Annotated in this window: 438 protein-coding genes, 1 tRNA gene, 9 pseudogenes and 1 other annotated feature (1 of these 449 running past the window's edge); of the genes and pseudogenes, 219 read left to right on the top strand and 229 right to left on the bottom strand. The window is 67.8% G+C overall.

Features of this window, described 5'->3' with window-relative positions:
• Positions 1-122: 122 nt before the first annotated feature.
• Positions 123-1,079 carry a glycosyltransferase gene (locus K368_RS0119125; protein WP_027173733.1) on the top strand — a complete coding sequence of 319 codons (957 nt, stop codon included), beginning with the start codon at positions 123-125 and terminating at the stop codon, positions 1,077-1,079.
• An 84-nt stretch (positions 1,080-1,163) separates the two neighbouring features.
• Here K368_RS0119125 and K368_RS0119120 read toward each other — a convergent pair whose 3' ends face one another.
• Positions 1,164-2,045, bottom strand: a complete 882-nt coding sequence (locus tag K368_RS0119120; protein WP_027173732.1) for a rhamnan synthesis F family protein — start codon at positions 2,043-2,045, stop codon at positions 1,164-1,166.
• 493 nt (positions 2,046-2,538) lie between these two features.
• Here K368_RS0119120 and K368_RS26265 point away from each other — a divergent pair.
• Positions 2,539-2,832 (top strand): annotated as a pseudogene (locus K368_RS26265) (transposase); the annotation flags it as partial.
• A 110-nt stretch (positions 2,833-2,942) separates the two neighbouring features.
• Positions 2,943-3,568 (top strand): annotated as a pseudogene (locus K368_RS26880) (integrase core domain-containing protein); the annotation flags it as partial.
• Positions 3,569-3,841: 273 nt separating this feature from the next.
• On the opposite strand, the gene K368_RS26875 reads toward K368_RS26880, so the two are convergent.
• From K368_RS26875 to K368_RS26255, 3 genes are read right to left on the bottom strand one after another with little or no spacing between them, the layout of a single operon-like run.
• On the bottom strand, positions 3,842-5,566 hold the full coding sequence (locus tag K368_RS26875; protein ID WP_155935252.1) for a glycosyltransferase family 2 protein: 1,725 nt from the start codon (positions 5,564-5,566) through the stop codon (positions 3,842-3,844).
• Complete coding sequence (locus tag K368_RS26870) at positions 5,563-6,426, bottom strand: hypothetical protein (protein WP_197031038.1); 864 nt, start codon at positions 6,424-6,426, stop codon at positions 5,563-5,565. The genes K368_RS26875 and K368_RS26870 overlap by 4 nt, the downstream gene beginning before the upstream one ends.
• Positions 6,427-6,451: 25 nt before the next feature.
• Positions 6,452-7,345 carry a hypothetical protein gene (locus tag K368_RS26255; RefSeq protein ID WP_245259617.1) on the bottom strand — a complete coding sequence of 298 codons (894 nt, stop codon included), beginning with the start codon at positions 7,343-7,345 and terminating at the stop codon, positions 6,452-6,454.
• 468 nt (positions 7,346-7,813) lie between these two features.
• On the opposite strand from K368_RS26255, the pseudogene K368_RS25670 reads away from it, so the two are divergent.
• Positions 7,814-9,041, top strand: a pseudogene (locus K368_RS25670) (IS256 family transposase).
• A gap of 70 nt (positions 9,042-9,111) precedes the next feature.
• On the opposite strand, the pseudogene K368_RS25090 reads toward K368_RS25670, so the two are convergent.
• The 5 genes and pseudogenes from K368_RS25090 to K368_RS0119065 form a co-directional block, all read right to left on the bottom strand.
• A pseudogene (locus K368_RS25090) lies at positions 9,112-9,615 on the bottom strand (IS630 family transposase); the annotation flags it as partial.
• Between the two features lie 56 nt (positions 9,616-9,671).
• Positions 9,672-10,113, bottom strand: a pseudogene (locus K368_RS26865) (IS5 family transposase); the annotation flags it as partial.
• A 178-nt stretch (positions 10,114-10,291) separates the two neighbouring features.
• A complete protein-coding gene (locus tag K368_RS0119075) occupies positions 10,292-11,047 on the bottom strand; it encodes an ABC transporter ATP-binding protein (protein ID WP_027173731.1) in 756 nt (251 codons plus the stop codon).
• 7 nt (positions 11,048-11,054) lie between these two features.
• The gene (locus tag K368_RS0119070) at positions 11,055-11,843 is read right to left on the bottom strand and encodes an ABC transporter permease (protein WP_155935248.1); all 789 of its coding nucleotides are present in this window, start codon (positions 11,841-11,843) and stop codon (positions 11,055-11,057) included.
• Positions 11,844-11,989: 146 nt separating this feature from the next.
• A complete protein-coding gene (locus K368_RS0119065; protein WP_027173729.1) occupies positions 11,990-12,922 on the bottom strand; it encodes a LysR family transcriptional regulator in 933 nt (310 codons plus the stop codon).
• A 98-nt stretch (positions 12,923-13,020) separates the two neighbouring features.
• Here K368_RS0119065 and K368_RS0119060 point away from each other — a divergent pair, with 98 nt between their 5' ends.
• The 3 genes from K368_RS0119060 to K368_RS26245 all read left to right on the top strand — a co-directional run bounded on the left by K368_RS0119060 (position 13,021) and on the right by K368_RS26245 (position 14,623).
• On the top strand, positions 13,021-13,392 hold the full coding sequence (locus K368_RS0119060; protein ID WP_027173728.1) for a hypothetical protein: 372 nt from the start codon (positions 13,021-13,023) through the stop codon (positions 13,390-13,392).
• Between the two features lie 156 nt (positions 13,393-13,548).
• A complete protein-coding gene (locus tag K368_RS0119055) occupies positions 13,549-13,731 on the top strand; it encodes a DUF3606 domain-containing protein (protein ID WP_018043399.1) in 183 nt (60 codons plus the stop codon).
• A gap of 130 nt (positions 13,732-13,861) precedes the next feature.
• The gene (locus K368_RS26245) at positions 13,862-14,623 is read left to right on the top strand and encodes an endonuclease/exonuclease/phosphatase family protein (protein ID WP_081739703.1); all 762 of its coding nucleotides are present in this window, start codon (positions 13,862-13,864) and stop codon (positions 14,621-14,623) included.
• On the opposite strand, the gene cls is transcribed toward K368_RS26245, so the two are convergent.
• Together cls and K368_RS0119040 are read right to left on the bottom strand one after the other, a co-directional pair.
• On the bottom strand, positions 14,514-15,950 hold the full coding sequence (gene cls, locus K368_RS0119045; RefSeq protein WP_027173726.1) for a cardiolipin synthase: 1,437 nt from the start codon (positions 15,948-15,950) through the stop codon (positions 14,514-14,516). The two genes, K368_RS26245 and cls, sit on opposite strands and share 110 nt — an antisense overlap.
• 69 nt (positions 15,951-16,019) lie before the next feature.
• Positions 16,020-18,287 (bottom strand): FUSC family protein, encoded by a 2,268-nt coding sequence (locus tag K368_RS0119040; RefSeq protein WP_027173725.1) that lies wholly within the window; start codon positions 18,285-18,287, stop codon positions 16,020-16,022.
• Positions 18,288-18,543: 256 nt separating this feature from the next.
• Between K368_RS0119040 and K368_RS0119035 the strand changes: the two genes are divergently transcribed.
• From K368_RS0119035 to K368_RS0119005, 7 genes are all read left to right on the top strand, one after another.
• On the top strand, positions 18,544-20,157 hold the full coding sequence (locus K368_RS0119035; protein WP_027173724.1) for an ABC transporter substrate-binding protein: 1,614 nt from the start codon (positions 18,544-18,546) through the stop codon (positions 20,155-20,157).
• A gap of 158 nt (positions 20,158-20,315) precedes the next feature.
• Positions 20,316-21,269, top strand: a complete 954-nt coding sequence (locus K368_RS0119030; RefSeq protein ID WP_027173723.1) for an ABC transporter permease — start codon at positions 20,316-20,318, stop codon at positions 21,267-21,269.
• The gene (locus tag K368_RS0119025) at positions 21,269-22,198 is read left to right on the top strand and encodes an ABC transporter permease (protein ID WP_027173722.1); all 930 of its coding nucleotides are present in this window, start codon (positions 21,269-21,271) and stop codon (positions 22,196-22,198) included. Before K368_RS0119030 ends, K368_RS0119025 begins: the two co-directional genes overlap by 1 nt.
• Positions 22,195-23,256, top strand: coding sequence for an ABC transporter ATP-binding protein (locus tag K368_RS0119020; protein ID WP_027173721.1), 1,062 nt, complete (start codon positions 22,195-22,197; stop codon positions 23,254-23,256). Before K368_RS0119025 ends, K368_RS0119020 begins: the two co-directional genes overlap by 4 nt.
• Positions 23,253-24,284 carry an ABC transporter ATP-binding protein gene (locus K368_RS0119015; RefSeq protein ID WP_027173720.1) on the top strand — a complete coding sequence of 344 codons (1,032 nt, stop codon included), beginning with the start codon at positions 23,253-23,255 and terminating at the stop codon, positions 24,282-24,284. The genes K368_RS0119020 and K368_RS0119015 overlap by 4 nt, the downstream gene beginning before the upstream one ends.
• A 72-nt stretch (positions 24,285-24,356) precedes the next feature.
• A complete protein-coding gene (locus tag K368_RS0119010) occupies positions 24,357-25,613 on the top strand; it encodes a Zn-dependent hydrolase (protein WP_027173719.1) in 1,257 nt (418 codons plus the stop codon).
• Between the two features lie 432 nt (positions 25,614-26,045).
• Positions 26,046-27,137: a PAS domain-containing protein gene (locus K368_RS0119005; protein ID WP_245259616.1), complete on the top strand. Its 1,092-nt coding sequence runs from the start codon at positions 26,046-26,048 to the stop codon at positions 27,135-27,137.
• Positions 27,138-27,149: 12 nt separating this feature from the next.
• Here the strand turns inward: K368_RS0119005 and K368_RS0119000 are convergent, their stop codons facing one another.
• Both K368_RS0119000 and K368_RS0118995 read right to left on the bottom strand, forming a co-directional pair.
• Complete coding sequence (locus K368_RS0119000; protein WP_027173717.1) at positions 27,150-29,234, bottom strand: hypothetical protein; 2,085 nt, start codon at positions 29,232-29,234, stop codon at positions 27,150-27,152.
• Between the two features lie 395 nt (positions 29,235-29,629).
• A complete protein-coding gene (locus tag K368_RS0118995; RefSeq protein WP_027173716.1) occupies positions 29,630-31,198 on the bottom strand; it encodes a glycosyltransferase family 61 protein in 1,569 nt (522 codons plus the stop codon).
• Positions 31,199-31,446: 248 nt separating this feature from the next.
• On the opposite strand from K368_RS0118995, the gene K368_RS0118990 reads away from it, so the two are divergent.
• Together K368_RS0118990 and K368_RS27475 are read left to right on the top strand one after the other, a co-directional pair.
• Positions 31,447-31,857, top strand: a complete 411-nt coding sequence (locus tag K368_RS0118990; protein ID WP_027173715.1) for a histidine kinase — start codon at positions 31,447-31,449, stop codon at positions 31,855-31,857.
• 506 nt (positions 31,858-32,363) lie between these two features.
• Complete coding sequence (locus K368_RS27475) at positions 32,364-32,597, top strand: GcrA family cell cycle regulator (RefSeq protein ID WP_018043414.1); 234 nt, start codon at positions 32,364-32,366, stop codon at positions 32,595-32,597.
• A gap of 129 nt (positions 32,598-32,726) precedes the next feature.
• Here the strand turns inward: K368_RS27475 and K368_RS0118980 are convergent, their stop codons facing one another.
• Positions 32,727-33,401, bottom strand: coding sequence for a hypothetical protein (locus tag K368_RS0118980; RefSeq protein WP_027173714.1), 675 nt, complete (start codon positions 33,399-33,401; stop codon positions 32,727-32,729).
• Positions 33,402-33,755: 354 nt separating this feature from the next.
• Between K368_RS0118980 and K368_RS0118975 the strand changes: the two genes are divergently transcribed.
• Positions 33,756-34,292, top strand: coding sequence for a superoxide dismutase family protein (locus K368_RS0118975; protein WP_027173713.1), 537 nt, complete (start codon positions 33,756-33,758; stop codon positions 34,290-34,292).
• Between the two features lie 113 nt (positions 34,293-34,405).
• Here K368_RS0118975 and dxs read toward each other — a convergent pair whose 3' ends face one another.
• The 6 genes from dxs to K368_RS0118945 form a co-directional block, all read right to left on the bottom strand.
• The gene (gene dxs / locus K368_RS0118970; protein WP_027173712.1) at positions 34,406-36,391 is read right to left on the bottom strand and encodes a 1-deoxy-D-xylulose-5-phosphate synthase; all 1,986 of its coding nucleotides are present in this window, start codon (positions 36,389-36,391) and stop codon (positions 34,406-34,408) included.
• Between the two features lie 96 nt (positions 36,392-36,487).
• Complete coding sequence (locus K368_RS0118965; RefSeq protein WP_027173711.1) at positions 36,488-36,772, bottom strand: exodeoxyribonuclease VII small subunit; 285 nt, start codon at positions 36,770-36,772, stop codon at positions 36,488-36,490.
• A gap of 161 nt (positions 36,773-36,933) precedes the next feature.
• On the bottom strand, positions 36,934-37,446 hold the full coding sequence (locus tag K368_RS0118960; RefSeq protein WP_027173710.1) for a protein-tyrosine-phosphatase: 513 nt from the start codon (positions 37,444-37,446) through the stop codon (positions 36,934-36,936).
• Complete coding sequence (locus K368_RS0118955; RefSeq protein ID WP_027173709.1) at positions 37,446-38,039, bottom strand: HD family hydrolase; 594 nt, start codon at positions 38,037-38,039, stop codon at positions 37,446-37,448. The genes K368_RS0118960 and K368_RS0118955 overlap by 1 nt, the downstream gene beginning before the upstream one ends.
• Positions 38,036-38,656 carry a DNA-3-methyladenine glycosylase I gene (locus K368_RS0118950; protein WP_027173708.1) on the bottom strand — a complete coding sequence of 207 codons (621 nt, stop codon included), beginning with the start codon at positions 38,654-38,656 and terminating at the stop codon, positions 38,036-38,038. Before K368_RS0118950 ends, K368_RS0118955 begins: the two co-directional genes overlap by 4 nt.
• A gap of 114 nt (positions 38,657-38,770) precedes the next feature.
• Positions 38,771-39,622 carry a folate-binding protein YgfZ gene (locus K368_RS0118945; RefSeq protein WP_027173707.1) on the bottom strand — a complete coding sequence of 284 codons (852 nt, stop codon included), beginning with the start codon at positions 39,620-39,622 and terminating at the stop codon, positions 38,771-38,773.
• 154 nt (positions 39,623-39,776) lie between these two features.
• Between K368_RS0118945 and K368_RS0118940 the strand changes: the two genes are divergently transcribed.
• A complete protein-coding gene (locus K368_RS0118940) occupies positions 39,777-41,111 on the top strand; it encodes a dihydroorotase (protein ID WP_027173706.1) in 1,335 nt (444 codons plus the stop codon).
• 120 nt (positions 41,112-41,231) lie between these two features.
• Here K368_RS0118940 and K368_RS0118935 read toward each other — a convergent pair whose 3' ends face one another.
• The 6 genes from K368_RS0118935 to K368_RS0118910 form a co-directional block, all read right to left on the bottom strand.
• Positions 41,232-41,486 carry a hypothetical protein gene (locus K368_RS0118935; protein ID WP_019903771.1) on the bottom strand — a complete coding sequence of 85 codons (255 nt, stop codon included), beginning with the start codon at positions 41,484-41,486 and terminating at the stop codon, positions 41,232-41,234.
• Between the two features lie 167 nt (positions 41,487-41,653).
• Positions 41,654-42,058, bottom strand: coding sequence for a TIGR02301 family protein (locus tag K368_RS0118930; protein ID WP_245259701.1), 405 nt, complete (start codon positions 42,056-42,058; stop codon positions 41,654-41,656).
• A 143-nt stretch (positions 42,059-42,201) separates the two neighbouring features.
• Positions 42,202-42,687 (bottom strand): NUDIX hydrolase, encoded by a 486-nt coding sequence (locus K368_RS0118925; protein WP_027173704.1) that lies wholly within the window; start codon positions 42,685-42,687, stop codon positions 42,202-42,204.
• Positions 42,688-42,705: 18 nt separating this feature from the next.
• Positions 42,706-43,863: a hypothetical protein gene (locus tag K368_RS0118920; protein WP_027173703.1), complete on the bottom strand. Its 1,158-nt coding sequence runs from the start codon at positions 43,861-43,863 to the stop codon at positions 42,706-42,708.
• Positions 43,856-44,578 (bottom strand): SDR family oxidoreductase, encoded by a 723-nt coding sequence (locus K368_RS0118915; protein ID WP_036266505.1) that lies wholly within the window; start codon positions 44,576-44,578, stop codon positions 43,856-43,858. The genes K368_RS0118920 and K368_RS0118915 overlap by 8 nt, the downstream gene beginning before the upstream one ends.
• A gap of 410 nt (positions 44,579-44,988) precedes the next feature.
• Positions 44,989-45,894, bottom strand: a complete 906-nt coding sequence (locus K368_RS0118910) for a LysR family transcriptional regulator (RefSeq protein ID WP_027173701.1) — start codon at positions 45,892-45,894, stop codon at positions 44,989-44,991.
• Between the two features lie 96 nt (positions 45,895-45,990).
• Here K368_RS0118910 and K368_RS0118905 point away from each other — a divergent pair, with 96 nt between their 5' ends.
• Entirely contained in the window at positions 45,991-47,112 is a 1,122-nt protein-coding gene (locus tag K368_RS0118905; protein ID WP_027173700.1) for an aldo/keto reductase, read from the top strand.
• Between the two features lie 182 nt (positions 47,113-47,294).
• Here the strand turns inward: K368_RS0118905 and pdxH are convergent, their stop codons facing one another.
• On the bottom strand, positions 47,295-47,873 hold the full coding sequence (gene pdxH, locus K368_RS0118900) for a pyridoxamine 5'-phosphate oxidase (protein ID WP_081739618.1): 579 nt from the start codon (positions 47,871-47,873) through the stop codon (positions 47,295-47,297).
• 261 nt (positions 47,874-48,134) lie between these two features.
• On the opposite strand from pdxH, the gene K368_RS0118895 reads away from it, so the two are divergent.
• The 4 genes from K368_RS0118895 (at position 48,135) to K368_RS0118880 (ending at position 51,797) form a co-directional block, all read left to right on the top strand.
• A complete protein-coding gene (locus K368_RS0118895) occupies positions 48,135-48,578 on the top strand; it encodes an RT0821/Lpp0805 family surface protein (RefSeq protein ID WP_155935246.1) in 444 nt (147 codons plus the stop codon).
• 182 nt (positions 48,579-48,760) lie between these two features.
• Positions 48,761-49,696, top strand: coding sequence for a DnaJ C-terminal domain-containing protein (locus K368_RS0118890; protein ID WP_027173697.1), 936 nt, complete (start codon positions 48,761-48,763; stop codon positions 49,694-49,696).
• A 114-nt stretch (positions 49,697-49,810) separates the two neighbouring features.
• Positions 49,811-50,656, top strand: coding sequence for an enoyl-ACP reductase FabI (fabI, locus tag K368_RS0118885; protein ID WP_018043432.1), 846 nt, complete (start codon positions 49,811-49,813; stop codon positions 50,654-50,656).
• Positions 50,657-50,756: 100 nt separating this feature from the next.
• A complete protein-coding gene (locus K368_RS0118880) occupies positions 50,757-51,797 on the top strand; it encodes a hypothetical protein (protein WP_027173696.1) in 1,041 nt (346 codons plus the stop codon).
• A gap of 9 nt (positions 51,798-51,806) precedes the next feature.
• Here the strand turns inward: K368_RS0118880 and K368_RS0118875 are convergent, their stop codons facing one another.
• On the bottom strand, positions 51,807-52,961 hold the full coding sequence (locus tag K368_RS0118875; protein WP_027173695.1) for an AAA family ATPase: 1,155 nt from the start codon (positions 52,959-52,961) through the stop codon (positions 51,807-51,809).
• Between the two features lie 72 nt (positions 52,962-53,033).
• Positions 53,034-53,732: an MOSC domain-containing protein gene (locus K368_RS0118870; RefSeq protein WP_027173694.1), complete on the bottom strand. Its 699-nt coding sequence runs from the start codon at positions 53,730-53,732 to the stop codon at positions 53,034-53,036.
• A gap of 138 nt (positions 53,733-53,870) precedes the next feature.
• Here K368_RS0118870 and K368_RS25085 point away from each other — a divergent pair, with 138 nt between their 5' ends.
• Positions 53,871-54,401, top strand: a complete 531-nt coding sequence (locus K368_RS25085) for an XRE family transcriptional regulator (RefSeq protein ID WP_051439929.1) — start codon at positions 53,871-53,873, stop codon at positions 54,399-54,401.
• 25 nt (positions 54,402-54,426) lie between these two features.
• Here the strand turns inward: K368_RS25085 and K368_RS0118860 are convergent, their stop codons facing one another.
• Positions 54,427-55,416 (bottom strand): polyphosphate kinase 2 family protein, encoded by a 990-nt coding sequence (locus K368_RS0118860; protein ID WP_027173693.1) that lies wholly within the window; start codon positions 55,414-55,416, stop codon positions 54,427-54,429.
• A gap of 182 nt (positions 55,417-55,598) precedes the next feature.
• On the opposite strand from K368_RS0118860, the gene K368_RS0118855 reads away from it, so the two are divergent.
• Together K368_RS0118855 and K368_RS0118850 are read left to right on the top strand one after the other, a co-directional pair.
• Complete coding sequence (locus tag K368_RS0118855) at positions 55,599-56,183, top strand: histidine phosphatase family protein (protein ID WP_027173692.1); 585 nt, start codon at positions 55,599-55,601, stop codon at positions 56,181-56,183.
• A 380-nt stretch (positions 56,184-56,563) separates the two neighbouring features.
• Complete coding sequence (locus K368_RS0118850) at positions 56,564-60,562, top strand: Pls/PosA family non-ribosomal peptide synthetase (protein WP_245259700.1); 3,999 nt, start codon at positions 56,564-56,566, stop codon at positions 60,560-60,562.
• Positions 60,563-60,657: 95 nt separating this feature from the next.
• Here the strand turns inward: K368_RS0118850 and K368_RS26240 are convergent.
• Positions 60,658-60,842: pseudogene (locus K368_RS26240) on the bottom strand (DUF3606 domain-containing protein).
• 66 nt (positions 60,843-60,908) lie between these two features.
• Positions 60,909-61,565, bottom strand: a complete 657-nt coding sequence (locus K368_RS0118840) for an alpha/beta hydrolase (RefSeq protein WP_018043440.1) — start codon at positions 61,563-61,565, stop codon at positions 60,909-60,911.
• Between the two features lie 266 nt (positions 61,566-61,831).
• On the opposite strand from K368_RS0118840, the gene K368_RS0118835 reads away from it, so the two are divergent.
• The 6 genes from K368_RS0118835 to K368_RS0118810 all read left to right on the top strand — a co-directional run bounded on the left by K368_RS0118835 (position 61,832) and on the right by K368_RS0118810 (position 68,661).
• A complete protein-coding gene (locus K368_RS0118835) occupies positions 61,832-62,992 on the top strand; it encodes a cysteine desulfurase family protein (protein WP_027173690.1) in 1,161 nt (386 codons plus the stop codon).
• A 75-nt stretch (positions 62,993-63,067) separates the two neighbouring features.
• Positions 63,068-64,537, top strand: a complete 1,470-nt coding sequence (gene sufB, locus K368_RS0118830; RefSeq protein WP_027173689.1) for a Fe-S cluster assembly protein SufB — start codon at positions 63,068-63,070, stop codon at positions 64,535-64,537.
• A 193-nt stretch (positions 64,538-64,730) separates the two neighbouring features.
• Complete coding sequence (gene sufC / locus K368_RS0118825; RefSeq protein WP_027173688.1) at positions 64,731-65,483, top strand: Fe-S cluster assembly ATPase SufC; 753 nt, start codon at positions 64,731-64,733, stop codon at positions 65,481-65,483.
• A 1-nt stretch (position 65,484) separates the two neighbouring features.
• Positions 65,485-66,807 (top strand): Fe-S cluster assembly protein SufD, encoded by a 1,323-nt coding sequence (gene sufD / locus K368_RS0118820; protein ID WP_027173687.1) that lies wholly within the window; start codon positions 65,485-65,487, stop codon positions 66,805-66,807.
• 218 nt (positions 66,808-67,025) lie between these two features.
• A complete protein-coding gene (locus K368_RS0118815) occupies positions 67,026-68,270 on the top strand; it encodes a cysteine desulfurase (RefSeq protein WP_027173686.1) in 1,245 nt (414 codons plus the stop codon).
• 10 nt (positions 68,271-68,280) lie between these two features.
• On the top strand, positions 68,281-68,661 hold the full coding sequence (locus K368_RS0118810) for an SUF system Fe-S cluster assembly protein (RefSeq protein ID WP_027173685.1): 381 nt from the start codon (positions 68,281-68,283) through the stop codon (positions 68,659-68,661).
• A 10-nt stretch (positions 68,662-68,671) separates the two neighbouring features.
• Here the strand turns inward: K368_RS0118810 and K368_RS0118805 are convergent, their stop codons facing one another.
• Complete coding sequence (locus tag K368_RS0118805; protein ID WP_027173684.1) at positions 68,672-69,277, bottom strand: Uma2 family endonuclease; 606 nt, start codon at positions 69,275-69,277, stop codon at positions 68,672-68,674.
• 153 nt (positions 69,278-69,430) lie between these two features.
• Here K368_RS0118805 and K368_RS0118800 point away from each other — a divergent pair, with 153 nt between their 5' ends.
• A complete protein-coding gene (locus tag K368_RS0118800) occupies positions 69,431-69,808 on the top strand; it encodes an iron-sulfur cluster assembly accessory protein (protein ID WP_027173683.1) in 378 nt (125 codons plus the stop codon).
• Between the two features lie 31 nt (positions 69,809-69,839).
• Here the strand turns inward: K368_RS0118800 and K368_RS0118795 are convergent, their stop codons facing one another.
• Together K368_RS0118795 and K368_RS0118790 are read right to left on the bottom strand one after the other, a co-directional pair.
• Positions 69,840-70,907, bottom strand: a complete 1,068-nt coding sequence (locus tag K368_RS0118795) for a GGDEF domain-containing protein (RefSeq protein WP_027173682.1) — start codon at positions 70,905-70,907, stop codon at positions 69,840-69,842.
• A gap of 107 nt (positions 70,908-71,014) precedes the next feature.
• Positions 71,015-72,592, bottom strand: a complete 1,578-nt coding sequence (locus K368_RS0118790; RefSeq protein ID WP_027173681.1) for a DEAD/DEAH box helicase — start codon at positions 72,590-72,592, stop codon at positions 71,015-71,017.
• 320 nt (positions 72,593-72,912) lie between these two features.
• Between K368_RS0118790 and K368_RS0118785 the strand changes: the two genes are divergently transcribed.
• The 6 genes from K368_RS0118785 (at position 72,913) to bchE (ending at position 78,548) form a co-directional block, all read left to right on the top strand.
• On the top strand, positions 72,913-74,415 hold the full coding sequence (locus K368_RS0118785) for an NCS1 family nucleobase:cation symporter-1 (RefSeq protein ID WP_027173680.1): 1,503 nt from the start codon (positions 72,913-72,915) through the stop codon (positions 74,413-74,415).
• Positions 74,416-74,432: 17 nt separating this feature from the next.
• A complete protein-coding gene (locus K368_RS0118780) occupies positions 74,433-75,161 on the top strand; it encodes an aspartate/glutamate racemase family protein (RefSeq protein WP_027173679.1) in 729 nt (242 codons plus the stop codon).
• A 99-nt stretch (positions 75,162-75,260) separates the two neighbouring features.
• Positions 75,261-75,872, top strand: coding sequence for a hypothetical protein (locus K368_RS0118775; protein WP_027173678.1), 612 nt, complete (start codon positions 75,261-75,263; stop codon positions 75,870-75,872).
• Positions 75,865-76,233, top strand: coding sequence for a transcriptional regulator (locus K368_RS0118770; RefSeq protein WP_027173677.1), 369 nt, complete (start codon positions 75,865-75,867; stop codon positions 76,231-76,233). The genes K368_RS0118775 and K368_RS0118770 overlap by 8 nt, the downstream gene beginning before the upstream one ends.
• A 38-nt stretch (positions 76,234-76,271) precedes the next feature.
• The gene (locus K368_RS0118765; RefSeq protein WP_027173676.1) at positions 76,272-76,982 is read left to right on the top strand and encodes a di-trans,poly-cis-decaprenylcistransferase; all 711 of its coding nucleotides are present in this window, start codon (positions 76,272-76,274) and stop codon (positions 76,980-76,982) included.
• Between the two features lie 27 nt (positions 76,983-77,009).
• Complete coding sequence (bchE, locus tag K368_RS0118760) at positions 77,010-78,548, top strand: magnesium-protoporphyrin IX monomethyl ester anaerobic oxidative cyclase (RefSeq protein ID WP_027173675.1); 1,539 nt, start codon at positions 77,010-77,012, stop codon at positions 78,546-78,548.
• A 9-nt stretch (positions 78,549-78,557) separates the two neighbouring features.
• Here the strand turns inward: bchE and K368_RS25080 are convergent, their stop codons facing one another.
• On the bottom strand, positions 78,558-78,755 hold the full coding sequence (locus K368_RS25080) for a hypothetical protein (protein ID WP_036266503.1): 198 nt from the start codon (positions 78,753-78,755) through the stop codon (positions 78,558-78,560).
• A 132-nt stretch (positions 78,756-78,887) separates the two neighbouring features.
• Between K368_RS25080 and K368_RS0118750 the strand changes: the two genes are divergently transcribed.
• Both K368_RS0118750 and parE read left to right on the top strand, forming a co-directional pair.
• Positions 78,888-80,867, top strand: a complete 1,980-nt coding sequence (locus K368_RS0118750; RefSeq protein WP_027173674.1) for a PhoX family phosphatase — start codon at positions 78,888-78,890, stop codon at positions 80,865-80,867.
• Positions 80,868-81,094: 227 nt separating this feature from the next.
• A complete protein-coding gene (gene parE, locus K368_RS0118745; RefSeq protein WP_018043461.1) occupies positions 81,095-83,185 on the top strand; it encodes a DNA topoisomerase IV subunit B in 2,091 nt (696 codons plus the stop codon).
• A 300-nt stretch (positions 83,186-83,485) separates the two neighbouring features.
• On the opposite strand, the gene K368_RS0118740 is transcribed toward parE, so the two are convergent.
• The 5 genes from K368_RS0118740 to K368_RS0118720 form a co-directional block, all read right to left on the bottom strand.
• Positions 83,486-84,313, bottom strand: coding sequence for an outer membrane beta-barrel protein (locus K368_RS0118740; RefSeq protein ID WP_027173673.1), 828 nt, complete (start codon positions 84,311-84,313; stop codon positions 83,486-83,488).
• A 775-nt stretch (positions 84,314-85,088) separates the two neighbouring features.
• Complete coding sequence (locus K368_RS0118735) at positions 85,089-85,889, bottom strand: formylmethanofuran dehydrogenase subunit C (protein WP_027173672.1); 801 nt, start codon at positions 85,887-85,889, stop codon at positions 85,089-85,091.
• The gene (gene fhcD, locus K368_RS0118730; RefSeq protein WP_027173671.1) at positions 85,886-86,842 is read right to left on the bottom strand and encodes a formylmethanofuran--tetrahydromethanopterin N-formyltransferase; all 957 of its coding nucleotides are present in this window, start codon (positions 86,840-86,842) and stop codon (positions 85,886-85,888) included. Before fhcD ends, K368_RS0118735 begins: the two co-directional genes overlap by 4 nt.
• A 52-nt stretch (positions 86,843-86,894) precedes the next feature.
• The gene (locus K368_RS0118725; protein WP_027173670.1) at positions 86,895-88,538 is read right to left on the bottom strand and encodes a formylmethanofuran dehydrogenase subunit A; all 1,644 of its coding nucleotides are present in this window, start codon (positions 88,536-88,538) and stop codon (positions 86,895-86,897) included.
• Positions 88,532-89,611 carry a formyl transferase gene (locus K368_RS0118720; protein ID WP_027173669.1) on the bottom strand — a complete coding sequence of 360 codons (1,080 nt, stop codon included), beginning with the start codon at positions 89,609-89,611 and terminating at the stop codon, positions 88,532-88,534. Before K368_RS0118720 ends, K368_RS0118725 begins: the two co-directional genes overlap by 7 nt.
• Positions 89,612-89,973: 362 nt before the next feature.
• On the opposite strand from K368_RS0118720, the gene K368_RS0118715 reads away from it, so the two are divergent.
• From K368_RS0118715 to fae, 7 genes are all read left to right on the top strand, one after another.
• On the top strand, positions 89,974-90,972 hold the full coding sequence (locus K368_RS0118715; RefSeq protein ID WP_155935244.1) for a beta-ribofuranosylaminobenzene 5'-phosphate synthase family protein: 999 nt from the start codon (positions 89,974-89,976) through the stop codon (positions 90,970-90,972).
• Positions 90,973-91,084: 112 nt separating this feature from the next.
• Complete coding sequence (locus K368_RS0118710) at positions 91,085-91,978, top strand: NAD(P)-dependent methylenetetrahydromethanopterin dehydrogenase (RefSeq protein ID WP_027173667.1); 894 nt, start codon at positions 91,085-91,087, stop codon at positions 91,976-91,978.
• A gap of 191 nt (positions 91,979-92,169) precedes the next feature.
• On the top strand, positions 92,170-93,339 hold the full coding sequence (locus K368_RS0118705) for an ATP-grasp domain-containing protein (protein WP_027173666.1): 1,170 nt from the start codon (positions 92,170-92,172) through the stop codon (positions 93,337-93,339).
• On the top strand, positions 93,336-94,322 hold the full coding sequence (mch, locus tag K368_RS0118700; protein ID WP_027173665.1) for a methenyltetrahydromethanopterin cyclohydrolase: 987 nt from the start codon (positions 93,336-93,338) through the stop codon (positions 94,320-94,322). The genes K368_RS0118705 and mch overlap by 4 nt, the downstream gene beginning before the upstream one ends.
• Positions 94,323-94,598: 276 nt before the next feature.
• Positions 94,599-95,513: a RimK family alpha-L-glutamate ligase gene (locus K368_RS0118695; RefSeq protein WP_027173664.1), complete on the top strand. Its 915-nt coding sequence runs from the start codon at positions 94,599-94,601 to the stop codon at positions 95,511-95,513.
• On the top strand, positions 95,510-96,355 hold the full coding sequence (locus tag K368_RS0118690) for a triphosphoribosyl-dephospho-CoA synthase (protein WP_027173663.1): 846 nt from the start codon (positions 95,510-95,512) through the stop codon (positions 96,353-96,355). Before K368_RS0118695 ends, K368_RS0118690 begins: the two co-directional genes overlap by 4 nt.
• Positions 96,356-96,615: 260 nt before the next feature.
• Positions 96,616-97,128 carry a formaldehyde-activating enzyme gene (gene fae / locus K368_RS0118685; protein ID WP_027173662.1) on the top strand — a complete coding sequence of 171 codons (513 nt, stop codon included), beginning with the start codon at positions 96,616-96,618 and terminating at the stop codon, positions 97,126-97,128.
• Positions 97,129-97,267: 139 nt separating this feature from the next.
• Here the strand turns inward: fae and K368_RS0118680 are convergent, their stop codons facing one another.
• Positions 97,268-97,951 carry a HisA/HisF-related TIM barrel protein gene (locus K368_RS0118680; protein ID WP_027173661.1) on the bottom strand — a complete coding sequence of 228 codons (684 nt, stop codon included), beginning with the start codon at positions 97,949-97,951 and terminating at the stop codon, positions 97,268-97,270.
• A gap of 27 nt (positions 97,952-97,978) precedes the next feature.
• Between K368_RS0118680 and K368_RS25075 the strand changes: the two genes are divergently transcribed.
• Both K368_RS25075 and K368_RS0118670 read left to right on the top strand, forming a co-directional pair.
• Positions 97,979-99,055: a hydantoinase/oxoprolinase family protein gene (locus K368_RS25075; protein WP_051439928.1), complete on the top strand. Its 1,077-nt coding sequence runs from the start codon at positions 97,979-97,981 to the stop codon at positions 99,053-99,055.
• A gap of 20 nt (positions 99,056-99,075) precedes the next feature.
• Positions 99,076-99,276 (top strand): hypothetical protein, encoded by a 201-nt coding sequence (locus K368_RS0118670; protein ID WP_027173660.1) that lies wholly within the window; start codon positions 99,076-99,078, stop codon positions 99,274-99,276.
• 13 nt (positions 99,277-99,289) lie between these two features.
• On the opposite strand, the gene ruvX is transcribed toward K368_RS0118670, so the two are convergent.
• Together ruvX and K368_RS0118660 are read right to left on the bottom strand one after the other, a co-directional pair.
• Positions 99,290-99,790, bottom strand: coding sequence for a Holliday junction resolvase RuvX (gene ruvX, locus K368_RS0118665; protein ID WP_027173659.1), 501 nt, complete (start codon positions 99,788-99,790; stop codon positions 99,290-99,292).
• Positions 99,787-100,326 (bottom strand): SMI1/KNR4 family protein, encoded by a 540-nt coding sequence (locus K368_RS0118660; protein WP_027173658.1) that lies wholly within the window; start codon positions 100,324-100,326, stop codon positions 99,787-99,789. The genes ruvX and K368_RS0118660 overlap by 4 nt, the downstream gene beginning before the upstream one ends.
• A gap of 108 nt (positions 100,327-100,434) precedes the next feature.
• Here K368_RS0118660 and K368_RS0118655 point away from each other — a divergent pair, with 108 nt between their 5' ends.
• From K368_RS0118655 to K368_RS0118630, 6 genes are all read left to right on the top strand, one after another.
• Positions 100,435-100,665 (top strand): hypothetical protein, encoded by a 231-nt coding sequence (locus tag K368_RS0118655; RefSeq protein WP_027173657.1) that lies wholly within the window; start codon positions 100,435-100,437, stop codon positions 100,663-100,665.
• Between the two features lie 104 nt (positions 100,666-100,769).
• Complete coding sequence (gene gatC, locus K368_RS0118650; protein WP_027173656.1) at positions 100,770-101,057, top strand: Asp-tRNA(Asn)/Glu-tRNA(Gln) amidotransferase subunit GatC; 288 nt, start codon at positions 100,770-100,772, stop codon at positions 101,055-101,057.
• Positions 101,058-101,149: 92 nt separating this feature from the next.
• Complete coding sequence (gatA, locus tag K368_RS0118645) at positions 101,150-102,643, top strand: Asp-tRNA(Asn)/Glu-tRNA(Gln) amidotransferase subunit GatA (protein WP_027173655.1); 1,494 nt, start codon at positions 101,150-101,152, stop codon at positions 102,641-102,643.
• Between the two features lie 10 nt (positions 102,644-102,653).
• Entirely contained in the window at positions 102,654-102,953 is a 300-nt protein-coding gene (locus tag K368_RS0118640; RefSeq protein ID WP_027173654.1) for a hypothetical protein, read from the top strand.
• A gap of 68 nt (positions 102,954-103,021) precedes the next feature.
• Entirely contained in the window at positions 103,022-104,494 is a 1,473-nt protein-coding gene (gene gatB / locus K368_RS0118635) for an Asp-tRNA(Asn)/Glu-tRNA(Gln) amidotransferase subunit GatB (protein WP_027173653.1), read from the top strand.
• 38 nt (positions 104,495-104,532) lie between these two features.
• Entirely contained in the window at positions 104,533-105,048 is a 516-nt protein-coding gene (locus K368_RS0118630; protein WP_027173652.1) for a GrpB family protein, read from the top strand.
• 460 nt (positions 105,049-105,508) lie between these two features.
• Here K368_RS0118630 and K368_RS25070 read toward each other — a convergent pair whose 3' ends face one another.
• The 6 genes from K368_RS25070 to K368_RS0118600 all read right to left on the bottom strand — a co-directional run bounded on the left by K368_RS25070 (position 105,509) and on the right by K368_RS0118600 (position 111,596).
• Entirely contained in the window at positions 105,509-107,314 is a 1,806-nt protein-coding gene (locus K368_RS25070) for a methyl-accepting chemotaxis protein (RefSeq protein WP_051439927.1), read from the bottom strand.
• Between the two features lie 231 nt (positions 107,315-107,545).
• Entirely contained in the window at positions 107,546-108,568 is a 1,023-nt protein-coding gene (locus K368_RS0118620) for an HlyD family secretion protein (protein WP_027173651.1), read from the bottom strand.
• Between the two features lie 35 nt (positions 108,569-108,603).
• Positions 108,604-108,798 (bottom strand): DUF1656 domain-containing protein, encoded by a 195-nt coding sequence (locus K368_RS0118615; RefSeq protein ID WP_018043487.1) that lies wholly within the window; start codon positions 108,796-108,798, stop codon positions 108,604-108,606.
• A gap of 12 nt (positions 108,799-108,810) precedes the next feature.
• Positions 108,811-110,847, bottom strand: a complete 2,037-nt coding sequence (locus K368_RS0118610; protein WP_027173650.1) for an FUSC family protein — start codon at positions 110,845-110,847, stop codon at positions 108,811-108,813.
• Positions 110,844-111,260 (bottom strand): DUF4345 domain-containing protein, encoded by a 417-nt coding sequence (locus K368_RS0118605; RefSeq protein WP_027173649.1) that lies wholly within the window; start codon positions 111,258-111,260, stop codon positions 110,844-110,846. Before K368_RS0118605 ends, K368_RS0118610 begins: the two co-directional genes overlap by 4 nt.
• A 66-nt stretch (positions 111,261-111,326) precedes the next feature.
• Entirely contained in the window at positions 111,327-111,596 is a 270-nt protein-coding gene (locus tag K368_RS0118600; RefSeq protein ID WP_027173648.1) for a hypothetical protein, read from the bottom strand.
• 211 nt (positions 111,597-111,807) lie between these two features.
• On the opposite strand from K368_RS0118600, the gene K368_RS0118595 reads away from it, so the two are divergent.
• Positions 111,808-112,443 carry a glutathione S-transferase N-terminal domain-containing protein gene (locus K368_RS0118595; protein WP_027173647.1) on the top strand — a complete coding sequence of 212 codons (636 nt, stop codon included), beginning with the start codon at positions 111,808-111,810 and terminating at the stop codon, positions 112,441-112,443.
• Positions 112,444-112,447: 4 nt separating this feature from the next.
• Here the strand turns inward: K368_RS0118595 and K368_RS0118590 are convergent, their stop codons facing one another.
• On the bottom strand, positions 112,448-112,987 hold the full coding sequence (locus tag K368_RS0118590; protein WP_027173646.1) for a DUF2147 domain-containing protein: 540 nt from the start codon (positions 112,985-112,987) through the stop codon (positions 112,448-112,450).
• Positions 112,988-113,255: 268 nt separating this feature from the next.
• Between K368_RS0118590 and ndk the strand changes: the two genes are divergently transcribed.
• Both ndk and K368_RS0118580 read left to right on the top strand, forming a co-directional pair.
• Positions 113,256-113,678, top strand: a complete 423-nt coding sequence (gene ndk, locus K368_RS0118585) for a nucleoside-diphosphate kinase (RefSeq protein WP_027173645.1) — start codon at positions 113,256-113,258, stop codon at positions 113,676-113,678.
• A 171-nt stretch (positions 113,679-113,849) separates the two neighbouring features.
• Positions 113,850-114,227 carry a hypothetical protein gene (locus K368_RS0118580; protein WP_027173644.1) on the top strand — a complete coding sequence of 126 codons (378 nt, stop codon included), beginning with the start codon at positions 113,850-113,852 and terminating at the stop codon, positions 114,225-114,227.
• A gap of 48 nt (positions 114,228-114,275) precedes the next feature.
• On the opposite strand, the gene purN is transcribed toward K368_RS0118580, so the two are convergent.
• Entirely contained in the window at positions 114,276-114,947 is a 672-nt protein-coding gene (gene purN, locus K368_RS0118575) for a phosphoribosylglycinamide formyltransferase (RefSeq protein WP_027173643.1), read from the bottom strand.
• Entirely contained in the window at positions 114,944-116,026 is a 1,083-nt protein-coding gene (gene purM / locus K368_RS0118570; RefSeq protein WP_027173642.1) for a phosphoribosylformylglycinamidine cyclo-ligase, read from the bottom strand. Before purM ends, purN begins: the two co-directional genes overlap by 4 nt.
• Positions 116,027-116,271: 245 nt before the next feature.
• Between purM and K368_RS0118565 the strand changes: the two genes are divergently transcribed.
• The 5 genes from K368_RS0118565 (at position 116,272) to K368_RS25665 (ending at position 122,696) form a co-directional block, all read left to right on the top strand.
• A complete protein-coding gene (locus K368_RS0118565; protein ID WP_027173641.1) occupies positions 116,272-117,363 on the top strand; it encodes an AI-2E family transporter in 1,092 nt (363 codons plus the stop codon).
• An 8-nt stretch (positions 117,364-117,371) separates the two neighbouring features.
• Positions 117,372-118,094: a DnaA/Hda family protein gene (locus K368_RS0118560; RefSeq protein WP_027173640.1), complete on the top strand. Its 723-nt coding sequence runs from the start codon at positions 117,372-117,374 to the stop codon at positions 118,092-118,094.
• A gap of 454 nt (positions 118,095-118,548) precedes the next feature.
• A complete protein-coding gene (locus K368_RS0118555; protein ID WP_245259698.1) occupies positions 118,549-120,753 on the top strand; it encodes an RNA degradosome polyphosphate kinase in 2,205 nt (734 codons plus the stop codon).
• A 26-nt stretch (positions 120,754-120,779) separates the two neighbouring features.
• Positions 120,780-122,330: an exopolyphosphatase gene (gene ppx, locus K368_RS0118550; RefSeq protein ID WP_036266496.1), complete on the top strand. Its 1,551-nt coding sequence runs from the start codon at positions 120,780-120,782 to the stop codon at positions 122,328-122,330.
• 42 nt (positions 122,331-122,372) lie between these two features.
• Positions 122,373-122,696, top strand: coding sequence for a DUF1648 domain-containing protein (locus tag K368_RS25665; RefSeq protein ID WP_051439926.1), 324 nt, complete (start codon positions 122,373-122,375; stop codon positions 122,694-122,696).
• Positions 122,697-122,712: 16 nt separating this feature from the next.
• Here K368_RS25665 and K368_RS0118540 read toward each other — a convergent pair whose 3' ends face one another.
• A complete protein-coding gene (locus tag K368_RS0118540) occupies positions 122,713-124,155 on the bottom strand; it encodes an acetamidase/formamidase family protein (protein WP_027173637.1) in 1,443 nt (480 codons plus the stop codon).
• Positions 124,156-124,500: 345 nt separating this feature from the next.
• Here K368_RS0118540 and K368_RS0118535 point away from each other — a divergent pair, with 345 nt between their 5' ends.
• Positions 124,501-125,415: a PhnA-like protein gene (locus K368_RS0118535; RefSeq protein WP_081739616.1), complete on the top strand. Its 915-nt coding sequence runs from the start codon at positions 124,501-124,503 to the stop codon at positions 125,413-125,415.
• Positions 125,416-125,517: 102 nt separating this feature from the next.
• On the opposite strand, the gene K368_RS0118530 is transcribed toward K368_RS0118535, so the two are convergent.
• A complete protein-coding gene (locus tag K368_RS0118530; RefSeq protein WP_027173635.1) occupies positions 125,518-127,851 on the bottom strand; it encodes an NADP-dependent malic enzyme in 2,334 nt (777 codons plus the stop codon).
• A gap of 84 nt (positions 127,852-127,935) precedes the next feature.
• Between K368_RS0118530 and K368_RS0118525 the strand changes: the two genes are divergently transcribed.
• Positions 127,936-128,559, top strand: a complete 624-nt coding sequence (locus K368_RS0118525; protein ID WP_027173634.1) for a CatB-related O-acetyltransferase — start codon at positions 127,936-127,938, stop codon at positions 128,557-128,559.
• Positions 128,560-128,635: 76 nt separating this feature from the next.
• A complete protein-coding gene (locus K368_RS0118520; protein WP_027173633.1) occupies positions 128,636-128,887 on the top strand; it encodes a DUF3297 family protein in 252 nt (83 codons plus the stop codon).
• Between the two features lie 6 nt (positions 128,888-128,893).
• Here K368_RS0118520 and K368_RS26860 read toward each other — a convergent pair whose 3' ends face one another.
• The 5 genes from K368_RS26860 to aspS form a co-directional block, all read right to left on the bottom strand.
• Positions 128,894-129,586, bottom strand: a complete 693-nt coding sequence (locus K368_RS26860) for a hypothetical protein (protein ID WP_155935242.1) — start codon at positions 129,584-129,586, stop codon at positions 128,894-128,896.
• Positions 129,586-130,641 (bottom strand): hypothetical protein, encoded by a 1,056-nt coding sequence (locus K368_RS0118510; protein WP_155935240.1) that lies wholly within the window; start codon positions 130,639-130,641, stop codon positions 129,586-129,588. The genes K368_RS26860 and K368_RS0118510 overlap by 1 nt, the downstream gene beginning before the upstream one ends.
• A 176-nt stretch (positions 130,642-130,817) precedes the next feature.
• Positions 130,818-131,114, bottom strand: a complete 297-nt coding sequence (locus K368_RS0118500; protein ID WP_027173629.1) for a hypothetical protein — start codon at positions 131,112-131,114, stop codon at positions 130,818-130,820.
• Positions 131,111-131,980, bottom strand: coding sequence for a glycosyltransferase family 2 protein (locus K368_RS0118495; protein ID WP_027173628.1), 870 nt, complete (start codon positions 131,978-131,980; stop codon positions 131,111-131,113). Before K368_RS0118495 ends, K368_RS0118500 begins: the two co-directional genes overlap by 4 nt.
• 24 nt (positions 131,981-132,004) lie before the next feature.
• Positions 132,005-133,819, bottom strand: a complete 1,815-nt coding sequence (aspS, locus tag K368_RS0118490) for an aspartate--tRNA ligase (protein WP_027173627.1) — start codon at positions 133,817-133,819, stop codon at positions 132,005-132,007.
• A 189-nt stretch (positions 133,820-134,008) separates the two neighbouring features.
• On the opposite strand from aspS, the gene K368_RS25060 reads away from it, so the two are divergent.
• Together K368_RS25060 and rnd are read left to right on the top strand one after the other, a co-directional pair.
• Positions 134,009-134,428: a hypothetical protein gene (locus K368_RS25060; protein ID WP_027173626.1), complete on the top strand. Its 420-nt coding sequence runs from the start codon at positions 134,009-134,011 to the stop codon at positions 134,426-134,428.
• 106 nt (positions 134,429-134,534) lie between these two features.
• On the top strand, positions 134,535-135,686 hold the full coding sequence (rnd, locus tag K368_RS0118480; protein ID WP_027173625.1) for a ribonuclease D: 1,152 nt from the start codon (positions 134,535-134,537) through the stop codon (positions 135,684-135,686).
• A 66-nt stretch (positions 135,687-135,752) separates the two neighbouring features.
• Here the strand turns inward: rnd and K368_RS0118475 are convergent, their stop codons facing one another.
• Together K368_RS0118475 and K368_RS0118470 are read right to left on the bottom strand one after the other, a co-directional pair.
• On the bottom strand, positions 135,753-137,576 hold the full coding sequence (locus tag K368_RS0118475) for a hypothetical protein (RefSeq protein WP_081739615.1): 1,824 nt from the start codon (positions 137,574-137,576) through the stop codon (positions 135,753-135,755).
• Between the two features lie 161 nt (positions 137,577-137,737).
• Positions 137,738-138,067 (bottom strand): iron-sulfur cluster assembly accessory protein, encoded by a 330-nt coding sequence (locus K368_RS0118470; RefSeq protein WP_027173623.1) that lies wholly within the window; start codon positions 138,065-138,067, stop codon positions 137,738-137,740.
• Between the two features lie 99 nt (positions 138,068-138,166).
• On the opposite strand from K368_RS0118470, the gene K368_RS0118465 reads away from it, so the two are divergent.
• The 12 genes from K368_RS0118465 to K368_RS0118410 all read left to right on the top strand — a co-directional run bounded on the left by K368_RS0118465 (position 138,167) and on the right by K368_RS0118410 (position 151,162).
• The gene (locus K368_RS0118465) at positions 138,167-139,435 is read left to right on the top strand and encodes a deoxyguanosinetriphosphate triphosphohydrolase (RefSeq protein ID WP_036266493.1); all 1,269 of its coding nucleotides are present in this window, start codon (positions 138,167-138,169) and stop codon (positions 139,433-139,435) included.
• Between the two features lie 23 nt (positions 139,436-139,458).
• Positions 139,459-140,046: a GDSL-type esterase/lipase family protein gene (locus K368_RS0118460; protein ID WP_027173621.1), complete on the top strand. Its 588-nt coding sequence runs from the start codon at positions 139,459-139,461 to the stop codon at positions 140,044-140,046.
• Between the two features lie 135 nt (positions 140,047-140,181).
• Positions 140,182-141,927 (top strand): arginine--tRNA ligase, encoded by a 1,746-nt coding sequence (argS, locus tag K368_RS0118455; RefSeq protein ID WP_027173620.1) that lies wholly within the window; start codon positions 140,182-140,184, stop codon positions 141,925-141,927.
• 30 nt (positions 141,928-141,957) lie between these two features.
• Positions 141,958-143,367, top strand: a complete 1,410-nt coding sequence (locus K368_RS0118450; RefSeq protein WP_027173619.1) for an SPOR domain-containing protein — start codon at positions 141,958-141,960, stop codon at positions 143,365-143,367.
• A 247-nt stretch (positions 143,368-143,614) separates the two neighbouring features.
• Complete coding sequence (gene nagZ / locus K368_RS0118445; protein ID WP_027173618.1) at positions 143,615-144,619, top strand: beta-N-acetylhexosaminidase; 1,005 nt, start codon at positions 143,615-143,617, stop codon at positions 144,617-144,619.
• A 175-nt stretch (positions 144,620-144,794) separates the two neighbouring features.
• Positions 144,795-145,058 carry a twin-arginine translocase TatA/TatE family subunit gene (locus tag K368_RS0118440; protein WP_018043520.1) on the top strand — a complete coding sequence of 88 codons (264 nt, stop codon included), beginning with the start codon at positions 144,795-144,797 and terminating at the stop codon, positions 145,056-145,058.
• 150 nt (positions 145,059-145,208) lie between these two features.
• Positions 145,209-145,724 carry a Sec-independent protein translocase protein TatB gene (tatB, locus tag K368_RS0118435; protein WP_027173617.1) on the top strand — a complete coding sequence of 172 codons (516 nt, stop codon included), beginning with the start codon at positions 145,209-145,211 and terminating at the stop codon, positions 145,722-145,724.
• Complete coding sequence (gene tatC / locus K368_RS0118430) at positions 145,721-146,521, top strand: twin-arginine translocase subunit TatC (protein ID WP_018043522.1); 801 nt, start codon at positions 145,721-145,723, stop codon at positions 146,519-146,521. The genes tatB and tatC overlap by 4 nt, the downstream gene beginning before the upstream one ends.
• A 214-nt stretch (positions 146,522-146,735) precedes the next feature.
• On the top strand, positions 146,736-148,022 hold the full coding sequence (gene serS / locus K368_RS0118425) for a serine--tRNA ligase (protein ID WP_027173616.1): 1,287 nt from the start codon (positions 146,736-146,738) through the stop codon (positions 148,020-148,022).
• Positions 148,022-148,786, top strand: a complete 765-nt coding sequence (surE, locus tag K368_RS0118420) for a 5'/3'-nucleotidase SurE (protein ID WP_027173615.1) — start codon at positions 148,022-148,024, stop codon at positions 148,784-148,786. Before serS ends, surE begins: the two co-directional genes overlap by 1 nt.
• 111 nt (positions 148,787-148,897) lie before the next feature.
• Positions 148,898-149,551, top strand: coding sequence for a protein-L-isoaspartate O-methyltransferase (locus tag K368_RS0118415; protein ID WP_027173614.1), 654 nt, complete (start codon positions 148,898-148,900; stop codon positions 149,549-149,551).
• 213 nt (positions 149,552-149,764) lie between these two features.
• Positions 149,765-151,162 (top strand): M23 family metallopeptidase, encoded by a 1,398-nt coding sequence (locus K368_RS0118410; protein WP_027173613.1) that lies wholly within the window; start codon positions 149,765-149,767, stop codon positions 151,160-151,162.
• 283 nt (positions 151,163-151,445) lie between these two features.
• Here the strand turns inward: K368_RS0118410 and K368_RS0118405 are convergent, their stop codons facing one another.
• Complete coding sequence (locus tag K368_RS0118405; RefSeq protein WP_027173612.1) at positions 151,446-152,336, bottom strand: ATP-binding protein; 891 nt, start codon at positions 152,334-152,336, stop codon at positions 151,446-151,448.
• A gap of 233 nt (positions 152,337-152,569) precedes the next feature.
• On the opposite strand from K368_RS0118405, the gene yajC reads away from it, so the two are divergent.
• The 5 genes from yajC to K368_RS0118380 all read left to right on the top strand — a co-directional run bounded on the left by yajC (position 152,570) and on the right by K368_RS0118380 (position 157,009).
• Positions 152,570-152,905, top strand: a complete 336-nt coding sequence (gene yajC, locus K368_RS0118400) for a preprotein translocase subunit YajC (RefSeq protein ID WP_027173611.1) — start codon at positions 152,570-152,572, stop codon at positions 152,903-152,905.
• Between the two features lie 91 nt (positions 152,906-152,996).
• A complete protein-coding gene (gene secD, locus K368_RS0118395; RefSeq protein WP_027173610.1) occupies positions 152,997-154,604 on the top strand; it encodes a protein translocase subunit SecD in 1,608 nt (535 codons plus the stop codon).
• A 193-nt stretch (positions 154,605-154,797) separates the two neighbouring features.
• Positions 154,798-155,745, top strand: a complete 948-nt coding sequence (secF, locus tag K368_RS0118390; RefSeq protein ID WP_027173609.1) for a protein translocase subunit SecF — start codon at positions 154,798-154,800, stop codon at positions 155,743-155,745.
• A 2-nt stretch (positions 155,746-155,747) separates the two neighbouring features.
• On the top strand, positions 155,748-156,134 hold the full coding sequence (locus tag K368_RS0118385) for an MTH938/NDUFAF3 family protein (protein WP_027173608.1): 387 nt from the start codon (positions 155,748-155,750) through the stop codon (positions 156,132-156,134).
• Entirely contained in the window at positions 156,131-157,009 is an 879-nt protein-coding gene (locus K368_RS0118380; RefSeq protein WP_027173607.1) for a phytoene/squalene synthase family protein, read from the top strand. The genes K368_RS0118385 and K368_RS0118380 overlap by 4 nt, the downstream gene beginning before the upstream one ends.
• A gap of 217 nt (positions 157,010-157,226) precedes the next feature.
• On the opposite strand, the gene K368_RS0118375 is transcribed toward K368_RS0118380, so the two are convergent.
• Positions 157,227-158,150, bottom strand: a complete 924-nt coding sequence (locus K368_RS0118375; RefSeq protein ID WP_027173606.1) for a manganese catalase family protein — start codon at positions 158,148-158,150, stop codon at positions 157,227-157,229.
• A gap of 247 nt (positions 158,151-158,397) precedes the next feature.
• Between K368_RS0118375 and K368_RS0118370 the strand changes: the two genes are divergently transcribed.
• Complete coding sequence (locus tag K368_RS0118370; protein WP_027173605.1) at positions 158,398-160,083, top strand: L-lactate permease; 1,686 nt, start codon at positions 158,398-158,400, stop codon at positions 160,081-160,083.
• Positions 160,084-160,223: 140 nt separating this feature from the next.
• The gene (locus K368_RS0118365) at positions 160,224-160,748 is read left to right on the top strand and encodes a GNAT family N-acetyltransferase (RefSeq protein ID WP_027173604.1); all 525 of its coding nucleotides are present in this window, start codon (positions 160,224-160,226) and stop codon (positions 160,746-160,748) included.
• 41 nt (positions 160,749-160,789) lie between these two features.
• On the opposite strand, the gene K368_RS25055 is transcribed toward K368_RS0118365, so the two are convergent.
• The 3 genes from K368_RS25055 to K368_RS0118350 all read right to left on the bottom strand — a co-directional run bounded on the left by K368_RS25055 (position 160,790) and on the right by K368_RS0118350 (position 163,949).
• Positions 160,790-161,020: a hypothetical protein gene (locus tag K368_RS25055; RefSeq protein WP_155935238.1), complete on the bottom strand. Its 231-nt coding sequence runs from the start codon at positions 161,018-161,020 to the stop codon at positions 160,790-160,792.
• A 492-nt stretch (positions 161,021-161,512) separates the two neighbouring features.
• Positions 161,513-162,943 (bottom strand): methylenetetrahydrofolate--tRNA-(uracil(54)-C(5))-methyltransferase (FADH(2)-oxidizing) TrmFO, encoded by a 1,431-nt coding sequence (trmFO, locus tag K368_RS0118355; protein WP_027173603.1) that lies wholly within the window; start codon positions 162,941-162,943, stop codon positions 161,513-161,515.
• Positions 162,944-162,974: 31 nt separating this feature from the next.
• Positions 162,975-163,949, bottom strand: coding sequence for a S1C family serine protease (locus tag K368_RS0118350; protein ID WP_018043539.1), 975 nt, complete (start codon positions 163,947-163,949; stop codon positions 162,975-162,977).
• A 263-nt stretch (positions 163,950-164,212) separates the two neighbouring features.
• Here K368_RS0118350 and K368_RS0118345 point away from each other — a divergent pair, with 263 nt between their 5' ends.
• From K368_RS0118345 to K368_RS0118325, 5 genes are all read left to right on the top strand, one after another.
• Entirely contained in the window at positions 164,213-164,764 is a 552-nt protein-coding gene (locus K368_RS0118345; protein ID WP_027173602.1) for a sigma-70 family RNA polymerase sigma factor, read from the top strand.
• Positions 164,761-165,474 (top strand): anti-sigma factor, encoded by a 714-nt coding sequence (locus K368_RS0118340; RefSeq protein ID WP_197031036.1) that lies wholly within the window; start codon positions 164,761-164,763, stop codon positions 165,472-165,474. The genes K368_RS0118345 and K368_RS0118340 overlap by 4 nt, the downstream gene beginning before the upstream one ends.
• 40 nt (positions 165,475-165,514) lie before the next feature.
• Positions 165,515-166,312 (top strand): 2-oxo-tetronate isomerase, encoded by a 798-nt coding sequence (otnI, locus tag K368_RS0118335; protein ID WP_027173600.1) that lies wholly within the window; start codon positions 165,515-165,517, stop codon positions 166,310-166,312.
• Between the two features lie 252 nt (positions 166,313-166,564).
• Positions 166,565-168,109: a M10 family metallopeptidase C-terminal domain-containing protein gene (locus K368_RS0118330; protein WP_027173599.1), complete on the top strand. Its 1,545-nt coding sequence runs from the start codon at positions 166,565-166,567 to the stop codon at positions 168,107-168,109.
• Between the two features lie 345 nt (positions 168,110-168,454).
• On the top strand, positions 168,455-168,772 hold the full coding sequence (locus tag K368_RS0118325; RefSeq protein ID WP_027173598.1) for a hypothetical protein: 318 nt from the start codon (positions 168,455-168,457) through the stop codon (positions 168,770-168,772).
• 18 nt (positions 168,773-168,790) lie between these two features.
• Here the strand turns inward: K368_RS0118325 and K368_RS0118320 are convergent, their stop codons facing one another.
• From K368_RS0118320 to K368_RS0118305, 4 genes are all read right to left on the bottom strand, one after another.
• Positions 168,791-169,213: a DUF305 domain-containing protein gene (locus K368_RS0118320; protein WP_027173597.1), complete on the bottom strand. Its 423-nt coding sequence runs from the start codon at positions 169,211-169,213 to the stop codon at positions 168,791-168,793.
• A gap of 15 nt (positions 169,214-169,228) precedes the next feature.
• The gene (locus tag K368_RS0118315) at positions 169,229-172,369 is read right to left on the bottom strand and encodes an efflux RND transporter permease subunit (RefSeq protein WP_027173596.1); all 3,141 of its coding nucleotides are present in this window, start codon (positions 172,367-172,369) and stop codon (positions 169,229-169,231) included.
• A gap of 12 nt (positions 172,370-172,381) precedes the next feature.
• On the bottom strand, positions 172,382-174,070 hold the full coding sequence (locus K368_RS0118310) for an efflux RND transporter periplasmic adaptor subunit (RefSeq protein ID WP_027173595.1): 1,689 nt from the start codon (positions 174,068-174,070) through the stop codon (positions 172,382-172,384).
• 86 nt (positions 174,071-174,156) lie between these two features.
• Positions 174,157-174,618 carry a hypothetical protein gene (locus K368_RS0118305; protein WP_027173594.1) on the bottom strand — a complete coding sequence of 154 codons (462 nt, stop codon included), beginning with the start codon at positions 174,616-174,618 and terminating at the stop codon, positions 174,157-174,159.
• Positions 174,619-174,670: 52 nt separating this feature from the next.
• Here K368_RS0118305 and cobF point away from each other — a divergent pair, with 52 nt between their 5' ends.
• Positions 174,671-175,429, top strand: a complete 759-nt coding sequence (cobF, locus tag K368_RS0118300) for a precorrin-6A synthase (deacetylating) (protein WP_027173593.1) — start codon at positions 174,671-174,673, stop codon at positions 175,427-175,429.
• Positions 175,430-175,444: 15 nt separating this feature from the next.
• Here the strand turns inward: cobF and K368_RS0118295 are convergent, their stop codons facing one another.
• On the bottom strand, positions 175,445-176,023 hold the full coding sequence (locus tag K368_RS0118295; RefSeq protein ID WP_027173592.1) for a PAS domain-containing protein: 579 nt from the start codon (positions 176,021-176,023) through the stop codon (positions 175,445-175,447).
• Positions 176,024-176,499: 476 nt separating this feature from the next.
• On the opposite strand from K368_RS0118295, the gene K368_RS0118290 reads away from it, so the two are divergent.
• The 9 genes from K368_RS0118290 to K368_RS0118250 all read left to right on the top strand — a co-directional run bounded on the left by K368_RS0118290 (position 176,500) and on the right by K368_RS0118250 (position 185,814).
• The gene (locus K368_RS0118290) at positions 176,500-177,138 is read left to right on the top strand and encodes a ParA family protein (RefSeq protein ID WP_027173591.1); all 639 of its coding nucleotides are present in this window, start codon (positions 176,500-176,502) and stop codon (positions 177,136-177,138) included.
• Positions 177,122-177,427 carry a ribbon-helix-helix domain-containing protein gene (locus K368_RS0118285; RefSeq protein ID WP_027173590.1) on the top strand — a complete coding sequence of 102 codons (306 nt, stop codon included), beginning with the start codon at positions 177,122-177,124 and terminating at the stop codon, positions 177,425-177,427. The genes K368_RS0118290 and K368_RS0118285 overlap by 17 nt, the downstream gene beginning before the upstream one ends.
• A gap of 393 nt (positions 177,428-177,820) precedes the next feature.
• Positions 177,821-179,257, top strand: a complete 1,437-nt coding sequence (locus K368_RS0118280; RefSeq protein ID WP_027173589.1) for a septal ring lytic transglycosylase RlpA family protein — start codon at positions 177,821-177,823, stop codon at positions 179,255-179,257.
• Between the two features lie 195 nt (positions 179,258-179,452).
• Complete coding sequence (locus tag K368_RS0118275; RefSeq protein WP_027173588.1) at positions 179,453-180,694, top strand: D-alanyl-D-alanine carboxypeptidase family protein; 1,242 nt, start codon at positions 179,453-179,455, stop codon at positions 180,692-180,694.
• Entirely contained in the window at positions 180,691-181,395 is a 705-nt protein-coding gene (gene tmk / locus K368_RS0118270; RefSeq protein WP_027173587.1) for a dTMP kinase, read from the top strand. The genes K368_RS0118275 and tmk overlap by 4 nt, the downstream gene beginning before the upstream one ends.
• Positions 181,385-182,449, top strand: a complete 1,065-nt coding sequence (locus tag K368_RS0118265; RefSeq protein WP_027173586.1) for a DNA polymerase III subunit delta' — start codon at positions 181,385-181,387, stop codon at positions 182,447-182,449. The genes tmk and K368_RS0118265 overlap by 11 nt, the downstream gene beginning before the upstream one ends.
• Before the next feature lie 53 nt (positions 182,450-182,502).
• On the top strand, positions 182,503-184,128 hold the full coding sequence (gene metG / locus K368_RS0118260; RefSeq protein ID WP_245259615.1) for a methionine--tRNA ligase: 1,626 nt from the start codon (positions 182,503-182,505) through the stop codon (positions 184,126-184,128).
• Between the two features lie 41 nt (positions 184,129-184,169).
• Positions 184,170-184,967: a TatD family hydrolase gene (locus K368_RS0118255; RefSeq protein ID WP_027173584.1), complete on the top strand. Its 798-nt coding sequence runs from the start codon at positions 184,170-184,172 to the stop codon at positions 184,965-184,967.
• Positions 184,968-185,010: 43 nt separating this feature from the next.
• Positions 185,011-185,814 carry an MBL fold metallo-hydrolase gene (locus tag K368_RS0118250; RefSeq protein WP_027173583.1) on the top strand — a complete coding sequence of 268 codons (804 nt, stop codon included), beginning with the start codon at positions 185,011-185,013 and terminating at the stop codon, positions 185,812-185,814.
• Positions 185,815-185,915: 101 nt separating this feature from the next.
• Here K368_RS0118250 and K368_RS0118245 read toward each other — a convergent pair whose 3' ends face one another.
• The 3 genes from K368_RS0118245 to K368_RS0118235 form a co-directional block, all read right to left on the bottom strand.
• Positions 185,916-186,710, bottom strand: coding sequence for an SGNH/GDSL hydrolase family protein (locus K368_RS0118245; RefSeq protein WP_027173582.1), 795 nt, complete (start codon positions 186,708-186,710; stop codon positions 185,916-185,918).
• Between the two features lie 446 nt (positions 186,711-187,156).
• Positions 187,157-190,312, bottom strand: a complete 3,156-nt coding sequence (locus tag K368_RS0118240) for an efflux RND transporter permease subunit (RefSeq protein ID WP_027173581.1) — start codon at positions 190,310-190,312, stop codon at positions 187,157-187,159.
• Position 190,313: 1 nt separating this feature from the next.
• A complete protein-coding gene (locus tag K368_RS0118235; protein ID WP_036267141.1) occupies positions 190,314-191,369 on the bottom strand; it encodes an efflux RND transporter periplasmic adaptor subunit in 1,056 nt (351 codons plus the stop codon).
• 228 nt (positions 191,370-191,597) lie between these two features.
• On the opposite strand from K368_RS0118235, the gene K368_RS0118230 reads away from it, so the two are divergent.
• Both K368_RS0118230 and K368_RS0118225 read left to right on the top strand, forming a co-directional pair.
• The gene (locus tag K368_RS0118230; RefSeq protein ID WP_027173579.1) at positions 191,598-192,551 is read left to right on the top strand and encodes an AlkA N-terminal domain-containing protein; all 954 of its coding nucleotides are present in this window, start codon (positions 191,598-191,600) and stop codon (positions 192,549-192,551) included.
• Between the two features lie 108 nt (positions 192,552-192,659).
• Positions 192,660-193,604 (top strand): DMT family transporter, encoded by a 945-nt coding sequence (locus K368_RS0118225; protein WP_027173578.1) that lies wholly within the window; start codon positions 192,660-192,662, stop codon positions 193,602-193,604.
• A gap of 15 nt (positions 193,605-193,619) precedes the next feature.
• Here the strand turns inward: K368_RS0118225 and K368_RS0118220 are convergent, their stop codons facing one another.
• The 3 genes from K368_RS0118220 to K368_RS0118210 form a co-directional block, all read right to left on the bottom strand.
• Positions 193,620-194,096: a VOC family protein gene (locus tag K368_RS0118220; protein WP_027173577.1), complete on the bottom strand. Its 477-nt coding sequence runs from the start codon at positions 194,094-194,096 to the stop codon at positions 193,620-193,622.
• Positions 194,097-194,158: 62 nt separating this feature from the next.
• Positions 194,159-194,890, bottom strand: coding sequence for a LuxR family transcriptional regulator (locus K368_RS0118215; protein WP_027173576.1), 732 nt, complete (start codon positions 194,888-194,890; stop codon positions 194,159-194,161).
• A gap of 130 nt (positions 194,891-195,020) precedes the next feature.
• Positions 195,021-195,464, bottom strand: a complete 444-nt coding sequence (locus K368_RS0118210) for a DUF488 domain-containing protein (RefSeq protein WP_027173575.1) — start codon at positions 195,462-195,464, stop codon at positions 195,021-195,023.
• 204 nt (positions 195,465-195,668) lie between these two features.
• Between K368_RS0118210 and K368_RS0118205 the strand changes: the two genes are divergently transcribed.
• A complete protein-coding gene (locus K368_RS0118205; protein ID WP_027173574.1) occupies positions 195,669-196,538 on the top strand; it encodes a GH25 family lysozyme in 870 nt (289 codons plus the stop codon).
• 20 nt (positions 196,539-196,558) lie between these two features.
• Here K368_RS0118205 and K368_RS0118200 read toward each other — a convergent pair whose 3' ends face one another.
• The 3 genes from K368_RS0118200 to K368_RS0118190 form a co-directional block, all read right to left on the bottom strand.
• On the bottom strand, positions 196,559-197,239 hold the full coding sequence (locus K368_RS0118200) for a hemolysin III family protein (RefSeq protein ID WP_027173573.1): 681 nt from the start codon (positions 197,237-197,239) through the stop codon (positions 196,559-196,561).
• A gap of 136 nt (positions 197,240-197,375) precedes the next feature.
• Complete coding sequence (locus K368_RS0118195) at positions 197,376-197,564, bottom strand: hypothetical protein (protein WP_027173572.1); 189 nt, start codon at positions 197,562-197,564, stop codon at positions 197,376-197,378.
• Between the two features lie 304 nt (positions 197,565-197,868).
• Positions 197,869-198,996, bottom strand: a complete 1,128-nt coding sequence (locus tag K368_RS0118190) for a COX15/CtaA family protein (RefSeq protein WP_027173571.1) — start codon at positions 198,994-198,996, stop codon at positions 197,869-197,871.
• Between the two features lie 223 nt (positions 198,997-199,219).
• Here K368_RS0118190 and K368_RS0118185 point away from each other — a divergent pair, with 223 nt between their 5' ends.
• Together K368_RS0118185 and K368_RS0118180 are read left to right on the top strand one after the other, a co-directional pair.
• Positions 199,220-199,438, top strand: a complete 219-nt coding sequence (locus K368_RS0118185) for a DUF2842 domain-containing protein (protein WP_027173570.1) — start codon at positions 199,220-199,222, stop codon at positions 199,436-199,438.
• Between the two features lie 103 nt (positions 199,439-199,541).
• Positions 199,542-199,955: a hypothetical protein gene (locus K368_RS0118180; protein WP_027173569.1), complete on the top strand. Its 414-nt coding sequence runs from the start codon at positions 199,542-199,544 to the stop codon at positions 199,953-199,955.
• A gap of 109 nt (positions 199,956-200,064) precedes the next feature.
• Here the strand turns inward: K368_RS0118180 and K368_RS0118175 are convergent, their stop codons facing one another.
• Positions 200,065-201,129, bottom strand: a complete 1,065-nt coding sequence (locus K368_RS0118175) for a polysaccharide deacetylase family protein (RefSeq protein WP_027173568.1) — start codon at positions 201,127-201,129, stop codon at positions 200,065-200,067.
• A gap of 187 nt (positions 201,130-201,316) precedes the next feature.
• On the opposite strand from K368_RS0118175, the gene K368_RS0118170 reads away from it, so the two are divergent.
• The gene (locus K368_RS0118170; RefSeq protein WP_027173567.1) at positions 201,317-202,582 is read left to right on the top strand and encodes a GNAT family N-acetyltransferase; all 1,266 of its coding nucleotides are present in this window, start codon (positions 201,317-201,319) and stop codon (positions 202,580-202,582) included.
• A 47-nt stretch (positions 202,583-202,629) separates the two neighbouring features.
• Here K368_RS0118170 and K368_RS0118165 read toward each other — a convergent pair whose 3' ends face one another.
• Positions 202,630-204,912 carry a GumC family protein gene (locus tag K368_RS0118165; protein ID WP_027173566.1) on the bottom strand — a complete coding sequence of 761 codons (2,283 nt, stop codon included), beginning with the start codon at positions 204,910-204,912 and terminating at the stop codon, positions 202,630-202,632.
• A gap of 182 nt (positions 204,913-205,094) precedes the next feature.
• Here K368_RS0118165 and K368_RS0118160 point away from each other — a divergent pair, with 182 nt between their 5' ends.
• The 3 genes from K368_RS0118160 to K368_RS0118150 all read left to right on the top strand — a co-directional run bounded on the left by K368_RS0118160 (position 205,095) and on the right by K368_RS0118150 (position 208,970).
• Entirely contained in the window at positions 205,095-205,667 is a 573-nt protein-coding gene (locus K368_RS0118160; protein WP_027173565.1) for a polysaccharide biosynthesis/export family protein, read from the top strand.
• 410 nt (positions 205,668-206,077) lie between these two features.
• Positions 206,078-207,316 (top strand): glycosyltransferase family 4 protein, encoded by a 1,239-nt coding sequence (locus K368_RS0118155; protein ID WP_081739700.1) that lies wholly within the window; start codon positions 206,078-206,080, stop codon positions 207,314-207,316.
• A gap of 109 nt (positions 207,317-207,425) precedes the next feature.
• Entirely contained in the window at positions 207,426-208,970 is a 1,545-nt protein-coding gene (locus K368_RS0118150; RefSeq protein WP_027173563.1) for an undecaprenyl-phosphate glucose phosphotransferase, read from the top strand.
• A 91-nt stretch (positions 208,971-209,061) separates the two neighbouring features.
• On the opposite strand, the gene K368_RS25050 is transcribed toward K368_RS0118150, so the two are convergent.
• The 9 genes from K368_RS25050 to K368_RS0118105 all read right to left on the bottom strand — a co-directional run bounded on the left by K368_RS25050 (position 209,062) and on the right by K368_RS0118105 (position 218,367).
• Positions 209,062-209,484 carry a hypothetical protein gene (locus K368_RS25050; protein ID WP_245259614.1) on the bottom strand — a complete coding sequence of 141 codons (423 nt, stop codon included), beginning with the start codon at positions 209,482-209,484 and terminating at the stop codon, positions 209,062-209,064.
• A 305-nt stretch (positions 209,485-209,789) separates the two neighbouring features.
• Positions 209,790-212,240, bottom strand: coding sequence for a TonB-dependent receptor (locus K368_RS0118140; RefSeq protein ID WP_027173561.1), 2,451 nt, complete (start codon positions 212,238-212,240; stop codon positions 209,790-209,792).
• Positions 212,241-212,658: 418 nt separating this feature from the next.
• Positions 212,659-213,285 carry a hypothetical protein gene (locus K368_RS0118135; protein WP_027173560.1) on the bottom strand — a complete coding sequence of 209 codons (627 nt, stop codon included), beginning with the start codon at positions 213,283-213,285 and terminating at the stop codon, positions 212,659-212,661.
• Positions 213,282-214,166, bottom strand: a complete 885-nt coding sequence (locus K368_RS0118130; protein ID WP_036266485.1) for an ABC transporter permease — start codon at positions 214,164-214,166, stop codon at positions 213,282-213,284. Before K368_RS0118130 ends, K368_RS0118135 begins: the two co-directional genes overlap by 4 nt.
• Positions 214,167-214,374: 208 nt before the next feature.
• A complete protein-coding gene (locus tag K368_RS0118125; RefSeq protein ID WP_027173558.1) occupies positions 214,375-215,130 on the bottom strand; it encodes an ABC transporter ATP-binding protein in 756 nt (251 codons plus the stop codon).
• Complete coding sequence (locus K368_RS0118120; RefSeq protein ID WP_027173557.1) at positions 215,127-215,369, bottom strand: hypothetical protein; 243 nt, start codon at positions 215,367-215,369, stop codon at positions 215,127-215,129. The genes K368_RS0118125 and K368_RS0118120 overlap by 4 nt, the downstream gene beginning before the upstream one ends.
• 30 nt (positions 215,370-215,399) lie before the next feature.
• Complete coding sequence (locus tag K368_RS0118115; protein WP_027173556.1) at positions 215,400-215,834, bottom strand: hypothetical protein; 435 nt, start codon at positions 215,832-215,834, stop codon at positions 215,400-215,402.
• A gap of 177 nt (positions 215,835-216,011) precedes the next feature.
• Positions 216,012-216,998, bottom strand: a complete 987-nt coding sequence (locus tag K368_RS0118110) for a YVTN family beta-propeller repeat protein (RefSeq protein WP_027173555.1) — start codon at positions 216,996-216,998, stop codon at positions 216,012-216,014.
• Between the two features lie 118 nt (positions 216,999-217,116).
• Entirely contained in the window at positions 217,117-218,367 is a 1,251-nt protein-coding gene (locus K368_RS0118105; RefSeq protein WP_027173554.1) for an ABC transporter substrate-binding protein, read from the bottom strand.
• A gap of 323 nt (positions 218,368-218,690) precedes the next feature.
• Here K368_RS0118105 and K368_RS0118100 point away from each other — a divergent pair, with 323 nt between their 5' ends.
• The 7 genes from K368_RS0118100 to K368_RS0118070 all read left to right on the top strand — a co-directional run bounded on the left by K368_RS0118100 (position 218,691) and on the right by K368_RS0118070 (position 224,298).
• Positions 218,691-219,161 carry a DUF3280 domain-containing protein gene (locus K368_RS0118100; RefSeq protein ID WP_051440086.1) on the top strand — a complete coding sequence of 157 codons (471 nt, stop codon included), beginning with the start codon at positions 218,691-218,693 and terminating at the stop codon, positions 219,159-219,161.
• 35 nt (positions 219,162-219,196) lie between these two features.
• Positions 219,197-219,904, top strand: a complete 708-nt coding sequence (locus K368_RS0118095) for a (5-formylfuran-3-yl)methyl phosphate synthase (protein ID WP_027173552.1) — start codon at positions 219,197-219,199, stop codon at positions 219,902-219,904.
• The gene (locus K368_RS0118090) at positions 219,901-220,479 is read left to right on the top strand and encodes a uridylate kinase (RefSeq protein WP_027173551.1); all 579 of its coding nucleotides are present in this window, start codon (positions 219,901-219,903) and stop codon (positions 220,477-220,479) included. Before K368_RS0118095 ends, K368_RS0118090 begins: the two co-directional genes overlap by 4 nt.
• Entirely contained in the window at positions 220,476-222,032 is a 1,557-nt protein-coding gene (locus K368_RS0118085) for a DUF6513 domain-containing protein (RefSeq protein WP_027173550.1), read from the top strand. Before K368_RS0118090 ends, K368_RS0118085 begins: the two co-directional genes overlap by 4 nt.
• Positions 222,033-222,036: 4 nt before the next feature.
• Positions 222,037-222,633: a DUF447 domain-containing protein gene (locus tag K368_RS0118080; protein WP_027173549.1), complete on the top strand. Its 597-nt coding sequence runs from the start codon at positions 222,037-222,039 to the stop codon at positions 222,631-222,633.
• 28 nt (positions 222,634-222,661) lie between these two features.
• Positions 222,662-223,192, top strand: a complete 531-nt coding sequence (locus K368_RS0118075; protein WP_027173548.1) for an SRPBCC family protein — start codon at positions 222,662-222,664, stop codon at positions 223,190-223,192.
• Positions 223,193-223,368: 176 nt separating this feature from the next.
• Positions 223,369-224,298: a beta-propeller fold lactonase family protein gene (locus K368_RS0118070; protein WP_027173547.1), complete on the top strand. Its 930-nt coding sequence runs from the start codon at positions 223,369-223,371 to the stop codon at positions 224,296-224,298.
• A gap of 191 nt (positions 224,299-224,489) precedes the next feature.
• Here the strand turns inward: K368_RS0118070 and dprA are convergent, their stop codons facing one another.
• From dprA to K368_RS0118040, 6 genes are all read right to left on the bottom strand, one after another.
• On the bottom strand, positions 224,490-225,680 hold the full coding sequence (gene dprA / locus K368_RS0118065) for a DNA-processing protein DprA (RefSeq protein ID WP_027173546.1): 1,191 nt from the start codon (positions 225,678-225,680) through the stop codon (positions 224,490-224,492).
• Between the two features lie 31 nt (positions 225,681-225,711).
• Complete coding sequence (gene plsY / locus K368_RS0118060) at positions 225,712-226,320, bottom strand: glycerol-3-phosphate 1-O-acyltransferase PlsY (protein WP_027173545.1); 609 nt, start codon at positions 226,318-226,320, stop codon at positions 225,712-225,714.
• Positions 226,317-227,624 (bottom strand): dihydroorotase, encoded by a 1,308-nt coding sequence (locus K368_RS0118055; RefSeq protein ID WP_036267134.1) that lies wholly within the window; start codon positions 227,622-227,624, stop codon positions 226,317-226,319. The genes plsY and K368_RS0118055 overlap by 4 nt, the downstream gene beginning before the upstream one ends.
• An 88-nt stretch (positions 227,625-227,712) precedes the next feature.
• A complete protein-coding gene (locus tag K368_RS0118050) occupies positions 227,713-228,003 on the bottom strand; it encodes a type II toxin-antitoxin system HicB family antitoxin (RefSeq protein WP_027173543.1) in 291 nt (96 codons plus the stop codon).
• Between the two features lie 13 nt (positions 228,004-228,016).
• Positions 228,017-228,223, bottom strand: a complete 207-nt coding sequence (locus K368_RS0118045; RefSeq protein ID WP_197031035.1) for a type II toxin-antitoxin system HicA family toxin — start codon at positions 228,221-228,223, stop codon at positions 228,017-228,019.
• A 13-nt stretch (positions 228,224-228,236) separates the two neighbouring features.
• Positions 228,237-229,181, bottom strand: a complete 945-nt coding sequence (locus tag K368_RS0118040) for an aspartate carbamoyltransferase catalytic subunit (RefSeq protein WP_027173541.1) — start codon at positions 229,179-229,181, stop codon at positions 228,237-228,239.
• Positions 229,182-229,438: 257 nt separating this feature from the next.
• On the opposite strand from K368_RS0118040, the gene K368_RS0118035 reads away from it, so the two are divergent.
• From K368_RS0118035 to folK, 15 genes are all read left to right on the top strand, one after another.
• Complete coding sequence (locus tag K368_RS0118035) at positions 229,439-230,326, top strand: cytochrome b/b6 domain-containing protein (protein WP_027173540.1); 888 nt, start codon at positions 229,439-229,441, stop codon at positions 230,324-230,326.
• On the top strand, positions 230,323-231,156 hold the full coding sequence (locus K368_RS0118030; RefSeq protein WP_027173539.1) for a molybdopterin-binding protein: 834 nt from the start codon (positions 230,323-230,325) through the stop codon (positions 231,154-231,156). Before K368_RS0118035 ends, K368_RS0118030 begins: the two co-directional genes overlap by 4 nt.
• Positions 231,157-231,365: 209 nt before the next feature.
• A complete protein-coding gene (topA, locus tag K368_RS0118025) occupies positions 231,366-234,092 on the top strand; it encodes a type I DNA topoisomerase (RefSeq protein ID WP_027173538.1) in 2,727 nt (908 codons plus the stop codon).
• A 372-nt stretch (positions 234,093-234,464) separates the two neighbouring features.
• Positions 234,465-234,671 (top strand): hypothetical protein, encoded by a 207-nt coding sequence (locus K368_RS0118020; RefSeq protein ID WP_027173537.1) that lies wholly within the window; start codon positions 234,465-234,467, stop codon positions 234,669-234,671.
• A gap of 92 nt (positions 234,672-234,763) precedes the next feature.
• Positions 234,764-236,377 carry a HAMP domain-containing sensor histidine kinase gene (locus K368_RS0118015; protein WP_027173536.1) on the top strand — a complete coding sequence of 538 codons (1,614 nt, stop codon included), beginning with the start codon at positions 234,764-234,766 and terminating at the stop codon, positions 236,375-236,377.
• Positions 236,374-237,078, top strand: a complete 705-nt coding sequence (locus tag K368_RS0118010) for a response regulator transcription factor (RefSeq protein WP_027173535.1) — start codon at positions 236,374-236,376, stop codon at positions 237,076-237,078. The genes K368_RS0118015 and K368_RS0118010 overlap by 4 nt, the downstream gene beginning before the upstream one ends.
• Before the next feature lie 181 nt (positions 237,079-237,259).
• Positions 237,260-237,349, top strand: a complete 90-nt coding sequence (gene pqqA / locus K368_RS25045) for a pyrroloquinoline quinone precursor peptide PqqA (RefSeq protein WP_018043604.1) — start codon at positions 237,260-237,262, stop codon at positions 237,347-237,349.
• A 44-nt stretch (positions 237,350-237,393) separates the two neighbouring features.
• Positions 237,394-238,293 carry a pyrroloquinoline quinone biosynthesis protein PqqB gene (gene pqqB / locus K368_RS0118000; RefSeq protein WP_027173534.1) on the top strand — a complete coding sequence of 300 codons (900 nt, stop codon included), beginning with the start codon at positions 237,394-237,396 and terminating at the stop codon, positions 238,291-238,293.
• A gap of 148 nt (positions 238,294-238,441) precedes the next feature.
• Positions 238,442-239,527 (top strand): pyrroloquinoline-quinone synthase PqqC, encoded by a 1,086-nt coding sequence (gene pqqC, locus K368_RS0117995; protein ID WP_036266482.1) that lies wholly within the window; start codon positions 238,442-238,444, stop codon positions 239,525-239,527.
• Positions 239,524-240,681: a pyrroloquinoline quinone biosynthesis protein PqqE gene (pqqE, locus tag K368_RS0117990; RefSeq protein WP_027173532.1), complete on the top strand. Its 1,158-nt coding sequence runs from the start codon at positions 239,524-239,526 to the stop codon at positions 240,679-240,681. The genes pqqC and pqqE overlap by 4 nt, the downstream gene beginning before the upstream one ends.
• Positions 240,678-241,391: a hypothetical protein gene (locus K368_RS0117985; RefSeq protein ID WP_027173531.1), complete on the top strand. Its 714-nt coding sequence runs from the start codon at positions 240,678-240,680 to the stop codon at positions 241,389-241,391. The genes pqqE and K368_RS0117985 overlap by 4 nt, the downstream gene beginning before the upstream one ends.
• Positions 241,372-241,740 (top strand): hypothetical protein, encoded by a 369-nt coding sequence (locus K368_RS0117980; RefSeq protein WP_027173530.1) that lies wholly within the window; start codon positions 241,372-241,374, stop codon positions 241,738-241,740. Before K368_RS0117985 ends, K368_RS0117980 begins: the two co-directional genes overlap by 20 nt.
• Before the next feature lie 213 nt (positions 241,741-241,953).
• Positions 241,954-242,793 carry a dihydropteroate synthase gene (gene folP / locus K368_RS0117975; protein WP_027173529.1) on the top strand — a complete coding sequence of 280 codons (840 nt, stop codon included), beginning with the start codon at positions 241,954-241,956 and terminating at the stop codon, positions 242,791-242,793.
• Positions 242,790-243,167 (top strand): dihydroneopterin aldolase, encoded by a 378-nt coding sequence (folB, locus tag K368_RS0117970; protein ID WP_027173528.1) that lies wholly within the window; start codon positions 242,790-242,792, stop codon positions 243,165-243,167. Before folP ends, folB begins: the two co-directional genes overlap by 4 nt.
• Positions 243,164-243,652 carry a 2-amino-4-hydroxy-6-hydroxymethyldihydropteridine diphosphokinase gene (gene folK, locus K368_RS0117965; protein ID WP_027173527.1) on the top strand — a complete coding sequence of 163 codons (489 nt, stop codon included), beginning with the start codon at positions 243,164-243,166 and terminating at the stop codon, positions 243,650-243,652. The genes folB and folK overlap by 4 nt, the downstream gene beginning before the upstream one ends.
• Here the strand turns inward: folK and K368_RS0117960 are convergent.
• From K368_RS0117960 to K368_RS0117930, 7 genes are all read right to left on the bottom strand, one after another.
• Positions 243,649-244,194 (bottom strand): L,D-transpeptidase family protein, encoded by a 546-nt coding sequence (locus K368_RS0117960; RefSeq protein ID WP_027173526.1) that lies wholly within the window; start codon positions 244,192-244,194, stop codon positions 243,649-243,651. The genes folK and K368_RS0117960 overlap by 4 nt on opposite strands.
• A gap of 74 nt (positions 244,195-244,268) precedes the next feature.
• Entirely contained in the window at positions 244,269-245,123 is an 855-nt protein-coding gene (xoxJ, locus tag K368_RS0117955; RefSeq protein WP_051439922.1) for a rare earth element methanol dehydrogenase accessory protein XoxJ, read from the bottom strand.
• Entirely contained in the window at positions 245,123-245,731 is a 609-nt protein-coding gene (locus tag K368_RS0117950; protein WP_027173524.1) for a c-type cytochrome, methanol metabolism-related, read from the bottom strand. The genes xoxJ and K368_RS0117950 overlap by 1 nt, the downstream gene beginning before the upstream one ends.
• Positions 245,732-245,865: 134 nt before the next feature.
• Positions 245,866-247,668, bottom strand: coding sequence for a lanthanide-dependent methanol dehydrogenase XoxF1 (xoxF1, locus tag K368_RS0117945; RefSeq protein WP_027173523.1), 1,803 nt, complete (start codon positions 247,666-247,668; stop codon positions 245,866-245,868).
• Between the two features lie 705 nt (positions 247,669-248,373).
• On the bottom strand, positions 248,374-249,123 hold the full coding sequence (locus tag K368_RS0117940; RefSeq protein ID WP_027173522.1) for an ATP-binding cassette domain-containing protein: 750 nt from the start codon (positions 249,121-249,123) through the stop codon (positions 248,374-248,376).
• Positions 249,104-249,841: an ABC transporter permease subunit gene (locus K368_RS0117935; RefSeq protein WP_027173521.1), complete on the bottom strand. Its 738-nt coding sequence runs from the start codon at positions 249,839-249,841 to the stop codon at positions 249,104-249,106. The genes K368_RS0117940 and K368_RS0117935 overlap by 20 nt, the downstream gene beginning before the upstream one ends.
• Before the next feature lie 59 nt (positions 249,842-249,900).
• The gene (locus K368_RS0117930) at positions 249,901-250,887 is read right to left on the bottom strand and encodes an ABC transporter substrate-binding protein (RefSeq protein ID WP_027173520.1); all 987 of its coding nucleotides are present in this window, start codon (positions 250,885-250,887) and stop codon (positions 249,901-249,903) included.
• A gap of 255 nt (positions 250,888-251,142) precedes the next feature.
• On the opposite strand from K368_RS0117930, the gene K368_RS0117925 reads away from it, so the two are divergent.
• The gene (locus tag K368_RS0117925) at positions 251,143-251,520 is read left to right on the top strand and encodes a 4a-hydroxytetrahydrobiopterin dehydratase (RefSeq protein ID WP_027173519.1); all 378 of its coding nucleotides are present in this window, start codon (positions 251,143-251,145) and stop codon (positions 251,518-251,520) included.
• Positions 251,521-251,603: 83 nt separating this feature from the next.
• On the opposite strand, the gene K368_RS0117920 is transcribed toward K368_RS0117925, so the two are convergent.
• The 3 genes from K368_RS0117920 to K368_RS0117910 form a co-directional block, all read right to left on the bottom strand.
• Positions 251,604-251,825, bottom strand: a complete 222-nt coding sequence (locus tag K368_RS0117920; RefSeq protein ID WP_027173518.1) for a hypothetical protein — start codon at positions 251,823-251,825, stop codon at positions 251,604-251,606.
• Positions 251,826-251,950: 125 nt separating this feature from the next.
• Positions 251,951-252,802 carry a metallophosphoesterase gene (locus tag K368_RS0117915; protein WP_027173517.1) on the bottom strand — a complete coding sequence of 284 codons (852 nt, stop codon included), beginning with the start codon at positions 252,800-252,802 and terminating at the stop codon, positions 251,951-251,953.
• Positions 252,803-252,812: 10 nt separating this feature from the next.
• Complete coding sequence (locus K368_RS0117910; protein ID WP_027173516.1) at positions 252,813-253,430, bottom strand: cation transporter; 618 nt, start codon at positions 253,428-253,430, stop codon at positions 252,813-252,815.
• 177 nt (positions 253,431-253,607) lie between these two features.
• On the opposite strand from K368_RS0117910, the gene croR reads away from it, so the two are divergent.
• From croR to K368_RS26855, 12 genes are all read left to right on the top strand, one after another.
• A complete protein-coding gene (gene croR / locus K368_RS0117905; RefSeq protein WP_027173515.1) occupies positions 253,608-254,087 on the top strand; it encodes a 3-hydroxybutyryl-CoA dehydratase in 480 nt (159 codons plus the stop codon).
• Positions 254,088-254,230: 143 nt separating this feature from the next.
• A complete protein-coding gene (locus K368_RS0117900) occupies positions 254,231-255,028 on the top strand; it encodes an RNA methyltransferase (protein WP_245259697.1) in 798 nt (265 codons plus the stop codon).
• 123 nt (positions 255,029-255,151) lie between these two features.
• Entirely contained in the window at positions 255,152-256,732 is a 1,581-nt protein-coding gene (gene crtI / locus K368_RS0117895; protein ID WP_027173513.1) for a phytoene desaturase family protein, read from the top strand.
• Entirely contained in the window at positions 256,729-257,151 is a 423-nt protein-coding gene (locus K368_RS0117890; RefSeq protein WP_036266478.1) for a DUF2141 domain-containing protein, read from the top strand. The genes crtI (K368_RS0117895) and K368_RS0117890 overlap by 4 nt, the downstream gene beginning before the upstream one ends.
• Positions 257,152-257,162: 11 nt before the next feature.
• Positions 257,163-258,143 carry an ABC transporter ATP-binding protein gene (locus K368_RS0117885; protein ID WP_027173511.1) on the top strand — a complete coding sequence of 327 codons (981 nt, stop codon included), beginning with the start codon at positions 257,163-257,165 and terminating at the stop codon, positions 258,141-258,143.
• On the top strand, positions 258,140-259,345 hold the full coding sequence (locus K368_RS0117880; RefSeq protein ID WP_027173510.1) for an ABC transporter permease: 1,206 nt from the start codon (positions 258,140-258,142) through the stop codon (positions 259,343-259,345). The genes K368_RS0117885 and K368_RS0117880 overlap by 4 nt, the downstream gene beginning before the upstream one ends.
• A gap of 182 nt (positions 259,346-259,527) precedes the next feature.
• Positions 259,528-261,069, top strand: a complete 1,542-nt coding sequence (gene crtI / locus K368_RS0117875; RefSeq protein ID WP_027173509.1) for a phytoene desaturase family protein — start codon at positions 259,528-259,530, stop codon at positions 261,067-261,069.
• A gap of 50 nt (positions 261,070-261,119) precedes the next feature.
• Positions 261,120-261,872, top strand: a complete 753-nt coding sequence (locus K368_RS0117870) for a lysophospholipid acyltransferase family protein (protein ID WP_027173508.1) — start codon at positions 261,120-261,122, stop codon at positions 261,870-261,872.
• Positions 261,869-263,002 (top strand): glycosyltransferase family 2 protein, encoded by a 1,134-nt coding sequence (locus K368_RS0117865; RefSeq protein WP_027173507.1) that lies wholly within the window; start codon positions 261,869-261,871, stop codon positions 263,000-263,002. The genes K368_RS0117870 and K368_RS0117865 overlap by 4 nt, the downstream gene beginning before the upstream one ends.
• A 647-nt stretch (positions 263,003-263,649) precedes the next feature.
• On the top strand, positions 263,650-264,945 hold the full coding sequence (gene oxlT, locus K368_RS0117860; RefSeq protein WP_051439921.1) for an oxalate/formate MFS antiporter: 1,296 nt from the start codon (positions 263,650-263,652) through the stop codon (positions 264,943-264,945).
• Positions 264,946-265,210: 265 nt separating this feature from the next.
• Positions 265,211-265,408, top strand: coding sequence for a hypothetical protein (locus K368_RS0117855; RefSeq protein ID WP_027173505.1), 198 nt, complete (start codon positions 265,211-265,213; stop codon positions 265,406-265,408).
• Positions 265,409-265,581: 173 nt separating this feature from the next.
• On the top strand, positions 265,582-265,749 hold the full coding sequence (locus tag K368_RS26855) for a hypothetical protein (protein ID WP_155935236.1): 168 nt from the start codon (positions 265,582-265,584) through the stop codon (positions 265,747-265,749).
• Between the two features lie 102 nt (positions 265,750-265,851).
• On the opposite strand, the gene cutA is transcribed toward K368_RS26855, so the two are convergent.
• Positions 265,852-266,172 carry a divalent-cation tolerance protein CutA gene (gene cutA / locus K368_RS0117845; protein ID WP_027173504.1) on the bottom strand — a complete coding sequence of 107 codons (321 nt, stop codon included), beginning with the start codon at positions 266,170-266,172 and terminating at the stop codon, positions 265,852-265,854.
• 86 nt (positions 266,173-266,258) lie between these two features.
• Between cutA and K368_RS0117840 the strand changes: the two genes are divergently transcribed.
• Positions 266,259-267,029 carry an NAD kinase gene (locus tag K368_RS0117840; RefSeq protein WP_027173503.1) on the top strand — a complete coding sequence of 257 codons (771 nt, stop codon included), beginning with the start codon at positions 266,259-266,261 and terminating at the stop codon, positions 267,027-267,029.
• A gap of 242 nt (positions 267,030-267,271) precedes the next feature.
• On the opposite strand, the gene K368_RS0117835 is transcribed toward K368_RS0117840, so the two are convergent.
• From K368_RS0117835 to K368_RS0117820, 4 genes are all read right to left on the bottom strand, one after another.
• Positions 267,272-268,165: a DMT family transporter gene (locus tag K368_RS0117835; protein WP_027173502.1), complete on the bottom strand. Its 894-nt coding sequence runs from the start codon at positions 268,163-268,165 to the stop codon at positions 267,272-267,274.
• A 63-nt stretch (positions 268,166-268,228) separates the two neighbouring features.
• Positions 268,229-269,812 (bottom strand): DUF2336 domain-containing protein, encoded by a 1,584-nt coding sequence (locus K368_RS0117830; protein ID WP_027173501.1) that lies wholly within the window; start codon positions 269,810-269,812, stop codon positions 268,229-268,231.
• Positions 269,809-270,948: a lytic transglycosylase gene (locus K368_RS25040; RefSeq protein WP_036266473.1), complete on the bottom strand. Its 1,140-nt coding sequence runs from the start codon at positions 270,946-270,948 to the stop codon at positions 269,809-269,811. Before K368_RS25040 ends, K368_RS0117830 begins: the two co-directional genes overlap by 4 nt.
• A 115-nt stretch (positions 270,949-271,063) precedes the next feature.
• A complete protein-coding gene (locus K368_RS0117820) occupies positions 271,064-272,233 on the bottom strand; it encodes an MFS transporter (RefSeq protein ID WP_027173500.1) in 1,170 nt (389 codons plus the stop codon).
• A 99-nt stretch (positions 272,234-272,332) separates the two neighbouring features.
• Between K368_RS0117820 and K368_RS0117815 the strand changes: the two genes are divergently transcribed.
• Complete coding sequence (locus K368_RS0117815; RefSeq protein ID WP_027173499.1) at positions 272,333-273,250, top strand: LysR family transcriptional regulator; 918 nt, start codon at positions 272,333-272,335, stop codon at positions 273,248-273,250.
• Positions 273,251-273,299: 49 nt separating this feature from the next.
• Positions 273,300-273,968: an aldolase/citrate lyase family protein gene (locus tag K368_RS0117810; protein ID WP_027173498.1), complete on the top strand. Its 669-nt coding sequence runs from the start codon at positions 273,300-273,302 to the stop codon at positions 273,966-273,968.
• Between the two features lie 145 nt (positions 273,969-274,113).
• On the opposite strand, the gene K368_RS25035 is transcribed toward K368_RS0117810, so the two are convergent.
• From K368_RS25035 to K368_RS0117795, 3 genes are all read right to left on the bottom strand, one after another.
• Positions 274,114-274,581, bottom strand: coding sequence for a hypothetical protein (locus tag K368_RS25035; protein WP_036266470.1), 468 nt, complete (start codon positions 274,579-274,581; stop codon positions 274,114-274,116).
• A 181-nt stretch (positions 274,582-274,762) separates the two neighbouring features.
• Complete coding sequence (locus K368_RS0117800) at positions 274,763-275,374, bottom strand: flavin reductase family protein (protein ID WP_027173497.1); 612 nt, start codon at positions 275,372-275,374, stop codon at positions 274,763-274,765.
• 8 nt (positions 275,375-275,382) lie between these two features.
• On the bottom strand, positions 275,383-275,970 hold the full coding sequence (locus K368_RS0117795) for a nitroreductase (protein WP_027173496.1): 588 nt from the start codon (positions 275,968-275,970) through the stop codon (positions 275,383-275,385).
• Between the two features lie 262 nt (positions 275,971-276,232).
• Here K368_RS0117795 and K368_RS0117790 point away from each other — a divergent pair, with 262 nt between their 5' ends.
• Positions 276,233-277,138: a hypothetical protein gene (locus K368_RS0117790; RefSeq protein ID WP_027173495.1), complete on the top strand. Its 906-nt coding sequence runs from the start codon at positions 276,233-276,235 to the stop codon at positions 277,136-277,138.
• Positions 277,138-277,518: a hypothetical protein gene (locus K368_RS0117785; protein ID WP_036266466.1), complete on the top strand. Its 381-nt coding sequence runs from the start codon at positions 277,138-277,140 to the stop codon at positions 277,516-277,518. The genes K368_RS0117790 and K368_RS0117785 overlap by 1 nt, the downstream gene beginning before the upstream one ends.
• A gap of 48 nt (positions 277,519-277,566) precedes the next feature.
• On the opposite strand, the gene chrA is transcribed toward K368_RS0117785, so the two are convergent.
• The 10 genes from chrA to K368_RS0117735 all read right to left on the bottom strand — a co-directional run bounded on the left by chrA (position 277,567) and on the right by K368_RS0117735 (position 284,903).
• Positions 277,567-278,778 (bottom strand): chromate efflux transporter, encoded by a 1,212-nt coding sequence (gene chrA / locus K368_RS0117780; protein WP_027173493.1) that lies wholly within the window; start codon positions 278,776-278,778, stop codon positions 277,567-277,569.
• Positions 278,779-278,823: 45 nt separating this feature from the next.
• Positions 278,824-279,453 (bottom strand): urease accessory protein UreG, encoded by a 630-nt coding sequence (gene ureG, locus K368_RS0117775; RefSeq protein WP_027173492.1) that lies wholly within the window; start codon positions 279,451-279,453, stop codon positions 278,824-278,826.
• Positions 279,454-279,464: 11 nt separating this feature from the next.
• Entirely contained in the window at positions 279,465-280,139 is a 675-nt protein-coding gene (locus K368_RS0117770; RefSeq protein WP_051439920.1) for an urease accessory UreF family protein, read from the bottom strand.
• 79 nt (positions 280,140-280,218) lie between these two features.
• Positions 280,219-280,746 (bottom strand): urease accessory protein UreE, encoded by a 528-nt coding sequence (locus K368_RS0117765; protein ID WP_027173490.1) that lies wholly within the window; start codon positions 280,744-280,746, stop codon positions 280,219-280,221.
• A 50-nt stretch (positions 280,747-280,796) separates the two neighbouring features.
• Positions 280,797-281,279, bottom strand: coding sequence for a DUF29 domain-containing protein (locus K368_RS0117760; protein ID WP_027173489.1), 483 nt, complete (start codon positions 281,277-281,279; stop codon positions 280,797-280,799).
• A gap of 32 nt (positions 281,280-281,311) precedes the next feature.
• Positions 281,312-283,039 carry an urease subunit alpha gene (ureC, locus tag K368_RS0117755; protein ID WP_027173488.1) on the bottom strand — a complete coding sequence of 576 codons (1,728 nt, stop codon included), beginning with the start codon at positions 283,037-283,039 and terminating at the stop codon, positions 281,312-281,314.
• Positions 283,039-283,599, bottom strand: coding sequence for an HD domain-containing protein (locus tag K368_RS0117750; protein ID WP_027173487.1), 561 nt, complete (start codon positions 283,597-283,599; stop codon positions 283,039-283,041). The genes ureC and K368_RS0117750 overlap by 1 nt, the downstream gene beginning before the upstream one ends.
• Positions 283,596-284,216 (bottom strand): urease subunit gamma, encoded by a 621-nt coding sequence (locus tag K368_RS25030; RefSeq protein ID WP_051439919.1) that lies wholly within the window; start codon positions 284,214-284,216, stop codon positions 283,596-283,598. Before K368_RS25030 ends, K368_RS0117750 begins: the two co-directional genes overlap by 4 nt.
• Before the next feature lie 67 nt (positions 284,217-284,283).
• A complete protein-coding gene (locus K368_RS0117740; RefSeq protein ID WP_027173486.1) occupies positions 284,284-284,574 on the bottom strand; it encodes an addiction module antidote protein in 291 nt (96 codons plus the stop codon).
• A gap of 41 nt (positions 284,575-284,615) precedes the next feature.
• Complete coding sequence (locus K368_RS0117735) at positions 284,616-284,903, bottom strand: type II toxin-antitoxin system RelE/ParE family toxin (protein WP_027173485.1); 288 nt, start codon at positions 284,901-284,903, stop codon at positions 284,616-284,618.
• A gap of 128 nt (positions 284,904-285,031) precedes the next feature.
• Between K368_RS0117735 and puuE the strand changes: the two are divergent.
• Together puuE and rutR are read left to right on the top strand one after the other, a co-directional pair.
• A pseudogene (puuE, locus tag K368_RS25025) lies at positions 285,032-285,919 on the top strand (allantoinase PuuE); the annotation flags it as partial.
• Positions 285,920-286,083: 164 nt separating this feature from the next.
• On the top strand, positions 286,084-286,728 hold the full coding sequence (rutR, locus tag K368_RS0117725) for an HTH-type transcriptional regulator RutR (protein WP_051439918.1): 645 nt from the start codon (positions 286,084-286,086) through the stop codon (positions 286,726-286,728).
• Positions 286,729-286,847: 119 nt separating this feature from the next.
• Here rutR and K368_RS0117720 read toward each other — a convergent pair whose 3' ends face one another.
• On the bottom strand, positions 286,848-287,207 hold the full coding sequence (locus tag K368_RS0117720; RefSeq protein ID WP_027173483.1) for a cytochrome c family protein: 360 nt from the start codon (positions 287,205-287,207) through the stop codon (positions 286,848-286,850).
• 330 nt (positions 287,208-287,537) lie between these two features.
• On the opposite strand from K368_RS0117720, the gene rutA reads away from it, so the two are divergent.
• From rutA to K368_RS0117675, 8 genes are all read left to right on the top strand, one after another.
• Positions 287,538-288,638 carry a pyrimidine utilization protein A gene (rutA, locus tag K368_RS0117715; protein ID WP_027173482.1) on the top strand — a complete coding sequence of 367 codons (1,101 nt, stop codon included), beginning with the start codon at positions 287,538-287,540 and terminating at the stop codon, positions 288,636-288,638.
• Positions 288,638-289,369 carry a pyrimidine utilization protein B gene (gene rutB, locus K368_RS0117710; protein ID WP_027173481.1) on the top strand — a complete coding sequence of 244 codons (732 nt, stop codon included), beginning with the start codon at positions 288,638-288,640 and terminating at the stop codon, positions 289,367-289,369. The genes rutA and rutB overlap by 1 nt, the downstream gene beginning before the upstream one ends.
• Before the next feature lie 163 nt (positions 289,370-289,532).
• Positions 289,533-289,922: a pyrimidine utilization protein C gene (gene rutC, locus K368_RS0117700; protein ID WP_027173480.1), complete on the top strand. Its 390-nt coding sequence runs from the start codon at positions 289,533-289,535 to the stop codon at positions 289,920-289,922.
• A complete protein-coding gene (gene rutD, locus K368_RS0117695; protein ID WP_027173479.1) occupies positions 289,919-290,698 on the top strand; it encodes a pyrimidine utilization protein D in 780 nt (259 codons plus the stop codon). Before rutC ends, rutD begins: the two co-directional genes overlap by 4 nt.
• A 119-nt stretch (positions 290,699-290,817) precedes the next feature.
• Positions 290,818-291,375, top strand: coding sequence for a flavin reductase (locus tag K368_RS0117690; RefSeq protein ID WP_027173478.1), 558 nt, complete (start codon positions 290,818-290,820; stop codon positions 291,373-291,375).
• A gap of 312 nt (positions 291,376-291,687) precedes the next feature.
• Positions 291,688-292,896: a glycosyltransferase family 61 protein gene (locus K368_RS0117685; protein WP_027173477.1), complete on the top strand. Its 1,209-nt coding sequence runs from the start codon at positions 291,688-291,690 to the stop codon at positions 292,894-292,896.
• A 3-nt stretch (positions 292,897-292,899) separates the two neighbouring features.
• Positions 292,900-294,102, top strand: a complete 1,203-nt coding sequence (locus K368_RS0117680) for an O-antigen ligase family protein (RefSeq protein ID WP_027173476.1) — start codon at positions 292,900-292,902, stop codon at positions 294,100-294,102.
• 310 nt (positions 294,103-294,412) lie between these two features.
• Positions 294,413-295,723 (top strand): solute carrier family 23 protein, encoded by a 1,311-nt coding sequence (locus K368_RS0117675; RefSeq protein WP_027173475.1) that lies wholly within the window; start codon positions 294,413-294,415, stop codon positions 295,721-295,723.
• A gap of 33 nt (positions 295,724-295,756) precedes the next feature.
• On the opposite strand, the gene K368_RS0117670 is transcribed toward K368_RS0117675, so the two are convergent.
• Positions 295,757-297,295 (bottom strand): ATP-binding protein, encoded by a 1,539-nt coding sequence (locus tag K368_RS0117670; RefSeq protein ID WP_027173474.1) that lies wholly within the window; start codon positions 297,293-297,295, stop codon positions 295,757-295,759.
• A 290-nt stretch (positions 297,296-297,585) separates the two neighbouring features.
• Between K368_RS0117670 and K368_RS0117665 the strand changes: the two genes are divergently transcribed.
• Positions 297,586-297,792, top strand: a complete 207-nt coding sequence (locus tag K368_RS0117665) for a hypothetical protein (protein WP_027173473.1) — start codon at positions 297,586-297,588, stop codon at positions 297,790-297,792.
• A gap of 37 nt (positions 297,793-297,829) precedes the next feature.
• Positions 297,830-298,105, top strand: a complete 276-nt coding sequence (locus K368_RS0117660; protein ID WP_027173472.1) for a hypothetical protein — start codon at positions 297,830-297,832, stop codon at positions 298,103-298,105.
• A 167-nt stretch (positions 298,106-298,272) separates the two neighbouring features.
• On the opposite strand, the gene K368_RS0117655 is transcribed toward K368_RS0117660, so the two are convergent.
• From K368_RS0117655 to K368_RS0117625, 7 genes are all read right to left on the bottom strand, one after another.
• Positions 298,273-299,265, bottom strand: coding sequence for a P1 family peptidase (locus tag K368_RS0117655; RefSeq protein ID WP_027173471.1), 993 nt, complete (start codon positions 299,263-299,265; stop codon positions 298,273-298,275).
• Positions 299,266-299,285: 20 nt separating this feature from the next.
• Positions 299,286-300,191: an EamA family transporter RarD gene (gene rarD / locus K368_RS0117650; RefSeq protein WP_027173470.1), complete on the bottom strand. Its 906-nt coding sequence runs from the start codon at positions 300,189-300,191 to the stop codon at positions 299,286-299,288.
• Positions 300,192-300,329: 138 nt separating this feature from the next.
• Positions 300,330-300,737, bottom strand: a complete 408-nt coding sequence (locus K368_RS0117645) for a hypothetical protein (RefSeq protein WP_027173469.1) — start codon at positions 300,735-300,737, stop codon at positions 300,330-300,332.
• A gap of 134 nt (positions 300,738-300,871) precedes the next feature.
• Positions 300,872-301,612: an amino acid ABC transporter ATP-binding protein gene (locus K368_RS0117640; RefSeq protein ID WP_027173468.1), complete on the bottom strand. Its 741-nt coding sequence runs from the start codon at positions 301,610-301,612 to the stop codon at positions 300,872-300,874.
• Positions 301,609-302,742 carry an amino acid ABC transporter permease gene (locus K368_RS0117635; RefSeq protein ID WP_027173467.1) on the bottom strand — a complete coding sequence of 378 codons (1,134 nt, stop codon included), beginning with the start codon at positions 302,740-302,742 and terminating at the stop codon, positions 301,609-301,611. The genes K368_RS0117640 and K368_RS0117635 overlap by 4 nt, the downstream gene beginning before the upstream one ends.
• Positions 302,743-302,744: 2 nt before the next feature.
• Positions 302,745-303,905: an ABC transporter permease subunit gene (locus K368_RS0117630; protein ID WP_027173466.1), complete on the bottom strand. Its 1,161-nt coding sequence runs from the start codon at positions 303,903-303,905 to the stop codon at positions 302,745-302,747.
• Between the two features lie 90 nt (positions 303,906-303,995).
• Complete coding sequence (locus K368_RS0117625) at positions 303,996-305,012, bottom strand: amino acid ABC transporter substrate-binding protein (RefSeq protein ID WP_027173465.1); 1,017 nt, start codon at positions 305,010-305,012, stop codon at positions 303,996-303,998.
• Between the two features lie 298 nt (positions 305,013-305,310).
• Between K368_RS0117625 and metC the strand changes: the two genes are divergently transcribed.
• Entirely contained in the window at positions 305,311-306,498 is a 1,188-nt protein-coding gene (gene metC, locus K368_RS0117620; RefSeq protein WP_027173464.1) for a cystathionine beta-lyase, read from the top strand.
• 144 nt (positions 306,499-306,642) lie between these two features.
• Here metC and K368_RS0117615 read toward each other — a convergent pair whose 3' ends face one another.
• The 5 genes from K368_RS0117615 to K368_RS0117595 all read right to left on the bottom strand — a co-directional run bounded on the left by K368_RS0117615 (position 306,643) and on the right by K368_RS0117595 (position 311,319).
• On the bottom strand, positions 306,643-307,239 hold the full coding sequence (locus K368_RS0117615; RefSeq protein WP_027173463.1) for a pyridoxamine 5'-phosphate oxidase family protein: 597 nt from the start codon (positions 307,237-307,239) through the stop codon (positions 306,643-306,645).
• Positions 307,236-307,577, bottom strand: coding sequence for a lipid-A-disaccharide synthase N-terminal domain-containing protein (locus K368_RS0117610; protein WP_027173462.1), 342 nt, complete (start codon positions 307,575-307,577; stop codon positions 307,236-307,238). Before K368_RS0117610 ends, K368_RS0117615 begins: the two co-directional genes overlap by 4 nt.
• Before the next feature lie 85 nt (positions 307,578-307,662).
• Positions 307,663-308,448 carry a glycosyltransferase family 2 protein gene (locus K368_RS25020; protein ID WP_051439917.1) on the bottom strand — a complete coding sequence of 262 codons (786 nt, stop codon included), beginning with the start codon at positions 308,446-308,448 and terminating at the stop codon, positions 307,663-307,665.
• Positions 308,445-310,160 carry a glycosyltransferase family 39 protein gene (locus K368_RS0117600; protein WP_027173461.1) on the bottom strand — a complete coding sequence of 572 codons (1,716 nt, stop codon included), beginning with the start codon at positions 310,158-310,160 and terminating at the stop codon, positions 308,445-308,447. Before K368_RS0117600 ends, K368_RS25020 begins: the two co-directional genes overlap by 4 nt.
• A gap of 145 nt (positions 310,161-310,305) precedes the next feature.
• Complete coding sequence (locus K368_RS0117595) at positions 310,306-311,319, bottom strand: GlxA family transcriptional regulator (protein ID WP_036266459.1); 1,014 nt, start codon at positions 311,317-311,319, stop codon at positions 310,306-310,308.
• Positions 311,320-311,401: 82 nt separating this feature from the next.
• On the opposite strand from K368_RS0117595, the gene K368_RS0117590 reads away from it, so the two are divergent.
• Positions 311,402-312,100 carry a DJ-1/PfpI family protein gene (locus K368_RS0117590; RefSeq protein WP_027173459.1) on the top strand — a complete coding sequence of 233 codons (699 nt, stop codon included), beginning with the start codon at positions 311,402-311,404 and terminating at the stop codon, positions 312,098-312,100.
• Positions 312,101-312,103: 3 nt separating this feature from the next.
• Here K368_RS0117590 and K368_RS0117585 read toward each other — a convergent pair whose 3' ends face one another.
• Both K368_RS0117585 and K368_RS0117580 read right to left on the bottom strand, forming a co-directional pair.
• On the bottom strand, positions 312,104-312,577 hold the full coding sequence (locus K368_RS0117585; RefSeq protein WP_027173458.1) for a winged helix-turn-helix domain-containing protein: 474 nt from the start codon (positions 312,575-312,577) through the stop codon (positions 312,104-312,106).
• An 89-nt stretch (positions 312,578-312,666) separates the two neighbouring features.
• Positions 312,667-313,770, bottom strand: coding sequence for a replication protein RepA (locus tag K368_RS0117580; RefSeq protein ID WP_027173457.1), 1,104 nt, complete (start codon positions 313,768-313,770; stop codon positions 312,667-312,669).
• Positions 313,771-314,470: 700 nt separating this feature from the next.
• Between K368_RS0117580 and mazG the strand changes: the two genes are divergently transcribed.
• Positions 314,471-315,301 carry a nucleoside triphosphate pyrophosphohydrolase gene (gene mazG, locus K368_RS0117575; RefSeq protein WP_027173456.1) on the top strand — a complete coding sequence of 277 codons (831 nt, stop codon included), beginning with the start codon at positions 314,471-314,473 and terminating at the stop codon, positions 315,299-315,301.
• A gap of 37 nt (positions 315,302-315,338) precedes the next feature.
• Here the strand turns inward: mazG and K368_RS0117570 are convergent, their stop codons facing one another.
• Genes K368_RS0117570 through pabB form a run of 4 tightly spaced genes read right to left on the bottom strand, consistent with a single transcriptional unit; the run spans position 315,339 to position 318,583 of the window.
• Entirely contained in the window at positions 315,339-315,731 is a 393-nt protein-coding gene (locus tag K368_RS0117570; protein ID WP_027173455.1) for a DoxX family protein, read from the bottom strand.
• 14 nt (positions 315,732-315,745) lie between these two features.
• On the bottom strand, positions 315,746-316,591 hold the full coding sequence (locus K368_RS0117565; protein ID WP_027173454.1) for an aminotransferase class IV: 846 nt from the start codon (positions 316,589-316,591) through the stop codon (positions 315,746-315,748).
• Complete coding sequence (locus K368_RS0117560; protein WP_027173453.1) at positions 316,578-317,180, bottom strand: aminodeoxychorismate/anthranilate synthase component II; 603 nt, start codon at positions 317,178-317,180, stop codon at positions 316,578-316,580. The genes K368_RS0117565 and K368_RS0117560 overlap by 14 nt, the downstream gene beginning before the upstream one ends.
• The gene (gene pabB / locus K368_RS0117555; RefSeq protein ID WP_027173452.1) at positions 317,177-318,583 is read right to left on the bottom strand and encodes an aminodeoxychorismate synthase component I; all 1,407 of its coding nucleotides are present in this window, start codon (positions 318,581-318,583) and stop codon (positions 317,177-317,179) included. Before pabB ends, K368_RS0117560 begins: the two co-directional genes overlap by 4 nt.
• Positions 318,584-318,854: 271 nt before the next feature.
• Here pabB and rimO point away from each other — a divergent pair, with 271 nt between their 5' ends.
• Positions 318,855-320,198 (top strand): 30S ribosomal protein S12 methylthiotransferase RimO, encoded by a 1,344-nt coding sequence (rimO, locus tag K368_RS0117550; protein ID WP_027173451.1) that lies wholly within the window; start codon positions 318,855-318,857, stop codon positions 320,196-320,198.
• Positions 320,199-320,264: 66 nt separating this feature from the next.
• Here rimO and pncA read toward each other — a convergent pair whose 3' ends face one another.
• Together pncA and K368_RS0117540 are read right to left on the bottom strand one after the other, a co-directional pair.
• The gene (pncA, locus tag K368_RS0117545) at positions 320,265-320,897 is read right to left on the bottom strand and encodes a bifunctional nicotinamidase/pyrazinamidase (protein ID WP_027173450.1); all 633 of its coding nucleotides are present in this window, start codon (positions 320,895-320,897) and stop codon (positions 320,265-320,267) included.
• A 51-nt stretch (positions 320,898-320,948) separates the two neighbouring features.
• A complete protein-coding gene (locus tag K368_RS0117540) occupies positions 320,949-321,923 on the bottom strand; it encodes a quinone oxidoreductase (RefSeq protein WP_027173449.1) in 975 nt (324 codons plus the stop codon).
• Positions 321,924-322,284: 361 nt separating this feature from the next.
• Between K368_RS0117540 and K368_RS0117535 the strand changes: the two genes are divergently transcribed.
• Positions 322,285-322,488, top strand: a complete 204-nt coding sequence (locus tag K368_RS0117535; RefSeq protein ID WP_027173448.1) for a hypothetical protein — start codon at positions 322,285-322,287, stop codon at positions 322,486-322,488.
• 224 nt (positions 322,489-322,712) lie between these two features.
• Here the strand turns inward: K368_RS0117535 and K368_RS0117525 are convergent, their stop codons facing one another.
• Entirely contained in the window at positions 322,713-323,489 is a 777-nt protein-coding gene (locus K368_RS0117525) for an alpha/beta hydrolase (RefSeq protein WP_027173447.1), read from the bottom strand.
• Positions 323,490-323,584: 95 nt separating this feature from the next.
• Complete coding sequence (locus K368_RS0117520; protein WP_027173446.1) at positions 323,585-324,976, bottom strand: GntP family permease; 1,392 nt, start codon at positions 324,974-324,976, stop codon at positions 323,585-323,587.
• Between the two features lie 196 nt (positions 324,977-325,172).
• Here K368_RS0117520 and K368_RS0117515 point away from each other — a divergent pair, with 196 nt between their 5' ends.
• Positions 325,173-326,375, top strand: coding sequence for an FAD-dependent monooxygenase (locus K368_RS0117515; protein WP_027173445.1), 1,203 nt, complete (start codon positions 325,173-325,175; stop codon positions 326,373-326,375).
• 3 nt (positions 326,376-326,378) lie between these two features.
• Here K368_RS0117515 and K368_RS0117510 read toward each other — a convergent pair whose 3' ends face one another.
• A complete protein-coding gene (locus tag K368_RS0117510; RefSeq protein WP_027173444.1) occupies positions 326,379-327,659 on the bottom strand; it encodes a patatin-like phospholipase family protein in 1,281 nt (426 codons plus the stop codon).
• A 330-nt stretch (positions 327,660-327,989) separates the two neighbouring features.
• Here K368_RS0117510 and K368_RS0117505 point away from each other — a divergent pair, with 330 nt between their 5' ends.
• Entirely contained in the window at positions 327,990-329,042 is a 1,053-nt protein-coding gene (locus K368_RS0117505) for a CoA ester lyase (protein WP_027173443.1), read from the top strand.
• Between the two features lie 272 nt (positions 329,043-329,314).
• Positions 329,315-329,668 carry a heat shock protein HspQ gene (gene hspQ, locus K368_RS0117500; RefSeq protein WP_026175917.1) on the top strand — a complete coding sequence of 118 codons (354 nt, stop codon included), beginning with the start codon at positions 329,315-329,317 and terminating at the stop codon, positions 329,666-329,668.
• A 109-nt stretch (positions 329,669-329,777) separates the two neighbouring features.
• Here the strand turns inward: hspQ and K368_RS0117495 are convergent, their stop codons facing one another.
• Positions 329,778-330,551 (bottom strand): invasion associated locus B family protein, encoded by a 774-nt coding sequence (locus K368_RS0117495; protein ID WP_027173442.1) that lies wholly within the window; start codon positions 330,549-330,551, stop codon positions 329,778-329,780.
• A 446-nt stretch (positions 330,552-330,997) separates the two neighbouring features.
• Between K368_RS0117495 and K368_RS0117490 the strand changes: the two genes are divergently transcribed.
• Positions 330,998-332,284: an AMP-binding protein gene (locus K368_RS0117490; RefSeq protein WP_245259613.1), complete on the top strand. Its 1,287-nt coding sequence runs from the start codon at positions 330,998-331,000 to the stop codon at positions 332,282-332,284.
• A gap of 303 nt (positions 332,285-332,587) precedes the next feature.
• The gene (locus tag K368_RS0117485) at positions 332,588-332,932 is read left to right on the top strand and encodes a hypothetical protein (RefSeq protein WP_027173440.1); all 345 of its coding nucleotides are present in this window, start codon (positions 332,588-332,590) and stop codon (positions 332,930-332,932) included.
• A gap of 105 nt (positions 332,933-333,037) precedes the next feature.
• Here the strand turns inward: K368_RS0117485 and mfd are convergent, their stop codons facing one another.
• The 3 genes from mfd to K368_RS0117470 all read right to left on the bottom strand — a co-directional run bounded on the left by mfd (position 333,038) and on the right by K368_RS0117470 (position 337,407).
• Positions 333,038-336,637, bottom strand: a complete 3,600-nt coding sequence (mfd, locus tag K368_RS0117480) for a transcription-repair coupling factor (protein ID WP_027173439.1) — start codon at positions 336,635-336,637, stop codon at positions 333,038-333,040.
• Between the two features lie 131 nt (positions 336,638-336,768).
• Positions 336,769-337,062, bottom strand: coding sequence for a succinate dehydrogenase assembly factor 2 (locus tag K368_RS0117475; RefSeq protein ID WP_027173438.1), 294 nt, complete (start codon positions 337,060-337,062; stop codon positions 336,769-336,771).
• Positions 337,063-337,143: 81 nt separating this feature from the next.
• The gene (locus tag K368_RS0117470; RefSeq protein ID WP_027173437.1) at positions 337,144-337,407 is read right to left on the bottom strand and encodes a hypothetical protein; all 264 of its coding nucleotides are present in this window, start codon (positions 337,405-337,407) and stop codon (positions 337,144-337,146) included.
• A gap of 270 nt (positions 337,408-337,677) precedes the next feature.
• Here K368_RS0117470 and recG point away from each other — a divergent pair, with 270 nt between their 5' ends.
• Together recG and K368_RS0117460 are read left to right on the top strand one after the other, a co-directional pair.
• Positions 337,678-339,819 carry an ATP-dependent DNA helicase RecG gene (gene recG, locus K368_RS0117465; protein ID WP_027173436.1) on the top strand — a complete coding sequence of 714 codons (2,142 nt, stop codon included), beginning with the start codon at positions 337,678-337,680 and terminating at the stop codon, positions 339,817-339,819.
• 289 nt (positions 339,820-340,108) lie between these two features.
• Positions 340,109-340,441 (top strand): hypothetical protein, encoded by a 333-nt coding sequence (locus tag K368_RS0117460; protein WP_027173435.1) that lies wholly within the window; start codon positions 340,109-340,111, stop codon positions 340,439-340,441.
• Between the two features lie 53 nt (positions 340,442-340,494).
• On the opposite strand, the gene K368_RS25015 is transcribed toward K368_RS0117460, so the two are convergent.
• The 9 genes from K368_RS25015 to K368_RS27625 form a co-directional block, all read right to left on the bottom strand.
• Complete coding sequence (locus tag K368_RS25015) at positions 340,495-341,325, bottom strand: DUF502 domain-containing protein (RefSeq protein ID WP_245259612.1); 831 nt, start codon at positions 341,323-341,325, stop codon at positions 340,495-340,497.
• A gap of 113 nt (positions 341,326-341,438) precedes the next feature.
• A complete protein-coding gene (locus K368_RS0117450; RefSeq protein WP_027173434.1) occupies positions 341,439-341,636 on the bottom strand; it encodes a hypothetical protein in 198 nt (65 codons plus the stop codon).
• 122 nt (positions 341,637-341,758) lie between these two features.
• Positions 341,759-342,118, bottom strand: coding sequence for a nitrile hydratase accessory protein (locus tag K368_RS0117445; protein WP_245259611.1), 360 nt, complete (start codon positions 342,116-342,118; stop codon positions 341,759-341,761).
• Positions 342,115-342,783 carry a nitrile hydratase subunit beta gene (gene nthB, locus K368_RS0117440; protein ID WP_027173432.1) on the bottom strand — a complete coding sequence of 223 codons (669 nt, stop codon included), beginning with the start codon at positions 342,781-342,783 and terminating at the stop codon, positions 342,115-342,117. The genes K368_RS0117445 and nthB overlap by 4 nt, the downstream gene beginning before the upstream one ends.
• Positions 342,780-343,421 carry a nitrile hydratase subunit alpha gene (gene nthA, locus K368_RS0117435; RefSeq protein ID WP_027173431.1) on the bottom strand — a complete coding sequence of 214 codons (642 nt, stop codon included), beginning with the start codon at positions 343,419-343,421 and terminating at the stop codon, positions 342,780-342,782. Before nthA ends, nthB begins: the two co-directional genes overlap by 4 nt.
• Before the next feature lie 138 nt (positions 343,422-343,559).
• The gene (locus K368_RS0117430; protein ID WP_027173430.1) at positions 343,560-344,606 is read right to left on the bottom strand and encodes an endonuclease/exonuclease/phosphatase family protein; all 1,047 of its coding nucleotides are present in this window, start codon (positions 344,604-344,606) and stop codon (positions 343,560-343,562) included.
• 168 nt (positions 344,607-344,774) lie between these two features.
• Positions 344,775-346,601, bottom strand: a complete 1,827-nt coding sequence (gene glmS, locus K368_RS0117425; protein WP_027173429.1) for a glutamine--fructose-6-phosphate transaminase (isomerizing) — start codon at positions 346,599-346,601, stop codon at positions 344,775-344,777.
• A 247-nt stretch (positions 346,602-346,848) separates the two neighbouring features.
• Positions 346,849-348,252, bottom strand: coding sequence for a bifunctional UDP-N-acetylglucosamine diphosphorylase/glucosamine-1-phosphate N-acetyltransferase GlmU (gene glmU / locus K368_RS0117420; RefSeq protein ID WP_027173428.1), 1,404 nt, complete (start codon positions 348,250-348,252; stop codon positions 346,849-346,851).
• Between the two features lie 136 nt (positions 348,253-348,388).
• The gene (locus tag K368_RS27625; protein WP_280940242.1) at positions 348,389-348,511 is read right to left on the bottom strand and encodes a hypothetical protein; all 123 of its coding nucleotides are present in this window, start codon (positions 348,509-348,511) and stop codon (positions 348,389-348,391) included.
• A 361-nt stretch (positions 348,512-348,872) separates the two neighbouring features.
• On the opposite strand from K368_RS27625, the gene K368_RS0117410 reads away from it, so the two are divergent.
• Complete coding sequence (locus K368_RS0117410; protein ID WP_027173426.1) at positions 348,873-350,480, top strand: glucan biosynthesis protein D; 1,608 nt, start codon at positions 348,873-348,875, stop codon at positions 350,478-350,480.
• A complete protein-coding gene (mdoH, locus tag K368_RS0117405; RefSeq protein WP_027173425.1) occupies positions 350,468-352,618 on the top strand; it encodes a glucans biosynthesis glucosyltransferase MdoH in 2,151 nt (716 codons plus the stop codon). The genes K368_RS0117410 and mdoH overlap by 13 nt, the downstream gene beginning before the upstream one ends.
• Before the next feature lie 333 nt (positions 352,619-352,951).
• On the opposite strand, the gene K368_RS0117400 is transcribed toward mdoH, so the two are convergent.
• Positions 352,952-353,365 carry a flagellar biosynthesis repressor FlbT gene (locus tag K368_RS0117400; protein WP_027173424.1) on the bottom strand — a complete coding sequence of 138 codons (414 nt, stop codon included), beginning with the start codon at positions 353,363-353,365 and terminating at the stop codon, positions 352,952-352,954.
• Between the two features lie 241 nt (positions 353,366-353,606).
• On the opposite strand from K368_RS0117400, the gene K368_RS0117395 reads away from it, so the two are divergent.
• A complete protein-coding gene (locus tag K368_RS0117395; RefSeq protein WP_027173423.1) occupies positions 353,607-355,304 on the top strand; it encodes a flagellin in 1,698 nt (565 codons plus the stop codon).
• A gap of 429 nt (positions 355,305-355,733) precedes the next feature.
• Positions 355,734-355,907, top strand: a complete 174-nt coding sequence (locus tag K368_RS26850; protein ID WP_155935232.1) for a hypothetical protein — start codon at positions 355,734-355,736, stop codon at positions 355,905-355,907.
• Between the two features lie 14 nt (positions 355,908-355,921).
• On the opposite strand, the gene K368_RS0117385 is transcribed toward K368_RS26850, so the two are convergent.
• Positions 355,922-356,173 carry a hypothetical protein gene (locus tag K368_RS0117385; RefSeq protein ID WP_027173422.1) on the bottom strand — a complete coding sequence of 84 codons (252 nt, stop codon included), beginning with the start codon at positions 356,171-356,173 and terminating at the stop codon, positions 355,922-355,924.
• 617 nt (positions 356,174-356,790) lie between these two features.
• Between K368_RS0117385 and K368_RS0117380 the strand changes: the two genes are divergently transcribed.
• The 8 genes and pseudogenes from K368_RS0117380 to K368_RS0117340 all read left to right on the top strand — a co-directional run bounded on the left by K368_RS0117380 (position 356,791) and on the right by K368_RS0117340 (position 360,221).
• The gene (locus K368_RS0117380) at positions 356,791-357,039 is read left to right on the top strand and encodes a helix-turn-helix transcriptional regulator (RefSeq protein WP_027173421.1); all 249 of its coding nucleotides are present in this window, start codon (positions 356,791-356,793) and stop codon (positions 357,037-357,039) included.
• 115 nt (positions 357,040-357,154) lie between these two features.
• On the top strand, positions 357,155-357,397 hold the full coding sequence (locus K368_RS0117375; RefSeq protein ID WP_027173420.1) for a hypothetical protein: 243 nt from the start codon (positions 357,155-357,157) through the stop codon (positions 357,395-357,397).
• Positions 357,398-357,509: 112 nt separating this feature from the next.
• On the top strand, positions 357,510-357,728 hold the full coding sequence (locus K368_RS25005; RefSeq protein WP_036266450.1) for a hypothetical protein: 219 nt from the start codon (positions 357,510-357,512) through the stop codon (positions 357,726-357,728).
• Complete coding sequence (locus tag K368_RS0117365) at positions 357,725-358,501, top strand: hypothetical protein (protein ID WP_027173419.1); 777 nt, start codon at positions 357,725-357,727, stop codon at positions 358,499-358,501. The genes K368_RS25005 and K368_RS0117365 overlap by 4 nt, the downstream gene beginning before the upstream one ends.
• A gap of 100 nt (positions 358,502-358,601) precedes the next feature.
• Positions 358,602-358,814: a hypothetical protein gene (locus K368_RS0117360; protein ID WP_027173418.1), complete on the top strand. Its 213-nt coding sequence runs from the start codon at positions 358,602-358,604 to the stop codon at positions 358,812-358,814.
• 94 nt (positions 358,815-358,908) lie between these two features.
• Positions 358,909-359,097 carry an Rmf/CrpP family protein gene (locus K368_RS0117355; protein WP_027173417.1) on the top strand — a complete coding sequence of 63 codons (189 nt, stop codon included), beginning with the start codon at positions 358,909-358,911 and terminating at the stop codon, positions 359,095-359,097.
• 262 nt (positions 359,098-359,359) lie between these two features.
• Positions 359,360-359,993: pseudogene (locus tag K368_RS26235) on the top strand (IS3 family transposase); the annotation flags it as partial.
• Positions 359,661-359,777: a sequence feature (AL1L pseudoknot), on the top strand. (Overlaps the previous pseudogene by 117 nt.)
• Before the next feature lie 138 nt (positions 359,994-360,131).
• Positions 360,132-360,221, top strand: a tRNA-Ser gene (locus K368_RS0117340).
• 450 nt (positions 360,222-360,671) lie between these two features.
• On the opposite strand, the gene K368_RS26845 is transcribed toward K368_RS0117340, so the two are convergent.
• The 4 genes from K368_RS26845 to K368_RS0117320 all read right to left on the bottom strand — a co-directional run bounded on the left by K368_RS26845 (position 360,672) and on the right by K368_RS0117320 (position 362,686).
• On the bottom strand, positions 360,672-360,830 hold the full coding sequence (locus K368_RS26845) for a hypothetical protein (RefSeq protein ID WP_155935230.1): 159 nt from the start codon (positions 360,828-360,830) through the stop codon (positions 360,672-360,674).
• The gene (locus K368_RS26230; protein WP_081739611.1) at positions 360,827-361,015 is read right to left on the bottom strand and encodes a glutathione S-transferase N-terminal domain-containing protein; all 189 of its coding nucleotides are present in this window, start codon (positions 361,013-361,015) and stop codon (positions 360,827-360,829) included. The genes K368_RS26845 and K368_RS26230 overlap by 4 nt, the downstream gene beginning before the upstream one ends.
• Before the next feature lie 87 nt (positions 361,016-361,102).
• Positions 361,103-362,149, bottom strand: a complete 1,047-nt coding sequence (locus tag K368_RS0117325) for an Atu2307/SP_0267 family LLM class monooxygenase (protein ID WP_027173416.1) — start codon at positions 362,147-362,149, stop codon at positions 361,103-361,105.
• Between the two features lie 138 nt (positions 362,150-362,287).
• Positions 362,288-362,686, bottom strand: a complete 399-nt coding sequence (locus K368_RS0117320; RefSeq protein ID WP_027173415.1) for a DoxX family protein — start codon at positions 362,684-362,686, stop codon at positions 362,288-362,290.
• 125 nt (positions 362,687-362,811) lie between these two features.
• Between K368_RS0117320 and K368_RS0117315 the strand changes: the two genes are divergently transcribed.
• The gene (locus tag K368_RS0117315) at positions 362,812-363,708 is read left to right on the top strand and encodes a LysR family transcriptional regulator (protein ID WP_027173414.1); all 897 of its coding nucleotides are present in this window, start codon (positions 362,812-362,814) and stop codon (positions 363,706-363,708) included.
• 432 nt (positions 363,709-364,140) lie between these two features.
• Here the strand turns inward: K368_RS0117315 and K368_RS0117310 are convergent, their stop codons facing one another.
• On the bottom strand, positions 364,141-364,878 hold the full coding sequence (locus K368_RS0117310; RefSeq protein WP_027173413.1) for a hypothetical protein: 738 nt from the start codon (positions 364,876-364,878) through the stop codon (positions 364,141-364,143).
• A gap of 186 nt (positions 364,879-365,064) precedes the next feature.
• Positions 365,065-365,625 (bottom strand): HAD domain-containing protein, encoded by a 561-nt coding sequence (locus K368_RS0117305; RefSeq protein ID WP_027173412.1) that lies wholly within the window; start codon positions 365,623-365,625, stop codon positions 365,065-365,067.
• Positions 365,626-365,987: 362 nt separating this feature from the next.
• Between K368_RS0117305 and K368_RS24985 the strand changes: the two genes are divergently transcribed.
• The 8 genes from K368_RS24985 (at position 365,988) to K368_RS0117260 (ending at position 375,486) form a co-directional block, all read left to right on the top strand.
• Positions 365,988-366,905 carry an alpha/beta hydrolase gene (locus K368_RS24985; RefSeq protein ID WP_051439913.1) on the top strand — a complete coding sequence of 306 codons (918 nt, stop codon included), beginning with the start codon at positions 365,988-365,990 and terminating at the stop codon, positions 366,903-366,905.
• A gap of 269 nt (positions 366,906-367,174) precedes the next feature.
• Positions 367,175-367,294 (top strand): K(+)-transporting ATPase subunit F, encoded by a 120-nt coding sequence (locus K368_RS24980; RefSeq protein ID WP_197031034.1) that lies wholly within the window; start codon positions 367,175-367,177, stop codon positions 367,292-367,294.
• Between the two features lie 27 nt (positions 367,295-367,321).
• Positions 367,322-369,037, top strand: coding sequence for a potassium-transporting ATPase subunit KdpA (gene kdpA, locus K368_RS0117285; protein ID WP_027173411.1), 1,716 nt, complete (start codon positions 367,322-367,324; stop codon positions 369,035-369,037).
• A 13-nt stretch (positions 369,038-369,050) separates the two neighbouring features.
• On the top strand, positions 369,051-369,254 hold the full coding sequence (locus K368_RS0117280) for a hypothetical protein (RefSeq protein WP_027173410.1): 204 nt from the start codon (positions 369,051-369,053) through the stop codon (positions 369,252-369,254).
• A 62-nt stretch (positions 369,255-369,316) separates the two neighbouring features.
• Positions 369,317-371,410 (top strand): potassium-transporting ATPase subunit KdpB, encoded by a 2,094-nt coding sequence (kdpB, locus tag K368_RS0117275; protein WP_027173409.1) that lies wholly within the window; start codon positions 369,317-369,319, stop codon positions 371,408-371,410.
• Between the two features lie 33 nt (positions 371,411-371,443).
• Positions 371,444-372,049, top strand: a complete 606-nt coding sequence (locus tag K368_RS0117270; protein ID WP_027173408.1) for a K(+)-transporting ATPase subunit C — start codon at positions 371,444-371,446, stop codon at positions 372,047-372,049.
• A gap of 9 nt (positions 372,050-372,058) precedes the next feature.
• Entirely contained in the window at positions 372,059-374,794 is a 2,736-nt protein-coding gene (locus K368_RS0117265) for a sensor histidine kinase KdpD (protein ID WP_027173407.1), read from the top strand.
• Entirely contained in the window at positions 374,791-375,486 is a 696-nt protein-coding gene (locus K368_RS0117260) for a response regulator transcription factor (RefSeq protein ID WP_027173406.1), read from the top strand. The genes K368_RS0117265 and K368_RS0117260 overlap by 4 nt, the downstream gene beginning before the upstream one ends.
• Positions 375,487-375,706: 220 nt before the next feature.
• Here the strand turns inward: K368_RS0117260 and K368_RS0117250 are convergent, their stop codons facing one another.
• The 3 genes from K368_RS0117250 to K368_RS0117240 form a co-directional block, all read right to left on the bottom strand.
• Positions 375,707-377,101 (bottom strand): FAD-binding oxidoreductase, encoded by a 1,395-nt coding sequence (locus tag K368_RS0117250; protein WP_027173405.1) that lies wholly within the window; start codon positions 377,099-377,101, stop codon positions 375,707-375,709.
• A gap of 170 nt (positions 377,102-377,271) precedes the next feature.
• Complete coding sequence (locus tag K368_RS0117245) at positions 377,272-377,754, bottom strand: nucleoside deaminase (protein WP_027173404.1); 483 nt, start codon at positions 377,752-377,754, stop codon at positions 377,272-377,274.
• 58 nt (positions 377,755-377,812) lie between these two features.
• The gene (locus tag K368_RS0117240; protein WP_027173403.1) at positions 377,813-378,823 is read right to left on the bottom strand and encodes an antibiotic biosynthesis monooxygenase; all 1,011 of its coding nucleotides are present in this window, start codon (positions 378,821-378,823) and stop codon (positions 377,813-377,815) included.
• A 489-nt stretch (positions 378,824-379,312) separates the two neighbouring features.
• Here K368_RS0117240 and K368_RS24975 point away from each other — a divergent pair, with 489 nt between their 5' ends.
• The 3 genes from K368_RS24975 (at position 379,313) to K368_RS0117225 (ending at position 382,695) form a co-directional block, all read left to right on the top strand.
• Positions 379,313-379,966, top strand: a complete 654-nt coding sequence (locus K368_RS24975; protein ID WP_051439912.1) for a response regulator transcription factor — start codon at positions 379,313-379,315, stop codon at positions 379,964-379,966.
• Between the two features lie 13 nt (positions 379,967-379,979).
• Complete coding sequence (locus K368_RS0117230; protein ID WP_197031033.1) at positions 379,980-381,272, top strand: HAMP domain-containing sensor histidine kinase; 1,293 nt, start codon at positions 379,980-379,982, stop codon at positions 381,270-381,272.
• Positions 381,273-381,441: 169 nt separating this feature from the next.
• Positions 381,442-382,695 carry a glutamate carboxypeptidase gene (locus K368_RS0117225; RefSeq protein WP_027173401.1) on the top strand — a complete coding sequence of 418 codons (1,254 nt, stop codon included), beginning with the start codon at positions 381,442-381,444 and terminating at the stop codon, positions 382,693-382,695.
• Positions 382,696-382,970: 275 nt separating this feature from the next.
• Here the strand turns inward: K368_RS0117225 and K368_RS0117220 are convergent, their stop codons facing one another.
• From K368_RS0117220 to K368_RS0117205, 4 genes are all read right to left on the bottom strand, one after another.
• Complete coding sequence (locus K368_RS0117220; RefSeq protein WP_027173400.1) at positions 382,971-383,660, bottom strand: sensor histidine kinase; 690 nt, start codon at positions 383,658-383,660, stop codon at positions 382,971-382,973.
• On the bottom strand, positions 383,657-383,923 hold the full coding sequence (locus tag K368_RS27130) for a hypothetical protein (RefSeq protein WP_197031032.1): 267 nt from the start codon (positions 383,921-383,923) through the stop codon (positions 383,657-383,659). Before K368_RS27130 ends, K368_RS0117220 begins: the two co-directional genes overlap by 4 nt.
• Before the next feature lie 242 nt (positions 383,924-384,165).
• Positions 384,166-387,114 carry a PAS domain-containing protein gene (locus tag K368_RS27125; protein WP_051439911.1) on the bottom strand — a complete coding sequence of 983 codons (2,949 nt, stop codon included), beginning with the start codon at positions 387,112-387,114 and terminating at the stop codon, positions 384,166-384,168.
• Between the two features lie 165 nt (positions 387,115-387,279).
• Positions 387,280-387,678: a response regulator gene (locus K368_RS0117205; protein WP_081739609.1), complete on the bottom strand. Its 399-nt coding sequence runs from the start codon at positions 387,676-387,678 to the stop codon at positions 387,280-387,282.
• 427 nt (positions 387,679-388,105) lie between these two features.
• Between K368_RS0117205 and dinB the strand changes: the two genes are divergently transcribed.
• Together dinB and K368_RS0117195 are read left to right on the top strand one after the other, a co-directional pair.
• A complete protein-coding gene (dinB, locus tag K368_RS0117200; protein ID WP_027173397.1) occupies positions 388,106-389,197 on the top strand; it encodes a DNA polymerase IV in 1,092 nt (363 codons plus the stop codon).
• 144 nt (positions 389,198-389,341) lie between these two features.
• Positions 389,342-389,728: a phage holin family protein gene (locus K368_RS0117195; protein ID WP_027173396.1), complete on the top strand. Its 387-nt coding sequence runs from the start codon at positions 389,342-389,344 to the stop codon at positions 389,726-389,728.
• 52 nt (positions 389,729-389,780) lie between these two features.
• Here the strand turns inward: K368_RS0117195 and K368_RS0117190 are convergent, their stop codons facing one another.
• Both K368_RS0117190 and rsgA read right to left on the bottom strand, forming a co-directional pair.
• A complete protein-coding gene (locus tag K368_RS0117190; RefSeq protein ID WP_027173395.1) occupies positions 389,781-390,410 on the bottom strand; it encodes a 2,3-bisphosphoglycerate-dependent phosphoglycerate mutase in 630 nt (209 codons plus the stop codon).
• A gap of 47 nt (positions 390,411-390,457) precedes the next feature.
• A complete protein-coding gene (gene rsgA, locus K368_RS0117185) occupies positions 390,458-391,570 on the bottom strand; it encodes a ribosome small subunit-dependent GTPase A (RefSeq protein ID WP_245259610.1) in 1,113 nt (370 codons plus the stop codon).
• 33 nt (positions 391,571-391,603) lie between these two features.
• Here rsgA and K368_RS0117180 point away from each other — a divergent pair, with 33 nt between their 5' ends.
• Complete coding sequence (locus K368_RS0117180; RefSeq protein WP_027173393.1) at positions 391,604-391,900, top strand: hypothetical protein; 297 nt, start codon at positions 391,604-391,606, stop codon at positions 391,898-391,900.
• A gap of 45 nt (positions 391,901-391,945) precedes the next feature.
• Here the strand turns inward: K368_RS0117180 and K368_RS0117175 are convergent, their stop codons facing one another.
• The gene (locus K368_RS0117175; protein ID WP_036266443.1) at positions 391,946-392,212 is read right to left on the bottom strand and encodes a hypothetical protein; all 267 of its coding nucleotides are present in this window, start codon (positions 392,210-392,212) and stop codon (positions 391,946-391,948) included.
• A 350-nt stretch (positions 392,213-392,562) separates the two neighbouring features.
• Here K368_RS0117175 and K368_RS27470 point away from each other — a divergent pair, with 350 nt between their 5' ends.
• Positions 392,563-392,871 (top strand): hypothetical protein, encoded by a 309-nt coding sequence (locus K368_RS27470; protein WP_245259609.1) that lies wholly within the window; start codon positions 392,563-392,565, stop codon positions 392,869-392,871.
• Positions 392,872-393,001: 130 nt separating this feature from the next.
• Complete coding sequence (locus K368_RS27620) at positions 393,002-393,124, top strand: hypothetical protein (RefSeq protein WP_280940241.1); 123 nt, start codon at positions 393,002-393,004, stop codon at positions 393,122-393,124.
• A gap of 59 nt (positions 393,125-393,183) precedes the next feature.
• Here K368_RS27620 and K368_RS0117160 read toward each other — a convergent pair whose 3' ends face one another.
• The 5 genes from K368_RS0117160 to K368_RS27120 form a co-directional block, all read right to left on the bottom strand.
• Positions 393,184-393,444, bottom strand: coding sequence for a hypothetical protein (locus K368_RS0117160; protein WP_027173390.1), 261 nt, complete (start codon positions 393,442-393,444; stop codon positions 393,184-393,186).
• 464 nt (positions 393,445-393,908) lie between these two features.
• The gene (locus K368_RS0117155; RefSeq protein ID WP_027173389.1) at positions 393,909-394,790 is read right to left on the bottom strand and encodes an aldo/keto reductase family oxidoreductase; all 882 of its coding nucleotides are present in this window, start codon (positions 394,788-394,790) and stop codon (positions 393,909-393,911) included.
• Between the two features lie 182 nt (positions 394,791-394,972).
• Positions 394,973-396,076 (bottom strand): helix-turn-helix transcriptional regulator, encoded by a 1,104-nt coding sequence (locus K368_RS0117150; RefSeq protein ID WP_027173388.1) that lies wholly within the window; start codon positions 396,074-396,076, stop codon positions 394,973-394,975.
• A gap of 381 nt (positions 396,077-396,457) precedes the next feature.
• On the bottom strand, positions 396,458-396,781 hold the full coding sequence (locus K368_RS0117145) for a hypothetical protein (protein ID WP_027173387.1): 324 nt from the start codon (positions 396,779-396,781) through the stop codon (positions 396,458-396,460).
• Between the two features lie 237 nt (positions 396,782-397,018).
• Positions 397,019-397,171 (bottom strand): hypothetical protein, encoded by a 153-nt coding sequence (locus K368_RS27120; protein ID WP_197031031.1) that lies wholly within the window; start codon positions 397,169-397,171, stop codon positions 397,019-397,021.
• A 242-nt stretch (positions 397,172-397,413) separates the two neighbouring features.
• Here K368_RS27120 and K368_RS0117135 point away from each other — a divergent pair, with 242 nt between their 5' ends.
• Positions 397,414-397,629 carry a LuxR C-terminal-related transcriptional regulator gene (locus K368_RS0117135; RefSeq protein WP_027173386.1) on the top strand — a complete coding sequence of 72 codons (216 nt, stop codon included), beginning with the start codon at positions 397,414-397,416 and terminating at the stop codon, positions 397,627-397,629.
• Positions 397,630-397,741: 112 nt separating this feature from the next.
• Here K368_RS0117135 and pqqA (K368_RS24965) read toward each other — a convergent pair whose 3' ends face one another.
• The 3 genes from pqqA (K368_RS24965) to K368_RS0117120 all read right to left on the bottom strand — a co-directional run bounded on the left by pqqA (K368_RS24965) (position 397,742) and on the right by K368_RS0117120 (position 399,097).
• Positions 397,742-397,831, bottom strand: coding sequence for a pyrroloquinoline quinone precursor peptide PqqA (pqqA, locus tag K368_RS24965; RefSeq protein ID WP_018043773.1), 90 nt, complete (start codon positions 397,829-397,831; stop codon positions 397,742-397,744).
• Between the two features lie 183 nt (positions 397,832-398,014).
• Positions 398,015-398,830 carry a shikimate 5-dehydrogenase gene (locus tag K368_RS0117125; protein WP_027173385.1) on the bottom strand — a complete coding sequence of 272 codons (816 nt, stop codon included), beginning with the start codon at positions 398,828-398,830 and terminating at the stop codon, positions 398,015-398,017.
• Positions 398,831-398,914: 84 nt separating this feature from the next.
• Positions 398,915-399,097 carry a hypothetical protein gene (locus K368_RS0117120; protein ID WP_155935226.1) on the bottom strand — a complete coding sequence of 61 codons (183 nt, stop codon included), beginning with the start codon at positions 399,095-399,097 and terminating at the stop codon, positions 398,915-398,917.
• Between the two features lie 526 nt (positions 399,098-399,623).
• Here K368_RS0117120 and K368_RS0117115 point away from each other — a divergent pair.
• Positions 399,624-400,127 carry a ferritin-like domain-containing protein gene (locus K368_RS0117115; RefSeq protein ID WP_027173383.1) on the top strand — a complete coding sequence of 168 codons (504 nt, stop codon included), beginning with the start codon at positions 399,624-399,626 and terminating at the stop codon, positions 400,125-400,127.
• Between the two features lie 42 nt (positions 400,128-400,169).
• Here K368_RS0117115 and K368_RS0117110 read toward each other — a convergent pair whose 3' ends face one another.
• The 3 genes from K368_RS0117110 to K368_RS0117100 form a co-directional block, all read right to left on the bottom strand.
• A complete protein-coding gene (locus K368_RS0117110) occupies positions 400,170-401,498 on the bottom strand; it encodes an LLM class flavin-dependent oxidoreductase (protein ID WP_027173382.1) in 1,329 nt (442 codons plus the stop codon).
• A gap of 118 nt (positions 401,499-401,616) precedes the next feature.
• On the bottom strand, positions 401,617-402,807 hold the full coding sequence (locus tag K368_RS0117105; RefSeq protein WP_027173381.1) for a GNAT family N-acetyltransferase: 1,191 nt from the start codon (positions 402,805-402,807) through the stop codon (positions 401,617-401,619).
• Positions 402,804-403,736, bottom strand: coding sequence for a hypothetical protein (locus K368_RS0117100; protein WP_027173380.1), 933 nt, complete (start codon positions 403,734-403,736; stop codon positions 402,804-402,806). The genes K368_RS0117105 and K368_RS0117100 overlap by 4 nt, the downstream gene beginning before the upstream one ends.
• Positions 403,737-404,022: 286 nt before the next feature.
• Here K368_RS0117100 and K368_RS0117095 point away from each other — a divergent pair, with 286 nt between their 5' ends.
• Together K368_RS0117095 and K368_RS26830 are read left to right on the top strand one after the other, a co-directional pair.
• Positions 404,023-405,135, top strand: coding sequence for a hypothetical protein (locus K368_RS0117095; RefSeq protein WP_245259608.1), 1,113 nt, complete (start codon positions 404,023-404,025; stop codon positions 405,133-405,135).
• Between the two features lie 58 nt (positions 405,136-405,193).
• Positions 405,194-405,355 carry a hypothetical protein gene (locus K368_RS26830; RefSeq protein WP_155935224.1) on the top strand — a complete coding sequence of 54 codons (162 nt, stop codon included), beginning with the start codon at positions 405,194-405,196 and terminating at the stop codon, positions 405,353-405,355.
• 28 nt (positions 405,356-405,383) lie between these two features.
• On the opposite strand, the gene K368_RS0117085 is transcribed toward K368_RS26830, so the two are convergent.
• The 3 genes from K368_RS0117085 to K368_RS0117075 are packed head-to-tail and all read right to left on the bottom strand — an operon-like array spanning position 405,384 to position 408,776.
• Complete coding sequence (locus tag K368_RS0117085; RefSeq protein WP_027173378.1) at positions 405,384-406,721, bottom strand: O-antigen ligase; 1,338 nt, start codon at positions 406,719-406,721, stop codon at positions 405,384-405,386.
• Between the two features lie 13 nt (positions 406,722-406,734).
• A complete protein-coding gene (locus tag K368_RS0117080) occupies positions 406,735-407,700 on the bottom strand; it encodes a glycosyltransferase (protein WP_027173377.1) in 966 nt (321 codons plus the stop codon).
• Positions 407,697-408,776 (bottom strand): endo-1,4-beta-xylanase, encoded by a 1,080-nt coding sequence (locus K368_RS0117075; protein ID WP_036266440.1) that lies wholly within the window; start codon positions 408,774-408,776, stop codon positions 407,697-407,699. Before K368_RS0117075 ends, K368_RS0117080 begins: the two co-directional genes overlap by 4 nt.
• Positions 408,777-409,036: 260 nt before the next feature.
• On the opposite strand from K368_RS0117075, the gene K368_RS0117070 reads away from it, so the two are divergent.
• The 6 genes from K368_RS0117070 (at position 409,037) to K368_RS0117045 (ending at position 416,542) form a co-directional block, all read left to right on the top strand.
• Complete coding sequence (locus K368_RS0117070; RefSeq protein ID WP_027173375.1) at positions 409,037-410,368, top strand: hypothetical protein; 1,332 nt, start codon at positions 409,037-409,039, stop codon at positions 410,366-410,368.
• A gap of 100 nt (positions 410,369-410,468) precedes the next feature.
• Entirely contained in the window at positions 410,469-411,431 is a 963-nt protein-coding gene (locus tag K368_RS24960) for a DUF6492 family protein (RefSeq protein ID WP_245259607.1), read from the top strand.
• A 249-nt stretch (positions 411,432-411,680) separates the two neighbouring features.
• Positions 411,681-412,484 (top strand): class I SAM-dependent methyltransferase, encoded by an 804-nt coding sequence (locus K368_RS0117060; protein WP_245259606.1) that lies wholly within the window; start codon positions 411,681-411,683, stop codon positions 412,482-412,484.
• Positions 412,481-413,359, top strand: coding sequence for a polysaccharide deacetylase family protein (locus K368_RS24955; RefSeq protein ID WP_027173372.1), 879 nt, complete (start codon positions 412,481-412,483; stop codon positions 413,357-413,359). The genes K368_RS0117060 and K368_RS24955 overlap by 4 nt, the downstream gene beginning before the upstream one ends.
• Positions 413,360-413,681: 322 nt before the next feature.
• Entirely contained in the window at positions 413,682-415,664 is a 1,983-nt protein-coding gene (locus K368_RS24950; RefSeq protein WP_051439909.1) for a GumC family protein, read from the top strand.
• The gene (locus K368_RS0117045; RefSeq protein ID WP_027173371.1) at positions 415,661-416,542 is read left to right on the top strand and encodes a WecB/TagA/CpsF family glycosyltransferase; all 882 of its coding nucleotides are present in this window, start codon (positions 415,661-415,663) and stop codon (positions 416,540-416,542) included. The genes K368_RS24950 and K368_RS0117045 overlap by 4 nt, the downstream gene beginning before the upstream one ends.
• A gap of 124 nt (positions 416,543-416,666) precedes the next feature.
• On the opposite strand, the gene K368_RS0117040 is transcribed toward K368_RS0117045, so the two are convergent.
• Both K368_RS0117040 and eno read right to left on the bottom strand, forming a co-directional pair.
• Complete coding sequence (locus tag K368_RS0117040; protein WP_027173370.1) at positions 416,667-417,083, bottom strand: DUF393 domain-containing protein; 417 nt, start codon at positions 417,081-417,083, stop codon at positions 416,667-416,669.
• A gap of 165 nt (positions 417,084-417,248) precedes the next feature.
• Positions 417,249-418,538 carry a phosphopyruvate hydratase gene (gene eno / locus K368_RS0117035; RefSeq protein ID WP_018043794.1) on the bottom strand — a complete coding sequence of 430 codons (1,290 nt, stop codon included), beginning with the start codon at positions 418,536-418,538 and terminating at the stop codon, positions 417,249-417,251.
• A 344-nt stretch (positions 418,539-418,882) separates the two neighbouring features.
• Here eno and queF point away from each other — a divergent pair, with 344 nt between their 5' ends.
• Positions 418,883-419,350 (top strand): preQ(1) synthase, encoded by a 468-nt coding sequence (gene queF / locus K368_RS0117030; RefSeq protein ID WP_018043795.1) that lies wholly within the window; start codon positions 418,883-418,885, stop codon positions 419,348-419,350.
• 24 nt (positions 419,351-419,374) lie between these two features.
• Here queF and K368_RS0117025 read toward each other — a convergent pair whose 3' ends face one another.
• The 22 genes from K368_RS0117025 to K368_RS0116915 all read right to left on the bottom strand — a co-directional run bounded on the left by K368_RS0117025 (position 419,375) and on the right by K368_RS0116915 (position 440,174).
• A complete protein-coding gene (locus K368_RS0117025) occupies positions 419,375-419,893 on the bottom strand; it encodes a hypothetical protein (RefSeq protein WP_027173369.1) in 519 nt (172 codons plus the stop codon).
• A gap of 143 nt (positions 419,894-420,036) precedes the next feature.
• Entirely contained in the window at positions 420,037-420,375 is a 339-nt protein-coding gene (locus K368_RS0117020; RefSeq protein WP_027173368.1) for a hypothetical protein, read from the bottom strand.
• 104 nt (positions 420,376-420,479) lie between these two features.
• Positions 420,480-421,337 (bottom strand): 3-deoxy-8-phosphooctulonate synthase, encoded by an 858-nt coding sequence (gene kdsA, locus K368_RS0117015; protein WP_027173367.1) that lies wholly within the window; start codon positions 421,335-421,337, stop codon positions 420,480-420,482.
• Between the two features lie 10 nt (positions 421,338-421,347).
• Entirely contained in the window at positions 421,348-421,863 is a 516-nt protein-coding gene (locus K368_RS24945) for a hypothetical protein (RefSeq protein ID WP_027173366.1), read from the bottom strand.
• A gap of 43 nt (positions 421,864-421,906) precedes the next feature.
• Positions 421,907-422,368: a hypothetical protein gene (locus K368_RS0117005; protein ID WP_027173365.1), complete on the bottom strand. Its 462-nt coding sequence runs from the start codon at positions 422,366-422,368 to the stop codon at positions 421,907-421,909.
• A 151-nt stretch (positions 422,369-422,519) separates the two neighbouring features.
• A complete protein-coding gene (locus K368_RS24940; RefSeq protein ID WP_155935222.1) occupies positions 422,520-423,062 on the bottom strand; it encodes a hypothetical protein in 543 nt (180 codons plus the stop codon).
• A 116-nt stretch (positions 423,063-423,178) separates the two neighbouring features.
• The gene (locus K368_RS0116990) at positions 423,179-424,429 is read right to left on the bottom strand and encodes a hypothetical protein (RefSeq protein ID WP_027173364.1); all 1,251 of its coding nucleotides are present in this window, start codon (positions 424,427-424,429) and stop codon (positions 423,179-423,181) included.
• 13 nt (positions 424,430-424,442) lie between these two features.
• Positions 424,443-424,613 carry a hypothetical protein gene (locus tag K368_RS26825; RefSeq protein WP_155935220.1) on the bottom strand — a complete coding sequence of 57 codons (171 nt, stop codon included), beginning with the start codon at positions 424,611-424,613 and terminating at the stop codon, positions 424,443-424,445.
• 15 nt (positions 424,614-424,628) lie between these two features.
• Complete coding sequence (locus tag K368_RS0116980) at positions 424,629-425,717, bottom strand: hypothetical protein (protein WP_027173363.1); 1,089 nt, start codon at positions 425,715-425,717, stop codon at positions 424,629-424,631.
• Positions 425,714-426,733, bottom strand: a complete 1,020-nt coding sequence (locus K368_RS25655) for an OmpA family protein (RefSeq protein WP_155935218.1) — start codon at positions 426,731-426,733, stop codon at positions 425,714-425,716. The genes K368_RS0116980 and K368_RS25655 overlap by 4 nt, the downstream gene beginning before the upstream one ends.
• 203 nt (positions 426,734-426,936) lie before the next feature.
• A complete protein-coding gene (locus tag K368_RS0116970; RefSeq protein ID WP_027173362.1) occupies positions 426,937-428,487 on the bottom strand; it encodes a Do family serine endopeptidase in 1,551 nt (516 codons plus the stop codon).
• A gap of 96 nt (positions 428,488-428,583) precedes the next feature.
• Positions 428,584-429,306 (bottom strand): DUF2459 domain-containing protein, encoded by a 723-nt coding sequence (locus K368_RS0116965; RefSeq protein WP_027173361.1) that lies wholly within the window; start codon positions 429,304-429,306, stop codon positions 428,584-428,586.
• Entirely contained in the window at positions 429,303-432,038 is a 2,736-nt protein-coding gene (locus tag K368_RS0116960) for a valine--tRNA ligase (protein ID WP_027173360.1), read from the bottom strand. Before K368_RS0116960 ends, K368_RS0116965 begins: the two co-directional genes overlap by 4 nt.
• A gap of 97 nt (positions 432,039-432,135) precedes the next feature.
• On the bottom strand, positions 432,136-432,690 hold the full coding sequence (locus K368_RS0116955) for a DUF2497 domain-containing protein (RefSeq protein ID WP_081739699.1): 555 nt from the start codon (positions 432,688-432,690) through the stop codon (positions 432,136-432,138).
• Positions 432,691-432,874: 184 nt separating this feature from the next.
• The gene (locus K368_RS0116950; RefSeq protein WP_027173358.1) at positions 432,875-434,269 is read right to left on the bottom strand and encodes a TolC family outer membrane protein; all 1,395 of its coding nucleotides are present in this window, start codon (positions 434,267-434,269) and stop codon (positions 432,875-432,877) included.
• 291 nt (positions 434,270-434,560) lie between these two features.
• Positions 434,561-435,223, bottom strand: coding sequence for a protein-L-isoaspartate O-methyltransferase (locus tag K368_RS0116945; protein WP_027173357.1), 663 nt, complete (start codon positions 435,221-435,223; stop codon positions 434,561-434,563).
• A gap of 191 nt (positions 435,224-435,414) precedes the next feature.
• A complete protein-coding gene (locus tag K368_RS0116940; protein ID WP_027173356.1) occupies positions 435,415-436,215 on the bottom strand; it encodes a fructosamine kinase family protein in 801 nt (266 codons plus the stop codon).
• Positions 436,216-436,231: 16 nt separating this feature from the next.
• On the bottom strand, positions 436,232-436,699 hold the full coding sequence (locus K368_RS0116935; protein ID WP_027173355.1) for a low molecular weight protein-tyrosine-phosphatase: 468 nt from the start codon (positions 436,697-436,699) through the stop codon (positions 436,232-436,234).
• Positions 436,700-436,774: 75 nt separating this feature from the next.
• A complete protein-coding gene (locus tag K368_RS0116930) occupies positions 436,775-438,118 on the bottom strand; it encodes an MFS transporter (RefSeq protein ID WP_027173354.1) in 1,344 nt (447 codons plus the stop codon).
• 38 nt (positions 438,119-438,156) lie between these two features.
• On the bottom strand, positions 438,157-438,906 hold the full coding sequence (locus K368_RS0116925) for an NADPH-dependent F420 reductase (RefSeq protein WP_027173353.1): 750 nt from the start codon (positions 438,904-438,906) through the stop codon (positions 438,157-438,159).
• The gene (locus tag K368_RS0116920; protein ID WP_027173352.1) at positions 438,890-439,819 is read right to left on the bottom strand and encodes an aldo/keto reductase; all 930 of its coding nucleotides are present in this window, start codon (positions 439,817-439,819) and stop codon (positions 438,890-438,892) included. Before K368_RS0116920 ends, K368_RS0116925 begins: the two co-directional genes overlap by 17 nt.
• A gap of 67 nt (positions 439,820-439,886) precedes the next feature.
• Complete coding sequence (locus K368_RS0116915; protein WP_027173351.1) at positions 439,887-440,174, bottom strand: MTH1187 family thiamine-binding protein; 288 nt, start codon at positions 440,172-440,174, stop codon at positions 439,887-439,889.
• Positions 440,175-440,331: 157 nt separating this feature from the next.
• Here K368_RS0116915 and K368_RS0116910 point away from each other — a divergent pair, with 157 nt between their 5' ends.
• Positions 440,332-440,745: a hypothetical protein gene (locus tag K368_RS0116910; protein ID WP_027173350.1), complete on the top strand. Its 414-nt coding sequence runs from the start codon at positions 440,332-440,334 to the stop codon at positions 440,743-440,745.
• Positions 440,746-440,824: 79 nt separating this feature from the next.
• On the opposite strand, the gene K368_RS0116905 is transcribed toward K368_RS0116910, so the two are convergent.
• The 3 genes from K368_RS0116905 to K368_RS0116890 all read right to left on the bottom strand — a co-directional run bounded on the left by K368_RS0116905 (position 440,825) and on the right by K368_RS0116890 (position 442,659).
• A complete protein-coding gene (locus tag K368_RS0116905; protein WP_027173349.1) occupies positions 440,825-441,289 on the bottom strand; it encodes a hypothetical protein in 465 nt (154 codons plus the stop codon).
• Positions 441,290-441,389: 100 nt separating this feature from the next.
• Entirely contained in the window at positions 441,390-441,710 is a 321-nt protein-coding gene (locus K368_RS0116900) for a hypothetical protein (protein WP_027173348.1), read from the bottom strand.
• 496 nt (positions 441,711-442,206) lie between these two features.
• Positions 442,207-442,659, bottom strand: a complete 453-nt coding sequence (locus K368_RS0116890; RefSeq protein WP_027173347.1) for a tellurite resistance TerB family protein — start codon at positions 442,657-442,659, stop codon at positions 442,207-442,209.
• Positions 442,660-443,099: 440 nt separating this feature from the next.
• On the opposite strand from K368_RS0116890, the gene K368_RS0116885 reads away from it, so the two are divergent.
• Positions 443,100-443,405: a hypothetical protein gene (locus tag K368_RS0116885; RefSeq protein WP_027173346.1), complete on the top strand. Its 306-nt coding sequence runs from the start codon at positions 443,100-443,102 to the stop codon at positions 443,403-443,405.
• Positions 443,406-443,426: 21 nt separating this feature from the next.
• Here K368_RS0116885 and K368_RS0116880 read toward each other — a convergent pair whose 3' ends face one another.
• Both K368_RS0116880 and K368_RS24930 read right to left on the bottom strand, forming a co-directional pair.
• Positions 443,427-443,810, bottom strand: a complete 384-nt coding sequence (locus tag K368_RS0116880) for a flagellar biosynthesis repressor FlbT (RefSeq protein WP_027173345.1) — start codon at positions 443,808-443,810, stop codon at positions 443,427-443,429.
• 92 nt (positions 443,811-443,902) lie between these two features.
• Positions 443,903-444,418, bottom strand: a pseudogene (locus K368_RS24930) (flagellin); the annotation flags it as partial.
• A gap of 134 nt (positions 444,419-444,552) precedes the next feature.
• Here K368_RS24930 and K368_RS27465 point away from each other — a divergent pair.
• A complete protein-coding gene (locus K368_RS27465) occupies positions 444,553-445,041 on the top strand; it encodes a lysozyme inhibitor LprI family protein (protein ID WP_245259605.1) in 489 nt (162 codons plus the stop codon).
• A gap of 1,212 nt (positions 445,042-446,253) precedes the next feature.
• Here the strand turns inward: K368_RS27465 and K368_RS26820 are convergent.
• The 4 genes from K368_RS26820 to K368_RS27615 all read right to left on the bottom strand — a co-directional run.
• On the bottom strand, positions 446,254-447,234 hold the full coding sequence (locus K368_RS26820) for a tetratricopeptide repeat protein (RefSeq protein WP_197031030.1): 981 nt from the start codon (positions 447,232-447,234) through the stop codon (positions 446,254-446,256).
• Positions 447,224-448,588, bottom strand: a complete 1,365-nt coding sequence (locus K368_RS0116865; protein WP_051439905.1) for an HlyD family type I secretion periplasmic adaptor subunit — start codon at positions 448,586-448,588, stop codon at positions 447,224-447,226. Before K368_RS0116865 ends, K368_RS26820 begins: the two co-directional genes overlap by 11 nt.
• A gap of 1 nt (position 448,589) precedes the next feature.
• Positions 448,590-450,836, bottom strand: a complete 2,247-nt coding sequence (locus tag K368_RS24920; RefSeq protein WP_081739605.1) for a peptidase domain-containing ABC transporter — start codon at positions 450,834-450,836, stop codon at positions 448,590-448,592.
• A 61-nt stretch (positions 450,837-450,897) separates the two neighbouring features.
• Positions 450,898-452,880 carry the 3' end of a hypothetical protein gene (locus tag K368_RS27615; protein ID WP_155935214.1) on the bottom strand. Its footprint extends 2,232 nt past the window's final position, so only the last 1,983 of its 4,215 coding nucleotides appear in the window; its start codon lies off the right edge, out of view; it ends in the stop codon at positions 450,898-450,900.

The raw sequence follows: 452,880 nt of genomic DNA, 5'->3' as shown, positions 1-452,880 counted from the left end.
CAGGCGGCGGTCCGGCGTTCACGGCGAGGGGAATGGCTTGGGGAATGGCCGCCCCTCCGCAGCTTGCGCCGCCGCCGCCGGGATGGCAGTCCCGCAGGCAGCCGCATCAACGGGAAGCCGCCTTGTCCGCGCAGCCGCAGACGACCGCAGGGATCGTCATCTATCACCCCGACGAGGCGAACCTGGTCCGGCTGGTGGGGGCGCTGGCCCCCGACGTCCGGGAGATCGTCATTTACGCCAACTCCCCTCTGGCGCCGGAGGAGGAGGAGCGCCTCCGCGCCGCGGCGGGCGGCACCCTCCTCACCGTGATGCGTCCGGCCGGCAATCTCGGCCTCGGCGTCGCCTACAACGACCTGCTGGCCCATGCCCGCGGGCAGGGCGACAGCTTCCTCTTCCTCCTCGACCAGGACAGCCTGCCGCCCCCCGGCGCGATCCCGCGGCTGGCCGTCCTGCACGGGCGCCTGAAGGCGGAGGGAGCGCGCCCCGCCATCGTCGGCCCGCGTCCGACGGACTGGGCCGGCAAGGTCCTGAAAGCACCCCCGGGACGGGCGAGCGACCGGGACGAGGCCCATGTCTCCCGAGTCCAATTCGTGATCTCCTCGGGCTCCCTCGTGGAGTGCGAGGCGGCGGCCGCGGTGGGTCCGTTCCGGGCGGATTTCTTCATCGACGCCATCGACGTGGAATGGTGCATGCGGGCCAACCACCGGGGCTACTCGATCTGGATCGCGCAGGACGTACCCATGGCCCATGAGCTCGGGCGCGGCCGGATCCGGCTGCTCTTCGGCCTGTTCCCCACCGACCAGCCGCCGCGGCGGCTCTACACCTTCCTGCGCAACCAGCTCGCCATGCTGCGCATGGGCCACGTGCCACTCGCCCACAAGGCGAAGACCCTGCTCGCGCTCCCCCTGCGCATCGCCGTGTATCTCGCTCACAACCGGTTCTCGCGGGAGATCCGCAGCGCGCTCTGGCACGGCGTGATCGACGGCGCCCGCGCCCGGCTCGGGCCGCCGGCGACCGTGCTCGGAACGCCGGCGCGCCGACGGGACCGGGCCGCGGAGGCGGTCGAACGGGCCGAGTGAGGCTCGCAGTTGGAGCGACCCCCGTTCGATCGCCGCCCGTCAAGGCACGGCACCGGACTGCAAACCGCCTCGTTGACCGCCCCGTTACGTCAGGGGCCGTCCATCGAGACCGCGCACGCTGAAGCCATCCGCCCACGCGGCGATGGTGAAGCAGCGCTCGAGGGCGTGGTGGAGCGTTCCGTCGAGCTGCCGCTCCTCAGGCTCGAAAGCCACCAGGGGCAGCTGGAGCCGCCGCAGGCGCGCAAGGGCCGCGGGCCGGAACCAGAACATCGAGCCCTCGAAGAAGCCCAGACGGGCGGCGTCGTCCGGCAGATCCATCTGCTGAACGATCGCCCTGACGCGCGTCTCGTTGGCCATCCAGTAGGAGGGCGTCGCCCGAAAGCAGTCCGACCAGCCGACGATGCCGACGTCGGGCGCCTCGAAGGCCGCCAGTGTCCGCCACGTGGCGTTGCGCTCGCCCGCCAGCATGGTGAAAAGCAGCTTGCGCCTGATCTCGCCGTCCCGCAGATGCGGGCTGCGTTTGGTATGCAGCTTCAGGACGGCATCGTACCCGTCGAATGTCCCCGCATTGAGGAGGGCGACGAAGGGGGCGATGTCGCGGCCGCGATTTTCGCACGGGTGGAGGACGACCCCCGGGAGGCCCTGCACCAAATGCCGCGCCTGATCCACGCGATCGGTGGGAACCGTGAGATGAAGCGGAGCGGCATCGGGCAACGTCGCGCGGCAGGCCAGGATCTCGGGCAGCAGATCGAGGTAGTACAGATGCGCCACAACGGCCGTCCGGACGTGCGGCCGAGGTGCCGGTTGTCTCCAACGCGCCAGCCTCTGCCGCATCCGCTGCCCGGCCGCCGATACGAACACGGCCCCGACAGTCAGCGCCGCGATCTTCTGATAGACATGGCGGCGGTAGGCGCGAGACCGAAGCCCGAGACGGCCGATGGCCGTCAAGCGCGCCGGCAAGGCCATGTGCCGAGCGTTGTGCAAAGTAGGAATCCGTATCGCCGACGGCCGTTCATGCTCGTCCTCATCGCCGAGGACACATCGCCGTCGGCGCAGAAATCCATACACGGAATTCGCACAGAGGACGTGGCCCGCCAGCCACTACCGGTGATCACTTGGTACTCTCACCGCCGGCGTGGCATTGTCCCATCCGCACGGGCGAGCGCCACCGGCCGATGGCCTTCTTTGATTCTGTGCATGCTCTAGCTTCTAACTCCATTTCTATACCAAATTCTATGCCAAAAAATTGACGGTATAATTTCAATCAACGATCAATCAAGGGGCCAAATCTATTGGGGCAGCCTCGGTTTTATTATATTTCATCAGTTGACGTCGAGACGATATTGCACAACGGCATAATTTTCTTTCGTGTAGGTGAACTCGCGCACGTCGAGAAAGCTCCAAAGGGTGCCTAGAGGCTGTTATGGACCTGTGACGGCTGGATTCCGGATGAAGGGGCATGACCTTTTCAGGCAAAACCTACCCGTCCGACGTCTCCGATAAAGAATGGGCGTTGGTCGCCCCTTACCTGACACTGCTGCGGGAGGAGGCGGGGCAGCGCGAGCACGGATTGCACGAGGTGTTCAACGGCCTGCGCTACGTCTTAGAGACGGGGGCACCATGACGTTGGATGCCTAACGATCTGCCACCTTGGGAAGCGGTCTACCAGCAGGCGCAGCGCTGGCTGGCGGCAGGCTGCTTCGAGCAACTGGCCGACGATCTGCGCGCCCAGCTGCGCTTGGCCGTCGGACGTTAGCCTGAACCGAGTGCGGCCATCCTCGTGACCCTGACCCATCAAACTGGTCCGCGCTGCGTGCAAGTTTTTTCGGGCATCCTGAACCTTGAAGGAGGGTGGATGCCATGCCTCGCAAACGTTTCAAGGCCTACCCGCTCGGCTACTTCCACATCGATCTGGCCGAGGTCCACACGGCGGAAGGGCGGCTCTACCTGCTCGTCGCCATCGACCGCACGACCAAATTCGCCTTCGTTGAAGTCCATGGACGAGCAACGCGAAGGGTTGCGGGTGACTTGTTCCGGCATCTTATCGAGGCCGTGCCCTACAAGGTGAACACGGTGCTCACCGACAACGGCACCCATTTCACGACACCCGGCAACGTTGCCTCGGCCGCCTCCATCATCAAGGAGGCGATTGCAGCCGGCGAGACCTTCCGAGCTCACAGCTTCGAGCTTGCCTGTGCCCGCAACGATATCGACCATCGCCTGACCAAGCCGCGGCACCCTGGACGAATGGGCAGGTCGAGCGAATGAACCGCACGATCAAGGACGCGCCGGTCAAGCGCTACCACTATGACAGCCACGCGCAACTCCGTGCCCACCTGACCGACTTCGTCAGCGCCTACAACTTTGGCCGCCGCCTGAAGAGCCTGCGTGGCCTCACACTCTACGAGGCGATCTACAAAGCATGGTCTGCCGAGCCCGGTCGCTTCAGGTCAAACCCGCTCCACCAAATCCCGGGACCAAACATCTAATACACGCACGAACCGTGCTGGACGACTGGTGCGCCAACCACAACACCCAACGCCCTTCCCACCCTAACTGGCAAACGCCCGCAACTTTCACCTCGACCTTGATACCGCACAAGGCCCTGGGACTGTGCTATGCGACAAGCACAGCTCCAGGGCAAATCTTTTAACAAGTCCAAACGGACTTACCAAACGACGGAAACGAACTCGGCATCGGATAGGAACTGGGGACAACATCACAAATATGAAACCCAGTACTCGCAAGGATCCTAGGTCACCCTATCTGAATGTGCAGACACTCATCACAAGGCGCCGGAAGCCTCCTTCCTTGAAATTTGAAAGGAAGTGTTTTGCTCCCGCTCCCCACCGAGTGGGCGATTTAATATAGCAGTACCCACCGATCAAAAATCGTGCCGACACCAAACCATATCGCTCGATCCGGCTAAACGCTGGAACATTCGCAACAGTCAGACGATTGACAACCGGCGAAAAGCTAAAGGGTAAATTTCCCAAATCGCTATTACAAATAATTGAAGCCAATTCGGCATTTGACATGTGCCACTTAGACCTGTCAACTTCCGTTATAGAATTCTGCCATCGACTATTTGTCGATGTCGTTCTTACCGATATACCAGCAAATAGCTTGTCATATATTATGGGCATCGGCCGAGCTTGCAATATGCTAAAAAGCTGAATTGCGTAGTCCTCGTAATAAGTGACGCGCTCAAAGACGCTAGAAGGCATCGCCTTCAGGACATCGCGCGGCAGTATAACTCCACAGAAGGGGATATGGTTGAAGCCACCTAGAGATTTGCCCCAATTTGAGGCTTTAAATCGGGATCCGACAACAGTATTATAGCTGCGACTGCCAAAGGTGTCCGTTGTAGACATCGTTTCATGGAAATGCATTGTGTCACAAAATATTATATTCCCTGACGAGGCGGTCGAAATAATGCAAGCCAAGCGCTCTGCCTCGTTGGGAAAAAGCCAATCGTCATCGTCAACGAAACAGTAGAAATCGGCTGTAATTTTCTGCAGCGCCGCTCGTAATATTAAGCTTCTAGAGTCGCTCTTCTCAAAGGGGGAGACGGCAATAACCTCAGCGTACGAACACGCGAAATCTGGAATTCGATCGCCCCTATCCGTAATAATTACTGGCGTTATCTCAATATGATCTCCTGCCGAAGCGGCAAACGATTTTATAGACTGTAAAGTTCTAAGCAGCAGAACCTTTTCTCGAAATTGACTCCGGACAATTATAGCTAACCGTCGAGGCGGCCTGCTTTTGGAAGCATTCCTTAGAGCCGAGAGTTCAATGTCGATCAGATTCTTTGAAGATAGTCCACTGAACGGAATTTTTAAAACTCCATTCATGGTAAGAAATTTTCTATTGGATAATCGGCCGCCAACGAATTCTAAAAAGCCTTTTGATGCCGCAGCTTTGGTAAAGTCACTTTGATTGCCCGAACTTGAGTGGTAACAGGCAAGAAGAGGTGAGGTCAGTACAGCCAACCCGGCAAATAGTGTCTCGATAGATAGGCAAAGATCGTAAAGTTGGTAGCCGAAAAAGGTCGGCAGCGTCACGCCGTTCCGCTTGAGCGCATCGCAATTGATAAGCATCGTATTGCCATCGATGGACTCGACCGGCCTAACGTCACCTATCTGTGTGGGTCCGCCATGGGGGTCAAACAGAAATCGCACGTACTGTGTTGTATCGAGACCATAGCCTATGGAACCAATACCAGCGTTGCCGCAGATTCCCCAATTCGGCCATTCATGATTCAGGTCGGATATAGCTTTGTTAACCCTCTCGGGAAAATCAGAAGGATAAAATGCATCGTCATGCAAAAACATGGCAAAGCTGTGGGGCCCTGCAATTATCTCATTTAGAAGATTAAAGAGAGATTCACTCCCTACATGGAATTCGGCATCAATGAGTGCTGGGTTTACTTGCCTGAATTTGTCTGCTGCACTCTGACTTCTAGCGGCGACATGAAATTTCATTGCTTGATCTCGTGGAAGCGATTGATACCGAGTACTTTGATGTGCCGGCAGCCATCAATGTTTTCATAGTGGACATGCTGAAATGACAGAAAATTAGTTTCAATGTCTCGCAGGGAAGCGAGCACTACTTCTTGGTCTGCACTTTCTCTTAATAATGAACGAGCCCTGATCTCGCCATTTATCCCAAAAAATTTCCTCATCAAAAGAACAAAATTCCGGATCGAGTAGTATTTCTCATTCTCGACGAGATCATCCCGATAAAATGAGCCTCCGCTAAAATGTGTCACGATAGCCGCAGGCTCGTACACAACATCAAAGCCAGCGAGCCAACTTCTCCAGCTTAAATCAACATCTTCAAGATAAAGAAAATATCGAGTGTCCATGCCCGAAACGCGTCGGTACATTTCAGAGTTTATTAGAGCAAAAGCTCCGCTTGCCCAAGGGGTGCGATGCGTGAGGCGGTCATATTCTTTCGGGTGTTCAAATGGCCACTGCCGGCCCTCAACAATTCCGACATGATTCTTGGCGCTCTTAAAGGTCGCTAAGAGCGCGTCGATAGCGCCTTCTTGCAATATGCAATCCGGATTAATTATGATAAAAGATGGCTCACTCACCGCCTGAAATAAAAGGTTATGGCCTTCTGCAAATCCAAGGTTATTTCCAGTAGTATTTGGTATCCAATTAATCTCAATTTTTGGGTTTTCTGACGTAAGCATCTTTTCCGAAAGTCCGTCTGCTCGGTAGTCAATTACGTTAAAGATGACTGAAGCGTTTGTCGCGCTTGCGATCGATGGGATTAGCACGTTCTGGATGTGACTCAAATGGCTTTCACCAAACACGCAGTTGAGATGGACCAGCATCATAGTTCTCTACGGAGGGGGGTGATTAGTTAGCCTTAACTAGTATAGCGCAAAACTCTTGTCGATTCAGCGGAGTCTGATAGATTCGAACAGCTGTGAATGGGATAATACCCGCGTTAGATAATTGCAATATTACATCGCCAAAACTATCAGGCGTAAATTGCCACGCATGAACATCAATATACCTATCACTACTCTTGTACTCGCTAATAGCTGCCATTATCTTTGAATGTATTGTGTATAACAATCCATAATCATGATGATCACCGGCCCAATGCCTTCCCGCACAATTATGCGTGACAAGCGATCGGTGCTCAATAACGCTTTCTAAAGAATGTCTTTGGGAGCCACGCGCTTGTAAAATAGACGAAACCTTACTTTCAGGAATATAATGGTCGAAACAATATCTTTTGTCGGGGATGACCAAGAAGTATATACCATTTGCGGTTAGCAAGTTGGCTACATCCTGCAAATGCTTTACGAGGTCAGGCTGGTGCTCGATGCAATGTGCACTCGCAGCTGCGTCGAAAATGCGATTCACTATCGACAGATCACCGTTAGGCGATACCCAGTCAATTTTTGGGACGCTGTCTACAGGAAGGCCAATTTTTCCCGCGCGCTCTATTAGTGCCAATGTATCCAAAACGTCGAAATAAGAGATGTGAGGACCGGTGAGCAGAGGTCGATAGAAAGGACCGATCTCCAGCACTGTTCCATACGTCTTGATGACGTTAACAAAGCTTTCACGGAAAGCGATCGACGAGGCGCTTCGTCCCTCGCGAATTCCATGCTGCCGCCAGTGGATATAAAGCGCCTCGTGGCCAAGTGACCCGAGATCTGGGTTATTCGATCTATAAAATTCGGAATCATATTCGGGATAATAATCTATTTGATCAGGGGTGAATCGCGTTTTTTCCATCTGTGCGCTCGAAGTAGTCCGGTGAACGTTAAGGGGCCGCTTCAAATCAATCCGCCTCGATCTTACGTTCCCACAATCTCAGCATCTTAGACCAAAGTTACGGTGCCGCCACTGCGCTGTCAAACGATCAAACAGCTTTCTCCCGGCCCCCGTTTGTCGGCGGATACGCCTGCTCTGTATAATTATCGAGACGTAGATATTACTTACTCGTAATCTTGTATGCGAGAAAGTAAAGCGTGATTTTTCTAAGCCCACCAATTATTAGTCAAGCTGGCTTGCGTGCAAGAGTGTCCTTTCCGCGATTGTGTACTCCGGTATGGAACTTCAAGTTTGTCGTTACCGGTTGTCGCGTTCACTTTGCTCTAAAAAGGTCGTGTCCGACGCGGTGGTGCAGCTGAGAGGTGGTCATCGGCGATTGCCGGGTGGGGTTGGGTTGCGGCAGCCAACCCCGAACCCAAGAGCCCCCCGATGAACGACGAGATGATGGCGGTTCGCGGGCTGATGGAGAAGAGTGCCGACGCCGATCTGCTGCGCGAGATGATTGGCTTTGCCGCCGAGCGGCTAATGGAGTTGGAAGTGGGCGGCCTGACTGGTGCGGCCCACGGCGAGAAGAATGCGGAGCGGCTGGTCCGGCGCAACGGCTATCGCGATGGGGACTAGCAAACGCGGGCCAGAACGGTCGAACGGAGCATCCCAAAGCTGCGCAAAGGCAGCTACTTCCCCGGCTTTCTGGAGCCGCGGCACATGGCTGAGCCCTTCGACAAGCTCAGGATGAGGGGCGCTCACGGCGGTGATCCAGGAGGCCTACATCCAGAGCATCTCGATTCGCTCGGTGAATAATCTGGTCCAGGGAGGGCCCCATCGCGGCAGGCCGCGATGGGGCCCTGCGAAGGGCGGCACGGGCGTGTCGAAAAGCCAGGTCAGCCGGCTGTGCGAGGAGATCGACGAACGGATCGGTGCGTTCCTCGAGGGCTCCATTGAGGGCGAGTGGCCGTATCTCTGGATCGGTACGACCTACGTGAAGGTTCGCCAGGACGGCCGGATTGTCTCGGTGGCGGTGATCGTGGCGATCGGCGTGAACACCGATGGCCGGCGCGAGGTTCTCGGCCGGGACGTCGGCCCGTCGGAAGCCGAGACGTTTTGGACTGCCTTCCTGCGCAAGCTCGTGATCTCGGACGGCCACGAGGGCAGCAAGGCCTCGGTGGCCAAGGTGATTAACGCCACCTGGCAACGCTGCCGCGTCCACTTCATGAGGAACGTGCCCGCCCATGTCGGCAACTCGGGCCGCCACGTCGTGTCGCCCTTCATCGCCACCGCGTTCGCTCAGGACGACGCCGAGGCGGCCAGGGTGCAGTGGCGCAAGGTCGCCGATCAATTGAGGCCCAAGGTCCCCAAGCTCGCCGCCCTGATGGACGCGGCCGAACTCGACGTGCTGGCCTACATGGGATTCCCGGCCGCCCATCGGCTCAAGCTCCACAGCACAAATCCGCTGGAGCGCTTGAATGGCTAGATCGAGCGCCGGACCGATGTCGTGGGCATCTTCCCCAACGAGGTTGCCATCACCCGCCTCGTCGGTGCGATCCTGCTCAAACAGAACGACGAATGGGCCGTCCGGCGCTCACGCAATACGACCCTGGAAAGCATCGCCCTAATCGGCGATGATCCCCTGGTCAGCCTGCCGACCCTGGTAGCCTGATCCTCCCGGCCCGAGCCGGTGATCGTGGTTGCCTTCAGCGGGCTACACCACGGCAAGGGACACGACCTGGCAGATCGTCAGCAGTTCGCGCTGCGGCGGTCCGGAGGAGGGCTTTCAACTTGGCGAAGATCTGCTCGATAGGATTGAAGTCAGACGAGTAGGGCGGGAGGTAGAAAATCCGTGCACCGACCGTCTAAATGGCTTCGAGCACTTCGGCGACCTTGTGGGCGTTCAGATTGTCGAGGATGACAGTGTCGCCGGGCCTGAGCACCGGAGCCTGGGTGTCGGTGACGTAGGTTCGGAAGCGCATACCGTTCGTCGCTCCGTCGAAGACGTTTTCGGCGATCAGGCCCGTGGCCCGCAGGGCGGCGGTGATGGTGGTGGTCTTGTAATGCCCATGCGGCACGCCGATCCGGCAGCGCTTGCCACGCGGAGCACTACCATAGCGGCGGGCCATCTTCGTCGTGGAGGCCGTTTTGTCGAGGAAGACCGGGCGATCCGGATCGAGGTCGGGTTGGCGCTCGGACCAGTCATTGCGCGCAGCCTTCACATCCGGCAGCTCCTGTTCGGCCGCTGAGCAGGGTCTGACCCGAACCGAGCGCATCCAGCATAGTCTTCCGAGGAGTGGCCATCATGGGCCTGCCCCTCGGTCAGCTTGAGGGCGAAAGGGCGATCCTCGGCATCCACCAGGGCATGGATCTTGGTTGTTAGGCCGCCGCGCCAGCGACCCATGCAACGGGATCGGTCGTCTTCTTTTTGCGCTGGCGGCGTGCTGATGCACCCGCACGCTGGTGGCTTCGATCATCCGAATGTCGCCATCGTAAGCCTTTGACACCGCGTCGAGAAAGCGATCCCACACCCCGGCCTTGCGCCAGCGCCGGAAACGACTGCCGCACGTGGTGTGAGGGCCATAACGCTCTGGGATGTCGGCCCAGGGTGCTCCTAGGCGCAAACGCCAGAAGATCCCGTTTAGCACACGGCGATCGTCAACCCGCTATACTCCGCGTGTATCCGTCGGCAGGACGGACTTGATCACCGCCCATTCAGCATCTGTTAGATCAAAGCGTGCCATCCGCCTCTCCTTCTACGAAGGGAAAACCCGATGACCTTAATCCTGATCCGAAACCCATTATGAGTTCATGACCTAGGCTGACTATAAATTCACAAACTTGCGCTATCAATAAATACACCTCATTGTTTTATTCGAGCATGTTGATATTTACAAATAATTGGTGAAAAAAGCTTAAGGCTCAAGCTTGCCCGTCCGCCGCATAAGCCGCCAACACCTCCTCCGGCGCTCCGTCCATCATCAGCGTACCGCCCTTCATCCAGAGAGTGCGGTTGCAGAAGCGCTTGATCGAGGCGTTGTCGTGGGAGGCGAGGAACATGATGCTGGCCTTCTGAATCATGCCGTGCAGCCGCTTCTCGGCGCGTTCCGCGAAGGCGGCGTCGCCGACGCCGATTACCTCGTCAAGGATCAGGATGTCGGGATGGACGGCCGTGCTGACGGCGAAGGCGAGCCGCAGCATCATGCCGCTGGAATAGGTGCGGATCGGAAGGGACAGGAACTCGCCGAGCTGGCTGAACTCCTCCACGTCGGGCACGATCGCCTGGGCCTGCTTGTGGCTGAGCCCCAGCATGATGCTGCGCATCTCGATATTGTCGTAGCCCGTGGCATCCGTATCCATGCCCATGGACAGGTCGATCAGGGATGAGATGCGCCCCTCGATGGTGGCGGTGCCCGAGGTCGGCGGATAGACGCGGCTGAGCACCCGCAGGAGCGTCGTCTTGCCGGCGCCGTTGCCGCCGACGAGGCCGATCCGGTCGCCGTCACGGGCCTCGAAACTGACGGCGTTCAGCGCCTTGATCACTTGGACGCTGCTGTCGCGGTCGTTCTGCAGGCCGCCCCCCACCGTGCGCCGCAGGATCTCGCTCTTCAGGGCACGACCGCGGGAATTGTAGACGGCAAGCGCGACGCTCGCATTGTCGAGGACGATATGAGCCATCCTGCCCTCAGAGCCAGTACACGACGCGGTGCGAATATTTCCCCGAGAAGGCCAGGGCGACGAGCCACCCGACGACCAGCAGGCCGAGCAGGATGAGATAGGACGTCGCGCTCGGCAGATGGCCGAGCAACGGCTCGCGCATCACGTCCAGCATGCTGGCGAAGGGGTTCAGGATGAGAACGGGATGGTCGACCCGCAATTGCGAGGGCTTGAACACGACCGGCGAGACGAAGAACGCGACCTGGACGATGCTCGCGACGATCTGCGGAATGTCGCGGAACCGCGCCGACAGGATGGCCAGGAGGTAGCCGATCCAGGCCAGGTTGGCGAGCACGAGCAGCAGGCCGGGAACGAACAGCAGGATGTGCCAGTCGATCACCGTGCCGGTGACGAGGAATAGGACCGGCAGAATGATCAGGTTGTGGGCGAAGATGAAGAGGTTCCGGGCGATCGTCCGCAGCAGGTAGGTGAAGCGCGGCAGCGCGACCTGCCGGATGATGCTGTCGTTGTCGGTGAAGCTCGAGCAGCTTTCGTTGATGGTCTGCGACATCAATCCCCAGAGCACGAGCCCGGTGCCGAGATGCGGCAGGTAATCGGCAATCGAGGTGCCGAACAGCGACGCGTAGATCCCGCCCATGCCGAAGATCATCACCGCCATGCTGAGGGTCAGCCACAGCTGGCCGACGCGCGAGCGGCGATACCGACGGATCACGTCGTTCTTGGCCAGCATCCACCACATGCGCCACGCGCCGAAGCCTCCGACGACGTCGGCGACCCCTCCTGCTACCAAACCCATGCGGCCTCTTTCCCGGTGCCCTGCTCCTGCGGAGCAGCCGATGCCGGCCCTCCCAAAGCACGCGCCTGCGCGCATTGGCAAGTTTCGGGTCGCCGGGGGCAGGGGATCCGGACCGGACGTGGTGCCGGGCCGCGCATCGAAGCGCCTCAACCGACCTGCGCCGCGTCGTCGGCAAGGGCGAGCAACGTCTGGCGCAGCCAGCGATGGGCCGGGTCGTTATCGTAGGAGGCGTGCCACAGCATCGAGATCGCCACCTCGTCGAGGGCCACCGGCGCGGGGCTGACGGTGAGGCCGAGGGTTCCGGCAAAGAGGGTGGCGAGGCGCTCCTGCATCGTGGTGAGGACGGGGGCGCTGCGCACCAGGAAGGGCACGGCGAGGAAGCGCGGCGTCGTCACCGCGAGGTCGCGGCGCAGGCCGAGGAGGGCGAGGGCGTCGTCCACCACCCCGTGCGCCGTTTCCTTCAGGCTGGTGAGCACGTGGGGAAAGCGCAGGTAATCGTCCAGCGAGATCGGGGGCTCGAGGCCGACGAGGTCGGCATTGAACAGGCAGACGTAGCGATCCCGGTAGAGCAGCCGCTGCTTGTGGTGGGTCTGGCCGTGGCTGAACGTGCCGATCCCGAGATCGACGCGGTCCGCGTCGAGCTCCTGCAGGATACGGATGCGATCGATGGAGCGCAGGAGCAGGCTGATCCCCGGCGCGTGTTCGCTCAGGTAGGCCAGAAGACGCGGCCCGAGCAGGACCTCGGTGGAATCGGGCAAGCCGATGGTGAAGGTCCGCGTGACGCTGCGCGGATCGAATGCCTCGTCGCGCCGCACCAGGGACTGGATCTGGCGCAGGAGGGTGCGGACGGGCGTGGCGAGCGCCAGCGCGCGGGGGGTGGCGCGCATCCCCTCGGGGGCGCGGGTGAGGAGTTCGTCGCCGAAGGTGGTGCGCAGGCGCGCGAGGCTGCTGCTCATGGCCGACTGGCCGATGCCGATCCGGGCGGCCGCGCGGGTGACGCTACGCTCGGCCAGCAGGGCGTCGAGGGCCACCAGAAGGTTCAGGTCGATGCGGGACAGATCGACATGGTCAATAGTCATTATCGATCCAATCTGTTTGATTCATGATGCACCGCACAACATCTTCGCGTCATCGGCAAGGGCGCACCGCCCCTGCAAAGACAGCGAGACCCGACACCATGACACTCCGTACTCTCATCACCGCCGCCGCTCTTGCCACCGTCACCGTGGCCGCCGCCACCCCCCCTGCCTCCGCTGAGACGATCAAGCCCCTCGACGGCGGCAGCGTCTCGCTGGGCGAACTCAAGGGCGTCGCCTATTACACCGCCGAGCCCAAGGGCTACCGGGTGGTCGTCACCCTGGCCCGCACCGACACCAGCCGCGCAATGCGGTTCGAGGCGGTGCTGACCAACGGCCAGAGCGTAACCCTCTCGACCCCGCAGGAACTCGGCGGCACCGCCGATGCCATCGAGATCAGCCGCACCGGCGACACCGTCGCCGTCAACCGGCCGCGCCCGGGCGTCACCCGCGAAGCGACGGCGCAGAATTAAGGGAGAGCCCGGCGTGACCGGGCTCTCAGAACCCGAAGGACCTCCCCGCCGGCAACGACGGGGGGCTCTTCGTGTTCGGCACATCACCGGTCCATGGGTTAAGAGCCGTGCGGAGACGCGCATCACCGGGGATGCGGATCGAGGTGGACGGGACAGATGGCAGGCCTGAAGGACAAGCGCGGCTTCATCGACAAGGACAGGCTAGACCTGTCCGAGCGGCAGGCCGTCGAGCATTGGATGAAGCGCTGGGGCGTCACCCGCGACCAGCTGACGAGCGCCCACCGCAAGGTCGGACATATGATCAAGGATATCGCAGCCGAACTGGGCAAGAAGCGTTAGAGGCAGGAAGCATTAAGCTGGACGAGGCGGGGGCGGGCAGGTGGCGGACAAGAAACACTTCTCGCTGCCTTGGCGCGGCCCGCTCAACGACCGCCGCTACGCGTCCCAGGATCCCGCCCGCTTCCCGGACCTGCATGCCCTCGATGCCCTGGACCGAGGGCACTTCCGCAAGATCGTGAGCTGGAACCTGCTGCGGCGCACGGGAGCCAAGGTCGACGCCATCGTCGCCCTGGTGGAGCGCGAGCGGCCCGACCTGCTGCTCATGCAGGAGGCGACCAAGGACATCGCAGTGATCGAGGAGCGGCTCGGCGGCGTCTATGCCTGGGCTCCGCTGCCCGGGCGCATCCATGGGCTCGCCATGTGGAGCCCGCATCCCTGGGCCTCCCCGCCCGTGGTCATCGCCCTGCCGTCGGGCGCCGTCGTCGACCGAGTCTGTCAGATCCTCGATCTCGGCGATTTCGGCGTGGCCAACGTCCATCTTTCCCATGGACAGGTGCTCAACCGGCGGCAGTTGCGGCGGATCGAGCAGAGCCTGCCGGCGCGCGCCGCGGTGATCGGCGACTACAACCTCGTGGGCCCCGCCCTGCTGCCGGGGTTCCGCGATGCCGGGCCGCGCATCCCGACCCATGCCATGGTCGATCTCGTGCCCCTGCGCATCGACCGCTGCCTCGTGCGCGGGCTCGCCTGCCTCGGCCGCACGGTGCTGCCGCGCGGCGCCTCCGACCACCGGCCCATCGTGGTGCATCTCGGCCCCGCGCCGGCGCAGACGAGCGAACGGGCCGTCAGAGGTATGGCAGCATTAGTCGTACGGCTGCGTCGCGCAACCGCACGGGCAAGGGCCGCCGCGCGAGCTCCTCGGCCGTCAGGCGGGCATCCATCTTCGTCCGCATGAAAGCGTCGAGGCGTTCGGCGAAGGTGCGGTCGTAGACCTCGACGTTGAGCTCGAAGTTCAGGCGGAAGCTGCGCATGTCCCAGTTCGCACTGCCGACGAAGCTCCATTCCCCGTCGACGACGAGGAGCTTCGAATGGTCGAAGGGTGGCTCGTCGAGCCAGATCCGCACGCCCGCCTCGAGCAGGGGCGCCACATGCGCCCGCGTCGCCCAATCCACGTAGCTGTGGTTGCTCGCCCGCGGGATGATGACGTCCACGCGCACGCCGCGCGTCGCGGCGAGCGCCAGCGTCGTGGACAGGATCTCGCTCGGAAGGAAATAGGGCGTCACCAGGCGGATGCTGTGCTGCGCGCAGGTGATCGCCGACATCACCGCGAACTCGATCTTCTCGATATCCGCATCCGGCCCGGAGGTGACGACACGGGCCTCGATCTCGCCCGCGGCGTCGGGCGGGGGGAACCAGCGCGGACCGTCGAGTTCCTCACCCATGACGAAGGCCCAGTCGGAGGCGAAGGCCTGCGACAGCTGCTCCACCACCGGCCCCTCGATGCGGAAATGGGTGTCGCGCACCGGGTCCGGGGGAGAGGCGGCGACGAGGTTCTCGTCGGCGATGTTGATGCCGCCGGTAAAGGCGATGCGCCCGTCGACGATGAGGATCTTCTTGTGGGTGCGCAGGTTCAGGAACGGCATGCGCCAGGGGAGGGCGGAGTGCATGAACAGGCCGACCGGCACCCCGGCCCGGCGCAGGCGCCGCGCCATGGCGGGGAAGAAGTAGCCGCTGCCGATCCCGTCGATGAGCACCCGGACTTCGACGCCGCGCGAGCGTGCGGCCACCAGCGCCTCGAAGAAACGCGACCCGGCGCCGTCGTTGCGGAAGATGTAGCTCGACAGGGCGACGCTGTGCGTCGCTCCCCCGATCGCGTCCAGCATTGCCGGATAGGCCTCGTCGCCGTTGCGCAGGATGGCGAGGTTGTTGCCACCCAGGAGGACGAGCCGCGTGATCCGGCGGACGGCGCGGTCGAGGGGCCGCAGGTCCTCGGGCACGCTGGCATCGGGGATGACGGGGGAGCCCGCCTGCTGCGACGGCCGCACCCGCAACTGGCGCGCCCGGCGCGAGACCCGGTTCACGCCGAAGATCGCGTAGAGGGCCGTCCCGAAGATCGGCGACAGCCAGGCGAGGCCGATCCAGCCGATGGCGGTGCCGATCTCGCGCTTGCGCAGCAGGGCATGGACCGTGACGAGGAGCGCCAGCACGATGCCGAGGAGAGCCAGGACGTCGGCCCGGATCGATACGGTCGCCTGCAGCCATCTGTGGAGGAGGTCTTCCAAGAATCAGCCCAGCCTGAGAAGGGGATCGCGAGACACGCCCCCCCTTTAGCCCCGAGCCGTCGGAAAGACCTAGCGGCCGGCCGTTCCGGGAATGGCCTCTGCAGGAAGCACCTCCTCGCGCGACCGCTGCGGGCGCAGGGTCTCGGCCAGCAGTTCCACCTGCGTCACGAGACGCACGAGAGACTCGGCGCGGGGCAGGTCGGGATGGGCGGGCAGGGCCCCGCCATCCTCGGCGAGGCGGGCGAGGGTGGTGGTGATCCACAGGGTCCAGGCGCGGCACGCCTCCGCCTCGTCCCCGGCATCGACTGCGGGCTCTTCTGTCGGCTTGGGCTCGGCGGCAGGCTTGGGCTCGGCGGCAGGCTTGGGCTCGGCGGCAGGCTTGGGCTCGGCATGGCGCAGGGCCGAGAGGCGCGCACCGATCCGGCGCAGGGTCGCATCGGCGACCATGGCGGTCTCGACCTGGGGGTGGCGCCCGGCGCGGGGCTGCTGGAGGGCGCGGGAGAGGGCGGCCTCCAGGGTGTTGAGGGCGAGGCCGCTGGCCCGCGCCGCGGCTTCCGCTGCCCCGCTCCGTTCGGCCTCCACCCGGTTCGAGAGCACGGTGCGCGCGAAATCGGCATGGGCCTTCACGGCCTTCCTGAGTTCGAGGCGGACCTGATCGGGCTCCCAGACCGGCCAGAGCAGCAGGCTGCTCGCCACGGCGATGAGACCTCCGAGCAGGGTGAAGAGGGCGCGCATGCCGGCGACCTCCCAGGAGGCATGGCCGGGCTCCATCACCTCCACCAGCAGCACCACGAGGGGCGTCAGGCAGGCGATGAAGAAGGCGTAGCTCACCTGCCGGGCGGCGAAGCCAATGATGCTCAACGGAAAGATCAGCGCCGCGAGCGCCAGGGTCGTCGTGGCCACGCTGGCGAGGAGGGCGCCGAACAACCCGCCGAGCACCGTGCCGCCGATCCGTTCCAGCGCCCGCTGCCAGGTGGCGGCGTAGAAGGGCTGCATGGTCAGCACCACCGTGATGGTGAGCCAGTGGGTGAACGGCCCCGGCCAGAGCAGGGTGAGGCCGAGGACCGGGGCGGTGACGGTGCTGGCGCGGATCGCGTGCCGCAGGTTCGGCGAGGCGAGGGTGAAGTTCGCCTTCAAAGGGCCGAGCAGCCGCTGGCGCAGGGGCAGGCTGGCGCTCCCCAGCAGCGTCCCGCCGGGGCGATAGCCTTCCGGGGTCGAAAGCTTGGCCCCGATGCGGACGCGGTCGAGGATCCGCTCGGCCAGGGATTTGAGGGCTGGGTCGGACGAGAAGCCGCGTCCCGCCCGCGCGATCGAGCGCTCGATGCGCGGCAGGTCGAGGACGGTGTCGTCGCGGATCGCCCGCGCGACCACGAGGAGGAGCGGCCGCAGGCGGCGCAGCAGGCGTCGGGTCCGGACCTGACGGTTGGGGTTGCGGTCGGCCTCGATCCGGTCGGACAGGGCGATGAGGGCGGCGAAGATCTGCTCGGCGCTTTCCAGCCGGATCAGCGCCTGGGCGGTGCGGTCGGAGACGCGCTCGCGGCTGCGGGCGAGGTCGACGATGAGGCCGCGGGCGAGCTCGATCGCCTCGCGCACGCCGCGGCGATGGGCGCGGGCATGGTCGTCGAACCCCGCCGCGTCGGCCTCGTGCGAGGCTGCGAGGTCTTCGAGGTCGCCGCTGAGCAGGGCGAGCCGGCGCCAGACCTCGGCCACGGCCCTCTGGGTCGGGCGATAGGGGTTGAGCCGCCACAAAGCGAGGGCCAGCACCGTCGCCCACAGGCCGCCGGCCAGCACCATCGCTCCGGCGACGACGGCCTCGCCGCCGGTGAGGGGGCGGTCGAGGGCAAAGGCCAGGACGAGGACGAGGACATTGCCGGCGGTCTGCTCCTGCACGCCCCAGACCCGCGCATAGCTGCAGCAGAAGATGACGAGGGTGGCGAGCGGCACCACGATGGCCGGGCCATGGGGCTGGAGGAGCCCGAACAGGCTCCAGATCAGACTGCCGAGCACCGAGAACACGGCGAGCACCATCAGGCGGGAGCGCATCGGTCCGCCGATATCGGCAAAGCAGGTGAGGTTGGCCGCAAGCGCCATGATCAGGAGCGGGGGCCACGCCACGAACTCGTGGAGAAGGATGACGGTGCCGAAGGCGCAGGCCGCCCGGATGCCTTCGATGATGCTGAGCCCGCGCGGGTCGAGGGCGATCGGCAGGCGCGCGAGGTTCGATCCCGGCGTGGAGAGGGAACCCCGCCCCATGAGGAAGCCGGCCACGCGCCCGCGCCGGACGGCGTCGGAGACGGCGCCGCTCGCCTTGGCCCTTGGGTTCGGAGGGAGGGGCAACCGAGACGCTCCGCCGGGCGGCATGCCCGGTGTAAGGCGGTTTAAAGCCGATCGCCCCAGCGCAAAACCCATGACGTCGCCCCCGCCGGGCGGGCCGGCCCCCAGCGCATGGCGACCCGCCCGGCCGCGCTGGATTTCGTATGCATTTTCACCGGTCGGGGTTGGAAACAGTCCAGTCTGGCCGGCGCCTTGCATAGGAGGTCCGGACACCGGCAATTTTGCCGATCATCGGTCGACTGAGGAAAAGCACAACACGATGAGAGGCTTGGCACAAAATCTTCGCGTCGGACTCGTGGCCGCGGCGCTGGTCGCCGGCAGCCTGGCGCCATCCGCCTGGGCACAGGGAACGCTGCGGATCGGCATGACCGCGTCGGACATCCCGCTCACCACGGGACAGGCGGACAATGGCGGCGAGGGCATGCGCTTCACCGGCTACACGGTCTACGACGGGCTCATCAACTGGGACCTGTCGAGCGCGACCAAGCCCTCCGACCTGACCCCGGGCCTCGCCACTTCCTGGGAGGTGGATGCCGCCGACAAGACCAAGTGGATCTTCAAGCTGCGCCCCGGCGTCACCTTCCACGACGGGTCGGCCTTCACCGCCGAGTCGGTGGTGTGGAACTTCGACAAGCTCCTCAAGAACGACGCGCCGCAATTCGATCCGCGCCAATCGGCGCAGGGGCGGTCGCGCATCCCCGGCGTCGCCAGCTACCGCGTGGTCGATCCGATGACGGTGGAGATCACCACCAAGGCGCCGGACGCGACGCTGCCCTACCAGATCGCCTGGATCATGATGTCCTCGCCGGCGCAGTGGGAGAAGCTGGGCAAGAGCTGGGACGCTTTCGCCAAGACCCCGTCCGGGACCGGCCCCTGGAAGTTGACCCTGTTCGCCCCGCGCGAGCGCGCCGAGATGGCGCCCAACGCCGAGTATTGGGACAAGGCGCGGGTGCCCAAGCTCGATAAGCTGGTGTTGGTGCCCCTGCCGGAGGCCAATGCCCGCGTCGCGGCCCTGCGCTCGGGCCAGGTCGACTGGATCGAGGCCCCGCCGCCGGACGCCATCGCCTCCCTCAAGGGGGCCGGGTTCAACATCGTCACCAATGCCTATCCGCATAACTGGACCTGGCACCTGTCGCGGGCCGAGGGTTCGCCGTGGAACGACATCCGCGTGCGCAAGGCCGCCAACCTTGCTGTCGACCGCGAGGGCATGAAGGAGATGCTCAGCGGCCTGATGATCCCGGCGCAGGGCTTCATGCCGCCGGGCTCGGCCTGGTTCGGCTCGCCGACCTTCAAGCCGACCTACGACCCCGACGCGGCCAAGAAGCTCCTGGCCGAGGCCGGGTACGGCCCGAACAAGCCCATCGTCACGAAGATCCTCATCGCGCCCTCGGGCTCGGGCCAGATGCAGCCCCTGCCGATGAACGAGCTGATCCAGCAGAACCTCGCCGATATCGGGATCAAGGTGAATTTCGAAGTCGTCGAGTGGAACGCGCTCATCAACCTGTGGCGGGCCGGCTCGAAGGCCGACGTGTCGCGCGGCGCCACGGGGATGAACTTCTCCTACTTCATCCAGGACCCCTTCACCGGCTTCATCCGCCACCTCCAGTGCAATCTCGCGGCCCCCAACGGCACGAACTGGGGCCATTACTGCGACCCCGAGATGGACAAGCTGTTCGACCAGATCCGCACGACCTTCGATCCGGCCGAGCAGATCAAGGTGCTGCAGAAGGTCCACGAGAAATACGTCGACGAGGCGCTGTTCCTCATGGTCGCCCACGACACCAACCCCCGCGCCATGAGCCCAAAGGTGAAGGGCTTCGTCCAGGCCCAGAATTGGTATCAGGACTTCTCGCCCATCACGGTCGGTAAGTGAGACGCATCCTCCCTCCCCCTTGTGGGGAGGGACCGAGGGTGGGGGTGGCCCCGCCAACCTCCCCGGCAGGAGGGTCGCCCGACCACCCCCACCTACCACTCCTTCCCACAAGGGGGAGGAGAGCCGCCACACTCGATTGAGGTCCTCCGGATGCTCCCATGCTGAGCTTCATCCTCCAACGCCTCCTCACCGTCACCCCGGTGGCGCTCGGGGTGAGCATCGTCTGCTTCCTGCTGGTGCATCTGGCCCCCGGCGATCCCCTCAGCGCCATCCTGCCGGTGGACGCCACCCAGGAAACCATCGACGCCATGCGGATCGCATACGGCTACGACAAGCCGATGCCGGTCCAGTACGCCCTGTGGTTGTGGAAGGTGCTCCACGGCGATCTCGGCACGTCCATCGCCACCGGCAGGCCGGTGCTGAGCGAAGTCGGGCGCGCCGTCGTGAACAGCCTGATCCTGGCCTCCGTGGCGACCCTGATCGGCTTCACCTTCGGCTGCCTGTTCGGCTTCGTCGCCGGCTACTTCCGCGATTCCGCCCTCGACCGAGCGGCCTCCGCCATCTCGGTCTTCGGGGTGAGCGTGCCGCATTACTGGCTCGGCATGGTCCTGGTGATCGTGTTCTCGGCCCAGCTCGGCTGGCTGCCCTCCACCGGCGCCGGCCCCGACGGGTCGGGCAACTGGAAGCCGGACCTCGAGCACCTGCGCTACATCATCCTGCCCGCCATCACGATGTCGGTAATCCCGATGGGCGTCATCGCCCGCACCGTCCGGGCGCTGGTGGGCGACATCCTCTCGCAGGATTTCGTCGGCGCGCTCAGGGCCAAAGGCCTCTCCGAGTTCGGCGTGTTCAAGCACGTCGTGAAGAACGCCGCCCCCACCGCTCTCGCGATCATGGGATTGCAGCTCGGCTACCTGCTCGGCGGCTCGATCCTGATCGAGACGGTGTTCGCCTGGCCCGGCACCGGATTCCTCCTCAACGCCGCGATCTTCCAGCGCGACCTGCCGCTGCTGCAGGGGGCCATCCTCGTGCTGGCGATGTTCTTCGTCGCCCTCAACCTCATCGTCGACGTCGTGCAGACGGCGCTCGACCCGCGCATCGAGAGGGGCTGATGGCACTCGGGACCAGTCCGGCCGTATCGGCCATCGACATCGCCGGGGGGGCGCCGCCGCTCACCTCGACGCCGGAGGCCTTCATCGCCTCGCGCGGCTTCTGGGGCAACGTGCTGGCCAAGCTCCTGCGCGATCCGGTGGCGATGACCGCGGCCTTCGTGATCCTCGCCATCGTCGCCATCGCGCTGCTGTCGCCGTGGATCACGCCCATGGACCCGTATCGCGGCTCGATGGTGCGGCGGCTCAAGCCCGTGGGCGACGCCACCTACCTTCTCGGCTCGGACGAGCTCGGGCGCGACATGCTGAGCCGCCTGATGGTGGGCGGGCGCCTCTCCCTGTTCATCGGCGTCACGCCGGTGATCCTCGCCTTCCTCCTCGGCTCCAGCATCGGCATCCTCGCCGGCTACGTGGGCGGCTGGCTCAATACCGTGCTCATGCGCACCGTCGACGTGTTCTTCGCCTTCCCCTCGGTGCTTCTGGCCATCGCGCTCTCGGGCGCGCTGGGGGCGGGCGTGTTCAACTCCATCGTCTCGCTGACCTGCGTGTTCACGCCCCAGATTGCTCGGGTGGCCGAGAGCGTGACGACGCAGATCCGCTCACGCGACTATGTCGACGCCGCCCGCTTGTCCGGCGCCTCGACGCTGACGATCCTGCGCGCGCAGGTGCTCGGCAACGTGCTCGGACCGATCTTCGTCTATTCCACCAGCCTCATCAGCGTGTCGATGATCCTGGCCTCGGGCCTCTCCTTCCTCGGCCTCGGCGTGAAGCCGCCGGAGCCGGAATGGGGCCTGATGCTCAACACCCTGCGTACCGCGATCTACGTGAACCCCATGGTCGCGGCACTTCCGGGCCTTGCCATCTTCATCGTCTCGATCTCGTTCAACCTGTTCTCGGACGGCCTGCGTTCGGCAATGGAAGTGAAGTCATGAGCACGCCCATCGCGTCGAGCCCGACCTCCTCCCGCGACCGGGGCGGGCCGGGCCAGCCGCTCCTCACCGTCGAGGGGCTGGTGAAGCACTTTCCGGTCAAGAAGGGGATCGGCGGCAAAAAGGCCGTCGTGCGCGCTGTGGACGGCGTCGATTTCGACATCAAGAAGGGCGAGACCCTGGGGGTCGTCGGCGAATCCGGCTGCGGCAAGTCCAGCACCGCCCGTCTCATCATGGGCCTGACCCAGCACGACAAGGGCGAGATGCTGTTCGACGGCGAGCGCATCGGCAGTCGGGCACTGCCCCTGCGCGAGTTCCGCGCCCAGGCTCAGATGGTGTTCCAGGACAGCTACTCGTCGCTCAACCCGCGCATGACCATCGAGGGGTCCATCGCCTTCGGACCACGGGTCCACGGCGTGCCCAGGCGCCAGGCCATCGAGCGGGCGCGCAGCCTGCTTGCGCGCGTCGGCCTGGAACCGGCGCGTTTCGCCGCCCGCTATCCGCACGAGCTCTCCGGCGGCCAGCGCCAGCGCGTGAACATCGCCCGCGCCCTGGCGCTGGAGCCGCGCCTCGTGGTCCTCGACGAGGCTGTCTCGGCCCTCGACAAATCCGTGGAGGCGCAGGTGCTCAACCTGCTGATGGACCTCAAGCAGGAATTCGACCTCACCTATCTGTTCATCAGCCACGACCTCAACGTCGTCCGCTTCATCTGCGACCGGGTGGCGGTGATGTATCTCGGGCAAGTGGTGGAGATCGGCCCGGCCGACACCGTGCTGGCCGACCCCGCCCATCCCTATACCAGGGCGCTCCTGTCCTCGATGCCCTCCATGGACCCCGATAACCGCACCACCGTGGCGCCCCTCGCCGGAGACCCGCCCAACCCCATCGACCCGCCGCCGGGCTGCCGCTTCAACCCGCGCTGCAGCCTCGTGGAGGATATCTGCAGGAGCCATGTTCCGCCCCTCGCTCCGGTCGACCCCATCCACCGCGTCGCCTGCCTCGCCCGCCAGCCTGGCTCCGGCCATTCGGCGGCGCCGTCCGCGGAGGCGGTCGCAGCATGAACGAGCCCAGGACGAAGACCCCGGCCGGCCCCGCCGTCGCCATCCAAGGGCTGAAGGTCACCTTCGGCGGCAGGGTCCGCGCCGTGGATGGGGTCGATCTCACCCTCGGCCGGGGCCAGGCCATCGCCCTCATCGGGGAGTCGGGCTCGGGCAAGAGCGTGACCCTGCGCGCGATCATGCGCCTCAACCCCGAGCGCAAGTCGACGATCGAGGGCCGCATCCTCGTCTCCGGCCGCGACGTGATGGCCATGGGCAGGCGCGAGCTGACGGCGCTACGCGGCCGCGAAGTGGCGATGATCTTCCAGGAGCCGCTGCTCGCCCTCGACCCGGTCTATACGGTGGGCCGCCAGATCATCGAGGCGATCCGCCAGCACGAGGGGATCGGCGCGGCCGAGGCGCGCGCCCGCGCGCTGCAGCAATTCGAACGGGTCCGCATCCCGAGCCCGGAGCGGCGCCTCGACGCCTATCCGCACGAGATGTCGGGGGGCATGCGCCAGCGCGCGATGATCGCCCTCGCCCTCGCCTGCAACCCGAAGGTCCTGCTCGCCGACGAACCCACCACGGCCCTCGACGCCACGGTGCAAATCCAGATCCTGCTGCTCCTGCGCGACCTGCAAACCGAACTCGGGCTCTCCACCCTCTTCGTCACCCACGATCTCGGTGCCGCCGTCGAGGTCGCCGACCGGATCGCGGTGATGTATGCCGGCCGCATCGTCGAGGAGGGCTCCGCCCGGCAGGTGGTGCTGAACCCGCATCATCCCTACACGATCGGCCTTCTGCGCAGCCGCGCCGACGGGGCGCTCGCCAAGGGCTCCCGGCTGCAGACCATTCCGGGAAGCCCGCCCGACCTCGCCAACCGCCCGCCGGGCTGCCCCTTCGCGCCACGCTGCTTCCTCGCCGAGGATCGCTGCCGCGCGGGCGACCCGCCGGTGGTCGATGCCGGACCGGGGCATCGCGCCGCCTGCTGGAAGACCGACGAGGCGGCGCGCAGCTTCCAGGCTCAGCGGGCGGAGTTGTCTGACGCATAGCTCTCCCTAGGCCGAGAGCGGAAGAACCGACCCCATTCCCAAGAAGACCGAACCGAGACAACGGACACACAAATGAGCACGACCCACAATCTCCGCGTCGACGGCGCGCGCCTGTGGTCCACGATCATGGAGACCGCCCGGTTCGGCGCCACCCCGGCCGGCGGAATCAACCGGCTGACCCTTTCGGAGGAGGATGGTCAGGTCCGGGACTGGTTCCGGGTTGCCTGCGAGGCGGCGGGGCTGGAGGTGCGCGTCGATGCGCTGGGTACCCAGTTCGCTCTGCGGCGCGGGCGCGACATGACGCGCTTGCCCGTCGCCTGCGGATCGCATCTCGACACGCAGCCCACGGGGGGCAAGTTCGATGGCATCCTCGGCACCCTGGCGGGGCTGGAGGTCATGCGCGCCCTCAACGATGCCGGCATCGAGACCGAGGCGCCCCTGCTTCTGGTCAACTGGACCAACGAGGAAGGCTCGCGCTACGCCCCCGCCATGATGGCGTCTGCCGCCTATGCCGGAGAGTTCACGGTGGAGGACATCCATTCCCGGCGCGATGCCGCCGGCATCGCGGTGAAGCAGGCACTGGAGGCCATCGGCTATCTCGGGGACGAGCCGGTGGGCGAGCGCAGGATCGGCGCTTTCGTAGAGCTGCATATCGAGCAGGGGCCGATCCTGGAGGCCGAGGAGACCACCATCGGCGTGGTCGAAGGCGGGCAGGGGATCGCCTGGTTCGACGGCGTGGTGACGGGTTTCGAGAGCCATGCCGGCACGACGCCGATGCCGCGCCGGCGCGACGCCCTCAACGGCCTCGCCGAGATCGCGTTGGCCGTCGAGCGGATCGCCCATGCCCACGGCCCCACGGCGGTGGCGACGATCGGCGAGGCGGTGATCGGCGCGCCGTCGCGCAACGTCATCCCCGGCCGCATCCGCTTCACCCTCGATGTGCGCGACCCGAAAGCCGCGACCCTCGACGCGGTCGAGGGCGAACTCCGGGAGGAACTTGGCGCCATCGCCGGCCGGCGCGGACTCGAGATCGAGCTGACCCGGATCTGGCGCAAGGAGCCGGTGCCCTTCGATGCCGGGGTCGTGGGTGCCGTCGAGGCGGCGACCAGGGGATTGGGCCTCAGCCATCGCCGCATGGTCTCGGGCGCCGGCCACGATGCCTGCAACATCGCCGCGCTCGCCCCGACGGCCATGATTTTCGTGCCCTGCCGCGACGGGATCAGCCACAATGAGGCGGAATCGGCGACGCAGGGCGATTGCACCGCCGGCGCCGATGTCCTGCTCCAGACCCTCCTCATCCTCGCCAGCGCACCTGTTCGGGCCGGCTGAGCGGGACGCCATGTCGGCTGGGCGACGCCGACCCCGCACCGCTCCGGCCGTTTCACCGCGAGACCGCCACGACGCCCCCGTCGGTTCCCGTCATCGGCACGTGACCTGCGAGCAGGATCCCGCAGGAGGGCCAAGGCATTCACATCGTTCGCGAGATGCGCGGCCCTCCTTCCTAGCAGCTCTCGGGCATGCCCGAGATCCGTCGCGCTCGTGGGGAGGAGTTGGAGGTCGGATTGGCGGGGGGAAGAGGCATGACGTCGCCCATCCGTGGAGTGGCGACGGGCCCCGAAAAGGCAACCGCTGAAATCGCTCTCGATTCGCCACGCGGCGGGTTGTGCGACAAGAGGAAAACACGCAACGACATAGTGTTTTGGAACATCCTGGCATAAAATCGTTCATGTTGGGCGGCACGTGAGCCAAGGAGAAAGAACCATGCCGCCACGGTTGCCGATGGATCCATCCGGACGGTCGGATGGCGCATCGCGCCGGTTGCCCTCCCGCCGCCTTCTGAAGCTCATGGAACACGCCACGGATGTCGGCTTTTGGTCGGCGGACCTCGAAGAACTCGACATCTACGGATCGATCGGCCTCCATCGGGTTCTCGGTCTCTCCCCCTCGGTCGCCCTGAGCTTCGGCGTCGTGGAGGCCATGATGCATCCCGACGACCGTGCCGCGCATACGGATATGCTGACCCTGCTGCGCGAGGGCCAGCCGCTCAGGCGCGAGTTCCGCATCATCCGGCCGGATCAGACGCTGCGCTGGATCGCCAGCCATGCCGAAGTGGTGCTCGGCCCCGGCAACCGCCCAAGCCAGGCGATCGGCGTCGTCGAGGACGTGACCGACCGCTACGATGCGAAGCATTCCACCAAACAGGGCCCCGATCGCTTCAAGGCCCTGCTCTCGGCCACAGCTGCGGTGGTCTGGATCGTCAGCCCCGATGGGAAGTCGATCGACATGCCCCTCTGGGAAGCGCTCACCGGGCAGCGCCACGAGCAGTTCCAGGGCCTGGGCTGGATCGACGTCCTGCATTCCGACGACAGGGAACGCACGAACTTCGCCTGGCGCACGGCCCTCAGCCACGACACGGCCTACAACACCGACTACAGAATCCTCTGCGCCGATGGGGTCTATCGCTGGTTCAACGCCCGTGGTGTGCCGATCATGAACCGGGACGGTTCGGTGAAGGAATGGGTCGGCGTGTGCCTGAGCGTCCCCGGACAGAGCCGCTTTCAGGCGGCCTCGTCGAGCACGGACGCCCGCGGACCCGCGACCGATATCGGCCGCGGCGGCGGGGACCTCACATCGGCACAGGTCCGGGCGGCGCGCGGGATGACCGGCCTATCGAAGGACGAGCTGGCACGGCGGGCGAGCGTATCGGTCTCGACCATCGTGCGGATCGAAGATCCGGACGCGACCATCCGTCCGCGGCGCGACACGGTGCAGGCGGTGCGCCAGGTTCTCGAACAGGCGGGCGTCGTCTTCACCTTCGATCCGGGACACAAGCCCGGCGTGCGGGAGGCGTGAGGCCGCCTCCGCTCAGGCGCTCGCGTCGCTGATAGCGGGCTGCTTGAACCGCTCCTTCATCCGCTTGCCGAGGTCCGCCTTGCGCGCATTCAGGGTAAGACGGATCGCGCGGTCGATCTCGGCCGGGGAGACCTCGTTGATCTGGCCCGCCAATGCCATCAGGCGCTCGTCGTCGGAGAAGGTCAGTTCGCAGCGGTAGAGCAGCATCAGCACGCGTCCGTTCCGGGGATCGACCTGAAGCGCCCGTGACAAGACCTGAGCCCCCTCGCCGGCGGCGCCATAGCGGAACAGTCGATCACCCGCCTCCAGCACCAGGCCGAGATCCGCGCCGGCCACATGGGCGACGGCACGCCACGCCGCGAGGATGGATTCCTCGTCGCCCGTGGGCTCGAGCGCCTTGGCGGCCAGCCGGCGAATTCGGCCCTGACCGTTGGTCATCAGCGCGGAGACGTAATAGCTGAGGCGCTCCTCGCTCTTTTCCTCCTCCGCGAGACGACCCAGGGTCTTCCAGGGATCCTCCAGCTCGGCATCCGCCTGGCACGCGCGCAGGATCAGTTCCCCGCCGCGCTCGCGGTCTCCCTTGATGAGGGCGATCTCACCGAGAAGCCAGATGCCGGTGGCGCCGTCCGCCTCCCGCTGGATCTCGGCCTCGGCGATGTCGGCCAGGGCGGCGACATCCTGCTGTTTCAGGGCGCGCCGGATCCGAACCGGAAGAGCTTCCTCGGCCGCGGAATCGAGGAGGGCGGGTGAGCCGCCATCCTCGATCGCCTTCACCTCCGGACGACGCGCGCGCTGGGCGAGGCGCACGGCCCGTTCGGCCTCCTCCGGGTAAAGCCGCACGATGAGAGCCGCCAACTCGGCCAACCGCTCGTTGTCGGAGAACAGCAGCTCGCTGCGGTAGAGCATCACCAGGAGGCGGCCATTGGTCGGATCGGCCGCATAGGCGGCCTCGAAGATCCGCGCCGAATCCTCCCCCGCACCCGCGCGGAGCAGACGGTCGCCGGCCTCGATCAGGACGCCCACATCCGTCCGGGCCGCGGCCGCGACCCGGCGCCATGCCTCGACGGCCGCCTCATCGGTGCCGGTCTGCTCGATGATCTTGGCGGCCATGCGCATGATCCGGCCCTGGCCGTTGGTGATCAGCACGGAGGCCAGGAGCTTGAGCCTCTCCTCGTCCTGCTCGTCCTCGGCGACGCGCGCCAGCGCTTTCCACGGCTCCTCGAAGGAGGGGTTGGCCTGACAGGCGCGTATGATCAGGTCGATGCCGCGTCGACGGTCACCCCGCGACAGGGCGAGTTCCCCATACAGCCAGATCGCCGTTGGGCTATCGGGATCGTCCTGCATCTCGGACGTGGCGATGGCGGCCACCATCGGCCAATCCTCGAGCTTCAGGGCGCGACGGATCCGTGCCAGCAAGGTCTCGGTGGCATCGACGTCGGGCTTGTTGAGGTCGACCAGCCTCATGTATTCGTGGATGGCCCGCTGGGCATTGGAATAGAGGGCGATCTTGTCGGCCTGGACCACGCCGACGACGTCGCAGAACTCCCGCACCAGGGCGATGTTCGACGAAATGACGATGAAGCCGCTCGTGGCCGAGCGTTGCTTGATCACGCTGGTGAAACGGTCGGTGAACTCGGCCGTCGGTGGAAGGATGTCACCGTCGACGAAGTAAGTCTCGTAGGGCAACCCGTAGGACAGGGCGTACCGAAACGCCACGGCGATATCGGCGGGTACGTGCTTGTAGGGCACGTCCATGAAGGCATCGATGTTGGCCACGAACGCGACGAACTTGATCAGGCTCGCCGGCTCGATGCGGTGCATCTTGGCCGCGAACACGCAGTTGCGTCTCAGAGTATGGAGCGCGACGATGCCGGCCATGCGGCCGACGGGGCTGGATATGTCCGCCTCGCGCCGCACCTTGCCGATGGCGGGCTGCCGTACCCCCATGATGAGGTCGCTGAAAGCACGGCGCTCGATCTTCGAGGCGCAGAGGATGCCGACGCGACGGTTCGTAGGGATGACCCCGGTGAGGCCGCACAGGACCGCATGCGACCGCGACTGGAGCGACCGGACCCAGACGTTCTCCAAGATCAGCATGAACCATCTCGCCCGGAGACCGGTGGACAGCCCCTCACTGCACGTCTTCCCGGTCGAACGCCCAATCCCGATCTCCCAGCCCGAAATCTAATGCCGCGTCACGCGAGGACGCAACAGCCCGCATCGATAAATCGCGCCTCGAGAACGGCTTAGAGTGCCTCACAGAACTCCTGGCCACGGTCGGTTTTCAATCCGAGCACGACGGCGCAGCGGGAGTTCTGTCAGCGACACTCAGTCGAACGCATCGACCCGGCGGATCGAGCCCGGCCCCCACGCCGGTGGCGGGTGTCTCTCATGAACGAAGCCCTTGCTGCAACGACGTGGCCGGAATGAGGGCGTCCAATCGTCGGGGCACCTCCAACAATCGCGTGATCCGCCGCCGGACAGGGACCCCGTCATCCCATCCGGGACCCGTCGCCGGCATCCTCCGCTCGGACGGGAACCCCCGCATCGCCGGTCCATTCGTCGAGACAATCGAGGAAGGCCGGGGCATCCACGGACCAACTGTCCATGGCACCGAGGTGAGGTTCCAGCCAGCCCCGATAGCGATGCCCCATCACGAGGCTGAGCCGGGCATAGTTCAGACGCAGGAAGTAGGTCCCGTCCTGGACCGGCACAATCTCGGTGATGTGGGTTCCGGGCTCCGAGAAGACGAGATGCGCCAACCCCGCCCCGTGAGGAGCGACGATGCGCTTCGCCGATGAGACGACGAAGACCTGCTGCCAGAGGGGCATGGTCCCGAGGGCGACGCCTGCATAGCCCCTCGCCGTGATCTGCGCCTCGAGTTCGGCCTCGTTCCTCATGACCCGCCGGCTCGAATCGCGGCGGGAAATGTAGATCGCATCGCCAGAGCTCACCTTCTCCTGCGCGGCGATGGCCCGGGCGGCCTGCTTCACCCGCTCGATGACGGGTGCCACCTGGTCCCAATAGCTGAATCCCTGCATGCCGCTGCGGGCGATCAGCAGGCGCTGGACGAAGACCGCGTCGCCGACATCCACCACCGTCTGGGCCAGGCCGGCCAGACGCAGGGTATCCTTCTCGAAGGAGGGGGCCTCGTCGCTGAGGAGGATCGCCGCATCCGGCGCCCCGTCCTCCAGCATCCAGGCGAAGAGCGGCAGGCGATCCACCAGCCAGTGATAGATGCCGCGCGTGCTCTTGATGGCGAAGAAGCCCGTCGCGATGCCGGGCGCCTCCGTGCGCGACAGGCGGGAGATGGGCGTTCCCTTCGAGACGATGACGCTGCCGTCCTCCTTCCAGATCTGGCCGTTCCGGTCCACGAACACCTCCCGGTGCTCGATGATTTCGGGCGGCTTCGCCCGGGTGGCCTTATTTCGAAAGCTCTCGATGTCAGCGGCGACCTTGACGGCATGACGCGGCGGGGTGCGCTCGCTCGACCGGATCTCGACGGTCCCTTGAGCTCGCTTTCCGGAGCCGGAGAACGGAAAGCGAATCGTTGTGGCCGCGGCCTTGACGACGCCCGCCGCGGCGGCCGGCCCGGCGAGGACGGCCTTCGCCATGGCCGCCTTGATTTCCGACCGGAGGGCGGCATCCTTGGTATGGGGGAGGAACGATTTCGCCTGATGGGCGAATCTCGCCTGAGCCATCACCGCGGCATCGACGGTGAAGACCGCCCATGCGGCAGCCGCTTCTCCGAGCATCAGGAACCTCTGGCTCACCGCGTATCGATCCCGCGGCGACCATCGCGCGCTCAGGCACTGGCTTTCGGCCCAGGCCAGCGCCTCGACGTCGCGCATCTCGCCGGCGGCGCGGATGAACATGCCCATCATCGACGGGCTCTTCTTGAGCCGCTCGCCATCACGAGCCCGCGTCAGGATCGTCGGCCAATCGCCTCGCTCGAAGGCCGATTCGAAATCCCGGTACTTGAATCCCGTCCCCCGGAAGACGGCCCAACGCCAGATGCGCCTCAGAAGACGACGGCCGGTTTCCATGACGGGCTGAAACATCGTGATAGGTCATGTCCTTCGTCGCTTACAATGACATCGCCCCTTCATGGAGGAGATGGGAAAAACCAATCCCTCGTCAGTGGGGTTTGTCGCGCGCACGGGCCGATGGGGCTCCGATGTGCCGGTATCGGGAGGTTTGTCATCCACAGATGACACAAAGGCGGGCGACTGCCCTGCAACAGGGCACCTTCGCATCTGCAAAAGCGTGTGATAGTTCCACAACGCTGACGCAACTAGGAGGTTTACGCATGTTCAACCGGTCAAAGCTCCCCCTTTTCCTTGCCATCGCCGCCCTGGCCGTGCCCTTCGCCGTCGCCACCCCGGCTTCCGCCAAGGGCAACAAGATCATTTCGATGATCGACACCGACAATGACGGCACGATCGACCTGAAGGAAGTCCAGGCCGTCGCGAGCGCCAAGTTCGACGCCCTCGAAGGTGACAAGGACGGCACCCTCGACGCCAAGGAGCTCAAGGGTCGTGGCGGCAAGAAGGTGATCGCGGAAGCCGATCCGGACAAGGACGGCACCCTCGACAAGAAAGAGTACCTCGCCCTGGTCGAGTCCCGCTTCAAGGCGGCCGATCCGGACAACGACGGCACCCTCGATGCCGCCGAGCTGAAGACCCCGGCCGGCAAGGCCCTGGTCAAGCTGATCAAGTAAGCCGGCAGGGACCGCCCTCGCCGCGAGCGGGCCGGAACACGGTTTCGAACAAAAACAGACCCCATGCGCCGGCCGGCGCGTGGGGTTTTTTGTCGTGTCAGCGCGAGCGGGGGAGCCCGAGACGCTCGTAGGCCCGTGCGGCCAGCGAATCACTGCGCGGCGTCAACCAGCGACGGGCGATTTGGGTAGCCGGCATTCTCAAAAAAGAAAGAGATTCGGCGCTAGAAGCGGCGAACTTCACCTCGAACCACGCCAAAAGACGCCAGATTCTGTGCGCTGCAGCACGTTGATGCGTGGAGACTTGTTTAAGGGCGAAGGATCCCTAGATACAGTAACATCATGACAGCGTCGTATCGTGGCTTCCCATGAAGTCGCGGGGCGGATCGGAAGCAGCAGGGGCACGGTCGTGCCTCGGGGCCGAAGGACCGTTCATACGGCGGATTTCAATCCACGGTCCCACCGGGCGCGCGCCCGCCAGAGACGCAGATCCTGCGAGTACGTTTTACATGAATCAACTCGTTCGCCTGTCACAGATCGGCGATGCTGACGCCATTGCCGAACCGTCGGCCGAACTGCGCGTCCCTTTCGCACAGTCGGGTGCCTTCGTCTGCAAGTTCATCATCGGCGAGCCGAACGATCGTGCAGTCTGTTGTGGTGCGCCTGCGCCGGATGGCAAGAGCTGGTGCGCGTTTCACCGCCGCATCGTATTCGAACCGGCACGCCCCGGCCGCCTTCGCTAAAGCAGCCTCCGCTTCACCCGCGATCACGATATCCCTTGCCGGCTCTCGCCTGCGAGGGCTTTCGCATGGACGGAATCATGCGCAAGTCCGTTCCGGGACCGTCGAGGCCAAAACCCGATGGGCACCCGATCATTCTTCGGAATCGCCTCGATCCTCGGGCTCGCGGAGGGCCTCGAAGGGGCGTCCGCGCATCGTGCGGGGATCATCGGTACGGACGACGAGATACCCCGCCTCGCGGGCCTGCCGCAGACGGGCCGCCTGATAATCTCGGCCCTCGTCATCCCGGCGACGATAGGCCGGAACCTCTTCCGGGAGGTAGCCGTAGCGATAGCCGGGAGTGTCCTCGTAATTCGGCTGAAACGCACGGACGGTCCAGGCTCCGTCTCTCGGATTCCGGCTGGCGGGTGCCCTGACGGCAATGGGACGGATGGTCTCGCGTCCGGCGGGGACCGTGCGTCGGGCGACTTTCTGGGCGGGCGCCTTCGGGCTCGCATGCCGGATGCCCATGGCGCGCCTAGGGCCGGCAGCCACGTCACGGTGGTTTCGCGCCGCCTTCCCGGCGCGGGCCGTCGCGTTAGCCTTCCGGACATCCTGCCGCTTGGTCTCCTCGCGTCCGGGGACGGGCGAGGGGGCGGTCTTCCGATCGGGCGGATCGATCCATGCCCGGCCGGCGGGAGCGGGCGTCGCGTCCTGGGTGAAAGTCGCGTCCTGGGCGAAAACGGGATCGATCATCGGCATGGCGCAGAGCGCCGACAGGCCGAGCACCGAAACGATGGTCGAAAACCGATGAAGACGCACTGGCATCGACTCTCTCCAGGCTGGTGCAGAGAGATCGGACGCGTATCGGCGATCCACCTCTGCACGCGCCGCCCGGCAAGTTGCGTCGGACCGACGACGCAGCTTAACGAAAGCTTACGATGACGTCCACGATGCTATGTTAACCGGCGTTCCGTTTGCGAGGACGACCCGAGGGGCTGCTCCGCGCCGCACCTGCATCGGCGTGGGGATGCGGTTGCCGTCCGGGGTCGGCCGACACACATGGCACCCGACCCGACCGCGACGGCAGCCTTGCCCGGGCCATCGTCATCGGACACGGTCGCGGCCGGGATTTTTCTTGCAGAGCTCCACAATCGCCCCGGCGTGGAGAGGAGAAACGCCATGAGACGATTCCTGTCGGTCCTCGCCCTGGTGGGCGGCGTCGCGCCCGCCCTCGCGCAGGCACCTGCGCCGGCGGCGAATGCCACGCCGCAGACCTACGAGAGCAAGGTCGTCAACACGAAGGGCGAACCGATCGGAACGGTCACCATCCGCGATGGAGCGAGTGCCCTGGTGCTGCGTCTGGCGATCCAGCCCGGCGGCCTGCCTCCCGGCTGGCACGGCATTCACTTCCACGCCGTGGCCGATTGCTCGGACATGGAGAAATTCGAGAAATCGAAGGCTCACGTGAATCACGACCAGAGCAAGCACGGCTTGCTCAACCCGGAAGGGCCTGACGAGGGCGACCTGCCCAACGTCTATGCCAATGCCGATGGCTCGGTGAATGCGGAGGTGTCGAGCGAGACGCCACTGACGGGCGAGGGCGGGCTGAAGGATGCCGACGGCTCGGCCCTCATCATCCACGCCAACGAGGACGACCATACCAGCCAGCCCATCGGTGGGGCGGGCGCCCGCCTCGCCTGCTCGGTCATCAAGTAGCCGGCCATCGCATCCTCGGCGCAGGGCCGCCGGCGGATGCGAATGCCTTGAACGGCATCACGGCCGCCTTGGAAGCGGAGCCGTGATGCCGGGTTGTCATGAATGTCGGCCGGTCAGCGCTGACCCTTGCCGACGCTCACGAGCTTGGCACCGCTCCGTGCCTTCTGCTCGGGCAGCGCTGCCTGGACGGTCCTGACGATGCCGTCGGCGTCGAGGCCGGCCTCGGCGTACATCGCCTCCGGGCTGTTGTGGTCCTGGTAGGTGTCCGGCAGCGTCAGCGTCCGCACCCGCACCCGGCCCGTGTCGAGAGCGCCCTTCTCCGACAGGAGATGCAGCACCATGGCGCCGAAGCCGCCCACCGACCCCTCTTCCAGGGTGACCAGGACCTCGTGGCTCGCCGCCAGATCGAGGATCATCGCCTCGTCCAGGGGCTTGGCGAAGCGCGCATCCGCCACGCTCACGGCGACCCCGGCGCTCTCGAGCAGGTCGGCGGCCTTCAGAGCCTCCGACAGGCGCGTGCCCAGGCTCAGCAGCGCCACCCGTGCATTCTCGGGGCGCTTGACGATCCGGCCCTTGCCGATGGGCAGGGCCTCGCCGCGCTCGGGCAGATCCACGCCCACCCCCTCGCCGCGCGGGTAGCGCAGGGCGATCGGGCCGGTATCGTGGGCATGCTGGGTCGCCACCATGTGCACCAGTTCGGCCTCGTCGGAGGCCGCCATCACGACCATGTTCGGCAGGCAGCACAGATAGGCGAGATCGAAGGCGCCGGCATGGGTCGCCCCGTCCGCGCCCACCAGTCCCGCCCGGTCGAGGCAGAACCGCACGGGCAGGTTCTGCAACGCCACGTCGTGAACGACCTGGTCGTAGGCCCGCTGAAGGAAGGTCGAGTAGATCGCCACGAACGGCTTGTAGCCCTCCGTCGCCAGACCGCCCGCGAACGTCACCGCATGCTGCTCGGCGATGCCCACATCGAAGGTCCGGTCCGGATGCGCCTTGCCGAACAGGTCGATCCCGGTGCCGCCCGGCATCGCGGCGGTGATCGCCACGACCTTGTCGTCGGCATCCGCCGCCTTGATCAGGCTCTCGCCGAAGACGCGGGTATAGGCCGGCGCGTTCGGCTTGGCCTTGGCCTGCACCCCCGACAGCACGTCGAACTTCACCACCCCGTGGTAGCGGTCGGCGGAGGCCTCGGCCGGGGCGTAGCCCTTGCCCTTCTGCGTCACCACGTGGAGCAGGATCGGGCCCTGGTCCGAGTCGCGCACGTTCTTCAGGATCGGCAGCAGGTGGTCGAGGTTATGGCCGTCGACCGGGCCGACGTAATGGAACCCCATCTCCTCGAACATCGTGCCGCCGCCCACCACCAGGGAGCGGGCATATTCCTCGGCCGCCGCCGCGCGCTGGTAGATCGCCTTCGGAAGGAGCTTGCCGAGCTGCTTGGCGGTCTCGCGCAGGCCGCGATACGTGCCGCCCGAGGCCAGACGCGCGAAATAGGCCGACATCGCCCCCACCGGCGGGGCGATCGACATGTCGTTGTCGTTCAGGATCACGATCAGCCGCGAATGCAGCGCGCCGGCATTGTTCATCGCCTCGTAGGCCATGCCCGCCGACATCGAGCCGTCGCCGATCACCGCGATCATGTTGCGGCGCCTGGGCGCGGGCGCCCCCTTGGCCTTGGCCGACGCCTCGTCGAGGTCGCGCGCCACCGCCATGCCCAAAGCCGCCGAGATCGAGGTCGAGGAATGCGCCGCCCCGAACGGGTCGTAGACGCTCTCCGAGCGCTTGGTGAAGCCCGACAGCCCGCCCGGCTGGCGCAGGGTCCGGATCCGGTCGCGCCGCCCGGTCAGGATCTTGTGCGGATAGGCCTGATGCCCGACATCCCACACGATCCGGTCGTCGGGCGTCTCGAACACGTGATGCAGGGCCACCGTCAGCTCGACCACGCCCAGGCCCGACCCGAGGTGACCGCCCGTCACCGACACCGCGTCGATCATCTCCTGACGCACCGCGTCCGCCACCGCCTGAAGCCGGCTCTCGGGAAGCGCCCGAAGAGCAGACGTCTCGTCAAGCCCGTCGAGGATCGAGGTTTCTATCCGTGACACCGAATCAACCTCACGCCCGGAGGGAAGACATGCGCGCAACCTGTTGCGGCAGATGAATAATTCTTAGAAACCCACGGATCATCGCGACCTCGTGGACTAGCCGACATCGAGGGGAGCGACACCCGCCGCGCGCCCGTCGGGCCCCAGCGTGATCGTCTGAATCCGCGCCTCGGCCTTGCGCAGCAGGCCTTCGCAATGCCGCTTCAAGATCTCGCCGCGCTCGTAGATCGCCACCGATTCGTCGAGGGGCACATCCCCCTTCTCCAGGCGGCGCACGATCTCTTCGAGCTGTTCGAGCGCCTTCTCGAACGGCAGGTCGAGTCCCTCGTCGGACGCTTTCGAATCGGTTGTCGCCGCCACGGCGGATCGCGCTGTGGTCATCCCAGGGTACCCCTCATTGTGCCGGTCTAAGCCTGCGGCTGCCTGCCCGACAAGCCCAGGGGGGCGTTGGCTGCTCCATCGGCGAGCACTTCGTCAAGGTTGGCGTCGTTTCGGCCACACTCGATTCATCATAATGCCAAGCTGGATCGGAGCCTTGGCTGTCACCCCAGCGTAAGCGCGAAGGGATTACCCTCGAACGCGTCGGCGCCCCGCCCGATTTCGGCGATGGCGGCGGACATCCGCCCCTCGCGTCCCAGCAGGCGGTCGGCGATCTCCACGAACAGGGCATTAGGCGTCGCCGACGGCGATGCGGCGCGCAAGGCGAGGGCGATCTCGGCCTCGTCCCGCTCCGGATCGAGGGCGCAAGCGGCGATATAGGCCGCCGCCGTGGAGCGGCTGATCCCGGCATAGCAATGGATCAGCAGCGGCCGGTCCCGGTCCCAGACGGCCGCGAAATCGAGGATGCACCGCACGTGATCCTCGCCCGGCAGGACATGCCCGTCGAGGGGAGCGACGATGTCGCTGACTTCGACCACGCAATGGCGCCCGTCGGCGATGCTGTCGGGGCGGGCGATGGCGGTGCCGACCTTCATCAGCGTCATCAGGTGGCTCGCACCGGTGCGTTCCAGGGTCCGGGGTAATTGCGACAGGGGGCAAACGTGAATATCCGACATCAGGAATTGCTCGTAAGAATCTGAAAACGATAGAGGAACCTCGACTGAGCCTCGGCCGTCGGCCAAGGCTCGATCAGCGCCAGCGCCGCCGGGGCTGCCAAGTGGAGAGGCCCGAAAACTGCGCCGGCCTCGTCCTCGGAAAAGCCGGCGAGCCTTGTGGCTTCGAAATGGGCCGCCACCGCGTCGGCGCGCTTGACGAGGCGAGCCTCGTCCTCATTCGGCTCCGGTAGGCCGAAGCGCTGGCGGATCGCCGCCATCAGGCGCAGTTCCACACTCTTGTAAGAGGGGCCGATCGCCGCCTTGAAGGGCGAGATGATGTCACCGATCACGTATTCCGGCGCATCGTGCAGCAGAAGTTCGAGGCGCTGCATCCGGGTCCGGCCGGGGGCCAGATCCGCGCCGATGACCTCCACCAGGAGCGCGTGCTGGGCCACGGAGAAGACGTGCGGCCCGGCGGTCTGGCCGTTCCAGCGAGCGACGCGAGCGAGACCATGGGCGATGTCGGCGATCTCGATGTCCTGCGGCGAAGGGTCGAGGAGATCGAGACGCCGGCCCGACAGCATCCGCTGCCAGGCGCGTGGGGCGGCGCTCATCGGCTCGTGCCCAGGGCGGCGCAGGCGGCATGCCGATGGCAACCGGCAAGATGGTCGTTCACCATGCCCACCGCCTGCATGAAGGCATGGACGATGGTGGGGCCGCAGAAGCTGAACCCTTCTGTCTTGAGAGCCCGCGAGATGGTCCGCGAGATCTCCGTCTCGGTGGCGATGCCGGCCCGGTCCGTCGCTCGGCCCTGGATCGGCTGGCCCTCGACGAAGTCCCACAGGAAGCGCGAGAAGCCGGGTCCGCGCTCCTCGATGGCCAAGAAGGCGCGGGCGCCCGCGATGGTCCCGACGATCTTGGCGCGGTTCCGGATGATGCCGGTATCCTGCATCAGCCGCTCGACATCGGCTTGCGTGAACCGCGCGATGGCCTCCGGCTCGAACCCGGCGAACGCCCGGCGGAACCCCTCGCGCCGCCGCAGGATGGTGATCCACGACAGGCCGGCCTGGAACCCGTCGAGGATCAGTTTCTCGTACAACGCCCGGCCGTCACGCTCGGGTACGCCCCATTCGGTGTCGTGATAGGCGACGTAGACCGGGTCGAGCCCGGCCCACCAGCAGCGCGGGCAACCGTCGGGATGATGGATCAGGCCTGTGGAATCGTCGGACATGGGACCGAGAATAATCGGAACGGATCAAGAACGCCAGGAGCGCTCAGGTGCGCATCCCTTCTCCCCGCACGCGGGGGAAGGCGGCCGCTGCCAGAGCGTCAGGGCCACCCCCGATCACCCGGCCGGCGCCACCTCCGGGAATGCGAAGGTGGCGAAGGAGGGCTTCTCGACGCCGAGGATCGTCGCGCCGGTCCGCACCGGCTCACCGGCGGCGACCGCATCGGCGAGGCGGTCGAGGCGGAGCATGGCGAGGCCGCGCGCGCCCGACACGCTACCGACCGTGCCGAGCCCGCGCGGTCCTGCGGTCACCTCCGCGCCGGAGGTCAGGGCCTCTCCGTCGCTGGAGACCACCGGGACGATGCGGGTACGGGCAGTGCCGCGATGCTGCATGCGCGACACGACTTCCTGGCCGACATAGCAGCCCTTCCTGAAATCGACGCCGGCGAGCTGGTCCATCAGCGCCTCGTGCGGGAAGGCATCGCCATAGGCGAAGTCGCGTCCCCCCTCGGGGATGCCGAGGGCGATGCGGTGGGCGTGGTAATCCGCCTCCGTTGCATCGGCCGAGAACGCGCCCTCTGCAAAGACGAGGCGCTCGCCCAACGCCGGGAGGCGCCCGTCCCCAAGGCGCTCGGTACCGGCGGCGGTTTCGGCCCCGTCCCAGGCGGCGGCGAGTCCCAGGGTCGGGTCGACGGCGATCGTCACCTTGGCGCGCAGGCGGTAGAGCGTGAGGCGCTTGGCCAGGGCCGGAGCCTGCTCGGCCGGGCAATCCAGGCGAAAGCCCTCGCCGGAGCGCCAGATCAGGAAATCGAACAGGATCTTGCCCTGCGGGGTCAGCAGGCCGCCGAGCCGCGCCTCACCCGGTTCGAGAGTCTCGATGTTGCACGTCACCACGCCCTGGAGGAAACTCGTGGCCTCCTCGCCCGCGATGACGATGACGGCGCGGTCCGGCAACAGGGCGATCGGCATGGCAACTCCTCGAAGGTCATCCTGCAAAGCCCATCCGGCGCGCATCGTAGTGATGCGCCGGCGGGCCTGTCGGCAGGGCACGGCGTTGCACGCCGTGCGAGGCTGACATAAGCCGCCGCCATCCGCGTCTCAACGCCGTTCAGGAGCGACCCCGATGGACCAACCCTTCGATCTCCTCCTCACCGGCGGCAGGATCGTCAATCACGACGGCGAGCACGCCGCCGATCTCGGCATCAGGAACGGTCGCATCGCCGCCCTCGGCGATCTCTCGCGAGCCGAGGGCGAGCGCCAGGATTGCACCGGCCTGCACCTGCTGCCGGGTGTCATCGACACCCAGGTCCATTTCCGCGAGCCGGGCCTCGACCACAAGGAAGATCTCGAATCGGGCTCTCGTGCGGCGGTGATGGGCGGCGTCACCGCCGTGTTCGAGATGCCCAACACCAATCCGCTGACCACCAGCGCAGAGACCCTGGCCGACAAGGTGGCGCGCGGGCACCACCGCATGCATTGCGACTTCGCCTTCTGGGTCGGCGGCACCCACGAGAACGCGCATGAGGTCGCCACCCTCGAGCGCCTGCCGGGCGCTGCGGGGATCAAGGTGTTCGTCGGTTCCTCCACCGGCGCGCTCCTCGTGGAGGACGATGCGGGCGTCGCCGAGATCCTGAAGCGCACCCGGCGCCGGGCCGCCTTCCATGCCGAGGACGAGCCCATGCTGCGCCAGCGCAAGGACCTGCGGGTGCCGGGCGATCCGTCTTCGCACCCGGTCTGGCGTTCGCCCGAGGCCGCGCTGAAGGCGACGCAGCGCCTGGTGCGGATCGCGCAGGAGACGGGTGCCCGCATCCACATCCTGCACATCTCCACGGCTGAGGAGATGGTCTTTCTCGCCGAGCACAAGGACGTGGCAAGCGTCGAGGTGACGCCCCATCACCTCACCCTCGACGGGACCGAGGCCTATGCCCGCCTCGGCACTCTGGTGCAGATGAACCCGCCCGTGCGCGACGCGGCCCATCGCGACGGGATCTGGCACGGGCTGACGCAGGGCGTCGCCGACATCCTCGGCTCGGACCACGCGCCGCACCTGATGGAGGAGAAGGCCAAGCCCTATCCGGATTCCCCCTCCGGCATGACCGGCGTCCAGACGCTGGTGCCGATCATGCTCGACCACGTCGCCAATGGACGGCTGTCCCTCGCCCGCTTCGTCGACATGACCAGCGCCGGGCCGAAGCGCCTGTTCGGCATCAGCCGCAAGGGCCGGCTCTCGGTGGGCTACGACGCCGATGTGACGGTGGTGGACCTGACGCGCCGCGAGACCATCCGCAACGCGTGGATCGCGTCGAAATGCGGCTGGACCCCCTATGACGGCGTCACCGTCACCGGCTGGCCGGTGGGCACCATCGTGCGCGGCAGGCGCGTGATGTGGCAGGGCGACCTCATCGGCCCGTCCTGGGGTGAGGCGGTGGTGTTCGACGAGGCGCTGCCCCAGGGTTGAGGCTCCGCCCGCCGGGGCGATCACGGCCCCGAAACGCATCGAGCCGCCCAGTTCTATCCGGGCGGCTCGATCGATCAAACGCTCATCGTCGACGGGTCGAGCGCGGCCCGGTCCCGCGCCTCAATGCTGCGGAGCGGTGGTGAAGGCGCCCCCGCGGATGCGGTCGGGAAAGCCTTCGGCGTAGCGCGCAGTGGCATCCTCGCCATAGGTCATCACCAGCTCTTGGAAGGCGGCAAACAGGGCGGCCTGGGCCATGCAATCGCCGTCGAGACCGTCGAGACAGCCTTCCGCGAACGCTTCCGACACGTAGCCGAGGGCGGCACGCTTGTCGTCGAGATCGGCCTCGAAGGGCGCGGGGGCGGTGTCGATCTGCATGGCGATAACATCGGTTGCGCCGAAGAATGGCTCGGCGGATGACCGAAACATATGCCGAGGCCCGCGCCTCGGGAAGCCAAGAATTGCGAAGCGGTTAACGCCGGCGGTCGAATACGACGAATTTCCTTCAGCCTTGTGCCCTGTCTCCCGAAAGACACATCGCCGCCTCAGCCCCCGAAACGGCTGGCCAGGGCGTGGGACAGCCGCTCCCCCTCCGCGACGTAGCGGGACGCCGCCTCCGTCGCTGACGGCGTGCAGGCCCGGTAGGTGAGGGAGTATCCGCGATAGCCGCGGTTATACGCCCCGGCGAGACGGTCCCGCCGCCCCGGCGTCACCCCCTCGGCCTCCATCAACGCCTTCATCCGGATCGGCCATTCGGCGGCGTCCGGCGCCGCGCACAGGCTGCGCAGGAAGGAGAGGGAGCCGATGATCTCGGAGAGCCGCATCAGGTCCCGGTCATAGGGAGCCGGTGGCGGCTCGGCGGGAGCAGGGGGCTCCTTGTCCTTCTCCGGGGCTTTCTGCGCCGGCCGCGCCGGGGTGGCACGCTGCTGAGCCGAAGCCAGGTCGGGCATGCCCACCGCAAGGGCGGCGAGCAGCAGCACGGGCGACAGGCGATATCTCACCCTCGACACAGCCACGCCCCGTCCTCCACCGCCGCGAACCTCATCCTGCAGGTTTACACCGTTCCCCGGCCGGGGCGAGGCGCGCGTGGGTCTCATCGGGATCCCGTATCGCCACTCAGGCCAGCGACCTGCGCGAAGGCCTCTTCCACCGTGGCCTGCAATCCCGGCGTGGTGGCGAGGTCCGCAAGCTCCTCCGGACGCGCCCAGCGCACGTCCAGGGCCTCGGGGCCGGGGGCCGGCTCGCCGGCGGTCCAGAGTGCGGCGTGGGGATGGACGACGTAATGATGGCGCACGCGGCCGTCCTCGGCCCGCAGGATGATTTCCGTCGGGGTCAGCGAGCGGACGACCACGGCCGAGACGCCGACCTCCTCCCCCAACTCGCGCAAGGCCGCCTGCGCCAAGGTCTCGCCGGACTCCACCAGCCCGCCGGGAAGCGTCCAGACCCCGCGCAGGGGCTCGTTGGCCCTGGCGGCCAGCAGCACCCGCCCGTCGCGGATGACGGCGATGGACGCGCCGAGGAAAGGGCGCACCGGGAAGAGCCGGACGTCGGAGCCGTCCTCGCTCGCTGCTTCGCTCATGGGCGCGACGTTTCTCGGTTACGGAGAGATGAGCGCCACCCGCCCGTCGGCGAGGCCGACGAGAAGACGCGTGCGAGGGCCGTGGCCGATGGCGGCGACGCCGAAGGCGGCAAGGCCGGGAAGGGGGATGCGCTTCACCTCGCGGATGCCGTCCTTCAGGGACAGGATGGCCAGGGCGCTCCGATCCACCACCGGCACAGCGAGTTCGGCAACGCCGTCCCCGTCGGCGTCGAGGACGGCCGACAAATCGGCCCCGTCCTCGCCCGGGGACAGGGTGGTGTAGCCGGTGGCCTCGCCGACCAGTCGCAGGGCTCCGGCCTCATAGGCCCAGAGTTGGAGGATGCCGGCCCCGTCAGGCGCCGCCACCGCAGCGATCCGGGGTTGTCCGGCTTTCGAGACATCGCCGATCGCCGCGAGTGTCAGCGAATGCCCACCCGGCCCCGCCGCCTGGACGGGACTCCGGGCGAGGACGGACCAAGCCTTGTCCGGCTCCGCCGAGGGCTTGTTCAACTCCGCCGAAGGTTTGCCGACGACGACAAGGGCCGATCCGCCATCCTGCGCCGTCACCGCCACGATGACCGGCCGGCCGTCGATGAGGATCGCGATGGGGCGGCGCAGGGCGAAGGCGGCGCCGTGACCGGCGGTGACGGCGGTGGTCACGATGGGGACGGGTTTCGGATCGGCGCTCATCCCCACCGGCTGGCGCTCGCGGATGGTGAGCGTCCCCGCGCGCCCGAACTCGCTGGCATTGGGGCGGACGGGGTCGGACAGGTGGGCACTGAGCGGGCCGAGAGTCGCGCGCCGGGTGCCGGGAACGGCGCCGCGCGGGGTCTCGGAGACCGCGAGTCCGTCGATGGCCTCGACACCGAGCAGGGTGGTGGCGACCTTGCCGTCGGCGAGGGTCAGAGCGGCGCCGCCCTCGTCGCCCCACAGGACGGCCAGGGACACATCCTCCACCACCTCACCCTTCAACCCCTTGGGACGGGCGAGCGGAAGGAGGCCCGAGGTCGCCACCGCCAGGGACACTTCGCTGCCGGGGCCGCGCATGGCGCGCGCCCTGAACGGCAGGTCGAGGATCGTGACGACCGGATCTGCCCGGACGGGCTGCGCGCCCAGGAGCGAGACGACGAGAACGGAGATCGCGAGGAGCGCCGAGAACGCACCTCGTTCAGACATGCTGGCCGCCGTTGATGTGCAACTCGGCGCCGTTCACGTAGGACGAGGCCTCGGTGCAGAGGAAATAGATCGCCTTGGCCACCTCGTCGGGCGTGCCGAGGCGCCGCTGCGGGATGCCGGCCACGATCTTGTCGGTGCCGGGCGAGAGGATCGCCGTATCGATCTCGCCCGGCGAGATCGCATTCACCCTCACCCCGAGGGGGCCGAAATCGCTGGCCATCTCGCGGGTGAGGCCGGCGAGCGCCGCCTTCGACGTGCCATAGGCCGCGCCCGCGAAAGGATGCACGCGGGAGCCCGCGATCGAGGTGACGTTGACGATGGAGCCCTTGGCACGGGTGAGTTCCTGGCACAGACCGCGCGCCAGGAGCAGGGGTGCGAAGACGTTGACCTGGAACACCTTGCGCCAGTCGCCGAACTCCGTGGCGATGGCGCCGAGGCGCTCGCCGTTGGAGCCCTTGGGCGAGATGCCGGCATTGTTGACCAGGGCATGGAGCAGGCCGCCCTCGTCGGCGAGGCGCCCGGCGACTTCCGCCACGCCGCGCATCGTATCCTCCGGGTCCGAGAGATCGACCTGGAGGTGGTCCTCCGGACCCATCTCCCAGGGGCAATTCTCCGGGAAGGCATGGCGGGAACAGGTGATCACCCGCCACCCCGCAGCGGAGAAGCGCTTGACCGTGGCGTGGCCGATTCCGCGGCTTGCGCCCGTCAGCAGCATGACGCGGCGGCGTTCATTGCTCGATATGGCCAAGGCCGTTCCTCAGGATCCGGAGGCGGTGGACAGCCGAGATCATCCCGCCGTGCCATGCCCAGGTCTAAGCCGCGCCGGCCGGGAAATCCAGGGTCGATCCCGCGTCGCAGCAAGTCCTGGTCGGCGCTCTTCGAGAGGGGGACTGCGATACAATCGCCGTCGCTCGTTTCGCGAACCCTCACCCGCCGTCGATTGGAGACAAAGACGTCGGGGTCGTGTCTCAGTTCGACATGTCAGCCCGATCGAGTGCCTGATCCCGAGCCAGCTCGTCGTTTGACCCATCTTCTCAGCTGCCGCAAAGCAGCCGGACTGCTCTGCGGGGCGAAACGACCACGAACCGCTCGTAAAAGAATTCGCCTGCGTCGGAACGGAACGGGTCATGCCTCGACCCAACGCACGGCGTCGATCAGGGCACGAAGCGCCGGTGTCGCCTGGTGACTCGGATGATAGAGGTGGTAGCCTGGAAAAGGCGTGCACCAGTCCGTCAGAACCTGCACGAGGTCGCCCGCCGCGATGTCGGCGGCCACATCGTCCTCAAGCATGTAGCCGAGTCCAGCACCGGCCCGCACGGCCGCCCCTGCAAGGACCGCATCGTTGACGGTGAGCTGGCCGCCTACGCGCATCCGCACGTCCTGGCCCATGTCCTGACCCTTGTGCGTGAACTCCCACGGCAGCAATCCACCCCCGCCGACCAGCCGGTAATTGACGCAATTGTGCGTCTCCAGGTCGGCCGGTGTCTCTGGCCGCGGATGGTGCGCGAAGTAGGCGGGAGTGCCGACCACGACCGTACGCAGGTCCGGCCCCAGGCGCACTGCTACCATGTCACGCTCCACCGTCTCACCGAAGCGGATGCCGGCATCGAACCGTGCCGCGACGATGTCGGTCAGGCGATCGTCGATGACGACCTCGACCGAGACGGCTGGATGATCGAGGAGGAAGCGCGGCAAGGCCGGGTCGAGCACCCGCCGCGCGGCCGATGAGAAGGTCGTCAGCCGTAGGGCACCGGACGGCGCGCCGCGCCAGTCGGCGAGCGCCGCAAGCCCGCACTCTATTTCCGCCAGAGCAGGGGCCAGTGAGCGCACAAGCCGCTCGCCCGCCGGCGTAGGAGCGACGCTGCGCGTCGTGCGCGCAAGCAGCCGAACCCCGAGCCGTTCCTCCAGCCCCCGTACGGCGTGGCTCAGCGCCGAGGGCGACAGGCCGAGTTCAGCCGCCGCACGCGTGAAGCTGCAGGTGCGCGCGACCGCAGCGAAGGCCGCGAGATCATCGAGTGTGCCCCGTCGCATTCTTGAGCTCTGCTCATAAACCCCTTCCGATGATTCAGGCTAATCCCCTGCGGATGGCAGCGCTATCCTGTCTGGTATCAGCAAGGATATGCAACAATGGATCTCACGCATTATCGCACGCTCGGGCGCTCCGGCCTTGCGGTCAGTCCGCTCGCGCTCGGCACCATGACCTTCAGCACGGCGCGCTGGGGGCTGGACGAGGCCGGCAGCTGCGCCGTGCTCGACGCCTATCTGGACCGTGGCGGCAACTTCGTGGACACGGCCGACGTGTACGCGGGTGGCGAGGGCGAGGCGATGCTCGGGCGCTTTATCAGCGAGCGTGGCTTGCGCGACCGGATCGTCCTCGCGACCAAGTCGGGGTTCGCCACTGGCAAGGGGCCGCACCGGGGCGGTAACGGTGCCAAGCACGTCCACGCGGCGCTGGAAGGCTCGCTGCGCCGCCTGCGGACCGACTACGTCGATCTCTACTGGGTGCACGTCTGGGACGGGATCACGCCGGCCGAGGAGATGCTGGAGACCATGGCCGGTCTCGTGCGAGCTGGGAAGATTCGCTATTGGGGCATGTCGAACACCCCTGCTTGGTACGTCGCCAAGATAGCGACGCTGGCGGCACTGCGTGGCCTGCCGGGGCCGATCGCGCTGCAATACTTCTATGCGCTCGTGAACCGGGAGTTGGAGGACGAGCACATCCCGCTCGCCACCGAGTTCGGCTTAGGCGTGGTGCCGTGGTCGCCGCTTGCCTACGGGCTGCTGAGTGGCAAGTACGACCGCGAGACGGTGGAGGCGGCGGGGCCGCGTGCGGGCGGCCTGCCGAAGGACGCGGCGCAGTCGGGCGAGGCGCGTCCCGCCGACGACAAGCGGCTCGATGGGGCCAATCCGTTTGGCGACAGCCTGTTTACGCCACGCAACTGGGACATCGTCGAAGGGGTGCGCCGGGTGGCGGAGGCCATCGGCCAATCGCCAGCGCGCGTCGCGCTCGCTTGGGTCGTGGGCCGACCGGGCGTAGTCTCAACCCTGATGGGCGTCAGCCGGTCGGCGCAAGTCACCGACAACATCGCTTCGCTTGATCTCGTGCTCTCCCCGGAGCATCGCACCGCGCTCGATGCGCTCAGCGCACCGGCGGAGCCGCGTCTGATCTATGGTTTATCGCGACCGCCGTTGCGGCAGGCAGCCGTGTTCGGCGGCGCGCAGGTTCGGGCCGCGGGCGAGGTGCCCTGAGAAAGCCTTGGGTCGCTCACTCGGTCCCGGGCATACGTAGCCTCCATGTCCGCCAACGCCCCAAAGTAACGAACGAGCATCGATCGGTGCAGACCTGGGGCAAATGCCCGGCTTCGTTGTCACAATGCCCCGCCCGGCCGGAGGCCCACCTCTTGCCGGACGGGGCGGCATGTCCCGTCCATTCACGGATAAAGTCTCGCCCCGCTCCAGCCACCGCCGGCCCTGGTGAAGCGGACGCGGTCGTGGAGGCGGTAGGGGCCGTCCTGCCAGAACTCGATCGAGACCGGGGCGATGCGGAACCCCGTCCAGTTCTCCGGGCGCGGCACCGGCTGGTCCTCGTAGCGGGCTGACAGGGCGGCGACCTCCGCTTCCAGAGTGGCCCGGTCGGCCAGCGGCCGCGACTGGCGGCTGGCATGGGCGCCGATGCGGCTCTCGCGGCGGCGGCTCGCGAAATAGGCGTCGGCCTCCTCGATCGACACGTGGCTCACGGGTCCGCGCGCGCGGACTTGCCGGCGCAGGCTCTTCCAATGCAGGACGAGGGCGGCCTGCGGGTTCTGCGCCAGTTCCTCGCCCTTGGCCGAATCGACATTGGTGTAGAAGACGAAGCCGCGCTCGTCGGCGCCTTTGAGCAGAACCATGCGCACATCGGGCAGACCGTCGGAGCCGGCCGTGGCAAGCGCCATGGCGTTGGGATCCTCGGGCTCCGTGCCCTCGGCCTCGCCCATCCAGGCGGCGAACAACCCCCAGGGGTCTGTGGACAACGTGAAGTCTCCACCGGCCCCGAGGGGGGAGGCAGCGGGTGAGACACTGCCGGACGGGGCCGGCTCATCGATCCTTAACCGATCCAAGGCGTAATCCTGCTGGTGAGATCCGGGTCGGGGGCACCGACGTGGGACACGATTTGTCGTCGTTCGAGTCACGTCGTGAGAACAGGTGTAATGCGTCGGAGCGAGAGTAAAGCCCAACCCGTCTCAAGCCGTGCCGTCGTCGCACCCCGTCCCGCCCGCGCCCGGTGCGCGGCGGTGCTGGCGTCGGGCAGCGTGGCCCTGGCCTTGTCGCTGGCCGGCTGCGGAATTCCGATCCTCACCTTCCAGAGCGAGAGCAAGACGGAGCCGGACGTGACGGTCCCCGAGCCCCTGGTCACGGGCAGCATCGACAAGCGCCCCAGGAGCTTCGGCGGCGAGATGTCCGACGAGGATTGGCGCCGGGCGCACGCGGCCCTGGCGGTGGCCCTCGATCCGCAGGGCAACGGCCGCCCGGTGAAATGGGACAACCCGGATTCGTCCCTGCGCGGATCGATCAGCCCGACGGGCCTTCCCTATGTCGCTAACGACCTCATCTGCCGGGACTTCCTCGCCTCGGTCATCGCGCCCGCGCGCAGTCGTTTCGTGCGCGGCACCGGCTGCAAGCCTTCGGGGGGCGAATGGGAACTGACCCGCATCCGCATGGCCAAAGCGAAGGCCTGACGCCAAGATCGTCCTGACATGTGGGATCGTCCGGCGGGGCGGCGGGTTGACGCGTGGACCGAACCGTCGAATCCTGGCGGACGACCGTTGCAGAGAAGCAACAGCCATTCCACATAGCGGAAGACTTCGACAGGGGCGGGCATGAGCCCGGCCCAGTGCGGCACCGAGACCGATATCAGACGATGCGCAATCCCTACGACGTGCTGGGTGTGGCCAAGGGCGCCAGCGAGGCCGACATCAAGAAGGCCTATCGCAAGCTCGCCAAGGCCTACCACCCCGACACCAACAAGAACGACGCCAAGGCCAAGGACCGTTTCTCGGAGGCCAACAGCGCCTACGAGATCCTCGGCGATGCGGGCAAGCGCGGCCAGTTCGACCGTGGCGAGATCGATGCCGACGGCAAGCCCCGCGCACCGGCCGGCTTCGATGGGTTCGGTGGTTTCGGCGGCGGCCAGGGCGGCGCCCGCTCCGCGGGCTTCGACTTCGAGGGCGCGGCGCGCAACCGGGCGGGCGGCGGCGGGATCGGCGAGGACATCTTCTCTCACCTGTTCGGCGACACGTTCCGGGGCGGTGCCGGACCGGGCGCCAGGGGACCGATGAAGGGCGAGGATCTCGCGGCCGAGCTGTCCGTGACCCTGGAGCAGGTGGCGAGCGAGGAGAAGCTGCGGATCTCGCTGGGTTCGCGCGACGTGGACGTGGTGATCCCCAAGGGCGTCGTGGATGGGCAGACCATCCGCCTGCGCGGCCTCGGGAACCCCGGCGGCCCGCGCTCCTCGCCGGGCGACGCCCTCCTGACCATCCGCATCCTGCCGCATCCGCGCTTCACCCTGGACGGAGCGGACTTGCGCACCTCCATGGACCTCCCCCTCGAAGATGCCATCCTCGGCGGCCCGATCCGGGTGCCGACGCTCACCGGCCCGGTTGAAATGCGCGTGCCCCCCATGACGAGCTCGGGCCGGACCTTCCGCCTCAAGGGCAAGGGCCTGCCAAAGAAGGACGGCAGCCGCGGAGACCTGTTTGCCACCACGGCGATTTCCCTTCCCGCCAGCGAGGACGAGGCCCTTCTCGCCTATGCCAACGGGCGCCGGGCGTCGCGCGCCGCCTCTGGACAGCCGTAGGCGCGGACTTCCGTCCCCGGCGCACCTCCGCTAAGGATGCCTCGGCGCGAGTGCTTCCCCCCAGGTCCGGACGGGTCCGCTCCGGCGCGCGACGGCCTCTGGCTCAGGTGACTCATGGCGGACACGAACCCGGTACACGATCACGTCGGCGGCTTGCTCGCCGGGAAATGCGGTCTGGTGCTCGGTGTCGCCAACAACCGGTCCATCGCCTGGGGCATCGCCAAAAGCGCCCATGCCCACGGCGCCAAGCTCGCCTTCAGCTACCAGGGCGACGCCTTGAAGAAGCGGGTGGAGCCCCTGGCGCGCGAGCTCGACGCCCATGTGGTGGGCCATTGCGACGTCACCGACGGCGCCTCCATCGACGCCGTCTTCGCCGAAGCCGGCCGCGTCTTCCCGCAGGGGATCGACTTCGTCGTCCATTGCATCGCCTTCTCCGACAAGGACGAGCTGACGGGCCGCTACGTGGAGACCTCTGAGGCGAACTTCACCAAGTCGCTGATGATCTCGTGCTACTCGTTCACGGCGGTGGCCCAGCGCGCCGAGAAGCTGATGCCCAATGGTGGCTCGCTCCTCACGCTGACCTATTACGGCGCCGAGAAATGGATGCCGCACTACAACGTCATGGGCGTCGCCAAGGCGGCGCTGGAAGCCTCCGTGCGCTATCTCGCCGCCGATCTTGGCCCCTCGAAGATCCGCGTCAACGCGATCTCTGCCGGCCCGATCAAGACCCTGGCCGCCTCCGGCATCGGCGACTTCCGCTACATCCTCAAGTGGAACGAGTACAACGCGCCCCTGCGCCGGACCGTGACCATCGAGGAGGTCGGCGAGACCGCCTCCTATCTCATCTCCGACATGTCTCGCGGCATGACCGGCGAAATCCTCCATGTGGATGCCGGCTACCACGTGGTCGGCATGAAGAACCCGGACGCGCCGGATCTGAGGCTCGACAGCAAGGAGTGAGGCGGGCCGCGTGCGGGAGCGCTCCGCGCCGGCGGGCCCCGGCGGATAAGGCGAAGGGCCGACCCGCTCCGGGGCCGCGTCCGGCCGAGGCCCTGTCACCATGAAGACCCGCTTCGCTTTCGATGATGCGGCGTCCGCCGGGATCATCACCGCCGAACAGGCACGCGCGCTCGCTGCCTTCTACGCCACACGACCGGGACGGGCCGTCTCCTTCGATCTCGCCCACGTGCTCTGGTATGCCGGTGCCCTGGTGGTCATCGGCGCCATGGGCCTGTTCTCGACCCTTGCCTTCGGGCTGATGGGCGGACCGGCCCTCACCGCCACTGCCCTGATCTACGCGGGCGCCTTCGTCGCCGCCGGGCGGCACCTCCGCACCACGCACGACCTGCCGATCCCCGGCGGCCTCCTCATCGCCTGCTCCGTGGCCATGACGCCGCTCGCCGTCTACGGCCTGCAGGAGAGCTGGGGTTGGGGCGCGCAGGGCCGGCCGGGCGCCTATCGCGACGTCTTCACCTGGATCAAGGGCGGCTGGGTGCCCATGGAAGCGGCAACCCTCGTGGCGTCGGCCATCGCCCTGCGCGCCACGCGCTTTGGCTTCATCACCCTGATCGCGGCGGTGGCCCTGTGGTTCCTGTCCATGGATATCGGCGTCTGGGCCACGCGGCCGGATCTCGACTGGGAGACCCGCCGGACGATCTCGCTCTGGTTCGGCCTCGGCCTCATCGCTTTCGCCTGGGCGGTGGACCTGTGCCAGAAGCGGACGGATTACGCGTTCTGGCTCCATCTGTCCGGCATCCTCACCTTCTGGGGCGCCCTGACGTGGCAATCCTCCGACAGCGAGGTGGCGAAGGCGCTCTATGCCCTGTTGAACGTCGCCCTCATCGGCTTCGCCATCTTCCTCTCGCGGCGGATCTACGCAGTGTTCGGCGCCATCGGCGTGGCGCTCTATCTCGGCGATCTGGCGAACCGTGTCTTCCAGGACTCGCTGCTCTTCCCCTTCGCCCTGTCGCTCATCGGTCTCGGCCTGATCGGCCTCGGCATCCTCTACCAGCGCCATGCCGACAGGATCGGTGGGGCGATGATGCGGTGGCTGCCGGAGCAGCTCCGCCGCTGGCGGCCCGACCACGCTGACGGGGCATGAGCGCCAGCTTCAGGCGTCCTCGATTTCCGCGAACTCTCCCGACAGCTTGAGCCCGTCGATCCAGGTCGCCACCTCCCGCTTGACCACCCGGCGGGGCGACACGCCGCCGTGAGCCGCAATCGCGTCGGCGAGGCGCTCCGAATGGGTCACCAGCCAGACCTGGCTTCGCTGCGAGGCCTTGACGATCATTCGCGCCAGGGGATCGAGCAGGTCAGGGTGGAGGCTCGTCTCCGGTTCGTTCAGGGCGATGAAGGGCGGAAGCCGGTAGGCGAGGAGAGCTCCGGCGAGGGCGAGGTAGCGAAGCGTGCCGTCCGACAGTTCGGCGGCCTCGAATACGCGCTTGGGATAGTCGGGAAAGACCATCCCGAAGCTCGCCTCGCGGCCCGGCGACGGGATCACGAGGTGCGCGCCGGGAAAGGCGTCGGCCACTGCCTCGTCGAGATCGACGGTGTCCTGGCGGATATGCCGGAGGGTGGCGAACACGGCGGCGAGGTCGGATCCGTCCGACGACAGGGTCGGCGTGGTGACCGCGAGGCACGGCCGGCGCAGAGCCGAGGCCGCGTCGGTGCGGAAATCGTGATGGAAGCGCCAATCCAGCAGCGCGCGCCGGACGAGATGCAGTTCCGGAAACGCCACTGCGTCCTGAAGTGCCGCGAGCGCGGTTGCGGTGGCGAGGAGGCTCGTGCCGAAGGCACGCTTGCGGCCGTCATCGCCGCGCGCGAAGCCGGCGGGTCCGTCGCGCTTGAGCATGATCGCCGGCCGCCGGTCCGAGAGGACGGTGAGCCGCTCCCGCTTGATCTGCGGCTCGAGGAGGAAGGCCGCCCCGCTTGGGCCGTCTCCCGTCCGAGGGACCAGACCGACCTCGGTCTCGTACTTGTAGACGAAGGCCGTCGCTTCGTCGCCGAGTTCGACGGTCCATCCCACCCGCACCGGGCCCTTGCCGCTGCGCGATCCAGCCCAGATGACCGAGTCCATTCCGCCTTCCGCCGCGAGATCACGCACCAGCGTACCGGCGGCGGCCGCCTGCAGGCGTTCGAGCGCCCGGTAGAGGTTGGTCTTGCCGACGCCGTTGGCCCCGATGAACACGGACAGGGCATCCACCGGGAAGCCGATACGCCTGAGGGACCGATACCCGGTGGAGGAGATGTTACGGACGGTGAGCATGGGGCCGCCTTCGTCGAAGATGCGGAGCCAGTCGAATCGCATGCGGCCATCGCGAGCAAGCGCTCGGGAGGGTCAGGCGGAGCTCGCATTCCCCTGCAGCCGGGGTTTCCAATCCTCCACCAGCCCCTTGTCGAGGCGTCGTGCGGCAAGGGTTCGCCAGGACGTCGACAGGGACGGCAGGGCGGCGATCTCCGCCAGCGCCGCCCGATCGAGCCGGTCGACATAGAAGACCCGCAGCAGCCGCGACAGCGGCCAGTCCGGGTGCGCCCGTTCCACCAGCACGAGATCGTCTCCCGCCCCGACCGTGCCAGTCTCGATGATGCGGTAATACCAGCCGGTCCGCCCGGTCTTTTGTACGCGCACGGCCATGTCGGGCACGCCGAACCGGGCGTTCAGCTTCCAGCACGGCTGACGAGCCTGGCTCACTTGAAGCAGGGCGGTACCGGCGCGCCAGAGATCACCGACGCAGATGTCGGCCTCGGTGAGTCCGTGGGTCGAGAGGTTCTCGCCGAAAGCACCCGGCCGCTCCACCAGTGCCGGCGCTCCGGGAAGGTCGGCTCGCCAGGCCGGCGCGTGATCGAGCGGATAGTGATGGACGGCCTTCTCCGGGCCGCCGTGGTGACGACGGTCCGCCCGCTCGTCGCCGTCCAGCCCCTCGAACCCGATCCGCACAGGGCCGGACGAGGCCGACTTATCGATGCCGCTGGGCTTGCCGGTCGGCCCGAGAGGCGCGACCCGCCCCATCAACACGGCATCGATCGTCACACGCATGGTCGGCCCCCACCGTCTTCACTGACGTCAAACCATAAGACAACTTGTTGTCTGATGGTTTCTTCGTTGTCCTGTGGTCTTCGATTTGTCAACGGCGCATCGCGTTGCCGACCCGGTGAAAGCCGGTCATGTGTGGGCATGTCCGTCGCACAACGCATCCGGGCGCTTCGACGCCGCAGCCATCTTACCCTCGATGCCCTCGCCGCCCGCGTCGGGGTCCACAAGGGCCACCTGTCGCGCATCGAGCGCGGCCAGAAGGCTCCCTCGCTGGCCACGCTGGAAGCCATCGCGAAGGGGCTCGGGGCGAGCATGTCCGAACTGTTCGGGGAGAAGGCCGCTGCCGCCGACGTGATCGTCGCGCGCGCGGGCGCCAGGGTCACGACCCGTGACGCCGATTATGCGGTCCATGCTCTGCTGCCGGCCGAGGCGGGACGGGCCGCCGCCCTGTACATGGTCGAACCGGGTGAGACGTTCCTCACCGAGGATCGTCCTACCCATGGCGGCCAGGAGATCGCCTATGTCCTGGCGGGGGAGGTCGAACTCGTCGTCGCAGACCGCAGCGTCGTCCTCGGCGTCGGCGATTGTGCCGCCTACGATGGCGGCCTGCCGCATCGACTGCGCCGCCTCGGAGGCGGACCGGCATCGGTGCTCGTCATCATCACCGGATGACGCGGCGCAGGGGCGTCGTCCCCCCTCAATCCGGCACCGTCAGCTTGGCGATGCCTGGCTGAGCGTCCGGATAGCGCGGATCCATCGCCTCCAGGGTGTTGGCGATGGTGCGAGCGACGAGGAGGTTGCGGTACCATTTACGGTTGGCAGGCACCACGTGCCAGGGCGCATGTGGAGTGGAGCAGCGGCTCAGGGCGTCGGTGAAGGCGCCCTGATAGGCGTCCCAGGATTCGCGCTCGACGAGGTCGGCCGCATCGAACTTCCAATGCTTCTCGGGATCGGCGATCCGCGCCTCCAGGCGCTCCTTCTGCTCGTCTTTCGAGATGTGCAGGAAGAACTTCAGCACGGTGACGCCCGACAGGGTCAGCATCCGCTCGAAATCGTTGATGAGGTCGTAGCGAGGCCGCCACACGCCCTCCGGCTCCAGGGATTTCACCCGCACCACCAGCACGTCCTCGTAATGGCTGCGGTTGAACACGCCGATCATGCCGCGCCCCGGCACCTTGGCGTGATAGCGCCAGAGGAAGTCGTGATCGCGCTCCTCCGCGCTCGGGACCTTGAACGACCACACCCGGCACCCTTGCGGGTTCACCCCCTCGAAAACCGATCGGATGGTGCCGTCCTTGCCGCCGGTATCGATGGCCTGAAGCACCACGAGGAGGCTGCGCCGATGCTCGGCATAGAGCCGCTCCTGCAGTGCCTGGATGCGGCCATGCTCCACGAGGAGCGCCTGTTTGGACGCCTCCTTGTCGAGCCCGCCATCGGAATCGGCGTCGATCACGGCCAAATTCAACGTCTCGCCCGGCTGCACCGTGACGATGCCGGCCGCAGCGCAAGAGGCGAGGGCGGCCGTATCGACCGGGCTTTCGCGCTTGGCATGGCGCATCGCCGAACGGGCCCAGGCGGCAGAGGAGGGCGGCTTGTCCGATTCCGGACGTGGGCCAAGCGGTTTGGGCTTGCGCGTCCTCACGTCGTTCGATTGGCCCGAATGCCGCTTGCCGCGCTTCTTCGCCATGATCACATTTCGCCTTATACGATATTCAATCGATGCCGCGGGCACCGCACCAGCGCACCGCCCTTCCGGGAAAGCGGTGTGCCGATGCCTGTAACGCATGGAGCAACCTTGAGCGCGACAACGATCCGCGGCCTTGGCCGTTCCGGGAAAGCGCGGCGCGCCGCCATGAACGGCCGGCGCGCATGACGGTGTATTTCATCCGGCACGGTCAGACAGACTGGAACGCGGAGGGCCGCCTCCAGGGCCAGCGCGACGTGCCCCTCAATGCCACGGGCCTGGGCCAGGCCGAAAGCGTGGCCGAGCGGCTGAAGGCCGTGGCGGGAGCGAGCCTCGCCGATGCCGCGTTCGTCGCGAGCCCGCTCACGCGCACGCGACAGACGATGGAGGTGCTCCGGGCCGGCCTCGATCTCGCGCCGCAGGACTACGCCGTCGACACTCGCCTGATGGAGATCAACTTCGGCACCTGGGAGGGTTCGACCTGGGCCGAGATCCGCCGGCGCGACAGTCGTGGCGCTCTCGCGCGCGACCGGGACCGCTGGGGCTACCGTCCGCCCGGCGAGCATGGCGAAAGCTACGCCATGCTGGTGGAACGGGTCAGGCCAGCGATCGCGGACCTGCAGCGGCCGGCGGTCATCGTCGCTCATGGCGGGGTCGCCCGCGCCATCCTGGTGATCCTCGGCTATACCAGCATCCGCGAGGCCCCCCGGATGGGCATCCGCCAGGGCAGCGTCCTCGTCCTCGACCAGTCCCGCTGGCGCTGGGCGTGACGCGCTTTCTCTGCGGAGACCGGTTCTAGACAGCTCGGCAAACGTGCTAAGCGGGCTCGCATCGGCAAGCCATGGCTTCCCCTCGCTCAGGTTTTTGCCCTCGCTCAGGTTTTTGGAGTGTCGCAGGGTTTCTGACACGAAACCGGTGACCGCTTTTGCGAAACCTGCTTAGACGGCGCGACCACGGCGTGGCGCCGCGATTTCGGCACGATCCGGGCGCCTAACCCGGCCAAAAGGACGGTCTCGCAGCGGCGGAACCGGCAGCGGAGCATCGGATGAGCAGTCTCGCCGAGACGACCCGGCCTCGGGCGGAGTCGCTTGTGGACAAGGCCGAACGGGACGGGACCGGGTTGGGCGCCGGAGCGCCGGAGCGCAAGGCCATGCTGCGCGGCGAGAGCCGCCCGGAGCTGATCCGGGACGAGGTTCTGGGAGAGATCTTTTCCGACAGCGCCCGCCTGCGCCCCGACCATCCGGCCATCATCGACGGTGCGAGCCGGGACGCGGCTGGCCGTCATCCGAAACTCACCTATGCGGAGGTCGAAGCCCGCGCCGTCGCCATCGCCCGTGGCCTTAGCCATCGCGGAATCGGCCCCGGTGATGTCGTCGGCCTCTGGATGACGCGCGGCCCAGACCTCCTGGTCTCCCAGATCGGCATCACGATGTCGGGAGCTGCCTGGCTCCCCTTCGATGCCGAGGCTCCAGCCGACCGCGTGGCGGTGTGCCTCGACGATGCAGAAGCAAAGCTGCTCCTGGTCTCGCCCGCCCTCGCGCCCCAGGCGCCCACGGGAACCCCGGCCCTGACGACGGAGGCGCTCCTCGCCGCGGTGCCGGCGGATGCGCCGCGCCCCGACCCGCGCGGCGCCGGCCTCACGCCCGCGCATCCGGCCTATCTGATCTACACCTCTGGCTCGACGGGATTGCCCAAGGGCATCGTCATCAGCCACGCCAACATCTGCCACTTTCTGCGCTCCGGGAACGCCCTCTACGGCATGCGGCCCGACGACGTAGTGTTCCAGGGCGCCTCGGTGGCGTTCGATCTCTCCATGGAGGAGATCTGGGTTCCCTACCTCGTCGGAGCGACGCTGTTCGTGGCGAGCCCCGCGATGATGGGCGATGTCGAGGCACTGCCCGACATCCTGACGCAGAACCGCGTCACCGTCCTCGACACGGTGCCGACGCTCCTGGCCATGCTGTCGCAAACGCTGCCGAGCGTTCGCCTCGTGCTGCTGGGCGGCGAGGCCCTGCCGGAGCCCCTGGTGGCCCGCTGGGCCACGGCCTCTCGACAGTTGTTCAACACCTACGGGCCGACCGAGGCCACGGTGGTGGCCACCGCCGCCGAGATGCGGCCGGGCGAGCCCGTCACGATCGGCGGCCCGATCCCGAACTATTCCGTCTACGTCGCCAGCGAGAGCCTGGAGCTGCTCGGACCCGGCCAGCAGGGGGAACTCCTCATCGGCGGCCCGGGCGTCGCCAAGGGCTACCTCCAGCGTCCGGAGCTGAGCGCGGAGAAATTCGTCACCAACCCGTTCGCCTCCGACGGCACAGACCCCGTGCTCTACCGCTCGGGCGACGCGGTCTCCCTCGATGCGCAGGGGCGGATCGTCTTCCACGGCCGCATCGACGATCAGGTCAAGATCCGCGGATTCCGGGTGGAACTCGGCGAGATCGAATCCCGCATCCAGGCGCAGGCCGGGATCAACCAGGCGGCGGTGGTCCTGCGCCAGGACGACGGCGTCGACCGGCTCGTCGCCTTCCTGATCCCGGAGCGGGGAATGGAATTCGACAAGGCAGCGCTCCGCCACACCCTCGCCGAACAGATGCCGCCCTACATGGTACCGGGCCATTTCGAGGTGGTAGAGGTGCTGCCCCGCCTCACCTCCGGCAAGGTCGACCGCAAGGCCCTGCGCATCGCGACCCTCACGGTCGCCGACCTGTCGGGCGAGCAGGAATTGCCCGACAACGAGACCGAGGCGGCGATGCTGGCCGCGGCCAAGCAGGTGTTCGGCAACCAGCCGATTCCGTTCGAGGCCGACTTCTTCACCGATCTCGGCGGGCACTCGCTGCTCGCCGCCCGCTTCGTCGGCGCGGTGCGCGAAGCCCCGGCTCTGGCCGCCATCACCCTGCAGGACGTCTATACGAGGCGCACCCTCCGGGCCATGTCGGAGGCGCTGATCGAGCGCACCGGCGGCGTCGGCACGCAGATGGCGGTGCGAGACCTCGGATTCGCGGCCCCGCCGCTCCTGCGCCGGATCCTGTGCGGCGCGGCCCAGGCGGCGGCCCTGCCCTTCGTGATCGCGCTGGCCACTTCGCAATGGCTCGGTATCTTCGTCACCTACCTGCTGCTCACCGGCGGCTCGCTCGGGTTCTTCGGCGAGATGGCGGTGCTGCTCCTCGTCTATATCGGCATCAACGCCGTCACCGCCTCCATCGCGGTCGCCGCCAAGTGGCTGATCCTCGGGCGCACCCGGCCCGGCCGCTACCCGCTCTGGGGCGTGTACTACTACCGCTGGTGGCTGACGCAGCGGCTGACCCCACTGGTCCACGTCAAGTGGCTCCAGGGCTCGCCGGCCATCGCCATCTACCTGCGCCTGCTGGGCGCGAAGATCGGCGAGGACGCGCTCATCTCGGACATCGAGGTCGGGGCGCCCGACCTCCTCAGCGTCGGGGCGGGGGCTTCGCTCGGCGGCCGCCTCGTCATCGCCAATGCCGAGGTGGTGGGCAACGAACTCGTCATCGGACCCGTCAACATCGGCGCGGATGTCGCCATCGGCACCTCCTGCGTCATCGGCCCCGAGACCACGATCGGCGATTTCGCCGAGATCGCCGACCTCACCACCATCCCCACCGGCACCGTGGTTGGACGTGCAGAGCAATGGGACGGCTCGCCTGGACGCAAGGTCGGCACGGCCGACCCCGCCGACCTCCCCAAGGCCGCCCAGGCCTCGCCCCGCCGGCGCGCCGGGTTCCTCGCCGTCTACGCTTTCCTGCTCGCGGCGATCCCCGCCGTCGGCCTGCTGCCGATCTTCCCAGCCTTCTACATCTTCGACCAGCTCAGCGATTCCCTCAGCAACATCACCGACATCGATTACCACTGGTACCTGCCGCTGCTGACCTGGCCCACAGCCATGCTGATGACCGCGGGTACGGTGCTCCTCATCGCGGGCATCCGCTGGCTCGTCCTGCCGCGGGTCTCGTCGGGCACCTACTCGATCCATAGCGGCTTCTACCTCCGCAAATGGGCGGTGGCGCTGGCCGCCGAAGTGACCCTGGAGACGCTCTCCTCGCTGTTCGCCACGGTCTATATGCGGGCCTGGTACCGGATGATGGGCGCGCGGATGGGGCAGGGGGCGGAGATCTCCACCAACCTCGCCGGGCGCTACGATCTGGCGGATGTGGGCGCGCGCAACTTCATCGCCGACGAGGTCGTGTTCGGCGAGGAGGAGATCCGTCGGGGCTGGATGCACATGCATCCCGTCAGCACCGGCGCCCGCGTCTTCGTCGGCAACGACGCCGTGGTGCCGCCGGGCGCCGTGATCCCCGACGACATGCTGGTGGGCATCAAGTCGAAGCCGCCCGCCAACGACATGATGGCGCCGGGCGACACCTGGTTCGGCTCGCCGCCGATCAAGCTGCCCTCGCGCCAGAAGGTCGATCTCGGGTCCAACGCGCAGACCTACGAGCCGGGCATGGGGCCCAAGCTCCGGCGCGGCATCTTCGAGGCGTTCTCGACCTCGTTCTCGCCGATGCTGTTCATCACGCTGGCGATCTCGGCCATCGACTTCTATTTCTACCCCGCCATCCTGGCGCAGGACTGGACCGGCCTCGCCGTCAGCTTCGTCGTCGTCAGCGTCGCCATCGCTTTCATCCAGTCCTTCACCGTGATCGGGGTGAAATGGCTGCTGATGGGGGTCTACCAGCCCGGCATGCGGCCGATGTGGTCGTGGTGGGCCATGCGCACGGAAGCTGTGGCCGTGCTGTACTGGGGCTTGGCCGGCAAGGTTCTCCTCGAACACCTCGTCGGCACCCCGTTCCTGCCCTGGATGCTGCGCCTCCTCGGGGTCAAGGTCGGCAAGGGCGTCTGCATGCTCACCACAGACATCACCGAGTTCGATTGCGTCACCATCGGCGACTATTCGGTGATCAACCGGACCTCGGCGCTCCAGACCCATCTCTACGAGGACCGGATCATGAAGGTCGGCCGCGTGGTGGTGGGCGAGGGCGTGTCGGTGGGGGCTTTCTCGACGGTCCTCTACGACACCAAGGTCGGCGACTATGCGCGGCTTCGCCCGCTCACCATCGTGATGAAGGGCGAGTCGATCCCGAGCCATTCGGAATGGGAGGGGGCGCCAGCGGTGCCGGTGATTCACGCAAAGGCGTGAAAGCCGGGAACTGACAGACGAGCGGCGGCGCTCCCGTGGGGAGCGCCGCCGCTCGTCAACCTAGCCGATGGCCGGTTCCACTTCGCTATGCCTCGTCAAGGCCATTTCTTTCCGAGGCACTGCGCGACCTTGGCGGTTCCATTTCCGACCTGACGGACACAATCACGGAGTTGGGCTTCCGTGACGTCAAACCGCTTCGTCAGTAGCGGACTTCCCAAGCCTCGGTCAGGCTGATCTTGCTCGGATCCTCGGGACCACGGCGTTCAAGGTCATCGTTCATGGCGCTTCCTCATGTTGCACTTTGAGGAAGTATTCACCTTTTGCGCAACTTAAAGTAGCAACGCGATCAGCCCACCTGATCCTTCGGGCCGAGCCGCTTGTCGAGATAGGTGTCGACCGTCTGGGTCAGTTCGTCGACCTTGCCGTCGAAGAAGTGGTTGGCGCCTTCGACCACCTGATGCTCGATGATGACGCCCTTCTGCACCTTCACCTTCTCGATGACCGGCATCACCTCGCGGGCCGGGGCCACCCGGTCCTCGGAGCCATGCACGAACAGGCCGGAGGAGGGGCAGGGGGCGAGGAAGGTGAAATCGTAGCGGTTGGCCATGGCCGCGATGGAGATGAAGCCCTCGATCTCGGGGCGGCGCATCAGCAGCTGCATGCCGATCCAGGAGCCGAACGAGACTCCGGCGATCCAGCAGGCCCGCGCTTCGGGGTTGACCGACTGCACCCAATCGAGGGCCGAGGCCGCATCGGACAATTCGCCGGTGCCATGGTCGAAATTGCCCTGGCTGCGGCCGACGCCGCGGAAATTGAAGCGGAGCGCTGCAAAGCCGCGATTGGCGAAGGTGTAGAAAAGATTGTACACGATCTGATTGTTCATCGTGCCCCCGAACTGGGGGTGCGGATGCAGCACGATCGCGATCGGCGCGCCCTTCTTCTTGGGCGCCTGGTAGCGCCCCTCGAGACGGCCGGCGGGTCCGGTGAAGATGACTTCGGGCATGGTCTTTCCAAAACTCCTGGCGCCGCAGTGCGAGGGCAACCCATCCTTGTCGGCCAACGTGCCTTGACTCGCTGCGCCGCACTCTTAAAAACGCTCTTAGAATAATTCTAGGTTATTAGAATCATTCTAAACTAGATCGTTTCGAGAGAGCTCGGATCGGTCGCCTCCCGAAGCTCGGCGCTTGGCGAAGACGTGTCGTTCCGGCGCCTTAGCATGATGACGGGGGGCAAAAGCAAGGAAATGTCGGTTCGGACCTTGACCAACGCATGAGTGTTTCACGCACCTATATCGACCACAACGCGACATCACCGGTTCGTCCGGAGGTGGCGGTGGCGGTCGCGCGGGCGCTGGAAATGCCGGGCAACCCCTCGTCGATCCATCGCGAGGGCCGTGCGGCCAAGGCCGCGCTGGAAGCGGCACGCGAGCATGTCGCCGCCCTGGTCGGCGCCGGCCGTGGCCGCGTCGTCTTCACCAGCGGCGGCACCGAGGCGGCCAATGCGGTCCTGTCGGGAGCATTGACGCGTGTCGGCAGTCCTACACCCACGCGTCTCCTGATGAGCGCCACGGAGCATGCCTGCGTCGCAGCGGGGCACCGCTTTGCGCCGGGATCGGCGGAGATCGTGCCGGTGCTGCCGTCAGGGCTGATCGACCTCTCCGCTCTGAAGCGGAGTTTGGAGCAAGCGCGCGCCGAGGCCGTGCTGGTCTCCATCCATGCAGCCAACAACGAAACCGGTGTGATCCAGCCCCTCACCGAGATCGTCGCCTTGGCCAAGGCGCATGGCCACGCCCTCGTCCATAGCGACGCGGTGCAGGCGGTGGGCAAGGTGCCCCTGGATGTCGCGGGCCTCGGCCTCGATGCCTTGACCCTGTCCGGGCACAAGTTCGCCGCTCCGAAGGGCACGGGTGCCATCGTCCTGGCCGAAGGCGTCACCCTCGATCAGGCTTTCTTACGTGGTGGCGGCCAGGAGTCGCGGCAGCGCTGCGGCACGGAGAACCTGCCCGGCCTCGCCGGGCTGGGGGAGGCGGCGCGGATCGCCCGGGCAGGTCTCTCGGGGATCGATGCCGGCCTTCGGGATTCCGTGGAAGCCGCCCTGCTTCGGATTGCCCCGGATGCCGTCATCTTCGGGAGCGGCGCGCCGCGCCTTCCCAACACCCTGTGCTTGTCCGTCCCCGGCCTCGATGCGGCGACGGCGCTCATGGCGCTGGATCTCGCCGGCATCGCGATCTCGTCCGGTTCGGCCTGCTCGTCGGGCAAGGTCGCCCGCTCGACCGTTCTGGCTGCGATGGGCGTGAGCCCCGCGCTGGCCGCGGGGGCGCTCCGCGTCAGTTTCGGCTGGAACAGCACGGAAAGTGACGGCTCAAGCTTCCTCACGGCCTTCGAACGGCTTGTGGAGACCCTATATCAACGGCGAGGGCAGGCGGCCTGACGCGCCGCCCATCCCAAGCCATCCTCTCGCGAAAACCCCCGGCCCTTGACGCCGGTGTAGGTCAGGAGACGTGCAATGCCTGCAGTGCAGGAAACCATCGACCGGGTCCGCTCCATCGACCTCGACCAGTACAAGTACGGGTTCGAGACCACGATCGAGATGGAGAAGTCCGCAAAGGGCATCTCCGAGGATGTCGTGCGCTTCATCTCGGCCAAGAAGGACGAGCCCGAATGGATGCTGGCCTGGCGCCTTGACGCCTACAAGCGCTGGCAGACCATGAAGGAGCCCGAATGGGCCCGTGTCGAGTACGACAAGGTCGATTATAGCGATATCTACTATTATGCGGCCCCGAAGCGCCCGGCCGCCATGTCTCTGGACGAGATCGATCCGGAGATCCTCAAGACATACGAGAAGCTGGGCATTCCGCTTCGCGAGGTCGAAGTGCTGGAGGGCATCGCCCCCGAGCGCCGGGTCGCCGTGGATGCGGTGTTCGATTCGGTCTCTGTGGCCACCACCTTTAAGGCGGAACTGTCGAAGGCCGGCGTGATCTTCATGCCGATCTCCGAGGCGATCCGCGAGTACCCCGATTTGGTGCGGAAGTATCTCGGCTCAGTCGTGCCCGTGACCGACAACTTCTTCGCAACCCTGAACTCGGCGGTCTTCTCCGACGGCTCGTTCGTCTATATCCCGCCGGGCGTGCGCTGCCCGATGGAGCTGTCGACCTACTTCCGCATCAACGAGCGCGATACCGGCCAGTTCGAGCGGACTCTGATCATCGCCGACAAGGGCTCCTACGTTTCGTATCTCGAGGGCTGCACCGCCCCGAAGCGCGACGACAACCAGCTCCACGCCGCCGTGGTCGAGCTCGTGGCGCTCGATGACGCCGAGATCAAGTACTCGACGGTCCAGAACTGGTACCCCGGCGACAACGAGGGCAAGGGCGGCATCTATAACTTCGTGACCAAGCGCGGCGATTGCCGGGGCGCGAACTCGAAGATCTCGTGGACACAGGTGGAGACCGGCTCGGCCATCACCTGGAAATACCCGTCCTGCATCCTGCGCGGCGACAATTCCCGGGGCGAGTTCTACTCGATCGCGGTGTCGAACGGCATGCAGCAGGTCGATTCCGGCACCAAGATGATCCATCTCGGCAAAAACACGACGAGCCGGATCATCTCGAAGGGGATTTCCGCGGGCCGCTCGCAGAACACCTACCGGGGCCTCGTCTCGGCGCACCGGAAGGCGACGGGCGCGCGCAACTTCACCAATTGCGATTCGCTGCTCATCGGCGACCAGTGCGGCGCGCACACCGTGCCGTACATCGAGTCCAAAAACTCGTCCGCCCAGTTCGAGCACGAGGCCACCACCTCGAAGATCTCCGAGGACCAGATGTTCTACTGCCAGCAGCGTGGCCTTTCCAACGAGGAGGCGACCGCGCTCATCGTCAACGGCTTCGTCCGCGACGTGCTGCAGCAGCTGCCGATGGAGTTCGCCGTCGAGGCTCAGAAGCTGATCTCGATCAGCCTCGAAGGCTCGGTGGGGTAGGCGCCTTAAACCACATCGAGCGCGCACCCCTTCTCCCCCCTCCGGGAGGAGGGGGCCCGCAAAGCGGGTTGGTGGAGGGGAGCGCGCTATTCGGCGAGGTCGCTCCCCTCTCCCGCCTGCTCCGCAGGCACCCTCCCCCGCGAAGGGGGGAGGGTCGCTCCGCGTTTCAAATTCTAGATCGGACGACACTGCAATGATCGAAATCAAGAACCTCACCGTCGCCATCGAGGACAAGCAGATCCTCAACGGCCTCAACCTCACGGTGAACGACGGCGAAGTCGCCGCCATCATGGGCCCGAACGGCTCTGGCAAGTCGACCCTGTCCTACGTCATCGCCGGCAAGGAGGATTACGAGGTCACCGACGGCGAGATTTTGCTGGACGGCGTGAACATCCTCGAAATGTCGCCGGACGAGCGCGCCGCCTCGGGCGTGTTCCTCGCCTTCCAGTATCCGCTCGAGATCCCGGGCGTCGGCACCATGACCTTCCTCAAGGCGACGCTGAACGCCCAGCGCCGGGCACGCGGCGAGGGCGAGCTCTCCACCCCCGACTTCATCCGCAAGGTGAACGGCGCGGCCGAGAAGCTCGAGATCAATAAGGAGATGCTCAAGCGCGCCCTCAACGTCGGGTTCTCCGGCGGCGAGAAGAAGCGCATGGAGATCCTCCAGATGGCGCTGCTGGAGCCGAAATTCTGCGTCCTTGATGAGACCGATTCCGGCCTCGACATCGATGCCCTCCGCATCGTCTCAGGGGGCGTGAACGCACTTCGCGCGCAGGGCCGCTCGTTCCTCGTCATCACCCACTACCAGCGCCTGCTCGACTACATCGTGCCGGACGTGGTCCACGTGATGTCGCAGGGGCGCATCGTGAAGTCGGGCGACAAGGACCTCGCCAAAGCCCTCGAAGCGTCGGGCTACGCCGAGTACCGCACGAACGAGGCCGCTTGATATGGCCGACATCACCCCCTTGCGCACGGCAGCCGAGTCCGGCCTGTCGAAGCTCTTCGAAGCCACGAAGATGAAGTACCCCACGGGCGTATCGATCGCCCGCGAGGAGGCGTTCCGCTATTTCGAGGCGGTTGGTCTACCGACCCGCCGCGTCGAGGCGTTCAAATACACCGACCTGCGCTCGGCGTTTCGCGACGCCGCCAATCCGGCAGAGATGCCCTCGGCCGAGACTGCGAAGGCGGCATCCGCCGAGGCCAAGGGCTTTGCCGGGATCGAGGCCGTGCGCCTGACTTTCGTCAACGGCCACTTCATCGCCGAGGAATCCGACCTCGGCCGCATCCCGGCCGGCATCACCGTGACTCCGCTGACCCAGGCACTCGCCGAGGGCAACGTGCTCCTCGATCAGTTGACGCCCGTGCGTCAGGCCTCCGAGAACGCGATCTACCAGCTCAACACCGCGTTCCTGGCCGATGGCGCCTTGATCGCGGTAGGGGCCGGCGCCAAGGTCGAGACGCCGCTTCACCTGCGCTTCGTCGGCACCGGCACGGAGGCTTATTCCACGGCCACCCGCGTGCTGGTCACGCTGGGGGAGGGTGCGGAAGCGTTCGTGCTGGAAAGCCACGAGGGGCCGGACGGCATCGCCTACCAGCCCAACGACGCGGTGGACGTGGTGGTAGGCGACGACGCCACCTTCCGCCATGCGCGCCTGAACGCCGAAGGGCGCGAGGCCGTGGCGCTGTCGACGCTGTCGGTCAAGCTCGGCGCCAAATCCGCAGTGGAGACCGTCAACGTGGTCGTCGGCGGCGTCCTCTCGCGCCATCAGGTCTACCTGAATTTCGCTGGCGCCGACGGCAACGCCATCGTCAACGGTGCCGCGATGCTCAACGGCAAGCAGCTCGCCGACACGACGTTCCTGGCCGACCATGCCGGCACGGGCGGTGTGAGCCGCGAGCTGTTCAAGACCGTGGTCGACGGACAGGCCACCGGCGTGTTCCAGGGCAAGATCATCGTCCAGCAGGCGGCCCAGCAGACCGACGGCAAGATGATGTCGGCCTGTCTCATCCTCTCCGACGAGGGGCAGATGATGAACAAGCCGGAGCTCGAGATCTTCGCCGACGACGTGGCCTGCGGCCACGGCGCTACCTGCGGCGCGCTGGACGACGATCTGCTGTTCTACCTGATGCAGCGCGGCCTGCCGAAGCCGGAAGCCGAGAGTCTGCTGGTCCAGGCCTTCCTGGGTGCCGCCATCGAGTCGGTGAGCCATGAGGGCGCACGCGAGGCGCTGATCGGCACGATCGAGGCATGGCTTAAGGCGCGGGGATAAAAGAACGGGGGTATCGGCCTCGAAAACCAGGCCGATACCCGAATGCCCGCCCCACCCCGCGACCTCATCCTGATGTGCGGGAGCGCAGCGGAAACCTCAAATGAGGCTTCCCATTCGCGCAGTGGGTTGTGGGGCCCTCCTTCGAGGCTGCTTCGCAGCACCTCAGGATGAGGAACTGGGTGGGTTCGTCACCCGACTCCTCCTTGGAAAGTCGAGACATGAACGCACCCGTCCCCAACACCCCCTACGACGTCGAGGCGATCCGGGCCGAGTTCCCGATCCTGGCTCAGAAGGTCTACGGCCGGCCACTGGTCTATCTCGACAACGCGGCCTCGTCGCAGAAACCGCGCGCGGTGATCGACGCGATGGTGAACTGCATGGAGACCGGATACGCCAACGTCCATCGCGGCCTGCATTTCATGGCGAATGCAGCGACCGAGGGGTTCGAAGGCGCGCGCGAGACCACGCGGCAATTCCTCAACGCCGAGTCCACCGACGAGATCATCTTCACCCGCAACGCCACCGAGGCCTACAACCTCGTGGCCTCGTCCATGGGGCTGCTCGGCCAGATCGGGGAGGGTGACGAGATCATCCTCTCGATCATGGAGCACCATTCCAACATCGTGCCCTGGCATTTTCTGCGCGAGCGGCGCGGCGCGGTGATCAAATGGGCGCCGGTGGACGACGAAGGCAACTTCCTCGTCGACGAATACGAGAAGCTCTTCACGCCGCGCACGAAGATGGTGGCGATCACCCACATGTCGAACGTGCTCGGCACGGTGACGCCTGCGGCCGAGATCGTCCGCATCGCCCACGCTCACGGCGTGCCGGTGCTGCTGGATGGCGCTCAGAGCGCGGTCCACCAGCCCATCGACGTGAAGGCGCTCGATTGCGACTTCTTCGTCTTCACAGGTCACAAGGTCTACGGTCCCACCGGGATCGGCGTGCTCTACGGTAAGAAGGAATGGCTCGAGCGCCTGCCCCCCTACCAGGGCGGCGGAGAGATGATCCGCACCGTCTCTCAGGACACGATCACCTACAACGAACCGCCGCACCGGTTCGAGGCCGGAACCCCGGCGATCATCGAGGCCGTGGGCCTCGGCGCGGCGCTTGAATTCATGATGACGCTCGGCCGCGAGACGATCGCGGCGCACGAAGCCTCGCTGCTCGCCTATGCGCAGGAGCGGCTCGGGGCCATGAATTCCGTGCGGATGATCGGCACCGCCAAGGGCAAGGGCGGGGTCATCGCCTTCGAGATGAAGGGCGCCCATGCCCACGACATCGCCACCGTGATCGACCGCTACGGTGTCGCGATCCGGGCCGGCACCCATTGCGCGATGCCGCTGCTCACACGATTCGGTGCGACCTCCACCTGTCGCGCCTCGTTCGGCCTGTATAATACCCATGCGGAAGTGGACGCCCTCGCCGAGGCCTTGGCCAAGGCCGAGATGATGTTCGCCTGAGGATCACACCATGAGCGACTCGACCATCACCGGCGGAGCCAATACCCCCGCCATCGCCAGCAATTCGGCGATCCCGCCCGAAGAGCTCGACCGGCTGACCGACGCCATCGTCGCGGCGCTGAAGAGCGTCTACGATCCCGAGATCCCGGCCGACATCTACGAGCTCGGCCTGATCTACAAAGTCGACATCGCCGACGACCGCACGGTCGCCATCGACATGACGCTGACGGCGCCGGGCTGTCCCGTGGCCGGCGAGATGCCGGGCTGGGTCGAGACGGCGGTGGCCGCCGTACCGGGCATCCAGTCCTGCACCGTGACGATGGTGTTCGATCCGCCGTGGGACCAGAGCCGGATGTCGGACGAGGCCCGCGTCGCCCTCGACATGTGGTAGCCGCATCGACCTAAGCGTTCGGTTCTTCGGCCGCGAGATCCCTGCGCACCGGGAAGATCAGTCCATCATAGATATCCGTCAGCGCCAGTTCGGCACCAATTGCCGGCAGGGCGACGACGGCTTCGAGGCCTTCGAAGGTCTCGATCTCCCAGGCGTCACCGGCTCGCAGGTAGAGCAATGCCTGCGGCTTCAACGTCTCGACGAGGAGGATGTAGGCCAGTGTCGGATGGCGCTTGTACTCCTCCACCTTGCGCGTCTGATCGATCGACGTGGTGGAAGGCGAAGCGACCTCTACGACCAGCTTCGGCTCCCGAACTTCATAGGTGTCGGGAACCAGCGGTGCGCATTCGACCATGACGTCGGGACGGCGCAATCCCTTGATGCTGGTACGGATGGCGATGTCGGCCGTCATCGGACGACATGGCGTGCCACGTAGCTGACTTCCGAGACTGACGATGATGTTCACCGTCGCTCGGTCGTGCTGCATGCTCGCTCCGGTCATCATGCGGTGGCGGGGGACCGGATGCCCATCTACGAGTTCGTAGAGCTCGTCCTGGCCAAGTTGCCAATCGAAGAACTCTTCCGGGGTCATGCTCCTGCGCGCCGCGTCCGCCATCGCTCCCTCCGTCTCGCCGCGCGCAGAATATCATAGCCAAGCGAGGCTTGGTGCAACGCATGAGAGTGGACCGCGGCCTCCGCCGTCCTTATCTTAACGACGTACCATCATCCTCAACCGCCCGGGCCTTGAACCCGGCTGACGGAGAGACCCATGCTCAAGAGTTTCAAGGTCCTGTCACTGACCGACGCAGCGGCGGATCGGATCAAGGCCATCATCGCCGATGCGGACAAGCCCATCGCAGGCCTGAGGGTCGGCGTGAAGAACGGCGGCTGCGCCGGCATGTCTTACACGATGGAATATGCCGAGGGGCGCAATCCCGGTGAGGACATGGTGGAGGATCGCGGGGTGACGGTGTTCGTCGACCCGAAGGCGCTTCTGTTCCTCCTCGGCACGGAGATGGACTTCAAGACGACGAAGCTGTCGTCGCAGTTCGTGTTCAACAACCCGAACCAGACCTCGTCCTGCGGCTGCGGTGAATCCGTCGCGATCACGCCGGCTAATCCCGAGGCGCTCCGCGCCTCCGCCTGACGCTCAGAGCGGCCTTGACTGATCGAGACGCTCACGCGACGGCCGTGAGCGTCTCCAACGCGACACGGGAATCGTCCACGGTCCGGTTGCGGCCGTCGCGCTTGGCCATGAACATGCACTGGTCGGCGCGTTCGAGAAGCGACACAGCGGTGTCTCCCGGGCGCGACGTGGCGACACCGAGGGAGATCGTCACCTTGCCGAGGGACTCTCCCGTGGTCCGCTTCACCAATTCGCGGCCCATCACGCTGGCACGGACCTTCTCGCCGATGGCGACGGCCGTGGCACGGTTGGTCTCTGGCAGGAGGATCCCGAATTCCTCACCGCCGAAACGGGCGAGGGTGACGCGGGCCTTGAGATGCTCGCGCATGACGATGGCCACGAGACGCAGCACCTGATCGCCCGTGAGGTGGCCGTAGACGTCGTTGAAACGTTTGAAGAAATCGACGTCGATGACGATCAGGCTGGAAGGGATCGCTTGGCTCGCGGCGCCATCGACCATCTTGCGCAGACTCTCCTCGAAATGCTTGCGGTTGGACAGTCCGGTGAGGGGATCGGTGAGGCTTTCCAGCCGCGTCGCTTCCAGGGTCTCGCGCAAGGTCTCGATCTCGCTGCGGCTTTCCCGCATGCGCGCCTCGAGGGTCCGGTTGCTGGCAGTGATCTCCCGGGTGGTCGAGACCAGGGTCGTGATGATCTCACGGACGCGGGCGCGGTTCTGGTCGGACACGTCGAGGTCGTGCGACAGCGCCTGCAGCGAGGCCCCGTACTGCGCCGTCGATCCGAGGGAAAGGTCCATCACCTCCATGATGCCCTCGATCTCGGCCAGCATGTTCGCGTTCATCCGTTCGGTGGCGGCCACGAGGCGGCGGCTGTCGATGAAGGTCTCGTAGAGGGAATCGATATCGCTATCCGAAAGGCTGCCGTTCTCGGTGGTCAGCTTCTTGATCGCGTCGTTCATCAGCGGCTGCGCGCCCGACACGTAGGTGTACCAGACGGCATAAGCCTGGGGCGTCGCCGAGGAGCCGTAGTCACGCATCAGGACGTTGGCGCGGTCGGCCAAAGCGAAGGTTCTCTCCCTGTCACCGTAGCTTCCGTGACTCATCAACCCGCACGCCCCTCGACCCGGCACCAATGGCCGGGGAGCGCAAGGTAGCAGGCGGATGGTGGAGATGCCGTTAAAGGAGCGGGAACAGTTTGCGGTTCCGCGCGTTACTTCGCCTTTTTGATTACGGCCGGACGCAGCAGGAAGGCGGGCACATGCTCGCCCAGTCCCAGCGGCGTGTCACCCTCTTCGTCGTCCCGGCGGCGGGGTGCGGGACGGCGATCGTCGCGGCCACGGTCGGGAGCGGGCTTGCGTTGCTCCGCGGCACGATGGTCCTGAGGAGGACGCGAAGGCTCGCGCCGACGCGGTGCCTCACGCGGCGTTTCGGCCACCTCCTCGTGGGCGACAGGCTCCGCGACGGCGGCCTCGGCCCGTGCCGGCTCGGAACGCCGGGCGGGCGAGCGCTCGCGAGACGACGAGCGCCGCCCCTCGGGCCTGGCCGCTTCGGAGCGGCCGCCTTCGCTACCGCGCGAGCGCCGTGCGGCATCCCCGCTGCGTCCACGATGGCGGGTCCGGGTCTCCCCCTCTTCGACATCCGCCGACGGCTCGGCCACGGTGCCGAGGTCGCCCTCGGCCCAGGGGATCGGCTGGCCGATCAGGCTCTCGATGGCGGTCACCGAGCGCTCGTCGGAGCGGGTCACCAGGGTAAAGGCATGGCCGGCGCGACCCGCACGGCCGGTGCGACCGATACGGTGGACGTAATCCTCAGGATGATGCGGCACGTCGAAGTTGAAGACGTGGCTCACTGCCGGGATGTCGAGGCCACGGGCCGCGACGTCGCTGGCCACGAGCAGCGGCACCTCGCCGGAGCGGAAGCCGTCGAGGGCGATCGTGCGGGCGCGCTGGTCCATGTCGCCGTGCAGGGCCGCGACGTTGAAGCCGTGGCTCGCCAGCGACTTCTGCAGCAGCGCGACGTCGCGCTTGCGGTTGCAGAAGATGATGCCGTTGTTGAGTTCGGCCTCGCCACGGATGAGCCGGCGCAGGAGGTCGCGCTTCTCGTGGCCTTCCGAGCCCACGGCTACCAGTTTCTGCACGATCGTCGTCGCGGTGGAGGCGGGGCGGGCCACCTCGATCCGCTGCGGATTGTGCAGGAACACGTCGGCCAGCCGCTCGATCTCCGGCGGCATGGTCGCGGAGAAGAACAGGGTCTGGCGGGTGAAGGGCACCATCTTCACGATGCGCTCGATATCGGGGATGAAGCCCATGTCGAGCATCCGGTCGGCCTCGTCGATGACGAGGAGTTCGACACCGGTGAGCAGGAGCTTGCCGCGCTCGAAATGGTCGAGCAGGCGGCCGGGCGTCGCGATCAGCACGTCGGCGCCCCGCATCAGCTTGGCATCCTGCTCGGCGAAGGAGACACCGCCGATGATCAGGGCCACGTTGAGCTTGTGGTTCAGGCCGTAGCGGTCGAAATTCTCGACCACCTGGGCCGCGAGTTCTCGGGTCGGCTCCAGGATCAGGGTGCGCGGCATGCGGGCTCGCGCCCGGCCGTTCTCCAGCAGGGTGAGCATCGGAAGGGTGAAGGCGGCGGTCTTGCCGGTCCCGGTCTGGGCGATGCCGAGCACGTCGCGGCGTGCCAGAACGTGCGGGATGGCTTGAGCCTGGATCGGCGTCGGGTCCGTGTAGCCCGCGGCCGTGACGGCCTGGAGGACCTTGTCGCTCAATCCGAGGTCGGCAAAAGACATATGCTGATGTGAACCGTTGCGCGCGGGAACTCATACCGGTCCGCGCGGAGAAGATCGTCGTGAGCCAAGCTGCGAGGTCCGTTCGAAAAGGATCGTTCGAACACTAGACCAGCCGCGCGCACGCGTTGCGGGACACTTAGAGCCTTGAGGTGTCTTGTCAATCGACCACTGGCCGAGCACCTTCGCTTATCCGGTGCATACCACAACCTGATGGGCTACCGGCCGAGGGTGTGCGTGCCTCCGTGCTGGCACATGCCCTGCTTGGGCCGAAGCTCCTCGGACATGGGCTTTGGCCCTCTCGATGAAGGAGGACCGGGCCCATGTCACACAGTGCGTCGATCACCGAGCCGGCCGCGTCCGGAGGTGCCGTCCCCGCATCCCATGCCGACGTTGTGATCAAGGCCGGCTACGACGACCGCCTCACCAACGAGGATCTGGCCCCTCTCAGGAAGCAGACCTGGGGCACCTACAATTTCTTCGCCTTCTGGATGTCGGACGTCCACAGCGTCGGCGGCTACATCACGGCGGGCAGCCTGTTCTCCCTCGGCCTCGTGAGCTGGCAGGTGCTGGTCTCGCTGCTCGTCGGCATCCTCATCGTGCAATTCTTCTGCAACCTCGTGGCCAAGCCGAGCCAGGTCACGGGCACGCCCTATCCGGTGATCTGCCGGGCCTCCTTCGGCGTGAAGGGCGCCAACATCCCGGCCATCATCCGGGGGCTCATCGCGGTCGCCTGGTACGGCATCCAGACCTACCTCGCCTCCAGCGCCTTCATGATTGTCGCCTTGCGCTTCTATCCGGAGCTGAAACCCTATGCCGACGTGACCCAGTTCGGCTTCGCCGGCCTGTCGAGCCTCGGCTGGGCTGCCTTCATGGCCCTGTGGGTGATCCAGGCCCTGGTGTTCTGGCGCGGCATGGAGGCCATCCGCAAGTTCATCGATTGGGCCGGCCCCGCCGTCTACGTGGTGATGATCGCACTGGCGGTCTACCTCGTGGCAAAGGCCGGCGTCTCGAATGTCGGGCTCACCCTCAGCGAGGTGAAGTACCAGGGCTGGGACGCCCTGCCGGTGATGATCAACGCGGTCGCCCTGGTCGTCTCGTACTTTTCCGGGCCGATGCTGAATTTCGGCGACTTCTCACGCTACGGAAAGTCGTTCCCCGCGGTGAAGGCCGGCAATTTCTGGGGCCTGCCGGTGAACTTCATCGGCTTCTCGCTGCTCACCGTCATCACCACCTCGTCGACGCTCCCGGTCTTCGGCCACCTCATCATCGATCCGGTGGAGACGGTGAGCAGAATCGACAACACCTACGCCGTGGTGCTCGGCGCCTTCACCTTCATGACGGCGACGATCGGCATCAACATCGTGGCCAACTTCGTCTCGCCGGCCTTCGATTTCTCGAACGTGGCGCCACAGCACATCAGCTGGCGCATGGGCGGCATGATCGCGGCCGTTGCCTCGATCTTCATCACCCCCTGGAACCTCTACAACAACCCGGCCGTGATCCATTACACGCTCGACATCCTCGGCGCATTCATCGGCCCGCTCTTCGGCATTCTGATCGCCGACTTCTTCGTGGTGCGGAAACAGCACGTGGTCGTGGACGACCTCTACACGATGAGCCCGACGGGCACGTATTGGTACGATGGCGGCTACAACCGCGCCGCCATCTTCAGCGTCATCCCCTCCGCCCTGGTGCCGGTGCTCTGCGCCGTCATCCCGGCACTGGGAAGTCTGGCGAACTTCAGCTGGTTCATCGGCGTGGCCCTGGGTTTCTCGATCTATCTCGTCCTGATGCGTAAGACGGCGGTCGCGGCCAAGGCCTGACCGGAGATCGATCCCCGTTGCGCATCCTCCTCATCAATCCCAACACGACCGCCTCCGTCACCGACCTCGTCGCCGGGCACGCACGGCGGGTGGCGGGCGACGCCGCCGAGTTCGTGCCGATCACCGGGCGTTTCGGCGCCCGCTACATCGCCAGCCGTGCGGCCTCCGCGATCGCGGCCCATGCCGCCCTCGACGCGCTGGCCGAGCATGCGGAGGGCTGCGACGCGGTCTATCTCGCCTGTTTCGGCGATCCTGGGCTCGGAGCGCTCCGCGAGATTTCCCCCCTTCCGGTGGTGGGGATGGCGGAAGCCTCGTGCCTCGCTGCCACGGCACGGGGAGGGCGCTTCGCCATCGTCACCGGAGGCGCCCTGTGGGGGCCGATGCTGGAGGAATTCGTGGCGGGCATCGGCCTGACCGACAAACTCGCCGCCATCCGTACCATCGCCCCCACCGGAGACCGCATCGCCCGGGATCCCGAGGCGGCCCTGGCGGATCTGGCCGCCGCCTGCACGACCTGCGCCCTCCGGGACGGGGCGGATGTGGTGATCCTCGGCGGAGCAGCGCTCGCCGGCCTCGCCGAACGCATCCAGCCGCAGGTGCCGGTGCCTGTCCTGTGCTCGGTGGAAGTTGGCACCCGAGCGGTCCTCGCCGCCGCGATCTGCGGCTTGCCGCCGGGCCAGCCGGCACCGTCCATCGAGAGCATCGGCCTGTCGCCGGCCCTGGCCGAGCGGCTGGCGCAGGACTGACGGAGACCCGCAGCCGATGACCTCGCGTGCCGGGAGGCACTTGCGGACGGACACCTGATCAGCTTACTTTGCGATACAAAGTTGATCCGGGAGCATCGGATGTCCGATCTCGACAAGGCCCTGGCCGATATCGTGGCGATCCGCGCGCAGCTCGCCCGCGGCGACGCCTTCTGCGGGCTCGGACCCTCTGCCATCGCCGCGACGGGCATCCTCGCCCTCGGCACCGCCCTGGCGCAGCATGTCTGGCTCGATGACCCGACCAGGCAGCCACTGCTGTTCCTCGGCGGCTGGATCGCCGCCGCCCTGGCCTCCGCCGGCCTCATCGGCGCCGAGATGCGAGCCCGTTCGCGGCGCGACCATGCGGGGCTCACCGACACGGCGATCGTGAACGCGGTGGAGCAATTCCTGCCCGCGGGCGCGGCGGGCGCCCTGCTGGCCCTGGTGCTGGTCCGCTTCAGTCCGGAAAACCTCTGGATGCTGCCCGGCCTGTGGCAGGTGCTCGTCAGCCTCGGGCTCTTCGCTTCGGTGCGGTCCCTGCCGAAGGGCGTCGCGCTGCCCGGCGCCTGGTACATGGTGGCGGGCCTCGCCGTGCTGATGCTGGCGAGCGCAGACCATGCCCTCTCGCCCTGGACCATGGGCCTGCCCTTCGCCATCGGCCAGTGTCTCATGGCCGCGATCCTCTACCGTGCCCGGGGGGAGACCGATGTCTGAGGCGCCCTTCGCTTATGACGGTCTCGACCGGGTCATCCACGAGAAGGCCCGGCTCGGCCTTCTCACCTCGCTGATGGCGACCCCGAAGGGCCTCGCCTTCGGCGACCTGAAGCAACTCTGCGGCCTCACCGACGGCAATCTCAGCCGCCACCTCCAGGTGCTGCAGGAGGCCGGCCTCGTGGAGATCCGCAAAGGTCATGGCACGGGTCAGGGCGGCACGCGGCCGCTCACCACCTGCCACCTGACGCAGGCCGGGCGCACGCGCTTCCTCGATTACCTCGCCGTCCTCGAACAGGTGGTCCGGGACGCCGCCAAGGCCGCCGAAACTGCGAGCCTCCCCCTCGTCGCCCGACCGGCCTGACGCCCGAGATCCGTCCTTTTTTGCCAAGGAACTTTGTGATGCAAAGTGAACAGACACGCGGCCTGCATGTCGGAATCATCATGGACGGCAACGGGCGCTGGGCCTCGGCGCGCGGCCTGCCCCGCGCGCTCGGCCACAAGGAAGGTGTCGAGGCGATTCGCCGGGTCGTCGAGGCAGCGCCGAAGCAGAGGATTGGCACCCTCACCCTCTACGCCTTCTCCTGCGACAACTGGCGACGCCCGGAAGCAGAGGTCTCCGCCCTGATGGGGCTGCTCCGGCTCTATCTCCGCAACGAGGTTTCCCGATTGGTTGAGAACGGCGTGCGGCTCAGCGTGATCGGCCGGCGCGACCGTCTGCCCGAGGGTCTCGCCGCCGCCATCGGCCGCGCGGAATCAGCGACCCTCGCCGGGAAGGCCCTGCATCTGCGGATCGCCGTCGATTACTCGGCGCGCGACGCCATCCTCGCCGCCGCGCTCACCAGCGCCGGCGATCCCGGCATGACCCGCGCCGCCTTCTCGACCCTGGTGACCGGCGATGCCTGCGTTCCCGACGTGGATCTCGTGGTCCGCACCAGCGGCGAGCAGCGGCTCTCCGACTTCCTGCTCTGGGAGAGCGCCTACGCCGAACTCCACTTCACGCGCCGCCATTGGCCGGATTTCGACGCCGGCGACCTCGAAGAAGCACTCGCCGCCTACCGGTGTCGCGACCGCCGTTTCGGCGGGCTGGATGCCCCGTGCGCCGCCGCCTGAAGGGATCGACTCAGGATAGGGAAAGCCATGTGCATCGTCCTCGTCAACGTGCCACACCCGGCCATCGGCAGCCGCATTCCCGACGACCATCTCCCACCGCTGGGGCTTCTCGCCATCGGCGGCCCCCTCATCGACGACGGGCATGAGGTGCACCTGATCGATGGAGAGTTCGGCCCGATGGATCCGGACGCCATCGTCGCGGAGGTGCTGGCCTTCCGTCCCGATGCCGTCCTGTTCGGGCATTCCGGCTCGACCTCGGGCCATCCGGTCATCGCCGACATCGCATCACGATCGGCGAGCGCCCGGCCGGGTCTGACCATCGTCTATGGCGGGGTGTTCCCGACCTATCATTGGCGCGAGATCCTGAAGGACGAGCCCTACGTCACCGCCATCGTGCGCGGGGAGGGCGAGGAGACGGCGCGACGCCTGATGGCTGCGCTCTCAGCGGGATCGCCCCTCGCCTCCGTGCCGGGCATTGCCTTTCGCAGCGGCGACGGGCCCCATGCGACGCAGGCCGCGCCCGTGATCTGCGATCTCGACGCATACCGCGTCGGCTGGGAGCTGATCGACCATGCTCGCTACAGCTATTGGGGCGGCCTGCGAGCCGTCGTCGTGCAGTTCTCACGCGGCTGTCCGCATCTCTGCAATTACTGCGGCCAGCGTGGCTTCTGGACCCGCTGGCGCCACAAGGACCCGGTGACGTTCGCCAAGGAACTGGCCCGGCTCCATCGCGACCACGGGGTGCGGGTCATCAACTTCGCCGACGAGAACCCCACCGTCTCGAAGAAGGCGTGGCGGGTCTTCCTGGAGGCGCTGATCGCGGAGGATGTCGACCTCATCCTGGTGGGCTCGACCCGTGCCGACGACATCGTGCGCGACGCCGACATCCTGCATCTCTACAAGCAAGCCGGCTGGACGCGCTTCCTCCTCGGGTTGGAAAGCACCGACGAGGCGACGCTGGCGCGCATCAGGAAAGGCGGCGCCACCACCACGGACCGCGAGGCGATCCGTCTGCTGCGCCGCCACGGTATCCTCTCCATGGCGACCTGGGTCATCGGGTTCGAGGAAGAGACGGATCGGGATTACTGGCGCGGCCTGCGCCAACTGCTGTCCTACGATCCCGACCAGATCCAGATGCTCTACGTGACGCCCCATCGCTGGACGCCGTATTTCAGCTTCGCTGCCGACCGGCGGGTGATCCAGACCGACCGCCGCCGCTGGGACTACAAGCATCAGGTGCTGGCGACCCGGCACATGGCGCCGTGGCGGGTGCTGCTGTGGTTCAAGTTCATCGAGGTGGCGGTCCAGGCTCGCCCGCGTGCGCTCGCACGTGTCCTGTTCCATCGCGACGCGGGACTGCGCCACGCCATGCGCTGGTACACGCGGATGGGGCGTCGGGTGTGGCCCTATGAGATCAGGAACTTCCTGCGCGACCCATTGGTGGAGAACGGGCCGAGCGTCGCAGAATTCTGGGGGGAGCCACAGGAAAGCGAGGAGGAATCCATGGCGGCCAGCCGCGCGGAACGGCGCCCTAGGCCCGCGAGTCTCCGCGCCGATGCGGCGTGACGGTCGACCTCAGATGAAGACGAAGAAGATACCGAAGCTGGCGATGAACCCCGCCAGCGATAGGGCAGAGAGAGCCAGGAACCTGGATGATGCGACAGCGCCGTCGTCCAGCCCATCCTCGATCGGCGAGAAGGCGCGGCCTGCCGCCTGCGACGCGCGAATGAGATCGTCGTGGCGCACCATGCTCAAGGCTGCGGACGGCGCCATGTCGCTCTCCCATAGACTGGTTCTATGTGCGCCAACGCACCAACTCAGGGTTGGTTCCGGAACGCCGGCGTCATCCGCCCGCCATGTGGCGCGCCTAACTCGAACTCGATTCATTCCAAGGAACGCGTTCACATGACTGAGCCGCTGCGCACCCGCTCGCAGGCCGCCGAGGACGGTGAGGATGCCGGCACGAATACGAGCGGCAACGCCACCTTCGGCGATGTGGTCGCGGCCCGGTTCGACCGGCGTGACCTGCTGCGCGGTCTCCTCGGGGTTGGCGCCATCGCGGCGGTGGTGACGCCTCGCGCGCTCGCCGCCGGCCCAGTCGCGGCGCGGGCGACACCGTTCCCATTCAGGGAGATCGAGGCGGGATCGGACGCGCACCATCACGTGGCCGAAGGGCACGATGCCGACATCCTGATCCGCTGGGGCGATCCGGTCCTGCCCGGCGCGCCCGCCTTCGATCCACTGAACCAGAGTGCCGCGGCGCAGGCCCGGCAATTTGGCTACAACAATGACTTCGTCGGCTACTTCCCGATGCCCGGCGCCGCCGACCCGGCCGCGCACGGCCTTCTCGTAGTCAACCACGAATACACCAACGAGGAACTGATGTTCCCCGGCCTCGGCCGCCAGGACATCAAGACCGTGGCCTTCAGGGGCATGAACCAAGACCTCGTCGATATCGAGATGGCCGCCCATGGCGGCTCGGTGATCGAGGTGAAGCGCATGGACGGCAAGTGGGCCGTGGTACCGGGGTCGCGATACGCCCGACGCATTACCGTCGAGACGGCGATGGCCCTCTCCGGACCGGCCGCCGGGTCTGATCGGCTGAAGACCACCGACGACCCGTCCGGCCGTGCCGTGAAGGGCATGATCAACAATTGCGCCGGCGGCACCACGCCCTGGGGGACGTGGCTCACCTGCGAGGAGAACACCAACTACTACTTCTCGGGTGCCCTGGCCGAGGGTTCCGCCGAGGCGCGCAACCACAGGCGCCTCGGCCTGCCCGGCAACGCCTATGCCTGGGGCCGCTTCCACGATCGCTTCGACCTCTCCAAGGAGCCGAACGAGCCCAACCGCTTCGGCTGGGTGGTGGAGATCGACCCGTTCGATCCTGCCTCAGTCCCGGTCAAGCGCACCGCCATGGGCCGGTTCAAGCACGAAGGCGCCGCCGGTATCGTTGCGAAGAGTGGGGCTTACGTCGTCTACCAAGGCGACGACGAGCGTTTCGACTACGTCTACAAGTTCGTGACGGACGCGGCCGTGAACCTCACCGACCGGCGGGCCAACCGTGACATCCTCGATTCCGGCACGCTGCACGTCGCCCGGTTCGATGCGGACGGGCGCGGCGCCTGGATGCCGCTGGTCTTCGGACAGGCCCTCCTGACGCCGGAGAACGGATTCCTCTCCCAGGCCGACGTGGTCATCGAGGCGCGGCGTGCCGCCGATCTCCTCGGTGCCACCAAGATGGACCGTCCGGAAGACGTCGAGGCCAATCCGAAGACCGGCAAGGTCTATGTCATGCTCACCAATAACGGGAAGCGCAAAGTCGACGACGTGAACGCCGCCAATCCGCGGCCCGACAACCGCTTCGGCCACATCGTGGAACTGACCCCCGACGGGGGCGACCATGCGGCCTCGGGCTTCGCCTGGGAGATCCTCGTCAAATGTGGCGATCCCTCCATCGCAGCGGTGGGCGCCACCTTCTCCTCGGCGACGACGAGGGACGGCTGGTTCGGCATGCCGGACAATTGCTCGGTGGACGGGCAGGGCCGGCTCTGGGTCGCCACCGACGGGAACTCGCCGTCGAAGACGGGCCGCAACGACGGCATCTGGGCCATGGAGACGGACGGGCAGGGACGGGGCACCGGCAAGCACTTCTTCCGGGTGCCCAACGGCGCCGAGATGTGCGGCCCCTATTTCACCCCCGACGACACCACCTTCTTCGTCGCCGTGCAGCATCCCGGCGAGGCCGACGAGGAGGATCCGAAGGCCGCCCCCGCCACCTTCGAGGCGCCCTCCACCCGCTGGCCGGATTTCATCGACGGAATGCCGCCCCGCCCTGCCATCGTCGCGATCACCAGGCGTGGGGGCGGCCGGGTGGGAAGCTGACGTCTACCACCGGCCCACGGCGCTTCGCGGCGTCCTCCGCCGAGCCCGGATCGGGCTCCAACATCCGTGGCCGGGGGCGGAGCGTAACGAAGGCGACGGCACCTCCGATACCCCGGCGACACAGCGTTAACGGAATCGGCGCAAGCTATGCAGGAACACCGGGAGAGCGGCCGCCGGGGAAGGCGGCATCGCTTCACGTTTCCGTTTCGTTCCTGTATGGTTGGACCATGACTCAGCGCGAGACCTCACGTCAGGCCGTACCGGCCCCAGCCGGCGGCCGGCCGAGCGACCTGTTCGCGGGCGGTCAGGCGCCCGTGCGCGGCGCGAAGGCCGCTTCGGCCGCGCGTGCTCCTCTCGACCGAGCGCCGGTCGATGCCGCGGAAGCCGGCTACGACGCATCGTCGATCGAGGTGCTGGAAGGCCTGGAGCCGGTCCGGCGCCGGCCGGGCATGTATATCGGCGGCACCGACGAGCGCGCCCTGCATCACCTCTTCGCGGAGGTGATCGACAATTCCATGGACGAGGCGGTGGCGGGCCATGCCAGCTACATCGAGGTGGAGCTGGAGGAGACCGGCCACCTCGTCATCACCGACAATGGCCGCGGCATCCCGGTGGACCCGCATCCGAAATTTCCGGGCAAATCCGCCCTCGAAGTGATCATGACCACGCTGCATGCGGGCGGCAAGTTCGACTCGAAGGTCTACGAGACCTCCGGCGGCCTGCACGGTGTCGGTATTTCCGTGGTCAACGCCCTGTCCGACATCCTCGAAGTCGAGGTGGCCCGAAGCCAGGTTCTCTACCGCCAGACCTTTTCGCGGGGCCATGTCCAGGGGCCCCTGGAGACGGTGGGCCGGGTGCAGAACCGGCGCGGCACGCGGGTGCGATTCCACCCCGATGCGCAGATCTTCGGCGCGCTGAAGTTCGATCCGCGCCGGCTGTTCAAGATGGCGCGCTCCAAGGCCTACCTGTTCGGCGGCGTCGAGATCCGCTGGCGCTGTGCGCCCGCCCTGCTGGAGGGCATCGCCGACGTGCCGGCCGAGACCGTGCATCGCTTCCCCGGTGGCCTGCGCGACTATCTCGCCCGCGACCTCGACGGCAAGGAGCTCGTCACCGATGCGGTCTTCGCCGGCAAGGTGACGAAGCCCGGCGGCCACGGCTCCCTCGAATGGGCCGTCGCCTGGATGGTGGTGGAGGACGGGGTCTCGCACTCCTACTGCAACACCATTCCCACCGCCGAGGGCGGCACCCACGAGAGCGGCCTGCGCGTCGCCCTGCTGCGGGCCCTGCGCGAGCATGCCGAGCGCGTCGGCCAGGCCAAGCGGATGACCTCCGTCACCACCGACGACGTGATGGCGACCTGCGCCTCGATGCTCTCTGTCTTCATCCGCGAGCCGGAGTTCCAGGGCCAGACCAAGGACAAGCTCGCCACGGTGGAAGCCTCGCGCATCGTCGAGACGGCGATCCGCGATGCCTTCGACCACTGGCTCGCTGCCTCCCCGGCTCAAGCCAACAAGCTCCTCGACTGGGTGATCGACCGGGCCGAGGAGCGCCTGCGCCGGCGTCAGGAGAAGGAGGTCGCCCGCAAATCGGCCACCCGCAAGCTGCGGCTGCCGGGCAAGCTCGCCGACTGCTCCAAGGCCGGTACGGCCGGTTCGGAAATCTTCATCGTCGAGGGCGATTCCGCCGGCGGTTCGGCGAAGCAGGCGCGGGACCGCGCCAGCCAAGCGATCCTGCCCCTACGCGGCAAGATCCTCAACGTGGCCTCGGCCAGCCGCGACAAGATGGGGGCCAACCAGCTCATCTCCGACCTGACCCAGGCCCTCGGCTGCGGCACCGGCAACGGCTACAAGGGCGAGGACCTTCGCTACGAGAAGGTCATCATCATGACCGACGCGGATGTCGACGGCGCCCACATCGCCTCGCTGCTGATCACCTTCTTCTACCGGCAGATGCCCAAGCTCATCGACAAGGGTCATCTCTACCTCGCGATCCCGCCGCTCTACCGGCTGACCCACGGCGCAAAGACGGTCTATGCCCGTGACGACGCCGACAAGGAGCGGGTGATCAAGACCGTCTTCAAGGGCGGCAAGGTGGAGATCAGCCGCTTCAAGGGCTTGGGCGAGATGATGCCGGCGCAGCTGAAGGAGACCACGATGGACCCCAAGAAGCGCACACTCCTGCGCGTGGCCGTCCTCGACGAGGCGCGGGACTCCACCGGCGATGCCGTGGAGCGATTGATGGGCAACAAGCCCGAAGCCCGCTTCGCCTTCATCTCCGAGCGTGCCGCCTTCGCCGACGAGGCGACACTCGATATCTGAGGACAGGCAGGGCGCGAGTTCGATCGATCCGGGCTCGCCTCCTTCCCGGAGGGGTGGAGAGCCAAGGGAGCCAGAGGCGAAGAGCCGCGCCGCGCCACCCCCAAGCCGAAGACGCGTCCACCACATCCCGCGACAAATCCCGGATCACCCTTCGCTCGCGCTCCGGACGTCCGGAATAGGGTGAATTGCGAGTGAGTCTCCATCAACGCAAAAAACCCGGCCGCGAGGCCGGGTTTTTCACGTCGACGATCCCGATGCCGCGCGATCCCCTAAAGGAGCGCGCGGCGATCATGGATGATCCTAGTAGGTGCCGAACTTGTAGTTCAGGCCGGCGCGGACGACGGCGAACTCGTCGTCGCGACGACCGGTGCTGATCGAGCGCACAACCGAGTTGTCGGTGGTGTCGATGATGAAGGCGCCCTGGTTGCGGGTGCCGCGATCGAGGTTCACGTACAGGCCTTCGACCTTCAGCGTCACAGCGGAAGCGCGGAAGAAGTTGAAGAACGACTCGGTGGGGAGAGCGTATTCGATACCACCACCGACAGCGTAGCCGGTGCGGAAGTCGTCGTTGCCCTTGAAGCCGCCGAAGCTACGCTCGGTGCTGCCGGCGCCGTAGGCGAAGCCGCCGGTGCCGTACACGAGGGTGCGGTCGAAGGCGTAGCCGAGGCGACCGCGGACGGTGCCGAAGAAGTCGAGGCTGGAGAGGCCGCGCGGGTCGTTGATGGCGAAGCCGGGAGCGGCAACGATGCCCGAGTCACGACGCTTGGAGCCGAAATCGAGGTACTGGGCGTCGGCTTCGATACCGACGACCACGCCCGAACCCGGGGTGAACTGGTAGTTGTAGCCGATCTGCGCGCCGCCGGAGAAGCCGTCCTGGCTATCCTTGCTGAACGTAGCGATCTGCGGGGTGCCAGCGGCGGTGAAGCGGCTCGGCACGGCGAAGGAGTTCGGGCCTTCCTTGCCGGTGTCGAAAGCGTAACCGGCGTTGATACCGGCGTAGAAGCCCGTCCACGTGAAGACCGGGACCGGGATGAAGACCGGCGGGGCGGCGCGACGGGGAAGGTCGGCGGCCGAAGCGACAGCAGTCAGGCCGGCGAGAACGGTCGTAGCGAGAAGCAGTCTTTTCATTGTGTGTCTGGTCCTGATGGGCATTAAGCCTAGGTGCTTGTAGGCTCGGACGGGCGTGAGGTCTGTCGCATTCCTGCAACAACATCCACCGAATACAACGGCAGCCGTCAACGAAGGGTAAAGGTTAGGCGCAGGTGAGGAACGAGGGGCCAGCGACGTGCTTTGGCGCACTTTCGGTGCCTTTCCCGCTCCATCTCGGTCACGATCCAGATACATCACCGTGACGACCGGTTTTCACTTCCCGCAAGCATTTATTAAGCGGAACAATTCTGCATCATTGGAGTTAGGAACAACCTTTTGTCCTGGGTTGCGATGCGAAGATTGCCCGTTTGGCGAGCGCTGCGAAGGCGCCGGCCCATCGGCACGATCCGGCACGCAAATGCAGGTAACGGGAGGTTGATTGCGTCCGGTGATCCTGAGGTCGCGCGTCTTAAGCCGGCATTCAGCCAGCTGCGGCATTCGCCGGACCTGTCGGGGCAGAATCAATTCTGGTGATCCGGCCGTTCGCTCAAGGCGAGACCAAGCCATTCGACGAGTGGCGCACCGCTACGGGACGGTCGCTCTGCCATGGGCGATCAGGATCTTCTTCGTCGTGACGGTAGCCGCAGGGTAGGCGGGACCACCCATTGAGCCGACCGCGACGGGCACCACGCGAGAGGCGGAGGGTCTTCCAGCGATGCCCGACGGGCACTCTCGATCGGAGCCATGACCCTGATGGCTTCGCTGATCGTCTCGCCGACGGCGTCGTACCGCCGCCGGGGAGGAATCGAAGGGCCTATCGCCCGGCCGTGACCCAGAGTTCACCCTTGCCAAGGGTCGCGAGATCGCCGGAATAGCGCTTGAGCGCCCCGGCGGCGAGGTCGGCATGGGTGGGGCTGAGGGCACGCAGGGACCGGGCGAGCAGCCGCAGGAACACGAGATCGTGTGTTCCCGTCTCGACGAAGCTCGGGCTCAGGGCTCCGTGCCCGCCGGCGAGGATCGTCCCGCGCCGCATGCCGTAGCCCGGATGGTCACCCACCGAAAGGGCCGCGATCGTGCCCGCGATCATCCGCGATCCGGCATGGGCGCCTGCGGCACCGACCAGGATCAGCCCGCGCCGCATGCGGTCGCCGAGGTAATCGCCGGCCGATCCGCGGATCACCAGCGTGGCGCCATCGAGCCCCGCCTTGGCGGCATAGACCGCCCCGCCGGCATGATCGCCGGCATCGCCCTCGATGGTGATCGTCCCGCCCTTGGCGCCGGATCCGGCATAGGGGCCGGCCGATCCCGTGACCGTGACGGATCCCGATGCCATGCCGGCGCCGAGGCGCTGGCCTACGTCGCCGACGACGCGGATCGAACCGCCGCTGAGCGAGGCGCCGACGCTGTCGAAGCGGGAGGAGCCGCCTTCGATGGTCAGGCTGTCAGAGCCGTCGAGGCTGATCGTGAAGACGTCGCCGAGGGTCAGGCCGCGTCGGCTTGTGCCGATGGGGAGCTTGGCCGCGTCGGTCTCGGTCAGACCACTCAGGGAGAGCGGATTCACGTGGAGGAAATCGAGCCGCTCCGGCGGCTCCTGGCGCAGGGTGAGGGTGCTCATGCCGCTCCAGCCTCGCTCGCCGGCTCCTTCGAGAGCAGGTCCTTCAGGTGATAATGGTGGCGGCCGAGATTGCCGCCGTAATTGCCCGCCGTCACCGCCACGAGCCCGTGCGCGGCACCGGCTTCGGTGGAAGCGTGGAGCGCCGCGCGCATGGATTCGGAGACCGAGCGCGATGTGAGCCCGTCAATGACGATCTCGAGCACCACGCCGACCTCGGCTGCGAGTTCCGAGCCGGCCCGGCCCTTGAGGGTCGGGCAATAGGCGTCGTTGGTGGAGGCCATCATGCCTTTGGTACGCGCGCCGACCTTCGAGCCGGAGCGGACGATACCGCCGGGGAAGGGCAGGATCACGTCGGCCACCGAACGGGCGGCATCCACCGCGATCTCGGCGACCTTGAGGGTCTCTGCATGGTTACGCCCGAGGAACAGCAGGTTGCCGCCGCCCACCGCACCGTCCACCGCGCGGACGAAATCCTCGCACAGGAACTCGCCGTCCATCACCGGCACGCGCCAATAGCGCCGTGCCTTGCCGGAAACGGGGTCGGTCAGACGCTTGGCCACCGCGAATCCGTCACCGAAATAGCGGATCGCGCCACCGAGCTTGATCTTGTGCGGCCCCTCGACGCCCGCGTAGCAGGCGGTGCCGGGGCAGGTGAGGATGCACTGGCCGACGCGCTTCAGGAGCTGGTCCTTGAGACCGTTCGGCTCGAATCCGAATAGAAGCACACGCACGCCGGGGCGGCCGTCGGGCGTCTCCTCCGGAGAAAGCTCGCAATCGATCCCGGCCTCGGCGCCGCAGCCGATCACCGAGGTGGCGAATCCGGTCATCGTGACGGCGGCGATCATCGCCCATTTGGCGGTGTCGTTGGTAATGATCAGCGCCGTGCCGGCGACGTCGAACGCCTCGGCGAAGGTGTCGATCACCGGGATGCCGTTGAGGGTGAGGTCAGTCATGCTCGGTCATCCGTCCTCACGCGACGCATCGTCATCAAGTCCGGCCGGATCTTCAAACGCGACATGCCACGTCCTCGAACACATCGCTCACGGGGAAAGCCTCGTCCGGCACGGTGAAGCTGTCGAGGCCGGCGCCGAAGCGGGCATCGAGATAGGCGTCGGTGCGCGTCTCCATCGCCTTGTCGGATTCCACCGTCAGTTCCAGGGTATGGCCGGCGCGCCAATCGACGATCTCGCCGTCCTCGACGATGACGTGGCCGTCCTTGAGCACCAGTCTGGCGCGGGCGAACATTGCGGTCCGGTTCTTGTCGTCGCGGTAGATCGCGACGTCGGCGCGTGCGCCCTCGCGCAAATGGCCGCGATCGGTCAGGCCGAGGAGCTTGGCCGGGCCGGAGCGCGTCAGCTGGGCGATCTCGGAGAAGGTATATTCCCGCTCGATGCCGCAGAGGCCGGAGCGCTCGGCGATGACCTTGTGCAGGGAGGATATCTCGCGGTCGCGCTCCTCCTTGTCCATCAGCAGATGGATGATCCGCGGATATTCGGTGAAGGGGCCGCCATTGGGATGGTCGGTCGTGAGGATGGTGCGCTCGGGGTCGCCCGAGAGCAGCATCAACTCGAGGCCGATCGCCCATTGCAGCGAGCTGACCGGGCCGCGCGGCTTGTACAGGAACGGCACGATGCCGCCGCCTTCCGCGTCGCCCGCCGTGATGATCCACTTCTTCGGGTTCGCACCTTTGCGGCCGGCGAACTGGCGGATCACGTCGAGGGAGATCGTCACCGTCTGGCCGAAGGCGACCTGCCCCACATCGAAGGTGGCGTTCGGATGTTTCTCCATCGCCTCCGTGATGCGCTCGGCCGCCGAACGGAAGCCGCCGGTGCCGGGATTGGCCGGATCGACCGCGCCGTAGGCATAGAACTGCGCATGGGCGAAGTGGATGCGGCGCCCTTCCGCCGCCTCCATCGTCGCCACGAAGGAATCGTCGGCGCCCGGAATGCCGAGGTTGTTGGCATGGACGTGCAGCGGATGCGGCACGCCGATCTCCTCCACCGCGTCGAGGAGAGAATTCATGATCTTGCGAGTGGTGAGCCCGTAGACCGGGATCTCCTCGTCGAGGCTGAGATTGAGCATCCCGTCCTTGAAGGCCGAGGCGCCGCCCGCGTTGATGCACTTGACGCCGAGGCCGCGCGAGGTGGCCACCGACAGGGCGACGAGGTCCCGCACCGCCGCCTTGCCTTCGCGCTGGCGCAGCAAGTCGAGGAGTTGGTCGTCGTTGCCCATCACGGTGAGCGCACCGCGGTCGAGCAGGGGGATGTCGGCGAGTTCGAGCTGGGTCGCGAGCGCGTTGGTCGGCGGCATCGCCGGCTCGACGGCGATGGTGTAGCCCATCCGCGCGTAGTTCGCGCCGATCCAGGCAGCCGAGCCGCCGGCATGGGCGAAGGGATGGCCCTCGGGCGCAGCTTCGCTGACATAGAGGTCGGGCAGGAGCAGGCGGCTCATCACCACGTTGCCGCCGGCGATGTGCGAATGGACCTCGACACCGCCCGCCATCACGACGCAGCCGGAGGCGTCGATGGTCTTGTCGGGCGCGCGCTCCGAGGCGGCGACGACCCGGCCGTCCTCGATCCAGACGTCGCCGACGCCGTCGCGGCCGGCGGTAGGATCGACGACCCGGCCGCCCTGGATCAGGATCAGCATGAGGCGCCCTTCTTCTGCGTGAGGCGATTCTGGATGGCAGCGAGCACGCCGGCCGCCGTCAGGTCGGCCGGCTGGCCGGCTGGAGGCACATAGGTGATCGCGGCGCGGCGCTCGTTCCACAGGGCGCCGCCGGCCGTCTCGCCGGGTACGCCCACCGCGATGACGATCTCGGCGACGTCCCCCGTGGCGTCGGCGCTGCCCTCGCCGACGATGGCGATGGCGGGCAGGGTGCCGAGCCAGTCGGGGCGCGGGGCGGGGAGGGGGGCGAGCCACAGGGCGGCATCGGCCTCGCCAGCGGCCACCTGCCGGGCGCTGTCGAAACGCCACGGATCGTGTTCGGGCAGGGCGCGGCCAAAGCCCACCCGCGGGGGTTGCCCGGTGGTCCAGGAGGCGAGCTGGGTCACGGCGCGCCCCTGGAATCCGTCCGAGACGGAGAGCGCGAAGAAGCGCGTCAGATCGTTGAGATCGCGCACCAGCCCCTGCAGCATCTCGACGCCGAGATCGCCGAGTTCGGCTGCATCGTAGAGGACGACGCCGTACTGGGCCGTCGTCAGGCGCCGGCCGAGATCGGCATAGGCCGCCTCACCGGAGAGGTTGCCCTTCACGTAGGCACGCAGATGCGCCACCGAGACGGCGAGACCGCCGGCGGCGGCCGGATAGGAGACATGCCGGGTGGCGCCGTCGCCGGGACCGCCGAGGGAGAGCAGCGTGCGCTCGGAACCGGCGGCGCGGCCGCGCGTCGGCACGGAGGCGGCGATCTCCTGCACGATCGGCCGGTCCCACGGGCGCAGGCCGACGATCAGCACCGCATCGGCCCGGCCGATCACCTCGGCCGGCGTGGTGTTGAGATTGCCGAACTGGCTGAGGGGGCCGAGCTCCGCATAGAGGCCGTCGCCGCCGACGGGATCGACGGATGCACCGATGAGTCCGGCCAGATGATAGGCCGCCCGCACCGCGCTCGTATCCGCACTCAATCCCGTGACGATCGGAGTCTTCGCTGCAGCGAGGAGCGTGGCTGCGGCCTCCACCGCTGCGCTCACGTCCGCCGCACCACCCTTTACCCAGGCAGCCATGCCTACACCTTGGAGAACGAGGGCCCGGCACGCGCTGTGTTCAGCGTCGCACACGGCGGGACTGCGCCAGTCCATTCCTAGTGGGCCGGCACGTTTGCATCGCGGAGGCGCCGCAAGCAACCCCCCAACGACCGCCGCCGGCTCCCTTCTGCCGTGCTGCCACGCCACGCCTCCCCTGGGTCCGGCGGATCCCCGCCCTGCGGAAGCCCGACGATTGATGGTATGGCGACGCTTGCGACCGATCCGCCCTCCGTGGGAGAAGCCCGCGCCGGCGAGCGCCATGCGGTCGCCATTCCGATCCGGTCTCGCCGGGGGCGGACGGGCTCATGGCCGGCGCGGCGCACGGATGAAGGCTTATCGCGATGAAAGGGATCGACGTGGACCAGATCCCGGATCAACGGCCGGCCGAGACGGCGGGACAGGCCCGTGCGGTGCGGGTGCACGCGCCGGCGCGGCTTCACTTCGGTTTCCTCGATCTGCACGGAGGGCTCGGCCGGCGCTTCGGCAGCATCGGGCTCGCCGTCGATGCCCCCTCCATCGACCTTACCGCACGGGCGGCCCCCGCCCTCGACGTCGTCGGGCCCGAGGCGGCCCGCGCCCGCACCTATGCCGAGGCCGCGTCACGCCATCTCGGCCTTCGGGGAGCGGCCGCCATCCAGGTTGACGAGGCGATTCCGGCCCATGCCGGATTCGGCTCGGGCACGCAGCTCGCCCTCAGCGTGGCGGCGGCGCTCGCCGCCCTCGACGGCCGCCCCTTCTCGCCCGACGCCTTCGCCGACGCCCTCGATCGCGGCAATCGCTCGGGCGTGGGCCTCGCCGCCTTCACCCAGGGCGGCCTCATCGTGGATGGCGGCCGCGACGCCAGCAACGGCCCGCCGCCGCTGATCGCGCGCCTCGCCTATCCGGAGGCGTGGCGGATCGTGCTGATCCTCGACGAGAGTATGACCGGCGTGCACGGCACCCGCGAGGTCGAGGCATTTCGCGATCTGCCGCGCTTTCCCGAGGAGCAGGCCGCCGCGATCTGCCGGATCGTGCTGATGCAGGTCCTGCCGGCGGCGGCCACCGCCGAACCGGATGGTTTCGGCGCCGGCATCACCACCATCCAGCGTCTCATCGGCGATCACTTCGCGCCTCACCAGGGCGGGCGCTACGCCAGCCCCGCCGTGGCCGAGGCGCTCGCCGCCATCGCCGCCCGGGGGATCGCCGGCTACGGCCAGAGCTCGTGGGGGCCGACGGGCTTCGCCCTGTTGCCGTCCGAGGCCGAGGCGCGCGCCCTGGTGGCGTCCCTAGACCGGCCCGGCCCCTTGCGTTTCGTGATCGCACGCGGTCGCAATACGGGCGCCTCGGTCACGACACTTTAAGACACCAAGCGCATCAGCGACGCTTGACCCAGCCGGCCCGTCCGGTTTCGACAGTACACATGCGAGAGGCGGCGCCGCGATGGCGCCGGACACTTGCGGAGGGAGAGACACGATGGCCCGCTCGATTCTGCATATGCTGACGCCCCTCAAGCACATGAGCCCGTTCGACGTGAACATGGCCGTGGATGCGGGTTTCGAGACGATTGCGACCTATACAGACGTGACCCTGCCGGACGTGACCTCCCTGGTGCAGGATTCGATCTTCTCCCGTTCGCCCCAGGATGGCGCCCGCACGACCATCTTCATCGGCGGCAAGAACGCCGAGGACGCCCTCGACATGATGGACCGGGCGAAGAAGGCCCTGGTCCCTCCGTTCGCCAACCACATCGTCGCCGACCCGGCGGGGTCCTTCACCACCGGTGCCGCCATGGTCGCCGAAGTGACCCGCGCCCTGAAGGCCAAGTTCGGCACCGACCTGAAGGGCAAGCGCATCGTCATCTTCGGCGGGGCCGGCGTCGTCGCCTACGTGGCGGCGGTGATCGGCGCGCTGGAAGGCGCCAAGTCCGTCCTCGTCGGGCATGACGGTGAAGAGCGCGTCTCAAAGATCGCCTTCACCATGAAATGGCGCTTCGGCATTGATGTCGGTGCCGTGGACGGCTCGACCCCCGAGGCGCGCCGCGCCGCCATCGCCGAAGCCGACGTGATCCTCTCAGCCGGCCCGGCCGGCATACCGATCCTGTCGGCGTCCGATCTCGAATCGGCCCCGAAGCTTCTCGTCGCCTCCGACGTGAACGCGGTGCCGCCCGCCGGCATCGCCGGGATCGACGTCAACGCCAAGGACGTCGCCCTGCCCACCGGTAAGGGCATCGGCATCGGCGCACTGGCGGTCGGCAACGTCAAGTACCAGACCCAGTCCCGTCTGTTCCGGCAGATCCTCGCCGCCGGCGAGCCCCTCTGCCTCGACTTCCGCGACGCCTACAAGGTCGCCGTCGAGGTGGCCGGCTGACGCTGGTCGTCGATATCGGATCCAACCCTCGACCTCATCCTGAGGTGCCCGCGCCAGCGGGCCTCGAAGGAGGTCTCCAGCCCCCACTGAGCGAACTGGAAGTCTTCTTCGAGGCCTTCGCTTCGCTCGTCACCTCAGGATGAGGGAGGGTGGTGGGAGCAGCACGGGCGTGATCCGAAGCGATCGCCGCGATGGCAGCATCATTCGAACGGCCTTCGTCCCGGGGCGACGCGATCCTCATCGCCGCCCAGTCCGGGCGCGCCCTGGCTCAGGCCGCGCGCCGGGCCGGCCTGCGCCCCTATGTCCTCGACCTCTTCGGCGATGCCGACACCCGCGCCCTCGCCGAAGGCTATCGCCCCGCCGAAGGGCGTTTCGGCGACGGGCTGACGGGGGAGGGCGCGCTCGCCGGACTCGATGCCCTGGCCGCCATGGCGGACAAGCCACCGATCGGGATCGTGCTCGGCAGCGGCTTCGAGAATGCGCCCGACATGATGGCGAGATTCGGCCGGCGCCACAGGCTTCTGGGTGCCGGGCCCGATACGGTCCGGGTGCTGAAGGATCCGCTCGCCTTCGCCGCCCTCTGCGCCCGTCTTGCGATCCCTCATCCGGCGGTGACGCGGGAGGCCGTGACGGAACGGTCGGACTGGCTCCTCAAGCGCTCCGGCGGGTCCGGCGGCAGCCATATCCGTCCCGCCGGCGCGGGGAGGGCACCACCGGGCGCCTATTTTCAAAGGCGGGTCGCCGGCACGGCGCACGCCGTCGCCTTCCTCGCCGACGGGCGCGAGGCGGCGATCCTCGGAGTGACCGAGCAATGGAGCGCGCCGTCTCCCTTACGCCCCTTCCGCTATGCCGGGGCGCTGGAACGCGCCGCCCACGAGGCGCCGGTCCTGTCGGCCGCGACCCTCTCCCAAGTGACGACAGCCATCGCCGGACTCGTCGCGGAGACCGGGCTCGTCGGGCTCGCCAGCGCCGACCTCCTCGTGTCGGAGCAGGAGTGGTGGCTCACCGAGATCAACCCGCGCCCGGGAGCCACCCTCGACGTCCTCGACCGCCGCGACACGCCGCTCCTGGCCGCGCATATCGACGCGAGCCTCGGCGTTTTGCCGCGAATCGAACCCGCACCGGTGGATGCGGCGGCCACGGAAATCTGTTACGCGGCAGCCGGCTACGCGCCGATGCCGCCCCTGGACTGGCCGGATTTCGTTCGCGACCGCCCACAATCCGGCACCTGCGTGCCACGCGATGCTCCCCTCTGCACCGTGTTCGCCGCAGGCCCGGACTCGGCCGCCACCCGAGACCTATTGCGCGTCCGGGCCGCCACTCTGCGGACCCTGCTCGCCACGACGGAGGAAGCCCGATGACCACCCATCCCCCCGCCACGCTCCGGACCACGCCGAGCCTGAACGCCCTCGCCAATCCCCTCGTGGAGAAGCTGGTGGCCGATGCCGAGGCCCTGCGCCTTGCCGTCACCACGGAGAACGGCGCACGCATGGTCGATGCCGGCGCCACCGTGCGCGGCTCCATCGAGGCCGGCCGGCGCATCGCCGAGATCTGCCTCGGAGGCCTCGGCACCGTGTCGATCGTCCCCACCGGGCCGATCGCGGCTTGGCCTTATTCCGTGGTGGTGCATTCCGCCGACCCGGTGCTCGCCTGCCTCGGCAGCCAGTATGCCGGCTGGTCGCTGGCCGACGAAACCGGTGATTCCGGCTTCTTCGCCCTCGGTTCCGGCCCCGGCCGTGCCGTCTCGGTGGTGGAAGACCTCTACACCGAACTCGGCTACCGCGATTCCGCCAGCCAGACCGCCCTGGTGCTCGAAGCCGCCGGCGGACCGCCCGCCTCCGTCATCGCCAAGGTCGCCGAGGCCTGCGGCCTGTCGGCGGACGCGCTGACCTTCATCTACGCACCGACCCAGTCGCTGGCCGGCTCGACACAGGTCGTCGCCCGCGTCCTCGAAGTCGCCCTGCACAAGGCCCACACCGTGGGCTTCGACCTGCACAAGATCGTGGACGGCATCGGCTCGGCACCGCTCTCGCCGCAGCATCCCGACTTCATCCAGGCCATGGGCCGCACCAACGACGCCATCATCTACGGCGGCCGGGTGCAGCTCTTCGTCGAGGCCGACGAGGCGGATGCCAAGCAGCTGGCCGAGCAGTTGCCCTCCACCACCTCCGCCGACCACGGCGCCCCCTTCGCCGACATCTTCGGGCGGGTGAACGGCGATTTCTACAAGATCGACGGCGCGCTCTTCAGCCCGGCCGAGGTCATCGTCACCTCGGTGACCACCGGCAAGAGTTTCCGCGGTGGCCGGCTGATGCCGGAACTTGTGGACGCCTCCTTCAGCTGAGCTGACCGGAGAAGACGGAGCGCCAGCCCCTCTCCCCGCCGGGCGGGGAGAGGATCGCGGGCACCTTGTCGTGCCTGCGATGAGTGGAGGCGAAGCCGGAACGGGGGTGAGGGGGCTCTCCGAACGAGACTCCTCCGGGAACGCCCCCTCACCCTCGGCTGCCGCCTCGCCGTGCCGACGACATGGTCGTCACGGCCCTCTCCCCGCAAGCGGGGCGAGGGGAACGCCTGTCATCCCGGCCGGGCCGGGACCGGATCACCGTGTGAGACCACATCCATGCGCATCGGGCTCGCGGCCGATAACGGCAACTGGCACAAGGCACGCCTGAAGGCCGCCCTGGAACATCTCGGCGCCGAGCCGGTGCTGTTCTCCCTCGCCGACGTGGCGGTGGTCACCGGCGCGGGCGAACCGCTGCGGGTGCCGGGCTTCGAGAGCGGGCTGCCCGACGGCGTCCTCCTGCGCACCATCGCCGGAGGCACGTTCGAAGCCACCACCATGCGGCTCGGCGTGCTCCACGCCCTCGTCGCCTCCGGGGTCACGGTGTGGAACTCCCCCGGCGCCATCGAGCGCTCGGTGGACAAGGCGATGACGAGCCTCCTCGTCGCCAGGGCCGGCCTCCCCACCCCCGACACCTTCGTCTTCTCCAGCCGCGAGGCCGCCGCCGCCTGCGTCGCCCGCGAGGCGGGACCGGGCCGGCCGCTGGTGCTCAAGCCGCTCTTCGGCTCGCAGGGCGAGGGCCTGCAGCTCATCACGCGGCCGGAAGACCTGCCCGACGAGGACGCCGTGTCGCGGGTCTACTATCTCCAGCGCTACATCGCCCGGAACGACGGCCTATGGCGCGATTACCGGGTCTTCGTCTGCGAGGGCCGGGCCGTCGCCGCCATGATCCGCGAGGGCGACGGCTGGATCACCAACGTCCATCGCGGAGGCCGGCCCTTGCCCTGGGCGATGCCGGCGCAGGCCGCCGAGCTCGCCGAGCGGGCCGCCGCCGCCATCGGCGTCGATTATACCGGCATCGACCTCGTGGAGGACGGGGAGGGCGGCTACCTCGTCCTCGAAGTCAATTCCATGCCGGCCTGGTCGGGCCTGCAGCAGGTCACCGAGGTCGACGTCGCGGCCGCCGTGGCCCGGGGCTTCCTCAACGCCGTACGTGCCGCAAGGCCCCCCCGGCTCCTGGCGGCATTGGGATGAGCGGGCTTTCGCCCGAGGCGATCGCCACGGCCTACCGGGCGTGCTGTCTTGCCGAACTCGATGCCCTGAAACCCGGCAACGTCCATGTCTTCGGTGACGGGCACCGCATGGCGGTGGCGGATTTCGTCACGAGCGCCGAGGTCTCCGCCCCCCATCTGGCGGAACCCGGCGCGCGGGTCGGCCGGCGCGTCCGCACCGCCATGGAGGCGACCCTCGGCGCAGTGGGCCAGAACACCAATCTCGGCATTCTCCTCCTCTGCGCGCCCCTGGCCCTCGCCGCCGAGCGCGGCGGCCCTCTGCGCGGGGCGTTGGGCCACGTTCTGGATACCCTCGACGCCGCCGATGCGGCCGACGTCTTCGCCGCGATTCGCGCCGCCAATCCCGGCGGCCTCGGACGGGCCGCACGCCACGACGTGACCGGATCGGAAGCGCCGGCCAGCCTCGTCGCGGCCATGGCGGAAGCGGCCCCGCGCGACCGGATCGCCCGCGCCTACGTCACCGGCTTCGCCGACATCTTCGGCATCGGCCTGCCCGCTCTTTCGGCGGCGCGCGGCAAGGGCCTCACGCCCCCCTGGAGCACGACGGCGGTGTTCCTCGGCTACCTCGCTGCCGTTCCCGACAGCCATGTGGCGCGCAAGCACGGGGCGGACCGTGCCGACGCCCTGCGCGCCGAGGCGGAGGGGCTCCTCTCCCTCGATCTCGCCACCCGCCCCGTCGCCGAACTCGTGGCGCGGGACCGCTCGTGGAAAGGCGAGAATCTCAATCCAGGCACCAGCGCGGACATGACGGTGGCTACCCTCTTCGCCGATCGGTTACTGGCGGGCGGGGCGGGAATCCCGTGACTCCGATGGTCCCGGCGGTGGCGGGCCGCGTCATAATTCGTGACGCGGCGGGTTCAACCCCCCGTTAGGCAAAGATTTTGCTCGAATACGGCCCCCCTGCAGGGTTGTTCCGGTTGAGACCCCAGAGTAGGGTCCGCGCCGCGATCCGGGCAAACCGGTCCGGTCCCTTTGGGGCTGGACGCCGTGAACAAGGATGGCTTTCGGCCGCGCCAAACTACGGGGCGGTCATGCTTTTTCAAGACTCCTGGGAGAAACCCCACATGGCGAAGATCAACAAAGTTCTGGTCGGCGAGGCTCTCGTCGGCGATGGCAACGAGGTCGCCCACATCGATCTCATCATCGGACCGCGCGGTTCGCCGGCCGAGACGGCTTTCTGCAACGGCCTCGTGAACAACAAGCACGGCTTCACCAGCCTGCTCGCGGTCATCGCGCCGAACCTGCCCTGCAAGCCGAACACCCTGATGTTCAACAAGGTCACCATCAACGACGCCCGTCAGGCCGTCCAGATGTTCGGCCCCGCCCAGTACGGCGTTGCCAAGGCCGTGCAGGACGCCGTTGCCGAAGGCATCATCCCCGCTGACGAAGCCGACGACCTGTTCATCCTGGTCGGCGTGTTCATCCACTGGGAAGCGGCCGACGACGCCAAGATCCAGAAGTACAACTACGACGCCGTGAAGCTGTCGATCCAGCGCGCCGTCAAGGGCGAGCCCACCGCCGCTCAGGCCACCGAGCAGCGCAACTCTGCTTCGCACCCCTTCGCGTCGAACGCTTAGATCGGGGACAGTCCTGGGCAGAGCGTGCCTCCGCCCGCACCGCGGGGCCTGCTCCAGCGACTGGCTTCCATCTTCCTCGGACGATGAGACATGAAACGAGGCGGCTCCGGCCGCCTCGTTTTTTTGTGTCCCCGGCCTGCTACGTCCGTAATGTCCCGTCGTGGATCGCGGACGCCACCAAAGCACCCGTGACGCCGATATCCTCCAGCGCGGCGACATCCGCCATTCCACGCACCCCGCCCGCCGCGTAGAGCCGTGTCGCTGGACTGGCCCTGCGGATCTCGGACAGGCGGTCGAGGTCCGGCCCGGTCCCGGCGCCGACCCGGCTCAGGGTCATCACGATGACCTCGGCGGGCCAGTACGCCGGCTCGTCATGGAGCTCCGCCGGCCCCATCCGGTCCGCGCCCCGGCTGTCGAGGGAGAAGACTGCTCGATCTCCCAGCGCCCGCACCAGGGCGGCATCGTGCTGGCTCTCGCTGCCGATCACCGGGCGGCCCAACCCCTCCGCCAGGAACGCATCGACGCCGGCGGCCCCTGAGAATCCCGCGTCGACCCAGAGCTGGACGCCGGGACAGGCGAGAGAGACCCGCGTGAGACTGCCGAGATCGGGAGGCTTGCCGTCGATGATCGCATCGAGATCGGCGACGTAGAGGATGCGCGCGGCGATCGCGGCCACGAGCCCCTGCGCGACATCCCCAGGTGACGATCCCTTTGCCAAGGGCGTCACGATCGGGGCATAGGAGGCGCGATCCCCGGCCCTCGCCCGCACCACCTCTCCGTGGCGCAGATCGATCACCGGAACGATCCGAAACCCGTCCTTCATCCCGTTCCTCCCTGTACGGACCTGCCCGTGACGCCTGCCGCATCCACGCACAACCCGGTGATCGGCTGGGATCTCGGGGGGGTCCATGTCAAGGCGGCCCTGGTTCGCAAGGGCCGCGTCGAGGCGGTGGTACAGGCGCCCTGCCGTCTATGGCGCGGCCTGCCCGCCCTCGACGAGACGTTTTCGCAGCTGCCCGATTGGGCGCGCGGAGAGGCCGACCATGTGGTCACCATGACCGGCGAACTCACCGATTGCTTCTCCGACCGCACCGACGGCGTGGCACAGCTCTCCGCCTGGGCGGCAACGAATCTCCCCGGTACGGTGCGGATCTACGGCGGCCGGGCCGGGCTCCTCTCACCCGGCGAGGCGACCGGCGCCGCGATCGACGTGGCCTCGGCCAACTGGCACGCCACGGCGGCCCTGGTCGGCCGCCACGCGGCGAAGGCGCTCCTCGTCGATATCGGCTCCACCACCGCCGACCTGATCCCCATCGTGGACGGCCGCCCGGCCGCCACCGGCTACAGCGACGCCGAGCGCCTGGAGACGGGCGAACTCGTCTATTCCGGCGTGGTCCGGACGCCCGTCCTCGCCTTCACCGCCTCCGCGCCGTTCAAGGGCCGGCGCACGGGTCTGATGGCGGAGACCTTCGCCACAACGGCCGACGTCTACCGCCTCACCGGTGACCTGCCCGAGGGGGCCGACCAGCAGCACAGCGCCGACATGAAGGGCAAATCGATCCCCGAGACCGAGATCCGCCTCGCCCGGATGATCGGCCGCGACCATGCGGAGGGAACCTCGGCCGACTGGCGCGCCCTCGCGGCGCATTTCGCCGAGTGTCAGTTGCGGCCCCTGCACGACGCGGCGGCGATCCTGCTCTCGCGACCCGACATCGCGGCCGATGCGCCCCTCGTCGTCTGCGGGGCGGGGCGGTTCCTGGCCGAGCGTCTGGCCCGGCGCCTGGGCCGTTCGGCCGTGGCGCTCAGCGACCTCATCGCGCCGTCGCTCGCGGAGGAGGGCGCTGATTGGGCCTCCACCTGCGGCCCGGCGGTGGCGGTGGCCCTGCTGGCAGGGACCTCCTTGCCCGCCTGCCCGATCCAATCCTGAAACCCGAACGGAAGACCCGCATGAGCGCCACGCACATACTCGCCCGCATCCTCGCCACGCGCTCCGGCACTGGGATCGAGCTCGCCCTCGCCACCGAGAGCGGCCAGACCCTCAAGGTGCTGGCGAGCCAGGACCAGATCGACATGCTGGTGGACGAGTTGGAGGACATCCTCAACTCACCCGTCGAGCCCGGCGACGACGAGCCGCCGGCTGCGGCGTGACGCGCGTTTTCTCTCAGAAGACGTCGCGCTCCTCGCGCTCCTCGTCCCCTAGCAGACCCCGGATCTGATCGAGGCATCCCTGGAGGATGTAGGCCGCCGCCAGCATGTCCACGACCTCGCCGCGCTTGGCCCGTGAGGCGTCCGCCGCGATCAGGGCCCGCGTCACCGCCGCCGTGGATAGGCGTTCGTCGCAGAACAGCACCGGCAGGTCGAGCAGAGGCTTCATGTTGCGCACGAAGGAACGTGTGGCCTGGACGCGCGGCCCTTCGCTGCCATCCATGTTGAGGGGCAGGCCCATGACGAGGCCGCCGACCTGGTGCGTCTCGCACAGGAGGCGCAGGCGCGCGACGTCGGGGGTGAACTTCACCCGGCGGATGGTCTCGAGGGGCGAGGCGATCTGCCGGCCCACATCCGACAGAGCGAGGCCGATCGTCTTGGTGCCGAGATCGATTCCGATGAGGCGCCGACCGCCCGCGGACGCCACGACGAACGCCCGGACCTCGTCTTCCGTCACGAGACCTGACCCAGGAAGCTGGAGGGCAGGGGCTCGGCGCCCATGCCGAGGATGCCGCGCACGGCGGGACCCTGAAGCCGGCGCATGAGATCGGGGAGGTCGGCGCCCCCGAACCTCACCGATTCGAGATCGGCACCCATCACCCAGATCTCGTATTCCCGGCGCTCGGCCTCGTCCGCCCCGACGATCACGTCCCAGAACAGGAACTCGCCCGCCTCGGTCTCGCCGAAGAAACAGGCGCGTTCGACCACGCTCGGGTCGTCGCCCTCCACCTCGAAGCGATGCCCCTCCCGCGTCTCCAGCACGGAGGCGATGCTGTGCGCAATCAGCTCCGAACGGGTGACGAGGTCCGCGCTCTCCGTGGCGCTCGGGATCGCGATGCGGAGGGAACCGCAGGCGAGGCCGACTCCGCAGTCGAGGCAGAAGCCGCGGTAGCTCTCCGGCAGCGGAAACCCCAGTTCCGCCTCCGCGCGGTCGAGATCGGCCGGAACGGCCTTCGGCCCGGCGGTGAATTCGGCGAACACCGTCTGCCACATGATGTCTATCCCCAACGCGACCCGATCCTACGTCCGAAGGGGGATAGCCGCACCGGGAGCCAATGCGCCATAAGCTCGTTAAGGATTTGTTGACGATACGGAGACAGCATGAATCGGCTCGGCCGCCTCTCCCAGGTTCTCGGCATGCTGCGGCCGCCCGGCAAAGGCGGCAGCGCCTGGAACGTCGATGCCACGCGCGAGATGCCGTTCCGGCACAAGCTCATGCTCGCTTTGGCCCTCGAGATCCTCGTCCTCGGCTTCCGGCAGTCGGAAACGCTCCGCCAGGACAAGGGAATCGTGGTCGAAGCCCCCTCTCATCCCGGCAACGCCATCGTCTGAGACGACGCTTCCGCCCGCCCCGGCGTTGCGGGGCCGCGAAGCGCGGTGCTATAGCCCGGCCCCTGACGCGCGTTCCGGCGCAGGTCCCGAGGTCCGAAGGCAGCATGTCGGTCGACGCAACCACAGTGAGGCGCATCGCGCATCTGGCGCGTATCGCGGTGAACGACGAGGAGGTCGCGCCGCTCCAGGGCGAGCTCAACGCCATCCTCGCCTTCGTCGAGCAACTCTCCGAAGTCGATGTCGAGGGCATCGAGCCGATGACCTCGGTCACGCCGATGGCGATGAAGAAGCGCACCGACGTGGTGACCGACGGCGGACATGCCCGCGACATCGTCTTCAACGCCCCCGAGACCGAGGACCATTACTTCCTCGTCCCGAAGGTGGTCGAGTAGCACGCTCGATTTCGTGATGCGTGCCCGGCTCGGACCGCGCGGCGCCTGAGAATGGCGACAGGGTCCGGCGGGCTTTGAGGACAGCAGGCGGCATGACCCATCTCAACGAACTCACCCTGGCCGAGGCCCGCGACGGGCTGAAAGCCAAGGATTTCTCGGCGACCGACCTCGCCAAGGCCCATCTCTCGGCGATCGAGGCGGCGCGGGGGCTCAACGCCTACCTGCTGGAGACGCCCGAGCGCGCCCTGCAGATGGCGGAGGTGGCCGACACCAAGATCGCCTCCGGCGAGGCCCGGCCCCTCGAAGGCCTGCCGTTGGGCGTCAAGGACCTGTTCTGCACCCACGGTGTGACCACCACGGCCGGCTCGAGGATCCTCGAAGGATTCCAGCCGCATTACGAATCGGCCGTCACCCACAATCTGTGGCGCGACGGGGCGGTGATGCTGGGCAAGCTCAATCTCGACGAATTCGCCATGGGCTCGTCCAACGAGACCTCCGCCTATGGCGACGTGGTCTCGCCCTGGCGTCGTCAGGAGAATGGAGCACTCTCCGACACGAAGCTGGTGCCGGGCGGTTCCTCCGGCGGTTCGGCCGCTGCCGTGGCCGCACATCTGTGTCTGGGCGCCACCGCCACCGATACCGGCGGCTCGATCCGCCAGCCCGCCGCCTTCACCGGCACGGTGGGCATCAAGCCGACCTACGGGCGCTGCTCGCGCTGGGGTACGGTGGCCTATGCCTCGTCCCTCGATCAGGCCGGCCCCATCGCCCGCACGGTGCGCGATTGCGCGATCCTGCTCGGCTCCATGTCTGGCCCGGATGCCCGCGACACCACCTGTGCCGACCTGCCCGTCCCGGATTTCGAGGCGGCGGTGGCGCGGGGCGTGAAGGGCCTCACCATCGGCATCCCGAAGGAATACCGGGTCGAGGGCATGTCCGCCGAGATCCAGGCGCTCTGGGACAAGGGCGCCGCGATGCTGAAGGATGCCGGCGCCACGGTCCGCGAGATCTCGCTGCCGCATACCCGCTACGCGCTCCCGGCCTATTACATCGTGGCGCCCGCTGAAGCCTCCTCGAATCTGGCACGCTACGACGGCGTGCGCTACGGCTTGCGCGTCCCCGGCAAGGACATCGCCGGGATGTACGAGAACACCCGCGCGGCGGGCTTCGGTCGCGAGGTGAAGCGCCGCATCATGATCGGCACCTACGTGCTCTCGGCCGGCTATTACGACGCCTATTACGTGCGCGCCCAGAAGATCCGCACCCTGATCAAGCGCGACTTCGAGGAGGCCTATGCCTCAGGCATCGATGCGATCCTGACCCCCGCCACCCCGTCCGCCGCCTTCGGCATCGGCGAGAAGGGCTCGAGCGATCCCGTCGAGATGTACCTGCAGGACGTGTTCACCATCACCGTCAACATGGCAGGGCTCCCCGGCATCTCCGTACCAGCCGGCCTCGACGCGCAGGGGCTGCCCCTCGGGCTCCAGCTCATCGGCCGGCCCTTCGACGAGGAGACGCTGTTCGCCGCCGCTCAGGTGATCGAGACGGCGGCCGGACGGACCAAGCTGCCCGCCGCGTGGTGGGCATGAGACGCGCCCGATGACCGTCCCGGTCTATCCCTTCGACGTCTGGATCTGGGCCGCATTCGATCCCGTCCTGATCGCTATCGCGCTGGTCATGGGCTGGAAGTCGGACCAGTTCGTGAAGGTCATCCTCGTGTCGCTGATGGCCTTCGCGATCTCGGTACTGGTGTCCTGGGCCGTCACGGCCATCGGCATTCCCTGGCCGGCGCCGGTGAGCCACGACGGACCGACCTTCTTCCCCATCCGCTGGATGGCGGGCTTTCTGTGGGGCACACTGGGCTTCATGGCCCACCAGCTCTATCGCCTGCGCGCTTGACCGCGCCGGCCGGTCCTTCCACCTTTCCGGCTCGCCTTCGCGCCGCGCAACACTGAATCCGGGCCATCATGACCGTACCCGTGAACCCCAAAAAGCTCATCAAGGGCGGCCTGCACGATTGGGAGGTCGTGATCGGCATGGAGATCCATGCCCAGGTCACGAGCCGCTCGAAGCTGTTCTCCGGCGCCTCGACGGAATTCGGCGGCGAGCCGAACGACCACGTCTCCCTGGTGGACGCCGCGATGCCCGGCATGCTCCCCGTCATCAACGAGGAATGCGTGGCTCAGGCCGTCCGCACCGGCCTCGGCCTGAAGGCGCGAATCAATCATCGCTCGGTGTTCGACCGGAAGAACTACTTCTACCCGGACCTGCCGCAGGGCTACCAGATCAGCCAGTTCAAGGACCCCATCGTCGGTGAGGGCGAGGTGCTGGTGGACCTCGTCGACGGCGAGTCGATCACGGTGGGCATCGAGCGCCTGCATCTCGAGCAGGATGCCGGCAAGTCCCTGCACGACCAGAACCCGACCCAGAGCTTCGTCGACCTCAACCGTTCGGGCGTCGCCCTGATGGAGATCGTCTCGCGGCCGGACCTGCGCTCGTCGGAGGAGGCACGCGCCTACGTGACCAAGCTGCGCACCATCCTGCGCTATCTCGGCACCTGCGACGGCGACATGGAGAAGGGCTCGCTCCGGGCCGACGTCAACGTCTCGGTGAGGAAGCCCGGCGACCCGCTCGGCACCCGCTGCGAGATCAAGAACGTCAACTCGATCCGCTTCATCGGGCAGGCCATCGAAGTCGAGGCAAGGCGCCAGATCGCGATCATCGAGGATGGCGGCACGATATCCCAGGAGACCCGACTGTTCGATCCGGGCAAGGGCGAGACTCGCTCCATGCGCTCGAAGGAAGAGGCGCACGATTACCGCTATTTCCCCGACCCGGACCTGCTGCCGCTGGAATTCGACCAGGCCTATGTCGATGCCCTGGCCGAGGGCCTGCCGGAACTGCCGGACGCCAAGAAGGCGCGCTTCATCGAGTCCTACGGCCTGTCGCCCTACGACGCCGGCGTGCTCATCGCCGAACGCGCCTCGGCCGATTATTTCGAGGCGGTGGCCAAGGGTCGCGACGGCAAAGCCGCGGCGAACTGGGTGATCAACGAGCTGTTCGGCCGCCTCAACAAGGAAGGCCACAGCATCGAGACGAGCCCGGTCTCGGCAGACCAGCTCGGCGCCATCGTCGACCTCATCGGCGAAGGCGTGATCTCCGGCAAGATCGCCAAGGACCTGTTCGAAGTCGTCTGGTCCGAGGGTGGCGACCCGCGCGCACTGGTCGAATCGCGCGGCATGCGCCAAGTCACCGATACCGGCGCCATCGAGGCGGCGGTGGACGAGATCATCGCGAAGAACCCCGACAAGGTGCAGCAGGCCCGCGAGAAGCCGACCCTGCTCGGCTGGTTCGTCGGCCAGACCATGAAGGCCACCGGCGGCAAGGCCAACCCGGCGGCGGTGAACGCGCTGCTGAAGGCGAAGCTCGGAATCGAGTAACGCCGGGCCGCTCGCTACGGCGACCGAGGAGATCGGCGGTGATCGTCGAGGAGAGATTTCGCCTTGCGGCGGATGACGAGGACGCTCGTCTCGCAGCGGAAGTCCTGTTCGTCCGTATCCGGGATCAGATCGCGCCACGCATGCCCGCATCGGCGGATATCCGCCATGTCGGCGCCACGGCCGTTCCAGGCTGTGCGACGAAGGGGGATCTCGATGTCGTAGTTCGGGTGGCGGCCTGCGACTTCGACGCCGCCGAGGCGGAACCCGCCGCCTTGTTCCCGCGCAACAGCGGTTCGATCCGGACGGTAGATTTCGCCGCCTTCGCGGACGAAACGCAATCGCCGTCGCTCGGCATCCAGCTGACGGTGAGGGAAGGGCGTTTCGACGTCTTTCATGGACTTGTCGATGCGCTGCGGGCGGACCCGGAGCTCGTGACCCGCTACAACACGCTCAAGGCGCGGTTCGACGGGCAGCCGATGGATGCGTATCGTGCCGCCAAGGCACGTTTCATCGAAACGATACTTGCCGATGCGCGAGTCGGCAAAGCCCTCTAGATTGCCTACGAATACTTGAAAAAGCATCGGACAGCCTGAGCCGGCCGGCGGCGGAAGCGGTCGAGTTGGGGCATTCTGCGCATTCGAAGTCGTGCCGTGCAGGCCGCTTCTGCGCCCCGGAGACCGCTTCCGTCCCGTGATTCGCGTCTGTGCTGCTCAACGTCCGGGCCGAATTAGTCCCGGATGATCGTCGCAGCATCCTGCTGGGGTGGAGTCATTCCCGTCTCCTGCCTCTAAGTTGGTCGCGATCGACAACCGATCTACGCCTCCTCGTTGCTTGAGCTGTGCTTTGTTCAAGAGCACATGATCAAGGTGCGACTGGATCGTCCCTGCGTCAAGCCCTTATCTCATCTTTCCGGCAACTGTATTCTTTCCCATCCCGTCGCTTGCAAAAAAGGCCTGCCCTTTCAGGTGGTTGGCCAAATGGCCGGCAAAGGATCGTCCGCTTCCGGGGCCGAGTTCAGGCAACGCTCCGAAGCGCCACGCCGCCGTGCGAAGGAGCGAGGGTGGGCATCCTTCCCATCGCCTCAGCGTAATCGGCCGCCAGTTCCGCCGCACCGCGCAAGCCTCCCGGCTCGTCACGGTAGCCGCCCGTGCCGGCGATGGCGCCGCCCTGCCATTGCCGCTCGATCGCGGCACGCTCGGACGTGCCGGCGAAGGCGTCGATGAAGGCATCCGCCGCCATGAGCAGGCGGCAGGCACTCGGATGGTCGGCGACGGCGGCGGTGTAGTACCAGGGCGCGGGCGCGATGTTGCCGGGCACGATCTCGATGCGGCCGCGCCACGGACTGTCGGCGCCGCTGCAGGCCCAGTGCATGATCGGCGCGTCCACGGCGAAGGCATCGACCACGCCCTCGGCCAGAGCGTCGTGAATGCGGCTCTGATCGGTGATCGGCACGAGGCTGCCGAGGGTCGCCACTCGCCTTCCCTTCGCCTGGAGGTTCTCCGCCCAGCGCAGTCCGGCGGATTCAAGGGTGGCGTAGGCGCTTGGATCGTTGATGACGCCGAGCGTCCGGCCGTCGAGGTCGGACAGGCTGCGGATGCGCGTGTCGCCGGTCCGGCGCGCCAGCACGTAGTGGAGATGGGTATAGGCCTGGGAATAGGCGATGGCGCCGAATCCTGGGCTCGGCGGCAGGGCCGACCAGACGATGTCGGCGGGCGCCTCGGCGGCGGTCCGGCCCGCATCGAGCAGTTCCGTGCACTGGTCCCAGGGGCACTCGACGAAGACCGGAGCGACGCCGAGGGATCTCGCGAAGGCCGTAGCATAGGCGATGTCGAGACCGAGGAGGGCGCCCCCGGCAGCTTTGCGGAAGGACAACCCCTTGAAATCGGGTTCCACGGCGATCCGCAGGGTGCCGCGCGCCCGGACGTCGTCGAGGAGATCGAAGCCCCTAGGACGACGGGCGAGGCCGTGCCGGGCCATGTCCGGCGCGGGCATGCCCGAGGCGGCCGCCTGCAGCGTGGCATCGGCCAGTGCCAGGGCGCGGACGGCCTTGGCCTCCGTCCGGTCGATGCTGCTCTGCATGGCGCCGAGAGCCTCGCCGATGGAGGCGTTGCTGGCACTGATCGCGGACAGTTCGACGCCGACACCGCCGAGGAGGGTCTCGATTCGGTCGGCGGTGGCTCGCACGGCACCGGCGAGCCCGTCCAGGGCATGGTCCGTCGAGGCGCGAAGGGCGGTGAGATCGGCGCGGACATCGGAAAAATCGATGATGCCGGCCGCGTTGCGCGCGCTTTCCCGGGTCTGGTCGGCCAGGGCGCGGACCTCGGCAGCGACGACGGCGAAGCCGCGTCCGTGCTCGCCGGCCCTGGCCGCCTCGATCGTCGCGTTCAACGACAGCATCCGGATCGTCGCGCCGATCCCGTCGATGGCGGCGACGATCCGGCTCGCCTCGGCGGCCTTGGTGTCGATGCGCTCACCAATGCGGGCGATTTCGGCGGTGATCTCGCGCATGGCCTGCCCGACTGCATCCACGAGTTCGCCGCGAAGGCGTTCGGCCGTCCCCGCCGCGGTGTCGCGGCCGACGCTGCCGAGAGTCGCCGCCAGCGAGCGGTCGACGCCGGTGCTCTGGCGGCGGATCTCGCGGGTGAAGCTGGCGGCCTGCGCGTTGGCACGGGAAGCATGGCGCATGAGCGTCGCCATGCCGGCCACGGCCTCGGTGGCGCCCCCGCTTTCGGACATCGCGGTCGGGTCGTTCTCAGTGGCGTCGATGGATTTCAGCACGTGCCCTGACCCAGTCGAGAAGATGCCGGCACAATCGCTCATTGCCCTTAAGCGTGACTGATACCTTTTCGCGATCCGTGCTCAACTTCGCGCCAATGCAAGGGAATTTTTCATCGTGCCACCGCCGGGACATGCTCTGCCGAGGCATTCGCCGAAGCGGGACGTCTCTCTGTCATCGTCACTCGGCGCGCTTCTCGAGCCGGGCAGGGCCGTTGCCGCGCATCCGATGGCTCGGTCTTCCGCGCGGGAGGCAGAGCGGGCGGGGTCAGGCTTTCAGCGATCCGCCGCCGCCGGATCCCGCTCCCGCCCGGAGGCGGATGGTCCGGTGAAACGATCGCGCAAGGTCTTCCAGAGTTTTCCGCCATGGGCGCCGGGCTCCCCCACGGAGACGGTGGCGTTCATGCCGGCCACCAAGGTGACGCCGTCGGGAACCCTCTCGATGCGGATGCGTACGGGGACGCGCTGGGCGAGGCGCACCCAGGTATAGACCGGGTCGACATTGGGCAGGCCCTGTGTGCTCGGCGAGGCGTTGGCGTTGCTGATGCCGAGGGTGATGCTCTCCACCCTGCCGTCGATGAGGGCCGAATAGCCGAGAAGCTCGGCCTTCGCTCCGTCACCCACATGGATATGGGCCAGCTTCGTCTCCTCGAAATAGCCGTCGATCCAGAACGAATCGGTGTCGATCACCGCGACGTTGACGGTGCCGGCGGTGGCGTAGTCGCCCGCGCGGAGGAGGAGATTGGTGACGCGCCCGTTCACCGGCGAGCGCACTTCCGTGCGCCCTCGGTTGACCCGAGCCTGATGCAACTGCGCTTTCGCGGAGGCCAGCGCCGCCTCCGCGATCTTGGCGGTGCCCGCATATTGCTGCTTCTCCTCCACCGAGGTGGAGAGGGTGGTCAGGGCCTCGCGCCGGGCCGCCTGGGTCCGCTTCACCTGTAGGTCGGCCTCGCGGTTCTCCAGCTCGGCCTGGGCGGTGGCGATGGAAATGTCGAAATCCACCGGGTCGATGACGTAGAGCACGTCGCCCCTGGCGACGTTCTGATTGTCGGTGACCCGCAGTTCGGTGATCTGGCCCGAGACCTGTGGCGCCACGCTGGCCACCTGCACGCGGACGCGCCCGTCGCGGGTCCAGGGCGCGGTGACGTAGAACTGCCAGACCAGTGCGGCGGCCACGCAGGCACAGGTTAGGATCACCACAGTCGCCAGGAGCCGCACCACCCGCCAACGCCGGCGCCGGGCGAAGCCCGGCGCGTGCTCGCGGGAGGGGGGAGCGTCGGAGAGATCGTCGTCGGCCATCGTCAGGCAAGACCCATGTCGGCGGTACACATTGCTCAGAAGAGAACGATGAGAAGCGCGAGGATGCAGACGAAGATCCCCGCTTCGGCCAGCGGCGGGTTGGCGACGTAGCGGCTGAAGCGGATGCGGCTGAAGCCGAACCGCAGGAGCACCATGATGGCCAGGGCCGCCAGTACATAGGCGACGAAGGGCGAGATCAGGACGCCGCCGAGATCGATGTCATGCCGCATGGGGCGCCTCCATCAGGCCGGCCGCAGGATGCCGAGGCGGCGCAGGAGGCGGTGCTGGCTCTCCATGACGCCACCCGCCGTCACGAGGTCGCTGACGAGACGGGCGATGTCGAGCCGCGTCGGGGCGCTCGTGGATCGGCCGTGCCGGAGGAACGCGCGAACGGACCGGGCGAGCGTGGCCGCGTCCGCGGCCTCCAGTCCGTCCCGCGCCTGCCTTGAGGCATCGTTCAGGGCGGGGTCGTCGGGGAGGCGGCACAGCTGGGCATGGGCGCGGGCAGCGGCGGATTCGAGGCGGGCCAGGTCGAAGGCGCGGTCCAGGCTCGCCGCGCGGACGGCGCCGCTGCCCGAACTCCACTGAGAGAATTGCAGCAGCCGGTCGCTGTTGAGGCTGGTGCGGGTGGTGGCGTCGCCGCCATCGCCGGCCAGCGCGTCCAGCACCGAATCCCGGGCCGAATCGAGGGCGAAGGCGCGGCGCTGCGCGCGCGAGATCGGCAGCACGATCCGCACCGCGACGAACAGGATACCCGCCGCCATGGTCACAAGGAACGCGTTCGCGAGGAAGGTCTGCGCGTCGTAGGTCTGCGGGTTGGACGGCGACAGGAGGACCATGAAGAACACGAGCAGGATGAAGCCGATTCCGAAGGTCGGCGGATTCAGGCTGAGAAAGCATGCCACGAAAATCACCGGCGCGATGGCGATGGCGAGGAGCGGGAAACCCTGTTCGCCCCCTAGAACGCCGAAGAGCACGATCCCGGCGCAGAGGGCCGCGAGCGGCATACCGACGAGGACGCCACGGGCGAAGGCCTTCGAATCCGGCGCGATGGCCGAGAGCGAACAGGTCGCCGCGACCTGCACCAGGGCAAAGGAGGTGGCGGGCCAGCCGGCGGCGATGAGGAGGAGAGCGGTGGCGCCAAAGGCGATCCCCACCCGTGCCGCCCCGCGAAGGGCCACGGGCAGGTCGCGATGCGTCGGCAGGGCGACATCGCGCCTCGGCCGACAGCCCGTGGAAAGGGCGTTCAGACCGTCTTCGGCGAAGGAGACGGCGCGTGCAAAATCGAGGCCGCGCTGAAGCGCCAGGATCTCCAACGGCTCGATCTCCAAAGGCTCGCTCGTCCCGCCCTGGATCGCCTCATCCACCAGGGCGCAGAGGCGGTCCGAGGCCGCGTCGGCATCGGAACCTGCCTCTGTCAGGCCGAGGCAGATCCGGCGGGCCTCGGTGACGGCCTCGCTGTCGCGGCCCAGCATCCTGCCGGCGGCGGTGAAGGCGCGGCTCGCCGCCGCCATGGCGTAGAGCGCGGCGATGGCGCTGCGTGCGCCGGCGGCCCGGCGGGCGCCGTCGTCGAGCTCGCCGCCGATGGCGCTGGCATCTGCGCGCATCACCGCGATCTGCCGAATCAGGGCCGCCGCCCGCTCCGAGCCGGGATCCGCCTGGGACAGGGTCTCGCGGGCGAAGGCCCGGGTGGCCGACAGGACCTCCGAGAGCGACTTGCGCAGGGTGCGCCACGTGCTCGGCGAAGCAAGGGCGTCGTTGATGAAGGTGATGGCCACGATGCCGATGGTGATCGCCGCGACGCGATCGATGGCGGCCTCGAAGACCGCCTGCGGCGTGTCGATATGCGCGACGGCGACGATGGCGACGGTGTAGCCCGCGAGCATGGCGCCATAGGCCCGCGTGTCCTGCAGGAAGTGGGCGACGAAGACGCAGAGGCCGAGCCAGGTCGCCACGGAGACCAGGAGGAGAACCCTGTCCTGTCCGAACGCACCGATCAGCAGGATCGATATCGCGCCCCCCGCCAGGGTGCCGAGAAAGCGGTACAGCGCCTTGGACAGGGCCTGGCCGCGTTTGGGCTGGGCCAGGATCGCCACGCAGACGGCGGCCGAAGAGGCGCCGGAGAGCTGGAGCCAGAAAGCGGCGTAGAGCGCCAGCACCATGGCGAGCCAGATCCGCAGGGCGAAGGCCCAGGCGGAGGGCGCGGGGACGATGCGCTCTAGAAGCGAGAGCGAACGGTCGGCCGGGGAGGGGCGTGATCCGGCGAAAACCCCGCTCACAGAGAGGGCCCGGCCGCCGCCGCATCTGCGGCCTTGGCCGCAACCCGCATCTGCCAGAGGCAGAGAAGGGGCGTCACCACCAGCTCCATCGCCAGGGCACCCAGCATCACCGCCGAGGGCAGGCCGGTGAGGTAGAGGCCCAGCAACCGCGCCAGTCCACCGAGCACGACGACGAGGGTCAGGAAACGGAACAGGCGCGATTTCGCCTCGATGGCAGGCACGCAGCTCCAGAACAGGATGCCGATGCCCGTCAGCAGGCCCGACAGGTAGCGGAAATGGCTGTCGGCGGAGATCTGGGACAGGCTGTCGCCGCCGACTCCTCCGAGCCCGAACAGGATTCCGAAGAGCCCCGACGCGACCGGTATGATCGCGGCCACCGCCACGACCCGCTGCAGCGCCTCGCGCTCCCGCATCCGTCCGTTCCCCTGTTACGGCCCGGCAGATTCTGCCCCCGCGAGCCGGTTCCCAGCGGAACTAGATCAGGCCTTGATCTCCTTCAAGCGCTTGACGCATTTGCTGAAATATTGCGGCCATTTCGGCCCCTGCGCCGCCTTGTCGGCAACCGAGAGGGCGCGCCATTCGGCACCGCACTTCTTCTGCCGCTCCCGAGCAGCACTCTGCCCAACAGTGAGTTCCTTCGCGCCGGACTCGGGGGAGGCGACCACGGGCTCCTTGGCGGAGGCAGTGACCGCGAAACCCAGCACCATCGATGCCGCGACCACCGCGGCTGGAAAAGAACGAAACTGCATGATTGCAACCCCAGGTCGTTGTCCTGCGCTCACGGTGAGGCGCCGGAACCGGCATCATCACAGCCAGAAGTCGCGCAAAGGGCAAGGTCCTTCGCCGTGCCGCGGCGCACCGTCCACCGTTGGATGACGGCGTGGATCCTGCAACCATCCGCCCTGCGCCCGGTTTGATCCGGCTATATGACGCGACCCTGACAGGAGCGGAACGTTTCCCATGGCCGCCGCCACCCAGAAGCCCATCGACCTCCATACCTGGGGCACGCCCAACGGTTGGAAGATCCCCATCATGCTTGAGGAGTGTGGACTGCCCTACCGCGTGGTGCCGGTGAACATCGGCAAGGGCGACCAGATGGCGCCGGACTTCCTGGCGATCTCGCCCAACAACAAGATCCCGGCCATCGTCGACCCGGAAGGTCCGGGGGCAAGGCCGATCACGGTCTTCGAATCGGGGGCAATCCTACAATATCTCGGGCGCAAGACCGGCTGCCTCTATCCCTCCGACGAGCGCGCCCGGACGATGGTGGACGAGTGGCTGTTCTGGCAGGTAGGGGGGTTCGGGCCGATGCTCGGCCAGATGCACCATTTCCGTATCTACGCGGAGGAGAAGATTCCCTACGCCATCGAGCGGTTCTCGGCAGAATCGCACCGCCTCTACGGCGTGCTCGACCGGCGCCTCGCGGATCGCGACTACATCGCCGATACGTATTCCATCGCCGACATCGCGGTCCTGACCTGGGCCAAGCATCACACGAAGCAGGGGATCGATCTGGCGACCCTGCCGAATGTCCGGCGCTGGCTCGACACTGTCCTGGCGAGGCCCGCCGTGAAACGGGGCCTCGCCGCGATCTGAAGCGTTACTTCTTGGCTTCGACCTGAGGCGCAGTGGCTTTGGCCACGGGCTTCGGCGCCGGCTTGGGGGCCACCTCGGCAGCCGGAGCGACGGCAGCCTGCTGGTTCACGTCCGGCACGCGAGTCCAGGTCTCCGAGCCGCATAGAACCTTGAGGAGGCATCCAGATACGCTGAGTTCTGAGCCGGATTCGCGCTCCAGGCTAACCTGATAGATCTTGCCCTCGTCGATGTTGTAGATGTCGCCCGAGAACTTTTCCTCGTCGGGGGCGAGCCCCTCGATGAGTTGCAGGCCGATGACCGGGCGCAGGCGCTTCTTCGGATCGGGGTTCTTGGCGTCGGTGCGCGGAGCGCCCGTCTCCGTGGTCGGAGTCTTGAGCCAGACGACCTTGCCGCAGACATTCGCGTTGTTCGCGCCGCAATGATCGATGCGGATCTTGGCGCGGCCGTCCTTCGTGAGCCAGGTGCCAGAGGGGTCTTTCGAAGGGGCCGCCGAAGCGGCGACAAGTCCGGAGAGCAGGAAGGCGGAGGTCAGGGCAACGCGCATGGCTTTTGGTCTCCTGGTGCCTGTGAAGGGCCGCGGCGCACCGGCGGAAGCGTCGCGTAGGGTCGTGAGCCTTGGTGTCGAATTCGTCTGAGGCGACAACACCCCCGCAATCAGGCGATTTTCCGGCAGTGTTGCGCCGGAGCCATGGCCAAACGAATTCCGCTGTGGATGCCCGCCTTTCGTCCTTCGGGTTGAGGCAACGGGGCGTGCCCGCTATAAGCCGCCCGCCGAAGCCGTTTTCGGCCGAGCGACATCAACCGGACTGATCATGGCCACCGAGCGCACTTTCTCCATCCTGAAGCCCGACGCGACCAAGCGGAACCTCACCGGAGCGGTGAATGCCGTGATTGAGAAGGCGGGCCTGCGCATCGTCGGCCAGCGTCGCATCCAGATGACCCAGGTCCAAGCCGAAAAGTTCTATGAGATTCACAAGGAGCGCCCGTTCTTCGGGGAGCTCGTCTCCTTCATGACCTCGGGTCCCGTCGTCGTGCAGGTACTCGAGGGCGAGAACGCCGTCGCCGCCTACCGCACCGTGATGGGCGCCACCAACCCGGCCAATGCCGACGAGGGCACCATCCGCAAGACCTTCTCCGAGTCGGTCGGCGAGAACACCGTGCACGGTTCGGACAGCGCAGAGAACGCGAAGATCGAGATCGCGCAGTTCTTCCAGGATTCCGACATCGTCGGCTGAGCCCGCCCGGCGTTCGCATCGCCAACGGGTTCGTGATCGCATCGTTGTTCCCTGAACCGGGACCGTGGCGCGGAACGATGCTTGGTGTGGCGCGAACGCCCTTGCGTGCGAGTCGTGCCGGGCGTGAAAGGAATTCCCTTAACCGAATCCCTTTCACGGACCCCACATTCCATGCGCTCCATCGCTCCGCGCACCGGCCGGATCCTGCTCGCCGCCGGCCTCATCTCCCTGCTCGCCGCGTGTAACGCGAACAAGGGCACGCCCACGGCCTCCCTCGAAGGCTACACGCCCGATCCGGCGCTGAAGACGGCCTCCGCCGGCAACCTCACCGGACGCGTGCGCCACGCCTGCACGGTGACCCAGTCCCGCCTGCAGAGCGTTCCCGAGGCGTCGCTCGTCCGCCCGTGCGGCTGCTACGCCAAGCAGACCCTGGCGAGCCTCAGCCCGGCCGAGCTCGAATCTTATCGCACCACCGGCTACTTCAACGATTCCGCCCGAGCCAAGGCGCTCTCGGCCCTCGACAGCTGCCAGCTGCCGCGCCCGGCGTAAGCCGACTTCATCGCCGATCCCGATGCTTCGGGATCGGCGGCTCGGGCTTCAGCCTTGCGCGGACAGGCTGATCAACACTCCGTCCGCCACCGCAAGGTCCCCAGCGAAGACCACACGCCCGTCCACTAGCCTCGCCAGTCCGCCGGCGATCAGCGCCAGGGCGCGCGGATAGAGCAGATGCTCCTGGACGAGGATGCGCGCCGCGAGGCTGTCGGCATCGTCGCCAGGCAGAACCGGAACGGCGGCCTGGGCCACGATCGGACCCGCATCGAGTTCCGGCACGACGTAGTGCACCGTGCAGCCGTGCAGGCGCACGCCCGCCGCCAGGGCCTGCTCGTGGGTATGGACGCCGCGAAACAGCGGCAGCAGCGAAGGATGGATGTTGATCATCCGGCCGGCCCAAGCCTCGACGAAGCCCGCGGAGAGGATCCGCATGAAGCCGGCGAGCACCACCAGCTCGATTCCGGCCGCTTCGAGTTCCGCGTTCAGGGCAGCATCGAAGCCTGCCCTGTCGGGATAGGCGCGGTGATCGAGGGCCTTCGTAGCGATCCCGGCGCTTGCGGCATGGGCGAGCCCGCCCGCCTCAGGCCGGTTGGAGGCGACGAGAACGATCTCGGCGGGATAATCCGGCGCCTTTGCGGCCTCAATCAGCGAGACCATGTTCGAGCCGCGTCCCGAGATCAGGATCGCCACCCGCGTCCTGGCGCGCGGGGCCGTCACAGAGCGAGCCGGCCCTGGAACGTCACCGCTTCCGATCCGCGCTCGGTGATGAGCCCGAGGCGGATCGGCGAGGCACCGGCTGTGTCGAGCGCCCGGGTGACGGCCGACACGCTCTCCGGCGAGACCACCGCCACCATGCCGATGCCGCAATTGAAGGTGCGCAGCATTTCGGATTCGGCGACTCCCCCGACCTTCGAGATCCATCCGAAGACGGGCGGCGGAATGATCGCGTCGAGATCGATGCTGATGCCGACGCCGTCGGGCAGGACGCGGGGCAGATTATCGGGAAAACCGCCGCCGGTGATGTGGGCGAGGGCCTTGATCCCGTCGGTGGCCTTCAGCGCGGCGAGGAGCGGCTTCACGTAGATTCGGGTCGGCTCCAGCAGCGCGTCGCCCAGCGAGCGCGACGGCTCGAACGGGGCCGGGTCGTCGTAGGAGAGGCCGCTCGCCTCGACGATCCGTCGGACCAGCGAGAAACCGTTGGAATGTACACCGGAGGACGGCAGGCCGAGGACGACGTCGCCGGGTGCGATGCCGGGGCGTGGCAGGAGCTTTCCACGCTCGGCGGCGCCGACGCTGAACCCGGCGAGGTCGTAATCCGAACCGTCGTAGAGGCCGGGCATCTCGGCGGTCTCGCCACCGATGAGCGCGCAGCCCGCGATCCGGCAGCCCGCCGCGATTCCGCGCACGATGTCGGTGCCGACCCCCGGCACCAATTTGCCGGTGGCGTAATAGTCGAGGAAGAACAGCGGCTCAGCGCCCTGGACGATGATATCGTTCACGCACATCGCCACGAGATCGACGCCGATCGTATCGTGGCGGCCGGTCTCGATGGCGATCTTCACCTTGGTGCCGACGCCGTCATTGGCAGCCACCAGGATCGGATCGGAGAAGCCGGCCGCCTTGAGGTCGAACAGCCCACCGAATCCGCCGATCTCGGCATCCGCCCCGGGCCGGCGGGTGGAGCGCACCAGCGGCTTGATCGTCTCGACCATGGCGTTGCCCGCATCGATGTCGACGCCCGCATCCGCGTAGGTCATTCCGTTCCGGCTCTCGCCGTTCTTGCTCTCGGCCGTCATCGGCGCCCCGTCTTGCAATCCACGTCCTGCATGGCCGGCATTGGAATACCGGCCAAAGTCCTTTCGCTCCTCTAGCCGCTTGCGCCAATCTCGGCGAGTCGTCATCGGGAAATTAGAGAATCGCGCCGATCCGGCCCTCCATGGAGAACGCCATGCGGGGCATGAGCGACGACCGCCATGCCTTGACCGTAGGCACTCCCGTTCCCACTCTCCCCAACGGCGGACATGACGAGGGGGTACGGCCGATGCGCGGCAGAGCGGTGATCGGACTGGTGGGCCTCTGCGTCGTTGCGCTGCTGCTCTACCTGCTCTCGGGGGTGATGCTGCCCTTCGTGGCGGGTCTGGCGCTCGCATACCTGCTCGATCCCATGGCCGACAGGCTGCAGCGCTTCGGCCTCGGCCGGCTCTCCGCCTCGCTCCTGATCCTGGCCATGTTCGTCGTCGGACTCGTGGTCCTGCTGCTGATCGTGGTGCCGCTGGCCGCCAACCAGATTTCAGCGCTTGTGACGACCCTGCCCGGCATGATCTCGCGACTGCAGGGTATCATCGTCGAGCGGGTCGGGCCGCTCATGACACGGGTCGGCGGCGCGGACGTCCTCAACGATCTGCAATCCTCCGTCGGAACCCTGGTCGGGCAGGGCGGGACCTGGTTCCTGGCCTTCCTCAAGTCGCTGTGGTCCGGCAGCCAGGCGCTGGTCTCCATCGCCTCCCTCCTTGTCGTGACCCCGGTCGTGGCCTTCTACCTGCTGGTCGACTGGGACCGGATGGTCGCCACCGTCGACGGCTGGACGCCGCCACGCCACCGCACCACCGTGCGGCGGCTGGCCGGGGAGATCGACCGCGCAATCATCGGCTTCGTCCGCGGGCAGACCCTGGTCTGCCTCATCCTGGGGACGTTCTACGCCGTCGGCCTGTTCTTCGTCGGCGTGAATTTCGGCGTGCTGATCGGGATGATCGCGGGCTTCCTCACCTTCATCCCCTATGTCGGCACCCTCGTTGGGTTCCTTCTCTCGGTTGGCGTCGCCCTGGTCCAGTTCTGGCCGACCTCCGACTGGCTCCATATCGGACTGACCGTCGCCGTGTTCGTGGTCGGCCAGTTCTTCGAAGGCAACGTCATCTCGCCCAAGCTCGTGGGCGATTCGGTCGGTCTGCATCCGGTCTGGCTGATGTTCGCGCTCCTGGCCTTCGGCTCGCTGTTCGGGTTCCTCGGCCTGCTGCTCGCCGTCCCCGTCGCGGCCTCCATCGGCGTCATCGTCCGGTTCGCGATTGCGCGTTATCTCCAGAGTCCGCTCTACTATGCCGAAGAGCCGATCCTGATTCAGAAGCGCGAGGGATGAGATCGCCGATGCGCGAGGCCGCCCCCCCGAAGCAGCTCGCCTTCGACCTGCCCCTCGATCCGCGCTATGGCCGCGAGGACTTCCTGGTGGGACCGGCCAACGAGGCGGCCTACGGGCTGATCGAAGCTTGGCCGCGCTGGCCGGATACGGTCTGCCTCATCACCGGGCCGTCGGGCAGCGGCAAGAGCCATCTCGCTTCGATCTGGGCGACGCGTTCCCATGCCTGGACCGTCCCGGCCTCCGAGGTCACCGCCGATTCGGTGACGCATCTCGTCTCCAACGGTGCGCTGGTCATCGAAGATATCGACCGCCCCGAGGGCCGCGAGGAGGCGGCCCTGTTTCACCTCCTCAACCTCGCCCGCGAGAATGGCAGCCCTGTCCTCATCACGGCGGCTGCACCGGTGGAGGCGCTCGGCCTCGTCACCGCCGATCTGCGCTCACGCCTGAGACTGGCGCCGGGCGCCACGATCCTGCCTCCCGACGACGCCCTGATGCGGGCGGTGCTGGTCAAGCTCTTCGTCGACCGCCAGCTCGTGGTCGACCTCAGCGTCGTCGAGGCCATCGCCCTGCGGATCGACCGCTCCCTCGCCAGGGCCAGGGCCGTGGTGGCCGAACTCGACCGCGACGCCCTGAGACGTGGCCGCCGCATCACGAGGCCGTTGGCCATGTCGGTCCTGGCGGAGCTCGGCGTGTCGGACGGCGAGGCCGACGACGACGATGCGCCGGTCTGATCGCCCGCTCATCCCGATTGTCATGGAATTGTCAGACGCGACGGCCCGGCAGCATGCTACGAGGCCGCTCGTTCCATTAGAGTGAGGAGAAGACCCGTTGCCGGAAATGGATTCGGACGCGATCTCCAAGGGGTCGGACACGGAGAGGATGGATGTCGAGGAGCGGAAGATCGCTCCAGAGGCCGACGACTCGACCGACGAGACCCGCTCCGGTGACAGCGGCAGCGGCCCCGTGGCGCCCGAATCCGTGTTGCCCAAGCGCCCCGCTGCCCGGCGCCGTCCGGCGGATGCCGGTCCGGCAAGCCCCGCTGCCGTCCGGCCACAGGCGGCGAAGTCCGGCTCGAAGACAGCGCCGAAGCCCGGCCCCGGAGCGACCCTCCCGGCAGAATCGACCTCGATCGGCGAGGCCCCCAAGGCAGAGACGGAATCAGGCTCGATTCTGGCGGAGACGATCATGGCCGACACGGCGACCGAACGAGCGACAGCCGAACCCGTGGCCCGGGAAACCGTGCTCGCCGCCGGCCGCGCCCTGCGCCATTCGCCCGAGCGCTTCGTGAACCGGGAGCTGTCCTGGTTGCAGTTCAACCGTCGGGTACTGGAGGAGGCGTCCAATGCCAGCCACCCGCTGCTGGAGCAGCTGCGCTTCCTCTCGATCTCGGCCAACAATCTCGACGAGTTCTTCATGGTCCGCGTGGCGGGCCTGCACGATCAGGTCCGCGCCGGCCTGATCCAGCCGTCGCAGGACGGGCTGAGCCCGTCCGAGCAGCTCACCCGAATCGGCTCCGAAGTCTCGCGCCTCGCCCTCGACCAGCAGCGGCGCTGGCGCGAGTTGCGCGACGACCTGCACGGTGTCGGCATCGATCTCGTGGAGCCCGGCGATCTCACCCCCGATCACAAGGCTTGGCTGGAGGAGTACTTCCTCAGCCATGTCTTCCCGGTGCTGACGCCGCTCGCCATCGACCCGGCCCATCCGTTCCCGTTCCTGTCGAACCTCGGCTCCAGCATCGCCCTGATGATGGTGCGGCCCCGCGACGGGCGGACCCTGCGCGCACTGATCCGCCTGCCCGCCGTCCTCGACCGCTTCGTGCGGCTTCCGGAGGTCACGGGAGAATCCACCGCCCGCTTCATCGCCATCGAGCAGGTCATCGTCCTCTTCACCGGCCGCCTGTTTCCTGGCTACTTCGTGAAGGGGCAGGGGGCGTTCCGCGTGATCCGCGATTCCGACCTCGAGATCGAGGAGGAGGCCGAGGACCTCGTCCTGCATTTCGAGAGCGCCCTGAAGCAGCGCCGCCGCGGCGTCGTCATCAGGCTCGAAGTCGAGGCGGGAATGCCGGAGGATCTGCGCGCCTTCGTCGCCGACGAACTCGAGATCGGCTACGACGCGATCTTTGTGGTCGAGGGCATGCTCGCCCTCAACGAACTGTCTCAGATCGTCGGGATCGACCGGCCGGACCTGAAGTTCAAGTCGTACAACCCGCGTTTCCCCGAGCGCATCCGCGAGAGCGGCGGCGACGTCTTCGCCGCCATCCGGCAGAAGGACTTCATCGTCCACCACCCCTACGAATCCTTCGACGCGGTGGTGCAGTTCCTGGCACAGGCCGCCCGCGACCCCAACGTGGTGGCGATCAAGCAGACGCTCTACCGCACCTCCTCGAACTCGCCGATCGTGGCGGCGCTGGCGGAAGCCGCCGAACTCGGCAAGTCCGTGACGGCGCTGGTGGAGCTGAAGGCGCGCTTCGACGAGGAGGCCAATATCCGCTGGGCCCGCGACCTGGAGAAGGCCGGCGCGCAGGTGGTGTTCGGCTTCATCGAGCTCAAGACCCACGCCAAGCTGTCGATGGTGGTGCGACGCGAGGGCGACAAGCTCGTGAGCTACTGCCATGTCGGCACCGGCAACTATCACCCGATCACGGCGCGGGTGTACACCGACCTGTCGTTCTTCACCGCCGACCCGGCGGTGGCCCGCGACGTCAGTCGCATCTTCAACTACATCACCGGCTACGCGGAGCCTGCCGAACTCGAGCGCATGGCGGTCTCGCCGCTCACCCTCAAGCCCCGGCTGATGGAGAACATCGCGGCCGAGGTGGCCCATGCCAAGGCCGGAAGGCCGGCGGCGATCTGGATCAAGTGCAACTCCCTGGTGGACGGGCAGATCATCGACGCTCTCTACGACGCGTCCCAGGCCGGGGTGCAGATCGACTGCATCGTGCGCGGCATCTGCTGCCTTCGGCCGGGCATTCCCGGTCTGTCGGATACGATCCGGGTGAAATCCATCGTCGGGCGCTTCCTCGAACACGAGCGGATCTACGCCTTCGGCAACGGGTTCGGCCTGCCGCACCCGAAGGCGACGGTGTCGATCTCGTCGGCGGACCTGATGACCCGCAACCTCGAACGGCGTGTCGAGGCGCTGTTGCCGATCACTAACCAAACGGTGCATCAGCAGGTGCTGGACCAGATCATGCTCGCCAATCTCCTCGACAACCAACAGAGCTGGCGTGTACTGGCGTCTGGTGCGAGCGAGCGGGTCCAGCCCTCCGAGGGCGAGGAGCCGTTCAATGCGCACAAGTACTTCATGACGAACCCGAGCCTGTCCGGCCGGGGAAAGTCCTCAAAGAAGTCGAGTCCGCGTGCGCTGAGCCGCAGAGCCCAGCGCTCCTGAGCGGACGACCCCACTAGGAGCCGGTCATGGGCCTCCCTCGTACCAGTCTTGCGCAGAGCGGCTTCGCGCTTCAGGAAGACCGCCGCGTGCAGGATTGCGTGGAGCCGGTGGCGATCATCGACATCGGCTCGAATTCCGTACGGCTCGTGGCCTATGACGGTCTGAACCGCGCGCCGACGCCGCTCTACAACGAGAAAGTCCTGTGCGGCCTCGGCCGCAACGTGTTCAGCACGGGGCGGCTCAACGAGGAGGCGGTTCGGCGCGCTCTCAGCGCGCTCGCGCGCTTCCGCATCCTCTGCGAGACCATGCGCGTCGGCCGGGTGTTCGTGCTGGCTACGGCGGCCGCGCGCGACGCGCAGAACGGTCCGGAATTCCTCGCCGCGGCGGAAGCCGCCTGCGGCCACCGGATCGAACTCCTGTCGGGGCGGCGGGAGGCGGAGCTTTCGGCCCTCGGTGTCATCTCCGGTTTCCATACGCCTGACGGGGTCGTCGGCGATCTCGGCGGCGGCTCCCTGGAACTGGTGGATGTGCGCGGCGCCACGGTGGGGCAGGGGGTGACGATGCCGCTCGGCGGTCTCGCCCTCCAGGATCTCTCCGGCGGGTCGGTAAAAAAGGCCCTCAAGATCGCCCGCGAGAACCTCGCGAAGGCAGCGCCCCAGTTGGAGACCCTGCGCGGGCGCAGCTTCTACGCGGTGGGCGGCACTTGGCGGGCGCTGGCCCGCTTGCATCAGGCCGCGCGGGGCTACCCGCTCCACGTCATGCACGGCTACAGCATCGAGCCTTCCGACGAACTCAGTTTCCTCGAAGTGGTGGAACGCACGGACGCCGCCCTGCTGCAGGACGTGGAGGCCGTCTCGGAGGCGCGCCGGCCCCTCCTCGCCTACGGCGCCGTGGTGCTGGAGGAGATCATTCGTGTCGGGCGCCCCCGCGAACTCGCCATCTCGGCCTCCGGCGTACGCGAGGGGCTGCTCTACGAGCAGCTCGACCGCGACACCCGCCTGACCGATCCGCTTCTCGCGGCGGCGGCGGAACTGAACCGCCTCCGCGCCCGGTCTCCGGGCCACGGCAGTGATCTCATCGCCTGGACCGACCGCTTCGTCACCACCCTCGACGGGCCGGAGACGGCCGACGAGCGCCGCCTGCGCCACGCAGCATGCCTCCTCTCGGATATCGGCTGGCGCGCGCATCCCGATTACCGGGGCGAACAGAGCATCAACGTCATCACTCATGCCGCCTTCGTCGGGATCGACCATCCCGGGCGGGCCTATCTCGCCCTGGCGGTGTATTTCCGCCACGAGGGCGTTGCCGCGGACAAGGCGAGCCCGATGCTGCGCAGCCTCGCCGGGCCGCGCCTGTTCGAGCGGGCCCGCCTCCTCGGCGCCCTCCTGCGTGTCGCGTTCCCGATCTCTGCGGGTATGGAGGGGGCGCTGTCCCGCATGCCCCTCCTCGTCGCAGATCGTCGGGTGACCCTGACCCTGCCTGCGGATCTGGCCGCATTGCCGGGCGATCGCCTCCTCAACCGCGTCCGCGGCCTCGGCCGGGTGCTGGGGCTGGAGGGGCGGATCGTTACCGCCTGATACGGTCGCGGGTCTAAGCCTCGGCCGTTCGGAGGATTGTCGATGCCGACTGTCTACGTCTTCGCCGTTCTGACTCTCGCCATCCTTTCATGCCTGTCGGCGCTTGCGGGCTTTTGGGTGGGTGATCTCGACCGGCTTCCGATGCAATGGGGTCTGAACGGGCAGCCGACATGGTACGCGCCCAAATGGATCGCTCTCGGATTCATCCCGGTGATCGGCGTGATCGTCATGGCGACGGTAGCTGTGAGCTCCGTTCCTGGCGGCGACGGGTCCGGTGTCGCCCGAAACATGGCGGCGGTCGGAGCAATCCTCATCGCCGCCGAGATCGTCTATCTCTTCATGCTGCGAAGGCACCTCATCGGCTGACCGACGACGCGGCGCGTCACGCCGGTCTGTCCGCGAAGATCGCTTTCTTGACGATGGCATGGACGCCCCAATTGCCGTCCACCACCTGGGTGATGCCGAAATCGACGGCGATGGACATGAGCGAGATCGCCTCGTCCTCCGTCAGCCCCTTTGCCTGCATCAGGAAGGACCGCATCTTGCGGAAGGCGTCGCGCATGGCGAGGTCGATGGAGGATTTGGAGAAGATCTCGCTCTGCGCGTCGGGGCCGAGATCGGCGAGGTAGTTCGGATAGCTGAAGCCCGAGAGCACCCAATCCTCAGACGTCTCGATCATCGGGAAATCGAGGGTCTCCAGGGCCGTGCCGGCGAGATCCGCCTTCTTGTGCAGAATGAACTGAAAGGTGCCCGTGAGCGAGCACTCGATGGCGGTGCCGCACAATTCGGAATCGCCCTGGCTCGCGTGCGGATCGCCCACCGAGAACAGGGCGCCGGGCACCGCGACGGGATAGTACATCGTCGCGCCCTTGCCGATGCGCCAGTTGTCGATGTTTCCGCCGGTGTAGCTCGGGGGAATCGAGTTCACCATGTCGGCCTCCTTGGGCGCGAGGCCCATCGTACCGAAATGCGGTCGGATCGGCACGCGCACGCCCTTGAGCACGTCGAAATTGCGCTGCGTCTTGGTGTGGTCGACGGGAATGCCCGGATAATCGATGGTGGGATGCGCCACGCCGAACGGATCAGTGACTCCCGGCCAGCGGAAATTGTACACCGCCTTCGCCCAGTCGCGGGCGCCGCTCGCATCGACTTCGTATATGGTGATGACCTCGCGCGCCCGGTCGCCGGTGATCATGTCCTTGTAGTGATAGCCCCACCAGGCGGCGGCGTTACTGCCAAAGCTGCGACCCTTGAAGGCGGGATTGGCGCAGGGGCGGGGCGCCACGTTGAGGATGCGCACCTCCAGCACGTCGCCGGGCTCCGCACCGCGGATCGCCACCGGGCCGGTACAGATGTGGACGCCGAGCCCCCCGCCCGGTCCGAGGGGGCCGGTCTCCGGCCCGGCACCGCGTCGGGCGACGCCCTTCTTCTCCTTGGTCCAGAGGAACACGCTCTCGGCGCCGGGATCGCCAGTCACCATGCGCTCGGCATCGTCGTTGGCGTGGTGGGTCAAGGTCTCGATGGTGACGTAGTCACCGGACGCGATTTCGACCTGGGGCTTCAGCAGCTTCGAGAAGTAGCCCCAATGGACGGTCTCCGCGGTGGCCGGCAGGTGGTAATGCGCCGTCTGCCGGATACCCTTGGCGCTCGTCTGCGCCAGGGCGGGTCCGACGAGGGTCAGGCCGCCGGCCGCCATCGCCGCCGCCCCGCCGGTGGCGACGAAGCCGCTCTTGAGGAAGGCCCGCCGCTCGGGCGCGAGGTCGCCGAGGAACCGGCGGCGATGCTCGGCGAAATGCGTGCAGTTCGGATCGTCACCACGGCACATTGGAATCTCCCGACCGGCCCTTGATCCGAATCCTGTATGCAATCCGGTGGCCAGTTTTTCCGAGCGCCCGGTCTCGAAACAAAGTCCCGGCCTAATCCGCTTGCCGGCAGGTGAAGTTAAAGACGGGATCTTGGATCGATTTCCGCCTAACCGAGCGAACATTCTCCGACGAGGCACGTTGACCGGCGCTGATTTCCAGAATCCCCGAGCATGTCTGGGAAGCTGGAACGCGTCCTTGGATATCGGAGACACGAACGGCTCCACGTTCCCGGCAGGAATTCGCCGGGGCGAGGTTTTCCGTGTGCGTGATCCTCATCCTTCACATCCGTCCTCAGGAGTTCCTCCTTGGCTCAATCCCCCGCTCTGAAGCCTACCCTCGCGACGCCATCGGCCGTCGACGCCCGCCCGGCCCTGTACAATCAGGTCTCCTGGGGCGCGATCTTCGCCGGCGCCGTGGCGGCCCTCGTAGTGCAGATGATCCTCAACATGATCGGCCTCGGCATCGGCTTGTCGACCCTGGATCCCGCCGGCAACGACACCCCGACCGCCGCCAGCCTGTCCACCGGCGCCGGCCTGTGGTGGGTCGTCTCCGGCATCGTGGCCTCGCTCGCCGGCGGCTTCCTCGCCGGGCGTCTCTCGGGCAAGCCTCTGGCCAGCACCAGCGGTTATCATGGCCTCGTCTCCTGGGCCGTCACCACCCTGGTCATCGTCTACCTGCTCACCTCGGCGGCCGGCGGTCTCATCGGCGGAGCGTTCGGCGGCATTTCGAGCGTCATCGGCGGCGCGGGTTCGGCCATCGGCGGCGCAACCCAGACGGCGGCCCAGGCCGCGGCTCCCTCGCTCACCAAGCTGACCAACCCCCTCGACGGCATCGAGAACCAGGTCCGTCAGTCCACGGGCGGCCAGGATCCCGCAGCCCTGCGTGATGCCGCGTCCCAGGCCGTGCGTGCCTACCTGACCGGCGATGCCGCCCAGCAGGCCCAGGCCGAGACCAAGGCTGCCGATGCCCTGGCAAAGGCGCGGGGGATCTCGCCGGATCAGGCCAAGACCCAGATCCAGGAGTACCGCAAGCAGTACGAGCAGACGGTGGCCGACGCCAAGCAGAAGGCCAAGGTCGCCGCCGAAGCGACCCGCAGCGCCGCGGCGCAGGGCGCCCTCTACGCCGCCCTCGCCCTGATCCTCGGAGGCCTGGCCGCCTTCCTCGGCGGCCGCTTCGGCGCCGTGGCTCCGGCCGTCGCCTACGGCGACCGCCGCGTCTGACCCCACCCCTTCCGGGCACATGAACGACAAAGGCCCCCGAGGAATCGGGGGCCTTTTTCATGGCGTCAGCCGTGGAGGACAAGCGAAGTCCCGGCTGCCTTTCTATTCGGAGAGGGGCGTCAGACCAGGCTCCACCGACGCGATCGTCGGCTCGACGACGCTCGCCTGCGCTTCCACCACCGCCGCGGCGGTGACGTTGACGATGCCGCGCGCCGTCACCGACGGCGACAGGATGTGGGCGGGCCGAGCCGGGCCGATCAGTAGCGGCCCCACGGGCAGGGCGTCGGCCAGAACCTTCGAGAACTGGAAGGCGATGTTGGCCGCGTCGAGATTGGGGAAGATCAGGACGTTGGCGGAGCCCTTGAGGGGCGAGCCCGGCAGTACCCGGTCGCGGATCAGACCGGACAGGGCGGTGTCGGCCTGCATCTCGCCATCTACCTGGAGGTCCGGCCGGCGGCCCTGGATCAGACCCAGCGCCGCGCGCATCTTCTGGGCCGAGCGAGAATCGGACTGGCCGAAATCCGAATGGCTGAGGAGAGCGATCTTCGGAGTGAGGCCGAAGCGAGCCACGTGGCCGGCGCAGGCCACCGCCACGTCGGCAATCTCCTCGGCGCTGGGATCAGGCCGGACATGAGTGTCGGCGAGGAAGTAAGCGCCTTCCTTGGTGACGATGAGACTCATGGCGGCGAAGTCGAGCACGCCCGGCGCGAGGCCGATCACATCGCGGATCACCCGCAGGCGCGTCTCGAAACGACCCTCCAGGCCACAGATCAGCGCGTCCGCCTCGCCCCGGCGCACGGCGATGGCGCCGATCACCGTGTTGTTGGTGCGCACCAGCGTGCGCGCGGCATCCGGCGTGATGCCGCGACGGCCGGCGACTTCGAGATAGGTCGCGACATAGTCGCGGTAGCGCGGATCGTCCTCGGGATCGATCAGGTCGAAATCGGTACCCTGCCGGATCGACAGGCCGAAGCGCTTGATCCGGGTCTCGATCACGCGCGGGCGCCCCACCAGGATGGGCCTGGCCACATGATCCTCGACGATGGCCTGGGCGGCACGCAGCACGCGCTCGTCCTCGCCCTCCGCGTAAAGGACGCGCTTGGGATTCTCCTTCGCCTTGGTGAAGATCGGCTTCATGATGAAGCCGGAGCGGTGGACGAAGCGGTCGAGACTGTCGGCGTAGGCCTGGATGTTCTCCAGCGGCCGGCCGGCGACGCCCGAATCCATTGCGGCCTGCGCTACGGCGGGGGCGATGCGCAGGATCAGGCGCGGATCGAACGGGCTCGGGATCAGCGAGTGCGGGCCGAAGGGCCGGGCCTCGCCGCCATAGGCGCGGGCGACCACGTCGGAGGGGCTCTCGCGGGCCAGCGCCGCGATGGCCTTCACGGCGGCCTTCTTCATCTCCTCGTTGATCGAGGTGGCGCCGACATCGAGGGCGCCGCGGAAGATGTAGGGGAAGCACAGGACGTTGTTGACCTGGTTCGGAAAATCCGAGCGCCCGGTGCAGATCATCGCGTCGGGGCGCTTCGCCTGCGCGAGATCCGGCATGATCTCCGGATAGGGGTTGGCGAGCGCCATGATCAGCGGATTCTCGGCCATCTTCTCCAGGTATTCCGGCTTCAGGACGCCACCGGCCGAGAGGCCGATGAACACGTCGGCGCCCGGAATGACCTCGGCCAGCGTCCGGGCCTCGGTCTCCTTGGCGTAGATGTCCTTCCAGCGATCCATCAGTTCGGTGCGGCCCTTGAAGACCACGCCCTTGATGTCGGTGACGGTGATGTTGTCGACCCGGGCGCCGAGCGACACCAGCAGGTTGAGGCAGGCGAGCGCCGCGGCGCCCGCGCCAGAGGTGACGATGCGGACGTCGGAGAGCTGCTTGCCGGCGAGTTCGAGGGCGTTGAGGACGGCCGCCGCCACGATGATCGCGGTGCCGTGCTGGTCGTCGTGGAAGACCGGGATGTTCATCCGCGCCCGACACTGCTCCTCGACCTCGAAGCACTCGGGTGCCTTGATGTCCTCGAGGTTGATGCCGCCGAAGGTGGGCTCCAGGGAGCAGACCACGTCCACGAGCTTGCCGACGTCGTTCTGGTCCACCTCGATGTCGAACACATCGATTCCGGCGAACTTCTTGAACAGGACCGCCTTGCCCTCCATTACCGGCTTCGAGGCGAGGGGGCCGATATTGCCGAGGCCGAGCACGGCGGTGCCGTTGGTGAGCACGGCCACGAGGTTCTGGCGGATGGTGAGGGTGGCGGCCTCCTGGGGGTCTTCGTAGATCGCCATGCAGGCGGCGGCGACACCAGGGGAATAGGCGAGCGCCAGGTCGCGCTGGTTGCCCAGCGGCTTCGTCGCCTGGATCTCGAGCTTTCCGGGCCGGGGCAGGCGGTGGTAGACGAGGGCTCCGGATTTGAGATCGTCGGACATGTTGTCGCCCATGAGCCTCACTCCCTTCATCGCGGGCTCTGACGGCGCCGCGGAGCTTTCCCGCCGGTCTTCGGGATGCATTGATTGAAAACTCTGTTGCACCGCTTGCGGAGTGGGCGCAACCCGCACAACGAAACCCGCCTGCATCTCGCCAGAATGGCGAAAACCCATGGTTTCTCCATCGGGTCGTACTCCTATGGCCGTCCGAAAGTGCGGTTCCCGGAAGCTGGGCGGCACCTTACGATCGGCCGGTATTGTTCCATCGCCGACAGGGTCGAGATCCTTCTCGGCGGCGGACACCGCCTCGACTGGGTGACCACCTATCCCTTCGCGGCCATGACGGGGCTCTGGCCGGGAGTGGAGGCGCCAGCCGATTATCATGCCTCGCGCGGCGGCGTGACCATCGGCAGCGATGTCTGGCTCGGCTCCGGCTGCATGATCCTGTCCGGCGTCACCATCGGACACGGTGCCGTGGTGGGGGCTCATGCCGTCGTCAGCCGGGATGTGCCGCCCTACGCGATCGTCGCCGGCAACCCCGCACGGGTGATACGCCACCGCTTCGATCCGGAGCACGTGGCGGGCCTGCTGGAGACTGCATGGTGGGACCTGCCCCCCGAGGCGGTGCGCAACCTGATACCCCTACTCCAGAGCGACCGCATCGTCGATCTCATCGCGGCGGCGCGGGCGGCCAGGGCCGGCGGCGTTGCGGGCGGGGCGTGAATCGCTTACCCGGACCCTTCGTCCCGACGCGTCAACGATCGCTCGACCCCGATCATCGATTCCCAAGGCAACGCCGATGTCCGACACGCCTCCCGACCGCCTCGCGGTGAACCCGACCAGCCCGTTCTACAACGAGGCCATCCTGGAACGCGGCATCGGCATCCGCTTCAAGGGCGTCGAGAAGACCAATGTCGAGGAATATTGCGTCAGCGAAGGCTGGGTCCGCCTGTCGGCCGGCAAGACCCTCGACCGCGCCGGCAACCCGATGACGGTGAAGCTGAAGGGCCCGGTCGAGCCGTATTTTCGCGACGATTCCAGCGAAGGCTGAGACAGCTCAGCCCGGCGCCGTCTCCAGCGGGAACGGCGTCGGCTCCCAATAGGGCTCGATCTTCGTGCCACGGATGTTGGCGGCTTCCCAGCCGTGAAGGATCGTGGCGAGGGCAGCCCGGTCTCCGGCGAGGAGCGGGTCGGCAACGGCGAGGATCTTGTTGCGGGTCTGCTGAAAAGAGTCGGAATCCGGATGCCTGTTCTCGCGATTGTCCGGCGCCAGACCGTGCCAGATTGCCCGCGCCGCATCGAGGTTACCTAGTGCGATCTCGAAGATCATTCGATCCACCGGCCATTCACGACGGCGGCGATAGTCGCCATCCTCGAAGAGGTCCGCGAACGCTTCGAGTTTCCTCATTGAGTGCAGGAGGGGGAGTGCTTCCGTCTCAATGACGGACACTGCATCGTCGATCATCGACGGGTCGGACCAACGCCAGAAGCGCTCCTTCGAGGAGGCCGGCCGCTGGAGTTGCCCACGCTCTCCTATGCTGATCGAAAGGTTCCAGCCGGGAATGAACGTGTGCAGCAGTGCCCATTGAGGCCAGCAAATGTCGGCGTCAGAACTGCGCTCGATCAACACACGGCATGCCACGTGGTGAACCGGCGTCAGCCAGATGAATCCTGCGCTCGACACAACCAAGCCTTCGTTTCTCTTGATCAGGGGAGCGAAAATCCTTTCTATCTGACGCGCTGTGGTCATCACCTGGGTCTTACCTCTATCAAGATGATATTCTTTGCGTGAGGAAAATTCTTCTTGACCATGTATCCAATGTCGACTGCGCGCCTTGGCCTCAATCCCCTGTCGCCCGTCTTGTGATCATAGACACAGACGGTAGTGGGGATCGTGTTTTCCAACGCATCAAGACGATAGGATCCTAACGTGCCGTAAGGTACATCGGGCATCGGATTCGCTAGGTACGATGTTTCCGCCACCAAGTTCGGGTCTTGCAAAGCACGGATCTTGGCGGCTGCGAGGGCATGGACTTTGTTCCCGTAATCCTGCGGGCCCGTGAAGTGGCCCCATGCCTTCACCTCCGCAGCCGACTGATCCAGGATCGCCTGTACTTCTCCGTTGCGGGGACAGGCGTTGTCGAGTTCATCCTGATCGACCCCGCCAACCCATATGACGGGGTCGTTCGGTCCATCGCCGGAAATATATTCGCTGGCTGGTGCCACGAAGACCGCAGTGTCACCGGAACCACTGCGGCCGGCCAGAACGGACAGCAATGTTCTGGCGGCTTCAGCCAGCTCCGCGAGCTTCGCCTTTCCCGGAGGATGGGGAGCCCTCGCATCCTGTACGAACGCTTCCGGCTCCACCCGATTGCCGCTCAGGGTGCTGCGGGAGAGGATCTCGCCGGTCTCGCCATCGCGGACCGTCTGAGTGCGGCCCGACATTTCGAAGACGGTCCGCGTGCCGTCCGGCGCTGTGACGGTGTGCTGCTCGTCCCAGTCCTGGGAGGGATGGCTCCGGATGCGGAGCGAGAGAACGCGCGATCCGTCCTCGGCGACGACCTCTTCGGTGGCCGGCGAATCGTGTGAACCAGGGGAACCCATCGTTGCCGGACCGTCCGATCCGCCATGTCCCGATGCCCAACGTCCGCCACCGGGCTGGCCGGCTGGCTCGCGTGGCTGATCGGGGCTGTACTTGCGGGCAAGGACGCGCTCGACGCGGATCAGTTCGACCTCGACGGCAAGCTCAGCCAGATCGGAGCGGATCGCAGCGAGACGCTGTCTGCGGGTGTCGAGTCGCGACATCGGTGACGTTCCCAGCGCACGTGGCAGGGTCCATTGTTTAGCACATAAATCCGTTAATAGCAATAAAAACCTATTTTTCGATGGTGCGATGGCCGTCCTATAAGACCGCTCCGGCAAGTTCGGCATGAGGTGCGGGCGAACGATGGCTCAGGGCGCGGGGTCGAAACCGTCCGGCTTCAACCCTCCCGCTTGCGGCACTCGCCCGCGAAATTCCGCAGGGCCTCCGCCACCAGGGCATCCACCTGGGCCGCCGTCTTCGGCTGTCGGATGACGAGGCTCGTCACCGAATCCGGGTGGTTCGCCCGCTGCTTCGGGGTTCGCGCATGGTTCGAGACGCGCAACGCGAAGGCGCTGCCCTCCGGCTTGAGATAGACACTGTCGCCGCGCGTGTTTCTGGCGACGACGGCGAAGCCCTGTGCTGCGATACCGGCGACGGCGCGGGTCAGGGCGGCCGTCGGATTGAGCAGGCTCATGCCAGCCCTTCCCAAGCGAGCGCGGTGCGGCCTTGCAGGGACGCGAGAGCGCCCGCCGCAGAGCCGGCATAGCGCTCGATCAGTGGACGGCGGAAGCTCAGGGATGCCAACGCCGCCTTCGGGGCGTTCACGGCGAGCATCCAGGGGCTCGGATCGGGAAGCCCGTACTTGCGCGAGACATAGGCCCGCGACCAGGCCTGGTGCCAGCGGGTGCGGAACACCCGGCCGGGCTCCGGCGCCGACGAGCGCCCGCGCCCGTGCAGGGCGACTGCGCCGTGGACATGGACCAGGGAGCGGCCGGAATCGGCGACCCGGCGGCAGAGGTCGTCGTCCTCGTAGAACAGGAAGATGTTCGGATCGAACCCGCCAAGGGCAAGAAACAGGTCCCGCCGGATCATCAGGCAGGCGCCCGAAAGGAACGGCGCGCAGGCGTCCCCCTCTGGCGAGGCGCGGTTGCCGGCTGGATTGGTCAGGTAGGGCGCCAGCAGCGAACGGGGCTGGTAGAAGAAGCGCCCGTCCGGCTCCATCAGGCGCGGCGCCAGCAGGCCGGCCTCGGGATAGGCGGCAGCCGCGCGCAGCAACGCATCGACCGCGCCCGCCTGCAGCACGATGTCGGGGTTGAGGATGAGCACGCGCTCGGCCCGCTCGGCGGCGCGGATTCCAAGGGTGTTGGCGCGGCCGTAGCCCTCGTTGCGGGCATTACGCACCACCCTGGCGCCGGCCGCCTCGGCCACCGCCGCCGACTCGTCGCGGCTCGCATTGTCCACGACGATGGCCGGCACGTGCTCGGCGGCGAGCGCCGTGAGACAGGCCGGCAGCGCGTGGGCGCTGTCATGGCTGACGACGACGGCGACGAGGGAGGGCATCGCAGCCGGCCCGGCGGACGTTCCTCAGCCCTGCTTTTCGGGCAGGTTGAGGCGGATGTGCAGCTCGCGCAGCTGCTTCGGAGTCGCCTCGGCAGGGGCGCCCATCATCAGGTCCTCGGCGCGCTGGTTCATCGGGAACAGCACCACCTCGCGCAGGTTCTGCTCGCCGCAGAGCAGCATGACGATGCGGTCGATTCCCGGTGCGATGCCACCGTGCGGCGGGGCGCCGAGCTTCAGCGCGTTGAGCATGCCGCCGAACTTTTCCTCGAGCACCTCGACGCCGTAGCCGGCGATGCCGAAGGCCTTCTCCATCACGTCGGGGCGATGGTTCCGGATCGCGCCGGAGGACAACTCCGTGCCGTTGCAGACGATGTCGTACTGGAACGCCTTGATGCCGAGGATCGTCTCGGACTCGGTCGGATCGAGGGCGAGGAACTCCTCGCGGTCGAAGTTCGGCATCGAGAACGGGTTGTGGGAGAAATCGATCCGCTTCTCGTCCTCGTTCCACTCGTACATCGGGAAGTCGGTGATCCAGCAGAATGCGAACTGGTCCTTGTCGGACAGGTTCAATTCGTCGCCGATGCGGATGCGGGCCTTGCCGGCCAACGCTGCGGCCTTCGCCTCGGTGCCGGCGGAGAAGAACACCGCGTCGCCGGCCTTCGTGCCGGTCTTTTCGCGGATGAGGGCCTGGATCTCCGAAGGGATGAATTTGGCGATCGGGCCCTTGCCGGTGACCGTGCCGTTGTCGTCCTCGAAGATGATGTAGCCGAGGCCCGGCGCGCCCTCGGCGCGGGCAAAGTCGTTGAGCTTGTCGAAGAAGGAGCGCGGTTGCGTCGCGGCCCCCGTGGCGGGGATCGCGCGGACCACGCCGCCGGACTTGATCACGCCCTTGAACGCCTTGAACTCGACCTCGTCGCGGGCGAATTCGCCCGTCACGTCGGCGATGATCAGCGGGTTGCGCAGGTCCGGCTTGTCGACGCCGTATTTCAGCATCGCCTCGGCATAGGGAATGCGTGGGAATTCCCCCGTGACGCGCTTGCCGTCCGCGAATTCCTCGAAGACGCTGCGCAGGACAGGCTCCACCGACTGGAACACGTCCTCCTGGGTGACGAAGCTCATCTCGATATCGAGCTGGTAGAACTCGCCCGGCGACCGGTCGGCGCGGGCATCCTCGTCGCGAAAACACGGGGCGATCTGGAAGTAGCGGTCGAAGCCCGCGATCATCGTCAGCTGTTTGAACTGCTGGGGCGCCTGCGGCAGCGCGTAGAATTTTCCGGGGTGCACGCGGGAGGGCACCAGGTAGTCGCGCGCCCCTTCCGGGCTCGAGGCGGTGAGGATCGGCGTCTGGAACTCGAAGAAGCCGCCCTCACGCATGCGGCGGCGGAGCGAATCGATAATCGCGCCGCGCTTCATGATGTTGGCGTGGAGCTTGTCGCGGCGCAGGTCGAGGAAACGGTACTTGAGCCGCGTCTCCTCCGGGTAGTCCTGGTCGCCGAAGACCGGCACCGGCAGTTCGCCGGCGGGGCCGAGAACCTCGATGTCGTCGATGTAGACCTCCACCGTGCCGGTGGGCAGGTCGGCATTCTCGGTACCGGCGGGGCGGGTGCGCACGCGCCCGTCGATGCGGATCACCCATTCGGAGCGGGCGAGGTTCGCCGTCTTGAACGCCTTCGAATCGGAATCGACCACACATTGGGTGCGGCCGTAATGGTCGCGCAGGTCGATGAAGAGCACGCCGCCATGGTCGCGGATGCGGTGGCACCAGCCGGAAAGGCGAACGGTCTCGCCGACGTCGGACGGGCGGAGGGCCCCGCAGGTATGGGTACGATAACGGTGCATGACGGGCTCTTCAGATTGAGCGGCGCACCATTCACGCGAGGGCGGGCAAGTCAAGGCGAAGGCGATCTCGCGAGATCGCGCAGCGAAGCCCCCGAGCGGGAGCCGGGATGAGCCCGGAACGGGTACCGCCGGGGGGGGCGAAGGGGGAGGGACCTTCCGAAAACGAGGGAGAATCCCCATATCATGTCCATGATTGCGAACGCGTTTTTCGACATTTTGAACGAGGCCGCTGCGGCTCCTTCCGCACGCGGGAAGGCCGCGGAACGGGGCAAGCACAAGCACGCCGCGTGGCAAGTCCTGCCGCTCGAAGGCCGGTTCGAGATCGTCTACGAGGATTCCCGTGGTCTCTGGAGCACGCGTGCCCTCGACGCGCGCGAGTTGAGGCTTGGACCCGGCCGGACGCTCCTGGGCGGCATCGACCGCGCACGCGGCGGTTATCGCGGCTTCCGGGTGGATCGCATCCGGCGCCTGACCGAGGAGGGCGGACCGCGGATGAATGCCGGCATCCTCGACTGGCTTTTGACCCGTGCCGAGGCGCAGAAGCGCGAGCGTGCCGAACTGGTGCGTAGCCTCGCCCGCCTGGTCCGGTCCCGCAAGCACGCCGCCTGAGGAGGGATCCGGGGCAAAGGATCCAGGCAGGGATGTCGGGGATAGCCGCGCGCGGCGCGAGATACGATCTCGCCTCGCGCGTCAACCTCCGATATAGCCGGCTCTCATGGATCTCATCGCCACCACGCCGGCCCTCGCCGAGGCCTGCAGCCGTTTCGCCGGACAGCCGTTCGTCACCGTCGACACGGAGTTCATGCGAGAGACGACCTACTACCCCAAACTCTGCCTCATCCAGATGGCGGGGCCGGACGGGTCTGGGGTGCTCGTCGACCCGCTGTCCCCCGACATAGACCTCGGCCCGTTCTTCGCGCTGATGGCCGACGAGGGCGTGGTCAAGGTGTTCCACTCGGCGCGCCAGGATCTCGAGATCATCTGGCTGCTCGGCGGGCTGCTACCGCAGCCCTTCTTCGATACGCAGGTCGCCGCCATGGTCTGCGGCTACGGCGACTCAGTCTCCTACGAGCAACTCGTCAACGACGTGGCCAAGGCCAAGATCGACAAATCCTCCCGCTTCACCGACTGGTCGCGCCGCCCGCTCTCCGACGCCCAGTCGAGCTACGCCCTCTCCGACGTGACCCACCTGGTGAAGGTCTACGAGGTACTTGCGGGGCAGCTCCTCTCCACCGATCGCGGCGAGTGGCTCGACGAGGAGATGAGCGTCCTCACCTCGCCGGAGACCTACAAGGCCGACCCGGCCCAGGCCTGGCGCCGGTTGTCCGGCCGCATGCGCAAGCCGCGCGAGATCGCGGTGCTGGCCGAGGTCGCCGCCTGGCGCGAGCGCGAAGCGCAGACACGCAACGTCCCGCGCGGGCGCATCCTGAAGGACGAGGCGGTGATCGACATCGCCACCTCCGCTCCGCGCGGCGTCGAGGCCCTGGGGCGCCTGCGCTCGATCCCGGCGGGCTTCGAGCGCTCGCGGACCGGAGCTGATATCCTCGCCGCCGTGGAGCGCGGCTTCCAGCGCGACCTGTCCGATATCGTCCTGCCCGAGCGCAGCCGGGGCCGGGGCGGCAACGGCGCCGTGGTGGAATTGCTGAAGGTGCTGCTTAAAGCGGTCTGCGAGGCCGAGGACGTGGCGCCCAAGATCGTCGCCACGATAGATGACCTCGAAGCCATCGCCGAAGACGACGAGGCCGATATCGCCGTCCTGCACGGCTGGCGCCGGACACTGTTCGGCGAGAAGGCGCTGGCCCTCAAGGCCGGCCGCCTCGCCCTGTCGGCCGAGGGCGGGCGGATCGTGGTGCGCACGCTGGAGTGATCCAGGTTCAGGCGCTTCTCCACCCCGCAACGGGGGAGGGGAGACGTAGGCGATCCTCGCCCGTCGTCAGTTCGCCTTCGCGCTCACATCCAGCCTGTCGAGCACGGCGCCCGGCGTCGGGGCGGTGCTGAATTCGAGCATGCCGATGCCTCCGGCATTCTTCGTCTTGGCGCTGAGGAGGAACGTGCCCGGCTTTGTCACGAACTGGCCCAGGGCCGCGCCGATGGCCTTGGCCCCGGCCGAATTGCCGAGGATGGCCGGCACGCCGAACGTAGTAGCGGTGACGTATTCCTGGGTCAGTTCCTCGGGCTTGAGGCTCAGGCTCTTCGACTGCGAGGCGATGAAGCGCTCGAACAGGCCGGTATTCTCGATCCGCAGGTCGAAGGTCTTTGCGGTCGCGCCCAGCATGGCGAAGGTCGAGACGCTCGGATCGGGGTCGAACACCGCCGGGCCGATGCCGCCGAGGGTGCCGTTGATTGTCACGCGGCCCATGTCCTTGCCCGACACGGACACCTCGCTGAAGGAGAGTTCCTTTGCGGCCTCGTTCCAGGCCGTGTCGGCGACGACGTTCAGGTCGAGGTCGCGGTAGCCATAGGCGCCGAGGGAGCCGAGCCCCGGGATTCCGGCCACCGCCGAGGCGGGGAGGGTGAGGCCCGAGAGGTTGGCCCGGCCGGTGGTGGGCACGCCGTCGCGCAGCGGGCCGAAGGCGAAGGCGCCGTCGCGCAGGCCGATATGCGTGGCCGCCGTCGCTGCCGGAGGGAGCACGGGCGAGGCGGCGCCAGGGGACTTTGCGGGAGGCTTCGGCGAAGCGGGCACCTCGTCCGGCGGCAGGTCGAGGCGCAGATCCTTGAACGCCAGCGTGCCGAGCACCGGCGTCATCTGCCGCAAATCCGCTTCGGTGGGCTCCCCGGCCTGGGTCGAGAGCTTGCGCATGGCCGCCACGGTCGGGGCGAAGGAGAAGCCCGCAAAGGACAGGCGCGAGAGCTTGCCGCTGGCTTCGCCCACCGTGAAGCCGAGATCCTCGAAGGTCAGGTTTCCCGAGGTGAAGGCCATGCGTCCCATGGTCATCGCCACGGGCTCGCCCTCACGGGTCTGATTGATCGTGAGGCCGCTGGCCTGGAACGAGCCGACGGAGAACCCGTCGATGAGGTCGGCCACGGTTCCCAGGATCCGCGCCTTGTCGGCGGAGGCGGGCTGGGTGGGGTCTACGCGGGCCATCGCATCCAGCGCGCCGGTCCATGTCGCGGGGATCTGGCGTCCGCTAACGTCGGCGCCCTCGAGACGGGCGATCTTCACCACCGTGCCCTCGGCCTCCATCGAAATGTCGGCTGCCGAGAAGCCGCCATAGATCCGCAGCATCGGGCTCTTGGCGTCGCCCGCTTCACCGTAAAGACGCGCCATCGCGGCGAGATCGACATCCTTCATCTCGATGCGACCGTAACTGGCACTGTGTTTCGCCTCGCCCCCGGCCTCCGCGGCCGTCAACCCGGCCGCACTTGCCTGGGCTATGCGGCCGCCACGCACGTCCTTGGCCGTTACGTCGCGATAGGTCGCGGTCTGGGTCTTGGTCCCGATCCTGGTGTCGGAGCGAAGCTCCGGGATCACGATGCTCGCGGCATCGAACTTCGCGAGACGCGCGGCCAGGGGCTCGGGGCCGGATCTCAGCAGACCAAGGAGGTCGTCCTTCGTCAGGCGCGTCCCGCTGACGATGACTTGCGGCGCGGTGAGGACCGTGCCGCCGAAGGTCATCGTCACGTTCTGGAGCGTCACGTCCTGCACGGCGGACGCGGCTTCCTGGGCCGAGACCGGCAAGGGGCCAAGCAAGAGGCCGATCGGGCCGCCGCCGCCGAAGATGAGGAGGGCGCAGACCGGAAGGCCAGCCGTCCGCATGAAAAAGGGACGACCTTGTGGGACGATCATGAGCGGATCCGGGGCGCTGCGAAAAAAGGCGCTTCGTGCAACGGTGCCGCGCCGAACCGCATCCGTGCCGCTTTTTCCACGGCGAGGCAATCGCGCTGCCGCACGCCGTGCCGTGACGGAATGACGAAGGCTCAGAGCGAGAACGACGTACCGCAGCCGCAAGAGGAGGTGACCTGCGGATTCTCGATCTTGAAGGCTTGGCCGATCAGGTCGTTGGCGAAATCGATGGTTGATCCGCTCATGTATTCCAAGGAGACCGGATCGACGAGGACGGTGGCTCCGTCCCGCTCGATCACCACGTCGTCCTCGGCACGCGCCCGCTCGATGTCGAAGGCGTAGGAAAAGCCCGAGCATCCGCCGCCGTTCACGCTGATCCGCAGGGATGCGCCGGGAGGCTCGGCTCCCATGATCTCGTTGATGCGCTTGGCCGCGCGGGGGGTCAGGGTGATGATGTCGGCCATCGTGATGCTCTTGGGTTCTCGTCGATTGCCAGAAGCGCTAGCCCACACAAGATATGCGCCGTAGAGACGCGCTGCAACGCGGGATGGTCGTTGCGCGCGATGGCGCATTCAGGAGGTGACGTGCGGCACAGGGGCGAACGCTGGCGGGCGCGCTACGCCACCGATCCGGCGGCCACGCGCGGGCGGCTGATTCCGGAGGCGATCTCGCCCACGCGCAGCGACTTCCAGCGCGACCGTGACCGGATCATCCATTCGGCCGCCTTCCGCCGCCTCAAGCACAAGACCCAGGTCTTCGTCCACCACGAGGGCGATCATTACCGCACCCGTCTGACCCATACCCTCGAAGTCAGCCAGATCGCCCGCGCGCTGGCCCGGGCGCTCGGCCTCGACGAGGATCTCGCGGAGGCGCTGGCGCTCTCCCACGACCTCGGCCACACCTGTTTCGGCCATACCGGCGAGGATGCGCTCGATGCTCTGATGGCCGCTCACGGCGGGTTCGACCACAATGCCCAGGCCCTGCGGATCGTGACCCGGCTCGAGCGGCGCTATGCCGGGTTCGACGGGTTGAACCTCGCCTGGGAGACCCTGGAGGGCCTCGTCAAGCACAATGGCCCTCTCCTCACGAAGGAGGGCGACCCGACCCCGCGCTGGGCGGGACGGGGCATTCCCGCCGCCATCCTCGAATACAACGCGCAGAACGATCTCGATCTCGCCCGTTTCGCCGGGCCGGAGGCGCAGGCGGCGGCTCTGGCCGACGACATCGCCTATGACAGCCACGACCTCGACGACGGTCTGCGGGCGGGCCTGTTCGAACTGTCGGATCTCGACGGCGTCCCGTTCCTCCGGGACATCCTCGACGAGATCGACGCGCTGCACCCGAATCTCGAGGAATCGCGAAAGATTCACGAACTGGCGCGGCGCGTGATCACCCGCTTCGTGGAGGACGTGATCGCCGAGAGCACCCGCCGGATCGAGGTCCTGGCACCGGGTTCCGTCGCCGATATCCGTGGAGCCGAGGAGGCTGTCGTCGCCTTCTCGCCGGCCCTGGAGGAGGCGGATGCAACGATCAAGCGCTTCCTCTACGCGCGGATGTACCGCCACCCGAGCGTGCTGGCAGTGCGAGCGAAGGCGGACATCATCGTCGCGGACCTGTTCGATGCCTTCAGCACGAACCCTGCTTCCATGCCGGAGGAATGGCGGGCCGGGCTCGATGCGGCGGGGGAGGGGCGCATTGCCCGCCGGGTGGCCGACTATATCGCCGGCATGACCGACACCTATGCGGTGCTCGCCCACAAGCGCCTGTTTCCGACAACGCCGGACCTGCACTGGAGCCCCGAGAGCCGGGGCCTGCCGCTGGCGGAGGGGTAGGGGCCGGGATTTCGGGACGATCCATGCGCATTTGTTTCATCGGCGACAGTTTCGTGAACGGGGTCGGTGACGACACCTGTCTCGGATGGACGGGCCGTCTCTGTGCCGAGGCCCGTCGAGCGGGCTGGGACGTCACGCATTACAATCTGGGCATTCGCCGCGACACCAGCCTCGACATTCAGGGCCGCTGGCGCGGCGAGGCGGAAGCCCGCCTGCCCGAGGAGCTGGACGGCCGGCTCGTTTTCGCGTTCGGCGCAAACGATTGCACCCTCATGGATGGCCGAACCCGCGTTCCTCATGACCGCTCCCTCGACGCAACCGGGGCGATTCTCGCGGACGCCGCCGGTTGCCGAAAAGCCCTGATGATCGGCCCGCTTCCCGTCTGCGACGATCCCTCGGCGGATGCACGAATCCTGGCTCTGTCGCAGGACATCGCTCCCCTCTGCGCCCGACTGGGCGTTCCGTTCCTGCCGATCTTCGGCGTGGCTACGGGATCCGATGCATGGACCGGCGAAGCCGCGGCGGGGGACGGAACCCACCCCAATGCCGGCGGCTACGCGGCCCTGGCCGGCGCCGTAGCCGAATGGGAGGCTTGGCGGGCCTGGTTCTGAAGCGCCGGTCTGATGGGAGCAGCAAAGGGCGATGGGCGGTCTCCCGTGACACGTGCCCCCCGCATTGGTATGCCGCCGCCTTGAGGCGCAGGCCGTCGTGACGATGCGGCTTGGCGCGAGCGGAATAGATATCCCATGAACATCTTCGCCACCTTCGAGGCGCGCGTGCGCGAGGCGCTCGAGAGCCTGATCCGGTCCGGGACGCTGCCCGAGGGGCTCGATCTCTCCCGCGTGGTGGTCGAGCCGCCGCGCGATGCCACTCACGGCGACCTCGCCACCAATGCCGCCCTGGTCCTCGCCAAGGAGGCCCGGACCAATCCTAAGGCGCTGGGCGAAGCGCTGGCGGCGGAGCTCCGGCAGGATCCCCGCGTCGTCGAGGCGAGCGTGGCCGGACCGGGCTTCATCAACCTGCGGCTGACGCCCGAGACCTATTACGAGGTCGTGCGTGCCGCGCTTGGCGAGGGCACGGACTTCGGTCGAGCCCACATGCCCGGCGGCAAGGTCAACATCGAATACGTCTCGGCCAACCCCACCGGGCCGATGCATGTGGGCCATGGTCGCGGGGCGGTGTTCGGCGACGCGCTGGCCAACCTGCTCGTGGCGGCCGGCCGCGACGTGACGCGCGAGTACTACATCAACGATGCCGGTGCGCAGGTGGACGTGCTCGCCCGCTCCGCGTTCCTGCGTTACCGCGAGGCGCTGGGCGAAGAGGTCGGCCCGGTGCCCGAAGGCCTCTATCCCGGCGACTACCTCGTGCCGGTGGGCAAGGCTCTCGCCGAGAAGCACGGCCGCGCGCTCCTCGACGCGCCGGAATCCGAGTGGCTGCCGCTGGTGCGGGCGGACGCCATCGCCGCGATGATGGAGCTGATCCGGGGCGACCTCGCCCGACTCGGCATCCATCACGACGTGTTCTTCTCGGAAGCTACCCTGAAGGAGGCGGTGCCCGTCCTCCTGGCGGAGCTTCGCGAGAAGGGCCTCGTCTACGAGGGCCGGCTGCCGCCGCCGAAGGGCCAGTTGCCCGAGGATTGGGAGGACCGTGAGCAGACCCTGTTCCGTACCGTGGAGTTCGGCGACGACGTCGACCGGCCGCTCCTGAAGTCGGACGGCTCGTTCACCTACTTCGCCTCCGACATCGCCTATCATCGCGACAAGATCAGTCGCGGCGCCACCGACCTCATCGACGTGCTCGGCGCGGATCACGGCGGCTACGTCAAGCGCATGCAGGCGGCGGTAAGAGCGGTGAGCGACGGCGAGGCCACCCTCGACGTGAAGCTGTGCCAGCTGGTGCGCCTCCTTCGGGCCGGCGAGCCGGTGAAGATGTCCAAGCGCGCGGGCGAGTTCATCACCCTCGCCGAGGTGGTCGACGAGGTCGGCCGCGATGCGATCCGCTTCATGATGCTCTACCGCAAGAACGACGCGACCCTGGATTTCGACCTCGCCAAGGTGGTGGAGCAATCCAAGGACAACCCGGTCTTCTACGTGCAGTACGCCCATGCCCGCTGCGCCTCGGTGTTCCGGCAGGCGCGCGAAACCATGCCCGGCGAGGACTTTTCCGTCGCCGGCCTCGCGGATGCGGATCTGACGCTCCTCGCCGATTCCGCGGAAGTCGAGATCATGCGGCTCATCGCCCAATACCCGCGGGTGATCGAAGCGGCGGCGGCGGCACACGAGCCACATCGTGTGGCATTCTACCTCTACGAACTCGCAAGTTCCCTGCATGGTTTCTGGAACAAAGGCAAAGACTTGCCGCAATTACGGTTTATTAATCTAAACGACCGAAACTCGACACGGGCAAGACTGGCCCTCGTGGAGGCTTTGAGAGGCGTCGTCGCCTCCGGCCTCGCGGTCTTGGGTGTCACCGCGCCGGATGAAATGCGGTGAGGTGATCTCGGCGTGAAGAGGAATGCTGCCATGACGACGAACGCTTCGCGAGCGCCTGTCGATTTCGACGCCTTCGCGCGTGACTTGCAGCCCACGACACTGCCCCAGCCGCAGGCTCAGCCTGCGGCAAAGCCCGACCCGTTGGCGGAACTCGCCCGCATCGTCGGCCAGGACGACCCCTTCCGCGCCCTCCTCGAGGCCCGCGATTCCCGTACCGCTCCCCAGCCGCAGGGCCAGGGCGGGCGGAGGGAGCCCAGCTTCCACGACGAGGCTCCGGCAGCCGCTCCTTCGGCCCATGCCGGGGCGTCGGCGGCCTACGCCCAGCATCCCCAGTACCAGACGGCGCCCGAGTCGGAGGCCACGCTCTTGGCTCATCCGGCCGATGCCTTCGACCAGTATCTCGCCTCCGTCGATCACAGCGCCTATGCCGATGGGATCCACGATCCCCGCGGATCGGAGGCCTATGCGCCGGAGCAGGACGATCGCCTCAACCGTGCGGCCGAGCGGCCCCGCCAGCGCAGCCGCCTCGTCTCCGTGGGGGCCGGCCTCGGCGTGCTGGTGGTCTGCGTCACCGGCGCGCTCACTTGGCGCGGCCTGCATTCGAGCCAGGGCGACGGCACCGTGCCGACGATCCTAGCCGACAAGGCGCCGCTGAAGATCGCCCCGCAGAAGGCGGACGGCGTCGAGATTCCCGACCAGAACAAGCAGATCTACGACCGTAACGCCAAGGATGGCCAGATCCGCATCGTCAACCGCGAAGAGCAGCCGGTCGACGTCGCGCAGGCCGCCCGTTCCGCCCAGCGCGCCGGGGAGGGCGGAGCCACGCCGTCAACCGGGCAGGGCGGCAATACCGCCCCCCTCACCGAAACCCTCGGCGAGCCCCGCCGGGTGCGGACCGTTTCGGTGAAGCCGGACACGCCTCCCCCGCCGCCCCAGCGCGAGGCTTCCGCCGCCCAATCCGTGATCCCTACCATGACCCTTCCGGGTGATAGCGGCGGCTCCACCAGTGGATCGATGCATCCGCGCGTCGGAAAGCTGCCGACGGCGACTCCCGCAGCATCCGACGAAGCTGCGGCCCCCGAGCAGGCCGCACCCGCTCCCCGCGTGAAGGCCCCGCAGCGTGTCACCGCCGTCGCCCCCGATGCGACGTCCGCCCTGCCGACGCCCGCCCCCGCCTCGGCGGCTTCGACCGCCCCGGTCAGCGGGTACTCGGTCCAGCTCGGGGTGCGCACCAGCGAGGCCGAGGCTCAGGCCGCGTTCAAGCAGATGCAGGGCAAGTTCAGCCAGCTCTCCGGCAAGCCGGCCCTGATCCGTCAGGCCGAGGTCAGCGGCAAGACGATCTACCGCGTCCGCGTCGGCCCCTTGGCCAAGGCGGAGGCGACGACCCTCTGCACCGAATTGCAGGGCGCGGGCGGCCAGTGCTTCGTCGCCAAGAACTGAGCCACGGGAACTGAGCGTCGAAGCTGAGTTCCGGGAACCTGGTCTCGTGAGCCAAGCGCCCGCGATCCGGGCCTGAGAACTCGAGACCGACGAAGCCGAAGCGAAGATCTCGAAGGCGACCGTCGACGCCTCGCATCTCGGTGGCGCTCCGTGCGGGACCCGCCCATGCGAGGACCGCCGCGACCGGGACGAGCAGGGACGGACGTCCCTCGGATCGTCTGTCCATTCAAGCCGAGCAGCATACCCCATGACCACTCGCGCCCTGATCCTCGGCTGTGCCGGCCGGACCCTCTCGGACGAGGAGGCCGCGTTCTTCCGCGATGCGCAGCCCTGGGGCTTCATCCTGTTCAAGCGCAACATCGGCTCGCCGGACGAGGTAAGGGCGCTGACCGATGCGCTGCGGGCCACATCGGGCCGGGCCGACACGCCGATCCTGATCGACCAGGAGGGCGGACGGGTACAGCGCATGGGGCCGCCGCACTGGCCTTCCTATCCGGCCGGCGCCCGCTTCGGCCGGCTCAACGGGTCGGGCACCGCCATGGCGCGTCTCGGCGCACGGCTGATGGCGCACGACCTCGCCTCGGTGGGGATCAACGTCGATTGCGCGCCAGTCCTCGACGTACCGGTTGCCGGCGCCCACGACATCATCGGCGACCGCGCCTACGGCACCGATCCGCACGCCGTCATCGCCCTGGGACGCGCGGTGGCCGAGGGGCTGATGGAGGGCGGCGTCCTCCCCGTGATCAAGCACATTCCCGGGCATGGCCGTGCCGCATGCGACAGCCACAAGGATCTGCCCGTTGTCGAGGCCGAGGGCGTGAGCCTGGCCGCCCACGACTTCGTCCCCTTCCGCGCCCTGGCGGACCTGCCGATGGCGATGAGCGCGCACGTGGTCTACGCCGCCCTCGACCCGCATCATCCCGCGACGCAGTCCAGTGTGGTGATCGGACAGGTGATCCGCGGCCTGATCGGGTTCGACGGCCTGCTCATGACCGACGACCTCTCGATGAAGGCGCTGGACGGCACCTTTCGCGAGAAGGCCGAGAAAGCCTTCGCCGCCGGAATCGACGTCGCGCTCCATTGCAACGGCGATCAGAAGGAGATGCGCGCCGTCTTGGACGGCACGCCGATCCTCTCCGGCGAAGCCCTGCGCCGTGCCGAGGCCGCCCTGGCCCGGCTCGCACCGCATTCGGAGTTCGATGTCGCCGAGGCGCGCTCGCGTTTCGAAGCGGGCCTTTCCGCCCAGGCATGAACTCGGTGCTTCCCGCGCGTCCATGACGCGCTGCACAATTGCCTCAGATGCCGCGAATGCCTCGGCGAGAGCCCCCGTGGTTCTTGTGTTCGCTTCCTCCCATCCCTAGTTTCCCGACAATCCGTCGTGAGAGGGCGTCGCTGGGCAGGCGACCGCATGGGCGCAGGAGTTTGCCATGGGCAGCATGAGTATCTGGCACTGGATCATCGTCGCGGGCATCGTGATGCTGTTGTTCGGGCGCGGCAAGATCTCTGATCTGATGGGCGACGTCGCCAAGGGCATCAAGGCTTTCAAGAAGGGGATGGCCGAGGACGAGACGCCTGCCGGACAGGCGCCCGCCGTGCCGCCGCCGAGCAACGGCGAGCCCGTGCGCACCCTGCCTCACCAGGGCGAGCCGGCCACCGCCAGCCACGTCTCGGCCGACCGCAAGGTCGTCTGAGACCCCTTAGGCGACATCGGCGGTCCTGGACGGGACCGCCCGGAGTTCGTGTGAGCGAAATCGCCCGGACGGAGATCGGCCTTGCGTGAACCATGCTAGGCCGTCGGTCGTGACGAGGCACAGGCCATCGGCCGCGGGACGAGCGACACCATGTTCGACATGAGTTGGGGCGAGGTGATGCTGATCGGCGGCGTCGCCCTCATCGTCATCGGGCCCAAGGACCTGCCCAAGGCCCTGCGCACCGTTGGCCAGGTGACGGGCAAGATGCGCCGCATGGCCGGCGAGTTCCACGCCCAGTTCAACGAGGCCATCCGCGAGGCCGAGTTCGACGAAGTCCGCCGCGAGGTCGACGGTATCAAGCGCTCCGCCAGCACGATGGGGCCGGGCTTCAATCCGGTCCAAACCATCCGCGACGAGATCCGTGGCGCCGTGGACGGGCGCTCGCAATCGAGCACGCAGCCCCTGGCCAACGTGGCCGCCAAGCTCGCCGAGAACGACCCGCCCGCGCCCTCCGCGCCTTCGATCCACGCTCCCGCATCGACCGAGCCGGCGAACGTCGAGCCACCGCCCCCGCCGGACTACGCGCTGCCCGATCTCCCGCCCCGGACTGCCGTGGCCCCGACCGAACCCTCCACCAAGCCTACCGAGCCCGGCGCCACCTCATGATCGATCCGGTCGACGAATCCGAGGTCGAGGCGTCACGCGCGCCGCTCCTCGACCACCTGATCGAGTTGCGCTCGCGGCTGATCAAGTCGCTGGCGGCGTTCGTCGTGATGTTCTTTGCGTGCTTCTTCGTCTCGCGGCACATCTACAACATCCTGCTCCACCCCTACGTCTCCATCGTCGGCCCGGAGAAGGCGCAGCTCATCGCGACGCACTTCCTCGAACAGGTGTTCACCAACATCAAGCTCAGCGTGTTCGGCGCAGGGTTCCTCGCCTTCCCGGTCATCGCGACGCAGATCTATGCTTTCGTGGCGCCGGGCCTCTACCGCAACGAGCGCCAGGCCTTCCTGCCCTACCTCGTCGCCACGCCGATCTTCTTCGTGCTCGGCGCACTGGTGGTGTTCTTCCTGGCGATGCCGCTGCTGATCCAGTTCTCGGTGAGCCTGCAGCAGGTCGGGCAGCCGGGAGAGGCGACGATCTCACTGCTGCCGAAGGTGGACGAGTATCTCTCGCTCATCATGACGCTGATCTTCGCCTTCGGGCTGGCATTCCAATTGCCGGTGATCCTCACCCTTCTCGGCCAGATCGGGGTAATCGACACCGTCTTCCTGCGCGAGAAGCGCCGCTACGCCATTGTCCTCGTCTTCGTGGCGGCCGCGATCCTGACCCCGCCCGACGTGATTTCGCAGCTGTCGCTGGCCCTGCCGATGCTCCTCCTCTACGAGGCCTCGATCTTCTCGGTGGCCCGCGTCGAGCGTCGCCGCAAGGCCAAGCGGGTTGCGGAAGGTCTGGAGCCGTAGGACCCGCCCCCCACCCTCTATTTCATCCTGAGACGCCGCGAAGGAGGCCTCCAGTTCGCGCTGTGGTGTCTTAAGGCCTCCTTCGAGGCCTTCGGTGGCGCTTCGGTGCTTCAGGATGCGGTCGTGGAATGGGCGGACGCCACATCTGCCCGGCCTTGTCGGGGTCGCCTCGATGCTGCAAAGCGTCGGCGACTCACAGCGAATCGAGCCGCCCATGCACGACATCCGCGCCATCCGCGAGAATCCGGACGCCTTCGACGAGGCCCTGCGCCGTCGCGGCCTCGGTGCGCTCTCGGTCGAGCTGATCGCCCTCGACGACGCGCGGAAATCCGCCACCTCGGCGGCGCAGGCCAATCAGGAGCGGCGCAACGCGCTGGCCAAGGAAATCGGCGGTGCGAAGAAGGCGAAGGACGAGGCGCGTGCCACCGAGCTGATGGCCGAGGTGGCGCGGCTGAAGGAGGAGGGGCCCGCCCTGGAGGCGGCTCAAGGGGAAGCCGGCAGGATCCTCGACGAGCGCCTCGCTTCCATCCCGAACCGCCCGAATCTGGACGTACCCGAAGGCGCCGACGAGCACGGCAATGTCGAGCACCGCGCCTCTTCCGGCAGCCGGACGAAGCTCGCCACGGGCCGCCAGCATTTCGAGCTTGGCGAAGCCTTCGGCCTGATGGATTTCGAGGCGGCCTCGCGCATGTCCGGCGCCCGCTTCGTGGTGCTCAAGGGCCAGCTCGCCCGGCTCGAACGCGCGCTCGGCCAGTTCATGCTCGATCTTCATACCGGCGAGCACGGCTATACCGAAGTGGCACCGCCGATCCTGGTGCGCGACGAGGCGATGTTCGGCACCGCGCAGCTGCCGAAGTTCCGCGACGATCAATTCCGGGCCGGAGAGGAGCATTGGCTCATCCCCACGGCGGAAGTCCCCCTCACCAACCTCGTGCGTGAATCGATCCTCTCCGAGAACGAACTGCCGTTACGCTTCACCGCGCTGACCCCGTGCTTCCGCGCCGAGGCCGGCTCGGCCGGGCGGGACACCCGCGGCATGCTGCGCCAGCACCAGTTCAACAAGGTCGAGCTCGTCTCGATCACAACGCCGGATCAGTCCGCCTCCGAGCACGAACGGATGCTCGGCTCGGCCGAGGCGATCCTGAAGAAGCTCGATCTGACCTACCGGGTGATGACGCTCTGCACCGGCGACATGGGCTTTGCATCCCAAAAGACCTACGACATCGAGGTCTGGATGCCGGGGCAGGAGACGTTTCGCGAGATCTCGTCCTGCTCGGTCTGCGGCGACTTCCAGGCGCGGCGGATGAACGCGCGCTATCGCCCCAGGGAAGGCAAGGGCGCACAATTCGTGCATACCCTCAACGGATCGGGCGTCGCGGTCGGCCGCGCCCTCATCGCCGTGATGGAAAACTACCAGAACCCGGACGGCAGCGTCACCATCCCGTCGGTTCTCAAGCCCTACATGGGCGGCATCGAGAAGATCGAAGGGCTCAAGAGCTGATGCGCATCCTGGTCACCAACGACGACGGCATCCACGCACCGGGCCTCGAGACCCTGGAGGGCATCGCCCGGACCCTGTCCGACGACGTCTGGGTCGTGGCGCCCGAGAGCGATCAGTCCGGCGTCTCGCACTCGCTGTCGCTCAACGATCCCCTGCGCCTGCGCCAGATCTCCGAGAAGCGCTTCGCCGTGAAGGGCACGCCCTCCGACTGCGTGATCATGGGGGTGCGCCACATCCTCAAGGACCACGGGCCTGACCTCGTCCTGTCCGGCGTCAATCGCGGCCAGAACGTCGCCGAGGACGTGACCTATTCGGGCACCATCGCGGCGGCGATGGAGGGCACCATCCTCAACGTGCGCTCCATCGCCCTGAGCCAGGCCTACGGTGCGGGCGGACGCGGGGCGATCAAGTGGGCCTGTGCCGCCCATCACGGGCCTGGCGTCGTCAAGAAGATCCTGGAGATCGGGATCGAGCCCGGCATCGTCGTCAACGTCAACTTCCCCGATTGCGAGCCCGAGGATGTCGCGGGCACCGCCGTGGCCGCGCAGGGCATGCGCAACCAGGCGCTGCTGGCCATCGACGCGCGCCATGACGGGCGCGGCAACCCGTATTTCTGGCTGGCCTTCGCCAAGGCGCGGTTCGAGCCCGGCCACGGCACCGACCTGAAGGCCATCGCCGAGAAGCGCATCTCGGTGACCCCGCTCCGCCTCGATCTCACCGACGAGCCGACCCTGACGCGCTTCGCGCAAGCCTTCGCCGAGTGAGACGCTCCGGCCTTCGAGCGGTGCAAGCGCGACCGCGCGTCGGCACGCATGCGCCCGATCGCGGACGTTCCGGCAATCGGAACGTCCGCACACAGCGGTGAGACGACGCCCATGACGATGGAAGGCTCGGTCGAGGATGCCGCCTTCGTCATGGCCCTGCGCGGCCTCGGCGTGCGTGACACCGATACGCTGCGGGCCATGGAACGGGTGCCCCGCGCCCGTTTCGCGCCCCGCGAGCACCGGGATCTTGCCCGGCGGGACATCGCCCTGCCGCTCGCCTGCGGCCAGACCATGTCGGCGCCCACCGTCGTGGCCACCATGCTCACCGCCCTGAAGGTGAAGCCCGGCGCCCGCATCCTCGAGATCGGCACCGGCTCGGGCTACGTCACAGCCCTGCTGATCCGCCTCGGCGGCGCCTCCATCCTGAGCATCGAGCGCTACGCCACCCTGGCGGAGGATGCCGTCTCAGCCCTCGACCCGGAGGACCGGGTGATCGCCCGTGTGGAGGTCGGCGACGGCCTCGATCCGGGTGTCGCGGGGGAGGGGGCGTTCGACCGCATCCTGATCAACGGTACCCTGCCGGCCATGCCCGCCCATCTCGACTCACTCCTGGCGCCCGGCGGCAGGCTGGTGGGCGCTCTCGCGCAGGCGGGCGTGGCGCGCCTCGTCCTCGCCGATCGGGGCGGGGAGGGGACCGTCGTTAAAAATCTTGGCGTTCAATTAAGGCTGGCGCCCCTCACGCCCGGCCGAGCTTTCGTTCGCTAGAAGACAGGCACCGGCCGTGCCCCAGGCACTTCAAATCCTTGATCCCTCACGATCTTTCTCCATGGCAAGATCGCGATCGACTTGGATGGAGCCCGAGCGCACCTGCGAGGAAAGTTCCTTCCGCCCCGAAAACGTGGTGAACGGGAACGGTTGTTTAACCTGAATCCCGTTTGAATGACGTCATCAAGTTGCGTCAGGCAAACAGGTGCGTCGATGCGGGTTCGCGGGACTGGTCTAGGGTTGAGGACGCTGTCGCGTTTCGCGCTCATCGGTGTGATCGGCGGCAGTGCCGCCGGATGCTCAACCGATGCGTCGCGGTTGGGCGACCCCTTCGGGAACCCCTTCGCCTCCAATGTTTCAAGTGAGCCGAGCGCCACGGGCAGCCTGCCCGAGGACGGCGACATGGCTCCGGCTCCGGCGGTGCGGACCCCCAGGATCCAGTCGCAGGCCCTCGGTGCGCCGATGTCGCCACGTCCGCTGGCCGCAACGCCTCCCATGGCCACTGGCCGCGTCGCCTCCACTGCGCCATCCTCCGGGATGGTCTCCGGCATGAATCCCTCGGGGATGAATCCTGCGGGCATGAATCCGGATGCCGGCCGCGGCATGGTTGCAACGCCACGCACCGTTCCTGCGGCGCCCCCGGCCCGTCTCCCGCTCAATGCCGGCGCCAAGGCGGCGGAAGCGAACGCCCGCGCGGAGGCTGCCCGTGCCGAGGCCGCCCGTCAGGACAGCGTCCGTCAGGAAGCCGCCCGCAAGGAATCCGAAGCCCGGACGCTGGCTGCGGCCAAGACGGCCGCCGAGGCCCGGAAGATCGCCGAGGCGAACAAGGCCTCGGAGGCCAAGCGGGCCGTGGAATCGAAGAAGCTCGCAGAGGCCAAGCTCGCGGCCGATGCCAAGCATGCGGCCGAAGCCAAGAAACTCGCGGAGGCCAAGAAACTTGCTGACGTGAAGAAGGCTGCCGAGGCGAAGAAGCCCGTCGAGGTCGCCAAGGCCGAGGCTCCGAAGGTCGATCCCGCCAAAGCGAAGGCCGAAGCCGCCCGCAAGGCCGCGGAAGCCGAGGCCAAGCTCGCCAAGGCCGAAGCCGCCAAGGATGCGGCCAAGAAGGTTGCCGAATCCAAGGCCGCCGAATTGGCAGCCGCCAAGGCCAAGGCCGCGCCGGTCAAGGTCGCCTCGCTGACGCCCGTGCCCGAGAAGGCCGAGCCCGCCAGCACCGGCTCCGTCGCGCCTCCCGCCGCCGAACCCGACCAGTCGTTCCGCTGGCCCGCCAAGGGCCGGGTGATCTCGGGCTACGGCACCAGCGGCAACGAGGGCATCAACATCGCGGTGCCCGAGGGTACGGCGGTGAAGGCCGCCGAGGACGGCACGGTCGCCTATGCCGGCTCGGACGTGAAGGGCTACGGCAAGCTGGTGCTGGTTCGCCACACCAACGGCTACGTCTCGGCCTACGCCCATAACGGCGAACTCGACGTCCGCCCCGGTGAGAAGGTCAAGCGCGGCCAGACCATCGCCAAGTCCGGTGCTTCGGGCAATGTGACCTCGCCCCAGCTCCATTTCGAGATCCGCAAGGGCGCAACCCCGGTCGACCCGATGCCGCATCTGGCCAGCAACTGAGCGTTTCGACCCTCGACACGACCGACGGCGGCTCCCAGGAGCCGCCGTTTTCGTTTCAGGGCCGGTAGCCTCGGCCGCCGCGACCCCTTCCCTGGACGGCTAAAGCGAAGTGGAACCCGATCCGGGGTCCAGCGCGAAGAGCCGCGCAGCGTCCGAACCGTAGCGCCACCCTGTCGAGCCGTGTCGCGGCGCTTGTCACGCGGGGTCCCGGATCACCTTCCGCTGGCGCTCCAGGCGTCCGGTAAAGGCGTCCCGGACAACTAGATCGGGAACGGAAAAAACCTCAATCCAGCCGCTGCCCCAGACGCCCTGCCAAGTCCTGGATGAACTGGAAGGCCGTGCGGCCGGAGCGCGAGCCGCGGGTGGTGGCCCATTCCAGGGCCTCCGCCCGCACCGTATCCGGGTCGGCCGTCAGCCCGTGGCGCTCCACATAAGCGCGGATCATGGCGAGGTACTCGTCCTGGCTGCATTTGTGGAAGCCGAGCCAGAGGCCGAACCGGTCGGAGAGCGAGACTTTCTCCTCCACCGCCTCACCGGGATTGATCGCGGTGGAGCGCTCGTTCTCCACCATCTCGCGGGCGAGCAGGTGGCGGCGGTTGGAGGTGGCGTAGAACAGAACGTTGTCGGGTCGGCCCTCGATGCCGCCGTCGAGGGCCGTCTTGAGAGACTTGTACGAGGTGTCGTCGCCGTCGAAGGACAGGTCGTCGCAGAATACGATCCAGCGGTGTGCGTCGCCGCGCAGGGTCGCCATCAGGTCGGGCAGGGCCTCGATATCCTCGCGATGAATCTCCACGAGCTTCATCGGTAGCTCGCCTTCCGCCCGCACCGTGTTGATCCGGGCATGGGCCGCCTTCACCAGGGACGACTTGCCCATGCCGCGGGCGCCCCAGAGCAGGGCGTTGTTGGCGGGCAATCCACGGGCGAAGCGCGTGGTATTCTCCACGAGAATGTCGCGGGCCCGGTCGATGCCGGTGAGGAGATCGATCTCTACCCGGTTGACCTTCGGCACTGGGATTAGGCGACGGTCCGATCCCCAGAGGAAGGCATCGGCCGAGTTTAGGTCCGGGGCAAGCTTCGCCACCGGGGCGGAACGCTCCAGGGCGGCGGCGATCCGCTCGAGGACGGGCAGGATCGCGTCGAGCATCGCCCGGTCGGCAGGTTGGGTCGCGGTCATGGCGTCTCGAAGCTCCTTGGATATGCTGTCGAGCGCGTCCATACGAACAATGCGGCCGAAAATCACGGGTGCGGCATCGGGTGCGGACGATCCGATCCGCGCATCCGGCGGACGCGCCGTTGCTTTCACCAAGTGCATGGCTATAGTCCGCGCGCTTTTAGACCTGTCCTGACGCGCCCTCACCCGCCTTCGCGCGACTCCCCAGGACCGGCTCAGCCTAAGGAGTCACCCGCTTGATTACCCCCGCCTTCGCGCAAGGGGCCACGTCGGCCGCTGGCGGAGCGGACATCGCCTTGCAGGTGGTGCCGTTCGTCCTCATCTTCGTCATCATGTACTTCCTGATCCTCCGCCCGCAGCAGCGCCGCGTGAAGGAGCATCAGGCTCTCGTGAAGAACGTGCGCCGGGACGACACCATCGTCACCACCGGCGGGCTGGTCGGCCGCGTCACCAAGGTGGCCGACGAGGCTTCCGAGATCGAGGTCGAGATCGCCCCGAACGTCCGGGTGAAGATCGTCCGCACCATGATTTCGGAAGTCCGCGTCAAGGGCGGCACGGTCAAGGCGGTCTGAGATCCCGGGGCCGTCACGCGCGGCGGCCTCGTGCACCGCTTGAAGATGCCGGTGCAAACATCGGCATCGTAAGAAGAAACGGAACGGGCGGATGCTGCGCTTTTCGAGAACCAAGATCGTCGCGACGCTGGCCGTCATCCTCATCGGCCTCAGCCTCGCCGTGCCGAGCTTCTTCTCGGCCGAGCAGCGCAAGGGCTTCATGGCCTCCCTGCCGGGCTGGTTCCCGAGCTGGATCGTGCCCCAGCGCGCCATCGTCCTGGGGCTCGATCTCCAGGGCGGCTCGCAGATCCTCCTCGAGATCGACCGGAACGACCTGATCCGCTCGCAGACAACGGGGCTGCGCGACGATGTGCGCCGCACCCTGCGCGAGGCCGGCATCACCCCCGAAGGCGGAATCCAGCTGATCCCGCGCGGCGTCCAGATCCGCATCTCCGATCCGGCCAACCGCGCCAAGGCCATGCCGAAGCTGCGGGAACTGTCCCAGCCGATCTCCAACGCCATGGTGGCCCAGGCCGGCGGCCAGACCCTCGACGTCACCGACCGGCCCGACGGCACGATCCAGCTCCTGCTCACCGATGCCGGCCTTACCGACCGTACCCGCCGGGCCGTGACCCAGGCCATCGAAGTCATCCGCCGCCGCATCGATTTCGGCGGTACCAAGGAGCCTTCGATCCAGCAGCAAGGTGCCGACCGCGTTCTGGTCCAGGTCCCGGGCTTGCAGGACCCGCAGCAGCTCGAGGATCAGCTCGGCAAGACCGCCAAGCTAGAATTCCGCATGCTGGCCGATTCGCCCTCCGGCGACGTCGACATGCTCACCAACAAGGACGAAGGCGGCGGCAAGGTGCCGGTGGAGCGCCGGGTCATGGCCGATGGCGGCGATCTCACAGACGCACAGCCGGCCTTCGACCAGCAGAGCCACGAACCCATGGTGAGCTTCAAGTTCAACCTGAAAGGCGCCCAGCGCTTCGGCCAGGCGACCTCTGAGAATGTCGGCCGCCGCATGGCCATCGTACTCGACAACGAGGTCGTCTCGGCGCCGCGCATCAACACGCCGATCACCGGCGGCTCGGGCCAGATCACCGGCAACTTCACCGTCAAGCAGGCCAACGACCTCTCGATCCTGCTGCGCGCCGGCGCCCTGCCGGCCAAGCTCACCGTGGTGGAGCGCCGCGTCGTCGGCCCCGGTCTCGGCAACGATTCGATCGAGGCCGGCAAGAAGGCGACCCTGGTCGCCGGCGCCCTCGTCATCGTCTTCATGTTCGCCACCTACGGCGTGTTCGGCTTCTTCGCCAACATCGCCCTCCTCGTCCATGTGGGCCTCATCCTCGGCCTGATGTCGGTGCTGGAGGCGACCATGACCCTGCCGGGCATCGCCGGCATCGTGCTCACCATCGGCACGGCGGTGGATTCCAACGTGCTGATTTACGAGCGCGTGCGGGAAGAGGTGAGGGCGGGGCGCTCCATCGTCTCGGCCCTGCAGGCGGGCTTCGACAAAGCGTTCGCCACCATCATCGATTCGAACTCGACCATGGCCATCGCCGCCCTGATCCTGTTCTTCCTCGGTTCCGGCCCGGTGAAGGGCTTTGCCGTGGTCTTCATCCTCGGCATCCTCACCACCGTCATCACGGCGGTGACGCTCACCCGCATGATGATCGCCCTGTGGTACAACTACGCCCGACCCAAGGCCTTGCCGTTCTGAAGACCCCAGCCGTTCTGATCCGAGCCCCGTTTCCCTGAGTTCAAGACAAGGACGCTTCGCTTCTCATACGATCGATTGGCCCACCATCCTGTCATTCCAGGCCCGCCTGCAGCGCCCCTGAATGACGGGATGACGGCGGCACCGATGCGATCGTCCGAGACCGGGTATCGTCCACGAGAGACCGAGACCGAACATGCGTCTGCTCCGCCTCTGGCCCGATGAGTCGCACGTCGACTTCATGCGCTTCCGGCGCTTCACCTTCCCCCTGTCGGCGTTGCTGTCGGTGGGGACGGTGATCCTGTTCCTGACGGTCGGCCTGAATTTCGGCATCGACTTCAAGGGGGGCACCCTTGTGGAGCTGCAGGCGAAATCGAAGACGGCCGACGTGGCTTCCGTGCGTCACACCGCCAACAGCTTCGGCTTCGGCGAGACCGAGGTGCAGGAGCTCGGTGGCGACGGACAGATCCTCGTCCGCTTCCCGCTTCAGCCCGGCGAGCAGGGCCAGACGGCGGTGATGCAGAAGGCGCACGGCGCCTTCGACGCCGAATACGAGTTCCGCCGTACCGAGACGGTGGGGCCGCGCGTCTCGGGCGAGCTCGTTCAGTCGGGCACGCTCGGCGTCGTCCTGTCGGTACTCGCGGTGCTCCTCTACCTGTGGTTCCGCTTCGAGCGGGAACTGGCGCTCGGCGCCATCGTCGGCACCCTGCACGACATCGTGCTCACCATCGGCATCTTCGTCATCAGCCGGATCGAGTTCAACATGACCTCGATCGCGGCCATCCTTACCATCGTCGGCTACTCGCTGAACGAGACGGTGGTGGTGTTCGACCGGACCCGCGAGTTGATGCGGCGCTACAAGACCATCCCCACGGTGGAGCTGCTCAACCTGTCGATCAACTCCACCATGTCGCGCACGGTGATGACGGCGACCTCCGCCTTCCTCTCGCTGCTCGCCCTGGTGCTGTTCGGCGGTGAGGCGATCCAGGGCTTTGCCGTGGTGATGCTCGCGGGTGTGGTGATCTGCACCTATTCGGCGATCTTCGTGTCGACCCCGGTCCTGATCTATCTTGGCCTGATGCTGTCGGGCGTGAAGTCTCAGAGCCGGCCCACCGGCGGCCGTGTGCCCCAGGCGGCGGAGTAGAGATGGCGGAGGGCAGCCTGCACGACGGGTTCGTTCCCGGGCGCCACCTCATCGACGCCTACGGCAACGGCGGCTTTCGCTTCGCCGACATGTCGCATCGCGGTTCGATCCTGGTGACGCCGGGGGGCATCAGGGCCTGGGATGTCCTGGAGGCCAAGGCCATCGACCGCAACGCCCTGCGCCCGGTCGTGGCCGAGGCGGGTGTGGTGGAACTCCTCCTCATCGGCACCGGCCTCGACATCGCGCCGTTTCCCGACAGTCTGCGGCGCTGGCTCAAGGACAACGGAATCGGCCTCGACGTGATGCAGACGGGGGCCGCGGCGCGGACCTACAACATCCTGATGGCGGAGAACCGCAAGGTCGCCGCCGCGATGATCGCGGTCGCGTGACCAGAACCGTTACCAGCCCCGGAACGGCCGAACCCCTTGCCTTCGCCTTCGCGCATTGCGAGGCCCTGGTCCGCGAGGGCGACCCGGACCGCTACTTCGCCACGCTTTTCGCGCCGGCAGCTTTCCGGCCGCATCTCTTCGCGCTCTCCGCCTTCAGCCTCACCATCGCCCGCGTGCGCGACGCCGTGACCAACCCGGTCGCGGGGGAGATCCGCCTGCAATGGTGGCGCGACGCATTGCAGGGCGAGGCGAGGGGGGACGTGAAGGCCAACCCGGTGGCCGCCGCGTTGGATGACGCCATCGTCAGGCGCAAGCTCGGGCGTCAGCCCTTCGTCGATCTGATCGACGCCCGCGTCTTCGACCTCTACGACGATCCGATGCCGCGGGTGAACGATCTCGAGGGCTATTGCGGGGAGACCGCTTCCTCGCTCATCCGCCTCGGTGGGCTCGTCCTCTGCGACGGTGTGGAGCCGGGAGGCGCTGCCGCCGCCGGCCATGCCGGTGTCGCCTATGGCGTTGTCGGATTGCTGAGAGCGCTGCCGTGGCATGCCCGCAACGGGCAGGTCTACCTGCCGGCCGATATCCTCAAGGATCACGGCGTCACCCGCGAAGACATCATCACGGGACGTGGCGGCCCCGGCCTTCTCGGCGCAACGGCGGACCTGCGGTCTCTGGCCCGGCGCCATCTGAAGGCCTTCGAGGACGCGCGAGCCACCATCGCGCCTGCCGCTCTGCCCGCCTTCCTACCCACCGCCTTGGTGGAGCCGAGTCTCGCGATGATGGAGCGCCCGGGCTACGACCCGTTGAACACCGTCATCACGCTTCCGCGCTGGCGGCGGCTGTGGCGGCTCTGGCGTGGATCGCGGAAAGCCTGAAGCTTCCTCCTAACCCAATCACCTGAGGCGTCGCGCAGCGGCCTTGAAGGGAGCTTCAAGAAGCACAGAGCCGGCTGGAGATCTCCTTTGAGGCCTGCTTGGCGCGGGCGCCTCAGCGATGAGGTCACAGTTTGAAGACGTACGCCTTGGGCTGCAATCATGACTGCTCGATAAAAGAAAAGGCCTCCCGACGGTATCCCGTCGGGAGGCCAAGGCTTCAGCGCGCCTTCTTCGTCAGCTTCTGCGCGATTTCGAACATCTCCTCCGGCGCATAGTCCGGTGTGAAGGCCGAGGGGACGCCGGTGAGTTGGTGGATCTTGCCGCCGTCGGGCATGCCTTCGACCACGGACAATTCGCCGGGCGGATCACCCGGCAGGGCGACTTCGCCGTTGCCCCAAATGCCGGACATCTCTTTGTAATCGTCAGGGCTGAAAGTGTAGAGCCGGCGGTGCGAGCCCTCCTGCAGGTACTTCTGGCATTCGGGGATCTTGTCGAGGTTGATGTTCGGCGTCGGCAGGAACTTCTCGAGCTCGACGCCGGTGATCTTCTTCAATGCCAGGGCGTAGGCGTGGGCGTGGACCGAGCCGCGCACGAGCAGGTAGCCGCAGACCTCGCGCCCGGTCGGGTCGGTCAGGGTCTCGTAGACGCGCAACTTGTGCAGGCGGGCGCCGCATTCGAGATGGAAGTTGTGGAGCAGGTCGACGACCACATTGCCGGTGGTGGTGATGAAATCGTTGTTCCAGGAGGCGCCGTTGCTGTTCACCGGGGTGACGCCGCCGCCATTCGACAGGAAGGCGGCCGCGAGGCGAATATCCTTCATGTCCTCGAACGGTGCGCCCGAGATGTCGCCGCCATCCTTCTCGTCGCCGTCGTTGTCGGGGCCGTTATTGAGCATGGCGACGCCGTTGCTCACCAGCTCCACGTGACCCAGTTCTTCGGCGGTGATCGCGGCAACAAGGCTATAGAACGGGCGGAGCTTAGACTTGCTTCGAAAATTGAAGCTCTGGAACATGTAGTTCCCCAGCGTCGACATCTCCCCATACTTACCGCCCAGCAATTCCTGCAGGGCCGCGGCGGCATTGGGATCTTTTCTTTTCGGGGCAGGAAGCTCGGCTTGTAGTTTGTCGACGCGCATGAACATGGATGATTCTCCGTCTCGCCACGTAATGAATACGATTGGGAACGGTCGCCCGGTCGGCATGTTCCGCCGCCACGGCACTTGGTTGCGCGGGTTCGGGCCAGCCCGGAAAGCCACGGCCGAGAACCGCTGCCTTCGCGCAACAGCTTTTGAATACAAGATTCCCCGCGTTGAGCCGGTCTCACTGCTCTGCTAGCAACGATGTCAAGACCTCGACATGAGATCGGGGCCATCGAGGAGTGCGACGCCCGTGAACACTTGGAATCAAGTCTACGACCCGTTCGGGAGCCCCTGGCTCTCGACGCTGGCCGCCTCCCTGCCGGTCATCGCCCTGCTCGGCATGATCGCCAGCGGCAAGGTGAAGGCTCATATCGCGGCCGTCCTCTCCCTGGTCCTGGCATTCTGCGTCGCGGTGTTCCTGTTCGGCATGCCCGCCGACCTCGCCACCCGCGCCTCCGGCTACGGCATCGCGCTCGGGCTGTTCCCCATCGGCTGGATCATCCTCAACGTCATCTTCCTCTACCGCCTGACGGTGGAGAAGGGATGGTTCGCCACCCTGCAGCAATCGGTGGCCGGCATCACCACAGACAGGCGGCTCCAGTTGCTGCTGGTCGCCTTCGCCTTCGGCGCGTTCTTCGAGGGCGCAGGCGGCTTTGGCACCCCGGTGGCGGTCACCGGTGCCATCCTGATCGGCCTCGGCTTCTCACCACTGGCCGCCTCGGGCCTCTCGCTCATCGCCAACACCGCCCCGGTGGCCTATGGCGCGCTCGGAGCGCCCATCGCCGGCCTCGCCTCGGTGACCGGTTATGACCCCTACGTCCTCGGCGCCATGATCGGCCGCCAGCTGCCGTTCTTCTCGGTGCTGGTACCGTTCTGGCTGATCTGCGTGTTCGCGGGTTTCCGCGGGATGCTGCAGATCTGGCCCGCCATCCTCGTCTGCGGCGGCTCGTTCGCGCTGGCCCAGTTCGGCATTTCGAACTACGTCAATCCGTGGATCGTCGACATCGGCGCCGCCCTCGTCTCCATGGGCGCTCTGGTGCTGTTCCTGCGCTTCTGGCGCCCGGCCGTGATCTGGACCTCGCCGGCCCTGCGCGGCAACGATCCGTCCATCGGCTACGTCACCACCGTCGACGGCCCCAAGGCCGCCGCCGCCACCCGCACCGCCACCTCTTCCGAGATCCTGCTGGCCTGGGTGCCATGGATCATCCTCTCGGTGATCGTGGCGATCTGGGGCACCAAGTTCTTCAAGGACATCGTCGACCCGATCTTCATCTGGAACTATCCGGTGCCGGGCCTGCACAACGTCATCATGAAGGTGCCGCCCGTGGTGGCCACCGCCCATCCGGAAGCCGCCATCTTCAAGTTCGCCTACATGTCCTACACCGGCACCGGCGTGCTGTTCGCGGCCATCATCTCCGGCCTCCTGATGCGGTTCTCGCCGTGGCGCCTCGTGACCGCCTACATCGAGACGATCTGGGTGCTGCGCTACTCGCTCATCACCATCTCGGCGATGCTGGCGCTGGGCGTCCTCACCCGCTACGCGGGCGTCGATGCCACGTTGGGTCTCGCCTTTGCGGGCACGGGCATCCTCTACCCGTTCTTCGGCACACTGCTGGGCTGGCTCGGCGTCGCGCTCACCGGCTCCGACACCGCGTCGAACGTCCTGTTCGGCGGCCTGCAGAAAATCACCTCGGAGCAGCTTGGCCTGTCGGGCGTCCTCATGGCCTCGGCGAATTCGTCGGGCGGCGTCATGGGCAAGATGATCGACGCCCAGTCGATCGTCGTCGCCTCCACCGCCACCGGCTATTTCGGCCAGGAGAGCAAGATCCTGCGGTTCGTGTTCTGGCACTCCATCGTGCTGGCCTGCCTCGTCGGCGTGCTCGTGATGCTCCAGGCCTACGTCTATCCGTTCAGCGCGATGGTCATCCATCCGTAAGGGCGAACCGATAGGCTGAATCCATGACCCGTCCCGGCGATGCCGGGGCGGGTTTCATTTTTGTCGCGCCGCGCGAGGAAGGCGCCCTCCGGCGAAGAGGGATCTTGCCCTCGTGGCCGCGCGGCTCCACCACGGAATCCATGTTCTTCCGCACGCTCGCCTCGCGCTACTCCCTGTCGAACCTGCCTGCGCAGGCGACCACACGCCTGCGTCTTGCGCCGCTGGTCCAGGCGGATGCGGAGGCGGTCCAGGCCCTCACCGACGATCAGGCGATCACGGGGGCGGTCGATTTTCTGCCCGATCCCTTCACCCTCGATCATGCCCGCCGCCTGATCGGCAGGGGGAAGCCGACGAAGGATTGCTTCCTCGGGGCCAAGGCCGACGGCGTTCTCGTGGCGGTGGTCGGCCTCCACCTGCGCGGCGAGCACGCGGTGGAGCTCGGCTACTGGGTCGGCGGCGCGGCCCGAGGCCAGGGCTACGGCAGCGAGGCGGTGACGGGGGCCATCGCGATCCTGCGCAAGCGCTTCCCCCACCGCTTCATCGTCGCCGAGTGCCGACCCGAGAACGAAGCCTCACGCGGCCTCCTTCTCAAGACCGGTTTTCGCGACACCGGTGACGAGGGCCACCGGCCGGGCCGGCGCATCTTTTCGCTGGATCCGGTCTGAATGGATCCACGGCCGCTCGCCGACCGCGCCGGACCAGAGGTTCAGCGGCTCCGGCAATCCTTGCCGTACCAGTACCCCGTCCGACCATCGAGCCCGCCGCCGGAGGCCGCGCCGCAAACAGGCAGGCTCTTGTCGCCGATGCGCTGCTGGCTGAGGGACCGGTAAAGGTCAGCCTGCGCCTCGCGTTGGCGATTCTGGGCGGCGAGGTCAGCCTGGAGTTGAAGGCTCCTTTCCGCACGGATGCGCTCGCGATTCTGATCGATGTCCATCATGCAGGTCGCGAACCCCTCGGAGCCCGGCGCATATCCGTAGCCGGAGCATCGACCGAGATCAGCTTTCCGCTGCTCCTCGGCCGACATGCAGCCGGAAAGGCCGATCGTACAGACGGCAAGCAGGGCCGCGCGACGGCCGAGCCGACTCAAGCGACGCGTGATCGCCCGAGGGCGGCCGGTATCGGGTCGCGGGTCCGTTCGATCCGTTGCGTGAACCGGCGTGACGGGACGGAGTGAGGCTTCGTAAGACATGGCATCCGGAAACGAAAGATGGATTGACCACGTATGATTGCAGCAGGACGGGCTAACACTGACTTTATCGTTATGATGGACAAGGAATGAAAGCACCACCCCAGCTTGTTTTCGGACAAACCAGGCTGACGTTGCTTTAAGAACGAGCCCCCCTGCGAGACATGCAACGCGTCGAAGGACGAGGTTCGGCCACCATGACGAGCATGACCGGCGACGCCGTCATGCGATCTGGCGTGTTCGTCACTCCGCCGCGATCGGCACCGCCTCGCTTCCGATCCACGCCGCCAGATCCGCCCGCGCCCGGTCGGTGTAGGCGCGCTTCTTCGCAACCGCCTTTTCCGGCCCCTTCAGGCGCTTGCCGCCCTCGCCCTTCGGGGAATGATCGAGAGGTGGGAACAGGCCGAAATTGACGTTCATCGGCTGGAACGAGCGGGGGCTCCCGGCCTCCTCGGCCGCGATGTGGCCGCCGGTGATGTGACCGATGAGGGCGCCGAGCGCCGTGGTGGCGGGGAGCGGCGCCAGGGTCTCGCCGCGTGCCTCGGCCAGGGCGAAACGGCCCGCCATCAGGCCGATGGCGGCGCTCTCGACATAGCCCTCGCAGCCCGTGATCTGGCCGGCGAAGCGTAGGCTCGGCCGGGCCTTCAGGCGCAGAGTCGCGTCGAGGAGGCGGGGTGAATCGAGGTATGTGTTGCGGTGGAGGCCGCCGAGACGCGCGAATTCGGCGTTCTCCAGGCCGGGGATCGTGCGGAAGACCCGGACCTGTTCGGAATAGGTCAGCTTCGTCTGGAAGCCGACCATGTTGTACAGGGTGCCGAGCGCATTGTCCTGGCGCAGCTGGACGATGGCGCAGGCCTTCACGGTGGGATCGTGCGGGTTGGTGAGACCGACGGGCTTCATCGGACCGTGACGCAGGGTCTCGGGCCCTCGCTCGGCCATCACCTCGATCGGCAGGCAGCCGTCGAAATAGGGGGTGGTCGCCTCCCATTCCTTGAACCCGATCTTGTCGCCCGCGATCAGCGCCTGGATGAAGGCGTCGTACTGCTCGCGATTCATCGGGCAGTTGATGTAATCGGCCCCCGTCCCGCCCGGCCCGACCTTGTCGTAGCGCGACTGGAACCAGGCCTTGTCCATGTCGATGGAGTCGCGGTGGACGATGGGCGCGATGGCATCGAAGAAGGCGAGGGCCTCGGCCCCGGTGAGGCTGCGGATCGCTTCCGCCAGGGCCGGCGAGGTGAGGGGACCGGTGGCGATGATGGTCCGGCCCCATTCCTCAGGCGGCAGGCCCTCGACCTCTTCACGTGCGATGGTGACGAGGGGATGCGCCTCCAGGGCGGCGGTGACGGCGGCGGCGAACCCGTTCCGGTCCACGGCGAGCGCGCCGCCGGCCGGCACCTGATTGGCGTCGGCCGCGTGGAGGATCAGCGAGCCGAGGGTCCGCATCTCCTGATGCAGCAGGCCGACGGCGTTGCCGTTGGCGTCGTCCGAGCGGAACGAGTTCGAGCAGACGAGCTCGGCCAGATCCTGACCGTGATGCGCCTCGGTGGCGCGAACCGGGCGCATCTCGTGGAGCACCACAGCATGGCCGCGCTCGGCGATCTGCCAAGCGGCCTCCGACCCGGCGAGGCCGCCGCCGACGATGTGGATGGGGGAAGTGTATGCTCGGTCCGTCATGGGCACGGGATAGACCCGCGCTCCGTCCCGATCAATGCAGCTGCGGCGAGACCAGGAAGCGCTCGCGGTCGCTCGACGTCACGACGAGCTTGATCGGGCGTCCGTCGCGCTCGATCGTGAGCGGCACCCGCACCCCCGCCTCTCCGAGGGCCCAGACCTGACGGAAGAAGCCGGCGAGATCCTCCACCGGCTCCCCCGCCACCGCCGCGAGCACGTCGCCGACGCGCAGGTCCGCGCTCTCGGCGGGGCCATCGTCGGCGAGCCCCATCACCACCACCGCGCCGTCGCTGTCGCTGGCATAGAGGCCGAGCCAGGGCCGGGTCGGGCGGTCCGCCCGTCCGCGGGTGGTCAGATCCTCGAGGATCGGCGGCAGGAGATCGATGGGCACCACGAGGTTGATCGCCTTGGGGCCTTCCGCGCCGCCCTGCTGCAGTTGCAGGGAGCCGATGCCGAGGAGATCGCCGGCCGGACCGATCAGGGCCGTACCGCCCCAATGGGGGTGCGAGGGCGCGGTGAACAGGGCCTCGTCGAGGACGTATTCCCAGTAGCCCGCGAATTCCTGCCGCGCGATCAGCTCCGCGGCAACGCAGCGGGTGCGCCCGCCGGCTCCGGCCACCACTGCCTTGTCGCCGATCTTCAGGCTGGCCGAGCGCCCGATCGGTAGCGGCGGCAGCGCCAGGTCACCCAGGGCCTGGACGAGGCCGAACCCGGTGACGGCGTCGAAGCCGACCACGTGGCCGGGGACCGAGCGACCGTCATGTGTCGTCATCCAGACGCTGTCCGCCTCGGTGACGAGGTAGCCGATGGTGAGGACGAGGCCGTCTTCGCGGATCACCACGCCGTTGCCGGCCCGCTCCGTGCCCAGGGTCTCGGCGGTGAACGCCTCCGGCGGGATGCGCGTTGAGAGCGACACGATCGCCGACAGGGCCCTGTCGAGGTCATACGCGTAATCGCCGGCCTTGGGCTGCACGGCGGCGGGAATTTTCCAGTCTCCGTGCGACGTCATGAATCCCGTGTCCTTATCCTGCACCCGATGTCAGACGATGGAGATAGGTCGCCGGCTCCCCGTCGAACACCCATCCCTTCAGCCTTGCCATCACCCTTGCCATCACCCTTGCGCATCTCGGCTCCGATGGAGAGGTGCGCCGATCCACATCGATTGCGCGCCACGCAGTAGCCGGCGCGCCTCCGCTCCATTAAGAGTCGTTTGCAACGTTCCCGCCAGATCGAACGGTCGAATCATGTCGCGCAGAGAGGACGCTCCTAGCCTTGCGTGACGACGCGGCACTGGCGCGGCTGATCGCGGCCGTGGCATCCGGCAACGAGCAGGCCCTTCGGGCTCTCTACGATCTCACCGCTCCGAAACTTTTCGGCATCGTGCTCCGTATCCAACGGGATCGCGGCATGGCTGAAGACGTGCTCCAGGACGTCTACCTGCGTATCTGGCAGAGTGCCGGTTCGTTCTCTCCGGAGGCGGGCCGCCCTTTGTCGTGGCTCTGTACCATCGCCCGCAACCGGGCGATCGACGGGGTACGCCGGAAGGGCGAGGTCCAGGGGCCGGTGAGCGAGGACGGAGAGGACTGGGTGGAACGGTTGGCCGATCCCCATGACAGCGAAGGTGCGATTCTCGGGCGCGACGCCCTGCGCACCTGCCTGTCCCGCCTCGACGAGACGCAGCGCGACTGCATCGTGCTGGCCTATTGCGAAGGACATTCCCGCGAGGAGCTCGCGGCCCGGTTCGAGCGGCCGGTCAACACCATCAAGACCTGGCTGCATCGCGGGCTGTCCGCCCTGCGCGGCTGCCTGGAGGGGCCGGCATGACCGAGGACCCCGCTGAGCGCGACTTGCGCGCCGCCGAATACGTCATCGGCACGCTCGACGCCAACGAGCGCGCCGCCATGGATCTCGAACTCGCCGTCGATCCCGCCGCACGCGCCGCCGTGCAGGATTGGGAACGTCGCCTGGCGCCCCTCGCCGCCGCCATCCCCGAGATCGAGCCGGGCGAGGGCGTGTGGCCGGCGATCCTGCGCGCGCTGCCCCATCGGACATCGTCGTCTCCGGCGGCGAACGACAACCGCGTGGCCGCCCTGTCGCGCAAGCTCGGCCTGTGGCGGGCCGCCGCGGCGGGAGCCGGGGCCCTGGCGGCCGGGCTCGCTTTGTTCATCGCCGTCGGCCCCCGCCCCGGTGCGGAGGGCGAGACCCGCTACGTCGCCGTGGTCAGCAGCGGCGGCGAGGCACCGGCCCTCATCGTCAGCATCGATACGGCGGCGGGAACCGCGCGAGTGCGCCCGGTCGGCGCCGAGGCGCCGGCGGGCCGCAGCCTCGAATTGTGGTATGTGGGAGCCGACAAGACGCCGAAATCCCTCGGACTGATCGGCAAGGATGCCGCACGCTTAGCCCTGCCCGCCGGGTCCGATGCGGCGCGGCGCGGGGAGGGCGTCTTCGCCGTCTCGGTGGAGCCGCCGAACGGCTCGGCCACCGGCCTGCCCACCGGCCCCGTCGTCTATACGGGCAAGCTCATCCGCGATTGAGGGCCGCCCGGATGGGCCCCGCCACGATGGAAGCCCTCCCATGCCGCGCTTTGCCGCCAACCTGACGCTGCTTTTCACGGAGCACGCCTTCCTCGACCGATTCGAGGCCGCGTCCCGTGCCGGGTTCACGGCGGTGGAGTTCCTGTTCCCCTACGAGCATTCTCCAGACGACATCGCCGGGCGCCTCGCCGCGCACGGGCTCGACCTCGTCCTGTTCAACATGCCGCCGGGCGATTGGACGGCCGGCGAGCGCGGTCTCGCCGCTCTGCCCGACCGCTTCGACGAGACGGCCGCCGGGGTCGAGACGGCGCTCGCTTATGCGCTGGCGACCGGTTGCCCGCGCCTGCACATGATGGCGGGCCTGGCCGATGGGCGCGACAGCCGCGCCGGGCAGGCTTATCGCCGCTCCCTGCGCCACGCAGCCGGACGCCTTGCCCGGCATGGCATCGACCTCCTGATCGAGCCGATCAACCGCCGCTCCATGCCCGGCTACTTCCTCGACGATGTCGATGCCGCCGGCGGTCTCGTGGCGGACCTGCGCGCGGAGGGTCTCATCAACATCAAGCTCCAGTTCGATATCTTCCACTGCCAGATCCTGCACGGCGACGTGACCACGCGGCTGGCCCGCCTGCTGCCGATCATCGGCCATGTCCAAGTCGCCAGCGTGCCGGCCCGCCAAGAGCCGGGGACCGGCGAAATGAACGACACCTTCGTCTTCGCCGAGCTCGACCGCCTCGGTTATTCGGGCTCGGTCGGGTGCGAGTACAATCCGCGTAGGCGGACGGAGGACGGGCTCGGCTGGCTGGACGCTCATCCGGACGGACGAACTCAGAGTTAGTATCTCTCACTAAACTCCCGCTGCGCCGTCGTGCTCCAAGCGAGAACCAACCGTGCCCATGAGTTTTGCGAGCACGCTGAGCGCACTTGCGCCGGTTCCCTCTCAGACCCTGTAAAGCACACGCCTCCCGCAACGGTCGGTTCGACACGGACAGACCGGACCATCAATTGTTTATGACACGGCATCGTGGTTAGGGACTGGCCCGGCCGGATTGAGCGGCCCAGCTTTTCCCCTCACGGGACAGATCTATCCATGGCCGACCTCTTCAAACCTGTCACCCTGACGGGGAACGCCGTCGTGGACAGCCTCATCCTCGGCGGCGCCTGGAACGCCGCGACCCTGACCTACGGTTTCAAGGCGCAAGACATCGATGCGAACGGAATCGACGATTTCGACGAGGGCGACTGGAAGGCGTTCTACAAGGAGATCTACGACAACGTCAGCAGCTTTGCGGCGGTCGATTTCGCCGAAGGGACGGTGGAGCAGGCTCAGCTGATCCAGCGGCTCGATGTGGGCGGAGGCGGCGAATCCGGTACGCCCTCCCCGGGCGTGACCTCGCTGGAAACCGCAGTGGGCATCGACCCGGACAGTGTGAAAGGGGCTGCCGACGTGGTCCGTCTCGGCACCTATTCGGAGACCTGGATTCACGAGATCGGCCACAGCCTGGGCCTCGGCCACCCCCATGACGGGGAGAACGGCAAGCTGCCGGGCGTCGTCGAGCCGGGTGATTTCGGCACCGGCAACCTCAACTCCCAGATCTACACGGCGATGGGCTACACCTTCCCGTTCTGGGGCGAGGACAATCCGTTCACCCCCGGGCGGGACGAGAATACACCACTCGACGCCCAGCCGGGCTCCTTCGGCGCCATCGACATCGCGGCTTTGCAGCATCTCTACGGCGCCCGCGCCCACAACTCCGGCAACGACGTCTACCGCTTCAGCGACGATGTCGACGCCAATCGCGGCTACACCACGATCTGGGATACCGGCGGCTCCGATACGATCGTCTATGAAGGAACCAGCGCCGCCAAGATCGACCTGCGCGCGGCGACGCTGAAGGCGGAGATCGGGGGAGGCGGCTGGCTCTCCACCTCGGAAACCCTGACCGGCGGCGTGACCATCGCCAATGGCGTCTTCATCGAGAAGGCGATGGGCGGGGCGGGCGACGACATCCTCATCGGCAACGACGGCGCCAACCGGCTCGACGGCGGACGGGGGGCAGACCGCATGAGCGGCGGCCTCGGGAACGACACCTACGTCACGGACGGCCTCGACACGATCGAGGAGGCGGCCGGGAGCGGGACGGACCGGGTGCTGAGTTCGGCCAGCCATCGCCTCGGAACCCATGTCGAGAACCTGAAGCTTCTCGGCACGGAGGCGCTGGACGGCGTCGGCAATGCCCGCGCCAACGTCATCACCGGCAATGGCGGCGCCAACATGCTGACGGGCGGAGCGGGAAACGACGTGCTGACGGGCGGGGCGGGCGAGGACACGTTCCTGTTCCGGACCAAGGCCGGCCCCGGCAATACCGACCATATCCGCGACTTCTCCCTCGCCGACGACGTGGTCGCACTCTCGGCCAGGGTCTTCGCCGGGCTGACGGCCGGTCCGCTCTCGGAGGCGTCGTTCAAGGATGTCGCATCGGGATCGCTCGATGCGGATGACCGCGTGCTCTACGACCGCGACACGGGCCTCCTCTCCTACGATGCCGATGGGAGCGGGGCCGGTACGGCCCTCGCCGTCGCGGTGATCGACACGAAGGCGGCGCTGACCTTCGCGGATGTGCTTGTGGTCTAAGCAAGTTTGCGTTGGCGAGCCAATGCCTCACCTTGCTTGGGCCTTTGAAGTGTCGCAGGTTTTGGTACGCGTAACCGGTGACCACTTTGGCGAAATCTGCTGAGACACCCATGTGACGCGTCGATCCGATGCGCGACCTGACGATGACGAACGGGACCGCTTGATCGCCTCCCGTCACCTCATCCCAAGGCGCTGTCCGGAAGACGAGGCGATCGTCCCTGCCTTACACCGGGCGGAGGAGCCCGAAACTTTCCAACCGTCCTGTCCGTAGCTTTGCGAAAACGGGGAATGCCTTCTGCGATTTTGGAGGCACGCATGCGATTGATCTTGGGATTATTTGCGGGTTTGAGCATCCTTTCTTCGCCCTGCGGCGCTCAGCCGGGGCAGAACCAGCCGAGCGTCACGGCCCGTCAGCGCGAGGCCGTCAGCGAGGAGCGGGCGGCCGAGGTCAGGGCCGCCATCGCAGAGGCGCGAAAGCGGCAGGACAAGATCGACCGGGAGAACACCAATCTCTGGCTGCGCTGGACCTATGCGGTCTGTATCGGTTGCGGCCCGATGCCCCGGACGTTTCGCCTGGTCCACACGCATCCGTTGCGCGTGCTCAGCGGCGTTCCGGCGGCCCTGGACGACGAGCGCGACAGGCGGAAGAGCCGCCGCGCCTGACGGCGCACGGGGCGGACCTCACTTTTTGGCGGGATCGGTCCGCTTCAGGATCGCCTCCATCTGGGCGATTTCGGCTTCCTGTGCCTTGACGATGGCCTCGGCCAGGGAGCGGACCTCCGGATCCTTCGAATACTGAAGCGCGACCTTGGCCATGGCGAGGGCGCCCTTGTGGTGCGGGATCATGCCGGCGGCGAAGTCGCGGTCGACGTCGCCGGAATAGCGGATCTCCATGTCGCCGTGCATGCGCATGCTCGCCTCCTTGAAGGCGCGGGTCGCCGGGGTGTCGGCCACCTTGCCCTTCGCGGGGGCCTTCGTCCCGTGGTCATGGCTGTCGGAATGGGTAGTGCCGTCCTCGTGGCGGTGCTCGGCGGCGAGGACCGGGGAGGCGAGGGGCAGAGCCAGGATCGCGGCCAGGATCGCGGTGAGGGCTGTCTTCGTCATGGGAGTTCCCTGTCGTCAGAAGGTTGCGGGCGGGGACGGCATGGCCCCCGCCACCGGGGAGTGGGCTTCATCGCCCTGCGCCTCGCGCAGGCGGGCGAAGGCGGGGCGGCCGAAACGCAGCATCAGGACCGGCGTCAGCACGGCATCGAGGAGCGTCGCGCTGATGAGGCCGCCGAAGATCGTCACGGCCACGGGGTGCAGGATCTCCTTGCCCGGCGCAGTTCCGTCGAGGAGCAGCGGCACCAGGGCGATGCCGGCGGCCAGCGCCGTCATCAGCACCGGCACGAGGCGCTCGTTGCTCGCCCGCAGGACCAGGGCGGGCCCGAAGGGGAGACCCTCGCTGAGGCCGAGATTCAGCACGTGGCTGATCTTCAGGATGCCGTTGCGGGCAACGATGCCAGTGAGCGTCACGAAGCCGATCATCGAGGCCACCGAGAGCGGTAGGCCGGCGATGGTGAGGGCGACGACGCTGCCGATGAGGGCAAGCGGCACGTTGCCCATGACGATGAGGGCCAGCACGCCGGAGCGGTAGCGGCTCGCCAGCAGGGCGAAGACCAGGGCGAAGGAGACGAGGCCGAGGAGCCCGATCCGGCGGGTGGCCTCCCCTTGCGCCTCGAACGCACCTTCGAGGCGCGCGCTGATCCCCTCCGGCAGCGTCGTCCGCGCCAGGGCCTGCGCGATGTCGGCGGCGACCTTCGAGCCGTCGGAGCCCGGTACGGTGTTGGCCTGGACCACGATGCGGCGGCGGCCGTTCTCGCGCAGGATCTGGTTGGGCCCGTCCCGCTCGGCGATGTCGGCCAGGGCATGGGCGGGCACCCAGCCCGACGGCGTCTCGATGAGGAGGTCGCGCAGGGCGGCCATGGACCGGCCGCTCTCGGGCAGGCGCAGGACCACGTCGAAGCGGCGCAGGCCGTCCACCAGAGTCGAGACCACGCGGCCGTTGGCGAGGTTCCCCACCGTCTCCACCACCGTGGCGGGGGAGACGCCGTAGAGCGCTGCCTTGGCCGGATCGACCCGTATCTCGATCTGGGGCACGCGCACCTGCCGCTCCACCTGGAGGTCGGCGACGCCGGGAATGCCCGACAAGGTCTCGCGCAGGGATTCGGCGGTGCGGCGCAAGGCGTCGAGATCCTCTCCGAACAGCTTGAGAGCGATCTCGGCCCGGACGCCGGAGAGCATGTGGTCGAGCCGGTGCGAGATCGGCTGGCCGACATTCACCGTGACCGGAAGGACAGAGAGGCGCCCCCTGATGTCGGCGACGATGGCCGAGCGTTCACGCCCGCCGGGCTTCAGGCGAATCTCCAGATCGGTGGAATGGACGCCCTCGGCATGCTCGTCGAGTTCGGCGCGCCCGGTCCGACGCCCGACCTTGTCCACCTCGGGGATGTCGAGGAGCAGACGCTCCGCGATGGCGCCGACGCGGGCGGATTCGGCGAGCGAGATGCCGGGGGTGAAGGTGGTGGTGACCGTGAACGATCCCTCGTTGAAGGTCGGCAGGAAGGCGCGGGGCAAGCGTCCAGCGCCGTAGCCGGCGGCGGCCACCGCGACGATCGCACAGACGATGGCGAGGCGCTGATGGGCGAAGGCCGTCTCCACGAGGCGTCCGTTGGCGCGCTTGAGGCCGCGGATCAGCCGGCTCTCGGGATGGTCGAGGCTCCTGAGGCCGGGAAGCAGCCAGGAGGAGAGGGCGGGCGTCAGGGTCAGCGAGACCACGAGGCTCGACAGGATGGCGATGATGTAGGCTTGGCCCAGGGGCGCGAAGAGCCGGCCCTCGATGCCCGACAGGGCGAAGAGCGGCACGAAGACGAGGCAGATGATGATGGTGGCGTAGACGATACCGGAGCGCACCTCGTTCGAGGCGTCCACGATTACCGCGAAGGACGAGCGGGGCGAGCCCTCCGCCCGGTTGTCGCGCAGGCGCCGCAGGATGTTCTCAACATCGACGACGGCGTCGTCCACCAGCTCTCCGATGGCGATGGCGAGGCCGCCCAGCGTCATCGTGTTGATGGAGAGTCCGAGCAGCGAAAACACCGTGGCGGTGGCGAGGATCGAGACGGGGATGGCGGCGAGCGAGATCAGCGTGGTCCGCACGTTCATCAGGAAGGCGAACAGCACCACGGCCACCACGGCCACGGCCTCGATCAGGACAGTGATCACGTTGCGAAGCGACGTCTCGATGAAATCCGCCTGCCGGAACAGGACGCTGCCGGCCTCGATCCCGTGGGGCAGGGAGGGGCCGATCTCCTTGAGCGCCGCCTCGACCTCGCGGGTCAGGCGCACGGTGTCGATGCCCGGCTGCTTCTCGATGGAGACCACCACGGCGGGCTGGCCCATGAAGCCGCCGTCACCGCGCTTGGGCCGCGCCCCGAAGGCGATGTCGGCGACCTGCCGCAGGTAGACCGGACCGCTTGGCGTCGTGACGACGAGATGGCGCAAATCGTCGAGATCGGTGGTGCGGCCGAGCGCCCGGATCAGGACCTCGCGACCGCCGGCTTCGGAATAGCCGCCGCCGGCATTGCCGCCGTAATTCTGCAAGGCGCGGGCCAGAGCCTCGTCGGTGACGCCGAGCGCCCGCATGGCGGCGGGATTGGGTGCGACCCGGAACTGGCGCACCTCGCCGCCGATGGGGATGACCTGCGCCACGCCCGGGATCGAGAGCAGGCGCGGGCGCAAGGTGAAGTCGGCGGTCTCGCGGACCTGCATCGGGGTCGCGGTCTTCGAGGTGACGGCGACCAGCAGGATGCCGCCCATGATCGAGGAGACCGGCCCCATCTGCGGCACCACGTTGGGCGGCAGTTCCGAGCGCGCGAGCGCCAGCCTCTCGTTGACGAACTGCCGGTCCCGGAACAGGTCCGTGTCCCATTCGAACTCCACCGTGACGATGGACAGGCCGATGCCGGAGACCGAGCGCACCCGGCTGACGCCGGGCAGGCCGTTCATGCGGGTCTCGATCGGGTAGGTCACCCGCTGCTCCACCTCCGTGGGAGCGAAGCCTTCGGCCTCGGTCAGGATCGTGACCGTGGGCCGGTTGAGGTCGGGAAGTACGTCGACGGGCAGGCGCGCGAGGGACAGCGCGCCGGTGAGGACCAGTGCGAAGGCGAGTGCCAGGACGAGCAGGCGGTTGCGCAGGGATTGCGCGACGATGAGGCCGAACATGGGGCTCTCTCCTCAACGGATCTGGTCGAGGAGTTCGGCGCCCTGGACGACCACGCGCCGTCCCGGCTCCAGGCCACCGGCAATGAGCGTGCGGTCGGCGTCGAGGGGATCGGTTCGGACGGCGCGCGCCACGAAGCGCTCCGCGCCGACATGCTCGTAGACGACGCTGCCGCCCTCCGCCCGCAGGATGCCGGAGCGCGGCACCGCGAGGCCGGTCCGCTCCCCCGTCAGGGGGGCGTGGACAGTGACGAACTGGCCGAGCCGCAGGCCGGCCGGATCGCCCGCCACCGCGAATTGCACCGGCACAGCCTGGTTGCGGTCGGCGAGACCGGCGCCGCGATAGGTCAGCGCCATGCTGCGTCCGTCGCCGAGGCGGGCGGTCGCCGCGCCCTCGGGCGCCAGGGCCTCGAAGCTCAGAGCCTCGACCCAGAGTTTCGCCGGATCGACGATGCGGAAGACGACGGTGCCGGGGGCGGCCATGGCGCCCGCCGTGGCGCTCGTCTCGGCGATGACCCCGTCCACGGGTGCGACCAGGGACTCCGGCGAGCCGCGGACCGCGTCGAGGGCGGCGCGGCGGTCCTTCAGCCCGTCGCGCTCGGAGCGGGCATCGTCGAGCTGGGTCTGGGCCACGGCGCCGGTCCCCGCCAGCCGCTCGAACCGGACCACCCGCCGGTCGAGGATCGCGATCTGCTGGTCGAGCTCGCCCTGGCGCTGGCGCATGTCGGAGACGTCCACCGCCTGGACCGGAGGGGTGACGGTGGCGAGCACCTCGCCGCGCGTCACGCGCGTTCCAAGGCGCGGGAAGCCGTTCGCCGGAGGGGCCAGACGGCCGCCCACGGAGGATTGCACCACGCCGCTGGCATTGGGATCGGCGATGACCCGGCCGGGCAGGGTCACGGTGCGGGCCACACTCTCCGTCGCCGTCACGGCGGTGCGCAGGACGAGGAGCCGCTGCAGGGATTTGGGCACGAAGATGGACCCGTCGCCCAGACGCCTCGCCCGGTCGGCGCCACCAGCGGGCGGGCTCGCCACCATCCCACCCTCGGCCGGCGCGGCATCGTGGCCTTCATGGGCGAGGGCGGCGCTGCCCAGCACAATCGTCGCCGTGACCGCCAAGACGACGACGATGGGAATCGTCCGCCGACGCCGGAACAGGACGACGACGCCGAGGCCGAGGAGGAACCCCCCGGCGGCGGTGACGGAGGGCGGCTGGTGCTTCAAGCGATCGGCCAGGGAGGCGCCCACCGATGCCTCGGGCGTCGCCGCGACGGCTTTGGCGGCCGGCAGGTCGAGATCGAGGGAGAGGATGTCGGTACTGCCCTCCGCCGTCACCGCGACGAGGAGATCGTGGTGCTCCGCGTCCTCCAGCCAGGGCGCCGAAAGCCGGTAGGTGCCATCGGCCTGGATTTCGGCCTTCCTGCGCCCGTCCGGCGTCGAGAGGGCGAGGGTGGCGTCGGCGACCGGCGCGTTGGTCTCGAATGCGTCGAGATAGAAGACGAGGTCGTGCCCCTGCACGGTGGCGACGAGTTCGTAGCGCTCCGACTTCGCTTCCGCCCGCGGAGCGGCCGCGGTGACGGGCAGGAGCGGCGCCTCGTCGCCGTGGGAATGTCCCTCATGGGACAGGGCCGTGCCGGACAAGGCCGCCCAGGCGATGGCGCACGCCGCGACGAGGCGCAGGGCTGCCGGAAAAACGATGGACATGATGGGAGAACCTCGACGCCGATGAAGCAGGGACGGCTTTTCACACGGCGCCGGCAGGCAGCCGGGCGTGGAACGCCGTCGTTACATCAGGCGAAGGGTCTCGGTGGTTCGGACGGAGAATCCGGGGCGACGTCCGTGCGGGCGGACATGGCGCCCACGGGAATGGGACCGGTCAAGCCGGGTGCGGATGCAGCATCACCATCGGCCGGCGCCAAGCCGATCGCGCAGCAGCAGGCGGCACTGCAGGGGCCGGTGCAGCAGGGACCGGCACAGCCGAAATGGGGCTCGGCCCGCAGGACGGACACCACCGCATGAATGCCGGGAGCGACGACATCCGCCCGGACCGCCAGCGCGTCGAAGGAGACCGAAGCCTCAACCCGCTCGACAGGAGCGCCGCCATCGTGCCCATGGCCCGTATGGGCGCTCGCGGGCGACGACATGCCGAAGCCGGCGATCGCGAGGATCACCGTCATCAGCCAGAGCGCGAGGCTCCGGTCCAGATTGCGCCGGATGGGTTTCATGTCGGTGCCGAGCGTAGCATAGGGCATGCGCCCGCGACAGGGCCGATCGCCGGCGATCGTAACTCGGGAGGCTAAACGCGTGAGACAGATCCTCGTGATCGGCATAGGCACCGGCAATCCGGAGCACGTCACGATCCAGGCGATCCGCGCCTTGAACACGGTGGATGTGGTCTTCGTCCTCGACAAGGGAGGGGAGAAAGCCGACCTCGTCGCCCTGCGCCGGGAGATCTGCGAGCGCTACATCGAGGACCGCCCTTACCGCATCGTCGAGGCGCAGGACCCGGAGCGCGACCGCAATCCGGCGAATTACGGCGTCGCCGTGGACGATTGGCACGGTGCCCGCGCGGCCCTCTACGAGGCGATGATCGCGCGAGAACTCCCCGAGGACGGCACCGGCGCCTTCCTGGTCTGGGGCGATCCCTCGCTCTACGACAGCACCCTGCGGATCATCGACCGGATCGTGGCGCGGGGGCGCCTCGCCTTCGACCATCGGGTGATTCCCGGCATCACCAGCGTCCAGGCCCTGGCGGCGAGCCACCGCATCGCCCTCAACCGCATCGGTGCGCCCGTTGAGATCACCACCGGACGCCAGATCGCCGGGGGACTGTCTGCGGAGGCCGACACCACCGTGGTGATGCTCGACGGCGACCCGACCTTCGCCCATCTCGACCCGGACCTGACGATCTATTGGGGTGCCTATCTCGGGAGCGGCGACGAGATCATCCTCTCGGGCCGCCTCGCCGACGTCGCCGGCGAGATCCGACGCGTGCGAGCCGAGGCGAGGGCACGCCACGGCTGGATCATGGACACCTACCTCCTGCGCAGGCCAGCTGATTAGGCCAGATCCTCGCCCTCAGTGATTGCGCGGTCGCTCGCCCTTCTCGAGATGGCCGGCCAGGGTGAAGGCGATTTCCTGCATCAAGTCATTGAGAAGGGCCGTGAGTCTCGGCTGGTGGAGGTCGGACGCGAGGTCGTATAGGGCGATGGCGTGTTCGGCCATGCGGTTGGCTGCCTGCTCGGCCCGTTGCCCGGGCCGGTGGAGGGGCACCCCGTCCTCGGTGCGATCGATGGCGATGCCGAGGCCTCTCGTCCGCCCGGCGGATTCGCCCCGGTCGATCCGTCCGCGCAGGCCGAGCCGGCGTTCGCCTCGAACCGTTCGGAACGCGATCTCGAACAGGCCGCCCGCTTCGCTGGCGGCATGCAGGGCGTTCTCCACGCGAAGCCGGTCCTCGGCGAGGATCGTCGCAAGGAAGGCGTCGAGACCCACGCCCGACGCTTCCGGAGCGAGACCGAGCACGTCCGCGAAAGAGTCCGAGACGGCGATCCGGCCGGCCCAGACGTCGTGGGACCAGACGCCCACGACGCCAGACGCATCAAGCGCGGCCAGGATGCCGTCCGTGTCGCCGGTGAGAAGGCTCGTGCGCGCAGGCATGGATCTCCTGGGCCGCCGGGGCGGATCGCTGAGGATGAAAGGTGTCACCGCGGATCGACACGAGGCGGGGATCGCACTTGCATCGAATTTACCTGAAGTTGATAATTCGCCGTCGGACCACGGAAGCAGACGCAACTTAACCGCTGAATTGCACGATTGGAAGGGTAAGACACGCCCTGCGGGAAGTTTGGGCAACCTCAGATTGATGGAAGGCCCTGGGGTTGAACGCGTGCGGGATCATCCATCGTGGCCCCGATCCGCGGTTCACGGCACCCGCCGATACCAGGCCGCGCTCTTAACCACTGGTTAACCATGACGGGCGAAAACCGGGATCAGGGCATCCTGGTGTCACGGGACGACGGCTGCGAGCCCGACCGGTGACGATCCGAGGCAGGGAATTCCGTCGGCTTCCGAGCCGAAGGATTACCCCGGCACGGCAGGACGCGACATCTTTAGGACGCGAGAAGGGCTCCCGTATGAAAGCCATCACCTTCGTCACCCAGAAGGGGGGGAGTGGGAAGAGCACGCTGTGCATCTCCCTGGCCGTCGCGGCGCAGGAGCGCGGCCTGTCGGTCTGCATTTTGGAAATGGATCGTCAGGCGACGATCAGCGACTGGCTCGACCACCGCACGGCGGACGGTCCGGAAGTCGCGCAGATCGATGCGTCGCAGATCGAGGCCGTCATGGCCCAGCTGCGCGAATCCTCCTACGATTACGTCTTCATCGATACCCCGGGCGTGGATTCCACCGGCACGCTCTCGGCGATCCGTGCGGCCGATCTCTGCATCATCCCCTGCCGACCCACCCCGGCCGACCTGCGCGCGTTCAAGCCGACCCTGGCCGCCATTTACCGCCTGGAGAAGAAGTTCGCCTTCGTGCTGAACCAGACCCCGCCGCGCTCCTACCGGATCCGCGACGCGGCCGACGGCCTCGCCGTGCTGGGCATCCTGCCGGACGTCAATATCGTCGCGCGCACCGATCACCAGGACGCGATCGGTGTCGGTCAGGGCGTCACCGAATTCAACCCCAAGGGCCAGGCCGCCGGCGAAGTGCGCAGGCTCTGGACGTGGATCGAGAAGAGGATGCAGGTCGTCAAGCATGCCAAAGCCGCCTAGGCCGAGCCTCGCCTCCATCGTTGCGGGAGCCGCTTCCCCAGCCAGGAGCGCCGACATCGTCCAGCTCGATACGGGCCACGTACCGGTCCGCAAGACCCCGAGCACCCTGAAGGAGCGCGCCCGACAGATGTCGGTCTACCTGGAGCCGCCGGTCTACGACCAGCTCCGCGACCTCGCTCATACCGAGCGCACCAAGATGCACGCGCTCATGCTCGAAGCCCTCGACCTCCTGTTCAAACAGCGGGGCACCATGCCGATTGAGCGGCTGAACGAGACGAACCACCGCTGAGGCCTCTCTCCTGTCGATATTGATCGTCGACAGGAGAAAACCACGCCCGAGCAGCGACTTGCAGGTTGTTTCTTACTTGACGTATCCGCCCGCGACATCGTCGCCCGATGGGTCAAAGGATGCATCCGGAGCAGGATATCCACATCCCCTAAACCATGATTTCTACCAGCTTCACAATTGGATAGAGATGGCCTCTCATTCAATGGATGAGAGATGGGCGGCGAATCAAGGCCCCATCCGCGGCGTTCAGGTTTCCTTTACGTCAACCCGACAATTGTCTGTGCAATCGAAGCCCGTTCTTTCGGGACGGTCTTCGACAGCCGGGCCGGATCGCTCTTCCGTTCCTCGGCCCTGTATGGCGTTTCGAGAGCGTAGAGTGCTGGGCGGTTCGGTATGGCGCGTTCGACGAAGGCCGGATCGGCTCCAACGGCGGGCGTACCGCTGCTGCGCCTCCTCGCCGTGTCCGTGGTGGCACTGACCACCGCAAATTGCGCGCAGAACACCCAGAAACTCGCCGGCCCGGCCGGCTCTTCCGGATCGTCCTACGATCCGAAATACGGCGTGAAGGCCAGCCCGCGCCTCTATAACGAGGGCGACACGATTCCGAAGGGCGGCGGCCGCCGCTTCTCGGGAAAGCCCTACGTGGTAGCGGGCCGTACCTACGTGCCCCGCGACGACGCCAAGGGCTATGTCCGCGATGGCTTGGCATCCTGGTACGGCAGTGCGTTCCACGGCCGGATGACGGCTAATGGCGAGGTGTTCGACCGCCATTCCATCGCAGCCGCTCACCCGACCCTGCCGCTGCCGAGCTATGTGCGGGTGACCAACCTCGCCAACCGCCATTCGATGATTGTGCGCGTCAACGATCGCGGCCCCTATCACGCCAACCGCCTCATGGACGTCTCGGAGGAGGTGGCCCAGGCCCTCGAATTCCACCGCAGCGGCACCGCGAAGGTGCGGGTGGAGTATGTCGGCAAGGCGTCCACCGCGGGCAGTGACGACCGCAAGCTGATGGCGACCCTGCGCACCGACGGCGCACCCGCCCGCGTCGGCGGCAGCTCGCCGGTGATGATGGCCGATCTCGGTCCCGATGCCGAGCCGGAGCGTCTGTCCCGCGCGCAACGTCCCGCTTTGGCCTTCAAGCCTGCGGCCGACGAGGACGATGCCGCCCCCGCGCCGCGTCCCGTCCGGCCCGCGCCGGTCCTGGTGGCGGGCGGCTCCAGCGTTGCCGTGCCGGCGGCCCTGCAGCCCACCGCGTCCCGGTCGCACGGGTTCCGGCCGACCATGCCGGATCGCCCGGCTCCTGCCATGCAGATGGCCCATGCCGGACCGAATGCCGGGCCGAAGACGAAGGGGTCCGTACCGCCGCCCCCGGCACCGACGCGCCTCGCCTCGAGCGCCGGCCCCGCCCATGCCCAGGCATCGAAGCATGGTGCCCCGTCGCCCAAGGAGGCGAAGACACTCCAGGCCAAGCTGGGCACCTCCGCTCCCGGGATGAAACTCGCCCAGTCGCCGGCTCCGGCGGTACCGCAGAAGACGACCGCCGCCCCCGCTTCCTCGCGCGGCCAGATCGTGAAGACCGCGAGCGCCACGGCCCCGGCACGCTCGGCGACGGGCCATGCCGCGGTGGCGAACCTGCGCCCGGCCCCGCTGCCCTCGGGCCCGCTGGGAACGGCCAAGGCCAGCGTCGCCAAGCTCTCCGTGCCCCCGGCCGGTTCCCAGGTCGCCGGCGCCCAGGCCGGGCGCGGCAAGTCGCCCGCCCCGGTCGCCACCGCCGCTGCGGCGAAGCCCGTCCAGGCGCGCCGCTCGCGCATCGCCGAGGTGAACTGATCGCGGTTGGTGGAGACCGGCGACTGTGTCTCGACGAAGCTGACGGTCCCGCGGCGTCATGTCGTCCACCGCGCTGCGATATCATCGCCAAAGTTGCGTTCGATTTCGTTGGGAATCCCCTGTATCATCTCGCACGGGCGAGAACGGACCGGGCTCTTCAGCCAAGCCTCGGGGCCGATGGGCATGAGGCGAACGATGCGTGCGACGACGAACCGGACGAATCTGGCTGCGGGATTTCGGGCCGGACTGGCCGGCTTGAGCCTGTCGGCGATCGGTTGGTTCGCCGCCATCCCCGCCCTTGCCCAGAGCTTCCAGACGGCCGCCCCCCACGCCATCCTGATCGACGCGGATTCGGGCTCCGTCCTGTTCGAGAAGGCGGCCGACGAGCCGTTCTCGCCGGCCAGCATGGCCAAGCTGATGACCACGGAGATCGTGTTCAACGAGATCCGGCAGGGCCGGCTCAGCATGGACAGCGAATTCCAGATCACAGAGGACGCCTGGCGCCGGGGCGGCGCCGGGGGAGGCGGCTCCTCGATGTTCGCCCAGCTCAACAGCCGCATCAAGCTGTCGGATCTGCTGCGCGGCCTGATCGTGCAATCGGGCAACGACGCGGCCATCGCCATCGGCGAGGGCATCGCCGGCTCGGAGGAGAATTTCGGCCGGATGATGACGGCGCGGGCCAAGGAAATCGGCCTGACGCGCTCCACCTTCCGCAACGCCACCGGCTATTCCGCGCCGGACCAGAAGGTCACCGCGCGCGACCTCGCCAAGCTGGCGATCCACATCATCGACACCTATCCCGACCTGTACAAGATCTTCGCCGAGCGCGAGTTCACCTGGAACAAGATCAAGCAGCAGAACCGTAATCCGCTCCTCACCCTCGATATCGGCGCCGATGGGCTCAAGACGGGATATCTCGAGGAGTCGGGCTACGGCCTCACCGGCTCGGCGGTGCAGAACGGCCAGCGCCTCATCATGGTGGTGAGCGGCCTCAAGACGGCGCGCGACCGCGCTGCCGAATCGCGCAAGCTGGTGGAATGGGGTTTTCGCGCCTTCGAGCCGCGCCAGATCTTCGCCAGCGGCGAGACCGTGGCCGACGCCTCCGTCTTCGGCGGGGCGCAGGGCAGCGTTCCCCTGGTGGCCAAGAAGCCGGTCCGGGTGCTCCTGCCCCGGGGCAATGGCGACCGCATCAGCGCCCGCGTCGTCTATCAGGGTCCGCTGACCGCGCCGGTGGAGCAGGGCCGGGAGGTCGGCCGCCTGCGCATCACCCGTGGCGACACCCAGGCCCTCGACCTGCCGGTCTATGCCGGGGAGGACGTACCGGCCGGCACGATCCCGCAGCGCGCCCTCGACGGGGCCTGGGAGGTCGGGACCGGCCTGTTCCGGCGCGCCTTCGACAAGGTTGGCGCGGGTGACAAGGACGGCGCCAAATCGTGATCGGCCGAAGTGGGAAGCGGGTCGGGCAGGGCGGAGCGTTCATCACGTTCGAGGGCGGGGAGGGGGCCGGGAAATCGACCCAGATCGCCCGTCTTGCAGCGCGCCTGCGCGGCGCGCCCTCCGCCCCGGTGGTGACGACGCGCGAGCCCGGCGGCTCGGCCAAGGCCGAGGCGATCCGTGAGGCGCTGCTGGCCGGCACGGTGAAGCGGCACGGTCCCTTCGCCGAGGCGCTGCTGTTCTCCGCCGCCCGCATCGACCATCTCGACACGCTGATCCGCCCGGCCCTCGCCCGCGGCGAGACCGTCCTGTGCGACCGCTTCTCGGATTCGACCCGTGCCTATCAGGGGGCGGCGGGCGGCCTCGACCCCGCTCTGCTCTCGACCCTGGAGCGGGTCGTCGTCGGGGACACGAAGCCCGACCTCACCCTGATCCTCGACCTCGACCCCGCCGTCGGCCTTGCCAGAGCGAAGGCCCGTGCCGGGGAGGGGGAGGCGGCCGACCGGTTCGAGGCCGAGGCGCTCGGCTTCCACACCCGCCTGCGGCAGGCCTTTCTCGCCATCGCGGCGGCGGAACCGGAGCGCTGTGTCGTCATCGATGCCGGCCTCTCCCTCGATGCGGTGGAAGAGGCGATCGCAGCCGTCCTCGCTGCCCGCCTGCCCGGCCTTCTCTCCGGCCCGGAGGCCGCCGACGATGCGGCCTGAACGCGCTCCCGAAGACGTCGAGCCCGGCGATCTCGCCGACATCCCCCGCCCGCGCGAGCAGGCCGGCCTCGTCGGCCATGCGGAGGCGGAGGCCGCCTTCATCGAGGGGATCGCCTCTGGCCGCCTGCACCATGCCTGGCTCATCGGCGGCCCGCGCGGCATCGGCAAGGCGACCCTGGCCTACCGGGTAGCGCGCTGGCTTATCGCCAACCCGCGCACCGGACGCGTCCCGGACACCCTGGCCGTCGATCCCACACATTCGGCGGCCCGGCAGGTGGCGGCCCTGTCGCATCCCAACCTCGTGGCCCTGCGCCGGACCCGGCCGCACAATGCCAAGACGCTCGCGACCAAGATCTCCGTGGATGCCGCCCGCCACGCCCTCGACCTGTTCGGCTCGACGGCGGGCAACGACGGCTATCGCATCTGCATCGTCGACAGCGCAGAGGACCTCAACGCCAACAGCGCCAATGCCCTCCTCAAGATGGTGGAGGAGCCCCCGCCGCGCTGCCTGTTCCTCATCGTCAGCCACGCGCCGGGCCGGCTGCTCCCGACGATCCGCTCGCGCTGCCGCGCCCTCAACCTGCGCCCCCTGGGGGAGGGGGAGGTGGCTCGGGTGCTGGAGGGCTTCCCTCCCCCCTTCGTGCGGCCCGAACCGGAGGCCTTGGCCCGCGCCGCCGCCCTCTCCGAGGGTTCGGTGGCGCAGGGCTTCGCCATGCTCGACCCGGCTACGTCCGGCCTCGTCGGCGAGATGGAGACCCTGCTGTCGCGCCTCGACCATCCAGACTGGCGCCGCATCCTGGCGCTCGCCGAAAAGCTCTCGGGCCGGGACGCGGACGAGCATTTCGCCGCGAGCCTCGACACGGTGTTCCGCTTCGTCTCGTCGGAGCTGAACCGCCGCCGCCACGAGCCGCCGGCTCGCCTTGCGGCCCTGGTGGAGGTGTGTGACAAGATCGCCCGCGCCGCCCGGGAGGCCGCGACCTACAATCTCGACAGGCGGCCGCTGATCCTCTCGCTGTTCGGCGACCTCGCGGGGGCCGTGCGCGCCGGGGCATGAGCAGGCTCGTCCTGTGATCCGATGAACCGCGTATCCGAGGGTATTTCGACGCGATGGCCAACGAGTCAGGGCCCAGCCCATCCATTGCCAAGACTTCCGGTTCCGAAATCGAGACTACCGGTTCCGATGCCAAGACCTTCGGCATCAGCACGGCGATCTCCTATCCCAACGGCGCGCCGCATATCGGCCACGCCTACGAGGTGATCGCCACGGACGCGATCGCGCGCTTCAAGCGCCTCGACGGCTACGAGGTGCTGTTCTCCACCGGCACCGACGAGCACGGGCTCAAGATCCAGCAGACCGCATCCAAGGCCGGCATCGGCCCGAAGGCGCTGGTCGACGACATGGCGGCGCGCTTCAAGGCCATGGCCGAGGCTTTGAACTGTTCCCACGACCGCTTCATCCGCACCACGGAGCCGGACCATTACGCCGCCGCCCAGGAACTCTGGCGGCGCATGGAGGCCAACGGCGACATCTACCTGTCGAAATACGCAGGTTGGTACTCGGTGCGCGACGAAGCCTATTATAACGAGGACGAAACCGAGACCGCCCCCGACGGGACGCGCCGCGCGCGGGAGACCGGCACGGCCGTGACCTGGATGGAGGAGGAGAATTTTCTCTTCCGTCTCTCCGCCTATCAGGATCGGCTGCTCGCTCTCTACGAGGCCCAGCCCGACTTCATCGGCCCCGAGACACGGCGCAACGAGGTGGCGAGCTTCGTCCGCTCCGGCCTCAAGGACCTCTCCGTCAGCCGGACCAATTTCGACTGGGGCGTGCCGGTGCCGGGCCATCCCGACCACGTCATGTATGTGTGGGTCGACGCGCTGACGAACTACCTCACGGTGACGGGCTTCCCCGACGAGGCCGATCCTCGCAAAAAATTCTGGCCGATGGACCTGCACGTCATCGGCAAGGACATCGTGCGCTTCCACGCGGTCTACTGGCCGGCCTTCCTGATGTCGGCGGGCCTGCCACTCCCGAAGCGCGTCTTCGGCCATGGCTTCCTGCTCTCCAAGGGCGAGAAGATGTCGAAATCGCTCGGCAACGTCGTCGATCCGATGGACCTCATTGCGACCTACGGGGTCGATGCGCTGCGCCAGTTCGTCCTGCGCGAAGTGCCCTTCGGCGGCGACGGCAATTACAGCCACGAGGCCATCATCACCCGCTACACGGCGGATCTCTCCAACGGGCTCGGCAACCTCGCCCAGCGCTCGCTCTCGATGATCGCCAAGAATTGCGGCGGCCTCGTCCCCGAGCACGGCGATTTCACGGAGGATGACCGGGCACTCCTGGCGCTCGCCGACGCCCTGCCGGGCTCGGTGCGGGTAGCGATGGACAAGCTCGCCCTTCACACGGCGCTCGCCGACATCTGGGCCGTGGTGACGGCCTCCGACCGCTATTTCGACGCGCAGAAGCCCTGGGTCCTGCGCAAGACCGACCCGGCCCGCATGGCCGCCTCCCTCTACGTGGTGGCCGAGACCCTGCGCGCCATCGGCATCCTGGTGCAGCCCTTCATGCCGGAAGCGGGGGCCAAGCTCCTCGACCTCCTGGCCGTGCCCGCCGACCGGCGGAACCTCGCCAATATCGGGGAGGGGGACAGGCTGGTGCCGGGCACCGCGCTCCCCGCGCCGAGCGGGCTGTTCCCGCGCTTCGTCGAGCCGGAGACTCCCGCCGCCTGAGGCGGGGTCCGCAGCGTCACCGAGAATCCCGAGTTTTGTCCATGCTGGTCGACAGCCACTGCCATCTCGACTTCCCCAACTTCGCCGAGGATCTTCCCGGCGTGATCGCCCGCGCCCAGGCGGCGGGCGTGACGGGGATGCTGACCATCTCGACGCGGGTAGCCAAGGCACGGGTCTACGAGGCCCTGTCCGAGGCTCATCCGCAGATCTGGCACACGGTGGGGACCCATCCGAACGGGGCAGGGGACGAGCCCGACGTGCCCACGGAGGAGATCGTCGCCCTCACCCGCCATCCGCGCTGCATCGGCATCGGCGAGGCGGGGCTCGACTACCATTACGAGGACGCCGCCCCGGAAGCGGTGCAGGATCGGGTGTTCCGCCGGCATATCGCGGCCGCCCGCGAGACCGGCCTTCCCCTCGTCATCCATGCCCGCGATGCCGACGCGGAGATGGAATCGGTGCTCGTCGACGAGATGAAGCGCGGGGCCTTCAAGGCGGTCCTGCACTGCTTCTCCTCGGGCCGGCGCCTGGCCGAGGTCGGAATCGAACTCGGCCTGTCCATCTCGTTCTCGGGCATCGTCACCTTCCGGCGCTCGCACGAGTTGCGCGACATCGCCCTCGCCGTGCCCCGCGACCGCATCCTGGTGGAGACCGACGCGCCGTTCCTGGCGCCCGAGCCGCATCGCGGACGCAGCAACGAGCCGGCCTATACCGCCGACACCGCCCGCTCACTGGCCAAGACCCTGGACATGGAGTTCGAGGCCTTCGCGAGCCTGACGACGGCCAATTTCCACCGCCTGTTCGACAAGGCGACTCCATCCGGCGGCCAGGGGGCGTGACAGGCGCCCGCCCCTTTCGATACCAACGAACCGGGAGGTGCGGATGGGTTCTCTGACGCTGACGATTCTCGGCTGCGGCTCGTCCGGCGGCGTTCCCCGCGTGGGCTACGGCTGGGGCGCCTGCGATCCGGCCGATGCCAGGAACCGGCGGCGGCGCTGCTCGATCCTCGTGGAGCGGCGAGGGGAGGCGGGCGACACCAGCCTCCTCGTGGACACCTCGCCCGATCTGCGCGAGCAATTGCTGTCGGCGGGGGTGAGCCGCCTCGACGCGGTACTGTACACCCATGCCCATGCCGACCACACCCACGGCATCGACGACGTGCGGCCGCTCGTGATCCACATGCACCGGCGCATCCCGGTCTATGCCGACGCCGAGACGCGGGCTCTGCTCACGATGCGCTTCGGCTATTGCTTCGAGACGCCGCCCGGCAGCGCCTACCCGCCGATCCTCGACATGAACGATCTCGTGGCGGGCGAGCCGGTCACGATCCCGGGCGAGGGCGGTACGATCGAGGCGGTTGCCTTCGGCATGGAGCACGGTGCCGAGTCCGCCCACGGCTTCCGCTTCGGGCCGGCAGCCTATGCGCCCGACGTGAGCCTGATGCCGGAGGCGGCCAAAGCGCGGCTCAACGGCCTCGATCTCCTCATCATCGACGCCCTGCGCGACACCCCTCACCCGACCCATTACTCGGTCTCGGATGCGCTCGCGCTCATCGAGGAGGTGCGCCCGCGCCGCGCGATCCTCACCAATCTCCACACCGATCTCGACTACACCACGCTCGCGGCCAAGCTGCCGCCGGGGGTGGTGCCGGCCTATGACGGGCTGTCGGTGAGCGTGGATCTCTGACGCATCGTCCCGAAGACCGGGAAGCGGGTTTCGAACGAGAGCCGGGGCGACGCCGGCCCTTTGTCGGGGAGGGCAGCCCGCGAGCCCCCGCAGAACCGTCTTCAGTTGTTGCGCAAGGGGTCGGCCGGGATGAGGCCGGCATTGACCAGGATCTGCGCCGTGGCGGCCTCCGCGAGGCGGTCGTAGCCCGCATCGGTCATGTGCAGCCCGTCGGGGCCGATCATCTGGTTCAGCGAAAGCAATCCGCTGGCGGCCCAGTTCCGCATCAGGGCATTGCGCCGGATCACCGGCACATCGAGCTCGGCGGCCAGGGCATGGAGTGCCTCGCCGTAGCGCTCGGCGCCGTTGGTGGTGCTCAGGCGGCGGCACCATTGCTGATCCATCAGGATCACGTCCGAGCCGGCGGCCCGCATGGCGACGATGCCCTGGCGCGTGAGTTCGGTGAAGCGTTCCACCGTGACGCCCGTCATCGGGTCGTTGCTACCGGTCTGCCAGATCACGAGGTCGGGCCGCGCGTTGAGCACGTCGCGATCGAGGCGCCGGGCCATGGCCTCGGCATCGTCGCCGCCCTTGCCCCGGTTGAGCACCGTCACCGTGGAGTGTTTCGCGCCGGCGTGGTCCAGGCGTCGCTGCAGGTCATCCTGGAGCTGGGCCGGGTAGGCGGCGGAGGGCGAGGAGGCGCCCGACCCCTCCGTGGAGGAGGAGCCGAAGGCGACGATACGGATATCCGACCCCGTCTTCACCAGGGCCGCGACGTGGGAGAGCTTGGCCATCGCCCGGGCGGGAATCGCGGGCTTCATCAGCACGGGATCCGCCCATGCCGGGCCGCCGAGGCCGAGGGCCGCGAGGGCTAGGCCTAGGATCGGGGCGGCATAGGGCTTCAGCAGGGTCAGCATCGTATCCGCTTCGAATGGACCGGATCGCGCGGTTATCGGGACCGCTTCCGCGTCGGGATGACGTAGACACGTGGTTTGAGATCGGATTGTGACGATCGCCCCCGAAACTGGCGGATCGCTTAAGGAAGGTGGTGAGCGAGGCATGAACCGTCGCATCCATCGGGGATACTTGATGGAATGGTGAATTCCAAGCGCATGACCGACGACCCTGCGCTTCGCTCGGAGGAGCGTCACTCCATCGGAGCGAAGCCTGGACAGGGCAGGGTCGAACACCGATTCGCTTGGTAGATCGGGCGCGCCGATATGGTTAACGCCATTAACCATATCGCGGCCGCTCCAACCGAATGTTCCATAATATATCTTATGCGAATGGCAGATTTGGGTGCGGAACGGGCCTCGATCGCCATCCTGGGCAGCGCCGGCCGACGACGGGATCCGGCCCTTGCCTAGGGTGCCCGCAACGTATCCGGCGCCCTGCCCTCGCCGGTGGAGAACCGGCCGTAGCGCAGGGCCAGGGTCGGCAGGATCAGGAGGTTCAGGACCGTCGAGGTCACAAGGCCGCCGAGGATGACGATGGCCATCGGGCCCTCGATCTCGCGGCCGGGCTCGCCGGCTCCCAGCGCCAGGGGCAGCAGGCCGAGGCCGGTGACGAGGGAGGTCATCAAGATCGGCACAAGGCGGTCGGCGGCGCCCTCCACCGCCGTGTCGCGATCCCATGCCCGGCCCTCGGCGGCGACGAGATGCTCGTAATGCGAGATCATCATGATGGTGTTGCGGAGCGAGATGCCGAACAGGGTGACGAAGCCGACGATGGAGCCCAACGACAGCACGGCGCCGGTGGCGAAGACCGCGAGCACGCCGCCGACGAAGGCGAAGGGCAGGTTGACCAGGACCAGCATGAGGTTGCGCGCGCTGCCGGTGACCACGGCGAGCAGCAGCACGATGCCGAGGCCCGCGAGCCCGGAGAACAGCAGCAGGTCGCGCTTAGCCCGCGCCTGGGCCTCGGCCGATCCTGCAAAGCTCACATAGACGCCCGTTGGCAACGCCACCTCCTTGGCGATCTTGCGCCGGGCGGCTTCGACGAAGGAGGCGACATCGCGCCCCGTGACGTTAGCGGTGATGACCTGGACGCGCTGGGCGCCCTGATGCTGGACCTGGTAGCGCCCCGAGGTCTCGTAGATGTCCGCCACCTGGGCGAGGCGGATGAAACGGCCGTTCGAGGAGCGCAAGGGGAGGTCGCCTACAGCACTGAGGCGCCCCCTCGCCCCGGAATCGAGGATGACGAGGACGTTGAAGACTGCATTGCCCTCATAGGTCTGGCCCACCACGTCGCCCTGATAGGCGGTGCGCACCACCTCCATCACCTCCACCGCCGAGAGGCCCCAATGGCGCAGGTCGTTGGGCCGGAGACCGACGTTGATCTGCGGCAATCCTGCGGGCGACGCCTGCTGGATGTCGGTCGCGCCGCGCACTTCGGCGAGTTCGCGAGCGATGTCGCGGGCCGCCGCCTCGATCCGGGCGAGGTCGTTGCCGAAGACGTTGACGACGACGGGTGCGGTGTAGCCCGAGACAGTCTCCTCAATGCGCTCGGTGAGGAAGGTCTTGAGCGAGAAGGCGGCACCGGGAAACCCTGCCATCAGGGCGCGGATATCGGCCTCGGCCCTGCCCTGCCCGGCACCGTCCAGCCCCTGGTCGAGGTCGATATGGATCTCGCTGTAATGGGTGCCGGCGGTGTCCTGGCCGGCCTCGGCGCGGCCGATCTGCGAGGCGACGGCGCGGATGCCGGGGATCTTCAGGAGTTCGGCGGTGATGCGGCCGCCGAGCCGCATGGATTCCCCAAGCGACGTTCCCGGAGCCGCAGCCATGTGCAGGATCAGGTGGCCCTCCTTGAGGTCGGGCAGGAAGGTACTGCCGAAGAACGGCGTCGCGGCGGCGCCCGCCAGGGTCACCAGGATGCCGCAGGCGATGACGATGCGCGGTGCGCGGTTGATCCGCTGAAGGAGGCGGGTGTAGCCGCCCCGCGACCAGCGCATCACCGGCGGATCGCGCATATCCGTCTCGCGCCGCCCGGTGAGGAGCATCATCGACAGAGCGGGGGTGACGGTGAGCGCCACGGCGAGCGAGGCCACCACGGCGAGGATGTAGGCGAGGGCGAGGGGGGCGAACAGCTTGCCGGCGATGCCCGACAGGACCAGCACCGGCAGGAACACCAGCAGCACGGCGAAGGTCGCGTAGGCGACCGCGGTGCGGACTTCCAGGATGGCGTCGAAGACCACCCTCCCCTCCGGGACGGGCACAGTCAGGCGCCGGTTCTCGCGCAGGCGCCGCACCACGTTCTCGACGCCGATGACCGCGTCGTCCACCACCTCGCCGATGGCGATGGCGAGGCCGCCCAGCGTCATGGTGTTGAGGCTCTCGCCCATGGCCTGGAGCGCCACCACGGCGGCGATGAGCGAGAGCGGGATCGCCACCGACGAAATCACGCAGGTGCGCCAATCGTAGAGGAAGGCGAACAGCACCACGACCACGAGGATGCCGCCGAGTCCCAGCGCCTGGAGCACGTTGGCATTGGCGATGGTGATGAAGTTCGCCGGCCGGAACAGGTCCGCGCGCAACGCGACGCCTTCCCGGTCGAGGGCGGGGCGCAGGTCTTCCAGGGCCGCTTCCGCGCGGGCGGTGACCTCGCGGGTGTTGGCGCCGTATTGCGCGCCGACCATGAGGAGCACGCCGCGCTTGCCATCCACCAGGGCGGCGCTGATCGGCGGCTCGCCGGCGGCGACCACGGTGGCGACATCGCCGAGGGTCACGCTCGCCCCACCCTCGTTGATGAGGACCGTGCGGGCCAGTTCCTCCGGGGTGAGCGACTGTCCCGCCGTCTGGAGGGTGACGCGCTGGTTGATCGTGTCGACGAAGCCGGCCCCGCGCACGCCGGTGGCCTTGCGGGCGGCGGCGAGCACGTCGTTCATGCCGATATTGTAGCGGATCAGATCCGCCGGGCGGATCTGGACCTGGAGCGAGCGCACGGCGCCGCCATAGACCGAGACTTGGGCGACGCCCGGCACGGCCAGCAGCCGGAGGCGCACGGTCCAGTCGGCGACGGTACGCAGGTCGAGGTCGGAGCGCCGTCCCGAGGTCAATCCGACGAGGAGCACGGTGCTGGTGGCCGAGGTGAGCGCCGTCATCGCCGGAGGCAGCACGCCCTGGGGCAGGCGGCCGGCGAGGGCCGTGAGCCGCTCGGTGACGAGTTGCCGGACGCGGTAGACGTCGCTGCCGGTGCCGAAGGTGACGGTGATGACCGACAGGCCCTGGATCGAGCTCGAGCGCAGGGATTCGATCCCCGGCAAGCCGTTCACCGCCACCTCGATCGGCTGGGTAACCAGCACCTCCACCTGTTCGGGGTTGAGGCCCGGCGCCTCGGTCTGGACGACCACGGAGGGCGGCGCGAATTCGGGGAACACGTCGTATTTGGCATCCGCCAGCACGAAGACGCCGTAGCCGGCGAGCGCGAGACTGAGCGCCAGGACGATGCCGCGAAAGCGCACCGCGAAGGCGACGAGCGCCGCCTGGGGGCCGCTCGGAGGGGCGTTCGGAACGTCGCTCACGTCAATCGTCGTCCACGCCGCCGGAGACGGAGAGCAGGCTCTTCATCTCCTCGGACAGCAGCGCCTGCGCGCCCGTCAGCACGATCTCGGTCCCGTCGGGCAGGTCCTCCACCACATAGGCATCCGCCGACATCGGCGGGTCGGCCTTGAGCGCGTGGCGGGCATAGGCGTTGGGCGCCACGGCACGGTAGATCCAGGTGCCCCCCTGCCAATGCACCACCGCATCCTCGGGCACGCTGATGCCGGTGACGGTCCGGTCGGAGGCGAGGAAGGCGAGCATGCTCATGCCGGGCAGGAAGCCGCTATCGCCCGGCACGGTGTAGAAGTAGCTGAGGCCCTGGATGCGCTGGTCGGTGCGGGTGGCCGGCGAGACGTAGCGCAACGCGATCCGCGCGCTCTGCGGCGGCACTTCGGCGAAGGCGGCAGCGGGTTGGCCCTTGATGCTCTCGCCCGGCGGCAGGGTCACCTGAACCAGAAAGTCGACGCGTTCGATCAGCCGGGTGATGGCGGGCGAGCGCTCGACGATGGCCCGGCCGATCACCGGCCCCCATTCCTGCTGCGCGGTGGCGGACAGGGTGCGGACCTGGGATTCCGCCGCCGCCAGCGAGGCCTGGTCGGTCTGGAACGTGCCCTCGGTGGTCTCGACCTGAACCGTGGTGGCGTAGGGACCAAGATTCCTGGCGCGCTGGAACGCGTTGCGCGAGACCTCGACGCGGGCCTGGGCGGTCTGGAGCTGCGCCTTGGCGCTGGCGTAGGAATTGGTGAGGTCGGTGACCCTGGCGACGTCGAGGACGCTGCCATAGGCCTGGAGTTCCTCGCGGTGGGGGGCGAAGGGCAGCACCTGTGTCGCGATGCCGAGACGCTCGCGCTCTTCCGGCTTGAGCCGGACGACGGTGCGGCCGTCCTCGATTGCGGTGCGCTGGGCTGGAAGATGGCGCGGGGCCGGGGGCCCGGGTGCGACCCGCTCGCGCAGTTCGGCGATGAGGGCCGTGCCGGCCTCGCTCAGCGCGAAGGCGGCGAGGCCGGCCACTGCGCCCGCGAGGAGGAGAACACGCACCCACGACACCAGAACCGCCCTCCCCGGCCTCGCGGTCGATGCACCGCGTCGTACCCTGTGAACGGATACAGCGTCGCCCGGCAGCCCGATACGGGCGATGCCGGATTATCCCGCCCTCCCTCCCTGCCTCCTGTCTTGCCTCCCGTCCTGCCTCGCAACGTTGCGCCGGCCCGCGCGTGGTTTCGCGATTCTCGCGGCCATGGGATGGTGAGGCGGCCGGAGAACGTCGTGACCCACATCATCCCGCTGCCCTACAGGCCGCCCTACGATTGGCCCGCGATCCTGGCCTATCTCGGCGGCCGGGCCATTCCTGGTGTCGAGGTGGTGACGACGGATGCCTATGCCCGGACCGTCTTCCTCGGCGGCCGTCCCGGCACGATCGCGGTAGCGCCGGGGCAGGGCGACGCCCTCGTCGCCACGGTCGATCATCCCGATCCGGCGATTCTGCCAGACGTTCCCGCCCGGCTGAGGCCGATGTTCGATTGCGATGCCGACCCGGCCGTCATCGCGGCGGCGCTCTCGCGCGACCCCGACCTCGCCCCCCTTGTGGCCGAACGGCCGGGCCTGCGGGTTCCGGGCGCCTGGGACGGATTCGAGATCGCGGTGCGCGCCATTCTCGGACAACAGGTCTCGGTGAATGCGGCGACCCGCCTCGCCGGCCGTCTGGTCTCCGCCTTCGGCGAACCGGTACTGCCGGAACGCGGCGCGGTGGGGCTCACCCATCTGTTCCCAACGCCGGATCGCCTGCTCGACGCCGACATCGCCGCGACGCTGGGCATGCCGGGGGCACGCGGCAGGGCGATCGGCACCCTCGCCGCGGAGGCGCATGCGAATCCCGATCTGTTCGCCAGAGGACGCGGCCTCGATCCGGCGGTGGCCGCCCTCAGGGCGATGCGCGGAATCGGCGAGTGGACGGCGCAGTACGTCGCCCTCAGGGCGCTTCGCGAACCGGATGCACTTCCGGCAGCCGACCTTGCCCTGCTCCGGTCTCTCGATACCGGCGCCGGCCGTCCGACACCGGCGCAACTGCTGGTGCGGGCCGAGGCCTGGCGCCCGTGGCGGGCCTATGCCGCGGTGCATCTCTGGACGAGCGATGCGGCGCGGATCGCGGCCGTCCCGCCTGCCGCAAAGCCCGCCGCAAAGCTCCGCCTTCCCCGGCCCGCGTCGGGACACGGCCCGTGAGTGCAGCCCTGCTTCCGACGGGCTTGCTCAGCCCGTCATGGGCGGGACAGAAGGGGCGGCGGCGCCGCAAGCGAAGACACATCTCCGAGCAAAGCCCCCGAAGGGATCATGACCTCTCCGTCCGCCTCCCCCGGCCCGGCCGTCGAGACCCGCGGCGCCACGGCCGCCTACCCGCTCCTCCTGTTCACGACCCTGCTGTGGGGCGGCAACGTGGTCGCCGGCAAATGGGCCGTGGGCGAGGTCTCGCCCCAGGTGCTCACCTGCCTGCGATGGGCCTTCGCCTGCCTCGCGCTGGCCTGGCCGGCCTGGCGCGGGATCGTGGCCGAGCGCCACCTGATCGCGCGCCACTGGCGCTACATCCTGCTGATGGGAGCCTGCGGCTACACCGCCTATGCGAGCCTGTTCTACGCCGCGGGCATCTACACCACCGGCGTGAACGTTGCCCTGTTCCAGGGGGCGATCCCGGTCCTCGTCATCCTGCTGAACTACGTCGTGCACCGTGTCGCCGTCACCGGGGCGCAGGTCCTCGGCGTCGTCATCACCCTTGGCGGCGCGGGCGTCGCGGCGACCCACGGCGACTGGCACATCCTGTCGACGCTGTCCTTCAATGTCGGCGACATGCTGATGCTCGGGGCCTGCCTGCTCTATGCCGGCTACACCGTCGCCCTCGCCGACCGGCCGAAAATGTCCGGCCTGACCTTCTTCTCGGCGATGGCGCTGGCGGCCCTCGTGACCTCCCTGCCCGCCCTCGCCCTCGAGCAGGCCGCCGGACGCCTGATCTGGCCGACGCCGCAGGGCTGGGCCATCGTCGCCTTCGTGGCGCTCGGACCGTCCCTCATCGCCCAGCTCTCGTTCATGCGGGGCGTCGAACTGATCGGCCCGAACCGGGCGGGGGTGTTCGTGAACCTCGTGCCGATCTTCGGCTCGGGCCTCGCCATCCTCGTCGTCGGCGAGCCCTTCCAATGGTACCAGGCCGCGGCTTTGGCCCTCGTGCTCGGTGGCATCGTCATCGCCGAGCGCTTCGGCCGCCGCGCACGCCCGGGCGGCGGCTGAGACGGGACGGCCGGTTCAGCCGGCGGCCGCGCGTTCGAGCGCGGCGATGTCGAGCTTGATCATGTCCTGCATGGCGGAGAAGACGCGGCGCGACACGGCCGGATCGGGATCGGCGAGCAGCCGGGGGAGGATCGTGGGCACGATCTGCCAGGGCACGCCCCACCTGTCCCGGAGCCAGCCGCACATGATCTCGGCCCCTCCATCCGCGATGAGCGCCGCCCACAACCGGTCGACCTCGTCCTGGTCGGCGCAGGCCACCGAGATGGAAGCGGCCATTCCGTAATCGGCCCGTCCGCCTCCGTTCAGGGCCTGAAAGCCCTGTCCGCCGAGGGTGAAGGCCACCAGGAGCGCATCGCCCGCCTCCCCGCCCGGCCAGGGCCCCGGCGAGTGCTGGACGTGGTCGATCCGCGAATCGGGGACGAGGGAGACGTAGAGGCCGACGGCCGCCTCGATGTCCTTACCCAACCACAGGCAAGTGCTGACCTTGGGCATCGTCGACTCCTCCCGCGAGACCTGACTCGGCTGAGGATATCAACGATCCGGTCCCGATCCCATCAGATGATGAGCCCCCGCCGCAGGGCGATGGCGACGGCCTGGGTGCGGTTGGCGGTGCCGAGCTTGGCGCGGGCGGAGCGCAGGTGGAAATCGACGCCGTGGGTCGAGATGCCCATGACCTCGCCGATCTCCCAGTCGGTCTTGCCTTCGGCCGCCCATTGCAGCGCCTCGCGCTCGCGCGGGGCGAGGCGCGCCGTGGCCGCCGGGCTCTGGCCGTTCAACAGCAGCAGGTGGCCGAATGCGTAGGTGGCGGCCAGCTGGAGCATGCCCCTGTCCGCCGGATCGATGGCGAGACGCTCGCCCGAAACACTGAACCCGGCGGTCTCGCCGTCGAGAGTCATCAAAGGAATGGTCAGACCGTCGCGCAGGCCGAAATCCGTCGCCTCGTCCATTACCCTGCGCGCCAGCGGATCGTCGGCATGCTCATCGGTGGCGTCGCTCCATGCGAAGGGCGCGGTGGAGTGGCCGAGGCGCCGCACCGTGGGGTCGTGGAAGGCATAGCCGCGCGTCAGGTAACGCCGGCCCCATTCCATCGGGAAGGTATTGAGGAGAACGTGGCCGCGCTGCTGTCGGACGGGCGCACCACGGGCAGGCACGGTGGCCGCCATGATGTGGGCGACGCCGAGATCCGCCAGTTCCGCCATCAGAAGCCGGGCAACGTCCTCGCCGCTGGCCGTCCGGTCGAGGGAGCGGAGGAAGCCGAGGGTCTGATCGAGGGATTTGCGCGTCACACGCATACTGCCAGGCGAGTCCGATCACGTTTTCATGATCATGGGCATGAGAACGACCTAACTCTAGATTGTCAACGCATTCCCTTGGGTAGGATCGATTTTGCGCGCACGGGTATCCTGAGGGGGGTCGTCAGCCGAACAGGTCGACGGTCCTGAAACCGGCCGCTTCCAGCCGCTCGGCCAGGACTCGGCGATGGCACCGTTCCGGATCGCGCTCGAAGCAGAGGAGACAGGTAGGCGCCCGCGCGGCGAGCTCGCACAGGGCATCGAGGGCGAGGCCGCCATCGGCGGTATCGAGCACCTCCTCGCAGTAGATCCGGCGCATCAGCGCCGGATCATGGGCCCGGGCGGCCTCCCGCCCGGCCTTGGGCGTGCCGAGCTCCCGCGCATGCGCATAGACGAGACCCGCCTCCTCCAGGCTCGTCCTCAGGGCGTTCTTGGAGAAGCCTCGCTTGCGTGAGTTCGCCACCGCGCGAACGTCGGCCAGGGTCGTGACGCCGGCATCCTTCAGAGTCGCAACGAAACGCTCGGAATCGAGCCCTTCGTAGCCGATGGTGAACAAAACCTTGTCCAGTCTCCCCTCCCCTCGAAACGTCAGACCGGCTCGTGACTTAGCGTCGGGTGCCGGCCTGCGGCCAAAGCGCCGGAATGCACCCTATGTGGCTCGCAGGCAACGACTTCCGGAATTCCGCCGCATTACCGTCAAAGCTCTGTTAACCGCGCAGGGGCCATCCCTTAGCGATGAGTTTAGCGCGTGAGAACGGTGGGCCGGGCATCGATGTCGCTTAAGAACGGGATCGCCCCGACAATCCTGGCCGGGATGCCACGCGGCGTCGCGCTGCGCTGGGCCAAACGCTCTTTGACCGCCGCCCTGCTCGCGAGCGTGGCGGCCTGCGCCGGAAACCACAGCGACTTCTACCCGACCAAGGGCGACGTGAAGCCCCATCCGGGGGTCGCGCGCGCCAAGCAGCACCCGATCCAGGGCATCGACATCTCGAAATGGCAGGGCCCGATCGATTGGGCTTCGGTGCGCGGGGCCGGTACGCAGTTCGCCTTCATCAAGGCGACGGAAGGTGGCGACCACGTGGACGAGCGGTTCCGCGCCAATTGGGACGGTGCCGCCAAGGCGGGCGTGCCCCGTGGAGCCTACCATTTCGTGTTCTGGTGCCGCTCGGCCCAGGACCAGATGGAGTGGTTCAAGAAGAACGTGCCCAACGATCCGACCGCCCTGCCCCCCGTCCTCGACGTGGAGTGGAACGGCCATTCGCAGCTCTGCCCCAAGAAGCTGCCGAAAGCCCAGGCGCTGGCGATGATGCGCTACATGCTCGACGAGATGGAGCGCTACACCGGCAAGCGTCCGATCATCTATACCGACATCACCTTCCACAAGGACGTGCTCGAGGACGAGCTGCCCGACTATCCGCACTGGGTCCGCTCCACGGCGGCAGAGCCCGAGCAGCGCTACGCCAAGCGCAAGTGGATGCTGTGGCAGTTCACCTCCACGGGCCGGGTTCCGGGCGTGCGCGGCGACGTCGACCGCAACGCGTTCTACGGCTCGACGGCGGAATGGGCCTCGTTTCTGTCCACGGATTGCGACCCCCGCGACCATGTCCGGCTCGCCGGACAGGGGCTCTGCAGCGGGAAGTGAGCGGGGCGTGGAGGCCGCCGCTACAGGCCCGTATCGATGACGCTGGTGAGGACGGTGCCGTAATGGCAGGCCGTCGCGGCGAGGACGAAGGCGTGCCAGATGGCGTTCTGGTACGGCAGGCTGCGCCAGACGTGGAAGATGATTCCTAGCGAGTACAGCACGCCGCCAACGGCTAGGAGCCAGAGAGCGTCCGGCTTGAGCGCTCCGATCACCGATTCGTAGGTGGCCACGCCGCTCCATCCGAGGAGCAGGTAGAGGCCGATGGCGGCCCGGTCGAAACGGCCGGGCAGGAGAAGCTTCAGGGCGATGCCGATTCCCGCCAGAACCCAGATGAAGGCGAGCAGGATCCAGGCCGTCGATCCGCGTCCGACCAGGGCGACGAGAGGCGTATAGGTGCCCGCGATCATGAGGTAGATGATGGCGTGGTCGGCCCGGCGCAGGATCCACTTCCGGCGGCCGACCGGCCACATGTTGTAGGTGGCCGAGACACCGAGCATCGAGACCAGGGCGGCGGCGTAGACCACCACTCCCGCGCGTTCTGTCAAATCCAGCGGCGCCATCGCCGCGAGGATGACGATGGCGATGGCGCCCGCGACGCCGAAGACGATGCCGGCGATATGGATGGCGGCATCCGCCATCAATTCCTTGCGCGTGTAGTTCCAGCTCAGTCCGATGGGTCTACCGTCCTCAGCCAGAAACATCGCTGACTCCGAACTATCATGACCCAAGCTTAAGCGCCGAAGGGCCGGACTCGTTCCCTGTTCGAACTGCGCAGGCGGCGCGCATCGTGAACCGCCGCCTACAGGATTCCTGCGCATTTTCCCGGTAAGGGGATCCTCAGAAAGAGAACGTCGTAAAGCGGCTCGCGAGGACGACGGCCCAGGCCGCTCCGAGGAGTCCCGTGAGACCGACGACGACCTTCCGGGTTCGCGCATGGCGCGTCCCCTCCGCGACGGCGCCTTCGCGTGCCGTCTGGTCGCGCTCAACGAGTACCTGCTCTTCCGACACGAGGCGTTGGTCGTGCATGCTGGACGGCCTTTCGGTTGTGGCGAGACATTGCCGGACGCCGCTCTCGCGGCGACATCGACACATCGGCTAACGGCACGACCCCCAGCTTAGTTTCGCTGCAACGCAACAAAATATGGCCGAGGGGCACGCTCGCCGATGTCGACCGACAGGGTGCAAGCATCCGGCCAATCCGCACTCGCTATCGGGCATCGCGGCGAAGCGGTCTGTGCGATGCAACAGCTGACACGCCGACGAGATCCGGAAATCAGGGGCGGGAAATGCCCCCCTCGGACGTCCTCCAATACGCCTATCCCGAAGGGGATTAGGCGCGTCGGCCCATCATGTCTTCGAAACCGAAGGCGGCCGTGGCACCGGCGGGAGATGCCAGGGTGCGCTGGGCTGCCCCGCGGCTGAGCCGGGCATGAACGGTCGCCATCATCAGAACCGCCATCGCGAAGACCTGATGGGCGAGGCCCGCCCAGAGGGGCACCGCCAGCAGGAGCGTCACGATGCCCAACCCTGCCTGCGCCAGGGTCAGGCCCGCGATGCCCACGGCGCGGCGGGCCGTGCCGCTCGCGGGAAGCCGCCTGCTCGCATCGACAGCATGGAACAGCGCTGCCGCGAGGAGGAGATAAGCCATCAGGCGGTGGTTGAACTGAACCAGAGTGACATTGTCGACGAAGTTCTCGATCCACGGGCTGACGGCGAACAATTCGGACGCCCCCGGCACGAGGACGCCGTCCATGTCGGGCCAGGTGTTGTGCACGAGCCCGGCCTTCGATCCGGCGACGAGGCCGCCGAGACCGATCTGGATCAGGACGAGGATCGGCAGCAGGGCCGCCGTGATCCGCAGGCGCTCCGGTGCGGGCTCGGACGGGCCGGACCGCAGCCCGGCCGCCAGCCAGACGAGCCCAGCCAGGATCAAGCTTGCCGTGGTGAGGTGGAGGGCGAGCTTGAGGGGCGCCACCGCCGTCATCCCCGGCTGGAGCCCGGAAGCGACCATGATCCAGCCGATGGCGCCTTGAAGACCGCCGAGGGCGCCGAGGGCGAGGAGCCCGTATCCGAGGCGCCGGTCGACGAGGCCGCGCCACCAGAACATCAGGAGCGGTACGAAGAAGGCGAGCCCGAGGATTCGCCCGAGCAGGCGGTGGCCCCATTCCCAGGCATAGATGACCTTGAAGTCCGACAACCCCATACCCTGGTTGAGGATACGGTATTGCGGCGTGTCCTTGTACTTGTCGAACTCGGCGGCCCAGGCCTGTTCGGAAACCGGGGGGACCACGCCCGTCACCGGCCGCCATTCGGTGATCGACAATCCCGATCCCGTCAGGCGGGTGGCACCGCCGACGGCGACCATGGCCACGACGAGGATGGCCAGCGTGTAGAGCCAGATGCGCACCGGGTTCATGGAACGGACCGGCGCGGTCGGGGTGGTATCGCGTGAAGGCATCGCGGTGTGGAGCTCGCGTGGTGTCGGGATCGGCGCGGGTTTCCCGTGCCTTGCCACCCTGCGTTACGCATGCGCGGCCACGGGGGCAACGTCGCCCAGGGCCGCAGAGGGCTTGGATGCGGCGCGAGCGGCAATTGCCTTGCCGGGGCGGTCGGCCTAACCCCGGCGGACCTGCCGCCGGGGAGAAGGCCCTTGCCAAAGGCCCATGTACAGGAGAGCGCCCATGCGCCGCCGCACCCGCACGCTGCTCGGCACGATCGGCATGCTCGCCTTCGTGGCGCTCTACGCGCCCCTTGCCATGGCCTTGGCCGATAGCCGCATCTCGCAGACGCCCCCGGCCGTGCAGGCGGTCCTCTACGCCTTCCTCGGCATCGCCTGGATCTTTCCGCTGATGCCGCTGATCCGCTGGATGGAGCGAAAGGACGTCGACGGCGAGAGCTGAGAACCAAGATTTCGCCCGACGCCGGGATTTCGCCGCACTCGGCCGTCACAGGCTTGGGCACGCTTGAATGTTCCGCCAGCCCCAGGCCGAGATCCGCCGCTTCATGAACCGATTCCTCGTGTCCTTCCTGCTCGTAGGCTTCGGCTGCGCCGCACTCCCGGTTCTCGCCACCCAGGCTTCGGCGCAGAGTGCGCCCCGCTCGATGGCGGAATGCGAGCGCCTCAAGAACGACCTCGCCTACAACCAGTGCCTCGCGATGTTCGGACCGGCCGCGAGGAATGTCGGAGGCGGGGGCAGCGACGGCGGATCGGCCTCCTCTTCCGTGGCCACCGCACTCGCCGCCGTGCCACCGGTCAGCACCGAATCCCTGCCCATGGCCGACGAGCCTGTGCAGGAGGCTGGCAAGGGCCAGCGCGGCAGGCGCGGGCGCTACACCCGCCACGGCCGCCAGAGCGCCAGCTTCACCGTCGGTGGAAGCGAGGGCCGCTCGTCCTACCGCCGCCGCCGCCGGCACTAAGCAGGTTTCGCAGACGTGGCCTCCGGTTCTGAGATGAAAACCTGCGACACATCAAAGAGCCAAGCAGGGTGAAGCGTCGGCTTGCCTACGCGAACCTGCTGGGCCGGGCTCACTCGACATTGAGCCGCCGCCCGCGATTCCAGGCGAGGAACGGAACGCCCGACAGCAGCGCGGAGAGCGCCGGCTTCGATTGATGCAGCCCATTCACCGAGACCCGCGGCAGGGCATGGAGATGGCCGGCATGGCCGGGGAAGAGATGGCCGGGGCGGGTCGTCACGGCCGTGTCGAACCCGGCCTCGCGGGCGATTCCGAATTCCCGCCCCCCGGCCGAGGTCGGATCGCCCACCGGATAGGACAGGTGTCGCACCGGCCGTCCGATCTCCCGCGCGATCCGCGCCCTGCCCTCCCCGATCTCCCGGCGTACCCGCGCCTCCCCGTGTTTCGCCAGCATGGGATGGCCGATGGTATGGGCTCCGATCGACAATGCGGGATCAGCCGCCAGATCGCGCAACTCCCCCCAGGACAGGCAGAGTTCCTCCGCCACCCGCCCGATTCCGATGCCGGCCTCGCCGCAGAGATCGGCGATGGTGGCGAGCAGGCGCTCCTCCGAACCGGTGCGCAGGTGCCGGTAGAGTGCGGCGAAGGCCGCCATCTTTTCCTCAGCCGTGGTGGCGGGCAGATCGAGGGGCGGGGCCTCGTCCAGACGCACCCTCACCCGGTCGAGGCGAGCGATCGCGCGTTCGAGCTCGATCCACCACAGGCGGCCCCTCCCCTCGGCGAAATCGCTCGTGACGAACAGTGTCCAGGGAACGCGATGCCGCATCAGAATGGGAGCGGCGTGGCGGGCGTTGTCCCGGTAGCCGTCGTCGAAGGTCAGGACGGCGAAGGGCCTGTCTCCGCCGGGCCGGGCGAGCCGCTCGGGCACGGAATCGAGGCCGATCACGTCGAACCCCTTCGCGTCCAGCGTGACCAGCACCGCGTCGAGGAAGTCGGGCGTGATCGAGAGAATACCGTTGGGGGCGTAGGCCCTCGCGGGGGCCGGGTCGACGTGGTGGAAGGTCAGGATCAGGCCGCGCCCTTGCGCAACGCGCTTCAGCCAACGGTCGGCCCCCGAAGCGGCGATGGCGCGAAAACCCGCATCGAACAGGCGGTGACGGAACTCGGGCGCGGGCATGGGCGTCACCGGAGAGGAGCGGAACAGGCGTACACTCGAACACCAACCCGCAAGGTTTCGTTACCCACATCGCGAGATGATGCCCTGCCGTTTCCCATCGTCACCGGCGCTTAAGACGCCGGAGGGATAGGTACTCGACGATGGATGCTCGTGCGCCGCGCTCGCGGAGCCGTGCCAGGGAGCGGTGATGGCGGTTCTTGTTCACGATCTCACCGGAGCGGGTATGATTCAGGAGCGCGTCCGAGGGCAGCTGGTTCCGGAGGTGTTTCGCGACCTGGCCAGCGTCGAGGCTCTGTGGCGGAGCGTGGAGAGCGACCCCGCCGCGCTGTCGACCCCCTATCAGAGATTCGACTGGGTCTCGGCCTTCGTCTCGGCCAAGCTCGGCTGCACCCCGGCGGAGCAGGACGCCTCCCTGCGGGTCATCGTGCTGCGCGATCCCGGCGGACGGCCCCGCGTGATCCTGCCGCTGCAAGTGGCGCGCGAGCGCGGCGTTCGCGTGGCGCGGGTGATCGGCTGCAAGCACGCGAACTACCACATGCCGATGTTCGCCTCCCGCGAGGCGGCGGCCATGCGCGCGGAGGATCTCGTCGGCCTGCTGCGCCTCGTCGGACACGAGGCCGGGATCGACGTCTATCTGCTCGGACATCAGCCCCGCTTCTGGGACGGCGCCGCCAATCCGTTGAGCCTTCACGCCGCGCCGGCGGTGAGCGACGCCTACGGCCTGATCCTCGGTCCCGACCCCGAGACCACCGCCAAGCGCGTCTTCAGCGCCGATGCGCGCAAGAAGGTGCGCTCGAAGGAGAGGAAGCTGATCGAGGCCTTCGGCCCCGTGGAGTATCGCGTGGCCTCGAATGCCGAGGAGGTGAAGACCTACCTCTCCGCCTTCTTCGCGCAGAAGGCCTCGCGCTTCGCCGCCATGGACATCGCCAATCCCTATGCCGACGAGGGGATCCGCCGCTTCATCGCCACCGGCGCCTGCCGGCAGGACGATCAGAACGAAGTCCGGGGCGCCGCGATCGAGGTCTCCGCCCTGGTGGCGTGCAACGATGGGCGAGTCTTCGCGACCTTCGCCGGTGCGGTCAGCGACGCGCGCTACAGCGGCATGATGACCTCCTTCGACCAGGATCCCGTCGTCGGACGGTCGAGCCCCGGCGACATCCTGCTGCAGCACCTCATCCGCGATCAGACCGAGCGCGGTCGTCGCAGCTTCGATCTCGGCGTCGGGGAGGCCCGCTACAAGGCCAATATCTGCGACGAGACGATTCAGCTCGGCGAGGTGACCATCGCCGTCACCCTGCGCGGCCATTTCTTCGCCGTTCCGGCCATGGCCGCCACCCGCCTCAAGCGCCGGATCAAGCGGAGCGAGCGACTGGCGCGCTGGGCGAAGACGGTTCAGAGGGCGATCCGACGCTCGGCCCGCCATGGCCGGCCCGCCGGCGAGGGGCATACCTGAGGCAACGGGTCGAGGCGGAGGCCCCTCGCTTAGGCCGCCGAAAGCCTTTAGGCCGCCGAAAGTCTTGCGCCGGCCCCCGGCTTTCCCGCATCGTCGTGTTCGTTCGCGGTCTGCTCCCCGGCGACGAGGACCGAGCCGGATCCCTCCTGGTCGGCCAGGCCGTAGAGCGAGACGAGTTCGGGATCCTCGGGCGACTTGTCGGAGGCGATGACGATGGCGTTCATCCGGCCCGCCATGGCCGCCAGCAGGTCGCGTGCCGCATCGGACTGGGCCCCACCCAACTGATAGACGACCCAGTCGTAGCTCTGGGCTAGGGCATCGAGGGCGATGGCCAGGGCCTCCGGCTCATCCGTGAGGATGTCGCAATCGACGAAGCCGCGCGGGATGGCGTGAAGCCTGCGCACCGAGGGCACCGACCGGATCACGTCGAGGAAGGCCGCTTCGCCCGCCACGAGGTCGGTGAGGCCGGCATCGTCCGAGGGAGAGGCCGGGCCGTTGACGTCCACCAGAAGGACGCGCCCGCTCGCGGCCAATGCCTCCGCCAGGATCCGGGCAAGTTGCCGGTCGGCGTCCGTGTCGGTCTCCGCAATGAGGAGGCTTCCACCATTGCGGCCGATGCGCTCGCGGAGGCGACGGGTGAGGGCGTGGAGATCGTAGCTCGGGACCGCCGTCGGGCCCGCTTCCCCGGCCGCCCCTTCCGTATCCTCCCGCACCGTAAGCGGTGCGGCCTCCGGGACGGAGACGGGAGCAGCGGCGACGAGGGGGACGACGACGCGGGCGATCAACGGCGCCTCGTAGAGGGCGGCGGCGGTGCCGGTGCGCGACAGGGCCACGGAGGCTTCCGGGAAGGCGAAGGGGGCGGGTTCGGGGGCCCGATCGTCCGGTCCGGTCCCGCGGCGGCGGGTCTCGTCGGGATCGCGGAGGAGATGACGCGCCGCCACCCCGCCGCTGGACAGCAGCATCGCCATCACGAGAGCGAGGGCGACGATGGGCAGCTTCTTCGGGAAGGACGGGATCTGGGGCACCACGGCGCGGGAGACCACGCGGGCATCGGCGGGGGCCGCGCTCTCGGCATCGCGGGCCGAAGCCTCGCGATAGCGCGAGAGGTAGGATTCGAGCTGGTCGCGTTGGGCCTTGGCCTCGCGCTCGAGGGCGCGCAACTGGACCTCGCTGGAATTGCCCTTCGAGACGACCTCGCGCTGCGCGTCGACGGCGGCGTTCAGGCTCTCGACCCGGGCCTCAGCGATACGGGCGTCGTTCTCCATCGTCCGCACCACCCGGTCGGCGGTGGCCTTGATCTGCGCGTCCAGGTCGCCGATCTGAGCGGTCAGCTCCTTGATGCGGGGATGGGCCGGCATCAGCGTCCGAGATTCGAGGGCGAGCTGCCCGCGCAGGGTGATGCGCTGCTCCACCGTGCGGCGGATGACCTCGTTATTGGCGACATCCGGGATTTCGAAGGCGCGGCCGTCCTTGATCATCTCGCGGATGAGCTTGGCCCGGCTCGTGAGATCGGCCTTGACCGTGCGAGCCTGGGACAGCTGGGTCGACAATTCGCTGAGCTGCTGGGTGCCCAGAGGTTGGCTGGTGGTGCCGCCACCGCCGCTGATCAGGCCGTTGCGGGCGCGAAAGGTCTCCACCTTCGCCTCGGCCTCGGACACGCGGGTGCGCAGGGTGTCGATGTTGCCGCCGAGCCAGGTCGACGCGTAGCGGGCGGTGTCCACCTTCGCCGATTCCAGGGAGGCGATGTAGAGTTCCGCGATGGTGTTGGCGGCCTTGGCCGCGAGGTCCGGATCGCGCGAGCGGAACTCGACCGTCAGGATGCGGGACTTGCCGGCCGGGTAGACCAGGAGCCGGTCGAAATAGGTCTCGAGCACCCGGTCCTCGGGCGCTCGCTCCATCGGGTTCCTGCCGAGCCCGATCATCATCAGGACGCGCTGGACCGGACCGATGCCGTCGACTTCGGGATCGAATTCGGCATTGCCCACGAGCTTCAGGCGGCGGATCGCCTCGCGCGCGATATCCCGGGACATCACCACCTGGACCTGGCTCGCCACCGCCTGTTCGTCGATGGCCAGGGGCTGTTCGCCGCGCTCCTGCGCGGTCCGGGCGAAGCTCGCATCGCGGCTCTCCAGCAGGATCTTGGCCTCGCCGGTGTAGCGGGGCGGAACGACCTGTACGAAGACGATGGCCCCGATCCCCGCCGCCACCGTGGGAAGGACGATCCAGCGCCAGGATCGCGCCAGCACCCCGAACAGCTGGGACAGGCCAAGCCCCTCGTCCCGCTGCGGGATCGGTTCGATCGAGGAAACGGTCTGCTGCGAGCGGGGCATGAGGCGATCTTTACGCAAGGCAGGACGGCGCAACGGACGCCTCCCGGAAGAGTAGAGCTCGTTAAGATTGATCGTCAGTTAAGATCGACTGCAACGCAGCGCATTCCCGGCGGAGCATCAGTTTTTGTTAACCATATGAACCTACCAATAGAGGCAGAAACTTGCTCTTAGCGGCTTGGATGATGAACCGGCGCTCCCTTCTCCTCGCTCTCTCCTCCACTCTGGCACTGGGCGGATGCCTGCGTCCCGACTTCCGGACCGCGCAGCTCGACGCCACTGCCACCGGATCGATCGGCGGACGCTATACGCTCGCCACCGGTGACCGGCTGCGCGTCATCGTCTTCGGTCAGGACAACCTCTCCAACATCTATGCCATCGACGGGGCGGGAGGCATCGCCATGCCGCTCATCGGGCTCGTGAAGGTGGGAGGGCAATCGACCGCCCAGGCCGCCCGAACCATCGAGGCCAAGCTGGCGGCGGGCTTCGTGCGAGAGCCGCACGTGACCGTGGAGGTGGACGCCTATCGGCCGTTCTACATCCTCGGCGAGGTCACGACCTCGGGGCAGTACCCTTACGTGAACGGCATGGCCGTCGAGACGGCGGTGGCGATCGCGGCGGGCTTCGGGCCGCGGGCGGCCCGCGACTACGCCGTCCTCACCCGCGAGGGACCGAACGGCCTCGTCTCGGGCATCGTCCCGATGACCTACCTGGTGAGGCCCGGCGACACGATCGTCATCAAGGAGCGCTTCTTCTGAGGACGTCTCGTCGTCGATCGATGTCGGCCCGGATCCGCCTGATCCGGGCCTTCGTCGTTCCTGGCCCGGTCAGACGACGTCCAGGCAGCTCGAAGAGGCATCCGGACTTCGCGGAGCCAGTGTACGGGAAGAGGTACGTTGTATCGGCGTTCTTCAGTCCATCGCTGAAGTCAGAGTATCCGCGCCGACGCTACCCAGTAGAGTGTCCGTTCTCTCGCCGCCGGAGGGGCTGTCGTTATCGTCGTGCGTTAGGGCCTGCCTAACCGAGCGAAAGATTTTCGACTTTCCACCCACCTGAAACGATCCTGCGGCCTACAGCCCTTAACGGTCGCACCATCTCTGGAGACCAGTCTCTGCTAAAGTCGTACCGTCGCCCGGTTCGAATGGTCGTCGCGTGGAGCCTGTCCGTCGTGAGTGCGTCCGCCTCCATCCCGTCCATTTGCCCCTCCCCCGGCGAGGGCGGAAGCGTCTACCGCATCCTTCACGTCTTCCGGGCGCCGGTAGGAGGGCTGTTCCGCCACGTCTGCGACCTCATCAGGATCCAGGCGGCCGCCGGGCACGAGATCGGCATCGTCTGCGATGCGTCCACGGGCGGCGAAAACGCGGCGCGGGCCCTGGACGACCTCCTGCCACACCTCGCACTCGGCGTCGTCCGGCTCCCCATGCGGCGCAACCCGCATGGATCGGACCTCGCCGCGGTGCGCGCCGTCGCCGAGCGGGCGCGGGAGGTCCGCGCCACGATCCTGCACGGCCACGGCGCCAAGGGGGGGGCCTATGCCCGCATCGCCCGCCTGCCCCAGGGTTCGCCCTCGCCGATCCGGGCCTATACGCCGCATGGCGGCAGCTACAATTACAAACCCGGCTCCCTGCGCCACCGGCTCTACATGGGGGTCGAGCGACTGCTCGCGGGGCGCACCGACGTGTTCCTGTTCGAAAGCGAGTACGTGGCCGGCCGGCACCGGCGCTTCGTGGGGGGCAAGCCCCGCACCATGCGGATCGTCCATAACGGCATCGACGAGGCGGAATTCGCGCCGGTGCCGCACCGGGCGGACGCCTACGACCTCGTCTATGTGGGCGAGTTGCGCGAAGCGAAGGGGATCACGGTCCTGCTCGACGCCCTGGCGGCGCTGCGGGCCGAGGGGCGCCCCAGCCGCCTCCTCATGGTGGGCTCGGGCCCGGACGCCGACCTATTGGCGGAGCGGGCGCAGCGGCTCGGCCTGTCTGCTTCCGTAGCGTTCGAGCCGCCCCAGCCGATCCGTACAGCATTGGCGAAGGGACGGATCATGGTGGTTCCGTCCCTCGCCGAATCCCTGCCCTACGTGGTGCTGGAAGCCGCAGCGGCACGGCAGCCCCTCGTTTCGACCAATGTGGGCGGCATCCCGGAGATCTTCGGGGCGGCAGCGGACGATCTCGTCGGACCCAACGACCCCGTTGCCCTCAAGGATGCCATCGTCCGTCTGCTCGACGGAGACCCCGCCCGGGGGCTCGCGCGATCCCGCGCTCTCAGCGAATCCGTGCGGACACGGTTCTCGATGAAACGGATGGGGGCGGATGTGCTATCCGGCTACGCGGCCGCCCTGCGGCTTCGAGGAACGTTGACCGTAGCAACAGCGCTGCCGCCGATGAAGGAACTGCCGAAGTCACGCTAACGTACTCTTTGCCATGCTTGCGGCGGACGGGCCTTCGTTAAACGTTCCGTGATGCCGGCTTGGCATCGTGCCCCATCTCACCGACAAAAAGTTCGAACGAAAGCAGACGATGAGCGCCTTCGACGTTCGCGACCTTCTGAAGGCGGCGGGGCATCCCGGCCAGCCGAGCGCGGTCGATACGGCCCGGAACGGCCCCGCCGAATCCACGCTTCCTCCCGCCGAGGTCGGGGCGCCCCGCGATCATGGCGGTGTCCTGTCTCCGGTCGTGCTGTCGGGCAGCGTGCGGCTGGCGGATCTGGCGCTCATCGTCATCCTCGGGTTTACCACCCACTTCGTACAGTTCCGCGGCGTCGTCGCACTGGGATGGAGCTATCCTACGGCGATCCTGTCCGTGGCCGGGCTCGCGGTGGCGTTGTTCCAGATCTTCGGCAGTTACCGGATCGCCGCCTTTCGAACTTTCTTCAAACCCGCCCTGCGCCTCACCGCCGCCTGGTCGCTGACCTTCCTCGTCGTCGCCACGGTCATGGTCTTCGCCAAGGTCGCCGACCATTATTCCCGCATCTGGCTCGCGCTGTTCTACGCCCTGGGGCTGGCCCTGCTCCTCGCCGAACGCCTCGTCCTGCTCCGTTTCGTCACCGCCCGCATGCTGCGCGGACAGTTCGACCGCCGCACGGCCATCGTCGGGGGCGGGCCATTGGCGGAAGAGCTCATCCGGGCCCTCGAAGCGGAATCCGAATCGGGCATCCGCATCGTCGGCGTGTTCGACGATCGCGGGGACAACCGGTCCTCCTCGGTGGTGGCCGGCTACCCGAAGCTCGGCACGGTGAGCGATCTCGTGGATTACGCGCGCTCCACCCGCCTCGACCTCGTGGTCTTCACGCTGCCGATCGCGGCCGAGGATCGCCTGCTCCAGATGCTGGCCAAGCTCTGGGTGCTGCCCATCGACATCCGCCTCTCCGCCAAGGCGACGAAGCTCAAACTGCGCCCGAGGGCCTATTCCTATCTCGGCTCCGTTCCCGTCCTCGACGTGTTCGACAAGCCGATGGCCGATTGGGACATCGTCGCCAAGGCCATCTTCGATCGCGTCGTCGGCACGGCCATGCTGATCGTGCTGGCCCCGGTCATGCTCGGCCTGGCCATCGCGGTCCGCCTGACCTCGCCGGGTCCAATCCTGTTCCGGCAGAAGCGCCTCGGCTTCAACAACGAGACGATCGAGGTCTACAAGTTCCGGTCGATGTATGCGGACCAGTCCGATTTCACGGCCTCCAAGCAGGTCACGCGCGGCGACCCCCGCGTTACGCCCCTCGGCCGGTTCATCCGCAGGACGTCGCTGGACGAGCTTCCGCAGCTGTTCAACGTCCTGAAGGGAGAACTCTCCCTTGTCGGGCCGCGCCCCCATGCCGTTCAGGCCAAGACGAGCACCACTCTCTACGATCAGGTGGTCGATGGGTATTTCGCCCGCCACAAGGTCAAGCCCGGCATCACCGGCTGGGCTCAGATCAATGGCTGGCGCGGCGAGACCGATACCGACGAGAAGATCCAGCGCCGCGTCGATCACGACCTCTACTACATCGAGAACTGGTCGATCCTGTTCGACGTGCAGATCATGCTGGCGACCCCTCTTTCCCTCGTCACCACCAAGAACGCCTATTGAGGCCCAACCACGAAAGAGGCCGCCCCTCGCATTGCGAAGAGCGGCCTCTTTCCGTTCTTGCACCGAAAGCCGGTGCGTCGGGGCTGTCCTGCTACGGCAGGGAGCCCGCCGCCTTCTTGGCCTCGGTCATCGTGTCCTCGCAGCCCTTGGCATCCCCGGCCGCTTCCTGCTTGCGCGCCTGCTCGATCAGGTGACGGGCGTGGTCGACGCTCTTGGCATTGGGGGTGGTCGAGGGATCGGTGGGCTTACCACCGGGAGGCGCGTCGAGCCCCATCGACGGATTGGACGCGACCTTGCCGTCGGCCGAGGCGGTGCCGGTGACCGACACGGCGCCGGAGCTGTTGAGGCGCCGCTCGATCGTGGCGATCTGGTCGGAGCAGGCCGAGGCGAAGGCCGGACCGGCAATGGCGGTGAAGACGAGAGCGGGAACGAGCACGCGGATCAGAGTCGAGGCCGTGGTCGGCGAATGCGCCTTGGCCGAGGACGTCCTGGTCTCGCTGAGGGCCTTGGTCATGCGATGCTTTCCGGTGATGTCGAACATGGCACGCCAACGCTCGAATCGCCCGGCACGTTGCTGCGACATCGTCGAACTTGGGGCGGATCGTCCCCGGACGAGGCACTCCGCCGCACGCAGGGACCAACGAGAAAAGGCCACCGCCCCATTGCCGGAGCGGCGGCCCATCGCAGGTGCTCATACCACGTCTCAGTGACCCTGACCCATAGTCAGGGTATTGAGGTCCGGCGGACGACCGCCGCCGCGCAGTGGCGCGGGCAGACCCCGATGAGTCGGGCTCATCGAGGTCCGGTATCGAGGGGCGGCTACCAGAAGATGCGCATACCGCCATAGGCCGCGATCGGCGCGCCGGGGGCCAGGCTCCGGTTGGAGCTGGCATTGGGCAGCGCCAGGATCGGAACCTCGCCGACCGGCGAGAAGGTGCCGAAGGTCGCGTATTTCGCGTTCAGCGCGTTCTCCACATAGCCGTAGACCTCGATATTCTCGTTCACCCGGTAGCTCGTGTTGAACCCGATGACCGCGTAATTGCCGGTGGTCTTGTTGAGGTTCGATTCGTCGCCCACGAGGAACTTGCCGGTGGCGACACGGCCGAGGACGCCCACCCGCCATTCCGGCGTGACGTTGTACTGCACGCCGACCTTGACCTGATGCGGCGCGACGCCGGGGAGCTTGTCGCCGCGTCTCACGAAGATCTGGTTGGCTTCCGAGTTGTCCGGCTGGGCCGGGTTCGGCGTGGCGAACGGGTTGCCGCCGGAGGCCAGGGTCAGCGGCGACTGGAAGGTCGCATCGACGAAGGCGTAGTCGATGAAGGCGTTCCAGACCGGGGTGGTGATGGCGAGGCTCGCCTCGACGCCCTGGCGGCGGGTGGAGCCGACATTCTGGAAATAGGCCCGGCCGATTGTGATGTCGGAGGGCACGAAGGTGATGTCATCCTCGTTGCGGGCCCGGAACACGCCGGCCTTCCAGCTGAGCACCCCGAGTTCGATCGGCGAAGGCAGCTTGCCGCGGAAACCCGCCTCCACCGTGCGGGAAATGACCTGCTTCAACGGCGGATCGCCGACAAAGAAGTTGGTGAGCGAGCACGGGGCGAGCGGATCGGCGCAGGAGAGCTCGGCCGGGGTGGGCGCACGGTTCGCCTCGACATAGCCGCCATAGACGGTGAGGAGGTCGGGCACGATCTTGTAGGTCGCGCCGACGCCCGGATTGAACCGCTGGAAGTAGTGGTTGCCGTTCAAGGCCGTGCCGAGCTGATCCTCCAGCACGATCTTGGCCATGTTGAACCGGCCCTGCAGGGTCAGGGTCAGGCGGTCGGTCAGGTCGGTGTTGTTCTGCAGGTAGATGCCGCCGTAATCGTTGCTCGACTTCACGCTTACCGGCGTGATCGAGTTGTCGTCGCTGCGCACCACAATGCCGGGGCCGAAGAAGCCGCGGTCGAAGGTCAAGCCGCCCACCGCGTTGTCGGCGGTGAAGGCCGTGCGGCCGCCATCGTAAGAGCCGCCGAGGACGAAGCGGTTCGGTAGCCCGAACAGCGTCTCGCGCACGTTGGTCTGGACCGAGACGCCGAAATTCTCGGTGTTGGTGCGGGTCGAGTTGAGGAAGGCGTAGGGGCCGCCCTCTTCAAAGCGCTCCGCGAAGGCCGGGAGCCGGCCGAAATTCGCCGTCCTGACGCTGCTCGCCTGGACGCGCCGGTTCATCCGGTCGCGCAGGAAGAACTGCTCTTCGTTGGCGCCTTCCGAGCAGAGGTACCGCTCGTTCTGCTCGCAACGCTCCACCTCGGCGGCGTCGCCATTGGCGGTGTTCTGCTCGAACCGTCCGTAATAGGCGTTGCCCTGGATCGTCACGGTGGGGGTGATGTCGTAGGTACCGGAGAGCCCGATGCGTCCGAATGCGTTCAGGGTCTTGTCGGGATAGGTGAAGACCTCGTTGCGCTTGAAGTCCAGCAGATCCACGGGCAGGGTCCCGTTGCCGGTCAGGCTGTTGATCGCGCCCATGAAGTTGAGGTGGAATTCACCCTTCTCCGCCTGCACGCCGAGATCGCCGTAGAACTGGCGCAGGCGCGAGGGCGAGTGCTGGCGCCATCCGTTCTCGGAGAGGGCCGTGCCGGCGACGTAGAGGCCGACATTGTCCGAGCGCTGCCCGTGCTGGAACGAACCGCCGAAGCGCCCGAACGAGCCGCCCGAGAGGTTCAGCTCGGTGCCCTGATAGGTGAAGCCGTTCTTGAGCTGAACGCTGAGCGCGCCGCCGAGCGCGTTGAGGCCGTAGGCCGGGTTCGAGCCTTCGAGCTCGATACGGTCGACGGCGATGTCGGGGATGAGATCCCACTGCACCGTGTCGCCGAAGGAGGTGTTGAAGCGGTTGCCGTTGACGTAGACGGCCACACCCTGGGGGCTTCCGCCCAGGGGCGAGGCTTCGAAGCCGCGATAGGTGATGGTCGGCTGGAAGGGGTTGCCCTGCGCGTTGTTGATGCTGATCGAGCCGATCCGCTCGTCGAGGGCGCGCAGCACGCTCGGGGTGCCGACCCGGTTCACGTCCGCGGAGGTCAGGACGCTGGTGTTCTGGGGGAGCTTGTCACGGTCCTGGCCGAGCAGGACGCCTTGGGCGTTGCGCAGGGTGGGCGTCGGCGTGGTGGCGACCACGTCGAGTTCCTGCAACGTCACGGCCTGCTGGCCGCCGATGACCGTCGTCTGCGCATACGCGACGCCCGGCAGCAGAGCTACCGAGACGAGGAGGCTGCTCCGCAGCGTCCGCTTCTTCATGTCCCAAGACCCTTCGATTCAAAATGGCGTGGCCGGTTCGTCCCGGCTCGTTGCTGGATGTTGCGGGGCCTATCCGGCTTGGACAATGCGGGCGCGGGGAGATTCGACGATTCTAATAAGGACACCACAGAGATGGCGTCCTCGCGTGATCTCCGGGCAACATAATTCACGTGAGAATACAAAGACTTCGGGATCAATAGGAACCGATGACGGGACAATTAGGCAACCAGCGCTGCCGGAATGTTTTCCACGAATGAGGGATGGGATGGGCCGCTTCAGACGTGTCGGACTTTCTCGAAGATCGAGCGAATCGAACGCGTCCGATCTTCCGCCTCCGGCGCAAGTAAAAGGCCCGCCGGAGGATCCGGCGGGCCTGAAGAGGACACTCCACTTACGAAAGCCCGATGGAAACGTCGGGTCAGAGGCGAGCCTGGATCTTGCGAGCGACCTCGCCGAGACGCTGCTCCAGCAGGGTCGGCACTTCGCAGACATAGCTGAGGGACTGGCTGCGCTCTTGGAAGATGCGGCGATCCCAGGCGAATTTCGTCTCCAGTTCCGAGGCTTCCTTGGGCATCTCGCGGGCGTCGTTGGCGCTGGGACCGTCCTTCACCGAACTGATCTGATCGGCCTCCTGGCGAATGCGCTCGGCCATGCGCCGCTGCCCCTGCGCGTAGCGCGTGATACCCCCGATCACCCGGTTGCGCTCGTTGTTCACCACTTCGAACACGCCGGCGAAGACGCGGGTCAGGCGCTTGGCCTTCTCGTCGCCGGCCTTGGCGACGAACTCGTCGAGGAGGGGATCGACCTCGCCGAGCTCGGTGCGGCGCGAGGCGATCTTCTGGGCGAGCGAGGCCGCCTCGTAATCGTCGCCCCACGGGCCGGCGGCTTCGAGGTCCGGCCCGGTCCAGACCGTGCCCGGGCTCAAGGTCGAGACCTTGCGCTGGACGCAGGGCCAGTCCGGGTCCGCCTTGGGCTGGGCCAGGGCCGGCCCGCAGAGGAGGCTGCCGGCCGCCATGGCCAGCACGAGTGTGCGCGAAAAGATCATGCAGTGTCTCCGGCCGGTCCGCCGCGCCGGGCCATGATGCCGCGACCGGGATCGTAGGCGATGACGGCGAGGGTGAAGAAGGCGAGGGTGGTGCCCACGACGACGGCGCAGGCGATGGGCTCGAACTGCCCGTAGAGGGCAAAGCGCACGAGTTGGACGGCATGGCTGAACGGGTTGGCCATGCAGATCATGTAGAGCGTCTCGCTCGACTCGCGGATGCGCCAGAGCGGGTAGAGGGCCGACGAGGCAAAGAACATCGGGAAGATCACGAAGTTCATCACGCTGGCGAAATTCTCGAGCTGCTTGACCATCGAGGACAGGAGCAGGCCGATGGCGCCGAGCATCAGCCCCGAGGCGATGAAGGCCGGCAGCGCCGCCACGTAGCCGATGGCCGGGATGTCGAGCTCCCAGAACCAGGCGATGGCCAGGAACGCGTAGGCCTGCACCACCGAGACGGTGACGCCGGCGATCAGCTTGGCCAGCAGCAGCAGCCAACGCGGATACGGGCTCGTGAGCAGCACCTTCATCGAGCCGACCTCGCGGTCGTAGACCATGGAGAGCGAGGATTGCATGCCGTTGAACAGCTGGATCATCACGGCCAGCCCCGGCACCACGTAGACCTCGTAGAGGACATAGGTCTGGTAGGGCGGCTCGATCGAGACCCCGAGCGTGTTGCGGAAGCCCGCCGCGAAGATGAACAGCCAGACGAGCGGCCGCACGAGCGCGGATAAGAACCGCTCCTTCTGGTTGAAGAAGCGCAGCAATTCGCGGCGCACAATGCCGCCGAGGCAGATGAGGTAACCGACCGCGTCGAGACGGCCGAGATGGGGCACGGGTTTTTCGGCCAAGACCGGTGCGGCGGTGGCGACGGTCTTCGTCATGACGGTAACCGCTCGTTTGACCTGATCGCGAACGACCCTCCCCCCTCTGCGGGGGAGGGTGCCTGCGGAGCAGTCGGGAGAGGGGACGACCTCTCCGGACGCGGCGCTCCCCTCTCCCGACCCACTTCGTGGGCCGCCCTCCCCCGCAGAGGGGGGAGGGAAGAGGCGCGATGACCGGATGAAGCTGGTGTCACACCGATGCGAGGCATCATGCGGCCTGCCTCGGCGGTTCGGCGACGAGGCGCCGGAAGGCGGCCTCCAGGGTCTCGTCGCCCTGCGCGATGGAGGCGGCCGTCCCGCGCGCGACGATGCGGCCCTTGTGAAGGACGACCGCGTCGTCGGCCCCGTCGATCTCCTCGAAGATGTGGGTCGCCCACAGGACCGACAGCCCCTCCTCCCGCACCAGGGCGCGGACGATGGCGACGATGTCGGCCCGCGATTCGAGATCGAGGCCGACGGTGGGCTCGTCGAGCAGCAGGAGCCTGGGCCCATGCACCAGGGAGCGGGCGATCTCGATGCGCCGCGACTGCCCGCCGGAGAGGGTGCGGACCTTGTCGTCGCGCCGGTCGCTCAGGCCCACGCGGGCGAGCAGCACCGCGATGCGGGCCTTCGCGGCCCGGCGCGCGATGCCGTGCAGGCTGGCATGGTAGAGGAGGTTCTGCTCGACGGTGAGGTCGGTGTCGAGGGTGCGGGCCTGGAACACCACGCCGAGGCGGGCGAGCGCCCGGGACGGCTCGCGGTCGAGGCCATGGCCGAAGATCGAGACCCGCCCGTCCTGGCTGGCGTAGAGCCGGGTGATCACCGAGAACAGGGTGGTCTTGCCGGCGCCGTTGGGACCGAGCAGGGCCATGAAGCGGCCCCGCTCCACCCGGATCGAGACGTCGGACAGGGCCGCGCGCACGCCGAAGCGGTGGCTCACGCCCGCCACGTCGAGGGCCGCGCTCCCCCCTGCCCCGTCGCTCACGGCTTCATCGCCCGCTTGGCGTCGCCGACCGCGTCGAGGCATTCGTCGAACTCGCCCTCGCCCTGCTCGCGCTCGGCCACGCGCAGAGCCTTCTTCAGCTTCGGCGCCGCCGCCTCGGACGGCCCCTTGGCGAGGGCGTCCTTGATCATGGCGATGCCCTCGGCACAGGCGGCCTTGTCGTCGGCGAGCGCCGGGCCGGCGGCGAGTAGGAGGGCGAAGGTGGGGATGAGGAGACGCATGCGGAGGCCCTGCCCTGTTGCGAGACGGACTTACTTGACGATGAACTTGCCGGTCATGCCCTTGGACTCGAGCCCATGGATCGACCAGGGGTATTCGCCCGGCTTGATCGTGACGAACTCGATGGCGATCTCGCCCGGATCGTCGAATTCGAGGTGGTCCGGCGGGCCGCTGCCGTGGATCTCGAGATGCTGGATCACGATCTGGTTGAACCAGATGTTGCGGAAGAACTCGGTGGCATAGAACTTATATTCCTGCCGGCCCTTGGCGACGATGCGCAGGCGGTAGGCCTTGCCGGATTCGAGCTCGATCTCCCGGTTCTCGACCACGAAATCGTTGCCTTCCTCGTTGCCGAGGACGAGATCGGGGAGGTTGGAGCGCTTCTTGGTGAGATCGAGGGCCGAGGCCGGCCCGGTGGCGAGCAGGGCCGCCAGGGCGAGGGCAGCGAGCCGCATCGTCCGCTTCATGTGGTCTTCCTCCCGTTCGCCGCCTCGAGGCGGTCCGTCCTTCGGCATATCCGCGCGTCTCTCCTCCCCACTTGTGGCGAGGAGTTAGGAGGTAGGGGTGGCTGAATGACCCTCTGCGGAGGCAGGCGGAACCACCCCCACCCTGGCCCTCCCCACAAGGGGGAGGGACAATGCTCCTCAATTCGGCGACACCGCCACGCCCCACGGCAGCAATCCCACCGGGATGCTCTTGATCACCTTGTCCGCCTCCACATCCACCACCGAGACGTCGTTGGACGAGCCGTTGGTGGAGAACAGGAACTTCTGGTCCGGGGTGAAGGCGAGCTGCCAGACCCGCTGTCCCACGGGCAGATACTTCTGAACCTCGTAGGTTTTGGCGTCGATCACCGCGATGCGGTTGGCGGGGCCGAGCGCCGCGAAGGCCTTGGTGCCGTCCTTGGTGATGCGGATGCCCACGGGCTGGATCGCCTCGTCGTTCACGCCGGGAATCTTGAAGGTGATCTTCTTGACCACCCGCCGCGCGGCGACGTCGATGATGCTGATCGTACCGCCGACCTCGGCCGAGACCCAGAGGAACTTGCCGTCCGAGGTGAACTCGGCGAAGCGCGGACGGGCATCCACCAGCACGTTGTCGATCACCTGGAACGTGGTGGTGTCGATGAAATGCGCCATGTTGGTGGTCTCGGAGGTGTTCACCAGGATCTTGCCGTCCGGCGACAGGCCCATCCCCTCCGGCTCCACGCCCACGGGCACCTCGGCCAACACCTTGTTCTTCTCGATGTCGATGACCGTGACCTGACTGTCGTCCTCGTTGGCGACGTAGAGCGGGTTGCCGCCCGGTCCCAGGATGAACTGCTCCGGATCGGGGCCGGAGCGGAGAGACCGCACCACCTTTCCGGTGGCGGTGTCGAGCACGTCGATGCGGTCGTCGTCGCTGGCGCAGACGAACAGCTCCTTGCCGTCCTTGCTCGTCGTCACCCCGCGCGGGCGCCGGCCGACCTTCCAGGTGCCGGTGACGGCCATCGTCGCCGTGTCGATGACGCTGACGGAGTTGCCCTTCTCGTTGGTCACGTAGACCGTGTAGGCCTGCGCGGAGGCGCCCAGCGCCATCGTCGCACCGACGATGGCGGCGACACTCACGCCTGCCTTGAAGCCGCGGCTCATTCCGTTGTCTCCCTGGGGCATCGCTTCTATGCGCGATTGTCCGTGATTATAGTGCAGTTTGTCCCCACGGGGAGCGCACGAGTGCCTGCGGAACGCAAGCGCGTTGCCGCAGGTCCGTTCAAGAAAATTTGCAGGCCGTCTCGGGAAGGTCGGTGCCGAGGGTGTCCAGCGGGGTGCGCTGGTGGGTGAAACCCTGTTCGGGCGCCACGGTGACCATGGCTTTGGGCTGCACCACGATGATCGGCTGGCGCAGCTGATGGTCCCACGGCCGGTAGGTGAGGGACACGCCCTTGTAGGCGGGCAGGCTGAAGGCCGGGTCGGCGAAGTAGGGTGCGAGCACGGCCGGGTCGGCGGTCTTCTTCTGCGTTGCCGCCTCCCCCACCGAGCGCACCGCCGCCCAGACCTGGTAATCGAGGGGCCGCATCAGCCGGCCGGCGAGGCGCCGGAAGCGGTTCTGCGCCTGCGCCGCCCCCCAGGTCTCCAGGGTCGGGTGCCAGGTGGTGGCGATGAGACCCTGCGTGCCCCCGACCGGGCGGGGATCCACGGTGCGGAAAGGGACGTAGTCGCCCCAATCGTTGGCCTCGTCGGCGACGATGGCGAAGTCGTAGTCGACGCCGCGGGTGAAGACCATCGCCTCCGAGCGGGTCGGCGTGTCGCCCCGCGCCTTGGCCAGAGGGCCGAAGGTCCAGGGCTTCTCGGCGGTGATCTTCAGGGAGAACTTCTTCGCCGAGGTCCGGAACGCGTCGGCATAGAGCTTGTCGCTGTCGTTGGGGCCGGTGATCAGGAACATCTTGCGCCAGCGCATCAGCGTGAAGAACTGCGCCAGCGCATCGGTCTGCATCGCCCGGCTCGGGATCACGTGGAAGACGTTCCTGCGGCAATCGGCGCCGCGCAGGCGGTCGTCGGGGGCGGCGGTGTTGAAGATCGTCACCTCGTTCCCCTTGCCCTCCCCCTTCACCGCGTCGGCGACCGCCAGGACGTCGTTCGCCGGCAGTGCCAGGACGATGTAGCGGATCCCCTTGCCCACGAGGTCGCGGGCGGCGTCGACGGCACTCTTGCCCTCCGTGAGGGCGACCTCGTCGAGGGCGTAGGTCTGCTTGGTGAAGCGGCCGGTCGTGTTGTTGTCCTTCACCGCCATGCGGGCGCCGGCGACGCCCTCATCCTCCGGCGCGGCCTCCGCGTCGTAGGAGGACGGCGCGATCTCGGGCCGGTAGATCAGGCCGATATGGGTGTCGCCCGAGGAGCCCTCGGCGGCTTGCGCGGAGGCTGCCGGTTCCTGCGCCCGGAGACCGGTCGCGGTGAGGGAGGCGCCGGACATCCCCAACATGAGGGCGAGGGCGGCGGAGGAGATCGGGAGCGATGCTGTCATGGGAGCGGCACGCTAACACCATTGCGCGGGCGCTCAATCCCCGGATTCATAAGGATATTCTAAGCGCTTCCGCCGGTGCGGCGGGGTCTCCCGCGATATCCGGATCGGCCTCGACCGGATTGCGAGACGTGATGGGACGGGTTTGCGCGTCTTGATGGTTTGCGCGTCTTGCCAAATCCGGGCACTGCTCGACTTGGAAGGAAGCGGCGCATGGAGGTCCATCGCCGTATCGATCGTGACGCAGGTTCGCCATGGCCCCCATCGCCTCCTTCCTTGTCGCCATTGGACGCGCCGGCCTGACCGGTCTGGCGCTGGTCTCGGGGATGGTCCTTCCGGCCCTCGCCGCCCCCGACAAGGCGGCGATCTTCGGGATCGAGCTCAACGATCCGGGCGTGGTCGGCGGCCGCAAGGCCCGGCCGGACGAAGCCCGACGCCTCGCCCTGGTCACGGAGGAGCTCCGCAAGGCGCTCACCGCCGGCAATGCGGTGGAGGTCGTGGACGTGGCGCCCCAGGCCGCCGAGATCGCCAAGCAGGCGCCCCTCTTCAAATGCGAGGGCTGCGCCGCCACCATCGCCAAGAGCCTCGGGGCCGATCTCGCCGTGAACGGCTTCGTGGAGAAGGGCTCCAACCAGATCTTCAACCTCTACGTCATCATCTCGGACGCTGCCTCCGGCAAGGTCGTGCGGGCTGGACAGGTGGTGATCCGGGCCGATACCGACGACACATGGGCCCATGCCATGCGATGGGTGGTCAAGAACCGTCTCCTGGCCGAACCCTTGCCCAACCGATCCTGAGTCTCCCGTTGCCCCATCATTCCGTGTCGAAGCCGATGTCATCCGATCTGCGCGCGCGTCCCCGCCTCCTCGTCAGCGTCCGCGACGCGGACGAAGCCGTGATGGCGACGCGGGCGGGCGCCGACCTCGTCGATGCCAAGGATCCTGTCCGGGGCGCGCTCGGAGCGCTCCCCGTCGAGACGGTCCGGGCGATCGTGGAGGCCATCGCGGACGAGGCCGTCAGCAGCGCGGTGGCCGGCGAACCGCAGGACGCCGCTTCCCTACCCGGATCGGTGGCGGCGATGGCCGGGACCGGCATCGGCTACGTCAAGGTCGCCGTGCGGCCGGACTTCGACGACGACGCCCTCGCGGCTGCGGCGCAGGCAGCCCCCGGCCGCCTGATCGCGGTCCTCTTCGCCGGAGCACCGATGCCGGACGACCTCGTCGGCCGCCTCGCCGGGGCGGGCTTCGCCGGGGTGATGATCGACACCGCCGCCAAGGACGGCCGGCGCCTCACCGACCTCCTGCCCGCCCCTCGCCTTTCGGCCTTCACCGCCGACGCCCGCAGCCACGGCCTGCTCTCCGGCCTCGCGGGATCGCTGGCGATCGCCGACATTGCCGTCCTCGCCGCGTACCGGCCGGATTATCTCGGCTTTCGCGGCGGCCTCTGCTTCGGGAGCGACCGGACGCGCGGCCTCGACGCGGAGCGCGTGGCCCTGGCCGTGCAGACCCTTCGCGGGCTCGACCGGCGGAACGCGGCGTGACGGGCGCGCCTCCCACCATCGTGAAGCTCGGCGGCAGCCTCGTCTCGGACGCGGCGCGGCTCGGACGCCTTCTCGCGGCACTGGCGGATGGCGGCGAGGGCCGCTGCGTCGTCGTGCCGGGCGGCGGCCCGTTCGCCGACGCGGTGCGTCAGGCCCAGGGGCAACTGGGCTTCTCGGACGCCCTCGCCCACCGCCTCGCCCTCGATTGCATGGGCCGGATGGCGGAGGTGCTTTCGGAGTGCGAGCCGCGCCTCGCCATCGTGCGCAGCGTGATGGAAGCCCGCTCGGCCGAGGCGCCCATCATCTGGGACCCTGTCGCGCTGAAAGACGGGCACCCTTCTATCCGCGAGTCCTGGGACGTCACCTCCGACAGCCTCGCCCTCTGGCTCGCCACCGAACTCGAGGCGCCCCGCTGCATCCTGGTGAAATCCATCGATCGCCCGACGGGTGCGAGTCTGTCCGATCTCGCCCGGATGGGGATGGTCGATGCGGCCTTCCCCGGTTTCGCCGCGTCCTACGCTGGCGAGATCGTGATCCGGGGGCCGGACGCGGACATCGTAAGGGCTGCCGCGTGAGCGCGCCCGAGCATCTCGTCTTCATCACCGGCCGGATGGCGAAGGCGCGCCTGGAGAAGGTCGCGTCCACGCTGCCCACCGAGCGCTTCGCCTGGAGCATCGCCGATGCCGGGGTGAAGGTCGCAGCGCTCATGACCGAGGAGATCATCCGCCGCCGGGTGACGATCCCCGAGGGTGCCACCCGCATCGTCCTGCCGGGCCGCTGCCGCGCCAATCCGGAGGCGCTCGCCGAGCATTTCGGTCTGCCGGTGGAACGCGGGCCGGACGAGGTGGTGGACCTGCCGGCCTATCTCGGCCTCGCGGGACGCAAGGTCGATCTCTCGCGGCATGATCTGCGCATCTTCTCCGAGATCGTCGACGCCTCCAAGATGACTCCTGACCAGATCCTGGCGAAGGGCCTCGACCTCGCCCGGCGCGGCGCGGACGTGATCGACCTCGGCGGCCTGCCCGACACCGAGTTCCCGCATCTCGAAGAGTGCGTGCGCCTCCTGAAGGGGGCGGGGCTGAAGGTCAGCGTCGATTCCTTCTCCCTCGACGAGCTGACCCGCGGGGCGAAGGCCGGGGCCGATTATCTCCTCAGCCTCAATGAGGAGACCCTGGACCTCGCCTTCGAGACCGATGCGGTGCCGATCCTGGTGCCGGTGCGGCCGGATGACCTGCCCTCCCTCGACCGGGCCATCGAGCGCATGGAAAAGGCCGGCCGGCCCTACATGGCCGACCCGATCCTCGAGCCGATCCATTTCGGCTTCGTCGAATCGATCACGCGCTATCACGAGACGCGCAAGCGCTGGCCCGGCATCGAGATGATGATGGGCACCGGCAACCTCACCGAACTCACCGAGGCCGACAGCCTCGGCGTCACCACCCTCCTCGTGGGCATGTGCTCGGAACTGTCGATCCGCAACGTCCTCATCGTGCAGGTCTCCAACCACACCCGGCGCACGGTGGAGGAGCACGACGCCGCCCGCCGGGTGATGTTCGCGGCAAAGGCCGAGTCCGCCCTGCCCAAGGGCTACGGACGCCAGTTGCTGGCCTTGCACGACAAGCGCCCCTTCGTGCAGACCCCGGAGGAGATCGCGGCCCAGGCGGCGGAGGTGCGCGACCCGAACTACCGCATCGCGGTGGCCGAGGACGGCATCCACGCCTTCAACCGCGACGTCCACACGATCGGCACCGATGCGATGGCGTTCTTTCCCGATCTCGACGTCGCCGCCGACGGGGCTCACGCCTTCTATCTCGGCGGCGAATTGACCAAGGCCGAGACGGCCTGGCGCCTCGGCAAGCGCTACGTCCAGGACGAGCCCCTGCGCTGGGGCGTCGCCGCCGACGAGGAGGTCGAGGACACCACCGCCTTCAAGAAGGCGGGGCATACCAAGCATTCCGGCCCCGGCGGCGCGGAGCGCGCCGCCCGCGACGCGACGCCCGTGGAGGCCGATGCCGGCAAGCCCGAAGTGGTGGAATCCGGCGAGGCCGGCTCCATCGAGACCGAGGCCACGGGCGACAGGGGCGTGCGCATTGTCTGCGGCAAGCTCGTTCCCGCCGGCGAGTCTTGATCCGATGCCGCTGATCCTCGAGACCATCGTTACCACCACCTCGCCCGCGGGCGACCTGCATCTCGTGCCCTTCGGCCTGATCCGCGAGGGCGAGGACTGGGTGCTCGCCCCGTTCCGGCCCTCCCCCACCATCCTCAACCTCGATGCCAACCCGGTCTTCGCCGCGTCGAGCCCGAGCGACGTGCGGGTGATCGCCGGGGCGGTTACCGGGCGGCGCGACTGGGCGACCCTGCCCTGCGACCGCATCCCGGGCCGGCGTCTCGCCGAGAGCTTCGGCCATGCCGAGTTCGAGGTGATCGCTGTGGAGGACGATGCGACGCGCCCGCGCTACCGTGCCCGCATGGTACACAGCGCCAGCCATATGCCGTTCTTCGGCTACAACCGCGCTCAAGCTGCGGTGCTGGAGGCGGCGATCCTGTCGACGCGCCTGCACATGCTGGAGCCGGACAAGATCCTGACGGAGATGCGCTACCACGCCATCGCGATATCCAAGACAGCCGGGCCCGCCGAGCGCGAGGCCTGGGACTGGATCGAGGACAAGGTCGCCGCAGCCCTCGGGCGCGACGAGCCGGTTCTCGCACGAGCCCCCCAAGCACCCTAGAAGGTGCGTTCCCGAGGAGACAGGGTTGATGAGATTCAAGACGCTGGCCGCCGTGGCGGCGCTCGCCACGGTATCCTACGCGGCGCAGGCCCATGGCCCGACCCGCCAGAAGGTCTCCCAGACCATCGAGATCAACGCCCCGGCCGACAAGGTCTGGGCCGTGCTCGGCAATTTCCAGGATGGCAGCTGGATCCCGGTCGTCGAGAAGACCGAGGGCAAGGGCGGCAACGAGGTCAAGGCCAGCCGCGTCCTGACCCTCAAGGGCGGCGCCACGGTCGAGGAAGAGCTCGCCAAATACGACGCCGAGAAGAAGACCTACATGTACCGGATCACCAAGGTGGACGTGAAGACGCTGCCGGTGAACGACTATTCCTCGACCATTGAGGTCGAGGGCGACGGCGCCAAGTCCAAGGTGACCTGGCGCGGTGCGTTCTACCGTGGCTACATGAACAACGATCCGCCGCCGGACCTGAACGACGATGCCTCCAAGGCGGCGGTCCTCGGCCTCTACAAGGCCGGCCTGGATAACGTGAAGGCCAAGGCCGAGAAGGGCTCTTGAGCCTGTTTTACCCTAGAGCCTCGGATCCGGCGGCTCGCACCGGACCGAGTGGTGACGCGCTCCTCCCTCCCCCTTGTGGGGAGGGACCGAGGGTGGGGGTGCTTCCGCCAGCCTCCGCTGCAGGAGGGTCTCTCAACCACCCCCACCTCCAACTCCTCCCCACAAGGGGGAGGAGGGTGGCGCAGGTCATCGCTCTGCTCCTCACCCTGCACACCGCGTCCGCCCGCGCCGACGAGGCCCTAATCACGGCGCAGGGGGCCAACATCCTCGCGGTGGTCGATCTCGACACGCAGGTCGTCACCGCGCAGATCCCGGTGGACGGCGCGCCCGCCGGCATCGCCCTGTCGCCCGATCGCAAGACCGCCTACGTCACCCGCCCCGAGGGCCACGGCCTCGCCATCGTCGATCTCGACACCCGCGCGGTGACGGGCACCCTCGATCTGCCCGGCGGCCCGCTCGGAATCGCCGTCAATCCGAAATCCGGCGCGGTCTACGTGGCCGACTGGTACGGCAGCCGGATCTTCGTGGTCTCGGCCGACGGTTCGAAGATCGAGACCGAGATCCAGGTGGGCGCTTCGCCCTCGGGCATCGCGGTGACGCCCGACGGCGCCACGATCCTGGTGGCCAACCGCGAGGGCAATTCCGTCTCCGTGGTCGATACCGCCACCGCCACCGAGACGGTGAAGATCCCCGTGGGCGAGCACCCGTTCGGGATCACCCTCGATGCCACCGGGACGCGCGCCTACACCGCCAACGTCACCTCGAACGACGTCTCCGTTATCGACGTTGCCGGCCGGCGCGAGTTCGGCCGGGTCACCACCGGCGAGCGGCCCTACGTGGTGGCGCTCACCGACACGCGGGGCTTCGTCACCGACCAGTATTCGAACACCGTCACGGTGTTCAACTTGAAGACCCTCACCAACGTCGCGGCCATCGAGGTGGGCGACCACCCGGAGGGTATCGCCGCCTCCCGCGACGGCAGCCGCCTCTACGTGACGAACTGGGGCTCCAACACCCTCGGCGTCATCGACGCGACGACGCTCAAGGTGATCAAGGACATCCCGGTGCCGGACGGCCCGCGCTCGTTCGGGGACTTTTTGCGGTAGGGCGCACATCCCCGCGGGTGGCGCTACTGCATACACACCTTTGCTCTACGGCTATTCCCTCCAACCAAGAGGGTTCGACATGAGGCGAGACGGGCTCCCTCTCCTGAAAGGAGAGGGAGCCCGCGAGCGATGTGTGAACATCGTAGCCCTTGTGGGGAGAGGGACGCGAGAGAGACGGACACCCGTCCTCCCTACGACACCAGCGACACCGCTCCGCTTCCGTGCCGCTCGATCCGGCCGTCGAGTTCGAGTTCCAGAAGCGTCGTCTGGACGATGCGCACGCTGAGCCCCGCCGCGCGGGCGAGGTCGTCGGTGCCGATGGGGGTCGGGCTGAGATAGGCGATGAGGCGGGCGCGGTCGTCGGCGGGTTCCGGCTGTTCCGGTTCCGGCTCCTCGAGCTCCTCCTGCGGCTCGGGGACCGGGCCACCGATCCCGTCGAGCTCGTCCCAGAAGATCGGCGCGTCGGCTAGGTCGGGCCGGTCGAGGGCGAGCTGCCCGCTCTCCTGCTCGAAATCCCCCCGCCCGATCAGCGGCGCAATGGCGGAGGTGACGTGGTCCACGTCCGAGATCAACGTCGCGCCCTGGCGGATGAGGTCGTTGGTGCCCTCGGCGCGCGGGTCGAGGGGCGAGCCCGGCACGGCGAAGACCTCCCTGCCCTGTTCGAGGGCAAAGCGCGCGGTGATGAGCGAGCCCGAGCGCCGCGCGGCCTCCACCACCACGGTGCCGTAGGCAAGGCCGGAGATGATGCGGTTGCGCCGAGGAAAATCCCGGCCGCGCGGCTCCCAGCCCATGGGCATCTCGGCGAGCACCGCGCCGCCGGCATCGAGAATGCCCTCCACCAGGGCCTGATGGTTGGCGGGGTAGATCCGGTCATGGCCGCCGGCGAGCACCGCCACCGTCCCCGAGCTAAGGGACACCTTGTGCGCGCGGGCGTCGATGCCACGCGCCAGCCCCGAGACCACGACGAGGCCGGCCTCCCCGAGACCCCGCGCCAGCCGCTCCGTGAAGGCGAGGCCGGCGGCGGAGGCGTTGCGGGAGCCGACGATGGCGATGGCCGGCCGGGAGAGAATCGCCGCCTGCCCTCGGATCGCGATCAGGGGCGGCGCCGAATCGGCGGCCTGGAGCAGCTTGGGGTAATCGTCCTCGCCCATGGCCACGAGGCGGGCCCCGATCCTGGCCGCGGCCTCCAATTCGGCCTCCGCCTGCGCCCGCGTTACCGGCACGACGCGCTTGACCCCGCGTTTGGCAAGCTCCGGCAGGGCTTCCAACGCCGCGCCGGCGCCACCGAAGCGGTTGATCAGGGTCCGGAAAGTGCGCGGGCCGACGCCCTCGGTGCGGATCAGGCGGAGCCAGTCGAGGCGCTGGGCGGGGTTGAGTTGCATGCCCATGCCCCGGACCTCCCTTGACGGAAGGTCAGCCCTTCTGTCCGATCCGCCCCTCGGAGCCGTCGCGCAGTCGGCGGATGTTGGGAGCGTGCTTCCACCATAGCAGGATCGCGAGCACGAGGAAGAGCAACGCAACCGCAGGCTGTCCCGCCGCCCACAGGACGATGGGCGTCGCGGCGGAGGCGGCGAGCGCCGCCAGGGAGGAGTATTTCAGGGTAAAGGCGAGGCCGAGCCAGATCGCCGCGAAGGCGGCGAGCCCGATGGGGCTGAAGGCGAGGAGCACGCCGAGGAAGGTGGCGACGCCCTTGCCGCCCCTGAACCCGAGCCAGACCGGGAAGAGGTGGCCGAGGAAGGCGCCGAGCCCGGCCGCCAGGGCGGCGCCCTCGCCGAACTGTTTCATGACCAGCACGGCGAGGGTGCCCTTCAGCGCGTCGCCGAGCAGGGTCGCGGCGGCGAGGCTTTTCCGGCCGGTGCGCAGCACGTTGGTGGCGCCGATATTACCCGAGCCGATGGCCCGCACATCGCCGAGGCCGGCGAGGCGGGTGACGATCAGGCCGAACGGGATCGAGCCGGCGAGGTAGCCGCCGGCCAGGCTCGCGAGCAGGAGAGGCCAGCCGGCATCGAGGAGAAGGGTCACGCCGCCGTCTCCGCATCCTGCACGGCTCGAAAAACGATGCGCCCGCCGACCAGGGTCAGCACGGCCGCGCCCTGCAGCCGCGCCTCGTCGAAGGGCGAGTTCTTCGAGCGCGACTTCAGGCGCCGCTTGTCGAGCACGTAGGGCAGGTCGGGATCGATCAGCACCAGATCGGCCGGCGCGCCGACGGCGAGACGTCCGGCCTCACGCCGCAGGATCGCGGCCGGGGTGACGGTGAGGGCCTCCAGCAGGCGCGGCAGCGCCACGTCGCCGGTATGGACGAGGCGGAGCGCCGCGCCGAGCAGGGTCTCGATGCCGAGCGCCCCGTCGGCGGCCTCGGCGAAGGGCAGGCGCTTGGTCTCGACGTCCTGCGGGTTGTGGTCGGAGACGATGACGTCGATCACCCCCTCGTTCAGGGCCTCCACCAGGGCGAGGCGGTCGGTCTCGTGCCGCAGCGGGGGCGAGAGCCGGCAGAAGGTACGGTAATGGCCGATATCCCCCTCGTTGAGGACGAGGTTGTTCACCGAGGCGCCGCAGGTGACGGGCAGGCCGTCGTGCTTGGCCCGCCGCACGATCTCCACCGAATCGGCACAGGAGATCATGGCGGCGTGGTAGCGGCCGCCGGTGAGACGCACGAGGCGGATGTCGCGCTCCAGCATCACCGTCTCGGCCTCCCGCGGGATGCCGACGAGGCCGAGTCGCGAGGCCATCTCGCCCTCGTTCATCACGCCCTCGCCGACGAGGTCGGGTTCCTCCACGTGCTGCATCAGCAGGGCGCCGAAATCGCGGGCATAGGTGAGGGCGCGGCGCATCACCTGGGCGTTGCGCACGGCCTTGAGGCCGTCGGTGAAGACGACGGCTCCCGCCTCCTGCAGGAGGCCGAACTCGGTCATCTCCTGGCCCGCCAGCCCCTTGGTGATGGCGGCGGCGGGCAGGACGGTGACACAGGCCGTGTCACGGGCGCGGCGCAGGACGAAATCGACGATGGCCGGCCCGTCGATGACTGGGTTGGTGTCCGGCATGCAGACGAGGGTGGTGACCCCGCCGGCCGCCGCCGCCGCGCTGGCGCTGGCCAGGGTCTCGCGGTGCTCGGCCCCCGGCTCGCCGACGAAGGCGCGGAGATCCATGAGGCCGGGGCTCAGGACATGCCCGCCGCAATCGACGATCTCGGCGCCCTCGGGGGCGGCGGGTGACGCGCCCCAGGCGATGTCTGCGATGCGGCCGTCGCGGACGAGGATATGCCCCGGCCCCTCGCGGCTCGTGGCCGGATCGAGGAGGCTGGCATTGGCGAGCAGGAGTGGGCGAATGGTCAAAACCCTCCCCCTTCCGCGGAGATTGGGCCGTCGCAGGCAGACTCTGAACCCGGGTCGCCGTCAGGATACATTCGAAGCACCACTAACCTGCTAATCGTTCGAGTTCTGGGACTTGGACGACGATGACCGCATGCCCCAGCGACAATGCCTGCTGTACGTCCGCATCGCTCCGCAGGTCTTCGATAGACCGCGACGGCGGCAGCGCCTCGTTGTCGGCCTGGGCGTCTTCGATCCAGAGCCGCAAGGCCTCCGGCGCCCGATCAAGAGCGATGTCCGCCGTCTCGCCTGCGGTACCGCAGCCGGGCAGGTCGGGAAACCAGATTCCCCACAAGGACCCTGGGTCCTTCTCAAGGATGCCGAGATACCGGATCATCGCTCCATCCCTCTCAGACAAGCCAGCCAGCCGAGCGGGCGATGTTTCGGGCCGCGCCGAGCGGCAGGTCTCCCCGTCCACGCGGCACCGGAATACGCCCTGGCTTCTGCGGATGTTTGTAGACGTCGTGGTCTCCGGTCGCTACCCGCACGGTCCAGCCCTCTCCCTCGAGACGTTTCCGGATGGCCCGGATGTCCAAGTCGAAGGTGCGTGGCGGCATGGGACGCCCCAGCTCACGCGTTCGGCAAATGCGTCGCGAGGGCTTCGAGAACCGCCATGCGGACGGCGACCCCCATCTCCACCTGCTCGCGGATCAGGGATTGCGCCCCGTCGGCGATCTCGGACGAGATCTCGACACCGCGGTTCATGGGGCCGGGATGCATCACCAGGGCGTCGGGGCTCGCCAGGGCCAGCTTCTCGGCGTCGAGGCCGAAATAGCGGAAGTACTCCTTCACCGAGGGCACGAAGGAGCCGTTCATGCGCTCGCGCTGGAGCCGCAGCATCATCACGATGTCGCAGCCCTCGAGGCCCTTGCGCATGTCGGTGAAGACCTCGACGCCGAAGCGCTCGATCCCGGTGGGCAGCAGCGTCGAGGGGCCGATGACCCGCACGCGGGCGCCGAGCGCCTGAAGGAGGATGATGTTGGAGCGGGCGACGCGGGAATGCAGGACGTCGCCGCAGATTGCGACCCGCAGCCCTTCGATCCGCCCCTTGTTGCGGCGGATGGTCAGCGCGTCGAGGAGGGCCTGGGTCGGGTGCTCGTGGGCGCCGTCGCCGGCATTGACCACTGAACAATCGACCTTGCGGGCCAGGAGATGCACGGCGCCGGCCGCGTGGTGGCGCACGACGATGATGTCGGGCCGCATGGCGTTGAGGGTGGCGGCCGTGTCGATGAGGGTCTCGCCCTTCTTCACCGAGGAGGAGGCCACCGACATGTTCATCACGTCGGCGCCGAGACGCTTGCCCGCGAGTTCGAACGAACTCTGGGTCCGGGTCGAGGGCTCGAAGAACAGGTTGATCTGGGTGCGGCCGCGCAGGGTGGTGCGCTTCTTCTCCACCTGGCGGGAGAGCGCCACGGCATCCTCCGCCCGGTCGAGGAGGGCCTCGATGTCGGGGCGGGTCAGCCCCTCGATGCCGAGGAGGTGCCGATGGGGGAAGGAGGCGGGTGCGGCGGTCATTCTGGGACCATGGCTATAGGGAGGTGGATGGGGAGCGGCAAGGAGCCATGGGCCGGGGGGAGACATGGGCCGGGGGGAGACATGGGCCGGGGGGAGACATGGGCCGGGGGGAGACATGGGCCGGGGACCGGTCGCTCGCTGCCGCGCGACGGGGGCGTGTAACCTTTCTACCCCCTGGCTCGTAGTCTCCTCATAGAATGCGTCCTTCCGGCGGGTCCGGATGGGCGCGATTCGTGATCGAGGCCGGAGTCCACCCCTTGGCAGCCAGCACGACGAGACGGTCCGACGAGCGGATCGATACGGTCCGCCGCCGCTGGCATTTCCGTCACCCCCTGGTGATCCGGGCTGCCCATTGGATCAATCTCGCCTGCCTCGCGGTGCTGCTGATGAGCGGGCTGCAGATCTTCAACGCCCATCCCGCCCTGTACTGGGGCTCGGCCTCGACCTTCGACGCGCCGCTCCTCGCCATCACGAACGACGAGACGGCGGAGGGCGCGGCGCGGGGGATCGTCAGGGTCGGCGATCACGCGATCGACACCACCGGCTGGCTCGGCCTCTCCACCGCGCAGGGCCAGAGTACGGGCCGGGCCTTTCCTGCCTGGATCACCCTGCCGGCGAACCAGGACCTCGCCACCGGGCGGCGCTGGCACTTCCTGTTCGCCTGGGCCTTCGTCATCAACGGATTGATCTACCTCATCTACGGCATCGAGAGCGGCCAGCTGCGCCGCCGGATCGTGCCTCGGAGAGACGAGGTCCGGCACCTGGGCGCTTCGATTCGGGAGCACCTCACCCTGACCTTCCCCAAGGGCGATGAGGCCAAGCGCTACAACGTGCTGCAGACGCTGACCTATCTTGTCGTCATCGTCCTCCTCCTGCCAATGATGCTGCTCACGGGCCTCGCCATGTCGCCGGGTTTCAACGCCGTGCTGCCCCTGCCCACCCTGTTCGGCGGGCGGCAATCGGCGCGGACCATCCATTTCATCGTCACGAACCTGCTCGTGCTGTTCACCCTCGTCCATGTGGCGCTCGTGCTGGTCTCCGGCGCCTGGAACAACATGCGGGGCATGGTCACCGGCTGGTTCGTGATCGAGACGACGCGAACCTCCGATCCGGGCAAGACCTTCGATCCGGGGACGATCCGATGAGGCGCGGATTCGACCGTCGCGGCATCCTCACCGGCGCGGCCGGCCTGCTGGGTTCCGCCCTCCTCGGCGGCTGCGACCGCATCGCCGGCAGCGATTGGGGAAGGCGGACGCTGACGCTCGGGGAGGATGCCAACCTGTTCGTGCAGCGCTTGCTGCTGACGCCGACGTCCCTCGCCCACGAGTTCAACGAGGGCGACATCTCGCCCTGGTTCAAGCCGAACGGCACGATCGACCCTCCGGACGAAGGCTACAAGGCCCTGGCGCAGGCCGGGTTCGCGGACTTCAGACTGAGGATCGACGGCCTCGTCGAACAGCCGCAGGAGCTGTCCCTCGCGGACCTGCGTGCCCTGCCCTCCCGGACCCAGATCACGCGGCACGATTGCGTCGAGGGATGGAGCGCCATCGGCAAGTGGACGGGCGTCCCGCTCGGCGAAGTCCTGACCCGGGCGAGGCTGAAGCCGAATGCGCGCTACGTCGTGTTCCATTGCGCCGACACGATGGAGATGGCGGGTGGCGGTCTCGAGGGTGGGGACGTGGCGGAGATAGAGGCCGGCGATGGCGCTCCGAACGGCCGTCCGATCCGGTACTACGAGAGCATCGACCTGACCGACGCCTTCCACCCGCAGACGATCCTGGCCTACGACATGAACGGTAAGCCCCTGCCCGTCTCGAACGGCGCCCCCTTGCGCCTGCGGGTCGAGCGCCAGCTCGGCTACAAGCACGCCAAATACGTCATGCGGATCGAGGTGGCGGACGGCCTGTCCGGGATCGGCGACGGCCAGGGCGGCTATTGGGAGGATCGCGGCTACGAATGGTATGCGGGGATCTGACGGGTACCGCATCTTGCAACGGCACCGCCTCCTCCCGATTTGACAACCCCGCGCCCTTGACCCACTTGTCCCCCGCAAAGCGCCGGGCCGGCCATGGTGCCAGGCCACGTTCGAAGTCTTGCACACAATCTGTGAGTCCCGGTGGGAGAAACCCCGCCGGCTGCGAGTCCCGGCGGCAGCTCGGGCGCTGACGAGAGGCTGATCCGCACATGAAAGTCGTCGTCGTCGAGTCGCCGGCCAAGGCCAAGACGATCAACAAGTATCTCGGCCGCGACTATGAGGTGCTCGCCTCGTTCGGCCATATCCGCGACCTTCCCGCCAAGGACGGCTCCGTCGACCCGGAGGCCGATTTCCGCATGCTGTGGGAGCTCGACGACCGCGGCTCGAAGCGCGTCTCGGAGATCGTCAGGGCACTCAAGGGCGCCGACGGCCTGATCCTCGCCACCGATCCGGATCGCGAGGGCGAGGCCATCTCCTGGCACGTGGTCGAGGCCCTTAACGCCCGCAAGGCGATCAAGGGCATGCCGATCGAGCGCGTGACCTTTAACGCCATCACCAAGGCGGCGGTGGACACCGCCATGCGCAACCCGCGCCAGATCGACCAAGCCCTGGTGGACGCCTATCTGGCGCGCCGAGCGCTGGACTATCTCGTCGGCTTCAACCTCTCGCCGGTCCTGTGGCGCAAGCTGCCGGGCGCCCGTTCGGCCGGCCGCGTCCAGTCCGTGGCGCTTCGCCTCGTCTGCGAGCGCGAGCGCGAAATTGAGACGTTCAAGCCCCGCGAGTACTGGTCGCTGGTGGCGACCCTGGTGACCCAGGACGGCGCCGTGTTCGAGGCGCGTCTCGTGGGTGCCGACGGCAAGCGCATCCAGCGTCTCGACGTCGGCAACGGCGAGGACGCCGCCGCGTTCAAGCGCGACCTCGAACTGGCCACGTTCCAGGTCGGCAGCGTTGAGGCGAAGCCCGCCAAGCGTCACCCCGCCCCGCCCTTCACCACGTCCACGCTCCAGCAGGAGGCCTCGCGCAAGCTCGGGATGGCGCCGGCCCAGACCATGCGGGCGGCGCAGAAACTCTACGAGGGCGTCGAGATCGGCGGCGAGACCGTAGGCCTCATCACCTACATGCGGACCGACGGCGTCGACATGGCCCCCGAGGCCATCGCCGACGCGCGCCGCGTCATCGGCAAGGAATACGGCGAGCGCTATCTCCCCAACGTTCCGCGCCGTTACAGCGCCAAGGCCAAGAACGCGCAGGAGGCCCATGAGGCGGTGCGTCCCACGGATATGAGCCGGCTACCGAAGTCCGTAGCCCGCTATGTGGATGCGGAGCAGGCCAAGCTCTACGACCTGATCTGGACCCGCACGGTGGCGAGCCAGATGGAATCGGCCGAGCTGGAGCGCACCACCGTCGACATCGTCGCCTCCGTTGGCCCTCGCAGGATCGAGTTGCGCGCCACCGGCCAGGTGGTGAAGTTCGACGGCTTCCTCACCCTCTACCAGGAAGGCAAGGATGACGAGGAAGACGAGGACGGCAAGCGCCTGCCGCCCATGAAGGCGGGCGACGCGCTCAAGCGCGAGCGCATCGTCTCGACCCAGCATTTCACCGAACCGCCGCCGCGCTTCTCCGAGGCCAGCCTCGTGAAGCGAATGGAGGAACTCGGCATCGGCCGGCCCTCGACCTATGCCGCCGTGCTGCAGACCCTGCGCGACCGTGAATACGTACGGATCGAGAAGAAGCGCCTGGTGGCTGAGGACAAGGGCCGCCTCGTCACCGGCTTCCTGGAGAGCTTCTTCAAGCGCTATGTGGAGTACGATTTCACCGCCGACCTCGAGACCCAGCTCGACCGGGTCTCCAACGCCGAAATCGACTGGCGCGAGGTGCTGCGCGACTTCTGGCGGGACTTCTCGGCTGCGATCTCCGGCACCAAGGAGCTCCGCGTCACCGAGGTGCTCGATGCCCTGAACGACCTCCTCGGCGCTCATATCTTCCCCGAGAAAGCGGATGGCTCGAACCCCCGCACCTGCCCGACCTGCGGCAGCGGTCAGCTCTCGCTGAAGCTCGGCAAGTTCGGCGCCTTCGTCGGCTGCTCGAACTACCCCGAGTGCAAGTACACCCGCCAACTCGCGGCCAACGCCGTGGAGGGCGAGGGCGACGGCACCTCCGGCGGCGGCCAGCCCGGCACGCGGGTGCTCGGCGACGATCCGGTCACCGGCATGCCTGTTACCTTGCGCGACGGACGCTTCGGTCCCTTCGTCCAGCTTGGTGAAGCCTCCACCGACAAGGAGGCTCCCAAGCCCAAGCGTTCGTCCCTGCCGAAGGGATTGAGCCCCTCCGACGTCGATCTGGAGAAGGCGCTGCGTCTCCTCGCCCTCCCCCGCGAAGTGGCGAGGCACCCCGAGAGCGGTGAACCGATCCTGGCCAATCTCGGCCGGTTCGGTCCTTACGTGCAGCACGGGAAGATGTACGCCAATCTCGGCCGCGACGACGACGTGCTGGAGATCGGCGCCAACCGCGCCATCGACCTCATCGTCGCCAAGGAGCAGGGCGGCGGACGTCGCGGCCCGGCCTCCGACCCCGGCCGGTCGCTCGGCGACCATCCCGAGACCGGCAAGGCCATCGTGGTGAAGTCGGGCAAGTACGGCCCCTACGTCACCGACGGCACCACCAACGCAACGCTGCCCAAGACCCTGGCGGCCGAGGACATCGCCCTGCCCCAGGCCCTCGAACTGATCGCCGCCCGCGAAGCGGCGGGCGGCGGCAAGAAGAAGGCCCCGGCCCGCAAGACTGCGTCGAAGACGACCGCCAAGGCGGGGACGGCAAAGGCTCCCGCCAAGAAGGCGGCGGGGACCAAGGCGGCAGCCGGGACGGCGGCGAAGAGCACGGCGACTGCTGCGAAGACCACCACGGCAAAGAAGCCGGCCGCGCGCAAGAAGGCTTGATCTGTCGACGCGCCTCTCCTCCCCTGGGGTCGAGACCGGCGCAATGGCAGGGCGCATCTCCCTCTCCCCGCAAGCGGGGAGAGGGAGATGCGCCCTGCCATGCCTTCGGTGAGCGCAGGCGAAGCCGGAGCGACGGTGAGGGGGCGCTTCCGGTAGAGGCTCGTCCTGTATCGCCCCCTCTACCCTCGGCTGCCGCCTCGCCGCGCCGACGACGGGGTCGTCGCGGCCCTCTCCCCGCGAGCGGGGATGCGCTCGACGGCCCCGCCTCCGCGACAACCCTTCGCACAAGGGGCCCTACTCCGCTCTTGCGTCCAGCCGCCGGCCTGACGGAGAATTGCCGGATTGTCCTTCCCGGCCCGAGGCTTTCGCCCCATGCTGATCCTGCTCTCCATCTGCCTCGCGGCGCAGCCCTCCCAGTGCAAGGAGGACAGGATATCCTTGTCCTACGAGGCGACGAACCCGTTCATCTGCCTGCGCACCGCGCAGAGCGCGCTCGCCACCTGGCAGGAGAGCCACTCCGAATGGCACGTGACGCGGTGGCGCTGCGCGGCGCGGGAGAGCCTGCCGAAAGACCTTTGAACCGCCCCAGGCCGTGATGGGCCTGGACGCCGGGTCGGATTGCGCTATCGCTCGCCATCGAGGGAACGGCGAGACACGGGCGGCCATACGCGATGCGCTCTCTGAAGGTCCGGTTCGCGCTGCTGCTCGGCGGCGCCGCGTTGCTGGTGATCCTGGCGGCGCTCGGGGTGCTGGGCTCCATCGGCGCGGCCGAGCGCACCATCGACCGGACGCTCGCGGCGCAAGCGCGGCTCGAACTCCTGGTGGAACTGTCCGGCCGCATGACCCAGTACGGCCTCGCCGCGCTAGAGACCGTGAGCAACCCGGACGCTCAGCCCGAAGGGCTTGCCATTGCCCGCACCAATGTCGACCGGGCGCTCGTCGCCGTGGACGAGGCTCTGGGCAAGAGCATCGCCGTCAGCGACAATCCCCTCGACCGGATGCAGTACGCCGCGCGCACGCGGCCGCTGGCCCAGCTCCGCTCCGCCCGCGCCATCCTCGACCGGCAGGTCTCCCAGGTCCTGCGCCAATCCGAGGAGGATCAGCGGCGCAACTCCATACGCGGCGCCCTGAACGGGTTCGGCGCCATGACCGGCCAGCCGCTCTCCTTCCTCATCGAGGTCGAGCGCCGCTCGATGATCGCGGGCTCGGACGAGGCGCGCCAGCTCTCATCGACCCTGCGGATCGCGTCGCTCGCCGCCGTCGTCCTGGCGCTGGCCCTGGTCTTCGTCCTGTACCGGGCGGTGACCCGGCCGACCTTGGCGCGGATCGAGGCGGTGCGGCGGGCGGCGGGGGCCGTCGGGCGCGGTGAGCTCGACACGCGGCTCTCGGTGGCGACGCGGGACGAACTCGGCCTACTGGTGGCGAATTTCAACCGCATGGCCGCGCGCCTCGCCCGGCGGGAAGGGCGGCTCGCTGCCGACCGCGCCGCCCTCGAGGACACGGTGGAGGCGAGGACCACCGACCTGCGCGCCGCCAACGAGCGCCTGGAGGCGGTGGACCGCTCGCGCCGACGCTTCTTCGCCGATGTCAGCCACGAGTTGCGCACGCCGCTCACCGTGATCCTCGGCGAATGCGACATCGCCGCCCGCTCTGCCGGCCGGTCGGGAGTCGATTACGCCCCGGTCTTTGCTACCATCCGCAAGCGGGCCCTGCGCCTCCAGCGCCGCGTCGAGGATCTGCTGCGGGTCGCCCGCTCCGAATCCGGCCAGATCGAGCTCGACCGGCGTGCTGCCAGCGCCGTGGCCATCCTCACCGACGCCGTGGACAGCGCCGCTTCCGAGGCGGTGCGCCGGCGGGTGAGCCTCACCCTCGACCCCGCCCCCCGCGACGCGACGCTTCTCGCCGACCGGGAATGGCTGCGGCAGGTGGTGGAGAGCCTGATCGACAACGCACTGCGGCACGCCACGGGGCTGACTGGGGTCGTGGTCGCCCTTCGCCTCGACGACGGACGATCGGCCGCGATCACCATCACCGATGACGGGCCGGGCTTTCCCGATACCGCCGGAGACCTGTTCGAGCGGTTTCGGCGCGAAGGTGGTTCGGGCGAAACCGGCTTCGGCATCGGCCTGGCACTGGCGCGCTGGGTCACGGAGCGCCATGATGGCACGATCGGCCTCGGGACGGGCGCGGACGGCAGGGGGGCATGCGTGACCCTGGTGCTGCCTGTCCTCGACCTCGTTTCCGGGGACCAGGACGAGACCAAGCGGAAGGAAGGCGTCGCATGACGCGAGTGCTCATCGTAGAGGACGACAGCGACATCCAGGCCATGCTGGCCCGGGGCCTCGAAGCGGAAGGATTTTCGGTGGGGGTGGCTGGCTGCGTCGATGACGCGCTGACTGCCGCCCGCGAGGACGCGCCCGGTGCCGTCGTCCTCGACATCACCTTGCCCGACGGGTCCGGCCACGATGTCTGCCGCTCCCTGCGCGAGGGCGGCTATCCCGGCCCGATCCTGTTCCTCTCCGCCCGTGACGAAGTCCGCGACCGGGCCGAAGGGCTGGCGCTCGGGGCCGACGACTACATCGTGAAGCCCTTCGTCTTCGACGAGCTGCTGGCCCGCCTGCAGACGCATCTCCTGCGCCGCAAGGAATCCGACCAGCCGCGCACCATCGTCACCGCTGGCAAGCTCGTCCTCGATCTCAACATCCGGCAGGTCTCCCTGGGGGATGCGACGGCGCGCCTCACGCCCCGCGAATCGGAGCTGCTCGCCCTGCTGATGGACAAGGCCAACCAGCCGGTGTCCCGCGGCGATATCTTCGACAAGCTCTGGGCAGGCCAGGGCGGCCTGTCGCTGAATGTCGTTGACGTCTACGTGGGTTACCTGCGCACCAAGCTGTCGGATTTCGTCCGCTTCGGCGGCCCGGTCATCGTCACCGTCCGGGGACGGGGCTTCATGCTCGACCTGCGGGGCCAAGATTTCCGCCATTGAGCGCGATGTGCATTCTCGGCGCGTCCTGGGACGATCCGGCAATTTATCGCTTGAAGAGTCCGGCGGAATTGTCGATATAGCTCCCGCGACAGAAATGACTGCGCCGTCAGTGTCTTAGGATCTCCTTAATACGAGATCCGGATGCATATGACGTCCAAGAAACATACCGAGGAGAAACACCATGACCTGGGCTGCCCCCGTCGTTTCCGAGATCTGTGTCGGCATGGAAGTCACCAGCTACGAGTCGGCTGAGATCGATACCTTCAACTGAAATATCGCGTCGCGCGTGAGGATCGAGGCAGCGCCGGTTCAGCCATGCATGTCGTGATCCTCGGCTCGGCCGCGGGCGGCGGCCTTCCCCAGTGGAATTGCCGCTGCCCCATCTGCTCCCTCGCCCGCGAGGATTCCTCCAGGGTGCGGCCACGAACTCAGTCGAGCATCGCCGTGTCGCCCGATGGCGAGCGCTGGCTCCTGGTGAACGCCTCCCCGGACATCCGGCAGCAACTCTTCGACAATCCGGCGATGCATCCGCAGGAAGGCCTGCGCCACTCTCCGATCCATGCCGTGCTTCTCACCAACGGCGATGTGGACCACGTGGCGGGGCTGCTGACCCTGCGCGAGGGCCAAGCCTATACGCTCTACGCCACCTCCGGCATCCTGGATTCCGTCAACGCCAACCGTGTCTTCGACGTGATGGCGGCCGACGTGGTCCGGCGCGAGAAAATCGCCCTCAATCACACCTTCGAACCTGTTCCCGGCCTCACCGTCACGCTGTTCTCGGTGCCGGGCAAGGTGCCGCTCTGGCTCGAGGACGAGACCATGGAGATCGGCGCCGAGACCGAGACCACGGTCGGTGCGATGATCGAGGCCGGCGGGCGCCGCCTCGCCTACATCCCCGGCTGCGCCCGCGTGACGGACGGGCTGAAGCAACGCATCTCGGGCGTCGACGCGCTTCTGTTCGATGGAACGGTGCTCCTCGACGACGACATGATTCGCGCCGGGGTCGGCGTGAAGACCGGATGGCGCATGGGCCACGTTCCGATGACCGGCGAGGGAGGATCGATCGCGGCCCTCGCCGACGTGGAGATCAGCCGTCGGGTCTTCGTCCACATCAACAACACCAACCCGGTGCTGGTGGAAGGCTCCGCCGAACGGATGTCGGTGGAAGCCGAGGGCTGGACAGTGGCCCATGACGGGTTGACCCTGTCACTCTAGCCGGATGCCCGGCTGGCATTTTAATGCCGGCGACTTATATTGTGTCCAATGGGATTGCGCGCTTGAAGTCCGTGGTCTTCACGACTGCCAGCGCCATCTGTAAGAAAAGTTCCGACCGCCGCCCATCGCTGAAACGCCGAGCCACGCCATGACCGCGCCCTTCCCCACACCCATGACCGACGCGTCCCAGCGCCTGCTCAGCCCCGAGGACCTCGAGGCGGCGCTGCGCGACATCGGCACGCGGCGCTACCACAACCTGCATCCGTTCCACCGCCTGCTGCACGACGGCAAGCTGGACAAAGATCAGGTCCGGGCCTGGGCCCTCAACCGCTACTATTACCAGGCGATGATCCCGGTGAAGGACGCAGCCGTCCTCGCCCGGATGGAGGATGCGAGCCTGCGCCGCGTCTGGCGCCAGCGCATCGTCGACCATGACGGCGACGCGCCCGGGGACGGCGGCATCGAGCGCTGGCTCAAGCTCGCCGAGGGCGTCGGCTTCCGTCGCGACTACGTGGAATCGACGCAAGGGATCCTGTCGGCGACCCGCTTCTCGGTGGATGCCTACGTGCATTTCGTGAAGGAGCGCTCGCTGCTGGAAGCCATCGCCTCCTCGCTCACCGAGATGTTCTCGCCGACCATCATCTCCGAGCGTGTGGCCGGGATGCTGAAGAACTACGATTTCATCACTAAGGACACGCTGGCCTATTTCGACAAGCGCCTGACCCAGGCCCCGCGCGACGCCGAATTCGCCATCGACTACGTCAAGCAGCATGCCACCACGCCGGAGCTGCAGCGCCAGGCCATGGCCGCGCTGACTTTCAAGTGCACGGTGCTCTGGACGCAGCTCGATGCCCTCTACTTCTCCTATGTGGCGCCGGGCATGACCCCGCCGGATGCTTGGGTTCCGGGAACCGGCCTCGTGGCCGAGGTGGCCGAGGTGGCGCAGGCGGCCGGCACCGGCACGGTCCGGTCGGCTGACGTGCCGCGCCTGCCCCGCGGCGTGCGCCTGCGCCACGACGAGGTCCGTGGTCAGCATGTGCTGCTGGCGCCGGAGCGCACCTTCGACCTCGACGCCAATGCCGTGGCGGTTCTGTCGCTGGTCGACGGCCAGAGCAGCGTGCGCGACATCGCGGTTAAACTCGCGGAGACCTTCGTGGCCGACCCGGACGTGATCGAGGCCGACGTCCTGGTGATGCTCAACGACCTCGCCACCAAACGGGTTCTGGAGCGATGAACGCCATCACGCCGAACACCCCTTCCCTGCCGGCGCCGGTCGGGCTCCTCGCGGAGCTGACCCATCGCTGCCCCCTGCGCTGTCCCTATTGCTCGAACCCGCTCGAACTCGACCGGCGCTCGGGCGAGCTCGACACGGCGACATGGCAGCGGGTGCTGACGGAGGCGGCGGGTCTCGGTGTGCTGCATGTCCACCTCTCCGGCGGCGAGCCCACCGCCCGCAACGACATCGTCGAGATCACCCAGACCTGCGCCAGGTTGGGCCTGTACTCCAACCTCATCACCTCGGGCGTCGGCGGCGCCCTGGCCAAGCTCGACGCTCTCTACGACGCGGGCCTCGATCACGTGCAGCTCTCGGTGCAAGGCGTGGACGCAGCCAATGCTGAGAAGATCGGCGGACTCAAGAATGCCCAGCCGCAGAAACTCGCCTTCGCCGAGCGGGTGACGCAGCTCGGTCTGCCGCTGACCCTGAATTCCGTGATCCACCGGGGCAACATCCACGAGGTCGAAGGTTTCATCGACTTGGCGGTGAAGCTCGGCGCCAAGCGCCTGGAAGTCGCCCACACCCAGTATTACGGCTGGGCCTACGTGAACCGCGCCGCGTTGATGCCGGACAAGGCCCAGGTCGATCAGTCGATCCGCATCGTCGAGGCGGCGCGCGAGCGGCTGAAGGGCCAGCTCGTCATCGATCTCGTCGTGCCCGACTACTATGCGAAATACCCCAAGGCCTGCGCCGGTGGCTGGGGCCGCAAGCTGATGAACGTGACGCCGGCCGGCAAAGTGCTGCCCTGCCACGCCGCCGAGACCATCAAGCATCTCGAATTCTGGTACGTCTCCGACCATTCGCTCGCCGACATCTGGGCGAACTCCCCGGCCTTCACCGCCTATCGCGGCACGGACTGGATGAAGGAGCCGTGCCGCTCCTGCGACCGGCGCGAGAAGGATTGGGGCGGCTGCCGCTGTCAGGCCCTGGCTCTGGCCGGCGATGCCGCCGCCACCGACCCGGCCTGCTCGCTCTCCCCGCTCCATACGAAGGTGCGGGAACTTGCCACGGAAGAGGCAGCCGAGACGCCGCCCGACTATGTCTACCGGACGATCGGCAGCAACGTGGACCGCGCTGCGCCGCCGCCCCTGAAAGAGGATGCTCCCCTGTGAAGCCCGTTCTCGTCGCGTTCGCCCTGTCGTTTGCCGGTCTGCCCGCCCTGGCGCAGGGCACGCCCCCGGCCGACGCCCCCGCCGTGACCAAGGCCAACACCGCCACCCCGCCCAACGCCTCGGACCTGCTGTTCGAAGAGCCGCAGATGAAGAACGTGGCGCCGGGCTCGACGCTCACCTACGCGTATCTCCGGCGCAGCGGCATCTCCAAGGGGCCGTTCGGCCCGACCATGGACGACCAGATCAAGCTCACCATCGAACCGGGTGGGGCGCCGGAGAACCGGACGATCCGCGTGCAGATGTTCTCGGGCGCGAACCGCTTCCCAGCCGGCCCGTTCAACGACATGCCCGGCAACCCGGTGATGACGCTCTTCCTCGAACATCACCTCATCGACCTCGCCAAGGTGCTCTCGGCCAACCCGCGCTACATCAAGAACGGCATCCGCAAGGCCCTGCGCGACAACGCGACGGTGACCGCGACGACGGCCACCGTGAAGGGGCAGACCGTGGATGCCTGGCGGGTGGAGGTGCAGCCCTTCCTCGACGACAAGATGAAGGACCGGATGCGTGGTCTCGAAAACCTGAAATACACCTTCGTGACGTCGGCCGCCGTGCCCGGCGAACTGCTCTCCATCGAGGCGCAGTCGAAGACGGCGGATGGCGGCGAACTTCTCCAGGAGAACCTGACCTATGATCCGAACGCTGGCTAAAGGCGGCCTCGTCGCCCTCATGCTCGGCCTCGCCGGCGCTCCCGCCCATGCGGAGGACAGCGAGAACGACTACCCCACCGAGGCGCGGGCAGATTACGTTTTCGGATGCATGGCGGCCAACGGGCAATCGCGGGAATCGCTCTCGCGCTGCTCCTGCTCCATCGACGCCCTCGCCTCGATCCTCACCTACGACAAATATGTCCAGGCGAGCACCGTCCTGTCCATGCGCCAGGGCATCGGCGCCCGTTCGAACGAGTTCCGCTCGACCAAGGTGTTCGACGACAAGGTGGCCGATCTCCGTCGCGCACAGGCCGAGGCCGAGATTCGCTGCTATCGCGGAGGGGTGTGACCGGCGGGATCCACCCCAGATACGGTGATCCCATCCATCCACCTCATCCCGGGGCGCTACGAAGCGGCCTCGAAGGAGCCCTCCAATGCTCGCGGCGCGATCTGGAGGCCTTCTTCGAGGCCTTCGCTTTGCTTCGGCACCTCAGGATGAGGTGGATGAATGGGATCATCCTGGTCTACAGCATAGTAAGTGATCCCTCGTCGAAGAGCCCCCGTGACGTCCTCTCCCGCTTCTGCCCTGAAAACTCTCCTGCCCGGTCTCGGAGAGCGCGTGCTCGTCATGGGCATTCTCAACGTCACCCCGGATTCCTTCTCGGACGGGGGCCGTTTCGAGGGTGTCGAAGCGGCACGCTCCCAGGCCGACGCCCTCGTGGCGGAAGGGGCGGCCCTCGTCGACATCGGCGGGGAATCGACGCGGCCAGGCCATACGCCCGTGTCGGCAGAGGAGGAGAAGGCCCGCATCCTGCCCATCATCCGGGATCTCGCCCCGCGCCTCACCGTCCCTATCTCGGTGGACACCTACAAGGCCTCCACCGCCGACGTGGCGCTGGCGGCAGGAGCCCGCATCGTCAACGACGTCTGGGGCCTGCAACGTGAGCCCGACATCGCTCGTGTGGCCGCCGCCCATGGTGCGCCGGTCATGGTGATGCACAATCGCGAGACCATCGATCCCGCCATCGACATCGTCGCCGACATGCTGCGCTTCTTCGAGCGCTCCCTTGATATCGCCCGCCGCGCTGGAATCCCGGACGCGGATATCGTGCTCGATCCGGGAATCGGTTTCGGCAAGAGCTGGGCCCAGCATCTCGAAGCCCTGCGGCGCCTGCCCGAACTCAAGGCGCTGGGCTTCCCGATCCTCGTCGGCGTCTCACGCAAGTCGATGCTCGGGCGCCTGCACGATGCCGAGACAAAGCCGGTTGATCGCCTCACCGGCTCGCTGTCGAGCCATGTCCTCGCCGCGACCTTGGGAGCCGACATCGTCCGCGTCCACGACGTGGCGCCCCATATCGACGCCCTTCGCGTGGTCGACGCCGTGATGCGGACAGCCCCATGACCGACCGCATCCTCGTCGAACGCATCGCCGTCTTCGCCTATCACGGCCTCCTCGAGGAGGAAGCGCGGATCGGCCAGCGCTTCTACATCTCCCTCGATTGCCGGACGGACCTGCAGCCGGCGGGCCTGTCGGACGACATGGCGAAGACCGTGAGCTATGCCGACCTCACCGAGATCGTCGTGCGCATCGCCACCACTCGGCGCTTCGCCCTCATCGAGGCGCTGGCCGAGGCCATCGCCGCCGAGATCCTCGACCGGTTCGAGGGTGTGGACAGCATCGTCGTGCGCGTCGACAAGCCGAGCGCGCCGGTCCCGGCGGTGATCGACGGCGTCGCCATCTCGATCCTGCGCAGCCGCGCGGGACTCGTGCGATGACGGCCGCCTATCTCGGTCTCGGCAGCAATATCGGCGACAAGGCTGCAACCATCGCCGAGGCAATCCGGCGGCTCGAAGCCAGCCCGGGCATCCGCCTCACGGCCCGTTCCGGCGACTACCGTACGCCTCCCTGGGGCGATACGGACCAGGACTGGTTCCTCAACGCGGCGGTCGCCATCGAGACCGACCTGACCCCGCACGACCTGCTGGAGACGGGCCTCGCCATCGAGACAGCCATGGGCCGGGTGCGCGAGCGGCGCTGGGGACCGCGCGTCATCGACATCGACGTGCTCTCGTATGAAGGGGCGGCGATCTCCGACGAACGCCTTGTCCTGCCGCATCGTTTCGTGCGCGAGCGCGCCTTCGTCCTCGTTCCCCTCGCCGAGATCGCGCCGGACCTGGTGATCGGCCCCGAGACCGTGAGCCAAGCGCTGTCGAAACTCGACACCGCCGGCATCGTGCGGGACCGAAAGCCCCTCGCTTAGGGCCGCAGTTCCACCGGCGTACCCACATCCACCCGCGCATAGATGGCTGCCATCTCGTCGTTGGCCAGACCGACGCAGCCACTGGTCCAGTCCCTGAACCGGTGCATCCGACCGAGCCAGGAAAAGCCGTTCATGATCCCGTGGATCATGATGTCCCCGCCCGGCTCGTAGCCGCCGTCACGGGCAGCCAGCGTATCGGCCTCGTTCGGATAGGACACCTTCAGGGAGAGGTAGGCGACGCTGAGCGGGTTGCGATAGGCGATGGAATAGAGCCCCTCCGGAGTGCGCCCGTCGCCCTCCCGCTGCTTGTGGCCGATGGGGGAAAAGCCGAGGGAGACAGGATAGGTCGCGAGGACTCTCCCGTCTCGAAACAGGGTCAGGCGACGGGCGGATTTCTCCACGAGAACGCGGTCAGCGCGATCGGTCTCGGCGACGAGGTCCGGAGCGACACGGCCGATCTGCGCGCGATCGGTTGCGACGATGCCCACCGCGACGACGGCGACGAAAGCCGAGGCCGCCAGACCGATACGCAATCGTCCCATCGCCGCCCTACCCCCATTGATCCGGGAGGCTCATAGCAAACCCCACCGATCGTGACGACCGGCAGGGCCTGATCTCAGGGCGCCGCCGGCTCGAGGAGCTTGTTGCCTTCGTCCTCCAGCAGCGGAACGTCGTAGTCGCGCAGGACCTTCTCGATATCGGCGCGGCGTTTGCGCAGGATCGTGTTGAGGCTGCGCTTCCAATCGTTCTCCTCCATCCGCACGCCCATGGCGATGCGGAAGGTGAGAGCGGGACGATCCGGCTCCTGCAACAGCGGCACGACCTTCATGGCGACGCCGCTCTGCTTGGCGAGCCAGCCGGCGGCCGGCCCCCACAGGATCGCCGCGTCGATCCTCTTCTCCGCGAGGTCGCCTATGACTTCTGCGGAGACCGTCTGGTATTTACGCGCGGGATCGAGCTGGTAGGGAGCGTAGGCCTTCATCGAGGCGATGAGGCCGACCTCGCCCATCCGGTTCACGGGCGGTGTACCGCCGATGACGCCAATGGCCTTACCCTTGAGCTTCGGGTCGTCGAGTTTCGTCACGCCCTCGAAATCACCCTCGCGGGTGACTAGGGCATAGCTGGAGCGATAGTAAGGATTGGTGTGCTGGACGAGCTCACCGCCGGCGGCCGAACCGATGATCAGGTCGCACAGGCCGGTGCCCAGCGTATTGCGGACGAATCCAGGCCCCTGCGTCAGCCAGTAATAGCGGAGCTTGACCTTCAGTTCGTCGGCGAGGATCGCCGCGATCTTGTTCTCGAACCCGTCCTCCTTGCGCTGGGAGAACGGCATGTTGCCGGGATCTCCGCAGACGCGCAGGACATCGGTGGTGACGAGATCGGGAAGCGACTGCGCCAATGCGGGGCGCCCCCCTGCCGAGATCAGCAGGAGCGCGCAAACCGTCGTTGTGAAGGAGCCAAAGCGAGCCATTAGCCGCCCAGGCACTCCTTCTCGGCCTTCTTGGCGGCTTCCGGCTTGTCTTCCTTGTCGGTCGGACGCACGCGCGGCATCGCACCGGAGGCGCGGGCCTTCAGGTAGGTGTAGAGGTCGTCGGCGTAGCACATCACGTTCTTGTTATCGCCGAAGGCGGGCATCACGTTGGTGCCGCTCGAGCTGATGTCCTGCTTGCCGCCAGCGATGATGCCGACGAACTCCTCGTAGGACAGGCGCTTGAGCGAATCCTTGAGGGCGGGTGCGTAGGTCGAACCCATCGCATCGGGACCGTGACACACGTGGCACTCGGCGTGATAGCGGCGGTAGCCGGAATACGCGTACCAGTCGAACTTCTTGCCGTCGTTGGTGATGTGGTAGGTCGGGGCGCCGTCCTTGTCGAAATACTTGCCGTCTTCGACCTTCACCGCCTGATACTTGTCGATCAGCTTGTCGTCCTTCTCAGGAGCATTGGGATCAAGCTGGTTCGCCACGGCGGGATCGGCGGCGGGCTTGGCGTCCTGGGCCTGAACGGCACCGGCGGAGGCGAATGCGAAAACGAGGGCGGCCACGAGCGGACGGATGGCGGCTTTGCTTTGGTACTGCAACGACGTTTCTCCCAGGAGCAACCGTCGACCCGTTCGGCCGACGTTCGAAGTGTTCTTAATAACGATCTAATCATAAAGGTGCCGGCGCGGAAACCCGCGCCGGCACCCTATCGTCTCAGACTTCGTGCGACCGATTAGTTCGGGAGCGCGAAGACGGTCAGCTGACCACCGAGGTTGGTGTAGTTCGAGAGAGCGGCATAGCCACCCACCGCGCCAAGACCGGCATTCGGGTCGGTCAGGCCGGCCGCGAGGCCGATGCCAGCCCAGCCACCGACACCCGACAGGATGCCGACGAACTGCTTGCCCTTGTGCTGGTAGGTCATCACGTTGCCGATGATGCCCGACGGGGTCTTGAACTTATAGAGTTCCTTACCGGTCTTCGAGTCGACGGCCTTCAGGTAGCCTTCGAGCGTGCCGTAGAACACCACGTCACCGGCGGTGGCGAGAGCACCGGACCACACCGAGAACTGCTCCTGGTTCGACCACTTGATCTTACCAGCGACGCCGTCCCAGGCGATGAAGTTACCCATGCCGCCGTGGCTGTTGGGAGCCGGGTACATGGCCAGGGTCGCACCGACGTAGGGCTGACCGGGGGTGTAGGACACCCGGAACGGCTCGTAGTCCATGCAGACATGGTTGGTGGGCACGTAGAACAGGTTGGTCTTCGGCGAGAACGCAGCAGGCTGCTGGTCCTTGGTGCCGAGGGCCGCGGGGCAGATACCCTTGGAGTTGGTATCTTCACCGTTCTGCTCGGTGGAGTACTTGGCCTGGACGAGCGGACGACCGTAGGTCTTCGAGCCCTTGTCCATGTCGACCTTGGAAGCCCAGTTCACCACCGGATCGAACTTCTCGGCGACCAGGAGTTCGCCGGTGGCGCGATCGAGGGTGTAGCCGAAGCCGTTACGGTCGAAGTGGGTGAGAAGCGGACGATCCTTGCCGTCAACCTTCTGATCCGTGAGGATCATCTCGTTGATGCCGTCGTAATCCCACTCGTCGTGCGGGGTCATCTGGTAGACCCACTTGGTCGCACCCGTATCGGGGTTACGCGCCCAGATGGTCATCGACCACTTGTTGTCGCCCGGACGCTGCTTGGGGTTCCAGGTCGAGGGGTTGCCCGAGCCGTAATACATCAGGTCGAGCTTGGGGTCGTAGGAGAACCAGCCCCAGGTGCAGCCGCCGCCCGTCTTCCACTGATCGCCTTCCCAGGTCTTCAGCGAGGAATCCTTGCCGACCGGCTTGCCGAGAGACGTGGTCTTCTCGCCATCCATGATCATCTGCTCGTCAGTGCCAACGGAATAGCCGCGCCACACCTTCTTGCCCGTCTTAGAATCGTAGGCGGTGACGTGGCACTGCACGCCGAACTCGCCGCCGGAGATGCCGACGATGATCTTGTCCTTCACCGGCAGAACCGTCGCGGTGTTGGTCTCACCCTTCTTGGGGTCGCCGTTGACGACGGACCAGTTCACCTTGCCGGACTTGGCGTCGAGCGAGACGACGGTGGTGTCGGCCTGGTGGAGGATGATGGCGCCGTCGGCATAGGCCAGACCACGGTTGACCGTGTCACAGCACATCACCGGGATGACGCTCGGGTCCTGCTTGGGCTCGTACTTCCAGACGATCACGCCGTCCTTGTCGAGGTCGAGGGCGTAGACGATGTTCGGGAAGGGAGTGTGGACGTACATCATGTTGCCGACGACGAGAGGCGAACCCTCGTGGCCGCGCAGGACGCCCGTCGAGAACGTCCAGGCCACCTGCAGCTGCTTCACGTTGCTGGCGTTGATCTGGTCGAGCTTCGAATAGCGCGTGTTGGCGTAATCGACCGTCTGCAGAACCTGCTGGGCCGGATCGGCCGAGCGCTTCAGGACGTCGTCATTGGCGAAGGCGGGGGCCGAAGCCACCAGACCAGCGCCGAGTGCGAGAAGATGGACCGCTCTCATGCATTCCTCCGACAGGTCTTTGACACGCCTGGAGAACAGCGAAACCTGCTCCCACTTGTGCGACCTGTTATTTGCGACAGGGATAGTTCACTTCGATAGAGTCTCCTAAGCGGCTGTCTCCACGAGATATTCGCCGAGACCACCACCTGCTCTCCCGGTCGCCGCTACCCCTTTGCGGCGCCCCTTCGAACCGAAGCTTGAATGAACTCTAAGAAAAATCGCGGCGGCGTCAACTCGATTGAGCAAGCTTGAGCTCGGGCTGCATCAAGTCCTGGTGAACGAACGTCTTCGTTAACCGCGATCTGAGCGGTCGCACCCTAGAATGTTGCGCTGCAAAATCGATAATCTCCACGGCAAAAGTATTTGGAGGACCGATACGTTTCTTATGCGTCACGCGCATACAGGACCTTTGGTATGCCAGTCTCCCCGCAGGAGGACCGGAAATGGCGGAAAAAACGGTCGTTTCGTCCGATGCGCGATCACATCAAAACCGTGTCGCGATGAATTATCATGCAACTCTGTACGATAGATCCTACATCGACAGTTCGCGCCACGTCATCGGTTGGGCACCATTCGATCGAGCGCTGCGTTGTCTCGCCGCATGACTGCGTAGCGGCTACTGAGGAGGGCCTTAGGCGTTGAGCACATGTGCATAATGTCGCGTCGGCGATATCGTGCCGCTCTCCCATGATCGGGAAAGAGCGTTCAGGCGGCGATGACGCCCGGAAAGCGATTCGCGAGATCTTCCCGCATCGCCTCCGCCCAAGCCCGATCGCGTTCGCTTCTGGGCCGGTCGAGGGCGACGGCGGCGAGCAGGCTCGCCGGGCGCGCCGAGACGAGGAGGAGCCGGTCCGCAATCTCGATGGCCTCGGCCACGTTATGCGTGACCATGAGCACGCTCATTCCTTCACGCGCGACGGTCGCCACCACGATCTCGCGCAGGGACGCCGCGGCTCGGTCGTCCAGGGACACGAAGGGTTCGTCGAGCACCAGGATGCGGGGACGGAGGGCCAGGGCACGGGCGAGCGCGACACGGCGTGCCATTCCGAGGGAAAGCTTCCCCGGATAGCGGCCACGCCAGGGCGTCAGCCCGAGGGACTCGAACAAGGCGTCGAGATCGCGTGCCCGCTCGGAACGGGGCAGGCCGAGGCGGACATTCTGTTCGACGCTGCGCCAGGGGAGGAGGCGCGGCTCCTGGAAGACCATGGCGATGCCGGCCTCGCGCGGGTCCGGGGTCACCGCGCCGTCATAAGCGTCGTCGAGCCCGAGCAGGATGCGCAGGGTCGTGGTCTTGCCGGCGCCCGAGGGGCCGATGAGGCAGGCGATCTCCGACCGGCGAATGACGAAGGAGAGATCGCGCACCGCCTCCACCGGCTCCGGCCCGCCGGCTCCATAGACCTTGCTGCGGATGGAGACGGAGAGCGCGTCCGCCCTCTCAGCGCCAGCGTCGGACATGGGCCTCGAGGCGCTGGAGGATGAGGATATCGATGGCGATCATCACACTCATGAAGACGACGCTATAGCCGATGATGGCCGCCACGTTCAGGCTCTGGACAAAGTAGAAGTTGATGGCGAAGCCCACCCCGTTCGGACGCCCGAGCAGCTCGATCACCAGCACGATCTTCCAGGCGAGGGACAGGCCGGAGCGGGCGGCGGCCACTACGAAGGGCTGGAGCTGGGGCACCAGGACGTGGGCGATCCAGGTGCGGCGGTCGAAACGGTAGCTCCGCGCCATCTCCTCCAGCCCCGGATCGAGGCCGCGCGCGCCCTCGCGCACGATCACCGCCACGTTGGGCAACTTGTTGAGCACCACTGCCAGCACCGCCGCGCCCTCATTGAGGCCGACCCAGATGTAGGCCAGCACCGTGATCACCAGGGCGGGCGTATTGAGGAGGATGAGGAGCGGCGTGTCGAGAACGAGGTTGAGCGCCTTCCAGCGGCCAAGCGCGATGCCGAGCAGCACCCCGAGCCCCATGGCAAAGAAGAACGACACGCCCACCCGTGTCAGGGTGATGCCGACGTTGCTCCATAGGTCGCCGGTGGCGGATTCCTTCCCGATGAAATCGAGGATGGCGAGGGGCGCGGGCAGGAGCCGCGATTCCGCCAGCGTCGCCGCCGCCTGCCATGCCGCCAGCAGCACCAGCACGGAGACGAGTCGAGTTGCCACTCCCATGGCGTTCGCGCCGGTCCGGGCCACGATTCAGCGCACCGCGGGGGAGGGCGTGACGCGGATCAACCGTTTCCGGCCCCGTCGAAATACAGGCCGGCAGGCAGGGTCTTGCCCGCCCCCACCAGCCGCTCGCCGCCGAGCTTGGCCAGCACGCCGAACAGGCGTTCGCCGTCGGTGCGCTCGGTGGCAAGCGGCCGGCGCGGGATGCCCGCGAGGAAATCGCGCTTCAGGGCCTCGAAGGTCGGCTCGTCCTCGGCCGACATCAGCGGCCGCACCACGTCCCAGGTGGTGGGATCGTTGGCCAGCATCTCCTTGGCGGTACGGGAGGCGCGGGCGAAGCCGGCGATGGCCTCTGCCTTGTCCGACACGGTGGCGCCCTCGAACAGGTAGCCGATGAGGGCGATAGAGCCGGTGGCGCCGAACGCGCGCATGATGTCGTCCGACCCGATGAGGCGGGTGAAGCCCTTCGGCTCGAGGCGGGCGCAATAGGTCCAGTAGAGCAAGGCCGCGTCGAGCTCGCCCTGTTCGAGCTTGAGCGCCAGGAGCGGCGGCGCGCCGTAGGCGACCTGCGCCTGCGATTCAAGATCGATGCCGGCGGCGTCTTTGGCCTGGGCCTTGAGCAGGAGCCAGTTCTTGTCCAGCGGTCCGCCCGCCACACCAAGCCGCTTGCCGACGAGATCCTTGAGGCCGGCGATGGCGCTGCCCGCCGGCACCATCAGCGAGCCCTCGGTGGTGGAGTAGGGGATGAAGCGCATCGCCCTGCCCTCGTTGCCGAGGCGCCCGGCCCAGAGCAGGTCGCCGACGATGGTGTCGACCTGTCCGCCGAGGAAGGCGATGCGGGCGGCATCGTTACCGGCGAGCTTGACCACGTCGAGGGTGAAGCCGTTGGCGGCATCGAGCCCGCGCGCCTTGATCACCGCCGCCTCCCAGGCCACGGTGCCGAAGGGCAGGCTTCCGATACGGATTGCGGGACCGGCGGCCGCTGCCGTCACCGACCCGGCCAGGGGCCACAGCGCAGCCGTCGCGAGCACTCCGCGCCGTGACAGCATGAACGTCGTCTCCCTGGAACCGGCCCGCATCCGGTCCCGGCAGTCGGGACCGACGAACTATTATTCTTTCTTAATAGGGTCTCGCCCCCCCGGCGTCCACAGATCCGATCAGCCGTCGTTGGGGGCAGGGCCACCACGTCGCAGGCGACCGCGGCATTCGCGGACCCGGCGATCGTTGCCGCCGGTCTTGCCCGGACACGCGGCGCGTCGCAGAATCCCTCGACCACCACCACGATCATCAAAGGACGTGCAGCTATGGCCGGATCGCGCGAAGACGTCATCGACGACGCCACCATCTCGGAGCGCCTGGCCGCCGAATTGCCGGCCTGGACCTACGAGGACGGCTGGATCCGGCGGACCTACAAGACGGCGGGCTGGAAGAGCACGCTCATGGTCATCAACACGGTGGGCCACCTCGCGGAGGCCGCCTGGCACCACCCGGACCTCACTGCCTCCTATGCCTGGGTCGAGGTGCGGCTGATGAACCATGCCGCCAAGGGCATCACCGACAAGGACTTCGCCCTGGCGAAGAAGATCGAGGAGGTTGTGGGCTGGCAGCCGGGCACCGAAGGGCAAGGCCTCGAAGGCACACCCACCGACGCGCGCTTCGCCTACATCAAATACGACAGATAGGAGTGCCTCGCAGAACTCCCGCTCATGGTCGTTTCTCGCTCGGAGCACGATGGCGCAGCAGGAGTTTTGTCAGAGACAGAGGCTCACTGCGGCTCCTTCACCCGCCGGCACTCGGTCTTGAGGTAGGCGGTCTTGCCGATCTCCTCGCCGATGTCGGTGCGGGAGATGATCTCCTGCCAGCCGTTGGTGCAGCCGAGTTCGTTCGAGACACGGACCTTTCGCACCTCGCTCGCCCTGTCGTCGGAGCAGGATTCGATCGGAATCGCGTTGGCGCAGACGAGCACGACGGCGATGAAGGTGTTCATGGACGGCTCCGATCCGGGCGCGTGGCGGCGCCCTCCCCACTTCTACGTAGGGCGGAGGGAGGAGGTTTCGCGGGACGCGCTCTTTTGGAGATGATCTGAGAGCCGAGGCCTGCCGCGCTCGCCCCTCACCCCACCGCCACGAACCGCTCGGCCGAATACGTCCCCCCCTCCACCGGGTTGGCGATCCAGCGCGTGCGGCCGATGCGGAGATCGTGGCCGGCGTGGAAATGGCCGGAGACCCAGAGGTCCGGGCGGCTTGCCTCCGGCAGGTCGTCGAGGGCGGTGGTGGCATAGAAGGCCGGCACCCACCAGGGCACGCCGGGGATGGTCCGGAACGCATCGGCCGCGAGCGGGCTCGCCGGATGGTGAGTCACGACCACGGTGGGGCCGGTATGCGGCGCGGCGAGGGCGGCGGTGAGTTCGGCCTTCTGCGCCAGATGCGCCGCCATGGCGTCGGCCGGCGACCAGACGCTGCCATCCCCCTTGCGGATCGAGCCGCGGAACTCGCGCGAGCCCGTCACCGGGTCGGTCATCCGCGCGGCGGCGTAGGCGATGGGATCGGCCGGGCGGTCGGGCACGGTCTCGTCAAGCCAGCGCCCGGCGAGAGCCCAGTCGCTCCACAGGGTGGTGCCGACGAAGCGCACTCCGTCGAGGACGACGCATGCCCCGTGGTTGAGGAGGTGGACCGGACCACCCTCCCCTGCACCGTTGATCCGCGCCACCTCGGCCTCCAGGGCGGCGATGAGCTGGGGCGCGGTGCGCGAATCGCCGGTCGGCGCATAATGCTCGTGGTTGCCCGGCACGAGCACGATGGGCCGTCCCTGTGCGATCTGGCGGAGCGCCGCGAGGCCGGCCTCCGGTCGCCCCTCGTAGAGGTCGCCCGGGCAGATCAGGACGTCGAACGGTTCGTCCGGCCGCGCAATCGTTTCCGGACGGCGGCGTTCGAGATGCAGGTCGGAGATCGGGAACAGGCGCAAGCGAGACCTCTCAGGCCGTCGGATGGGCCGCGCGCCACTCGGCGCGGGCGGCCTTGAGGATGTCCATCGCCGAATCGGCGTTGAGCATAGCGATGCCGGCCGCCACCACGAGATCGGGCCAGGGCGAGAGCGTCAGCGCCGTGACGAGGCCGGCACCGATGATGGCGAGATTGGCATAGGCGTCGTTACGGGCGGAGAGATAGGCCGCCCGCGTCAGGCTTCCTCCTCCGTCCCGGTGGCGGGCCAGCATCACGGCGCAGGTGAGGTTCACGGCGAGCGCCCCGAGGCCCGCGAGCGTCAGCGGCAGGGGCGCGGGAGGCGCCATGTCCGCCACCTTTTGCCAGGCGGCGTAGGCGGTGGCGAGGGCCGGTAGCAGCAGGATACCGGCCAGGGCCATGCCGAGGCGGGCGCGGTTGCGCAGGCTCCAGCCGATCCCGGCGAAAATCAGCAGGTTGAGGGCGGCGTCCTCCAGGAAATCCAGGCTGTCGGCGATGAGGGCGAGGGAGCCGATCGCCAGGGCCACCGCGATCTCGACGCCGAAATAGGCCAGGTTCAGCCCCGCCACGCGCAGGACGACCGAGCGCAGGGACGGCGGGACCACGGGGGCGGGCGAGGGAGCGTCGGTCATCGGCTCTCAAGAACGGGCTTTTCGCAATGTTGCGCCTCTTGGACCGGCGGTGAGGCGGCTGTCGAGGCGAGATTTTCATCGTTCTCGCGCTGGATTTGCCGAAGCGCTTGTGCGACGCGACACGTCAGACGCGGGATCATGCCCGCGACATCGACGTGAGACGGGGGAGACCGACCGATGATGCCAGAACTACGCGTCCTGTATTTCGAGGATCTCGAGGTCGGGTTGTCCGAGACCTTGAACAAGGAGATCTCCTCCTCCGACGTAGTGGGCTTCGCCGAGATCACCGGCGACCGCAACCCGATCCACCTCTCCGAGCATTTCGCGGCGCGCACGCCCTTCGGCACCCGTATCGCCCACGGCCTCTACACCGCCGGCCTGATCTCGGCGGTGCTCGGCACCCGCCTGCCCGGCCCCGGCGCCATCTATATCAGCCAGACCCTGAACTTTCGTGCGCCGGTCCGCATCGGCGATACGGTTCAGGTCACCGTCGAAGTGGCCGAACTCGTCCCCGAGCGCCGCCGCGCCCGGCTCAAATGCACCTGCTCCGTCGCCGGAGAGGTCGTGCTCGACGGTGAAGCCCTGGTGAAAGTGCCCACCCGGGAGGAGGCGGACCCGCTCGCCATCCGCATGGGCGGACGTCCCGCGAACGCGTAGCGCGCATTCCCCCTCTCCCCGCATGCAAGGAGAGGGGGCTCTCGGGCCATGCGCATCATCCGCCAGGGCACAGGATGCGGCCACCGGTGACACCCATCCCCATCGACGACCCCGCCGATCCGCGCATCGTCGCCTATGCCGCCATGCGCGAGCGCGACCTCGTTGGGCGCGAGGGCCGGTTCATCGTCGAGGGAGACGTAACCCTGCGGGTGCTGCTCTCGGGGGACGCGCTGTTCGCGCCCGAGTCGCTGCTGCTGAGCCATGAGCGGGTGGCCCCCCTCTCCGATGTGCTCACCGCCCTGCCCGGTTCAGTGCCGGTCTATACGGCCTCGAAGGCGGTGATGAGCGCCATCGCCGGCTTCCCGATCCACCGGGGCGTGATGGCGGTGGGGCTGCGCGGAGCGGAGGCTCCCCTCGCCCTTCCCCCGCCTCCGGCCCCCGCCCTCGTGGTGGGGCTCGTCGGGCTGACCAACCACGACAATGTGGGCGGCCTGTTCCGCAACGCCGCGGCCTTCGGGGCCGACGGGGTTCTCCTCGACCCCGCCACCTGCGACCCGCTCTACCGCAAGGCCATCAGGGTCTCGGCCGGCGCGGCGCTGATCGTGCCCTTCGCCCGCCTCGACGCGGAGGCCATGCTGGACTTCGCGCAAGCCAACGCCCTCGTTCCCCTCGCCCTGAGCCCGCGGGGAGACGACGTGCTCGCCGAGCTGCCGCCGCTGCCACGCACGCTCCTGCTCCTCGGCACCGAGGGGCCGGGCCTGTCGCACGGTCTGATGGCGCGGACCCGCACCGTGCGGATCCCCATGGCCCCCGACTTCGATTCCCTGAACGTGGCCACCGCCGGGGCGGTGGCGCTCCATCACCTGGCCATGCGGCATCCGTCCTGCGAGCACGCGACAATCCGTGGCAATTGTCCCGCCCCTGCCGCCGGTCGAGATTAGGCGGCAAGCTAGACCGGTACGGGTGGCATCCCCGACTCCGGGCTTTGAGCTTGGCACGGATGCCGATACGCCTGCGCATGGGAGGTTTCCCATCGGAGGTCGTCGACCAGGGAGTTGATCGCGTTGCTTCAGTCACGGGATGGCCTGCGGACCCTTTCAGGACGCCGCGTCATCGTCGTCGGCGCCGGTCCGGGGGGATTGGCGACGGCGCTCCTTCTCGCCCGCGCCGGCGTTCACGTCACCCTGGTCGAGAAGGACCCGGCCGTGGGAGGCCGAACGAAGACCGTGGAGGCCCCCGGCGGCTACCGGTTCGACATCGGCCCGACCTTCTTCCTCTATCCACAGATTCTCGCGGACATCTTCGAGACCTGCGGCGAGCGGCTCGAGGATCACGTCAAGCTCGAACGGCTCGATCCGCAATATCACCTCGTCTTCGAGGCGGGCGGCGAGATCCGTGCCACCAACGACATGGAGCGGCTGGAGGCCGAGGTCGCCCGCATCGCCCCGGACGACGCCAGGAACGTCCGGAAATTCTTTGCCGACAACCGGGTGAAGCTGAAGTTCTTCAAGCCGGTGCTGGAACAGGCTTTCCACACCCTGCGCAGCATGGCCTCCCCGGCCATGATCGCCGCCCTGCCCCACCTTCATCCCGGCCGCAGCGTCGACAAGGACCTGCAGCGCTACTTCAAGGACCCGCGGGTCCGTCTCGCCTTCGCGTTCCAGACCAAGTACCTCGGCATGTCGCCGTTCCGCTGCCCGAGCCTGTTCACGATCCTGTCGTTCCTCGAATACGAGCACGGGGTCTACCATCCGGTCGGAGGCTGCGGCGCGGTGTCGGAGGCGATGGCGGGCCTCGCCCGCCGCATGGGCGTGGACATCCGCCTCGGCACGTCGGTGGACAGGGTGCTCTTCGAGGGCAAGAAAGCGATCGGCGTGGTGTGCGGAGCCGAGACGCTGAAGGCCGACGCCGTGGTCATCAACGGCGATTTCGCCAAGGTGATCAAGGATCTGGTGCCTCAGACGCACCGCCCGCGCTGGCGCGACGCCAAGATCGACAAGGCCCGCCTCTCCTGCTCGACCTTCATGATGTATCTCGGGATCGAGGGGAAAGTCCCGGCGGGGCTCGGCCACCACACCATCTTCCTGTCGGAGGAGTACGCCCGCAACATCCGCGAGATCACCGAGGGTACCCTGCCGATGCAGCCCTCGCTCTACGTCCAGCACGCGGGCTACACCGACGGCGGCATGGCGCCGGCGGGCCATACCAGCCTCTACGTCCTCGTTCCGGTGCCGAACCTGAAGGCGGGGATCGACTGGCCCGCCACCCGCCAAAGCTACCGCCGCCTCGTCCTCGACCGGCTGAAGCTGCTGGGCCTGACCGACATCGAGGAGCGCATCCGCTACGAGCGCATCGTCGACCCATCGCAATGGCGGGACGATTTCTTCGTGCACGAGGGCGCCACCTTCAACCTCGCCCACGACCTGATGCAGATGCTGTATTTCCGCCCCCACAACCGCTTCGGGCCGGGGCTGTATCTCGTCGGCGGCGGCACCCATCCGGGTTCGGGCCTGCCGGTGATCTACGAGGGTGCCCGCATCACCGCCCGCCTCCTCATTGAGGAGCTCTCCGCCGGGCGCGTGGGGGCGGAGGCCGCCGGCATCCCCACCACCTCGCCGCTTGCCACCTCGGGCGAGACCTCGTGAGGGGCGTTTTCGCATTGGCCCTCGCCGCCGCCCTGTCCTGCGGTGGCGCTCGGGCAGCCACGGTGGAGGTGCTGGTGGAGGGGATCGAGCCCGGCGCCGGCACGGTCTACGTCGCCCTGTGTCAGGGCGGCCTGTCGGAGGCCGAATGCCGCAACGGGCAGGACGTCCCGGCAGATGGCCGCAGCCGGCGGGTGATCCTCGCCGGGATCGAGCCCGGCACTTATGCGGTCGCTGCCTACCAGGATCTCGACGGCAACCGCCGCCTCGACCGCACCGGCCTCGGCCTGCCGCTCGAACCCTATGGTTTCTCCGGCGAGATGGGCCGTGCCCGGCCGGATTTCAGCCGTGCGCGCTTCACCCTGCGCGAGCCCGGGGTGGCGGTACGGGTGCGCCTCGTCCGCGCCCTGCCACCCCGCTGACCCCGCCGCTCATGAATCCGGGACAGGAGCCCTTGGTCGTAGTCCAGGGCGCCACCCTCGCCTATCGCGGGCATCTCGTCCTGCGCGGCGTCGATTGCCGGATCGAGGCGGGCCAGACCTTGGCCCTGCTCGGCCCCAACGGCGCCGGCAAGAGCTCGCTCATGCGCCTCGTAGCCGGACGCCTGCCCCCTGGGAGCGGCACCGTGCGGATCGCCGGGGCCGACCCGTTCCGCGAACGCGAGGCGCGGCGCGTCATCGGCTGGGTGCCCCAGGAGATCGCCCTATATCCGCGCCTCACCGTGGCCGAAAACCTCTCGGTCTTCGCCCAACTCTCGGGGATCGCCCGGCGCGAGCGCAAGGCGGCGGTCCAGTCCGCCCTGGATCTGGCCGATCTCGGAGAAGTGGCGCGGCGCCCGGTGGGCCACCTGTCCGGCGGCTACCAGCGCCGGGCCAACATCGCCGCAAGCCTGATGGCGCGGCCGAGCCTCGTCCTCCTCGACGAGCCGACCCAGGGGGTGGACCTGCACGCCCGCGCGGCGATCCATGCGGTGCTCGCGCGCCTGCGGGCCCAAGGCGCCGCCATCCTCATCGCCACCCACGATTTCGCCGAGGCCGAACGCCTCGCCGACCGGGTCGCCATCCTGGCGGACGGTCAGCTCGTCCATGAGGGCCGCCTCGCAATCCTGCTGGAGCGCATCCGCACGGAGGTGCCCGAGCACGAGGTGGCGCTGGCGAGCCCCGCCGATCCCGCCGCCGAGGCGGCCCTGCGCCGGGCGGGATTCGCTCCCGTCGATACCGGCCTGACCTGGCGGGCCAGCCACCGGGCCGGGCTCGACGGGACCGCCCTCCTCGGCACCTTGCGGGCGGAGGGCGTTCCGGTGGCCGAGATCCGCATCCGTGCGCCGGGCCTGGAGGCGGTCTATCGCGAGGCCCTGGACCGTGCCGAACCGAACCGGCCCATCCCCCTCCGCCGCACGGGAAACGAGGCATGATCACCGCCGCCTTTCGGGTGATGCTGATCAGCCTGCGGCGCGACCGCGCCGCCCTGGTCATGGCTTTCGTCCTGCCGACCGTGATCTTCATGATCTTCGCGGCGATCTTCTCGGGCGCCATCGGCGACCGGATCCGCATCCATCTCGGTCTCGTCGACCTTGCCCGCACGGCGACCACCGAGCGGCTGATGACGGCCCTGGAGGCCGACACGTCCCTGCGCATCGAGCGCCTGAAGGCCACCGATCTCGTCGAGGCGACGAGCGCGGTCCGGCGCGGGGAGGTCGATGCCGCCCTGGTCCTGCGCGGCGATCTCGACGCACCCGTGGCCGGAGCCCCGCCGGAGGCCGCCCAGCCCGTGGTCCTCATTGAGAACCCCGCCAGGGCCCTGGCCACGCCGATCGCGCTGGGCCAGTTGCAGCGCATCCTCAACGAGGCCCTGCCCGACGTCGTCCTCGCCCGGATCGTCGCCGACGTGGAACGGTCGGGCAAGATCGGACCGGACGAGCGCGCTTTCCTCAACTCGGCCTTCGCCGAGCAGCGCGCCCGCAAGGAGCCGTTCTCCTTCGCCTCCCTGGTGGAGCGCCAGAGCACCGCCTCGGGCCGCACCAACGAGCGGGTGAGCTACTATGCGGGTGCCATCACCGCCGTGTTCCTGCTGTTTGCGGCTATGCAGGGGGCGATGTCCCTGGTGGAGGAGCGCCAATCGGGCCTCGCCGACAGGCTCATGGCCGGCCCCGGAGGGCTCGCCGTGGTGGTGGTGGGGAAGTTCCTGTTCCTGGTGATACAGGGCGTGGTCCAGGCCGGGCTGATCTTCGCCGCCGCCGCCCTCGTCTACGGGGTCGAGATCGGCCCGCACTGGCCGGCCTGGATCGTCACCTCGGTCCTGGTCTCGGCCATGGCGGCGGGGCTGGCGCTGGCCGCCTGCGCCGCCGCCAACACCCGCCAGCAGGCGCATCTCGCCTCCACCTTCGGCGTTCTGCTGCTCTCGGCGGTGGGCGGCAGCATGGTGCCGCGCTTCCTGATGCCGCCCTGGCTGCAGCAGGTTGGCTGGCTCACCCCCAACGCCTGGGCGATCGAGGCCTATCAGACGGCGCTCGGCGAAGGCATGGCCGCGGCCATGCCGGCCTGGGGCGTGATGATCACGGTGGCGGCCTTGGGGTTGGTGGCGGCCGTGGGATTGGTGGCACGGCGGGTGGTGTGAGGCTGCACTGTCCGCCGCGGACCCGATCAGTCGCCGACGCGGCCGTCATATCGCGGCTTCCGGCCCCGAAACAGGGAAGAAGTCAGGCGGCGCGACCGGTTAGCGCGTTGACCGCGCGGCGATCCGGTCTAGCTTCATCCGAGAGGCGCGGCATCGGCCGGGCCCGGGGAGTGACGATGAACATGCGGGTCGGGTCTTCGGTCGCCGTAGTCGGCGCAGGGTTGGGCGGCCTCGCGGCGGCCTGCGTCAGCGCGGCGCGCGGCCACACAGTCACCCTCTACGACAAGAACGACTGGCTCGGCGGCAAGGCGGCGGTGCTCCACGAGGGCGGCTTCCGCTTCGACATGGGTCCGACCATCCTCACCGTGCCGAAGGTGCTGGAGCGGATCTTCCAGGAGGCCGGCCGTAACATCCACGACTATCTCGATCTCCGCCGCCTCGACCCTCAGTGGCGCTGCTTCTTCGACGACGACACCCATCTCGACCTGATGGCCGACGTGCCCACCATGGCCGCCGACATGGAGCGTTTCGCGCCCAATACCGGGGCCGGCGAGGGCTACAAGAAATTCCTCGAGATTTCCGAGCACCTGCACGACGTCTCGAACAAGTTCTTCTTCTGGAAGCCGGTGGAGGACCTGTTCGACACGATCAACATCCGCGCCAACATGAACCCCGGCACCCTGCGCGACGTGCTCTCCCTGCGCATGGGGTCGTCGGTGGCCGGCACCATCCGCTCGAAGGTCAAGGATGCGCGGCTCGCGCAGATGCTCGACCACTTCGTGCAGTATGTCGGTTCGTCCCCCTACGGCGCGCCGGCCGTGCTCTGCGCCATCGCCCACATGCAGACGGCGGAAGGCGTCTGGTACCCGATGGGCGGCACCCGCGCGGTGGCCGAGGCGCTGACGAAGCTCGCTTCCGAACTCGGCGCCACCCTGCGGCCGGGCGACGAGGTCACCGGTCTCGCCATCGAGAAGGGCACGGTGAAGGGCGTGAAGACCGCCGCCGGCATCACCCCGTTCGATGCGGTGATCTCCAACATGGATTCGGTGCGCACCTACCGCGAACTCGTCGGCGGCGACGTCGGCAAGGCCTACGAGAAGAAGAGCTTCGAGCCGGCCTGCTCGGGCGTGGTGCTCTATCTCGGCCTGAACAAGCGCTACGACCACCTCAACCATCACGACTTCGTCTTCTCCCGCGATCCGGAGGAGGAGTTCGACTACATCTACCGCAAAGGCGAGCCGGCCCCGGACCCGACTGCCTATCTCGCCGCCCCCTCCTCCACCGATCCGAGCGTGGCACCGGAGGGCGGCGAGGCCCTCTACGTCCTCGTCCACACGCCGTATCTGCGCCCACATCACGACTGGTCGAAGATGTTTCCGGCCTACCGGCAGGTGATCCTCGACAAGCTCAAGCGCACCGGCCATATGCCCGACATCGAGGAGCGCATCGTCGTCGAGCGCCACCTGACGCCGCAGGACATCCATGAGCGCTACAAGGTGCTCAACGGCGCGATCTACGGCCTCGCCTCGCACGGCAAGTTCATGGGCGCGTTCAAGCCCGGCAACCGCTCGCGGCAGGTGCGCGGCCTCTATCTCGCCGGCGGCGCGGCCCATCCCGGCCCCGGTATGCCGATGGTGATGATGTCGGGCTGGATCGCCGCCGACGCGCTCGATTCCGACGCGCAGGGCGGAGACACCCGCGGCGAGGTGCGGCAGAGCGCGTGAGCCCGCCGGCTACCTCCACGCCGCACCATTCGCCACCGATCTGGCGGTTCATGGTCTGGTACTTCGGCCGGTTCCTGCGCCGCCACATGAACGCGCTCCGGCTCGCCCGCTGGGGCGTGCCCGGAATCGCCGGCCATGCCGGTCCCATCGTCGTCTATCTGAACCACCCCGCCTGGTGGGATGCGGCCGTGGTGATCCTTCTCGCCGGCCGCCTCTTCCCGGACCGGACTAGCCATGCCCCGTTCGACGCGGCGGCGCTGGAGAAATACGCCGTCTTCTCCCGCATCGGTGCGTTTCCGGTGGATCTCGATTCGGCCCGCGGCGCGGCGCAGTTCCTGAAACAGTCCCGCGCCATCCTCGGGGCTCCGGGGCAGATGCTCTGGGTGACGGCGCAGGGACGTTTCGCCGACATCCGCACCCGGCCGCTGGGCCTGCGCGGCGGCGTGGCGCGCCTGCCCGAGCTCGCCCCCGACGCTCTGTTCGTGCCCCTGGCGCTGGAATACGCCTTCTGGGAAGAGCGCGGCGCCGAAGCATTCGCCGCCTTCGGCCCACCGGTGCGGGGCACCGACCTCCTCGCCCTGCCACGGCTGGAGCGGCTGGCGCGGATGGAAGCCGACCTGACCACCACCCTCGACCGACTCTCCGTCGACGTCGTCGCCCGCGAGCCCGACCGCTTCACGATTCTGACCTCCGGCGGCAAGGGCATCGGCGGCATCTATGACGGCTGGCGCCGGATACGCTCCGCCCTCACCGGCCGCCGCTTCGACCCGGCCCACCGCTCCGAGGGAGACAGAGCCCCATGACCTTCGTCCTGGCGCTCGTCGCCCTTGCTTTCGCTCTCCTCCCCGCCATCCTGGCCTGCATGAACCTGATCGCCCTGCGCACGCCCGAGCCAGAGGCGGCGCAGGACGGGCTGGTCTCGATCCTGATCCCCGCCCGCGACGAGGAGGGCACCATCGTCGAGACGGTCCGGGCCGCGCTGGCAAGCACCGGCACCGCCGTGGAGGTGCTGGTGGGGGACGACCATTCCACCGATGCCACGGCCGGCCTCGTCCGTGCCCTGGCGGAGACCGATCCACGGCTTCGGCTCGTCCCGGTTCCCGCCCTGCCCGAGGGCTGGACAGGGAAGAACCACGCCTGCGCCACCCTCGCCGCCAAGGCGGCGGGCGAGCACCTCCTCTTCATCGACGCGGACGTCTCACTCGCGCCGAGTGCCGCGGTCGGGCTCGCCGCCCATGCCCGCGCGTCGGGTGCCGCCCTCGTGAGCGCGGTGCCGCGTCAGATCATGCGCAGCCTCGGCGAACGGCTCACCGTGCCGATGATCAACTTCCTCCTCGTCGGCTACCTCCCCGTGCCGATGATGCGCGCCTCGCTCCGCCCGGCTCTCGGCGCCGCCTGCGGCCAACTCGTCCTCGTCGATCGCTCCGTCTACGCGCGGACTGGCGGCCACGGCGCCATCCGCGGGCGGCTGCACGACGGCGTGTTCCTGCCGCGGATCCTGCGCCATGCCGGTCATCGCACAGACCTCGTGGCCGGGCACGCGCTCGCCACCTGCCGAATGTACCGCAACCTCGCCGAATCCTGGGCTGGGTTCTCGAAGAACGCCCATGAGGGCATGGCCACGCCGCGCGCCCTCCCGGTCTGGACGCTGCTGCTGCTCGCGGGCCATGTCCTGCCGCTCGTCCTCGTCCTCGCGGCCGCCTTCGGCCTTGCGACACCCCATGCGGGGCTGGTGGCGCTGGCCGCCCTCGTCGTGTCCCTCGCCACCCGCGCGGCGATCACCCTCATCGCCCACGAGCCGGCTTCGACCATCCTCCTCCACCCGCTCGGGGTGGTGGTGGCGCTGGCGATCCAGTGGAACGTCCTGCTAGGACCCAAGCGCGCCGGAGCGGCGGTGTGGAAGGGGCGGAGCTATCCGGTGAAGAGAGCTTAAGACGCCCTCTTCCCGGCCATAGGTAAGGCTGGGCTTCCGGCAAGCACCGTCGTTTCCCGTCCGCTTTTCCGGGTGACCGCAGCACGCACGATTCTCCTCCCCGCGACGCGAGCGTCGGTCCGGTGTCAGCACGATGAAGCGTCGACCGAACCGAAGACCGCAGGAGCGTGGAACGAAGTATACCAAGTGTTTGTTTTTTTTGACGTAAATGTCAAAAACTCTTAGTTTTATAATTTATGCAGATCGAATACTCGGGTCTACGCAGCGCGACATTGTCTACCCTCTGAGGGATCCGATCATAGCCTGCCCGTGCCAGCCAAACAGCTCGGAATGCGATGGCTTCGATGGTCCGCTTTCTCGTCACCACAAGGACCGCCCCGTCCCGATTATTTTTCCCTGCTATGGCGGATGAAACATCCTGCTCATCCGTGGGGCATTATAGGGCAAGATTTCGCGAAAACCTAAGAAATCCTGGTCGATGCATGCATTATGGTGCTTGCCAGCACATCTGATATGCCAAATACTGAATACCAGCCGACGACTTCTGATCCCGACGATCACTTGCCGCGGCCGAGGGAGCCGATCCGCTGGGGTGCCTCGATCTCCAAGCCCTCAAGTATCCATGTCCATGATCAGGGAGAAAGCTCATGGCGACGTCCGTGACCGCACCCATAACGGTGCAACCTTCAAAGCGATGGCTCCAACTCATCCTCGGCGTGGCCTGTATGGTCGCGGCGGCGAACATCCAGTACGCCTGGACGCTGTTCGTCCCGGAAATTCAGAAGACCTTCGGCTGGGACCGTGCCGCGATCCAGGTGGCCTTCACGATCTTCGTCGTGGTGCAGACATGGCTGACCCCGATTGAAGGCTACTTCATCGACAAGTACGGCCCGAGCCGGGTGGTGATGTTCGGCGGTCTGATGACCGGCCTCGCCTGGGTCATCAACTCCTACGCCACCTCGCTCACGGGCTTCTATCTCGGCTCCGTGGCCGGCGGCATCGGGGTGGGTTGCGTCTATGCCACCTGCATCAACAACGCCCTGAAATGGTTCCCGGACAAGCGCGGCCTCGCGGTCGGCCTGACGGCGGGCGGCTACGGCGCGGGCTCGGCCCTCACGATCCTGCCGATCGCCAGCATGATCTCGCACGGCAGCTACGCCCAGGCCTTCTTCATCTTCGGCCTGATCCAGGGCGCGGTCATCATGCTGGCCGCCATCGGCCTGCGCTCCCCGGCCAAGGACCAGGTCATCTTCTCGACCAAGGTCCTGCAGAGCCGGCGCGACTACACCCTCGGGGAAGCCCTGCGCACGCCGGTCTTCTACGTCATGCTGCTCATGTTCACCTGCACGGTCACCGGCGGCCTGATGGCCGTGGCCCAGCTCGGCGTCATTGCGCAGGATCTCGGCGTGAAGGAGTTCCAGGTCAACCTGTACTTCTTCGCCATGGCGGCCCTGCCCTTCGCGCTGATGCTCGACCGGATCATGAACGGCATCTCGCGGCCGCTCTTCGGCTACATCTCGGACCGGATCGGGCGTGAGAAGACGATGTTCATCGCCTTCACCATGGAGGGCATCGGCATCGTCGCTCTCGGTTACTTCGGCTCGAACCCCTGGGCCTTCGTGATCCTGTCCGGCATCGTGTTCCTGGCCTGGGGCGAGGTCTACTCGCTGTTCAGCGCCACGGCCGCCGACACGTTCGGCTCCAAGCACATCGGCAAGATCTACGGCGTGCTCTACTGCGCCAAGGGTTTCGCCGCCCTGTTCGTCCCGCTCGGCAACATCCTGATGCAGGCCACGGGCACCTGGGCGACGGTGCTGTATACTGTGGCGATCATGGACCTCTTCGCCGCGTTCCTGGCCGTGGCCGTCCTCCGGCCGATGCTCAAGCGCCACCACGTCGCCAACGGCTCGGTCACTCCGGCCGGCGCCCTGGCCCACGCCTGATCAATCGCTCGCCCCGCCCGACCGGCGGGGCGAGCCCAGTTCGGCTGAAGGGCCGGCCAATCGGCCCTTCAGCGACCGACCCCGGAGCGGGCCGCCTGCCACGGACGCGGCATCCCGCCCCGCCTGCGTGCCGGCCCGCGATGACCGCCGGGCCTACGCCACTTCTTTTTATCGCGCCCCCTTCGAGGAGCGCCATCTCCGCCCGTCCCGTGTTGCCACGCGCCGTCATGTCCGACCCTGCTCGGCGACCGCCGGAGTGCCCGAGATGAACATCGCAGCCATCCTCGCCCTGCAGAGCATTCCGTTCGCGGCCCTGGTGCTCGCCACGGCCGGCGCCAACCGCGATCTCTTCGCGGTGCTGTATGTCGCGGCCCTGGGCCTGACCCTATCCATCATCATCTTCGGCGACGGTCACCATACGCTGCCGCTGATGCCCGGCATGTCCGGCGGCAACCATCGCTGAAGCGCCCTTTCACGGCGGTGGACAAGGCGGTGTGCGGCGATGCGCGCCCTGCCCGCCGGGACGACCCAGCAGCTCCGCGCCGGAAACATGGCCGTCATACGGAATGTGATATACCAAAGATCATGGTGCAGTGCGATACAGGCTTCATTGCAAGTGCAAGACAGGCTTGTTCCATGATCGCTCTGTTCATCCTTGGTCTCGCCGCCGTCGCCGTCGGCCCTGCTCTGGCCCTGCTCACGGACCGCGCAGAATCGGCCCCGCCGGTCACCGGGACCACCTCCGCCGGCATGTTCGTCGCCATCAACGACAACGCCCAGGCCTCCTACCGTCTGGCCGCCTGAGCCGAGACCGGTCGACCGGGCCCCTCCCCCACGGATTCTCCCCGCCAGGTCCCGCCGCGGCGGGGGTTTACATGGTCCGGCGGGAGGGCGATTGAACACGCTTCATCCGCCGGTCTCGGCGAGAATCCACGAGGCGGTATCGGCATCGGCCCCGGATGTGGTCAGATGCAGGATGAGCGGCGTCTCGTAGGGATGGCGCTGCTTCAGCGCGGCGGCGAGGGAATCGGCGAGCCCCTCCCGCGTTTTGAGGATGGCAACGACCTCCTCGCCCCGCTCCACCGCCCCCTTCCAGGCATAGACCGACCGCATTCCCGGCAGGACGTTGACGCAGGCGGCGAGCCGCGCGCGCACCAGTTCCTCGCCGATGGCGAGCGCCGTCTCGGCATCGGGAAAGGTGGTGTAGACGAGAAGCGGACGCTCCATGCTATGGGTCTCCGGGTCAGCGGCCTGTTCCGAGGGGAATGAGGCGCGCGGCGAAGCCCGGCGTCAACACGAGCGGACGATCATCCATGGCGCGGCGCTTCCAGAGGATCGCCTTCATCGCGAGCCCCACCGCCGATGCGCGCGGCGCGGCGGACACGCTGATGCGGCGCTACGACAGCGTCGCCCCCGAGGAGGCCGACGTGATCGTGGCGCTCGGCGGCGACGGACTGATGCTTCAGGCGCTCCACCGCTTCATGCTGGCCGGTACGCCGATCTACGGCATGAATCGCGGCACCGTCGGCTTCCTGATGAACGAATACCGCGAGGACAACCTCCTCGAACGGCTCGAGAGCACCAAGCGCAGCACCATCCACCCGCTGATGATGGAGGCGGTGGACGTGGAGGGGCGCCGGCACACGGCGCGCGCCATCAACGAAGTCTACATGCTGCGCCAGACGCACCAGACCGCCAAGCTGAAGATCTCGGTGGACGGGCATGTGCGCCTGCCCGAGCTCATCGCCGACGGCGTGCTCTGCGCGACGCCCGCCGGCTCCACCGCCTACAACCTCTCGGTGGGCGGCCCGATTCTGCCCCTGAACTCGCGGCTCCTGGCGCTGACCCCGATCTCGGCCTTCCGCCCCCGGCGCTGGCACGGCGCCCTGCTGCCGGATCACGCCCGCATCCAGGTGGAGGTGCTCGACGCGGCGCATCGCCCGGTGGCGGCGGTGGCCGACCACACCGAGTTCCGCCGGGTCTGCACCGTGGAGACCTGGCTCGACCTCAAGACCGACCTCACCCTTCTCCACGATCCCGGCCACAGCCTCGACGAGCGGATTCTGCGCGAACAGTTCGGCTGACTTGACGCTACGCGCCGTCTCGCGCTGGACCCCGGATCGGGTTCCGCCGGCGCTCCACCCGTCCGGGTAAGGGGCTTGGCTTTTCCGGACCCATCAGTGCCGACACCCTTCCCGGGCGACCGGAGCGTCAACGCAAGGCGATCCGGGAGCCAGCGCAGGACGTGCCGAGTCAGCGGCTCATCCCCTCATCGACGGCAAGAACGAACGCCTGCAACAACCTGTAAAAACTGGATTTTCCTCGTTCATCCGGATCGACCCCGGTCCTTTCGCTTCGCCCGATATGCACCGACCGTGCTGCCCACCGAGGCCGCCATGATGCAGGCGATGGCGGCGCCCTGCAGGGGGGTCAGGCGTTCCCCGAGGATCAGGAAGCCGGCGAGCGCGCCGCAGACCGGCTCGAGGCTCAGCAGGATGCCGAAGGTCTGGCGCGGCAGTCCCCGCAGGGCCACCATCTCCAGGGAATAGGGGATCGCGCTCGACAGGATCGCCACGGCGAGGCCGGCCACGATGAGGGAGGGCGAGAGCAGCGCCACGCCCGCCTGAGCGATGCCGAAGGGCAGGATCACCAGGGTCGCCACGCTCATGCCGAGGGCCACCGCCTGCCCGCCGGGCAGGTGCCCCGCCCTCTGGCCGACGAGGATGTAGAGCGCCCAGCACAGGGCCGCGCCCAGGGCGCAGGCGACGCCGACGGGATCGAGGCCGGCGCTCGCCCGATCCAGGGGCAGCAGCAGGCACAGCCCGAGCATGGCAAGCGCCACCCAGACGAGATCGACGGCGCGCCGCGACGAGGCCACCGCCACGAGGAGCGGCCCGACGAACTCGATGGCAATGGCGAGCCCCAGCGGGATCGTCCGCAGAGAGAGGTAGAACAGCAGGTTCATGCCGCCGAGCACGAGCCCGTAGAGAACCACCACACCGGCATCCCGCCGGCCGAGCGGTCGGCGCCAGGGCCGCCACACGGCGAGCAGCAGCACCGCCGCCAGGGTGACGCGGTAGGCCGAGGTGCCCTCCGCGCCGATCACCGGGAACAGCTGCTTGGCGAAGGAAGTGCCGACCACGAGGGAGAGGATCGAGCCCACCAGGGCGGCCACGGGAGCGAGGCCGGCGAGGACGGTCCTGGTGTCGTTGCCTGTCATGCCGCCCTGATAGCCGGATGAGGGCGAAGGGGCGACGATCATGGCGCCGGATGGACGCTCGGGTCAGGCGGCGAGGCGCATCCTGTCGCGGTCGGCGCGGTAGCTGGCGATGAGGGCGTCGGGAATCGCGTCCAGGACCGCATCGGCCTCGCGGGTCAGCGACGGGCCGGTGTCGATCTGCACCGGATCGGGCGCGGCGCCGAATTCCGGCTGGGATACGATGATGGGCTGCACGTCGATCGTCACGAGGTCGTGGCCGGTCAGGTCGATGGGCGCGTCGGCGAGCGGGCGGAGCTGGGCCCTGGCCTCCCGAACACTCGCCCTGAGCCCCTCGGACAGGGAATCGAGCACGGATTCCATCGATTCCCTTCCCTCCTCTCTTTCCGCGGCGGCGATGGCATCGATGCCGACGAACTCGATGGCGGGCGCCGCCGGCCGGTGGGAGACGAGCTGCTGCGCCAAACGCCATTCGGCGTCGAGAACCTGCATCCGCGTCCGGGTCTCCTGCCTCGCCTTGTCCTCCATGGCCGTGGCGGCAATTCGGGCCTCCTCACGGGCGGCCTCGGCCTCGTAGCGGGCGAGAAGCGCCATGACGCTCTGCGCCTCGGCGAGGGGCATGGTCTCGCAGGCGGTGAGCGCCCGCTCGATCATCTGCCGCGACAGGGTGGCATTGCCGGGCTCGGCCTGGAGACCGGCCTCGCGCCAGGCCGAGAGCGCGGCGACGAAGGCGGGCAGCAGGACGGGCGGCAATCCGGCGCGGCGGTGGAGGGCGGCGAAACCCGAGGCGGAAGGGTCGAGCATCAGCCCGGCCACGCGGTCGGCCTTCAAGCCGGTGAGATCGGACAAGGCCGCCTCCGCGAAGGCCATGCGGCCCGACAGGATCGCCCGCAGGATCAGGCCGGCATTGAGCTGGCCCCGGATGCGGAGATGGCTCACGAGGCGGGCGAGGTCCGCCCCGGTCGCGCTCGCGCTCACCTCCAGGGTGCTGCGCTCCAGGGCCTCGCGGCTCGCCCGTTCGCCGCGGGCAGGGGTGAGCCAGCCCGAGGCGATGGCGAAAGCCGAGAGCGATGCCGCCACGCGAGTGGTGACGGCCTGCCGCACTTCGAGGGGCAGGCCGGCCCGTGTCGTCAGCGCGTTCCTGAGGTCGGCATCGTCGCCGTGCCGCTCCACCATCCGCATTAGGCTGCCGGTGGTGATGCGGGCACCCCGGTTGCGCACCAGGGCGGTGAGAGAGGGAACGCCGCCGATCTCGGCCATGGCCCCGGATACTGCGTGGGAGAGGCCGAGCCGGCCGGCGATGGCGGTGCGGATGGACTCGCAGCCGACCGCGATGCCGTCGACGAGATCGGCATCGGTCAGGACGGACGAGCGCCGCAGGACCAGGGCGGCGATGTCGGGCTGGTCGCCGGCCAGGGCCACGACCAGCGGCCGGGGCGCGGTGGCGCAACCGGCGCAGGCCTGCGCCAGGGCCCGGCGCACGGCGGGGGCCGGGTCGTCGAGGAGCGCCAGGATTGCCGAGCGCGCCTCGCGTGCCGCGCCGGCATCGAGCCCGCCATAGAGATAGGCCCGGGTCAGCGCCGCCGCGGCCTCCGCGCGGCGGTCGATGGAGGCATCACGGGTCCAGGACAGGAATTGGCGGATGATCATTGACCGCTCCGGGTCGTGAAGAGTGAGAGATCGAGAGGTTTGGACGCGACGGTGCCGGCCTGCCGGGCAGCAGCAGCGGTGAGTTCGGCGGGCCGGCGCGGGGGCAGCGGTGCGCCGACGAGGGCGGTAGCCGTGGCGGTGGCGGGCGGCGGCGTGGCCTCGACCTTCGCCGGCTCCGCGAGGATGGCGGCGCTGACCGACGCCGCCTCGCCCGTCCCGTCCGAGCGCGGGAAATAGGTGGGCGCGCGGCGCGCCGGCTCCGGTGAGGAGGCCGGCGACGACGTGGCCCTGCCCTGCCACAGGCGGGCGACCCCCTCGGACATCGCCCCCTGGCGCTTGTCGGTCTGGAACAGGGCCCGCAATCCGCCGCCGTCGATGGCCGCATAGGCGGAGACGGGATCGGTCGTGGAGGCCGGCTCGATGGCGGCGCCCGTGAGGGCCGTGGGGGCGGGCCGCGAGGCGGATTGGCTCGCGGACAGGAGCGCGTAGAGTTCGGCGGCGCCGCGGGGTCGGCCGGTCTTGTCGTAGAACAGGCTCCGGTTGGCGGCGGCCGCCTCCGGCATGTCGAGGGCGGCGGCACGCGCCGGGCTCGCCTGCGCGGTGCCGATCAGGGTCGCCGCCCCGCGCGCACCGAGCACGTGGGCGGCGTAGAGGTCGCCGCCGGTGGGTTCGCGCCCGAGGGCGGCGGTGAGCGCTTCGCCGTTGCGCTGGGTCAGGGCGCCGGCCATGGTGGCGGCCACCGCCGGGTCCCGGCGGAGGTCGAGGATGGTCTGGCGGGCGGAGGCGTCCTCCACCGTGTAGGTGCCGTTGGGTCTGGCGGTGATGGCGTCGGCATAGGCCGAGAGGCCGAGCTTGGGCCCCGCATTCTTCATCGTCCCGAGCCAGGTCTGCTCGATGAATTGGAACAGGCCGGTGGCCGAGGACGTCGCGGCCTTGGCCGAGGGATCGAGGGAGGATTCGCGCTTGGCCGTGGCGAGGAGGTAGTCGAACTCGGTGCCGGTGCTGCGCGCGCCGCTGCGGATCGCATCGACCACGCCCGCCGGCGCGGATCCGGCGGCCGCCCCACCCCGCGTGCCCGCGTCCCGGCCGAGGCCGGTCTCACGCGTGCTGGCGGGGGGCGTGGTGAAGAGGAACATGGCCGTCCGGCTGCAGGCGGACCTGACGCTGTCGGCCTGAGCCTCAATCTGTTCCGATCATGGTAAATAAAGATTGAAGGACGTGCAGGCGACGCCGTCCCGAACCTGAATAAGTTCAGGACGATACAGGTTCCGCCACTCCGCGCCGCCCCCGGCGCAGAGCCACCAGCATGGCGAGGCCGGCAGCGGCCATGGCGGCACCGGCGAGGGGGACGGCCGGGTAGCCGAGCCCCGCATCGATCACGCCCCCGCCGACGGCGGCACCGATGGCGTTGCCGAAGTTGAACGCACCGATATTCATGGCCGAGGCGAGGTTGGGCGCCCCTTGCGCCTGCTCCATCACCCGCATCTGCAGGGGCGGTACCAGGGCGAAGCTGGCGACGCCCCAGAGGAAGATCAGGATGGCGGCCGGAACCTCCCAGCGCACGCCCCAAGCGAACAGGGCCAGCACCGCAACAAGCCCGCCGAGGGAGGCGAAGAGCGTGCCGTCCACCGAGCGGTCGGCGAAGCGCCCGCCGGCCCAGTTGCCCACGGTGAGACCGATTCCGTAGAGCACCAGCATGGCCGTCACGAACGGCGTCGCGGCCCCGGTCTCGATCCGCAGGATCGGCACGATGTAGGTGAACACCGTGAACATCGCGCTCGCCCCGAGCACGGTGAGGGCGAGGGCGGCGAGCACCGACCCGCGCATGAGGACGCGGAGTTCGGCCCGCATGTCGCCGCCGGCCTCGGCTTCGAGGGGCGGCAGGGCCAGGCGCAGCGACAGCATGGCCACGGCCCCCACCGCGGCGATGCCCCAGAAGGCCGCGCGCCAACCGAGCATCTCCCCGATCCAGGCCGCCAGCGGCACGCCGCCGATGGTGGCGATGGTGAGCCCCGAGAACATCGCGGCGACGGCCGCGGCGCGGCGCTCGGGCGGCACGATGCCCGCCGCCACCACCGCGCCGACCCCGAAGAACGCACCATGGTTCAGGGACGTGACGAGGCGGGCGACGACCAGCATCGCGTAGCTGTCGGCCATCGCCGCGAGGAGATTGCCGAGGGTGAAGATGCCCATCAGCCCCACCAGCAGGCGGCGGCGCTGCATCCGGGCGAAGGCCAGCGTCATCAGCGGTGCGCCGATGAGCACGCCCATCGCATAGGCGCTGACGACGAGGCCCGCCGCCGGGATCGAGACCTGCAGGTCGTTCGCGATCAGGGGCAGCATGCCCATCGGTGTGAACTCGGTGACGCCGATGCCGAAGGCACCGGCCGACAGCGCCAGCAGGGGAAGGTTGAGTCTCATGATGAGTGCTTTCCGTCTGTTCCAGACCAGCACATGGCGGAGGCCGGATCTCCCTGGTAGTACCGTGACGGGACCAACATCCGTGCGCCGGAGGCATCAATGCTGCGCGATAGGGTCGACCGGGCCGGTGACATGGCCCTCTTCCTCGCCGTAGCCCAGGAGGGCAGCTTGTCGGCGGCCGCGCGCCGGTTCGGCCTGACGCCCTCGGCCGTGAGCCGGGTGGTGGCGCGGATCGAAGCCCGGCTCGGGGTCCGCCTCCTCGTGCGCACCACGCGCTCCCTGCGCCTCACCGCCGAGGGCGAGACCTACGGACGGGCGGCGCGGCGCATCCTGGCCGATCTCGACGAGACCGAAGCGCAGATCGCCGATCAGGGCTGCCCGCGCGGCCGGGTCCGCGTCAGCGCCTCGATGGCCCATGGACGACAGGTGGTGGTTCCCCTCATCGGCGATTTCGTCGCCCGCCATCCGGGGATCGTGGTTGAGATCGACCTCAGCGACGAGGTCGCGGACGTGATCGGCGGGCGGACCGATCTCGCGATCCGGTTCGGCCCCCTCGCCGACAGCCCCCTCACCGCCCGGCGCCTCGGCGAGACCGGGCGGATGGTCGTGGCCTCGCCCGCCTATCTCGCCCGCGCCGGCACGCCGCGGGTCCCGGCCGACCTCGCCGAACATAACTGCCTCGACTTCAACTTCCGCCGGATCGAGCCGGGCTGGCCGTTCCGCGAGGACGGGGGCGACCACCTCCTCGCAGTGCGGGGCAACATCGCGGCCAACAACGGCGAGACCCTGGTGCAGCTCGCCCTGCAGGGCATCGGCATCACCCGCGTCGGCACATTCCACATCTCGGAGGATCTCGCGGCGGGCCGGCTCGTCCCGCTTCTGGAGGTGTACAATCCCCAGGACCGCGAGGCGATCCATGCGGTGTTCGTCGGTGGCCCTGCCATGCCCGCCCGCATCCGCGTCCTGGTGGATTTCCTCGCCGAAAGAATGGGTCGCAGCCAAGGACCGGTTCCATGACCGTGCTCGGCGATCGGGCGTCCCGCGTCGGACCATCGGGGAGGCCGTCATGCGCGCAGTCCTGATCGTCCCCGGAGAGGCGCAAGCCGTCGCAGCAGCCTCGGCGAGCGGCGCGCATGCGCTGATCGTGGATGTCACTGGCCTCGCATCGCCGGTTCTCCCCTCCGAGCGAACGGAAGGCGCCCCCCTGCTCTACCTGCGCTCGCACGATCTGGAGCGCGATCTCCCGGCGATGATGGCAGCCGCGCCGCATGGCATCGTCCTGCCCCGCTGCGAGGGCGCGCGGGATGTCATGGAGCTTGGCGCACGGCTCGCCGTCGGGGAAGCGATACAGAGTCTTCGCGATGGAGCGACACGCATTCTGGCCCTCGTCACGACGGCGCGGGGGGCACTCGTCCTGCCGACCCTCGCGGACTCGAGCGATCGCCTCGACGGCATCGCCTGGGATGCCCGCGCCTTGAGGACCGAGATCGGCGCATCCGCCTTTCGCGGCCGGGACGGCGCACTGATTCCGCCCCTCGCCGAGACGCGCGCGCTGGTTCGCCTCGCCGCCACGGCCGCCGGGGTGGACGCCATCGATTCCGCCTGCGAACCCGGCGGCGACCTTGCGGGGGAGATCGAAGAGGCAAGCCGCGATGGGTTCGCGGGAAAGCTCGTCCTCGACCCGGTTCAGGCCCGGATCGTCGCCATGACCGACTTTACTGCCCCAAGCGGCTGAGAAGGCCTGCGGGCCGCTCTGCGAAAATGGTCCAAGACGCCACGCGCCGGGGATGCCGTGTCCTCTCGCGCGGGGTCAGATCTCGGTCCGTAGTGCATAGTGGAACCGCTCGGGGGGAAAAGGTTCTCCCCCAAACGAGGCCGGCCTACTCGGCGTCTTCGCTATCCTGGTCCGTCGTCAGGGCCGGCGTCCCCGTCGAGACGGGCGACCAACGCGTCTCCCGCGCGGCGACGTCGTGACTGACCGGGACCGCCGTCGCGGCGGGGGCGGAGCCTGGTGCCGCATCCGCCAGCATCATCGAGGCGCTCACTGATATCAGGCCGGCGAGCGAGCGAAGATCGTCCGGCTGACGCGCATCCCGCGAGACCAGCGCGGCCTCGCGCTGGAGGCGCAGGTTGCAGGCCTTGGTCGGCAGGCCGCCATCCGGCGTGCAGGCATCGTGCCGGGCGCAGGCCGCGTCGAGGGCGTCGATGGGCGGAAGTGGGGAGTTGTTGCCGGGCCCGCAGTAATTTCCATGGATCAACATGGCCGGCGGGCGGCTCGTCGTCTGCGCCAGGGCGGGGGTCACGATGCTGGCGACGAGAAGGAGCGGTGCAGTCAACTTGACGATCATACGATGCAGACCTCTGCGAGCGCCCCCTCAGGCGGTTCGCGGAAAGGAGCCGCTCAACGGCGGCTCGGCCCATTAAGGTTTCGACCCTGGCCTTGGTTCCCTCTTCGGCACGAAGCGCGCCCCGGCCGCCCCCGTCCAAGGCTGAGCTTGCATCGCTTGCGGAATAGAGGCCGAGCCGAGGCTATTGACCCGCTCCGGGAGGGCGCTTCAACTCGAAACGTGCCTCGTCGGTGACACTGAAATAGTCGAAATAGCCACCGCGCAGAAGCGGGTGCATCGCGCCGGTATCGACCCGGCCATCCTTGACGAAGGCATCGTCGACATAGATCGACACGACCTGGCCGATCACCAGGAAGTGACTGGCCTCGCTGCCATCGAGAGGCGTCAGCGGCACGGTCTGGAGCCACCGGCACTCCAGGGCGGCGGGGGATTCCGCCACCCGCGGCGGACGTACCTTGCGCGACGGCACCGGCGTCAGCCCGGCCGCGACGAACTCGCTGTCGCCCCGGGCGAGGGGGGCCGAGGTGGCATTCATGGCCTCGCGCAGACCGTAGGTGGCGAAGTTGCAGACGAACTCCCCGCCCTCCTCCGCGAAGGTCATCGCGTCCTTGCGGCCGAAGGAGGAGAACATCACCATGTCGGGGCCGGTGGCGACGGCGTTGAAGTAGGAATAGGGGGAGAGGTTGACGTGGCCCTGCTTGTTCATCGCGCTGATCCAGCCGATGGGCCGGGGTGCCACCAGGGCCTTCAGCGGGTTGTGCGGCAGGGTGCGGTTCTCGGAATCGTAATGCATGGCGCCGCTCAGATTCGTGTGACGATGTCGGACAGGACGGGTCTCGGGCGGTCGCTCGGGACGTCGCGGGCACGGCCGACATGGATGAAGCCGGCCAGTTTCTCGCGCGGGTCGAGGCCCAGCGCGTCGAGGATGCGGCGGTCGTAGGCGAACCACTCGGTCAACCAAGCCGTGGCGAAGCCCGCGGCATTGGCCGCGACGACGAGGTTCATGCAGACGGCGCCCGCCGACAGCACCTGCTCCCATTCCGGGATCTTGACGTGGGGGGCGGCGCTGGAGACCACGGCGACCACCAGGGGGGCGTGCGCGAGGCGGTGGCGCTCCAGATCCAAGCGTTTGGCATCGCCCTCGGGATGATCAGCGGCATAGGCCTCCGCAATGGTGCCACCCACGCGCAGGCGGGCGTCGCCCTCGATCACCAGGAAGCGCCAGGGGCTGAGCTTGCCGTGGTCGGGTACGCGCGAGGCGATGGTGAGGATCGCATCAAGCTCGCTGGCACTCGGACCAGGGCCGTCGAGATTGACCGGCGGGACGGAGCGGCGAACGCGCAGGAGATCGATTGTGTCGTTCCGCGACATGTCAGATGTGGTGTCCATGGAACCTGTTCGGCGCGAATGAGGGACGTGGGGGGCACCGCCGGGACGGGCGGCCGGTCAGAGGCGAGCCGCATCGGCGATCGATAAGAAGCATCGGCCTTGGAGCCGCCACGGTCCGGATCCAAAGCGGGATGTCGCGTTCGGCACGGGGACGGCCGACAAGCGAAAACATGCCGTGCGGCCCGCAGCTTGGCAATCGCCGACATGCATGGCGGACCCGTGCAGGGTGGACCTGCGAAGGAGACAGCGGATGGGACCGGTGATGCGCGCGCTCGCAGTGACGGGAGCCATGGCGATGGCGGCGTTGCCGGCGCAGGCGCAGGAGCGCGACCCGTTCGGCGGCCGCAACGGCCCGGCCCTGCCCTCCCCCTCGATCACGGGGCCGCAATTGCCGAGCCCCCCCGTCGAGGGCGAGGCGCCGCTCACCCTCACCGCCCTGTTCGCGGGCAGCAACCAGCCGGTGCGCTCCGGCCTCGCCTGGCGCATCTACGAGGATCGCTCCGACGGGGTGCGGCCGAACATCGTCGCGCGCTCCGAGGCGGCGGATCCGAGCTTCACCCTGGCACCCGGCGCCTATGTCGCCACCGTCACCTACGGCTTCGCCAGCGCCTCGAAGCGCATCACCATGGCGGGCGCGGCACTCAGCGACCGCCTGACGATCACCGCGGGGGCGCTCAAGCTCTCGGGTGCCATCGGCGACATGAAGATCACCCCCGCCGACCTCGCCTTCTCGGTCTTCGTGCCCATCGGCACCAATTCGGAAGGGCGCCTCGTGCGCAGCGGCGTCAAGGCGGGCGAGCTGATCCGCCTTCCGGAGGGGACCTACCACGTGGTCTCGAATTACGGGGAATCGAACGCGATCCAGCGCGCCGACCTCAAGGTGGAGAACGGCAAGGTCACCGACGCCACCCTCAACCACCGGGCCGCCACCGTCACCCTCAAGCTCGTGGCCGCCCCCGGCGCCGAGGCATTCGCCGGCACCGCCTTCAGCGTGCTGACGCCAGGCGGCGACACGATCCGCGAGGCGATCGGCGCCTTCCCGCAGGTGACGCTGGCAGAGGGCGACTACGTCCTCATCGCCCGCCACGACGGCCAGGTCTTCACGCGGGAGTTCAAGGTGGAAAGCGGGATGGACCGGGACATCGAAGTGGTGGCGAAGGCCTCGTGATGCTCGCCGTCTCCCTCGCCCTGGCCCTTCTCGCCGTCGCGCCCGCCACGGCGCAGACCGTCATCGACGGGTCCGACGCCACGCTCGGGGCCGAGATGTCGGCGTCCGTGATGGCGCTGGTCGGCCGGGGGCTCAAGAGCCCGGCCGAGGCGCGCTACGGCCGGCTGCGCCGGGGCAAGGCGAGCGCCATCTGCGGCGACGTCGACGTGACCAACAGGATGGGCGCCCATGTCGGTCCGCGCCCCTTCGTCGCCGATCCGGAATCGGGCTTCGCCGGCATCATGCCCGACGCCGCCGAGATCCGGCACCCGTCGAGCATGGCGCAGTACCAGAGTTTCCAGCGCACGCTGACGCTGCTGTCGGCGAATTGCGACGACTGATCGTTTCCTGGTTCAATCCTGTGACGGTGAATCGATGGTGCTCGAGCATCAGCCCACCACCGCCAGGCCCGCCCCCGCGACGGCCGTGAACACGACGACGATCCAGGGCGGGGCCGCCCCGATCGTCAGGAGCAGGAACGCGCCGGCCGCCACGGCAAAGTCGCGCGGGCCGAGGACGGCGCCGGTCCAGAGGGGGTCGTAGAGCGCGGCGGCGAGAATCCCCACCACCGCCGCATTGGCGCCGCGCATGGCCGCCTGCGCCAGGGGTCTTTCGCGGACAGCCTCCCAGAAAGGCATTGCCCCGTAGACCAGGAGCAATCCCGGCAGGAACACCGCGACCAGGGCGATGGCGGCCCCGGCCAGACCGTTCGGCGGCGGTCCGAGGGCCGCGCCGAGATAGGCCGCGAAGGTGAAGAGCGGTCCCGGCACCGCCTGCGCCGCGCCGTAGCCGGCGAGGAACGCGTCCGGTCCGATCCAGCCGGTCTCGACCAGGGCCGTGCGCAGGAGCGGAAGCATCACGTGGCCGCCGCCGAAGACGAGGGCGCCGGAGCGGTAGAACGCATCGAACAGGGCGAGCCCCTGTGAGGACAGGGATTTCGCGAGGATGGGCGGGACAGCCAGGAGCAGGCCGAACAGGAGGAGGGCCACCGCGCCCGCCCGGCGCGAGACCGGGATGCCGAGATGACCGCCCGCCGCCCCGGATAACCGGCGGCAGACCACCAACCCGGCCACGGCTCCGAGACCGATGCCGGCGATCTGACCGGTCGATCCGGTCAGCACCGTGGTCAAGGCGAGGGCGGCAAAGGCGATGGCCGCGCGGGTGACATCGGGCGCGAGGGTGCGGCCCATGCCCCAGACCGCCTGCGCCACCACCGCCACGGCGACGAGCTTCAGCCCGTGGACGATGCCCGATCCGACCGGGCCGCCGAGTGCGTCCGCCCCATAGGCGAAGGCCACGAGGAGGAGCGCCGAGGGCAGGGTGAAGGCGGCCCAGGCGGCGAGCCCGCCGGCGAGGCCCCCGCCCCGCATCACCCCGAGGGAGAACCCGACCTGGCTGGAGGCCGGCCCCGGCAGGAACTGGCACAGGGCCACGAGGTCGGCATAGGCCGCCTCGTCGAGCCAGCGCCGGCGATGCACGAACTCGGCGCGAAAGTAGCCGAGATGGGCGATCGGGCCGCCGAAGGCGGTGAAGCCGAGCTTGAGGAAAGCGAGAAAGACTTCCCGCACGGAACCCTCGCGGGCGGACAGGGGTGTCGACACGTCGGGGAACCTTGAGGGGGCGGATGAGTGGGATGGCTCCCGGAACTATCCCAGCCCGCCGGCCTCGACGATGAAGCGGGCCACCGTGTCGGCGCCGTGTCCCTCGCGCAGGGACGAGAACACGTAGGGTCGCGTGCCCCGCATGCGCCGGGTATCGGCCTCCATCACCCCGAGATCGGCGCCGACCATGGGGGCGAGGTCGGTCTTGTTGACGATGAGGAGATCGGAGCGGGTAATGCCCGGGCCACCCTTGCGCGGGATCTTTTCGCCGCCGGCGACGTCGATGACGTAGAGGGTGAGGTCGGCGAGTTCCGGCGAGAAGGTCGCGGCGAGGTTGTCGCCGCCGGATTCGATCAGGATCAGGTCGAGCTTCGGAAACCGGCGGCGCATCTCGGCCACCGCCGCGAGATTGATCGAGGCATCCTCGCGGATCGCCGTATGCGGGCAGCCGCCGGTCTCGACCCCCATGATCCGCTCCTCGGGCAAGGCGCCCGCCACGGTGAGGATGCGGGCATCCTCCTTGGTGTAGATGTCGTTGGTGATGGCGCAGATCTCGAAGCGGTCGCGGAAGCGCTTGCAGAGCTGCTCCATCAGGGCGGTCTTCCCGGAGCCGACGGGGCCGCCGATGCCGACGCGCAAAGGGCCGTTCAGTGAGGGGCCGTTCAGTGAGGTCATGACGGAGTCTTTCACGAGCGGAAAATCCGAGAGTACTGGGTCTCGTGCCGGGCCGAGCCGAGATCGAGGCGCAGGGTCGCGGTGCCGATCTCCTCGAGGCTCAGGGGCGGGATGGTGGCGGCCAGCGCCGTCACCCGGGGGGTGAGGGACGCGATCACCCGGGTTCCGGCGCTCTGGCCGATGGGCGCGCAGCGCAGCGCCGCCGAGACGAGGTTCTGCAGGAAGGCCAGGCCGAACCCGGCGAGCACCGGGGCGAGCGCCATGCGGTGGGCGCCGCCCGAGAGCCCCACCGCCACCGGATAGGCCACCTCGCCGGGCAACGCCTCGCTCAACCGATCGAGGTCCGGGATGTTCCAGGCGGCGCGGGTGGCATCAACGAAGCTGCGGCCCTGCTGCGTCGTCTCGAGGTGGAGTTCGCGCGTGGGCGCCAGGGCGACGGCGAGGTCGTTGATCTCCACCAGGGCCGGGACGTCCCCCGCCTCCGCGGCGGCATGGGCATGGGCCAGAAGAATCAGGTCGGTGCGCACCGCGCCCCGTTCGAGCATGTCGCCGAGCCACGCCAGCAGCGAGGCCTCGCCGCCGACATCGCCGCATTCCACCGCCCATTCGAGCCCGTGCGAATAGGCATAGGCCCCGACGGGATAGCCCGGCGAGAGCCAGGCCATGAGCCGGACGGTGTCGACCATCGAGGGTTCGCCCCTCATCGCGCCGGGCGCCCTTCCCTGGAAGCCCGAACCGGCAGAGGATGGGGGCATAGGACGAGGCTCAACCGGACACCGCGCCGTGGCTGTGCGGATGATGGTGGTCGTGCCCATGGGCATGTTCGTGGGCATGGTCATGCCCGTGGTGGTGCCCGGCGGCCTCGCCGGCATAGGCGCCGCCCTCGGGCCGGAACGGACGCTCCACCGGCTCGGCCGTCCCCCCTAGGCCCCGCACCATCTCGGCCAGCACGTGGTCGTAGGCGATATGGACCGCGTCCGCGCCGATCTCGGCCGGGATGTGCCGGTTGCCGATGTGCCAGATCAGGCGCTTGAAGGCGAGATCGTCGTCGGCCCGGATCTCGAGGAGGCGTTCGGGCGCGGCCTCGACCCAGACGAGGCGCCCGTCCTGCAGCACCAGGGCGTCGCCGTCGTCGAGAACCGCCGGTTCGGGCAGGTCGAGCAGAAAGGACAGGCCGCCAACCCCGCGCATGGCCATGCGCCGGCGGTGGCGGTCGCCATGGTCGAGGACGATGCGGTCGACGATCTCACCGGAGAGCGAGGCGCGGCGCAGGACGCGGGTGGCGCGGATCATGGGGCTGGGGATCGCTTCCTTGGGCAGCTCGGTCATACCGATCCTCGGCATCAGAGAACCTCCGGCTCTACCGGACCCGGATAGAAGCCATCGTCCATGATCTGCTGCAGCGAGTAGGGACAGGTTTCAGGAAAACCGCGCTCGCTCAAGCCCGTCTCCGCTGCCGCGCGGACGCATGCCAGGCGATAGGACTTGGCGAGCACCACCTCGGGCCATGCCTTGAGGCTGGGACTGACATCGAGAAGGCCGTCGATCTGGAGCCGTTGCTCGACGATGGAGGCGCGCCAGCCGTATCTACGCTTCTGCGGCTGAAACTCCCACTTCAGCAGATGCTGAATCAGGATGGCGAGCCGGTTGCAGATCTCGGATTTCTGCGACCCACCCAAGCTCTCGATTTCCTCGGCAAGGTTGTTCAGGTCGACATCCTGCCAGCGGCCCGCGCGCAGGAGCGCTGCCTGCGCCTGTGTCCAGAGATACAGATCGGTCTCGTGGAGATCCTGCCCCGGGGGCGGCCTCACAGCAGCCTTTGCCATGGCATGTCTCCTGTCAGCGCCGCCATCCTACCTCAAAACAGGAAATACCGCTGCGCCATCGGCAGCACCTCGGCCGGCTCGCAGACCAGCAATTCGCCATCTGCGCGGACGTCGTAGGTCTCCGCGTCGATCTCGATATTCGGCGTTGCGTCGTTGAGGATCATGCTCTTCTTCGAGATCCCGCCGCGCACGTTCTCCACGGCGACGAACTGCTTCTGCGCGCCGAGCCGTTCGCGAAGGCCGTCCTCGATGGCGGCCTTCGAGACGAAGGTGAGCGCGGTGGCGAAGGGCGACCGCCCGATCGCCCCGAACATCGGGCGGTAATGCACCGGCTGGGGCGTGGGGATCGAGGCGTTGGGGTCGCCCATGGGCGCCGTGGCGATCATGCCGCCCTTGATGACGAGGTCCGGCTTCACCCCGAAGAAGGCCGGGGTCCACAGGACGAGATCGGCGAGCTTGCCCGCCTCCACCGAGCCGACATGGGCCGAGACGCCATGCGCGATGGCCGGGTTGATCGTGTATTTCGCGATGTAGCGGCGGGCGCGCAGGTTGTCGTTGCCGGAGGTGTCGCCCGGCAGGCTCCCGCGCTGGCGCTTCATCTTGTCCGCCGTCTGCCAGGTGCGGATGACGACCTCGCCGACCCGGCCCATGGCCTGGCTGTCCGAGGACATCATCGAGAGCGCGCCGATATCGTGCAGGATGTCTTCGGCAGCGATGGTCTCCTTGCGGATCCGGCTCTCGGCAAACGCCAGATCCTCGGGAATCGCCGGGTCGAGGTGGTGGCACACCATGAGCATGTCGAGATGCTCGTCGATGGTGTTCTTCGTGTAGGGGCGCGTCGGGTTGGTGGAGGACGGGAGCACGTTCATCAGCCCCGCCACCTTCATGATGTCCGGCGCGTGCCCGCCCCCCGCCCCTTCCGTGTGGAACGCGTGGATGGTCCGCCCCGCGAAGGCGCGGATCGTGTCCTCGACGAAGCCGGACTCGTTGAGCGTGTCGGAATGGATCATCACCTGCACGTCGTGCAGGTCGGCGACCGTGAGGCAGGTGTCGATGGCCTGGGGCGTCGTGCCCCAATCCTCGTGGAGCTTCAGGGCGCAGGCGCCGGCGCGGACCATCTCGACGAGGCTCTCGGGCCGCGAGGCGTTGCCCTTGCCGGCGAAGGCGAGGTTCATCGGGAAGCTGTCCGCCGCCTCGATCATCCGGGCGAGATGCCAGGGGCCGGGGGTGCAGGTGGTGGCGAAGGTGCCGTGGGCCGGGCCGGTGCCGCCGCCGAGCATCGTGGTGACGCCCGAGCACAGGGCCTCCTCGATCTGCTGCGGGCAGATGTAGTGGATGTGGCTGTCGAACCCGCCGGCCGTGAGGATCTTGCCTTCGCCGGCGATCACTTCGGTGCCGGGGCCGACGATGATGTCGACGCAAGGCTGGATGTCCGGGTTGCCGGCCTTGCCGAGCTTGAAGATCCGCCCCTTCACGATGCCGACATCGCATTTCACCACGCCCCAATGGTCGAGGACCACGGCGTTGGTGATGACGGTGTCCACCGCGCCATCGGCATTCGTCACCTGTGACTGCCCCATCCCGTCGCGGATGACCTTGCCGCCGCCGAACTTCACCTCCTCGCCATAGGTGGTGTGGTCGCGCTCCACCTCGATGACGAGGGAGGTGTCGGCGAGGCGAATTCTATCGCCGGTGGTGGGGCCGAACATGTCGGCATAGGCCGAGCGTGGCAGGCTCGCGGGGCGGGGTGTGTTGGACATCAGGCGGCCTCTCGTGCCTCTGCGACGGCGCGGTCGAAAAGAGCATCCAGCGCCGCGTTGACGCCGCGACAGCCGGCGACGACCTCTTTCGCCCAATCAATGTAGTTCGCTACGCGCTCCGCGCTCCAATCGTCCGGAGGGCTCGCCACCAGCGAATGCAGGTTGCTGATCTTGTCGGCGATCTTGAGGGCGCGGGCACCAGGCGACTTGTGCGGCGCCCTCTCGACCTGGAGCCGCTTGCGCTCGGCCTTGGGCAGCGACCTGTCGTCGGTCACTTCGGCCACGAGTTCGGCGACGCGCCGACCGAACAATTGCTCGATCTCCTCGCTGCTCGTCCCGGTATCCTCCACCGTGTCGTGGAGCCAGCCCGCCGCCACCAGATCGGCATCGGGCGCTTCGGCGGTCGCGGCCAGGAGCGAGGCCACCTCGGCGAGGTGGTTCACGTAAGGCTCGCGCGCCGCGCCCTTCCGGGTCTGCCCCACGTGACGCCGCGCGGCGAACTCGGCGGCACGGGTGACGAGGAGGATGCCATCGCGCAGGCGGGACGTCTCGTCGGTCATAGGGAACCCATCACGTCGCCGCGGAACCCGTAGACCGTCCGCGCGCCGAGCAGCGGCACCAGGGCGACCTCCCGCGTGGCGCCCGGCTCGAACCGCACCGCCGTGCCCGGCGCGATGTCGAGGCGCTGGCCCCTCGCCTTCTCGCGCTCGAAGGTCAGGCCCGGATTCACCTCGTAGAAATGGTAGTGCGAGCCGACCTGGATCGGCCGGTCGCCGACATTGGACACGGTGAGCAGGGTGCGGGGCGCGCCGTCGTTGAAGACGATCTCGCCCGGCAGGGTCGTGACCGTGCCCGGCACGTCCGATGAGGGCGCGCCGCGAATCGGATGGTGGACGGTGACGAGCTTGGTCCCGTCCGGGAAGGTCGCCTCTACCTGGATGTCGTGGATCATCTCGGCGATGCCCTCCATCACCTGGTCGGCGGTGAGGACATGGGCGCCCGCCTGCATCAGTTCCGAGACGGAGCGGCCGTCCCGCGCGCCCTCCACCACGACATCGGTGATGAGCGCGATCGCCTCCGGATAGTTCAGCTTGACGCCTCGGGCGAGCCGGTTACGGGCGACCTGGGCGGCCATGGCGACGAGGAGCTTGTCCTTTTCGCGCGGGGTCAGGAGCACGGGAAACCTCGGGTGTTGGTCGCGGGGTGCGACGGTCGGCAGGCAAGGACCATGCGCGGGTCGCTTCCTAGGGAGCCGGGACCACCGTCGTCGTCAAGCGCAGGTTGAGGGCTTTCAGGACGCGCATGGTCGTATCGAGGCTCGGATTGCCCTCGTCGGACAGGGCTCGGTACAGGCTCTCGCGGGAGAGACCCGTCTCTCTGGCGATCTGGGTCATGCCATGAGCGCGCGCGGCAACGCCGAGCGCATGCCGCAGGAGGGCGGCGTCTCCCTCCTCGAAAGCGGCGGCCAGATACTCGGCCACAGCTTCATCGGTGTCGAGATAATCGGCGGAATCATAGGCCTGGGTCGAAGTCATCGCTCGTTCCTTGCAGAGTTCTCGCCTTACGGGGTCTCACCTCACACGGTCCGCGCGATCGCCTTCGCCCGAGCGATGTCGCGATCCTGGCTTCCTTTGTCACCGCCACATAGGAGAATGACGAGAGCCTCGCCCCGACGAACGAAATAGATCCGGTAGCCGGGCCCATAATCGATCCTCAGTTCGCTCACGCCCTCTCCGACAGACTTCATGTCCCCAGCATTGCCGTGGGCCAGACGGTCGAGGCGCAGCGCGACGCGTGCCTTGGCGCGCGCGTCGCGAAGGCCCCTGAGCCAACCGTCGAACACGTCGGTGCGCCGCATGTCCATGGTTCAAAATTGTAGCTCATGGACTACGTTTCTACAATCGATGGAGCAGGCGCGATCTGGATCGAGGGGACAGGTCGTGGCAGGACTGTGCGTCGAACGCCTACATCTCTATCCGAACGGCAGGCCCCGTGACCTATCCCCGCGACCTCGTCGGCTACGGCCGCAACCCGCCGCACCCGCGCTGGCCGAACGGCGCGCGGATCGCGGTGCAGATCGTGCTCAACTACGAGGAGGGCGGCGAGAACTGCATCCTGCATGGGGACGCGGCCTCGGAGGCGTTCCTGTCGGAGATCGTCGGCGCCCAGGCGTGGCCGGGCCAGCGGCACATGAACATGGAATCGATGTTCGAGTACGGGTCGCGCGCCGGGTTCTGGCGGATCTGGCGGTTGCTCCGCGCGCGGAACATCCCCGTCACCGTGTTCGGCGTCGCCACGGCGCTGGCCCGCCATCCCGACATCGCCGCCGCCATGAAGGAGGCCGATTGGGAGATCGCCTGCCACGGCTTGAAATGGATCGACTACCGCGACTTCACCCGCGAGGAGGAGAAGGCACATATGACGGACGCGATCCGCATCCATACGGAGATCACGGGGGAGCGGCCGCTCGGCTGGTACACCGGACGCTCCTCGGTCCATACCCTCGATCTCGCGGTGGAGGCCGGCTTCACCTGGCTCGCCGATTCCTACGCCGACGACCTGCCCTACTGGATCGAGGCGCCGAGCGGGCGGGGCCTCGTGGTGCCCTACACCCTCGACGCCAACGACATGCGCTGCGTCGCGCTTCAGGGGTTCAACACCGGCGACCACTTCTTCACCTACCTGCGCGACACGTTCGATGCCCTCTACGAAGAGGGCGGGACGGCGCCGAAGATGATGTCGGTGGGGCTGCATTGCCGCCTCGTCGGACGGCCGGGACGGATCGGGGCGCTGGCCCGCTTCCTCGACCATATCGCCGCCCATGAGGACGTTTGGGTGGCACGGCGGATCGACATCGCGCGGCACTGGATCGACCATCACCCGGCGGGGGCATAGAACCCGACATCGACGAGGAGGGTTCGTCGTGTCTCTCGATCTCATCCCGAGCGGCGCTGATCCCGACCGATGATCCTCCTCGGCGGGTTCGGCGGACGCCCGCCGCCGCGCGGTCGTCCGGTTTCAGGCAGCGGGAGGGAAAGATCGACGTGAGAACGAGCCTCGCAGACAAGCCCCCCGCCCGCCGCCGCCGCAAGGATGGCGAGGCGCGGCGCGAGGCGATCCTCGATGCGGGGCTGGAGATCTTTTCGGGGCTCGGCCTGCACGGGGCGAGCCTGGACCGGCTCGCCGAGCGGGCCGGGCTGTCGAAAGCCAACCTGCTCTATTACTTCCCCTCGAAGGAGGAACTGTATCTGGCGGTGCTTCGCCGCGTCCTCGACGTCTGGCTCGATCCGCTGCAGGAACTCGACGCCGACAGCGATCCGGCCGAGGCGATCCGGGCCTATATCCGCGCCAAGCTCACCCTGTCGCGGGACGCGCCGCAGGCCTCGCGGCTGTTCTGCCTGGAGATCGTCCAGGGCGCGCCGCTCCTGCGGGCCGAACTCGAAGGCCCCCTGCGCGGGCTGGTGGAGAGCAAGGCGGCGATCCTACGCGGCTGGATCGACCAGGGCCGCATCGGTGCCCACGACCCCCACCACCTCATCTTCTCGATCTGGGCGATCACCCAGCACTACGCCGATTTCGCGGTCCAGGTGGATGCGGTCACGGGCCGGAGCCTCGACGAATCCGACTTCTTCGAGAGCACCGTGGCGAGCACACAGGCCCTGATCCTCACCGGGCTCGGCCTGCGATAGGCGCTCGGCGGATTTCGCAGGAACGGTCGCCGGCTTCGCGGGCCGGAACCCGAATAGCCGAATAGGAAGCGAGCCCCGCCGGCGGAAGCCGGTTCCGTCGGCGAGGCTCGCGAAATGGCCTACTTCTTCGAGGCGAGATACGCGATCACGTCGTCGATCTTCTTGTCGTCGGGATAGCCGGCGAACACCATCTTCGTCCCCGGCACCTTGGCCTTCGGATTCTTCAGCCATTCGTGCAGGTTCGCCTCGTCCCAGGTGATGCCCGATGCCTTGAGCGGGGCCGAATAGGAATACCCGTCGAGGGAGGCCGCCTTGCGCCCGACGACCCCCGTCAGGTCCGGGCCGACGCCGTTCTTGCCGAAGGCATGGCAGGCCTTGCAGGGCGCGAACGCCTTCTCGCCGGCTGCGGCATCGCCTTCGGCGTGGGCCGCCATCGGAATCAGCATCGCGACGAGAGCACCGAGCATCGGGTAGCGCATGAGTTTTCCTCTCCGTGGTTGTTTTGAATACCTCCAGATTACTTACCGCATGTTCCCCGAAGGCAATGTCCGAGGGCGAGGACTCACGAGAACGTGTCAGGGCGCGAGCAGGTCGCGTATCCGCCGCGCGTTTCAGCAGAAGCCGCCTCCCGGCCGGGCAGATCGAAGAGAGTTTGAGCAAACGGCAGAAATGACCGATTTCGAGTTTGACCATATGGTCCAAACAGCTACCGTTCATCATCGAACGGGGCGATCATGGCACGATCCGTTCGCAACCTTGACCGGGATTGGATCCCATCGTCCAATCTCCGCCAGCATAGCGAGGCGGTCATGAATGTCGGCGTCTTCATCCCCATCGGCAATAACGGCTGGCTCCTGTCGGAGAACGCGCCGCAATACAGGCCGAGCTTCGAGCTCAACAAGCAGGTGGTGCTGAAGGCCGAGGGCTACGGGCTCGATTTCGCCCTGTCGATGATCAAGCTGCGGGGCTTTGGCGGCAAGACCGAGTTCTGGGACCACAACCTCGAATCCTTCACGCTGATGGCGGGCCTCGCCGCGGTGACGAGCCGGATCAAGCTCTTCGCCACCGCCGCCACCCTGTGCATGCCCCCCGCCATCACCGCGCGGATGGCCTCTACCATCGATTCCATCTCCGGCGGCCGCTTCGGCCTCAACCTCGTCACCGGATGGCAGCGGCCGGAATACTCGCAGATGGGCCTGTGGCCCGGCGACGAGTACTTTTCTCGGCGCTACGAATACCTCTCCGAATACGCCCAGGTGCTGCGCGATCTGTGGGAGACGGGGTCCTGCGACCTCAAGGGCGAGTTCTTCCAGATGGACGATTGCCGGCTCTCCCCCCGGCCGCAGGCGGAGATGAAGATCATCTGCGCCGGCCAATCCACCGCCGGCATGGCGTTCACGGCGAAATATGCGGACTACAATTTCTGCTTCGGCAAGGGCGTGAACACGCCGACCGCCTTCGCCCCCACGGTGGAGCGGCTGGAACTCGCCAAGGCCGAGACGGGCCGGGACGTCTCGTCCTACGTGCTGTTCATGATCATCGCCGCCGAGACCGACGAGGAGGCCCGCGCCACCTGGGAGCATTACAAGGCGGGGGCCGATGCCGAGGCCATCGCCTGGCTCGGGGTCCAGGGCGCGGCCGACACCAAATCCGGGGCCGACACCAACGTGCGCCAGATGGCCGACCCGACCTCGGCGGTGAACATCAACATGGGCACTCTCGTGGGCTCCTACGCGGAGGTGGCGCGGATGCTCGACGAGGTCGCCACCGTGCCCGGCACCGAAGGCGTGCTCCTGGTGTTCGACGATTTCCTCGAAGGCCTCGACGCCTACGGCACCCGCATCCAGCCGCTGATGCGCTCGCGGGCGCATGTCACCGCCGATGCCGTGCCGATGGCGAAGGTGGCGTGATGGTCGCCGGCTATCACGATCCGGCCGGGCGCCATGGCGGCATCACCCTCCCCGCCCGGCCCGAGCCCATCGCCTTCGATGCCGAGGCCACGGCCCTCATCGTCGTCGACATGCAGAACGCCTATGCCACGAAGGGCGGCTACCTCGATCTCGCCGGGTTCGACGTCTCGGCGACCGGGCCGGTGATCGAGAAGATCGCGATGGCCGTCGCCGCCGCGCGCAAGGCCGGGATCAGGATCGTCTGGTTCCAGAACGGCTGGGACCCGGACTATGTCGAGGCCGGAGGGCCGGGCTCACCGAACTGGCACAAGTCCAACGCCCTCAAGACCATGCGCAGCCGCCCCGAGATGAACGAGCGGCTGCTCGCCAAGGGAACCTGGGACTACGCCCTGGTGGATGCGCTGAAGCCCGAGCCCGACGACATCGTGCTGCCCAAACCGCGCTACAGCGGCTTCTACAACACCCAGCTCGACAGCCTGCTGCGCTCGGCCGGCATCCGCACCCTGGTCTTCGCCGGCATCGCCACCAACGTCTGCGTGGAATCGACCCTGCGCGACGGATTCTTCCTCGAATATTTCGGCATCGTCCTCGCCGACGCGACGCATCAGGCGGGACCGGACAGCCTCCAGGTGGGAGCGCTCGCCAATATCGAGACCTTCTTCGGCTGGGTCTCGGACGTGGCGAGTTTCGAAGCAGCCTTGGGCGAGCGGGACGCCGCGGCGGCGGAGTGACATCCCCCCTCGCGACCTCATCCTGAGGTGCCCGCGTCAGCGGGCCTCGAAGGAGGCCTCCGCTACGCTGCGGCACCTCAGGATGAGGTCACGGGCGGGCAAGACGACAAAAACAACGAAGACAGCCATTTCGACGATCGAACGAACGGGAGCACTGCGAACCATGCCCAAGACCGTGATCATTCCTCCCGGCACCGGCAAGCCGCTCGCCCCCTACGTGCCGGGCGCCCTCGCCGACGGCGTACTCTACGTCTCCGGCACCCTGCCGCTGGATGCCGATGCCAACGTCGTCCATGTGGGCGATGCGGGCGCCCAGACCCGCCACGTACTGGAGACGATCGAGGGCGTCGTCACGGCGGCCGGCGGCACCATGGACGACGTCACCTTCAATCACATCTTCCTGAAGGACTGGGCCGATTACGCCGCGATCAACGCGGTCTATGCCACCTACTTCCCCGGCGAGAAGCCAGCGCGCTACTGCATCCAGTGCGGCCTGGTGAAGCCCGACGCCCTCGTGGAGATCGCCTCCATCGCGCATGTGGGCAAGCCGTGAGCGCTGCCATCCACCACGAGGTCCACGGGGCCGGAGCGCACACCATCCTGCTCTCGCCGGGTCTCGGCGGCTCCTGCGGCTATTTCGCGCCGCAGATCCCGGCTTTGGCCGAGCGCTTCCGGGTGGTGGGGTACGACCATCGCGGCACCGGGCGCTCGCCCGATGCCCTGGAGGAGGGCCACGACATCGCGGCGATGGCCCGCGACGCGCTCGGAGTGCTGGACGAGCTCGGCATCGCCACCGCCGACATCGTCGGGCATGCGCTGGGCGGCCTGGTCGGCCTCGAGCTCGCCCGTACCAATCCCGACCGGGTCGGGCGCCTCGTGGTCGTCAACGGCTGGGACAGGGCCGACTCGGCGACGAAGCGCTGCTTTGCCACCCGCAAGGCGCTGCTGACCCATGCCGGACCGGAGGCCTACGTGGCAGCGCAGGCCATCTTCCTCTACCCCGCCCCCTGGCTGTCGCTCAATGCGGAGCGCGTCGCGGCGGACGAGGCCCATGCCCTGGCGCATTTCCCCGGGCCCGAGAACACGTTCCGGCGGATCGCGGCGCTTGAGGCCTTCGATCTCAGCGATCATCTTGCCGACATTCCGCACGAAACTCTGGTGATGGCGGCGGAAGACGACGTGCTGGTGCCCTATCTGTGTTCTGAACGCCTCGCTGCGGGCCTGGCCGATGCCAGGCTTGATCTGGCCAAGAGCGGCGGCCACGCCCATAGCGTGACACGGGCGGAGGCGTTCAACCGCGCCCTCCTCGCCTTTCTCGACCGACCCTGAGCAGGTTCGCATTGGCAAGCCAACGCTTCACCTCGCTGAGGCCTCTGAAGCGTCGCAGGTTTTGAGGCGCAAAATCGGTGACCACTTTTGCTAGACCTGCTGAGAGGAAAGCCCCGGCCATGACCGAGACGACGATGCCCCCGGTCGAAGCCGGTGCCTTCCGCGAGGCGATGTCGCATCTGGCCAGCTCGGTCCATCTCGTCACCACCGATGGACCGGGGGGACGGGCGGGCTTCACCGCCTCCTCCGTCTGCAGCGTCAGCGACGCGCCGCCGACTCTTCTCGTCTGCATCAACCGCACCTCGTCGGCCTATGCGGCGGTGAGCGCCAACGCGGTCCTGTGCGTGAACACCCTGTCGGGCGAGCAGGCCGGCATCGCGGGCGCGTTCGGGGGCCGCACCCCCATGGACGAGCGCTTCGCCGCCGGGGCGTGGGGCGAACTCACCACCGGGGCGCCGGTGCTGGAGGGAGCGCTCGCCGCCTTCGATTGCCGCATCGTCGCGCGCCACGCCGTCGGCAGCCACGACGTGCTGTTCTGTGAGGTGGTGGATCTGGCGGAGCTCGGTATCGGACAGGGCCTCGTCTATGCCGGCCGGCGCTATCACACCGTGCCCGTGTCATCGCCGGTGTCACCCGCGTCCGCCCGGAAGGCGGACGGCCTGCTGGGGGCGCTCTGACGCCGCGCACCGAACGATGCGGCCCTTCCGGCCGTTCGCGGGCGCGAGTTCGATGAGCAGGCGGCTGTTGATTTATCCACCGGGGCTGCTTACCGCAGAGCCATTGAACGGCGGCGGACTTGTCCCGCTCCACGGCATCGGACCGGAGAACCGGGTTCGACCGGGTGCGCCAAGCTCTCCATTTGCATCGGGCATTCGAAATACACGTTCCGACCCAGATACGGGGCGAGACCGTAGAAGCGGTTGTGTCGTTTCGGCGTTCTTCACCGATGGTGCCGTAGGGTCGAGCGTGCGATTTCGTGGGGGACCTGCTTGGCTCGGCACCATACCTTCCTCGAACGCCTGTTCGATCTGAAGCCCTATGCCTCGGCCTTCAGCACCGCCCTGCTGGGCTGGCATCCGGCCCTGCGGCGGAGCACGGGTTACTTCCCGGATTTCGCCTGGCCAGCCGACCGCGCACAGGTGATCAGCGACGAGACCCGGAGGCATCGCCTCTACGCCCCGGGGTACGACGCGGCACGGGCCATCGTCATGCGCCACAACGCCGATGTGATGAACGGGCTGGAGACGGCCTGCACGGAGGACACCACCCGCACGATGATCGCCGGGATCGGCGGCGTCCTGATTCCCGGCCACACCGTGATCCCCGCCGATTTCGACACGGGCCGCCAGGTCTCCCTCGGCCAGCGGGGCCAGGCGCGCTGGGCTTTCTGCCATCCCGCCCCGATCGGCTTCAGAAAGGTCGTCCTGAGGGAGCGCTGCCTGGCGATCCCGCCCGTCTTCCATTACGGCCATCTCCTCACCGACGTGCTGATGCCGATCTGCGAGGCGGTGCGCGTCGGCGCCCTCGACAAGCGGGAGGAGACGGTGTTCGTCACCGCCTCGCATCCGCCCCTCGTCACCGCCTTCCTCAATGGGCTGAAGGCGCTCGGCTATCCGATCCGGCAGCTCGTGCTCAAGGCGACGGACCATGTGGTCGCGGAGCGCTATGTCTATGCCCGGAGCCATTGCCCCAATATCGAACGGATCTTCGGCGTTCCCCAGGCGCTGGATACGGCACGGGCCATCTTCCGCGCGGCCTATCGGGGGCATCCGGTCACGCCGCCGGCCTCGAAGCTCTATCTCCGGCGCCGCAACCAGCGCCTGCGTGTCGTGGAGGGCGAGGACGCGCTGGTCGAGCGGCTGGAACGCGCGGGCTTCCGCATCTTCGAGCCGGGATGGGGCAACCATGCCGAACAGATGGCGGCGATATCGGGGGCCGACGTCGTGGCCGCCGTGCATGGCGCCGCCCTGGCCAACACGATCTTCTGCAAGCCCGGCGCCACCGTCGTCGAGTTGATGGCCTCGACCTCCCGCAAGAGCACCGTGCTTCACTGGGCGAGTGAGGGCGGGGCCGGCTACGTGCCGATCCTGGGCGGCCCGGAGGGCACCCGGCAATCCTTCGCGATCAATCCCGCGGCAACGGCGGAGGCCATCTTCCGCGCCGTGGAGCCTGCACCGAGACTCCATGCCGGGGCCTGACGCATGACGATCCCGGACACCTCGGCACGCGGCCTCGCGGGGCGGAACGCCCTCTGCGTGGCCGGCTACCTTCTGCTGCTGGTCTCCGCCTATTTCATCGCCAAGAACCTCTCGGCCAAGCTGATGATCGCGGGGCTCGCCGCCATCGCCGTGAGCGACCCGACGCTTCTGCGCGAACGCCTGCCGCGCGCCCTGGAATGGGGGCTCGCCGCGCTCGCGGGTTTTGCCGCCTGGACGGTGCTCGGCCTTCTCGTCAACCGCGTCCCCCTGGGACCGGCGAGCGATGCGGTGGCGAATTTCGCACTCCTGGCCGTCGCCCTCCTGGCGGGACGACGCCTGCTCGCCTGCTGCGGCCTCCGCTTCATCCTGAGCGCGCTCTTCGCCGTCGCCAGCCTCAGCGCCCTCCTGACGCTCGTCCTGCATTTCGGCGGGGGCCTCTCCTTCGCGGACAGGCTCGTGCCGCTGGGCCGGCCGTCCAACTCCATCCCGGGAGCCGGCGGCCTCTGCATCGCCCTGATCGGCATCGTCGCCCTCCTCGGCGACCGGTCACGCCCGGCGACCCGCGCGACGATCGGGCTCGTCGCCCTGGCCGCGCTGCCGATCGTCGCGGCCGTGGCCATGACCCAGAGCCGCGGACCCATCCTCGCGACAATCGTCGCCCTGGCGGCGATGCGGCTGCCATGGCGTCCGGGCGGTTGGCGTCTCACCGGCGGGCGCCTCTTGGCGGTGGCCCTCCTGGCCTGGAGTCTCACCACGGCGCTGATCGTGATCGAGCCCTGGCTGAGAGCGATGCTCTGCGTCGACCAGTCGAATTTCTGCCGCCCCTCCAGCCGCCAGCAGATCTGGAACTGGGTGTTCGAGCATATCTCGCAGCGGCCGCTGCTCGGTTTCACACCCGTCTTCCGCTTTGCCGATTCGCTCTTCAACCACGCCCATAACGGCCTGTTCGGCACGGCGATGTATTTCGGCGTTCCGGCATTGGTGGCTGTTCTGGCGATGAGCTTCGTCTATTGCCGTCACCTCGCGACCGTCGACGGAGGGCTCTCGACGTTCTGCGCCGCCGCGCTGATCTTCAGCTTCGGCTATATGGGATCGGACCTTCCCAACCCGTTCTCGTTCGTGAACATGCATTTCTTCTTCCTCTGGCTGCCCATCGCCTTCGCCTTGGCGGGGCGGTCGGAGGAGGCCGCGACCGGGTCGGCCTAAAGCTGCGCCCGACCAAATTGGGTCGGGACACATCTCTAGGCCTTGTCTTGCCGCACTCTTTTTCGCCGAACCGCATCCACTTCGGCGGAGAGCGCTCCAAGCAGGTTTCGCAAAAGTGGTTGCCGGTTTTGCGTCCTCAAACCTGCGACACGCCAAAGACCTAAGCGAGGTAAAGCGTTGGCTCGCCAATGCGAACCTGCTCAGGACATTGTCCCGAAGCGCCGCGCCGCTCCATGGGATGCGGCTGCCACGCTCCTTGCATCACGCGATGTGCATTACGCGCCCCCCACCGTCCGGAGACGACGCGATCATGGCAGCCGAACCCTATTTCCCCGTCTGGCGCGCCAAGGATGCGACGTCCGAGGCCACGGACGTCATGCCCGACGAGCGCCTGCCCGCGGGCCAGACCGTGCTCCTCGGCTTCCAGCACGTGGTGGCGATGTTCGGCGCCACCGCCCTGATGCCGATCCTGATGGGGTTCGACCCCAACCTGGCGATCTTCTTCTCCGGCATCGGAACGCTGATCTTCTTCCTCGCCACGGGAGGCCGGGTGCCGAGCTATCTCGGCTCGTCGGCGGCCTTCGTCGGGGTGGTGATCGCGGCCACGGGCTATGCCGGGGCGGGGCCGAACCCCAACATCGCCGTGGCGCTCGGCGGCATCGTCGCGGCGGGCCTGCTCTACGGCCTCGTCGGCGCCGTCATCGGCCTCGTCGGCTATGCCTGGGTGGAGCGGGTGATGCCCCCGGTGGTGACCGGCGCGGTGGTGGCCGCCATCGGCCTCAACCTCGCGCCGATCGCCACGCGGATCATCTCGGCCTCCGCCTTCGACACCTGGTTCGGCCTTCTGACGGTGGTCATCGTCAGCGTCATCACCATCTACGCGCCCGGTCTCGCCCGGCGCCTGCCGATCCTGATCGGGGCGGCCGTTGCCTACCTGCTCTATCTCCTCCTCGCCAACGGGTTCGGTCTCGCCAAGCCCATCGATTTCTCCGCCGTCATGGCCGCCCCCTGGATCGGCGTGCCGGGCTTCGTGGCGCCGGTCTTCGACCCCAAGGCGATCGCCCTCATCGCCCCGGTCTTCGTGGTGCTGATCGCCGAGAATCTCGGCCATATCAAAGCCATCGGCGCGATGACGAGCCGCAACCTCGACCCCTACATCGCCCGCGCCTTCCTCGGCGACGGCCTCGCCACCATGCTGTCGGGTGGGCTCGGCGGCACGGGGGTGACGACCTATGCGGAGAATATGGGGGTCATGGCCATGACCCGGATCTACTCGACCCTGGTCTTCGTGGTGGCCGGCTTCACCGCGATCCTGTTCGGCCTGTGCCCGAAATTCGGGGCGCTGATCCTGACCCTGCCGGTGCCGGTGATCGGCGGTCTCTCGGTGGTGGTGTTCGGGCTGATCGCGGCCACCGCCGGGCGGATCTGGGTGGAGAACCGGGTGGACTTCGCCAATGCCCGCAACCTCCTCACCGTGGGCGTCGCCGTGGTGCTGGGCGCGGGCGACCTCACCCTGAAGTTCGGCTCCTTCGCCTTCGGCGGCATCGGCACCGCCACCTTCGGCGCCATCCTGATCTATCACCTCCTCGGCATGACGAGGATCGGGCGCGCGCGGGTGTGACGACGGCGCGCCCCTTCACAGGAGGGGCGCGGCCTATTCGGCCGCGAACAGGCCCGGCATCTCCGGCTCGACGCTTCCCGGCAGGATCGCCTTGGGGTCGCCCGGCCCGGTCTCGCAGCCGAGGATGGGCAGGGCGATGACGCGGTTGCCGCGAAAATCCGTGCGGCAGACGATGGTGCCCCGCGTCTCCACATAGGCGAGGAGCCGTCGGGCCCGGCCCGGGGAGCGGCTGCCGATGGCCCGCGCCAGGGCCTCGTCGCCGGGGCAGGGCTCTCCGGCCAGGGCTGCGCGGGCGAGCAGCAGGAACAGGCCCTGAACCTCGTCGGGCAGGTTGGCGGCGGCGGCCTGCGCCTCATCCCAGCGCCCGTCCCCATCGGCCGGGGAGGCCTGTCCGTCGAACCCGGCCCGCGCCACGCCGAGGCGGCGGCGGAAGGCGGCGAGGGAGAGGGATTCGCCGTCGAGCCCGCGCATGCGGCAGCGGACGAGGAAGTCCTGGTAGATCACGGCCACGGGCTGGCGCCCTGCATCGGGATCGACGGCGATGCCGCGCAGCACCTCGTCGAGGCCGGCGCGCAGATCCTCCTCGCTCAGGGGAGCGGGGGCCTCGACGGGCTCGGGCCGGTAGGCGCTGAGTTCGCGCAGAAGGTCGGCCGGGCTCGCGCGGGGCGTCGGGGGGGTGCGCGGCGCCGGGGCCCAGGAGGCCGGGCCGTCCTCGGACGAACGGGTGAGGATGAGGGCGCGCAGATCCGCGTCGGCGGGGGCGGGAAGCGGCACGAGCTTGGGCGAACCCGAGCGCGCCGAGGTGGAGACCGGACCGATGCGCAGGGCCAGCGGCCGGCGGCTCAACGCGGGGCCGAGGGCCACGAACTCGCCGCGCGCGAGATCGCGGAACCGCTCGGCGCCCCGGCGGTCGAGGCCGAGGAGGTCGGCGGCCCGCGCCATGTCGATGTCGAGGAAGGTGCGGCCCATGAGGAAGTTGGTGGCCTCGGCCGCCACGTTCTTGGCGAGCTTGGCGAGGCGCTGCGTGGCGATGATGCCGGCGAGCCCGCGCTTGCGGCCGCGGCACATCAGGTTGGTCATGGCCCCGAGAGAGGCCTTGCGCGCCTCGTCGGAGACGTCGCCGGCAGCGGCGGGGGCAAAGATCTGCGCCTCGTCGACGACCACGAGGACGGGGTGCCAATGGCTGCGCTCGGCCTCGAACAGGCCGCCGAGGAAGGCGGCGGCGGCGCGCATCTGCGCCTCCATGTCGAGGCTCTCCAGGGTGAGGACGACGGAGACCCGGTGCGCGCGCACCCGCGCCGCGATGGCCTGGAGATCGCCCTCGCCATGGGCGCCGTCCACGACCACATGGCCATAGGCCTCGGCCAGGGTGACGAAATCGCCCTCGGGATCGATGATCACCTGCTGGACCGAGCCCGCGCTCTGCTCGAGCAGGCGGCGCAGGAGATGCGACTTGCCGGAGCCGGAATTGCCCTGGACCAGGAGTCGGGTGGCCAAGAGTTCCTCGAGATCGAGCCGGGCGGGCTCTTCGCCCGGACCCATGCTCAAACCCATCTCGATCCCCACCGTCATTCCCGCTCCGCTGTCCCGTATCGCGCCCGCGACGAGACCAATGCTAGCACGGATAGGCCCAGGGTGCGGAGCATGAGGGCGGTGCATCCACAGGCACGAGCTTCGCCCGTAGACATAAAGGCCTAGGCTCTATTCCCTAGGTTTTTAAGCAAAGGACAAACCTCCCAGGTCACTCCGCACCCACGGCCTTGCGACGCGCTCGGGACCGCTCATCGACCATTGAGCGGAGCGCTGCATTTTCCTGCAGGCCACCCTTGCCGCCCTGCCCCGCGCATCTAGATTCCGGTCGCATGAACCCAGTCCTCATCGTTGCCCTGGTCTGCGCCTCGACGGTCCAGGCCCCCGACTGCTCCCGCGAGACGGCCCTCGACGTGATCACGGGGCCTGCTCACACACTGCAGGAATGCATGATGCAGGGACCGGTCCTGGCGGCCAATGCCGGCCACGGCAACAATCCGGACACCTACGTGAAGACCCGCTGCGAGCCGCGGCGCTGACCCGGCCGGGAGCGGATACCCCAGGAACGAAACCCCCATGAGCGACGACGTCAGCCCGGACCGGGCGGTGATGATCCGCCTGCGCGCCCGCCTTGCGGTGGTGGAGCGCGCGGCTTGGTTCGGCTTCGCCGAGGCCATGCGCCGGCAGCCGGAGGAAACGGAAGCCTATATCGCGGCCGAGCGCGCCAAATGCGCCGCCGGGTTCGCCGGCCCGACCTGGGCACGCGACCTCACCGAGGCGGAGCGAGCGATGCTCGGCGCCGAGGTGGATGCGGGATTGGCGCAGCTGGTGGAGGATGCCAAGGGGGAGTGACCCTCTCGGTTCCCTCCCCCTTCCCCCGGACGGGTGGAGCGCACGAGCTGTTGACGTGGCGCGTATTCGCGTGAGGTTCCGGATCAACCTGCGCTTCGCTGAGGGCGTCCGGAAAAGGTGCGGCCTGCGATGCCGGACTCGACGAGAATCTGACCGATATCTTCCCCCTACCCTTCCCACAGATCCCGCCAGGCCGGCGGCGTAGCCGAGCCGGGCAGCGAGGTCGCCGCGTAGATCCCGATGGCGACCGCGCGGGCGAGGGTATCGGCCGCCGCCGCGCCGATACGGGCGAGATCGGTGATGGGGTCGGAAAGGGGAACCCGCCCGGTGGAGACCGCGAAGACCACGTCGCCGTCGAGCGGCGTGTGAACGGGGTGGATCGCCCGCGACAGGCCGTCTTGCGCCATCACCGCGAGGCGGCGGCACTGAGCCTTGGTGAGGATCGCGTCGGTACCGATGACGGCCAGGGTGGTGCTGGTGCCGGGCGGGGCCTCGCGCGGCCAGGTGAAGGCGTCCGCCGGCATCGGATCGGGGAAGCCGAGGCCGCCGAACTCCCCCTCCCGCTCGAACGGCGCCGCCCAGAAGCGCCGCCCCTCCCCCACCGTGACCCGGCCGAAGGCGTTCACCGCCACCAGCGCGCCGACCCGCGCGGGCGTACCGTCCACGAGGGACGAGGCCGAGCCGAGGCCGCCCTTGAGGTTGGCCGTACGCGCGCCGTAGCCCGCCCCCACGGTGCCAAGGGAGAAATCCTGCCTCGCTGCGGCGGCGGCCTCGTAGCCGAGGTCGCGATAGGGCGAGAAGCGGCCCCAGTTCTTGTCGCCGCCGTTGAGGAGATCGAACAGGATCGCTCCGGGGACGATGGGAACGCGGACATCACCTATGGAAAACCCCCTCCCCGTCTCGGCGAGCCATGCGACGACACCCGCCCCCGCGTCGAGACCGAAGGTCGAGCCACCGGACAGGACCAGGGCGTCGATGCGCTCCACCGTGCGCTCGGGGTCGAGGAGGTCGGTCTCGCGGGTGCCCGGCCCGCCGCCGCGCACATCGACGCCCGCCACCACGGCCGGGTCGAACAGGATCGCGGTGGTGCCGCTCGCCACGCGCGCGTCCTGGGCGTGGCCCACGGTGATCCCGGCAATATCGGTGATCAGGTTGTGCATCCTGGCCCTCCGAATCTCCCTCAGAACGATCGCATACCGGGGCGTTCGGGGCCAGCGCCGGCGGGCTCCGGCGGCGCCTTCGCCTTGCGCGCCGCGCGGAAGGAATCGCCGGCATAGAGCGCCAGCGCCAGCCAGATCAGGACGAACAGGACCAGTCGATGCGGCTCCAGCCGCTCGCCGTAGACGAGGACGCTGAGGCCCAACAGGCACGAGGGGGCGAGGTATTGCATCAGCCCGAGGGTGGAGAGGGTGAGGCGCTGGGCGGCGGCGGCGAACCAGATCAGCGGCAGGGCGGTGGTGGCGCCGGTGAGGAGCAGGAGGCCGAGGCGGACGGGATCGCCGTTCACCACGGAGGGGGCGGCGAAGACGAGATAGAGGCCGGCGGCGGGCAGGAGCAGGAAGGTCTCGGCGGCAAAGCCCACCATGGCGTCGACGCCCACCACCTTGCGCACCAGCCCGTAGAGCGAAAAACTCGCGGCGAGAGTCAGGGACAGCCAGGGCAGGTGCCCGGCCAGCACCACCGCCAGGACCACGCCGGCGGCGGCGAGCCCCACCGCCACGGCCTGAACCGGCCGCAGCCGTTCGCCGAGGACGAGGGCGCCGAGCGCCACGCTCATCAGCGGATTGATGAAATAACCCAGACTCGCATCCAGCATGTGCCCGGACTGGACCGCCACGAGGTAGAGCAGCCAGTTGACGGCGATGAGCCCGGCCGAAGCGACGAGGAGCGCATGGTGCCGTCTCAGGGGAAACGGGGTGCGCACCCGCCGGCGCAGGATCGCCAGCAGGCCGACCACGAGCACGCTCGACCAGACGATGCGGTGGGCGAGAATGCTGCCGGCCGGCACGGCATCGAGCAGCCGGAAATGTACCGGCACAACGATGCCCCAGCTCAGGTAGGCTCCGAGCGCGTAGATCAGCCCCACGACGTTCCTCCCGTCCCGCCTCGGGGATAGGACGCGTTTTACACCAAGATCCGAAGGGAGGCTCGGGCGCGGGATGGGGGGAGGCAATGCGTCGAGGGCCCCCTTCGCTCTCCCCGTCCGGGGAAGGGGGAAGGTCGATCAGCGGCGCGGCGGGGTGATCGGGTCGCCGCGCAAGAGCGCGTTCAGGCGCTCCGTGTCGAACCCGTCCATGCCCTTTTGCTTGGCCGGCGCGGGCTTGAGGGAAGCCGTCTTCGTCACCGCGGGCTTGGCGGCGGACGATGGGGAAGGCTTCGATCCGGTGGGCCTGGCTCCCGTCGGGCGGGGTGCGGCGGGGCCGGTGGTCGAGAGGCCGGCCGTGCCGCCGAGGGGCAAGGACGGGGACGGGATCGACCCGGTATCCTGCGGTTCGCTGGGAACGGACGCCCGCACCACCTGTGGCGGCGGCGGGGCGGGGAGATGGGCCAGCCGGTCGGCGCTGACGAAGCCGATCGCCAGGACGCTCAAACCGAAGACGCTGCCGACGACGAGGAAGCGCAAGATACGCACGCGATACGCTTTCTACAAATACTCAACACCTTGAATACCGCTTTTAAACCAAGGCCGTTAACGAACCCGAGCATCGCCGTCCGGCCGGACCGTGCCATTTTCTGACCCTTCCTGCCGTCGTCGGCGGGAGGCGGTCACAGGATCTGGCTGAGAAAGGCCTTCGTGCGGGCGTGGCGCGGCCTGTCGAAGAACTCGGCCGGCGGCGCCACCTCGATGACCTGGCCCTCGTCCATGAAGACCACGCGGTCGGCGACCTCGCGGGCAAAGCCCATCTCGTGGGTGACGCAGAGCATGGTCATGCCGCCGCGCGCCAGCTCGGCCATGGTGTCGAGGACCTCCTTGACCATTTCCGGGTCCAGAGCCGAGGTCGGCTCGTCGAACAGCATCACCTTCGGGCTCATGCACAAAGCGCGGGCGATCGCCACCCGCTGCTGCTGCCCGCCCGAGAGCTGGCCCGGAAACTTGGCCGCCAGCTGCGGGATGCGGACGCGATCGAGATAGCCCATCGCCAGGTCCTCGGCCGCCGCCCGGCCCATCCGCTTCACGTGGATGGGGGCGAGCGTGCAATTCTCCAGCACGGTGAGATGGGCGAACAGGTTGAAGTGCTGGAACACCATGCCGACCTCGCGGCGCACGGCGTCCACGCTGGCCTGCGCCCCGGTGAGTTCGATCCCGTCCACATGGATCGTGCCCTGCTGATGCGCCTCGAGGCCGTTGACGCAGCGGATCAGGGTCGATTTGCCCGAGCCCGAGGGGCCGCAGATCACGATCTTCTCGGCCTTCTCCACCGTGAGGTCGACGTCGCGCAGGACGTGGTGGGCGCCGAACCACTTGTTGACGCCGGAGAGCGCGACGGCGGGGGAGATCTCGGTCATCGTCTCTCTCCCGCTGCGAGGCGGCGTTCGATGAACCCGGCATTGCGCGCCATGCTGAAGCAGACCGCGAAATAGACCAGGGCGGCGAAGGCGTAGGCGGTGGCCGGGATGGTGGCGGCCGACCAGCGCGGATCGGCGCGGGAGGTTTCGAGCACGCGGATGAAATCGCTGATGCCGACGATGGAGACCAGGGTCGTATCCTTGAACAAGCCGATGATGGTGTTGACGATGCCGGGCAGCGCCACCTTCAGGGCCTGGGGCAGCACGACGAGGCGCAGGCTTTGCGCGTGGCTGAGGCCCAGCGCCGCCGCCGCCTCTTCCTGCCCCTTCGGCACCGTCTGCAACCCGCCGCGCACCACCTCCGCCATGTAGGCGGAGGCGAAGAGGGCGATGCCGACGAGGGGCCGCAGCAGGCGGTCGACGGTGATGTCGCCGGGCAGGAACAGCGGCAGCATCACGTTGGCCATGAACAGCACCGTGATCAGCGGCACCCCGCGCCAGAACTCGATGAAGCCGACGCTGAGCACGCGCACCACCGGCATCCGCGAGCGACGCCCCAGCGCCAGGAGGATGCCCAGCGGCAGGGAGAATACGATTCCCACCGTGGCCACCACCATGGTGACGAGGAAGCCGCCCCACAGGCCCGTCGCCACCGACGGGAGGCCAAGCGAGGGCGCGCCGGCAAGCAGCAGGTAGGCGGAGACCGGGAAGGCGACGAAGGCGAAGAGCGCGCCGAGATCGCGCCGGGGCGCCCCGAGCCAGAGCATCCATCCGGCGGCGAGGGCGAGCAGCGCGAGGGCGAGGTTGGGGCGCCAGCGCTCGGCGGCGGGGTAGGAGCCGTAGGCGAGGTAGTTGATCTTGTCGGCGATGAAGGCCCAGCAGGCCCCCACCGGCCGCCCGGCCACCTCCGGCCGGCAGGCATCCCCCGACGCGCCGGTCCAGACCGCGTCGAGGACGAGGAAGCGGAGGGCGATGGGCAGCGCCCAGGCGAGGAGCCCGAGGATGGCGAGCGTCGTCAGGGTGTTGCCGCGGCTCGAGAACAGGTTCCGACGCAGCCATCCGAGCGGGCCGCCGATAGCGGCGGGCGGCGCGCGGGAGGCGACGAGATCGGCGCGGACAAATCTCGTCATCCTCAGCGCTCCACCATGGTCACGCGGCGATTGTAGAGGTTCATCAGGAAGGCCGTGGCGAGGCTGAGCGTGAGGTAGACCGCCATGGTGATCGCCACCACCTCCACCGCCTGGTTGGTCTGGTTGAGCACGGTGCCCATGAAGACGTGGACGAGGTCGGGATAGCCGATCAACACGGCCAGCGACGAGTTCTTGGTGACGTTGAGATACTGGCTGGTGAGTGGCGGCACGATCGCCCGCATGGCCTGGGGGACCACCACGAGGCGCAGGGCCTGGCCCCGGCTCAGCCCCAGGGCGGAGGCGGCCTCCCCCTGCCCGCGCGCGACGCTGGAGAGGCCGGCCCGCACGATCTCGCCGATGAAGGCGGCGGTGTAGGTGGAGAGCCCGAGGACCAGGGCGGCGAATTCCGGCAGGATCGGCAACCCGCCCTCGACATCGTAGGGGCCGCGCGCCGGCCAATCGACCGCGATCGGATGGCCGGCGAGCCCCAGCCCGATCCAGGCGAGACCCGGCAGGAGGACCAGCAGGACGAGCCCCGGCGGCCAGACCCGGACCGGGGGCAGGCCGGTCTCGGCCGCGCGGCGCGCCCGCCTTCGCAAGGCCAGAAGGGCGGCGATGCCGGACAGGAAAGCGATCGGCACCAGCCAGGCGGCGCCTGAGAATTCCGGGCTCGGCAGGACGAGGCCGCGCTGCGAGACGAAGGCCCCCCCAAGACTCGCGGGAGCCTCGGCCGAGGGCAGGGCCACCCGCACGGCCACGTACCAGACGAGGAGTTGCAGTAGCAGCGGCACGTTGCGGATCGCCTCCACATAGGCGGAGGCCAGCCCCCGCGCGAGGAGGTTCGGCGACAGCCGGGCGATGCCCACCACGAAGCCGATCAATGTGGCGAGAACGATGGCGAGGGCTGCGGCCAACAGCGTGTTGCAGAGCCCGACGAGAAACGCATCGAAATAGGTCGAGGTCGCCGCGGCATAGGGGATCAGCCGCTGGCTGATGTCGAACCCGGCATTGCGCGACAGGAAGCCGAACCCGGCGACGATGCCCTGTTTGGCGAGTTTCTGCGCGGCGTTGGTGGAGGCGACGTAGACGAGGCCGGCGACGGCGAGCGCCAGGAGGATCTGGAGCGCCACGGCGCGAAGGGAGGTCTGTCGGGATTCAGCCATGACGGACTCCTCCGCGCGTAGCCCCTTTCCCGCCCGCTCCGCGGGCACCCTCCCCCGCGAAGGGGGGAGGGTCTTGCTCCCACACGCCCCTCACCGGATCGGAGGCCCGTATTGCAGGCCGCCCTGGTTCCAGAGGGCGTTGAGACCGCGCGGGATCTTCAGGGGGGTCTGCGCACCGACATTGCGCTCGAAGGAATCGGCGTAATTGCCCACATGGCGGACAATCCGGTAGGCCCAGTCGGTGGTGAGGCCGAGGCCCTCGCCGTACTTGCCCTCGAGGCCGAGGATGCGCCGCACGTCGGGGCTGAGGGCGGTCTTCCGCATCTCCTCGACATTGGCTTGGCTGATCCCCGCCTCCTCGGCATCGATCATGGCGTAGTGGGTCCAGGCGACGAGGTCTCGCCATGTGTCGTCGCCCTGGCGCACGCCCGGCGCGAAGGGCTCCTTCGAGATCGCCTCGTCGAGGATGACGTGCTCGTCCGGATGCGCCGTCTTCAGGCGCTCGCCGTAGAGAGAGGACTTGTCGGTGGAATAGGCGTCGCAGCGGCCGGATTCGTAGGCGCCCAGCGTCTGCTCGCTGTTGGCGAAGGTGACGACCTTGTAGGCCAGCCCCCGCGTGCGGAACCAGTCGGCGAGGTTGAGCTCGGTGGTGGTGCCCTGCTGCAGGCAGATTGTCGCCCGGTCGAGCTGTTTCACCGATGCGATGGTGAGGGATTTTCGCACCAGGAACCCCTGCCCGTCATAGAAGGTGATGACGGGAAAGTTCATGGCGGCGGTGTCGCGCGACAGGGTCCAGGTGGTGTTGCGCGAGAGGACGTCGATCTCCCCCGATTGCAGGGCGGTGAAGCGCGCGGCCGAGGATTGCGGGATGAACCGAACCTTCGCGGGATCGTCGAAGATCGCCGCGGCAAGCGCCCGGCAGAAATCCACGTCGAGCCCGCGCCACTGGCCCTGGCTGTCGGGAATGCTGAACCCCGCGACCCCGCCGCTGACGCCGCAGACGAGGTGCCCGCGCGCCTTCACCTGAGCGAGGGTGCCTTGGGCAAGGGCAGGGCCGGCACAGAGGACAAGGGCGGCGCCGAGGAGCCGCGCGAAACGAGTGCGCATGTGCGCATTGCAGAGGATCGGCCGCCGCGGTCAAGCCGCCGCCCTCACCGCCGTCATCCCGGGGCCGCATAGCGGAGCCCGGGATCCAGACGCACATACGTTGCGAGGGTGGATCGCGATCATGCGGCTGCGTCAGCGCTGATTCCAATATCCGTCGCGACTCTGGATCCCGGGCTCGCCTTCCGGCGACCCGGAATGACGGGGTGCTTGGACTCAGCGGCGGAGCATCGGCTTGACGCCACCGCACAGGCCGGGCTCAGGTTGCGGCGCAACCGCCCTTCCCCCCATACCGGTTTCCATGTCGAACACCCCTCCCCGCGATCCCGCCCGTTTCGGCCCGGCCACACGCCTCGTCCATGCGGGGCGCGATCCCTCCGCGCAGCATGGCTTCGTCAACACGCCGATCTATCGCGGCTCGACGGTGCTGTTCCCGACCTACGACGACCTGCAGCACCGGCGCGGGCGCTACGATTACGGCACCAGCGGCTCGCCGACGATGGATTCGCTGACCCAGGCCTGGAGCGAGCTCGCGGGCGCGAAGGGCACGGTGCTCACCCCCTCGGGTCTGGCCGCCCTCACCGTCGCTCTGATGAGCGTGGTGAGCGCGGGCGACCATCTCCTCGTCACCGACAGCGCCTACCGCCCCACCCGCATCTTCTGCGACGGGGTGCTGAAGCGCTTCGGGGTGGACGTGACCTATTACGATCCCCTCGTCGGCGCCGGTATCGGCGACCTGATGCAGGCGAACACCAAGGCCGTGCTGGTGGAGGCGCCGGGTTCGCAGAGCTTCGAGATGCAGGACGTGCCGGCCATCGCGGAGGTCGCCCATGCGCACGGGGTCGCGGTCGTCATGGACAATACCTGGGCGACGCCGCTGTTCTTCCCCCCGCATGAACGCGGCGTCGACATCGCCGTGGAGGCGGGCACCAAGTATCTCAGCGGCGGCTCCGACCTGCTCCTCGGCCTCACCTCGGCGAACGAGCGTTACTGGCCGGCGCTCCACCGCACCTTCGAGCATTTCGCCATGTGCGCCGGGCCGGAGGATGCGTTCCTGGCGCTGCGCGGCCTGCGCACCATGAACCTGCGCCTGCGCGAGCACGAGCGCCAGGGCCTCGCCATGGCGCGCTGGCTGCAGGGGCGGCCGGAGGTGCTGCGGGTGCTTCACCCGGCCCTGCCGGAGGATCCCGGCCATGCCATCTGGAAGCGAGACTTCTCAGGGTCGTCCGGCCTGTTCGGAGTGGTCCTGAAGCCGGCTCCGGCGAACGCCGTGGCGGCAATGCTCGACGGGCTCGAATTGTTCGGGATGGGCTTTTCCTGGGGCGGCTTCGAGAGCTTGGTCATTCCCTTCGATTGCCGCACCTACCGCACCGCCACGCGCTGGGAGCCGGGCGGGCCGGGCCTACGCTTCCATATCGGCCTCGAGGAGATTTCTGACCTGCAGGCCGATCTCGATGCCGGTTTCGCGCGGCTGCGCGCGGCGATGTGAGCACCGCCGTCCTTTTCCCCTCTGCGGGAGAAGGTGGCCCGCGAAGCGGGTCGGATGAGGGGAGCACCATCTCCGGAAGCGTCGCCCCCCCTCTTCCGGTCGCTCCGCGACCACTCTCCCCCACAAGGAGGAGGAGGATTTTATTCAAGGTGCCAGCCAGGTCCCCGCCCACCGGTCGCCATTCCGCGTCCAGGCGGCACGGCGATGCCCACGCCGATCAAGGAACAGGAACTCGAGGCGGGTCGCCATCACCACCACCGCACAAAAATTCGGGCGGCCGGCGGCGATGCTGGCATCGGTCTCCGGCAGGGAATAGGCGTCCCCCGAAGAGAGCTCGGCCCCAGGCTCCGGCGCCACACCGTAGCAGACGAGGCTCATGGCCAGCGATCCTGCCCAGGCGGCATCCGCCAGCGCATCATCTGTATGGAGCACGGCCGTGCCCGAGACCCGGATCTGGACCTTGCTCGCCGAATCGTAGCCGTGCAGCGCGGCCCGGCCGGAGGCGGCGATCTCGACGGCTTTGCGCGAGCGGCGGTCGCAATGGAAGCGCACGCTCCCCGACCCGGAATCCGCCTCGCGCAGGACGATGGTGCGCACCTGCGGCGCGCCCGCCTCGTCCACCGTGGCGAGAGCCGGCATGTGAAAGGCGTTGCGGCGAAGGGCAGGCCCATCCTGGAGGAGCTGCCAGAGATGGGCCAGGCTCGCATCGAGATCGTCGTAGAACGCCGGCAGGGGCGTCATGAAACCGCGTCCGCCCCGGACTTTCGCCGCTTCTCGTTCAGGATCAGCGCGACGTTGCGGAGATAGATGCCCGTCGAAAGGGCCTGCCCGAAGATGATGACCGGCTCGCGCCGCACCAGCCCGTAGACCAGGGTCATCAGCCCCCCGGCGATGGAGAGGAACCAGAACGAGAGCGGCATGACGCTGCGGCCGGCCTTCTCGCTCGCCAGCCATTGCAGGATGAAGCGGGCGCCGAATACTACCTGGGCCAGGATGCCGAAGACGAGCCAGCCGTCGAACTTGGTGACGAAGATGTCGTAGGCGTAGCCGCCCAGGTCTTCCGAAAGCTGCATCAGCATGGGTCAGGCCTCCCACCGGTCACGAGAGCGCTCTGCGCCGAAGTGGATGCCGGTTCGGCGAAAAAGAGCGCGGCAAAACAGACATCTAGAGCTGGGCCCGGCCCAACGTGGTCGGGCGCAGCTCTGGCGCGACCTCCACCGCCTCGGGAGAAGGCCGCTTGCGGCGGATCAGCCACCACACTCCCGCGAGATCGAGGAGGCCGACCCAGAGCCGGTCGAACAGGCCGTAATTGGAGCGCCCGGTGAAGCGCGGCCGGTCGACCACGTCGGCATGAACCACCCGGTAGCCCTCGCGGGCGACGAGGGCCGGCATGAAGCGATGCAGCGCATCGAAATAGGGCAGCGCTCGATACACGTCGCGGCGGAATACCTTCATGCCGCAGCCGGTATCGCGGGTGGAATCCTTGAGGATGCGGCCGCGCACGCCGTTGGCGATGCGCGATTGCAGGGTTTTCAGGCGCCCGTCCTTGCGGCCGACCCGCTGGCCCTGGGCGAGGCCCGTGCCTCGGCCGCCCTCCTCCAAGGCCGCTACCAGAGCGGGGATGAAGGCCGGATCGTTCTGGCCGTCACCGTCGAGGGTGGCGACGAGGGCGCCCCCCGCCACGGCGACGCCCGAGCGGATCGCCGCCGACTGCCCGCCGCTGCGGGCATGGCGGACCACGCGCAGCCAGGGCCGGCTGCGGCGCAGGTCGGCGAGGATCGCCCCGGTGGCGTCGGTGGAGCCGTCATCGACGTAGATCACTTCGAACGGGCCGAGGCCCGAACAGGCGCGCTCTATCTCGGTGACGAGGCTCTCGACATTGCCCGCCTCGTTCTTCACCGGAACGACGATGGACAGGCGGATGGAGGAGGCTGTGTCGGTTTGGGTCACGGGGTCACCGCATAGGCCGAGAGATCGATCCGCCGGCCGCTGTTGATGTTGAAGCCGGAGACCCGGCCGACCGGGGCAGCCTTAACGCCTGTTTCCGCCCGCCGGAACTCGTCCAGGAACGGCCCGGTGACGAAGACGAGGCGGCAGCCACCCCGGGCGAGGAACTCCGCCGCCTCGGCACCAGTGTTCATCATGGTAAGATCGGTCCCGATGAGGAAGACGAGGCTCGGCTCGCGGTAGCCGAGGCTGGCGACCTTCGGCGCGGCGCAGGGCAGCCCGTCGCGGAGGGCGGCGAGACGCGGCGAGACCTTCAGCGCCGCGAGTACCGGCTGGGTCAGGCCGAACACCGCCGGTGAGAGCAGGGCCGAGGCGAGGATGGCCGCGACCAGGGCCCGTTCGGGCAGGCGCCGCGTGAACAGGATGAAGGCGAGGATCGCGGCCGCGCAGGAGGCCAGCAGCAGTGGTAGCCCGGCGACGGGGATCACGTGGTCGAAGGTCCACGCCACGCCGACGAGGCCGAGGGTCAGCCCGACCGGGATCAGCACCACCAGGGCGGCCACGGCCTTGGCTCCCCGCCTGTCCGGATCGAGGGCGCCGCGCGCCACGGCGAGGACGGTGAGGATCGCCACCGCCGGCATCAGCGGCAGGACGTAATGCGGCAGCTTGGTCGGGACCACCTCGAACAGGATCCAGGCGGGCACGATCCAGACGATGAGGAAGGCGGTTGCGTCGTCGCGCCGGTTGGCGAAGGCGAAGGGCGCGCTCAGGGCCGCGAAGGCGGCCCCCGGCCAGAAGGTGGCGAAGAACACCACGAGATAGGTGCCGGGCGGCGCGCCGTGCTTCTCGGCGGCTCCCCCCACCTTTCCCAGCATGTCGTGGCCCACCGCCTCGCCGAAGAATGCGCCGCCGCTCTTCCAGGCGATGGCAACGAACCAGGGGGCGACGATGGCCAGAATCAGGACGAGGCCGAGGCCGGGACGCAAGTCCATGAGCCAGCGGCCGGACCGCTCCTTCACCGACAAAACGACGGCGGCGAGTGCGACGAAGAGCGGTACCATCGGCCCCTTCACCAGGATGCCGATCGCCATGGCCAGCCAGAACACCAGCAGGATCGTGCGATCGGGCCGGCCCCGCGTCCGTCCAGGCGTGATCCGCCCGAGCCAGACCCGCGCCAGCGCCCCCATCGCGGCGACAGAGCAGGCGGTGAGGAGGGCGTCGGTCTTGGCGAGACGCGCCTCGGCCGAGATCATGATGCAGGCGGAGAACAGGAGGGCGGCGACCAGAGCCCCCCGGCGCGGCAGGAAGGCAAGGGCCGCCCAGTAGGTCAGCAGGCTCGCCAGCAGTGCGCCGATGAGCGAGGGCACGCGATAGAGCGCGATGGTGGTGCGGGCGTGGTCGACCCCCAGAGCCTCGGCCCCCTTCACCACCACGGCCTGCGCCCAGTAGATCCCCACCGGCTTCTTGTGCCGCGCCTCGCCCTGGAAGCGGATATCGACCATGTCGCCGGTCTCGATCATCTGCTTCGAGGCCTGGGCGAAGCGCGGCTCGTCACGGTCCATCGGCTGGAGCGAGACGAAGCCCGGCAGGAAGCAGATGAGGCAGAGAGCCAAGAGCAGGGCGCAGGCGCGCGCATGGCTCGCCGAGGCCGCTTCGATCAGCCCGTCGAGGAAGCCCGCTTCGGCACCGGGCGGGACGGCATCGGCGGTTCTCATGAGACGGGACGCGTGGGGGCGGACATGAGGCGGCTCCGGGCCGACGGTCAGCCCCTGACGATCGGTCGATGCCGCGACGGTCGGCGGTGTCGATGATGCGGGCGGGAAAGTCAAACGCGTCCGCATCGGGCGAGCGCTGCCAGGATCATGCAAAAGCAGCGAAACGACGGCGGTAATCGCCGGGCGTCGCCGCGATCCGGCGCAGGAAGACCCGCCGCAGGGTCTCCTCCGCGCCAAAGCCGCAGCGTTCGGCGATGCGCTTCACCGGCAGGGCGGTGTCTTCCAGGAGCCGGCGGGCGGCCTCGAAGCGGATGCCTTCGATCGCCTCGGCCGGGCTGCGGCCGGTATCGGCGCGGTAATGCCGGGCGAAGCTGCGGGGACTCATCCCGGCCCGATCGGCGAGGGCGGGGATCGTCAGGTCGGCGCAGAGATTGTCGGTGATCCAGGCGTGGAGGCGACCGAACCGGTCGTCGCCGCCCTGGAGCGAGAGAGCGGCGCTGAACTGGGCCTGCCCCCCGGGGCGCTTGAGGAACACCACGAGGTGCCGCGCCACGGCCAGGGACATCTCCCGCCCGAGATCGGCCTCCACCAGGGCCAGGGCGAGATCGATGCCGGCGGTGACCCCGGCCGAGGTCCAGAGGGAACCGTCGCGAATGAAGATCGGGTCGGCCTCGACCAAGGCCTTCGGATAGCGGGCCCGCAGGGCGTCGCACCGGGTCCAGTGGGTGACGACGCGGCGGCCGTCGAGGAGCCCCGCCGCCCCGAGGAGGAAGGCGCCGGTGCAGACCGAGGCGATCCGACGCGACAGGGCGGCCCGGCCCGACAGCCAGGAGAGCAGCCCGGCATTGTCGAGATGGGCATCGACCCCTCGCCCACCGGCGACGATCAGCGTGTCGAGGGAGCCGGAATCCGGGATCAGCCCCTCGGCCGTCAGCACGAGACCGGACGAGGTGGCGACGGAGCCGGCGCGTTCGGCAACGACGCCGACCCGATAAGGGGGCGGCCGGCCGGCATCGGCGGAGAGGTCGTTGGCGGTGGAAAAGACCTGGAGCGGACCGGCCACATCGAGGAGCTGCACCCCCGGATAGGCCAGGATCGCCACGGCAAGGGGCGGTTTTCGGAGCGAAGGGTTTGGCAGGATACGAGGGTTTTCGGTCATATCGGCCGGCAGCCTGCGCCCGTATCCTCGGATCTGTCCAGTCGTAGCCCCTTCTTTCGCTGCCCTCACGGAGACGACCGCCATGCCGCAGACCGAAACCCGCTTCGAGATCGGCCTCCTCACCTTCGAGGGCGTGCAGCAGCTCGACCTCACCGCGCCCTACGAGGTCTTCGCCTCGCTGCCCGGCGCGCGCGTCCATCTCGTCGGCCTCGACCGCGCCACCGTCACCAGCGCCACCGGCCTGCCGCTGACCCCGACGACGGACCTCGCCGCCTGCCCGCCCCTCGACCTCCTCTGCATTCCGGGCGGGGTCGGCGTGAACGCCCTGATGACGAACGAAGCCGTGCTCGATTTCGTGCGCGCCCAAGCCGAGCGGCCGATCCTCGTCACCTCGGTCTGTACCGGCGCCCTCATCCTCGGAGCGGCGGGCCTGCTGCGGGGCAAGCGCGCGACGACCCATTGGGGCGCCCTCGACCTGCTGGCGGCGTTCGGGGCGATTCCCGTGGACGAGCGGATCGTGCGCGACGGGCGGATCATCACCGGGGGCGGCGTCACGGCCGGCCTCGACTTCGCTCTTGCCGCGGTGGCGGAACTCGCCGGCCGGACGGAGGCCGAGACGATCCAGCTGGCGCTCGAATACGCCCCGGCGCCGCCCTTCTCGGCGGGCCATCCCGGCACGGCCTCGCCGGAGGTGGTCACCGCCGCACGCTCACGATTCGCCGCCTCGCGCGCCGCCCGCGAAGCCATCATCGCGGAGATCACCCGGAACGAGCGGTTCTGAGCCTCAATCGTCGTCGGGCCCGGAGGCGAGGGCATAGACCGCGTCACCCAGGCGCTGGAACGGACCGTCGGGCCCCGAGCGCTTCCACAGCCGGGTGTTGAGGGCCGCCACCGGATCGATGCCGGGGACCGACAGGCCGCGCAGGGTCAGGCCTTCCAGGATCTCGGCGGCGTGGAGGGGGCGACCCGCCTCGTCGAGGATCTCGGAGGCCGCCTCCATGAGGAGACGGCCTTCGCGCCGGGCCTGCGACCGGTCACTGCCGGATTCGGGGGCGGGCTCCTCGTATCCAGAAAAATCCGGTCGCGGGGCGATCGGAGCCGGATCGCGCCGCCCGTCCCCTGCCGCTCCGGCAGGTCCGGACATCTGGCGGCCGATAGCGAGGAAGAGTGTGAGGTCGGCGATGGCTCGCTCGATCCGGGCCCGCTCGCGATGGAGATCGGAGAGGCGTGCTTCGGCCTCGGCTTCCGTCAGGAACATGGTCGCACCTATAGAATATTCCAATTATGGATTATCTAGCAGATGGTGCGTCGGAATGGAATATTCCATGTTGGAATTTGGAAGACGTCTCAGCTCGCGAGGGCGCGCTTTGATGGTCCTGCTTTCACCCCGCCGAGTCTGGGCGGCACCAGCAGGGCACTGGGATGGGCGGGCTGGAGGATCATGCCGGCCTCGTCGAGGGAGACAGGCAGCTTCGGGAACACCTCCTGCATATGGGCGAGATCGGCCTTGAAGGCCTGCCGGAAACTGCGGATGCTGGCATTGTCGGCGCCGAATTGGCTGTGCAGGTTAGACCAGGTGAGCCGTAGAGGGCGCTGCAGCACCCGCAGGCGGTAGCCGAGCCAGAACAGGAGATCGAGCTTGCGGGCCGAGCCGGCGAAGGCGCGGGCCGCGCGGATATCCACCGGCAGGGCGTGCTGGATCAGGTTGTCGTAGAAATCCTGGTGGAACTGCACGGTCTTCGACCAGACCTGCCCCTCCCCCGATCCGTGCGAGAGCCAGAGGTCGAGTTGGCGGAAAGGCGGCACGTTAAGGGTGCTGGCCTTGTCGCTGCCGTCCCAGAGGCCGATCTGCAGGGTGCAGGCGGCGAGCCGGTTGAGCTGTTCCTTGAACTGCCGGATCGTGCCGCGCTCGCCGCCGGTGACGGAAAATCCCATCTCCTTCATGAAGCCCGACAAGCTGTCGGCCACCGTGATGGTGGGGCTGCGCTGGCGCACGGCCTCGGTGCAGAGATGCAGGAGGACGAGTCGGGCCTTGGGGCCATAGGGGAGGCCCTGGAACTCCATCTCGCCATTGACCGGGTTCTTGAGTCGACCGGCCAGCAGACTGAGGGAATTCCGTCCGTATTCCCGGAAGAACTCGCGGTCGTCGCCGGGATCGCGGTAGGGAAGGCCGCACAGGGCCAGCACGCTGTGGATGTGCTGCAGGTTCTCCGGCAGGGTCGGTTCGTTCTCGATGACCTCGCGCACCATATCGCGCCGGCGCCGGTCGCGGGGCATGGCGCCGCGCATGTCGGCGGCCTCGCGCAGGCTCGACGCCTCGGCCTCGCGGGCACGCTGCCGGTGGAGGATATGCTCGACGATGCTTCCGAACAGGAAGCTGCCGCGGCCGGCCTCGACCTCCTCCAGGAGGTCGGGATCACGGATCTGGGCGAGCTTCTCCTCGATCCCCATGGCTGTCATCGATACCGGCGGCTCTCGTCACTGAACTCCCGCCATCGCACGATTCCAGAGCCAGGAGTCGCCGGGGCCGGATCTTATCCCAACAATCCACGGGTCCGGCCACGAAATCCGGCAACCGGAATGGGGCCGCACACGTGCGGGGTTCCCGCCGTCGGAAGAGACCGGTCCTTGGCCGTTCGGGAGTCTACGCAGAGTTCAATACGGGCCGGAATTCCGTTCTATCCCCATACTTCACCGGCAAACCCCGTTCTCCCCGCAGAATTCCATACGGATCGGCGCAGAATCCCATACGGATCGGGGCCACGCCAGCGCAGAATTCGATACGCAGCCACGCAGACCTCGATACGGCCCCGCGCAGAATTCGATACGCAAAAGGGTCTCAACCTACGGAAAGAACAAGCGAATTCGCCGCCTCATATAACTTGCTGAACTGACTCTCTAAAAAGAGGTTACTGATATCTTTCCTAAAGGGCCGGCAGGTCGTTCGCTTTACCGGACGGCACGGGTTTTTGATCGATATCTTGGAATTTCCAGAATTCCTCCTCTCCCGGTCCACAGGTTCGGCACAGACGAAGGTGGATCGCGCCTACTGCGACACCGGCTTGAGGGGACCCCGCCGCTTGGCCTAACCCTGGCCGAGCATGGACCTGCGCCGTTCCCCCTCCCTGACTTTCTCCAGCATGGTGAGCCCGTGACATCCGAAGCCCCGATCGAGACCCTGCTGCATGTCATGGCGGCCCTGCGCGATCCCGAACGGGGCTGCGCCTGGGATCAGGCCCAAACCCTGGAAACCCTCGCGCCTTACACGCTGGAGGAAGCCTACGAGGTGGTGGACGCCATTGAGCGCGGTGATCTCGACAAGCTGAAAGGCGAACTCGGCGATCTCCTGCTCCAAGTCGTGTTCCAGGCACGGGTCGCCGAGGAGGCCGGGAGCTTCGCCTTCGACGACGTGGTCCGGACGATCTGCGCCAAGCTGATCCGGCGGCATCCGCATGTGTTCCAGGCGGATGGGTCGCTGCTGGCGGACGGTCCCGAGCGCCTGAGCTTGGCGCAACTCGACGCCAACTGGACCGCGTCGAAAGCGGCGGAAAGGTCGGAGAAGACCGCGCGACCCGAACAAGCCGGGAGCGACCTCCTCGGCTCCGTCGCCAAGGCCCTGCCCGCCCTCACCCGGGCCGAGAAGATCAGCCGCAACGCGGCGCGGCATGGATTCGACTGGCCGGATGCGGCATCGGTCATCGCCAAGATCCGCGAGGAGGTGGACGAGGTGGCCGACGCGCTCGGGCGGGACGACCCGGATCACCTCGCCGAGGAGATCGGCGACCTGCTCTTCGCGGTGGTGAATCTCGCCCGGCATTCCGGGATAGACCCGGAATATTCCTTGAAAAAAGGGAATATCAAGTTCGAGCGGCGCTTCCACGCCATGGCGGCTTTGATCGCCGAGGGTGGGGCAAGCCTGGAAGAGGCGGATCTTCCCGCCATGGAGGCCGCCTGGCAGCGGGTGAAGCGTTCGGAAGCCTGATCATCGGCTCGCTTCGGTCCGTTCTGCTGCCCGCGCTCTACCGCCGCCCGAACGGCCAATCGACGATCCGCGTGGCGTGGAGCGCCCACCAGACCAGAACCGGCTGCAGGGCGAGGCGGGGGCCGTGATACCACCAGCTGTTGGGCAGGCCGGGAACGGAGATCCCCTCGACCGCGTGCTTGATATTGGCCGGAACCACGCAGATCGCGTAGGCGGCCAGGGCGTAGCCGGCGGTGCGGCGGGTGCGCGCGAAGAACAGGCCCGCCACGCAGGCGAGTTCGTAGAGGCCCGTCAGGATCACGACCTGCCTCGGCCAGGGTACCCAATCGGGCATGATCGGGAGGAACTTGTCGGCGGCGACGAGGTGGAGGAGGCCGATGCCGCCGTAGAGGGCGGCGAGGCCGAACCGCGAGAACAGGCGGTTTCGCATGATGGTGCCCGGCCTCACGCCACCTCCGACGGGACGCCGCATTCCTCGGCGATGAGGAGGCGGAGCGCATGGCTCAACGCGGCGACGGTCTCGTGCGCATCGGGGAACGCCGTCGTCCCGATCGCCGTGACGGTGGAGAGACCGCGCAGGGAATTCGTCATGACGACCGCCTCGGCAGCCAGGACGTCGTCGAGGGCGAGGGAGCGCTCCGCGGTCCCGATACCGAGGGATTTCGCCAAGCCGAGAACCCGCGCCCGGACGATGCCGGGCAGCACGCCGTCCGAGAGGGGCGGGGTGACGAGACGCCCGTCCAGGATCGCGAACAAGTTGCCGGTCCCGGCGCAGGCGAGGTGGCCTTTCGTGTTGAGGAACAGGGCCTCGTCGAATCCCCGCGCCCTCGCCTCTCGGGCGGCGAGGATGGCGTCGAGATAGCCCAGCGTCTTGAGGCCGGAACCCGGCGAGGTCTCGTTGCGGCGGATCCCGCTCGCATGGAGTGAGACCGGCGCGAACCCCGATCCGGGTCGGCGCGGCGCGGCGGTGATCCACCAGACCGGTCGGGCCAGCTCCGGCGGGGCGAGGCCACGTGGGCCGGAGCCCCGCGTCACCGTGGTGCGGACCGAGCCGTCGCCGATGGCGGCGGCGACGGTTCCCATCGCATCCCCCACGGCCTCTATGTCGATGGCGAAACCGAGGATGTCGGCCGAGGCGGCGAGACGGGCAAGATGCGCCTCATGGAAAGCGATGCGGCCGCCGAGGCAGAGGGCGGTGTCAAAGATTCCGTCTCCGAGGGTCAGGCCCCGGTCGACGAGGTCGAAACCGTGGCGCGTCCCCTCGTGGAGGGCGCCGTCAAACCACAGCATCGCGGGTCTCCCGCCACCGGCGCGCGAGATCGAGGAAGTTGCCGAACACCGCGTGGCCGTTCTCGGTCAGCACCGATTCCGGGTGGAACTGCACGCCCATCGTCGGGTGGTGGCGATGCGACAGGGCCATCACCTCGCCCTCCCCCGATACGGCGTCGACGACGAGGGATTCGTCCATCCCCGGCTGTGCCGTGACGATGAGGGAATGGTAGCGGCCCACTTGCATCGGGTCGGGCAGGCCCGCGAACAAGCGCGCTCCGTCGTGGCGGATCGCCGTCGCCTGGCCGTGGAGCGGCCGCGCCGCCCGCTCGACCCTTCCGCCGAAGGCCGCGCCGATGGCCTGATGCCCGAGGCAGACCCCGAGGATCGGGATCTCGCCGGACAGGGCCTCGATGGCGGGCAGGGTCACGCCGGCTTCGTTGGGGGTGCAGGGGCCCGGCGAGAGGATCAGCGCATCGGGCCGGAGTGCGCGGATGCCGGCGACGTCGACCGCGTCGTTGCGCAGGACCTTCACCTCCTGGCTGAGTTCCTCCACGTAGCGCACCACGTTGAAGACGAAGGAATCGTAATTGTCGACGACGAGGATCATGACGCCTCGTCCCGGTTGCGATCCTGTCCCGGCTCGAAGGCGGCGAAGACCCGTGCCGCCTTGGTCAGGGTCTCCTCGTATTCGGCGGCCGGATCGGAGAGGAGCGTCACCCCTCCTCCCGCTTGGAGCACGGCGCGGGTCTCGTCCATGAACACGGTGCGGATGGCGATGGAGGTGTCGAGGGATCCATCGAATCCGAGGGCACCGATGGCGCCGCAATAGAGCTCGCGGGCGTCGCCCTCGATCTCGGTGATGATGTCCATGGCCCGCAGTTTCGGCGCCCCGGTGATCGAGCCGCCGGGGAAGGTGGCGGCGATCAGGTCGATGGCGTCATGGCCCTCCCTCAAGGTCCCGGTCACCACCGAGACGAGGTGGTGGACCGAGGCGTAGGATTCGAGCCCGCACAGAACCGGCACCTTGACGCTGTGCGGCTCGCAGAGGCGCGAGAGATCGTTGCGCAGGAGGTCGACGATCATGATGTTCTCGGCCCGCTCCTTGACGTTGGCCTGGAGCGCCTCGCCGAGAGCCCGGTCCTCGGCGGGATTCTCCACCCGGCGCACGGTGCCCTTGATCGGCCGGGTCTCCACCGCCCTGCCCTGCAGCTTCATGAAGCGCTCGGGGCTGCTCGAGGCGATGGTGAGAGCGTCGAAGGACAGATAGGCGCCGAAGGTCGCCGGGTTGGTCTCGCGCAGGCGGTGATAGAGCGCGAAGGGATCGTATCCCGCCGGTAGCGCCGCCTCGAAGCGCTGTGCGATGTTGGCCTGGTAGATGTCGCCGGCCCGGATGTAGTCGCGCACCTTCTCCACCGCCGCCTCGTAGGAGGCCCTGGTGAAGTTGGAGCGCCAGGTAAGCGGCGTGACGGAGTTCCGCGCCGGCGGAGCGCGACGTGCCGATCCGAGCAGCTCCGCGAAACGGTCGAGCCGCGCGTGCGCCCTCACCGCCCTTGCGGAATTCGCCAGCTCTGGAAAGCCGGTGGCGATGAGCCGGCAGGTCCGGCTGTCATGGTCGATGGAGAGGACCGTGTCGTAGAGATTGAAGGCGATGTCGTCGGTGAGGCCGGCGCGGCGGGCCGGCGGCGTCACCCGTTCCAGGCTGGCGCCGAGATCGTAGGCGAAATAGCCGATGGCCCCACCGGGAAAGCCGGTTCCCTCGTCCCCCGCCAGCCGGTAGGGCGCGAGGCAGGCACGCAGGGCCTCCAGCCCAGATCCATCAAGGGGGCGCCCGTCCAGCGTCGCGCGGCCGCTCGCGTAGCGGAACCGCCCGAACGGATCGGCGGCCACGATCGAGACGCGTCCCAGGGTCTCGTGGCGCATGGCGCTATCGAGGAAGGCCAGCCCCGGCAGGGACGAGAACGCCTCCGCCGCCGCGACGGGATCGATGAAGGGGATCTCGCGGGTCCACATGATGCTGTCGGACTTAAGAGCTTCGCGCGGGCTGGGACACGGGCCCCTCCTGCGGCATGGTTTCCTGATTGTGCGCCACAGGTGACACGGGTCGCGGTTCGACGGAAGCCGCGCAGGCTGCATGGGCCGTGGAGGCTGGCGGCATGGTGCCCGGAACCGCCACCCTCGCAACCGCGCGAGGATGAGCGTATAGGAAGTCTGCAACCCGGCACCCTCCGCCCCGAGAATCACGGCCGGTCGAGTTTTCCTCGGCCGCGACCGACGAGCGACCATGACCGTACCCGCCTCCGTTCCGACTCCGGCGAAAGCCGCGCCCAAAATCTCGTTCGTCTCCCTCGGCTGCCCCAAGGCGCTGGTGGATTCCGAGCGCATCCTCACGCATCTGCGGGCGGAAGGCTACGAACTCGCCCGCCGGCACGACGGGGCGGACGTGGTCATCGTCAATACCTGCGGCTTCCTCGATTCGGCCAAGGCCGAGTCCCTCTCCGCCATCGGCGAGGCCATGGCCGAGAACGGCCGCGTCATCGTGACGGGCTGCATGGGCGCCCAGCCCGAGGAAATTCGGGAAAAGTATCCGAACCTGCTCGCGGTGACCGGGCCTCAGGCCTACGAATCGGTGGTGGCAGCGGTGCACGAGGCAGTGCCCCCGGCCCACGACCCGTTCCTCGATCTGGTGCCGCCGCAGGGGGTGAAGCTCACCCCGCGCCACTACGCCTATCTGAAGATCTCCGAGGGCTGCAACAACCGCTGCACCTTTTGCATCATCCCGTCCCTGCGCGGCGATCTCGTCAGCCGGCCCGCCGGCGACGTGCTGCGCGAGGCCGAGAAGCTGGTGAGGGCCGGCGTCAAGGAATTGCTCGTAGTCTCGCAGGACACCTCCGCCTACGGCGTCGACATCCGCTACGCCACGAGTCCCTGGCGCGACCGCGAGGTGCGGGCGAAATTCTACGATCTTTCCGCCGAACTCGGCGAACTCGGCGCTTGGGTGCGGATGCACTACGTCTACCCCTACCCGCACGTGGACGACGTCATCCCGCTGATGGCCGAGGGTAAGATCCTGCCCTATCTCGACATGCCGCTCCAGCATGCCTCGCCCTCCGTGCTCAAGCGCATGCGCCGGCCGGGCAACCAGGAGAAGCAGTTGGAGCGCATCCGGCGCTGGCGCGAGACCTGTCCCGATCTCGCCATTCGCTCGACCTTCATCGTCGGCTTTCCCGGCGAGACCGAGGCCGAGTTCGAGGAGCTGCTGACCTGGATCCGGGAAGCCAAGCTCGAGCGCGTCGGCTGTTTCGAGTACGAGCCCGTGGGCGGCGCAGTGGCCAACGAGCTCGGCGATCCCGTCCCACCCGAGATCAAGGCCGAGCGCAAGCGCCGCTTCATGGAGGCGCAGCAGGGTGTCTCGATCCGTCTGCAGAAGGCCCGCGTCGGCAAGCGCCTGCCTGTCATCATCGACGAGGCCAATGGCGGCATCGCCAAGGGCCGCTCGAAATACGACGCGCCAGAGATCGACGGCAACGTCCACGTCACCTCGCGCCGGCCGCTGCGGGTCGGCGACATCGTCACCGTGAAGATCGAGCGGGCCGACGCCTACGACCTCTACGGCAGCGCGGTGTAAGATCGGACGACCCCGCCGTAGTGCAAGCGGGGATAGGGGATGCAGGCGCATCGGCGTGTTCAGGCTCTACCCGCCCTCGATCGCCCCACTGACGATCCGCCCGACGCTAGCCTCGCGCATGGTCCCCCAGGCCCGCTCCACCGATCCGTCCATATCGATTCCCCGCACCGCATCCTCGATGACCGTGACGGCGAAACCCGCTCGGGCCGCGTCGAGGGCCGTCCAGAGGACGCAGTAATCGGTGGCGAGACCGGCGAGGTAGAGATGCGTGAAGCGTCGCTCGCGCAGGTAGCCCGTGAGGCCCGTGCTCGTGCTCCGGTCGGCCTCGACGAAGGCCGAATAGCTGTCGGTATGGGCATGATAGCCCTTGCGCATCACCAGCTCGGCCCAATCGGCGTGAAGCTCGGCGGAGAAGCGTGCGCCGGGCGAGCCCTGGATGCAGTGGTCCGGCCACAGGACCTGCGGGCCGTAGGGCAGGTCCACGCTCTCGAAGGCGCGTTTTCCGGCATGGCTCGAGGCGAAGGAGACATGGCCGGCCGGGTGCCAGTCCTGGGTCAGGACCACGTGCGGGAACAGGGCGGCGAGGCGGTTGATCGGGTCGATGACCTCATGGCCGTCCGGCACGGCGAGCGCCCCGCCGGGCAGGAAGTCGTTCTGGACGTCGACCACGAGGAGAAGGTCGCGATCGCCTGGGGGCATCATCCGCCTCGTCCTGTCGTCAGGTGATCCCGAGATCACGGGATACCCGGATCACGGGGTCATGATCGTGGCGCCCGTGGTCTGGCGTCCGGCCAGATCCTTGTGCACCTGCACCGCGTCGGCGAGTTTCGCCCGCGCATGGACGGGGATCTTCACCGCCCCGCTCGCCACTACGCCGAACAGGTTCTCGGCCATGGAATCGAGGGTGGCCCGTGTCCCCGCATGGGTGAACAGCGTGGGCCTCGTGGCGAAGAGCGAGCCCTTCTGGGCGAGTAGGGCCAGATTGAAGTTCTCGATTGGGCCGGAGGCGGAGCCGAAGCTCACGAACATCCCCAGCGGGGCGATGCAGTCGAGGGAGGTCGGGTACGTGTCCTTGCCGACGCCGTCATAAACGACGCGCACGCCCTTGCCGCCGGTGATCTCCTTCACCCGCGCGGCGAAATCCTCGTCGCGGTAGAGGATGACGTGGTCGCAGCCATTGGCCCGCGCCAGTTCCGCCTTCTCGGCCGAGCCCACCGTGCCGATGACGGTGGCGCCGATATGCTTGGCCCATTGGCATGCGATGAGGCCGACGCCCCCGGCGGCGGCGTGGAACAGGATCGTGTCGCCCGGCTTCACCGGGCAGGTCCGGTGCAGGAGATATTCGGCGGTGAGGCCCTTGAGCATCATCGCCGCGGCGGTGGCGTCGTCGACCCCGTCGGCGAGATGCACCGCCGCACTCGCGCCGATCACCACCTCCTCGGCATAGGTGCCTTCGGCCGAACCGTAGGCCACCCGCTCGCCGATCCGGAAGCCGGTGACACCCTCGCCGATGGCGGTGACCACGCCCGCGCCCTCCTTGCCGGGGGTGAAGGGCAGCTGCGCCGCCTTGTAGGCGCCCGAGCGGAAGTAGATGTCGATGAAGTTGACGCCGATGGCCGTCTGGCGGACGCGGATTTGACCGGGGCCGGGCTCGCCGACGGTCACCTCCTCGTAGCGCATCACCTCGGGCTCGCCGTATTCGTAGACCCGGATCGCCTTGGGCATCGTCGATACTCCTCGTCTGTTCGATGGACGCGACATAAGCTGCCGGCCGTGAGGGACAAGCCCGGTGCTGCCGAACCTGTTTCAGGCCTTTGGCGCGTCGCAGGTTTCACGGCGCAAAACCAGTGACCACTTTTTCGAAACCTGCTTGGCCGGAGGCTCGCGCGGGCGGCATGGCCATTGCAAACCATCGCTCGGCTCGCGCTAAGCGGGTTCGCGTTGGCAAGCCAACGCTTCACCCTGCTTAGCTCTTTGATGTGTCGCAGGTTTTTATCGCAGAATCGGGGGGCACGTCTGCGAAACCTGCTTAGACAGGCCGGGCGGCGGCGCTACCCGGCAACCGCGAGGAGGGTGGCAGCGTCCCATGGAAGAGATCGTCTGGATCAGGCCCGCCGATTACGACCCTGACGTCATCGCGGGGCTCGTGTTCCAGCCGGAGCCAGGCCTTCCCGCGTTCGAGGTCATGGACCGCTGCCGGGTGGTGATGATGTTCAAGGCCGGGTCCGCCTGGGAGATCAGGCCGTTCACGCAACTCACCCTGAAGATCGTCGAGGATCCGGCAGGGTAAGGCCTTTCACGGGATGCGGGACAATTCCCGGTCGCGGCGAATCGCCAGAAGATCCAGAACCGCAAGAACGAGCCAGGGTCCTGCGATCCCGATGAAGAATGCCATGGTGAGCTCTCCTCTCCCGGCGACGGTCCGGCATCGCCGGGTCGGACGATAGGACAGGTCCCGGCAGTCGGCAAACGGGAGTTCGGGCCTATCGCATCGCTCTGGCCCCGCGAGGTGCCTCAGGGCCGTCCGGCGGCGTCCAGGATCAGCTTGGCAATCGTGTCGGGCTGAGAGATCAGCGACAGGTGGCTCGCCTTCACCTCGATCATCGTAGCGCCCATTCTCTTCGCCATGAAGCGTTCGAGATCGGGATCGATCGTCCGGTCCTCCGTGGAGACGGCATAGAAGCTCGGCTTCGATCGCCAAGCCGCCTGGGTGGTCCTGCCCGCGAGCAGCGCCTTCGCGAAGGGCTGCTGCACCGCGTAGAGCACCTTCGCCTTTGCCTCTGGAAGGTCGCCGGCGAAGTCGCGCAGGAACGCCGCCTCGCCGAGGCGCCCGTATTCTCCGTCGAAGACGATACCGGCGCTGGCGGGGGGCGTTGGAAAGGTCTTCGCCAGGGCCGCGTAATCCTCGCCCGCATCCGGCGCGCGGGCCGCCACGTAGACGAGGGCGGATACGTTCGGGGCGATGCCGGCTTCGGAGACGATCATGCCGGCGAAGGAATGGCCGACGAGCACGGTCGGCCCGTCTTGCCGCGCCAGCACCCGCTGCACCGAGGCGACCGCCTCGTCGAGGGTGGTCAGCGGGTTCTGCACCGAGGTGACGTCGAGCCCCGCCATCTGCAATCGCCCGATGACCTCGGACCAGCACGACCCGTCTGCGAAGAGGCCGTGGACGAGGACCACGTTCCGCGCCGGCGGAGGAGCCGCCTTTGCTGAGCCCGACTTGGCCGGGTCTCCGCCAAGCGGGAATGCGGCACCGGCGGCCGCGAGTGTCAGGAAGGTTCGACGATCCATCGGAAGACTCCCGTCGTATCGGATGTCGCGGCATTGGCCGCCCGCGCCCTGAGAAAGTCCAGACCATCGGTGGCCGCGATGCCGCTGGCCGAGCCTCAGACCAGCCCGGTCAGGTAGTAGATCCCGATGACGAGGAAGACCGCGCTGGTCTTGAGCACGGTGATCGCGAAGATGTCGGCATAGGCCTGCCGGTGGGTGAGGCCGGTGACCGAGAGCAGGGTGATGACGGCGCCGTTATGGGGCAGGGTATCCATGCCGCCGCTCGCCATGGCGGCCACCCGATGCAGCACCTCCATGGGGATATGGGCCGCCTGAGCCGCCGCGATGAAGGTGGAGGACATGGCGGCGAGGGCGATGCTCAGCCCCCCGGAGGCCGAGCCGGTGATGCCGGCCAGCGCCGTCACCGTCACCGCCTCGTTCACCAGCGGGTCGGGGATGGCCGACAGGGCCTCGCGGATGACGATGAATCCCGGCAGGGCCGCGATGACGGCGCCGAACCCGTATTCGGAGGCGGTGTTCATGGCCGCCAGCAGCGAGCCCGCCACCGCCGCGCGGCTGCCCTCGGCGAAGCTCTTCGAGACCGGCTTCCAGGCGAAGACGAAGACCGTGAAGATGCCGGCCAGCAGCGCCAGCTCCACCGCCCAGATCGCGGTGACCGACGAGACCGTGGTGACGATGGGCTTGTCGAGCCCCGCCAGCATGGTCTCGGTCTTCGCCCCGTAGAGGCGCGGGATGAGCGCCGTGAAGGCGAGGTTCGAGAGGCCGACCACCACGAGCGGCAGCAGCGCCACCAGGGGATGCGCCAGGGCTTCGTCGGAGACGGGTGTCGGCTCGTTGGTATGGCCGCTGCCGTAGCCCTCTCCCCTGGCCTTGGCCGAGGCGATGCGCCGGTCGAGATAGGCGACGCCGACGACGAGGATGAAGGCGGCGGCGATCAGCCCGAGCCAGGGCGCCGCCCAGGTGTTGGTGCCGAAGAAGGTGGTGGGGATGATGTTCTGGATCTGCGGTGTGCCCGGAAGCGCGTCCATCGTGTAGGAGAAGGCGCCGAGCGCGATGGTGCCGGGGATGAGCCGCTTGGGGATCTCGCTCAGCCGGAAGGCTTCCGCCGCGAACGGATAGACCGCGAACACCACGACGAAGAGCGAGACGCCGCCATAGGTGAGCAGGTTGCACACCAGCACGATGGAGAGCACCGCCCGGCGCGCGCCCACGAGATCGATCACCGCCGTGACGATCGACCGCGAGAAACCCGACAGCTCGATGACCTTGCCGAACACCGCGCCGAGGAGGAAGACTGGCAGGTACAGCTTCACGAAGCCGACCATCTTCTCCATGAACAGGCCGGAGAAGACTGGCAGCACGGCGGAGGGATCAGTGAGGAGCACGGCCAGGAGCGCCGCCACCGGGGCGAACAGGATGACGCTGAAGCCGCGATAGGCGACGAGCATCAGGAATCCGAGCGCCAGCAGCGCGATGGCGAAGCTCATGACGACGCACTCATGATGGGGCAACCTCCAAGGCACTCTGCCCCTGTCGGGACGCGCAGCTGATGCTAGAAGCCGCAGCGTGGCAATGCCACAGCGTGGTGACCCGAGACGGACGGCACCTATTTGAAACGGCAGCGGTCCGGTCGGTGCCGCTTCGACTGGTATGGTGAGGGCGTCCCTCGCCGAGGAGCGATGCATGGGTTCGTCCCCTCCCCGTTTCGACGTGGCCGTCGTCGGCGCAGGTGCCGCCGGGCTCGGCCTGGCCCTGGCCCTGGCCCGCGAGGGCATCTCCACGGCCCTCGTCGGCCGCCACGCCCCCGTTGCCGATGGACGCACGGTCGCCCTCCTCGACGGATCGGTGCGCTTCCTCGACGCGCTGGGGGCCTGGGCGGAGGTGGCGGGCCACGCAGCGCCCCTGGCCGAACTCCATATCGTCGATGACACGGGCAGCCTGTTCCGCCCGCCGCCGGCTCGGTTCGTCTCCACCGAGATCGGTCTGCCCGCCTTCGGCTGGAACGTGGAGAGCGCGCGCCTCGTGGAATCCCTGCGGGCACGGGCGCGCTCGACCCCCGGCCTGACCCTGTTCGAGAGCGACGCGGTGGGGCTGGAACGGGATGCCGACGAGGCCCGGATCATCCTGGAGGAGGACGCGTCCGTCGCCGCCCGCCTCGTCGTCGGCGCGGACGGAGCTCGCTCGCGCATGCGGGAGCAGGCCGGCATCGCCACCAAGGACTGGTCCTACCCGCAGGCCGCCATCACCACCCTGCTGGCCCACGAGCGACCGCACCGGGACGTCTCCACCGAATTCCATACCCGGCAGGGGCCGTTCACCCTGGTCCCCCTCCCCGGCGGACACCGCTCCAGCCTCGTCTGGGTCACGGGCGCGGGACCGGCGCGTCGCCTCTCCGAACTGGACGATGCCGATCTGGCTCGGTCCATCGAGGACCAGGCCCAGGCCATGCTCGGGGCTATGCGCATCGACGGACCGCGCGGCCTCGTTCCCATGCGCGGCCTTTCCGTCGCCTCCCCCGTCGGGCCTCGCATTGCCCTTATCGGCGAGGCGGCGCACGCCTTCCCGCCCATCGGCGCGCAGGGGCTCAATCTCGGCCTGCGCGATGCGGCGGCGCTGCGCGACAGCGTCTTGGCCGCGATCTCAGACGGGCGCGATCCGGGTTCGCGCCATGCGCTGTCCGGCTTCGCCCGGTCCCGGTCGCTGGATGCCCGCCTGCGCACGGCGGCGGTGGACACCCTCAACCGCAGCCTGCTCAGTTCCCTGATCCCCGTCGACGCCCTGCGCGGCCTCGGCCTCCTGGCCATGACAACGATCGGCCCCTTGCGCCGCATCGTCATGCGCGAGGGGGTGCTGCCGCGCCTCGGCGCACCTTCGTTGATGCGGTGACGATCAGCGCCGGGCGAGACTCGTCGGTGTTTCCGCTGATCCGAGGCGGTCGCCCGTCGATCCGGTGGGGATCGAAATGGCGGGGGTTCCGCGGCTGAATGCGGTGCCGTCGCGTCCGAGGCGTTCGCCATGGGCGAACAGGGCCTTCATGTAATCCTGGTCGAAGGGCGCGGACGTGGTGCGCGTGAACCGGTTGTCGATCTCGGCCACCTCAAGATCGAGGCCGTTGCGCTCGGCGAAACGCTCCGTGAGGGCGAGCGATGCGCGGGTCTGCGCCTTGATCGCGGCGGACATCGACCGCCCCAGCACGCTCAGGGTCGTGCGGGTGGCCATCTGGAAGTCCGGTGTCACCGTGTTATTGACGACGAGGTAGACCGTGCTCGTGGGAAGCCTCACCTTGGCCTTGCCGAGGATCGCGGCTTCCGGCGCCAAATAGAACGGCGCGGTGGTGCCGCCATCGGCATGCATCTCCTGGAAGCGTTTCCCGTCCGTACCGACCACGTCGATCATCACCGGGGGGAACACGCCCGGCACCGCCGAGGAGGCGAGGATGATGGAGCGGAACAGGTCGAGCGCCTTGGGGCCGCCCTCTGCGGCGATGGCGCCCATGTCCCACAGGACCGGGCGCTCGCTGTCCACCGCCGTGGTCGCCACCAGCAGGCGCCGTCCCTTGGCGTGCTCGGCGGCGATGTCGGCGAGGAGCTTGCCCGTCACCATCCGCTCGATCCGGCGCTTGAGCGGCCAGGTATCGGTGAGGGCCTCGCTAGTGCCGCCGAACTCGAACACGTCGGCGGCGGAGATCTCGGTATAGGCGCGCGCCAGCGTCGCATCGGCGCTGGAGCCGAGGAAGGCGAAGGGCGCGATCATCGCCCCCGTGCTCACCCCGGTGATGATGCCGAAATCAGGCCGGTCGCCGGCCTTCGACCAGCCGTTGAGGAGGCCGGCGGCGAAGGCCCCGTTCTCGCCGCCACCCGACAGGACCAGCCACGGATCAGCCGCCGCGCTCGCCCCGTCGATGAGGCCCTGGAATGCCTTGGTGTCGTCGGCCGCGATGCGTAGCTGGCCCTTCAGGCCATCGGGCCGGGCCTCGGCGGCGTCGCCGGCCGTGAACGGCACGCGCTCGGACACTCTGGCGGGCGATGCCTTGAAGGAATCCTTGGGGGAAGCGGATCTCGCCGGGGTGCCCGCATGCACCGGAGCGGCTTCGCCCGGCGCGGCGACGCTCAGCATCGCGATGAGGCCGGCTGCGTAGAGGAGACTGTGTCGGGTCGATGATCCGGACATGAGAGAGTGTCCTTGGTTAGTCTCGAAACGCCCGCCTCTGCTGCGAGAACCCGGCCTGTACCGACCGGTTCCGGCCCGCTGTACGGGCCCTTGCGTTGAACATGCGCCAGCGCACCTCGTTGGGAAAGTGGTCTTCTTCGAGAACCCGCCTTTACGTGGGGGGTAACCTTGACTAACCGCTTCGAGGCTAGAGCCTCACCCCGAAAAGTCCGACCCGAGCTTTCGGCAAAGATGATGCGCCTCCAACACCCTACGGCATCGTCCTGAATACGATATCCAGAGCGATGAACCCAGTCCGACGATTGATCGACACACGGAGCCCGAGACCCCATGAAATTGCCGCGCCGCTTCTTCCAGCCCCTCGCCACTGGCGCCCCGACTCCGTTCCGTGACCTGCCGGTGAAGCTCGAGCGGATGATCCACTTCGTGCCGCCCCACAATGACAAGGTCCGCGCCCGCGTGCCGGACCTCGCCGCCACCGTGGACGTGGTGCTCGGCAACCTTGAGGACGCTGTGCCGGTCGACCAGAAGGAGGCGGCGCGCAAGGGCTTCGTCGCCATGGCGCAGGCGACCGATTTCGCCGCGTCCGGCACCGGATTGTGGACCCGCATCAACGCCCTCAACAGCCCCTGGATTCTCGACGATCTGTTCGAGATCGTGTCCCAGGTCGGCGACAAGCTCGACGTGGTGATGGTGCCCAAGGTCGAGGGTCCGTGGGACATCCACTACATCGATCAGCTGCTGGCCCAGCTGGAAGCGAAACACGGCGTCTCGAAACCGATCCTCGTCCACGCTATCCTCGAGACCGCCGAGGGCGTCGCCAACGTGGACGCTATCGCCTCCGCCTCCCCGCGCATGCACGGCATGAGCCTTGGTCCCGCCGATCTCGCGGCCTCGCGCGGCATGAAGACCACCCGCGTTGGCGGCGGCCACCCGGATTATCGGGTCATCGCTGATCCGACGAGCGACGGCGCCGCCCGCGCCTCGGCCCAGCAAGACCTCTGGCACTACACCATCGCGAAAATGGTCGATGCCTGCATGGCCAACGGCCTCAAGGCCTTCTACGGCCCCTTCGGCGACTTCTCCGACGGGGATGCCTGCGAGGCCCAGTTCCGCAACGCCTTCCTCATGGGCTGTGCCGGCGCCTGGACCCTGCACCCGAACCAGGTCGCCATCGCCAAGCGCGTCTTCGCTCCCGATCCGGCGGAAGTTGCCTTCGCGGTGCGGATCGTCGAGGCGATGCCGGACGGCACCGGCGCGGTGATGCTCGACGGCAAGATGCAGGACGACGCCACCTGGAAACAGGCCAAGGTCATCGTCGATCTCGCCCGGCTGGTGGCCGAGAAGGACCCGGAGCTGGCCAAGACCTACGCCTTGAAGTGACCTGCGGCCTGAACTGAGACGGTTTCCACTGGCTCCCCCTCTCCCCGCACGTGGGGAGAGGGCTCCATGCCCCTCGTCGGGGGATGAAGCGAGGCGGCAGCTGAAGGTGAGGGGGCGGCTCAGGCACAGCCTCGTTCGTTCGAGCCCTGAGCGCGGCTCCCAAAGCAATCGGCCGGATTCCGTCTGAGATCTGCAGACTGAGACGGCTCCTGGCGATGCGGCGTGGCAACGCCGCCGATGACAACCTGTCCGACGCATCCTATTTTGGCGTCATGACCGATCTTTCCCCCACCGGAACCCAGACGCGCACCGCCAAGTTCGGCCTCGGCGCCGTGGTGCGCCACCGGATTTACCCGTTTCGCGGCGTCGTCTTCGACGTGGATCCGATCTTCGACAACACCGAGGAATGGTGGCTGGCGATCCCCGAGGAGGTCCGGCCGCGCAAGGACCAGCCGTTCTACCACCTTCTCGCCGAGAACGCGGAGAGCGAGTACGTGGCCTACGTGTCCGAGCAGAACCTCGTTCCCGACACGTCCGGCGAGGCCCTGCGCCATGCCGGCATTCCGGAGGTGTTCGAGCGGGATTCGGACGGTGCCTACCGCCTACGGAGCGCGCACGCGAACTAAGCGCCGGACAGCCCGTCGGCACGGGGCTCCGTCGTCCAAGGCGCGCATGAAAAAGCCGGGCGGTGAGCCCGGCCTTTTCTCGTCTGTGAATCGGGTCCGAGGTCCGGTCTCAGGGCTTGGGAGCGGTACCCGCGGGGGCGGCGCCGGCGGCGTTCTGCTTCTCGAGGTTCTTGCGCATGTCTTCGCTGCGCTTCTCGAGCTCGGCCTGGAGCTTCTTCTGCTGCTCTTCCAGCACCTTCGGGTCCACGGCCGGGCCGTCGAAGGCCTTGCCGAAGCCGGCCAGCGGCACGGCGAAGGTCACCTCGCGCTGGGCCTGGTTCTGGACGCTGATGTTGAGGGTGGTGCCCTTCTTGAGCGCATTCACGAGATCGGCGCCGACATTGCCGGCCTCGGCGAAGCAGCCGTTGGGGAAGCACACCGCGAACTTGCCCGGGGTCGCCTGCTGGCCATCGACGGTGAAGCGGATGCCGGGGCCGAGGAGCAGGCCGAGCGGCAGCAGGTAGCGCACCACGCGCACGCTCTGCTGGGCATTCTTCATGTCGTAGACCGCCACGGCAAGAACCGGCTGGCCCTGGTCGGAGACGAAGTCGCGGGTGGTGTAGCAGACGTCGGTGCTGGTGTTCTGATCCTTGCCGCAGACCTTGGTCCAGTCGGCCTGGGACGGCTCGGACTTCACCGCGACGATCTGCGGGCCGGCCGGCTGCTGGGCGGCCGGGGTCTGGGTGGCCGGAGCCGCCGGGGCCGGGGCAGCCGGAGCGGGGGCCTTGCCCTTCGGAGCCTGGGCGAAGGCCGGTGCCGCCAGGCCCGCATTGCCCATCATGCCGGCCAGGGCGAGAATCGCGGCGGCGCGCATCGGGCGCGCGGGACGGTTGGCAAAGAACATCAGCTCTGACCCCTTGGATATCGCGAATGACGAAGGAATGCTGCGGCTCTGGAGCCCAGCAAGGCGTTTCCTGAACTCGATGGTACGGATCGAAACCCGCGGACGGTGTTCGGTCGAGCCCTCGCCGCCCTGGTCCGCGCGGTCAAGCCCTCGGCGCGCGCAAATTGCCCGTTGCCGGAGCTTGGATGGCCAACTGGCCCGCCGAAGTGCCGGACGGGGCGCTCAACGCCTCGAACCCGCTCGAACGACCGGGCGGCCTGCTTCCCTGCGGAATGCGGCGAAGACATGACACCTCTCTCGTCCGACGATGCGCGATCGTTCGTGTTCGGCCTCTTCGATACGAGGTCGGCTTAAACAAGACTTAACCCTAATCGTTCATGACCGAAGGGCACGAGGAGTCGATGCGCGCGGGGAGTTGAGCGGAGGTGTCGGCGCAGCCAGCGATCATGTCCTTTCGTGACGCCCTCCCCGTCGCCATACCGGCTGACAGGCCCGCCGCGCCGAGCCAGCGGGCGGAGACCGTCAGGCCCGGCCTGTGCACCTTGCTGGCGGCGACCGCCCATGCCGATCCCGGCCGCGTCGCCTTCGTCGATCCGAAGGACAAGGCCGGGTGGTCCGGGCGCGGCCCCATCACCTGGACCTATGGGGCTGCCGCCGAGATCGTCGCGCGCCTCGCCAACGGCATGCGACAATGGCGTCTGGCTCCGGCGAGCCGCATCGGCCTCGTCGCCGCCCCCGGGTCCGAGACTCTGCTGTCCTACCTCGCCATCGAAGCCGCGGGCCACATTCCCTGCCTCCTGCCCCTCGCATGGGACGAGGATGCCCTGGTCACCGGCATCCAGGCCGCCGGCATTCAGGCAGTGCTCACCCAGTCCCGCGTCGCGGGAAAGCTGCCGGCTGAGTGCCTGCGCCAAGCGGCCGTACGCTATTTCGGCCTGCGCTACCTCGCCGCCTTCGGGCCAGACGTGCCCGACGGCGTCATCAGCCTCGACGGCATGGTCCTCGACGGACGGGGCGGCCCGTTCGCACCGGAGAGCGCCGGGCTCGTCACCTTCGCCGTCGCCGATCCCGCACAGCCGGTCTATCGTCCCGCCGACGCGCTGATCGCCACCATCGCCGTCCATCTCGCCACGGCCCGGATCGCGCCGCGCGAGCGCATCCTGACCCTCCTCGCTCCGGTGGACCTGAGGGGGCTCGTCACCGGTCTCGGTGCCGCCCTCGTGGCAGGGGCTGGCATGGAGATGTTCGGGCCGTTCGATGCCGGCCGCTTCGCCGAAGCGCTGGCCCGACCGGGGCCCACTCATCTCGTCGCGCCGGCCGCCCTCGAACGCAATCTGGCCGCGAGCCGCAGCCCGGCCGGGCTCGACTCCATCGTCCTCGCCCATCGGTTGCCGACCCGCCTTCAGGCCCGGCTGCTGGCGCCGGTCTCCGGCCATGGTCCGAGACGGGTGGTCGATGTCCTCGCCTTCGACGAGTCGGCCCTCCTCACCGCCTCGCGGGCCGACGGGGATCTCGCTCATTTCCTCGCGGACGCTCACCCGCTGGCGCCGTTTCCAGCCCTGCTCGATATCGCTCGGGACGAGGATGGGCGATTCGCTTTCCGGGGGCGCGCCTCCAAGGCAAGCCCATTGCACCGCGGAATTCCGCCGGATAAAGCCGCCGATCTCTGGAATGCCGTGCCTTTCGCGGCGAAAATATTTGCCGGCCGAGCAATCGAGATCGTGCGCTGCTGAGCGTCTCAGCATCGGGTCGTGCCCGAAATCCACCGCTTTCGATGAATGGTGCGCGGCCAGCGCGAACGGCCAAGATTCAGGACATCTGAAGAATAGAATTCATTTTTCATAACAGTACCTTGTAATGATCTGCTGACGTGCGATGCGAAGGGTGGCAAGGGCACGACGTCGCCGTCAAACCCCGGGCCATCGACCGGGTGGCAAGAGTATTTTCACCCTACAGCCGGCGAACCATCAGGGTTGACGTGTGTTATCGCACAGGTCCCTTCCCAAGGGGCGATTGATGGGCTAACCCTGACAGTCATGAGTGCGCTGCAACAAGTGTTGGTCGTCGATGATGGTCACCGCGCCATCGATCACTCCCTCGCCGCCGAGCTTGCCGAGCTGGGTTATGCGAGCGTTACCGCATCCCTCGAGGCCGCCGACGACGTTCTTGCCGTCATCGCCCGCCCCGCGGCCATCCTCCTTCAGACCTCGTCCCGCCTCGATCCGGCCTATGCCATGCTCTCGGAGCGCTTGCGCGAGCAGATGCAGCAGGCGGGCATCCCCGTCATCGTCATCGATGGGGTGACGGGTCGTGGTGGCGGTTCCGCGATCGACCTTCAGAGCCGCATCGGGCCCTATGTCCTGAACGAGCCGGATCTCTGACATCGACGATGAGCAGGTCGTTGTAAGCGTCTGATCGAGAACGAGACTTCATCTGCAAGGCGGGCCGTTGGGCCCGCCTTTTTTCATGGTCCGGCGTGATGCCGTTCAGGCCGCCTTCTTCTTCGTGGCGCGGGCGATCTTCGACAGTTCGCGCAGGATCGAGGTCGTGATCTTCAGGCGCTCGGGGATGGAATCGAGTTCGCGGATGAACACGATGCTCATGTCCGGGCGCACCTTGGCGAAGGAGGCCTGACCGCCGACGAAGGCGACCAGTCCCTGCGGATTGGCGAAGGACTTGTCGCGGAAATGGACGACGACCCCCTTAGGCCCGGCCTCGACCTTCTCCACGTTGGTGTCGCGGCACAGGATCTTGATCGTGACGATCTTGAGGAGCTGCTCCACCTCCGGGGGCAGCGGCCCGAACCGGTCGATGAGCTCGGCGCCGAAGCTCTCCATCTCGGCGTCGTTCTCCAGAGTCGAGAGCCGGCGATAGAGGCCGAGTCGGACGGTGAGATCCTCCACGTAATCCTCCGGGATCGTGACCGGGGCACCCAGCGCGATGGTGGGCGACCACGCCTCCTCCACCGGCTCGTCGATGCCGGCCTTGAGGGCGGTGACGGCATCCTCCAGCATCTGCTGGTAGAGCTCGTAGCCGACCTCCTTGATATGGCCGGACTGGGCGTCGCCCAAGAGGTTGCCGGCCCCGCGGATATCGAGATCGTGAGAGGCCAGCTGGAAGCCCGCGCCCAGGGTGTCAAGGGTCTGGAGCACCTGCAGGCGCTTCTCCGCCTGCACGGTGAGCTGCTTGTTAGCGGGCGTCGTGAAGAGGGCGTAGGCGCGGGCCTTGGCGCGCCCGACGCGTCCGCGCAGCTGGTAGAGCTGGGCGAGGCCGAACATGTCGGCCCGGTGCACGATGAGGGTGTTGGCGGTGGGGATGTCGAGGCCGGATTCGACGATGGTTGTCGAGAGCAGCACGTCGAACTTGCCCTCGTAGAAGGCCGTCATCACGTCCTCCAACTGACCCGCCGCCATCTGGCCGTGGGCCACCGCCACCTTGGTCTCGGGCATCTCCTGGTCGAGGAAGCGCTTCACCTCCGCCAGATCCTCGATCCGCGGCACCACGTAGAACGACTGGCCGCCGCGATAGCGCTCGCGCAACAGGGCCTCGCGGATCATCAGCGCGTCGAACGGGATCACGAAGGTACGCACGGCGAGGCGGTCCACCGGCGGCGTCGCGATGATCGAGAGCTCGCGCACCCCCGTCATGGCGAGTTGGAGGGTGCGGGGGATCGGGGTCGCCGACAGGGTGAGCACGTGGACATCGGCCTGGAGCGCCTTGAGGCGCTCCTTGTGGGCCACGCCGAAATGCTGCTCCTCGTCGACGATGATGAGGCCGAGATCCTTGAACGCCACGTTCTTGGCGAGCAGGGCATGGGTGCCGACCACGATGTCGACGGTGCCGGCAGCCAACCCCGCGCGGTTCTGCTTCATCTCGGCGGCGGAGACGAAGCGCGACAGCTGCGCCACCTGCACCGGCAACCCCTTGAAGCGCTCGGCGAACGTCCGAAAATGCTGGCGCGCCAGCAGGGTGGTGGGCACCACCACCGCCACCTGCTTGCCGCCCATGGCGCCGGCGAAGGCGGCGCGCAGCGCCACCTCGGTCTTGCCGAAGCCGACATCGCCGCAGACGAGGCGGTCCATGGGACGGCCGGCATTGAGGTCGGAGAGGACGGCGTCGATGGCGGTGGCCTGGTCCTCGGTCTCCTCGAAGACGAAGCGGGCGGCGAACTCGCCGTAGAGCCCGTCCGGCGCCTGGAGGCGGGGGGCCTGACGCACGAAGCGCTCGGCCGCGATCTTGATGAGCTGGCCGGCCATCTCGAGGATGCGCTTCTTCATCTTGGCCTTGCGGGCCTGCCAGGCACCGCCGCCGAGGCGATCGAGGGAGACCTCGGCATCCTCGGAGCCGTAGCGGGTCAGAAGCTCGATATTCTCCACCGGCAGCAGCAGCAGGCCGCCGGCATACTGGATCTCCAGGCAATCGTGGGGCGCGCCCGCCGCCGTCACCGTCTTCAGGCCGACGAAGCGGCCGATGCCGTGATCGGCATGGACCACGAGGTCGCCCGCCTGGAGCGCCTGCACCTCCAGGATGATGTCCTGCGGCCGCTTCGACTTGCGTTTCTGGCGCACCAGCCGGTCGCCGAGGATGTCGCCCTCCGAGATCACCGCGAGCTTGTCGACGGTAAAGCCGGATTCCAGGCCCCAGACCGCCACGGCGACGTCGGTGCCGCGCTTCAGAGCGTTCACCGCCGTGAGCGTGTTGATGGCGACCGGCTTCTTCAGGCCGTGATCGGCGAGCACGCCGCAGAGGCGGTCGCGGGAGCCGTCCGACCAGGATGCCAGGATCACGTGATGACCGGATCCCTGGAGCTCCTTCACGTGGGCGACGGCGGCGTCGAACACGCTGGCCGTCTCGTCGGCGCGTTCGGCGGCGAAGCTGCGTCCCGCCTTGCCCTCGCAATCGATGGTCAGGCGGTCCGGGCTCTCCGGCACCGCGAAGGGCGAGAGCCGCGCCACGGAGGAGGCGGCCACCCGCTCCTTCCAGTCGTTCTGCGTCAGGTAGAGCGACGAGGGCCTGAGCGGCTTGTAGGGCGCGACGCCCGTGGACGGCGCCTTCATCGCCTCGGCGCGGGCGTCGTAATAATCGCGGATCAGGGTGAGACGCTCGGCGACCGCGTCCTCCGCCTGCGCGTCGAAGACCAGGGGCACGCCGGGCACGTAGTCGAACAGGGTGTCGAGACGGTCGTGGAACAGCGGCATCCAGTGCTCGAGGCCGGCATAGCGCCGTCCCTCGCTGATCGTCTCGTAGAGACGGTCGTCGCGGGTCGCCGCGCCGAAGGTGGAGACGTAGCCCTGGCGGAAGCGCCGGATCGTCTCCGTGGTCAATTGCACCTCGCTCATGGGAACGAGGTCGAGGGAGCGCAGCGACCCGACCGTGCGCTGGGTCTCCGGGTCGAAGGCGCGGATCGATTCGAGGGTGTCGCCGAAGAAGTCGAGGCGGATCGGGTTCGGCAGCCCCGGCGGTGACAGGTCGAGGATGCCGCCGCGCACGGCGTATTCGCCCGTGTCCCGCACCGTCCCCGTGCGTAAAAACCCGTTGGCCTCGACCCAGGCGGTGACGGTGTCCATCGGCACGACATTGCCGATCGCCGCCGAAAAGGTTTCGACCGCGATCTTCTCTCGGGGGGGCACCCGCTGGATCAGCGCATTGACCGTGGTGCAGAGGATGCGCGGCTGTTCTTCAGAAGAGCGCGAGCGCGAGAGCCGCGACAGGGCGGTCATCCGCTGGGCGGCAATGGCGGAATTCGGCGAGACTCGATCGTAGGGTTGGCAATCCCAGGCCGGGATGCTCATCACCTCGATTTCGGGGGCGACGAACTTCAGCCCGGTCTGGAAGGCGTTCGAACGCCCGGAATCACGGGCCACATGCACCAGCACCGCCGGCCCCTCGAAGCTCCGGGACAGGGCGCGGGCGAGATCGGCCACCACCACCGCGTCGAACCCTTCGGGCACGTTGGCGAGCGTCGGGCTGTCGCCGCGCTTCAGCGCCTCCAGCGCCCGGGCGAGCGCACCGGATTTCGGCAGGGCGAACCGCGCCGTCTGCGGCTTCGGGGCAGGGGCGGGCGCTTTAGGCTGGGGCTTGGCCATCGGGTCGGGGTTTCGAACTCATGGGAATGCGTCGATCGGACCGTCTCGTCCAACCCATTCACCTCAGGATGAGGTGAATGGGTTGGACGAGACGGTGACCGGATGTGACGCCCGCAGGGCGGCGCCAGAATCTAGTGAATCGGCGCGTCGTGCTTATGGAACGCCTGGAGGCGGCGGTATACCGGCGTATCGTAGTTCTGCGGCGTCTCGTCCTCGCCGGTGAGCCAGCGGAACAGGTCGCGGTCGGGCACCTCGATCAAGGCCTCGAAGGTGGTCAGCTCCTCCTCGCTCAGCGTGCCGATCTCGGCATCGGCGAAGCGACCCATGATCAGGTCCATCTCGCGCATGCCGCGGTGCCAGGCGCGGAAGAGGGTGCGGCGGCGGCGTGGATCGAGGTCGGCGCTGGTACGTGTGGTTCCGGACATGGGGTCAGCCTGTGATGCTGCGATCCTAGGATTCCCGGATCGGTGGAGTGTCGGATCGCGCGAGGTTCAGCGCAGGCCTTTTCAGCGCAGCCCTCGCGCAAGCGTGACGATCGCACCCACGATGACGATGGTCTGGAATCCGATAGCCGACAGGACCCATTTGAGAATGTCGTATTTCGATTCCGCGATCTCGGTCTTGAGGTCGGATTTCGTCACCAGCGTCGACAGATCGGTTTCTTGCGTCTCGCGAAGGACGCCGGTCACGGCCTCCGCCTGGTCGTCCGAGAACCCGGCGGCTTTCAGCTTCCGGGCGATGGCGAGAGTATCGAGGGCGATCGTGGCCATGGTGCGTGCGCTGGAATTCCATGCCGCAATGTCCGCAAAGGGACCGGCTTCCCGAATATGGCCGATCCCGACAGAGTTGCAACGTCGCCGGACCATATCGTCACGCGCGGCGGCAGCGGCAAAGAGATCGTTGCCCGGCTCGGTCCCCGCATTCTATGCCGATCTTATGCTCTCTCCTCCCGGCATGACGGATACGCGAGCTCCGGCACTGTCATCCTCCCTTCGGGTGTCTTCCGTCCCGCATCCATACGAGGGATGGTCGCTTCGCCCATGACAGACGAACCCCGCCCGCAACTTCTCCGCCCCAGCATCCTCGACCCGCTCTTCGCAGAGGCCCGGACCCTGCCCGGCGTCGGCCCGAAGATGGCGCCGCTGATCGAGCGGCTGCTCGGCACCCCGGAGCAGCCCGCGCGGATCGTCGATCTCCTGTTCCACCTGCCCCAGGGCGGGGTGGCGCGCACGATGATGGGCTCCATCGCCGAGGCGCCGCCGGGCGAGCCGGTTACGCTGGGCGTCACGGTCACCGGCTATCGCCCGCCCCAGGCCGGGACGGGGCGGCGGCCCTTCCGGGTCCTGGTGGAGGACGGCACCGGGGACATCACCCTCGTCTTCTTCGGCATGCCCCAGGCCCGCGTGGAGAAGATGCTGCCGCTCGGCGCCCACCGCTACATCTCCGGACGCATCGACCTGTGGGATGGGCACCGGCAGATGGTGCATCCGTCGCGGATCGTCGACGAGGCCGGGCTCGCCGCCCTCCCCGCGGTGGAACTCGTCTACGGCGCCACCGAGGGGCTGACTTCGCGGGCGATTTCGAAACTCGCCCATTCCGCCCTCGACCGTCTGCCGACATTGCCGGAATGGCAGGATCCGGCCTGGCTCGCGCGGGAGGGGCTGCCGGGCTTCGCCGATGCGCTCAGGGCCGAGCACCGGCCCGAGAGCGCCCCGCCCGCGCCCGCGAGCGATGGCGTCACGCCCCGCACCCCGGCGCGGCGGCGTCTCGCCTATGACGAACTCCTCGCCTCGCAGCTGGCCCTGGCCCTGATGCGCGCTCGCAACCGCCGTGCGCCCGGCCGGGCCAATGCCGGGGACGGGCACCTCAAGGACCGGATCGAAGCCGCCCTGCCCTTCGCGCTCACCGGCGCCCAGGCCCGCGCCGTCGCCGAGATTCTCGCAGACCTCGCCTCCGACCGGCGCATGCTGCGCCTGCTCCAGGGCGATGTCGGCTCGGGCAAGACGGCGGTGGCGCTGCTGGCCATGGCCTCGGCGGTGGAGGTGGGCCGTCAGGCCGCGCTGATGGCACCCACCGAGATCCTGGCCCGCCAGCATTTCGACCGCCTGACCGGGCTCGTCGGACCCTTACGCCTGCGCCTCCTCACCGGGCGCGACAAGGTCTCCGAGCGCCGAGCGACGCTCGCCGACCTCGCCGACGGCCATATCGACATCGTGGTCGGCACTCACGCCCTGTTTCAGGACAGCGTGGTCTTCAAGGATCTCGGCGTCGCCGTGGTGGACGAGCAGCACCGGTTCGGCGTCCACCAGCGCCTCGCGCTCGGCGCCAAAGGGGCGGCGGTGGACATCCTGGTGATGACCGCGACCCCGATCCCGCGCACCCTGGCGCTCACCTGCTTCGGCGACATGGACGTCTCGGTCCTCGACGAGAAGCCGGCGGGGCGCCAGCCCATCGCCACCCGCCTCGTCTCCACCGATCGCCTCGACGAGGTGGTGGCGGGATTGGGCCGGGCGCTTGCCGCCGGGGACAGGGTCTACTGGATCTGCCCGCTGGTGGCGGAATCCGAATATGTCGATCTCGCCGCCGCCGAGGACCGCTTTGCCGACCTGCGGCAGGAATTCGGCGACACCGTCGGCCTGATCCACGGCAAGATGCCGGGGCCGGACAAGGATGCCGCCATGGAGCGGTTCGCCGCCGGCGAGACGAAGATCCTCGTTTCCACCACGGTGGTGGAGGTGGGCGTCGACGTGCCCGAGGCGACGATCATGGTGATCGAGCATGCCGAGCGCTTCGGCCTCGCCCAGCTGCACCAGCTGCGCGGACGGGTGGGGCGCGGCGCCAAGGCCTCCACCTGCCTGCTGCTCTATCGCGGGCCCCTGGGGCAGGTCTCGCGGGCACGCCTCGAGATGATGCGCGAGACCGAGGACGGCTTCCGCATCGCCGAGGAGGATCTGCGCCTGCGCGGCGAGGGGGAGGTGCTGGGCACCCGCCAATCGGGGGTGGCCGCCTTCCGGCTCGCCAGTCTCGAGAGTGATGCCGCCCTGCTGGAAGTCGCCCGCGACGACGCCCGGCTCATCGTCGAGCGCGATTCCGGCCTCAGATCCGAGCGCGGACAGGCGCTTCGGGTGCTGCTCTACCTGTTCGAGCGGGACGCGGCGATCCGGCTCCTCGGAGCCGGTTGAGGTGATTCGCCGGCTGAACGGAGGATGAAGGTTTCACGGACAATTGGGACGATCGGAAGGGATGGAGCCTGCGCAGTCTGCCTTCGGTCGGTCATGGCGTCGCAGCCGTGACGAGGGAATTTCCGTCACGAATCAGCGGCTTGAGGAAGATTGCATCACTGCCTGGCGGGCGGATGGTGCGATGCCGCACGGACTTCCTGAACTTGAAATGAACGTATTCTCCCCTTAACTGAACATGAACGAACGGCCCGCCAGACTGGGCTGCCACACAGTTTTCAGGAGGATGGATATGTCTGCCGGACTGTTCCAAAACCTGCCGGGTGCCCACGAAATGGGAAGTGCCTATGCACTTCCGAGCGAGCCCTGGCTGCTTCCGATTTCGGATGGCAAGGAGCCCGCGCTCAAGACGACCGACGATGTCCTTCTCGCGGTCCGTCAATCCGCCCGCCCCTTCCGGATCGCCGCGAACGCGCTGATGGCGCTGCTCTTCGTGGCCGTCACCGCTCAGGTCGCGATCGGCTGGGGTAGCTCCACCGCCCCTCACCGCGCCACCAGCCACGTCGCCGACGCCTCGCCTCCGACGCTTCCCGTCGAAAAGGCGTCGATGACGGTTCACAACTAGATCCTTTCTTAATCACCGGTGAGGCGCGGATTTCACGTCTCACCGGTGATGCGTCAGATCGACCTCTCGACCACCTTCCGGGTTCTGACGAGTTGTTCCTGGCGATGGGACGACGCTTCCAGGATGGGATCGCCCTCGGTCGCCTGGACGGCTCCGGCCTGAGCCGAGCGGATCGAGGCCGCCATGGCCTGCAGTCTGACCTGTGGGTCCTCCGGCTGGATCACCCCCGCCGACATGACGAGCTTGGCGGCGTCGTCGATGCTCATGGAAACTTCGATAATGTCCGCCCTCGGCAGGTAGAAGAAAAACCCCGTGGTAGGGTTGGGCGCGCAGGGCAGGAATACGCCCACATGGTCGTTCTCCTCGCCGAGCGCGGTCTGCACGTCGGGACCGGCCGGCGCCGAGACGAACACTACCGACCACGTCCCCTTCACCGGGAACTCCACCAGCCCGACGGTGCGGAACGACGTACCGTTGGCCGAGAACAGCGTCTCGAAGATCTGCCGCAGACCCTTGTAGAGGCCCGAGATCACCGGGGTACGCGCCAGCAGCACCTCGCCGAACTCCACCACGCTGCGGCCGACGAGGTTGGCGGTGAGGAAGCCGAGTAGTGTCACGGCGATGAAGGCGATGACGAGGCCGAGGCCCGGAATCGAGAAGGGCAGGTAATGGTCCGGCAGGTAGCTCGCCGGCACCAGGGGCTTCACCCAGCCGTCGATGAGGCTGATGAACCACCACGTGATGTAGATCGTGATCGCCAGCGGTCCGGCGACGATGATGCCGGTGAGGAAATAGGTCCGCAGGCGGCTCTTCTTGCTCACCCGAGGCGGCGGCCGTGCTCCGGCGGGGTCTGGTTCCGGCAACGGGGTGAGCGTTTCGCGCACGGGCGGCCTGTCTCGTGGGAGGCCGATCGTCAGCCTGCATGACAAGGGTTAGCGGGTCGGGCGTGTCACCTCAAGCGCGCCGAGGCCCTGCCCGGATGGTCCGACGCCGAGAATCATGGCTTGGTCTCGCCGAGCGCCGCCTCCGCCGCGAGCGCCCTCTCCTTCCACGCATCCCGCTCCGCCAGGGCGTCCTTGAGGGCGAGTTCGGCCCGCTGAGCCCGCACGGCGCTGGCCGAGGCCAGGGCCTGCGCCCGTTCACGGGCGCGGGTCTCGCCGGCCATCTGGACCTTGAGGTCGCGCGGCGTTGCCATGGTCGTGTCCGTTCTCGTCGGTGAGCATAAGCCCACAGGATGCCCCGCCGGCGCCCGCTCCGCCAGATCCATGACGTGACGCGACGCGCGGAGAGACGGCCCCGCAGGGCGACACGATCGTCTCAGGGCGACGGATGCGGGTCGTTGGCCAGCCGGATCGGTTCGCCGTGCGGGGTCGCGGTGGCGGCGCGCAGGAATGCGTCGCTGCGGGCCCGAACGCTCGCGGAGTCGGTGACACCGCGTTCGGCGAGCAGGGCTTCCAGGGTCGTGAGCCAGCGTCCGTAATCGGCCGCCGCTTCCGGCTTCCCCTCCGGCCGGATGGTGCGCCCGAGGGCGCACGCCCACTCCTCCTGCGTGAACAGGCCCCGCTCCTGCAGGGCGACCACGAGGGCGAAGACCTGCGCCTCCCAGGGTTCCGCGAATGGTCCCGGATCGTCGGGCCGGCAAGTGGCGGTCATCTCGGCGGTCATCTCGGCGGTCATCGCGGCGTCCCCGGCAGGAGATATCCCTCGAAGGCGGCTACGGTGACGCGCCCGCCCGGGTCGGCGTTCGCCCCCCACAGCTCGGTAGCCTCGAACCCCACCGTGTAGAGCCATTGCGGCGGGGCATCCCGGCCCTCCGCGCTGGCATCGGGCAGGACGAAGGCGCCATGGACCCGCTCGATGACGCCACGCCGTCCGCGGACGTAACGGGGCAGGCGGGTGTGGCCGGTGGGGTGGTCGTTGCGCATCAAGACGGGGTCGCGTACCGCATATAAGGCCGGCGCATCCGCTGGCCGGTCGCTGGGGAATCCCGCCGAAAAGCGGGGCGCGATCTCCTCCGCGCCCAGCACGCGTTTGACCGGCCGCGCCGGTTCCCGGCTCGCGCCGTCGGCGATTTCCTCTTGCGTGGCAAGGCCATGGGCGACGATCTGCGCTTCGAGGGCGGCGAGCCAGATCTCGTAATAGCTCGACGCGAGGTACTCCGCCGGCGGCAGCGATTCCCGCGCTGCGCGGCTACCATCCAGGGTCCAGCTACCGGTATAGCCCATCGCCAGCGCAAGGGCGAAGACCCGCCGCTCCCACCCCCCATGAAACACCGGCTCGTTCGCCTCCGGCATGACGGGGCCGAAGCCGTGGGCGCCGCCGAGATCCTGCGCCCCGTTCATCGGACCGCCTCCGGGGCGAGCGGCAGCCCGGTGCCGATCATGGAATCGCGTGTGACCAGGGCGGCGAGTTCGGCCTCGGTCAGGGATTCGGTGCCGGCGGGCCGCAGGGGCAGGACCATGAAACGGGTCTCGGCCGTGGAATCCCATACGGTGATGCGGGTTGTTTCGGGCAGGGTCAGGCCGAACTCGGCGAGGACGCCGCGCGGGTCGATGACGGCGCGGGCGCGGTAGGGCGGCGCCTTGTACCAGACCGGCGGCAGGCCGAGCACGGGCCAGGGATAGCAGGAGCACAGGGTGCAGACGACGAGGTTGTGGCCGTCGGCCGTATTCTCGACCACCACCATGTGCTCGCCGCCGCGCCCGCCGATGCCGAGTTCCGCGATGGCCGGCGTCCCGTCGGCGAGGAGCCGTTCGCGATAGGCCGGATCGGTCCAGGCGCGGGCGACGACACGGGCGCCGTTATGGGGGCCGATGCGGGTCTCGTACATCTCGACGAGCGCATCGAGAGCGTCGGCCTCGACGTAGCCTTTCTCGAGAAGCAGCGATTCCAGCGCCCTCACCCGCGCCTCGATGGGGGTGAGGCTGCTGCCATGCGCATGGTCCGGATGGTCGTGGTGATGATCGTGATCGTGCGCCATGGCGTCTCGTCCTGAGCTCGGAACGGTCTTCGCGTCGGTTGTCCGGCCCGAAGGCCGGCAAGCACAAGGCGCGCCGGGCGATGTGCGGTGGCCAGTCTGCTACCGGAGAGGGGCCGTGTCGACACCACTCCGAACATGTCAGCGCACGGCCTCGATGGCCTCCTGGGCATCGCGATGATCCTCCGCGGTGGCCTCGGGCTTCTCCTGCCGTGTAGGGGCCTGCGGCGCGGCGCAGAGGCTGACCGTGATCGGGAAATGATCGGAGCCGACATCGGGCAGCCGCTCCATGTGGCCGAGCAGGAAATGCTCGCTGAAGAAGACGTGGTCGAGGGGCCAGCGCATCACCGGCCATTGCGCGTGGAAGGTCGCGAACAGGCCGCGGCCCTGGCGCGGATCGAGCAAGCCGCTGATACTCTGGAACAATTGGGTCGTGCGGGACCAGGCCACGTCGTTGAGGTCGCCGGCGACGATGGTCGGTCCCGGCGCTTCCGCGACCTCGCGGGCGACGATCACGAGTTCGGCGTCGCGGGGCGCACTGCTATGGCCGGGATGCGGGGGGCGTGGGTGCAGGCCGTAGAGCGTCGCCGCCTCGCCGTCCGGCAGCACCACCTGCGTGCGCAGCGACGGCACGTCGTCCTGCAGCAGGAAGCGGATTTCGGGGCCGCGCAGGGGCAGGCGCGAGTAGAACAGCAGGCCGTAGGTGTTGTCCTGCGGCTGCTCGACCCGGTTCGGGTAGAGCGCGCGCAACGGAGCCATGGCCTCCTGCCAGCCGGAATCGGTCTCCAGCAGCAGGACGAGATCGGGGGACCGGCGCGTGACGAGATCGAGGGCCGCGCCGTAATTCCTGTTCGTCTGCAGGACGTTGAGCACCACGAGGCTGAGCCGGGCTCCCGGCTCGCAAGCCGTGGCCGCCTTCGCCTGGGTGGCGGCGAGGGGCGTGAAGGGCAGGATATAGCGCACCTGCGTGACCAGCGCCGCCGCCATGGCGAGGGCGAGGATCAGCGAGGGAAGGTCCCTGGAGACCAGCAGGAGGCCGACGAGGCAGGCCGCCAACGCCACCGCGATCTGGAGCCGGGGGAAGTCCAGGCTGCGGATGAAGCCGAGATTGGTCTCGATCAGGGGCAGCGCCGTCGCTGCCACCAGCAGACCGGCGATGCCCTGCAGGGCGAGCGTGAGATACGTCAAACCTGGTCTCCGCCGCCGCGCACCCGTCCGGGTGCCACCCAACCGGGCCGTTCAATGGGCCATGCCGCGTCGTCCCGATCGACCGCCATGCGACCCCCGCTTCGACCGCCACGCGACCCGGTTTCGAGGAGCGCCTGACAATCGTCGGATTCCGGTGGCGGTTCCGGCCTATTCCACCGTGACCGATTTGGCGAGGTTGCGCGGCTGGTCCACGTCTTTCCCCATGAACACGGCCGTGTGGTAGGCGATGAGCTGGATCGGCACGGCGTAGACGATGGGGGCCACGACCGGGTCGAGGTCGGGCATGGTCACCGTCGCCATGGTGTCGAGGCCGGCGGCCGCCGCGCCCTTGGCGTCGCCGATGAGGATGATGCGGCCGCCGCGCGCGGCCACCTCCTGCATGTTCGACACCGTCTTCTCGAAGATCGCGTCGTGGGGCGCGATGACGATGACCGGCACGCTCTCGTCGATGAGGGCGATGGGACCGTGCTTGAGCTCGCCGGCGGCATAGCCCTCGGCATGGATGTAGCTGATCTCCTTGAGCTTCAGCGCTCCCTCCAAGGCCATCGGGTAGCTGGTGCCGCGGCCGAGATAGAGGACGTCGCGGGCCTTCGAGACCTCGCGGGCGAGGAGTTCGATCTCACCCTCCAGCTTGGTCGCGTCCGCCATCAGGCCCGGCACGGTGATGAGCGCGTCGACGAGTTCGCGCTCGCGCTCTGCGCTGAGGGTGCCCCGCGCCCGGCCGGCCGCGATGGCGAGGCACAGGAGCACCGTGAGCTGGCAGGAGAAGGCCTTGGTGGAGGCCACGCCGATTTCGGGGCCGGCGAGCGTCGGCACCACGGCCGAGGCCTCGCGGGCGATGGTGGAGGTCGGCACGTTGACCACCGCCAGGGTGTGCTGGCCCTGGTCCTTGGCGTAGCGCAGGGAGGCCAGGGTGTCGGCGGTCTCGCCCGATTGCGAGATGACGAGAGTCAGGCCGGCCCTGTCGAGGGGCGGCTCGCGGTAGCGCGCCTCGGAGGCGACGTCGATCTCCACGGGCAGCCGCGCCAGGGATTCGAACCAGTATTTCGCCACCAGCCCGGCATAATAGGCGGTGCCGCAGGCGGTGATCGAGAGCCGCGAGAGGTCCTTGAAATCGAACGGCAGCGCCTCGGGCAGGGTGACCCGGCCATTGGCGAGATCGACGTAATGGGCCAGCGTGCGGCCGACCACCTCGGGCTGCTCGTGGATTTCCTTGGCCATGAAGTGGCGGTGGTTGCCCTTCTCCACCCGGTAGGCCTGGGCGACGATGCGCTGGCGCTGGCGCGAGACCGGGTTGCCGTCGATGTCGCGGATGGTGGCGCCCTCGCGGGTCAGCACCGCCCAGTCGCCCTCCTCCAGATAGGTGATCTCCTCGGTGAAGGGCGCGAGGGCGAGGGCATCCGAGCCGAGATAGGTCTCGCCCTCGCCGAAGCCGATGGCCAGGGGCGCACCGTGGCGGGCGCCGATGAGGAGGTCGTCGTGGCCGGCGAAGATGAAGCCCAGCGCGAACGCGCCGCGCAGGCGCGGCAGGGCGGCGGCCACCGCGTCCACCGGGCCCAGGCCCTTGTCCATCTCGGCGCTGACGAGCTGGGCTACGACCTCGGTGTCGGTCTCGCTCTCGAACCGCACGCCCTTCGCCTGCAGCTCGGCCTTCAGCTCGCGGAAATTCTCGATGATGCCGTTATGGACGACGGCCAGCCGCGCCGTGGCATGGGGGTGGGCATTGGTCTCGTTCGGCCGGCCATGGGTCGCCCAGCGGGTATGGCCGATGCCGATCGCGCCGGGCAGCGGCTCGTCGCGCAGTCTGAGCTCCAGGTTGGAGAGCTTGCCTTCGGCGCGGCGGCGATCCAGCCGGCCGTTCGCCAGCGTGGCGACGCCCGCCGAATCGTAGCCGCGATATTCGAGGCGCCGCAGGGCTTCGACCACCTGTCCCGCCACCGCCTCATGCCCGACGATGCCAACGATTCCGCACATGGTCGTTTCTTCTCACACGAAGGGGCTGGGCCGGAATGGCGGAAGCAGGACGGGCCTCCGACGTCTCCGACCGGGATTTTGGCGGTGGCCCACGCAAGGAGCGGCCCAAGCCTTCTGGGGGGCCTTGTACCGGATCGGAACACGATCCGGCCAGGGTTCCTGCCGTGGTTCCTGCCGTCACGCCGTATCCGGGGCCGGATTTGGCTCAACGCATACATTCACGCTTGCCGATAAAACACCAGAAATACTAGTCTTTCTTGGATCGGGTTTCCTTGAGCGCCTGCAGCCCCGCGCGCATTCCGCCGGCCACGCCCTCGATGATGCGCTGGCGGCTTCGGGCGATGGCGAGGGCATTGGCCGGCACCGGGGTGGTGATGACCGAACCCGCGCCGACGATGGCGCCGGCTCCGACGCTCACGGGCGCCACCAGGGCGGTGTTCGAGCCGATGAAGGCGCCGGCCCCGATCTCGGTGCGGTGCTTGTTCACCCCATCATAGTTGCAGGTGATGGTGCCCGCCCCGACATTCGCGCCCGGCCCGATCTCGGCATCGCCGAGATAGGTGAGGTGATTGGCCTTGGCGCCCTCGCCGAGGCGCGCGTTCTTCATCTCGACGAAATTGCCGATGCGCGAGCCGGTCTCCAGCACGGCCCCCGGCCGGAGCCGCGCATAGGGGCCGATATGGACGCCCCGCGCCAGGGTCGCACCTTCGAGATGCGAGAAGGCATGGATCACGCAACGGTCGCCCACGGTGACTTTGGGGCCGAACACCACATGAGGTTCCACGAGAACGTCCCGGCCCAACACCGTGTCGACGCTCAGAAAAACCGTTTCCGGCGCGACCAGCGTGGCTCCCCCGATCTGCGCCGCGCGGCGCAGGCGGGCCTGGATCGTCGCCTCGGCGACGCTGAGCTGAACCCGGTCGTTGACGCCCTGCGCCTCGGCCTCGTCCACGGGCACCACCGCCACGTCGAGTCCGTCCGCCACCGCGAGGGCGACCGCGTCGGGCAGGTAATACTCGCCCGCCGCGTTGGCGTTGCCGATCCGCGTGAGCAGGGCGAGGGCATGGGGACCGGAGAGCGCCATGAGGCCGGCATTGCACAGGGTGACGGCGCGCTCCTCCGCGCTCGCATCCTTCTCCTCGCGGATGGCGAGCACGCGACCGCCTTGGGTGAGCACCCGCCCGTAGCCGGCGGGATTCTCCGACGTGAAAGCCAGGACCGCCACCGCCGCCCCCTCGGCCAGGGGGGCGCGGAGACGGGTGAGGGTGGTCCCGGTGACGAGGGGGGTGTCGCCGAAGGCGATGACCACGTCGTCGGAGCCCGCGTCCAGGGCCTCGCGGGCGGCGAGCACCGCATGGGCCGTGCCGAGGCGCTCCACCTGTGGATGGACCGAGGCGCCGGGCGCCGCCCGCGCGATCTCGGCGGCCACCGCCTCCTGCCCCGGCTCCACCACCACGGCGATGCGGGTCGCCCCGGCCTCGCTCGCGGCGGCGAGTACGTGGCCGAGCATGGTCCGTCCGGCCACCGCATGCAGCACCTTGGGCAGGTCGGAGCGCATCCGCGTGCCCTTGCCGGCAGCCAGCACGATGGCGGTGAGGCTGCGCCCGCCCGTCCTGGCGGTCTCGCTCGAAATGCTGGTCTGCGCCGTCATCGTCGCTCCACCGCTGTCGGGCCGGGGGCCGGTTCGCGTCCTGTCCGGCTGCGCTACTGCGCGGCTTGCCCGCTAGCAAGTCCGCCCGGCCGGTGAACGGGATTGGCCGACGGAGGTCCGGCCCGCCTCGTCCCGGTCACTGGCTCTTGAGGATCAGGGTGATCAGCACGGCGGCCACGCACACGAACATGACGACCCCGAGGACCAGGCTCGCCAGCGTGGTGGTGGAGATGTAGGTGCCTGCGACGGTTCCCAGCATGCGCGCGACGCCGCCTCCCGCGGGGGAAACGGCCTCGCCGGGATGGCCGCAGCCCGGGCAGGCCAAGGCTTGCGCGGAGACCTGTCGCGAGCAGGCAGGGCATGGAATCAGAGCCAATGAGGTGCCTCGTGTGAGGTGAACGACCCAGGAAATCTGTCATAAGCGCGGCCGTTCGGCCAGTCCGAGCTCCTCCCGCCACCCGCGCCCGGCACCGTCCGGCCCCTCGCTTGTCCGAAATTTCGCGGTCCCGTGAACGGTTTCGGTCGTTTCCGGCTTAAGGTTGGGTTCAGGCCGCACCGTGGTAAAGCCGGGGCCTACCGCATCGCACCCCGCGCCTTCCCGCGCCGACATCACAGGTCCAATGACGCCGACGATTCCGGGACTTCGCTGCGCCGTGACAGAGCCCTCCTCCGATGATTCCCTGGTGACGGGGCCGCAGGACCGGAGCCGCCGGGAGCTTCTTTGGCAGGCGGGCGCCGCCGCGCTGGCCCTCTCTCTCCCCGGCACCGCCGCCTTGGCGGAGGACGCCCCCGCCCTCCCCGCCGCAGGCGCGCCGTTCCTCGGCCATACGGTGCCCGACCTCGCCCGCGCGCTGGCCAAACGCCCCTTCATCGCCCCCCGCACCGACGACCTACCCGGTGCCCTGACCGGCCTCAACCGGGAGCAGTACAGCGCCATCCGGACCGTGCCGGGGAGCGCGATCTGGTCGAACGACGCCTTCGGATTCACCCTCGAGCCCCTGCATCGCGGCTCGGTCTTCACCGGCCGGGTGGCCCTGGCGCTGGTGGAGGACGGCGCGGTACGGCCGCTGGCCTACGATCGCTCCCGGTTCGAGGCGGAGGGCATCGCCCTGCCCGAGTTCAAGGACGATCCCGGCTATTCGGGCCTGCGCATCCGCGCCCGGTTCGATGGCGGCGAACTCACCGATTTCGCCACCTTCCAGGGGGCGTCGTTCTTCCGCCTCGTGGCCACCGGCCAGGGTTTCGGCGTCACCGCCCGCGCCCTCACCCTGCGCCCGGCCGATTCCCGCGGCGAGGAATTCCCCGAGCTCCGCGCCATCTGGGTCGAGCGTCCCGGTCCCGGCGGCCCGCTGGTGCTGCACTGCCTCGTGGATTCCCCCTCGGCCACCGCCGCGCTCAGGATGAGCCTGCGGCCGGGCGGCGCCTCGCTCTGCGACGTCGAGGGCACGGTGTTCGCCCGCGCCGCCATCGACCATCTGGGGCTCGGCGGCATGACCACGAGCTACTTCTTCGGCCCCTACGACCGGCGCGGCGCCGATGACGCCCGGGCCGGCGCCTATGCCTCCACCGGCCTTCAGATCCGCACCGGCGCCAACGAGGCGATCTGGCGCCCGGCCCGCAACCCGGAGACCCTGCAGGTCTCGTCCTTCGTCGACGAGAACCCGAAAGGGTTCGGACTGATGCAGCGGGCGCGCAGCTACGCCGACTTCGAGGACGACCTGCAGCATTGGGAGTGGCGCCCCTCGCTCTGGCTCGAACCGTTCGGCACTTGGGGGCCGGGCGCGGTGACCCTGCTGGAGATCCCGAGCGATTCCGAGTTCAACGAGAACGTGCTCGCCTATTGGCGGCCGAAGGCCAAGCTGGAGGCGGGCGCCGAGTTTCCCTTCGGCTATCGCCAGCACTGGTGCTGGCAGCCCCCCGAGGCGCCCCCCGTGGCCCTCGTCTCCGGGACGCGCAGCGGCAAGGCGAAGGGCGAGGGCAACCGCCGCCTGTTCCTCGTCGATTTCACCGGCGAGGGCCTGTTCGCCGATCCCGACCTGCAGCCGACGCTCCTGACCTCGCCCGGAACGGTGGCGCCCCCGACCCTCTACCGCTATCCCGACCGTAAGACGGTGCGCGTCTCCTTCGAGCTCGATCCGGGCGGCGAGAAGACCTGCGAACTGCGCCTCCTGCTCAAGCGCGGGGATGCCCCCGTCACCGAAACCTGGCTCTACCGGTGGACACCCTGAACACGCACACGCTTTCCCCCAACGCTCCGGATTCCTTCCGGCCGGCGATGCCCCCCGAAGTGCGGCTGCCCATGCCGGTGCAGGACCTCGACTGCTGGGACCCTGCTTCGGGCCACCGGCCGGCCAAGCCCCTGCGGCGGCCCTGGGCCGCCCGCGCCCTCGTCTTCGGCGGGGCGGCGCTGCTGACCGCCTACGGTGCGCTGGAGATGTACGAAGTCGTCGCGGTCTCGGGCGGGACGACGGCGCTGCAATACGTGCTGCTCGTGCTCTTCACCCTGAACTTCTCCTGGATCGCCCTCTCCTTCATGAGCGCGATCCTCGGATTCGCCACCCTCCTGCGCCGTCCGAAGGCGCCGCTTGCGCCGAACCGGCTCGCCGCCCGCACCGCCATCGTCATGCCGGTCTATAACGAGGCCACCGCCCGCACCTTCGCTGCCGTGGACGCCATGCGGGCGGAGATCGATGCCACGGGCCACGGCGAGGCCTTCGACTATTTCGTCCTGTCGGACTCGACGGTCGGCGATGCCTGGATCGCCGAGGAGCGCGCCTTCCTGGCCCTGCGGGCGCGCTGGGGCGAGGATGCGCGGCTGTATTACCGGCACCGGGCGAAGAACCACCACCGCAAGGCCGGCAATATCGGCGACTTCGTCTCCCGCTGGGGCGGGGCCTACGACCACATGCTGGTGCTCGACGCCGACAGCCTGATGACGGGTCCTTGCGTGGTGCATCTCGCCGCCGCCATGGAGGCCGACCCCGATTCCGGCATCATCCAGTCGCTGCCGCTCATCATCAACCGCAACACCCTGTTCGCCCGCGTCCAGCAATTCGCCGCCCGCATCTACGGCCCGGTCATCGCCACCGGCCTCTCGGTCTGGTCGGGCCGCGACGGCAATTACTGGGGCCACAACGCCATCATCCGCACCCGCGCCTTCGCGGAGGCCTGCGGCCTGCCCGACCTCAAGGGAAAACCGCCCTTCGGCGGCCACATCCTCAGCCACGATTTCGTCGAGGCGGCGCTGATCCGGCGGGCCGGCTGGAGCGTGACCATGCTGCCCGCCCTGCCCGGCTCCTACGAGGAGAGCCCGCCCTCCCTCATCGACGTGGCTGTCCGCGACCGCCGCTGGGCCCAGGGCAACCTCCAGCACAGCCGCGTCATCGGGGCGGCGGGCCTGACGCTGGCCTCGCGCCAGCATTTCGCCACCGGCATCGCCGGCTACGTCGCCTCCCCGCTCTGGCTCGGCCAGCTCGTGGTCGGTATCGCCCTGGTGCTGCAGACCGCCTATGTGCGGCCGGAATACTTCACCTCCGAGTTCGGGCTCTACCCGGTCTGGCCGCGCTTCGACCCCGTGCGCGCGCTCCAGCTGTTCGGCCTCACCATGGGCATCCTGCTGGCCCCGAAGCTGCTGGGGCTGATCCTCGCCCTCGTCGACGGGCCGGTGCGCCGGGCCTCGGGCGGCGCCATCCGCCTCGTCCTGTCGAGCCTGATCGAGACGATCCTCTCGGCCCTCATCGCCCCCATCGCCATGCTGATCCAGTCCGGCTCGGTGTTCGAGATCCTGGTGGGGCGCGACACCGGCTGGAACCCGCAGCGGCGCGACGACGGCTCAATTCCCTTCCGCGACATCGTCCGCCGCCACCGCTGGCACATGGTGCTGGGGCTGGTGACCGGCATCGCCGCCTTCGCCATCGCCACCTCGCTGTTCCTGTGGATGTCGCCCACCATCCTGGGTCTCGTCCTGGCGATCCCGATCTCCTGGGCGAGCGGCCAGCTCTCCTGGGGCCTCGCCCTCAAGCGCCTCGGCCTGCTGATGACACCGGAGGAGCGCGACCCGCCCGCCATCGCGTCGAGCGCCGGAGCGATCGCCGCCCGCAACGCCGAGGCCGGCCTCGACGATGCCGATGCGATCCGCGCCCTCCACGCCGATGCGGGCTTCGCCGAGGCCCATGCCTTGATGCTGCCCGAGATGCCCAAACGCCCCCGCGGCGTGATCGACACCGACCGCGCCCTCGCCCAGGCCAAGGTGGTGGAGGCCGAGACCATCGCCGAGGCCGCCGAGTGGCTTAGCCCCAAGGAGCGCATGGCCCTCCTCCACGACCGCGCCCTCCTCGACCGCCTCACCCGCCTCGCACCCGCCTGAGCTACGATAGTCACGCATGTCGCGGGATGAGCGGCCCTGCCCTTCCTCCCCACAAGGGCTACTGGATTCGCACATCTCCTCGACGGCTGTTTTATCGAGCCGAAGGCATCGATATGAGGCGCGACGGGCTCCCTCTCCTTCCAGGAGAGGGAGCCCGTGCTGCCCGCGAGATGTGTGAGCATCGCGTAGCCACAAGGGGGGAAAGGGACGCGCTCTGTCTGCAAAAGCAGATGCGGGAATCCAATAGCCTGCCCGGAGCCGGGCTCCGCGAGAGTCCGCCGCATCGGGTCAGCAAAAGCCGGCCCCCTGCCCGCTCCGCGGCCGTCCGGACGGTCAGTCGGCGCTTCCCGAATCGGGCGCCTTGGCCAAGCGGTCGGCCAGGGAGGCCTCGTACTGGATGAGATCCTTGCCCCGCTTCATCGCCCGGTAGAAGTCCCGCGCCGCGACGGAGGCGTTGATGTCCCGGACATAGGGCGCGGTGCTCGGTACCGCCTCGAGCAATTCGCTCGCCTGGGCCACGAACAGGTTCTCGATCTCCGAGACGTCGTCGGAGAGATAGAGCACCGTGAGGGTCAGGTAGAGGCGCTTGCAGGCCGTATCGGCCTCGCTCTCCGTGATGATGTCGGATTCGCGCAGGAACTTCGTCATCGTCTCGATGACGAAACTCGAGCGCCGGGACCCGTTGCGGATCGCGGCCCCGCCGATCAGCAGCCGCTCGAACGGCTTGAGTTCGATCTTCAGGGGCATGACCGGTCCTTTGGGCTCGGGAGGGATCATCGATCCGGACGGTTAACAACACGTCACTGCCAAGGCGAGAGTTGCTTGCGGAATCCGGCATCTCCCTCGGAGGCCGCGAAGATACGGAGAATACGTCGGATCTCCCACAGGGTTCGTTGACCGTTCGTCTTAAGACGTTCGCAACGTCCTCGTGGTTCTGTGACGTCGCACCCAAAAAAGGGTGCTTTCAGATCAGAATGGATCGAACCTCATGTCTTCAGGCATCACCCTTACTGCTGCAACCCGCCAGAACCTGCTCTCGCTGCAGGGCACGGCCGATCTCCTGACCCAGACCCAGAACCGTCTGTCGACCGGCAAGAAGGTCAACTCGGCCCTCGACGATCCGACCAGCTTCTTCACCTCGCAGTCGCTGTCCGGCCGCTCGGGCGATCTCGGCTCGCTCCTCAACGGTATCTCGAACGGCGTTCAGACGATCCAGGCCGCCAACCAGGGCATCACCTCGATCCAGAAGCTGGTCGACTCGGCCAAGTCCACCGCCAACCAGGCGCTGGCCGACAAGAGCGCCGTAACGAGCGGCACACCGGCAACGTCCGCGATCCTCTCGGCAGGTACGTCTTTCCAGGGTACCACCACGGCCGCCACCGACGGCACGCAGGACTTTTCAGCTAGCCGCAATGCTGTGTTCACGGTGAACGATGGCACCAACACCACCACCATCACTCTCGATGCGTCCACCCTTAGCGGCGTGACGAGCAATGTCGGCAAGGCCACTGCGGACGACGTAGTCAAGGCAATCAACAACCAGCTTGCCAACGATACCTCGAACCCGGCGGCGGTCTCCGCTTCGAAGACGACCGATGGTCGGATTGTTTTCACGTCGACTGCGACCGGTAAGGACGCAACGGCAACGGTCACCAATGCAGCCAACAACGAAGTCGACCTCGGTTTTGGTACTGCGACGACAGCTCTGACAGCGAAAGGCGCCGATGCTAAGAACGGCGCGACAGCTGCAGCTGCAGAAGGTGCAGCCGTTGCTGGTCTGGCCACCGGTGGTACCGGCCCTGACTTCACTGGCGCAGCCGATGCGTCGTTCACCATCAAGCTCGGCGATGGCCCGGCCAAAAAGATCGAGCTGAACACTGCTGCGGATGCAACCCTCGGCGCTCTGACGGACGCGAAAGCTACGGACCTTGCCACCGCGATCAACAAGCAGCTGAATGCCGATACCGGTTTCAAGGGTAAGGTCACGGCTGTTGGTGATGATACGACGGGTAAGGTGACCTTTACCTCGACGGCGACGGGGTCAGATCAAAAGATCACGATCGACGCCTCTTCCGCTGCGACCGATACGGATATCGGTTTTGGTGCGGGTGCCACTGCAAAGCCGGTTGTGGCGAGCGGTGCCGGTTCTGCCAGCGGAACCAACGCCACCCGCACCTCGCTCGCCAAGCAGTTCAACACCCTGCTCGACCAGATCACCCAACAGGCGAAGGATTCGAGCTACAACGGCATCAACCTGCTGTACCGCTCGGGCTCCGATGCCAAGGAAAACTCCTTGAAGGTCACCTTCAACGAGACGGGTTCGTCGAACCTGAACATCGAAGGCGCCAAGCTCGATTCGGATGGCCTTGGCCTGACCTCGATCACCGGCGGGTTCCAGTCCGACGACGAGATCAACAAGGCTCTGACGGCCATCACGGCGGCCACCAGCCAGCTTCGCGCCCAGTCCTCGACCTTCGGCTCCAACCTCTCGGTGGTGCAGAACCGTCAGGACTTCTCGAAGAACCTGATCAACATCCTCGACACCGGCTCGGCCAACCTGACGAACGCGGACCTCAACGAGGAAGCCGCCAACTCCCAGGCCCTGTCGACCCGCCAGTCGATCGGCATCTCGGCCCTCTCGCTGGCCAACACGGCGCAGCAGGGCATCCTGCAGCTCCTCCGCTAAGCGGGTCAGCCGTCATGACAATGAGCGGCCGGGGGAAACCCCGGCCGTTTCCTCATGCGTAGACCGACCCTCCCCCGCGCGCACCTCTCGTCAACGACGACCCATGCCCACGAGCGAAGGCAAATGCTCCAGCCTTCGCAACGGTTCGGAAGGGTGGCCGAGTGGTTTAAGGCAGCGGTCTTGAGCTTCGCTCCCGGCCATCCCGTTCGATCCCATGCGATCAGCTAAAGTGTTGTTTGGGCTCGGTATTTCGAGTTCGCAGCGTTCACCCATCGTTCTCTATCCCTGCCCGTATCCATGAGTTGGGTAGCAAAAGCGGTAGCAACCGCCCTGCCCCGGCGTGAGGCACGAAGTCACCTCAAGCGCACCAGCGATCCATCCACCCGTTGCCTCTTCATGAGCCCCGATTGGCTCAGACGAGGTGACCTGATGACGTCACGAACGGTTGCGGTCCTCGCGGGTGCTGGATGCGCCCTGGTCGGACCGGCGGTCGCCCGCGCCTTTGCCAGCGATCCGACGGATCAGATCGTTCTGTCTCTGATCATCGCCGGATCGGTCGTGGTGACGGTGCTGCTTCTCGGCCTTCGATCGCGGGACGATTGAACCGAGCGGTCTCGTCACGGTAGCTCAAGGTCGCGATCGCCACCCCGCGCCCAAACGAACTGGCACGGGCCGCCGATAGGAGCCGCCAGCGACGGCTCTCCATCCGCATCGGGTTCGAGCTCGGGATCACCGTCAGCCTCATCGAGAAGCGCCACGATGCGGTCGACGATATCGAGGGCGAGCTCGGCCAGGCGCTCGAACTCCTCCCGTGGGATGGTGGTGGCCTGGATCCGGCGAGAGGCCGGGAAGCGAACGACGTTGGTCATGTCAGGCCACCTCAGGTGTGAGGATGGCGAGCTTGTCGCAATTCTCTGAGAGATAGCGACTGGCTCCAAAGCGTACGCGGTCCAGGTCAAACATCGTGCAGAGGGCCGCCGCGATCGAGAACAGGCATCGTTCTGCTTGTTCGCCGGCTGCCGAGCAGACCGCGTGGTTCGAACCATTGGACGCCGCGTCGACAGCCGAAGCAGCTACAGCGAGCTGCGCTAGCATGCCTGCGGGAGTGGTTGTCCGCGCAAAGCTTATGGCCATCTCCAGATCACGGCCGAGACAAGGTCGCCCGCCATGTCGAGGAAGCGAGGTGCCCGGACGTGGTACGTGTCGGGCCGGTCAGCGCGAATGACGGGCCATGCTCGTCGGGCTCGAGGATCGGCGCCTGGCGAGCGTACAGGCCGTCGGTCGGTCGGCGTTTCAGATTTAAAGGGGCGAGCGGGGGCATTGCCAGAACCGGGTTGCTCCGGGGCTGAAGGTGTCAGGATGTGTTTGGATCTGCGCCTTCGCGCAGGCGTCAGGCCTTGGCTGCGTTGCTCTTCAGCTCCGAACCTGATAATTTAGATATCAGGTCAGATCGGTCTGAAGTCAATATCAAAAATATCAGGTTGGCATGGCATCGATCAGACAGGTCAAAGCAGCCCGCGCGCTCCTGGGCTGGTCGCAGGGCGATCTAGCTGAGCGTTCAGGCGTCTCGAAGCCTACCGTGGCCCGGCTTGAAACCGGTGAAGGCGATCTAGGCGGCTACGCTGACACACGGGACAAGATCCTCTCCGCCCTCGAAGCCGCTGGCGTCATCTTCATCGAGCAGAACGGTGAGGGGCCGGGGGTGAGACTGAGGAAGCAGGCGCCAGGCGCTTAACGTAGCTGCTCCGCCCGTTCGAGGGGACGAAAGACCGGAGTGGAACCAGGCTGAGAGCCACCACCTTTGCTCTTTCGAGGCCGCCTCGAGTGAGGAGACCGCAGGAGGCATGTCCATGCAGAGCAAGCTCACGAAGACGATCATCGGCGCTGTCATCGCCGTCGCTCTCGCCGCTGCCGTGTCCTACGGGCTCATCAACCAGCAGACGGCGGATCAGCTGCAGACCAAGGCGAACCAGACGCTATCGGACGATCAGGCCGCCCCCGGCACGGCTCCTCAGCAGCCAGCCCCTGCGCCTCAGAACCCTAATCAGCAAGCGCCGACGCAGCAGACCCCCACGCCCGCACCTCGGCAGTGAAGGCAGCGGATGGGGCGCCTGCACGCCTTCAGTTCGCCGGCTGAAACCGCTCGGTAACCCTCCGGCTTTAGGCCTCGTTAGGCACGAAACCGCCGAACCGAGACGGATACCGATGACCAGGGACCAGCTTTCCGCCGAACTGTCGCGTATGGCGAAGATGCAGATCAGCGATATCACCCGGGCCGTGAAGAGCGGCGACAAAGCCATCGCCTTGAACGAGGTGAGCGACCTCGCGCTACGCTTGAATCAACTCGCTGATGCGATCGCCGGCGTACCGGCCCCAGCGCTGACGCCTGCGGTCTCCCGCGATCGCGTCCTTGACCCGGCGTGACCGCGGCATCGGAGTGGCGTGCGGAGCGCAATGCACGCTCCCGCGCCCGGCTTGAACGGGCGCTCCCGGCCGTCTTCCCCGCGCCTGTCCTGCAGCACGCGCTATCCCGTCCGCTGATGCCGCCCACACCACGGCTCGCAGTCGAGAGCTACTGGCGCAACCACGTCCTCCGGGCCGATCGCTTGGCGCGGGCACTGGCCGCACGCTCGGGCCAGCCGGAGGGCTGGACGTGGCGTCTGGGCTCGGAGAAAGGTTCAGGCCTCGCCGCCACCTTCCGGATGCCGCCGTCCCCCTATCGCGAGCCCGCGCACGCGCGCGGCCCCGGCCATTGCTGCATCTGCGGACAGCCGGTCTTCCGCTTCGGCTGGCACAAGGATCTGTGGGGCACCGGCACGCCGAACAGGAACGCCCGCTGGCATTCGGCCTGCGTCACGGCTTGGAAGTTCTGGGTCGCGCCGAGCGATCAGGCGAAGGTTTTGAAGGCGCATCAGCGCCATCGCTGTGCGGCCTCGGTGAAGCGCCTGCTGAAGACCGCCGAGGTCGATCACCGCACGCCGCTCTATCGCGTCTGGCGCGAGCACCGCGATGCCCCCTGGCCTACCCTCCTGGCCTACTGGGGAGCGCCGAACCTTCAGGTCGTCAACCGCGTTATTCACGTGGAGAAATGCAGTACGGAGGCAGGTGAAAGGGCGCACCAACGGCGTGCCCTCATGTCTGAGGTGCCCGTCAATTTGGAGTCGGACGAGCTGATGCTTCTCCCAACGCAGCTTTGACTCACCTTTCGGAGACAATTTTTACTACGCCTGCTCGTCGAGCGCAGTGGTGTAGACGGTAGCCACGCGGCGCGGCGCCGCGCCAATCGGAGGAATCCAAGTGACGGATGACAAAGGCGGCCATCAGGATCGCAAGGACACCAAGGCGGCCAAGGCTGCAGAGCGCGCTGACGTCGCTGGTCAGGTCTGGGAAGAGGTCAGAGGCCGAGAGACGGCCCGTGACGATCAAATCGTTCGCCTGAAGGCGCAGCGCCTTGAGCGAGATGCCGCGGACGCCGCTGCAGAAAAGCCCCCCACCAAGCGGTCGAAGTGAGTGAGCGCTAGGATCTGACTGAACCCTTTAGCCGCGGGATCATAGGCCAAGCGTTCGGGTTAATTGGTGACAGCCGCACCTCGGAGCCAATCCCATGGCCGATATCCGTCACTCCCGTCCCGATCCGATCGAACAGGGCGCTCAAGCCCGGATCCACGGTCACCCCAAGGATGCATGCCCCTACCCTCGCGATACCGAGGAACGGACTTCCTGGATGGAGGGCTATGACGGTACGCCGCGCGAGGATGGGCCGGATATGCCGTCCGGCGAGAGCAGCCGCTGAGCAGCGCTCAAACCCCACCTCTCACCAAAAAGACGATCTCATGGCGACCTCGTTCAAGGGGCTCTATCTCTGCCCGATCCCTGCCCGCCGAAGGAACCCCGTCCGACTCACGTTCAGGTCCAGGACGCTGAGCAGGCGGAACTAAAACTGCCACTGGAGGAGTACGAGGCCCGCGGTGGCCAGATCCCATGGAAAAGCTTGCCTTGGCAGGGTGAACCGCACCGGGTTTCCCGGAGGCTCCAACTCTTGAGAGGATGGAGCCATGACGAAGCGAACCCCACCGTATTCCCCTGAGGTCCGTGCCCGCGCGGTGCGGATGGTCCTGGATCATCAAGGCGAGCATGCCTCACAATGGGCGGCGATCAATTCGATCGCGGCCAAGATCGGCGGTTCGGGGGAGACGCTCCGGAACTGGATCCGGCAGTCCGAGCGTGATCAGGGCATGCGAGGCGGCCCGACCACGGACGAGCGCGAGCGGATCAAAGCGTTGGAGCGCGAGAACCGTGAACTGCGCCAAGCCAACGAACCGAAGGACCGCGCAGCGAGATCCTGAGGAAGGCGTCGGCGTATTTTGCGTTTGCCGAGCTCGACCGCCGGTCGCGGACATGATCGCGTTCATCGACGACCATCGGGCCGTCTACGGGGTCGAGCCGATCTGCAGGGTGCTGCCGACCGCCCCGTCGACGTACCATGCCCATGCCGCGCGGCGTGCCAATCCCGGCAGGCGACCGGCACGAGCCAGGAGCGACGCGGCGCTGATGGTCGAGATACGGCGCGTGTTCGAGGCGAACTTCCACGTCTACGGCGTACGGAAAGTCTGGCGGCAGCTCGGCCGGGACAGGATCGTGGTGGCCCGTTGTACCGTCGCGCGGCTGATGCGGGCGATGGGACTGAAGGATGCCGCCGCGAAGGTTGACGCTGCCATGCGCGCCGCCATAGACAAGGCGGCCGGATGATTGGGTAGCAATCCGGTAGCAACTGACGAAGAGCCCAGGCATCGGCAAAGGTAGATTATCTAGTCTTTGCAATGGCTTGGAAGGGTGGCCGAGTGGTTTAAGGCAGCGGTCTTGAAAACCGCCGTGGGGGCAACTCCACCGTGGGTTCGAATCCCACCCCTTCCGCCAGCTGTGCCGATAAAAGATTGTTATTGCTAGCATTTTTATGACGTGACGCTATCGGCCCTAACGATGCCGGCGGACGTAGGTGATCGTTCGCATGGGCCGTCAGGCTGTCAATCCGATTCGCGATTTCCGCCGCGGTTGCGTTTTAGGCGAACTCGCGGGTCGCACGCACCTGTTCGATTGAAGGGCGGTCATCCCGACCAAAGATCTCGGCGATCGCCCAAACGTCGTCCTTCCATTTCCCGGACACCCAAGGCACCGGCAAGGGCCGCTACCGATGGGCGGCTACGAGCGATGTCGCCAGCGTCGGAAGCGCCGGAGCATCGATGCGATTGTTCGCGATCACACGGCCAAGTAGATCGGGCGTGAGATAGGGGTCGTACTTCTCGCGCGGCACTTTCGCGATGTCCGCGACCAGATCGGCGACTGCTTCTCGAGTTGCAGGTTCTCGCGTTAGGGCGTCTGCAGGGATTGGTAGAGCCCGTCGAGATAGGACCGGTCGGTCGGAAGGGCATCGGGTTCGACGCAGGCGCGCTTGGCGAGATGGGCAACGATCGCATCGGACTCGGTCGTGAACCGGCCAGGCGTGAGTTCGGCCGTCGGGAACGTCACCGTCTCGACCGCGGGCGCGAGGAGATTGCGGATCGCTGTCTCTTTCTCTCCTCGCCCCTGGGGACGAACGCGCGCAGGTCGACATGAACCAGTTGGCCGGATTCGAGCAGGAACAGGCGGACCTTCAGGCAGAACGGGCGGCCAGCCTTGAGGTAGATCGTCGGCCTGACCATGGCGTCGGTCATGGTCGTGCTTCGATGGGTGGGCTGCCCTCTGCTGGCGGCTGTCGAAAGGCCAGAGATGTCAGGCGATGCCGAAGGCGACCTTCTCGGTCACGCCGTCTCCGCGCGTTCCGCCTTGATCCGCGGCATCACTTCGGTGCCTAGCAGGGTGATCGAGCGCTGCATGGCGTCCGGCTCCTGCATCGCCGAGCTCATCTGGAAGGTCAGGCGGGAGATGCCGCCCAAAGCTGCGCTGGCCGCCAGAGCCTTCGCCGCAACCGTATCCGGGGCGCCGATCAGGTAGGCGCCGTAGGGACCGCACAGGGCTTCGAATTGCTCACGTTGATTCGTGTTCGGCCATCCCCGTTCCGCCCCGATCTTCCCGAAGAGCTGGGCCCAGCCGGGATAGAACGCCTCCTGCGCGGCCCGGTCGGTGTCGGCGACGAAACCGATGGCATGCACGCCGACCTTCAATACGTCCGGTGCATGGCCCGCTTGGCGGCCGGCCTCGCGGTAGAGGTCGACCAGGGGACGGAAACGCTGGAAGCTGCCGCCGATGATGGCCACCATCAGCGGCAGGCCGAGGGTGCCCGCGCGGGCGAAGGAGGCCGGGGTCCCGCCCACACCGATCCAGACCGGAAGCGTCTCCTGGTGGGGGCGCGGGTAGACACCCTGACCGGTCAGCGGCGGCCGGAAACGGCCGCGCCAGGTGACGTGGGTCCGTTCGCGCAGTGCCAGGAGCAGGTCCAGCTTCTCGACGAACAGCGCGTCGTAATCCTCTGCGGCGAAGCCGAAGAGGGGGTAGGCCTCGCCGAAAGAGCCGCGTCCGACCACGATCTCGGCCCGCCCCTTGGCGATCAGGTCGAGGGTGGCGAATTCCTGGAAGACGCGGACCGGATCGGCCGCACTGAGCACGGTGACGGCGCTCGTCAGGCGGATGCGGCTGGTGCGCGCCGCCGCCGCGGCGAGGATGATGGCGGGTGCGGAGTCGAGGAATTCCCCCCGATGATGTTCGCCGATGCCGAACACGTCGAGCCCGGCCCGGTCGGCGACCTCGACCTCGGCAAGCAGGCGTTCCATCCGTTCCGTCCCCGTGACGGTGCGGCCCGTCTTCGGGTCGGGGAGCGTGACGGCGAAGCTGTCGATACCGAGTTCCATGACGGATGACCTGTCGTGCTTGACTGCGGAAAGAAGAGGCGCGGTGGGTCATGTCCGACCCACCGCGCAGGCCCTGCATCATTCATCGTCGAAAGGGGAAGTCGATGCCCGCCGGCGGATCTCCCGACAGGCAAGCGCTCAGCGGCGGCCGACAACCGTCAGGATCTGATCCCGGCGCAGCCAGGCCAAGGTCGCCGTCAGGGCGAGCAGCACGGCAGCCGGGGCGGCGGGCGTGGGCAGGACGGTGAGGTGGGCCACGATGGCACCGGCCATGGTGCAGGTCAGCCATAGCGCAGCGAAGGCGGCGTATCCGGGGATCAGCAGGGCGATGGCACCGGCGACTTCCACGAGACCGGTGACGATGCGGAACCATTGGCCCATGCCGATGAGATCATAGACCTGCACCATCATCGGCACTCCGGCGAGCTTGGCACCGCCTGCGGCGAGGAACACCAGGGCGAGCAGCACCTGCAGCGACCAGGCGACGATGGTGAGCTTGCGCGACGGAGCAGGCGAATCCGTAAGGGTCTGGGACATGATGGACATCCGGTTCGAGGTGGCCGACCGCGGATGCGGCTTGGCTGTGAGCGGAAGTCCTAGGCTTCTTCCATCTCCCACCGAAGCCTCTATCTTTCGATGCGTCCCATCATCTGGACTGATGGATGCTCGATCAACTCACCCTCGACCAGTTGCGAACCTTCGTCGCCGCCGTCGACAGCGGAAGCTTTTCGGCGGCCGGGCGCAAGCTCGGGCGCGCGCAGTCCCTCGTCAGCCAATCGATGGCCAACCTCGAGGCCCAGTCCGGCATCAAGCTGTTCGATCGCTCCAGCCGCTATCCGGTCCTGACCGAGGCCGGCAGCGTGTTGCTTGCCCATGCCCGTGCGACGGTGGCGGCCGCCGAAACCTTCAAGGCGCGGGCCAGGGATCTCGCCGGTGGCCTGGAGCCGGAGGTCAGCATCGTGCTCGACGTCCTGTTCCCGATCCAGGTGCTCACGGCCGCCGTGGTCGCGTTCCAACCGGCATTCCCATCGACCCCCCTGCGCATTCAGGTCGAGACCCTCGGTGCGGTGATCGCGCCGGTTCTCGACGGACGCTGCGCCTTCGCGGTCGCGGGGGCCACGCCCCTGCTGCCCCCCGAACTGGCGCGCGAGCCCTTGTGCCAGATCGAGTTGGTGATGGTCGCCTCACCCACGCATCCGCTGGCCCGCCGGACCGGGACGATCCCCACGGCCGACCTCGCCGAGCATGTCCAGCTGGTGTTGACCGACCGGAGTGAGCTGACCAAGGGGCGCGAGTTCGGCGTGTTCTCGCCGAGGACCTGGCGGCTGGCGGATCTCGGGGCGAAGCACGCCTTCCTGCGCTCGGGCCTCGGCTGGGGTGGAATGCCCCTGGACGTCGTCGCGGATGACTTGGCTAACGGCCGCCTCGTGCGGCTGGACATCGCCGCCCTCCCCAAGAGCGGTTTGTTCCTGCCGATGTGGGCGGTCTACCCCATCGAGCGCCCACCGGGTCCGGCGGGCCGGTGGCTCATCGCACAGCTGGCCTTCCCCATGGGATGAACCGCTCAGGGTTTCCCGGCGGCGATCTGGTTTGGGTCGGGCGGCCAAGGCTTGCACCGTGTTCTGAGTATGGTCGCGCGCGTCGGCTTCGGCGGGAGGGATCTTGCCGATGGGTTCGAGCAGGCGGAAGGTGTCGAACCACCATCGGGATCGCGCGCTCGCGGTCTTCAGGCGAAAAGGGGGCTGTTCGCTGCGCGGGACTCCATCCTCCCGAGAGTTGGAGCCTCCAAGAAATCCGGAGCGGTTCGAATTTGCCGTGTCCGGCTCGGTCCTATCGTGGCGAACGATCCTCGTCCCTCCCCGGGAGGGGCGATTGATGATGCCGCGGTGTCGTGCATCCTCGAATGAGGGTCTCTCAGGATGACATCGTTGTCGATGTCCCCGCTCCCGGTCCGACGCACCGGTGCCGCCCTATGAAAGTCGCCCCCGCGATCAGGCTGGAATGGGTGCTCTGTTGAATGCGTTGCCCGCCAGCCGACGCAGGATATCCATGCAGCGGCCCAGCATGCGCGCGCTCGGCGAGCGCCACAGGCCGTATCCGTCGTCACACAGCGGATCGTTCACCACAGGGCTGCCGTCGCTGCCGACAAGAACGTTGCCGATATTCGGGTCGAGCTGCTGTGGCGACACAGAGCGGAGTTGAGCGACATAGGCTTCGTATCCGGGCCAAGCGGCCCGGAAGGCCTCTCGGATGCCGTCGAAGCTCGAATGATCGATTCGGGGTTCGTGCGCCGGCCATTCCACCTTGAACCGGTCGCGGACGCCCTCGTCCATCGCGAGGCCAGGATAGTCCGCGATGACGGCGTGGGCATAGGCCAGCCACCACACGTCGCGCGCGGGGTCGGTCAGCCGCGCGCCCACGGTCATCAGCGCACCGCAGCGGCTGACATGCAGGTCGTGGACACGGGGAGCGTGCGGTCCGTCCGAGCCCGAGAACCCTCTGCGAAGCAGGGCCGCATAGTCGCCGAACCCGTCGGCCTTGCGCGCGAAGCGCACGACCACGTCCGGGTGGTCCGGATGCGCATGGACGGTGCCGTGGTACCCGAAACCGATTTCGGACCAGCCGGAGGCAACGAGCGCAGCATAGGCCTTGGCGGCCGACAATTCGACGATGCCCAGGGCGGCAAGCGAAGGACTGGACGTATCGCCCCGATTTCCGAACCCAAACATTGCAGCCACTCCTTCCTGCCATTCGACGATCCGACGCGACGCGCTCTCGGACGCCGCACATGTGCAGCGTCAGGGAGGAGCCGGACGGGCGTGTCCAGCAAAGGTCGAGAGACCTTGTCGATGTCGGGGGCAGCGTGACGCGGGTGTCACTCCACTGTCATGGAATGACCCGAGCCCTCAAAAAGTTCAATACCTGCTGGAGCGTAAATCGGCGGGTACGTGGAATGAGCCAGTCTGACCCATCATCCGTCGCGCATCCTCCATCCCAGCCAGCAGCGTCCGGGCCAGGAGATCATCCGCTTCGCGGAGTCCGTGCTCGGCGACGGGACGGACGTGCCGACCTGTATGGACGGGTCCAACTTCGACATCGTCGAGAATGAGATAGTGCGTGATGTGGTTCCGGGTGGCGTGCTCGGCGATCTCGTCGCCGCGCCTGGCCCGCTCGGCGGGGAGCATCCCGCCCCTCTCGGCATCCCGACTCGTCGGCAGGATGGCCGTACACCAGTCGGGGTGAAAGCAGTCCTCGGGAAGGCCGGCTTCGACCAGGGTCGGACGGCAATCGTCGACGCGCCATGTCGATGAGACGACCACCTTTGCATCGAAGTCTCTGACCAAGCCGGCGACGAGGGCGACCTGGGCCGGATTGAGTCTGTCCTTGCCGGCCTGCCGTTGATAGCCGACCGTCGTTACGACGCCGTCGACGTCGAGGTAGACCGTCAGCGGTGCCGCGCCTCCATGCTTGTTCAAGAGGCTGACCTCGTCTGGTGCGGCAACCCTGCCTCCGCCGCGGACGCCTACAATGCGTCGCTGCCACCGTCCAGCGTTCAGATGAAGGGGATCGTGAGCGCGAGCGGTGCAGCGCCCTGCGGAGATCGACGATCCGCTCTGCAACGGACGGGCCTCGAAAGTAGACTGGCGGCATTCGACTCAAACCGGCCGCACGAGATGATTTCGTTGCCGCTGAGCAGGTCAGCAAAAGGAATCACCGGTTTTGCGTCCCAAAACCTGCGACACGTCAAAGACCTGAGCGAGGTGAAGCGTTGGCTGGCCAATGCGAACCTGCTTAGAAAGCGCCCATTGCTGAAACTGGCGGAAACGGGAAGACGCGTGTGTCCCTGCGGTGGATCCTCGTGACGGCGGGCGGCATCCTGGCCGGTCTGGCTCTGGTGAAATCCCTGGTTCGGCGGCGTGTCAGCCGGGACCGGAGCGCACATCTGGGCCGGCTCGCAGCGAGGCGGATCCGCGTCGATGGCAGGACGATGCATGCCCGCGTCTCGGTCGATGCTGTACCGGATGACCGCCTCCCCGTGATCCTCGTCCACGGGCTCGGGATGTCGAGCCGCTACATGATCCCGCTCGCGAGGCATCTCGCCCCTCATTTCGAGGTCTATGCTCCGGACCTGCCCGGCTTCGGCTTGAGCGAGAAGCCTCGCCGAGCGCTCACGGTTCGCGAACTCGCGGATGCATTGGCGACCTGCATGCAAGCGGTCGGGGTGACGCGCGCAGCCTTTATCGGCAATTCGCTCGGCTGCGAGGTGTTGGTCGAACTGGCCCTCGTTCACCCCCAACTCGTGGACCGCCTCGTGTTGCAGGGGCCCACGCCGGACCCGGAGGCGCGTAACCTGGTCCGGCAGATCGTCGGCTTCTTCGCCATCGCGCCGTTCGAGCGCTGGTCCCTCGCCTGGGTGGCGCTCGCCGACTATGCCCGCGGTGGGATCGGCCGCTACGTCCTGACCTTGCGGAGCATGGTCGACAACCGCATCGGCGAGAAGGCGCTGCGGGTCAGCCAGCCAACGCTCGTGGTTTGGGGCACGCGTGACTACATCGTCCCCCATGCGTTCGTCGTGAGGCTCGCAGGCTCCCTGCCCCAGGGCCGTCTCGCGGTCATTCCGGGAGCGGCCCACGGGATCAACTACTCGCATCCGGAGGCGTTCACCGCCATCCTTCTCCCGTTCCTCCTTGCTGTGGGGGAGACGCCTGCCGCACAGAGCCGAATCCCGGCGGGCAGCGCATCGTCCTGCGCATGACCCTGCCCGCGGACTGAATCGCCCCGTCCCGGGGACAGGTGGCGACCCCTGCGATCCTCATGCGATCCTTATAGAATCGTCCCCGCTTCCGTCTCGAACCCTAATGCGGTTCGCGTCCACATTGGACGCGGGCGAGGCCGGTCATGCATCGGCCCCCCGAACCGAAACGGACCGACCATGCTCGACATCGTCTTCATCGCGACGGGGCTCGCCTTCTTCGGCCTGGCCGCAGGCTACGCCGTCTTCTGCGAACGCCTCTGAGGCCCGCCATGACCCTGACCTCCATGACCCTGACCTCCATGACTCTCGACCTGACGCTCGGCGCCCTCGTGACCCTGGGGCTGCTCGGATACCTCACCTACGCCCTCGTCCGCCCCGAGCGGTTCTGAAGGAACGCCCCCCAAGGAAGACTTGCCATGACCATCAACGGCTGGATCCAGATCGCGCTGTTCTGCGCGGTCGTCCTCGCGCTCGCCCGTCCCCTTGGCGGCTACATGACCCGCGTCTTCACGGGCGAGCGAACCTTCCTGTCCCCGGTGCTCGCCCCCGTCGAGCGCGGGCTCTACCGCGTCGCCGGCATCAACTCCGCTCAGGAGCAGCACTGGCTGGCCTACGCCCTGTCCATGTTGGCCTTCCACGTGCTGGGCTTCCTGGCCCTGTACGCGCTGCTGCGTGTCCAGGCGGTGCTGCCGTTCAACCCGGACGGGCAGTCCGCGGTCGCGCCGGACCTCGCCTTCAATACTTCGACGAGCTTCGTCACCAATACGAACTGGCAGTCCTACGGCGGCGAGACGACGATGTCGTACCTCACCCAGATGCTGGGGCTGACCCACCAGAACTTCCTGTCGGCGGCCACCGGCATCGCGCTCGCCGTCGCCCTCGTGCGCGGCTTCTCCCGGGCCTCGGCCAAGACCGTGGGCTCGTTCTGGGTCGATCTGACCCGGACCACCCTCTACGTGCTGCTGCCGCTCTGCATGGTGCTGACCCTATTCTACGTCTGGCAGGGCATTCCGCAGACGCTCGGCGGTGCCGTCGAGGCGACGACCCTGGAAGGCGCCAAGCAGACCATCGCGGTCGGCCCGGTGGCGAGCCAGGTCGCGATCAAGATGCTCGGTACCAACGGCGGTGGCTTCTTCAACGTCAACGCCGCGCATCCCTTCGAAAACCCGACCGCGCTCTCGAACTTCGTTCAGATCCTGTCGATCTTCGCCATCGGCGCGGCGATGACCAACGTCTTCGGCCGCATGGTCGGCGACGAGCGTCAGGGCTGGGCCATCCTGTCCGCCATGGGCGTGCTGTTCCTCGCCGGCACGGCGGTGGTCTACTGGGCTGAGAGCGCAGGCAGTCCCGTCCTCAACTCCTTCGGCCTCACCGGGGGAAACATGGAGGGCAAGGAGGTCCGCTTCGGCATCGTCGCGTCCGCCCTGTTCGCGGCGGTGACCACGGCGGCGTCCTGCGGCGCGGTCAACGCCATGCACGACAGCTTCACGGCGCTCGGCGGCATGATCCCGATGATCAACATGCAGCTCGGCGAGATCATCGTCGGCGGCGTCGGCGCCGGGCTCTACGGCATCCTCGTCTTCGTCATCGTGACGATCTTCGTCGCCGGCCTCATGGTCGGGCGCACGCCGGAATACCTCGGCAAGAAGATCGAGGGTCGCGAGGTCAAGATGGCGATGCTCGCCATCCTGTGCCTGCCGCTGATGATGCTCGGCTTCACGGCGCTCGCCACCGTGGTCGCCGCCGGCCTCGCCGGTCCGGCCAATGCCGGCCCGCACGGCTTCTCGGAGATCCTCTACGCCTTCACCTCGGCTGCGGCGAACAACGGCTCGGCCTTCGGCGGGCTCACGGCGAACACGGCCTTCTACAACACGACGCTGGGTATCGGCATGCTGTTCGGGCGGTTCTTCGTCATCGTCCCGGCGCTCGCCATCGCCGGCTCGCTCGCCGCCAAGAAGACCGTGCCGGCCTCGGCCGGGACGTTCCCGACCCATGGCGGCCTGTTCGTCGGCCTGCTCGTCGGCGTGATCCTCATCGTCGGCGGGCTGACCTTCTTCCCGGCCCTGGCGCTCGGACCCATCGTCGAACACCTCGCCGGCGGCCTCGGCCAGACTTATCCGGTGGGGGGCTGAGATGCAGCACGCCATGATGCCGTCCCGCAACCGCGCCGCCATGCGGCGCGCCCTGGCCCGACACCGGCCGCGGTCTCAGTCCCGGAGCCGGATCGAGCACGACCGGAAGGACGTCCGGCTCTCGGACGTCATCCTCGCCATGCTCGGCCTGACCATGCTCGGCGCGCTTGGCCTGATGGCCGGGGCCACCCTCCTCGGCAGTGCACTCGCACCTTGAACCCCGCTCCACGGCGCGGGACCGCGCCGACCCTGAAGACGTCTCCCGATCGGACAACCGCAATGGCCCGCCCAAACTCAACCCGCCTGTTCAGCGCCGCCCTCGTCGGGCCGGCACTGGTCGGGGCTCTGACAAAGCTCGACCCGCGAAAGATGATCAAGAACCCGGTCATGTTCGTGGTCGAGGTCGTCGCCGCGCTGACCACCGTCCTGTTCGTCCGTGACGTCGCGACCGGCAGCGCCAACCTCGCCTTCTCCGGCCAGATCATCCTCTGGCTCTGGTTCACCGTGCTCTTCGCCAATTTCGCCGAGGCCATCGCCGAAGGTCGCGGAAAAGCCCAGGCCGACAGTCTCCGGCGCACCCGGACCGAGACGATGGCCAAGCGCCTCACCGGCGCTGGCCGGGACTTCGAGTCCGTGCCCGGCAACGACCTCAAGGTCGGCGACGTGGTCCTCGTCGAGGCCGGCGACATCATCCCCTCGGACGGCGAGGTGATCCTCGGCGTCGCCTCCGTGAACGAGGCCGCCATCACGGGCGAATCCGCCCCCGTCATCCGGGAATCAGGTGGTGACCGCTCGGCGGTGACCGGCGGCACCCAGGTGCTCTCCGACGAGATCCGGGTCCGGATCACCGCCGCCGCCGGCTCGACCTTCGTCGACCGGATGATCGCCCTGGTGGAGGGCGCCTCGCGCCAGAAGACCCCGAACGAGATCGCCCTGAACATCCTGCTCGCCGGCCTGACCATCATCTTCGTCTTCGCCGTGGCCTCCATCCCGAGCTTCGCCTCCTATGCCGGCGGATCGATCCCGCTCATCGTGCTCGTCGCCCTGTTCGTCACCCTGATCCCGACCACCATCGGCGCCCTGCTCTCGGCCATCGGCATCGCCGGCATGGACAGGCTGGTGCGCTTCAACGTGCTGGCCATGTCGGGCCGCGCCGTTGAGGCCGCCGGCGACGTCGATACGCTGCTGCTGGACAAGACCGGTACCATCACGCTGGGCAACCGCCAGGCCACCGAGTTCCGTCCCGTCCGCGGCGTCTCCGAGCAGGAGCTCGCCGACGCGGCGCAGCTCGCCTCCCTCGCCGACGAGACCCCCGAGGGTCGCTCCATCGTGGTGCTCGCCAAGGACAAGTACGGCATCCGCGCCCGGGACATGGCAAGCCTCAACGCCACCTTCGTGCCGTTCACCGCCCAGACCCGGATGAGCGGCGTCGATCTCGACGGCTCCTCCATCCGCAAGGGGGCCGTCGAGTCCATCATCGCCTCGGTGAGTCAGCAGCCGATGGCTACGCGCGGATCGAGCGCGGCCCTGGCATACAGCCCGGGCGTCGCCGGCGAGACCGTGCGTGAGATCCAGTCCATCGCCGAGGACGTAGCGAAGGCCGGCGGCACCCCGCTCGCCGTGACCCGCGATGGTCGCCTGCTCGGCGTGATTTACCTCAAGGACATCGTGAAGGGTGGCATCCGCGAGCGATTTGCCGAACTCCGCCAGATGGGCATCCGCACGGTCATGATCACCGGCGACAACCCTATGACCGCGGCCGCCATCGCGGCCGAGGCCGGCGTCGACGACTTCCTCGCCCAGGCGACACCCGAGGACAAGCTCGCGCTCATCCGCAAGGAGCAGGCGGAAGGCAAGCTCGTCGCCATGTGCGGCGACGGCACCAATGACGCCCCCGCGCTCGCCCAGGCCGATGTCGGCGTGGCCATGAACACCGGCACGGTGGCGGCCCGCGAGGCCGGCAACATGGTCGACCTCGACAGCGACCCGACCAAGCTCATCGAGATCGTCGGCATTGGCAAGCAGTTGCTGATGACCCGTGGCGCCCTGACCACCTTCTCCATCGCCAACGACGTGGCCAAATATTTTGCCATCATCCCGGCGATGTTCCTGGTGCTCTACCCGCAGCTCCAGGCCCTCAACGTCATGGGCCTCGCCTCGCCCGAGAGCGCGATCCTCTCGGCCATCATCTTCAACGCCCTGATCATCGTCGTGTTGATCCCGCTGGCGCTGAAGGGCGTGTCCTACCGGGCGGTTGGCGCCGGCGCCCTCCTGCGCCGCAACCTGCTCATCTACGGCCTCGGCGGCATCCTGGTGCCCTTCGTCGGCATCAAGGCCATCGACCTCGCCATCACCGCCCTGCACCTCGTCTGAGCCGCCTCCGCCTGCTACTTCGGGACCATCATCATGTTGAACCAGCTTCGCCCTGCCCTCGTCCTGCTGATCGCCCTGACGGCCATCACGGGGCTTGCCTATCCTCTCGCGATGACCGGTATCGCGGGGGTCATCTTCCCGGCCAAGGCCGGCGGCAGCCTGATCGAGCGTGACGGCAGGGTGGTCGGCTCCAGCCTCATCGGGCAGTCCTTCACCAGCGAGCGCTACTTCCAGGGCCGCCCGTCCGCCACGAGCGCCGCCGACCCGACGGACGCCACGAAGACCGTCCCGGCGCCCTACAACGCGGCCAATTCCTCGGGCTCCAACCTCGGTCCGACCAGCGCCGCCCTGGCCGAACGGGTGAAGGCGGACGTCGCAGCCCGCCAGGCCGAGAACCCCGGTCGGCCAGTCCCGGTCGACCTCGTCACCACGAGCGGATCGGGCCTCGATCCGGACGTCTCGCCCGACGCCGCCCTGTTCCAGGTGCCACGCGTGGCCAAGGCGCGTAACCTCTCCGAGAACCGGGTGCGCTCCCTCGTGGAGGCCCAGGTCCAGGGTCGTCTCCTCGGCATCCTCGGCGAACCCCGTGTGAATATGCTCGCCCTCAACCTCGCCCTGGACGGCTTGAGCCCGAAGTAACATCGCCGCATGAGCATCCCGACCACGACGACCCCGCGCCACGATCCCGACCGCCCCTCGCCCGACGCGCTGCTCCAGGCGGCACGGCGCGAGGAGGGCGGGCGCGGCCGCCTCAAGATTTTCCTCGGGGCGGCCCCAGGGGTCGGCAAGACCTACGAGATGCTCACCGTCGGCCGTGCCCGGCTCAAGGCCGGGGCGGACGTGGTCGTCGGTGTGGTCGAGACGCACGGGCGCGCCGAGACCGAGGCCCTGGTGGAGGGCTTCGAGGTCGTGGGGCGCCGCGCGGTCGCGTATCACGGCGCGGTGCTGGAGGAGATGGACCTCGACGCGCTCCTGGCGCGCCAGCCGGCGCTCGCCCTCGTGGACGAACTCGCCCACACCAACGCGCCGGGATCGCGCCACCCGAAGCGCTTCCAGGACGTGGAGGAACTGCTCGATGCCGGCATCGACGTCTACTCCACCCTCAACATCCAGCACGTCGAGAGCCTGAACGACGTCGTCGCGCAGATCACCCGCATCCGGGTGCGCGAGACGGTGCCGGACGGCATCCTCGACCGGGCCGACGACATCGAGGTGGTCGATCTCAACCCCGACGACCTGATCCAGCGCCTGAGGGACGGAAAGGTCTACGTGAAGGGCAACGCCGAGCGCGCCCTCAAGCACTACTTTTCGCGGGGCAACCTGACGGCGCTGCGCGAACTCGCCCTGCGCCGCACCGCCGACCGCGTCGACGACGAGCTCCTGAGCCACATGCGGGCCAACGCCATCGCGGGCCCATGGGGTGCGGGCGAGCGGGTCCTCGTCTGCATCAGCGAGGATCCGCGCTCCGCCGGCCTCGTGCGCCATGCCAAGCGCCTCGCCGACCGGCTGCACGCGCCCTGGACCGCCATCACGGTCGAGGGCCCCCGAAGCCTGTCCCTCGACGAGAACGCGCGCGACCGCATCGCCGACACCCTGCGCCTCGCCGACCGCCTCGGCGGTGATGCCGTCACGCTCCCGGGCGGCCGCCGCGTCGCCGACGACATCCTCGCCTATGCCCGCTCCACCAACGTCAATCACATCATCCTCGGCAAGGCCGACCGGTCCGCGCTGTTCGAGCTCCTCAACGGTTCAGTGGTGCACGACATCGTCCGGCGGTCCGGCAACATCAGCATCCACGTCATCGCCGGCGAGGCGGCGAAGGCTGAACCCGTCCCGCCGAAGACGGTCGCCACGGCCCCCGATAGGTCACCGTTCGAGATCCTGCCCTATGTCGTCGGCGTCCTGGCCACGGGAGCGGCTCTCGGGCTCGCCCTCCTTGTCGAGCCTTACCTCGGCGTGGAAAACGCCGACCTGATCCTGCTGACCGCCATCGTCGCGGTCGCGGTGCGATCCGGCCTCGGGCCGTCCCTCGTCGCCGTCCTGGCGGCCTCGCTCTCCTACAATTTCTTCTTCCTGCCCCCGATCTATACCCTCACCATCGCGGACCCGACCAACATCGCCGCCTTCCTGCTGTTCACGGTGGTGGCGGTGGTGGTCTCCAACCTCGCTTCGCGCTCTCGCCGGGAGGCCATGGTCTCGCATGACCGCGCCAGGGCCACGGAGCGGCTCTACGGCTTCAGCCGCAAGCTCGCCGGATGTGCCACCCTCGACGACGTGCTCTGGGCGACCTCGGCCCAGGTCGCCGCCATGCTGAGGGTCCGGGTGGTCGTGCTGCTGCCGGAGCAGGGGACCGTCTCGGTCCGCGCCGGCTTCCCCCCGGAGGATACGCTCGACGCGGCCGATCTCGGGGCCGCGACCTGGGCCTTCGACAACGAGCGCCCGGCGGGGCGGGGAGCCGACACCCTGCCGGGGGCCAGGCGGCTGTTCCTGCCGATGCGCACGGGCCGTGGCATCGTCGGGGTGATCGGCCTCGACACCGACGGCACAGGGCCGATCCTCTCGCCCGAGAACCGCCGCCTGTTCGACGCCCTGGCCGACATGGCGGCGCTGGCCATCGAGCGCGTCCGTCTGGTCGAGGACCTCGACCGGGCGGAGCGCGCCGCCGAGACCGACCGCTTGCGCCAGGCCCTGCTCACCTCGATCTCGCACGACCTGCGTACGCCGCTGTCCTCGGTGCTCGGGGCGGCCACCACCCTGCGCGACCTCGACGAGGCGCTACCACGCGACGCCAAGGTGGACCTTCTCGCCACCATCATCGAAGAATCCGAGCGATTGAACCGGTTCATCGTCAACCTCCTCGACATGACCCGGCTGGAGGCGGGGGCGGTCGCTGCGAGCCTCACCCCGCAGGACGTCGGCGAAAGCGTCGACACCGCGCTCCGTCGCCTGGGGCCGATCCTCGCCGGCCACCGGGTACACCTCGCCCTCCCGACCACTCTGCCGGCCCTGCGTCTCGATCCGGTCCTGTTCGAGCAGGTGCTGGTCAACCTTCTCGACAACGCCGCCAAGTACGCTCCGGAAGGCTCGACGGTGACCGTCAGTGGCGTGGCCGAGCGTGGGCGGGTCCGGCTCCAGGTCCTCGACGAGGGCGACGGGCTGCCGGAGGCCGACGTCGAGCGGGTGTTCGACAAGTTCTACCGCGTCCGGAAGTCCGACAGCGTCCGGGCCGGGACCGGCCTCGGCCTCGCCATCGCCCGCGGCTTCGTCGAGGCCATGGGCGGTACCCTGACGGCGGGCAACCGCCGCGACCGCCTGGGCGCGGTCTTCACCATCCTCCTGCCCGTCCCCCCGGCGGGACACGTTCACTCGGATCTGGCGGCATGAGCATGCATATCCTCGTCATCGACGACGAGCCGCCGATCCGCAAGCTCCTGCGCATGGGCCTGGCGACCCAGGGCTACAAGACATTCGAGGCACCGAACGCGCGCACAGCCCTCGATATCCTGTCGCGCGAGACGGTCGACCTGATCATCCTCGACCTCGGGCTGCCGGACATGCGCGGGCACGACCTGCTCAGCACCATCCGCAAGGATTTTCGTGATCTGCCCGTGGTGGTCCTATCGAGCCGGGACGACGAGGCGGGCAAGGTCGAGGCCCTCGACCTCGGCGCCGACGACTACGTCACCAAGCCCTTCGGCATGGGCGAGCTCCTGGCCCGCATTCGCGCGGCCCTGCGCCATCAGCTGGCCGTCCAGGGTGAGCGTGCCCTGTTCGAGGTCGACGGGCTCAGCGTAGACCTTGTGCGCCGCCTCGTCCGTGTGCGTGGAGCCGAGGTGAAGCTCACGCCGCGCGAGTACGACTTCCTGCGCGTCCTGATTCAGCATGCCGGAAAGGCCCTGACCCACGCCCAACTCATGAGCGAGGTCTCCACGTCCTCCGATCCACAGTATCTGCGCGTCTACATGCGTCAGCTCCGCCTCAAACTGGAGGCCGACCCGGAGCGGCCCCGCATCCTCCTCACCGAGACCGGCGTCGGTTACCGCCTGCGCGCGCCCGAGGACGAGGCCCGAGCCTGACAGCCCCCTCCCCCGCGGATGCGCACGGCCCTTGCCGGAATCTCCCGAACATCCCCGAGCGACGAAGCGTACGCCTTGCCCCATCCCGCAGTCCCGCGACCGAGCCTTTCCGCATGATCACCGACGAACGGCCGGTCGACCGCGTCTTGCTCGTGCTGCTTCCGACCGACGCGCAGGGCTCGCAACTGGACGCCCTGGCCTGCATTGCTCGCCGGATATTTTATTGATCAACAAATCCGTCATCGTAATCGAAAAACACACGCTCCGGATCGTGCTTGCGCTTCAATGCGCAGAGCCGTTCCCATTTTTCGGGCGTAAAGGCCTGCGGAACGTTTGTGGGCTGCTCGACTGTATTCGTCTCGCCGATATAGTAACCCGTATTATAGGGGCGCAATGTCGTCGTGATCCGGCGATGCCACTCGGTATTGGCCTCGTCATCCTCGGCCTTCCACCACATGGTCCATGGACCCCCGTAAACCTTGGCGGAAACGGAATAGGCCATGTCTTTCTGCGCGGCCGGGACATCCGGGCCGCAGAAGATGGTCAGCAGGAAGACGGAGGTGGCGGAGGGCGCATCGGGCAGCAGGGGCAGGATGGCCTGGACCAATTCTCCTGGACTGTGATCGGAATAGGTCGCTTCCACGCGAGAGCGGGCGCCCTCCGGCCAGAAGGATCCTGACGCATCGAAGAGCTGCTCGAACGTGAGCGGCGTCGCGAAGGACGACGACATCGGTGGGATCGGAGAGGGCTCCAGCACCTGCAAGGCGGTCTTCGCGGCGTCCGGCGTGTCCTCGAACACCGTTGCCGTCACCATGCAAAGCCAGCCGTTCTCAGCGGCGACCTGTCCTCTCAACTCCGGCGGAGCCTGGACGATGAACTGGGTCAGCTCGACCGCGGGGGAGATGCCGGGGGCCAACGTGCCGAGCCAGGTCCCGATCGCCGGAGCGTCAGCGAGGCGATAGTAATACGTGCTGCCATGCATGGCTTTCGGCAGTGGATGAAGCTTGAGATGGTACTTCGTCACGATACCGAAGAATCCAGACCCCGCCCCTCTGGCGGCCCAGAAGAACTCCGCGTTTTCCGTCGCGCTCGCCGTGATCAGTTCGCCCCGAGCGGTGACGAGTTCGATGGCCTCGACGCTCTCCGCGCCGGAGCCCCAGACGGTGGGGTTCCAGGCCATGCCGCCACCGAGCAGATAGCCGCTGGCTTTCACCTGAGGGCAATGGCCGGTCGGGAAGGCCAGCCCGAGGGGATTGAGAGCCTTCTGGATGTCGCGGTTGCTGACGATCGGCTGGATGATCGCCCTGCGGTTGTCAGTATCGATGGAGATGATGTCGGTGAAATTCGCGAGATCGATGAGAATACCGCCGTGACGCAATGTCGGCTGGCACCAGTTATGGCCGCCTCCGCGCACGACGACCTTCAGTCCGCTCGCGCGGGCGAACCGCACCGCCGCAATGACGTCATCCTCGTCCAAAGCCTTCACGACGGCCTGCGGAGCACGGTCCGGGATCAGCCTGTTCCAGAGATTCCCGTGGATCGTGTCGAGAAACCGCTCATCCTCCGCAGTGAAGACCTCGCCTTTGCAGGCTGCCCTCAGACCATCGATGTTCATGGCGTCACGCAGTCTTGAGGGTGGCTCACGAAAACTCCCGGTCACGGCCCGTTCGCGCTCGGAGCACGACGGCGAAGAGGGGGCTTTGTGAAAGACACGAGAGGAGGAGACCGCCCGGGCAAGAACTGCCCGGACGGAGATTGGCTGATGATAAGGTCCGAGCGGCTGTTTCAGTAAGGGACCCGGTCCGCCTTCTGGGCGTATTTCTTCCAGATCTCGACGGCTTCCGTACGCATCATCTGCGTGGTCGGGATGGACCGCTCGGTGACGTCCTTCTTGAGCTCGGCATAGATCATGCTGTCATCGAAGCCGCCGTATTCCAGCGCGTCTTCGACCTGGGCAGCATAATAGACCCGCTTGATGCCGGCCCAGTACGCTGCCGCCATACACATCGGGCAGGGCTCGGCGCTGGTGTAGAGCGTCGCGTCACGGAGCTTGAACGTCCCTTGTGACTTGCAGGCCTTGCGAATGGCCTCGATCTCACCGTGCCATGTCGGATCGTTTTCCGCGACGACGCGATTGGCTCCCTCGGCGATGATCTCGCCATCCTGAACGATCACGCATCCGAACACACCGCCGGCACTCTCGACCAGTGAGGTCTTCTCGGACAAAGCGATCGCCCGAGCCATGAAATCATTGTGGTCGTGAGCCATTTCCAGTCTTCCTCGATGATGATGATCAGCTTTCGCTGTCATGGTTGGTAATCTGCGATCACATGAAGCGGGAGAATACGAGCAGCTCGACGGCATACAAGGCGGCCAGGGCCGTCAGACCCAGCACCTCCGTACGCCAGCGCTTCTGCGGATCCGGTCTCAGCCACCAGCCCAGCCCGAGGATCGCAGCTGCCATCAAGGGCCACGACACCAGCGAGACGCTGATGGCATTGCCGATGAAGGTGGACACGGCCAGCGGCAACCCGTTCAGCAGAGGACTGAGAAAGCGGATTTCCAGCATGACGACGGGAAACAGGACGAGCAGGACGAGGCAGGTCTGCTTCCAGGCCGGCGGCGGAGCGAGACGCTGTTCATTGGCGAACCACCCGGCGAACGGGTTGCTCATCCGGTGGCTCTGCCAGGTCGACACCTGAGGCGTCGCCTCGGCCAGGATGGCCTTTCGCTCCGCCGATTGCAGCCAGGCATCGAGGAAGGCCGGGCCTTCGAAGCGAACCAGCGTGGTCCAGTACGGGACGTCCGACGACAGGGGCGCCTGGACGAGGGTGCCCATGTATCCGGGAAAGCGGGCCTGGACCTGCTGGATGCGCTCGGCCCAACGCCGGAAAGCCTCCTCCTGTCCCGCCTTCACGATCGTCGTGATGACCTCCGTGACGGTGGTCGTGGAATGGTAATCCGGCGCCGCCTCGTCGACACGGGACGTCTTGCCGTCGCCCTCCAAGGCCGAGAGGTCGGCGAGGAGCGCGGTGCGCCCCTCGTCCTCGATCCATCGGATCAGCGCTTCGGGCGAGCGGAACCGTTGGATGATCTGCCATTCGGACGAGCCGGAGAAGGCGGGGATGATCTCCAGGCTGACGAAGTCGTGAGCTGCCGAGACGACCCGCGTGAACTCGGCCTGCCACGCGGCGAAGCGCACCTCCATGCCGGGCGGCACGGTGAGCTTCGTCGCGACGGCTTTCGTCGCCCCGACTCTCGTCGAGCGTGACGAATCCTGGCGGGAGCCTGGAGCTTCGCCCGCATTCGGGACCTCGATGGCACCCGGTTCGTACATCGTCAACGAAGCCCTTCCATTGGCACGCTTCCAGAATACGCGACCCGCGATGCCGAGCTGTAGGTCGATGACCTACAAGGGCTCGATCCTTGCGCCTCTTTAGAAGGCACATCGTCAGTTGCGCCGACAGCTGTAAACAGAATGCGCCGTGCCGGTTCTGATGTGATGTCGAGACGGGCCTGATCGCAGTGATGGTAAACGGCTTGCCAGCAATCAATGCCGACTTGTCCGGCCATTTGGCGCGGTTCGTTGATTATTCGGTGGTTCGCTGTTCAAGACCGCGAGCGATGGGCACTGACCGGATGTGCGAGATCGGTGTGGACGACCGATCGCCGCTCCCTGGCCGCACGGCCCGAGCCCGATCGCCTCCGGGATATCCAGGATGGGTCATGACCGCATGTCGTTGATCCCCTGTAGGTCGATGACCTACAGGGTCGGCAGGGATTTTAGGGGACACTACCCTGGTTGGCCGGCTCGCTCGGGGTAGACATGTCCTTCTTTCGGCTGCTGATCGTCGACGACCACCCGATCGTGCTGGCGGGCCTGAAGCTGCTGCTCCATGGCGACGGCCGTTTCGACGTGAGCGGGGAAGCCCGCTCGGCGCAGGCGGCCTGCATCGAGGCCGAGCGGCTGCAGCCCGACGTCATCATCACCGATCTGATCATGGGCGACGGCGACGGCCTCGCGCTGATCGAGGATCTGCGCGCCATGCTGCCGGCGGCCCGGATCATCGTCTATTCCAGCCGCGACGAGACCGTCTGGGGGCCGCATGTGATCTATGCCGGCGCGCATGGCTATGTCGCGAAATCCGAGCCGCTCGAAACCGTCGCCGTGGCCCTCGACCGGGTGATGGCGGGCGCCATCCATGTCAGCGAGCCGGTGAAGCAGCTGTTGATGGGCGATCTCGCGCGGCGGCGCGACCGTCGGACGGATATCGGCGACCTGTCCGGCCGCGAGCTTCAGGTTCTCCGGCTGATCGGCAGCGGGGCGACGCTGCAATCGCTGGCCAAGGAACTGGGATTGAGCGTCAAGACGGTCGGCACTTATCGGGAGCGCCTGAAGATCAAGCTCGGGCTGGACAGCGTGAGGATGCTCGAGCGCCATGCGGCGGATCACGTCGCGGGGCGTCTCGATCCGTCATGAAGGACAGGCCATCATGAAAAGCTGGCTGGCACGCTGGGATGTGACCCCTGCCGAACAGGCCGGCATGACGTTCGGAGAGGTGCTGACCCTCGTCAACATCCGACGGGTCGAGATCGCCTGCATGCTGGGGCTGTTCACCAAGGCGATCGAGTTCGCCACCGGACTCAGGACCGTTCAGATCGTCGTGGAAATGGCGCTGGCGCTCGCCTTCCTCATCGCCTCGCTGGCGTTGCGGCGCGGCGGCGGACCATGGCTCCGGAGCGGCTTCGTCGCGGTTTTTCTGGTTCTGACCCTGCTCGACACCCAATGGGCGATCGCCGCGATGGGCGCCAAGGGACGGCTGACCAGCGGATATCCCATGATGCTGCTGTCGCTGACCCTGCTGTTCGTGCTGCCGCCCCTCGCCTTCGCGCTGACCTTGATCCCGCTGCTGCTCGCCTATGGCTGGATCGTGCTCGCCACGGCGACGTTTCCCGCCGAGCAGGTCATCGCCATCGTCAATGCCGCCATCGTCTCGGTGATCGCCGTCGTCGCCGCGGCGCTGATCCATGCCGGACGGCGCAGCGATTACGAGCAGAAGCGGACGATCCGGCTCCAGAACGACCGGCTGATCGAAAGGAACAGCGAGCTCGACACTCTCATGGCGATCACCGCGCATGACCTGCGCAGTCCCCTTTACGGCCTGCGCAACCTGTTCGACCTCGCCGTCCGGCGCGCGCCGCAGGAGCCCGAATTGCCGCTCGTGGTGCTGCGAGAGGCGAAGGGGAGCATCGACGCGATGCTCGGTCTCGCGACGCGTCTGCTCGAGGCGCACGCCGCCGAGCACCGGCCCCTCGCGCGCCTCGCGAATGAGGATGTGCGCAGGCATGTGCTGGCCGCCGTCGACCGGATCAAGCCGCTCGCCCAATCCGCCGACGTCCGGATCGAGGTGGATCTGCCGGACCGGCCGTTGATCGCCACCCTCGATTCGGGCGCCCTCTCACAAATCCTCGACAACCTGCTCAGCAACGGCGTCCGGTTCAGCCCGACGGGCGGCATCCTGACGATCGGCGCCGCCCCGGAAGGCGGATCCGTGGCGATCGAGGTCCGGGACCGCGGACCGGGCATCGATCCCGCCGGGTACGATCTCCTGTTCAAGAAATTCCATCAGGCTGCCGGGGCGCGATCCGAAGGAGCGCCGAGCACGGGCATGGGGCTGTTCATCGTCGCAACCCTCGCCGACCGCATGGGTGCCGCGGTGCGGTGCGAGCCCGCGACGCAGGGGGGCGCCGTCTTCGTGGTGACGCTGTCCGCGGGCGAGGAATGAGAGGTAGAGCGCCCGATGCTCGGTTCCCCAGCGAGGGCGAGCGGATCGATCCTGCACGTAGAATTGATGCGTCGGCGTTTTGCGAGCATTGATACGCGACCTCCGAGGAACGCGGACCCGGCGCGTGCGGCATGACGCGCCGCGTCTGCCGCCGACGACCAGGATCTCCATGCGCACGATCGCCTCCTCGCTCGCCCTCACGCTGCTCGCGGCCCTGGCGCCGCTTCCAGCGCTGTCCGCGCCGGACGAGGCCGTGCTGGCAGCGGCGGAGGCCCAGAATGGCCCATATCGCCAGACCCTGAAGGGGCTCGTCGACGTCGATACCGGAACCGGCGACCTTCCCGGCCTTTCCAAGGTCGAGGTGATGCTAAAGTCACGTCTCGAAGCACTGGGCCTTGCAGTCGAGACCCGGGCCGCCCCCGCCTTCGGCGGCAACACCCTGATCGGCACGCGATCCGGCAAGGGCACGCGCAAAATCCTGCTCCTGGTGCATTACGACACCGTGTTCGGCACAGGGGACGCGGCCAAGCGCCCCTATACAGAGCGCGACGGCCGCGCCTACGGACCGGGCGTTGCCGATGCCAAGGGCGGCGTGGCGATGATCCTGCATGTCCTCAGTGCGTTGGAGACATTGCGGTTCGACGGCTACGGCACCCTTACGGTGGTGTTCAATCCGGACGAGGAGCGCGGCTCGCGCGGGTCGCGCGATGAGATCGCCAGGGTCGCCCGCGAGCAGAACGTGGTCCTGTCCTTCGAGCCTTCGTTCGCCGAGGCCGGCGTCGACGCCGTCACGGTGGCGACCAAGGGCATCAACTACGCGAGCCTGACGGTGAAGGGACGCGCTTCCCATGCCGGAGGTGCGCCGGAAGCCGGCCGCAACGCGGTGGTCGAACTCGCCCACCAGATTCTCCAACTGCAAGACCTCGGTGACCCGAGCAAAGGGACCAGCCTGCATTGGACCATGATCCAGGGTGGCACCAAGCCGAACATCATCCCCGAGACCGCCAAGGCGGAGGGCGACATGCGCTACTTCTTGCCGAGCGAGTACGACCGCATCCTGACGGAGGCCCGCAGGATCGTCGGTGCGCATCGCGTTCCCGACACGCAGGTGACTTTCGATCTTGCCAGAGGCCGTCCGCCGCTGCCGCGCAATCCGGCAACGACGTCGCTCGGCGACCGCGCGAAGGCGATCTACGCCGAGGTGGGCGCGGACCTCGCCCTCGCCGAAATCGGAGGCGGCACCGATGCGGGCTACGCCTTCCAGCCCGACAGCCCGGCAAGACCCGCCATCCTCGAGTCGCTCGGCATCGTCGGCGGCCACTATCACAGCACCGAGGAGTTCGCGGTCCTCGCCAGCATCACGCCGCGGCTCTACCTCGCGACCCGCCTCGTGATGGAGGCGGCGCAGGACACGGGCCGTTGATCGGCGATGTCCATCTCGACAGGGTCACGCATCCGCATCAGAGCCCGTGGCGTCGTCCGGGCCGACCGTTCGACTCGGTAGACCGGATGCCCCCGGGGCGCTCATCCAGGCTGCCCCTCGGGTGCGCCGAGCTTCGTCTCACCCTGCACCAGGCGATTCCCGCGGACTGAACGACACCCGTCCCGGACTTTGGATCTGCCTCGACGTATGACCCCGCCCAAATCCGAGCTTACGCTATCGAGAACCCGGTAAAATCGCAGTTTTGAGATGGGGTCTTAGAGTTGACCGTCCAGCGGGTGGATGAGCCGCGAGGAATCGCCGGTCCCGCCCTGCAGGGTCCGGCTGGTGAGGGGCAGCGTCAGGCGATAGTGCAAGCCGTCGGAGGCGAAGGTGAGGCTCGTCGCGGCCTTCAGGTTGTAGGCCAGCATCTCCTCCAGCACGACCGTGCCGAACCCCCTGCGCCGAGCCTCATGCTCGTCCAGGGGCACGCCACTTTCCACCCAGTCGAGAATGAGGCGGGGGCCGCCGTCCCGGTCCTCGATCCGCCATGTCACCGCCAGGCGGCCCGTCGGCGTGGCCAGGGCTCCGAACTTGAGAGCGTTCGTCGAGAGTTCGTGCAGGGCGAGCGCGAGGGGCTCGGCGGCACGCAGATGCAGCCTCAGATCCGGTCCGTCCACATGCGTGCGCCCATCCTGGTAGGCGAGCGCGCTCGTGAGTTCGTCGGTAACGAGGCGGTCGAGATCGACGCCGGCCGTGGGGTTCTGGATGATGACGTTCTGCACCCGTGCCATGGCGGCCAGCCGTCCATCGAGATGCGCGGTGTAGTCCTCCAGGCTCTCGCTGAATTCCGCCGAGCGACGCGCGATCAACCGCATCGTCGCCAGAGTGTTGCGCACCCGGTGCTGCAACTCGGCCAGGAGCACCACTTGTTCCGTGGCGCCCATCGGGTCGGATCCCATCGTCATCGCAGCTCCACGGCGCGCTTGAGGGAAGACCGGATCGGCATCACACCGATCCGTCGGCATCGAAGTGACCACCTTCGTGGTCGAGGTGAAGGGAGTTCGGGTTGAACAGCGATGTCCTCTGCAGGGCATTGAAGGCGGGAATGGTCCATGTCGCGCAGGATGTAGACGTCGAGCTGCTTGCCAGTCACGCTTTCCAAGGCCTGCCGGTCGTCGCGCGAGAGCTTCGTGAACTGCTCAAGCTTGCAGATGAAGTAGGACGGCATGCTGTATTCTTTGCACATACGGCGCGAATAGGGAATTGCCACTGCCCGGTCATTCACCTGAATTAAAGCATTGATCGTCGCCGGTTAATATCAGTGAATGCAAGAGTAATACCTTGCGGGGCCGGCGTCAGCCGTCGCAAGGTGTCTCGATCGCCGCTGCCCTGTCCGGGGCTTCGCCGGCTTCTCTTCGGGGTTTCTCTTCGGGGTTTCTCCTGGCGGCATCCGCGAACGGGCAGGCGTCCTCATCCTCCGCGATCGCGACCGGCTGGCCCCGGACTCCGCCGTGAGGCGGCTTTGGCTCTCTCCCGCATCGTATGTCCCGACACGGGCAGTGCAATGGTGCAGTGAACGCCGTCGGGTTCCATCACGAAGGTCGTTCTGGCGCCGAGCTGGTAGGGCAGCGCCCGCTCGATCAGTTCGCGCCCCGAGCCGCTCCCCTGCGGCAGGCCATCCCGCGCCGGCATCCGCACGCCGCGCTCACGCCAATCCACATGCAGCCAGGGAGCCCGCTCCGGTTCCGCGAGCTCCACGTGCCAGCGGATCTCGAGATGCGCCTGCGGTTGTGCCAGGGCGCCGTATTTCAGCGCGTTCGTCGCCAGTTCGTGCAGGGCCAGCGCGAAGATCTGGACCGTCGACGAGCGCAGCGCCACCGCCTTCGGTCCGCTCAGGCTGACCCGCGACGCCTCGCCGTCGAGGGCCGCCACCTCGCTTCGGATCAGTTCGTCGAAGCTGACCCGTTCGCCCTCCGCGAGGCGGGACAGCAATCCCTGCACGCGGGCGAGGGCCGCCAGACGCGTGCCGTAGCGCTCCCGGAAGTCGGCGAGGTCGCTGCTGTTCCGCAGGGTCTTGTCGGCGGTGGCGCGCACCACGCCCATGAGGTTGCGGGTGCGGTGCTGCAACTCCGCCACGAGCACGCTCATATGCTCGGCGGTCTCCCTCTCCTCGGTGATGTCCCGGCCCACGCCGCCGATCCAGCACACCGCGCCGGCGGCGTCGCGCATGGGGAAGCCGGTGTCCCGTATCCAGCGGATGCCGCCGTCGCCGGGCCGCCTGACGCGATACTCGAAGGTGACGCTCCCGCCCGCACGGACGCGATGCAGGCTCTCCACCGCCCGTTCGCGATCGTCCGGCACGATCAGCTCGGCCCAGCTCACCAGGTGGTCGCCGGAGAGGGCCGTCGCGCGGTCGAGGCCGTAGATCGTCTCGAAGGCCGGGGTGAGATAGATCCACTGGTAGGTCGCGGCGTCGCGCATCCAGAGGACGTCGGACGAGGCCTCGCCGAACTGGCTGAGGCGCTCCTCGCTCTCGCGCAACGCCGCCTCGGCCTTCCTGCGCGCCGTCACGTCGCTGGCCGCTCCCAGCCATTCCCTGATCTCGCCCGTGTCGGTGAGGGTCGGGACCGCCCGTGACAGGCTCCAGCCCAGCGAACCGTCGCTGCGGATCACCGCATGCTCCAGCTCGAAGATCGACTTGGTCGCGATCGCCCGGTCGATGGCGGCGCGGACCTCCGCCTGGTCGTCGGGACGGATGTAGCGGTCGAGCCAGGTCCCGCTCGGCTGGTCCGGGACGTTCCGGAAGGCGCGCCCCTCCAGCCGCTGCATCTCGGACCAGTCCGGGGTCATCCGGTAGACCACCTCCGAACTGGCCGTGACGAAGGCCCGGAATCGCTCCTCGCTCTCGCGTAGCGCCGCCTCGGCGCTCTTGCGAGGCTGGATGTCCTTGAACAGGAGGGCGACCTGCCGCTGTTCGGCGGTGCCGATGCGGAAGGCATAGACCTCGTACCAGCGCCCGAGGGCGATCGCCCGGCGTTCGAACCGTTCCGCCACGCCGTTCCGCGCGATCCGGCCGAACGTCTCGAACCAGTTCGCCTCCAGCCCGGGGAGCAGGTCCCGCATCGTCCGGCCGGTGACGTCGCCGAGCCCGGTCTGCTGATCGAAGGCAGGGTTGACCGAGAGGAACCGGTAGTCGACCGGCCGCTGCCGGTCGTCGAAGATCAGCTCGACGATGCAGAAGCCCTCGTCGATGGAGTTGAACAGATGGCGGTACTTCGCCTCGCTCTCCTCCAGTTGCGTTCGAGCGACTTCGTCGCGCAAACGCAGGATCTCCTCCTGCGCCTCCTTCCAGGCGGTTATCTCCCTGGTGGTGGTCGCAACGCCGTCGCCGAGCTTCACCACCGACTGATGGAACCAGCCGTTGAACGGCTCGTGGGCATGGCGGCGCTCGGCCACCGAGGGCCGGCCCGTCTGCACGACCTGCCGGAAGGCCTCTAAGATGCCGTCCCGGACCACGTCCGAATCACATGCGAGAAGGCTTTGTCCGCGCATCTCGCCGAAGCGGCGCTCGAAGGTGTGGTTGTTCAGCCGGCAGCGGAAATCGACGATCTTGCCCGAGGCGTCCCGGACAGCCTCGAAGACCTGGATCATGTCCGTTGAACTGTCCAGCGTGGCCTGGACCAGGTCCCGACTCCTCCGCAGCTCGGCCGTGCGCTCCGCCACCTCCCGTTCCAGTTCGGTCCGATGCCGTGCCTCGGTTTCGCGGAGCGTCTCGTGGGCTTCGGCGAGGGCGCGTGCGCCATCCGCGACCCGCCGCTCCAGCTCCATCCTGGCGGCCCGCGCCTCATCGAGGGCGCCAGCCGTGACATGGGCGGCGGAGGCAAAGCGCGCCAGCCGCGTGAGCAGGCGGAGGTCTTCGCCGTCGAAGGCGCGATCGCGGTCATGCGCGATCGCCCAGAGCGTGCCGACCGGCTCATCGCCGGCATGAAACGGTACCAGCAGCGCTTCTTGGATGAGCGGCTCGACATTGACAGCCGGGAAGTGAACGTGCGGACGCGAGAACAGCAGGTGGGTGTCGCGGGTCACCACGAGGCTGCAGGGGCTCTCATCGAAGGGGATGACGCCGCCGAGATGCGAGGCCCACGATCCGGCGATCGCCTGGCAGCGGAAGCCCTTCCCCTCCTCCCCCGATGTCAGGATGTTGATGCCTGCCGATCCGGCCATGCCCATCCCGACGAGGAGGTCCACGAGGCGTTGCAGGACCGTGGCCGGGCTGACGGCGAATGCCTGGACCAGTTCGGCCAGCGCGCTGGCTTCCGCCTCGTAGTCGGGAGGACGTACGGGACGCGTTGCCAGCGCTTCGGTGATCAGGACCTCGTCCCGGCCCGCGAACACATCCGGCAACACCGTCGGTGTCATGGCTCTCGGTGCTCATCGTTCGCTTGAAGTCGCGGCAGTCAGGCGTACCGACGGCATCTCGAAGCCTACTCTCGTGTCAGGATTCGATCAAATTCCCGCCGATGCCGCATGTCCCGCATTCCGGGACCGTGGGCCGTGCGAACTCCACCCGGCCGCGCCTATCCATCATGCCCGGTCGTCGAGGATGAGGGCGAGCTCGCGCAGCACCGTCGCGGTATCCATCGGCTTCTCCAGCAGCCGGACCGACGCGTAGCGGCCGAGGATCGTCGCCTGATCGTAGCCGGTGGTGAACAGGAACGGGACGCCAAGGGCGAGGAGCGCATCGGCCACCGAGTGCACGTCCTCGCCTCCGAGATTCACATCCAGGATGGCCGCATCGAGCGGAGCCGGGCCTTTGAGGAGATCGAGGGCGCCTTGCGCGGTGGCGATGGGACCGACCACCTCGGCTTCGGCCTCGGCCAACCCCCGCGCCAGTTCATCGGCCAGGAAGTACTCGTCTTCCACCACCAGGATGCGCCGTCCCCGGAGAGCCCGCCTGGAATGCCTCACGAAACTCCCGGTCACGGTCGGGTCTCGCTCACAGCACGGCGGCGCAGCGGGAGCTTTGCGAGAGACATTTTGCGAGACGATTGGCATCGTCGTTCTCCGGTGCCCGGTTCGAGAGGTGCAGCGCCATGGTCCGGGGGAATGCCGCCCTCCTCCATCATGAAGATCGTTCCGGCGCCGAGCCGGTCGGATCGCGCTCGACATGCCGCCGGGGACGACAGTCCGGATCCGGCCGTTTCCCGCACAATACGGGAGAACCGGCAAACCGGGAGAGGATCATCGTGCACCCCATCATGGGAGAGTCCAGACCACGGCGCCAGCCGCAGCCGGTTGACCCGGGCCGCTGAAACCGCGAGGAACAAAAACTGAACACAGTGCCTTCCTCACCATGACTGCTCAACGACGCCCGCTCATTGCCCGCGCACCGATGTGACAGCCCGATCCGATGTCGAGTCCCGGCGACGATAGCCCCGTCCGCAAGATCATCCATATCGACATGGATGCGTTCTACGCGTCCGTGGAGCAGCGGGACGATCCTGCCCTGCGGGGGCGGCCCCTCGCGGTCGGCGGGTCGCGCGAGCGCGGCGTGGTGGCCGCCGCCAGCTACGAGGCGCGGGTCTTCGGGGTCCGCTCGGCCATGCCCTCGGTCACCGCCCGGCGCCTGTGCCCCGACCTCCTCTTCGTCAAGCCGCGCTTCGAGGTCTACCGGGGGATCTCCGAGGAGATCCGCGCGGTGTTTGCCGAGCATACCGCGATCATCGAGCCGGTGGCCCTCGATGAGGCCTATCTCGACGTCACCGAGAACCTGCAGGGGCTGGCCACCGCCACCGAGGTGGCGCGAGTGATCCGGGCCGAGATCCTCGCACGGACCGGCCTCGTGGCTTCGGCCGGCGTCTCCTACAACAAGTTCCTCGCCAAGGTCGCGTCGGACTTCCGCAAGCCCGACGCACTGTTCGTGATCACGCCCGTGATGGGGCCGGGCTTCGTCGAGGATCTGGCCATCGGCCGGTTCCACGGCGTCGGCCCCGTCACAGAGGCGAAGATGAAGCGCCTCGGCATCCTCACCGGCCGCGACTTGAAGGCCCGCTCGCTGGAAGAGCTGCAGGCGGCCTTCGGCAGCTCGGCGGCCTATTATCATTCGGTGGCGCGTGGCATCGACGAGCGGCAGGTGCGCGCCCACCGCATCCGCAAGTCGGTGGGGGCCGAGACCACATTCTCGGAGGATCTCACCGAGTTCGACGCCATGGCGGCGCGATTGACGCCGCTGATCGACAAGGTCTGGACCTCCTGCACCGCCAAGGGCGTCTCGGGACGCACCGTCACGCTGAAGGTGAAGTTCTCGGATTTCGTCCAGATCACCCGGGCGCAGTCCTTCGAAGCTCCGGTCGCCGGTCGCGATGCGATGATGCAGTCGGTGCTGGGACTGCTCCGCATGGTGTTCCCCCTCCGTCGCAGCGTTCGCCTGCTCGGTGTCTCGCTGTCGGGCCTGCAGCAGGGTGAGACGGAGGGACCGCGCCAGCTCGGGCTCGCGATCTGATGCCGGCAGCGGTGGCGACGGCGGGAGAGCGAGCCCGGACGCGTCGCGCGGGCGGCGATTGCCGCGCAACCGCGGTGCCCTATCTGGCTTGTCTGCGCATGGACCGGCCGGGTCTGATCGGATCAAGTCGATGAGAGGGGATGCATGAGCCGCCGGGATGACAAGAGCCTCCTGCTCCTCGTCGGTGACGCGATCGGGCAAACCCAGACCCTCCTCTCGAAGCAGCTCGCCCTGTTCCAGGCCGAGGTCGGATCGGCGGTCGGGCAGGTGGCACGTCCGCTGATCCTGTTCCTGATGGCGGCCCTCTTCGTCCTGATCGGATTGTTCGTGCTCCTGGTGGCGATCGTCAAAGGGCTGGGGCTCCTCCTCGGTTCTGAGGCGATCGCGTCGCTGATCGTCGGCGGCGCCTTCGCCGCGATGACGCTCGCCCTCTTCGTCGTCGGGTATCGGCTGATGTCCCTCTCGAACATGGAGCCCATGCGGACGCGGCGCCAGCTCGCGCGGGACCGGGAGGCCTTGAGGACCCGCTGACGCTGGTTCGGGGGCGCGCCTTCCGGTCTTCCTTCCCGGTCGACCTTCTGGTTCAGGCGGGGAACGCCTGTTTGTCGACCACCCTGCCCCGTTCGTCGAGGCGATAGGCCAGGGTCTGGGCCGTGGCGAGGTGCACGTCGGCGACCGCATCGGCACTGATCCGGTCGAGATGCATGATCAGCGCCCGCAACGAATTGCCGTGCGCCACCAGCAGAACCCGCTGGCCCCCGCGAACTCGGGATTCGATCTCGTCCCGATAGTAGGGAAGAAGCCGGTCGGCGGTCATCGCCAGGCTCTCGCCGCCCGGCGGCACCGCATCGAAGGATTTTCGCCAGGCGCGAACCTGCGCGACCCCCCAGCGCTCCTGGGATTCCCGCTTGTTCAGCCCGGCGAGCTCGCCGTAATCGCGCTCGTTCAGCGCCGCGCTCCGGTGGACCGCCAAGCCGGGCTGTCCGAGTTCCGACAGGATGAGGCTCAGGGTGCGCCGCGCTCGCGTCAGCTCGCTGGTGAAGGCGAGGTCGAAGGAGAGCCCGACCTCTTTCATTCGGCGCCCGCAGTTCCGTGCCTCGCCGACGCCCCGTTCCGTCAGATCGGGATCGCGGATGCCGGAGAAGAGGTCGCGCTCGTTGTCGAGGCTTTGACCGTGACGGACGATGACGAGGGTTCGGTCGATGAGGGGCATTCGGGTCGCTGTGTCCGCAGGGAGGCTGGGCGAGGTCAGACTGCGGGTCAGCGCCGACGGCTGCCGCGCGATCCGGTGACAACCGGGGTGTTGGTCCGGTTCTCGTCGAGGAGCTTGCGCCACCGGGTCAGGCGTTCGGGATCGAGCGCGCCCTCCGCGACGGCGGCCTGAACCGCGCAGCCGGGCTCGTGGGCATGAGTGCAGTCGCGGAACCGGCAGGAGGGAGCCAGCTCGACGATCTCGGCGAACAGCGTGTCGATACCCTCCGCAGCGTCGCTCACATGCAGCGTGCGCATCCCCGGCGTATCGATGACCCAGCCGCCGCCCGCGATGGCATGGAGGGAGCGTGACGTGGTGGTGTGACGACCCTTGGCGTCGTGTTCGCGGATTCCGCCGGTTTCCTGGGGGAGGTCCTGGTCCGGGCCGGCGAGCGTGTTGACCAGGGTCGATTTCCCCACCCCCGAGGAGCCGACGACCGCCACGGTGAGACCCTCGCCGCACCAGGGGGCGAGGAGCGTCACGGCGGCGGGGAGACGCGGATTGACCGTCACGACGGCGAGGTCGCGCTGCAGGCCCGCGGCCTGCCGCCGGTAGGCCTCGGCATCGGGCGCCATGTCGGCCTTGGTGAGGACGATGACGGGATTCGTGCCCCCCTGGTTGGCGAGCGCCAGGTAGCGCTCCAGCCGGGCGATGTTGAAATCGGCGTTGCACGACGTGACGACGAAGAGGGTATCGACATTGGCCGCGGCCAGCTGCAGCGGGCCTCCGCCTTCGTTGCGTCGTTGCAGCACGCTCCTGCGCGACAGTCGGCGGCGCATCGTTCCGGTCTCGGCCTCGACCAGGACCCAATCCCCCACGGCGAAATCGCCGGTCTGGGTATGGACCGGGAGCACGAGCCCCACCGGCCCCGTGAGGGACAGGGCGGTCAGGCGGGAGCGGTGAACCGTCGCGATCCGCATGGGCACGAGACCGGCCTCGGCCGGTTCACGTTGCTCCTCGAAGAAATCGGACCATCCGAGACGGGAGGGCCGCAGGGGATGGGAGTTGCTGAGATCATCGGTCACCGGCCAGCCATGACAGGGCCTTGGCGGATTGACCAGCGCCCCACCTGTCTTCCGGCGCCGGTCCTCTTGCTCCCCGGCGGCAAGGTGCCCGATCATCGCCGTACCGGATTCGAGGGGATGGGTGAGGCGATGTCGAAGCTGGATGAGAAACGCGAGGAGATCGCGGCCCTGATCGCGGCGGAGCTCGGCCTCGGCGACCCGGCCGGATTGAGCGAGGCGGACCGCGCGGCCGTCGGCCGGCAGACCTCGGAGGCGATCGAGGGCTGCGCCCTCGAGACGGATGCGCCGGCCGATGGCAAGGAGGCGGGCACGCCGCTCCGGCAGCGGCTGCGGGAGTACCGCGCCCTGCTGGAGTTGCGGACGGACGAGGCGGATGCCCGGCTTGCCGAAGAGGGCGAGGTGTTCGGCCGCGAAGACGATGCCTGAATCTTTTCGCACCGGACCCAGTGGCGTCGGGGAATCGTCCTACGCCTATGTCCGCGAGGGCAGGCCGTTCGCGACGGCCCCGCCCGACGTGTCGAGCTTGGCCCGGCACCCTGCCGCGTAGACATTGTGCGGCCGGCTGCCGACCTCGCGCTGCCAGCGGCAGGTTTGCGTCAGACTCAGATAGACATCCAGGGTCGAGGCGTGATCGCCGAAACGCTCGCGCAGGCGGGCGACACGATAGACGCCACGGCGCCCGCAGGGACCGCAGGCTATGACCAGATGCGAGGCCCTCACGTCGCAGAGGCGCTCCATGTCAGGCCTCCGACAGGGGCGATGCGCCCCGCGCGCCCCTCGATGACGGGGCGGCCATGGCCCTCGCCATCCATTCCTCTCCTGCTACGGCATTCACAGATCTCGCGGGATGCGCGGGTCCCCTTTCCTTCCAGGAGAGGGGGCTTGTCGCGCCTCGAGTCGAACCCTCTTGGATAGAGCGAACAGCCGTCGAGCAGAGGTGTGAATCCAGTAGCCTCTCCTGTCGGGCAGGCCTCGACGGCACAGGCGAGAGGGCCGCAGGCGATCCGCGCCATAGGGGTCGACAGCATGGTGGACACTCCGCGAGTAAGAACATATAGTGAACATAGAGTTCAAGCGCGGAGGTCAAGATGCAGACGGCCGACCTGTGGATATCGGGGAATCTCGCTCCTGCCGGCCTGCCCTCGGGCATGTCGAGGCGGGCGAGTGCCGGTTCGGCGGCAAGCGCGCCGTCGCCCCGCACGAGCGGAGACCGGACCATGCATTTCGACGTGCTGGAGGAGCGGGTCGGGCGCTGGGGCTGGTCCCTGCGCGACGCCTACGGCCAGGAGGTCGCTCGTTCTCCGATGCCGTATCCGAGCCGGGTCCAGGCCTCGGCGGCGGCCCTGGCCTTTTCCCAGCTCGTTGCCTACGCCGGCAAGCAGATGCGCCGGCCCTGAGGCCGGACGGCGAAGGTCTGCCGTATCCGAATTCTCGCGCGGTTCAATCGGGCGAATGAGGAATCGGCTCCCTCCCATAGCGGATGTCGCCGCATGGGAAGGAGCCGATCCGTACCGCGGATTTAGAACGATGAGCTACGAACTCATCAGGATATTGGCGGAGCCAACGATGGTTGCTGCGAACATCACCGATGCGACGCCGACCATGAAGTATGAAAACACTTTCAGCATTGATGCCAAAGAACTGTCCTGACTGGTTTGTGCCGGGCCTCGGTGAGCCAGATCTATGGTCCGGCTCATCGAGGCTTGAGATCAGCAGCGGCTTCCGCCGGACGTCTGGCCATATTGCATGACCTCGCGGGTCTGCTGGTTGGCGTTGCCCTCGGCTGCCGAACTCATCGGACAACCGAACGACGAGGGAGCCCGACGATCGGCCTGGATCGAATGGGTGGTGTCGACGTCATAGGGGTTGAACGTGGTGTAACGCGAAGGGCGCTCCATCGCCGTCGTGGGCGAGATCGAGGCCAGTCCCATGACGAGGGCGGTCGAGAGGGCGGCAATGTAAGTCTTCATGTGAGCAACAGCTTTCTTGTCTTGTGAAGCCGCCGCGTCTTGGCTGCTTCTTCTGCATGAAGCCAATATGAAGTAATAATCTCCTCTGTGGCGTGTCGGCACGCACATGACGCCGTGGATTAAAGATGCCGAACAGGTAAGATTGATTGATATAACAAATACCATCGCTTTGTGCTTTGGCGCAACAAGCACAGTGAAGGGTGTTGTTGTTATAATCCCTCCCTGTCTCGGGAATGAGTGTCGCAGGGTCATCCGTGACGGAAGTGCTTGTGCCGACAGCCTGATATCGAGACAGGCCGTTCCGGTCGCTTCGATCCGGGACATCGGATTCCGGGGCGTGGAGCGCCTCCCCTTCCCTGCCGCGACGTCCCCCGCCGTTCGATATGCCCAGGCGCGATCATCGGGGACGAGCTTTGCCCCCGATGATCCTTTCGTCACCCGGCCGAGGACGCTTCGTCGCCGCGTCAGCCTTCCTCGGACCGGGGGGCGATGCGGTCTAGCGCCGCCATCGTGTCGTCCGACAGGTCGAGCTCCGTCGCGGCCAGGTTCTCGCGCAGGTGCTCGACCGACGACGTGCCGGGGATCAGCAGGATGTTGGGAGAGCGGCGCAGCAGCCAGGCCAGGGCCACCTGCATCGGTGTCGCGCCGAGCCCTTCGGCGACCGTGCTCAGGGTCGTCGATTGGATCGGGCTGAAGCCGCCTAGGGGGAAGAACGGGACATAGGCGGTGCCGGATGCCGCCAGATCGTCGATCAGCGCGTCGTCGGCCCGATGCGCCAGATTGTACTGGTTCTGGACGCAGACGATCGTCGCGATGGATCGGCTCTCCGCCACCTGCCGTGCCGTCACGTTGCTGAGCCCGATCCGGCGGACGAGTCCCTGGCGCTGGAGATCGGCGAGGACGGAGAGCGGCGCTTCGATGGAGCCCTCGGCCGGTCCATGCACGTCGAGCATGATCCTGAGATTGACGACGTCGAGAGCCTCGACGCCGAGGTTGCGCAGGTTGTCATGGACAGCACCCGTGAGGTCCGCAGCGGAGAAGGCCGGGTTCCAGGAGGCGTCGGCACCACGCCTGGCTCCGATCTTGGTGACGATCACGAGGTCGTCGGGATAGGGGTGGAGTGCTTCGCGGATGATCTGGTTGGTGATGTGCGGTCCATAGAAGTCGCTGGTGTCGATATGGTCGACGCCGCGCGCGACCGCTTCGCGCAGCACCGCGATGGCCCCGGCCCGATCCTTCGGTGGGCCGAAGACACCGGGACCCGCCAATTGCATCGCGCCGTAGCCCAGGCGCTTCACCGTGCGGTCTCCGAGGGCATAGGTCCCGGCTCGTGCGATATCGGTCATGCATCTCGCTCCTGTGTGAGGGGCGGGAGTGTAGAACCTCGTGATCGGCCTGGTAATACGCCCCCCTCCGCACGGGGTGCGCGATAGGGCGAACGGGTCGCGGGATGTCATCGCAGCCTCGCAAGATCCCCCATCGGCCAAAGGATCTCGCCCGCCAAGATCAGGGGTGGTTTGTCTTGAGGCTAGAGCCCGAAATGCCGGCTCAGGACGATCATCAGTTCTGTCTGACTGTCCGTGTCGGTTTTGACGAAGATCTTCTTCAGATGCGTCCGTGTCGTATGGATCGACATGCCGAGCCTGTCGGCGCATTCCTTGGTGCTGTGGCCGGCGAGCAGGCTGTGGCACAGCTCGGCTTCCCGTGGCGTGAGCCCGTACGACGTCTTGAGGACATCGCCGTCGAGGTCCCCGCTTTCGTTGAGATCCGTGATCGTCAGAATGGCCCGGCAGCCGTCGAAATACTCCAGGCCTGCCTTGCGGAGCGGCTGGGCACGAAGGGTGAGGGGCCGCTTGCCCACCCTGCGGACGACGACCGGCGCCCGGGACAGTGAGACACCCTTCGGATCCGACCAGATGGCGGCGGCGACATGCGCGCGAAGCCGGGCCGTGGCCTGCGCATCGGAAGGAACGACGAGTTCCCCCAGCCGCACGTTCAGATCGGGTCCGAACAGTCGCTCCGCGCTGCTGCTCGCCTGCAGCACCCGTCCCGTCCTGTCGAGGAGCAGGCTCGGACTGCGGACCGTTTCCAGGGCGTCGGCGATGCCCGTGAGGCGCGCCTCGCCGAGGCTATGGGCCAGTTGCGCGGCTCGGTTGAGGGGGGCGATGAGGCGCCGCAAGGCGATCTGGTCGTCCAACGTATAGGGCCCCTGCTGGATGGTCCGCTGCATCATCATCACCCAGGCATCATCGCCCGCCTGGACCATCAGTCCGGCGGACCACTGAAAGCCGTGGCTGTGCAAGTAATCGGCATAGAACGGCTCGGATCGCATCGCGTCCGGCGTGGCATAGTCCTGGTCGACGAACATGCCGGTCCTGAGAAGCTTGGGGACGCCTCTCACGCGGTAGTCGTTCTTCGACCAGCCATCGCGAAAATATCCGTCGGCCAAGCCGTCGAGACTGGCGCTCATCGGCAGGCCGGGCACGCGCCCCTTCAGCGGGATCGCGACGACCCCCCTCGCGCCTGTCGCGGTCGCGATCCTGGAGACCGCGTTGTCCCAGTCATGAGATTGAAGCGCGGACGTAACGAGCGAGTCTTCGATGTCCTGCAGAGTCTCGTCGGCGAGAAACATCTCAACCCTTCAGCGATACGGAACGCTCCCGCGCAGCGCCGCACACTATCGACGATAGGCAGGACTAACCTGACCGGATCGGATTTGAAAGCCCGACGTGTTCTATCCGCATGAAGAGGCAGATATGATCCGCAAATGCAGTATAAGTCGATTGGCTGCAACGGTCGTCCGGCGTTCATTATTGAGCCGGGACCATGTCCGGATCGGCTGCCGGATCGTCGTTCGGTAAGATCTCATGAGCGATCGACGATCGATGCGCGCCACAGCACGGGCGAACGCGTCGAACGGAATCCATCCGCCCCTATCCATGCCGCCCGCTCCGCCGTCTTCGAGGGGATCGGGGCGGGGGGCCATGCCTCGTCTTGCGGTCCTGTCCCGCGATCAGGCCGGCTCGTAGGCCGTTGCAGACAGGCGGGTGGTGTCCGAAGCCGTGTCCTGCGAGGGGGCACCCAAGGGGCCGGCATGAAGCCGGGCGATCAGTCGTGCCATGTCCTCGGGCAGGTCGGCGGCGCATTCGAGGCCGAAGGCGAGGTCGAGGGCGGGCATCGTGCTGCGCAGGAAAGCGTGGGACGCCTCCGCGCCGGGACGGGGCGGCGGCGATGACGGGATGTGCAGGACAGGCGTGCCGAGGGTGGTTGTGGGCAGAGCGAGCATGGCTTCCACGGAGGTGCGCGACGCGCCTTGCGCGATCCCGCCGCCGGGCATTCGCGGCGGCCTCTCCCGTAAGGCCGCCCAAGCTAGACCGTACCGGTTGAACCGTAGCTGAAGGGCGACCGCCGCCCGTGCCGCCGCCCGTGCCGATCCATCACCGTTCGGCCGCCCCATCGGCGGTGAGTGCCGGTGACCCGGCAGAGCGGAAAACGAGAGGACGTCGCCCCGGAAGTTCGATGATCCCGGACCTCACGGGGACGGGACACGCGATACCGCGATCCTACATCGGGATCAGATGTAGTGCCGGAAGACGACCTGACTCTGGGGTTCCTTCGTCTTGTCACGCTCGCATCCGTCCACCGTAGGGCGGGTCTGGATCAGGGATGCCGGCATGACCAGCGTGACGAGGGCGAGGAGCCAGCGGAAGGGACGTGCAACGGTCATGTCGGGTTCCTGGGCTGGGTCGCGGTCGGATCGTCACCTTGAGATCATGCGCCTGTGGCGGCTGAATGGTTCATGGCTGGCCGCGATCCGTTTCGCTGTGCCGGCGCGCACATCGGCTCGACCTCCCTGTCACGGCATCGGCGTCAGCGGCGGTGCCACCATGCCGAGACCCCGAGCGCGATGGACCGCCGCCGGCCCTGGTCTCCATTGCTCCGCAGCTCGAGCAACCGGGCCTGACGCAGATGCAGGATCTGGTGGCGATGGCCACCGGCCGGGAAAGCTCGCCCCGGGAGGCGGCGGAATCGCTCGCGATCCGGGAGGGCACCGTTCGGGTTCACCTGAAGGCGATCTTCGGCCGGCTCGGCCTCAGGCGTCAGAGCGAGCTCGCCATCATCGTCGCGTGCCTGAATGCCATCCTGAGCCGGCGGCGGGAGCGCGAGGCCGACATGCACCGCTGAGCGGCGCGGGCGTCGGATGGTGTCTGAAACGCAAAAAGCCGCCCGGAGGCGGCTCGTCGCGGAGAGGTGAGTCTCATGTCATGCACTGGAAGCTCGATAGCTTCCCGCCACCTTAGTTGAAGGTGTCGATCTCAGCCGACTCGTAGCTGGTGACTTCCATGCCGACACACACTTCCTGAACGACGGGGGCAGTCCAAGCCATAATGTTTCTCCTGCGTTGCAAGTCTTCTTTGGAAGACATCTCGGTTGCGCGTGATCGCTGCGCTTGAGAGATACCTATTGCCCGCCCCCCGCCAAAGCAAGCCGAAAGACGGAAATATCCTGCAGGATTCCCTTAGTTTTCTCTCATGGAACGGGGCATGAGCCCTCATGAGTAGAGAACGCATCAGGTTTGGGCGAAGGCCGCGGCGTCGGCGACCTGATCCTCACCCGGAATCCGACCGGTATACAGGACGAACTGCTCCAAGGCCTGCAGCACCACCACCTCGTGGCCGGTGATGAGGCGCTTTCCCAGGCCTTCGGCAGCGCGCAGGAAGGGCGTCGTCGAGGGCAGTGCAACCACGTCGAAGGCGATGGTGCTGGCAGCGATCTGAGGGGCGGGGAAGGCGAGGGCATCGGCCTCCGGTCCTTCCATGCCCAGGGGCGTGACGTTGATGAGGAGTGGGGCCTGCGCCTCGCCGATCTCGGGGCGCCAGCCATAGCCATGACTCTCCGCCAGGGCTCGTCCGGCCGGCTCGTTGCGTGCGACGAGCGTACCGTTCGGGAAACCCGCATCACGCAGGGCTGCGACGACGGCCTTGGCCATGCCGCCGGACCCGCGCAGGAGGAACGGTGTTCGCGGATCGACGCCGTGCTTCTCGATGAGGAGGCGGATGGCGATGTAGTCGGTATTGTAGCCGGTGAGGCGCCCGGCCTCGTTTACCACCGTATTGACGCTGTCGATGGCCGCCGCCGAGGCTTCGAGCTCGTCGAGAAGCGGGATCACGGCCTCCTTGAACGGCATGGAGATCGCGCAACCGCGAATGCCCAAGGCCCGTATGCCACCGATCGCGGCGGGTAGGTCGGTGGTGGTGAAGGCCTTGTAGACGTAGTCGAGCCCCATGAGCTCGTAGAGCCGGTTGTGGAAGCGCGACCCGAAATGGCCCGGTCGTCCCGACAGGGACATGCACAACGTGGTCTCGCGTCCGATCGGCGGCTTCATCGCGGTCTCCGGCTGGCCGGAGGCGCGGTTCGTCCCGCGTTCCGGCACCGGAGCGATACCATGTCCCGTGATGCGCCGCGCCCGTCAGACCTTCCGGTTCCGCCCGTCGTCCAGGATCGCCTGGGCATGATACCAGCTGTCGCCGAAATCCATCCTCGGCAACGCCATCGGCTGTGCAATGCGCCCTGCGAGGTCCACCACGGCATTGACGCTCTTGCGCGTGCCTGTCGAATAGGCACGTGCGGGTGATGCGTTCTTTCTGGGCACGAAAGCAAAGATTTCGGCCGAATTCCGAGGTGAGCTCAAAGTCATGATCCGACGTCTCCGATGGCTGCTGGGCGTTCATGCCCCCGACGTCTCGTGATGATATGAGCGGTGTCTGATATTTGCACCGGCTAAACGTGCGAAAAACAGTACATGCCGGTAATTCGAGCATGCCTTAATTTGTTTCATGCCTTCGAATGACGGTGTGCTGCCGTAGCCAAGCTCCTCAGGGGATCCCCTGCTCTATGCCGATCCGATTCTCCGGCACGACGCCCGCACGTCCGTGAGAGGGGCGCTGTCCATGGCGGCGCCGAGACGAATCTCAACCTCTGCCGCCTCATGTCGCTTGGAACCATCGCGGCGTGAATCTCTTGATCCGGCCTAGCAAGCGCGCGCCGAAATCATGATTTCACCTGGATCGAACTTTGCCGTTTACGAATAGTTGCGGGGGAATGATCCAGGTTATTGGCGATGAAAGCGCGCTGATTCTGTTCGATGCGTCACGAACTCATTTACGGAGCAACGAATCATGGGCCTTTTCACCAAGGACATCCAGACCCTCGACGACCTGTTCGTGCACACCCTGCAGGACATCTATTACGCCGAGAACCAGATCACCAAGGCGCTGCCGAAGATGATCGCCAAGGCAACCGATCCGGAACTCAAGAGCGGGTTCGAGAAGCACCTCGCGGAAACCGAAGGCCAGATCCAGCGCCTGGAGAGGGTCTTCGAGATGCATGGCCATACCCCGAAGGCGGTGACCTGTCCGGCCATCGACGGCATCATCAAGGAGACCAACGAAGTCTCCGGTGAGATCGGCGACAAGACTGTGCTCGATGCCGCCCTCATCGCCTGCGCCCAGGCGGTGGAGCATTACGAGATCACGCGCTACGGCACCCTCGTGGCCTGGGCCAAGCAGCTCGGCCGGGACGATTGCGCCGGCGTACTGCAGCAGACCCTGGACGAGGAGCGTGCCACCGACGAGCGCCTGACGCGCCTGGCCGAGGGGCAGGTCAACCGCCGCGCCGCCTGATCCGATGAGGCCGCCCTACCCGCTCGGAGGGCGGCCTGTCCGTCAGGCCGGGAAGAACCGGTTGGCCGGGCGCGGCAGGCCGAGATGGTCGCGTAGGGTCGTCCCCTCGTATTCGGTGCGGAACAGGCCCCGGCGCCGGAGTTCGGGCACCAGGGTGTCGACTACGTCGTGGAGCCCTTCCGGAACGAACGGGAACATGACGTTGAAGCCGTCGCAAGCGCGGCCGTGGAGCCATTCCTCCATCTCGTCCGCCACCTGCCCGGGCGTGCCCACCATGGTGAGCCCGCCATAGCCGCCTACCCGCTGGGCGAGTTCCCGCACCGTCGCCCCGGTCTTGCGGGCATAGCCGACGATCTGGGCCTGGGAGCTCTTGCTGGCGTTGGTCTCGGGGATCTCGGGCAGGGGCGCGTCGAGGTCGAAGCCCGAGGCATCGACGCCGAGGCGCACGGAGAGGTTGGCGATCCCGCTGTCGGTGGGCACCAGGGCGTCGAGCCGCGCCTTCTTGGCCTCGGCTTCCTCCCGCGTCGCGCCGAGGACGATGAAGGCGCCTGGCAGGATCTTAAGATGGTCGGGGTCGCGGCCGAGGGCCGGCATCCTGCCTTTCACGTCGGCGTAGAAGTCCTGGGCGGCGGCGAGTTTCGAGGCGGAGCCGAACACCACCTCGGCGGTCGCGGCGGCGATCTGGCGCCCGGCCTCCGATGCGCCGGCCTGGACGATCACCGGCCAGCCCTGGACTGGGCGTGCGATGTTGAGCGGCCCCTTCACCTTCAGGAACTCGCCGGCATGGTCGAGGACGTGGAGCTTGTCGGGGTCGAAATAGACTCCCTCCTCCACGTCGCGGACGAAGGCGTCGTCGGCCCAGGAATCCCACAGGCCGGTGACCACGTCGAAGAACTCGCGGGCGCGGGCATAGCGGACCGCGTGGTCGAGATGGGCGTCGCGGCCGAAATTCAGGGCCTCGTCCGGGTTGCCGGAGGTGACGAGGTTCCAGCCGGCGCGGCCGTTCGAGATATGGTCGAGGGAGGCGAACTTCCGGGCCACATGATAGGGCTCGTTATAGGTCGTGGAGGCCGTGGCGATGAGCCCGATCCGCTCGGTGACGGCGGCCAGCGCCGGCAGCAGGGTCATCGGGTCGAAGGAGGTCACGGTGGCGCTGCGCTTCAGCGCGGCCATGGGCATGTTCATCACCGCCAGATGGTCGGCCATGAAGAACGCGTCGAACTTGGCCGCTTCCAGGCGCTGGGCGAAACGCTTGAGATGGGGAAAGCTGAAATTCGCGTCCGGATATCCGCCGGGATAGCGCCACCAGGCGGTGTGGATGCCGATCGGCCGCATGAAGGCGCCGAGATGCAGGCGACGAGGTTGGCTCATGCGGGGCTATCTCCGTCCGGCAGGTGAAAGCACGGCGTTGGCATACCGCAGCAGCGGGAGGATAGGGATCTGGTTTTTTTGCCAGGACAGGCAACGAACGCGCTGGGAAGCCACCCCTTCACGAACGGCGCTTCCGCCAGAGCAGGATGGCCCGGCAGGCGGCGTCCCGCACCCGCCGGTCGAGGGCGGGATAACGGCGCAGTGTCGCGACCAGCCTTGCCCGGGCCGCGCCCTTCAGGCCGCGCCAGCCGAGGGGCACGATGAGATCCACAAGCGGTAGGGGCTCGACCCCGAAACGGCGTTTGTAATCGTAGTCGCCGACGCTGAAATCGAACGAGCGGCAGCCCTCTCGATGGAGTGCCTCCATGGTCTTGTCGATCACGAGGCGGCCCGGCGAGCAGTTCGACCACCCCTCCCCGGCATTGCTGATGCGGATCATGACGTAGGTGTCGGCATCGCGGATGCCGAGCAGCGCGGCGACGACCTCGTCTCCCGCCATCAGGGCGCTGACGACGGCGTAGCCGCGGCCGAGGCCTCGTTCCACGAGACGACGGTAGAAGGCGTCGAACTCGGTCTCGTCGAGGCGGTAATCGGCGCCGATGCTGCGCATGCGCGCCTCCTGCTGGCGCGCCATCACCTCCAATACCCGCTGGGCCTCGTCCTGGTCGGTGACGATGCGGAAGGTCGTCTCCGGCTCGCGGGAGAACACCCGCCAGCTTCGCTCCAGTTCCTTGCGCACGGTCTTGGCGAGGCCGCGATGATAGGCGTCCCAATCCTCGCCCGTCCTGACCTCGTTGCCGCTCAGAGGGCACGGGCACGCTCCCCTGATCAGGGACAGCGGATTGGGCCCGTCGGCGAAGGCCGCCGGCATCTTGCGCAGGGAGAGAAGGTCGGCGCGGGGCAGCGCATGGCGGATCGCCCGCCACAGCCGCAGGGCGCCGGCATGGTCCCGCGGGGCCGCGGGGCCGAGGAGCGGCGCGTTGTAATCGGTGAGGCCGAGATCGGCGAAGGCGATGACGCGGCGCCGCCCGGTCTCGTCGATCACCAGGGGGAGATGCAGTGCGAGCGCGCCCGTCGCCTCGTCCCGCACCGTCACCGGGAGCGGCGTCAGCCCCACCCGGCCTCGAAGCGCTTCGTACCAGGTCTCGATCCAGGCCGGATCCTGGAAGGGCGTCGGCGCGCCCGTCCATCCGGGGACGTGTTCCGTCCAATCCGAGGCGATCGCCACCGCATAGCCCCGGGTGCCGAAGACGGACGTGTCCGGACTCGCGATGCCCCGGCGATCTGCCGCCGGCGCCGTATTCCTCACGCCGGAGCGGGGAGTTCGAGGATCTGGCCCGGACGGGCCGCATCGAGGCGGAAATCGACGGCGCGGCGGGCCGCGCGCTCCCTCTTCACCCAGGCGCTGTCGCGCAGCAGCTTCTGCATCACCGCCTTCGACCAGTAGCCCGGCCCGGTGATGGCGTGGCTCGCCGGCTCGCGCCCGAAGCGGTGGCGCAGCATGCCGTTGGCGAGGTTGACGATCTGCTTGCGGCGGATCGGCTCGTCCACGAAGGAGACCGTCATCGACACGTTGAGGCAGTCGAGATTCTCGACCCGGTGCGGCGCGTTGAGCGGCCAGCTCAGCATCTGGCCGGGCGACAGCTCCATCACCTGCGCATGGGCGTCGTACCAGGGCGCGTAGGGCATATCGACCTCCACATCGAAGAGGGCGATGTCTTCGAGATGACGCGGCGTCACGAAGGGCGGGGTCGAGGGATAGACGTAGACCCGCTTGGCGCCGATGATCTGCCACAGGTGCTGCCCCGGCAGGTCGGCATGATAATAGACCTGGGCGTTGGGCGACGAGATCAGGATGCCGCAGGTGGATTTCGCCGGGGAGAAGCCGGGAACGCGCCGGGCCAATTCCTCGAACATGGCGTCGAGCGTGGCGCGGTAGCGCCTGTCGACGGTCTCGACATTGCGCAGGTTGAGCCACATCCGCCCCTGGGCGATGGACTCGATCACCTGTGCGCCGGGAAGCCCCCCGGTCTCGCCCTCACGCCAGAACTTGCGCTGGCCGGCCGCGCCCATATGGACGAGGCTGTACTGGTCGCGGGGATAGGTATCGATCAGGTCTGCCAGGGCCTCCCGCGAGAACAGGGGGGATTGGTGCAGCCGATGCTCGAGCCGCAGGGGCCGGTGGCCCCAGAGGGCGCTGTGGGTCTCGTCCCAGGAGGTGAAGATCGGGTCGTTCATGATGACGGCCAATCCGTATCGTGTCCCGCCGCGCCATAAGGAGGCGGATCGTCCCCCTGCGGGATAGGATCGATCCATTTCCGGACACGATGTCCGATGATGTCGTGAGCCTTGCATCCATGGTGCCGGCAGGAAAGGGCCTGCACGAGAAAGGCGCTTGCCGGGAAGCACTTGCTGAAGACCCACTTGTCGAGAAAGTATGTGCCGGGATGCGTGTGCGAAAGTCTTTCGCAAGCGACGGCGGGGTAGGATCGGCGGGTCACATCCTCTTCCGGAACCTCGCCGCATGACGCAACGCCCTGGACCGGGAGACACGAAGGCGCCCTCCCTCTGCCTCCATCTCATGGGAACGGGGCATCCGCCCTGCGGCGTCGGCGATTTTGCGGGCCAGCTGGTGGAGGCGCTCAGGCTTCAGGAACAGCCTCAGGAGACCCTCGTCCTCGCGCCGGGCCGCATGCCGCTCGGCGAGATCTGGCGCGCCGTGGGGAAGAGCCGCGCGGTCATCGCCAACCTGCCCGTGGTGGCCTGGAAGCGGGCCCTTTCCGGGCCGCCTGCCGCCTTTGCCGTGGCGCTGCTGCGAGGTCGGCGGCGGGTCGCGATCTTGCACGAATGGGGCGGAATGCACCGCCTGCGCCGCCTCGTCCTGCGGCCGCTCCTGCTCCTCGCGGACACCGTCGTCCTGCTGTCGCCCCAGGTCCGGGACGAGCTCGCCGCCGATCCTGTGATCGGCCGTCTCGCCCGGCGGGCGGTGATGATGCCCCTGCCCCCGAACATCACGCGGCCCGAGGCCACCGTGCCGAGCGCCCTGTCCGAACGGATGCGCGCCGCCCGCGAGGAGGGGCGCCTCGTCCTCGGTCATTTCGGCTCGATCTATCCGGGCAAGCAGCCGGAGGCGATCCTCGACATCGCGGCCGGCCTGAAGGCGCGCGGCGCCGACCCACTCGTCGTTTTCATCGGTTCGTTCATCCGTGCCTCGGACGGGATCGAGGAGATCTTCCGGGCCAAGGTCGCGGCGCTCGGCCTCGCCGAGACCGTGGTGGTTTCCGGCTACGTCGCCTCGCCCGAGGAGCTGTTCGGCCTGTTCGACGAGGTCGACGCCTTCGTCTACGTGCTCCCCGAGGGCCTCACCGCGCGGCGCGCCAGCATCCTGGCCTGCGTCCAGGCCGGACGCCCGGTCATCGTCACAGAGCCGGCGCGCGCGGACGAGTTCGACCACCATCCGCGCTTCCGTGCTCTCCTGTCCGGCGGGGCCATCGTCCTCGCCCCGGGCGGGGCCGGACCGGAGACCTATGCCGATCTCGCCCTGGCCGCCTCGGCACGGCCGACGCTGCCCCCCGCCATCGACCGCAGGGTCTGGTTCGCTGATGCTGCCCGCAGCTTGAGGGACGCTCTCGGCTGACGGACCGAAGGTGCGAACCTTGCCCTTTCGCAGTGATCGAAAGGCAAGGAGACGCGCCATGACCCAATCTGACCCAAGCGACGTTCCGGAAATGAGCAAGTCCGACCGGTCCGGACACTGGGCGGTCGGCGGGCTGGTCGCCGGCTGTGTCGCGACCCTGCTCTGGTGCGGCCTGCTGATGACCCTCGGCGGCTGGGCCGTCGGGATCATCGAATTCTGACAGGCACCATCCCGAGGAGCGGGGCGGGTCAGGCGCTGCGGAACCGGGCGAGGTAATGCAGGCCGAAGACGGAGATAAGGAAGGTGACCCAGACCGGGTCTCCGCCATCGAAGAAGAAGCTCTCCATGCAGGAAAGAAGGAGTCCGAACAGCCAGATCTGCACGAACATCGTCGCCAGCGGGTCGGCCCGGCCCCGCGCCTCGATCTTCATCACGTCGCGCAAGGGAGCGACGACGACGATCGCGAGCACCAGGACGAGCCCTGGCAGGCCGAGGGTGACGGCGGTATCGAGGTAGCTGTTGTGGCTGTGCGAGGCGTATCCGGCCCAATTCGACCCGTCATCGGAGGCCGCGCGCACGGTGACGTTGTTCCAGAACGCGGAGAAGCCGTAGCCGGTGAGCGGGCGCGCCCCAAGGGCCTCGATGGCGAACTGCCAGACGTCGGTCCGGCCGGTGAAGGTGGAATCCACCGGCAGCAGCCGCACGAGGGCGGCCACGGGCTCGCTCACCACGGTGCCGACGCTGAACAGGTTGATCGCGAAGAGCGGAACCAGAGTGAGGAGGACGCGGCCCGCAAACGAGCGGATGACGGTGAAGAGCCCCGTGATCGCCAGCGCGGCCAGCAGGAGCGCCGTCGCGCTCTTGCCCTCCGAGCCGATGAGGAACAGCCCGGACAGGATGACGATGGCGCTGCCCGCCGTCACGAGCCCCGAACGCGCCACCGCGATGCCGATGAAGACCAGCATGGCCATGACCGCCGCGGCGCCGTTCTTATGGCCGAATACGCCGCGCCAATTGCCCGCGAGCATGGGTTCGACCACGTCCTTCGCCTGGTGGATGGCGAGGTCCGGCGCCAGTATCATGCCGAGATAGCAGGCGCCGAGCAGCACCAAGGACGCGATCGCCAGGAGGTTGCGCAGATCGTCGCGCGAGCGCGCCAGCAGCGGCAGGCAGGCCGCCGCCAGCATCACCGACCCTGCCAGGGTCAGGCGCTTGGCCGAGGTGACGGGATCCTGCGACAGCACGACGCTCAAGGCGAACCAGGCCCCCAGGCCCAGGAACGAGGGCGTTAGGAACGTGCGCAGGGCCCTGGCATGCGTCGGGAGCGTCAGGGCGAGGCACAGCAGCGCGAGAAGGCCGAAACTCGCATAGGTCAGGCCCTCGCGGCCCGTGGCGAGTTCCGAAACGTCCGGATTGCTCAGGTCCTGGAAGGGTCTGAGGGAGATCCAGGTCAGCAGCAGGAAGGCGAGGAAGGCGGCCTTGCGCCCGATGAGGCTGGCCGGCGTCTCGGAGAGCGCCGTCCGCACGCGCTGCCATCCCCCGGCGGCGGTCCCCGATGCCGGCAATCCGGACGCGCCCGTCCTCATCGGTTTCCCGCCCTCATCTCCCGCGCGTCCGCAGGCGCGGCGTGCTGGCGCGGTAGGGCTGCGGCTCGACGCCCAGGGCCGCGAGGCAGCGTCCGAGGGCCACGAGGATCGGGTGCAGGGCGATGGTCGGCTCCCGCGTCCGCGCCAGATCGAGGATGGCGCGTCCGAACGAGACCCCGAGGACCGCGAAGGACTTGCCGGCCAGGGTCACGAGGCCGAGGCTGCCGCGCACGTGCTTGCGCTCGATCCGGTAATTGACGGCGCCGATCCGCAGGCCCCGCGCGGCGAGCCATCCCGTCCGCGTGCGGGCAAGGGGCACCGTCTCGGTGATGACGGCCTCCGCCTCCCAATAGAAGGTCACGCCGGCCCGGCGGGCGCGGACGAAGAAGTCGGTGTCGCCGCCGCCGAGGAAGTTATAGCCCGTGTCGAAGGGCGGCGCGCCCATCAGCGCGAAGGTGCGCCGCGTGATCAGGCAATTGCCGCTGCCGTAGATCACCGGCACCGGCCCGCTCTTGTCGTAGGCGGGGGCGAAGGCGGGATGGCCGTCGAGGCCGGATCGGGTGCCCGGCTCGAAGCGCGGGATCACCGGGCCGCCGACGATGCCGACCCCGGTGCGCTGGGCCGTGGCCACCATGCGCTCCAGCCAATCCGGCCGCGCGAGCTCGTCGTCGTCGATCATCAGGAAATAGCGGGTCTCGGGATAGGCGCTGAGCGCCGTCGTGAAGGCACGGTTGATCGCCGAGCAATTGCCCTGACGCCGTTCCACCACGCATTGACCCTGGAGCGGGCCCTTCGCGAAGACCGCCTCGGCCGCCGCCGATCCGGCCTGCGCCGCGGCGTCGTTGTCCACCACCACCACGGCGAAGTGCAGGCCGGTCCGCTGGCGCGCCAGGGAGGCGAGGGTCTGGACGAGGTGCTCCGGCCGCTTGAAGGTCGGGATGCAGACCACCGCGTCGAAAGGGTTGGCGCGCGCCCTCACGACGCGCGTCCGGTGAAGCGCTCGATCACACTCATGAGCGGCTTGGGCCTCAGGTCGGAATCCAGGGGAAGCGGACGGTTCGCCGTCCCGTCGGGACGGGTGAAGTATATCGGCACCCAAGTATAACGATCCGTGATGCCCCAGGTAAGAACCTCGCTCGGCGGCGTCACCTCCTCCACAATCCGGAGGAAGTCGGCCGCCCTGCGCGCGATGATCTCGTCGCGGATGGCGACGTCCGTCGGCAGACCGACATCGATCACGTCGAGCTCGGTGATCAGAACGTCGAGCTTCATTGCCGCGATCTCCCGCAGGAAGCCCTGGAGGCCGTCCCGGTCGATCTCCCGGTCGGCGAACAGGTGAGCCTGCAGGCCAATGGCGTGGATCGGAATGCCCCGGTCGAGTAGGGAGCGCGCGATGGCGAGGATGCCGGCCCGCCGCATGGCAAAGCGCGGCCCGACATACTCGATGTCGTATTCGTTGAGGACGAGCCGGGCCGCGGGATCGGCCGCGTGGGCGGCCTTGAAGGCGATCGGGATGTACTCGGCCCCGAGAATCCTCGTCCAGACGAAGGGACGCAGGTCCTGCGGCGAGGCCGGATTGTCGGGCATCGGCTCGTTCACCACGTCCCACGAACCGATGAAGCCGCGATAGCGGGACACCACCGTCTCGATATGGCCGGTCAGCACCCATTCCGCCTCGACCCGGCTGGTGATCGCCTCGGCCCAGGCCGGCATTCCGCCATACCAGGCCAGGGTGTGGCCGCGCAGGCCGAGCCCGTTGCGGCGAGCGAAGGCGGCGATCCGGTCGGCTTCGCCGAAATCGAACGTCTCCCGGTTCGGCCGCAGGACCGGCCATTTCAGGCCGCCCTCCGGCACCAGCAGCCGGCACCTCTCCACGAGCGCGGCGCCGTAGCCGGCATCCGCCATGAGCGCGTCCCCCCGGACAGCGGCTCCGAACGGGATCTTTTTTCGCGGAGAGGCGAGGGCCGGACGGTCGTTCAGGATGCCTCCCGCGCCGAGCACGCCGCCCAGGGCCCCCTCGAGGATGGCCCGGCGATGGGGAAAACCCTGTTTCATGCCGAAACCTCGCGAGGGGTGGGGATCGTCCAAAACGGCACACTTCGCTGGGTCATGGCGAATGGTTTTGCAAGTTCAGGTCCGTACATGAGATGACAGACGTCCAGATACACCCGATTGGTGTGGCACGCCGCCCGGCGAACGAGACGTGCTTCCTGCGACAGGACTCGACGGCCCCTCGTCCCGGCCCGCCCGCTTCGGGCGGGGCCGGCCCTCCTCCTGACCCGTTTCGTGGCACGGGCTCTGCGGATGCATCGGCCATGACCGCCCACTCGTCCCGAAATCCGACACCCGGCGGGGGACGCCGCATCGGGAGCCGGCGCCTCGCGCCCCTGCGTCTCGTCGCCGGCGCATGGTCGACCCACCGCACCGTGCTGATCGGCTATGGCCAGCTCCTGGCCGGCGCCGGTGGGCGCCTCGCGCTCCAGATGGTCTATTTCCTGGTTCTCGCCAACACGCTGAGCCTGGCGGAGATGGGCGTCTTCGCCTCCGTCTCGGCGGCGGGCGTGATGATCGGCTGTCTGGCGGGTTTCGGCTTCCAATCCTTCGTGATGCGCTCGGCCGCCAGCCGGCGCTCGTCGATGGGCGGATATCTCGCCGTCTACTATGCCTGTTTCGGGCTCGCCTTGCCGATCATGCTCGGCCTCTCGCTGGCCCTCTACGTCCTGCTGTTCCGCGACGTGATCGCCCTGCCAGGCTATCTCGCGATCATCGTGGTCGAGGTGGCGCTCTGGCGCCAGATCGAGCTCCTCGTCCAAGTCAACAACGGGCTCGGCCGCTACGCCGCCGCCGCCACGGTGGTGTCGCTTCCCGTGGGCTTTCGCGCCGCCGCCGCCGTGGCGTTCTGGGCCGCGGGCGGCGGCGATGCCGAGACCTGGGCCGTCTATTATCTCGTCGGCAACGCGGTCTCGGTGACCGTCCTCGCCTTTTTCTTCCACCCGCGCACGCGGATGCGGTTCCGCGCGGTGCTGCTCAAGGGCCGGCTGCGCGACGGACTGCTCTATGCCGCCTCCTACTTCATGTTCCTCGCCCAGGGCGAGATCGACAAGCTCATCGTCCTGACGCTGGCCGGCGAGCGCATGGCGGGCATCTACGCGATCTCCATGCGGCTCATCGACCTCACCGGCGTGCCGCTGCGACCGATGTTCATGATGTATTCGCGCAAGCTCATCCAGGCCGGCCGCGCCACCCGGGCGTCCTTGCGCGAATGCCTGAAGGTGGAGGCGATGGTGGCGTCCGTCTCGACGGGCGCCCTCGTCTTCATGGTGGCCGTCCTGCACATCCGGCCCGATCTTCTCGGCCCGAACGTGTCGGCGGCCTACGGCATGCTCACCGTCATCGTCGCCGTGCCGGCGGTGCGCAACCTCCTGGAGTTCCAGGGCGAACTGTTCTTCGCATTCGGCCGGATGGGGCTGCGCGCGGGCGTCACCGCCGCGCTCATCGCCTTCAAGGCGGCGGCCTTCATCCTGCTCCTCACGGCTTTTCCCGATCCGGCGCAGTGGAGTCTGTGGCTGAACGCGATCTATGTCGCGATCTACGCGTTCTCCTTCTTCACCCTCTACGGTCTTTTGTGGCGGAACACGGCACCGTGATCGCCACACCCCGAGACAGGCGCGGTCCGATGACGGAATCCTTCACCCTTCCCGGCGCAGGGTCCCTTCGATGAAGGGCGGCGGATCGAAGGAGGTACGCATGAAGGCCGAGACCGGAGATCCTGCCTCCGCATCCGCGGGGCAGGATCGGGCCGAGACGGTGGGCCTGATCACGCTCAGCCACCGGGGCGACCTGGAGCGGTGCGCCCTGTTGTTCGAGACCATCGACCGGCACGCGACGCCGCGCGGCTGCCATTACGTCATCGTCGACGACAAGGACGTGGCGTTGTTCGCGCGCTTTGCCCGCCCCGATCGCCGCATCCTGCCGCTGTCGCAGTTCCTGCCCTGGTGGATGCGGCCGATTCCCGTCCTGCGCTGGCGCGGGCGCCGCTACTGGCTCACGCCCTTCGGCAAGCCGGTCAGCGGCTGGCACGTCCAGCAGATCGTCAAGATCGAGGCCACGCGCCGGCTGCCGGAGGCGCGCTACTGCCTGATCGATTCCGACATCTACTTCTTCCGGGACTTCGACCTCGCCGCCCTGGCCGAGCCCAACCCGACGCCGTTCCACGTCCATCCCGGCGGTGTCGTGGCCGACCGGCCCCGGCACATCCTCTGGATCGGCACCGCGAGCCGCCTCCTCGGCACCAGTCCGCAGAGCGTGCCCGCCGACGATTACATCGATCAGATCATCATCTGGGACCAGGCGACCGCACGGGCAATGACAGAGCGGATCGAGGCGGTGACGGGCCACGGTTGGGTCGCCGCCCTGTGCCGGGACCGCAACTTCTCGGAATACATGATCTACGGCACCTTCGTCGCCCATACGCCCTCGGCCATGGAGCGGCACGCGGTGACGATTCAGAGCTTCTGCCGGACCCATTGGGACGACGACGCCCTGAGCGGGGCCGACATCCTCGCGATGCTGGACGCCGCCACGCCGACGGAGCGGGCCTTCTGCATCCAGTCCTTCGGATCGACGCCGCTTTCCACCATCCGCGCGAGTCTGGACGCGTTCCCTGCCGGGGATGGAGCGGAGCGTCCGGAGCGGACGGAAGCGGCATGAGGCGGCCTTCCCCCTGCCCACGGACGTGCCGAGGCAAATCGCTCGTGGGTGATTAAGGACGACGGCGATCGACATGAGTACGAATACGTTTCCGCGAGCCCGGTACTTGGAAAAGTAAGATTTGCCGTGTCATGTGCGAGAGCACGGTCGACGCGCTTTCCGGAAGGCGGATCCCCTCCCATGCCCTCGCAGAAGTCCTCGATCCCGTCTTGCCCCATCACGACGGAATAGAGACGGAGCATGCAGGCCATGGCACAGGACGACACCGCCACGATGGCGCGGCAGGTCGCGCTGGAGGATCTCCACCACGACACGGAGATGCCGGCCGGCGAGGCCGGGTTCAGCCTCGCGAAGGTCCACGAAATCCTGGAGGCGCTGCTTCCGGCGGGCGAGGTCTCGGTCTATGAGGCCGGCGGCGGGGCGTCCTCCTATCTTCCGGTCTCGGTGCTGCGCCGCTCCCGCGTGACCGTGGTCGATATCGACCCGACCCAGGTGAGCAACAACGCCTACGCCGAGACGGTGGTCTGCGGCGATGTGCAGGTCCACCGCTTCACGCCCCGGACCTTCGACTTGGTGACGAGCTACAACGTCATCGAGCATCTTCCGGATGTCGGGGCGGCGATGGAGCGCTTCGCCGAATGCCTGAAGCCCGGTGGCCTCCTGCTCATCGGGGCACCGCATCCGCGCTCGCTCTCCGGCCTCGTGACGAAGTATTCGCCGCACTGGTTCCACGTCTGGTTCTACCGCCATATCCGCGGTCACCAGCGGGCGGGCGAACCGGGCGAGCCTCCGTTCCCGGTGCATTACCACCCGCTCGTCCTGCCGGCCCGGCTGAAGCCGTTCCTCGATCGCGTCGGGCTCGAACCCGTCTACGAGCGCGTCTACGAGAGCCCGCGCTACGCGGAGATGCGGGTGCGCCGTCCTCGGCTGGCCGCTCTCGTCGACGGCGTCACGGATCTGGCGAACCTGGCGGCGGGACGGCGCATCAACCTGCGGCACGGAGACTATCATCTCGTGCTGCGCAAGCGGGCCGGGCATCCGACGTCGCAATGACCCCCGACGCCCTCCTCGATCGCGATGCGACCGAACTCAAGGCCCGGCTCTCGCTGCGGGCCCGGCTCTCGCATCGTCTGTCGCGGCATGTCCCGACCGCGCCCGCGCTCCCCCATCTGCATGGCCCGATGGTGAGCATCACCTTCGACGACGTGCCTGACACGGCCTGCAGCACAGGGGCCGCCCTCCTCGACGCCCATGGCGCCAAGGGCACGTTCTACGTCTCCCGCACCCTCCTCGGCACCGCCACCGAGCATTGGCGGGTCGCCGGGGTCGAGGCCCTGGCGGATATCCATCGCCGCGGGCACGAAATCGGCTGCCATACCCATGACCACAGCTTGGTTCCCACCCTCGACGCAGGGGACTTCGCCGCAGATATCGGGCGCAACCGGGACGCATTCGCCGCCCTCGTGCCCGGACTGACGCTGGAAAATTTCGCCTTTCCCTACGGGTATGCATCGCTGGCCGCAAAGCGCGTACTCAGCCGGACCTACGGGTCGGGCCGCAGCATCGTGCCGGGCCTGAATACCGGCCGCATCGACCGTTATTTCCTGCGCGCGAACCCGCTCTTCGACCGCTGCCTCGACGCCGGCCTTCTCGCGCGCCTGATGGACGAGGCGGTGGCGCGTAACGGCTGGGTCGTCTTCTTCGGTCACGATGTCGCCGAGGGAGCGAGCCCCTACGGCTGCTCCCCCGGCCTGCTGGAGGCCACCCTCTCGGCCGCCGGCCGGCGGGGCATACCGGTCGTCTCGATCGCGGAGGGGATGGCGCGGGCTCGTGGTATCGCCGGGGAGCGGTGCCCCATTGAGGAGGCATCCCGCCAGTCGAGCGAGACCTCGGTGCGTCTCGCGGAGGGCGGCCCGCGCGACCCGTGATCCCGACCGCATCCGGGGGCTTTTCGTCCCGTCCGGCGTGGTGACGACAGCATGTCGTCAGACGTCCCATCCGTCTCCGGTGGACCGCGTAAAGACGAGATTCATCATCGTTTCGCGTTGTGACGCATTCATTGATGATCGACTGAGAATTTAATCTAATTTGGACTCGCAGTTGCTATCCCCTCGTGCATTCGGTCGTGTGCTCCACGAAGTGTGCCGGCTCGGGACAGGGACGGATGGAAGCGGGATCGTCACGCCAGCAATCCCGGTGCTCGCCGGGGCCCGTGTATCCTCGAAACGCAGTGATGTTGGGAGGCGATTGATGTTGGTCTACGACGATCCCCCGGCATCCGGCAGGCCCGGCGCGGCCGATCCGGAGCGGAGCGCATATCGCCTGTCCGTGGGGGGCGTCTTCTCCGCACTGCGCCGGCGCATCGTCTGGATTCTGGCCTGCGCCTTCATCCTGGCCGGGATCGGCCTCATCGTGGGGAAGATGCTGACCCCGCGCTACACCGCCGAGGCGCAGATCTATATCGACCCGCGCGACCTGAATCTGGTCTCCCGCGAGTTGACCACCGGCGGCCAGGATTCCAACGCCTATCAGAGCGTGGTGGAGAGCCAGACCCGACTCATCACCTCAAGCAGCGTGCTGCGCCGGGCCGTCGATGCCACGGGTCTTACCAAGGACGACGAGTTCGCGGCCGCGTCCGGCGGTGGGATGCTTTCGAAGATCGGCGCCGCCCTGGGCCTCGGGAGCCCGGACGCGCCGCCGGATGCCGAGGGCGACGCGAATGCGGCGATCGCCCTGCTGCAGCAGCGCCTCTCCGTGCGCCGGACGGGCCGGACCTATGTGATCGACGTCTCGGTCTGGTCTCGGGAGGCGGCGAAGGCTGCCCGCCTCGCCAACGCGGTCGTGGCGGCCTACCTCGCCGAGGATGCCGCCACCCGGACGGACGCCGCCAACCGCGCCAATTCCGGCCTCACCGCGCGCCTCGGCGAATTGCGCAACGCGCTCAACGCCGCTGAGAACCGGGTTCAGGCTTACCGGGCCGAGACCGGCCTCGTGGGCACCCGCGACGCCCTCGTCAGCGACCAGCAACTGACCCAGATCAACGCGCAACTCGCCGCCGCCCGCGCGCGCGTCGTGGAGGCGCAGGCCCGCGTCGAGCAGAGCCAGCGCATCGCCCGCGCCGGCCTGGATGCCGGGGCGACGGACGATGTCCTCGCCTCGCAGACCGTGGCTGGCTTGCGCGGCCAGTACGCGGAACTCACCCGGCGCCAGGCCGAGCTCACCAACGAACTCGGGCCGCGCCACCCTTCCGTCTCCTCCATGGCCAAGCAGGTCGCCCAGGCGCGGCGCTCCATCGATCAGGAGGTCGCCCGCTTCGCCCAGGCGGCGCAGACCGACCTCGCCAAGGCGCGGGCCACGGCATCCGCCCTCGAGAAGAACTTCGACCAGGCCAAGGGCCGCACGGTCGGTCTCGCCCAGGCCTCGATCCGCCTGCGCGAACTCGAGCGGGAGGCCGAGGCCAGCCGCTCGGTCTACGAGGCCTTCCTCACCCGCTCGCGCGAGACCGGCCAGCAGGCCTATCTCGACATGGGCAATGCCCGTGTCGTCTCCCCGGCGACGAAGCCGATCATGCGCAGCTTCCCGCCGCCGGCGCGCACGCTGATGATGATGGGCCTCCTCGCGGGGCTCGGCCTCGGCGCTCTCCTCGCCCTGCTCGATGACTGGGCGCGTTTCGGGCGGCCGGGCCGCGTGTCGAGGCCGTCCCAGGTTTTCGTGGCAGCGCAGGCGTCCGAGCAGACGCAAGCCCCGCTAGTCAAAGAAGCCCCGCTAGTCAAAGAAGCCCCGCTAGTCAAAGAAGCCCCGCTGGCCAAGCAACCTCCCGAGCCGACCCCGCCATCCCGTTCGGTCGAGGCGCCGGTCCCGCCGCGCGCCACCAGGGACAGCCGGATCCCCGCGACCCCTCGCGCCTTCCGGGCGGCCGATCTCCCCGCACCCCGGCGATCGCCCATGGCTTTCTTTCGGAACGGAGCGAAGGAGGCGGATAGCAAGCCGGCCGTCGAACCCGTAGCGCGAGCCGAGCCGACACGCACCGTGGAGCCGGCACCTCCGGCGAGATCCCATACCCGTCCCAAACCCGAATCTTATCCCAAACCAAAGCCGCCCCTCGAACCGGAACAGGCCGTGACACCGTCGTTCGACACACCCGCCTCGGCTAAGCGTGCCGGGGGGAAGCGCGCCTCGACCGCATCGTTCAGCGTTTCGGGCGCTGCCGCTCTGGTCGGAGGGAGGCGATGACGACGCCGTCCCGGGCCGTCCTCGGGCAGGTTCCCGTCACGTTTCTCGGCGGGATGCCGATCGCGGCTCTGGGAATGCAGGAGACCGTAGATAGGATGGCCGAGGCCGTGCGCGTCCATTCACGACCTGGAACGCCCCTCTACGTCACCTCGGCCAACGGCGAGGTGATGTCGCGACACGCACGGGATGCCGAGTTCGCCAGACTGGTGGACACGGCCGATCTCATCAGTGCCGACGGACAGCCGATGGTGACGGTGTCACGCTTCGTCGGCGACCGTGCCCTGCCCGTCCGGGTCGCCACCACCGACCTCTATCACGAGATCGCCCGCAAGGCCGCTGCGGAGGGCCTGACCTTCTATCTCTACGGCGCCACCGAGGACGAGAATAGCGCGGCGGTGGCGACGACGCGGCGCCTGTATCCGGCGCTGCGCATCGTCGGTCATCACCACGGTTACCTCACGGGCGACGCGCTGACGGACAAGATCATGGAGATCGACGCCCTGGCGCCGGACATTCTCTGGATCGCCCTGGGGGTTCCGCGCGAGCAGGCCTTCGTGCGGGATTATGGGCCGGTCTTGCGGAACGTCGCCCTGATCAAGACCTCCGGCGGCCTGTTCAACTTCCTCTCCGGAAGCCGCAGCAGGGCACCGGCCTGGGTTCAGCGGGTCGGGTTCGAATGGCTCTGGCGGCTGGTGCAGGAGCCCCGGCGCCTGTTCTGGCGATACCTCCTCACCAATCCCCACTCCCTCTATCTCATGCTCACGCGCAGCGGCGACCGTCGGCGCACGCGGCAAGGCGCTGACAAGACCGGCGAGGCGATGGCGCTGACGGAGCCTGAGGACAGCGATCTCGTCGGGAGACGGGCGAAGGGAGCCTGATCCCTCCTCCGCGCTCAATGCTGCGCGAAGCCTGCGGCCATGTTCACCGCCAGTGCCAGGACGCCGGTGTTGAACGATAGGCGTGGATCGTCCGCGCTGTCACGATCCGGCGGAAGGCCTGGTATCACGCCTTCGGTGGGCGGCAGGCGGTGTCGCAGGAGGTCCCCGAGAACCGGGAGAACAGCCTGGCGAGATGAGGGCGCAGGGGCAGGAACCGGCGATAGGCGGCCTCGGCCAGGATCGGCATCCCGGGCAGACTCGCCAGGGACGCGAGCCAGTTCCAACCGGGCAGCTCGCGCCAGAGCCGGATGAAGCCCGACGCCCCGGAGGCGAGACGGCCCTGTTCGTCCCGGACATGGAAACGCGCCCGCGCGGCTTCCCGACTGAGATCGGGACCGAGCGTAGCGGGGGCATCGTCGCCGCTGACATCGACGAAGGCGAGGCGTTCGGCCCCGCGGCTGCGCCGGTAGGTCCGGATCTCGGCGGAACAGAGCGGACAGGCCCCGTCGTAGTAGACGGTCAATGCGTCGGGTGGAGTCATGGTGGGCGGTTACGTCCCTCTTCATCGGCTCCAGAGAGGGAGGCCGTGTCCGGGGACAACGCATATGCAGGCGAAACGGCCACACCCTCGATGCACGCGAAGGTGTGGCCGTCTGTCAATGCGATGAAGGAGGGCCACCCGTATTTCGGATGCGCGCCCCGCGCGTCAGCGGGCGGCGAAGGCTTTGAGTGCGGCCTTGCCGGCGTAGCGGCCCTGTGCGCCGAGACCTTCCTCGATGCGGATGAGCTGGTTGTATTTGGCCAATCTGTCCGAGCGGGCGAGGGAGCCGGTCTTGATCTGTCCGCAATTGGTGGCGACGGCCAGATCCGCGATGGTCGAATCCTCGGTCTCGCCCGAGCGGTGGGACATCACGGCGGTGTAGCCGGCGCGCTGCGCCATATCGACGGCGGCGAGCGTCTCGGTGAGGGTCCCGATCTGGTTGACCTTCACCAGGATCGAGTTGGCGGTGTTCTCGGCGATGCCGCGCGACAGGCGGGTGACGTTGGTAACGAACAGGTCGTCGCCGACGAGCTGGCAGCGGTTGCCGACCTTCTCGGTCAGGAGCTTCCAGCCGGCCCAATCGTCCTCGGACATGCCGTCCTCGATGGAGAGGATCGGGTAGGAATCCACGAGCTTGGCGAGGTAATCGACCTGAGCCTCGATCGAGCGGGTCTGGCCCTCGCCCTCGTAATGGTAGGCGCCGTCCTTGAAGAACTCCGTGGCGGCGCAGTCCAGCGCCAGAACGATGTCGGTGCCGGGCTTGAAGCCCGCCGCCTGGATTGATTCCATCACGAAGTCGAGCCCGGCCTCGGCCGAGGGCAGGTTGGGGGCGAAACCGCCCTCGTCGCCGACATTGGTATTGTGCCCGGCCTTCTTGAGCGCGCCCTTGAGGGTGTGGAACACCTCGGCGCCCATGCGCACCGCCTCGGCGAGCGAGGAGGCGCCCACCGGCATGATCATGAATTCCTGGAAGTCGATCGGGTTGTCGGCATGCGCGCCGCCATTGATGATGTTCATCATCGGCACCGGCAGCACCCGCCCCTGGGTTCCACCGACGTAGCGGTAGAGCGGCAAGCCGGCGGTCTCGGCGGCGGCCTTGGCCACGGCGAGCGATACGCCGAGGATGGCGTTGGCACCGAGCCGCGCCTTGTTGGGGGTACCGTCGAGTTCGATCATCGCCTCGTCGACGGCGATCTGGTCCTCGGCATCCATTCCGCCGATGGCGTCGAGGATGTCGCCGCGTACCGCGGCCACCGCCTTGCGCACACCTTTGCCGCCGTAACGGCCCTTGTCTCCGTCGCGCAGCTCCATCGCTTCGTGGGCGCCTGTGGAGGCGCCGGAGGGTACGGCGGCGCGGCCGAAGGAGCCGTCCTCCAGCAGGACGTCCACCTCAATGGTCGGGTTGCCCCGGCTGTCGAGGATCTCGCGGGCGGCGATGTTGGTGATCGCGGTCATGCGTGCCCCTAGCTCTCAAGATGTGGTGCGGCGGGCGCTCGCCCGAGCCGTCATGATCCCGCGCTCGCCCCTCATCCGAGAGGGATGGGCCAACGGAACCGGTCTGATCCAGGGCAGGCTTATCCGTCAACATGCCGCCTCCGGCAAGCGTCCCCCTGTGCGCGGAGAGCTTCGGGCGGTGACAAATCTTTGTGGAGCGTGCGAGAATTTCTGAAGCGGCCGGTTCGGGCCATCCTACAAGGCCGTGCGCCGGACTTTATCGGCTGGGCCTACACCCTTGATTTCATACGCTGATTCGAGGCGGCGAGTTCCCTTGCCGCGACCGGTGCGCTATAGCGGCGGACATGACCAGCCCGCCCCCCTCCTCCGACGGCCTGCAGCTCGGCCAGGCCACCCCCCTGCCCGCCTCTCCGGAGGCGGCGCGCCTGGACCGGGTGCCGAATCCGCACCCCAAGACCGATTACCTGGCGCGTTTCACCGCGCCGGAATTCACCTCGATCTGCCCGGTGACCGGCCAGCCCGATTTCGGCATCCTGATGATCGACTACGTGCCCGACCTCTGGCTCGTGGAATCGAAGTCGCTGAAACTCTATCTCGGCGCGTTCCGCAACCACGGTGCCTTCCACGAGGATTGCACCGTCGGCATCGGCCTCACCCTCGTCGACCTGCTCAAGCCCCGGTACTTCCGCATCGGCGGGTACTGGAACGCGCGCGGTGGCATACCCATCGACGTGTTCTGGCAGACCGGCGAGCCGCCGAAAGCCATCTGGCTCCCGGATCAGGGCATCGCACCCTATCGCGGCCGCGGCTGAGCATCGGCGAAGCCGCATCGTGCCTCACCGATCTTCGGCGATGGCGCGGACGATCTCGTCGATCAGGCGTTCCTGTGCCTCGGTGGGACCTTGATGGACCTCCGCGACCGTCCGGAGCATGTCGGCGAAATGGTCTCGCTCCGCGAAACTCAGGGCATCGTGCAGGACCGGGGCCAGGACCTTGATTGCCAGCCTCGTATCGGGAGCCTGCGCGGCGGCGTCGCGGACGAACACCATCCGGGTATCGAGGTCGTCCCCGGCCTCCACGATGCCGCGCATCCGTGCCGTGATGACGGCCTCCTGCTCGGGCGTCGGTACGCCACGGAGACGGGCGACCATGTCCATCAGGACGCCGGCTGCATCGGCGGGATGGCGGAGGGAGCGCAGGGGTGCGGAGCGGATCTGCCGCTCGCTCGCCATCCGGCGGCGGGTGCCGCGCCAGTCTCGCACCGCGTTGTCGATATGCTCCATCCCGTTGCCGTACTTGATCCAGTAGATCAGTCCGGCGATGAAGGCGCCGAAGACGGCTGCGATGATCGGCATTGTGCGAGGTCCCCACCCGTTCGAAACGGGGACTCCGTGCAACCGTGCAGCCCATCCCGCCATGCGGCCGGGATCGGAACACAAAAAAAGACGGCCGGTGAAAACCGGCCGTCCTTCGCGCACAAGGTTTCGGGTATGTCGGCCTAGTAGCCGTAACCGTAGGCGGGTCGACCGTAGGCAGGCCGGCCATAACCGTTGTTGTTGTAGGAATCCCGCGCGGCTCCGGCCGCGATGGCGCCGGCTGCCAAGCCGGCAATGCCGAGGCCGACTGCAGCGCCGGTTCCGATGCCACGGCGACGCCCGCCGCCATAGGCGTAGCCGCGATTGCCATAACCGCGATGACCATACCCGCCATGGGCATAACCACCATGGCCGCCGCGACCGTAGCCGTGACCATGTCCGGGGCGGGCTTCTGCCGCCGTTCCGGCAGCCATGGCGCCGAGGGAAAGGGTAACGGCCGTGATCAGTGCGAACTTGCGCATGGGGCTCCTCAAATCGTTGTCACGCTCAAGCGAGAACAACGAGATGAAGACGAGTTGGTTCCATTGTCACGGCCGCTCCAACGATTCTGAGCGGAGAGTTCCGATCAGGTGCTCGACTTTGCAAGCCGATCGAAAGCCTGCAGGGTTTCCAGTAACGCCGGCATCGCCTTTAGAGGAACCATGTTGGGGCCGTCCGACGGGGCATGGTCCGGATCGGGATGGGTCTCGATGAACAGGCCGGCGACCCCCACCGCCACGGCGGCACGGGCCAGAACCGCCACGAACTCGCGCTGCCCGCCGGAGGTGGCGCCCTGCCCGCCCGGCTGCTGCACCGAGTGGGTCGCGTCGAACACGACGGGGGCGCCGTGCGTGACCTGCGCCATGATCGGCAGGCTGCGCATGTCGGAGACCAGCGTGTTGTAGCCGAACGAGGCGCCGCGCTCGGTGACGAGGACGTTGGGATTGCCGGCCTTCGTCACCTTGGCGGCCACGTGGGCCATGTCCCAGGGAGCCAGGAACTGGCCCTTCTTCACGTTCACCACCCGGCCCGTGGCGGCGGCCGCCAGGAGCAGGTCGGTCTGCCGGCACAGGAAGGCCGGGATCTGGAGGACGTCGATGACCTCCGCCGCCGGCGCGCACTGACCGGCCTCATGGACGTCGGTGAGGACGGGCAGGCCGAACCGCTCCTTGATCTCGGCGAAGATCGGCAGCGCCCCGGCGAGGCCGAGGCCGCGCGCGGTGGAGCCGGAGGTCCGATTGGCCTTGTCGAACGAGCCCTTGAACACGAGGCCGATCCCGAGACGGTCGGTCATGCCCTTGAGGGCGTCGGCGATCTCGATGGCGTGGTCGCGGCTCTCGAGCTGGCACGGGCCGGCGATGAGGGCGAAGGGCAGGTGGTTGGCGAAAGCGGTGGCCCCCGCCATCACGACGGGGCCGGCGGGGGAGCGAGCGAGATCTGACATGGAGGTTGGTCTAGACCGGCTCACGCCCGGGGAAAAGTCCGGCGCGGCGGCGCAGAACCGGAGTGCGGTGCGAGACGAGTACGCAGTGGACCCCGGCCGGCTCCGCCGTCGCCGAGCCGCCGGTCTCGCAGCGGAGCGCCGCCCGCCCCGCCCGCCCCGCCTGGGGCATCCCCGTGACCAGAGCGCGGTGATGGAGCGTGCGGGCCAGGGCTTCGACCTCCTCTGCCCGGGCGCCGACCAACCCTTCGGCGGCCAGCCCGATCAGGACGAAATACGCTCCGGCGGGCTCGCGATTCTGCGACCAGAACGTCATCCGTGCGGGAGCCCGGCATGCGAGGGTCATGCGGTCGGCATCCCAGGCGCGGAACACCGACAATGACCCTTCGCGTCCGGCCAGAGAGGCGCCAGTGGCGCGGATCATCCGTGCGGTGAGCCCGTCGCAGGATTCGGCCCGCCTCGTCGAACGGGCCTCCGCCGGCGGCGACAGGACAAGGGCGGCGAGGAACAGGACGGGGAAGGTCTTCATGGAGCCGACCTTAGACCAGGGCGGCCGTTCCGGCCCAGACGGATCAGGGCCTCGTCCCGATCGACCCCGTGACCTCGCCGGGGCAGGCCTCGTGGGCATGGGACCGCAGGATTCTCCGCAGGCGCAGCGGCCGGGTTCCGGCCTCGTCCTCCACCGTGCCGACCAGGGCGTCCGTCGCCAGGGTGCCGCGGAAGGCGAAGCCTCCCTCCTCGCCGCCGACCCGGAACGACAGCTCCCTGGTCGCGTCTTCGACGGTCACGGCCTCGGCCCGCGCCGACCGCGACGGGGTTTCGTAGGACAGCACGTCGCCGGTGGGGGAACGCTTGAGGACGATCCGCCGCCCTGCCCGCTCGCCGCTCTCCGTATCGGTGCAGAGGTCGGCATAGACGAAGGTGCCGGTGGCCCAGACCGGCTTTGCAGGAACCGACCTGGCGACCGCGGGAGCCGCAAGGACGAGGCCGAGCAGCGGCAGGCCGATCATCATCGTCGGATTGAGGACCGGCATCGGCATCTCCACCTCTCGGTGCTTCGCATCGGATGACGCTCAGCCTCGCTCTCCAATGTCTCTGGATTGCGACTGGATCCGGCGCCGGCGTGCGCGAAGGCACACCGACGGTGAAGCAAGTTTCGGTCCTCTCCCCTGTCACCCGCCCCCGTCAGGCGGGCAGCCAATCGCCGTTGCCGGTGCGGCAGACCAGCTGCTGCGGCAGTTCGGTGCTGCCGGTCCCGGCGATGGTGGCCGAGGTGTCGGTGGCGCGGCAGATGCGGTTGGCAACCGGCGCCGGTGCCGTCACGGGCGCCGTCGGCCGCACCGTGATCTCGCGCTGGCGGCCGTCGGAGCCCTGGTAGGCGAGATATTGTGGCCGGTTGGTCGCCGCTGCCGCGATCTGGGCGTTGCGGATCCGCTCCTTGTCCTGGGCGTCGAGTGCGGTGAGGACCGCGCAGGCGAGGCCGCCGACGCCGGCGCCGACGGCCGCCCCGACGCCCGTCCTCTGGCCGCCACCGGCAGCGGCACCGATGAGGGCGCCGATGCCGGCTCCCACCAGCGTCGAGGCGATGCAACGTCCGATGGCGGCCTCCACCGAGCCTGCGCCCCCCGAGGCGGCCGGCGAGCCGCTCCGCGTGCCGACGCACCCGCCCAACACCGCCGACAGGCTCAGAGCCAGCCCCGCCGCCCGCATCACCCTGGTCGAAATCATCGTCGTCCTGCCCCCGGCCTGATTGAACCGGCCGCAAGCGTGCGGACGGCAGCACCCTCCCCGGCCTTGAGGAGCGGCGCCTTGGAAATGCGTGATCGTCGGACGGTCGGCCGGGCTCAGAACGGCGTGCCCTCGACCCTCTGGACATCGAAGCGCAGGTCCTCGCGGCGCTGGCCGTTCTCGCCGCTGAAGATCACCTTCGGGTCGAAGATCCTACCGGACGCGGTCGCTCCCTGGAGCGTGAGCTCGATGTTGCGGGCACCGCCGAAGGGCAGCTTTCCGCGCTCCTTCGGCTCGGCCTGCGGGTCGAGGAACCACACCTGCGCGAAGCGTCCGTCGCCATGGACCTCGCAGGTCTCACCCCGGCACAACATCTTGCCGGAGAGCGGCGTCGCCGTGGTGCGCGAGACGGTGGTCTCGACCCAGGCATTGACGAGATCACCATTGGCGGCGGCCGCGAGCCGCATCTGCAGGGGAATGCGCTGGCCGACATAGTCGATGAAGCCGGCATGGACGCGGAGGGTCGTCGGCTCGGGCAGGAGGCGCGGGAGGCCGTCGGAGCGGATCCCCGCGAGCACGCCCTTCGAACCAAGGAAGAAGGCCCGCGCGAATTCGAGCGCGGCGGTATCGCCGAGGGACGCACCGGCGAGGTAGATCTCGGCCCGGCCGAAATCGATGGCGCTCTTCTCGGCCAGCTGGAAGCCGCGCTCGCGGGCCGCTGCGACGTCCGGGAGGCCGGCCTTGTCGGCGACCCGGAACGGGCTCACCAGGATGAAGCGCGGCAGGCCGAGATTGGGGTCGGCGAGCCGCCCGGCATTCTGCAGCGCACGCAGGAGGCTGCCCGCCGGGGCCGGCTGGGCGGCGATGTCGGCCGCACGCTTCTGCACTTGTGCCAGGGCACGGGCAATGCCGCCACCGAAGGCGTCCTGAGCGGATTTTCGCCGGGCGCCGCTGTCGTTGCCGAGGAAGCGGTCCACCATGCTGTCGCCGGCCTTGGCCTTCTCGGTCTCGGCTGCCGGGAGGTTGGGTGAGCAGCCGAAGAACAGCGGTACGAGTTCGCTGCCGTCGCGGCGCGCGACGAACAGGGACAGTCGCTCGCGGGTGCCGAGGGTACCGAGGGCCGTCTCCTTCGCCTCCGCCGCCTCGACGACGATCCGGGTCCAGCGCTGGTTGGCTTCTGCCTGCGCGGCGGCGATGGCCTCGTCGAGGATGATCACGGTCTGGCGCAGCGAGCGCGGCTCTCCATCCTTGGGGCAGGTCTGCTCCTGGCGGATCACCTCGTAGCCCGCGGCGCTGGCGGGCGCGGACGAGGCGCCGGCCGCGAGGGCGAGAAGGAGACGTCCGGCGACGCCGTGCGGGCGGATCATGGCGGGCTCCCGCTCAGGCGTAGCCGAGCGCGAGGCGCCGGCTCAGATAGGCGTCGCCGTCGATGTCGCGGCGTGTCTCGGTCTCGCCGGAGGCGAGGTCGTCATAGGTGAAGCGGGTGTTCACGCCGCGCTTGCGCGCCTCGATGGCCAGCTGATTGCGATAGCCGTCGAGCAGGCCGAGCACGCGCGCGTCGTGGCGTCAGACTTCGTCGAAACGGGAGCGGCAGGTGCCGTAATTGCGCAGGCTTCTCGCCTGCTCGGCGTCGCGCCGGGCCCATTGCTCGTTCTCGCGCTGAGCCTGGAGGATGCGCTGCTGCTGCTGGCGCTCGATTCCCTTGCGATAGGCCTTCTGCGAGTCGCGCTTGAGCCGATCGAGCCGCCGCCGCTCTTCGGCGAAATCGGGAACCGGGTCCTCGGTGAACAGGACCCAGGCCACGGCGGACGCGTAGACCGCGAGGTTGCCGATGAAGGCGACGCCGTAGATCGCGATGGTGCTGCTGCCGTCTTCCCCCAGGGCGGTCTGTCGGCTCAGCGCCTCGGCCACGAGGTAGGAGCGGCTGAAGACGATGGCGGCGGCACCGATGAGAAACAGCACCAGGCCGAAAGCGAGGTGGCGATAGCTGTCTGCTCGCATCCGTGCGGTGACGTTGCCGCCGAAGCGCTCTCCCCATTGCCGGATGAGGCGGCCGATGAGGTGGCTCGAGAATGCGAACAGGATCGCGATGAGGGTGACGGAGGCGGTGGCGAGCGCCGGCGTCAGGAAGTCGATCTTCAGGAAGGAGGACAGGTTGAGGGGAAATTCCAGCATCATGATCGCGGCGACGCCGCCATGCTTGAGCCAGGGGTTCCAACTGCCGGCATCCCGCCCGTATGCCGCTCGTCTGTTGTCGTAATCCGAGCGCAGGCGCCGGATCTCTTCTTCGCGGTCGCGGACATCCACCCGCGAGTAGAAGCTCTGCCGATCGGTGCGCAGGTGTTCCTGCTTCGTCTGCTCTGTCTCGTCGCGCTTCGCTTCCAAGAGGAAGCCGTGGTTGCCCGAGGCCAGACTCTCCTGCTCGAATCCACGCTTCACCTCGGCGAGGGCGGTGCGGCGGGCAAAGACGATGTGCGACTGGTACCAGGCCAGCATGACCGGGGTGAAGAAGGCCGGGCTCTCCGCATTGGCTCCCTGTGGAGCCGAAAGCGTGAGGGTCGGCCGCCCGGCCTCCTCGGTCAGGCGTGCCGAGAGGTCGGTGGCGATGGGGCTGCCCGGACGGAGATCCAGGGCCTGATATTCGGCGATGCTCATCGATCGAGCCTTTCCACGAGGATGCGCCGCTCGCGCAGATCGATGATCACGGGCTCGTCCTTGGCGATGGTCACCACGGTCCTCTCCTGCGGGACGACGACGACCGCCGTCCGGGCGAGCGGTTCAGGCCCGACGGAGACGGGCGGCACCGGAGGTCCGACGACCACGAGGCGCGGGGATTCGATGGCGGGAACGGTGACGGCAGCCCCCGATTGCGGCGGCTGGACGAGGGTTCGGGAAATCGAGCCCGTCACCACGGGCGCGGCCTCGACCCGGGGCAGCCGGGCGAAGGCCTTGAGGCACTCCTCGCGCTGCTCCGCCAGGGCGCTGGCGCAGACGATGGCCTCCTGCTTCGATAGCCACACGCCCACCGCTTCGGCCTTGCGGCCGAACAGGAACTCCACGCGGCGGTTGCGCGCCATCGCCTCGTCCGTGCTGTTGGGCACGAGCGGGATCGCCTCGCCGAAACCGACGCGCCAGATGCTGGCCTGGCGTACGCCACGCCGGTCGAGGGCGCGGGCCACGCTCTCGGCGCGTCGCACCGAGAGGGCGTAATTGTAGGCGTCGTCGCTCCGGTCGTCGGTATGGCCGGCGATGAAGACCGCCGTGTCCGACGCCTCGCGCCGCAGGGCTTCCGCGACGACGTCGATCACCGCCTCGGCCTCGGGCCGCAGATCGGACTGGTCGGTGTCGAAGAAGACGCGCTGGGGAAACACCACCCGCAGGACCGGGATGTCGGTGCGGAAGCTCGATGGCAGCTCCGATTGCGGAACGCGCTCCTCATAGAAGCGCGGGCTCGCCCGCAAGGACTTGTCCGCCAGCCGCTTCAGGCGAGCGGTGCGATCCTGATGCTCCAGCTGCACGGTGTCCTGCCAGGGCAGGATGATGTCCCGGGCGTTAACCGGTGCCACGGGCAGTGCCAGAAACGTCATGCCGATGAGCGAGGTGGCCAAGGCCTCCATCGCTGCGCCGCTCCAGTCCCGATCCACGACCACGACCCCTGAAATCAACTTCAAGTATGATCGTAAACTTCAGGTAAGAAGCATGGTCAACCGTCGATGCTGCCTAAGGTTGTGGTTCGGTTCAGTGGGGCATGCGGTGTTGCAGAAATGTATGCGTTGGGAGTGGGCTCGCCTGCAGCAACGCCGGCCCGAACGAACGGGCCGGCGTTGGTTTCATCCTCGATGCTCGCGTTTCGGACGAGGTTTCGCGCGATCGTTCAGCCGGCCTTGTTCAGGGCCACGGCGACGAAGCGGGTCACGCCCTTGGTGCTCTTGACCCGCATCAGCACCGCCTTGCGACCGCTGGCCTCGGCCGCCTTGATGCGGTCGGCGATCTCCGAGGGCTTCGAGACGCTGGAGCCGGCCACATCGAGGATGATGTCGCCCTGCTCGATCCCCTTGGCGGCGGCGGGGCCGTCGGGATCGACATCCATCACCGCGACGCCTTCGTCACCGGCACCGACCTGGGAGGCCGGGGCGAGGCTGAGGCCGAGGCGCGGCTGGCCGTCGCTCGTCGAGCTGCTCCGGTTGTCGTTACCCGCCTTCGGGTCGTTCGGCAGGGCGCCGAGCTCAACCGTGGCGGTGTCGGACTTGCCGCCGCGCAGATAGGCGAGTTCCACCTTGGCTCCGGGCTTCAGGCCGGCGATGCGGCGGGACAGTTCGCGGGCATCGTTCACCGACGCGCCGTTGACCGATTCGATCACGTCGCCGGATTTGAGGCCGGCCTTGGCCGCCGGGGTGCCGGGTTCGGCGTGGTCCACGAGGGCGCCCTTGGCCTTGTCGAGGCCGAGGCCGTCGGCGATGTCCTTCGTCACCGGCTGGACCTGCACGCCGAGATAGCCGCGGGCCACCTTGCCGTCGGCGCGAAGCTGATCGACCACCGCCTGCACGGTCTCGGCGGGAATCGCGAAGGCCAGGCCCACGCTACCGCCGGAGGGAGAGGCGATGGCGGTGTTCACGCCCACCACTTCGCCGCCGACATTAAAGGTCGGGCCGCCGGAATTGCCCTTGTTGATGGGCGCGTCGATCTGGAGGAAGTCATCATACGGGCCGGCGCCGATGTCGCGGCCACGGGCCGAGACGATGCCGGCGGTGACCGTACCGCCGAGGCCGAACGGGTTGCCGATGGCCACCACCCAATCGCCGACGCGGGGTGCAGTCTTGCCCAGGGAGACGTAGGGAAAGGGGCCGCCTTCGGTGATCTTGAGCAGCGCGAGATCGGTCTTCGGGTCCTTGCCGATGACCTTCGCGTCGAGGGTGCGGTTGTCGTCCAGGGTCACCTGCACGGTCTTGGCCTTGTCGACCACGTGGTTGTTGGTGACGACGTAGCCGTCGGCCGAGATGATGAAGCCCGAGCCCATGGCGCCGCGCTGGCCCTGGCGCTTGGGCGAGGGGCCGCCGAAGCCCTGGCCTTGCCCTGGACCACCCTGCCCCGGGCCGCCCTGGCCGAAGCGCTTGAAGAACTCGCGCAGCTGCGGCGGCACCTGCTGACCCTGGCCCTGGCCAGGACCATCGTCGTCGTCCAGGCCGGCGCTGTCGTCGAGCTTCACCTTCACCGCGACGACGCCGGGCTTCACCTTGTCGACCACGCTGGCGAAGGACCCCGGCGGATGGTCCGGCACGTCGATGGGGTTCTTCGACAGGGCCTGGGCATAGGCCGGGGTGGAGGGCTGGGTCAGGCCGATGCCCGCGGCTCCCGTCGCCGCGATGGCGATGGCGGCGACGGAGGCGAGGGCGTTGCGGCGCAGGCGGGAGGTGGACGAGATCATGGACTGGGCTCTCCGGAAAGGTCGTGTCCCCGCCGTGGAGCGGGGCCATGCCCCTTCGTGTAGAGACCCCAGCCTGACTCGCCCGTGTCGCCGAGATTACGGTTTGGACAGGTTGGGCAAAGGAAGTGCCCTCACCCCTGCCCTCCACTTCAGATCCAGCAGCAATCCCGCCGGGTGCGTGTCGAGCACGGGCGTGATCGGGAGGCCGGCGGCATTGAGGAGGCGGGCAGCCCAGTGGTTGCAGACGTTGGCGGCGCTGAAGCGGCCCTGCCCTTCGTAGAACAGGCTCGGCCCGTAGAGACCGGGACCGCCCTCGACGGGGACGTTGTCGATGAGGCGGAAGCTCGCGTCGAGGCGGGCGAGCAGGCGGGTGAGGCCGGCCTTCGAGACCCGGATGGGGACGATGTCCGAATGCGGGAAGCTCGTCCGCGTGTCGTCTTCGAGGCCCACCACCTGGACGACGCCCTCGCGGCCGCCGGGGGTGAACAGGGCTTCGAGGGCGAGGCGCAGGTCGAACTGCGCCAGGGTCGGCGTCGCCCGGTAGAAGCGGGCCTCGCCCCAGCCGAACTCGATCCCCGGATAGGCCCGGAAGCGGGTGGCGATGCTCCGCAAAGCCGTGCCGGCGCCCTCCCCGGTGAGGGCCTCGCGCGGGATCACGAGGCCCGAATGCCAGCCGTGGCTGACGAGTTCGATGTTTTCTGAGTCGTCGTCGGGAGCGGGATAGAGAGCGGGGTCGCCGGGCCTCGCCGTGACGATCGCGGCGAGGACGAGAAGGACCAACAGGCCGGCGAGGCCCTGGCCCAGCCGGCGCAGGATCACGCGTCGGACAACCGCGCCAGCGCTTCCCGGATCTTCTCCAGACGTGCCGCTTCCGCGTCGCGGCGCTCGCGCTGCTCGTCCACCACCTCGTCCGGGGCGCGGGCGAGGAAGTCGGCATTGCCGAGCTTGGCCTCGATCTTGCCGATCTCGGAGGCCGCCTTCACCGCCTCCTTGTTCAGGCGGGCGACCTCGGCCTTGAGGTCGACGATGCCCTCCAGGGGCAGCGCCGCCACCGAGCCGCGCACCAGCAGCTGGACCGCGTTCTTCGGCGCTGTCTCGGCGAAGGAAATGTCCGACAGGCGGGCAAGGCGCAGGAGCGTGTCCTGCCACTGGGTAGCACGTGCGCGCAGGGCCGCGTCGGCGCCGACGATGACCAGGGGAATCTGGGCGCCGGCCGGCACGCTGGTTTCCGAGCGGGCGGAGCGGATCTCGGACACGAGGTCCACCACCCAGCCGATCTCGGATTCGGCGTCCGGATCAGCCAGACCCGACAGGTCGGGCCAGGGCGCCAGCGCCAGGAGCCCACGCTCGGCGATGCCCTCGCCCTTGATCGCCCAGAGTTCCTCGGTGAGGAACGGCATGAACGGGTGCAGCAGCTTGGCGATCTGGTCGATCAGGAACGCCACCGTGGCCTGCGTCTCGGCCTTGAGGCCGGCATCGACGCTCTCGCCTTGAAGCACCGGCTTGGCCAGTTCGAGATACCAATCACAAAAAATATTCCAGACGAAGCGGTAGGCGGCCGCCGCCGCATCGTTGAAGCGGTAGGCGTCGAGCGCCGCCGCCACCTCGGCCACGGCGCGCGCGGCCTCGCCCAGCGCCCAGCGGTTCAGGGTCTCGGTGGCGGCCTCCGGGCGGTAATCGGTGCGGAGGACGCAGCCGTTCATCTCGGCGAAGCGCGAAGCGTTCCAGAGCTTGGTCGCGAAGTTGCGGTAGCCTTCGACGCGGTTCACCGCGAGCTTGATGTCCCTGCCCTGCGCGGCCATGGCGGCCAGGGTGAAACGGAGGGCGTCGGCGCCGTATTGATCGATGAGCCCCAGCGGGTCGACGACGTTGCCCTTCGACTTCGACATCTTGGCACCCGAGGCGTCGCGGACCAGGGTGTGGAGATAGACCGTAGCGAACGGCACCCGGCCGGTGACGTGGAGGCCGAGCATCATCATCCGGGCGACCCAGAAGAAGATGATGTCCTTGCCGGTGACCAGGGTGTCGGTCGGATAGTAGCGGTCGAGTTCCGGTGTCGCGTCGGGCCAGCCGAGCGTCGAGAACGGCCACAGGGCGGAGGAGAACCACGTGTCGAGGACGTCCTCGTCGCGGCGCAAAGCGACGGCGCGATCGTGCTTCGCATCGGCCTGGCCTTGAGCCTCCGCCTCGCTGGAGGCCACGAAGATGCCGCCCTCGTCATCGTACCAGACCGGGATCTGGTGGCCCCACCAGAGCTGGCGCGAGATGCACCACGGCTCGATGTTCTCCAGCCACTGGAAGTAGGTCCGCTCGTAGTTCTCCGGCACGAACTTCGTCCGCCCGTCGCGCACCGCCTGGAGGGCACGCTCGGCCAGCGGCTTCACGTTCACGTACCATTGGTCCGTGAGGTAGGGCTCGATGACCACGTTGGAGCGGTCGCCATGCGGAACCGCATGGGCGTTGGGCTCGGTGAGCCGCAGCCGCTCGCGTGCCTCCATCAGAGCGACGACGCGCTTCCGCGCCTCGAACCGGTCGAGGCCGTGCAGGGCCAGGGCCTCCGGCTCCGGATTCGAGTCCTTCAGGAAAGCCGCGTTGCCATCGAGGGTTATGCGCGCTTCCGGATCCAGGACGTTGATTGGCGTGCAGCCGGCCCGCTTGCCCACCTCGAAATCGTTAAAGTCGTGCGCCGGCGTGATCTTGACCGCGCCGGTGCCCTTCTCCGGATCCGAATAGGTGTCGGCGACGATGGGGATGAGGCGACCGACGAGGGGCAGGCGCACGTGCTTGCCGACGAGATGGGTGTAGCGCTCGTCGTCGGGATGGACCGCGACCGCCGTGTCGCCAAGCATGGTCTCGGGCCGGGTGGTGGCTACGGTGATGACCTCGCCGGTCTCGGCGCCGGCCTCGTCGACGATGGGATAGTCGAAGTGCCAGAGATGGCCCTTCACCTCGACCTGCAGCACTTCGAGGTCGGAAATCGCGGTCTGGAACTTCGGGTCCCAGTTCACGAGGCGCTTGTCGCGGTAGATCAGCCCCTGCGCGTGGAGATCGACGAAGGTCTTGGTGACCGCGCGGACCATCTGGTCGTCGGGCTGGCCGGAGAGGCCCATGGTGAAGCGCTCGCGCGACCAGTCGCAGGAAGCACCCAGCCGCTTCAACTGGTTGACGATGGCCCCGCCGGACTCTGCCTTCCAGGCCCAGACCTTCTCGACGAAGGCCTCGCGGCCGAGCTCGCGCCGGCCCGGCTCCTTCGCCTCGGCGAGGCGGCGTTCCACCACCATCTGGGTGGCGATGCCGGCGTGATCCGTGCCCGGCTGCCATAGCACGTCGCGTCCGCGCATGCGCTCGAACCGGCAGAGGATGTCCTGCAGGGTGTTGTTGAGGGCATGGCCCATGTGAAGACTGCCGGTGACGTTCGGCGGCGGGATCACCATGGTGAAGGGCCGGGCGTCCGCGCGCTCCGGCCTGCCGGCCTTGAATGCGTCACCCGCCTCCCAGGCGGACGCGATGCGCGCCTCGACGGCGGCGGGATCGAAGGTCTTGTCCATCATGGGCTTGCGTCGGGCCAGTTCGTGCGGGGCGGGTGTCAGCCCGCGTGTTGGCCCGCTTTCACCCCGTCACGCCCCCCGCGTCAACATCGCGGGGCGGTCAGCGGCCCCGCGCCACGCGCTCGATCTCGGCGCGGACGAGGCGTTCGACCATGCCCGGCAGGTTGTCGTCGAGCCAGGATTGCAGCATCGGTCGGAGCATGTCCTGCACCATGTCCTCGATGGTCCGGGCATTCTGGCTCACCCTCGTCCCGGCGAGAAGCTGGAACGCATGGCCGACACTGGCATCGGTAATGTCGGAAACGAGGCGCTGCTGCAGGCTTTCGCGCGGGGCCTCCACCGGTTCCGGGCGGGGGGCGGCGCGGGGCGGCTCGGGCTGGCGCACCACCGGTGGTGGCGGCAGGGGCTCCAGTTCGGGCTCGTCGTCGTCGAAGGAAATCGAGTCGAAGTCGATCTGGCCGCTCTCGGCGAAGTCGATCTCCGGTTCTTCGATGGGGGCGGGCTGGGGCTTGCGCGGCTGTGCCACCTCGGCGAGGTCGAGCACATCGTCGTTCTCCGGCTGCGGCGGAGGGGAACGCACCGGCGTGACCACCTCCGCCTTGGCGTTCTGGTCGTCGGCGATGATCCGGCGAATGGACGCCAGGATCTCCTCCATGGAGGGTTCCGGGGCCTTGTCCGGCGCCTTGGGGCTCGCTGCACTCATCCGGACGCCGCTCGGGTCACATGGTTAAAGAAGTATTTCGGTCACTCTGAGTATTTCACCACGGGTACCGGAAACAAGCACCGGTCGGACGCAAGGCACAGGATAACACCGGTGCCCTGCGAGTTCCTCGCGACCGTCAGCGCCCGTCGGGCGTGCGCACGCCGTACCAGAGGTCCTTGATCTGGTCGAAATGCTCCTTCGGGCTGTAGGCTACAACCGGGATCGCGGTGAAGCGCACGGTCAGGCGGCCCACGGTCTGGACCACGCCATAGGAGTTCACCACCCGGTCGCGCTGGGCGAGAATGAGGTTCACGCGCGAGTTCAGGAGTTCCTGCTGGGCGTTCAGGACGTCGAGGGTGGTACGTTGGCCGACGCGGGCTTCTTCGCGCACGCCGTTCAACGCCACCTCGTTGGCCTGAACCTGGGCCTGCGATGCGATGACCTGCGCCTTGGCCGCTTCCAGCCGGCCCCAGGCGGTGACGATGGCCGAACGGACCTGGTCGCGGATGTCCTCGACGTTGATGCGGGCCTGGCCGACCAGCTCCTTGGCCTGACGGATCTGCGAATAGGTCTGGCCGCCCTCGTAGAGCGGAACCGAGATGCGGCCGACGATGGAGGCGGTCACGCCGTTATCGCCCGGGAACTGCGTGTCGTAGCGCTGCTGGACGCTGCCCTGAAGGGCGGCGCTCGGAGCAAGCTGGCCCTCGAAGATCTTCACCTGCGCCTCGGCCACGTCCACCGAGTGCATCGATGACAGGATCTGCGGGTGCTCCTTCAGGCCGATGGAGATGGCGTTGTCGAGGTTGGGCGGCACGAACCGGTCAAGGGGCCGTCCCGGTGCGAGCTGGCGCGGCTCGACGCCGATGATGCGCCGATAGGTGCCGATGCTGGCGCGCAGATTGGCCTCCGCGCCGCTGACGTCGGAGCGCGCGCCGGCGAGGCGGGCCTCGGCCTGGGCCACGTCGGTCCGGGTGACCTCGCCGACATTGAAGCGGTCGCGGGTCTGGCGCAGCTGCTCTTCCAGCACCTCGACGTTGTTGCGGCGAAGCTCCAGGGTCGCCGTGTCGCTCAGGACCGACATGTAGATCTGGGCGGCGTTGAACAGGGTCGTCATCTCGGTGGAACGCAGCGATTCGCGCGTTCCGAGCACGTCCGATTCGGCGCGGCGGGTCTGGTTGTCGGTCTGGAAGCCGTTGAACAGGGTCTGGTTGATCGTCAGCCCGGCGCCGCCGGGCTTCGTCACCTGATTGAGGGAGATGCCGCTCACGCGGCCCTGACTTTGGGTGAGGCCGATATCGGCGTCGAGGCTCACGGTGGGACGGTAGCCGGCCTTGGCCTGCGCGACGTTCTCGTCGGTGGCGCGCAGTCCCGCACGCGATGCGTTCAGCGCCGGGTTGGCGCCATAGGCACGGGCCAGCGCACTATCCAGCGTCTCGGCCACGGCCGGAGAGGCGGCGGCGAGCGTCAGCGCGGCGAAGCCACCCAGCCGTAGCCGGAAGCTTTTCGCAAGTTTGCGTTGTCTCACGTCCATCTGCCCTTGCGGTTTCTCGATGAACCGGTCGGCTGTTCATCACAGCCATAGCGCCTAGGGTGCCATCCGGATTGCCCGCCTCACAGGTCAGCTTAGCGGAGGTTGTGCTTCAGGGCATCGGCGGAGAGGGATTAGGCAGGAGATTGATGGCGCAGTGCCGCATAAAAGCGACACCTGATCCTCGCTGCCGAGCTGGTTCGCATGGGCGGGCCAACGCTTCCCCTCGCTCAGGCCTTTGAAGAGTTGCGGGTTTCGGGACGCGAAACCGGCGACCGCTTTTGCCGAACCCGCTCAGAAGGAAAAGCTGGATTCCGGGCTGAAGGCCGACAGGGCGGGCAGCGACGCATCGAAGAGCGGACGCGCACCGAACGCGTCCCCGGTCCGGATGAACAGCGTGGCCTTCGCGGCCTTGTCGCGACCCATCACGCAGGCGAGACGTCCGCCATCCTTCAGTTGGTCGAGGAGGGTTTGGGGCCGCGTCTCGACACGGCCGTTGACGAGGATGGCGTCGAACGGCCCCGCCTTTCCCGCGCCCGCCTGCAGGGGGCCGCGAACGATCTCGATTCCGTCCGTTGCCGACAGGCGGCTTTCCGCTTCGGCGGCGAGGGCGTCGTCGGATTCGAGGGCGATCACCCGCACGCCGAGCTGCCGCATAATGGCGGCAGCGTAGCCATAGCCGGTGGCGACGTCGAGGGCGACCTGCCCCGGCGCGAGTTGCAGCGCCTGGATCATGCGGGCGAGAAGCATCGGCGCCGGGATGGCGCGATTCGTCGTCGAGTCCTGCCCGGTAATGCGCAGGGACTGGTCGATATAGGCGAAGTCTTCACGACCCGAGGGGACGAAGCGCTCGCGCGGCACGGCTTCGAAAGCATCGAGGACCGGGATGTCGTTGACGTCGAAGGTCCGCAACTGACAATCCACCATGAGGCGTCGCGCCTGCGCGTAATCGAGCATGGGTCTCGTCTTCCCTCGCCGCATCGACCGCCGGCGCCCCTCCGCTCATCCGGACATTCGGAAGGAGCCGGACGCCAGCGCCGAAGCTTGTCGGGTTGTCGTGGATCGGCCCTCAAAACGCAAGGTTTCAGGCGCGGTTCGTGTCGCCCGAAAACCGCCGCCCTTCCGCTCCGATGGGACGTGCGGAGGTCTCAGCAGTCTGTGGCGTCGAGCAGCGCCTCGACCATGGAGCGGTATCCCGACCCGAACAGGCGCAGATGCACCAGCGCCGGCCACAACTGGTAGATCGCCCTGCGCTCGGCCAAGCCCGGTTCAGCCTCGCCATACGCCTCGCGGAAAGCGGGGCCGGCAGCACCGAACAGGGACAGCATGGCGAGGTCCACCTCGGCATGGCCGTGATAGCAGGCGGGGTCGATGAGCCCGGAGACGCGGCCGCCGTCGGTGAGGATGTTGCCGCTCCACAGGTCGCCATGCAGCAAGGCAGGGCGGGGGCGAGCCGGGAGGCGACCGGGGAGTCTGGCCGCCAAGTCCTCGATTCTCCGCCGGAGCGCGGCGTCGAGATGGGGAGCATGGCAAAGGAGGCGCCGCTCGGCCCAGAAGCCGGGCCAATCCTCGCTTCCGTTATTGTCGATCCGCACCGCCCCGAAGGCGTAATCGCCATGCCAGCCGTAACGGTCGCCGGTCACGGCATGGAGGCGCCCCACCACGCGGCCGAGATCCGTATCCGCATTGCCGCCGGCGGCCGGCAGAGGCTCGATCACCAGGGTCCGCGCATCGGCCGCGAACACCTCCGGTGCGGGGATCCCGGCGGCGTGGATCGCGCGAAGCATCCCGGCTTCCGCCAGCGGATCGGGGCCGTCCTTGACGATCGACGCGCTGCCGTCGTCGAGCACGATCCGCACGAGGCCGGACAGGCTACCGCCGCTCACGGGCTCGGCCCGCGCGAGCCGGCGCCCGAGCAGGGCCGCTCCACGCTCTGCCAGAGTCATCATGGTTCTGCCAGACGCGTCATGCCTTGAGCGCGCGCACGAGGTGACGGGCGCCCAGGGTCACGTCGGCCCAGGTGGCGTCGAACCCCGCATCCGCGCCGTAATAAGGGTCGGCGACCGCCTCGCCCCTCCGCCCCGGCACATGGTCGAGGAGAAGCGACAACGCGGCGCCCTCCTGAGGGCGCAGCCGGCGCAGCACGGCGAGATTGTCGCCGTCGAGGGCGACGATATGGCTGAAGCGATGGAAGTCGGCGGGATCGACCCGACGGGCGCGGTAGTCGGAGATGTCGACGCCGTTGCGCCGGGCGACGGCCTGGGCGCGCCGATCGGGGGACTCGCCCGCATGCCAGGCGCCGGTTCCGGCCGAATCGACTTCCGCCTCGAGGCCCGCCCGCTCGGCCTCGATGCGGAATGCGGCCTCCGCCAGGGGCGAACGGCAGATGTTGCCCAGGCACACGAACAGGATGGCTGGCTTGTCTGCGGGCATGAGGCCTCCTCGAATGTCGGCGCCATGAGGTAGCGCATCCGTCCGGGTGCCCGATACCCGTAGGGCTCATCGGCCTTACGGCAAAGCGTTCGGGCCGCTCTCCTTCTCCATCGCGACCCGCCTCGCCTCCTGTCGGCGCCCGAGCCAAAGGCTGTTCAGGAGCCATGCCGCCGAGAGCGGCACCGCCGTGATGGCCACGGCCGTCGAACCGAGTCCGAGGGCTGCGATCCCCGCGAAGGACCACGCGCCGATCTGATCGCCGGTGCGGTAGACGACGGTGTCGATGAAGTTCTTCGCCTTGTAGCGATCCTCACGCGGCACCACCGTGAACAGCACCTCGCGGATCGGCCGGGCGATGGCGAAGTTCCCGGCCCGGCGGAAGACCTGAAACGCGACGATGGCCGTAATCGTGGGCGAGACGGCGAGCGCCGCGAATCCGAGGATGCTCGCCGCCGGCAGGAGCGCCAGGGCGGGGCCGACCCCGATGCGGCGCACGATCCGGCCGGTGAGGAAGAACTGGACGCCGAGGGTGAGCAGGTTCACCAGCAGATCGACGCTGGCGAAGAAGGCGGTCTGCGCGCCGCGATCGGGGAAGCTGCGCTTGGCGATACCGGCCTGCTCGAAATACAGGAAGGTCGAGGTCACCGAGAACAGCAGCAGGAACAGCCCGATATTGAGCAGGTAGGGCGATTGGAACGTGCGGGTGATGCCCGCGAACGCGCTGCCGCCGATAGCCTCCGACGGGGCGGCGTCGCCGGTGGCGGGAGCCTGGTTCAGGCGGTCGGACAGGCGCGCGAGGCCGCGCATGCTGAACACCGCCGCCTCCAGGAGCAGGGCCGCGCCGATGAGGAGTGCCCATGTCGGGACGTCGCGGGCGAGGATCGCCGTCGTCGCCGAGCCGGCGATCGCCCCGAGGGTCGCGCCGGCGGCGATGAAGCCGAACAGGCGCTTGCCCTGCTCGGTGGAGAACACGTCGACGATGGTGGCCCAGAACACCGAGACCACGAAAAGGTTGAAGATCGAGAGCCAGATGAAGAAGGCCCGGCCGATCCAGATGTCGCCCTCCGGCCCGGCGAGATAGAGGGCGCCTGCGAACAGCACGATGTTAGCGGCGAAGAACCGATAGGTCAGCGGCACGAACCGGGCGCGCGGCAAGGTCTTCACCAGCCAGGCGAAGGGGACGTTGAGGGCCAGCATGCCGACGAGGGTGCCGGTGAACAGCCAGGGCAGGTTCTCGATCCCGCCGGCGACCCCCATCTGATCGCGGATCGGCCTCAGGACGTAGTAGGCGGCCAGGATCGAGAAGATGTAGGCCCAGGACCATGCGAGTGCGGGCACCTCTTCCGCCCGCACGTCGATGAGCCGCCGCAGCCAGGGCGGGATGGAGCTGCCGCTCCCGGCGGCAAGCGGGTTCGCCACCCTTGGCTCGTCCCTCGGTTGGTCCCTTGGCCCGTCGCTCAACGGGCGACCCCGAAGCGCGCCCGCGATTCCTCCGCCGTCAGGTCGAGGCCGAAGCCGGGGGAGCCCATGGCGAAGCCGTCCGCCTTGGCCAGCGGCCCGACCTCCACCGGCTCGAACCCCGCATCCTTGACGAGTTGGGCCGCGATCGCGAGCGCCGCGGGATCGTCGCCGGCGATGGGGATCGCCATGCGTCCGCCCTCGCGATGGGCGTTCTTGGCAAAGACCTTGTAATTCGCCGCGTTGAAGGCGCGGACGACCTTCGCCCCATTCAGGTACTTGGCCGAGACCGCTGCGATGCCGTTGGCTTGGACCTCGCCATAGACCTCTCCGTCACGGGCCTGCGTCGCATTGCCGGCATCGATCACCACCTTGCCCTTGAGCGCGGCGGCATGGTCCTGCGCCAGCTGCGGATAGGCCTTGTAGGGCACCGCGATGAGCACGACGTCGCCGAAGGCGATGGCCTCGGCCGGGCTGCCCGCCTTCGCCTTGGGCCCGAGTCCCTCGACGAGGCCCTTCAGCTCCTCCGGGTGGCGCGAGGACATCATCACCTCGTGGCCGGCTTTGGCCCAGAGGCCGCCGATGGTGCTGCCGATATTGCCGGCTCCGACGATGCCGATGCGTGCCGGTTGCGACGCAGGCTGGGCCGAGGCGGGAATACGTGCTGCGAGCAGGCCCGAAGCGGCGACGAGGCACCCTCCGAGCAAGAGGGCGGAACGGCGGTTGAGGGAGTCAGAGCGCGTCGACATAGGCCTCCATTCGGGTTCGCTGGGCGGCATCGGGCAAACGGCCGCGTGCCGCGCCGAGATTGTCCTCGACATAGGCCGCCTTGGCCATGCCGGGGATCGGGCAGGTGACGGCCTCGTGGGCGAGGACGTATTTCAGGAAGAATTGCGGCCAGCTCGCGCAGCCGAACTCGGCCGTCCAGGGAGGCAGGTCGCGTCCCTGAACGGCCTTGAACAGGCGGTCGCGCCCGAAGGGCACGTTCACCATCACCGCCATGCCGCGCTCTTTTGCCAGCGGCAGGATGCGCTCGGCGGCGCGGCGATCGTCGAGGGCGTAATTGACCTGGATGAAATCCATCGTCTCGCGCCGCATCACGGCCTCGAGATCCGCGAACTGGCTGTCGCGCCAGACCGTGACGCCGATGTAGCGGATTTTCTTGTCGGCCTTCAGATCCCGCAACGTGGCCAGATTTGTCGCCGTATCAATGAGGTTGTGGACCGCGACGAGATCGATCCTGTTGGTCGTCATGCGGCGGAAGGAGCGCGCGATCTCGGCCGCTCCTCCTTCCCGACCCGGTGTCCCGACCTTGCTGCACAGGAACACCTTCTCGCGCAGACCGTCCTGGGATAGGATCCGGCCGAGGACGTCCTCGGCGGTGCCGTAGCTCGGCGCCGTGTCGATGACCGAGCCGCCGAGCGCTACGAACCGTTGCACCGCCTCGAGCAGGGGCGCGATCTTCTCGGGAACCGGCTCGACCTCGTATCGGCGCGACGTGCCGATCCCCATGGCGGGGAGCGTCTCGCCGGAGGATGGGATGGTCCGACGGATCAAACCGCCCTCCTCCGCTCGGGCCGGAGACGCGGCGCGCTCCAGCAGCGGCACCATCAGGGGAGCGAGGCCGGTACCGGCCAGGAACGCGCGTCGGGACGGATGCATGCGGGCTCGGTCCTCATGCGGGGATCGGACCGCTTCAACGCATGGGCACGCGCATGGTGCCGGCGGATCAGGAAACGGCCGTCAGCTTGTCGGCCATGGACTGTTCCTTGTCCCGCCGAGAGGAGAAAGCCATGGTGAAGAAGACCCGCTGAACGCCGAGTTGGCTCAGCTTCTCCTCGCACAATTCGATGAGCCGGCAGATGTCGGCGAGCTCGCCCTCGATATTGGTGCCGTTGGCATGCATCTCGGCGTTGAGGTGGCTGGCCTCGAGAATGACCTTGATCTCCTTCACGTAGGAGGAGACCGAAGGGCCGACGCCCATGGGCACGATGCATAGATCCGCGACGACTTTCATGACGGTTCTCCTTGGAATTTCGGGCGAACGGGACGGGGCCGATCCTCCTGGTCTCGGAGGTTGCTCGCCGGCCTGCGTCGCCAGCGCCCCGGGGGCCGATGGGAACGGCCCGGCGCCCGGTCCGTTGATGGACATACCTCACAACAGGATATCTCGAATGCGCAAGCTCGCACTTCTATCGGCCGCGGCCGTCAGCCTCGGTGCCCTCCTCGCGGCGGCACCTGCGGAAGCCCGCGGCTGGGGCCACGGCGGCGGCTACGGCCATGGTGGTGGCTTCGGCGGCCATGGCGGATACGGTCATCGCGGCGGCTATGGCCGCTACAGCGGTGGTTACGGTCGTTATGGTGGCGGCTACGGCCGGGGTTACGGATATGGCCGTCGCGGCATCGGTCCGGGCGCTGCCATCGGTCTAGGCGTCGCCGGCTTGGCGGCCGGAGCCATCGCGGCCGGGGCCTATAATGGCGGCTACGGCTACAACGGTTACGGCTATGGCCGCCCGGTCGGCTATTACGGCGGCTACGCCCCCGCGCCGGCCTATGGCTACGGCTACGGTGGTTACGACGGTTACTGAGCCGGAATGGGATGTCGACAAGAAGGGGGTCGCCGCGAGGCGGCCCTTTTTTCGTCGGCGCGTCGCCGTCGCCTCTGGATCAGTGTGGCGCGAAGATCGTGATGTTGCCATTGATCTGGTAGGCGGCCGTCGGCGGCGTATTGACGAAGCGCAGACGGATGGGGCTCTCGCCGAGGATGGCGCCGAAGGACGGGGTCACCGTGATGGGAAAGCACCGGGACACGGCATCTCTCGCTGCCTCCTCGTAGTGTTTGCGGGCTTCCTGATCGCCTTCGAGGCGGCGCGCCGTGACGAGAGGCGCACCGCGCAGTTCACCCGTTTTTCCGATGCCGAACAGAAATGCGATCTGTGATCCTCTGGCATCCGGAGGGACCGACCAGCAGGAGGCGAGCGTCGCGCGAAGGTCCGCCCAGTTGTTCACGGTGGCCGGCGGCGAGGGAGACTGCGCGAAGACAGAAGCCGTCATCGTCATGGACAATCCGCCGAGCGTCGCCACGCCGAAGCGGCGCGCGATGATAAACCGGCGGATCGTTTCATGACTCATGGACGACAGTCTAAGCGCCACCTCGGCTTGGTGCAAAACGGCGCACGCTACTCAATCTGGGACTGCGGGGCTCGCCCTCGCGCGCTCGTCGGCCTCGGCTTCACCGTTTCTTCGAGACATGGAAGATGGCAAAGCCCGCCAAGGCTGCAAGGCCCAGCGCCAGGGGCCGGTTGTCGTGGAAGGCGCCGAGCGCGCGCGAGCCTGCATCGCGAAGGTCATCGACGACGGGATTGCCCCGAAGGATGTTCTGCGCGCGATCCAGATTCTCCACCTTGGTGCTGATGGATACTTGGAACTCGTCGTCGTGACGTTCGATGTCGACGCTGTTGCGGGCAAACCCGGCGCGAGCCAGCCGTTCCCTCGCCGAGCGGGCAGCCCGGAGAGAGGGGACGACGACCGAAGCTAAGGCACTGTCAGACATTCATGTCCTCCGATTTGGATGGACGAACATCCGTGAAGGCGCATCAGTTCCTTGCCGGAGACGGGCATTCGGCCTGCCGTCTCGTCCGACGGCTTCGGGGCATCCCCAAACCAGGGGGATGCTCAGCCTGATTTCTTCGCCGCCACGATTCTCGAACCTGTCCGTCAACGCCGCACAGGCGGCCGGACAGGGCCTCGGGCTGCTCGGGAGGCTGTGTCAGGCCATCGTCCAAGTGAGGAGCATGATCCCACTCAGAAAGATTCCATAAGTGATCGCGATGGCCGCGATTTCACGGTGTTCGTTGACGATGTTGCGGGAAGCGAGGATCATGGCGATGACCGGCAGGGGTTCGATGCCGGCTCTATAATCGAAGGATCTCTAACGTGGGGTCGTTATGAATGGTTAATGTGATTTTAACCATTTGGTGTCGCCCTCGGGGCACACCCGACCGAAGCGACGAGCCGGAGGAGTGGACGCACGCTGGTCTTTAGCCGGATCACGATGCGGTGGATGGCTTCACCGGAGCCAGCCGGAGTAGCGTCTCCTTGTCGACGGCAAGGGCGCCGGCGATCTCCTCGAGCGCCTTATGCTCGACATCGCTGATCCCCTCATGGTCGGCGGCGTCGGCGGCGATCAGAAACACCCCGTTTCGCTGTTCGAGGGATCGGTCCGCGATGGCGGCCACGCGGCTCAGATTGTCCGCCCGTCCGACGCGGGTCCGAGCCCGTGCGATTCCGTCGAACAGTTCCGCCTCCAGCATCAGCGTGTCGTAGCCTTTCTCGATGATCGGATTGGCGCGCATGGCCGCGAGGGCGACCTCGACCTCGCCTTCGTCCACCTCGCTGTCGGCCACGATCACGTTCGAGGCCGCCGACACGGCCGCCTGCATGAGCGTCTTGTCGCCGACATAGGCGGTGACGTGTTCGAGAAGGTTCTGAAAGATGCCCATTACGGACTCCATGGAGCGGTCCGGGCGAAGGGCCGCGAAGCAGCAACGCTCGAGCCTGCCCATCGGCGTCGTATGCAAACTTCCTTCGTCGAACGCACGCGCTTTCTTCGCTCCGGCAGGTAGGCGGCGCACTCACGGCATGGCGGGGTCACCCCCGCCGCGCGGCCCCGTCGACAGGGCGATGACGCCTGGAACTGTCCGGGCCGCACCCTCGTTTGGATGGAGACATCCGTGGCGAAGGTCAGAAACCAGAGCGCTATGTTCCACCGCGACATCGTTTCAGGAAGACCGACCCACGTATTCGAATACGACATGTAAGCTCTCGATCTAACCGGCGGCAGAGAAAATTTGACGGAATGCCTTCACCCGATGGCGATTTGTATCGGAGCACATGAGGGATGACCTGGGACCGGCACACGAATAGGGCATACGCTGCGGTCATGGCCGTAGGCGGCCTCGTCGTGCTGATGATCCAGGATGCCCCGAACTGGAATGCGACCCTGATTGGCATTGCGTGCCTCGTCGCCTTCGGCATCCTGTGGGTTCTTCCCGAGCGCAGGTCGATCGATAGGCGCCCCTCGTTGGGCGGGGTCGACATCGCATTGTGGAAGGTCGCGACGCCCCGCGAAGCAGGACCGTCGGCGCGTGGGCTGCTTCTGGGGCCGCCGGGCCCCCTCGATCTCATCAAGCCAAGGCGCCAGCCGACGATCCTGGCCCATCGACGCCTTCCAAAGCCGCATTCGTAAGAGAAAGAGCGCCCTGGTCGATCACGCGGCCTCGGCGAGGCTCCTCTCGGCGGCCACGAGGGCGCGGCCCAGCTTGATCGCCCCGTGGTAGCGGCGATCCGCGATCGCGTCGTGGATCGCGAGAAGGTGGGGGGCGAGCGCCGGATGCGCCCGCATGATCTCGGTGGCCTGGCGGGCGAAGAGGTCCTCGGCCTCGGCCGGGTCGTCGGCGAGGTAGGGCATCTGCAGGGTGACGCAGAGCACCTTCCCGGGGGTGTCGGCTTCGCTCTCCTTGATGACCTCGGATTCGCGCAGGAACTTGCAGTGGGTCTCGATGAGGAAGTCGGAGCGCCGCGAACCGTTGCGGATGAGCGCGCCGTTGATGAGGAGGCCCTCGTATGGCTTGAGGTCGAGGCGCAGGGCCATGGTGGTGCATCCCTTCTGGAAACGGGCCTGGGTCGATCGTCGGATGGCGCGGGGACCGGCCCTGACGGCCGGTCCCCGCGCGTGGCGTGCGCTTAGCGGAGGAGCTGAAGGATCCCCTGCTGGGCCTGGTTGGCCAGCGAGAGGGCCGAGGTGGCGATGGCGTTGCGGGTCGACAGGGCCTGCGAGTTGGCGGCTTCCTCATTGAGGTCCGCGTTCACGAGGTTGGCCGAGCCGGTATCGAGGATGTTGATCAGGTTCTTCGAGAAGTCCTGGCGGTTCTGCACCACCGAGAGGTTGGCACCGAAGGTGAAGGACTGTCTCCGCGGCTGGGTGGTGGCAGAGATCGGCTTCTCGACGGCGGCGGTGATGTCGGTGTCCGACTGGAACCCGCCTTCGACGGCTTCGAGGCCGAGGCCAGTGGCATCGAACTTCACGCCCTGGATGTCCAGCGCCGAGGTGTTCCTCTCGTTGAAGGCAATATGCAGGGTGTTGTCGGCGGCGCTGTTGCCGTTGCGGAACAGCAGGTTGACGCCGTTATAGCCGGAATCCTGAGCCTGCTGGGTGATCTGCTGCAGGATCTGGTTGTACTGCGTCGCGAGGGACGAGCGCACCAAGCTGGTGCCCTTGCTGCCGCCCGCATCGGTATACCATAGCGGGAGATACGCCTGCGCGGATAGATGCGCACTCGCAAAAGTGATTGTATAAAGCCCATCTGCGGCATGCCTTGTGCGGATCAATCAAAGTGAAGAATAAATCTGTAAACAGCATTGATTCGTCAAGCTATGTATTCCTCCTTCGAGTGGTTGCGATTTTTATTAGTTTTTTATGTATAAGTTTGTTCACTGTGGGCGTGGCACTGGCAGATCAGCCTTCGGCCAAGTTATGTACGAACGAGCCCACCACTGCCGCGACAGGGGGGTGCATAATGAACGCCCTCAACGAAGCGGATAAGAGACTGAACCTCGCGTACAGGAAGGCTCAATCTGTGATTGAGCAGGATGACCGTGGTCAGGATGATCCCGGGGAGGTTGCTAAGGCAAAGGCTACATGGACGGCACAACTCGCCGCAGCTCAACGAGCTTGGATGGCGTTCCGGGATGCGGATTGCGGCGACCTCATCTTCAGCGAGTGGGACAACGGTCACGGAGTGCTTCCAGCGGTCTATGCTTGTCGATATGACAAGACAGTTCAGCGCACTAACGAGATTTTAAGCCGTTATCCTCTTCACTAGAGATATCGCCACGCATCATTCGAGCTGATTGTGCATAATTATAAACATAACACAGGACTTGGAAATTCGTTTATAGGATTATCTATGGGAGCCATTAGCATTACGATTCATATCGGTATGAATCTGATGAACATTCCGCATAGTTTCTATGCAAGTAGTTTAACAGGATTAATATCTGCTGTGCTTGCACTGATGCTCTATAATTTGATTTATAGAAAAACTTGATCGGCCTTATTTAACCTGAAAGTGAGTCGTTCCTGAAACTATCTTCATTCACGGATTGGGCCATTGAGACGATTTTCTGAGTACCGCCGCCCCCGGAATCATAACATGGCCGCTGCTGTGCTATACTGCATCCTTGGGAGCATCGCCACATTCCCCATTATTTGTGCAGCGGAAGAAAAGCCTCTAGTTGCCCTGCCCCCATGTAGTAGGGATTCTACGAGCGGCGGTGCTATAAACTGCACGAATCCCGCTCTAGGCCGCCTCGATTCAGGGATCGCTGCCGCCTACAAACAAGCCACGGCACGACTTCATGGCGACCTATCCCTATCCAAGGCTCTTCAGGACAAGCAGACCGCACTAATTGCAGATCGTGCGAATGCCCTCGCGGCTGGTGAAGGCAGTCTCCTGCGCTACCTACAGACGTGGCTGAACTGGCTCGACGCCGTCGACTCGCCACGACAGGGTTTCGCGGGGACTTGGATAAGTGCTACCGGCAGCCTCCAAGTCTTGCCACGGGGCGAAGGCACCTACACCGTCCTCGCTCATGCCGACGAACCCATTCGAGGCGAGTTCACCTGTAACTTTATCGGCGTTGGTCGAGTGAACCGAGACATCCTCGATGTGGCTTGGGACATATCCAGTTCAGATGGGGATGATGCTGAAGGGTGGACGCTTCGGCTTCGTCGGTCGGGTCATGTGCTTCGGCTGGAACAACTCCGCAACGCCAGTGAAGCCTCAACCTCTCCGTTCTGCGGCGTTCTAGGCAGCCTGGAGGACACCTATCTGCCGGCACGGAGTAAGCCTGAACCCGTCCAAGCCTGGAAGGCCGTCGAGACCGAGCCTAAAGATCTCACGTCCGGCGGCACCGCGTCCGGACGTGAGTGAAAATCCGGTGTGACGGGGTATTGTCCAGCATCTCCGTTAAGACGCGGACCGGACGCTCCCCAGTCCAATCGTCGGCCAGCCCCGCCTTGATAAAGGCAAAATCTATACTGTTGCGGCGCCTGCAGGCCCGATCCGCCGGGCCGCGTCATGGCCGAGCTCGGCGGCCCGGCGGTACCAAGCCTGGGCTGCGACGACATCGACTGGCACGCCGTCGCCGCGAAAGCATACATCCCCCAAGAGCGCCGCCGCGTCCGCATTGCCCCCACTCGCAGCGCGGCGCAACCACTGCAGCCCGATCTTGACGTCTCGTTGAACGCCGCTGCGACCGTGGATCAGAGCCTCCCCCCAGCGGGCTTGGGCAGCGGGGGAGCCGGCCGCAGCTGAGGCACGGAACAGGCGAAGTGCTGCCGCAGGGTCGAGGGGAACACCCATGCCAGCCTCGGTCAACATACCCAGGAGATGGATGGCTGCGGGCAAGCCGGCGGCGGCGGCCTTAGCCACCGCCGCCGCGCCGTTGGCCTCCTCGGTGGGGTCGCGGGCAATCCGAAGCAGAGCGATCCCGGTGCCTAGCCAGCCGTCCGGGCATCCACCTTCGGCCGCGCGGCGGTACCAAGTCACCGAAGCGTCCGGATCCCTCAGCTGTGATGGACCATCCCTCAGGATCCAGGCGTAGAGTGCCTGCGCTTCCACGAGGCCCGCCTCGGCAGCGCACCGCGCCCACCCTGCGGCCTCGCCAAGATCGTGCCCATAACCGGCGGCAAAGGGGCCGCCGACGAGAGCAGGTACGGTATCGCCACGTGTGAGCAGGCCGGCGAGGCGGCATTGCGCACCAGCATGACCGGTCTCGGCGGCCCTGCGCAGCCATCGGATCGCCTCCGCGTGGCACCGCGGAACCGTCATATCCGAGCAATAGACTCGGCCAAGTTGGAAACAGGCCTCGGCATCCCCGGCGCGGGCCGCGTGAGCGAGGCTGCGCAGCCCGCGGGGATCATTACGGGCGAGCCGTGACAGACCGTGCCGCCGCAGGACCGCACAGGGCCACCTTACCAGCCACCACGGCAGGAAATACGGTTCACGGCTCACGCATACCATCCTGCAATGGAGTGAGCACGCGCATCAGCAAGTATTCCATGACCGTGCGGCGGCCAACCATGACGTCCGCCGCTACCGGCATGCCCGATAAGACGCGGAACCCCTCCGGCACGTCGTGCAGCGCGGTCCGGTCGAGGGAAACCCTGACCCGATAGTAAGGCTCGGTGCCATCCTGCCGCGGCAGGGAAGCCGCAGACGGATCCGAGCGTTCGGTGAAGCTTGCCGGGCTGATCGCCCGAACGGTTCCCTGCGCCGTTCCATAGCGGGAGAACGGCAGGGTATCGAACTTCACCGTCACCGGCTGTCCGGGCCGGACCCAACCGACGTCGCGACCCGACACCGCCGCTTCCACTTCGAGATGAGCATCGTTCGGCACGAGGGTGATCAGTTCAGCGCCGGATTGCAGCACCGATCCGACGGAAACACGGGCGACACTCAGCACGACCGCATCGGCCTGTGCCCTCAAGGAAACCAGTCCCTGGCGCAGGTTCGCCTTGGCCAGAGCCGCCTGGGCGCCTGAGAGCCGGCTTTGTAGCACCGTCAGGTCCGCCTCGCTGTGGGCGATCCGGCCGCGGGCATAGGCCTCGCGTTCGCTGGCTTTGGCTTCCAGGGCACTCTGTCCCGCCGTGACGGCACTCTGTGCCTCCTCGAGGGATTGTTGCATCTGCGCCTGCGTGTCGTTGGCCGCCAGCGTGTTCATCAGGCTGCCGACCTGCAGTCGCTGCAACTCGGCCCGGCGGCTCGCCAGATCGGTGGCGATGTCGAGGCGCTTGGTGCCGATCGCGACGTCGGTCTGCGCCCGCAGCAATTGCGCCTGAAGCGCGCCGGTCTCGGCGTCGAAGCGCGCGAGGGTCGCACGGTGTTCGGCCATCCGTTCCTCGAAGAGGGCGGCTTGCTGCACGTGCACGGGATCCTGCAACGAAGGGGCGTAGGGCCGACCGGCGATCTCCGCCTGGAGTCGGTCGATCTGGGCCGTCAGGCTCGCGACCTGTTCCTGCCGGCTCGACTGGTCCGAGCCAGTGAAGGTGGGATCGAGCTGGGCGAGCACGTCGCCCCTCCGAACCAGTTGCCCGGGTTCGACGTGGATGGCGCGCACGATGCTGATGTCCAGCGGCTGCACCACGAGGGTACCGTTGGGGGCCGCCACGATGCCGCGTCCGGTGACCACCTTGTCGATCGGGATGAACGCGAGCGCCGCGAGACTGCTCAGCATCAGCGTACTGATTACCAGAGTGGTGCTGCGCGCCAGCGGCTGCATTGGCAGCGTAACCAGGGCTCGGCTGGGCCCGGCGAAGTCGAGGAGGGCGGCCGCGCCATCGTCGTGCTGGTGACGAAATCCACGCATGTCAGATCTCCGCCACGGCCAGGCTGGGTACATCGGCCGGTGCCCGGACGGTGCGTTCCCTTGGTGCACGGTCGAGGTAGCGATTCTGCTGGTGCCACAGCTTCTGGTAGATCGCGCAACCCTCGACCAGCACGTCATGGGGCGCGATATCGACGAGACGCCCCTGGTCCAGAACCGCAATGAGATCGCAATCGAGAAGCGAGGACAAGCGGTGCGACACGATTACCATCGTGCGACCGCGGGCGATCCGCTGCAGGTTGGCGTTCACCACAGCTTCGCTTTCCGGATCGAGGGCGCTCGTGGCTTCGTCGAGGATCAGCACGGGCGGATCGGCGACCAAGGCTCGCGCGATGGCGAGACGCTGACGCTGACCCCCGGACAGGTTGGACGAGCCCTCCTCGATCCACGTGCCGTAGCCCTGCGGCAGGCGCTCGATGAACTCGTCCGCTCCCGCGAGACGGGCCGCCTCCATGGCGTCTTCATGGGTGAGATTGGGACGTCCGGCCAGGATATTGTCGGCGACCGTGCCGCGGAACAGCACATTGTCTTGCAGGACGATGCCGAACGAACGGCGCAGATGCGCCAAGTTGATCTCGCGCAGGTCGGTCCCATCGACCCGCACCGTTCCGGAATAGTCCCGGCTGATCCCCTGGAGGAGCCGCGTAATGGTACTCTTGCCGGAGCCGGAGCGACCGACGATACCGAGCATCGTTCCGGCCGGGATACCGAATGACACGCCGTCGAGGGCCGGTCCACGGGCTCCGGGATAGGTGAAGCTCACGCTGTCGAAGCGCAGGGCGCCGGCGATTCGCGGCGAGACGCCGCTCTGCATCGCCGCGGCCTCGGTCGGGTTGTTCAGCACCAGCGCGACCTGCTGCACGGATGTGCGAACCTCCTCCACGTCTTCGAGCAGCCGGGCGAAACCGATGAGGGGCGCCGCGAGTCGGCCGCTCAGCATGACGAAGGCGACGAGCGCCCCCACCTGGACGCCGGAGACTCCGTCGAGAACGAGGTAGGCGGCAACCAGGAGGACCCCGCGATCGATGAAGCGCTCCGCCGGGAGGGTCAGGGTGCGCGGCCAGCGGCCGAGCCGGCCCGCCGCAACCTGCGCGAGGCCAGCTTCGGCGACGGCGGCGTCCCATGCCTCCCGCCGTTGCGGCTCGAGCACCAGCGACTTGACCGTCCGGATGCCCTGCACCGTCTCGACGAGCAGCGCACTCTTGCGCACCTCGGCGGCGATCGCCCGACCATAGGCGCGGCGCATCGCCGGCATGAAGGCTATGATCACGAGGGCGACGACGCCGGACGCTGCCAACACCATCGCGGCGAGGATGGGTTGAAGCCAGAACACCACCGGCAGCAGCACTAGTAGCGTGGTGCCGTCGAGGACGGTACTCATCAACTTTCCGGTCAGAAACGCGCGAATCCGGAAGATCTGGCCGATGCGGTGGTTGGTCTCGCCGGTGGGATGCCGCTCGAAATGATCGAGCGGCAACATCAGGAGGCGCTCGAATACCGCAAGATTGAGACGTGCGTCGATCCGGGTAGACAGAACCTGTAGCGCCTCGCCTCGGGCATGGGTCAGCAGTGCCTCGAACAGCACGGTGATGCCGACCATGACGCCTACCAGGGTCAGGGTGGACCAGCTTTGATAGACCAGCACCCGATCGAGCACGATGGAAGTCAGCAGCGCGGGAACGATGGCCAGGACGCTGAGGACCAGGGAAGCCAGCACCACGTGGTGAAGGATCTCGCGCTGGCCGAAAACCAGGCGGGCCACGGAGGCGAAGCCGAACGGTGCCTCAGCCTGCGCAACACCGCGTCCCTTCCGAACCAACAGCGCCTCGCCCGACCACCATTGTGAAAGCCGCAGGGCGTCCATCACGACCGGCTCGCCCCGTGGATTGGCCGGATCCCGCAGCCAGGCGAGGTCGCGCATCGTATCGGCCGCGACGACCAAGCCGGCGCTTCCATCGGTGAAGAGCACGACAACCGGGCGATCGGGGGCAGCCTGGGCGAGTTGGCGCCAGGAGAGCTTGACCGCCCGCGCCCAGAGCCCCGCTTCCGATAGCCAAGCCGCCAAAGCAGCGGGTGAGGGGGGCACACCCTCCTCCCGCAACCGGGTGCGATCGAGGTCGATGCCGTGAAAACGGGCCGCGGCCGCGACGGCGGCGATGCGCAGTTCAGCCGGATCGGAGCCGTCCGGCCCGCCAGGAGGCGGGCCGCCGGTGGAAGGGAAGTCCGGCATCGTTGGGATCCTGGCAGATATGGGGGTGTCCGGCCTCCCGAAAGAGGCCGCACGACTCGCTTTAGCGGTGATGGAGGCTCGTGGTGGCTTGACCGGACTCGTGGGCGAGCCCCGCTACACCGTGACGGTCGTCCTCTCCGGGCATCGGCAAGAGGCCGGCCTGAGCCTCCGGATCGTGGATCGCCGCCGCGACTCCACCGGCTGGCCCAGGAGACGGGACCGCAACTCCGGGAGGAGACGAGGCCTGAAACAGCATGCTGTTGACCGCATTCCGGGGATCGCCGGTTCCGAGGCTGCTGATCTGCCCTAGCGGCAGGGTGAACAGCTCCGTCGCAGGCAGCGCATCGGCGCCCCCCGGTGCGGGTGCCGCCATGGCCGAGGGATCGGCTGCGGCAGCCCCGGCCGGCTGAGCGAGGCTCACCAGAGTTCCCCCTTGGCCGTCGCTCGCCAGGGTCAAGGCAGCCTGCGGCGCCAGTCCCTCGATCGCCAGAACGGCATGGTCGGTGCCGTTACCGATCAGTACCTGTGAGGCTGCCGTACCTCCGGCGGCGGTTGGTAGGCTACCGGGCGCACCGATATCCTGGGTCATCGCCCCCTGCTGGTACGCGACGCCGGCGAGGTCAATCGCGTCCCCAGCCGCCAGTCCGGAGATGCCGTTGAGGAGAGCACTGCTTCTCGTGACCGCCGCGTCTAGCTTCAGCGTGCCCGCACTGTCCGCGGCAAACGTGATGTCGCCGGTGCCTGCCGCACCGGCCGCGCCGAGTTCGAGGGTGCCGCCGTCGATAACGGTACCGCCGGTGTAGGTATTCTGCACCTCGAGCGCGATCGTGCCCGGCCCTGCGGCGATCACGGTTCCAGCACCGGTAGCACCGCTTGCGTCATGTGATCCGGCTTCGTCGGAAATAACGTCGTTGATGGTCGTGGTCTGACCGGAGAGAGCCCCGAGTGTGATCGCTTGATCGCCCTGGATGAACCAGCCCGAGCCATAGGCCTGACCGTTGTCACCACCATTCTGCCCCTGGCCGCCGGCGACAGTATCGCCCGTGCTGCCGGAATTGACGACTGTCAGGCTCGATCCCTCCTCGACGAAGACAGCGCCTCCCGCACCCAGACCGCCGCCGCCGCCGTCACTCTGAGTGCTGTTCGTGCCGTCCCCTCCCGCACCGCCACCGAAGCCCCCCGGGGCGCCTGTGCCTGAGAAAAGCGGTGCACCGCCACCGCCGCCGCCGCCGAAGCCGCCATAGCCTCCCTGGGTCTGAGACCCGCCGCCGCCGCCGCCGAAGCCACCATTGCCGCCATAGGTGTTGTTGCCACCGCCGCCGCCGCCCCAGCCACCAGTACTTCCATCGCCGCCCTCACTCGTGTCGGCGCCGCTCAAGCCGTAGATCCCACCGCCGGCCCCTGCGCCGCCTTGCCAGATGGTGCTACCACCATCGCCGCCGCCGCCCGCGACACTTCCATGAGCGCCGGTGCCGGCATCCGACGGAGCACCTGCGATCGGACCCGCCGTCCCCTGCGATCCCGTCGCGGCATCAATGCCGTTGCCCCCGACCGCCTGGGCTCCGATGCCACCGCCTCCGCCGGAAAGCCCGACCAGACTGGAGGCGGTGTTGCCACCACTCCCGCCGAGGCCGCCGCCGCCGCCGTAGCCCTCGCCGTAGGCGCCGGAGATCCCCCCCGCTCCGCCCTGCGCGGCGTCGTTGGAGAAGTGGACGTCGGCGAGCACCACGCTCGCACTGCCAGCTACCATCAGCCCGCCGCCAAGGCCCGCGCCACCGCCGCCGCCAGATGCGCCAATGCCTCCCATCCCACCGGAGGCGACGGTATCCGCGATGGTCAGATCCTCGATGGCAGCGGTGCCGCCGAACACCACCAACCCGCGGGTGAAGTCGTCACCGTCGAGAGTATGCCCTTGGCCCAGGATCGTGACGGGGCTGGCAGCCTGCAGCACGGGCAGGTCGTTCCCACCCATGAGGGTGATGTCATTGGTGAACTCGATCGCCAGAGGCCCCGGCGTTGTGCCAGCGTTGGCCTGATCGATGGC

The sequence above is a fragment of the Methylobacterium sp. 10 genome (assembly GCF_000519085.1).
GTDB lineage: Bacteria > Pseudomonadota > Alphaproteobacteria > Rhizobiales > Beijerinckiaceae > Methylobacterium.
This window is presented reverse-complemented; position numbering and strand designations above follow the sequence as displayed.

Coding starts and splice junctions, on each gene's coding strand:
- K368_RS0119120 (WP_027173732.1), bottom strand. CDS start 2,045: ATGGCCTTGCCGGCGCGCTTGACGGCCATCGGCCGTCTCGGGCTTCGG.
- K368_RS26875 (WP_155935252.1), bottom strand. CDS start 5,566: ATGAAATTTCATGTCGCCGCTAGAAGTCAGAGTGCAGCAGACAAATTC.
- K368_RS26870 (WP_197031038.1), bottom strand. CDS start 6,426: ATGCTGGTCCATCTCAACTGCGTGTTTGGTGAAAGCCATTTGAGTCAC.
- K368_RS26255 (WP_245259617.1), bottom strand. CDS start 7,345: ATGGAAAAAACGCGATTCACCCCTGATCAAATAGATTATTATCCCGAA.
- K368_RS0119075 (WP_027173731.1), bottom strand. CDS start 11,047: ATGGCTCATATCGTCCTCGACAATGCGAGCGTCGCGCTTGCCGTCTAC.
- K368_RS0119070 (WP_155935248.1), bottom strand. CDS start 11,843: ATGGGTTTGGTAGCAGGAGGGGTCGCCGACGTCGTCGGAGGCTTCGGC.
- K368_RS0119065 (WP_027173729.1), bottom strand. CDS start 12,922: ATGACTATTGACCATGTCGATCTGTCCCGCATCGACCTGAACCTTCTG.
- K368_RS0119060 (WP_027173728.1), top strand. CDS start 13,021: ATGACACTCCGTACTCTCATCACCGCCGCCGCTCTTGCCACCGTCACC.
- K368_RS0119055 (WP_018043399.1), top strand. CDS start 13,549: ATGGCAGGCCTGAAGGACAAGCGCGGCTTCATCGACAAGGACAGGCTA.
- K368_RS0119035 (WP_027173724.1), top strand. CDS start 18,544: ATGAGAGGCTTGGCACAAAATCTTCGCGTCGGACTCGTGGCCGCGGCG.
- K368_RS0119030 (WP_027173723.1), top strand. CDS start 20,316: ATGCTGAGCTTCATCCTCCAACGCCTCCTCACCGTCACCCCGGTGGCG.
- K368_RS0119025 (WP_027173722.1), top strand. CDS start 21,269: ATGGCACTCGGGACCAGTCCGGCCGTATCGGCCATCGACATCGCCGGG.
- K368_RS0119020 (WP_027173721.1), top strand. CDS start 22,195: ATGAGCACGCCCATCGCGTCGAGCCCGACCTCCTCCCGCGACCGGGGC.
- K368_RS0119015 (WP_027173720.1), top strand. CDS start 23,253: ATGAACGAGCCCAGGACGAAGACCCCGGCCGGCCCCGCCGTCGCCATC.
- K368_RS0119010 (WP_027173719.1), top strand. CDS start 24,357: ATGAGCACGACCCACAATCTCCGCGTCGACGGCGCGCGCCTGTGGTCC.
- K368_RS0119005 (WP_245259616.1), top strand. CDS start 26,046: ATGCCGCCACGGTTGCCGATGGATCCATCCGGACGGTCGGATGGCGCA.
- K368_RS0119000 (WP_027173717.1), bottom strand. CDS start 29,234: ATGCTGATCTTGGAGAACGTCTGGGTCCGGTCGCTCCAGTCGCGGTCG.
- K368_RS0118995 (WP_027173716.1), bottom strand. CDS start 31,198: ATGTTTCAGCCCGTCATGGAAACCGGCCGTCGTCTTCTGAGGCGCATC.
- K368_RS0118990 (WP_027173715.1), top strand. CDS start 31,447: ATGTTCAACCGGTCAAAGCTCCCCCTTTTCCTTGCCATCGCCGCCCTG.
- K368_RS27475 (WP_018043414.1), top strand. CDS start 32,364: ATGAATCAACTCGTTCGCCTGTCACAGATCGGCGATGCTGACGCCATT.
- K368_RS0118980 (WP_027173714.1), bottom strand. CDS start 33,401: ATGCCAGTGCGTCTTCATCGGTTTTCGACCATCGTTTCGGTGCTCGGC.
- K368_RS0118975 (WP_027173713.1), top strand. CDS start 33,756: ATGAGACGATTCCTGTCGGTCCTCGCCCTGGTGGGCGGCGTCGCGCCC.
- K368_RS0118965 (WP_027173711.1), bottom strand. CDS start 36,772: ATGACCACAGCGCGATCCGCCGTGGCGGCGACAACCGATTCGAAAGCG.
- K368_RS0118960 (WP_027173710.1), bottom strand. CDS start 37,446: ATGTCGGATATTCACGTTTGCCCCCTGTCGCAATTACCCCGGACCCTG.
- K368_RS0118955 (WP_027173709.1), bottom strand. CDS start 38,039: ATGAGCGCCGCCCCACGCGCCTGGCAGCGGATGCTGTCGGGCCGGCGT.
- K368_RS0118950 (WP_027173708.1), bottom strand. CDS start 38,656: ATGTCCGACGATTCCACAGGCCTGATCCATCATCCCGACGGTTGCCCG.
- K368_RS0118945 (WP_027173707.1), bottom strand. CDS start 39,622: ATGCCGATCGCCCTGTTGCCGGACCGCGCCGTCATCGTCATCGCGGGC.
- K368_RS0118940 (WP_027173706.1), top strand. CDS start 39,777: ATGGACCAACCCTTCGATCTCCTCCTCACCGGCGGCAGGATCGTCAAT.
- K368_RS0118935 (WP_019903771.1), bottom strand. CDS start 41,486: ATGCAGATCGACACCGCCCCCGCGCCCTTCGAGGCCGATCTCGACGAC.
- K368_RS0118930 (WP_245259701.1), bottom strand. CDS start 42,058: ATGCCCGACCTGGCTTCGGCTCAGCAGCGTGCCACCCCGGCGCGGCCG.
- K368_RS0118925 (WP_027173704.1), bottom strand. CDS start 42,687: ATGAGCGAAGCAGCGAGCGAGGACGGCTCCGACGTCCGGCTCTTCCCG.
- K368_RS0118920 (WP_027173703.1), bottom strand. CDS start 43,863: ATGTCTGAACGAGGTGCGTTCTCGGCGCTCCTCGCGATCTCCGTTCTC.
- K368_RS0118915 (WP_036266505.1), bottom strand. CDS start 44,578: ATGCTGCTGACGGGCGCAAGCCGCGGAATCGGCCACGCCACGGTCAAG.
- K368_RS0118910 (WP_027173701.1), bottom strand. CDS start 45,894: ATGCGACGGGGCACACTCGATGATCTCGCGGCCTTCGCTGCGGTCGCG.
- K368_RS0118905 (WP_027173700.1), top strand. CDS start 45,991: ATGGATCTCACGCATTATCGCACGCTCGGGCGCTCCGGCCTTGCGGTC.
- K368_RS0118890 (WP_027173697.1), top strand. CDS start 48,761: ATGCGCAATCCCTACGACGTGCTGGGTGTGGCCAAGGGCGCCAGCGAG.
- fabI (WP_018043432.1), top strand. CDS start 49,811: ATGGCGGACACGAACCCGGTACACGATCACGTCGGCGGCTTGCTCGCC.
- K368_RS0118880 (WP_027173696.1), top strand. CDS start 50,757: ATGAAGACCCGCTTCGCTTTCGATGATGCGGCGTCCGCCGGGATCATC.
- K368_RS0118875 (WP_027173695.1), bottom strand. CDS start 52,961: ATGCTCACCGTCCGTAACATCTCCTCCACCGGGTATCGGTCCCTCAGG.
- K368_RS0118870 (WP_027173694.1), bottom strand. CDS start 53,732: ATGCGTGTGACGATCGATGCCGTGTTGATGGGGCGGGTCGCGCCTCTC.
- K368_RS25085 (WP_051439929.1), top strand. CDS start 53,871: ATGTCCGTCGCACAACGCATCCGGGCGCTTCGACGCCGCAGCCATCTT.
- K368_RS0118860 (WP_027173693.1), bottom strand. CDS start 55,416: ATGGCGAAGAAGCGCGGCAAGCGGCATTCGGGCCAATCGAACGACGTG.
- K368_RS0118855 (WP_027173692.1), top strand. CDS start 55,599: ATGACGGTGTATTTCATCCGGCACGGTCAGACAGACTGGAACGCGGAG.
- K368_RS0118850 (WP_245259700.1), top strand. CDS start 56,564: ATGCTGCGCGGCGAGAGCCGCCCGGAGCTGATCCGGGACGAGGTTCTG.
- K368_RS0118840 (WP_018043440.1), bottom strand. CDS start 61,565: ATGCCCGAAGTCATCTTCACCGGACCCGCCGGCCGTCTCGAGGGGCGC.
- K368_RS0118835 (WP_027173690.1), top strand. CDS start 61,832: ATGAGTGTTTCACGCACCTATATCGACCACAACGCGACATCACCGGTT.
- sufB (WP_027173689.1), top strand. CDS start 63,068: ATGCCTGCAGTGCAGGAAACCATCGACCGGGTCCGCTCCATCGACCTC.
- sufC (WP_027173688.1), top strand. CDS start 64,731: ATGATCGAAATCAAGAACCTCACCGTCGCCATCGAGGACAAGCAGATC.
- sufD (WP_027173687.1), top strand. CDS start 65,485: ATGGCCGACATCACCCCCTTGCGCACGGCAGCCGAGTCCGGCCTGTCG.
- K368_RS0118815 (WP_027173686.1), top strand. CDS start 67,026: ATGAACGCACCCGTCCCCAACACCCCCTACGACGTCGAGGCGATCCGG.
- K368_RS0118810 (WP_027173685.1), top strand. CDS start 68,281: ATGAGCGACTCGACCATCACCGGCGGAGCCAATACCCCCGCCATCGCC.
- K368_RS0118805 (WP_027173684.1), bottom strand. CDS start 69,277: ATGGCGGACGCGGCGCGCAGGAGCATGACCCCGGAAGAGTTCTTCGAT.
- K368_RS0118800 (WP_027173683.1), top strand. CDS start 69,431: ATGCTCAAGAGTTTCAAGGTCCTGTCACTGACCGACGCAGCGGCGGAT.
- K368_RS0118795 (WP_027173682.1), bottom strand. CDS start 70,907: ATGAGTCACGGAAGCTACGGTGACAGGGAGAGAACCTTCGCTTTGGCC.
- K368_RS0118790 (WP_027173681.1), bottom strand. CDS start 72,592: ATGTCTTTTGCCGACCTCGGATTGAGCGACAAGGTCCTCCAGGCCGTC.
- K368_RS0118785 (WP_027173680.1), top strand. CDS start 72,913: ATGTCACACAGTGCGTCGATCACCGAGCCGGCCGCGTCCGGAGGTGCC.
- K368_RS0118775 (WP_027173678.1), top strand. CDS start 75,261: ATGTCCGATCTCGACAAGGCCCTGGCCGATATCGTGGCGATCCGCGCG.
- K368_RS0118770 (WP_027173677.1), top strand. CDS start 75,865: ATGTCTGAGGCGCCCTTCGCTTATGACGGTCTCGACCGGGTCATCCAC.
- K368_RS0118765 (WP_027173676.1), top strand. CDS start 76,272: ATGCAAAGTGAACAGACACGCGGCCTGCATGTCGGAATCATCATGGAC.
- bchE (WP_027173675.1), top strand. CDS start 77,010: ATGTGCATCGTCCTCGTCAACGTGCCACACCCGGCCATCGGCAGCCGC.
- K368_RS25080 (WP_036266503.1), bottom strand. CDS start 78,755: ATGGCGCCGTCCGCAGCCTTGAGCATGGTGCGCCACGACGATCTCATT.
- K368_RS0118750 (WP_027173674.1), top strand. CDS start 78,888: ATGACTGAGCCGCTGCGCACCCGCTCGCAGGCCGCCGAGGACGGTGAG.
- parE (WP_018043461.1), top strand. CDS start 81,095: ATGACTCAGCGCGAGACCTCACGTCAGGCCGTACCGGCCCCAGCCGGC.
- K368_RS0118740 (WP_027173673.1), bottom strand. CDS start 84,313: ATGAAAAGACTGCTTCTCGCTACGACCGTTCTCGCCGGCCTGACTGCT.
- K368_RS0118735 (WP_027173672.1), bottom strand. CDS start 85,889: ATGAGCACCCTCACCCTGCGCCAGGAGCCGCCGGAGCGGCTCGATTTC.
- fhcD (WP_027173671.1), bottom strand. CDS start 86,842: ATGACTGACCTCACCCTCAACGGCATCCCGGTGATCGACACCTTCGCC.
- K368_RS0118725 (WP_027173670.1), bottom strand. CDS start 88,538: ATGCTGATCCTGATCCAGGGCGGCCGGGTCGTCGATCCTACCGCCGGC.
- K368_RS0118720 (WP_027173669.1), bottom strand. CDS start 89,611: ATGGCTGCCTGGGTAAAGGGTGGTGCGGCGGACGTGAGCGCAGCGGTG.
- K368_RS0118715 (WP_155935244.1), top strand. CDS start 89,974: ATGAAAGGGATCGACGTGGACCAGATCCCGGATCAACGGCCGGCCGAG.
- K368_RS0118710 (WP_027173667.1), top strand. CDS start 91,085: ATGGCCCGCTCGATTCTGCATATGCTGACGCCCCTCAAGCACATGAGC.
- K368_RS0118705 (WP_027173666.1), top strand. CDS start 92,170: ATGGCAGCATCATTCGAACGGCCTTCGTCCCGGGGCGACGCGATCCTC.
- mch (WP_027173665.1), top strand. CDS start 93,336: ATGACCACCCATCCCCCCGCCACGCTCCGGACCACGCCGAGCCTGAAC.
- K368_RS0118695 (WP_027173664.1), top strand. CDS start 94,599: ATGCGCATCGGGCTCGCGGCCGATAACGGCAACTGGCACAAGGCACGC.
- K368_RS0118690 (WP_027173663.1), top strand. CDS start 95,510: ATGAGCGGGCTTTCGCCCGAGGCGATCGCCACGGCCTACCGGGCGTGC.
- fae (WP_027173662.1), top strand. CDS start 96,616: ATGGCGAAGATCAACAAAGTTCTGGTCGGCGAGGCTCTCGTCGGCGAT.
- K368_RS0118680 (WP_027173661.1), bottom strand. CDS start 97,951: ATGAAGGACGGGTTTCGGATCGTTCCGGTGATCGATCTGCGCCACGGA.
- K368_RS0118670 (WP_027173660.1), top strand. CDS start 99,076: ATGAGCGCCACGCACATACTCGCCCGCATCCTCGCCACGCGCTCCGGC.
- K368_RS0118660 (WP_027173658.1), bottom strand. CDS start 100,326: ATGTGGCAGACGGTGTTCGCCGAATTCACCGCCGGGCCGAAGGCCGTT.
- K368_RS0118655 (WP_027173657.1), top strand. CDS start 100,435: ATGAATCGGCTCGGCCGCCTCTCCCAGGTTCTCGGCATGCTGCGGCCG.
- gatC (WP_027173656.1), top strand. CDS start 100,770: ATGTCGGTCGACGCAACCACAGTGAGGCGCATCGCGCATCTGGCGCGT.
- gatA (WP_027173655.1), top strand. CDS start 101,150: ATGACCCATCTCAACGAACTCACCCTGGCCGAGGCCCGCGACGGGCTG.
- K368_RS0118640 (WP_027173654.1), top strand. CDS start 102,654: ATGACCGTCCCGGTCTATCCCTTCGACGTCTGGATCTGGGCCGCATTC.
- gatB (WP_027173653.1), top strand. CDS start 103,022: ATGACCGTACCCGTGAACCCCAAAAAGCTCATCAAGGGCGGCCTGCAC.
- K368_RS25070 (WP_051439927.1), bottom strand. CDS start 107,314: ATGAGCGATTGTGCCGGCATCTTCTCGACTGGGTCAGGGCACGTGCTG.
- K368_RS0118620 (WP_027173651.1), bottom strand. CDS start 108,568: ATGGCCGACGACGATCTCTCCGACGCTCCCCCCTCCCGCGAGCACGCG.
- K368_RS0118615 (WP_018043487.1), bottom strand. CDS start 108,798: ATGCGGCATGACATCGATCTCGGCGGCGTCCTGATCTCGCCCTTCGTC.
- K368_RS0118605 (WP_027173649.1), bottom strand. CDS start 111,260: ATGCGGGAGCGCGAGGCGCTGCAGCGGGTCGTGGCGGTGGCCGCGATC.
- K368_RS0118600 (WP_027173648.1), bottom strand. CDS start 111,596: ATGCAGTTTCGTTCTTTTCCAGCCGCGGTGGTCGCGGCATCGATGGTG.
- K368_RS0118595 (WP_027173647.1), top strand. CDS start 111,808: ATGGCCGCCGCCACCCAGAAGCCCATCGACCTCCATACCTGGGGCACG.
- K368_RS0118590 (WP_027173646.1), bottom strand. CDS start 112,987: ATGCGCGTTGCCCTGACCTCCGCCTTCCTGCTCTCCGGACTTGTCGCC.
- ndk (WP_027173645.1), top strand. CDS start 113,256: ATGGCCACCGAGCGCACTTTCTCCATCCTGAAGCCCGACGCGACCAAG.
- K368_RS0118580 (WP_027173644.1), top strand. CDS start 113,850: ATGCGCTCCATCGCTCCGCGCACCGGCCGGATCCTGCTCGCCGCCGGC.
- purM (WP_027173642.1), bottom strand. CDS start 116,026: ATGACGGCCGAGAGCAAGAACGGCGAGAGCCGGAACGGAATGACCTAC.
- K368_RS0118565 (WP_027173641.1), top strand. CDS start 116,272: ATGCGCGGCAGAGCGGTGATCGGACTGGTGGGCCTCTGCGTCGTTGCG.
- K368_RS0118560 (WP_027173640.1), top strand. CDS start 117,372: ATGCGCGAGGCCGCCCCCCCGAAGCAGCTCGCCTTCGACCTGCCCCTC.
- K368_RS0118555 (WP_245259698.1), top strand. CDS start 118,549: ATGGCCGACACGGCGACCGAACGAGCGACAGCCGAACCCGTGGCCCGG.
- ppx (WP_036266496.1), top strand. CDS start 120,780: ATGGGCCTCCCTCGTACCAGTCTTGCGCAGAGCGGCTTCGCGCTTCAG.
- K368_RS25665 (WP_051439926.1), top strand. CDS start 122,373: ATGCCGACTGTCTACGTCTTCGCCGTTCTGACTCTCGCCATCCTTTCA.
- K368_RS0118540 (WP_027173637.1), bottom strand. CDS start 124,155: ATGTGCCGTGGTGACGATCCGAACTGCACGCATTTCGCCGAGCATCGC.
- K368_RS0118530 (WP_027173635.1), bottom strand. CDS start 127,851: ATGGGCGACAACATGTCCGACGATCTCAAATCCGGAGCCCTCGTCTAC.
- K368_RS0118520 (WP_027173633.1), top strand. CDS start 128,636: ATGTCCGACACGCCTCCCGACCGCCTCGCGGTGAACCCGACCAGCCCG.
- K368_RS26860 (WP_155935242.1), bottom strand. CDS start 129,586: ATGACCACAGCGCGTCAGATAGAAAGGATTTTCGCTCCCCTGATCAAG.
- K368_RS0118510 (WP_155935240.1), bottom strand. CDS start 130,641: ATGTCGCGACTCGACACCCGCAGACAGCGTCTCGCTGCGATCCGCTCC.
- K368_RS0118500 (WP_027173629.1), bottom strand. CDS start 131,114: ATGAGCCTGCTCAATCCGACGGCCGCCCTGACCCGCGCCGTCGCCGGT.
- K368_RS0118495 (WP_027173628.1), bottom strand. CDS start 131,980: ATGCCCTCCCTCGTCGCCGTCGTCGTCAGCCATGACAGCGCCCACGCG.
- aspS (WP_027173627.1), bottom strand. CDS start 133,819: ATGCACCGTTATCGTACCCATACCTGCGGGGCCCTCCGCCCGTCCGAC.
- K368_RS25060 (WP_027173626.1), top strand. CDS start 134,009: ATGATTGCGAACGCGTTTTTCGACATTTTGAACGAGGCCGCTGCGGCT.
- rnd (WP_027173625.1), top strand. CDS start 134,535: ATGGATCTCATCGCCACCACGCCGGCCCTCGCCGAGGCCTGCAGCCGT.
- K368_RS0118475 (WP_081739615.1), bottom strand. CDS start 137,576: ATGCGGACGGCTGGCCTTCCGGTCTGCGCCCTCCTCATCTTCGGCGGC.
- K368_RS0118470 (WP_027173623.1), bottom strand. CDS start 138,067: ATGGCCGACATCATCACCCTGACCCCCCGCGCGGCCAAGCGCATCAAC.
- K368_RS0118465 (WP_036266493.1), top strand. CDS start 138,167: ATGGCGCATTCAGGAGGTGACGTGCGGCACAGGGGCGAACGCTGGCGG.
- K368_RS0118460 (WP_027173621.1), top strand. CDS start 139,459: ATGCGCATTTGTTTCATCGGCGACAGTTTCGTGAACGGGGTCGGTGAC.
- argS (WP_027173620.1), top strand. CDS start 140,182: ATGAACATCTTCGCCACCTTCGAGGCGCGCGTGCGCGAGGCGCTCGAG.
- K368_RS0118450 (WP_027173619.1), top strand. CDS start 141,958: ATGACGACGAACGCTTCGCGAGCGCCTGTCGATTTCGACGCCTTCGCG.
- nagZ (WP_027173618.1), top strand. CDS start 143,615: ATGACCACTCGCGCCCTGATCCTCGGCTGTGCCGGCCGGACCCTCTCG.
- K368_RS0118440 (WP_018043520.1), top strand. CDS start 144,795: ATGGGCAGCATGAGTATCTGGCACTGGATCATCGTCGCGGGCATCGTG.
- tatB (WP_027173617.1), top strand. CDS start 145,209: ATGTTCGACATGAGTTGGGGCGAGGTGATGCTGATCGGCGGCGTCGCC.
- tatC (WP_018043522.1), top strand. CDS start 145,721: ATGATCGATCCGGTCGACGAATCCGAGGTCGAGGCGTCACGCGCGCCG.
- serS (WP_027173616.1), top strand. CDS start 146,736: ATGCACGACATCCGCGCCATCCGCGAGAATCCGGACGCCTTCGACGAG.
- surE (WP_027173615.1), top strand. CDS start 148,022: ATGCGCATCCTGGTCACCAACGACGACGGCATCCACGCACCGGGCCTC.
- K368_RS0118415 (WP_027173614.1), top strand. CDS start 148,898: ATGACGATGGAAGGCTCGGTCGAGGATGCCGCCTTCGTCATGGCCCTG.
- K368_RS0118410 (WP_027173613.1), top strand. CDS start 149,765: ATGCGGGTTCGCGGGACTGGTCTAGGGTTGAGGACGCTGTCGCGTTTC.
- K368_RS0118405 (WP_027173612.1), bottom strand. CDS start 152,336: ATGACCGCGACCCAACCTGCCGACCGGGCGATGCTCGACGCGATCCTG.
- secD (WP_027173610.1), top strand. CDS start 152,997: ATGCTGCGCTTTTCGAGAACCAAGATCGTCGCGACGCTGGCCGTCATC.
- secF (WP_027173609.1), top strand. CDS start 154,798: ATGCGTCTGCTCCGCCTCTGGCCCGATGAGTCGCACGTCGACTTCATG.
- K368_RS0118385 (WP_027173608.1), top strand. CDS start 155,748: ATGGCGGAGGGCAGCCTGCACGACGGGTTCGTTCCCGGGCGCCACCTC.
- K368_RS0118375 (WP_027173606.1), bottom strand. CDS start 158,150: ATGTTCATGCGCGTCGACAAACTACAAGCCGAGCTTCCTGCCCCGAAA.
- K368_RS0118365 (WP_027173604.1), top strand. CDS start 160,224: ATGTTCTTCCGCACGCTCGCCTCGCGCTACTCCCTGTCGAACCTGCCT.
- K368_RS25055 (WP_155935238.1), bottom strand. CDS start 161,020: ATGATGGACATCGATCAGAATCGCGAGCGCATCCGTGCGGAAAGGAGC.
- trmFO (WP_027173603.1), bottom strand. CDS start 162,943: ATGACGGACCGAGCATACACTTCCCCCATCCACATCGTCGGCGGCGGC.
- K368_RS0118350 (WP_018043539.1), bottom strand. CDS start 163,949: ATGACGTCGCACGGAGACTGGAAAATTCCCGCCGCCGTGCAGCCCAAG.
- K368_RS0118340 (WP_197031036.1), top strand. CDS start 164,761: ATGACCGAGGACCCCGCTGAGCGCGACTTGCGCGCCGCCGAATACGTC.
- otnI (WP_027173600.1), top strand. CDS start 165,515: ATGCCGCGCTTTGCCGCCAACCTGACGCTGCTTTTCACGGAGCACGCC.
- K368_RS0118330 (WP_027173599.1), top strand. CDS start 166,565: ATGGCCGACCTCTTCAAACCTGTCACCCTGACGGGGAACGCCGTCGTG.
- K368_RS0118320 (WP_027173597.1), bottom strand. CDS start 169,213: ATGACGAAGACAGCCCTCACCGCGATCCTGGCCGCGATCCTGGCTCTG.
- K368_RS0118315 (WP_027173596.1), bottom strand. CDS start 172,369: ATGTTCGGCCTCATCGTCGCGCAATCCCTGCGCAACCGCCTGCTCGTC.
- K368_RS0118310 (WP_027173595.1), bottom strand. CDS start 174,070: ATGTCCATCGTTTTTCCGGCAGCCCTGCGCCTCGTCGCGGCGTGCGCC.
- K368_RS0118305 (WP_027173594.1), bottom strand. CDS start 174,618: ATGCCCTATGCTACGCTCGGCACCGACATGAAACCCATCCGGCGCAAT.
- K368_RS0118295 (WP_027173592.1), bottom strand. CDS start 176,023: ATGCCTGCGCGCACGAGCCTTCTCACCGGCGACACGGACGGCATCCTG.
- K368_RS0118290 (WP_027173591.1), top strand. CDS start 176,500: ATGAAAGCCATCACCTTCGTCACCCAGAAGGGGGGGAGTGGGAAGAGC.
- K368_RS0118285 (WP_027173590.1), top strand. CDS start 177,122: ATGCCAAAGCCGCCTAGGCCGAGCCTCGCCTCCATCGTTGCGGGAGCC.
- K368_RS0118280 (WP_027173589.1), top strand. CDS start 177,821: ATGGCGCGTTCGACGAAGGCCGGATCGGCTCCAACGGCGGGCGTACCG.
- K368_RS0118275 (WP_027173588.1), top strand. CDS start 179,453: ATGCGTGCGACGACGAACCGGACGAATCTGGCTGCGGGATTTCGGGCC.
- K368_RS0118265 (WP_027173586.1), top strand. CDS start 181,385: ATGCGGCCTGAACGCGCTCCCGAAGACGTCGAGCCCGGCGATCTCGCC.
- metG (WP_245259615.1), top strand. CDS start 182,503: ATGGCCAACGAGTCAGGGCCCAGCCCATCCATTGCCAAGACTTCCGGT.
- K368_RS0118255 (WP_027173584.1), top strand. CDS start 184,170: ATGCTGGTCGACAGCCACTGCCATCTCGACTTCCCCAACTTCGCCGAG.
- K368_RS0118250 (WP_027173583.1), top strand. CDS start 185,011: ATGGGTTCTCTGACGCTGACGATTCTCGGCTGCGGCTCGTCCGGCGGC.
- K368_RS0118245 (WP_027173582.1), bottom strand. CDS start 186,710: ATGCTGACCCTGCTGAAGCCCTATGCCGCCCCGATCCTAGGCCTAGCC.
- K368_RS0118225 (WP_027173578.1), top strand. CDS start 192,660: ATGACCTCTCCGTCCGCCTCCCCCGGCCCGGCCGTCGAGACCCGCGGC.
- K368_RS0118220 (WP_027173577.1), bottom strand. CDS start 194,096: ATGCCCAAGGTCAGCACTTGCCTGTGGTTGGGTAAGGACATCGAGGCG.
- K368_RS0118205 (WP_027173574.1), top strand. CDS start 195,669: ATGTCGCTTAAGAACGGGATCGCCCCGACAATCCTGGCCGGGATGCCA.
- K368_RS0118200 (WP_027173573.1), bottom strand. CDS start 197,239: ATGTTTCTGGCTGAGGACGGTAGACCCATCGGACTGAGCTGGAACTAC.
- K368_RS0118195 (WP_027173572.1), bottom strand. CDS start 197,564: ATGCACGACCAACGCCTCGTGTCGGAAGAGCAGGTACTCGTTGAGCGC.
- K368_RS0118190 (WP_027173571.1), bottom strand. CDS start 198,996: ATGCCTTCACGCGATACCACCCCGACCGCGCCGGTCCGTTCCATGAAC.
- K368_RS0118185 (WP_027173570.1), top strand. CDS start 199,220: ATGCGCCGCCGCACCCGCACGCTGCTCGGCACGATCGGCATGCTCGCC.
- K368_RS0118180 (WP_027173569.1), top strand. CDS start 199,542: ATGAACCGATTCCTCGTGTCCTTCCTGCTCGTAGGCTTCGGCTGCGCC.
- K368_RS0118175 (WP_027173568.1), bottom strand. CDS start 201,129: ATGCCCGCGCCCGAGTTCCGTCACCGCCTGTTCGATGCGGGTTTTCGC.
- K368_RS0118170 (WP_027173567.1), top strand. CDS start 201,317: ATGGCGGTTCTTGTTCACGATCTCACCGGAGCGGGTATGATTCAGGAG.
- K368_RS0118165 (WP_027173566.1), bottom strand. CDS start 204,912: ATGCCCCGCTCGCAGCAGACCGTTTCCTCGATCGAACCGATCCCGCAG.
- K368_RS0118160 (WP_027173565.1), top strand. CDS start 205,095: ATGAACCGGCGCTCCCTTCTCCTCGCTCTCTCCTCCACTCTGGCACTG.
- K368_RS0118150 (WP_027173563.1), top strand. CDS start 207,426: ATGAGCGCCTTCGACGTTCGCGACCTTCTGAAGGCGGCGGGGCATCCC.
- K368_RS25050 (WP_245259614.1), bottom strand. CDS start 209,484: ATGACCAAGGCCCTCAGCGAGACCAGGACGTCCTCGGCCAAGGCGCAT.
- K368_RS0118140 (WP_027173561.1), bottom strand. CDS start 212,240: ATGAAGAAGCGGACGCTGCGGAGCAGCCTCCTCGTCTCGGTAGCTCTG.
- K368_RS0118135 (WP_027173560.1), bottom strand. CDS start 213,285: ATGATCTTTTCGCGCACACTCGTGCTGGCCATGGCGGCCGGCAGCCTC.
- K368_RS0118130 (WP_036266485.1), bottom strand. CDS start 214,166: ATGACGAAGACCGTCGCCACCGCCGCACCGGTCTTGGCCGAAAAACCC.
- K368_RS0118120 (WP_027173557.1), bottom strand. CDS start 215,369: ATGCGTCTCCTCATCCCCACCTTCGCCCTCCTACTCGCCGCCGGCCCG.
- K368_RS0118115 (WP_027173556.1), bottom strand. CDS start 215,834: ATGAAGCGGACGATGCGGCTCGCTGCCCTCGCCCTGGCGGCCCTGCTC.
- K368_RS0118110 (WP_027173555.1), bottom strand. CDS start 216,998: ATGAGCCGCGGCTTCAAGGCAGGCGTGAGTGTCGCCGCCATCGTCGGT.
- K368_RS0118105 (WP_027173554.1), bottom strand. CDS start 218,367: ATGACAGCATCGCTCCCGATCTCCTCCGCCGCCCTCGCCCTCATGTTG.
- K368_RS0118100 (WP_051440086.1), top strand. CDS start 218,691: ATGGTCCTTCCGGCCCTCGCCGCCCCCGACAAGGCGGCGATCTTCGGG.
- K368_RS0118095 (WP_027173552.1), top strand. CDS start 219,197: ATGTCATCCGATCTGCGCGCGCGTCCCCGCCTCCTCGTCAGCGTCCGC.
- K368_RS0118080 (WP_027173549.1), top strand. CDS start 222,037: ATGCCGCTGATCCTCGAGACCATCGTTACCACCACCTCGCCCGCGGGC.
- K368_RS0118075 (WP_027173548.1), top strand. CDS start 222,662: ATGAGATTCAAGACGCTGGCCGCCGTGGCGGCGCTCGCCACGGTATCC.
- dprA (WP_027173546.1), bottom strand. CDS start 225,680: ATGCAACTCAACCCCGCCCAGCGCCTCGACTGGCTCCGCCTGATCCGC.
- K368_RS0118050 (WP_027173543.1), bottom strand. CDS start 228,003: ATGATCCGGTATCTCGGCATCCTTGAGAAGGACCCAGGGTCCTTGTGG.
- K368_RS0118045 (WP_197031035.1), bottom strand. CDS start 228,223: ATGCCGCCACGCACCTTCGACTTGGACATCCGGGCCATCCGGAAACGT.
- K368_RS0118040 (WP_027173541.1), bottom strand. CDS start 229,181: ATGACCGCCGCACCCGCCTCCTTCCCCCATCGGCACCTCCTCGGCATC.
- K368_RS0118030 (WP_027173539.1), top strand. CDS start 230,323: ATGAGGCGCGGATTCGACCGTCGCGGCATCCTCACCGGCGCGGCCGGC.
- topA (WP_027173538.1), top strand. CDS start 231,366: ATGAAAGTCGTCGTCGTCGAGTCGCCGGCCAAGGCCAAGACGATCAAC.
- K368_RS0118020 (WP_027173537.1), top strand. CDS start 234,465: ATGCTGATCCTGCTCTCCATCTGCCTCGCGGCGCAGCCCTCCCAGTGC.
- K368_RS0118015 (WP_027173536.1), top strand. CDS start 234,764: ATGCGCTCTCTGAAGGTCCGGTTCGCGCTGCTGCTCGGCGGCGCCGCG.
- K368_RS0118010 (WP_027173535.1), top strand. CDS start 236,374: ATGACGCGAGTGCTCATCGTAGAGGACGACAGCGACATCCAGGCCATG.
- pqqA (WP_018043604.1), top strand. CDS start 237,260: ATGACCTGGGCTGCCCCCGTCGTTTCCGAGATCTGTGTCGGCATGGAA.
- pqqB (WP_027173534.1), top strand. CDS start 237,394: ATGCATGTCGTGATCCTCGGCTCGGCCGCGGGCGGCGGCCTTCCCCAG.
- pqqC (WP_036266482.1), top strand. CDS start 238,442: ATGACCGCGCCCTTCCCCACACCCATGACCGACGCGTCCCAGCGCCTG.
- pqqE (WP_027173532.1), top strand. CDS start 239,524: ATGAACGCCATCACGCCGAACACCCCTTCCCTGCCGGCGCCGGTCGGG.
- K368_RS0117980 (WP_027173530.1), top strand. CDS start 241,372: ATGATCCGAACGCTGGCTAAAGGCGGCCTCGTCGCCCTCATGCTCGGC.
- folB (WP_027173528.1), top strand. CDS start 242,790: ATGACCGACCGCATCCTCGTCGAACGCATCGCCGTCTTCGCCTATCAC.
- folK (WP_027173527.1), top strand. CDS start 243,164: ATGACGGCCGCCTATCTCGGTCTCGGCAGCAATATCGGCGACAAGGCT.
- K368_RS0117960 (WP_027173526.1), bottom strand. CDS start 244,194: ATGGGACGATTGCGTATCGGTCTGGCGGCCTCGGCTTTCGTCGCCGTC.
- xoxJ (WP_051439922.1), bottom strand. CDS start 245,123: ATGGCTCGCTTTGGCTCCTTCACAACGACGGTTTGCGCGCTCCTGCTG.
- xoxF1 (WP_027173523.1), bottom strand. CDS start 247,668: ATGAGAGCGGTCCATCTTCTCGCACTCGGCGCTGGTCTGGTGGCTTCG.
- K368_RS0117940 (WP_027173522.1), bottom strand. CDS start 249,123: ATGTCCGACGCTGGCGCTGAGAGGGCGGACGCGCTCTCCGTCTCCATC.
- K368_RS0117935 (WP_027173521.1), bottom strand. CDS start 249,841: ATGGGAGTGGCAACTCGACTCGTCTCCGTGCTGGTGCTGCTGGCGGCA.
- K368_RS0117930 (WP_027173520.1), bottom strand. CDS start 250,887: ATGCTGTCACGGCGCGGAGTGCTCGCGACGGCTGCGCTGTGGCCCCTG.
- K368_RS0117925 (WP_027173519.1), top strand. CDS start 251,143: ATGGCCGGATCGCGCGAAGACGTCATCGACGACGCCACCATCTCGGAG.
- K368_RS0117920 (WP_027173518.1), bottom strand. CDS start 251,825: ATGAACACCTTCATCGCCGTCGTGCTCGTCTGCGCCAACGCGATTCCG.
- K368_RS0117910 (WP_027173516.1), bottom strand. CDS start 253,430: ATGACCGACGCTCCCTCGCCCGCCCCCGTGGTCCCGCCGTCCCTGCGC.
- croR (WP_027173515.1), top strand. CDS start 253,608: ATGATGCCAGAACTACGCGTCCTGTATTTCGAGGATCTCGAGGTCGGG.
- K368_RS0117900 (WP_245259697.1), top strand. CDS start 254,231: ATGCGCGAGCGCGACCTCGTTGGGCGCGAGGGCCGGTTCATCGTCGAG.
- K368_RS0117885 (WP_027173511.1), top strand. CDS start 257,163: ATGAATCCGGGACAGGAGCCCTTGGTCGTAGTCCAGGGCGCCACCCTC.
- K368_RS0117880 (WP_027173510.1), top strand. CDS start 258,140: ATGATCACCGCCGCCTTTCGGGTGATGCTGATCAGCCTGCGGCGCGAC.
- crtI (WP_027173509.1), top strand. CDS start 259,528: ATGCGGGTCGGGTCTTCGGTCGCCGTAGTCGGCGCAGGGTTGGGCGGC.
- K368_RS0117870 (WP_027173508.1), top strand. CDS start 261,120: ATGGTCTGGTACTTCGGCCGGTTCCTGCGCCGCCACATGAACGCGCTC.
- K368_RS0117865 (WP_027173507.1), top strand. CDS start 261,869: ATGACCTTCGTCCTGGCGCTCGTCGCCCTTGCTTTCGCTCTCCTCCCC.
- oxlT (WP_051439921.1), top strand. CDS start 263,650: ATGGCGACGTCCGTGACCGCACCCATAACGGTGCAACCTTCAAAGCGA.
- K368_RS0117855 (WP_027173505.1), top strand. CDS start 265,211: ATGAACATCGCAGCCATCCTCGCCCTGCAGAGCATTCCGTTCGCGGCC.
- K368_RS26855 (WP_155935236.1), top strand. CDS start 265,582: ATGATCGCTCTGTTCATCCTTGGTCTCGCCGCCGTCGCCGTCGGCCCT.
- cutA (WP_027173504.1), bottom strand. CDS start 266,172: ATGGAGCGTCCGCTTCTCGTCTACACCACCTTTCCCGATGCCGAGACG.
- K368_RS0117840 (WP_027173503.1), top strand. CDS start 266,259: ATGGCGCGGCGCTTCCAGAGGATCGCCTTCATCGCGAGCCCCACCGCC.
- K368_RS0117835 (WP_027173502.1), bottom strand. CDS start 268,165: ATGACAGGCAACGACACCAGGACCGTCCTCGCCGGCCTCGCTCCCGTG.
- K368_RS0117830 (WP_027173501.1), bottom strand. CDS start 269,812: ATGATCATCCGCCAATTCCTGTCCTGGACCCGTGATGCCTCCATCGAC.
- K368_RS25040 (WP_036266473.1), bottom strand. CDS start 270,948: ATGTTCCTCTTCACCACGCCCCCCGCCAGCACGCGTGAGACCGGCCTC.
- K368_RS0117820 (WP_027173500.1), bottom strand. CDS start 272,233: ATGAGACTCAACCTTCCCCTGCTGGCGCTGTCGGCCGGTGCCTTCGGC.
- K368_RS0117815 (WP_027173499.1), top strand. CDS start 272,333: ATGCTGCGCGATAGGGTCGACCGGGCCGGTGACATGGCCCTCTTCCTC.
- K368_RS0117810 (WP_027173498.1), top strand. CDS start 273,300: ATGCGCGCAGTCCTGATCGTCCCCGGAGAGGCGCAAGCCGTCGCAGCA.
- K368_RS25035 (WP_036266470.1), bottom strand. CDS start 274,581: ATGATCGTCAAGTTGACTGCACCGCTCCTTCTCGTCGCCAGCATCGTG.
- K368_RS0117800 (WP_027173497.1), bottom strand. CDS start 275,374: ATGCATTACGATTCCGAGAACCGCACCCTGCCGCACAACCCGCTGAAG.
- K368_RS0117795 (WP_027173496.1), bottom strand. CDS start 275,970: ATGGACACCACATCTGACATGTCGCGGAACGACACAATCGATCTCCTG.
- K368_RS0117790 (WP_027173495.1), top strand. CDS start 276,233: ATGCGCGCGCTCGCAGTGACGGGAGCCATGGCGATGGCGGCGTTGCCG.
- K368_RS0117785 (WP_036266466.1), top strand. CDS start 277,138: ATGCTCGCCGTCTCCCTCGCCCTGGCCCTTCTCGCCGTCGCGCCCGCC.
- ureG (WP_027173492.1), bottom strand. CDS start 279,453: ATGACCTCACTGAACGGCCCCTCACTGAACGGCCCTTTGCGCGTCGGC.
- K368_RS0117770 (WP_051439920.1), bottom strand. CDS start 280,139: ATGGTCGACACCGTCCGGCTCATGGCCTGGCTCTCGCCGGGCTATCCC.
- K368_RS0117765 (WP_027173490.1), bottom strand. CDS start 280,746: ATGATCCGCGCCACCCGCGTCCTGCGCCGCGCCTCGCTCTCCGGTGAG.
- K368_RS0117760 (WP_027173489.1), bottom strand. CDS start 281,279: ATGGCAAAGGCTGCTGTGAGGCCGCCCCCGGGGCAGGATCTCCACGAG.
- ureC (WP_027173488.1), bottom strand. CDS start 283,039: ATGTCCAACACACCCCGCCCCGCGAGCCTGCCACGCTCGGCCTATGCC.
- K368_RS0117750 (WP_027173487.1), bottom strand. CDS start 283,599: ATGACCGACGAGACGTCCCGCCTGCGCGATGGCATCCTCCTCGTCACC.
- K368_RS0117740 (WP_027173486.1), bottom strand. CDS start 284,574: ATGACTTCGACCCAGGCCTATGATTCCGCCGATTATCTCGACACCGAT.
- K368_RS0117735 (WP_027173485.1), bottom strand. CDS start 284,903: ATGGACATGCGGCGCACCGACGTGTTCGACGGTTGGCTCAGGGGCCTT.
- K368_RS0117720 (WP_027173483.1), bottom strand. CDS start 287,207: ATGCGCTACCCGATGCTCGGTGCTCTCGTCGCGATGCTGATTCCGATG.
- rutA (WP_027173482.1), top strand. CDS start 287,538: ATGAATGTCGGCGTCTTCATCCCCATCGGCAATAACGGCTGGCTCCTG.
- rutB (WP_027173481.1), top strand. CDS start 288,638: ATGGTCGCCGGCTATCACGATCCGGCCGGGCGCCATGGCGGCATCACC.
- rutC (WP_027173480.1), top strand. CDS start 289,533: ATGCCCAAGACCGTGATCATTCCTCCCGGCACCGGCAAGCCGCTCGCC.
- K368_RS0117690 (WP_027173478.1), top strand. CDS start 290,818: ATGACCGAGACGACGATGCCCCCGGTCGAAGCCGGTGCCTTCCGCGAG.
- K368_RS0117680 (WP_027173476.1), top strand. CDS start 292,900: ATGACGATCCCGGACACCTCGGCACGCGGCCTCGCGGGGCGGAACGCC.
- K368_RS0117675 (WP_027173475.1), top strand. CDS start 294,413: ATGGCAGCCGAACCCTATTTCCCCGTCTGGCGCGCCAAGGATGCGACG.
- K368_RS0117670 (WP_027173474.1), bottom strand. CDS start 297,295: ATGACGGTGGGGATCGAGATGGGTTTGAGCATGGGTCCGGGCGAAGAG.
- K368_RS0117665 (WP_027173473.1), top strand. CDS start 297,586: ATGAACCCAGTCCTCATCGTTGCCCTGGTCTGCGCCTCGACGGTCCAG.
- K368_RS0117660 (WP_027173472.1), top strand. CDS start 297,830: ATGAGCGACGACGTCAGCCCGGACCGGGCGGTGATGATCCGCCTGCGC.
- K368_RS0117655 (WP_027173471.1), bottom strand. CDS start 299,265: ATGCACAACCTGATCACCGATATTGCCGGGATCACCGTGGGCCACGCC.
- K368_RS0117640 (WP_027173468.1), bottom strand. CDS start 301,612: ATGACCGAGATCTCCCCCGCCGTCGCGCTCTCCGGCGTCAACAAGTGG.
- K368_RS0117635 (WP_027173467.1), bottom strand. CDS start 302,742: ATGACGAGATTTGTCCGCGCCGATCTCGTCGCCTCCCGCGCGCCGCCC.
- K368_RS0117630 (WP_027173466.1), bottom strand. CDS start 303,905: ATGGCTGAATCCCGACAGACCTCCCTTCGCGCCGTGGCGCTCCAGATC.
- K368_RS0117625 (WP_027173465.1), bottom strand. CDS start 305,012: ATGCGCACTCGTTTCGCGCGGCTCCTCGGCGCCGCCCTTGTCCTCTGT.
- metC (WP_027173464.1), top strand. CDS start 305,311: ATGTCGAACACCCCTCCCCGCGATCCCGCCCGTTTCGGCCCGGCCACA.
- K368_RS0117615 (WP_027173463.1), bottom strand. CDS start 307,239: ATGACGCCCCTGCCGGCGTTCTACGACGATCTCGATGCGAGCCTGGCC.
- K368_RS0117610 (WP_027173462.1), bottom strand. CDS start 307,577: ATGCTGATGCAGCTTTCGGAAGACCTGGGCGGCTACGCCTACGACATC.
- K368_RS0117600 (WP_027173461.1), bottom strand. CDS start 310,160: ATGAGAACCGCCGATGCCGTCCCGCCCGGTGCCGAAGCGGGCTTCCTC.
- K368_RS0117595 (WP_036266459.1), bottom strand. CDS start 311,319: ATGACCGAAAACCCTCGTATCCTGCCAAACCCTTCGCTCCGAAAACCG.
- K368_RS0117590 (WP_027173459.1), top strand. CDS start 311,402: ATGCCGCAGACCGAAACCCGCTTCGAGATCGGCCTCCTCACCTTCGAG.
- K368_RS0117585 (WP_027173458.1), bottom strand. CDS start 312,577: ATGTTCCTGACGGAAGCCGAGGCCGAAGCACGCCTCTCCGATCTCCAT.
- K368_RS0117580 (WP_027173457.1), bottom strand. CDS start 313,770: ATGGGGATCGAGGAGAAGCTCGCCCAGATCCGTGATCCCGACCTCCTG.
- K368_RS0117570 (WP_027173455.1), bottom strand. CDS start 315,731: ATGCGAAACCGCCTGTTCTCGCGGTTCGGCCTCGCCGCCCTCTACGGC.
- K368_RS0117565 (WP_027173454.1), bottom strand. CDS start 316,591: ATGCTGTGGTTTGACGGCGCCCTCCACGAGGGGACGCGCCACGGTTTC.
- K368_RS0117560 (WP_027173453.1), bottom strand. CDS start 317,180: ATGATCCTCGTCGTCGACAATTACGATTCCTTCGTCTTCAACGTGGTG.
- pabB (WP_027173452.1), bottom strand. CDS start 318,583: ATGTGGACCCGCGAGATCCCCTTCATCGATCCCGTCGCGGCGGCGGAG.
- rimO (WP_027173451.1), top strand. CDS start 318,855: ATGACCGTACCCGCCTCCGTTCCGACTCCGGCGAAAGCCGCGCCCAAA.
- pncA (WP_027173450.1), bottom strand. CDS start 320,897: ATGCCCCCAGGCGATCGCGACCTTCTCCTCGTGGTCGACGTCCAGAAC.
- K368_RS0117540 (WP_027173449.1), bottom strand. CDS start 321,923: ATGCCCAAGGCGATCCGGGTCTACGAATACGGCGAGCCCGAGGTGATG.
- K368_RS0117535 (WP_027173448.1), top strand. CDS start 322,285: ATGGAAGAGATCGTCTGGATCAGGCCCGCCGATTACGACCCTGACGTC.
- K368_RS0117525 (WP_027173447.1), bottom strand. CDS start 323,489: ATGGATCGTCGAACCTTCCTGACACTCGCGGCCGCCGGTGCCGCATTC.
- K368_RS0117520 (WP_027173446.1), bottom strand. CDS start 324,976: ATGAGCTTCGCCATCGCGCTGCTGGCGCTCGGATTCCTGATGCTCGTC.
- K368_RS0117515 (WP_027173445.1), top strand. CDS start 325,173: ATGGGTTCGTCCCCTCCCCGTTTCGACGTGGCCGTCGTCGGCGCAGGT.
- K368_RS0117510 (WP_027173444.1), bottom strand. CDS start 327,659: ATGTCCGGATCATCGACCCGACACAGTCTCCTCTACGCAGCCGGCCTC.
- K368_RS0117505 (WP_027173443.1), top strand. CDS start 327,990: ATGAAATTGCCGCGCCGCTTCTTCCAGCCCCTCGCCACTGGCGCCCCG.
- hspQ (WP_026175917.1), top strand. CDS start 329,315: ATGACCGATCTTTCCCCCACCGGAACCCAGACGCGCACCGCCAAGTTC.
- K368_RS0117495 (WP_027173442.1), bottom strand. CDS start 330,551: ATGTTCTTTGCCAACCGTCCCGCGCGCCCGATGCGCGCCGCCGCGATT.
- K368_RS0117490 (WP_245259613.1), top strand. CDS start 330,998: ATGTCCTTTCGTGACGCCCTCCCCGTCGCCATACCGGCTGACAGGCCC.
- K368_RS0117485 (WP_027173440.1), top strand. CDS start 332,588: ATGAGTGCGCTGCAACAAGTGTTGGTCGTCGATGATGGTCACCGCGCC.
- mfd (WP_027173439.1), bottom strand. CDS start 336,637: ATGGCCAAGCCCCAGCCTAAAGCGCCCGCCCCTGCCCCGAAGCCGCAG.
- K368_RS0117475 (WP_027173438.1), bottom strand. CDS start 337,062: ATGTCCGGAACCACACGTACCAGCGCCGACCTCGATCCACGCCGCCGC.
- K368_RS0117470 (WP_027173437.1), bottom strand. CDS start 337,407: ATGGCCACGATCGCCCTCGATACTCTCGCCATCGCCCGGAAGCTGAAA.
- recG (WP_027173436.1), top strand. CDS start 337,678: ATGACAGACGAACCCCGCCCGCAACTTCTCCGCCCCAGCATCCTCGAC.
- K368_RS0117460 (WP_027173435.1), top strand. CDS start 340,109: ATGTCTGCCGGACTGTTCCAAAACCTGCCGGGTGCCCACGAAATGGGA.
- K368_RS0117450 (WP_027173434.1), bottom strand. CDS start 341,636: ATGGCAACGCCGCGCGACCTCAAGGTCCAGATGGCCGGCGAGACCCGC.
- K368_RS0117445 (WP_245259611.1), bottom strand. CDS start 342,118: ATGACCGCCGAGATGACCGCCGAGATGACCGCCACTTGCCGGCCCGAC.
- nthB (WP_027173432.1), bottom strand. CDS start 342,783: ATGAACGGGGCGCAGGATCTCGGCGGCGCCCACGGCTTCGGCCCCGTC.
- nthA (WP_027173431.1), bottom strand. CDS start 343,421: ATGGCGCACGATCACGATCATCACCACGACCATCCGGACCATGCGCAT.
- glmS (WP_027173429.1), bottom strand. CDS start 346,601: ATGTGCGGAATCGTTGGCATCGTCGGGCATGAGGCGGTGGCGGGACAG.
- glmU (WP_027173428.1), bottom strand. CDS start 348,252: ATGACGGCGCAGACCAGCATTTCGAGCGAGACCGCCAGGACGGGCGGG.
- K368_RS27625 (WP_280940242.1), bottom strand. CDS start 348,511: ATGCTGGGAACCGTCGCAGGCACCTACATCTCCACCACCACGCTGGCG.
- K368_RS0117410 (WP_027173426.1), top strand. CDS start 348,873: ATGACGCCGACGATTCCGGGACTTCGCTGCGCCGTGACAGAGCCCTCC.
- K368_RS0117400 (WP_027173424.1), bottom strand. CDS start 353,365: ATGCCCCTGAAGATCGAACTCAAGCCGTTCGAGCGGCTGCTGATCGGC.
- K368_RS0117395 (WP_027173423.1), top strand. CDS start 353,607: ATGTCTTCAGGCATCACCCTTACTGCTGCAACCCGCCAGAACCTGCTC.
- K368_RS26850 (WP_155935232.1), top strand. CDS start 355,734: ATGACGTCACGAACGGTTGCGGTCCTCGCGGGTGCTGGATGCGCCCTG.
- K368_RS0117385 (WP_027173422.1), bottom strand. CDS start 356,173: ATGACCAACGTCGTTCGCTTCCCGGCCTCTCGCCGGATCCAGGCCACC.
- K368_RS0117380 (WP_027173421.1), top strand. CDS start 356,791: ATGGCATCGATCAGACAGGTCAAAGCAGCCCGCGCGCTCCTGGGCTGG.
- K368_RS0117375 (WP_027173420.1), top strand. CDS start 357,155: ATGCAGAGCAAGCTCACGAAGACGATCATCGGCGCTGTCATCGCCGTC.
- K368_RS25005 (WP_036266450.1), top strand. CDS start 357,510: ATGACCAGGGACCAGCTTTCCGCCGAACTGTCGCGTATGGCGAAGATG.
- K368_RS0117355 (WP_027173417.1), top strand. CDS start 358,909: ATGGCCGATATCCGTCACTCCCGTCCCGATCCGATCGAACAGGGCGCT.
- K368_RS26230 (WP_081739611.1), bottom strand. CDS start 361,015: ATGACCGACGCCATGGTCAGGCCGACGATCTACCTCAAGGCTGGCCGC.
- K368_RS0117325 (WP_027173416.1), bottom strand. CDS start 362,149: ATGGAACTCGGTATCGACAGCTTCGCCGTCACGCTCCCCGACCCGAAG.
- K368_RS0117320 (WP_027173415.1), bottom strand. CDS start 362,686: ATGTCCCAGACCCTTACGGATTCGCCTGCTCCGTCGCGCAAGCTCACC.
- K368_RS0117315 (WP_027173414.1), top strand. CDS start 362,812: ATGCTCGATCAACTCACCCTCGACCAGTTGCGAACCTTCGTCGCCGCC.
- K368_RS0117310 (WP_027173413.1), bottom strand. CDS start 364,878: ATGTTTGGGTTCGGAAATCGGGGCGATACGTCCAGTCCTTCGCTTGCC.
- K368_RS24980 (WP_197031034.1), top strand. CDS start 367,175: ATGACCCTGACCTCCATGACCCTGACCTCCATGACTCTCGACCTGACG.
- kdpA (WP_027173411.1), top strand. CDS start 367,322: ATGACCATCAACGGCTGGATCCAGATCGCGCTGTTCTGCGCGGTCGTC.
- K368_RS0117280 (WP_027173410.1), top strand. CDS start 369,051: ATGATGCCGTCCCGCAACCGCGCCGCCATGCGGCGCGCCCTGGCCCGA.
- kdpB (WP_027173409.1), top strand. CDS start 369,317: ATGGCCCGCCCAAACTCAACCCGCCTGTTCAGCGCCGCCCTCGTCGGG.
- K368_RS0117270 (WP_027173408.1), top strand. CDS start 371,444: ATGTTGAACCAGCTTCGCCCTGCCCTCGTCCTGCTGATCGCCCTGACG.
- K368_RS0117265 (WP_027173407.1), top strand. CDS start 372,059: ATGAGCATCCCGACCACGACGACCCCGCGCCACGATCCCGACCGCCCC.
- K368_RS0117260 (WP_027173406.1), top strand. CDS start 374,791: ATGAGCATGCATATCCTCGTCATCGACGACGAGCCGCCGATCCGCAAG.
- K368_RS0117250 (WP_027173405.1), bottom strand. CDS start 377,101: ATGAACATCGATGGTCTGAGGGCAGCCTGCAAAGGCGAGGTCTTCACT.
- K368_RS0117245 (WP_027173404.1), bottom strand. CDS start 377,754: ATGGCTCACGACCACAATGATTTCATGGCTCGGGCGATCGCTTTGTCC.
- K368_RS0117240 (WP_027173403.1), bottom strand. CDS start 378,823: ATGTACGAACCGGGTGCCATCGAGGTCCCGAATGCGGGCGAAGCTCCA.
- K368_RS24975 (WP_051439912.1), top strand. CDS start 379,313: ATGTCCTTCTTTCGGCTGCTGATCGTCGACGACCACCCGATCGTGCTG.
- K368_RS0117230 (WP_197031033.1), top strand. CDS start 379,980: ATGAAAAGCTGGCTGGCACGCTGGGATGTGACCCCTGCCGAACAGGCC.
- K368_RS0117225 (WP_027173401.1), top strand. CDS start 381,442: ATGCGCACGATCGCCTCCTCGCTCGCCCTCACGCTGCTCGCGGCCCTG.
- K368_RS0117220 (WP_027173400.1), bottom strand. CDS start 383,660: ATGACGATGGGATCCGACCCGATGGGCGCCACGGAACAAGTGGTGCTC.
- K368_RS27130 (WP_197031032.1), bottom strand. CDS start 383,923: ATGCCGTCCTACTTCATCTGCAAGCTTGAGCAGTTCACGAAGCTCTCG.
- K368_RS27125 (WP_051439911.1), bottom strand. CDS start 387,114: ATGACACCGACGGTGTTGCCGGATGTGTTCGCGGGCCGGGACGAGGTC.
- dinB (WP_027173397.1), top strand. CDS start 388,106: ATGTCGAGTCCCGGCGACGATAGCCCCGTCCGCAAGATCATCCATATC.
- K368_RS0117195 (WP_027173396.1), top strand. CDS start 389,342: ATGAGCCGCCGGGATGACAAGAGCCTCCTGCTCCTCGTCGGTGACGCG.
- K368_RS0117190 (WP_027173395.1), bottom strand. CDS start 390,410: ATGCCCCTCATCGACCGAACCCTCGTCATCGTCCGTCACGGTCAAAGC.
- rsgA (WP_245259610.1), bottom strand. CDS start 391,570: ATGATCGGGCACCTTGCCGCCGGGGAGCAAGAGGACCGGCGCCGGAAG.
- K368_RS0117180 (WP_027173393.1), top strand. CDS start 391,604: ATGTCGAAGCTGGATGAGAAACGCGAGGAGATCGCGGCCCTGATCGCG.
- K368_RS0117175 (WP_036266443.1), bottom strand. CDS start 392,212: ATGGAGCGCCTCTGCGACGTGAGGGCCTCGCATCTGGTCATAGCCTGC.
- K368_RS27470 (WP_245259609.1), top strand. CDS start 392,563: ATGCAGACGGCCGACCTGTGGATATCGGGGAATCTCGCTCCTGCCGGC.
- K368_RS27620 (WP_280940241.1), top strand. CDS start 393,002: ATGAGCTACGAACTCATCAGGATATTGGCGGAGCCAACGATGGTTGCT.
- K368_RS0117160 (WP_027173390.1), bottom strand. CDS start 393,444: ATGAAGACTTACATTGCCGCCCTCTCGACCGCCCTCGTCATGGGACTG.
- K368_RS0117155 (WP_027173389.1), bottom strand. CDS start 394,790: ATGACCGATATCGCACGAGCCGGGACCTATGCCCTCGGAGACCGCACG.
- K368_RS0117150 (WP_027173388.1), bottom strand. CDS start 396,076: ATGTTTCTCGCCGACGAGACTCTGCAGGACATCGAAGACTCGCTCGTT.
- K368_RS0117145 (WP_027173387.1), bottom strand. CDS start 396,781: ATGCCCGGCGGCGGGATCGCGCAAGGCGCGTCGCGCACCTCCGTGGAA.
- K368_RS27120 (WP_197031031.1), bottom strand. CDS start 397,171: ATGACCGTTGCACGTCCCTTCCGCTGGCTCCTCGCCCTCGTCACGCTG.
- K368_RS0117135 (WP_027173386.1), top strand. CDS start 397,414: ATGCAGGATCTGGTGGCGATGGCCACCGGCCGGGAAAGCTCGCCCCGG.
- pqqA (WP_018043773.1), bottom strand. CDS start 397,831: ATGGCTTGGACTGCCCCCGTCGTTCAGGAAGTGTGTGTCGGCATGGAA.
- K368_RS0117125 (WP_027173385.1), bottom strand. CDS start 398,830: ATGAAGCCGCCGATCGGACGCGAGACCACGTTGTGCATGTCCCTGTCG.
- K368_RS0117115 (WP_027173383.1), top strand. CDS start 399,624: ATGGGCCTTTTCACCAAGGACATCCAGACCCTCGACGACCTGTTCGTG.
- K368_RS0117110 (WP_027173382.1), bottom strand. CDS start 401,498: ATGAGCCAACCTCGTCGCCTGCATCTCGGCGCCTTCATGCGGCCGATC.
- K368_RS0117100 (WP_027173380.1), bottom strand. CDS start 403,736: ATGAACGACCCGATCTTCACCTCCTGGGACGAGACCCACAGCGCCCTC.
- K368_RS0117095 (WP_245259608.1), top strand. CDS start 404,023: ATGACGCAACGCCCTGGACCGGGAGACACGAAGGCGCCCTCCCTCTGC.
- K368_RS26830 (WP_155935224.1), top strand. CDS start 405,194: ATGACCCAATCTGACCCAAGCGACGTTCCGGAAATGAGCAAGTCCGAC.
- K368_RS0117085 (WP_027173378.1), bottom strand. CDS start 406,721: ATGAGGACGGGCGCGTCCGGATTGCCGGCATCGGGGACCGCCGCCGGG.
- K368_RS0117075 (WP_036266440.1), bottom strand. CDS start 408,776: ATGAAACAGGGTTTTCCCCATCGCCGGGCCATCCTCGAGGGGGCCCTG.
- K368_RS0117070 (WP_027173375.1), top strand. CDS start 409,037: ATGACCGCCCACTCGTCCCGAAATCCGACACCCGGCGGGGGACGCCGC.
- K368_RS24960 (WP_245259607.1), top strand. CDS start 410,469: ATGAAGGCCGAGACCGGAGATCCTGCCTCCGCATCCGCGGGGCAGGAT.
- K368_RS0117060 (WP_245259606.1), top strand. CDS start 411,681: ATGGCACAGGACGACACCGCCACGATGGCGCGGCAGGTCGCGCTGGAG.
- K368_RS24955 (WP_027173372.1), top strand. CDS start 412,481: ATGACCCCCGACGCCCTCCTCGATCGCGATGCGACCGAACTCAAGGCC.
- K368_RS24950 (WP_051439909.1), top strand. CDS start 413,682: ATGTTGGTCTACGACGATCCCCCGGCATCCGGCAGGCCCGGCGCGGCC.
- K368_RS0117045 (WP_027173371.1), top strand. CDS start 415,661: ATGACGACGCCGTCCCGGGCCGTCCTCGGGCAGGTTCCCGTCACGTTT.
- K368_RS0117040 (WP_027173370.1), bottom strand. CDS start 417,083: ATGACTCCACCCGACGCATTGACCGTCTACTACGACGGGGCCTGTCCG.
- eno (WP_018043794.1), bottom strand. CDS start 418,538: ATGACCGCGATCACCAACATCGCCGCCCGCGAGATCCTCGACAGCCGG.
- queF (WP_018043795.1), top strand. CDS start 418,883: ATGACCAGCCCGCCCCCCTCCTCCGACGGCCTGCAGCTCGGCCAGGCC.
- K368_RS0117025 (WP_027173369.1), bottom strand. CDS start 419,893: ATGCCGATCATCGCAGCCGTCTTCGGCGCCTTCATCGCCGGACTGATC.
- K368_RS0117020 (WP_027173368.1), bottom strand. CDS start 420,375: ATGCGCAAGTTCGCACTGATCACGGCCGTTACCCTTTCCCTCGGCGCC.
- kdsA (WP_027173367.1), bottom strand. CDS start 421,337: ATGTCAGATCTCGCTCGCTCCCCCGCCGGCCCCGTCGTGATGGCGGGG.
- K368_RS24945 (WP_027173366.1), bottom strand. CDS start 421,863: ATGAAGACCTTCCCCGTCCTGTTCCTCGCCGCCCTTGTCCTGTCGCCG.
- K368_RS0117005 (WP_027173365.1), bottom strand. CDS start 422,368: ATGCCGGTCCTCAATCCGACGATGATGATCGGCCTGCCGCTGCTCGGC.
- K368_RS24940 (WP_155935222.1), bottom strand. CDS start 423,062: ATGATTTCGACCAGGGTGATGCGGGCGGCGGGGCTGGCTCTGAGCCTG.
- K368_RS0116990 (WP_027173364.1), bottom strand. CDS start 424,429: ATGATCCGCCCGCACGGCGTCGCCGGACGTCTCCTTCTCGCCCTCGCG.
- K368_RS0116980 (WP_027173363.1), bottom strand. CDS start 425,717: ATGAGCATCGCCGAATATCAGGCCCTGGATCTCCGTCCGGGCAGCCCC.
- K368_RS0116970 (WP_027173362.1), bottom strand. CDS start 428,487: ATGATCTCGTCCACCTCCCGCCTGCGCCGCAACGCCCTCGCCTCCGTC.
- K368_RS0116960 (WP_027173360.1), bottom strand. CDS start 432,038: ATGATGGACAAGACCTTCGATCCCGCCGCCGTCGAGGCGCGCATCGCG.
- K368_RS0116955 (WP_081739699.1), bottom strand. CDS start 432,690: ATGGAGGAGATCCTGGCGTCCATTCGCCGGATCATCGCCGACGACCAG.
- K368_RS0116950 (WP_027173358.1), bottom strand. CDS start 434,269: ATGGACGTGAGACAACGCAAACTTGCGAAAAGCTTCCGGCTACGGCTG.
- K368_RS0116945 (WP_027173357.1), bottom strand. CDS start 435,223: ATGCTCGATTACGCGCAGGCGCGACGCCTCATGGTGGATTGTCAGTTG.
- K368_RS0116940 (WP_027173356.1), bottom strand. CDS start 436,215: ATGATGACTCTGGCAGAGCGTGGAGCGGCCCTGCTCGGGCGCCGGCTC.
- K368_RS0116935 (WP_027173355.1), bottom strand. CDS start 436,699: ATGCCCGCAGACAAGCCAGCCATCCTGTTCGTGTGCCTGGGCAACATC.
- K368_RS0116925 (WP_027173353.1), bottom strand. CDS start 438,906: ATGTCGACGCGCTCTGACTCCCTCAACCGCCGTTCCGCCCTCTTGCTC.
- K368_RS0116920 (WP_027173352.1), bottom strand. CDS start 439,819: ATGCATCCGTCCCGACGCGCGTTCCTGGCCGGTACCGGCCTCGCTCCC.
- K368_RS0116915 (WP_027173351.1), bottom strand. CDS start 440,174: ATGAAAGTCGTCGCGGATCTATGCATCGTGCCCATGGGCGTCGGCCCT.
- K368_RS0116910 (WP_027173350.1), top strand. CDS start 440,332: ATGCGCAAGCTCGCACTTCTATCGGCCGCGGCCGTCAGCCTCGGTGCC.
- K368_RS0116905 (WP_027173349.1), bottom strand. CDS start 441,289: ATGAGTCATGAAACGATCCGCCGGTTTATCATCGCGCGCCGCTTCGGC.
- K368_RS0116900 (WP_027173348.1), bottom strand. CDS start 441,710: ATGTCTGACAGTGCCTTAGCTTCGGTCGTCGTCCCCTCTCTCCGGGCT.
- K368_RS0116890 (WP_027173347.1), bottom strand. CDS start 442,659: ATGGGCATCTTTCAGAACCTTCTCGAACACGTCACCGCCTATGTCGGC.
- K368_RS0116885 (WP_027173346.1), top strand. CDS start 443,100: ATGGCCGTAGGCGGCCTCGTCGTGCTGATGATCCAGGATGCCCCGAAC.
- K368_RS0116880 (WP_027173345.1), bottom strand. CDS start 443,810: ATGGCCCTGCGCCTCGACCTCAAGCCATACGAGGGCCTCCTCATCAAC.
- K368_RS0116865 (WP_051439905.1), bottom strand. CDS start 448,588: ATGCGTGGATTTCGTCACCAGCACGACGATGGCGCGGCCGCCCTCCTC.
- K368_RS24920 (WP_081739605.1), bottom strand. CDS start 450,836: ATGCCGGACTTCCCTTCCACCGGCGGCCCGCCTCCTGGCGGGCCGGAC.